Annotated in this window: 332 protein-coding genes, 7 tRNA genes, 3 pseudogenes and 1 riboswitch (1 of these 343 cut by a window edge); of the genes and pseudogenes, 183 read left to right on the top strand and 159 right to left on the bottom strand. The window is 42.4% G+C overall.

Annotated elements, in window-relative coordinates:
* Nucleotides 1-1088 precede the first annotated feature (1088 nt).
* The 4 genes from thrS (at nucleotide 1089) to rnr (ending at nucleotide 7521) form a co-directional block, all read left to right on the top strand.
* Nucleotides 1089-3023 (top strand): threonine--tRNA ligase, encoded by a 1935-nt coding sequence (gene thrS, locus Q0890_RS07180; protein WP_299218959.1) that lies wholly within the window; start codon nucleotides 1089-1091, stop codon nucleotides 3021-3023.
* Nucleotides 3023-3550: a translation initiation factor IF-3 gene (gene infC / locus Q0890_RS07175; protein WP_299219025.1), complete on the top strand. Its 528-nt coding sequence runs from the start codon at nucleotides 3023-3025 to the stop codon at nucleotides 3548-3550. Before thrS ends, infC begins: the two co-directional genes overlap by 1 nt.
* A gap of 335 nt (nucleotides 3551-3885) precedes the next feature.
* On the top strand, nucleotides 3886-5130 hold the full coding sequence (locus Q0890_RS07170; RefSeq protein WP_299218956.1) for a toxic anion resistance protein: 1245 nt from the start codon (nucleotides 3886-3888) through the stop codon (nucleotides 5128-5130).
* Between the two features lie 123 nt (nucleotides 5131-5253).
* A complete protein-coding gene (gene rnr, locus Q0890_RS07165) occupies nucleotides 5254-7521 on the top strand; it encodes a ribonuclease R (protein WP_299218954.1) in 2268 nt (755 codons plus the stop codon).
* A 73-nt stretch (nucleotides 7522-7594) separates the two neighbouring features.
* On the opposite strand, the gene Q0890_RS07160 is transcribed toward rnr, so the two are convergent.
* Together Q0890_RS07160 and hisA are read right to left on the bottom strand one after the other, a co-directional pair.
* Complete coding sequence (locus Q0890_RS07160; RefSeq protein ID WP_299218953.1) at nucleotides 7595-9196, bottom strand: mechanosensitive ion channel family protein; 1602 nt, start codon at nucleotides 9194-9196, stop codon at nucleotides 7595-7597.
* A gap of 72 nt (nucleotides 9197-9268) precedes the next feature.
* The gene (gene hisA, locus Q0890_RS07155) at nucleotides 9269-10006 is read right to left on the bottom strand and encodes a 1-(5-phosphoribosyl)-5-[(5-phosphoribosylamino)methylideneamino]imidazole-4-carboxamide isomerase (RefSeq protein ID WP_299218951.1); all 738 of its coding nucleotides are present in this window, start codon (nucleotides 10004-10006) and stop codon (nucleotides 9269-9271) included.
* 866 nt (nucleotides 10007-10872) lie between these two features.
* Here hisA and Q0890_RS07150 point away from each other — a divergent pair.
* The 16 genes from Q0890_RS07150 to Q0890_RS07075 all read left to right on the top strand — a co-directional run bounded on the left by Q0890_RS07150 (nucleotide 10873) and on the right by Q0890_RS07075 (nucleotide 27504).
* Nucleotides 10873-12225 (top strand): Na(+)-translocating NADH-quinone reductase subunit A, encoded by a 1353-nt coding sequence (locus Q0890_RS07150; RefSeq protein ID WP_299218949.1) that lies wholly within the window; start codon nucleotides 10873-10875, stop codon nucleotides 12223-12225.
* A gap of 5 nt (nucleotides 12226-12230) precedes the next feature.
* Complete coding sequence (locus tag Q0890_RS07145) at nucleotides 12231-13466, top strand: NADH:ubiquinone reductase (Na(+)-transporting) subunit B (RefSeq protein WP_299218947.1); 1236 nt, start codon at nucleotides 12231-12233, stop codon at nucleotides 13464-13466.
* Nucleotides 13447-14361, top strand: a complete 915-nt coding sequence (locus Q0890_RS07140; RefSeq protein WP_299218945.1) for a Na(+)-translocating NADH-quinone reductase subunit C — start codon at nucleotides 13447-13449, stop codon at nucleotides 14359-14361. The genes Q0890_RS07145 and Q0890_RS07140 overlap by 20 nt, the downstream gene beginning before the upstream one ends.
* Before the next feature lies 1 nt (nucleotide 14362).
* Complete coding sequence (locus Q0890_RS07135; RefSeq protein WP_299218943.1) at nucleotides 14363-15034, top strand: NADH:ubiquinone reductase (Na(+)-transporting) subunit D; 672 nt, start codon at nucleotides 14363-14365, stop codon at nucleotides 15032-15034.
* Complete coding sequence (gene nqrE, locus Q0890_RS07130) at nucleotides 15034-15642, top strand: NADH:ubiquinone reductase (Na(+)-transporting) subunit E (RefSeq protein WP_299218941.1); 609 nt, start codon at nucleotides 15034-15036, stop codon at nucleotides 15640-15642. The genes Q0890_RS07135 and nqrE overlap by 1 nt, the downstream gene beginning before the upstream one ends.
* A 124-nt stretch (nucleotides 15643-15766) precedes the next feature.
* Nucleotides 15767-17002, top strand: a complete 1236-nt coding sequence (gene nqrF / locus Q0890_RS07125) for an NADH:ubiquinone reductase (Na(+)-transporting) subunit F (protein WP_299218939.1) — start codon at nucleotides 15767-15769, stop codon at nucleotides 17000-17002.
* Nucleotides 17003-17148: 146 nt separating this feature from the next.
* On the top strand, nucleotides 17149-18306 hold the full coding sequence (locus tag Q0890_RS07120; protein ID WP_299218938.1) for an FAD:protein FMN transferase: 1158 nt from the start codon (nucleotides 17149-17151) through the stop codon (nucleotides 18304-18306).
* 119 nt (nucleotides 18307-18425) lie between these two features.
* A complete protein-coding gene (gene nqrM, locus Q0890_RS07115) occupies nucleotides 18426-18671 on the top strand; it encodes a (Na+)-NQR maturation NqrM (RefSeq protein ID WP_299218936.1) in 246 nt (81 codons plus the stop codon).
* 356 nt (nucleotides 18672-19027) lie between these two features.
* Nucleotides 19028-20284 (top strand): CynX/NimT family MFS transporter, encoded by a 1257-nt coding sequence (locus tag Q0890_RS07110; protein ID WP_299218934.1) that lies wholly within the window; start codon nucleotides 19028-19030, stop codon nucleotides 20282-20284.
* Between the two features lie 112 nt (nucleotides 20285-20396).
* A complete protein-coding gene (locus Q0890_RS07105) occupies nucleotides 20397-21461 on the top strand; it encodes an alpha/beta hydrolase (protein ID WP_299218932.1) in 1065 nt (354 codons plus the stop codon).
* Nucleotides 21462-21547: 86 nt separating this feature from the next.
* On the top strand, nucleotides 21548-22342 hold the full coding sequence (locus Q0890_RS07100; RefSeq protein ID WP_299218930.1) for an arylesterase: 795 nt from the start codon (nucleotides 21548-21550) through the stop codon (nucleotides 22340-22342).
* A gap of 67 nt (nucleotides 22343-22409) precedes the next feature.
* Entirely contained in the window at nucleotides 22410-23150 is a 741-nt protein-coding gene (locus Q0890_RS07095; protein ID WP_299218928.1) for an ABC transporter ATP-binding protein, read from the top strand.
* A complete protein-coding gene (locus Q0890_RS07090) occupies nucleotides 23128-25722 on the top strand; it encodes an FtsX-like permease family protein (RefSeq protein WP_299218926.1) in 2595 nt (864 codons plus the stop codon). The genes Q0890_RS07095 and Q0890_RS07090 overlap by 23 nt, the downstream gene beginning before the upstream one ends.
* Before the next feature lie 69 nt (nucleotides 25723-25791).
* Nucleotides 25792-26436, top strand: a complete 645-nt coding sequence (locus tag Q0890_RS07085; protein WP_299218924.1) for a hypothetical protein — start codon at nucleotides 25792-25794, stop codon at nucleotides 26434-26436.
* Nucleotides 26437-26440: 4 nt separating this feature from the next.
* Complete coding sequence (locus Q0890_RS07080; protein ID WP_299218922.1) at nucleotides 26441-26887, top strand: DUF488 family protein; 447 nt, start codon at nucleotides 26441-26443, stop codon at nucleotides 26885-26887.
* The gene (locus tag Q0890_RS07075) at nucleotides 26884-27504 is read left to right on the top strand and encodes a DUF4326 domain-containing protein (RefSeq protein WP_299218920.1); all 621 of its coding nucleotides are present in this window, start codon (nucleotides 26884-26886) and stop codon (nucleotides 27502-27504) included. The genes Q0890_RS07080 and Q0890_RS07075 overlap by 4 nt, the downstream gene beginning before the upstream one ends.
* Before the next feature lie 242 nt (nucleotides 27505-27746).
* Here the strand turns inward: Q0890_RS07075 and Q0890_RS07070 are convergent, their stop codons facing one another.
* The gene (locus tag Q0890_RS07070; protein WP_299218918.1) at nucleotides 27747-28694 is read right to left on the bottom strand and encodes an NAD(P)-dependent oxidoreductase; all 948 of its coding nucleotides are present in this window, start codon (nucleotides 28692-28694) and stop codon (nucleotides 27747-27749) included.
* A 225-nt stretch (nucleotides 28695-28919) separates the two neighbouring features.
* On the opposite strand from Q0890_RS07070, the gene Q0890_RS07065 reads away from it, so the two are divergent.
* A complete protein-coding gene (locus tag Q0890_RS07065; RefSeq protein WP_299218916.1) occupies nucleotides 28920-30257 on the top strand; it encodes a valine--pyruvate transaminase in 1338 nt (445 codons plus the stop codon).
* A 51-nt stretch (nucleotides 30258-30308) separates the two neighbouring features.
* Here the strand turns inward: Q0890_RS07065 and Q0890_RS07060 are convergent, their stop codons facing one another.
* The 3 genes from Q0890_RS07060 to hisB form a co-directional block, all read right to left on the bottom strand.
* Nucleotides 30309-30698 carry a hypothetical protein gene (locus Q0890_RS07060; RefSeq protein WP_299218914.1) on the bottom strand — a complete coding sequence of 130 codons (390 nt, stop codon included), beginning with the start codon at nucleotides 30696-30698 and terminating at the stop codon, nucleotides 30309-30311.
* 164 nt (nucleotides 30699-30862) lie between these two features.
* Nucleotides 30863-31507, bottom strand: coding sequence for an imidazole glycerol phosphate synthase subunit HisH (gene hisH / locus Q0890_RS07055; RefSeq protein WP_299218912.1), 645 nt, complete (start codon nucleotides 31505-31507; stop codon nucleotides 30863-30865).
* Nucleotides 31508-32134, bottom strand: coding sequence for an imidazoleglycerol-phosphate dehydratase HisB (gene hisB / locus Q0890_RS07050; RefSeq protein WP_299218910.1), 627 nt, complete (start codon nucleotides 32132-32134; stop codon nucleotides 31508-31510). It abuts the gene before it with no gap.
* A 294-nt stretch (nucleotides 32135-32428) separates the two neighbouring features.
* Here hisB and Q0890_RS07045 point away from each other — a divergent pair, with 294 nt between their 5' ends.
* A complete protein-coding gene (locus Q0890_RS07045; protein ID WP_299189281.1) occupies nucleotides 32429-32851 on the top strand; it encodes a hypothetical protein in 423 nt (140 codons plus the stop codon).
* A gap of 125 nt (nucleotides 32852-32976) precedes the next feature.
* Nucleotides 32977-33052 (top strand) — tRNA-Phe (locus Q0890_RS07040).
* A 74-nt stretch (nucleotides 33053-33126) separates the two neighbouring features.
* Here Q0890_RS07040 and Q0890_RS07035 read toward each other — a convergent pair.
* The gene (locus tag Q0890_RS07035) at nucleotides 33127-33501 is read right to left on the bottom strand and encodes a hypothetical protein (RefSeq protein ID WP_299218909.1); all 375 of its coding nucleotides are present in this window, start codon (nucleotides 33499-33501) and stop codon (nucleotides 33127-33129) included.
* Between the two features lie 194 nt (nucleotides 33502-33695).
* Here Q0890_RS07035 and Q0890_RS07030 point away from each other — a divergent pair, with 194 nt between their 5' ends.
* From Q0890_RS07030 to Q0890_RS07020, 3 genes are all read left to right on the top strand, one after another.
* The gene (locus Q0890_RS07030) at nucleotides 33696-34196 is read left to right on the top strand and encodes a DUF4385 domain-containing protein (protein WP_299218907.1); all 501 of its coding nucleotides are present in this window, start codon (nucleotides 33696-33698) and stop codon (nucleotides 34194-34196) included.
* A 143-nt stretch (nucleotides 34197-34339) separates the two neighbouring features.
* The gene (locus Q0890_RS07025; protein ID WP_299218905.1) at nucleotides 34340-35017 is read left to right on the top strand and encodes a phosphoglycolate phosphatase; all 678 of its coding nucleotides are present in this window, start codon (nucleotides 34340-34342) and stop codon (nucleotides 35015-35017) included.
* An 84-nt stretch (nucleotides 35018-35101) separates the two neighbouring features.
* Nucleotides 35102-36811 carry a formate--tetrahydrofolate ligase gene (locus Q0890_RS07020; protein ID WP_299218903.1) on the top strand — a complete coding sequence of 570 codons (1710 nt, stop codon included), beginning with the start codon at nucleotides 35102-35104 and terminating at the stop codon, nucleotides 36809-36811.
* A gap of 12 nt (nucleotides 36812-36823) precedes the next feature.
* Here the strand turns inward: Q0890_RS07020 and Q0890_RS07015 are convergent, their stop codons facing one another.
* The gene (locus Q0890_RS07015) at nucleotides 36824-38410 is read right to left on the bottom strand and encodes a YifB family Mg chelatase-like AAA ATPase (protein ID WP_299218901.1); all 1587 of its coding nucleotides are present in this window, start codon (nucleotides 38408-38410) and stop codon (nucleotides 36824-36826) included.
* Nucleotides 38411-38674: 264 nt separating this feature from the next.
* Between Q0890_RS07015 and Q0890_RS07010 the strand changes: the two genes are divergently transcribed.
* Both Q0890_RS07010 and hemN read left to right on the top strand, forming a co-directional pair.
* Complete coding sequence (locus Q0890_RS07010; protein WP_299218899.1) at nucleotides 38675-41119, top strand: penicillin acylase family protein; 2445 nt, start codon at nucleotides 38675-38677, stop codon at nucleotides 41117-41119.
* A gap of 309 nt (nucleotides 41120-41428) precedes the next feature.
* On the top strand, nucleotides 41429-42970 hold the full coding sequence (gene hemN / locus Q0890_RS07005; protein ID WP_299218897.1) for an oxygen-independent coproporphyrinogen III oxidase: 1542 nt from the start codon (nucleotides 41429-41431) through the stop codon (nucleotides 42968-42970).
* 87 nt (nucleotides 42971-43057) lie between these two features.
* Here hemN and Q0890_RS07000 read toward each other — a convergent pair whose 3' ends face one another.
* The 3 genes and pseudogenes from Q0890_RS07000 to Q0890_RS06990 all read right to left on the bottom strand — a co-directional run bounded on the left by Q0890_RS07000 (nucleotide 43058) and on the right by Q0890_RS06990 (nucleotide 45455).
* Entirely contained in the window at nucleotides 43058-43918 is an 861-nt protein-coding gene (locus Q0890_RS07000) for an SPFH domain-containing protein (protein WP_058369799.1), read from the bottom strand.
* A gap of 341 nt (nucleotides 43919-44259) precedes the next feature.
* Nucleotides 44260-44715: pseudogene (locus Q0890_RS06995) on the bottom strand (NfeD family protein); the annotation flags it as partial.
* 200 nt (nucleotides 44716-44915) lie between these two features.
* Complete coding sequence (locus Q0890_RS06990; protein WP_299218895.1) at nucleotides 44916-45455, bottom strand: porin family protein; 540 nt, start codon at nucleotides 45453-45455, stop codon at nucleotides 44916-44918.
* A 291-nt stretch (nucleotides 45456-45746) separates the two neighbouring features.
* Between Q0890_RS06990 and Q0890_RS06985 the strand changes: the two genes are divergently transcribed.
* Both Q0890_RS06985 and Q0890_RS06980 read left to right on the top strand, forming a co-directional pair.
* The gene (locus Q0890_RS06985; protein WP_299218894.1) at nucleotides 45747-46979 is read left to right on the top strand and encodes an 8-amino-7-oxononanoate synthase; all 1233 of its coding nucleotides are present in this window, start codon (nucleotides 45747-45749) and stop codon (nucleotides 46977-46979) included.
* A gap of 160 nt (nucleotides 46980-47139) precedes the next feature.
* Nucleotides 47140-47943, top strand: a complete 804-nt coding sequence (locus tag Q0890_RS06980; RefSeq protein WP_299218893.1) for a methyltransferase domain-containing protein — start codon at nucleotides 47140-47142, stop codon at nucleotides 47941-47943.
* Between the two features lie 233 nt (nucleotides 47944-48176).
* Here the strand turns inward: Q0890_RS06980 and dnaK are convergent, their stop codons facing one another.
* Nucleotides 48177-50117, bottom strand: a complete 1941-nt coding sequence (gene dnaK, locus Q0890_RS06975; RefSeq protein ID WP_299218891.1) for a molecular chaperone DnaK — start codon at nucleotides 50115-50117, stop codon at nucleotides 48177-48179.
* Nucleotides 50118-50400: 283 nt separating this feature from the next.
* Nucleotides 50401-51006: a nucleotide exchange factor GrpE gene (grpE, locus tag Q0890_RS06970; protein ID WP_299189304.1), complete on the bottom strand. Its 606-nt coding sequence runs from the start codon at nucleotides 51004-51006 to the stop codon at nucleotides 50401-50403.
* A 320-nt stretch (nucleotides 51007-51326) separates the two neighbouring features.
* Here grpE and Q0890_RS06965 point away from each other — a divergent pair, with 320 nt between their 5' ends.
* Nucleotides 51327-52733 (top strand): alpha/beta hydrolase, encoded by a 1407-nt coding sequence (locus Q0890_RS06965; protein WP_299218889.1) that lies wholly within the window; start codon nucleotides 51327-51329, stop codon nucleotides 52731-52733.
* Here Q0890_RS06965 and Q0890_RS06960 read toward each other — a convergent pair.
* From Q0890_RS06960 to fmt, 9 genes are all read right to left on the bottom strand, one after another.
* Nucleotides 52710-53837, bottom strand: a complete 1128-nt coding sequence (locus Q0890_RS06960) for a metallophosphoesterase (protein WP_299218887.1) — start codon at nucleotides 53835-53837, stop codon at nucleotides 52710-52712. The two genes, Q0890_RS06965 and Q0890_RS06960, sit on opposite strands and share 24 nt — an antisense overlap.
* A 149-nt stretch (nucleotides 53838-53986) precedes the next feature.
* Entirely contained in the window at nucleotides 53987-55063 is a 1077-nt protein-coding gene (locus Q0890_RS06955) for a metallophosphoesterase (RefSeq protein WP_299218885.1), read from the bottom strand.
* 221 nt (nucleotides 55064-55284) lie between these two features.
* Entirely contained in the window at nucleotides 55285-56247 is a 963-nt protein-coding gene (locus tag Q0890_RS06950) for a DUF1731 domain-containing protein (protein ID WP_299218883.1), read from the bottom strand.
* Between the two features lie 229 nt (nucleotides 56248-56476).
* Nucleotides 56477-57124, bottom strand: a complete 648-nt coding sequence (locus Q0890_RS06945; protein WP_299218881.1) for a Sua5/YciO/YrdC/YwlC family protein — start codon at nucleotides 57122-57124, stop codon at nucleotides 56477-56479.
* 158 nt (nucleotides 57125-57282) lie between these two features.
* On the bottom strand, nucleotides 57283-58515 hold the full coding sequence (gene dprA / locus Q0890_RS06940) for a DNA-processing protein DprA (protein WP_299219023.1): 1233 nt from the start codon (nucleotides 58513-58515) through the stop codon (nucleotides 57283-57285).
* Between the two features lie 35 nt (nucleotides 58516-58550).
* Entirely contained in the window at nucleotides 58551-59648 is a 1098-nt protein-coding gene (locus Q0890_RS06935; RefSeq protein WP_299218880.1) for a LysM peptidoglycan-binding domain-containing protein, read from the bottom strand.
* Nucleotides 59649-59994: 346 nt separating this feature from the next.
* Nucleotides 59995-61416: a threonine synthase gene (gene thrC / locus Q0890_RS06930; RefSeq protein WP_299218878.1), complete on the bottom strand. Its 1422-nt coding sequence runs from the start codon at nucleotides 61414-61416 to the stop codon at nucleotides 59995-59997.
* A 138-nt stretch (nucleotides 61417-61554) separates the two neighbouring features.
* Entirely contained in the window at nucleotides 61555-63153 is a 1599-nt protein-coding gene (locus tag Q0890_RS06925; protein WP_299218876.1) for a transcription antitermination factor NusB, read from the bottom strand.
* A 40-nt stretch (nucleotides 63154-63193) separates the two neighbouring features.
* Complete coding sequence (fmt, locus tag Q0890_RS06920; protein WP_299218874.1) at nucleotides 63194-64240, bottom strand: methionyl-tRNA formyltransferase; 1047 nt, start codon at nucleotides 64238-64240, stop codon at nucleotides 63194-63196.
* 490 nt (nucleotides 64241-64730) lie between these two features.
* Between fmt and Q0890_RS06915 the strand changes: the two genes are divergently transcribed.
* Nucleotides 64731-67589: a response regulator gene (locus Q0890_RS06915; RefSeq protein WP_299218872.1), complete on the top strand. Its 2859-nt coding sequence runs from the start codon at nucleotides 64731-64733 to the stop codon at nucleotides 67587-67589.
* A gap of 74 nt (nucleotides 67590-67663) precedes the next feature.
* On the opposite strand, the gene Q0890_RS06910 is transcribed toward Q0890_RS06915, so the two are convergent.
* The 8 genes from Q0890_RS06910 to rpmH all read right to left on the bottom strand — a co-directional run bounded on the left by Q0890_RS06910 (nucleotide 67664) and on the right by rpmH (nucleotide 75179).
* On the bottom strand, nucleotides 67664-68338 hold the full coding sequence (locus Q0890_RS06910) for a riboflavin synthase (protein WP_299218870.1): 675 nt from the start codon (nucleotides 68336-68338) through the stop codon (nucleotides 67664-67666).
* 421 nt (nucleotides 68339-68759) lie between these two features.
* Complete coding sequence (gene ribD, locus Q0890_RS06905; protein ID WP_299218868.1) at nucleotides 68760-69815, bottom strand: bifunctional diaminohydroxyphosphoribosylaminopyrimidine deaminase/5-amino-6-(5-phosphoribosylamino)uracil reductase RibD; 1056 nt, start codon at nucleotides 69813-69815, stop codon at nucleotides 68760-68762.
* 163 nt (nucleotides 69816-69978) lie between these two features.
* The gene (gene nrdR / locus Q0890_RS06900; protein WP_058369796.1) at nucleotides 69979-70437 is read right to left on the bottom strand and encodes a transcriptional regulator NrdR; all 459 of its coding nucleotides are present in this window, start codon (nucleotides 70435-70437) and stop codon (nucleotides 69979-69981) included.
* A 111-nt stretch (nucleotides 70438-70548) separates the two neighbouring features.
* A complete protein-coding gene (mnmE, locus tag Q0890_RS06895) occupies nucleotides 70549-71985 on the bottom strand; it encodes a tRNA uridine-5-carboxymethylaminomethyl(34) synthesis GTPase MnmE (protein ID WP_299219021.1) in 1437 nt (478 codons plus the stop codon).
* 229 nt (nucleotides 71986-72214) lie between these two features.
* The gene (yidC, locus tag Q0890_RS06890) at nucleotides 72215-73894 is read right to left on the bottom strand and encodes a membrane protein insertase YidC (protein WP_299218867.1); all 1680 of its coding nucleotides are present in this window, start codon (nucleotides 73892-73894) and stop codon (nucleotides 72215-72217) included.
* 216 nt (nucleotides 73895-74110) lie between these two features.
* Nucleotides 74111-74485, bottom strand: coding sequence for a membrane protein insertion efficiency factor YidD (gene yidD / locus Q0890_RS06885; protein ID WP_299218865.1), 375 nt, complete (start codon nucleotides 74483-74485; stop codon nucleotides 74111-74113).
* 1 nt (nucleotide 74486) lies between these two features.
* Entirely contained in the window at nucleotides 74487-74858 is a 372-nt protein-coding gene (gene rnpA, locus Q0890_RS06880) for a ribonuclease P protein component (RefSeq protein WP_299218863.1), read from the bottom strand.
* 186 nt (nucleotides 74859-75044) lie between these two features.
* Nucleotides 75045-75179 (bottom strand): 50S ribosomal protein L34, encoded by a 135-nt coding sequence (gene rpmH / locus Q0890_RS06875; RefSeq protein WP_007394757.1) that lies wholly within the window; start codon nucleotides 75177-75179, stop codon nucleotides 75045-75047.
* Between the two features lie 590 nt (nucleotides 75180-75769).
* Here rpmH and dnaA point away from each other — a divergent pair.
* The 5 genes from dnaA to Q0890_RS06850 all read left to right on the top strand — a co-directional run bounded on the left by dnaA (nucleotide 75770) and on the right by Q0890_RS06850 (nucleotide 83926).
* Nucleotides 75770-77215: a chromosomal replication initiator protein DnaA gene (dnaA, locus tag Q0890_RS06870; RefSeq protein ID WP_299218861.1), complete on the top strand. Its 1446-nt coding sequence runs from the start codon at nucleotides 75770-75772 to the stop codon at nucleotides 77213-77215.
* A 321-nt stretch (nucleotides 77216-77536) separates the two neighbouring features.
* Nucleotides 77537-78712: a DNA polymerase III subunit beta gene (dnaN, locus tag Q0890_RS06865; protein WP_299218859.1), complete on the top strand. Its 1176-nt coding sequence runs from the start codon at nucleotides 77537-77539 to the stop codon at nucleotides 78710-78712.
* Between the two features lie 140 nt (nucleotides 78713-78852).
* On the top strand, nucleotides 78853-80064 hold the full coding sequence (locus tag Q0890_RS06860) for a DNA replication/repair protein RecF (RefSeq protein ID WP_299218857.1): 1212 nt from the start codon (nucleotides 78853-78855) through the stop codon (nucleotides 80062-80064).
* Between the two features lie 550 nt (nucleotides 80065-80614).
* Entirely contained in the window at nucleotides 80615-83170 is a 2556-nt protein-coding gene (gene gyrB / locus Q0890_RS06855; protein ID WP_299219019.1) for a DNA topoisomerase (ATP-hydrolyzing) subunit B, read from the top strand.
* A 147-nt stretch (nucleotides 83171-83317) separates the two neighbouring features.
* Nucleotides 83318-83926, top strand: coding sequence for a manganese efflux pump MntP family protein (locus tag Q0890_RS06850; RefSeq protein ID WP_299218856.1), 609 nt, complete (start codon nucleotides 83318-83320; stop codon nucleotides 83924-83926).
* A 100-nt stretch (nucleotides 83927-84026) separates the two neighbouring features.
* Here the strand turns inward: Q0890_RS06850 and rlmF are convergent, their stop codons facing one another.
* Nucleotides 84027-85049 carry a 23S rRNA (adenine(1618)-N(6))-methyltransferase RlmF gene (rlmF, locus tag Q0890_RS06845; RefSeq protein WP_299218854.1) on the bottom strand — a complete coding sequence of 341 codons (1023 nt, stop codon included), beginning with the start codon at nucleotides 85047-85049 and terminating at the stop codon, nucleotides 84027-84029.
* A gap of 65 nt (nucleotides 85050-85114) precedes the next feature.
* On the bottom strand, nucleotides 85115-85780 hold the full coding sequence (locus tag Q0890_RS06840; protein ID WP_299218852.1) for a LysE family transporter: 666 nt from the start codon (nucleotides 85778-85780) through the stop codon (nucleotides 85115-85117).
* 185 nt (nucleotides 85781-85965) lie between these two features.
* Here Q0890_RS06840 and Q0890_RS06835 point away from each other — a divergent pair, with 185 nt between their 5' ends.
* Nucleotides 85966-86769 carry a crotonase/enoyl-CoA hydratase family protein gene (locus tag Q0890_RS06835; RefSeq protein WP_299218850.1) on the top strand — a complete coding sequence of 268 codons (804 nt, stop codon included), beginning with the start codon at nucleotides 85966-85968 and terminating at the stop codon, nucleotides 86767-86769.
* Nucleotides 86770-86863: 94 nt separating this feature from the next.
* Nucleotides 86864-87811 carry an AEC family transporter gene (locus Q0890_RS06830; RefSeq protein WP_299218849.1) on the top strand — a complete coding sequence of 316 codons (948 nt, stop codon included), beginning with the start codon at nucleotides 86864-86866 and terminating at the stop codon, nucleotides 87809-87811.
* A gap of 326 nt (nucleotides 87812-88137) precedes the next feature.
* Here Q0890_RS06830 and Q0890_RS06825 read toward each other — a convergent pair whose 3' ends face one another.
* Nucleotides 88138-88956 carry a hypothetical protein gene (locus tag Q0890_RS06825; RefSeq protein WP_299218847.1) on the bottom strand — a complete coding sequence of 273 codons (819 nt, stop codon included), beginning with the start codon at nucleotides 88954-88956 and terminating at the stop codon, nucleotides 88138-88140.
* A gap of 344 nt (nucleotides 88957-89300) precedes the next feature.
* Here Q0890_RS06825 and Q0890_RS06820 point away from each other — a divergent pair, with 344 nt between their 5' ends.
* Entirely contained in the window at nucleotides 89301-90473 is a 1173-nt protein-coding gene (locus Q0890_RS06820; RefSeq protein ID WP_299218846.1) for a MalY/PatB family protein, read from the top strand.
* Between the two features lie 71 nt (nucleotides 90474-90544).
* Here the strand turns inward: Q0890_RS06820 and Q0890_RS06815 are convergent, their stop codons facing one another.
* The gene (locus tag Q0890_RS06815) at nucleotides 90545-92431 is read right to left on the bottom strand and encodes a BCCT family transporter (protein ID WP_299218844.1); all 1887 of its coding nucleotides are present in this window, start codon (nucleotides 92429-92431) and stop codon (nucleotides 90545-90547) included.
* A gap of 31 nt (nucleotides 92432-92462) precedes the next feature.
* Nucleotides 92463-92981 carry a cupin domain-containing protein gene (locus Q0890_RS06810; RefSeq protein WP_299218843.1) on the bottom strand — a complete coding sequence of 173 codons (519 nt, stop codon included), beginning with the start codon at nucleotides 92979-92981 and terminating at the stop codon, nucleotides 92463-92465.
* 298 nt (nucleotides 92982-93279) lie between these two features.
* On the opposite strand from Q0890_RS06810, the gene guaA reads away from it, so the two are divergent.
* Nucleotides 93280-94884: a glutamine-hydrolyzing GMP synthase gene (guaA, locus tag Q0890_RS06805; protein WP_299219017.1), complete on the top strand. Its 1605-nt coding sequence runs from the start codon at nucleotides 93280-93282 to the stop codon at nucleotides 94882-94884.
* Nucleotides 94885-95236: 352 nt separating this feature from the next.
* On the top strand, nucleotides 95237-96676 hold the full coding sequence (locus tag Q0890_RS06800; protein ID WP_299218842.1) for an NAD(P)/FAD-dependent oxidoreductase: 1440 nt from the start codon (nucleotides 95237-95239) through the stop codon (nucleotides 96674-96676).
* A 292-nt stretch (nucleotides 96677-96968) separates the two neighbouring features.
* Here the strand turns inward: Q0890_RS06800 and Q0890_RS06795 are convergent, their stop codons facing one another.
* The 4 genes from Q0890_RS06795 to Q0890_RS06780 form a co-directional block, all read right to left on the bottom strand.
* Nucleotides 96969-98342, bottom strand: a complete 1374-nt coding sequence (locus tag Q0890_RS06795; protein WP_299218840.1) for a hypothetical protein — start codon at nucleotides 98340-98342, stop codon at nucleotides 96969-96971.
* Between the two features lie 198 nt (nucleotides 98343-98540).
* The gene (locus Q0890_RS06790; protein ID WP_299218839.1) at nucleotides 98541-99560 is read right to left on the bottom strand and encodes a YhdH/YhfP family quinone oxidoreductase; all 1020 of its coding nucleotides are present in this window, start codon (nucleotides 99558-99560) and stop codon (nucleotides 98541-98543) included.
* 53 nt (nucleotides 99561-99613) lie between these two features.
* Nucleotides 99614-100594, bottom strand: coding sequence for a zinc-binding dehydrogenase (locus Q0890_RS06785; RefSeq protein WP_299218837.1), 981 nt, complete (start codon nucleotides 100592-100594; stop codon nucleotides 99614-99616).
* 404 nt (nucleotides 100595-100998) lie between these two features.
* The gene (locus tag Q0890_RS06780; RefSeq protein ID WP_299218836.1) at nucleotides 100999-101976 is read right to left on the bottom strand and encodes a zinc-binding dehydrogenase; all 978 of its coding nucleotides are present in this window, start codon (nucleotides 101974-101976) and stop codon (nucleotides 100999-101001) included.
* A gap of 611 nt (nucleotides 101977-102587) precedes the next feature.
* Between Q0890_RS06780 and Q0890_RS06775 the strand changes: the two genes are divergently transcribed.
* The 5 genes from Q0890_RS06775 (at nucleotide 102588) to oppF (ending at nucleotide 108550) form a co-directional block, all read left to right on the top strand.
* Nucleotides 102588-104261, top strand: coding sequence for an ABC transporter substrate-binding protein (locus Q0890_RS06775; RefSeq protein ID WP_299218835.1), 1674 nt, complete (start codon nucleotides 102588-102590; stop codon nucleotides 104259-104261).
* Nucleotides 104262-104414: 153 nt separating this feature from the next.
* Nucleotides 104415-105335 (top strand): oligopeptide ABC transporter permease OppB, encoded by a 921-nt coding sequence (gene oppB, locus Q0890_RS06770; protein WP_299185808.1) that lies wholly within the window; start codon nucleotides 104415-104417, stop codon nucleotides 105333-105335.
* Between the two features lie 78 nt (nucleotides 105336-105413).
* Complete coding sequence (gene oppC / locus Q0890_RS06765; protein ID WP_299185809.1) at nucleotides 105414-106319, top strand: oligopeptide ABC transporter permease OppC; 906 nt, start codon at nucleotides 105414-105416, stop codon at nucleotides 106317-106319.
* A gap of 12 nt (nucleotides 106320-106331) precedes the next feature.
* A complete protein-coding gene (gene oppD / locus Q0890_RS06760; RefSeq protein WP_299218833.1) occupies nucleotides 106332-107492 on the top strand; it encodes an oligopeptide ABC transporter ATP-binding protein OppD in 1161 nt (386 codons plus the stop codon).
* A gap of 59 nt (nucleotides 107493-107551) precedes the next feature.
* On the top strand, nucleotides 107552-108550 hold the full coding sequence (gene oppF / locus Q0890_RS06755; RefSeq protein ID WP_345832358.1) for a murein tripeptide/oligopeptide ABC transporter ATP binding protein OppF: 999 nt from the start codon (nucleotides 107552-107554) through the stop codon (nucleotides 108548-108550).
* On the opposite strand, the gene Q0890_RS06750 is transcribed toward oppF, so the two are convergent.
* The 3 genes from Q0890_RS06750 to Q0890_RS06740 form a co-directional block, all read right to left on the bottom strand.
* Nucleotides 108544-108795: a DUF2798 domain-containing protein gene (locus Q0890_RS06750; protein WP_299218831.1), complete on the bottom strand. Its 252-nt coding sequence runs from the start codon at nucleotides 108793-108795 to the stop codon at nucleotides 108544-108546. The two genes, oppF and Q0890_RS06750, sit on opposite strands and share 7 nt — an antisense overlap.
* Nucleotides 108796-108914: 119 nt before the next feature.
* Nucleotides 108915-110429 (bottom strand): MATE family efflux transporter, encoded by a 1515-nt coding sequence (locus Q0890_RS06745; RefSeq protein ID WP_299218829.1) that lies wholly within the window; start codon nucleotides 110427-110429, stop codon nucleotides 108915-108917.
* A 324-nt stretch (nucleotides 110430-110753) separates the two neighbouring features.
* Nucleotides 110754-111797, bottom strand: a complete 1044-nt coding sequence (locus Q0890_RS06740) for a nitronate monooxygenase family protein (protein WP_299218828.1) — start codon at nucleotides 111795-111797, stop codon at nucleotides 110754-110756.
* Between the two features lie 263 nt (nucleotides 111798-112060).
* On the opposite strand from Q0890_RS06740, the gene Q0890_RS06735 reads away from it, so the two are divergent.
* On the top strand, nucleotides 112061-113050 hold the full coding sequence (locus Q0890_RS06735) for a (p)ppGpp synthetase (RefSeq protein WP_299218827.1): 990 nt from the start codon (nucleotides 112061-112063) through the stop codon (nucleotides 113048-113050).
* Between the two features lie 273 nt (nucleotides 113051-113323).
* Here the strand turns inward: Q0890_RS06735 and Q0890_RS06730 are convergent, their stop codons facing one another.
* The 7 genes and pseudogenes from Q0890_RS06730 to Q0890_RS06700 all read right to left on the bottom strand — a co-directional run bounded on the left by Q0890_RS06730 (nucleotide 113324) and on the right by Q0890_RS06700 (nucleotide 119506).
* Nucleotides 113324-113701: a DsrE family protein gene (locus tag Q0890_RS06730; protein ID WP_299218825.1), complete on the bottom strand. Its 378-nt coding sequence runs from the start codon at nucleotides 113699-113701 to the stop codon at nucleotides 113324-113326.
* A 189-nt stretch (nucleotides 113702-113890) separates the two neighbouring features.
* Nucleotides 113891-114082 (bottom strand): hypothetical protein, encoded by a 192-nt coding sequence (locus tag Q0890_RS06725; protein ID WP_299218824.1) that lies wholly within the window; start codon nucleotides 114080-114082, stop codon nucleotides 113891-113893.
* A gap of 172 nt (nucleotides 114083-114254) precedes the next feature.
* Nucleotides 114255-114341, bottom strand: a pseudogene (locus Q0890_RS06720) (IS1 family transposase); the annotation flags it as partial.
* Nucleotides 114342-114489: 148 nt separating this feature from the next.
* Nucleotides 114490-115746 carry an FAD-binding oxidoreductase gene (locus Q0890_RS06715; RefSeq protein ID WP_299218822.1) on the bottom strand — a complete coding sequence of 419 codons (1257 nt, stop codon included), beginning with the start codon at nucleotides 115744-115746 and terminating at the stop codon, nucleotides 114490-114492.
* Nucleotides 115747-116011: 265 nt separating this feature from the next.
* The gene (locus Q0890_RS06710) at nucleotides 116012-116350 is read right to left on the bottom strand and encodes a RidA family protein (RefSeq protein WP_299218821.1); all 339 of its coding nucleotides are present in this window, start codon (nucleotides 116348-116350) and stop codon (nucleotides 116012-116014) included.
* A gap of 132 nt (nucleotides 116351-116482) precedes the next feature.
* Nucleotides 116483-117934: a sodium:solute symporter gene (locus Q0890_RS06705; RefSeq protein WP_299218820.1), complete on the bottom strand. Its 1452-nt coding sequence runs from the start codon at nucleotides 117932-117934 to the stop codon at nucleotides 116483-116485.
* A gap of 291 nt (nucleotides 117935-118225) precedes the next feature.
* Complete coding sequence (locus tag Q0890_RS06700) at nucleotides 118226-119506, bottom strand: M24 family metallopeptidase (RefSeq protein WP_299218818.1); 1281 nt, start codon at nucleotides 119504-119506, stop codon at nucleotides 118226-118228.
* Between the two features lie 178 nt (nucleotides 119507-119684).
* Between Q0890_RS06700 and Q0890_RS06695 the strand changes: the two genes are divergently transcribed.
* On the top strand, nucleotides 119685-120665 hold the full coding sequence (locus tag Q0890_RS06695) for a GlxA family transcriptional regulator (RefSeq protein WP_299218817.1): 981 nt from the start codon (nucleotides 119685-119687) through the stop codon (nucleotides 120663-120665).
* A 78-nt stretch (nucleotides 120666-120743) separates the two neighbouring features.
* On the opposite strand, the gene Q0890_RS06690 is transcribed toward Q0890_RS06695, so the two are convergent.
* The 4 genes from Q0890_RS06690 to Q0890_RS06675 all read right to left on the bottom strand — a co-directional run bounded on the left by Q0890_RS06690 (nucleotide 120744) and on the right by Q0890_RS06675 (nucleotide 124398).
* Nucleotides 120744-121292, bottom strand: a complete 549-nt coding sequence (locus Q0890_RS06690) for an acyl-CoA thioesterase (protein ID WP_299218816.1) — start codon at nucleotides 121290-121292, stop codon at nucleotides 120744-120746.
* Nucleotides 121293-121340: 48 nt separating this feature from the next.
* The gene (locus tag Q0890_RS06685; RefSeq protein ID WP_299218814.1) at nucleotides 121341-122498 is read right to left on the bottom strand and encodes an alpha/beta fold hydrolase; all 1158 of its coding nucleotides are present in this window, start codon (nucleotides 122496-122498) and stop codon (nucleotides 121341-121343) included.
* A 211-nt stretch (nucleotides 122499-122709) separates the two neighbouring features.
* Complete coding sequence (locus Q0890_RS06680; RefSeq protein ID WP_299218813.1) at nucleotides 122710-123741, bottom strand: alpha/beta fold hydrolase; 1032 nt, start codon at nucleotides 123739-123741, stop codon at nucleotides 122710-122712.
* A 60-nt stretch (nucleotides 123742-123801) separates the two neighbouring features.
* Nucleotides 123802-124398, bottom strand: coding sequence for a YigZ family protein (locus Q0890_RS06675; protein WP_299218811.1), 597 nt, complete (start codon nucleotides 124396-124398; stop codon nucleotides 123802-123804).
* Nucleotides 124399-124621: 223 nt separating this feature from the next.
* On the opposite strand from Q0890_RS06675, the gene Q0890_RS06670 reads away from it, so the two are divergent.
* Together Q0890_RS06670 and Q0890_RS06665 are read left to right on the top strand one after the other, a co-directional pair.
* Complete coding sequence (locus Q0890_RS06670) at nucleotides 124622-125326, top strand: pseudouridine synthase (protein WP_299218810.1); 705 nt, start codon at nucleotides 124622-124624, stop codon at nucleotides 125324-125326.
* 394 nt (nucleotides 125327-125720) lie between these two features.
* Nucleotides 125721-126794: a thioredoxin fold domain-containing protein gene (locus Q0890_RS06665; RefSeq protein ID WP_299218809.1), complete on the top strand. Its 1074-nt coding sequence runs from the start codon at nucleotides 125721-125723 to the stop codon at nucleotides 126792-126794.
* 116 nt (nucleotides 126795-126910) lie between these two features.
* On the opposite strand, the gene Q0890_RS06660 is transcribed toward Q0890_RS06665, so the two are convergent.
* Nucleotides 126911-127570: a DUF2939 domain-containing protein gene (locus Q0890_RS06660; RefSeq protein WP_299218807.1), complete on the bottom strand. Its 660-nt coding sequence runs from the start codon at nucleotides 127568-127570 to the stop codon at nucleotides 126911-126913.
* Between the two features lie 387 nt (nucleotides 127571-127957).
* On the opposite strand from Q0890_RS06660, the gene dnaJ reads away from it, so the two are divergent.
* Both dnaJ and dapB read left to right on the top strand, forming a co-directional pair.
* Complete coding sequence (gene dnaJ / locus Q0890_RS06655; protein ID WP_299218805.1) at nucleotides 127958-129094, top strand: molecular chaperone DnaJ; 1137 nt, start codon at nucleotides 127958-127960, stop codon at nucleotides 129092-129094.
* Between the two features lie 323 nt (nucleotides 129095-129417).
* The gene (dapB, locus tag Q0890_RS06650; protein WP_299218803.1) at nucleotides 129418-130248 is read left to right on the top strand and encodes a 4-hydroxy-tetrahydrodipicolinate reductase; all 831 of its coding nucleotides are present in this window, start codon (nucleotides 129418-129420) and stop codon (nucleotides 130246-130248) included.
* A 191-nt stretch (nucleotides 130249-130439) separates the two neighbouring features.
* Here the strand turns inward: dapB and Q0890_RS06645 are convergent, their stop codons facing one another.
* The 8 genes from Q0890_RS06645 to erpA form a co-directional block, all read right to left on the bottom strand.
* Nucleotides 130440-131615 (bottom strand): type III PLP-dependent enzyme, encoded by a 1176-nt coding sequence (locus Q0890_RS06645; protein ID WP_299219015.1) that lies wholly within the window; start codon nucleotides 131613-131615, stop codon nucleotides 130440-130442.
* A gap of 140 nt (nucleotides 131616-131755) precedes the next feature.
* A complete protein-coding gene (gene def, locus Q0890_RS06640) occupies nucleotides 131756-132310 on the bottom strand; it encodes a peptide deformylase (protein WP_299218800.1) in 555 nt (184 codons plus the stop codon).
* A gap of 229 nt (nucleotides 132311-132539) precedes the next feature.
* Nucleotides 132540-132794 (bottom strand): GlsB/YeaQ/YmgE family stress response membrane protein, encoded by a 255-nt coding sequence (locus Q0890_RS06635; RefSeq protein WP_299218799.1) that lies wholly within the window; start codon nucleotides 132792-132794, stop codon nucleotides 132540-132542.
* Nucleotides 132795-133180: 386 nt separating this feature from the next.
* Nucleotides 133181-134713 carry a UDP-N-acetylmuramate:L-alanyl-gamma-D-glutamyl-meso-diaminopimelate ligase gene (gene mpl / locus Q0890_RS06630; protein WP_299218797.1) on the bottom strand — a complete coding sequence of 511 codons (1533 nt, stop codon included), beginning with the start codon at nucleotides 134711-134713 and terminating at the stop codon, nucleotides 133181-133183.
* A gap of 262 nt (nucleotides 134714-134975) precedes the next feature.
* Nucleotides 134976-135635: a copper resistance protein NlpE gene (locus Q0890_RS06625; RefSeq protein WP_299218795.1), complete on the bottom strand. Its 660-nt coding sequence runs from the start codon at nucleotides 135633-135635 to the stop codon at nucleotides 134976-134978.
* 450 nt (nucleotides 135636-136085) lie between these two features.
* The gene (locus tag Q0890_RS06620) at nucleotides 136086-136607 is read right to left on the bottom strand and encodes a disulfide bond formation protein B (RefSeq protein ID WP_299218793.1); all 522 of its coding nucleotides are present in this window, start codon (nucleotides 136605-136607) and stop codon (nucleotides 136086-136088) included.
* Between the two features lie 66 nt (nucleotides 136608-136673).
* Nucleotides 136674-138248: a glutamate--cysteine ligase gene (gene gshA, locus Q0890_RS06615; RefSeq protein ID WP_299218791.1), complete on the bottom strand. Its 1575-nt coding sequence runs from the start codon at nucleotides 138246-138248 to the stop codon at nucleotides 136674-136676.
* A gap of 403 nt (nucleotides 138249-138651) precedes the next feature.
* On the bottom strand, nucleotides 138652-139032 hold the full coding sequence (gene erpA / locus Q0890_RS06610; protein ID WP_299218789.1) for an iron-sulfur cluster insertion protein ErpA: 381 nt from the start codon (nucleotides 139030-139032) through the stop codon (nucleotides 138652-138654).
* 543 nt (nucleotides 139033-139575) lie between these two features.
* Here erpA and Q0890_RS06605 point away from each other — a divergent pair.
* Nucleotides 139576-141597 carry an ATP-binding cassette domain-containing protein gene (locus tag Q0890_RS06605; protein WP_299218787.1) on the top strand — a complete coding sequence of 674 codons (2022 nt, stop codon included), beginning with the start codon at nucleotides 139576-139578 and terminating at the stop codon, nucleotides 141595-141597.
* Nucleotides 141598-141709: 112 nt separating this feature from the next.
* Here Q0890_RS06605 and Q0890_RS06600 read toward each other — a convergent pair whose 3' ends face one another.
* A complete protein-coding gene (locus tag Q0890_RS06600; RefSeq protein WP_299218785.1) occupies nucleotides 141710-142072 on the bottom strand; it encodes a septal ring lytic transglycosylase RlpA family protein in 363 nt (120 codons plus the stop codon).
* A gap of 337 nt (nucleotides 142073-142409) precedes the next feature.
* Here Q0890_RS06600 and Q0890_RS06595 point away from each other — a divergent pair, with 337 nt between their 5' ends.
* Entirely contained in the window at nucleotides 142410-143441 is a 1032-nt protein-coding gene (locus Q0890_RS06595; RefSeq protein ID WP_299218783.1) for a DnaJ C-terminal domain-containing protein, read from the top strand.
* Between the two features lie 104 nt (nucleotides 143442-143545).
* Nucleotides 143546-143869, top strand: a complete 324-nt coding sequence (locus tag Q0890_RS06590; RefSeq protein WP_299218781.1) for a chaperone modulator CbpM — start codon at nucleotides 143546-143548, stop codon at nucleotides 143867-143869.
* A gap of 92 nt (nucleotides 143870-143961) precedes the next feature.
* Here Q0890_RS06590 and sstT read toward each other — a convergent pair whose 3' ends face one another.
* The 4 genes from sstT to Q0890_RS06570 all read right to left on the bottom strand — a co-directional run bounded on the left by sstT (nucleotide 143962) and on the right by Q0890_RS06570 (nucleotide 148540).
* Complete coding sequence (gene sstT / locus Q0890_RS06585) at nucleotides 143962-145164, bottom strand: serine/threonine transporter SstT (protein ID WP_299218779.1); 1203 nt, start codon at nucleotides 145162-145164, stop codon at nucleotides 143962-143964.
* A 282-nt stretch (nucleotides 145165-145446) separates the two neighbouring features.
* On the bottom strand, nucleotides 145447-145926 hold the full coding sequence (locus Q0890_RS06580) for a DNA polymerase III subunit chi (protein ID WP_299218777.1): 480 nt from the start codon (nucleotides 145924-145926) through the stop codon (nucleotides 145447-145449).
* Between the two features lie 21 nt (nucleotides 145927-145947).
* Entirely contained in the window at nucleotides 145948-147618 is a 1671-nt protein-coding gene (locus Q0890_RS06575; protein ID WP_299218775.1) for a leucyl aminopeptidase, read from the bottom strand.
* A gap of 316 nt (nucleotides 147619-147934) precedes the next feature.
* Nucleotides 147935-148540 (bottom strand): cysteine hydrolase family protein, encoded by a 606-nt coding sequence (locus tag Q0890_RS06570; protein WP_299218773.1) that lies wholly within the window; start codon nucleotides 148538-148540, stop codon nucleotides 147935-147937.
* Nucleotides 148541-149058: 518 nt separating this feature from the next.
* On the opposite strand from Q0890_RS06570, the gene lptF reads away from it, so the two are divergent.
* Complete coding sequence (lptF, locus tag Q0890_RS06565) at nucleotides 149059-150261, top strand: LPS export ABC transporter permease LptF (protein ID WP_299218771.1); 1203 nt, start codon at nucleotides 149059-149061, stop codon at nucleotides 150259-150261.
* The gene (lptG, locus tag Q0890_RS06560) at nucleotides 150261-151469 is read left to right on the top strand and encodes an LPS export ABC transporter permease LptG (RefSeq protein WP_299218770.1); all 1209 of its coding nucleotides are present in this window, start codon (nucleotides 150261-150263) and stop codon (nucleotides 151467-151469) included. The genes lptF and lptG overlap by 1 nt, the downstream gene beginning before the upstream one ends.
* A gap of 78 nt (nucleotides 151470-151547) precedes the next feature.
* Here lptG and Q0890_RS06555 read toward each other — a convergent pair whose 3' ends face one another.
* From Q0890_RS06555 to recN, 8 genes are all read right to left on the bottom strand, one after another.
* The gene (locus Q0890_RS06555) at nucleotides 151548-152156 is read right to left on the bottom strand and encodes a methyltransferase (RefSeq protein WP_299218768.1); all 609 of its coding nucleotides are present in this window, start codon (nucleotides 152154-152156) and stop codon (nucleotides 151548-151550) included.
* Between the two features lie 333 nt (nucleotides 152157-152489).
* Nucleotides 152490-152828, bottom strand: coding sequence for a DUF3817 domain-containing protein (locus tag Q0890_RS06550; RefSeq protein WP_299218766.1), 339 nt, complete (start codon nucleotides 152826-152828; stop codon nucleotides 152490-152492).
* Between the two features lie 43 nt (nucleotides 152829-152871).
* Entirely contained in the window at nucleotides 152872-153810 is a 939-nt protein-coding gene (gene xerD, locus Q0890_RS06545; RefSeq protein WP_299218764.1) for a site-specific tyrosine recombinase XerD, read from the bottom strand.
* A gap of 66 nt (nucleotides 153811-153876) precedes the next feature.
* Nucleotides 153877-154203, bottom strand: coding sequence for a sulfurtransferase TusA (gene tusA, locus Q0890_RS06540; RefSeq protein WP_299218762.1), 327 nt, complete (start codon nucleotides 154201-154203; stop codon nucleotides 153877-153879).
* 29 nt (nucleotides 154204-154232) lie between these two features.
* On the bottom strand, nucleotides 154233-154763 hold the full coding sequence (locus Q0890_RS06535) for a hypothetical protein (RefSeq protein WP_299218759.1): 531 nt from the start codon (nucleotides 154761-154763) through the stop codon (nucleotides 154233-154235).
* A gap of 129 nt (nucleotides 154764-154892) precedes the next feature.
* Nucleotides 154893-155414: a Holliday junction resolvase RuvX gene (gene ruvX / locus Q0890_RS06530; protein WP_299218757.1), complete on the bottom strand. Its 522-nt coding sequence runs from the start codon at nucleotides 155412-155414 to the stop codon at nucleotides 154893-154895.
* 68 nt (nucleotides 155415-155482) lie between these two features.
* Entirely contained in the window at nucleotides 155483-156046 is a 564-nt protein-coding gene (locus tag Q0890_RS06525; RefSeq protein ID WP_299218756.1) for a YqgE/AlgH family protein, read from the bottom strand.
* Between the two features lie 168 nt (nucleotides 156047-156214).
* Complete coding sequence (recN, locus tag Q0890_RS06520) at nucleotides 156215-157894, bottom strand: DNA repair protein RecN (protein WP_299218754.1); 1680 nt, start codon at nucleotides 157892-157894, stop codon at nucleotides 156215-156217.
* A 510-nt stretch (nucleotides 157895-158404) separates the two neighbouring features.
* Between recN and Q0890_RS06515 the strand changes: the two genes are divergently transcribed.
* Together Q0890_RS06515 and rlmB are read left to right on the top strand one after the other, a co-directional pair.
* The gene (locus tag Q0890_RS06515) at nucleotides 158405-158740 is read left to right on the top strand and encodes a pyrimidine/purine nucleoside phosphorylase (protein WP_299218752.1); all 336 of its coding nucleotides are present in this window, start codon (nucleotides 158405-158407) and stop codon (nucleotides 158738-158740) included.
* 124 nt (nucleotides 158741-158864) lie between these two features.
* The gene (gene rlmB / locus Q0890_RS06510) at nucleotides 158865-159635 is read left to right on the top strand and encodes a 23S rRNA (guanosine(2251)-2'-O)-methyltransferase RlmB (protein WP_299218750.1); all 771 of its coding nucleotides are present in this window, start codon (nucleotides 158865-158867) and stop codon (nucleotides 159633-159635) included.
* Here the strand turns inward: rlmB and coaE are convergent.
* The 4 genes from coaE to pilB form a co-directional block, all read right to left on the bottom strand.
* Nucleotides 159598-160281, bottom strand: a complete 684-nt coding sequence (gene coaE, locus Q0890_RS06505) for a dephospho-CoA kinase (RefSeq protein ID WP_299218748.1) — start codon at nucleotides 160279-160281, stop codon at nucleotides 159598-159600. The genes rlmB and coaE overlap by 38 nt on opposite strands.
* Before the next feature lie 160 nt (nucleotides 160282-160441).
* Nucleotides 160442-161341 (bottom strand): A24 family peptidase, encoded by a 900-nt coding sequence (locus Q0890_RS06500; protein ID WP_299218746.1) that lies wholly within the window; start codon nucleotides 161339-161341, stop codon nucleotides 160442-160444.
* A 7-nt stretch (nucleotides 161342-161348) separates the two neighbouring features.
* Nucleotides 161349-162572 (bottom strand): type II secretion system F family protein, encoded by a 1224-nt coding sequence (locus Q0890_RS06495; RefSeq protein ID WP_299218744.1) that lies wholly within the window; start codon nucleotides 162570-162572, stop codon nucleotides 161349-161351.
* A gap of 120 nt (nucleotides 162573-162692) precedes the next feature.
* On the bottom strand, nucleotides 162693-164396 hold the full coding sequence (pilB, locus tag Q0890_RS06490; RefSeq protein WP_299218742.1) for a type IV-A pilus assembly ATPase PilB: 1704 nt from the start codon (nucleotides 164394-164396) through the stop codon (nucleotides 162693-162695).
* 319 nt (nucleotides 164397-164715) lie between these two features.
* On the opposite strand from pilB, the gene tpiA reads away from it, so the two are divergent.
* The 15 genes from tpiA to Q0890_RS06415 all read left to right on the top strand — a co-directional run bounded on the left by tpiA (nucleotide 164716) and on the right by Q0890_RS06415 (nucleotide 180359).
* A complete protein-coding gene (gene tpiA / locus Q0890_RS06485) occupies nucleotides 164716-165531 on the top strand; it encodes a triose-phosphate isomerase (RefSeq protein WP_299218740.1) in 816 nt (271 codons plus the stop codon).
* A gap of 207 nt (nucleotides 165532-165738) precedes the next feature.
* Nucleotides 165739-166047: a preprotein translocase subunit SecG gene (secG, locus tag Q0890_RS06480; protein ID WP_299218738.1), complete on the top strand. Its 309-nt coding sequence runs from the start codon at nucleotides 165739-165741 to the stop codon at nucleotides 166045-166047.
* 212 nt (nucleotides 166048-166259) lie between these two features.
* Nucleotides 166260-166344: transfer RNA gene (locus Q0890_RS06475), tRNA-Leu, on the top strand.
* A gap of 122 nt (nucleotides 166345-166466) precedes the next feature.
* Nucleotides 166467-166543: transfer RNA gene (locus tag Q0890_RS06470), tRNA-Met, on the top strand.
* Nucleotides 166544-166986: 443 nt separating this feature from the next.
* A complete protein-coding gene (gene rimP, locus Q0890_RS06465; protein ID WP_299218737.1) occupies nucleotides 166987-167487 on the top strand; it encodes a ribosome maturation factor RimP in 501 nt (166 codons plus the stop codon).
* Nucleotides 167488-167582: 95 nt separating this feature from the next.
* Nucleotides 167583-169067: a transcription termination factor NusA gene (nusA, locus tag Q0890_RS06460; protein ID WP_299218735.1), complete on the top strand. Its 1485-nt coding sequence runs from the start codon at nucleotides 167583-167585 to the stop codon at nucleotides 169065-169067.
* Between the two features lie 191 nt (nucleotides 169068-169258).
* The gene (gene infB, locus Q0890_RS06455) at nucleotides 169259-171991 is read left to right on the top strand and encodes a translation initiation factor IF-2 (RefSeq protein ID WP_299218732.1); all 2733 of its coding nucleotides are present in this window, start codon (nucleotides 169259-169261) and stop codon (nucleotides 171989-171991) included.
* A gap of 149 nt (nucleotides 171992-172140) precedes the next feature.
* Entirely contained in the window at nucleotides 172141-172530 is a 390-nt protein-coding gene (locus tag Q0890_RS06450) for a ribosome-binding factor A (protein ID WP_058367855.1), read from the top strand.
* Nucleotides 172531-172539: 9 nt separating this feature from the next.
* The gene (gene truB, locus Q0890_RS06445; RefSeq protein WP_299218730.1) at nucleotides 172540-173610 is read left to right on the top strand and encodes a tRNA pseudouridine(55) synthase TruB; all 1071 of its coding nucleotides are present in this window, start codon (nucleotides 172540-172542) and stop codon (nucleotides 173608-173610) included.
* Nucleotides 173611-174021: 411 nt separating this feature from the next.
* Entirely contained in the window at nucleotides 174022-174546 is a 525-nt protein-coding gene (locus Q0890_RS06440; RefSeq protein WP_299218728.1) for a type 1 glutamine amidotransferase domain-containing protein, read from the top strand.
* 93 nt (nucleotides 174547-174639) lie between these two features.
* A complete protein-coding gene (locus Q0890_RS06435) occupies nucleotides 174640-174804 on the top strand; it encodes a hypothetical protein (protein ID WP_299218726.1) in 165 nt (54 codons plus the stop codon).
* Between the two features lie 116 nt (nucleotides 174805-174920).
* The gene (locus Q0890_RS06430; RefSeq protein WP_299218725.1) at nucleotides 174921-175097 is read left to right on the top strand and encodes a hypothetical protein; all 177 of its coding nucleotides are present in this window, start codon (nucleotides 174921-174923) and stop codon (nucleotides 175095-175097) included.
* A 369-nt stretch (nucleotides 175098-175466) separates the two neighbouring features.
* Nucleotides 175467-175733 (top strand): 30S ribosomal protein S15, encoded by a 267-nt coding sequence (rpsO, locus tag Q0890_RS06425; protein ID WP_299218723.1) that lies wholly within the window; start codon nucleotides 175467-175469, stop codon nucleotides 175731-175733.
* 641 nt (nucleotides 175734-176374) lie between these two features.
* On the top strand, nucleotides 176375-178489 hold the full coding sequence (pnp, locus tag Q0890_RS06420) for a polyribonucleotide nucleotidyltransferase (RefSeq protein ID WP_299219013.1): 2115 nt from the start codon (nucleotides 176375-176377) through the stop codon (nucleotides 178487-178489).
* Nucleotides 178490-179333: 844 nt separating this feature from the next.
* Nucleotides 179334-180359: a hypothetical protein gene (locus Q0890_RS06415; RefSeq protein ID WP_299218722.1), complete on the top strand. Its 1026-nt coding sequence runs from the start codon at nucleotides 179334-179336 to the stop codon at nucleotides 180357-180359.
* Between the two features lie 582 nt (nucleotides 180360-180941).
* Here Q0890_RS06415 and Q0890_RS06410 read toward each other — a convergent pair.
* Nucleotides 180942-181388, bottom strand: a complete 447-nt coding sequence (locus Q0890_RS06410) for a PACE efflux transporter (protein ID WP_299218720.1) — start codon at nucleotides 181386-181388, stop codon at nucleotides 180942-180944.
* Nucleotides 181389-181488: 100 nt separating this feature from the next.
* On the opposite strand from Q0890_RS06410, the gene Q0890_RS06405 reads away from it, so the two are divergent.
* Both Q0890_RS06405 and Q0890_RS06400 read left to right on the top strand, forming a co-directional pair.
* Nucleotides 181489-182373, top strand: a complete 885-nt coding sequence (locus Q0890_RS06405; RefSeq protein ID WP_299218718.1) for a LysR family transcriptional regulator — start codon at nucleotides 181489-181491, stop codon at nucleotides 182371-182373.
* Nucleotides 182374-182781: 408 nt separating this feature from the next.
* Complete coding sequence (locus Q0890_RS06400) at nucleotides 182782-183705, top strand: glutaminase (protein ID WP_299218716.1); 924 nt, start codon at nucleotides 182782-182784, stop codon at nucleotides 183703-183705.
* 149 nt (nucleotides 183706-183854) lie between these two features.
* On the opposite strand, the gene Q0890_RS06395 is transcribed toward Q0890_RS06400, so the two are convergent.
* The 5 genes from Q0890_RS06395 to Q0890_RS06375 all read right to left on the bottom strand — a co-directional run bounded on the left by Q0890_RS06395 (nucleotide 183855) and on the right by Q0890_RS06375 (nucleotide 188700).
* Entirely contained in the window at nucleotides 183855-184706 is an 852-nt protein-coding gene (locus tag Q0890_RS06395; RefSeq protein ID WP_299218714.1) for a hypothetical protein, read from the bottom strand.
* Between the two features lie 160 nt (nucleotides 184707-184866).
* Complete coding sequence (locus Q0890_RS06390) at nucleotides 184867-185430, bottom strand: hypothetical protein (protein WP_299218712.1); 564 nt, start codon at nucleotides 185428-185430, stop codon at nucleotides 184867-184869.
* 117 nt (nucleotides 185431-185547) lie between these two features.
* The gene (locus Q0890_RS06385; RefSeq protein ID WP_299218710.1) at nucleotides 185548-186069 is read right to left on the bottom strand and encodes a hypothetical protein; all 522 of its coding nucleotides are present in this window, start codon (nucleotides 186067-186069) and stop codon (nucleotides 185548-185550) included.
* A gap of 157 nt (nucleotides 186070-186226) precedes the next feature.
* Entirely contained in the window at nucleotides 186227-186484 is a 258-nt protein-coding gene (locus Q0890_RS06380) for a YheV family putative metal-binding protein (protein ID WP_299218709.1), read from the bottom strand.
* Nucleotides 186484-188700, bottom strand: a complete 2217-nt coding sequence (locus Q0890_RS06375) for a M3 family metallopeptidase (RefSeq protein ID WP_299218707.1) — start codon at nucleotides 188698-188700, stop codon at nucleotides 186484-186486. The genes Q0890_RS06380 and Q0890_RS06375 overlap by 1 nt, the downstream gene beginning before the upstream one ends.
* A gap of 554 nt (nucleotides 188701-189254) precedes the next feature.
* On the opposite strand from Q0890_RS06375, the gene Q0890_RS06370 reads away from it, so the two are divergent.
* The 3 genes from Q0890_RS06370 (at nucleotide 189255) to Q0890_RS06360 (ending at nucleotide 193374) form a co-directional block, all read left to right on the top strand.
* Complete coding sequence (locus Q0890_RS06370) at nucleotides 189255-190367, top strand: hypothetical protein (RefSeq protein WP_299218705.1); 1113 nt, start codon at nucleotides 189255-189257, stop codon at nucleotides 190365-190367.
* A 255-nt stretch (nucleotides 190368-190622) separates the two neighbouring features.
* A complete protein-coding gene (locus tag Q0890_RS06365) occupies nucleotides 190623-191378 on the top strand; it encodes an endonuclease/exonuclease/phosphatase family protein (protein WP_299219011.1) in 756 nt (251 codons plus the stop codon).
* A 70-nt stretch (nucleotides 191379-191448) separates the two neighbouring features.
* The gene (locus Q0890_RS06360; RefSeq protein ID WP_299218704.1) at nucleotides 191449-193374 is read left to right on the top strand and encodes an EcsC family protein; all 1926 of its coding nucleotides are present in this window, start codon (nucleotides 191449-191451) and stop codon (nucleotides 193372-193374) included.
* A 12-nt stretch (nucleotides 193375-193386) separates the two neighbouring features.
* On the opposite strand, the gene Q0890_RS06355 is transcribed toward Q0890_RS06360, so the two are convergent.
* Genes Q0890_RS06355 through Q0890_RS06345 form a run of 3 tightly spaced genes read right to left on the bottom strand, consistent with a single transcriptional unit; the run spans nucleotide 193387 to nucleotide 196847 of the window.
* Complete coding sequence (locus Q0890_RS06355) at nucleotides 193387-194004, bottom strand: alpha-ketoglutarate-dependent dioxygenase AlkB (protein ID WP_299218702.1); 618 nt, start codon at nucleotides 194002-194004, stop codon at nucleotides 193387-193389.
* An 8-nt stretch (nucleotides 194005-194012) separates the two neighbouring features.
* Nucleotides 194013-194903 carry an alpha/beta hydrolase gene (locus tag Q0890_RS06350; protein WP_299218700.1) on the bottom strand — a complete coding sequence of 297 codons (891 nt, stop codon included), beginning with the start codon at nucleotides 194901-194903 and terminating at the stop codon, nucleotides 194013-194015.
* Nucleotides 194904-194939: 36 nt separating this feature from the next.
* Entirely contained in the window at nucleotides 194940-196847 is a 1908-nt protein-coding gene (locus Q0890_RS06345) for an ABC transporter ATP-binding protein (protein ID WP_299219009.1), read from the bottom strand.
* A gap of 336 nt (nucleotides 196848-197183) precedes the next feature.
* Between Q0890_RS06345 and Q0890_RS06340 the strand changes: the two genes are divergently transcribed.
* Together Q0890_RS06340 and Q0890_RS06335 are read left to right on the top strand one after the other, a co-directional pair.
* Nucleotides 197184-198074: an EamA/RhaT family transporter gene (locus Q0890_RS06340; RefSeq protein WP_299218698.1), complete on the top strand. Its 891-nt coding sequence runs from the start codon at nucleotides 197184-197186 to the stop codon at nucleotides 198072-198074.
* Between the two features lie 322 nt (nucleotides 198075-198396).
* The gene (locus tag Q0890_RS06335; RefSeq protein WP_299218696.1) at nucleotides 198397-199287 is read left to right on the top strand and encodes a fructose bisphosphate aldolase; all 891 of its coding nucleotides are present in this window, start codon (nucleotides 198397-198399) and stop codon (nucleotides 199285-199287) included.
* 87 nt (nucleotides 199288-199374) lie between these two features.
* Here the strand turns inward: Q0890_RS06335 and thiC are convergent, their stop codons facing one another.
* The 3 genes from thiC to argH form a co-directional block, all read right to left on the bottom strand.
* Nucleotides 199375-201360: a phosphomethylpyrimidine synthase ThiC gene (gene thiC / locus Q0890_RS06330; RefSeq protein ID WP_299218694.1), complete on the bottom strand. Its 1986-nt coding sequence runs from the start codon at nucleotides 201358-201360 to the stop codon at nucleotides 199375-199377.
* A gap of 236 nt (nucleotides 201361-201596) precedes the next feature.
* Nucleotides 201597-201713, bottom strand: a riboswitch (TPP riboswitch).
* Nucleotides 201714-201803: 90 nt separating this feature from the next.
* A complete protein-coding gene (locus Q0890_RS06325) occupies nucleotides 201804-202094 on the bottom strand; it encodes an oxidative damage protection protein (RefSeq protein WP_299218693.1) in 291 nt (96 codons plus the stop codon).
* Between the two features lie 234 nt (nucleotides 202095-202328).
* Nucleotides 202329-203702 (bottom strand): argininosuccinate lyase, encoded by a 1374-nt coding sequence (gene argH / locus Q0890_RS06320; RefSeq protein WP_299219007.1) that lies wholly within the window; start codon nucleotides 203700-203702, stop codon nucleotides 202329-202331.
* A gap of 227 nt (nucleotides 203703-203929) precedes the next feature.
* Here argH and Q0890_RS06315 point away from each other — a divergent pair, with 227 nt between their 5' ends.
* The 6 genes from Q0890_RS06315 to Q0890_RS06290 all read left to right on the top strand — a co-directional run bounded on the left by Q0890_RS06315 (nucleotide 203930) and on the right by Q0890_RS06290 (nucleotide 210255).
* Nucleotides 203930-204976, top strand: a complete 1047-nt coding sequence (locus Q0890_RS06315; protein WP_299218691.1) for a sensor histidine kinase — start codon at nucleotides 203930-203932, stop codon at nucleotides 204974-204976.
* Nucleotides 204977-205434: 458 nt separating this feature from the next.
* Nucleotides 205435-206172 (top strand): LytTR family DNA-binding domain-containing protein, encoded by a 738-nt coding sequence (locus Q0890_RS06310; protein ID WP_299218690.1) that lies wholly within the window; start codon nucleotides 205435-205437, stop codon nucleotides 206170-206172.
* Between the two features lie 265 nt (nucleotides 206173-206437).
* Nucleotides 206438-207463, top strand: coding sequence for a hydroxymethylbilane synthase (gene hemC / locus Q0890_RS06305; protein ID WP_299218688.1), 1026 nt, complete (start codon nucleotides 206438-206440; stop codon nucleotides 207461-207463).
* A gap of 187 nt (nucleotides 207464-207650) precedes the next feature.
* Nucleotides 207651-208604 (top strand): uroporphyrinogen-III synthase, encoded by a 954-nt coding sequence (locus tag Q0890_RS06300; RefSeq protein ID WP_299218686.1) that lies wholly within the window; start codon nucleotides 207651-207653, stop codon nucleotides 208602-208604.
* 76 nt (nucleotides 208605-208680) lie between these two features.
* Nucleotides 208681-209625: a hypothetical protein gene (locus Q0890_RS06295; protein ID WP_299218684.1), complete on the top strand. Its 945-nt coding sequence runs from the start codon at nucleotides 208681-208683 to the stop codon at nucleotides 209623-209625.
* Between the two features lie 138 nt (nucleotides 209626-209763).
* Nucleotides 209764-210255: a thioesterase family protein gene (locus Q0890_RS06290; RefSeq protein ID WP_299218683.1), complete on the top strand. Its 492-nt coding sequence runs from the start codon at nucleotides 209764-209766 to the stop codon at nucleotides 210253-210255.
* A gap of 142 nt (nucleotides 210256-210397) precedes the next feature.
* Here the strand turns inward: Q0890_RS06290 and ribBA are convergent, their stop codons facing one another.
* Together ribBA and Q0890_RS06280 are read right to left on the bottom strand one after the other, a co-directional pair.
* Complete coding sequence (gene ribBA, locus Q0890_RS06285) at nucleotides 210398-211528, bottom strand: bifunctional 3,4-dihydroxy-2-butanone-4-phosphate synthase/GTP cyclohydrolase II (RefSeq protein ID WP_299218681.1); 1131 nt, start codon at nucleotides 211526-211528, stop codon at nucleotides 210398-210400.
* Between the two features lie 92 nt (nucleotides 211529-211620).
* A complete protein-coding gene (locus tag Q0890_RS06280) occupies nucleotides 211621-212910 on the bottom strand; it encodes a replication-associated recombination protein A (protein ID WP_299218679.1) in 1290 nt (429 codons plus the stop codon).
* 313 nt (nucleotides 212911-213223) lie between these two features.
* Between Q0890_RS06280 and Q0890_RS06275 the strand changes: the two genes are divergently transcribed.
* Together Q0890_RS06275 and Q0890_RS06270 are read left to right on the top strand one after the other, a co-directional pair.
* Entirely contained in the window at nucleotides 213224-213748 is a 525-nt protein-coding gene (locus tag Q0890_RS06275; RefSeq protein ID WP_299218677.1) for a type IV secretion protein Rhs, read from the top strand.
* A 124-nt stretch (nucleotides 213749-213872) separates the two neighbouring features.
* Nucleotides 213873-214823: a hypothetical protein gene (locus Q0890_RS06270; protein ID WP_299218676.1), complete on the top strand. Its 951-nt coding sequence runs from the start codon at nucleotides 213873-213875 to the stop codon at nucleotides 214821-214823.
* 94 nt (nucleotides 214824-214917) lie between these two features.
* On the opposite strand, the gene gltA is transcribed toward Q0890_RS06270, so the two are convergent.
* Together gltA and Q0890_RS06260 are read right to left on the bottom strand one after the other, a co-directional pair.
* On the bottom strand, nucleotides 214918-216213 hold the full coding sequence (gltA, locus tag Q0890_RS06265) for a citrate synthase (RefSeq protein WP_299218674.1): 1296 nt from the start codon (nucleotides 216211-216213) through the stop codon (nucleotides 214918-214920).
* A gap of 299 nt (nucleotides 216214-216512) precedes the next feature.
* Nucleotides 216513-216710: a hypothetical protein gene (locus Q0890_RS06260; RefSeq protein WP_299218672.1), complete on the bottom strand. Its 198-nt coding sequence runs from the start codon at nucleotides 216708-216710 to the stop codon at nucleotides 216513-216515.
* Between the two features lie 672 nt (nucleotides 216711-217382).
* Here Q0890_RS06260 and sdhC point away from each other — a divergent pair.
* The 25 genes from sdhC (at nucleotide 217383) to Q0890_RS06135 (ending at nucleotide 255221) form a co-directional block, all read left to right on the top strand.
* Complete coding sequence (sdhC, locus tag Q0890_RS06255; RefSeq protein WP_299218670.1) at nucleotides 217383-217769, top strand: succinate dehydrogenase, cytochrome b556 subunit; 387 nt, start codon at nucleotides 217383-217385, stop codon at nucleotides 217767-217769.
* 2 nt (nucleotides 217770-217771) lie between these two features.
* Complete coding sequence (gene sdhD, locus Q0890_RS06250; protein ID WP_299219005.1) at nucleotides 217772-218176, top strand: succinate dehydrogenase, hydrophobic membrane anchor protein; 405 nt, start codon at nucleotides 217772-217774, stop codon at nucleotides 218174-218176.
* 382 nt (nucleotides 218177-218558) lie between these two features.
* On the top strand, nucleotides 218559-220409 hold the full coding sequence (gene sdhA, locus Q0890_RS06245; protein WP_299218668.1) for a succinate dehydrogenase flavoprotein subunit: 1851 nt from the start codon (nucleotides 218559-218561) through the stop codon (nucleotides 220407-220409).
* Between the two features lie 190 nt (nucleotides 220410-220599).
* Nucleotides 220600-221310 (top strand): succinate dehydrogenase iron-sulfur subunit, encoded by a 711-nt coding sequence (locus tag Q0890_RS06240; RefSeq protein ID WP_299219003.1) that lies wholly within the window; start codon nucleotides 220600-220602, stop codon nucleotides 221308-221310.
* 936 nt (nucleotides 221311-222246) lie between these two features.
* The gene (locus Q0890_RS06235; RefSeq protein WP_299218666.1) at nucleotides 222247-225132 is read left to right on the top strand and encodes a 2-oxoglutarate dehydrogenase E1 component; all 2886 of its coding nucleotides are present in this window, start codon (nucleotides 222247-222249) and stop codon (nucleotides 225130-225132) included.
* A gap of 184 nt (nucleotides 225133-225316) precedes the next feature.
* Nucleotides 225317-226570 (top strand): 2-oxoglutarate dehydrogenase complex dihydrolipoyllysine-residue succinyltransferase, encoded by a 1254-nt coding sequence (odhB, locus tag Q0890_RS06230; protein ID WP_299218664.1) that lies wholly within the window; start codon nucleotides 225317-225319, stop codon nucleotides 226568-226570.
* 332 nt (nucleotides 226571-226902) lie between these two features.
* Nucleotides 226903-228354: a dihydrolipoyl dehydrogenase gene (gene lpdA, locus Q0890_RS06225; RefSeq protein WP_299218663.1), complete on the top strand. Its 1452-nt coding sequence runs from the start codon at nucleotides 226903-226905 to the stop codon at nucleotides 228352-228354.
* A 222-nt stretch (nucleotides 228355-228576) separates the two neighbouring features.
* The gene (gene sucC / locus Q0890_RS06220; protein ID WP_299218661.1) at nucleotides 228577-229743 is read left to right on the top strand and encodes an ADP-forming succinate--CoA ligase subunit beta; all 1167 of its coding nucleotides are present in this window, start codon (nucleotides 228577-228579) and stop codon (nucleotides 229741-229743) included.
* Between the two features lie 135 nt (nucleotides 229744-229878).
* The gene (sucD, locus tag Q0890_RS06215) at nucleotides 229879-230754 is read left to right on the top strand and encodes a succinate--CoA ligase subunit alpha (RefSeq protein WP_299218659.1); all 876 of its coding nucleotides are present in this window, start codon (nucleotides 229879-229881) and stop codon (nucleotides 230752-230754) included.
* A 421-nt stretch (nucleotides 230755-231175) separates the two neighbouring features.
* Entirely contained in the window at nucleotides 231176-232240 is a 1065-nt protein-coding gene (gene galE / locus Q0890_RS06210; RefSeq protein ID WP_299218657.1) for a UDP-glucose 4-epimerase GalE, read from the top strand.
* 39 nt (nucleotides 232241-232279) lie between these two features.
* Nucleotides 232280-233425 (top strand): non-hydrolyzing UDP-N-acetylglucosamine 2-epimerase, encoded by a 1146-nt coding sequence (gene wecB / locus Q0890_RS06205; protein ID WP_345832233.1) that lies wholly within the window; start codon nucleotides 232280-232282, stop codon nucleotides 233423-233425.
* 39 nt (nucleotides 233426-233464) lie between these two features.
* The gene (wecC, locus tag Q0890_RS06200; RefSeq protein WP_299218655.1) at nucleotides 233465-234709 is read left to right on the top strand and encodes a UDP-N-acetyl-D-mannosamine dehydrogenase; all 1245 of its coding nucleotides are present in this window, start codon (nucleotides 233465-233467) and stop codon (nucleotides 234707-234709) included.
* Nucleotides 234710-234805: 96 nt separating this feature from the next.
* On the top strand, nucleotides 234806-238054 hold the full coding sequence (locus Q0890_RS06195; protein WP_299218653.1) for a glycosyltransferase: 3249 nt from the start codon (nucleotides 234806-234808) through the stop codon (nucleotides 238052-238054).
* Entirely contained in the window at nucleotides 238054-240177 is a 2124-nt protein-coding gene (locus Q0890_RS06190) for a glycosyltransferase (protein WP_299218651.1), read from the top strand. Before Q0890_RS06195 ends, Q0890_RS06190 begins: the two co-directional genes overlap by 1 nt.
* A gap of 4 nt (nucleotides 240178-240181) precedes the next feature.
* Nucleotides 240182-241654 (top strand): heparinase II/III family protein, encoded by a 1473-nt coding sequence (locus Q0890_RS06185; protein WP_299218649.1) that lies wholly within the window; start codon nucleotides 240182-240184, stop codon nucleotides 241652-241654.
* A gap of 46 nt (nucleotides 241655-241700) precedes the next feature.
* On the top strand, nucleotides 241701-242810 hold the full coding sequence (locus Q0890_RS06180) for a hypothetical protein (RefSeq protein ID WP_299218647.1): 1110 nt from the start codon (nucleotides 241701-241703) through the stop codon (nucleotides 242808-242810).
* Nucleotides 242811-242848: 38 nt separating this feature from the next.
* The gene (locus Q0890_RS06175) at nucleotides 242849-244027 is read left to right on the top strand and encodes an SGNH/GDSL hydrolase family protein (protein ID WP_299218646.1); all 1179 of its coding nucleotides are present in this window, start codon (nucleotides 242849-242851) and stop codon (nucleotides 244025-244027) included.
* Nucleotides 244028-244400: 373 nt separating this feature from the next.
* Nucleotides 244401-245081, top strand: coding sequence for a hypothetical protein (locus Q0890_RS06170; RefSeq protein ID WP_299218644.1), 681 nt, complete (start codon nucleotides 244401-244403; stop codon nucleotides 245079-245081).
* A gap of 139 nt (nucleotides 245082-245220) precedes the next feature.
* Nucleotides 245221-247422 (top strand): hypothetical protein, encoded by a 2202-nt coding sequence (locus Q0890_RS06165; RefSeq protein WP_299218642.1) that lies wholly within the window; start codon nucleotides 245221-245223, stop codon nucleotides 247420-247422.
* 153 nt (nucleotides 247423-247575) lie between these two features.
* The gene (locus tag Q0890_RS06160) at nucleotides 247576-248676 is read left to right on the top strand and encodes a hypothetical protein (protein WP_299218640.1); all 1101 of its coding nucleotides are present in this window, start codon (nucleotides 247576-247578) and stop codon (nucleotides 248674-248676) included.
* Between the two features lie 97 nt (nucleotides 248677-248773).
* Nucleotides 248774-249952 carry an SGNH/GDSL hydrolase family protein gene (locus Q0890_RS06155; RefSeq protein ID WP_299218638.1) on the top strand — a complete coding sequence of 393 codons (1179 nt, stop codon included), beginning with the start codon at nucleotides 248774-248776 and terminating at the stop codon, nucleotides 249950-249952.
* Between the two features lie 133 nt (nucleotides 249953-250085).
* Nucleotides 250086-250976 carry a glycosyltransferase gene (locus Q0890_RS06150; protein ID WP_299218636.1) on the top strand — a complete coding sequence of 297 codons (891 nt, stop codon included), beginning with the start codon at nucleotides 250086-250088 and terminating at the stop codon, nucleotides 250974-250976.
* A 36-nt stretch (nucleotides 250977-251012) separates the two neighbouring features.
* The gene (locus Q0890_RS06145; protein ID WP_299218634.1) at nucleotides 251013-251903 is read left to right on the top strand and encodes a UTP--glucose-1-phosphate uridylyltransferase; all 891 of its coding nucleotides are present in this window, start codon (nucleotides 251013-251015) and stop codon (nucleotides 251901-251903) included.
* Nucleotides 251904-251922: 19 nt separating this feature from the next.
* Nucleotides 251923-253599 (top strand): glucose-6-phosphate isomerase, encoded by a 1677-nt coding sequence (pgi, locus tag Q0890_RS06140; protein ID WP_299218633.1) that lies wholly within the window; start codon nucleotides 251923-251925, stop codon nucleotides 253597-253599.
* Between the two features lie 266 nt (nucleotides 253600-253865).
* Nucleotides 253866-255221, top strand: a complete 1356-nt coding sequence (locus Q0890_RS06135) for a UDP-glucose/GDP-mannose dehydrogenase family protein (protein ID WP_299218631.1) — start codon at nucleotides 253866-253868, stop codon at nucleotides 255219-255221.
* Between the two features lie 110 nt (nucleotides 255222-255331).
* On the opposite strand, the gene Q0890_RS06130 is transcribed toward Q0890_RS06135, so the two are convergent.
* On the bottom strand, nucleotides 255332-256819 hold the full coding sequence (locus Q0890_RS06130; RefSeq protein ID WP_299218630.1) for a phosphomannomutase CpsG: 1488 nt from the start codon (nucleotides 256817-256819) through the stop codon (nucleotides 255332-255334).
* 291 nt (nucleotides 256820-257110) lie between these two features.
* On the opposite strand from Q0890_RS06130, the gene mazG reads away from it, so the two are divergent.
* From mazG to Q0890_RS06080, 10 genes are all read left to right on the top strand, one after another.
* Nucleotides 257111-258007 (top strand): nucleoside triphosphate pyrophosphohydrolase, encoded by an 897-nt coding sequence (gene mazG, locus Q0890_RS06125; RefSeq protein ID WP_299218628.1) that lies wholly within the window; start codon nucleotides 257111-257113, stop codon nucleotides 258005-258007.
* Nucleotides 258004-258378: a ComEA family DNA-binding protein gene (locus Q0890_RS06120; RefSeq protein ID WP_299218626.1), complete on the top strand. Its 375-nt coding sequence runs from the start codon at nucleotides 258004-258006 to the stop codon at nucleotides 258376-258378. The genes mazG and Q0890_RS06120 overlap by 4 nt, the downstream gene beginning before the upstream one ends.
* Before the next feature lie 166 nt (nucleotides 258379-258544).
* Complete coding sequence (gene pcnB, locus Q0890_RS06115; RefSeq protein ID WP_299218624.1) at nucleotides 258545-260773, top strand: polynucleotide adenylyltransferase PcnB; 2229 nt, start codon at nucleotides 258545-258547, stop codon at nucleotides 260771-260773.
* A 1-nt stretch (nucleotide 260774) separates the two neighbouring features.
* Nucleotides 260775-261287 carry a 2-amino-4-hydroxy-6-hydroxymethyldihydropteridine diphosphokinase gene (gene folK / locus Q0890_RS06110; RefSeq protein ID WP_299218622.1) on the top strand — a complete coding sequence of 171 codons (513 nt, stop codon included), beginning with the start codon at nucleotides 260775-260777 and terminating at the stop codon, nucleotides 261285-261287.
* 242 nt (nucleotides 261288-261529) lie between these two features.
* A complete protein-coding gene (gene panB / locus Q0890_RS06105) occupies nucleotides 261530-262330 on the top strand; it encodes a 3-methyl-2-oxobutanoate hydroxymethyltransferase (RefSeq protein WP_299218620.1) in 801 nt (266 codons plus the stop codon).
* Between the two features lie 58 nt (nucleotides 262331-262388).
* Complete coding sequence (panC, locus tag Q0890_RS06100) at nucleotides 262389-263270, top strand: pantoate--beta-alanine ligase (protein WP_299218618.1); 882 nt, start codon at nucleotides 262389-262391, stop codon at nucleotides 263268-263270.
* A 267-nt stretch (nucleotides 263271-263537) separates the two neighbouring features.
* A complete protein-coding gene (gene rapZ / locus Q0890_RS06095; protein WP_299218616.1) occupies nucleotides 263538-264506 on the top strand; it encodes an RNase adapter RapZ in 969 nt (322 codons plus the stop codon).
* Nucleotides 264507-264625: 119 nt separating this feature from the next.
* Entirely contained in the window at nucleotides 264626-265138 is a 513-nt protein-coding gene (gene yjgA / locus Q0890_RS06090) for a ribosome biogenesis factor YjgA (protein ID WP_299218614.1), read from the top strand.
* A gap of 320 nt (nucleotides 265139-265458) precedes the next feature.
* On the top strand, nucleotides 265459-265731 hold the full coding sequence (locus Q0890_RS06085) for a hypothetical protein (protein WP_299218612.1): 273 nt from the start codon (nucleotides 265459-265461) through the stop codon (nucleotides 265729-265731).
* 44 nt (nucleotides 265732-265775) lie between these two features.
* A complete protein-coding gene (locus Q0890_RS06080; protein WP_299218610.1) occupies nucleotides 265776-267425 on the top strand; it encodes a S8 family peptidase in 1650 nt (549 codons plus the stop codon).
* 188 nt (nucleotides 267426-267613) lie between these two features.
* Here the strand turns inward: Q0890_RS06080 and Q0890_RS06075 are convergent, their stop codons facing one another.
* A complete protein-coding gene (locus Q0890_RS06075; protein WP_299218608.1) occupies nucleotides 267614-268234 on the bottom strand; it encodes a thiol:disulfide interchange protein DsbA/DsbL in 621 nt (206 codons plus the stop codon).
* A gap of 455 nt (nucleotides 268235-268689) precedes the next feature.
* On the opposite strand from Q0890_RS06075, the gene ubiG reads away from it, so the two are divergent.
* From ubiG to Q0890_RS06055, 4 genes are all read left to right on the top strand, one after another.
* Nucleotides 268690-269517, top strand: coding sequence for a bifunctional 2-polyprenyl-6-hydroxyphenol methylase/3-demethylubiquinol 3-O-methyltransferase UbiG (ubiG, locus tag Q0890_RS06070; protein ID WP_299219001.1), 828 nt, complete (start codon nucleotides 268690-268692; stop codon nucleotides 269515-269517).
* Nucleotides 269518-269531: 14 nt separating this feature from the next.
* Nucleotides 269532-270242 (top strand): HAD family hydrolase, encoded by a 711-nt coding sequence (locus Q0890_RS06065; RefSeq protein WP_299218607.1) that lies wholly within the window; start codon nucleotides 269532-269534, stop codon nucleotides 270240-270242.
* Nucleotides 270243-270345: 103 nt separating this feature from the next.
* Nucleotides 270346-271134: a YciK family oxidoreductase gene (locus tag Q0890_RS06060; protein ID WP_299218606.1), complete on the top strand. Its 789-nt coding sequence runs from the start codon at nucleotides 270346-270348 to the stop codon at nucleotides 271132-271134.
* A gap of 121 nt (nucleotides 271135-271255) precedes the next feature.
* A complete protein-coding gene (locus Q0890_RS06055; protein WP_299218605.1) occupies nucleotides 271256-271522 on the top strand; it encodes a DksA/TraR family C4-type zinc finger protein in 267 nt (88 codons plus the stop codon).
* 52 nt (nucleotides 271523-271574) lie between these two features.
* Here the strand turns inward: Q0890_RS06055 and Q0890_RS06050 are convergent, their stop codons facing one another.
* Entirely contained in the window at nucleotides 271575-272273 is a 699-nt protein-coding gene (locus Q0890_RS06050) for an exopolysaccharide biosynthesis protein (protein ID WP_299218603.1), read from the bottom strand.
* A 23-nt stretch (nucleotides 272274-272296) separates the two neighbouring features.
* A complete protein-coding gene (gene ompR / locus Q0890_RS06045) occupies nucleotides 272297-273058 on the bottom strand; it encodes a two-component system response regulator OmpR (protein WP_299185991.1) in 762 nt (253 codons plus the stop codon).
* 591 nt (nucleotides 273059-273649) lie between these two features.
* Between ompR and Q0890_RS06040 the strand changes: the two genes are divergently transcribed.
* Nucleotides 273650-276166 carry a Tex family protein gene (locus Q0890_RS06040; protein WP_299218602.1) on the top strand — a complete coding sequence of 839 codons (2517 nt, stop codon included), beginning with the start codon at nucleotides 273650-273652 and terminating at the stop codon, nucleotides 276164-276166.
* Nucleotides 276167-276295: 129 nt separating this feature from the next.
* Here the strand turns inward: Q0890_RS06040 and Q0890_RS06035 are convergent, their stop codons facing one another.
* The 3 genes from Q0890_RS06035 to Q0890_RS06025 all read right to left on the bottom strand — a co-directional run bounded on the left by Q0890_RS06035 (nucleotide 276296) and on the right by Q0890_RS06025 (nucleotide 279954).
* Nucleotides 276296-276895: a hypothetical protein gene (locus tag Q0890_RS06035; protein WP_299218600.1), complete on the bottom strand. Its 600-nt coding sequence runs from the start codon at nucleotides 276893-276895 to the stop codon at nucleotides 276296-276298.
* A 431-nt stretch (nucleotides 276896-277326) separates the two neighbouring features.
* Nucleotides 277327-278142 carry a hypothetical protein gene (locus Q0890_RS06030; RefSeq protein ID WP_299218599.1) on the bottom strand — a complete coding sequence of 272 codons (816 nt, stop codon included), beginning with the start codon at nucleotides 278140-278142 and terminating at the stop codon, nucleotides 277327-277329.
* A 516-nt stretch (nucleotides 278143-278658) separates the two neighbouring features.
* Entirely contained in the window at nucleotides 278659-279954 is a 1296-nt protein-coding gene (locus Q0890_RS06025) for a trans-acting enoyl reductase family protein (protein ID WP_299218598.1), read from the bottom strand.
* Nucleotides 279955-280387: 433 nt separating this feature from the next.
* Here Q0890_RS06025 and Q0890_RS06020 point away from each other — a divergent pair, with 433 nt between their 5' ends.
* On the top strand, nucleotides 280388-280543 hold the full coding sequence (locus tag Q0890_RS06020) for a DUF1328 domain-containing protein (RefSeq protein ID WP_021814049.1): 156 nt from the start codon (nucleotides 280388-280390) through the stop codon (nucleotides 280541-280543).
* Nucleotides 280544-280670: 127 nt separating this feature from the next.
* Here Q0890_RS06020 and Q0890_RS06015 read toward each other — a convergent pair whose 3' ends face one another.
* The 4 genes from Q0890_RS06015 to Q0890_RS06000 form a co-directional block, all read right to left on the bottom strand.
* Entirely contained in the window at nucleotides 280671-280964 is a 294-nt protein-coding gene (locus Q0890_RS06015; RefSeq protein WP_299218597.1) for a 4a-hydroxytetrahydrobiopterin dehydratase, read from the bottom strand.
* 359 nt (nucleotides 280965-281323) lie between these two features.
* The gene (locus tag Q0890_RS06010; protein ID WP_299218596.1) at nucleotides 281324-281608 is read right to left on the bottom strand and encodes a GNAT family N-acetyltransferase; all 285 of its coding nucleotides are present in this window, start codon (nucleotides 281606-281608) and stop codon (nucleotides 281324-281326) included.
* A 56-nt stretch (nucleotides 281609-281664) separates the two neighbouring features.
* The gene (locus tag Q0890_RS06005; protein ID WP_299218595.1) at nucleotides 281665-283008 is read right to left on the bottom strand and encodes an acyl-CoA desaturase; all 1344 of its coding nucleotides are present in this window, start codon (nucleotides 283006-283008) and stop codon (nucleotides 281665-281667) included.
* Nucleotides 283009-283026: 18 nt separating this feature from the next.
* A complete protein-coding gene (locus Q0890_RS06000) occupies nucleotides 283027-284148 on the bottom strand; it encodes a 2Fe-2S iron-sulfur cluster-binding protein (RefSeq protein WP_299218594.1) in 1122 nt (373 codons plus the stop codon).
* Nucleotides 284149-284572: 424 nt separating this feature from the next.
* Between Q0890_RS06000 and ettA the strand changes: the two genes are divergently transcribed.
* Nucleotides 284573-286234 (top strand): energy-dependent translational throttle protein EttA, encoded by a 1662-nt coding sequence (ettA, locus tag Q0890_RS05995; RefSeq protein WP_299218593.1) that lies wholly within the window; start codon nucleotides 284573-284575, stop codon nucleotides 286232-286234.
* A 93-nt stretch (nucleotides 286235-286327) separates the two neighbouring features.
* On the opposite strand, the gene plsB is transcribed toward ettA, so the two are convergent.
* Nucleotides 286328-289033, bottom strand: a complete 2706-nt coding sequence (gene plsB, locus Q0890_RS05990) for a glycerol-3-phosphate 1-O-acyltransferase PlsB (protein ID WP_299218592.1) — start codon at nucleotides 289031-289033, stop codon at nucleotides 286328-286330.
* 266 nt (nucleotides 289034-289299) lie between these two features.
* On the opposite strand from plsB, the gene ybaK reads away from it, so the two are divergent.
* Together ybaK and Q0890_RS05980 are read left to right on the top strand one after the other, a co-directional pair.
* Entirely contained in the window at nucleotides 289300-289788 is a 489-nt protein-coding gene (ybaK, locus tag Q0890_RS05985) for a Cys-tRNA(Pro) deacylase (RefSeq protein WP_299218591.1), read from the top strand.
* An 88-nt stretch (nucleotides 289789-289876) separates the two neighbouring features.
* Nucleotides 289877-290251, top strand: coding sequence for a 5-carboxymethyl-2-hydroxymuconate Delta-isomerase (locus Q0890_RS05980; protein WP_299218590.1), 375 nt, complete (start codon nucleotides 289877-289879; stop codon nucleotides 290249-290251).
* A gap of 150 nt (nucleotides 290252-290401) precedes the next feature.
* Here Q0890_RS05980 and Q0890_RS05975 read toward each other — a convergent pair whose 3' ends face one another.
* Nucleotides 290402-292222, bottom strand: a complete 1821-nt coding sequence (locus Q0890_RS05975) for an acyl-CoA dehydrogenase C-terminal domain-containing protein (RefSeq protein ID WP_299218589.1) — start codon at nucleotides 292220-292222, stop codon at nucleotides 290402-290404.
* Nucleotides 292223-292641: 419 nt separating this feature from the next.
* Between Q0890_RS05975 and Q0890_RS05970 the strand changes: the two genes are divergently transcribed.
* The gene (locus Q0890_RS05970; protein WP_299218588.1) at nucleotides 292642-293730 is read left to right on the top strand and encodes an FUSC family protein; all 1089 of its coding nucleotides are present in this window, start codon (nucleotides 292642-292644) and stop codon (nucleotides 293728-293730) included.
* A 24-nt stretch (nucleotides 293731-293754) separates the two neighbouring features.
* Here the strand turns inward: Q0890_RS05970 and aroE are convergent, their stop codons facing one another.
* Nucleotides 293755-294612: a shikimate dehydrogenase gene (gene aroE, locus Q0890_RS05965; protein WP_299218587.1), complete on the bottom strand. Its 858-nt coding sequence runs from the start codon at nucleotides 294610-294612 to the stop codon at nucleotides 293755-293757.
* A 609-nt stretch (nucleotides 294613-295221) separates the two neighbouring features.
* On the opposite strand from aroE, the gene Q0890_RS05960 reads away from it, so the two are divergent.
* Both Q0890_RS05960 and Q0890_RS05955 read left to right on the top strand, forming a co-directional pair.
* The gene (locus Q0890_RS05960; RefSeq protein ID WP_299218586.1) at nucleotides 295222-295911 is read left to right on the top strand and encodes a hypothetical protein; all 690 of its coding nucleotides are present in this window, start codon (nucleotides 295222-295224) and stop codon (nucleotides 295909-295911) included.
* Nucleotides 295901-296941, top strand: coding sequence for an aminotransferase class IV (locus Q0890_RS05955; protein ID WP_299218585.1), 1041 nt, complete (start codon nucleotides 295901-295903; stop codon nucleotides 296939-296941). Before Q0890_RS05960 ends, Q0890_RS05955 begins: the two co-directional genes overlap by 11 nt.
* A 4-nt stretch (nucleotides 296942-296945) precedes the next feature.
* Here the strand turns inward: Q0890_RS05955 and Q0890_RS05950 are convergent, their stop codons facing one another.
* Complete coding sequence (locus Q0890_RS05950; RefSeq protein WP_299218584.1) at nucleotides 296946-297137, bottom strand: DpnD/PcfM family protein; 192 nt, start codon at nucleotides 297135-297137, stop codon at nucleotides 296946-296948.
* 162 nt (nucleotides 297138-297299) lie between these two features.
* Between Q0890_RS05950 and Q0890_RS05945 the strand changes: the two genes are divergently transcribed.
* Entirely contained in the window at nucleotides 297300-297776 is a 477-nt protein-coding gene (locus Q0890_RS05945; RefSeq protein ID WP_299218583.1) for a hypothetical protein, read from the top strand.
* Between the two features lie 182 nt (nucleotides 297777-297958).
* On the top strand, nucleotides 297959-298489 hold the full coding sequence (locus tag Q0890_RS05940) for a hypothetical protein (RefSeq protein WP_299218582.1): 531 nt from the start codon (nucleotides 297959-297961) through the stop codon (nucleotides 298487-298489).
* Here Q0890_RS05940 and Q0890_RS05935 read toward each other — a convergent pair.
* Entirely contained in the window at nucleotides 298446-299210 is a 765-nt protein-coding gene (locus Q0890_RS05935; protein ID WP_299218581.1) for a DpnI domain-containing protein, read from the bottom strand. The two genes, Q0890_RS05940 and Q0890_RS05935, sit on opposite strands and share 44 nt — an antisense overlap.
* 170 nt (nucleotides 299211-299380) lie before the next feature.
* On the opposite strand from Q0890_RS05935, the gene mltG reads away from it, so the two are divergent.
* Together mltG and tmk are read left to right on the top strand one after the other, a co-directional pair.
* Nucleotides 299381-300646 carry an endolytic transglycosylase MltG gene (gene mltG, locus Q0890_RS05930; RefSeq protein ID WP_299218580.1) on the top strand — a complete coding sequence of 422 codons (1266 nt, stop codon included), beginning with the start codon at nucleotides 299381-299383 and terminating at the stop codon, nucleotides 300644-300646.
* 101 nt (nucleotides 300647-300747) lie between these two features.
* Complete coding sequence (tmk, locus tag Q0890_RS05925) at nucleotides 300748-301455, top strand: dTMP kinase (protein ID WP_299218579.1); 708 nt, start codon at nucleotides 300748-300750, stop codon at nucleotides 301453-301455.
* A 287-nt stretch (nucleotides 301456-301742) separates the two neighbouring features.
* Here the strand turns inward: tmk and Q0890_RS05920 are convergent, their stop codons facing one another.
* A complete protein-coding gene (locus Q0890_RS05920) occupies nucleotides 301743-304055 on the bottom strand; it encodes a cation:proton antiporter (RefSeq protein ID WP_299218578.1) in 2313 nt (770 codons plus the stop codon).
* Nucleotides 304056-304759: 704 nt separating this feature from the next.
* On the opposite strand from Q0890_RS05920, the gene Q0890_RS05915 reads away from it, so the two are divergent.
* The 7 genes from Q0890_RS05915 to Q0890_RS05885 all read left to right on the top strand — a co-directional run bounded on the left by Q0890_RS05915 (nucleotide 304760) and on the right by Q0890_RS05885 (nucleotide 311903).
* Complete coding sequence (locus tag Q0890_RS05915) at nucleotides 304760-306217, top strand: Do family serine endopeptidase (protein WP_299218577.1); 1458 nt, start codon at nucleotides 304760-304762, stop codon at nucleotides 306215-306217.
* Nucleotides 306218-306361: 144 nt separating this feature from the next.
* Nucleotides 306362-307636, top strand: a complete 1275-nt coding sequence (locus tag Q0890_RS05910; protein WP_299218575.1) for a hypothetical protein — start codon at nucleotides 306362-306364, stop codon at nucleotides 307634-307636.
* Between the two features lie 324 nt (nucleotides 307637-307960).
* Complete coding sequence (gene dapA / locus Q0890_RS05905) at nucleotides 307961-308866, top strand: 4-hydroxy-tetrahydrodipicolinate synthase (RefSeq protein ID WP_299218574.1); 906 nt, start codon at nucleotides 307961-307963, stop codon at nucleotides 308864-308866.
* A 90-nt stretch (nucleotides 308867-308956) separates the two neighbouring features.
* Nucleotides 308957-309280, top strand: coding sequence for a hypothetical protein (locus Q0890_RS05900; RefSeq protein WP_299218572.1), 324 nt, complete (start codon nucleotides 308957-308959; stop codon nucleotides 309278-309280).
* 94 nt (nucleotides 309281-309374) lie between these two features.
* Nucleotides 309375-310088, top strand: a complete 714-nt coding sequence (purC, locus tag Q0890_RS05895; RefSeq protein ID WP_299218570.1) for a phosphoribosylaminoimidazolesuccinocarboxamide synthase — start codon at nucleotides 309375-309377, stop codon at nucleotides 310086-310088.
* Nucleotides 310089-310894: 806 nt separating this feature from the next.
* Nucleotides 310895-311542: a DNA-3-methyladenine glycosylase gene (locus Q0890_RS05890; RefSeq protein ID WP_299218568.1), complete on the top strand. Its 648-nt coding sequence runs from the start codon at nucleotides 310895-310897 to the stop codon at nucleotides 311540-311542.
* 49 nt (nucleotides 311543-311591) lie between these two features.
* Complete coding sequence (locus Q0890_RS05885; RefSeq protein ID WP_299218566.1) at nucleotides 311592-311903, top strand: YqfO family protein; 312 nt, start codon at nucleotides 311592-311594, stop codon at nucleotides 311901-311903.
* Nucleotides 311904-312216: 313 nt separating this feature from the next.
* On the opposite strand, the gene Q0890_RS05880 is transcribed toward Q0890_RS05885, so the two are convergent.
* Nucleotides 312217-312822: a PepSY domain-containing protein gene (locus tag Q0890_RS05880; RefSeq protein WP_299218564.1), complete on the bottom strand. Its 606-nt coding sequence runs from the start codon at nucleotides 312820-312822 to the stop codon at nucleotides 312217-312219.
* A 369-nt stretch (nucleotides 312823-313191) separates the two neighbouring features.
* Between Q0890_RS05880 and Q0890_RS05875 the strand changes: the two genes are divergently transcribed.
* Nucleotides 313192-313899 (top strand): divalent cation transporter, encoded by a 708-nt coding sequence (locus Q0890_RS05875; RefSeq protein ID WP_299218562.1) that lies wholly within the window; start codon nucleotides 313192-313194, stop codon nucleotides 313897-313899.
* A gap of 693 nt (nucleotides 313900-314592) precedes the next feature.
* Here the strand turns inward: Q0890_RS05875 and Q0890_RS05870 are convergent.
* On the bottom strand, nucleotides 314593-314796 hold the full coding sequence (locus tag Q0890_RS05870) for a CsbD family protein (RefSeq protein WP_299218560.1): 204 nt from the start codon (nucleotides 314794-314796) through the stop codon (nucleotides 314593-314595).
* 620 nt (nucleotides 314797-315416) lie between these two features.
* Between Q0890_RS05870 and Q0890_RS05865 the strand changes: the two genes are divergently transcribed.
* The gene (locus Q0890_RS05865) at nucleotides 315417-317645 is read left to right on the top strand and encodes a molybdopterin oxidoreductase family protein (RefSeq protein ID WP_299218559.1); all 2229 of its coding nucleotides are present in this window, start codon (nucleotides 315417-315419) and stop codon (nucleotides 317643-317645) included.
* A gap of 161 nt (nucleotides 317646-317806) precedes the next feature.
* Here Q0890_RS05865 and Q0890_RS05860 read toward each other — a convergent pair whose 3' ends face one another.
* Together Q0890_RS05860 and Q0890_RS05855 are read right to left on the bottom strand one after the other, a co-directional pair.
* Entirely contained in the window at nucleotides 317807-319135 is a 1329-nt protein-coding gene (locus Q0890_RS05860; protein ID WP_299218557.1) for a D-amino acid dehydrogenase, read from the bottom strand.
* A 79-nt stretch (nucleotides 319136-319214) separates the two neighbouring features.
* Nucleotides 319215-319967: a folate-binding Fe/S cluster repair protein gene (locus Q0890_RS05855; protein WP_299218556.1), complete on the bottom strand. Its 753-nt coding sequence runs from the start codon at nucleotides 319965-319967 to the stop codon at nucleotides 319215-319217.
* 310 nt (nucleotides 319968-320277) lie between these two features.
* On the opposite strand from Q0890_RS05855, the gene Q0890_RS05850 reads away from it, so the two are divergent.
* The 3 genes from Q0890_RS05850 to Q0890_RS05840 all read left to right on the top strand — a co-directional run bounded on the left by Q0890_RS05850 (nucleotide 320278) and on the right by Q0890_RS05840 (nucleotide 323975).
* Nucleotides 320278-320631 (top strand): zinc ribbon domain-containing protein YjdM, encoded by a 354-nt coding sequence (locus Q0890_RS05850; protein ID WP_299218554.1) that lies wholly within the window; start codon nucleotides 320278-320280, stop codon nucleotides 320629-320631.
* A 77-nt stretch (nucleotides 320632-320708) separates the two neighbouring features.
* Complete coding sequence (hemL, locus tag Q0890_RS05845) at nucleotides 320709-322010, top strand: glutamate-1-semialdehyde 2,1-aminomutase (protein WP_299218552.1); 1302 nt, start codon at nucleotides 320709-320711, stop codon at nucleotides 322008-322010.
* 228 nt (nucleotides 322011-322238) lie between these two features.
* The gene (locus tag Q0890_RS05840; protein ID WP_299218550.1) at nucleotides 322239-323975 is read left to right on the top strand and encodes an AMP-binding protein; all 1737 of its coding nucleotides are present in this window, start codon (nucleotides 322239-322241) and stop codon (nucleotides 323973-323975) included.
* Nucleotides 323976-323988: 13 nt separating this feature from the next.
* Here the strand turns inward: Q0890_RS05840 and Q0890_RS05835 are convergent, their stop codons facing one another.
* Complete coding sequence (locus Q0890_RS05835) at nucleotides 323989-324405, bottom strand: DUF962 domain-containing protein (RefSeq protein ID WP_299218548.1); 417 nt, start codon at nucleotides 324403-324405, stop codon at nucleotides 323989-323991.
* A 311-nt stretch (nucleotides 324406-324716) separates the two neighbouring features.
* On the opposite strand from Q0890_RS05835, the gene ppx reads away from it, so the two are divergent.
* From ppx to Q0890_RS05810, 5 genes are all read left to right on the top strand, one after another.
* Nucleotides 324717-326255 (top strand): exopolyphosphatase, encoded by a 1539-nt coding sequence (ppx, locus tag Q0890_RS05830; RefSeq protein WP_299218546.1) that lies wholly within the window; start codon nucleotides 324717-324719, stop codon nucleotides 326253-326255.
* A 186-nt stretch (nucleotides 326256-326441) separates the two neighbouring features.
* Nucleotides 326442-327245, top strand: coding sequence for an acetyl-CoA carboxylase carboxyltransferase subunit alpha (locus Q0890_RS05825; RefSeq protein ID WP_299218544.1), 804 nt, complete (start codon nucleotides 326442-326444; stop codon nucleotides 327243-327245).
* Between the two features lie 156 nt (nucleotides 327246-327401).
* A complete protein-coding gene (tilS, locus tag Q0890_RS05820) occupies nucleotides 327402-328955 on the top strand; it encodes a tRNA lysidine(34) synthetase TilS (RefSeq protein ID WP_299218542.1) in 1554 nt (517 codons plus the stop codon).
* A 172-nt stretch (nucleotides 328956-329127) separates the two neighbouring features.
* Nucleotides 329128-329958 carry a pyrroline-5-carboxylate reductase gene (proC, locus tag Q0890_RS05815; RefSeq protein WP_299218541.1) on the top strand — a complete coding sequence of 277 codons (831 nt, stop codon included), beginning with the start codon at nucleotides 329128-329130 and terminating at the stop codon, nucleotides 329956-329958.
* A gap of 85 nt (nucleotides 329959-330043) precedes the next feature.
* Nucleotides 330044-330613, top strand: a complete 570-nt coding sequence (locus tag Q0890_RS05810; protein WP_299218539.1) for a YggT family protein — start codon at nucleotides 330044-330046, stop codon at nucleotides 330611-330613.
* Nucleotides 330614-330772: 159 nt separating this feature from the next.
* Here the strand turns inward: Q0890_RS05810 and Q0890_RS05805 are convergent, their stop codons facing one another.
* Nucleotides 330773-331570 carry a hydroxymethylpyrimidine/phosphomethylpyrimidine kinase gene (locus Q0890_RS05805; RefSeq protein WP_299218537.1) on the bottom strand — a complete coding sequence of 266 codons (798 nt, stop codon included), beginning with the start codon at nucleotides 331568-331570 and terminating at the stop codon, nucleotides 330773-330775.
* A 358-nt stretch (nucleotides 331571-331928) separates the two neighbouring features.
* Here Q0890_RS05805 and Q0890_RS05800 point away from each other — a divergent pair.
* From Q0890_RS05800 to Q0890_RS05790, 3 genes are all read left to right on the top strand, one after another.
* Nucleotides 331929-332018 (top strand) — tRNA-Ser (locus Q0890_RS05800).
* A gap of 183 nt (nucleotides 332019-332201) precedes the next feature.
* A tRNA-Arg gene (locus Q0890_RS05795) sits at nucleotides 332202-332278 on the top strand.
* 275 nt (nucleotides 332279-332553) lie between these two features.
* Nucleotides 332554-333210, top strand: a complete 657-nt coding sequence (locus Q0890_RS05790) for an RDD family protein (RefSeq protein WP_299218535.1) — start codon at nucleotides 332554-332556, stop codon at nucleotides 333208-333210.
* Nucleotides 333211-333256: 46 nt separating this feature from the next.
* Here Q0890_RS05790 and Q0890_RS05785 read toward each other — a convergent pair whose 3' ends face one another.
* The 7 genes from Q0890_RS05785 to Q0890_RS05755 form a co-directional block, all read right to left on the bottom strand.
* A complete protein-coding gene (locus tag Q0890_RS05785; RefSeq protein ID WP_299218533.1) occupies nucleotides 333257-334297 on the bottom strand; it encodes a calcium/sodium antiporter in 1041 nt (346 codons plus the stop codon).
* 161 nt (nucleotides 334298-334458) lie between these two features.
* A complete protein-coding gene (gene panD / locus Q0890_RS05780) occupies nucleotides 334459-334839 on the bottom strand; it encodes an aspartate 1-decarboxylase (protein ID WP_010196068.1) in 381 nt (126 codons plus the stop codon).
* A gap of 184 nt (nucleotides 334840-335023) precedes the next feature.
* Nucleotides 335024-335605 carry an aminoacyl-tRNA hydrolase gene (gene pth, locus Q0890_RS05775; RefSeq protein ID WP_299218531.1) on the bottom strand — a complete coding sequence of 194 codons (582 nt, stop codon included), beginning with the start codon at nucleotides 335603-335605 and terminating at the stop codon, nucleotides 335024-335026.
* A 235-nt stretch (nucleotides 335606-335840) separates the two neighbouring features.
* Nucleotides 335841-336524 carry a 50S ribosomal protein L25/general stress protein Ctc gene (locus Q0890_RS05770; protein ID WP_299218529.1) on the bottom strand — a complete coding sequence of 228 codons (684 nt, stop codon included), beginning with the start codon at nucleotides 336522-336524 and terminating at the stop codon, nucleotides 335841-335843.
* A 342-nt stretch (nucleotides 336525-336866) separates the two neighbouring features.
* Nucleotides 336867-337814, bottom strand: coding sequence for a ribose-phosphate pyrophosphokinase (locus Q0890_RS05765; RefSeq protein ID WP_173239542.1), 948 nt, complete (start codon nucleotides 337812-337814; stop codon nucleotides 336867-336869).
* A 110-nt stretch (nucleotides 337815-337924) separates the two neighbouring features.
* Nucleotides 337925-338000 (bottom strand) — tRNA-Gln (locus Q0890_RS05760).
* 166 nt (nucleotides 338001-338166) lie between these two features.
* Nucleotides 338167-338242: transfer RNA gene (locus Q0890_RS05755), tRNA-Gln, on the bottom strand.
* A 236-nt stretch (nucleotides 338243-338478) separates the two neighbouring features.
* On the opposite strand from Q0890_RS05755, the gene Q0890_RS05750 reads away from it, so the two are divergent.
* On the top strand, nucleotides 338479-338880 hold the full coding sequence (locus tag Q0890_RS05750; protein ID WP_299218525.1) for an STAS/SEC14 domain-containing protein: 402 nt from the start codon (nucleotides 338479-338481) through the stop codon (nucleotides 338878-338880).
* A gap of 195 nt (nucleotides 338881-339075) precedes the next feature.
* On the opposite strand, the gene Q0890_RS05745 is transcribed toward Q0890_RS05750, so the two are convergent.
* The 4 genes from Q0890_RS05745 to Q0890_RS05730 all read right to left on the bottom strand — a co-directional run bounded on the left by Q0890_RS05745 (nucleotide 339076) and on the right by Q0890_RS05730 (nucleotide 343894).
* On the bottom strand, nucleotides 339076-340131 hold the full coding sequence (locus tag Q0890_RS05745) for a S66 peptidase family protein (RefSeq protein WP_299218523.1): 1056 nt from the start codon (nucleotides 340129-340131) through the stop codon (nucleotides 339076-339078).
* Between the two features lie 64 nt (nucleotides 340132-340195).
* Complete coding sequence (gene ispE / locus Q0890_RS05740) at nucleotides 340196-341149, bottom strand: 4-(cytidine 5'-diphospho)-2-C-methyl-D-erythritol kinase (RefSeq protein WP_299218520.1); 954 nt, start codon at nucleotides 341147-341149, stop codon at nucleotides 340196-340198.
* Nucleotides 341150-341161: 12 nt separating this feature from the next.
* On the bottom strand, nucleotides 341162-341797 hold the full coding sequence (gene lolB, locus Q0890_RS05735; protein WP_299218518.1) for a lipoprotein insertase outer membrane protein LolB: 636 nt from the start codon (nucleotides 341795-341797) through the stop codon (nucleotides 341162-341164).
* 156 nt (nucleotides 341798-341953) lie between these two features.
* Nucleotides 341954-343894 carry a hypothetical protein gene (locus tag Q0890_RS05730; RefSeq protein WP_299218516.1) on the bottom strand — a complete coding sequence of 647 codons (1941 nt, stop codon included), beginning with the start codon at nucleotides 343892-343894 and terminating at the stop codon, nucleotides 341954-341956.
* 640 nt (nucleotides 343895-344534) lie between these two features.
* Between Q0890_RS05730 and hemA the strand changes: the two genes are divergently transcribed.
* Nucleotides 344535-345893: a glutamyl-tRNA reductase gene (gene hemA / locus Q0890_RS05725; RefSeq protein ID WP_299218514.1), complete on the top strand. Its 1359-nt coding sequence runs from the start codon at nucleotides 344535-344537 to the stop codon at nucleotides 345891-345893.
* Between the two features lie 112 nt (nucleotides 345894-346005).
* On the opposite strand, the gene Q0890_RS05720 is transcribed toward hemA, so the two are convergent.
* Nucleotides 346006-346146 (bottom strand): hypothetical protein, encoded by a 141-nt coding sequence (locus Q0890_RS05720; RefSeq protein WP_299218512.1) that lies wholly within the window; start codon nucleotides 346144-346146, stop codon nucleotides 346006-346008.
* Between the two features lie 247 nt (nucleotides 346147-346393).
* Here Q0890_RS05720 and Q0890_RS05715 point away from each other — a divergent pair, with 247 nt between their 5' ends.
* From Q0890_RS05715 to Q0890_RS05705, 3 genes are all read left to right on the top strand, one after another.
* Nucleotides 346394-347530, top strand: coding sequence for an aminotransferase class V-fold PLP-dependent enzyme (locus tag Q0890_RS05715; protein WP_299218510.1), 1137 nt, complete (start codon nucleotides 346394-346396; stop codon nucleotides 347528-347530).
* 149 nt (nucleotides 347531-347679) lie between these two features.
* Nucleotides 347680-348117 carry a YeeE/YedE family protein gene (locus Q0890_RS05710; protein ID WP_299218508.1) on the top strand — a complete coding sequence of 146 codons (438 nt, stop codon included), beginning with the start codon at nucleotides 347680-347682 and terminating at the stop codon, nucleotides 348115-348117.
* A 77-nt stretch (nucleotides 348118-348194) separates the two neighbouring features.
* Nucleotides 348195-348614 carry a DUF6691 family protein gene (locus Q0890_RS05705; RefSeq protein ID WP_299218506.1) on the top strand — a complete coding sequence of 140 codons (420 nt, stop codon included), beginning with the start codon at nucleotides 348195-348197 and terminating at the stop codon, nucleotides 348612-348614.
* Between the two features lie 121 nt (nucleotides 348615-348735).
* On the opposite strand, the gene Q0890_RS05700 is transcribed toward Q0890_RS05705, so the two are convergent.
* The gene (locus Q0890_RS05700; RefSeq protein WP_299218504.1) at nucleotides 348736-350400 is read right to left on the bottom strand and encodes an AMP-binding protein; all 1665 of its coding nucleotides are present in this window, start codon (nucleotides 350398-350400) and stop codon (nucleotides 348736-348738) included.
* A gap of 538 nt (nucleotides 350401-350938) precedes the next feature.
* On the opposite strand from Q0890_RS05700, the gene Q0890_RS05695 reads away from it, so the two are divergent.
* Nucleotides 350939-353053 (top strand): NADPH-dependent 2,4-dienoyl-CoA reductase, encoded by a 2115-nt coding sequence (locus Q0890_RS05695; protein ID WP_299219000.1) that lies wholly within the window; start codon nucleotides 350939-350941, stop codon nucleotides 353051-353053.
* A gap of 94 nt (nucleotides 353054-353147) precedes the next feature.
* Here the strand turns inward: Q0890_RS05695 and Q0890_RS05690 are convergent, their stop codons facing one another.
* From Q0890_RS05690 to Q0890_RS05625, 15 genes and pseudogenes are all read right to left on the bottom strand, one after another.
* Nucleotides 353148-354047, bottom strand: a complete 900-nt coding sequence (locus tag Q0890_RS05690; RefSeq protein ID WP_299218502.1) for a tetratricopeptide repeat protein — start codon at nucleotides 354045-354047, stop codon at nucleotides 353148-353150.
* An 88-nt stretch (nucleotides 354048-354135) separates the two neighbouring features.
* Nucleotides 354136-354621 carry a hypothetical protein gene (locus Q0890_RS05685; RefSeq protein ID WP_299218500.1) on the bottom strand — a complete coding sequence of 162 codons (486 nt, stop codon included), beginning with the start codon at nucleotides 354619-354621 and terminating at the stop codon, nucleotides 354136-354138.
* 6 nt (nucleotides 354622-354627) lie between these two features.
* Nucleotides 354628-355092, bottom strand: coding sequence for a polymorphic toxin type 44 domain-containing protein (locus tag Q0890_RS05680; protein WP_299218498.1), 465 nt, complete (start codon nucleotides 355090-355092; stop codon nucleotides 354628-354630).
* An 8-nt stretch (nucleotides 355093-355100) separates the two neighbouring features.
* The gene (locus Q0890_RS05675; RefSeq protein ID WP_299218497.1) at nucleotides 355101-355736 is read right to left on the bottom strand and encodes a hypothetical protein; all 636 of its coding nucleotides are present in this window, start codon (nucleotides 355734-355736) and stop codon (nucleotides 355101-355103) included.
* A complete protein-coding gene (locus tag Q0890_RS05670) occupies nucleotides 355729-355992 on the bottom strand; it encodes a hypothetical protein (RefSeq protein WP_299218495.1) in 264 nt (87 codons plus the stop codon). Before Q0890_RS05670 ends, Q0890_RS05675 begins: the two co-directional genes overlap by 8 nt.
* Nucleotides 355993-356040: 48 nt before the next feature.
* Nucleotides 356041-356178 (bottom strand): annotated as a pseudogene (locus Q0890_RS13695) (PAAR domain-containing protein); the annotation flags it as partial.
* A gap of 171 nt (nucleotides 356179-356349) precedes the next feature.
* Nucleotides 356350-357144: a tetratricopeptide repeat protein gene (locus Q0890_RS05665; RefSeq protein WP_299218493.1), complete on the bottom strand. Its 795-nt coding sequence runs from the start codon at nucleotides 357142-357144 to the stop codon at nucleotides 356350-356352.
* A 50-nt stretch (nucleotides 357145-357194) separates the two neighbouring features.
* Entirely contained in the window at nucleotides 357195-357764 is a 570-nt protein-coding gene (locus tag Q0890_RS05660; protein WP_299218491.1) for a hypothetical protein, read from the bottom strand.
* Between the two features lie 15 nt (nucleotides 357765-357779).
* Nucleotides 357780-358739, bottom strand: a complete 960-nt coding sequence (locus tag Q0890_RS05655) for a hypothetical protein (protein ID WP_299218489.1) — start codon at nucleotides 358737-358739, stop codon at nucleotides 357780-357782.
* Complete coding sequence (locus tag Q0890_RS05650) at nucleotides 358714-358884, bottom strand: hypothetical protein (RefSeq protein WP_299218487.1); 171 nt, start codon at nucleotides 358882-358884, stop codon at nucleotides 358714-358716. The genes Q0890_RS05655 and Q0890_RS05650 overlap by 26 nt, the downstream gene beginning before the upstream one ends.
* Nucleotides 358856-359440, bottom strand: coding sequence for a PAAR domain-containing protein (locus Q0890_RS05645; protein ID WP_299218485.1), 585 nt, complete (start codon nucleotides 359438-359440; stop codon nucleotides 358856-358858). The genes Q0890_RS05650 and Q0890_RS05645 overlap by 29 nt, the downstream gene beginning before the upstream one ends.
* Before the next feature lie 220 nt (nucleotides 359441-359660).
* A complete protein-coding gene (locus Q0890_RS05640) occupies nucleotides 359661-360665 on the bottom strand; it encodes a lipoate--protein ligase (protein ID WP_299218483.1) in 1005 nt (334 codons plus the stop codon).
* A 203-nt stretch (nucleotides 360666-360868) separates the two neighbouring features.
* Complete coding sequence (locus Q0890_RS05635; RefSeq protein WP_299218481.1) at nucleotides 360869-362266, bottom strand: hypothetical protein; 1398 nt, start codon at nucleotides 362264-362266, stop codon at nucleotides 360869-360871.
* A 213-nt stretch (nucleotides 362267-362479) separates the two neighbouring features.
* Nucleotides 362480-363028 carry a GMC oxidoreductase gene (locus tag Q0890_RS05630; RefSeq protein ID WP_299218480.1) on the bottom strand — a complete coding sequence of 183 codons (549 nt, stop codon included), beginning with the start codon at nucleotides 363026-363028 and terminating at the stop codon, nucleotides 362480-362482.
* Nucleotides 363029-363257: 229 nt separating this feature from the next.
* On the bottom strand, nucleotides 363258-364361 hold the full coding sequence (locus Q0890_RS05625) for a M28 family peptidase (RefSeq protein ID WP_299218478.1): 1104 nt from the start codon (nucleotides 364359-364361) through the stop codon (nucleotides 363258-363260).
* A 474-nt stretch (nucleotides 364362-364835) separates the two neighbouring features.
* On the opposite strand from Q0890_RS05625, the gene trpB reads away from it, so the two are divergent.
* Both trpB and Q0890_RS05615 read left to right on the top strand, forming a co-directional pair.
* Nucleotides 364836-366062, top strand: a complete 1227-nt coding sequence (trpB, locus tag Q0890_RS05620; RefSeq protein ID WP_299218476.1) for a tryptophan synthase subunit beta — start codon at nucleotides 364836-364838, stop codon at nucleotides 366060-366062.
* Nucleotides 366063-366210: 148 nt separating this feature from the next.
* Nucleotides 366211-367113: a DMT family transporter gene (locus Q0890_RS05615; RefSeq protein ID WP_299218474.1), complete on the top strand. Its 903-nt coding sequence runs from the start codon at nucleotides 366211-366213 to the stop codon at nucleotides 367111-367113.
* A gap of 85 nt (nucleotides 367114-367198) precedes the next feature.
* Here the strand turns inward: Q0890_RS05615 and Q0890_RS05610 are convergent, their stop codons facing one another.
* Nucleotides 367199-368347, bottom strand: a complete 1149-nt coding sequence (locus Q0890_RS05610; protein ID WP_299218472.1) for a hypothetical protein — start codon at nucleotides 368345-368347, stop codon at nucleotides 367199-367201.
* 556 nt (nucleotides 368348-368903) lie between these two features.
* Between Q0890_RS05610 and Q0890_RS05605 the strand changes: the two genes are divergently transcribed.
* Nucleotides 368904-370016: an alkene reductase gene (locus Q0890_RS05605; RefSeq protein ID WP_299218470.1), complete on the top strand. Its 1113-nt coding sequence runs from the start codon at nucleotides 368904-368906 to the stop codon at nucleotides 370014-370016.
* A gap of 247 nt (nucleotides 370017-370263) precedes the next feature.
* Here Q0890_RS05605 and Q0890_RS05600 read toward each other — a convergent pair whose 3' ends face one another.
* Nucleotides 370264-371526 (bottom strand): NAD(P)/FAD-dependent oxidoreductase, encoded by a 1263-nt coding sequence (locus tag Q0890_RS05600; RefSeq protein ID WP_299218468.1) that lies wholly within the window; start codon nucleotides 371524-371526, stop codon nucleotides 370264-370266.
* A 477-nt stretch (nucleotides 371527-372003) separates the two neighbouring features.
* Here Q0890_RS05600 and acs point away from each other — a divergent pair, with 477 nt between their 5' ends.
* From acs to pgsA, 8 genes are all read left to right on the top strand, one after another.
* Entirely contained in the window at nucleotides 372004-373974 is a 1971-nt protein-coding gene (acs, locus tag Q0890_RS05595) for an acetate--CoA ligase (protein ID WP_299218465.1), read from the top strand.
* 221 nt (nucleotides 373975-374195) lie between these two features.
* Nucleotides 374196-375461: an NAD(P)-binding protein gene (locus Q0890_RS05590; protein ID WP_299218463.1), complete on the top strand. Its 1266-nt coding sequence runs from the start codon at nucleotides 374196-374198 to the stop codon at nucleotides 375459-375461.
* A 47-nt stretch (nucleotides 375462-375508) separates the two neighbouring features.
* The gene (locus Q0890_RS05585) at nucleotides 375509-375934 is read left to right on the top strand and encodes an MgtC/SapB family protein (protein ID WP_299218461.1); all 426 of its coding nucleotides are present in this window, start codon (nucleotides 375509-375511) and stop codon (nucleotides 375932-375934) included.
* Nucleotides 375935-376119: 185 nt separating this feature from the next.
* Nucleotides 376120-377514: an amidase family protein gene (locus Q0890_RS05580; protein WP_299218459.1), complete on the top strand. Its 1395-nt coding sequence runs from the start codon at nucleotides 376120-376122 to the stop codon at nucleotides 377512-377514.
* A gap of 81 nt (nucleotides 377515-377595) precedes the next feature.
* Nucleotides 377596-378501 carry a polysaccharide deacetylase gene (locus Q0890_RS05575; protein WP_299218457.1) on the top strand — a complete coding sequence of 302 codons (906 nt, stop codon included), beginning with the start codon at nucleotides 377596-377598 and terminating at the stop codon, nucleotides 378499-378501.
* 71 nt (nucleotides 378502-378572) lie between these two features.
* Nucleotides 378573-378860: a hypothetical protein gene (locus Q0890_RS05570; protein ID WP_299218455.1), complete on the top strand. Its 288-nt coding sequence runs from the start codon at nucleotides 378573-378575 to the stop codon at nucleotides 378858-378860.
* Between the two features lie 5 nt (nucleotides 378861-378865).
* Entirely contained in the window at nucleotides 378866-379843 is a 978-nt protein-coding gene (locus tag Q0890_RS05565) for a GTP-binding protein (protein ID WP_299218453.1), read from the top strand.
* A 527-nt stretch (nucleotides 379844-380370) separates the two neighbouring features.
* The gene (gene pgsA, locus Q0890_RS05560) at nucleotides 380371-381051 is read left to right on the top strand and encodes a CDP-diacylglycerol--glycerol-3-phosphate 3-phosphatidyltransferase (RefSeq protein WP_299218451.1); all 681 of its coding nucleotides are present in this window, start codon (nucleotides 380371-380373) and stop codon (nucleotides 381049-381051) included.
* A 120-nt stretch (nucleotides 381052-381171) separates the two neighbouring features.
* Here the strand turns inward: pgsA and Q0890_RS05555 are convergent, their stop codons facing one another.
* Nucleotides 381172-381666, bottom strand: coding sequence for a pyridoxamine 5'-phosphate oxidase family protein (locus Q0890_RS05555; RefSeq protein ID WP_299218449.1), 495 nt, complete (start codon nucleotides 381664-381666; stop codon nucleotides 381172-381174).
* Nucleotides 381667-381807: 141 nt separating this feature from the next.
* Nucleotides 381808-382302 carry a pyridoxamine 5'-phosphate oxidase family protein gene (locus Q0890_RS05550; RefSeq protein ID WP_299218447.1) on the bottom strand — a complete coding sequence of 165 codons (495 nt, stop codon included), beginning with the start codon at nucleotides 382300-382302 and terminating at the stop codon, nucleotides 381808-381810.
* Between the two features lie 354 nt (nucleotides 382303-382656).
* On the opposite strand from Q0890_RS05550, the gene purL reads away from it, so the two are divergent.
* Nucleotides 382657-386682, top strand: coding sequence for a phosphoribosylformylglycinamidine synthase (gene purL, locus Q0890_RS05545; protein WP_299218445.1), 4026 nt, complete (start codon nucleotides 382657-382659; stop codon nucleotides 386680-386682).
* A gap of 76 nt (nucleotides 386683-386758) precedes the next feature.
* Here the strand turns inward: purL and Q0890_RS05540 are convergent, their stop codons facing one another.
* The 3 genes from Q0890_RS05540 to kbl all read right to left on the bottom strand — a co-directional run bounded on the left by Q0890_RS05540 (nucleotide 386759) and on the right by kbl (nucleotide 392365).
* Nucleotides 386759-389839: a DEAD/DEAH box helicase family protein gene (locus Q0890_RS05540; protein ID WP_299218443.1), complete on the bottom strand. Its 3081-nt coding sequence runs from the start codon at nucleotides 389837-389839 to the stop codon at nucleotides 386759-386761.
* 222 nt (nucleotides 389840-390061) lie between these two features.
* Entirely contained in the window at nucleotides 390062-391087 is a 1026-nt protein-coding gene (gene tdh, locus Q0890_RS05535) for an L-threonine 3-dehydrogenase (protein WP_299218441.1), read from the bottom strand.
* A gap of 87 nt (nucleotides 391088-391174) precedes the next feature.
* Nucleotides 391175-392365, bottom strand: a complete 1191-nt coding sequence (gene kbl / locus Q0890_RS05530; protein WP_299218439.1) for a glycine C-acetyltransferase — start codon at nucleotides 392363-392365, stop codon at nucleotides 391175-391177.
* Nucleotides 392366-392412: 47 nt separating this feature from the next.
* On the opposite strand from kbl, the gene Q0890_RS05525 reads away from it, so the two are divergent.
* From Q0890_RS05525 to Q0890_RS05510, 4 genes are all read left to right on the top strand, one after another.
* Nucleotides 392413-392565 carry a hypothetical protein gene (locus Q0890_RS05525; protein WP_299218437.1) on the top strand — a complete coding sequence of 51 codons (153 nt, stop codon included), beginning with the start codon at nucleotides 392413-392415 and terminating at the stop codon, nucleotides 392563-392565.
* Nucleotides 392566-393229: 664 nt separating this feature from the next.
* Nucleotides 393230-393565: a type II toxin-antitoxin system RelE/ParE family toxin gene (locus tag Q0890_RS05520; RefSeq protein WP_299218436.1), complete on the top strand. Its 336-nt coding sequence runs from the start codon at nucleotides 393230-393232 to the stop codon at nucleotides 393563-393565.
* Nucleotides 393555-393836 carry a NadS family protein gene (nadS, locus tag Q0890_RS05515; RefSeq protein ID WP_299218434.1) on the top strand — a complete coding sequence of 94 codons (282 nt, stop codon included), beginning with the start codon at nucleotides 393555-393557 and terminating at the stop codon, nucleotides 393834-393836. Before Q0890_RS05520 ends, nadS begins: the two co-directional genes overlap by 11 nt.
* A gap of 99 nt (nucleotides 393837-393935) precedes the next feature.
* Nucleotides 393936-394583, top strand: a complete 648-nt coding sequence (locus Q0890_RS05510) for a hypothetical protein (RefSeq protein ID WP_299218432.1) — start codon at nucleotides 393936-393938, stop codon at nucleotides 394581-394583.
* A 214-nt stretch (nucleotides 394584-394797) separates the two neighbouring features.
* Here the strand turns inward: Q0890_RS05510 and Q0890_RS05505 are convergent, their stop codons facing one another.
* The 6 genes from Q0890_RS05505 to Q0890_RS05480 form a co-directional block, all read right to left on the bottom strand.
* A complete protein-coding gene (locus Q0890_RS05505) occupies nucleotides 394798-395352 on the bottom strand; it encodes a DinB family protein (protein WP_299218430.1) in 555 nt (184 codons plus the stop codon).
* A gap of 84 nt (nucleotides 395353-395436) precedes the next feature.
* A complete protein-coding gene (locus Q0890_RS05500) occupies nucleotides 395437-395625 on the bottom strand; it encodes a hypothetical protein (RefSeq protein ID WP_299218428.1) in 189 nt (62 codons plus the stop codon).
* Between the two features lie 19 nt (nucleotides 395626-395644).
* Nucleotides 395645-396388 (bottom strand): type 1 glutamine amidotransferase, encoded by a 744-nt coding sequence (locus Q0890_RS05495; RefSeq protein ID WP_299218427.1) that lies wholly within the window; start codon nucleotides 396386-396388, stop codon nucleotides 395645-395647.
* Nucleotides 396389-396484: 96 nt separating this feature from the next.
* A complete protein-coding gene (locus Q0890_RS05490) occupies nucleotides 396485-397366 on the bottom strand; it encodes an N-acetylmuramoyl-L-alanine amidase (protein ID WP_299218425.1) in 882 nt (293 codons plus the stop codon).
* Nucleotides 397367-397622: 256 nt separating this feature from the next.
* A complete protein-coding gene (locus Q0890_RS05485) occupies nucleotides 397623-398117 on the bottom strand; it encodes a hypothetical protein (RefSeq protein ID WP_299218423.1) in 495 nt (164 codons plus the stop codon).
* A gap of 359 nt (nucleotides 398118-398476) precedes the next feature.
* Nucleotides 398477-399418: the 3' portion of an APC family permease gene (locus Q0890_RS05480; RefSeq protein ID WP_299218422.1), read on the bottom strand. Its footprint extends 423 nt past the window's final position; the window shows 942 of its 1365 coding nt (coding positions 424-1365); its start codon lies off the right edge, out of view — the gene reads right to left on this strand; the stop codon is at nucleotides 398477-398479.

Genomic DNA, 399418 nt, shown 5'->3' with positions numbered 1-399418 from the left:
TCCCGAAAAGAAAAGATAAGCAACTTTATTTTTAGCATCCTAACTCAGCAAAAATCCACACAAGTTGTTCTTTAGTTTTGCTTTTAAATAATGTCCCTTCACTGTCGTCCAGTTGAAGCGTTTGTAAATTCTATAACCAATTATCACTAAAATAATACATTCGTTCTAACTGGTAAGCTATCTATTGTATCATTGATTGATACAGTGTCAAGCTTTTATTTACTAATAATTCAGTAAGTTAGCTGCCTCGTTAATAGTAAGTATGTCCACTATTTTCGCTGCGCCTCCTTTGCTGTGGGGCGTATTATAGATACTTTATATTCAGTGTCAACTGTTTTTATAGATGTTTTTTAATTAATTATAAAAGGTTTCAAATAATATATATTTTTCAACAAGTTAGAAAAGTAAGAGTCTTTTATTATTTTTATACAACATGAAAACTGTTGATAATTCTCCAAAGCTGGTTGAATCACTCTTGTTGAAACCTTACTTTTTGCTAATTTTAATGTCTCTAAGCATCTTTTTTGCTTATCCACGCTTAAGGTTGCGTTATTGATATAAGTGAAGGTAGTCCTTATATATAGATACTGCTTATAATATAGTAGATATTATTTACTAATTCTCTTAGATCGAAAAGCTGCTACTAAAAGGTAGAGATGACTTATATTCTTGGATGCAATCGAAAAGCTGCTACTAAAGGGTAGAGATGACTTATATTCTTGGATGCAGTTGGTCGGCTCTTTTAAAGTTATATCTATGCTAGATATGTTGTTATCCCTTGCTATCTAGTGTTTATAGATGGTTTTTGTTATAGTAGTCGGCTTTATGGCATTACTTATCCTGCATGATTAATCAATACTATATAAGAAGCATTTGGCTGTATTTAATGATGTATTATCATTCTGCTCTTGATATAGATAGCAGATTGAATGAATATTTAGACGATCGCCGATATGTTAAGTGTCTTGGGTAATGTCTGTCTCTTTTGATGTATCACATCTAACGTATATAATTTATTTGGTCTTACGGTCATATGATTGATAGTTGCAATCATCACTGCTAACGGACCTAAAACAGGTGAACAGATTATGGTAGCGATTACTTTGCCCGATGGAAGCGTAAAAGACTTCGAAGGCAATACTACAGTCATGGAAGTGGCAAAAAGCATTGGGGCAGGTCTTGCTAAGGCTACAGTCGCCGGACGTGTAGATGGACATTTAGTTGATGCTTCTGATCCTATCGCTCATGACGCAAAGGTTGAGATTGTTACCCCAAGAGATGCTGATGGTGTCGATATTATTCGTCATTCGTGCGCGCATCTACTCGGTCATGCGGTCAAACAACTTTATCCTGATGTAAAGATGGTTATCGGTCCTGTCATTGATGATGGGTTTTATTATGATATCTATAGTGAGACACCATTCACACCTGAGCATATGCAAGCGATAGAAAAGCGTATGATGCAGCTGATTAAGCAAGACTACGATGTCATAAAGAAGATAACGCCACGTGATGAAGTGATCAAGATATTTGAAGAGCGCGGCGAAGATTATAAGCTTAAATTAATCAATGATATGCCAGGCGAAGAAGCTTTCGGTCTCTATCATCATCAAGAATATGTCGATATGTGCCGTGGCCCGCACGTGCCAAATACCCGCTTCTTAAAGGTCTTTAAATTAACCAAGATGAGTGGCGCTTATTGGCGCGGTGATGCCAAGAACGAGCAACTACAACGTATTTATGGTACCGCATGGTCTGATAAAAAAGATCTAAAAGCTTACATTCAACGTATTGAGGAAGCTGAAAAGCGTGACCATCGTAAGATTGGTAAAGCACTCAATCTATTCCACATGCAAGAGCAAGCACCGGGTATGGTATTTTGGCATGCCAATGGTTGGACGATTTATCAAGTACTTGAACAATATATGCGTAAAGTACAATATGACAATGGTTATGAAGAAATCAAAACACCGCAAATCGTTGATCGCAGCTTGTGGGAGCGTTCTGGACATTGGGGTAACTATGCTACTAATATGTTTACTACCTCAAGCGAAAACCGTGATTATGCGGTAAAACCAATGAACTGCCCTTGTCATGTGCAAGTGTTTAATCAAGGTTTGAAATCTTACCGCGAGTTGCCACTGCGTATGGCAGAATTTGGTTCATGTCACCGTAATGAGCCATCAGGTTCGCTACATGGTTTGATGCGTGTGCGCGGTTTCACTCAAGATGATGCACACATCTTCTGCACACAAGCGCAAATTCAGCAGGAAGTGGCTGACTTTATTAAGCTTACTCTTGCTGTCTATGAAGACTTTGGTTTTGATAACATTATTATGAAACTCTCAACGCGTCCAGAGAAACGCGTCGGTAGTGATGAGTCTTGGGATTTTGCTGAAAAAGCTTTAGCCGACGCCTTGGATAGCTCAGGACTAGCTTGGGAATACCTGCCTGGTGAAGGTGCTTTCTACGGGCCTAAGATTGAGTTTAGTCTCAAAGACAGCTTGGGACGAGTATGGCAGTGCGGTACTATACAGGTAGATCCCAATATGCCTGAGCGCTTAGACGCTGAATTTGTCAATGAACAAAACGAGCGTGAAGTGCCTATTATGTTGCACCGTGCTATTCTTGGCTCGTTTGAGCGCTTTATCGGTATTTTGATCGAAAACTATGCTGGGTGGATGCCGGTTTGGCTAGCCTCGCAGCAAGTCGTGGTGATGAATATTACCGATAAACAGGCAGAAAGCTGTGAAAATGTCGTTAGCGAGCTAAAAAATGCAGGTTTACGTGCGGTTAGTGACTTGCGTAACGAAAAGATTGGATTTAAGATACGAGAGAAAACATTAGAACGTATTCCCTATATGCTAGTATTAGGGGATAAAGAAGTTGAAACAGGCAGCGTTAACGTCCGCACTCGCGAAGGTGAGAATTTAGGCGTGATGACTGTCTCTGAATTTATTACCTTAGTACAGACTGCCGTTGCCAAAAAAGGCCGTCAGAATCAAAAAACAGATCAGGAGTAATACCTATTAAACAGTCCAACCGTCTAAACACCAATGAAGATATCAGTGTTAAAGAAGTTCGTCTTGTCAGAGAGGACGGCGAACAAATGGGCGTGGTCGATATCGATACCGCGATGAAAGCGGCACGTGATGAAAACCTAGACTTAGTTGAATTAGTGCCCGATGCCAAGCCGCCAGTATGCAAAATCATGGATTATAAGCATTTCCTCTATGATCAAAAGCAAAAAGCGAAAGAGGCTAAAAAGAACCAAAAGCAAACTCAGCTTAAAGAGATGAAGCTGCGTCCGAGTACTGAAGAAGCTGATTATCAGGTAAAACTGAAAAAAATTGTCAGCTTTTTAGAAGATCAAGACAAGGTTAAAGTGAGCATTCGTTTCCGTGGACGTGAAATGGCGCATCAAGACATTGGTCGTAAACAACTTGAGCGCATTATCGAAGATACGGCTGAGATCTCTAACGTCGAGCAGTATCCAAAGATGGAAGGCCGACAAATGGGTATGTTGCTTGGCCCTACTAAGAAAAAATAACTGAACCGTAAACGCATAAGTTTGCCATATTTACTTATCTTTGTTTTTGACCATCAATATGCTGCGGGATATTGATGGTTTTTTACTATTACACATTGTAATTTTACTATACTAACCACCATATAGTTTTACAAAGTCTATCTTCATGGCTTCCTGATTATACGATAATCTTAAAATCTACTTTGTATTTCCTATTAATGATCATTTAATAACCATAAGTCAATTAATAGATCTTTAGCGATTATGCTACTTGCTTGAACTAGCAGACTAAACGTTACCTAACATCATTGAATAATTCAAACATTTTAATCTATCATTTATCGACAGGAACACTTATGCAAGAACTTACACCGCCAGAAAATACGAATACGCCAAGTATCTCTTTGACGCCACCTGACCCTGTAAAAGAGGTGGAAAAAAGCGAAGCGGATCAGATGGTTAAGCTGGATAAAAGTCAGATTCCAGAACTTGATGCTAAAGTCGATGCTTTTGTAGATCATGTCATTACCAATCCAGTAAATGGTCCTGACTTTCAAGAAAACTTACAATCCATTCATAACTTAGGTACTAAAGAGATTCGTGAGTCGGCTCAAGTGTCTAACCGCATGTTAGAACTTCCTGCTAAGAGTATCAATGATAGCCTATTTGATAATTCACCAATTGCCAAGTCATTGACAGAATTACGCGGTATCGTAGAAGACTTGGACCCAAGCAAAAAAGAGTTGACCAATTCGCGCAAGCTGTTCGGCATCATACCGTTTGGCAATAAAGTTCAAGATTATTTTCGTCAATATGAATCCGCACAGTCGCATATCAACGCAGTGGTGACCAGTCTTTATAATGGTAAGGATGAGTTGCTCAAAGACAATGCGATGATTGAGCAAGAAAAAGTCAATATGTGGGATTTGATGCAATCCATTCGCCAGTATATTTACGTCGGCAAAAAGATTGATGAGCAGCTTGAGCAAAAAGTCTATTCTTTAGAAGCGACTGACCCTGAAAAGGCCCGCATCATAAAAGAAGAGATGCTGTTTTACGTACGCCAAAAAAACACCGACTTTTTGACACAGCTGGCTGTTAACGTACAAGGCTATTTGGCATTAGATACCATTCGTAAAAATAATTTGGAACTTATTAAAGGTGTGGATCGCGCTACTACAACGACTATTTCTGCATTACGGACAGCCGTCGTGGTTGCACAAGCTATGACCAATCAAAAACTGGTCTTAGATCAGATCACGGCATTGAATAAAACGACCAGTAGTTTGATTGAGTCAACCTCAGCGATGCTCAAACGTCAATCTGGTGAAATTCATGAACAAGCAACCAGTAGTACTATTGAGCTTGATAAACTGCAAAACGCTTTCAATAATGTTTATGATACGATGGATATGATTAGTAATTACAAAGTTGAAGCGTTAGAGAGCATGAAGCAAACGGTCAATACTTTAACGAGCGAAGTGGATAAAGCACAGAAGTATTTAGATAAATCTAATCAAACGACTGTACTTGAAGTATCAAAAGAGTTAGACAGTAAAAAAATTGCAAACCAATCTGGTACTACTGACATCGATATTTGATCAAGCAGTCTACCCAAACAGTCAGCTATCGAATAGATATAACCTCATTGACGTCGGGTATTAAAGCGTCGTTCGTGTTAAGATAGCCATTATTAATAATTTTAAAAATAGATACGGTAATTTATGAGTTGGAATGATCCAAACGCCTCAAGTGAGGCACAGAAATATGACAATCCTATCCCTAGTCGTGAGCTGATACTACGTACGATCGCTGAAAACGATGAACCAACACATCAACAGCTGGCAAAAGCTTTTGACATCAATGATCCTGATCAGTTTGATGCATTAGGCAATCGTCTCAAAGCCATGGCTCGTGATGGTCAAGTGAATCGTGAAGGACGTCCTTATCGCTTTCGTGCAGTCACGCAACAAGATGTGGTTACTGGTACGGTATCTGCTCATCCAAAAGGCTTTGGTTTTGTGGTACTAGAAGATATGCCAGATTTGTTTTTACACGAAAAACAAATGCGCTGGGTATTTAACGGTGACATGGTCGATGCTGTCGGCACCACAACAGATAACCGTGGGCGTACCGAAGGTCGTATCGTTGATGTGACTGAACGTCATCAAAATCAGTTTATTGGTACGCTTACTCGTGATGAAGATGGCTATTGTGTCGAGCTTGGTAGCCCAAACAACCATCAACCAATCACCGTCACTGATGATAATATACATGCGGTAGGTGCCAAACAGGGCGATCCGGTGAAAGTTGATGTCATTGACTGGCCCAATCAGCACGAGTTTGCTACAGGTAAGATTACAGAGGTGCTGAGTGACGACAATGATCGTGAACTTATCATTGAAACTACTCTACTCAATTACGATATACCCTCTGAATTCAGTGCAGAAGCACTCAAACAAGCCAATGACTATAGAGAGCCTAGTAAGAAGGACTTTAAGGGTCGTACGGACTTACGTGACCTACCATTAATCACTATTGATGGTGAAGATGCGCGTGACTTCGATGATGCAGTGTTTGCTGAAAAACGCTCAGGCGGAAACTATCGAGTGTTGGTCGCTATTGCTGATGTCAGCCATTATGTGACACCAAACTCTCCACTAGATCAAGACGCTTATGAGCGTGGCACGTCGGTTTACTTTCCGCACCGTGTGATTCCTATGTTACCTGAAGTATTGTCGAATGGCTTATGTTCGCTAAACCCTTCAGTGGATCGTCTCTGTATGGTTGCTGATATTAAAATATCACGTGCAGGCAAGATTACAGGTTACGAGTTTTATCCTGGTGTTATGCATTCACAGGCACGTCTAACCTACAATCAGGTAAATGATTATTTTGCTAATCCCAAAGATAAAAGTGTCCCTGAATCTTTAACAGGTAATAAAGACGTCAAAAAGTCTGTCGATACGCTTCATCAATTGTATGGGCTGCTTATCAAAAAGCGTGAAGATCGTCATGCAATGGAGTTTGAAACCGTTGAGACTTATATAAAGTTCAACGAAGAAGGCGGTATCGCGGACATCTTGCCACGTACTCGCGGTGATGCTCATAAGCTCATTGAAGAGTGTATGTTGCTTGCCAATACTTGTGCAGCAAACTTTGCGCTAAAAAATGAGTTGCCTGTTTTATACCGTAACCATGACAATCCTGACAGCGAAAAATCAATGCGTATTCACGAATATGCAAAGAACTTTGGTTTAAGTTTCCCTGAAGAGAATCCAACGCAAGCCGACTATCAGCGTATTATTGAAGCGACAAAAGATCGTCCAGATGCAATCAGTATTCATAGTATGCTGCTGCGCTCAATGATGCAGGCTAACTATGCGCCCGATAACATTGGTCACTTTGGTCTGGCATATGATGAGTATAGCCACTTTACCTCACCGATTCGTCGTTATCCGGACCTAATGTTACACCGTGCGATTAAAGCCAAGGTAACCAACAGTAAACAGCCTGTTATGGACTTTTCTCTTGATGGCGCAGGCACACAAACCTCAGATACTGAGCGCCGTGCTGAAAAGGCATCACGTTTTGTAGAGTCTTGGCTAAAATGTCATTATATGAAAGATCATGTTGGTGAAGAGTTTGAAGGTGTCGTCACAACCGTCACAAGCTTTGGTTTATTTGTGACATTGACTGACCTATATATTGATGGTCTGGTTCATATCTCAAACGTCGGTGATGACTTCTTTGTCTATGATGAGCATCAACAACAGCTCATTGGTAAAGATAAAGGCACCTTGTTTGGACTTGGTGATTTGGTCAAAGTCCAAGTTGCTGGTGTCAATATGGATCTGCTGCAGATTGATTTTGACTTAAAAGCGAAGTTACAAGCTAGCGAGATGAATCAAACAAAAAAAGATCAGACGAAAAAAAGCGCCGCCAAGAAAAGTAATGGTCGAAGCAGCAAAGGTTCAAATAAAAAGAGCTAGGTTTAGACAAAATACTAGAATAACAAAAAAGGCTAAAGTCATCTTTAGCCTTTTTTACGTTTATCCATACAGCTTATTCTTGTGGGCTATTGTTATTTAATAGATCAGTCTCATCAGAATTCTCTGCAATTTCCTGCTCAACTTTTTGCATAAGTTTTTCATCAGGACGGGCATCAAATACATCTTTGCTGTCGCGTCCATCCAAAATTTGCTTTGCACGCGCCTTTGCTTGCTGTTTATCCTTGTCATCTTTGGTCTGCTGATTATCTGCGCCAGAAGTTAGCGGTGTGACAGTCATCTCAGAGTCTGTTTTACCTCTACTCTCTTGCATATGCTCAAAGGCTGTTTCTAACTTATCATTGAAACGTAGACGATAAATAGGTTCAGGCAAGCTAAAACCTTCGTTTTCTAAAGCGTGCTTGGTTTCACGAATAGCAATACTGCGGGCTTTTGCAAAATCAGTTTCTGATTGATCTACCCATACTTGAAATTCAAGAATAATATTAGAGTCACCAACGTTGGCTATGATAGCAATAGCTCTAGGCTCATCCAACACAAAGTCTAATTTGTATATCGCATCAAGTCCGACTTTAATCGCTGCCAGTGGATCGTCATTGGCATCTACACCCAGCTCGAAGGTAAAGCGGCGCTCAGGGTTTTTGGTGTAATTTAAAATCGTACCTTTGAAGACTTCAGCGTTAGGAATACGCAGCTGATTACCATCTAGCGTCATTAAAATCGTTGCTCTTGAGGTCAGACGCACCACGATACCTTCTTGACCATTAATTACGACTTGGTCGCGGGCACGAAATGGCTGGCGAATACTGAGCATTAAAGAGGCTATATAGTTTTCAATAGTATCTTTGACTGCAAAACCAACAGCGATACCGATGACCCCCGCCCCGCCAAGAAGCGTACCCAAGATGGTCTCAGCACCTATCAGGCTCAAAGCCAATATCAAACCAAAGATGATAAAGATTACTTTAATAGTTTGCGCCAGTAACTCAGCTACAAAAGGATTGGGAGTAAGACGCTGCCACATTTTTTGTCGTTTAGATAGCCAGCTACCAAACCATGTCACCAAGCCAAATAATACAATACCGACTAACAGCAATGGAGTGGCTTTGATTAGGTTTATACCTTGAGTCTTCAGTCCTTGATATACTGTTGACACATTGTCTTGCACATCGAGCGTTCGATTAATATTGTCTTCAACCGTTACTACATCTGTTAGACGATTGGTTAAATTGATCGCTTGTTGCGCCTTTTTTTCATTAGGGGTCTCTCCACCTAAGGTGACGACACCTTGAGTAACGCTCACATCAACAGCTTGCAAACCATCAATCTCAGAGAAAATACCGTTGATACGTTGACGGATCTCATTGTCTTTTTGAAAAGTGGGCGTGGTTTCAATTTGAGCATTATTGGTACTTTCCCCACTAATGACTGGCGGCGCATCTATGAGTGCTGATGTATCACGTTCCGCTTCTGTCTCGGACTCTGCCTCTAAATTTAGTAAAGTACTGTTATCTATGCCTGCTGCGGCTGCTACGCTTGTTAACTCTTCGCTAGCCGCGTGAACAGGTAAGCCGTAAAAGATACTTATTAATAATAACAGCTGACCTATGACTGGCAAGTATCTGCGTAAAGATAGATAGTCAAAAATAGCTATCATAAGTATCCTTGGTGAAGGTGATGAACAACCATTGTCTTTGTAGTCAATACAGACAACCCTATGTATAAACTATTAACTGTCTAGATAGCTTTGTGCCTCTCCAAGATCCAGTGTACCCTCGTAAATCGCCCGCCCTGTAATAATCCCTTCAATACAATTGCCATAAGGCTTTAATAGCTCGATATCTTGCATATCAGTGACACCGCCCGACGCTATAACGGGCAAACCCCCTTCACGTGCAAGGTTGACCGTTTGATCGACGTTGACCCCTTGCATCATACCATCACGAGCGATATCGGTATAAACGATGGATGATACACCGACGTCAGCAAAGCGGCGGGCAAGCTTGGTCGCTTTGGTGTCTGTGATATTCGCCCAGCCATGAGTGGCCACCATACCGTCTTTAGCATCAATACCAACGATAATATGCCCGGCAAACTCACGGCAAGCCTCCGTCACAAAATCAGGGTCTTCAACCGCTTTGGTTCCTATAATAATATAGGTGAGACCTGCTGTGATATATTGCTCAATAGTGTTCATATTACGTACACCGCCACCCAATTGAATAGGCAAGTTTGGGTAGGCTTTGGCAATATCGTTGACCACTTGCCTGTGAACTGGTACGCCATCAAATGCGCCATTGAGATCAACCAGATGCAAACGCCGTGCTCCCTCTTTTACCCAGCGACCCGCTACAGCCACAGGATTGTCAGAGAATACGGTGTCATCCTCCATACGACCTTGTTTTAAGCGTACACATTTGCCATCTTTTAGATCGATAGCAGGGATAATTACAGGCGCAGCACACATATAGTACTCCTTATAAAACGTTTTATGGATAGCGAAAGTACGACAGAAACAACAATAATTGATAATTAGGAAGAAAATACTATAAAGTATGCACTTAACTAAATATTTGTCTCCAAGAACAACTTTAGTTTATATCTTAAGTTAAAACCATTATAGTCGTCTGAGCATTTTTGATGATTGATAACTATAAGTTTCAACCGCTAAGTTAGGTACTACAATTAGATAAATTCAATTACTAACTGGCAATTTTAGGTTAATTTAGCGTATAATCCTAGGTAAATTTGTATTTGTTTCTATATCTTAGCAATGCCTATTGAGCTTTTACATAGATTGAGCGTGTTTGGCCATAATAGGACATAACTATAAAGATATGACAGCCTGATTTTCGATAGATGGGTATGATTTAAAATTGTATCCTACTTCGTTAATCGGTTTGTTTTTAATCAACTTATCATATATTGCGTCTGAGAGTTTTTTCTGTTTTAGACGCAATCACATGATACTAGTATGACAATGTTATAAATTTCAATAAAACGTATTGTAGGTTCATCTATAATTTGAAGTGTCCACTCTAAGCAGTTGGTTTTAGAGGTCTACTTTGATTTGATAGACTTATGATGCATCTTGGTAGCCGGTCGCCACTTTGGTAATTCGAATAAGACGTTAACGTGTTGTTAAGGAGTCTAAGGTCAGCGTTAATACTCTTACTTGCAGTAATACTTAAGCGTTATGTTTAAGGCACTCAATCACAGCTTTACTATAAGCTGCTGCTGATTGGTGGTTTTTCATAATGGTATTAAGAGTACTGCTGTCGTACCAAACAGGACGTCTGGTATCGTTTTAGACTATGGACTAAGTTTTCGCTTATGATTACCATCAAGAAAGGTTTGGATTTGCCCATCACAGGTGAGCCCTCCCGCGAGATATCAGAGCACAGACCAGCACATGTGGCACTCATTGGTTACGATTATGTAGGTATGAAACCTACGATGAACGTTACAGAAGGTGACGTTGTAGCTAAGGGTCAACCTGTTTTTGAAGACAAAAAACGAGTTGGTGTTATATACACAGCCCCTGCAGCTGGTAAAGTTATTGCCATTAAACGTGGTGAGCGTCGTGTCTTTGAAAGTCTTGTAATTGAGGTTGACCCAAACGGTGAAGAAGTAGAGTTTCAGCGCTATGACTCCCAGCAACTTGCTGACTTAGACTCGGAAGCCGTTGAAACCCAATTGCTTGCGTCTGGTGAATGGACTGCATTTCGCACACGTCCCTATAGCCGTGCTCCTGATATCGGTGCGCGTCCGCACGCTATCTTTGTCACCGCGATGGATACCAATCCATTAGCGTTTGATCCAATGTTATTGATCAATGAGCAACTGCAAGCATTTAACGACGGACTGGCTGTATTGTCTACACTCAGCCCAAAAACTTTTGTCTGTCATCATAGTGATGCTAAGCTCCCGTCAGTTGCAAAGACAGCAGATAACAACGTCACTGAGTATCATAGCTTTGCAGGCAAGCATCCTGCTGGTCTTGCTGGTACGCATATTCACTTTTTACATCCTATCAGCCGCGGCGTAACCGTCTGGACGATCGGTTATCAAGATGTGATTGCTATTGGTAAACTCTTTACGACGGGTCGCTTATATACACGTCGATTGTTGAGCCTTGCAGGTCCTGCAGTTAAAGAGCCACATTTGGTTGCGACTGAGCGCGGTGCTGATATGACTGCATTGACAAAAGGACAATTGGTGGCAGGCGAGAATCGTATCATCTCAGGGTCGGTACTTTCTGGACGTAAATTGTTCGATAATGTGGCTTATCTTGGTCGTTTCCACAATCAAGTTAGTGTATTACCTGAAGGCCGTGAACGACCAGCATTTCACTTCTTTAGTCCAGGTAAAAACCGCTTCTCTAAGCTTCCCATTTATATCTCGCAGTTTTTCGGTGGCAAAAAGTACAACTTTACTACCACAAGTAATGGTTCGCCGCGAGCGATGGTGCCTATCGGGATTTATGAAGAGGTTATGCCACAAGACTACTTACCCACACAGTTGTTACGCGCTTTGATCGTTGAAGACATCGTGTCTGCGGTTGATTTGGGCGTGCTTGAACTGGATGAAGAAGATGTTGGATTATGCACTTTCGTATCTCCTGGTAAATATGAATTTGGTGATATCTTGCGTGATAATTTAACGCGCATTGAGCTGGAGGGCTAACCACGATGAAATTTTTACACAATATGTTCGATCGTATGGAGCCGTCTTTTACCAAGGGTGGCAAACACGAAAAGTATTACGCTATTTTTGAGATGTTTGATACGTTTTTACGTCAGCCAGGTACGACGACTTACGCTTCTTCGCACGTACGTGACGGTATCGACCTCAAACGTATTATGATTACAGTATGGATGTGTACCTTCCCAGCGATGTTTTGGGGTATGTATAATGTCGGTCATCAAGCGCTGACTGCTATCTCACAACTAGGGTTACAGCCTGAAGGCTGGCGCACTATGATCACCAGTATGGTAGGCTACAACCCAGATAGTATTTGGGCCTGCTTTGTGTATGGGGCGATGCAGTTCTTACCAATCTATATTGTTACCTTTGCTGTCGGTATCTTATGCGAGATCATCTTTGCCGTGGTACGCGGACATGAAGTCAACGAAGGCTTCTTTGTCACTTCTGTGCTATATGCGCTAATCATGCCACCTGATATTCCATTATGGCAAGTGGCCTTAGGTATTATCTTTGGTGTGGTAGTGGCAAAAGAAGTGTTCGGCGGTACCGGTAAGAACTTCTTGAACCCTGCTTTATCTGGTCGTGCTTTTCTTTACTTTGCCTATCCTGCCTATATATCGGGTGACTCAGTATGGACGGCGGTTGATGGATTTTCAGGCGCAACGCCACTAGGTCTTGCTGCCCTTGGTGTGACGCCAGCTGATTTTACCAACGTATATGGTCAGGCGATCACGTGGAGTGATGCGTTTTTTGGTAATATCCAAGGTAGTGTCGGTGAAGTCTCTACACTAGCTATTTTGCTGGGTGCAGCGGTGCTTCTGTGGACGCGTATTGCCTCATGGCGCATTATGGCAGGTTGTGTGGTTGGTCTGATTGCAACGTCTCTTATCTTCAATATGATTGGCTCTGACGATAACTTGATGATGAACTTGCCATTTTATTGGCATTTAGTAATTGGTGGTTTTGCTTTCGGTGCTGTCTTTATGGCAACCGATCCAGTCTCAGCTGCACATACTAATAATGGCCGCTGGGCCTATGGTATTTTGATTGGCTTTATGACAGTGCTGATTCGAGTAGTTAACCCAGCTTTCCCAGAAGGCATCATGCTCGCCATTTTATTTGCCAACTTATTTGCTCCATTGTTTGATTATTTTGTGACTCAAGCAAATATCAAACGCCAAACAGCTCGGAGGGTTCGTTATGTCCAAGCCCAAAAGTAATAATGCAAAAACCATCAGTGTGGCATTAACGCTATGCTTGGTATGTTCTGTATTGGTTTCAGCAGTTGCGGTCGGCCTCAAACCATCACAAGTTGAAAATGCACGCTTAGATCGTAATAAAAACATTCTAGTAGCAGCCGGCATGTATGATGCTGAGTCTGATACTGCTAAAGATGTTGCCGAACGCTTTAAGGATTTTGAAGTAAAAATCGTTGATCTAAACGAAGGCAACTATCTTGACGACAACGCCTTAAGCGATGCGGGTATTCCAGATCGCAATGCTTACGATGCCAGTCAGGCAACTAAAAATCAGGCATTGAGTGAAGACTTAGGTGATAACGATCCTGCTGGTATTGGTCGTAAACCTAAGTATGCAAAAGTCTATGTTAAGAGTGATGATGCAGGACAGCCTGAGATGGTGGTCCTACCGATTCAAGGCTATGGCTTATGGGGTACTATCTACGGTTTCTTGACGCTTGAAAGCGATATGAATACTATTAAAGGTATCAGCTTTTATGAGCATAAAGAAACGCCAGGATTGGGCGCTCGTATTGAAGAGCCAGAATGGCGTGCCAAATGGCAGGGCATTCACTCGTATGACGATAGTGGCGAAGTAGCAACAGGTGTTACCAAAGCTGGTAATCCAAAAGAAAACTGGGTTGATGGTATTAGTGGTGCAACGCTAACTAGCCGCGGTGTCAGCAATATGATTCAGTTTTGGCTAGGTGAGCAAGGGTATAAACCTTACCTAGACACCTTACGTAAAGACAGTGGTCAAACGATTGATAACGCTGATACAAAAGCAAGTCAGTCAAAACAACCAGACAATCAGACAGCTCAACCTACAACCGAACTGGCAGCCGCGCTACCAGTAGCAAACGGCAAGGAGGCATAACATGGCTGACACAAAAAGTATTTTAACCTCGCCTATTTTTGATAATAACCCTATCGCCTTACAGATATTAGGTATCTGTTCGGCGTTAGCGGTAACGACGAGTATGTCAAATGCCTTGGTAATGTGTGTGGCATTGACATTGGTAACAGCTTTTTCCAGCTTCTTTATTTCAATTATTCGTAAGCAAATCCCATCAAGTATTCGTATCATTGTACAGATGACGATTATTGCTTCGTTGGTTATTTTGGTCGATCAGGTACTAAAAGCTGTCGCTTATGATGTGAGTAAAGGCTTATCGGTATTCGTTGGTTTGATTATTACCAACTGTATCGTCATGGGCCGTGCTGAGGCCTTCGCTATGAGCAACCCACCAGTACCTAGCTTTTTAGATGGTATCGGTAATGGTCTTGGTTACTCTGCCGTACTACTGTTCGTTGCGACTATTCGTGAGTTACTAGGTTCAGGTACATGGTTTGGTATCACTGTCTTACAACCAGTCACTGATGGCGGTTGGTATCTACCAAATGGTCTATTGTTGTTGCCACCATCAGCGTTCTTCATTATTGGTTTATTTATTGCCATCGTTCGTCTTTGGAAGCCAGAACAAATTGAAGAAGCCGAATTTGTAATGAAGCCACAGTCTAAAGGCATGGCACACGGAGGCGGTCACTAATGGGACATTATATTAGTTTATTTATAACCTCAGTCTTTATTGAGAATATGGCGCTTGCCTATTTCTTAGGTATGTGTACATTTTTGGCCGTGTCCAAAAAAGTCTCAACCGCTATAGGCCTCGGAGTCGCTGTTATTGTCGTAATGGCGATTACTGTGCCACTCAATAACCTTTTGTTCCAGTTCATTCTAAAAAATGGTGCGCTGGCATGGGCAGGCTTTCCCGATATCGACCTTAGTTTCTTAGGTCTACTAAGCTATATCGGTCTTATTGCTGCGACTGTACAGATTCTAGAGATGTTTTTGGATAAGTTTGTCCCAGCTCTATATAACGCACTTGGTGTCTTCTTACCGCTCATTACCGTGAACTGCGCGATCTTAGGTGGCGTCTTATTTATGGTTGAGCGTGACTATAACTTTAGTGAATCAGTGGTATATGGGGTCGGTGCAGGTTTTGGTTGGGCAGTTGCGATCACTGCGTTAGCAGGTATTCGTGAAAAGCTTAAGTATTCAGATATTCCGGGACCATTACGTGGTCTTGGCATTACCTTTATTACGGTTGGCCTTATGTCGCTCGGCTTTATGTCGTTCGGTGGCATGTCCATTTAAACCGCTAAGCTTAGACATCTATTTAGCGATTTGACATATTTAATTCATTTATTCGGTAGGCGTTCGGGTACAGTATCAAATTTATGTACCCGCACCCCTACCCCATAGATTAAGGATACATATCATGGATTATGCTACGGCGATTGGTGGCGTTGCTATGTTTACCTTGATCATCATGGGTCTTGTTGCCATTATTTTGGCAGCACGCTCAAGACTGGTCAGTTCAGGCGATGTTACTATTCATATCAATGATAATCCCGATAATGATGTGGTGACTCCAGCAGGCGGAAAACTACTGCAAACCCTTGCTAGTGAAGGTATATTTTTATCTTCTGCGTGTGGTGGTGGTGGTACGTGTGCTCAATGTCGCTGCCGTGTTATTGAAGGTGGCGGTTCTATTCTGCCCACCGAAGAAGGCTATTTTACTCAAGGCGAAATTCGTAATCACATGCGCTTGGCTTGTCAGGTATCTGTTAAGCAGGACATGCAAATAGAGATTGATCCTGAGTTTTTTGATGTACAAAAATGGGAATGTGAAGTTGTCTCTAATGAGAACGTCGCAACCTTTATTAAAGAGCTGGTACTTAAGATTCCAGAAGGTGAAGAAGTTAACTTCCGTGCCGGTGGTTATGTGCAGTTAGAAGCGCCACCGCATGAAGTACATTATAAAGACTTCGATGTTGCTGAAGAATATAGAGAAGACTGGGAAAAGTTTGGCATTTTCAAATATGTATCAAAGGTTGATGAGCCTGTCATCCGTGCTTATTCAATGGCCAACTACCCTGACGAAAAAGGTATCATCAAGTTCAACATTCGTATCGCAAGTCCACCACCACGTGGTCCAGATGGTATACCCCCAGGTAAAATGTCTTCTTGGACGTTTAGCTTAAAGCCTGGCGATAAAGTGACCGTATCAGGTCCTTATGGTGAATTCTTTGCCAAAGATACTGAAGCTGAAATGATTTTTGTTGGGGGCGGTGCTGGTATGGCACCAATGCGCTCGCATATCTTCGATCAGCTTAAACGTCTGAACTCTGATCGTAAGATTAGCTTTTGGTACGGTGCTCGCTCTATTCGTGAGATGTTCTACGTTGAAGACTATGATCAGTTAGAAGAAGAGTTCGATAACTTTGAATGGCATGTTGCCTTATCGGATCCTCTTCCTGAAGACAACTGGGACGGCTATACAGGCTTTATCCATAATGTCTTACTAGAAGAGTATCTAAAAGACCATCCAAACCCAGAAGACTGTGAGTATTATATGTGCGGGCCACCGATGATGAACGCGGCGGTTATCGACATGCTACACAGCTTAGGTGTGGAAGACGAAAACATCATGCTTGATGATTTCGGTGGTTAAATTGGTCCAAGACCATGATTAATTGAGCAAATAGTTTTTTATTTTGACTCATATTTATTTCGATGATCAATATGAAAGACACAAAAAAGAGCGTCAACAGTGGCGCTCTTTTTTTTCATCCATTTTTGCTGTTGGATAAATTTACAATGTTTAATAAAAACAAACCTCAAACATATCTTTTCGCTACCCGGTCTCAAAATGCTCAAAAGACGGTAAGTAACTCTATATTATTTGCATTATCAGCATTGAGTATAGTTGGCCTAACCGCCTGTCAACAGTCGCCTGATTATAACTATTTAATCGGTGAAACAATGGGTACCAGCTACCATATCAGCTATCAATTACCAGAAGAGGTAATCGAGGCAGATATTCAGGCTGCCATCGATCAGCGTCTACAGCAGATTAATGACAGTATGTCGACCTATCAAGTTGATTCTACTATATCCAAGTTTAATCAGTTAGGCAAAGACACACCTATTACAATTGATGCTGACTTTAGTCACGTACTCGATATCTCAAGACAAGTCTATGCACAGTCTGGCGGAGCATTTGATCCGACTGTTATACCGCTTATCAATACTTGGGGGTTTGGTAGTACCATGACTGTCGAACGCTTACAAAGTCCGCCAAGTGCAGCTGAAATTGCAACCGCCCAAGCATTGGTAGATTTTGATAGCGTTGTCAAGCAAAACCAAACGCTCTACAAGACCAAAGATGGCATTGGTCTGGATTTTTCGGCAGTAGCGAAAGGCTACGGTGTCGATGTCATTGCTGATGTTCTCAAAGATCGTTACAACATCCGTAACTATATGGTTGAGATTGGTGGAGAAATAGCGACTTCTGGCGTTAACAATAAGCAGCAGCCGTGGCAGATTGCCATTGATGCACCTATTGAGGGCAGTACTGTTAGCGAACGCCAAACAATTACGGCTATTCGTCAACCACTAAAAACCAATAATCAGATGCATATAGCAACTTCTGGTAACTATCGCAACTCCGTCATATTTGATGGTAAGCACTATAGTCATACCATCGATCCTACAACGGGTAAACCTATTGTTGGTGGTGCTCCTTCGGTGACAGTAGCAGCTGACTCAGTTGCACTTGCCGATGCTTGGGCAACTGCACTGACTGCCATGCCTTACGAAAAGGCGTTAAGTCTCGCTGAAAAGCAAAATATAGCAGCCTTATTTGTCGTATTGGCTGATGGGGTAGAGCATAATGATGCGCTAAACAGTATTGATGATTGGCAAGTAGTTCAGACTTCTACAATGCAAGCATTACGTGCTGATAAGCAGCCTTGAGTTTTGGTTGTAGTGTTTTGAGAATGTATTAACAACAAACGCAAAGCGTAAAAATTTGCTATACTATTAGATAGTTATCATTAAAGATAACTCTATTTTCTAAACTTGAGGTCTCCTCTATGCTTAGCCAACTGCTTCCTATGCTCGCTATTACCTTTACTGTATTTATACTGTTTTTTGTATTTATGGGTATTGGTTATATGGTTAAAAAAAAGCCGCTTAGAGGCTCTTGTGGCGGTGTTGCTAAATTAATGGGTGATGAAAACTGCTCATTTTGTGGCAACGATCCTAACAAATGCGATTCTATCGTTGCAGAACAACAAGAGAATGCACTAAAAGCGGCCCAACTGGGTAAATCGGTATAATGTAAAGCTGGTTACCATACGCTGGTAGTATTTACCCATCATTTGTTCCTATAATAGCGTTAGGTCATATAAATATGATTTAACGCTATTTTTAGTTATGCCACCAGACTTTGATGAGTCATTTTGTATAAAAATGGCTTATCAACTTTTTGAATTAACTACTCGCATATCGTATTTATCCTGATTGTCAGGGTAATAAGCTCACAGTCTTGCATTCTGCAAGTATTTTTACGCTCTGGTTCACGATTTTAGTCACCCTTTAGGTGCGTTTTCTTTGGTGTTATGTGCAAGCGACGACTCTTCGGCGCTGCTCAATGACGTGTCTTTTTTCTTATTCTAATAATAGTCGTGCTGCTATGTCTACCCCCTCTAATTTGCAACCAAAGTCTCATCTAGATACTGCATCGGCGTCTAAGCTGCCCTCCTCACGCTTTACTTTTTGGCTTGTATTATGTGCCATAATTTTGCTCGCCACCAATATGCGAGCACCGATCGTGGCACTTGGTTCTATTGCGCCAGTAGTACAAGATGCTTTAAATATTTCTGAGACTGAAATTGGTTGGTTGGGCGCCGTGCCTATGCTGACTTTTGCAGTGGGCGCACTCATTGCTCCAGCGATTGGTAAGCGGTTTGGGCTTGAGAATACGCTGATTGCAATGATTGCGTTATTAACGATGGGAATGATTATTCGTACTATTATTCCTACTTGGATTGGGTTCTTGAGTGGCACGTTATTATTGACGTTAGCCATCGGCTTTGCCAATACGTTGGCGGCACCCGTTATTAAACAGCGGACACCGAATCATATTCCGCTGATTACTGGTATCTTTAGTCTCACGATGACAGTGACGGCGGGTATTGTCGCGGGCGTCGTACTACCGTTATCTGAGCAGGTAGGCTGGCAGTGGGCGCTTGGTGGTTGGTCGCTTTTAGGTGTTTTTGCGATAGTTATTTGGATATTTTTACGCCTGCGTCTTGGCTCGTCCAGTCATCAAGTGGCAGTGCTACCTACATCAGGCTCTTCAGAAGTCTCTATGTGGCGGACACCTTTTGCGTGGCAAATCGCAGTCTTTATGGGTTTACAGTCGTTACTGTTTTATACCGCTGCCAGTTTTTTACCCTCTATTTGGGTCAGTCAAGGTTTATCGGCTGTTAAAGCAGGACAAATGGGGTCGGTATTTCAGTTTATGGCGCCGTTTTCTATTTTGATTATTACCTGGCTTATCAATCGTGGTCGCCCTATCCAAGCGCTGACTGTGGTTGCTGCCTCTTTGAACGTGATTGGTGTTTTAGGGGTCAGTTACTTTTCTACAGATCTTGCTTGGTTATGGTCAGGACTGATGGGTATTGGTTGCTCTGCTATTTTTACCTTGAGCATGATGTTATTTTCGCTACGAACTTATACAACCAATCAATCTAGCGAGCTGTCTGGTATGGCTCAATTTGTGGGTTATTTGATTGCGTTTTTTGGTCCGTTAGGGACTGGCTGGTTACATGAAGCTACTGGCGATTGGGATTTGCCGTTGCTTATTATGTTAATTTTGATGATTATCAACGTTGTAATTGCTTGGACAGTGAGTCGTCCGGTAATGGTCGATGGTCGCCCTGCTTAGAGTATGCTTGTGCTTGTTATATGAGTAGCTGTAGTCGTTAACAGTGCTAGCTTTCCGTCCGACTTGTGAATTATCGAGGCGCTACAACATTGACAGATACAGAGGACTAAGGATGAGCAACTCTATTCACCAATCTAAAGCTGACACTAAAGGTCAAAACCAAGTTGAGCTATTACCCGCTGTTGCCAACTATCTACAAGTATTAAATGAGCAAGTACTGCCTGCCTTTATTAACACAGGCAGTGTTCCTAATGCTATTAATGCCAGAGATGGTTTGGCACATTTAACGCATACCTTTGTTACTGAAACTGTGGATGTAGCGCTCATAGTCGATGACATCATTGAATGTGATGCATCAGCTGACGATGTTTATGATGTGCCAGCTTATAACGTTCCTGTGCGCCTTTTTTATCCCAGCGAACCTGACAATGTTAATCAGACTGAGCCAACCGTTTTGCCTGTGATGCTGTACTTTCATGGCGGCGGTGGCACGGCAGGTAGCGTCTCTGTTTATCATCAAATTTTATGTCGTTTGGCAAAACACACAGGACACATAGTCGTTGCGCCAGAATACCGCCTTGCACCAGAAAACCCTTACCCCTGCGGCCAAAATGATGCTTGCACAGCTTTGCTTGGATTACCTGCACTACTTGCCCGCCATCACATTAGCACAAATAAATTAGTAGTAGCTGGAGACAGTCATGGTGGAGCATTAGTCACCAATCTGCTACGTGACCCTAGAATAATAAAATCAGGCACAATAAATGATATCAGCGCCCAAGTGCTAATATATCCAAGTGTTGACTTTACCATGAGCTGTCCTTCTATTGAGACATACGCCAATGGTTATTTGCTCAGTCAAGCGCGCATTAGTTGGTATTTTGACCAGTACTTTCAACATGGTGAAGACAGGCAGGCCAAGTCCGCCCTATTTGCCAGTCAAAATGAATTGGCGCAGCAGCCGCCTGCCCTTATCATCAATGCAGCGGTCGATCCGTTGTACGATGAAGGTGCCGCTTATGCTACCAAACTTAGCGAAGCTGGTGTTGATACCCAGCACATGACTTATGATAAAGTCATTCATGCTTACCTTAATATGGAAAGCCTCAACCCTGATATCTGCCAGCAAACCTATCAAGCGATAAATGCGTTTTTGGCTAGCAAAAGTTCTGAATAACGCTAACCAATCTTAGACAGCCAACTGTTATTAGAATTGCTACTATAAACGCCATAATGCAAAAATAGACCTGCAATGGAATTACTATGCCGTTACCTTCAATGAAACCACACTTAATGATACGTTTGTCTAAAAACGTTGGTCTAACTCTACTGACCAGCTTAGCACTGGTAGCTTGCAGCTCAGCCACTGATAATAATGCCGATGCTAAAGATCAAGCAATAGATACATCGCAAGCACATGTTGCAAGCGAAGTTTCACGTGAAACAACCACTGAACAAGGTAGTATAGTAGCTATCGAACAACCTATTACTATCTTGGCCCTTGGCGATTCTTTGACTGAAGGTTTGGGAGTCGACCCCAATGATAATTATCCAGCACAATTGGAAACAACACTTAAAGAGATGGGTTACAAGAATGTCAAAGTCGTTAATTCAGGTCTGAGCGGTGAGACCAGTACAGGCCTTGTCAATCGTTTAGACTGGGTGGCACAAACAAACCCTGACATTACCATACTGACTATTGGCGCTAATGATGCTATCCGTGGTATTGACGTCGCAACCGTTGAGGATAACATCCGTACCGCGGTTAAACACTTGCAAGACAACGGCAGTGAAGTCATCTTGGGAGGCATGCAGATTTATGACAATCTTGGCTCTGACTATGTAGAGTCGTTTGCCGCAATTTATCCTCGCATCGCTAAAGATATGAACGTCACGCTGATTCCGTTCTTTTTAAATGGTGTGGGCGGAGACCCTGAGCTCAACCAAGCCGATGCCATTCATCCAACCAAAGATGGCTACACAATTATCGTTAATGATAATATTTTGCCCATCTTAGCGCCCAAGCTTGAAGCAATGGTAGAGACTGAAAATAACTGATTCGACTGATTAAAATACCTAACGAGCCAGCACAAGTAACAGACCCTACGTCAACTGAGACTATGTAATGACCTTATCAAATTCGACTGCAGCATCATTATCAACAGAATCTACATCCAATCCTGAACAGCAAGCCTTACTTACCGCCACGCATCTCAACAAAACCGTACAAGTCGGTGAGCAATCACTGTCTATTATCAAGGACGTGAGTATCCATGTTGATGCTGGCGAGTTCGTGGTCATTATGGGTAAATCAGGCTCAGGTAAATCCACTTTGCTGGGTTTACTTGCTGCATTAGACTATCCTGATAGCGGCTCGGTTGAGCTGGCTGGACAGACACTAAGCAGTCTCGATGAAGATGCGCTGGCAATCATTCGTCAGCGTGAGATGGGCTTTGTCTTTCAATCATTTCACCTACTACCGACTTTGACAGTGGCGGAAAATATTGCCTTTCCGCTTGATATCGCGCGGCGTCCGAATAAAGCACGGGTGAATGAGCTTATTGATGCGGTTGATCTGGGTCATAGGCGTCATAGTCTGCCCAATCAACTATCAGGCGGTGAGCAACAGCGTACCGCTGTGGCGCGGGCACTGGTATCGCAGCCAAAAATTGTGTTCGCTGATGAGCCAACGGGCAACCTTGATGAGCAAAATGCCGATCAAGTCATGAATTTATTATTAGACCTGCGCCAACAGACGGGGTCGGCACTGGTCATCGTGACTCACGATTCTGCGCTTGCTGACATGGCAGATCGCGTTATTACTATGCATGACGGTATGATAGATGGGTCGACAGTTAATGGATAATATGGATAAAGAGTCAAATTACTCAGGTGGCATGATAAGCCAACTTTTTAATCGCGATCTAGGCTCGCAAGCACTCAGTCGTAGCTGGTGGCAGCGCTGGGTGTACCCTGTGTTGTTCCTACTGACGTTGACCCTGTCGCTTGCTACCTACCTGACCCTCGACTCTGTGCAGCAGTCTGTCGATAGCTATATCAATGATAATCAGCGTGCGCTCGTTGGTGGGGATCTCATCCTAAACAGTAAGCAAGACTGGCCAAGCGAAGTACTAACGCAGGTAGAAACTATCCCTAATACACAAACGGTGTATGACTATCAGTTTAGCGCCATGCTGGTCAATGATGAGCAAACCTTGCTTGCCAGCGTCAAAGCCGTCTCGCCGTCGTATCCCTTATACGGTACGGCCGAGCTTGCCTCAGGGCAGCCGCTATGGGAGCAGCTAACATCTGACAGTGTGATCGTCGCGCCAGAAGTGCTCAGTAGCCTACAGGCCGAAGTCGGCGACCGTATCACCATTGGCGATGCGCAGTTCATGATCAATGATGTACTGACAAAAGAGCCTGATCGACCGTTAACTACCTTTGGTTTTGGTGGCCGTGTGTTGATGAAACAAGATGCACTCCCGTCAACCAATCTATTAGGACAACGCAGCCGCATAAACTATCGTATTGAGATAGCAGGCGATCCAGAGCTTATAACCACACAGCGTGATGCGCTCACAAATATCCTGACCAATTATCCTGATATTGAGCTGTCTGACGCTGTGTCAGCCGATACTTCGGTCTCGCGTATCTCGGACAATGTATTGATGTTTTTAAAATTACTGGTCATCGCGGTATTACTACTCTCTGCGGTCGCCATGTACGGTGTCATTAGCGCGTTTGTCACCAAGCAGCAGTCCAATAACGCCATTCGCTTGGCATTAGGCGAGCCGCTCGGCTCACTTAAGCGCAGTTACTATCAGCTGCTTATCGTCACGACTGCTGTCGCTTGTGTTGCCGCAGTGATATTAAGCCTAGGCTTACTTAAAGTTGGTCAGCCTTATCTAGTGGCTATCTTGCCTGCCGACGTGGGTCTTGCCATCAATCCAATCAGTGCCATCAAGACCGTGACAATTGCCTTAGTCCTAACATTACTGATTGCGCAGCGCGGCCTGAGTACACTAAACACCACTAAGCCTGCTACCCTCCTCAGCCAAGGTGCGAGCACGCAGACTAGAGACCTGCCTTGGTATCGACGCGTACCGTTACTATGGTATGGCTTGGTACTGGCAGGACTGTATGCCTTCTTTGCTTATGAAGTAGGCTCACTGTCATTAGGGGCGCAGCTATTAGGCGGCTTAATCGTACTGGTGGTAATATTTTGGCTACTGGCGCGTGGTTGGCTCTGGCTACTGGCGAAATTGGCAAGCAACACTAAGGTCAGCTGGATGCAGCGTATCGCCATCCATAACCTGGCGCGTAAAGGCAACCAATCCGCGTTGTTCTTTGTCACCTTATCACTGTCGGTCGCAGTGCTGACGCTCATCACCACACTTAATCACAGTATCAATGCGCAGTTTATTAATGCCTATCCTGAAGACGCGCCCAATTTGTTTTTGCTCGATGTGCAGAGCGATCAGCATGATAAGATTGATACCATCATTGAGGCACCCGTTACCTATTATCCGGTGATTCGTGCCCGTGTGGAGACGGCCAATGACGTGGTGGCAAAAGATATCGAGCCTGAGGATGGCTTCGATGATCCTACGCGTGTGTTTAACTTAAGCTACGCAGATACGGTGATGGATACCGAGTATATCGTTGACTCGCTCACAGATGGCGAGCTGTATACCTCTATCGATGATGCCGATCAGCAAGTCAAACCCTTGTCTATCTTGGACACTGCCGCCAGTATGCTCAATGTCGGCATGGGCGATGAAGTGGTCTTTAATATTCAAGGTATCGAAATCGTCGGGCAGATCACCAGTATCCGCACGCGCTATGAGCGTGGCCCAAGCCCGTATTTCTATTTCTTATTTGAGCCGTCCGTGCTGTCCGCTGCTCCGCAGATTCAATTTGCCACTGCCCACGTATCAGAAGATACGATTCCAGAGCTACAAGGTGAGCTGGTACGCCAGTTCCCAGCGGTCACCACCATTGATGGTACGGCTATCGCGAAACAAATCCAAGAGCTGGTGGTACAAATGAGCCGCTTGGTCTATGTGTTCACCTTGCTTGCCCTACTTACTGGGGTCATGGTGCTGATTAGCTCGCTACTGTCTACTTCGCAAGATCGCATGAAGGACAGCGCGTCGTTTAGACTGCTCGGTATGCAAAAGCGTGACCTGTATATGCTCAATATCTTAGAGCTGGGCGTGCTTGGTATTAGCGCGGCGACCTTTGCCGTGGTCATCGCCAGCGTTGGCGCATGGGCGGCGATTACTCAATGGTTTAATCTACAGTTTAGTGTGCCATGGACAAGCTTGGCTATTGGCGGTGCAGCGTTAATCGTCTTGCTGTTTGCCATTGCCGTTATTTATGTGAGATTGGTGATTGGACGTGGGATTATGGCGCGGGTGCGGGGGATGGTTTAGGTTGAAAGCTTGATAATTAGTATACTTTGATAAAAAATTTTATATTGATAACATAAGGGGACATGTTAAATGAATAACACGATTGTTATATTAGCCAATTCTGTTAAGAATAGAGCTCACTGTGTAGCAGGAAAGTGTATAAGAACAAAACAATGGATTAGACCTGTAGGAGATGTAAATGGATGCGCTCTTAACAATTCTCAAATTCAAGTTACCAACCCAAAATTTAGAGGCTCATATAATGTAAAGCCACTACAAAAAATTAATATGAGGTTTTTAGGTGAAACTCCTTTAATAAATCAACCTGAAAATCGTATGATAGATAACACATGGACATGGACTCAATCATACTATATTCATCCATTCCAACTTAACTCCTACTTAGATAGCCCAGAAGATCTTTGGGGTACAGGAGATAATCTACCTTACAGTCAGATACAAAACGGGCAGATAATAATTGCAAACTCTCTATACTTAGTTAAAGTTAGTAATTTGAAATTATACTACGATGAGTCTTATGGAAAAAGAAGAAGGAAAGCTACGTTTTTTTATAAAGGCATTGAATATACATTATCTGTTACTGATCCTAATTTTGATAAAATTATTAATAGTTCTGAGGACTACTCAGAATCTATTTTATGTATAAGCTTAGGAGAGCCTTGGGAGCAGAACAACTGCTGTTATAAATTAATTGCTACTATATTCGCGGAATAAAACTATGAAAGTACATACTATTGGATTTACCCAAAAGGGCGCTAAAGATTTTTTTGGTATGATCAAACAGCAGGGTATACATACATTAATTGATGTCAGGCTAAATAATACGTCCCAACTTTCAGCATTTGCTAAGAAAAATGATTTAAAGTACTTTTTAAAAGAGTTGTGCAACTGTGAGTATTTACACCTACCTGACTTAGCACCTACAAAAGAAATTCTAAAACCTTATCAGAAGAAAGAGATTAGTTGGGAAGCCTATGAAGATAAATTTATGAATCTTATGCAGAGAAGAAGAATTGAAAGGTATCTAAGATCAGAAGACTTCAATAATAGCTGTTTATTATGTAGTGAGCACCTTCCTCACTATTGTCATAGAAGATTAATCTTAGAATACTTAAAAAAATTCAATAACGATATTCAAAGTAATCATTTGGTTAATTTATTATGACAAATCTGTTTATATTCTATCCTGAAGCATTTAAGGTAAAAGCAAAGTTTGAAAGAAAAGTAAGTCGAATAGTACAAAACTTAAACAACTATAATGTCTATTACCTTTCTGATCCGAATAATTTTATTGAATCTTTCTTTCAAAATATTGTAAAAAAAACAGCACTTTATAAGATATCTGACCTTAATAGCAACAATATAACTCATGCTATCGTTTTTGATGATGGTGAAGAGTTTGTAGATAATTATCAGAGCTTTATTAACAATCCTAATATAAATACTAGGATAATCAATATTGATATTACTCGTGTTGTAAATATAGATAAAGACACACAGTATAAGTCTATCAAAAGTAGCGATACTTATCAGTACATAGGTCGTGGTTCCTATTGGGGAAACCCTTATTCTATGTATGATTTCTCAAACGATGAAGATAATTCAAGAGAAGACGTTATAAGAAAATTTAAGTATGACTTCGATCATAATAAATTTGTTAAAAAAGAAAAGAATGAGGTATATAAACTGGCTGGAAAGAGGCTTGGTTGCTTTTGTAAACCCGAAGCATGTCATGGAGATATTTTAGCTGATTTCCTAAATTCTTGGGACGATGGTAAATAAAGGGTTCATTAGTAACAAATTTAAAACTATCTCTGCGATAACAAGGCTTTTAGCCCTGATTGCAGCGGTAGCTTGGTAGATTGTGGCGCTTACAGCACCTCGCACAGGAGTGATCGCTCGAACGTTGGAACGCTACTGTGTTTAGGTGCTGTGCGCCGCAGACTGCCAACTACAAGCGCAAAGCAGGTTTCTGCTGCATCAGTTCCAAAACCCTCTCAATTCACATCTCAGTTATTTTAATCCTAACTATTTTCAATAAACTCATTTATTTGGCGAGTGATTATCTTCCATAGTTTGACTTGCGAGGCTCGGCTACCTGCACCCATATGCGGGGTCAGAATGATACGAGGATGACCTTCGTTGGCAAGCTGGACAATCGGATCATCTTCGCCAGCAGGTTCTTGTTCAAATACGTCGGTGGCATAGCCGAGTATCTGCTCTTGTCTGACTGCGTCAGCTAAGGCCTCGCTATCGACAATCTTGCCACGGGCGACGTTGACCACCAGCGGTTTTTTACTCATTTTGCTTAGGGTGTCTTGGTTAATAAGATGTTTGGTTTCCTTGGTGAGCGGGCAATGTATGGTGATAACATCGGAGTTGCTCAGGACGGTGTCAAAGTCGGTGTAGTCGTCATTACGAGGCTTGCGACCTTGGCGCTCTGCCCATAGGACGTTCATGTCATAGGCTTTGGCAAGCTTGGTGATCCGCTTGCCAATGTCGCCGATACCAATCATACCGATGGTTAAACCCTCAAGGTCAATGGCCTCAGCATCAATGATATCGGCTCGCCCCTTCTCCTTCCATTCGCCACTTTTCACTTTGTTGTGATAATGGATACTGGCACGCATAGCGCTGAGTAATAACATCATGGTGTGCTCGGCGACGGTGGCGCTGGCAAAATCCGGTGCATTAAGGAGCGTGACGTCATTGTCTTCGCAGGCTTGTTTGTCAATATGGTTGGAGCCGACAGAGAGGAGCTGGATGAGCTTGAGATTGGGTAGCGCCTCAATCACGTCACGCTCGATACGTAGCGAGCCATTAATCATGATGTCGGCATCTTGACAGCGCTCAATGATGGTTTTATTGTCTTGTGGGGTTTCTTCAAAGGTAACGTAGTCGGTTATTTTTTCGGGAGTAGGTCGCGCAAGGTCGGCAGCAAATCTTTTTTCATCGAGTAATACAGCTTTCATAAGGACTCCTTTTTTAATCGTAGTGGGTCTGTTATTTAGCACTTACTATATAAGGGTTGCGGTGGACGCTGTGTTAGCGTTTGTTGGACATCAGACAAGCTCCTATATATTAAGCGCGGCATCAAGCAAGGTTGTTTACTCCCTTCATAGCCCTCATTTGCTATACTAGCCCAACTTTATCAATGAATAACCTCTTACACCTCTCCAAAACAGCATGGTAGTCTTATGAAATTCTCAAAGTTCGGTCAAAAGTTCACCCAGCCTACGGGCATCTCACAATTGATGGACGATTTGGGTGATGCGCTAAAAAGCGATCAGCCAGTCAACATGCTGGGCGGTGGTAACCCTGCCAAAATTGACCCTGTTAATGAGTTGTTTCTAGAGACCTATAAGGCGCTGGGTACGGACAATGATACAGATGAAGCAAATAGCAGCGCGATTATTAGTATGGCGAACTACTCTAATCCGCAAGGGGACGCCGCCTTTATCGATGCCTTGGTTGGCTTTTTCAACCGTCATTATGATTGGAACCTCACCTCAGAAAACATCGCCCTGACCAACGGCTCACAGAATGCGTTTTTCTATCTGTTTAATCTGTTTGGCGGTGCTTTCGTTGATGAAAACAGTCAAAATAACGAAAACGAATCTATCGACAAATCCATTCTACTGCCATTGACTCCTGAGTATATCGGCTATAGTGATGTACATGTCGAAGGTCAGCATTTCACCGCCGTATTGCCACATATCGATGAGGTGACGCATGACGGCGAAGAAGGCTTCTTTAAATATCGTGTGGATTTTGACGCGTTAGAAAACTTGCCCGCGCTAAAAGAAGGTCGTATCGGGGCGATTTGCTGCTCACGCCCGACCAATCCGACGGGTAACGTACTGACCGATGACGAAATGGTACATTTATCCGAGATTGCGGCGCGCTATGACATACCGCTGATTATTGACAACGCCTATGGTATGCCCTTCCCCAATATTATCTACTCTGACGCGCAATTAAGCTGGGATAACAATACCATTCTGTGCTTTAGCCTGTCCAAAATCGGTCTGCCTGGTGTGCGTACCGGTATCATTGTCGCCGATACGAAAGTGATCGCAGCGGTCAGTGCCATGAATGCGGTGGTTAATCTAGCACCGACACGCTTTGGTGCAGCGATTGCCACACCATTGGTAGAAAACGATCGTATCAAGCAGTTATCTGATAATGAAGTTAAGCCGTTTTATCAGCAGCAAGCAAAACTCGCTGTAAAGCTATTAAAAGAAGCTTTGGGTGATTATCCGCTGGTGATTCATAAGCCTGAAGGCGCGATATTTTTCTGGTTATGGTTTAAAGGTTTGCCCATTACCACGGTTGAGCTGTACGAGCGTCTCAAAGAAAAAGGCACATTGATTGTGCCAAGCAAATACTTCTTCCCTGGTGTCGATGTTAGCGATTATCAGCACGCGCACGAGTGTATTCGCATGAGTATCGCCGCCGATGAGCAGACGCTGACGGATGGTATTAAGGTGATTGGCGACGTAGTACGCGAGCTGTATGATGAGGCCAAAAAATAAGATTAGTTGCTAAAATCATAAGCTCAAATAGCAAAATAAAAAACGGACTGTTTAATAGTCCGTTTTTTTATGGCGTTTGGTCAATGAGGCAGGTTTATTGGCTGGTCGAAAGATGACTGTCCACTTATTTAATGCATGTAGCACGTAAGGGACTAAGCAAGTATTCACCAAATCATGAAAACTTGCCTTGATATCTACCATTCCTAATGCAAAAAACCCTCTTGGTCTAATGATATGACGGTTGTCCAAATACTCACCCAATAGAGCGACACCCGTCACCACGATTAATGCGATGAATGATCGAATACCTTGCTTTTTGATAATAGGCAGCAGTATGAGTAGACAAAGCAGATAGACGCCGACGCCAACATAAATATGCAGCGCATCTTTGGCCAATCCTGTTATGTCGATGATATCAATTTTAAAGGCGGTAAAGTCCACTGAGATATTCCAAGTATAAGCGAGCAGAAAATAATTGAGCGTATCATTAAACAACGATAACTAAAAATGAATAATAAAAATAATGGATAACAAAAAGGGCAGATTATACAAACGATAATCTACCCTATTCTGAAGCAAGTATGCAATTTATGTTTACTACCTCTCTACACATCCCACTCGACGAAATTTTTTAACAACTGCAAGCCTGCGGTGTGGCTTTTTTCTGGATGGAACTGGGTGGCAAATAAGTTGTCTTGGATGATGCTGGCGCAAAATGGCTGCCCATAGTCACATACCGCCGCCACTTGTGCGCTATCGGCTGGGGCGCAGTAATAGCTATGTACAAAGTAAAAATGTGCGTTGTCCGCAATACCATTCCATAACGGGTGGCTAGTATCCATCTCCGTAATAGTATTCCAGCCCATGTGCGGCACTTTAATCGTCGCGCCTTGCTCATCCGTCCACGCCGGGTCAAAGGCTTCTACCGTGCCATTTAAGATGCCCAAACAGTCCGTGCCACCATTCTCCGCCGACTGCTCAAACAACGCCTGCATGCCCACACAGATGGCCATCACAGGCTTGTTAAATATCGCATCACGCACGACCTCATCGATGCCCGCTTCATGCATACCAATGATGCAATCGCGCATGGCACCGACGCCAGGGAAAACGATTTTGTCGGCAGCAGCGACGACTTTTGGATCGTTGGTGATAGAGACGTCTGCACCTACCGCTGATAGTGCTTTGCCAGCTGAGTGCAAATTACCCATGCCATAATCTAATAATACAATTTTAGTAGCTCTACTCATCTAGAACGCCTCTTTGGTCGACGGCAAGGTATTCAATGCCCGCTCATCATATTCACAGGCCATACGCAGCGCACGAGCAAAAGCTTTAAAAGTAGATTCAATTTGGTGATGGCTGTTTTTGCCTTTAAGATTATCCAAATGCACGGTCATCCACGAGTGGTTAACCAAGCCATAGAAAAACTCACTAAATAAATCGACATCGAAAGTACCCACGTGCGAGCGCGTAAACGGAATGTCCATGTGTAGCCCTGGGCGACCTGAAAGATCGACAACCGCACGGGTCAATGACTCGTCGAGTGGCGCGTAAAAATGCCCATAACGACGGATGCCTTTTTTATCGCCTAGGGCTTTATTGAATGCCTGCCCAAGGGTAATGCCCGTATCTTCGACGCTGTGATGATCATCGATGTAAGTATCGCCAGTACATTTAATATCTAAGTCAAACAAACCATGACGCTTAATCTGATCAATCATATGATCTAAGAATGGCACGCCAGTATCGACAATTCCTTGACCGGTTCCATCAAGATTAACTGTGCAAGTGATTTGCGTCTCAGCAGTATTGCGCTCAACGGTGGCCGTGCGTGCTGGGCGGCCGTGTAGATTTAAGTTTGAATCAGTTGTCATGGCTACTCTCTATCAATGAAAAGCAAACAATAAAAACAGGCCTAAAAAAGCCCGACGGGGTCCGAATGTGAGAACGATAAAACACAAATAGTCAAAAAAGCTAGTTATCATTAATAACGTTAAAAAATAATAACCTTATCATAGCAAACCCTACCATTTACCGCCATGACCACGCGTTAAACCACGTACAAAATCATCCTATTCTGCTAAAATACTGTATCAAGTTTTATCAATCATGATTACCCACGTCCCATCAAGCAATGCTATATCAAATAATAGCAATAGGAATTTGTCATGCCTTTAGAAGCCATCGCTATCAATAGTTTGGACGCGCCCCTTATCAAAAAACCTGCCCGCGACAATGAGCTGTCTGAGCGCTTGCACGCCTTGTACGATAGCGATGATACGCAGCCTAGTGGCGTAGAAGTATTAAATATCGTTGCGCAAGGTTTTAAACGTGGGCAATATTTATACGTCGGTATGTTTAATGATAAACCTATCGCCGCTGTTGCCTGCTTCGATGACGGGCAAACCAATGCCAAGCGCTTGCAGTATTTGACCGTACACCCGCAAAATAAAGGCCGCGCCATTGATGCCAAGTTTATTAAATTGGTCTATGATGCTGAGGTTAAAAAAGGTGTTCGTGAGTTTGTTCCTGTTGATACAGACATTCATCGTATTATGAGCGAGTATGAGCTACTGCGTGTTAAAGAGTGAGCAAAAGTAACATTGTCTTTATTTTGACTGCTTATACCCACCCATTTTTAAGCTTTTCTCATAATTATGCAAAAATAGCTTGACAGCAACGCGTATATTTAGTTTAATAGCGACCTCAACGAGACGGCTCGATAGCTCAGTAGGTAGAGCAACGGATTGAAAATCCGTGTGTCGGCAGTTCGATCCTGCCTCGAGCCACCATTCGTTTGACGAATTCTAAAAAGCCCCGAACAGCAATGTTTGGGGCTTTTTTTATGTTTAATTTTTGGTTCGATCTATTCTTGATACAACCGGCCGCGTAAGAGCAGCTGACAGCGCTCGCGTGAATCCAAATCATAAATCGTGGCACGGTAATCAATACCGTGACGCCCTTCAAAAAATATCACCCGATCGCCCACTGCTAAAAAACAAGACGTACGGGCATCATAGATAAAACCATCAATCACGAATGCCAAATCACGATCTATCTCGCTCACGGTATAACTCTCACCTTGCGGTATCAAACGCTCAAACCACGCGCTATGAGCACTATTAGTGCTTAGCACACTTCCAAGTAGCAGCGCTGATAGTATGAATGCGCGCTTTAATGACATCGTAAAAGTCGGGCTGGCTAAACTGCTTTTATTTACGATATTTTTACTAACTGTCATGACATCTACCTGCTGAGGACTGCTCAATGGTTGTTTCTACTAATGACGCTTCTCATGCTAAACACTTACTGTCACGGTTGCATAACATTTTTGTGCTGTTTTTTAGACCGCTGTGCTCAGTATACTCGATAGTATTGATAATGATAAATTTGACAGCTGAATACTAAAAAAACGACTATAAATAAGGAAAGACTATGAGAGAGTTTGATTATGATTTGGATTATAAAAACCTAGATCTGCGTGCACAGCCTGAGCTGTATCGCGTCGGTCGCGGTGAACAAGGCGTATTACTGGTAGAACCTTATAAGTCCGAAATCCTACCGCACTGGCGCTTTGCCACGCCTGATATTGCGACAGAAAGCAGCGAAACTATTTATCAGATGTTTTTAGATTATCTGGCGGATGATGACTTTGTCGGTGCAGATATGGCGCGCAAATTTATCCAAATGGGCTATACCCGCGCCCGTCGCTACGCCAATCATAAAGGCGGCAAAAAGTATAAGGGACCAGTACCTGATGATAAAAAAGGCCAAAGCGGGGCTCATGGGCGCGAAGAGCTACCACGGCAAGAGGAAGATCCAGTTAAAGCAGAATCTGCCCGTATTTTTAAACAAAAATGGGATGAATGCCGCGAAAACGAAACCTATCTAAAGATGAAAAAGGAACACCGCGCGCGCTATAAAGAGGCTGAATAGCATATGTTAAAAGTCAGCTATTAAAAACCCCAGTAACAGTTAGTTTTAATGGTTTGCTGTGCTATGGTAAGACAGAACGAAAACCTAAAATTTAAATCTAATAACTTAAAAAACGAATGCAATACTTCTAGTAGCGAGGAATAATGGATAAGCAACTGTTAATTTTTGATTTCGATGGCACCTTAATTGATAGTGTGCCAGATTTGGCTGATGCGACCAATGCGATGCTAACCACCCTCGGTAAAGAAACCTACTCTCTTGACACCATACGCAATTGGGTCGGCAATGGCTCAAGAATGCTGGTCGAGCGCGCGTTAGTAGGCAAAATAGAAGTCTTAGAAGGCGAGCTGACGATCGAGGAAGCCGATCACGCAGAGCAAGTATTTTTTGAGGCTTATAACAATATTAGCGGTAGCAAAACCGTCGCCTACCCAGATGTAGACAGCGGACTAAAAAAACTAAAAGCCGCAGGCTATACGTTGGCATTAGTGACCAATAAGCCCATTCGTTTCGTCCCCAAAATCCTGCAAACCTTTGGCTGGCAAGACTTATTTAGTGCCGTGCTCGGTGGTGATAGCTTATCTCTCAAAAAGCCTGATCCTGCGCCATTATTACACGTCTGTGAGGCACTAGATGCTACTCCAGATCAAGCAGTCATGATTGGTGATTCAAGAAACGATATATTAGCCGGACAAAATGCCAAGATGGACACCCTTGGGCTATCTTATGGTTATAACTACGGGCAAGACATTCGGGAGCTAAATCCTACTCGAGTATTTGATGACTTTGCTACCTTGGTTGAATACCTTTTGAAGAATTAAGCTTTAGTGTATTTACAACATTTAAAACACTAAGCAAATAACCCTTTACCCTACGCACTTGCATTCTGCAAAGAGACCTTCGATATGACCGTACCCAGCGATATTGCCATCGCCCAAAATGTTACCTTACAGCCCATCAATGACATTGCACACAAACTTGGTTTATCAGCCACTCATATCGAACCTTACGGACATTATAAGGCAAAAATAAATCCAGCCGATGTGTTTGCCATGCCAGCTAAGGCCAAGCAGAGCAAGTTGATACTGGTCACTGCGATTAATCCAACACCCGCCGGTGAAGGCAAAACCACGGTCACCATCGGCTTGGCAGATGCTTTAAACCGCATACATAAACAACAAAACAGCGCTGAGAGAACGGTGGTTGCCATACGTGAGCCATCCATCGGTCCAGTATTTGGGATTAAAGGCGGCGCAGCTGGTGGCGGTTACGCGCAAGTACTGCCCATGGAAGATATCAACCTGCATTTTACCGGTGACTTTCACGCGATTGGGGCGGCAAATAACCTACTGGCAGCGCTATTAGACAACCATATCTATCAAGGTAATGCGCTCAATATCGATCCAAAACAAGTATTCTGGCGTCGGGCAGTCGATATGAATGATCGTCAATTGCGCAATATTATCAGCGGCATTGGCAAAACTACTGATGGCGTGATGCGTGAGGATGGTTTTGATATTACCGTTGCTTCTGAAGTGATGGCTATCTTTTGCTTAGCGACAGACTTGAACGATTTAAAACAACGTTTAGGCAATATCTTAATAGCGTATAACAAAGACAAACAGCCAATCTACGCCAAAGACCTCAATGCTCATGGGGCGATGGCCGTACTCCTAAAAGAAGCTATCAAGCCAAACTTGGTACAGACGATTGAGGGCACGCCTGCCATCGTCCACGGTGGCCCCTTTGCCAATATCGCCCATGGTTGTAACTCGGTCATTGCGACTCGCGTTGCCATGCATTTGGCAGACTATACCCTTACTGAGGCGGGCTTTGGCGCTGACCTTGGTGCGCAGAAGTTTTGTGACATTAAGTGTCGCTTATCAGGATTGACGCCTGATGCAGCCGTTATCGTCGCCACCATTCGAGCGTTAAAATATAATGGTTGTGTCGCTAAAGACAAGCTAACTGATCAAAACTTAATCGCACTTGAGCAAGGCCTGCCAAATTTAATGAAGCATATCGAAAATATGCAAGAAGTCTACGGACTGCCCGTAGTCGTCGCCATTAACCAGTTTGTCAGTGATACGGACGCTGAGGTTGAGTTGGTACGGCAAGCTTGCCTAGCAAAAGGTGTGGAAGTTGCCTTAACGCAAGTATGGGAGAAAGGCGGCGCGGGCGGTGAAGAATTAGCACACTCTTTAATTAAGCTGCTTGATGATAACAGTCATAAACCCAGCCAATTTCGTTTGGCTTATGACAGTGACAACAGCATTGCAGATAAAATTCGCACGATTGCACAGCGCATCTATGGGGCAGACGATATTGATATTAGTAGTCTGGCCGAGGCCAAAATACGCCGCCTAGAAGCATTGAATCTTGATAAGATGCCAGTGTGTATCGCCAAAACCCAGTATTCGCTTAGTGATAATGCCAAACTACTTGGTCGACCTACAGGCTTTGATATTCATGTGCGCGATATCAGTATCTCTGCTGGCGCAGGGTTTATCGTGGTCATTTGCGGCCCTATCATGAAAATGCCCGGCCTGCCTAAAACCCCTTCTGCTGAGCATATTGATTTAGACGATGCGGGTAATATCACGGGGCTGTTTTAATTCAATAATAAACTACTTACTACGATAACTCAGCGCCTCAGACACGTGGGCGCTGGTAATATCGATACTATCGGCAAGATCAGCGATGGTACGCGCCACTCGCAACACTCTATGATAACCACGGGCAGATAAATTTAAGCGTTGCTGTGCCATCTGTAATAACTGCTGTTCGCCCTCGCCTAACTGAATATACTTGTCAATCTCGCTTGGGCTCAGCTCATTATTTACTTTTTGTTGCCGCTGTAATTGCTGCTTATGCGCAGCGGCTACTCGCGTGCGTACTTGTTCGGAGCCTTCGCCAGCTTGGGCATTTTGCAGGTCTGCTATCGGTAATGCTGGCACGGTAATATGTAGATCAATCCTATCTAGTAGCGGTCCTGATAACTTGTCTTGGTAACGCTTAATCTGTTCAGGTCGACAACGACAACGGCCTGTTCCGTCACCATCGTAGCCGCACGGGCAAGGATTCATCGCCGCCACCAATTGAAAGTTTGCCGGAAAGGTCATTTGCGAGTTAGCACGGCTAATCGTGATTTGCTTGGCTTCTAGCGGCTGACGCAATACTTCTAACACGGTACGATCAAATTCTGGTAATTCGTCGAGAAACAAAACGCCTTTATTGGCAAGTGTAATCTCACCAGGTTTGGGGCGTGAGCCACCACCGACCAACGCCACCGCTGATATGGTGTGATGCACTTGTCTAAATGGCCGTGTGCCATAATCGTAGTCGCTATCTGCAACGGAATAGGTGCTCGCCACTTCTAACGCATCCTCATCACTTAGATCCGGCATGATAGTCGGCAGCCGTGATGCCATCAATGTTTTGCCTGAGCCAGGCGGCCCTGTAAATAACAGCGAGTGACCACCAGCGGCGGCAATCTCTAGCGCGCGCCTAGCATGATGCTGACCTTTGACATCTGCCAAATCTACTTTATAACCTGTATGCTGCTGTGTTGGTTTAGACTGGACCACCTCTAAATGCGTATCTGTAGCACTAGGGTCTGTTAGCGATTGCAGATGATCACAGACAGCCTTTAAGTTTTGGGCGGCCAATATCGTAACGCCATCGACACGGCTAGCTTCAGCGCCATTATCAATCGGTACGATTAACGCTGCGGTTTGTGGTTTTTGGCGTTGCTCATTCAGTGGTGGCTCACTATTTTTTGACGACTTCGATACTTTTGACGATTTTAAAGCCAACGCTTCCGCTTTTATCGCGCGTGCGACTGCTAAGCTGCCTGTCACCTGCCGAAGCTCACCATTCAGTGCTAGCTCACCGATAAACTCAAACCCTGACAGTGACTCTGGATCAATCTGATCGCTGGCTGCCAAGATACCGATAGCAATCGGTAAATCTAGCCTAGCACCTTCTTTAGGCAGGTCTGCTGGGGCTAAGTTAATAGTCAAACGGCGATTGGGAAATTGAAATCCTGAATTAAGAATGGCTGAGCGCACTCTATCTTTACTCTCGCGTACAGCAGCTTCTGGCAAACCTACAATGGTCAATGCTGGCAGGCCTTGGGACAAATGTACTTCAATAATGACTTTGGGAGCATGTAGGCCCACGACCGAACGGGTATAAACTTGAGCAAACGACATCGGCGTTTCCTAATATAGAGAGCCATTAATCATAAAGTATTATTAACCAACGCGCAAATGTCGTGTTTTATCACTGGTGTAGATGACCGATGTTGTTATATGATGAGTAAATGCTCTTATATTTAGCGTTGGCTGATTGGTACAAGATGGCCATCAGTATTAAAGAGCATTGGCAATAAAAGGATTTTATTGATCATATAAAGCTCGATAATTATTGTTTTTAACGGCTTTATACACACCAACTAACCATGGATGGATAAGCTTATGAGCATTGATATGCTTAATCAGCGTGTGCCTAGGCTCGCGCTACTCACAGTCGCAGTTTCTTTTGGGCTGTCTGGGTGTTTTGGCGACGACGATGACGACTTTACGATTTCTCAACCAACTTACTCCGTAGACATTCAGCGTACCGAGTTCGGTATACCTCATATCACTGCCAATGATTATAAAAGTCTCGGCTACGGGGTAGGCTATGCTTTTGCCGAGGACAACCTCTGCTCACTAGCACGTGAACTGGTGGTCGCTAGTGGTGAGAGTATGCGGTATTTAGGTGATCAAGGTAACTTAGCTAACGATGTATTTTATACATGGTACAACTCTCCTGAGCGACGTGCTGAATTCCTAGCGGCTCAAGATCCTGAAACTATCGATGCGGTAACAGGTTATGCGGCAGGATATAGCAGGTACTTACGCGATACAGGAGCTGCCAATATCGACCCCGCTTGTGCCAATGCTGAATGGGTCCGAGAAATCACTACTGATGATTTATTGACAGTTTATGGCAAAGCCAACCTGCGCGGTGGACTCTCTAATTTTGTCGGCGCTATCGCAGCAGCTGCACCGCCAGCGCAAAATGTAGTGATGGGCAGCTCAAGAATGAGCAGTGCTGCGACAAACCCAGTAGCCGAATCCGCACCTGAATTCGATATGACAACGATCAACGTCTTAAATGGCGGTAGTAATGCTTATGCCTTTGGTAGCGATGTGACTGGTACCGACAAGGGTATTCTTTATGGTAACCCGCATGAACCATGGAGCGGTGTTCAGCGCTTCTATGAGTTTCATCTGACTATGCCAGGTAAACTGGATGTGATGGGGGCGGCCCAACAAGGTCAGCCCTTTATCAATATCGGTTTTAACAAAGATGTGGCATGGAGTCACACGGTTTCTACCGCCAAACGCTTTACCCTTTATCAGCTAAGCTTGGTAAACGGTGACCCGATGAAGTATAACTATCTAAATAGCGACGGTATGCTTGAGCAGCGTGATATCGAAGAAGTTGAGGTAACCGTTAAGTTGCCAGATGGCGGGGAACGCGTTGAATCGTTATATGTGTCTCACTATGGACCTATGTTGAATGCCAAAGCGCTAAACGGTCAACTGCCTGGTTGGGGGGACGCAAGCAATGTAGCCTATACTATTCGTGATGCAGCTTCTGAAAATCCCCGCGCGCTCAATCAGTGGCGTAGTATGAACATGGCAACTAGCGTTGAGGACTTAAAAGATAGAATGCAAAACATTCTAGGCCTAGGGTTTGTCAATACCATCGCAACCGACCGTTACGGTAAAGCACTGTATGCAGATATCTCAACCGTGCCTAATGTGACCGCAGAAAAACTAGCAACCTGTAGTGCTAATGCTGGTCCCGCTCTTGGCGCTTTAATAGCAACAAACTTACCTGCGCTCAATGGTAGTACTGCCGCTTGTGAATGGGGTAATGATGCAGATTCACCGCAAGCAGGTATCTTTGGCGGCTCAAATTTACCGTTCTTAATTCGTGATGACTATGTGCTTAACTCAAATGATTCTTATTGGCTGAGTAATGCAGATAAGCCCCTAACAGGATTTTCACCGTTATTGAGACGTGAGTTATTACCTCTCTCTGAAGATGCCTCGCCATTGTCTCCACGTACTCGTATGGCCTTTACTCAAATATTCGATCGATTGGATAATACGGATGGTCTAGGCGGCACTACTTTCAATCTTGATAATATGCAAGAAGTTGTCTACGGCAATCGCAGTTATGGTGCTGAATTGGTACTGGATGATGTTTTAGACGATTGTCAAGCTGCTCCGACCTTGCCTCTAACTGGTGGTGGTACCATCGACGCTACTCAAGCTTGTACTATCTTGAGTAACTGGGATCGTCGTAATAACCTTGATAGCCAAGGCGCTCATGTTTTCAGAAAATTCTGGACCAACTTTGAGTTTAGTAGTTATGCAGGATTTAAAACTCCATTTGATAAAAATGATCCTATCAATACCCCTCGTGACTTAATCATCAACGACAAAACGCATACTGCTCTAGGCGACGCTATCAACTATTACAATAGTAAAAATATTGCACTTGATGCCACGCTTGCCGATTTACAGTTCGTCATTGATGAAGGCACAAACGGTGAGAAAATCTCAATGCATGGTGGCTTCGGAGGCGAAGGCATCTTCAATGTCGCAAGCTCAAGTCAAAACGACGATGGCACTTATGGCCCAATCACCCACGGCCCCACTTATATGCAAGCGGTAACCTTTGATAGTAAAGGTCCCGTTGTAGAGGCGCTATTAGGTTATTCACAAGCTTCAGATACGACGCGACCTTATCATCGTGATCAAACGCGTCGTTACTCTGCTAAGGACTGGATACGCATGCCTTTTAGCAAAACTGAGATCAACAATCAGGCCGTAGGTAATGTGATTCAATTAAGAGAATAAATATCACCCAAATTTAACCGAATAAAAAAGACCTTAGATGAATTCTAGGGTTTTTTTATTGAAAAAAATAAGCAATATTTAAAATACTAAAAAATCCATTAAGCTCCCCACTGCGAGTAAGGATTTGTTATACTAGCGACTGTTCACTTATCTGTAAATAACGCAATAAACAATCCTCTTATCTATCGTCTTTTTAGATAAAATGAGTACAAAACGCGCTACTAAAATAAATTACTAATCGATGTTTGCGTCGTTAGCGGTTAACTCTACAACAGTTAACCATACTATAGTCAAAACGAGGAGTGTCGCATGACGGATCATTCAAAACAAAACATCCAGCAGCCTTATAATCATGCTAACGAGCAGCCGACTACAGTACGCCCTGTCATGCAGCCAGATAATCCGTACGCCAGTACGCGCGGCAGCATTACCAGCAAACAGCTACCCGCATTCGATGAAGCGATGATCAATAAATACAATCGCTCAGGGCCACGCTATACTTCTTACCCGACCGCGTTAGAGTTCTCACCGATGCCAGAGGATCTTGAAACAAAAATTTTGCAAAACCGTGAAGCTCGTGCTCCATTATCCCTATACTTTCATATTCCATTTTGTCGTCACCTTTGCTACTACTGCGCCTGTAATAAAATTATCACCAAAAAAAATAGCGACTCAGGTGATTATCTACAATATCTCATCAAAGAGATTAAACATAAACGTCGCTTATTGGCTGTGCCAGATGGTAGTGATAAACCACTGGTTAAGCAGCTACATTTAGGCGGTGGTACGCCAACCTTCCTAAGTGACAAAGAGATGGTACAATTGTGGGAGTTTTTGCAGACCCAGTTTGAGTTTTTACCTGAAGATGAAGGCGACTACTCTATCGAGATTGACCCACGTGAGTTGAGTGGCGAGACCTTAAAAGTATTGCGCAGCCTTGGTTTTAACCGAGTCAGCTTAGGCGTACAAGACTTAGACGAGACCGTACAAATCGCGGTCAATCGTGTGCATTCAGCAGAATTGATTGAAAACGTACTCACTGAAGCGCGTGAATTGGGTTTTCACTCTATTAATATTGATCTAATTTATGGTCTGCCGCATCAAACGCCTGAGACTTTCGAGAAAACTGTCCACCGTATCATCGAGATGTCACCAGATCGTCTGTCGGTATTTAACTATGCGCACCTGCCAGAGCGCTTTAAAGCTCAGCGTCAAATTAAAGATGAAGACCTGCCAGATCCAGCGGCTAAGCTCACTATGCTTGGCAATACCATTAATACACTGACTGAGGCGGGCTATCAATATATCGGTATCGATCACTTTGCCAAGCCTGATGACGAGTTGGCTGTCGCACAGCGTGAAGGCAAGCTGCATCGTAATTTTCAAGGGTATACCATCATGGGCGACTGTGACTTGCTAGGCTTTGGCGTTTCATCTATCAGTCAAATTGCCAATGCCAATACCCGCTACATCCTACAAAACGATACCGATCTACAAGCCTATCAAGCTAGTATCGAGGCTGCACAGAGCAACCCTGCTGTTATGCCAGCGGTAAAAGTTATCAAAACCTCTATTAAAGATCGCTTGCGTGAATATGTCATCATGAACCTACTCTGTCACGATTATATTGACTTTAAAGACGTCAATCAAAAATTTGGTATTGATGCTATTACTTATTTTATTGAGGAAATTCAACAATTGGGTGAGATGCAAAAAGATAGGCTTGTTGATATGGACGCCGCTGGCATTCGTGTATTACCAAAAGGTCGCCTGCTTGGTCGTAACGTGGCCATGGTATTCGATGAATATCTTGAGACAAAACATAAAGATCGCTTTTCAAAAGTCATCTAGGCTCATGAAACATAGAGCCAATTATCAGCTATAAAAAAAGACCTCACTCGAGGTCTTTTTTATGACATTGTAAAAGTCTTTGTGCAGTTACACTTTTAACTTATCACCAACCATACCTTTTACGGTACTTAAGATATCTGCTGGCAATACCACCATTTTTGAGTTGTCAGATTCAGCCAACTGACGAATCGACTTGATATATTGTTCACCAAGTAAGTAGACAATGGGCATCTCTTCATCACCCATAGCAGCGGTGATAAGACGGATGGACTCCTCTGAACCTTTAGCAAGCACGACTTGCGCTTCAGCATCACGGCGTGACGCTTCTAGGCGCCCATCGGCTTCTAGGATAGCTGCTTGCTTTTGACCATCAGCACGGGTCACTGTTGCACGGCGTAGACGCTCTGCCGCTGCTTGCTCTTCCATCGATGCTTGCATGGTCGAAGAAGGATTGATGTCTTGGATCTCAACTGTCTTTAGGGTAATACCCCAGTCGGCAATGTCTTCTGAGATCGCTTGCTTGAGTAGTGCTTTGATCTCATCGCGACTAGATAACGCATTGTCTAAATCCATCTCACCGATGATCGAACGTAAGGAAGTCTGTACCAAATTACGGATACCATGCTCATAATCTTCGATACCGTAGACCGCCTTGTCTGGGCGCATGATATTGATATAAGCCACCGCGTTTGCGATGATGACCACGTTATCGCGAGTAATGACTTCTTGTGAGGGAATATCGAGCACTATGTCTTTAGTCGTGACCTTATAAGCAATTCTATCCACAAAGGGGATAATGAGACTAAAGCCAGGCTCTAGCGTTTGCTGGTACTTACCCAAACGCTGCACCACCCACTTGTACCCCTGCGGTACGATACACACGCTTTTGAAAACGGTAAAAATGACTAGGGCAATTAATACAACCATCACAATACTAAGACCATTCATACTGTTTATGATACTGTTCATAACACTCTCCTTGAACCATTGCTATAAATGGAGCAGCAACGTCCTATTTATTTAATATTTACAACGCTAGTGTATCGTATGGTATGACAAATAATGACTATGATAAAAAGGAGATAATATTCTATGCTACTAATTAAATGTGAATAATCAAACCGTCCGATAAATTATTTATCCATAAACTTTTTTTTCAAGCGATCTCTATCAAGACCGGGTTTATTGAGGTTTAGCCTACCAACCTTTGCTTTGGCTGCAACAGAAGGACTCTCAACAGTAGGAGCGATGTTGGGGCGATTGACCGCTTGAGCTTCTATGCGCCTAGTTGGTGCAACAATCAGCTCATTACCGCTTATATCTGTCACCACAACCCGATCACCCACTTCAACAGACTCATCACTGACTCGGCACGCCCATTCATCTGCCCCCACAATTGGTACATTAAATCGTACCACACCTAACTTTCCTGCTTGCGGTTTGACTATAATCATACCAGTTTCACCAATGATAACCCCGCCGCCCAATCCAGCTTTGGTACGGTCTACTGACAATGGCTTGATATACTTAACCCATGCAAACATGAACAATACTGATAACCCCAACCAGATGATAACTTGTAATATCAATGGGACAGGTAGCAGCCATGATAAGGCAGCAACGATAACGGCAGCAGCTCCAAACCAAAGGCTTGCAAAGGTGGGAATAAATATCTCGGCAATCATCAATAAAAAGCCCAATACCAGCCAGTGCCAAGGTTCAATCATCCAAATAGTCTCAATCATCAGCGTATCCTCCTTTGCAGTTCTGACTTTTAATGTAGCACACTTTGATGATAAATAATCTCTTAAAAATCAATATGATACCATTAGTTATGATTATTGATAATATACCAAACAAAATTTTATAATAAAAGTTATAGCCAAAAAAAACGACCACATAAAGTGATCGTTTTTTATTTTTATAGTAGTAACTTAAGCATGCATTAGAACTTTAAATGTGCGCCTACTGTCATAAGGTCAGCATCACTACCAGTGACGGCATATTCAGCTTCAACGTTGAAATCTTGGTTGATTGCATAGCCTAGACCTACGCCACCTGCAAGACTGGTGTCATCATCTGAGAAAGAACGACGTACTCCTGCAGTTGTATAATCGCCTTCTACTTCTGTTTTAGCAATACCTACTTTACCTTTGGCATATAAGGCAGTATTTGGGAAAGCATAACGGTAAGTACCATAGGCGCCATAGGTTTTGGCATCAATGTCACCATTTCTATAATCTGCATCGTCTGAACCTACATACTCAGCTTCAATACCAAAGTTAGGATCAAAGTTGTAACCACCGTAGACACCATATGCAGTAGGATCATCAGCACCATTGACGTCTAGATCAAATTGACCAACTTTTACACCGACATACGGTTGACCAGTATAGCCATTGCCATACGACACGGCAGCTTGTGCACTTACGCTTAATAAAGAACCAGCTGCTAGTGCAAGTAATGTTTTTTGTAAGGCTTTCATTATTATCTCCTTCGAACAAAATTGACAAACAAGTTAGTTATTAGTGTTGGCTGTTATAGCCATATCGCCTTGTTTGCTAACGATGAAGATATAGTAACAAACTATTTCTTACACTCTGTCAGTGTTTAACGGTACGAGAGTTAAGATTTGAAAGTGTTTGTCATCATCTGGGTTACAAACCCCATTATATGAAATTTTTTGTTACAACTAGCGTTTTTGTGCAATAATTCTTACTCATTACTTGAATAAAGAAGCCAGAAAATCAGAGGCAGAGCAAAGGAATAACCGTATATGACAAGTTCTATCATAGAGCAATTGCGTGACACACTAACGCATCTGAAGTCTCAACAGCAATATCGACATCTGCCAAACCTAGAGCATCGGGGACGCTACGTTATACACAATGGTCATACGCTGCTTAATATTGCCAGTAATGACTATCTTGGGTTGGGCAGTGATGGTGAGTTGCAAGCTGAATTTTTCAGTCAATTAGAAGCGTTGTCAGCAGTACAACTGCCTAAGATGAGTGCAACTTCGTCACGGTTACTCACGGGAAACGACACCCAGTTGCAAGCGTTAGAGTCTGAAATGCAAGCGTGGTATCACACTGCCGTGTGTCGCCAAGATATGCCCACTCCAAAGTCTGTATTGGTATTGAACAGTGGTTATCATGCCAATATTGGGATCTTGCCAGCGTTGACCACTCTACCCGTCAACACGCTTGTGTTGGCAGACAAACTGGTACACGCGAGCATCATTGACGGTCTACGTCTGAGCCAAAGCAAACTTGTCAGCTATCGCCGCTACCGTCATAACGATTATGAACATTTGGCCAAATTCATTGAACAAGCAGGGTCTGATGTTGAGCGCATCATTATCGTTACTGAAAGCGTTTTTAGTATGGATGGTGACCGTGCGGACTTGCCTCAATTGGTACGATTAAAGGCTAAAGATGCACGCATTGAGCTATATGTCGATGAGGCGCACGCTATCGGTGTGTTAGGTGAAACGGGCTTAGGACTGGCAGAAGAAACAAAAACATTAGCAGACATTGACTACTTGGTTGGTACCTTTGGCAAAGCCTTTGCCTCAGTCGGGGCTTATATGATGTGTGATGATGTCGTCAAACAATGGCTGATCAACCATATGCGTCCTTTAATATTTAGCACCGCCCTACCCCCAATCAACCATGCATGGACACGCTTTATTTTAGCAAAAATGCCAACACTTAATGACCAACGCAACCACTTAGCCAAGTTATCTACAAAAATTAGCCAAGCCATCAATCAGTCACAGCAAACAACGCCTATCCGTCAAAATGTAACCTATGAGTCACCTATTGTGCCTTACATATTAGGGGACAATGCGCGCACGATTGCCAAAGCACAGCAGTTACAAGCAGCAGGATTTTATGCGCTGCCTATTAGACCGCCTACGGTTCCTGCCAACACTGCTCGTATTCGTCTGGTTATGAATGCCAAGCTGACAAGCGAGGATTGTGAGCAGTTAATACAACAATTATGATTTAGAAGATACTGAGGTTTGGCAGATATTTTACTCTAGTTGGTTCAAGATAACTTAGTAAGAAGAAAATTGAGTAAAAGTATGCTCAAACCATCTCTGTCTTTTATGATATTGACGATATATAAAATAATAATCGACTTAATTGGATGTACTAAGCCATATGGAAATACTTGCCACACCTGCTCGTTTTAGCAGCAGAAAACAAACCATCGCTCGCCATTTTGCTAGTGCGTGTGACTATGACCAGCATGCTCATATTCAGCAGCAAGCATGTCAATCTTTACTGGCTAATATTGCTTATGATAAACAAGATAGTGTATTAGAAATTGGCGCAGGTACTGGCCAAATGACACGCCTACTAGCTGCATACATTCAAAGCAAGTATTGGCTGATCAACGAGTTATGTACTGAGCAGACAGCGACCTTGCAATCCATCCTTCCTGATGCTCAGATAGTCATTGGTGATGCCGAAACCTTAGACTTTAAAGGCAAGCATAGCTTGATAGTGAGTGCCAATGCGGTGCAATGGTTTAATAATCCGCTGAGCCTTGTCATGCAGTCGGCACCTCGATTAAAGGCTGGTGGCCAGCTACTGTTTAGCACTTTTACCGCCAATAACTTTTTGCAAATTAAGACGCTCACCAACCAAGGGCTTTACTATCCAGAAACGAGCGAGTGGCAGCTAGCATTAACTCATGCTGGCTTTGAGAGAATCGTACTATCAACTCAGCGTTTTGATCTACTGTTTACAACCCCTTATGCAGTATTAAAACATATGAAACTGACAGGAGTGTCGACCAACCAAACGCAATCAGTCAACGCTCAACCTTTTAAGTGGACAAAAGCGCGTTTACAACAATTTGAGCGAGACTATTGGCAGCATTTTTCGGCAACAGATGAAGAGGGTCAGCCTTGTGTCAGCTTGACTTATGAAGTACTGATCGTGAGTGCTTTTAGAAATTAATCTTATAATCTATAGCAGCAATGTTAAATACAGTAGCAATGCTAAAATCATAGTCAAAAAAAAACGCACCCCGAAGGATGCGTTTTTTCATTTAACTTTTTTTATTTAACTACTTATCAATTTGTATTGACTCTACCATTTTCAAAAACATGAGTAGCAAGGGAAACGCGCGTAAGTACTACATTGAGTAGACTAAGCGAGTTTGACGGCTAATCGCGTTTTTAGGTTTGGTATTATTTTTTGTCTTCGTCTACTTCAGTAAACTCAGCATCGACTACATCATCATTGGCTTGGCTTGCATCCGCTGATTCAGTTTCTTGCTGGAACTGACCTGGGTCCATACCTTCTGCACCTGCGCCAGCCTCACCGTAGATCTTTTGGCTGATTGGCAAGAAAGCATTGTCTAACGCTTCAAGCTTGGCTTTGATGTCATCATGATCATCTTCTTTGGTCGCCGTTTCAAGCTCAGAGATAGCCGCTTCTACTGATGATTTTTCTTCGTCAGTGACTTTATCTTCTGCTTCTTTCAATGCTTTTTGAACCGCATGGATACGACCATCAGCTTCGTTACGCACTTGTGCTAAGTTGGCAAACTTCTCGTCTTCAGCAGCATTTGCTTCTGCGTCTTGTACCATTTGTTCGACTTCTTCATCAGACAAACCAGAATCCGCTTTGATCTGAATACTTTGTGCTTTACCAGTCCCTTTATCAGTCGCTGAGATATTCATGATACCGTCGGCGTTGATGTCAAAGGTAACTTCGATTTGCGGCAAGCCACGTGGTGCTGGTGGAATGTCTGTCAAATCAAAACGGCCAAGCTGTTTGTTTTGATTAGCGATTTTACGCTCACCTTGATAGACCTGAATCGTTACTGCTGGCTGATTGTCTTCAGCTGTTGAGAATACTTGTGATTTCTTAGTCGGAATCATCGTGTTCTTCTCAATGATTGGCGTCATCACACCGCCCATCGTTTCGATACCAAGTGTCAATGGTGTCACATCAAGCAATAGGACGTCAGTTTTGTCGCCAGACAATACGGCACCTTGAATAGCAGCACCTGCAGCTACCGCTTCGTCAGGGTTCACATCTTTACGTGGCTCTTGACCAAAGAACTCTTGTACTTTTTTCTGTACTAGTGGCATACGTGTCTGACCACCGACTAAGATTACATCGTCGATATCGCCAACTTTGATACCAGCGTCTTCAAGAGAAATCTTACAAGGACCCATGGTACGCTGAACCAGCTCTTCAGTTAGGCTCTCAAGTTTCGAGCGACTGATGGTCACTACCAAATGCTTAGGACCACTGCTATCAGCAGTAATGTAAGGCAAGTTCACTTCAGTGCTTTGCGCACTTGATAGCTCAATTTTTGCTTTCTCTGCTGCTTCTTTTAGACGCTGCATCGCAAGAGAGTCACCTTTTAGGTTCACGTCTTGCTCTTTTTTGAATTCAGCGACTAGGTATTCGATCAAGGCTGAGTCAAAGTCTTCACCACCAAGGAATGTATCACCATTGGTCGCTAGTACTTCAAACTGCTGCTCGCCATCAACATCAGCGATTTCGATGATTGATACATCAAAGGTACCACCGCCCAAGTCATATACGGCAACGGTGCTGTCGCCTTGTTTTTTATCCATACCATAAGCAAGTGCAGCGGCGGTTGGCTCGTTGATAATACGCTTGACGTCAAGACCAGCGATTTTACCCGCATCTTTGGTTGCTTGGCGCTGTGAGTCATTAAAGTAAGCTGGAACAGTAATAACTGCTTCACTCACGCTCTCACCAAGATAGTCTTCGGCTGTTTTTTTCATTTTTTTCAAGATTTCAGCAGAAACCTGTGGCGGCGCTAATTTTTTACCATTCACTTCAACCCACGCATCGCCATTATCTGCTTTAGCGATTTTGTATGGCACCATGCCGATGTCTTTTTGTACCACTTTGTCATCGAAACGACGACCAATCAAACGCTTGATTGCAAACAAAGTATTACTTGGATTGGTCACTGCCTGACGCTTTGCTGATTGACCAACAAGCGTTTCGTCGTCTTTATAAGCGACGATAGATGGTGTTGTACGTGTACCTTCAGCGTTTTCAATAATCTTAACGCTATCGCCTTCCATTACAGCGACACATGAGTTAGTGGTTCCTAAATCAATACCAATTACTTTACCCATAATTAATTACTCCAAATTTATTCTAAATTACTGTTTATAAAATTGTTGCTTACCCATACTAGGCGTCTAAATAACTGCACTATATTACCGGTTTGAGTACTGGTTCAAGTTGCTGATATAAGCCACTAGTTTTAAGGTATCAGACCTTAAGTGGTCACTTGTTGCTTTATATCGGTTTGTGTTTGTAGTTTTTCAAGTCAATGACAGTACAATAACTTGGTTTTGTGTGAAGTTTTGTGAAAATCCTTACTTTTAATAAGGCTTATCCCTATTTCGACTCTACTTACTGACCAACACGTACCATAGCTGGACGCAATAGACGACCGTTTAAACTATAGCCTTTTTGCAATACTGTACCAACGGTGTCCGCTTCAGCGTCAGCATCTATACCGACTGCTTCATGAAAGTCTGCATTGAATTTTTCGCCTTGTGGATCGACCACTTCTACGCCATGTCTATTAAGGACCGCAAGTAGCGCTTTATGAGTCAACTGCACGCCTTCAGTCACTGGGTCATTATCAGTAGCGCTCTCAATAGCGCGCTCTAAATTATCGACGATCTCTAGTAAATCTTTGGCAAATTTTTGTAGGGCGAATTTTTTACTTTTATCGGTTTCTTGTTCCATACGCTTTTGCGCATTATAAGCTTCAGCATTGGCACGAGCCGTCCCTTCTTTGGCTTGTTTTACTTCACCTTCAAGCTCAGCAATACGTGCATGAAAAGCATCGATATCAATATCGTTTTTAACTGTATTGTCTGCGCCTGAGTTGTTTTCTGGATCAAATTCGTTCATGGTTTCCTCTAAAAGGCTTTCTTCACGCTCAATATTACTCTGAGCCGCCTTTGGATCATTGGTATCAAACTCATGATTGGGTGCTTGTTCAGTCATAATAGCTCCTTATGATTTTAGTAATGGTGCTTAAACTTAATATAAAATAAAACCGTAAAATCTAGATTTCTTATAAATAAACGTTCAATACAATTGTATTCTGATAGCTGCTTGATAAAGACCCTAAGCATAAATTTCAAGCCTAAATGAGATGAATTTTTGGCTTTTGATGAAATAATGAGTTTTCACAGATAAAGACTCGCATAAAGGACGTTAAAAACCAGCAGCAAACAGGTGCGTGACATCATAGGTTTGATAACTACAACCAAGCTACCTGCTATAAGTTGTTTTTCTTTTTACTAAATTCGCTAAGGAATACTATGCCTGTTTTACCAACGCCATCTGTCAATGTACTGGTGAATAATATTGCTACTATCATAAAAGCGCTGCGCAACCGAGCAAACAGTGAGGCGCCAAAAGACGGCTCACTAAACGTCAGTAATCTGTCAATTAGTCATCTAAACCGTCGCCACTCTAAAGATACTCTCCACTTGACAGCACGCTATCAAAAGCATGCCTTACACCACATGCTAAAAAGTCTTGGCTATCTACCAACGCCCTTACTTGAAAAGTTAAATGCACTTGTTAATGGTGCAGATATTCAGAAATATCCCCATGCTGATGCTCACATGCGCTTGATTATAGCGCTAAACAATAAGCTTAAACGTCCGTTAAGTATGGATAGTTTGCCGACACTGCGTCACAAATTTGCAGCCGATGCAGTCGCTATGCAAGCGCCAGACGTCTGGCAACAGATAGACAATCAGTCAAGGCTGCCGATTGCGCTCAACACAAAAACTCGTACACAAGGCAAGGCAGAAACTGGCGCAGTGGTGCGCTGGCAAGATGACATAATAGCGAACGCTGACGGCGATGATATGACGGTACGCTGCTACCAACAGCATAAACAAGGTGATGCCAAAACAAACATCGACAAAACAGTTATGTTGTTCTTTCATGGTGGCGGGTTTTGTATTGGCGATATTGATACTCATCATGAGTTTTGTCATACAGTCTGCAGACAAACAGGCTGGTCTGTGGTCAGTGTCGACTATCGATTGGCGCCAGAGCACGCTGCTCCGATCGCTCTTAGAGACTGTCTGGCTGCTTATGAATGGCTAGCTGAGCACTGCCCTACTTTGGGTGCATTGCCATCGCGTATTGTATTGTCAGGTGATAGTGCTGGCGGTTGCTTGGCCATCTTGGTCGCCCAGCAGATCACTGCGCCAGACGCTACGCAATGGCTCAATCTAGAATTAGATGCAGAAGATATCATTAGTAAGTTGCAAGACTTGCCTAGTCCACTTGCCCAGCTGCCTCTTTATCCTGTCACCGATATTGAGGCAACTTACCCTAGCTGGGCATTATACGGTAAAGGGTTATTGCTCGATTACAATGATGTGGAAGTGTTTGACACCGCCTACATGCAACATAGTACTTTGACAGGCTCACATCCGCTTACTTCACCCATGCACGGTAATAACACGCATATGTGTCCTAGCTACATTGTGGCGGCTGAATTAGATATCTTACGTGATGAGGCTCTCGTTTACGCTGACCAATTACAAGATAGTCGTATCGCGACTAAGACCTACACTATGCTAGGCGCGCCGCATGGCTTCATTCATTTAATGAGTATTCATAAAGGTGTTGGTCGTGAAACGACTGATATTATTAATGAGTTTGCCAGCTTTGTCCGCCAACTACTTACCGCTAAGAGTGATTAACCAAATCTCTGAGCGTGAGCCCAAGCGAAAAGGGATACCCCAAAAACCATAGCCGGATGACACCACAAAGTGTCCTTTGCCAATGGCTTCATAACCGTAACCTAGACGGTTAATCGAATTGACGATAAAATTAGCGGGAAATACTTGTCCATTATGAGTATGTCCTGACACTTGTAAATCAACGGGCAGCTGGCTATGTTCAACGATATCGCTAGGGCGATGGTCTAGTAATATGATGGGCTCATCTATATTTACTTGCGCCAGTAGCTTTGTCGTCGCTACGCGCGCACGTTTATGATTATCAAAACGGCCAACCAACCAAATCGGTTGCCCTTGATGCGTCAAGCAGACTACATCATCGTTTAATAAATGCACGCCAGCGTGACGCAGAGACTGACTAATGGGCTGCTCATGCCCGTATAAATCATGGTTGCCCAACGTTGCATAAACCCCATAAGGAAGACTGGCACATAGTTCAGTTAAGTTTGCCTGCATATCGTAGGCAATAAATGCGTCGGTATTGTCATCCATAATATCGCCTGGCATCAGCAATATATCTGCCTCAGACTGGATGACGAGGCGATGTAGCCTATCTATTGCACCGCTACCAAACAGTCGACCAATATGTAGATCACTGGCGACCGCGATACGTAATTGCCCTACCATCGGTTTGTTGATATGAATCGTTTTTTTGCGCACAACAGGTATATAGGCGCTATATAAAGCATAAATAAACAAACCGATAAAGATAAGCAGAGCAAGTACTCGCAGCCCCATTGTTATTACCAAAGCATTAAGAACACGGTAGTCAGTAAAGGTTACTATTAACCAATAACCTCCGTATAACAGGCTGGTCAGCAGCGCGGTTAATACCATAAAGTGCATGAATAACATCCAACCACTGACCCAGCGATAGCTATTGGCAAACACCCTTTTTACACTCAGTAGCAGCAAGCCATTGGTAATAGCAAATATAGCAATCCATATGGAAATTTGTAGCGCAGGATTTATCAAAGGCTGTAACCACCACTGTAAGCTTAGCGCCGCTCCCAAACTAAAAAGCTGCAACAGTACAAAAATAGTGATAAAAAACGCGTTGCGCATGAGTAATTCCAGAATGATTTTGGTATTTAAAGAAATTGAGACCAGACAAAGAAAGTTTAAAGGGACGTTTGGTAACGTATAAAAAACCCCTACTATGCTTGTATAGTAGAGGCTTTTAGTATGTACGTTAGGTCATTTATTGGAGCAGTTTATAGCGACGATTGTAACCTAATCATCCATATCTCAGAGCGCGTACCCAGTCTAAACGGTACAGGACCAAACCCATAACCTGAAGAGACTAAAAACTGCGTATCCTTTATATTTTTGGTGCCGTGTACCAGTGGTTGAAACCACTGCTTCAACAGCGTTAATGGGAATATCTGCCCGCCATGCGTATGCCCCGATAAATGCAAATCTACAGGCAAATCACTAATCTCTTTTAGCGCTGTAGGACGATGCTCCAAAAACACCGTTGGCTTATCAGTATCGACCTTCGACAGTAATTCAGAGGCTGATAAGCGCGTCGAATCCACATCGTCCGAGCGTCCGACTAACCATACCGAGTCATTAAGCAGCACACTCTCATTATCAAGTACAGTGATACCTGCCTTGGTTACCGCCTCAGCGATTGCTTCTTCGTACCCTAAATAATCATGGTTGCCTAAAACCGCGTATACGCCAAGCGGTGCGCGTAGTTTTGATAAATGCTCGTGCATGTTGGTTTTGTCATAATAGACGGTAGTATCATTCATCACGTCACCTGCCAGCACCACCATGTCGGCATCTTGAGCATCGATGAGATTGACCAACCTATCTATCTGTCGACTGCCAAACCATCTGCCTAAGTGCGTATCGGATACTAAGGCAATATCTACTGGCTCATCTAATGGTTTGGTTGTCGTAACCGTTAATTGATGTACCACTGGCGAGTAAGCATTAAACACCGCTAAACTTACGATACCAATATATGTCACGATGCCGAAGCTACGTATGAGCTTAGGTCGGCGCTGACCTCTTAATAACTTGTAATATATCAGAGCAATAGCTGAGGTAATTATCGCCGCATAGATCATAAAGCCTTGCAAAATACCAACGACTAAATAGACATGAAAACGCTCACGCCAAAACTCACTAAGCCCATAAATGAGCGCCACATTATTAATAATAAAAACGGATGATATAATTGCTTTTTTTGTAATCGAACGTCTTGGCTTGATAAGCCACCATAGAATGATACTAGTCATTAACGCCAATATTTGGGTAACGACAATAAAGAAAAACCACATAATAATATCTGATCAAATAAAGATGCGGCTATCTTACGCCAAGTTTCTTACGCGCTGAATACAGATATTTTATTTCATTGAGGTTTCATGATTTTTATATCTCTATAGTGTTTAAACACCCAATTTAGTCAGTCATTTTTGACAGATACAATTTAACAGCCTTTTGAATTAACCACGTTTCACATGAAACCATACTATCTTCTATACCTTTCAAATTTTTATTAATTCTGCTCTTCTAACGCCTGCTTGAGTGTCGGTTGCTTAAAATTGTATCCTGCGTCCTGCAAGGCTTGTGGCAATACCTTTTGCCCATCAACGAGTAGTGTCGACATCTCACCGAACATCAACTTTAGTAAAAATTCTGGTAACGTAAAAAACGTTGGACGATTTAACCATGATCCAAGCGCCTTGGTAAAAGTATGATTGGTTACAGGGTTAGGCGCAGTAAGGTTATACACCAGCGCTAGCGTATCATTTGTGGTTTTTAGCGAGTTATTATCTGTCATTTGAGTGTTCGCAGGATCAGCAAGAGACTTTTCAATAATAAATATCGCAGCCCCTACCCAGTCTTCGCGACTAACCCAGCTCATTATTTGCTTGCCATCACCTAATTGGCCACCAACGCCCATTTTAAACGGTGTTAAAAGCTTACCTAGCATACCGCCGTCAGGATGAATCACCACACCAGTGCGCACAATAACTACCGGTACGCCATGTTTAGTCGCTTTGAGTGCTAGTTGCTCCCAATCGTCACACAATTTATGAGCAAAATCTGTCTCAAAACCACTGCTTTCAGTCAATGGTTTATCGCCTTGCGTGCCATACCAGCCAATGGCTGAGCCGCTAACTAGCAGTTTAGGCTTGGCGCTACTGCGTGCAATAAATGCTAATATTGACTCGGTAGGCTTCACACGGCTCGCAAGCAGTGTTTCTTTGCGCCCATCACTCCAGCGCGAGTCTGCTATTCCAGCACCTGCTAAATTGAGAATCACATCAAAGCTTTTATCAGTCCCTGCAAGCTCATCATAAGTCATCATAGCAATATCGTCAGGGTGTGCTTGGCTGCTATCGCGAGTAAGCCAAGTAATCTGCAGCTCTTTATTTTGTGCGCGGTAACGTGTCATAAGCTCACGACTAAACGCACTACCTAAGAATCCTGAGCCACCACTGATCAAAATATTCATGTCCTACTCCCTAATTATTTTTAGCACTATGATTAGTGTGACAAAAAATAAGCTACAAAAACAATAGGATAATTGTAGAAGTAACTACTTAAGTACAGATTTAGAATATGCAACTTGGCAGCCGCATAGAAAAAAGCATAGGATAAGACAGACTTAATTTAGGTAATTAAGTCATAGGTAGTTGGCTGGTAGAAAAGCGCCGATAAAACATCAGTATTTTATTCATATACTATCTGATTATTTTCCCTGTTAAGGCATCTCCGATCTGGCTTGGCAACTTATAACCTAGTGTATCTCCTGTTAGATAATGCACTTGTTGGTCCAGATTACTGTGTTCATTGTCGTTAAGAAAATAGGCCTGTGCTTGATTTAACGTTAGCGCTGGGGGTTTTCCTGAAGGGTTACAGCTTGTCGACACAATAAAGCCGTAAGGATTGTCTGGTGAAACCATCTGCGTACATAGCTGTTGGACTAGAGGGTGCGCGATAATACGTACGGCCACACTATCGTGTTCTCCAGTAATCCATGACGGAATAGGCACAGTAATCTGTTTTGATAAGGGTAATAACCAAGTATGAGCCTGCTTTAAGATAGCTTCTGGGTGCATACGCCAACTCTCAAGGACCGTCTGACGTTGACTGTCGTTTAGGTCATCTAACAATGGCGCTATACGGTGAACATCGTCAGTGACGACAATCATCCCTTTGTGTATTGGCCGCTGTTTCATAGCTAATAATTGCTGCACTGCCATTTGGTTAAATGGATCACAGCCGATACCCCAAACGCTTTCTGTTGGATAAGCAAGTAGCTTCCCTTCTTTAAGCCAGTCAGCAGCTTGAATGACAGAATTAGTAGTAAAGGGCGCGGATTGTTTCATGACTTGAGTGCTTCAAAGAGATAGGAGTTTAAGCACTCATAATAACATATGACAAAGAAAGACTAGGATAGCAGAGTTTGAAATTACCAAAATTGTTCTTGGTGTAAATACTCAATAATTGGAATAAAGAAGAACTTTAAGGTAACTAAAACATAGTTTTAGACGCGTAAGTAGCGCCCGCCTTGCACACTGATAACTCCTAATAATTCAAGCTCCATCAATTGGCCTATTAGCTGCGGTGGGGCCATTTTGGTGGTCACTAACAATGCATCTAAATCCTGTCCATGCCAGTCAAGTTGCTCATAAACCGTTAGTAAATGTTCAGCGACGTTTATAGCGCTACCAGAAGACTTAAGAGTAGATGATGACAAGTGATGAGTAGCGGTAGCGGGACGGCTGTTTAGATCTGACGAATGAGAAATGGGGCTGATATTTGATGTGGTTCTCGCGGCTCTTTTGTACGAGCGACTACCATAATCTAGCTGACTATTAACATCCTCTATGACTTGTTTGGGATGATAAATCAACGTCGCACCTTCACGTATCAGATGATGACAGCCTTCTGCATTACTATTATCAATATGACTTGGAATCGCAAAGACTTGCTTGCCTTGCTCAGAGGTTAGGCGCGCGGTAATCAAGGAGCCACTTTGGATGGTGGCTTCGGTCACAATCGTCGCCAAGCTCAGTCCAGCGACTAGTCGATTGCGACGTGGAAAAGTATGTTTGTGCGGCTGCGTATGCGGCAGTAACTCACTGACAATACAACCACCTTGCTCGATAATTTGTGCGAACAATTTGTCATGATGATTGGGATAATGCACATCAATCCCTGTACCCATGACCCCTATCGTACGGCCTTGAAGTTCAACGTCTGTTTGGGACAGTGCGCCTAGATGTGCCCGCTTATCTACACCCATTGCAAGCCCGCTTGTCACGACGTAACCTGTTTGCGCTAAGTACTGTGCAATGTCAAAAGTAATCTTTTGCGCATGTGCTGTTGGCTTTCGACTACCGACGATAGCGATTTGAGCTTGATGCAAACGTGCGCTATTACCTCGATAAAACAGCAACGGCGGTGGATCATATATCTGTAAAAGCTGGGAGGGATAAGCGGGCTGATCGGCGAATAGTAGACTATAGCGTTTTTCTAGCAACGCCTGCTGAATTTTATCAATATTGGCGAGCGTTTGATCTGGCTGCTCATGACGTTTGAGATGAGTATGATGAATACCCAACTGACGCCATGCTTCTACCGTCGCTTGCCAAGCAAGCTGCGCATCGCCAAAAAACGTCATAAGTTTATGATAAGCAGATAATGACGCATTCACCTCATACCACAGTGCTAAGGTTGTACGCTGTTCAATTGATAAAGAAGGCGAATGTTCCATCATGACTGCTTACTCTTAGATAATGATATAAATGCCTATAGATAAGGCGGTGGCAACAGTTGATCGCCCACATTCAGGGGTAGCTCTGAGCTTAAAATATAAGCATAGCTAATATCATCAAAAGTATTAAATACCATCGCCATACCAGCAGGCTCGCTTGGCAAGCGTACGGGTGTGTCATTGTCCATGGTATCGCGTACTAAAGGGCCTTTTCGATAGACTGTCAATACATCACCAGGTTTAGCCCCTTGGTTACTACCCAAGTTGATTGCCACCACACTACCCTTCGCCGCAGAGCTGATTGAATCCATCACTCGAACGATCAATCCGCCGCGGTTTACCGTGGCAGGCGCAGGATAGAATACTGGCGGAATAGAGTCGTCTAATTCGACAAACACGCGATCGCCTTCCCGTACTTCTTTGCCATAAGAGTCCGTCAATTGCAGGCTGCTCACACCGTTCTCTTCAACACTCGTTACCAAGCCAGTGGCTACTTGCGTCACTTCAAGGCCAATAACCTCTTGGGTTCTAGGTTCGACATACATCTCACCTTCACGATACACCCCGTAGCGTTGGCCAACGATAAGTGGTATTCCTTTGGTATAAATCTTATCGCCACTAGCGGTGATCAAGTTACGATTTTTGGACGCTAATACATAAGGGGTAGTATTAAAGTCTTTTGGATTAACGATAATTGTTTTGTCCAACCAGTGCTGGATCGCCGCACGTGGAATCGCCGGAATACTATTGGCAACCGAAGTGACTGCAACGGTACTAGCTACTACATTGCCTGTTACTTGTCTTTCAATACCTGCGCAGCCCTCACCTGTATCTACACCGATTAGCGTCTTACCTTGAATCACACATAAGATAAGCACATCGTTGGGATAGATTAGGTTGGGATTTTTAATGTGTTTATTGGTGGCCCAAATCTCTTTCCAACGCCACGGGCTATCTAGATAACGACCTGATATGTCCCACAATGTATCGCCTTTTTTGACGATATAGCGGTTGGGTGCATCGGCTTTGATAGTTGGCGGCGGGTTATTAGCGTGAGCAGTATTTATCAGCATCGCACCACTAAAAGCAGTAGCAATCAGCGCTTTTGCTATAGAGTTTAGACTCATTTTCATGATTGTATCCACAAATTTTAAAATACAGCGTAAATAGAATTTTGTTTTATTACTTATCCTTGCAAGATTGAATCCAACAAGTTATTAGAATTGCTTATTAAGTAACGAGACAGTTAAAATTACAATTATATACACAATAGCATATAACCAGACATCTATTTACAAAAATTTAAGTCATACGATAGTTTGCGCAGTCCTAAACTATTTCAATGATCAGGATTAACTATATCGGTAAGCTAAGTACAAAAAAGCCTTACTATCCGATATATGGAGAGTAAGGCTTATATTAATATGTATAAAGTTTCACGTGAAACAAAATATTTGAGCTTATGTTTACAAGGTAAAATTATGGCAAGTTAGCCGTTACATGTTGACGAATCTGCTTAGCAACCAACTCTGCTTTATTGTCCAAAACGATAACATGTTGCGGCAATTCTTCTAATCCTTCGGTGTGAGCAGGACGCTCAATGTCTATTTGACCAACAGCTTCAATGATCGTATCTGCAAATTTGACTGGCAACGCCGTTTCTGCACAGATGATAACTTCACCATTTTGCTGCAATTCTTTAGCGACTTTAATACCATCAGCAGTATGTGGGTCAACCAATTCGCTGTATGTTTCGTATAAAGATTTGATCGTTTGTAGGCGGTCAGCGTGTGTAGATTTGCCTGCAGCGAAGCCATAACGAGTATTAACAGCCTCTAACACATCCGATAAATCAAAACCTTGGCCAGACTTTACGCCCTCAAACAATTCATGGACGCGCGCGCTGTCTTTTTCTAGTAATAGATAAACAAAACGCTCAAAGTTTGACGCTTTAGAGATATCCATTGATGGGCTTGAAGTCACATAGGTTTTATCAGTCGTTCGTGGCTGGTAAGCCCCTTGATTAAAGAAGTCATTTAACACATCATTTTCATTAGTCGCGACGATTAAACGTCCTATTGGTAGTCCCATCTCACGCGCAATATGTCCTGCGCAAATATTACCAAAGTTGCCAGACGGTACACTAAAGCTGACTCGTTCATCGTTGCTATTCGTTACCGCAAAGTAGGCTTTGAAGTAATACACAATCTGCGCTAAGATTCGCCCCCAGTTGATGGAGTTGACCGTGCCTAGATTGTAAGCGGCTTTAAACTCTGCATCTTGCTGTAAGGCTTTGACGATATCTTGACAATCATCAAACATCCCATCGATAGCGATATTATGGATATTATCATCGGTTAAGCTATACATTTGTGCGCGCTGGAAGTCGCTCATCTTGCCATGTGGTGACAGCATAAAGACTTCGATATTTTCTTTACCGCGCAGCGCATACTCTGCTGCACTACCCGTGTCGCCACTAGTCGCGCCTATGATCGTAATACGTGCGCCTTGACGCTTGAGCACATACTCAAAAGCGTTACCCAAAAACTGCATCGCCACATCTTTAAATGCAAGCGTCGGCCCATTGGATAAGCCTAAAATATAAAGGTCATCTTCAAGCTTACGCACCGGTACAATATCATCACTACCAAATACATCGGCGGTATAAGTACGATCAATAATGTCTTTAAGATCAGCATGCGGAATATCAGTAGCAAAACGCTGCATGATGGCCAATGCCAGCTCAGGGTAGCTAAGATGACGCCACTCTTTTAACACTTCATTATCAACCGTTGGATAATGCTCCGGTAGCATCAGGCCGCCATCCGGAGCAAGCCCCATCAATAGCACATCACTAAAATCCATCGGCGCTGTCTGACCACGGGTACTGATATATTTCATAGTGCATCCCTACTTAAAACGTCTAAAGTTAGTTTTTAGTACCTGAATCTCAACCTCGTATAAACTATGATGAGCTGGTATTTTAGCCTACCGTAATACATTTAAAAGACTGAAAATAAGGTTCTGGAATATTGTATTTTATTGAGCAGACTTTTGCAGCAGCGCATAATAAAAACCATCACCGCCATCGCTATCCATTGGTAGACACTGACGACCAATGTCTTGCGCCATACCCCAGTTACAAGCTTCCGTCAATTCGATGGCAGATGCATCACTATGGCGAGCGGTAAAGTCTTGCATTTGCTCAACGTTTTCTTGCTTTAAAATTGAGCAAGTCACATACAGCAAATAGCCGCCTACTTTTACTTGTGGCCACAAGTTATCTAAAATTTGCGCTTGTAACTGTACTGTTTGAGCAATATCTTCTTCGTGACGTAATAAGCTAATATCTGGATGACGACGAATCACCCCAGTCGCGGTACAAGGTGAATCTAACAAGATAGCATCAAATACTGCTCGGTCTTGGTTTGATTTTTGCTTTTTAGATTCAGAACCACCTTGCCATGTCGTCGCATCAGCGCAGACGATATCAAGCTTGATGTCAGTCTTGGCTGAGCTTTCTAAATCGTCCTTTTGCAAATTTAAACGCGCTAAATTTTCATGAATACGTTTAATGCGTGAAGCTTCGTTATCGATCGCTGTAAGCTTGATAGTATTGGTTTTATTTGTACCATCACTAGGTTTCACATGAAACAATGATGACTCATCGTCTACGGTTAACAGCTCTAACCAATGTGCAAGTTTGCCACCTGGGGCGGCACAAGCATCTAATAATTGGATTGTCGACGCTTTACTCTCTCCTTTTTGATTATTCTTATCAGTTAGCTGATTATCATTGGTCAGCTTGTTAGCTAGCGCAAGCTCTATCAGTGGCGCAGCAAGTTGGGCATGCATATCTTGTACACTCGCCACACCTTCTGCAAATTGAGGTAAAAAACTGACCGCCGTGCTTTGTTCTAAACGTAATGCTTGAGTCACTGACGTAGTAGTTTTAACGGTATCAGTGAATTGTAAACCGCTTGATAATTCGATCAGCTCGTTGCTAATATCGGCATCGGTAAGTATTTGTTGATATTCACTGGTTGATTTAATGGCAGTGTTCACACGCAAAAACATCGGCGCAGGCTGGCGTAAACCTTGCGTCAACGCTGCATACTCATCACTCCAATCTTGTTTAAGCTGATAAGCGAGCCAGTTGGGCAAACTGTGGTTCTTGTCGCATTTTTTACGGAATTTATTGGTGTTTCTGGCGACTTTACGCAGGATCGCATTGACAAGACCAGAAGCCCGCGCAAATTCAATTTCTTTGGTTGCCTCTACCGTTTCATGAATAGCGGCATGGTCAGCTACCTCTAAGTAAAGTAGCTGTACAAGACCCACTTGAATAGCAGTGCGCACCTCAATCTCATCAATAGGGTTGTCAGCTAAGCTATCAAGTAGCCTTGCAAGTGCGTGCCATTGACGCAGCGTGGTTAATAATAATGCATGTGCAAAGCCTTTATCACCGTCGTGTAAGCTATTTAGTAGGGGATCAAGCACACTTGAGAGTGACTGACCCTGTTGAATGGCAAGTAAGCTGCGAATGACGCGTACGCGCACGCTACCCGTCATCTTAAGGTTACTGGACGGTTTATTGTGGTTGTTAGTGCTTTTAGACGCAGTTGCGTTATGTCTCATTAGTATTCATATCCTATACGCATTGGAGCGTCTGCAGTGATTAATTGAATTCGGGACCAAACTGGTCACCATCATCGAGCTGGTTGCCATGACAGATTTGCTCAGCGCTAACGGGCTTACCACCTGCAAACTGCAAATGAGTAACGGCTAAAGTAGTGGCTGATGATTCAGTTTTACTCGCTTTACCACAAGCGACTAAAATCGCTTTACGTCCCACGCTGATAACAGTGCCAGAAGGTTCTGTGGTTTGCTGTGATGGGTTTGCAGGCAAGCTGTTTAATACTTTTACGCGCGCACCGTTTAAAAACGTATAAGCGCCTGGCCAAGGCGTTAAACCGCGGATTTGACGCTCAATAATGTTAGCTGACTGCGTCCAATCAATCTCGCCCTCAGTTTTTACCAGTTTTTCAGCGTAATTGGCTTGCTTGTCATCTTGTACAGTCGCCTCTGCTTGGTAATTCGACAAATCTTGTAGGACAGTGCTGATAGCCGCTGCTCCTAAATCAGCCAATTTGTCGTGCAAGCTTGCAGCTGTATCATCATCAGCGATAGTACAGCTGACTTTGTAGAGCATATCGCCAGTATCCAAACCTTTATCCATTTGCATAATGGTAATGCCAGTCTTGGTATCCCCTGCCAATAACGCGCGATGAATAGGCGCCGCGCCGCGCCAGCGCGGTAGAAGTGAAGCATGGATATTTAAACAACCATAAGTTGGGATATCTAATACACCGATAGGCAAAATCAAACCATAGGCTGCGACAATCATAATATCAGGCTGATAGCTTGCCAATGTCTGTCTAGCAGCCAAGCCTTCAGTATTGGATTTTTTGAAGGTAGCAGGCTGCTCGATGGCAATATTATGAGTGAGCGCTACTTGTTTAACAGCAGAGGCAGATAGTTTTTGACCGCGGCCTGCTTTGCGATCGGGCTGCGTATATACCGCAACGATGTCTATATTAAGTTGCTCTTGCTGAGCGATGAGTGATTCAAGGCTAGCAGCAGCAAACTCAGGTGTACCTGCAAACACCACGCGCAATCGATTGGTTTGTATCCTATCATTAGAAACAGCATTAGTTGTGGTCATAGCACCATATTATATATTGTGTGATTGGTCGTCACATTATAGGTGAGTTTACAGCGTTGTGCCATAATTGTGAGCTGAGTTATCCATTTGCAGATAGCTATCGTTGTCTTTAATTTATAATGACTCTCTTGACTTAGTCTGTGTTGACATTATGCTAGTGACTTTTGCTGTTTATAGGTACTTATCTAGTTGATATTCGCTAGTCGATAGTTAGTTTAGTATGTTTAAATGATAAACCAAACGGCCACGCTATGTTCAATTTAAAGCTCAAGTAAACATCTAAATTCGTATAATTGTCATAACCGTAAGAGGAACAAATTTGTTACTATAAAGTTTTACCTAACTTTTTTTACTAATACCTCAACCTTTACCTTACGCCTAAAGGTTTGTAGATAATAGCGCGGCCAAAGCGCCCTATCCAATAAATAGATTATATTATTTTAGCTTACCATCGCACTGTATTGTCGCGCAGGTATAGGAACATACCCACATGCAACAGTTTCAGTCATTAAAACGTCTGCTTTTCTTTTATATTTTGACGCTGCTAATAATGCTGGCTTTATACTATGCCATGATGCTTTCGACGCTCAAAACTCAGAGCCAAACGCATAGCCAAGTTGTGTTTGCAGCGTTGCAGCATGAGATTATTGATCACGCCGTACCGACAGAAACTGAAATCGAAAACATCGTTACCAAACCTTTTTTTCAAGACATAAGCTACCAGCTGACTTTTATGCTGCCGTCTGGACAAACGTATGTTTATCATCACATACAACCTCAAGAAGCCGAGTTTACTAGCGTGACTTTTCCTACGCTTACCTCAACATCTACTACAAATAACAGCTCGTATCAGATAGATAATGAGACATTAACTGGTAGAATCAAGCTTGAAAACAGTCATCAGATATATGTCGTACTGCGTCACCAACCTCTCAATATAAGCTGGATATCCTATCGATTTTGGTTGCCACTAATGACAGCGATTATGTTATTTAGTTTGGCATTGCTTTATGCGCTTAAACGCCGTACTAATTGGGAGCAATTGATACAATATACGGACAGTTTAGCGATAAGCTCTAAAGAGGCCTATATACCGCCTCCATTCGTCACAGAAAAAGCCACTCCTGAGTTTTTACGTCTCGGCCATACCCTAAGCCGCATCAGTTATCAGCTTCATGACCATCATCGCCGTATTAAAACACTCAATCAGCGTCTAGAGCACCTAGTCGATCAAGCCCCTTTACCAATGTTAATGGTCATGCGCCAAGGTCACATCAGTTTTTTTAACCAGCGTTTTGAGCAAGTTTTTACCACAGCCTTTCAACGTCATAACCATTATAGCTTGACGGATTTTTTGACCGGCAGTGACAAAGCGACTCAGCAACTGCTACAAAAGCTCTCTACGCTACGCGTTACTCGTAATCTATTGGTTTATGGACTAGAGGACAGACAAGCCTATCAGCTACACATTACTCCATGGTTTGGCGCTCATGGACAAGTTCATGGGTTTACAGTGATACTTAATAATATCGATAATCTCATTACGCAAGCTGATGACCTGCACCTGCAAAACCAACAATTACAGCTGCAGATAAAAGAGTTTACCAAGCTTAGGTCTATTATTGGTCATGAGCTACGCACACCATTGAACGCTATTATCGGCACTTTAGGGTTGATAGAGGCGCATCGATTAACGCCAAGGCAGCAAGAGGTGCTGTCGATGTTAACCCAGTCTAGCCAGTCAATGCTGGCGATGCTAAACGATATGCTCGATATGGCAAAGATAAAAGCAGGAAAAGCAGATATCGTGAATGAGCCTACTGATATCTTTAAGCTTGGACAACATGTTAGCGATTTAATGATTGGTAGCGCACGTCGGCAAGGTATCAATCTGTTGTATTTTTTTATGCCCGATAGCCCGCGTTATATCAGCACAGATGGCAACCGTTTACGTCAAATTCTTCTCAATTTACTAGATAATGCCACCAAATTCACCTCATCAGGTTATGTAGCACTGGTTATAGAGCCTATTACTTATGAACAGATGCGTTCTATCACAAGCCCTGATAATAAGCGCACCTTAACCACTATTGCACGCAATCAAAATTTAGCCCCCGACAATCGCTTACCCAATACCGTTACCAATACTGGCGCTGAGCATCAGTGGATGCGTTTTAGTGTCAAGGATACTGGCATTGGTATCGCAGAGTCTGAACAAGATAAGCTGTTTTCTTATTTTAACCAAGCAAATCGGCAAATCAGCCAAAATTTTGGCGGTACAGGCTTGGGACTGGCCATTTCTAATAGCTTTGCTCAGTTGTTGGGCGGGTTTATCCAATTAGATAGCGAACTTGACGTAGGTAGCAATTTTGCTCTTTACCTGCCTTGTCACCAACCGACTTATCAGCCTATTTATCACTTTCATAGTAGTCTCATGCATATTCGTTTTATCGTTATTGTAGAGCAAGACATCTGCGTAAGCTTTTTCCAGCATTTGTGCTCACACTTATCATTGCCTGTGAGTATCTATACGGACTTAGACAACAAAGCCGCTCAAAAACTGTATGAGCAGCTAGAGCTTGAAGCAAAAACCTTACAACCCATACTGTTGTTGGATTATGAGTATTATGAAACCTACACTCACTTAGCGCCCGTGACTGGCGCTACTGACGACCCAAGCATAGGTAATCAACAAAGACTTGTTAACAGTGAACAAAGTCAGGTTATTCATAAATTATTGAACGATACCTCTTTGCCAAAATTGTTATTGAGCATGAAACCTGAGCGCAGTATTCCATCCTCCTTTTTAGATCAGTTTGATGGGTTTTTGAATAAACCTTTAGACGTGGCTTTGTTGTTATCTGAGCTCATCCGTTTATCACAGTCTACAACCGTCTCGCATAAACACAAAGATACTGGTAAAACCTCTGAGAGTACAAAAAAACCAACGATGGATAATAGCACTGTAGAGGTGGCCAGCGCTCCTACCATATTAGTCGTCGATGACAATCTAACCAACCAAAAAATTACTTGTAAGATGTTGGATAAGTTGGGCTATCCTAGCTTGGTGGCAGATAATGGTCGACAAGCCTTAGAACGACTTGATGCGCAGCGACAACAAATCTCTTTGATTCTTATGGATTGCCGAATGCCAGTCATGGATGGTTTGCAAGCCACTCAAGTCATACGCTCGCAAGGGAGTAGTATTCCCATTGTCGCATTAACTGCAAATAATACAGAGGAAGATCGCGAAGCTTGTCGCCTAGCGGGAATGGATGATTTTTTAGCAAAACCTATTAATAAAGATAAGTTAAAAACAGTCTTGCAAAGCCTAATGACAGCCGAATAAGTTATTTAACACCGTCAAAAGCTGTCAGTAGGCTTTATTGTTTTCTACTGTGTTACCTGATGCTACGATACGGATTATTTCATAAAACCATTGTCAGCCAAAAAATCTTCAGTAATTTGACTTTGCGGGCTTGGTGCGCTCATGCTTCCTGTTTGCGACTTGCCTAACAGACGCTCCAAATAGCGAGCAACGATATCTACCTCAATATTGACCTTGCTACCTACCAGCCAGTGTTTGGCGATATTGGTTACTTGCGCGGTATGCGGAATGATATTGAGGCAAACGATATTGTCACGTACTAAGTTGGTCGTCAGACTGATACCATCAACGGTGATAGAGCCTTTGGTCGCAGTATAATGCGCCAGCTCTTTAGGTATCTCAATTTCAATATAGATAGAGCGCGCGTCTTGTTGCAGCTTACTGACGCGTCCTACCCCATCGACATGACCGGCAACGATATGACCACCAAAACGTGTGGTCGGTAACATGGCTTTCTCCAAATTAACGATATGACCTGCTTTTAACTCTTCTAAAGCTGTTCGGGCAATAGTTTCACGTGAAACATCAACAGAATAAGAATTACTACCCACTTCTACTACAGTTAAACAAATCCCATTTGACGCAATAGAGTCGCCCAATTTGACATCACTAAAGTCCATGTCGTTCGACTCTATAGTTAGACGGATATCACCGCCTGTAGGCTGCATAGACTTTACTTTTCCGATATTTTCTATAATTCCGGTAAACATATAGACCTCGTGTTTTATCGTGTTGCTGTCGTTGACAACGTGTTTTGCTTAATTAGTGTACGTTTATATAAGATAAGCTTTAAGAAAATTTGATTATTTTTAATCCTATGATGGGATAAGTTGTGGATAAGTAAGAATAAATAAAGTTATACCTCAATAAAAACCCTTTTTTATACTAAGTTATCCACAAAGTAGTATTTTAGCTTTACTATATCGATTTTCTTGCAAAATAACTGTAAGTGTATGATTTATATATATTATTTTCAATATAATTTTAAAATATTCAATTTATAGTTTCATGTGAAACAAAGTTATACACAGTTTCATGTGAAACAATAAACTCCTCTATAGGGTTATTATAAATACCGTGCTTCGATCATAACTGTCTACAGCTGTGGATAAATTGTTTATAACTTATGACTCATAAAGGATATAAGGTCAATTTAAGATCAGGGCCAAGCTGCTCATGACAGCTTATTTTAAAACGCAGCTGCTCGGATAAAGATAATGGATTAAAAGCAACCATCGGCCGTGCCTTTTCACCTAATAAACAAGGCGCTTGATAAACAATAAGCTCATCTACCAGTTGTTGACTTAAAAAACTGCTAGCGACGCTTGCACCCGCCTCTACTAGTATGTCATAGCATTTATATTCGCTGACCAAATCTTTTAATAATGCAGTCAAATCATCATTGCGCCAATAAAGCGTATCCAAACGGCGGCATAGCTGATAATCGGACTGCAGACTATGGTCTAAACGTTGACGCCTATCCAACACTACAACCATAGGAGCTGGTACTTGCCCAGCTGACACACCCAATTGACTAGAGCGCACGTTAAGTTGTGGATCATCAGTAATGACGGTCTCACTACCAGTGACAATCGCACCACTTAGGGCGCGAAGTTTTTGTACATCCTCGCGAGCTGCTGTCGAGGTAATCCATTTTGACTCTCCTGTCGCCATCGCGGTGCGACCATCAAGACTGGTGGCAATCTTAAGCCGAACGTAGGGCATTTGAGTACGCATCGCCTTTAAAAACCCGCGGTTTAATCCTTCTGCTTGTTCTGTCAGTACGCCCACTGTCACATCGATACCAGCCTGCTCTAACAGCTTTACACCGCGTCCCGCTACTTGCGGGTTCGGGTCTAGACCTGCAATTACTACGCGCTGTACGCCTGCCTTTATCAGACCTAAAGCACAAGGCGGCGTACGCCCTGTATGACTACAAGGCTCTAAAGTGACATAGGCGGTGGCACCGACCGCGTGCGCACTTGCATCTTTAAGCGCAAATACTTCTGCATGTGGCTGGCCTGCCTTGGGATGAAACCCTTGACCAACCACTACCCCTGCTTGGACAATGACGCAGCCCACAGCAGGATTGGGTCTTGTGGTGTATAAACCTTGCTTGGCTTGCTCAATCGCCAGCATCATAAAGTAGCGGTCTTGTGCATCTTGCGCGTGGTTGGAGGTAGACATAAGAATCGGCTTAATTTATAAAGAATGTGTGACTATAAAAACGGTACAACGAGACTGGTATAAGTTTTTTACAGCCTCTGTCAGCGTAGACGCAGCAAGCAAAACTTATACCAGTTGCACCTCACATTACAAGGTATTGATTTTATTTGGTATCAACTATAGCTTATTTTTCATTAGGACGGATATTGGCAATCTCTTGATGAAACGCATCAATATCTTGAAAGTCACGATAGACACTGGCAAAGCGTACATAAGCGACATCGTCTAAGGTTTTCAGCTCACTCATGATAATCTCGCCCAAGACCTTACTACTAATCTCCCGCTCTCCCATCTGTCTAACACGTTTCTCAATACGGCTAATCATCGCCTCTTGCTCGTCAATGGTGATAGGGCGCTTTTGTAGCGGCAATAAGATAGAGCGGCGCAGCTTTTCATTATCATAAGGCTCAATTTTGCCACTCGATTTGATGATACGTGGCATTACCACTTCGACCATCTCAAAGGTGGTAAAGCGCTCTTGGCAACTATTGCACGAGCGGCGGCGACGCACTTGCGCACCCTCTGCTGCCAGACGTGAGTCAATCACTTTGGTATCCGACGCATTACAGTACGGGCAGTGCATAGCGTTTCCTTATTTACTATTCAAAGTAGATGGCGTTATCGACAAAGTTATTTTTGCTGATTAATGATTTTAAAAAGTGAGGGCTCTACTTCAATTAGCCCATAAAAGGCTTTATTTACCAATACAGAAGCTACCAAATATCTTACCTAACAAGTCATCAGCACTAAACTCACCAGTGATCTCGCCCAAGCTTAATTGCGCTTGGCGTAAACTCTCAGCGACCAGCTCCCCTGCTTGAAAGACCATTAGCTGCTCATGCGCTTCTGTCAAATACTCAGCTGTCCGTCTAAGCGCATCTATATGACGGGTACGGGCAATGAGGCTATTCTCTGGTGGATGGAAGCCGACTTTAGCACATAATTCTTCGATTAATGTATCAATGCCAGCACCTGTTTCACATGAAACATTTACTTGCTCATAACCGCGATTAGTGATTTCATTTTGCGAGATCGTCATCGCTATCTTATCTTTGCTATGAGTCAACAAATCACTTTTATTGGCAATGATTAATAGTTTCTTGGTAGCTGGTAATTCGCCGAATAACTGCTCAGCAAGCTGCAACGGTGTGGTATCTTCTTCAAGATCTCGAGTAACATCATAGACCATCAGTAGCATATCAGCTTGCTTAATAGCGGTACGCGCCCGTTCGATACCAATACGCTCCACGGTGTCTTCGGTATCGCGCAGTCCTGCGGTATCAGTGAGATGCAGGGTCAGGCCATTTAGCACGACGGTTTCTTGTAGCGTATCACGCGTGGTGCCTGCCACATTGGTAACGATGGCGCGCTCCTGCCCTGCCAGACGATTGAGTAAGCTTGATTTGCCAGCATTAGGACGCCCTGCCAACACCACGTGAATCCCATCACGTAACAGCTGACCTTGTTTTGCCGTTGCCAACACTTGCTGTATTTTATCTTGGGTTTGTTCAAGCTTGTTTTGAATGACGCCATCAGATAAAAAGTCAACGTCCTCTTCATCAGGGAAGTCGATGGCGGCTTCAACGTGCAGACGCAGATGAATAAGCTGCTCTAATAGCTGATTGATCTTTTGCGAAAACTCCCCGCTTAGCGAACGAATGGCACTACTCGCCGCCGCCGCGCTCGTGGCATCAATAGCATCAGCAATCGCTTCTGCTTGCACCAGATCTAATTTATCATTGTCAAAAGCGCGATAAGAAAACTCTCCTGCACTGGCCTGTTTGGCACCCAGTTCAAACACGCGAGCAAGCAGCTGGTTTTGCAAAATCATGCCACCATGCCCTTGCAACTCAATCACATCTTCACCAGTGAACGAATGCGGGCCTTTAAAGTACAGTACCAACCCTTCATCGATGATAGTGTCATCTGCCTGATAAAACCGACAAAAACTGGCCATGCGCGGAGTAAACGCTGTCTTGCCTGTGAGCTGACAAGCAATGTCATAAGCACGCGCACCTGATAGCCGTATCACACCGACGCCGCCACGCCCAAGTGGTGTGGCAATCGCGGCAATCGTGGCCAATCCAGATGAGTTAGGCTTTTCAGATGAATCAGGTACGGCTAACGCCATCTCTAAGGAATCCACAGTTACTCTCAATAGCTAAAAGCTCCATTATAGACGGCTGAAGGCAGACTGACAAAACAAACTTTATATCCTAATGCAGGGTATATGTTTGAGCTTTTATGACGCTGTATCAGCGTTCTGCTTACCTACCAGCAAAAAATATTATAAATAAATTACCTATAAAAAAAACCACCGTTTGCACGATGGTTTTTTTATTCAAAGACTGTTATTCAAACTAATCAAGTACTTTAACAGTACGCTGTTTCTGTTCTTCTTCTACCTTTTTATTCACAATGTACTGATGCGTCATACTAAACAAGTTGTTCACCGTCCAATACAATACTAGACCTGCTGGGAAGAATAGCATGAAAGCGGTAAAGATAATCGGCAAAAATTTCATTACTTTTGCTTGCATAGGATCCGCTGGCTGTGGGTTTAGCTGCTGCTGTATAAACATAGAAGCACCCATCAGCAGTGGTAAGATAAACCAAGGATCCATCGCTGAGAGATCTTGAATCCACAGTATCCATGGCGCATGACGTAGCTCAACACTTTCGACCAATACCCAATATAAAGCTAAGAAGATTGGCATTTGCATCAATATTGGTAAACAACCTGCCATTGGATTGACTTTTTCTTCTTTATAAATGCCCATCATTTCTTGCGACATTTTCATTCGATCGTCGCCATGCTCTTCTTTCAGCGCCGCTAATCTTGGAGCAATGGCACGCATCTTCGCCATTGAATAGTAGCTCTTATTTGAGAACCACATTAAGGCAAACTTAACCAAGATAGTCAGTACAATAATTGACCAACCCCAGTTGCCAATAATTTTGTGGATACCATCCAAAATAGCAAAAAGTATCTTTGATATTGGCCATAACAAACCATAATCAACCGTCTGATTTAGACCTATTGCTACGTCCTTAAGCTCAGATTGTACTTTTGGTCCTGAATATAACGTCGCATTCAAGGTCGCTTGCTTGTTCGGTCCAACATTGACAGGTTGACTGTTAAATCCGATAAAGTAATCGTTACCAGTTTCACGACTAAAGAACTTGCCGGTAAAATTCTCAGGTGTCCATGCAGAGACAAAATAATGCTGCACGATACCGACCCAGCCATCATCACTAGTCACTGACAGCTCGTCACTAAAGTTCTTGAATTTTAGCTTATTGTAAGGATCATCAGGTGTACCCCAAGCACCGCCTAGATAAGTTGCCATGCTAAGCGCACCCTTATCAGACATACCAGGATCTTTACTGTCATCACGCTTCAACTGCGCGAACATCTGTCCTTGCCAGGCATTCGCAGAAGCGTTTTGAATCTGATAGCTAACATCAATCGGATATTTATCTTGCGTAAAAGTAAAGGTTTTGGTGATTGTCACGCCATCTTTTTTATAAGTAAGCGGTACCGACAAGGTTTGTTGGCCCGCTTCCATCACATAATTATTTGCAGTATGGCTATAAGTTGCACGTCCTTCAGCGGTATCAATACCATCTTGACCAATCAGACCAGACTGAGCCACATATACACGATTGCCGTTATTTTCTAATAGTACGAAAGGCTCATCACTATCAAGCGTGGCATCATACTGCTTTAAAGCAGCATAGACGATATCACCACCTTCTGGATTGATTTTGATGTCATAGCGGTCAGTTGTAACTGTGATTAATCCTGCATTTTTGGCAGGTGTCGTAGTCACAGCACCAGAGTCAACAGGTAGTGTCTGTACTGGTATGTCACCTGCTGCACCACTTGTAGAGGGAATGTCAGCACCGACCGACGTTGCTGTTTCTGATACCGTGTCTACAGCTGGCTCATTAGCATAATCATCTCGCCATGCCAGAATCAGCAGATAAGCGGTGATTAACATCGCAATGATGATCATCACCCGAAATATCTTTTGCATAAACCTTTCCTAGATTAAAAAATTAGGGAATAAAAAATCAGGCATGTGTTATGACCGCCGCATAGTATTAACTCATACCTTGAGCAGCAGTATCAGCAGTCAATCACATAAAATGTTCATCATTTTACTAAAAAACCACTCTAAATGATACCAAGAGTGTGGATAACTTGTGGGTAACTAAATAGATATCCACAGATGGTTTATCAATGACAAAAACTACATTAGCTTCATCATATGGTTTAAACGAGAAACATAACTTTTACGATCTTTATAGACATAAATACCCTGAAAACTAACGGTAGCTAGGGTAGTAGCGGGCACATATTGATAGTAGTAAGAAGACAAAGGTAGCGGTACAAAATCGACACCATGTCCACCCAAAGGATGACAACTTCCAATACGTTTTAACAGTAGCCAACTACCAGATCGAACCCCATGCCATTCTAGAGCTTGCTTGCCATAGTTAGAACATGTTGGGTAATACCGGCAACGGGCAGGCAGTATTGGACTTATTACTTTTTGATAGAAAACAATTAAAGTAAATAAAAGTTTATAAATAAAGTTATTTTTATTTTTTAATATAAAACTCATTTTATTTTTTTTCTATTTTTTTAAAAATATTATTTATCTCATTCTTTAATTCTTTATTACTTAAATCTTTAACAGATTTTTTAACAATAAAAACAATATCTTTATTTTCCAACTTTGAATATTTTAATCGAAACTGTTCGCGAATTTGGCGTTTAATTAAATTTCGTGTGACTGCTGTAGGTACTTTACGCTTAGTAATGGCCATCCCTATGCGTGGTTGCTCGTTCGTATTAGGACGTATAAAGGCCATTAAGTGGGCTTGATGGAGCTTACGTTCAGGCGCATCAAAAACCTCGCGGAAGGCTATAGGCGTTAGTAGACGCTGCTCTTTAGTGAAGCAGGCATTAGGCGTCGTTGAGACAGTATTGGACATAGTACAACCCTGTATGAGAACTAATAATGTTAGTAGAGAGAATAACAAAGTATAGAAATAAAAAAAGCGCCGATATGGGCGCTTTTAATATATGGCTAAGTGTCAGTTGTGATGATTGACTATCGCAATCTATAAATAATAGAAACACAACAAGCACTATAAACCATGCTCATCGCAGTATTCTGATTATACAGTAAGGCGATGACGTCCTTTAGCGCGGCGACGAGCTAAAACTTGACGACCTTTTTTAGTTGCCATACGGGCACGGAAACCGTGAGTACGTTTACGCTTGATCACGCTTGGTTGGAATGTACGTTTCATAACTCACCTATCAAAATAATGGACTAAATTCGTAATAACGCAGGATTATACCACTGCATTATACCTTGGTCAATAAACTAATTTATTCAGTCTTGTTTATTGAACTAATAACTGATTATTTAGAAAAATTCTTTGTCAGAAGAATACAAAATTCTTTGTCAGAAGAATACCTAGAAAAGAGTTGTCTTATGTACTAGATGAAAAGTTATCCACAGAATTCCTTCGGTTCTATAATAATTATTAATTAATATATATAAGTATTGTTGTTATTGGGAGGCGTATTTTCTGTGGTTAACTAAGATTTATTGATTTTTATCAATGAACTAGCTTATGGGTAACCCTGTGGATAACCTGTGGGTGAAATAGGGATAACTTGAGATATAAACTTATCCACAATACTGTCCACAATCTTATCCACAAAAAACATGATGTTATCCACAGGCTATTTATGTTAGATTGTGTCCTAGTTTGATGAGTGATTATTCGGTTGTTTCATGTCATCATTTTTTAAGCAGTAACTACAGGCTGTTTTTATTATCAACGAGTCAAATGATACTTGTTAAATTTAGAATATGGGGCGTTTACTTTTCATGATGGATACAGCAGCTATTTGGGATAAGTGTTTGAACGACTTACGTTATCATGTCAAAGATAACGTTTTTACTATGTGGTTAAGACCGCTATCGGCACAGCAAGAAGCACAAACGCTAATAATTCTTGCACCTAACGACTATTTCGTCACATACATCAAAAAAAACCATCTGCATGACATTCAACAGTTAGTTGCTAAACATAGCCAAGGCAGTATCGAAGAAGTTGTTGTACGTGTTGATAATGCTGGTCGCGAGCCAGCTGATAGTAATCAGGCACAGCCAGACTCCTTGTTGGTAGCAGAAGGTCCCTCCCCTACCCTGCCAAGTTATGATTCTGAAAACACACATCATCGTATCGCTAAAGCAGATATTGACGCTAATATGCGCCATACCGAATTGGTTCATTCTACTGACGCCAAGTCGTTGAGTTACCTTAATCCAGATTTTACCTTCGAGACCTTTGTGACTGGTAAATCTAATAATTTAGCTTATAAAGCATGTTATGAGCTCAGCAAGCGCCAATCAAAGAATCGTCATAATCCTTTATTTATTTACGGTCCTTCAGGATTGGGAAAAACTCATTTAATGCATTCTGTTGCTCATCGCTATTTAAAAAATAATAGAAGTTTTTATTATTTTACTTCTGAAAAATTTATTAACCAATTAGTTTATTCATTAAGAAATAATAAAATAGAAGATTTTAAAAAGAAAATAAAAAAAGTTGATTTATTAATTGTAGATGATATTCATGTATTGGCTGGAAAAACGAAAAGTAGTAACGAGTTTTTAACGTTATTTGCTGACTTTACTAGTGGTGATAAGCAGCTGATTTTGGCTTCTGATCGTCATCCATCACAAATGACGGAGTTTGATGAACGCTTTAGATCACGCTTTTCTTGGGGGCTGACCGTAGCTGTTGATCCCCCCGAAATCGATACTCGTATGCAAATCTTGCAGAAGAAGGCAGCATCTTATGGCATGACACTTCCTAAAGAGTGCGCACTGTTTATCGCTCAAAATGTGGTTTCTAATGTGAGGCGTTTAGAAGGTGCTTTAAATCAGGTATTTGCTAATGCCAATTTAACTGGTGCACCGATTACTCTTGAGATGGTGCAATATGCACTAAAAGATATCGTGGCAATGCGAGTACAATCCGTCAATATGGACAACATCCGTAAAGTGGTTGCAGAATATTATGACGTTACAGTGAAAGATATCATGGGACGTAAACGTACGCGTAGTATTGCAAGACCGCGTCAAATCGCCATGGCGCTAGCACGTGAGCTCACGGGCGATAGCTTTCCTGAGATTGGGCAGTCATTTGGTGGACGCGACCATACAACGGTCATGCATGCTTGTGATAAGGTCAACCAACTGCGCGCAGCTGACCCTGCTTTTGATAAGGACTATAAAACACTTGCATTAATGTTACAGGCGGCATAGATCGTTTAGTATCACTATGTTTTAGTCGGGGGATATGGTTTATAATATTGAGCGGATAAGCGCACAGATAGTTGATGGATTATAGCCAGTAGACAAGGTATTATTAAACCATCGTTTGAATTTTATAAAAATAGAGTCATTTAAATATAGTGAGTTCAGTATAAAACCGATACAGTGAGACTGGGATAAATTTTACTTTACGCAGCCTTTGTCTGCGCAGGCACAGCACGCCAGAAAAATTTATACCAGTTCCACGTTGGCATATAACGTGTCTGTTTTATGTAGAATCGACTATAGTAACTTAAATAAGAGTAACTAAGCATGCAATTATCGATTAATCGAGAGTCGTTACTAAAAGCTATTAATTTAATCGCTAAGGCCGCTGACAAGCGTCATAACATGGTGATTTTAGGTAATATAAAGCTGCAGTTGTCTGAGTCTGAGCTTGTTTTGACCGCATCTGATCTGGAAGTAGAGCTGACATCGACATTGAGATTGCCTACAGGTGCCTGTATTGAAGCAGGGACAACGACATTACCGGCAACCAAATTAAAAGAGATTTGTAAGTCTTTGCCCACTCAAGCACAGGTAAACCTTACTACTCAAGAAAACGAGCGCTGCTTATTAACTAGTGGCAAGAGCCGTTTTACTTTGGGTACTTTGCCTAGTGAAGATTACCCAAGCTTAGGCAACCCAGAGAACATCACGCCATTGACGATCAGTCGCAGCCGTCTGACTGATTTGATCCATAAGACTCAGTTTGCAATGGCAATCCAAGACGTACGCTATTATCTGACTGGCATGCTATTTGATGTCTCACAGCAGCAGCTGACGACGGTTGCGACCGATGGGCATAGACTGGCTTTAGCACGTAGTGTGATTGATGTTAGTAGTGATCTGAATATGCAAGCTATATTGCCACGTAAAGCTGTCATTGAGCTTGAACGTTTGGCTTCTGAGCTTGGTAAAATGTTGGGCGATAAAGACAATCCAGTAACTTTGAGTTTTGGTCGTGAGTTTTTGCAAGTCAGTTTGCCTTTTGGTGAGGTAGATAGTGCAGGGCAGGTCAGTCAAGATCTAATGGTGACTTTTACCGCGCGTTTGATCGATGGTAAGTTTCCTGACTATCGCCGCGTTATGCCAAGTAACACTGACAAGCTGGCTTTGTTTAACCAAGAAAAGATGACTGAAGTGCTGCGCCGTGTTGCAATTTTGAGTAATGAAAAATCTCGCGGTGTGGTGTTTAATTTTGCCAGTGACGGTATGGTAGAAGTCCGTGCCAACAATGCTGAGCAAGATGAGGCGGTTGAGATGATACAAGCTAAGTACCAGGGCGAGCCGATGGAGTTGTCATTTAACGCCGCTTATCTACAAGATGTGCTAGGCGTTATCCAAGGTGATTTACAAATGCACATGAGTCAATCAAACGCTTCTGTACTGGTCAATCAGTTAAATGATGATTTTCATCAGTATGTCATTATGCCAATGCGTATATAGTGTTTTTCTCCACTATAATTAGTACAGCTGTTTTAGTTTGAGATAGGTTACAAGGTGAGGCAATAATTTTTAAATCATTATTTTTTAATCAAACTTTTGCCCATTTTTTTTGGGTTTTTTTATAGGCAGCCGCCGCTGTTATGATTGAACGTCTACAAGTCTCATATTTGCGTAACTTGTCTCAAGTTGATCTGTCTTCTGCCGCTTGTAATGTCATCATCGGTGTCAATGGTAGCGGCAAAACTTCACTACTTGAAGCAATATTTTTGTTATCAAGAGGTAAAAGCTTTCGTCATTATCAGCCCAAACGTTATATTCAGCATCATAAAGACAGTACTACTGTACATGCTAGGTTGACTGATAACAGTACATTAGCTATTCAAAAGCAAGCCGATGCGACAACGTTATTACGCCTTAATCAAACCACTGTCTACAACCAAAGCATCCTCACCGAACAGTTGCCCACGCTGTTGATAGACCCTTCCACAATGGATATGTTAGAGCAGGGTAGTGCCAGTCGTCGACAGTTATTAGATTGGTTGGTGTTTCACATGAAACAAGGCTTTCACTCCCAGTGGGTAGCGTATCAGCGTCTATTAAAACAGCGCAATAGTTTGTTAAAAAAGACGAATCATTTATCACATGTTCAGCTTGCAGAGCTAAAATCTTGGGACAAAGGGCTTAGTAACCACGCTGCGCTTATTCACCATTATCGTGAGCAAGTATTTACCGAATGGCAGCCTTATTTTGCAAAAAGCATTACACAATTACTGCCTGCCTATGCAGATCAACTAAGCCTAAGCTACAATGCAGGCTATGATACAAGTGTGGGACTTGACGTGCAGCTTAATGAGCGCCTAGAACAGGATTTGCAATTAGGGTACACTCGTATCGGCAATCATCGTGCTGATATTCATGTACATTGGCGCTCTAGTGACTCTACAAGAGCCAAAAGTTCTAATAAAGAAGTAGATGTCATCTTAAGAGATGAGTTAAACCACAAATTGCCGATTTTAAAAGAACAGGCAGCCAATGTCTTATCTCGCGGTGAAAAAAAGCTTTTGATTACTGCATTGCGTTTGTCTCAATTGCCTTTGCTACTTAATAATGAGATGGTCACAAAATTAGCCAATAGTGATATCCAAACAAGAATGACTCCTGTCGTACTTTTAGATGATATTACGGCAGAATTGGACAGTAGGGCGATAAAGATATTACTAACAACTTTAGCGCGCCTACCTTGTCAAGTATTTATGACCAGTCTGACTGATGATGTTGTACCCCTAGTTAAAGAATTATGGTCAAATCCTAAAACGTTTCATGTGAAACATGGTCAGATTTATTTGACTTAGCAAATTCTATTATTAGATCACTACTTTTTACTTCTTTGTTATCTCTTTATTGTTTTGTATCCTCTCATATTCGCAGCTAACTGCTGTCTGGTCTTTATACAATATTTACTACTCTAAAACGACTGTTTCCAAGGCATAAAACAGCCAGTAAACAGTGACTTACAGCTAAAAAAATGTTAAAATAAGGCTTTATTTTTGCCCTATTCTCAGCAAGTTATCTTGTGATTTTATATCACGGTTGGTTATTACCTGTGAGTCTTTAAGTAATTGATAAATTTACTGTTTTATTAATTGTCGATCGTCTTGATGCAAAGTAGAAATTATAGGCAGACATACTGTATTGGCTCGAAATCAATATTATGTTTTATGTAGCTTTGGTTAATGAGACAAGCTCAAGGTTTTAACGGTAAAACGTTCATTTTAAGATAATACTGTAAAGTCTCACCAAAGTGGTGAGTTGATGATATATGGCTGATTGTGGCTAGATTAAGGAATGCACATGAGTGATTCATTACCTACCGATTACGAGCAACTGACGTCAGACAATATGATGTCAGATACTATCGTTGAGACTATTGCGCCAGCGACTATTTCTGAAGGACTTCCATCTGAATACAGCTCCAAGGACATTCGTGTATTGCGCGGTTTAGAAGCGGTGCGTGTACGTCCCGGTATGTATATCGGTGATACAGATGATGGCACAGGTTTGCATCATATGGTCTTTGAGGTAGTGGACAACTCTATCGATGAGGCATTAGCTGGTCACTGTGATCAGATTGATATTATCATCCATGAAGATGAGTCAGTCAGTGTCATGGACAATGGTCGCGGTGTCCCTGTTGATATTCATCCAGAAGAAGGGGTGTCTGCCGCGCAGGTTATCATGACCGTACTACACGCAGGCGGTAAGTTTGATGACAACAGCTATAAAGTCTCAGGCGGCTTACATGGCGTTGGCGTTTCAGTCGTCAACGCATTATCGAAAAAGCTTGAGATGAATATCTGGCGTGAAGGTTATCATTACCATCAAACTTATACCGACGGTGTGCCAGATGCTGATATTCAGCAAATGGAAGCGACCGATAAAACCGGTACACAAATCCGTTTTTATCCAAGTAGCGACGTATTTACTGGTACTATCTTCGAGTATGATATCTTGGCCAAACGCTTACGTGAGCTGTCCTTCTTAAACTCAGGTGTACGCATTGTCTTAACTGACGAGCGTATCGATAAGCGCCATGAGTTTGAGCATAAAGGCGGGTTATCTGAGTTTGTCAGCTATATCAATGCAGGCAAGGATGGCATCAATGAAGTGTTCCATTTTACTAGCGAACAAGACGATGGTATCGCAGTCGAAGTCGCGTTACAGTGGACGGACACTTATAATGAAAAAGTACTTTGTTTCACCAATAACATCCCGCAGCGCGACGGTGGCACGCACTTATCAGGGTTTCGCTCAGCGCTTACCCGTGGTCTAAACAGCTATATGGATCGTGAAAACCTGTTTAAAAAAGAAAAAGTCGCGGTCAGTGGCGATGATGCTCGAGAAGGTTTAAGTGCTATTGTCTCAGTAAAGGTGCCTGATCCAAAGTTCTCTAGCCAGACCAAAGACAAGCTGGTATCAAGCGAAGTCAAATCTGCTGTTGAGTCAGCGATGCATGATAAGTTTAATGATTATCTGCTTGAAAACCCAAGCGCTGCCAAAGGTATTGCCAATAAGATTATCGATGCGGCAAGGGCTCGTGATGCGGCGCGTAAAGCGCGTGAGATGACGCGTCGTAAGACTACTCTAGATATCGCAGGTTTGCCGGGTAAGTTGGCTGATTGCCAAGAAAAAGACCCCTCGTTATCAGAGCTATACATTGTGGAGGGTGACTCTGCTGGTGGCTCAGCGAAGCAGGGACGTAGCCGTAAGACGCAAGCAATTTTGCCACTAAAAGGTAAAATTCTAAACGTCGAGCGTGCGCGTTTTGACAAGATGCTATCGTCTGCAGAAGTAGGTAACTTGATTACCGCGCTTGGCTGCGGTATTGGCCCTGACGAGTACAATCCTGACAAAGTACGCTATCATAAAATTATCATTATGACCGATGCCGACGTCGACGGCTCGCACATTCGTACCTTGCTACTAACGTTCTTTTTCCGTCAAACGCCAGAGCTGATTGAACGTGGTTATATTTATATTGCGCAGCCACCATTGTATAAAGTCAAAAAAGGTCGCCAAGAGTTGTATCTAAAAGATGATGAGGCGCTCAAGGCTTATCTGTTGTCATCGACGATTGATAATACCAAGTTGCATATCAGTGCCGATGCGCCTGCTATTACTGGTCAAGCGCTTGAAACACTACTAAATGATTATAACCAGACACAGCTGATTAAAGCCCGTTTGCAGATTCGTTTTCCAGCAGTAATTTTGGATGCGTTGACGCATACACCAAAGCTTAGCACTGACATGACTTATGATAAGTCTGCTATGCAAGAATGGCAAGAGACGATGCAAGCTCAGCTTAATCACTTCGGTAGTGATTTAAGCCCTGAGATTGAGCTGGTCAATATTCACGAACAGCAGTCTGAGAGTATGGATGCAGCAGAAAACGTACTCAATATAGAGCCAGCAGTAGAAAACGTAGAGGCCATATCTAATAAAGCGCAGTGGTTACCACGTATTACCGTTTATGTGCATCAATTGGCACATCATTACTTGCTTGATGCAAGTTTCATCAATTCAGGTGAGTATAGCAAGCTGCTTCGCTTATCAAGCGAATGGAACACGTTACTTGAAGATGATGCCTTTATTCGCCGCGAAGCAAATTCAGGTACAGCCAAAGATATCCCTGTGCGCAACTTTGACTATCTCTGGCAGCAAATGATGCTAGATGCCCGTCGTGGTTTGGCAGTTCAGCGCTATAAAGGGCTAGGGGAGATGAATGCTGATCAGCTTTGGGACACGACGATGGATCCTGAAAACCGTCGCATGCTACGTGTTACCATCGAAGACGCTATTGCAGCGGATCATATGTTTACCTGCTTGATGGGCGATCACGTCGAGCCGCGTCGTATCTTTATCGAAGAAAATGCATTAACGGTTTCTAACCTCGATATCTAAAGTTTAGCTTTTACGTTAAGTATAAAATACCGCCTTGTCTTCCAAGGCGGTATTTTTTTAATAATAGATTTGTTTCACGTGAAACTTTGTTTAACATCTTTTAATACCTCTGCTATATTTTGAACTAATGAATATCTGGATAATAAAATGATTGAAGTGGTACTACTGGCTATCGCTTTGGCGATGGATGCGTTCGCGGTCTCTATAGGACTGGGCGCTAAATCGCAAAAACAAAGCCAGCGATATATAGTGCGACTGGCTGTCTACGTTGCCTTATATTTTGGTATTGCACAAGGGGTAATGCCGCTTATTGGTTATTTGCTGGGTGCAGCTTTGTTAGGCTGGCTTGCCACTGCTGCTCCTTGGATCGGTGGTTTTATTCTTATTGGGCTGGGCGGCAAGATGCTCTATGAGGTGTTTTTGGGAAATAAGGAGGCTATCGAAGATCAACAGCTTGATGTAAGTAACAATGCCACTTTAGGAAGAAACCACGCAGAAAAATATATCAATCATCGCACCATGTTTACCCTCGCGATTGCCACCAGTATCGATGCCATGGCGGCTGGTTTTACTTTAAACCTACTCGATCTTGATGCGTGGATTGCTTGTGTGATCATTGCGATTGTCACGGCTGTCTTTAGCGCAGTGGGCATCTATTTGGGCAAAAAATCAGGTACGTATCTTGAAGATAAAGCAGAAGCGCTCGGTGGCATCGTATTGGTTTTAATTGGGCTCAAAATTATGTTTTTTAGCTAAATAGATACGTTGTTTTATACTCAAATAAAATGCCGCTATAAATCTTTATAGCGGCGTTTTTTGTTTCACGTGAAACTCTGACAATACGCTTTAGCAATGATTATGCCTCGTCAATATTAAATCGCCATGCTAAGACACGGGTGTTTTTTTGTCCTTGGCTCATCTCAACAATACGCATCTGCGCGACATTTAATTGTTTTAACAGCAGCTGTAGTGGTTTTACGTTTTCGGACTTTGAGACTAAACTGGTAAACCAACCCACATGTTCAGCATAGTTTTGGCTCTCTTTTATCATATTACTCAAAAAAGCAATCTCACCACCTTCAGACCACAATTCTTTATGTTGACCGCCAAAGTTGAGGTTTTGCGCGGCATTACCTGACTTTGTAGAATGGCGACTGATTTGCGCGCTTTCGTTTTTGCCGCGGTGTCTTTGCAGATTGTGTTGTTTACGGCTATTTGCTTGCATGGCTTCATCTAAGGAAGCATGAAAGGGCGGATTACAAACCACCACATCAAAGTAATCTTGACGTCCAATGATATTTTTAAAAATATCTTTTGGCTCGGGTTGCAGTTTGACCTTAATCGCGCTTTTTAGCTTTGGGTTCGCCTGACAAATGACGCTTGCGGTATTGACAGAAACGGGGTCAATATCGCTTGCAGTAAAGCGCCAGCCATAGCTTTGACTGCCAATGATAGGGTAGATGGCGCTGGCACCTGTCCCAATATCGAGGGCATGAATTTCTTTGCCCATCGGTGGTGTGTTGTCTTCGTTCACGTGCGTGGTTTGAGCCAATAAGTCGGCAATATAATGAATATAATCGGCGCGTCCAGGGATGGGCGGGCACAAATAACCTTCTGGAATGTCCCAAAACTTGACACCATAATAATGGGCCAATAGCGCTTGATTGAGCACCCGTACCGCCTGATGATCCGAAAAATTAATCGTCGGCTCACCCTTAGGATTGGTGATCGTATGCTTGGTAAGCTCAGGTAAGGCGCGGGTCAATAGCGTAAAGTCGTAGCGACCTTGGTGCGGATTACGCGGGTGCAACTTGCCAAGTTTTTTGGCAGTCGCAGGGGCGCGGTTTCGGTGTTTATTAGTGTTTGGTCTACTGGTCATAGTATGGGGCTTTGAGGTTTGAATATAACTGTTCAGTTTAGCAGATTTTGCGAGTAGCGAATGTCTTATCGGCTACGTAAAATGAGGTTTAACCCTAATATTATCATCGCGCTACCTAAGATACGGTTTATCCAGTGCTCAATACGTCCAAAACGACGTAGAATAGCAGGAATAGAGAGCAGCATCACCACAGCGCTAAACCATGCCATCTGTAGCACCATCATCCATACGCCATAGATAGAGAGCTGCCACAGCGGGATATCAGGGGACAATACGAGGGTAAATATTGCGACAAAATATACAGGCGCTTTAGGGTTAAAGACATTGCAGAAGAAACCGCGTCGCAGGGTAGCGAGGGTTGAATCGGCTTTTAAAACGTCTTGCTTTGCTTGTTTGATTGCTTCTTGCTGTGGATTATCTAGTGCTAAGTCAGATGTAGGCTTTGGTTTGGCTTGAATACCTTGCCATCCCAAATAAATCAGATAGCTACCGCCCAACCATTTAATAGCGGTCAATAACGGCTGCGAATGAGCTATTACCGCCGCTAACCCTAGCACAGAATAAATAATATGCACCGCAAGACCAAGCGTAATTCCTAAACTACAAATCAAGCCAGTACGACGTCCTTTGGTTAAAGTTTCACGTGAAACTAATACAAAATCAGGACCAGGGGAGGCGGCTGCGAGCAAGTGCACACTAGTGATAAGTAAAAATCCATGCCAAAATTCCATAATAGGCTCTGAGTAATGTTTTAGTTTGAATAATAGTTGCACCAATCGTAAATCAGGTCAACTATTATTGTCAGGTCAGCGAGTATGGATAATGGCTTTGCTGCTTGTGTAATAGTGTAGAGATGGCTATATTAAAAGCGACTTCTTATGATTTTCAATAAAGACAAGTATAAAAGGACGCAACCATGACGACGGAACATAATCATCACACAGACACTCGCATTGCTTATGAAGTCCAAGGCTATATTTGTCTTATTGGACTAAATCGCGTGGATAAGCGCAATGCCTTTGACAGTCATATGATCAATCAATTGTCTGATGCGCTGACGCATTATGACAATGACGATAATTTACGTTGTGCGCTGATATTTGCGCATGGTGAGCACTTTACTGCTGGTCTTGACCTTATGGAGTTACAAGATAAATGGGACAAAGGTGCGTTTGAATTTAACGATGACGAGATTGATCCGTGGGGCATCAGTGGCAAATTACGCACCAAGCCCATTGTCGTTGCGGTACAAGGCACCTGTTTTACTGCTGGGATTGAGCTCATGCTCAACAGTGACGTGGTCATCGCGAGCGAAAATTGTAACTTTGCGCAGATGGAGGTGCAGCGGGGTATTATGCCGTTTGGCGGGGCGACGGTCAGATTTGTCGCAGCGGCTGGCTGGCAAAAAGCCATGCCGTATTTATTAACTGGCAAGCCCTTTGACGCACAAACCGCTGATAATCTCAATCTGGTCAGTGAAGTCGTGCCGAATGGCGAAGAATACGAGCGCGCATTGACCATTGCTAAAGAGATTTGCAAAGCTGCACCGCTTGGCGTACAAGGGCTACTGTCCTCAGCACAAGATGTGAGTCGTAGTGGCACCGCCGCGGCACTGGCTAATATTCATAGTTATTTGCCACATTTATTTCATTCAGAAGACGCTCGCGAGGGTGCGATGGCGATGGTTGAAAGGCGTGAGGCGAATTTTGAAGGTCGTTAAAAAAGGGCGTTAAAGTTTGATTTTATATTCATCTGAGGATTGATTGATTATAATCGCTTGATTATATCTATGCCTACAAGGGGCAATCACACCTATGTTAGACATTATTAACATCACCGCCCCTATCTTTATCATCATTGCGCTTGGCTATTTGTGCGTGCGTATTAAAGCCATCGCTCCTAAGCACGCCAAAGGCATGGGTAGTTTGGTGCTAAATATTGCACTGCCTGCACTCATGTTTAACGCTATTGCAGACATGCCTTTTCAACAAGTCATAATGCCGCACTATCTGTTTGCCTATGCTCTAGGCTCGGTCATGGCCTTTATAGTCGGTGTCGTGCTGACCAAAGTGATTTGGCGACAAGATAATGTCTCCGCCGCGCTCAACTCTACGGCGCTTTCGTTCTCTAACAGCGCCTTTATTGGCTATGCGGTGGCCTCTATGGTCATTGGCACTGATAAGGCTGCCGCCTATTTATCCATGGGTGTCATCATCGAAAATCTTATCATCCTGCCGATGCTGTTTATCATGGCTGATATCAATCCCACTTCTAATAAGTCTTTAGTCAGTGTGCTGCTCGGTATTGGCAAAAACTTTACCCGTAATCCGCTGATCATTGCTTTGGTGGTCAGCGTGATCTTTTCTATCTTTAGTCTGCCTATACCGCAAGTGGTTGCTCAAACTGCGCAAATACTTACTGGCGCGGCGGCTCCTGTTGCGCTGTTTGTGATCGGTATGAGTCTGTATGGACTGGAGCTTAAAGGTGATTTACCAAAAATCACTACGGTCGGCTTGGGTAAGCTGATACTACACCCGCTGATGATTCTGCTGGCTATTACCTTAATTCCGGGCGGTACGCTAGAAGGTAAGTATGTGGCGATGCTGTTTGCTGCCGCGCCGACATTTTCGACCATCGCTATCATTGGTCAGTATTATGGCTTAGTCAATCGTATGTCGGCTATCGTCATCGTCTCTACCATCGGCTCGTTCTTTAGTATGAGTGCGGTGCTGATTTATTGGCAGATGACGGTGGGGTTTTAGGGGGTAGTTGGTCATGAAGTGAAAGGAAAGGTTTTGGAGGAAGGTAGAATATAAAGTTTTCATTAACAAGAGTGACTTAATGTAATTCAAATATTTTGTACTGGTGTCAAATGCACATTTACAACCATAAAAGTAACAAGCTCCCTTTATAGCTAAAACTGTATTATTTGGCAATCCGCGAATTTCGCACTGTCCAAACCAACCCTCTAAACAACTATCACTAATATGCTCAATTTAAATAGCAAAAACCCCGCAATTGCGAGGTTTAATTGTCTTATCGAGTATGATTGGTTGTATCTGTACCAGCATTTTTAACTTTACTATAGTTATTTAGCTGACTTGTAGTAGTCAACGAGCATCGTACCTAACGTACCATTGTCATCAATAGTGACTATTCTGACCGTACCTGACTGAGACTCGGTACTAGACTGCACTTGTCCGGCAGTACCTAAGACGACTTGGTTGTTGCCTGCCGCCATTGCTCCATTGCCGATAGCGATACTGTTCATGCCGCCTGCCATAGACTTATTCCCTACGGCGACCGAGTTTTCCCCTTGTGCTGCTGCTGCCTCACCCACTGCGGTCGCGCGTACACCGCTTGCATTGGCGATATGACCAAAGGCTTGAGCGCGTTCGGCCGTGGCTTTAGATTGCCAACCGATAGACGTTGAGCCGAGACCTGCCGCGTTGGCTTCACCGCCGACAGCGGTGGCTGAGTTCATACCTGCATTGGCTTTATTACCGATGGCAACGGTATCATTAGTGCCGCCAGCGGTTGCCGCTTCACCCACTGCGGTAGAACGTACTCCGCTTGCATTGGCGATATGACCAAAGGCTTGAGCGCGTTCGGCGGTGGCTTTAGATTGCCAACCAATCGACGTTGAGCCGAGACCTGCGGCATTGGCTTGACCGCCAACAGCGGTGGCTGAGTTGAGTCCTGCATTGGCTTGGCTACCGATAGCGACAGTATCGTTAGTGCCGCCAGCCATCGCGCTATTACCGAGAGCAAGGGCAGTACTGCTGCTTGCATTCATTGGTTGAGACTCAGCGCCTGTTGCCATAGACGTACATGAAGCGACGCCTACAATTGCTAAAGTAAGTGCGCTTATTTTGAGTGCTAAGTTTGGTGAAAAATCCATTTTCATTATAAGTTATCCTATGTTAAAAAAGCCAACTTGGCTCAGTAGTGGTTTGGGTAAGTAGTAACAGGATTTATACTGCTCACAGTGTTGCATTCCTCCAATAATATAAATCCAAATGTACATTTATATTTATAAATACAAACGTACTATTAACTTATATTAATAACCCAAATAATACTAGTATTTTATTTTAAATATCAACTAGGTCGATAAACAGATAGCCCGCGCTAAATAGTTTTGGTCTGTGTATTATCATCTCACTATATATCTATGTGATTTTTATAAAGCGATTGGCGACGCTGCCATTCTTGTTGTACTCTAAACGCTTACTTTACTAATGAAGGAGAATGCCTGTGCTACATAACTTTGACGAGATAATCGACAGACGCGGTACAGGGTCCCTTAAATGGCATTATAGTGACGATACCATTCCACTCTGGGTAGCAGATATGGACTTTAAAGCTGCCAAGCCTATCTTAAACACCATTGAGCGCGTGGTTCAGCACGGCGTATTGGGCTATACCAAACCCACTGAGGCGCTATATCAGGCGATTGTTGACTGGCATAGTAGTCGTTATGGATTACTGTTAACCAAAAGCGATATCTTATTCTCCCCAGGCGTGGTGCCAAGTTTAGCGTTAATGATGAATATCTTTACCGAGGTAGGGGAAGCCGTACTGGTTAACGATCCTATTTATACCCCTTTTATGGCTAAGGTTGAGCAAAACGATCGCACGCTGGTCACATCGGCGCTAAAAGAGAGTGACGGTAAATACCAGTTAGATTTAGTAGATATCGAAGCCAAGATAGTCGAGCATAACGTAAAGCTGTATTTATTATGCAATCCGCATAATCCAGGTGGACGCGTATGGACGGCGGATGAGCTGAAAGCGCTGCTATCGATTTGCAAAAAGCATGAGGTAGCGATTGTCAGTGACGAGATCCATCAAGATTTAACCTTGAACGGTCACACGTTTATCCCTTTTTTAACCCTAGCAACAGGCTATGAGCACAACGTCGTCAGTCTGACCTCGATGACCAAAACCTTCAATATCGCTGGTATAAAAGGCTCAATGATCTTTGCTAAAGATGAAGCATTACTCAAAAAAATCAGCCAGCAGCAGCAGTTAAATGATGAGTATGAGCTAAATTTATTTGCTTATGAAGTGATGCGTAGTGCTTATGAGCAGGGCGGGGAATGGCTTGAACAGGCACTCGATTATATCGAAACCAATATTGACTTAACGGTAGATTTTTTAGCCAAGCATTTACCTGATATCAAGGTCATGCGCCCAGAGGCATCGTATTTAATCTGGCTTGATTGCTCAGCGTATTTTGAGGATGATCAAGTACTGTATGATACGCTGCGAGCTGCTAAAGTTGAGCTGAGTGCGGGTATCAAATATGGCGCAGGGGGGCATCTTAAAATGCGCTTAAACGTAGCATGCCCTAAAGCGTTATTGATTGCAGGACTAGATCGTATACATACAGCTTTTAATAGTATGAATGGTCATAAATAAAAAACAAAAAGGCTGGGAGATCTATATCGCCCAGCCTGTTGACTTGTTAATTGAATCGAAGCGTAAGTATATTACTTTTTGTTCGTGTCATTATCAGGATTTTTAGGATCGATACGCATTTGCTTCCATTCACCCTGCTGAGCCAATATCGAGCCTTCGAGCGCCTCTGATGTTAGCCCCTCTTCCCATGGTGCATTGTCAGGCAACTCTTCGATATGAATGGTTTTTACCCCGTAATCAGGCTGATAAGCCAGATCATAGCGCGCCGCTTTAATCACTGAGATAATCATCATTGATAGGATAATAATGAGCGGCGCACCCGCGATGATAGATGCGGTCTGTAAGGTTTGCAGGTCTCCTAAAAACATCAGAATAGCGGGTAATAAGCATAGCGTGAATGCCCAAAATAAGCGATTCCAGCGATGCGGCTCGTCATCGACTTCTTTTTGTACCACGGATGCCAAGATATAAGAGATAGAGTCAAAAGTCGTGGCAGTAAAGATAGTGGCTAAAAAGGTAAAGATTGCGATGATGACATAAGACATCGGTAAGCTATTTAAGATGGCAAAGATAGCTGCCGTTGGCGACTCATTATTTAGAACAGCAACCACATCGACCGCGCCCGTCAATTGTAGATAGAGACCATAGTTGCCCAAGATAATCATAAACATCGCACAGCCCATTGAGCCATAGAACATCGAGCCCAAGACCATATTACGTATCGTACGCCCTCTCGAGATTTTGGCGATAAATAAGCCAATAGTCGGTGCAAAGACCAACCACCACGCCCAATAAAACACCGTCCAATCTTGCGGGAAGGTTGTGTGCTCAAAACCAAACGCTTGAAAGTCTTTAAAGGGTTCGATGTAAGTCATCATACGCGGCATTTCGGTGATAGAGCGCCCGATGGCCTCTAAGCCCGTATTTAGGATAAAGACGGTTGGCCCAACTATTAAGATGAACAGCAAAAATATCACGGCCAAATAAAAATTGATGTTGGAGAGTTTTTGAATGCCGCCTTTTAACCCCTGATACGCACTATAAGCAAAAATCATGGTGGTCACCAATAACACCACAATCTGCATGGTGATGTTACGCGGTAAACCAAATAAATTGTATAAACCCTCGTTGATAAGCGGAGAGGCAAGACCTAGCGTCGTCGCACCGCCGCCGACCATACCAAAGACAAACAGTACATCGAGCATCTTGGCCCAGTTGCTACTAGCCAGCTTTTCACCCAATAACGGCATAAGCGTCTGGCTGACTTTGAGTACTGGGGTCTGACGCACATAGTAAAAATAAGCAATCGGAACCGCTGGTACTAAATAAATGGCCCAGGCGACAGGCCCCCAATGAAAAATACCGTAGGTGGTGGCCCAGCGAATGGCGTCAGGTGAGCCGCTCGCTAAATTAAAGGGTGGGCCTTGATAATAATACGCCCATTCAATCAAACCCCAATACAGAATACTGGCACCAATTCCCCCGCAAAACAGCATTGATGCCCACGAAGCATCGGAGAATTCGGCGGTTTCTTCTGGTCGGCCCAGTTTAATCTTGCCGATATCTGAAATCACAATGTAAATGACGAACAATAAAGCAATGACGCCAAAGGCTAAATAAGCAAAACCAAAGTTGGCACTGACAAAGCTGCGAGCGATCCCAACCCATTCTTTGCCTTGCTCAGGAAACAGTATCAAAGGCACGGCGATACTAAAAAGTATGACAAGCACCATAAAAAAAGTAAATTTGTCAATACGGGTATCGGGCACGTGGTCAGGTCGCCACTGCGGAATAGACATACCCACATCAAAAGTACCTAGATGCGGCGGCTTATGATGTTTGGATCGTGCTTTTACATAGTCTGGAAGGTATTCTTTTGATAGTCCGAGTCCTGACGTAGATTTGTCAGGTTTTTTGATGCCTTTACTGTTATCTTTACTATTATCAGAGTTGCCCATGTTGTTTTCTCTTTATATTGGATGTTAAATTTTATACCTTGCCTAGATTTTTTAAGTCTACAAATTCCTTTTTACCGTGAATAGTATACATTTTGCGATTGATCTCTGGGTAATGGCAAATATCAATCGGCGGTCTGCTGCCGCCCATTAGATAAACCGCGTCCGTATCGCTGTCATTGACCATAGAATGCGCTTCGCCATGTGCTGGGAAACCCACAAAATCACCAGCAGTTAACGGATAGCTGTCATTCCCATAACGTAGCAAAAGCTGTCCAGATAGCACATAAATGAACTCGTCTGACTCTTCATGATAGTGATGCTGCGTGGTCTCATCGCCCGGCTCAACGCGCACAAGATGTAAGCCAAATTTGGTCAGACCAGTTATGTCACTCAATGAAACCGTATGCCGAATAGCGCGCTCATTAAACTGATGAACCTGTTTACTCTCAGGCATATCTTCGATATCAGACTTGGTTAAGACATAGTTTTGCGTGTCTTTGGACGGCTCTTGAAGTGGGTTTTGCACTGGTTTTTGAGAGGGCTTAGTCATGGTCTGTCTCCATTGTTTTACTTTTTACTAAGTCTATATTAGCTATAAATGCATGGTTTTATTTACTTAATTGCGTATAAAATGCGATTGGCTTCTTTATTATCAGTATTACTGCCTTTTGTTCTCTCACATTTAGTACTGTCAAATACAAATAACGGCATATAACTGACAAAACGACTGATAATCGTCAATAACTACGAATAATTAAACATCTAATAGCCATTAATGGGCGCAAACTTGTTAAAATACCCCACTATTTTATTTTGATGGACTGCCACCTATGACCACTGATGCAACCATGAACACCAGCACGCCTACGATTAAAGAAGACCGCATTCTTATCCTCGATTTTGGCTCGCAGTACAGCCAGCTTATCGCTCGCCGTGTGCGCGACTCTGGCGTATTTTGTGAGATGTTCCCTTACGATATTGATGCTAAGCGTATCCATGACTTCGGTGCCAAAGGCGTGATTCTTTCGGGCGGTCCTGAAAGCGTCCACGCAGAAAATAGCCCACGTATTAATGATGCGGTTTTTGACTTGGGCGTGCCAGTCCTTGGTATTTGCTACGGTATGCAAGCGATGGCGGATCGTTTTGGCGGGCAGGTTCATGCCAGCGATATTCATGAGTTTGGTGCGGCGACGATTGATGTTAACGGACATTCGCAGTTGACTGAAGGCATCGAGGACAGCAGCACAGAAGGCAAGTCAGCCAAGCTGAATGTATGGATGAGTCATGGCGATAAAGTGATCGAAGCGCCGCAAGGCTTTGATATCATTGCCAGCACGCCAAGCTGTCCGATTGCGATTATGGCGGATGATGATAAGCAATATTACGGTTTGCAGTTTCACCCTGAGGTGACTCATACCTTACAAGGACAAGCGCTACTCGGTCGCTTTGTGCATCAAATCTGTGACTGTGCAGGGGAATGGACGCCAGACAATATCGTCGATATGCGGGTGGCGCAGCTCAAAGAGCAAATCGGTGATAAGCAAGTGCTGCTCGGTCTATCCGGCGGGGTCGACAGCTCAGTGGTCGCTGCGCTATTGCACAAGGCAATCGGTGATCAGCTCACCTGTGTGTTTGTCGATAATGGCCTCTTGCGTTTGCACGAAGGCGATCAAGTCATGCAAGTGTTCGCCGAAAACATGGGCGTCAAAGTCATCCGCGTCGATGCCGAAGACTTGTTCTTAAATGCACTAGCAGGTGAGTCAGATCCTGAAGCCAAACGCAAAATCATCGGTAAAACCTTTATCGATGTGTTTGCCAATAGCGCGCGTGAAGTGAGCGAGCAAAGCGATGGCAAAACCATTGAATTCTTAGCGCAGGGTACGATTTATCCTGACGTGATTGAATCCGCCAAATCGCACCAAGGCAAAGCACACGTTATCAAAAGCCATCATAACGTCGGCGGTCTACCAGATGACTTGGCGTTTGAATTGGTTGAGCCGTTACGTGATCTGTTTAAAGATGAAGTGCGTAAGCTTGGCATCACGCTAGGACTGCCAGAGAAGATGATCTATCGTCATCCGTTCCCAGGGCCAGGTTTGGGCGTGCGCATCTTGGGCGAGGTGAAAAAAGAATACGCCGATATCCTGCGTCTTGCCGATGCCATCTTTATGCAAGAGCTGGAGCGCTCAGGCTGGTATGACAAGACCGCGCAAGCGTTTGCGGTATTTCAGCCGATTAAGTCTGTTGGCGTGGTCGGTGATGGTCGCCGTTATGCGTGGGTCATTGCCCTGCGCGCCGTTGAAACTGTAGACTTTATGACGGCGCGATTTGCTCATTTGCCGTATGATCTGATTGAGACGGTCAGTAATCGCATTATGAATGAAATCAAAGATGTCTCACGGGTGACCTATGATGTATCGAGCAAGCCGCCGGCTACTATTGAGTGGGAGTAGCCCTTAATACAAGCCATCAAACTAAAAATCTGATTAGCGTTGTCAAACTCGCTTAGCCTACAAGACGTAGTGCTTACACTCGTTTTCCTCGCTACTCAAATTTTTTGAATTGATATACAACTTATCAATAATCAAATACTCTCGCTATAGGTAAAAAAAACACTCAACTCAGTTGGGTGTTTTTTTTGTCTAAATTTAACCGTTAATCTTGTGACAGACTGAGTTACTTTCGTTATATCACATCGAACACACGCTAACAAAAACGATTATAAATCTCGCAGTAATCCGCAGTAGGGTGTGTTTTACTAAGACTAGAATTTAACTTATAAATAATTATCAAACTGGAAAAATCATGAATAACAATAATCAATTAGATAATAATTCAAAAGATAAACAAACCGTCCTCGTCATCGGCGGCGGCCCAGCTGGGGTACAAGCGGCCCTGCGCGCGCATGAACTCGGCGCAGCTGTCACATTATTAGAGGCCAATAAGCTTGGCGGTACCGCATTTAATGAAGGCCCTGCACCCGTCAGAACGCTGGCACGAGCAGCGCGCCTGCGCACCGATACCGAACTCTATCCGCAGTTTGGGCTAAAAGGCGAGACGCCAGCAGTCGATTTTGCTGCCGCTATCGACAATGCCAATCGCGTCGCCGCCCATGCCAATGAAGTATGGCATCTAACCAAAGTGGTTGAGCAGCAAGGTATCGAGGTCATAGATGAGGTCGGACCCACGCATTTTATCGACAATAAAACCGTGACGATTGGTGATGGCCGTGAGTTTAGCGCTGATCAAATCATCTTAACCGTTGGCGGCAAACCCAGAAAACTAGATATTCCGGGCAATGAGCTTGCGCTCTCATTTCATGATTTGTGGTCGATGACCGAATTGCCAAAACGGGTCACAGTGGTCGGCGGCTCAGCGACCGGTTGTCAGCTGGCCTCCATCCTTATCGATTTTGGCGCACAAGTCGATATCATCGAATTTGCCGATCGCTTGACCCCGCCAAGCGATATCGATATCTCGCGTAAGCTAGAAGAAGCCTTTGAGGCGCGCGGCATGAATATTCTGACCAGTACCGGATGTCAGTCTATCGAAAAAGAAAACGGTCGATTAAAAGTCAACTATAAGCACAATGACGATGATAAAGAAGACTCGCTCATGACCGACGCAGTGTTCTTAATGGTAGGCTGGCCTGCGGACTTAGACGGGCTCAACCTTGATGCCACCGATATTAAATTAAACGGCCCTTATATCGACGTCGATGACTACTTACAAACCAACGTAGACGGCGTGTATGTGGCAGGCGATGCCAATGGCATCAGTATGTTTGTGCAAAGCGCCGCCCATCAAGCGCGCGTCGCCGCGCAAAACGCGGTCTCTGATACTGCCGAGAGATACGACCCAAAAGCGATCGCCACGGGTAGCTTTACTGAGCCTGAATATGGTTCTGTCGGCATGACGCAGGCGCAAGCGGAAAAAGAGCACGACTGCATGGTACAAATCATCGATTACGAAGGGCTACCGCGCGCTATTATGGATGCGCGAACGGACGGCTTTTGTAAGATTATCATCGGCAAACAGAGCCAAAAACTACTGGGCGCGCATGTCCTTGGTTCATACTCGGCTGAGGTGATTCAGGTGGCCGCCACTTGTATGGCGACTGGCATGACCGTGCATGAGATTGCCAATTTAGAGTTGGCATTCCCAACGTTTACCGAAGCTTTGGGCATGGCCGCCCAGCGTATTTGTAGAGATTTGCGGGTAGAGGATAAAAATATAAAAGAGTAGGCGTTTGCTTATTTAGCTGCTTACTATTTTTTGAAAACACTCAACTTATTGGGTGTTTTTTTTGGTTTAAAGGTTTTGGAGCTATTCTCGCTTTTCGCTATTATCTTGTCTGCCCCTTAGAGCTGCGACTAAAGCCCGATGTGTTCCTGCTACCGCGATACCCCAGCGGACTAAGTCGTCGCAATCTAGGGGTCAAACAAGGATAACCGCTGCAATCGAGGCTAAAAAGCTCCATAAGTCGTAGATTAAATATTTATCAAAATTTATTAACAATTTTATATTTTTAATGCTGTTAGCTTAGAACATCAATATGATTTAACTCTACATAACCATAGTGTTCTTTAAGTTGTAAAACCCTAATCGGGCCAGAGAACTTTAAGGTGTTTAAGATAAGTTTGTGGAATAAATCTAAACAGGATAAAACCTGTTCAATTTCTAGTCTCTCTCTAGCCAAATTTTCTTCTCGTACTTTAGGATGCGCACTTTCATTACGAAGATTTTGCCATAGCTTTTTGTCATCAGATGTTATGATTTTATGTTCAACTAAATAATTAAGAGCTTTAGCTGCTGTGACATTTTTCCAATAGCTTACACTGCCAAGTAGGCGACTACATTGTTCAGCTGTTAGTTTAAGATTCTTTATCTGTGCTTTTATCTCATCTATCTCAGTATTCAACTCTATATTCTCATCTTTAGACTTAATAGCAGGAATATAGATATCATTCAATAGACCTTCAATGGCAACTGATAGAGTAAGGATCATAATGCTATTTTTCGATTGAAACGAGTACCAAACTCTTTCCCATTGTGAGTAGACACTGTCAAAATGTTTTGAGTTGTCCTTATATAAGCTTTGTATGTTTTCTAAAAGCGCATAATGGTAGGTAGAGTCTCTGTACTTTTCATCGGCAGCGCTATCGACCATTGGGCTAGATGAAGTCTGACGCTTTTGCTTATCAGATATGCTGTAAACAGTTCGTTTTTCTTCTCCGTTTGTTATGCTTATCATATAATAAGGTTGAGGCATAGATGCGCTAGAAAATCCAATATAAAACTTAAGACATTTAAATAACTTATCAGGCTCAAAAACCCCAGTGGCTTTAACTTCTGTATAGTCCTTATATTTCACCATAGATACAGAGTAACCATCCATTTGTATCACTGTCTGATTCCAGCTGTGAGATTCAGAGCCAAGACTAGACACTACTGAGTTTTTTTTGTTTGATGGTATATTGAAATAATCTGCAAACTCGAAATATATATAACTATCTTCTTTTGGCTTTGGTAGTTCAGTTTCACTTAGCGAATAAATGGACGATAATATTACGTAGTAATGAGCTGGTAAGGATGATGAATTAAGATTAATTTTAATAGAAAAACCATCAGACTTATATTCATTACCATTTAAATTTTTAACACGAAGGTATAACTTTTCTTCAGGGTTTAAGGGATCTTTAGGTAGTTTTTTATTAAAAAACGCATGTGGCACATTTTCACTATGAGTACAAATGAATTCTAAATAAATAGTGCCGACACTGTTTATTTTGATAGTGCCGTGTCCTAGCATCTTGCATCCATTGTCTGCTGTTTGAAAAATTTCTACTTCGACACAGTGTAAAACCAGTTCGCCAGTACGAATCTGTTTAATTATTTCATTTGGTATCATGAAAGTATTTACCCTCAATCATAAATTTACTAAATAGTGAAATATTCTTTATGTTTTGACAACATTATTTTAGATATAGCTTAGCATGCCTTTAGCAATATACTTCAATTTTAAAATATATTGCTATGCTCTCAATAAAAAAGCAGCACCCTAAAAGAGCACTACCATCATCTAAAAACCTATACTCTAAACCAAACCCTAACCCCGCACATTCACCACATAACGCCCAACCGTCTGACTCGCCATAAAGCGATCTAAATACTCAGGCGTCTGCTCTAACGTAATTTCCTCCGCATAACTCTCAAGATCAGGCAGCTTCATATCGGTTGAGACACGCTCCCAAATGGCCTTTTTATCGTCCAGTGGAATATAGACCGAATCGATACCAAGTAAGGATACTGCGCGGGTGATAAACGGCAATACTGTCATCGAAAATTCAGCACCGCCCGCTAAGCCACAACTAGTAACTGCGCCGCCCGCTTTGGTTTGCTTGAGCAAGTTTGCCAAATAGTCGCCGCCGATGGTATCAATGGCGTTGGCCCACAGCTCACGACCGACAGGTTTATCGCCAATCTCATTGATGGTGTCGCGATGACGGACTTCGCTTGCGCCAAGCGCTTTTAGATAGTCGCTTTGCTCAGACTTACCTGAGAAGGCGATGACGTCATAGCCAAGCTGCTTTAGGATGGCGATACTGATACTGCCCACACCACCCGTTGCACCCGTGACCGCGACGGGACCGTCTGCAGGTTTTGCACCCATTTTTTCAAGCTTTTGCACACTTAAGGCTGCGGTTAGACCGCCCGTACCATAAATCATGGCTTCTTTTAGCGATAAAGAGTCTGGACAGGCGACCGCCCAATCGGCAGGGATAGAGATCATTTGGCTTAAGCCGCCATCGGTATCCATACCCAAATCATAACCGAATACGACGACTTCTTGACCTTCTGAAAAGGTGCCAGACTTGTCACTCATCACCACACCTGCCGCATCAATACCAGGGGTATGCGGGTAGTTTCTAGTGATTCTTTTATTGCCCGATGCCGACATCGCATCTTTGAAATTCAATGATGAATAATGCACTTCGATCAATAAATCGTTCTCAGGCAAATCACTGACGTTGCGCTGTTGAATACTTTTTTTAAATTCACCGTCGTTCGTTTCTTCGACAACTAAGGCTTTAAAGGTTTTATTATCAGCGTTCGTTTGATTGGACATAATATTATTCCTTTTTTATTACTTTTGGATTAAATAGGTTTTAAACACATATATTAAGGCTTAATCAATATCTTACCTTTTTTGTCTGACTGTACTTTTTCAGAGACCGCTGTTTGAATATCATCTAAAGGATAAATGCCGCCTGTAGGGAGTTTTAATTGACCGCTTGCCGCGCGCTCAATCAGCTCACGGGTCAGGCGCTGCATATCATCGCTACTGATTTCTTGCATCATATCGCTTGCCCAAAAGCCTTTTACCTGCGCCAAATTAAAAATCAGATTGCTAGGGTTGAGTGTGAGCGGTTTGCCAGACATGGCACCTAAAGATGCTAGCACACCGTGTTTACCCAGTAGAGATACCAGCTCGCCACCAGACTTGCCGCCGACCGCATCGACTGCGCCGCTGATTTTATCGTCACCAACGATATTTTTGACTTGCTCTTTCCAGTCATCGTTATCGGTCACGACATTGTTATCAACGATACCTAAATCAATGAGTTCTTGTTCCGATTCTGTACTACGCACCAGATTAATCGTATTGATATTACGCTCGGGAGCGAGCATTGCCATGGATTCACCAACCGCGCCATTGGCAGCATTTTGAATGATCCATTGACCCGGCTTGATGTTTAAAAACTCAATGAGCAGCAGCGCACTCATTGGCATGGCGATAAGCTGAGCGGCCATTTCATCATCGATAGCGTCTGGTATAGGAATGATGCTTTGAGCTGGCGCGATAAAATACTCCGCCCACGTGCCTTGTACGCCTGATACGACGACGCGCTGACCTTTTTCAAAGCCTGTGACCGCGCTACCTAAAGCATCGATTTCCCCTACTGCTTCACTACCGCCCGTGGCAGGCAATTCAGGTTTATTACCGTACTCGCCTTTGATGGTAACCAAATCATGGTTATGGATAGAAGATAAGATGGTTTTGATACGGACTTGGTTATTATTAGGTTCTGGAGTAGGGCTTTCGGTTACACTAAGCACTTCTGAGGGTTTGCCAAATTCGTTGTAAGTTGCAGTGCGCATAGAAATATCCTTTTTATTATTTATAAGTTTGAGTACTTAAAGAGATATAAGCTTGATAACATAGTCAAATCACTTTAAAACCGATACAGTGCTGCTGGAATGGATTTTGCGAAGCCTCTGGAGTGCGAAGCACACAGCAAGCGAGGAAAATTTATACCAGTAGCACGTAGCTAATAATGTATTGATTTTATTTAGTACTGACTATAATTTGCTACTTATAGACGATAACAACTCAGACTAAGCGTTCTCAACTTGATTTTGGTTACCTAACGTTGTTACTTGCTTATCATTGTAAATTCGATGAATGGGTTACTATTGTTAAATAAAAATACAAAAGCATAAAAAAATGGCAGCATTCTAAGAAGAACACTGCCATCACTGATAGTTTTAGTAGTGACTAAAAACTAAGGCTTCAAAAGCACTTTACCTGTTTTTTCAGACTGCAATTTACCATCGACTGCTTTGATGATATCCGCCAGATCAAAAGTTGCTTCAACGGGCAGTTTTAACTTGCCATCAACGGCGCGCTCGATCAGCTCATCAACCAAACGCTGCTTATTTTCGACACTCATTTCTTGACTGATCTTACTGCCCCAAAAGCCTTTTAACGTTGCTTGCTTAAATATCATATCAGTAGGATTGAGCGCCATTGGCTTGCCTGACATTGCGCCAAAGACAGCAAACGTACCATAATGACCTAGCAATGACAGTAAATCACCACTGGCCTCACCGCCGACCGAGTCCACTGCGGCGCTGATGCTGTCATCGCCTATAATGTGACGGACTTGATCTTTCCAGTCGTCATCTGAGTTATTGATATTGTTTTTGATACCGAGGGCTTCTAACTCTTCTAACGCATCGCTACTACGTACGACGTTGATTGTATTCACCCCGCGCGCCGCAGCCAACATCGCAAGCGACTTACCAACCGCACCATTGGCAGCATTATGGATAACCCATTGCCCACTCTCTACTTCTAAGAACTCAAGCAACATCAAGGCACTGAGCGGCATAGCGATTAATTGTGCCGCCAACTCATCTTCTAAGCTGTCCGGTATAGGGAATATCATGCTGGCAGGCGCGGTAAAGTATTCAGCCCACGTCGCTTGGACGCTTGCTGCCGCAATACGCTGACCGACTTTTAGGTCTTTGACGTCACTACCGACAGCATCGATGATCCCTAAGGCTTCAGAACCACCGATCGCTGGCAGTTCAGGTTTAAAGCCGTATTTACCGCGAATGGTCAATAGGTCATGGTTATGAATAGAGGCGAGTATGGTTTTTACTCGCACCTCGGTAGCCTTTGGCTCTGGAATAGGGCTGTCGCCAAGGCTTAATACCTCAGTCGGTTTGCCAAAAGTCTCATAAGTTGCGCTACGCATAATAAATCCTTTATTTTTTTTGATTGGTGAAAAACTACCAGCCACAGTAGCAAGTCGCGCGTGTCTATCGCAACATCAGTTTGGTTAATGAACGTTGTCATCGACTTACAATCACAAGATAACGTCACTTCTATTAAGATTCAGACCAAACAGTCAAATAATCCCCTACTGAGCATTGTAGACTATTGAAAAATTTTGACTACAATTCATAACAGAAGAGCAGTCTTTTGATGAAAGGTCGGTTTTAAACGATAAAAGCGGTAAATTTTGTGCAAAAAGTCATAAATTGACAGGATTTTTCATCATTTTGATCTAATAGCATCATCGTCTTAAGAGACTTTTTCTACCTTATATCCTCTCCAAAGTCTTAAAAGCTGTTGACATTCATAACTTTTTTTATTATTAATGTTACCAATAGTTTTCTAATTTGTGTTATCAATAGGTAATAGTAACTGCTCATTTAGACCTAAAAGGGTTTGGTTGAAGCGTTGTAATTACAAGGTGAAAGGTCGGAATATGACCTTTAATGACATAAGTAAGAGATACTAAACTTAAATGGATTTACTAAAAGATTGGGCAAGCTGCTTGCCATCTGCCCGATAGGATATCATATGACTTTCAACCCTACCTCCCTGCGTACTACCGTCTTTTTACCCACTTCTCTTGTACTTGCTATGTTTATGACGGGCTGTAGCGACAATACTGCCAACACCAGCAATGCCGATGCTGCAGCTGACATCGACCCTAATGTCTTGGCTGAAACGCAAGAGCTGACCATCAATAACGGCACCGAGCCTGAGTCGCTAGATCCACATAAAGTATCGGGCGTACCCGAATCTAATATTGGTCGTCAAATATTTGAGGGCCTGACCAATACCGATGCTGATGGCAAAACTATCCCAGCAATGGCAACCAGTTGGGAGAGCGACGATAACAAGGTATGGACGTTTAAACTGCGTGATGCCAACTGGTCAAATGGTGATCCGGTTACCGCAGAGGATTTCGCTTATAGTATGCGTCGTTTGGTCGATCCAAATACAGCGTCCCCTTATTCAAGCTATTTGGTCGATGCCAAAGTAAAAGGCGCCGATCAAATCGTCGCGGGCGCTGCTGGTATTGAAACGCTAGGCGTAGAAGCCATCGACGATAAGACGCTACAAGTGACACTAACAGAACCAGTACCGTACTTCCCCGATATGCTGATTCATAACTCAGTCAAACCAGTACATCAAAAGACCATCGAAGAATTTGGCGATAAGTGGACAGACCCTACGAATATCGTAGTCAATGGTCCCTATACAGTCAGTAAATGGCAGATCAATGATGAGCTGGTGCTGTCGCGTAATTCTAAGTATTACGATGACGCCAATACTACGCTTGATACGATCACCATGTTACCGATTCCCTCTAGCGTGACTGATGTATCGCGCTATCAGGCAGGTGAGGTTGATGTAACCTATAACGAAATTCCAACCGAACAGTTTAACTCTTTGCAGGCAGATTATGGAAAAGAGCTGAGAGTATCGCCTTACCTTTGTACTTACTATTATGAATTTAATACCGTAAAACCGCCTTTTGATGATCCTAAAGTACGCCGCGCTTTGGCGCTAGCCTTAGATCGCGATACTATTGTTGATAAGGTAATCGGTCAAGGCCAAACGGCCGCTTATCAGCTGACGCCTACTGTGACCAATGGTGATGTGGCAAACACGCCAGAGTGGTCCAGTTGGGATCAAGATAAGCGTATCGCTGAGGCCAAAAAACTACTCAACGAAGCAGGGTATGATGAGAATAACCCGCTTAGCTTTGAGCTACTCTACAATACCAATGACAATCATAAAAAGGTCGCGGTTGCTGCCACGTCATTGTGGAAGCAAGCACTTGGGTTTGTCGATGTCAATTTAGTCAATAAAGAATGGAAAACCTACCTTGATACGCGCCGTAACGGTAATTATGAAATTGCGCGTGCTGGCTGGTGTGCGGATTACAATGAGCCTTCAGCCTTTTTAAATATCACAAAATCCGACAATAGCGGCAACTACGGTAAATACAATAGCCCCAAATTTGACAGTCTGATGGCGCAAACCCTAAAACCTGGGGTCACCGATGCGCAACGTGCAGATTTGTATCAGCAAGCAGAGGCTCAGTTGGATGACGATATGGGGCTGTTAAACATCTATCACTACGTTAGTCCGCGAATGGTTAAGCCTTATGTTATCGGATTTTCGGAGAATGATCCTTTGGGCAATTGGCAGGGCAAAAATATCTCTATTGCCAAACACTAGTCATTAAATCACCTTTATGAGTGAGCGCTATAAAAAAGATTTGTTCTGATTTATAGCGCTTGTCTGTTTGGACTTATAAATCTTGAAGGTCATTGTTTCAAGAAAAATTTTAGAGATAGGAACCTTTATACAAAGGTTCTATAAAGAGGTTCTATGCTAAAGCTCATCTTTCGGCGTATCTTAGAAGCCATTCCGACCATGTTCGTTTTGATTACCGTGTCCTTTTTTATGATGCGCCTAGCGCCTGGTAGTCCTTTTACAACAGAGCGCAACTTATCACCTGCGGTATTGGCAAATATTGAAGCCAAATATAATCTTAACGACCCAATGTGGCTACAATATGTCAACTACTTAAAGCAGTTGGCAGTAGGCGACTTTGGGCCGTCTTTTAAGTACAAAGACTATACGGTCAATGAGCTGTTATCCCAGTCTCTACCCGTCTCGTTAGAGCTTGGGTTTTATGCCTTTGTAGTAGCGGTGGTACTGGGTTTGGCACTTGGTATTATCGCTGCACTCAAACAAAACTCATGGCTTGATTACGTGCTCATGGCTTTTGCGATGACCGGCGTTGTGATTCCAAGCTTTGTCAAAGCGCCGCTACTCGTGCTTATCTTTGCCATCATTTTGCAGTGGTTACCGGCAGGCGGCTGGAACGATGGCGCAGTGCAAAACCTTATCCTGCCCGTGACTGCGTTAGCGCTGGCTTATGTGGCAAGTATCGCGCGGATCATGCGTGGCTCGATGATCGAGGTGATGAACAGCCAATATATACGCACCGCCAAATCTAAAGGGTTACCGATGCGTCAGATTGTGTTAAAGCATGCTTTGCGTCCAGCGTCGCTACCTGTTATTTCTTATCTAGGCCCTGCTTTTGTGGGTATTATCACAGGCTCTATTGTTATCGAAACCATCTTTGGTCTACCGGGTATCGGTCAGTTATTTGTCAATGGAGCGCTTAATCGCGATTATGGTGTGGTGCTGAGTCTGACCATTTTGGTTGGCGTATTGACCATTGCTTTTAACGCTATTGTCGATATTTTATACGCCGTTATTGATCCCAAAGTTCAGTATTGATTGTGATCAAAAACGAGCCGTTATCTAGAGCGCACTGCCGCTTAACACTTTAAATGACAGATTATTAAAAGGACGACTATGAGCCTTATCGCAGACCAACCTACTGGCATGGCTGATTTGCCTACCAAAGAGATTAAAGGCCGTAGCCTTTGGCAAGATGCGTGGCGACGCTTTTATCAAAACAAAGCCGCAGTGGCCAGCTTTTTTATTTTATTGCTGGTCGGTGCTTTTGTGATATTTGTACCGATGCTAGCGCCTTATGGATATGCTGAGACCGATTGGAGCTTTATGCAAGCAGCGCCATCGATTGAAAACCAGCATTATTTTGGTACCGACTCGCTCGGTCGCGACTTGCTCGTACGTACCGCAATGGGCGGACGAATATCTTTACTAGTCGGTATCGCAGGCGCAACGGTGGCGGTATTGGTTGGTACCGTGTATGGCGCAACATCGGGCTATCTTGGTGGTAAAGTCGATATGATCATGATGCGCTTTTTGGAGATTTTGAGCGCCTTTCCATTTATGTTCTTTGTGATTTTGCTAGTGACTATATTCGGTCGTAATCTTATTTTAATTTTCGTCGCTATAGGCTTGGTTTCTTGGCTTGATGTGGCGCGTATTGTGCGTGGTCAGACGCTGAGCCTTAAAAGTAAAGAGTTTATCGAAGCGGCGCACGTCGGCGGGGTGTCAGGGTTTAATATTATCCTGCGTCATATCGTGCCAAATGTGCTCGGCGTGGTGGTGGTTTATGCCTCATTGTTAGTACCAACGATGATTTTATTTGAGTCGTTCTTAAGTTTCTTAGGACTGGGTGTACAAGAGCCGATGACCAGTTGGGGCGCGCTGCTACAAGAAGGCTCGCAGACCATGCAGGTAGCACCATGGCAGATTTTGATTCCGTCTGCATTTTTGGTCATTACTCTATTTTGCTTTAACTTTATCGGCGATGGTCTGCGTGATGCGTTTGATCCCAAAGATCGCTAGGAGGTCGACACTATGACAACTCAAGATATCAATACCGCCGCTCAAAACCATGCGAAAAGTGTTACTAAAAACGGTGCTAAAAACAGTCCCCCTCAAAAAATAGATTCAACTATGCTTGATGACAGTAGGGACGTGCCTGTAGATAGCCGCTCTGAGAAAAACAGCTTACTGACCGTCAAAGATTTGTCCGTACAGTTTACGACAGAAGATGGTCTGGTGACTGCGGTAAATGGTCTAAATTTTAACCTGAATGAAGGCGAGACTTTAGGCATCGTTGGTGAATCCGGCTCTGGTAAATCGCAAACCGCCTTTGCTATTATGGGGCTGTTGGCCAAAAATGGCCGCACTCAGGGTTCGGTACGATTTGAAGGTCAGGAGCTGCTAGGACTACCGCAAAAGGCATTGAATAAAATCCGCGCTGAGCAAGTTGCGATGATCTTTCAAGATCCAATGACCTCCCTAAATCCTTATATGAAAATAGGCGATCAGCTCGCTGAGGTTTTAATTTTACATAAAGGTATGAGTAAAAAGGCCGCTTGGGCAGAATCGATAAAAATGCTCGACGCGGTCAAAATACCCGAGGCCAAAAAACGTATCGGTATGTATCCACATGAGTTCTCAGGTGGCATGCGTCAGCGTGTGATGATCGCTATGGCGCTCCTATGTCGCCCTAAACTCTTGATTGCTGATGAGCCAACGACAGCGCTTGATGTCACTGTACAAGCGCAGATTATGGTGCTACTCAACGAGCTTAAGCGCGACTTTGGTACGACCATTGTGATGATTACTCATGATTTGGGCGTGGTCGCCGGCATCTGCGATCGGGTATTGGTCATGTATGCAGGGCGCACCATGGCGTATGGCGAGACCGAAGAGATATTCTATACGCCGACGCATCCGTATACGATTGGGCTGCTCAAAGCCATTCCGCGTCTTAACGACAAAGGTGGTAAGCTTGCGACCATTCCAGGCAGTCCGCCAAACTTGCTAAACTTGCCGACTGGCTGTCCGTTTCATGAGCGTTGTCCGCACGCGATGGATATCTGTCGCGATGTGCCGCCGCCGCTTGAGTTCTTACCGCATGAGCGCCAGCGCGCCTGTTATTGGCAGCCTGAGATGCAGGTGGATACGTCAGCGAAGAGCAATAACAATCTATTGAATTTGGAGGGTTAGGCATGACCACAGCGAATGTAGAGACCATTAACACGACCAGTCAAGCGCCTGATCCAACGCTGAACCAAACCCCGCTATTACAAGTGCAAGATGTGCGCACAAGCTTTGCTATCAAGCGCAAAGGCTCGTACTTTTGGCAAAAGCCCGATACCTTAAAAGCAGTGGATGGCGTATCGTTTGAGCTGTTTGCTGGCGAGACCTTAGGCGTGGTTGGGGAGTCAGGCTGCGGTAAATCCACACTTGCTCGAACGATCATCGGACTGGTACGTGCCAATTCGGGTAGCATTAAATTTAATGATGCTGAGATCGTGGGCGCCTCCAAAAAGACCATGAGAATAAAGCGTAAAGACATTCAGATGATCTTCCAAGACCCGCTGGCTTCTTTAAATCCGCGTATGACCGTTGGCGATATCATCGCTGAGCCATTACGTACTTATTATCCAAAGATGAAAAAGGCGGAAGTGCAGGACGAAGTACGCGCCATTATGAAAAAGGTGGGCCTACTCTCCAATCAAATCAACCGCTATCCGCACGAGTTCTCAGGTGGTCAGTGTCAGCGTATTGGTATCGCGCGTGCATTGATATTAAAGCCCAAAATCATCATCTGCGATGAACCTGTCTCCGCCCTTGATGTCTCTATTCAAGCGCAGGTGATTAACTTATTGCAAGATATTCAAGAAGAGATGGGGCTGGCGCTGATTTTTATTGCTCATGATCTGTCGGTGGTCAAACACATTGCCGATCGGGTACTGGTGATGTATTTGGGTCATGCGGTTGAGCTTGGGGTGGACAAAGCAGTCTACGGCAATCCAACCCATCCTTATACTCAAGCGCTGATGTCAGCGGTGCCATTACCTGACCCTATCGCTGAGCGTAACAAAACCATTCAGTTGTTAGAAGGTGACTTGCCCAGTCCTATTCATCCGCCATCTGGCTGTGTATTTCGCACCCGTTGTCCGCTCGCTGACGCAGAATGTGCGCAGATCGAGCCAGTATTGGAAGGAACGATCAATCATAGGGTAGCTTGTTTAAAAAATAAGGTTGAGACTACTCAATAAAATTCAATCCGGCTAAGTATATGTTCCTGTACCAGATACGCGCAAACATAAGCACTTGGCCAAGCGAATATAAACGCCAGCCCCCACGACCCCAGTAGATCAGCGAAGAAGTGATCACTATAGCCTGTTTTGACCAGTATCAACGCAGTCGAGATAATGAGCGACATCATCAGTGCCATAAGACCTGTAAAGATAAGCCGATAGTATTTGCGGCGAGTACGTATTCTAAGGGTGGGAAGAGCCATGATAATTTTAGTCCTTAATTTTTCATCATTTAATGAAAACTTTTGATGATACACCAGCGCAATTTTGGCTTAATAAATACGTTACATCGGTAATCACAATTACCTGATTAACCTTACAATCATGAACGCTGAGCAACCGCTCTTTTATCCTCAGCTTGCTCCCATGATGTCGTCGGTGTCACATCACGGCACGCCGAACAAGTGCCCGCATGGGCGCGATAACCCTCGGTTGTTTGTGCCGCCTCTTCTTCAGGTAACAGCTTACCTTTACGCCAGCCGCCATACAGATACAATCCTGCTCCCATAAGCGCGGTCGCTACCATTCCCGCTGGAAACGACAGCCAAAGCGCGTCACTACCAAGGGTTGAATAAAATCCAAACGCGAAACCAAGCCGCACAGGATACATTGAAATCACCATCACAATCAGTGGCCAGATTACATAGCCATTGGCACGCATGGTACCAAAAAATACCTGCGCTATGCCAAAAAACACAAAGCCCCATGTCGCCATCAGCTGAATATGACGCCCAATCGGTACCGCTGGACTATCACTACCGAGGAAAAGGCTTAAGACAGCTTCATCAAATATCGTCAGCGCTACGATAACAGCGCCTGTCAACACCACATTAAAGACAAGCCCCCAGTGAGTGATTTTTGCCACTCTATTCCATTGTCCTGCCCCGATGTTTTGTGCCACCATGGCACTTGCCGCTGCACTGAGCGCCATTGCAGGCATCTGTACATAGGTCCAAAGCTGCTGCGTGGCACTATAAGCGGCTGTCGTCTGCACTCCCTCGCGGTTGATCAAAGAGAGCATCGTCAGTGCCGCTGACGAGATGACGATCATCTGAAGACCCATCGGCAGCCCTTTTGAAAACATTGATTTTAGAATTTCTCTATCTGCACGCAAAAACCGCAGCTCAGGCTTGCTAAGCGCCAGCACAGAACCACGAAAATACATAGTGGTAAGAATGCCAATCAGTGCCAATGTATTGGCAACAGCGGTAGCAAATGCTGAACCAAAGATACCCCATTCAGGGAAGGGTCCAAGGCCCAAAATAAGCGTAGGGGTCAACACCAAATCAATAGCGACCGACATCGATATGAACCAAAGCGGCGTCGTAGAATCACCCGTACCACGTAACGCCATCATGATCAGCGTAAAGGTTAGGGTAACCGGCATAGCAATGAATATCATGCGCAGATAACTCAGAGCCAGATCCACAGCACTCGGCGGCGTCCCTAATAAATCGAGCAGCAGTGGCGCAAATATCCATCCTACAGCCGCGACCAACACACTTATTGGAATAATACTACCAAGCGCTGTACCCATGGTGCGTTTGACCACATCCTCATTGCGCTGCCCCATGGCTTGACCGATTAAGATCGTCGACGCCATACCAAAGCCAAACACAAAGGATATCAGGATAAACATCAAGATATTGCCGTTTGCCGTCGCCGCCAGCGCTTCTTCACCTAAAAACCGTCCTACCCAAATAGCATTGATTGAGCCATTTAAGGATTGTAACGCCGATGAGCCAAGGGTAGGCAAGGCAAACAGGAGCATTGTTTTGGCAATCGACCCTTGGGTAAGGTCACGTTGTTTACTGGAAGATATGTCTGTATTACTCAATGTTTATCCTTTGGCGCTATCTGGGGCTGACTAAACGAAACGCTTATCATAGATGAGAAAGCTTATGCCGTCTTTATTAGAGCTGTAAACCCTCGGCATGCTTTATGGTCATTTGGCTGTCATTTTTTATGAGATGGTCATACAGTTTACAGAGGAAGGTAAAAGTCAGTTATATGCCGATGAGCGAAGCGGTAAAAGAAACAGCAGACGATTATAAGGCGTTTAGGAAAAGGTTGAAGAAATAATTATTTGAGTTAAAAGGTTTGTTTAAAACTAAAAAAGAAACATCAGCTGGTCTGGTGTTTCTTTTTTTGGCTATAGCAATCACATCTCTTTTACCAGTCGCTCAAGCAGCTCAAGCGTGCGCTCTTGTCTGACCAAAGCGACTCCTTGTCCTGCCCATAAAGACTGATATTCTGCATCAAGGTTCTTTTTCGCATGCGCACGCAAGTCTTTGGTCATGGCATTTAATTGCGGGTAAGGCGGTAGCTCACGCGCGTTTTCAAAGTGCGCAAAATCACGTAAATAATCATTTAACAAACCGCGTGCCTGCTTACCTGAAAACAGTCTTGTTAAGCGTGTCTCGCTACTGCGCTTATCTTGACTGGCATCGAGTAGCGCCTGTTTATAAATATCATTAATACCGCACTTATCTGTGGTCAAAAATGCCGTGCCGATTTGCGCCAGCTCAGCCCCTGCTGTTTGCACCGCCTTAATAGCTTGCCCAGTCATAATACCGCCAGCCGCGATTAACGGAATATCGGTACAAGCCCGCGTTTGACTAATTAGCGTCAATAATCCCATTGGATCGCTTGCGCTTTGTGGCAACCAACCTCCGCGATGTCCACCAGCTTCTACCCCTTGCACGCATACTGCGTCGGCACCAATCTCTGCCCATGCTTTGGCCTCGTTAGGATGATTGGCAGTACCGATGACGCGTGTGCCTAGACTTTGCAAGCGCTGCACTTGCTCAGCGCTGATAATACCAAAGGTAAAGCTCGCGACAGGGACGGGATTGTCATAGAGCACTTGTAGCTGATCTACAAAGTTTAACGCTGGGCGTGTAGGTAACGCTACTTCTATGTTTTGCTGTTGATAGTATTGATTCAGCCAAGCAGGGATTTCGCTATCTAACGTACTAGAGTCATGTTCCGATAACACCATCAGATTAATCATAAAAGGGCGATCGGTGAGCGATTTAATAGTGTTAATTTGCTTATTTAAAACATCTGGCGCCGTCGTGCCAGACCCCAATGATCCCAATCCACCAAAGTTACTAACCGTCGCTGCCAGCTCAGGTGTCGTTGCACCTGCCATCGGCGCTTGCACGATAGGGTAGGTTAAATTAAGGGTATTCATTAAGGTCATGATGGGCTTCCTTTTTATTTATTAGGTGTTTTACATGACTTACTTTAACAAAGCTGGACGGCTTGCATGTTAGATAATGTGTATTTAGTTGTTCAATAAAAGAAGTATGTTTTGACTACAATATTGTAGTTAAGATATTTGACTATGGATTTGTAGTTAAGTGATACGTAAAAACCTGTGATTATAAATTGGTTTGTTCAAGCGTTTATAATGTAATATACGACTAACGACTTCTAGTAACAACCTATCCGATGAGCTATCAAATGAATTCAATATTGAAAGAATATGACAAAAAGAGAGAGATACTAGAGGATCTGGATAAATCTCTCAAGACGCTTATAAATTCTTTGCTTAAACAAAAAGGTATTAAAGCTCATCAAATACAAACCAGAGTTAAGGATAGGGATAGTTTAGAAAAGAAAATTTTAGCAAAACAGAAATATAAGTCTTTAGACGATATTACAGATGTAGTCGGCGTCCGTATAATCACATACTTTGAAGATGAGGTAAATAAAGTAGCTAAAGTAGTGGAAGAAGAGTTTGATATAGATCAGGAGAACTCAGTCGATAAGCGTGAGATAGATACTGATAGATTTGGATATAGAAGTTTACATTATGTAGCTAGTTTGAAAAAAAATAGAACTATCCTTTCAGAGTACTCAGATTTTGAAACTTTCAAATTTGAGTTTCAAATCAGAAGTATTTTACAACACTCATGGGCAGAGATTGAACATGACTTAGGTTATAAAGGTGCTTCTGAAATTCCATCTTCAGCGAAGAGGACTTTTTATAGAGTTGCCGCACTTCTAGAACAAGCCGATATTGAGTTCGTAAAGTTAAATTCTACTATAATGGAGTTTGAATATAGTATGCGTGAAAAAATTAAAACTAAACCGGATAAAGTTAAAATCGATAAAGCTTCGCTCTTATCTTTTATGACTACAAACGAAAGCTTAACTAGAATTGAAGATGAAATAGGTAGTAGTAACTGCAGTGTATCAATAGTGGAAAATAATACTCAAAGCCTCATTAGTGATTCATTGATCGATAGGATAAAAGCTTTAGGCATAGAAAACATAAAAGATCTTGAAGACACGTATCTACGTTATGAAAAAAGATTTGTACCAGATACACAAATAGATTTTGAAAGCACTATTAGTACTACTTTTGAAAAAGGTACTTCAGTTCTTTGGCTGTTAATTTTTTTAGAGAACATGTACAACAATAATCAGCCTTGGTCATTTAATGAATAGCTGTAGGGTGTACTAAAAGCTTAGCTAACTTTGTGATTATTATTCCAGTCATAGTATTTATTATCTACTTCTTTGGATTAAAAAAGATAATAGTAAGATAAACAAAGGGTGCGCTAGGCGCACCCTACTTAAAATTTTAAACTATTCAAAAAAATGAAACTATTAAATAGTTTAAAAAACCTCAAGATAAAAATAGGCTAGTCCACAAAACCATCAAAAAGATGACTAAGAAAACTGACCCATTTTTATAAACTAATTACTTAGCTTAAACGCTTAATTCAACTGCAAAGATCCCTTCGCATTCATTAGCAGCTCAACCACATCATCACCACTAATTTTCGTAAAGCGTTTATCAATGGCAGATTCTTCTACACCATTATGTTCCATGCATGCACCGCAGACCAATACGTTACCACCTTTTTCTATAAAGTTTTCTAGCAAATCCTTAGCAGGGTCAAACGGTGCGCCGATATCGACGTTATCCAAAGCATTAGGCAATGCTAGGTGTACCGCGTCTACCATCAATATAACTGATGCAGAGTGACCTTTTTTAAGCGCAACACCTGCCATCGTAAAAGCTAAAGTAATTTTGCCTGGATTTGATTCACTATTATCAAATAGCGTGCCAACGTAATCCGTATTATTAACCATTTTATTTTCCTTATGAGACTGTATTTACTTAGATACTATTTAATTAGATGACATTTAATTAAATAGTATTCAACTGAATATACTACTCACTAATATCCTAACATTTATTATATTTATTTATATAATGTAATGTTATGGAATGGTAGTCTTAAGGTTAATTAGTGGTAAAAAATGATTAAAAGTACGTTTTCAGTTAGCCCAACCTAAAGGTGGCCACGGACGGTCATCATCACTCTCAATCCATTCGGCTACGTAGCCTGTCGGCGGCATATCCCAATCAGATTTGCCCATCGCATCCAGCACTTTTTGAGTCTCAATCACGCGCCCTTTGCTAGTGACGCCTGTCCGTAGTAGGGCAGATGAGCAAGGCTTGCCTTTCATCCACATTGATTATTCTACGTATATCCAGCGCTCATCAATAGCAGCGACGTGCGTCTTAATTGTAACTTTATTAAAGGCGCGAATACGTTTGCGATATTGTACGGTACTGCATGCCACAACTCCTAACCGTCATCAGACGTATGAGGTCTTCTATTTTAAAGTGACCGTTATTATAAGTTAAGGCATGGTCGCCAATAAATTGCCGTTTGCAATCGTTATATTTGTAGTTTTGCTTACCATAACTTTTTACGCCGTACATCGAAAAATTGAACTGTGACAGTCGGGGCAGTTGATTTCTATTTGTGTATTCATAACCTCAAATATATCATCTTGCTTTGGCTGTCACTCTCTTTTATTTCCTCAGAATACTTTCTGACACACTACCAAAAAACCCAGTCACTTGTCTTTTAACTAGCCTTTTTAAAGCGGCTCACCTTATAGGCGGTTGGGTCGATAGTATGCGGCTCGTCAAAATAGTACTCCGCTATCATGCGCGCACTCACCACCGATTGTGTGAGCCCCAAATGATGATGACCAAAGTTCAAAAACACGCGCCCGATTCTATCAATGACGGGCAATGAGTCTACCGTCGTTGGTCGAAAGCCCATCCACGGCACACTACCCTCAGTATCTAAAGGCTCTTTTAGCATCGGCTGTGCATGCTGTAGCAGCTTGTGCGCGCGCTGCATATTGGGCGGCGCGTCAAGTCCTGCATACTCTACCGTACCTGCAAGGCGCAGACCTTTTTCCATGGGCGTCATGATAAAGTGCCGATCAAGGCTTGATACCGACATGTTTAAGCGTTTGCCCTCCTTTGGAATCATTAAATGATAACCGCGTTCAGTATCTAGCGGCACTTTTATGCCCGTCAGCTGACGGGCCAGCGCTTTTGAGTAGGCGCCTGCTGAGAGCACTATGTTTTTGGCCACCATATCGCCTTGCTCGGTTTTGAGGTGAATACCCTCTTCGCCTGGCACGGCTTCAAACACACGGCAGTGCTCAATGATATGACCGCCAAGCTCCCTAAAGCTGTCAACCAGACTAGAGTAGATACCTTGCAAGTTGGTAAAGTGCCCCGTTTTAGAAAAATATAGCGCATCAAGGTTATCGTTTTTTAAAGCAGGTTCGTATTCGCTGATCTCATCTTTGGTTAGGGGGTGATTGGGCACACCAACCTCATTCAAGCGCTTGCCATAATCCGTCAAGATACTCAGTTTGGTCGGCTGCTCAATCGTCAATAGTGAGCCGCTGGTATGCACCCACTGCTTGAGATGAAATTGCGTGGCAAAGTCTTGCCATGCCGCAAGGCTGCTGCTGTTTAAGTTCAATATGGACTTATGAATTCGGTCAAACGGTTCAGCACGCATATTGAGTAATAGCTGAAATGCCCACGGCATCAGGCGCGGCAGATAGCGCCAATCTAGTCGCAGCGGGCCTGTGGGATCAAGCAGCATCGCTGGTATATGGCGCAGCATGCTGGCATCCGCCACAGGAAAGACCTGTTCAGTCGCTAAGTGCCCCGCGTTTCCTATTGATGTGCCCTTGCATATCTCATCGGCCTCCAGCAAGACTACTTTTACCCCGCGCGCCTGTAAGGTCACCGCTGTCGTCAAACCGATGACGCCACCACCAATAATATGTATGTCAAAATTTTGATTATTCATAATTACTCTCATCTGGCTGGTATCAATAGCAGCAATACCTCTTAGTACTTATTAAACAGTACTTATTAAAAAAACGTATCCGCTATTAGTATTTATAAAAAGTAGCTTGACCCATAAAAACGCAGTACCGAGCTACGCCGCAATAAGATTTTTAAAATGTACGCGGTTACGCCCATCAGCCCGCCTACTCTCAATTTTGATAATGACTAAAAAAGGACATCAAACATCATATCCTTCTTATTTTTGGATTGACGCTGCCGCCAGCTTATTCAGCGGCAATAACAGTGACTTCTACTAATAAATCAGGGCTTGATAAAGCCGACTCACCGCAAGCCCGAATGGGCGGCACTGTGCCCTCAAACCACTTATCCCAAACCTCATTCATGGCGGCAAAATCCGACATGCTTTTCACCCAGACCGTGGCCGATAGCATTTTTGATTTATCGCTACCAACCTCGTTTAGCAAGGCTTCAACTCTCTGCAGGCAAGTCAAGGTTTGCGCTGCGATATCATCCTCAGGGTTGCCCACTTGGCCACATAAATAAATGGTCTTATTATGAATGGCGATTTTGCTCATGCGCTGATTACTGTGTAGTTTTTGCATAACATTTATCCTTATGTTATTAGTGATTATGTTAACGATTTACTTTTATCAACAGGTTATGGTGTAAAAAAACGCTGCGCTATATGCTGCTAAAACAAATTATCTTGAGTAACGATGCTTGGGTAACGATGCTTAGGTAACGACGGCATTGCTTTTACTATTAGGTACCAACACGCTAACGACCACGTAAGTGATGGCTGATGCAGCTGACCCTATCAGCGGCCCCTCTACCCAGCCAACAATCCCTGACGTCAACAGATAACTACTACAAACAGCACCGACGATAATAGAGGCAATAGCAGCCATCGCTGAGCCTTTATAAAAAATAGTCACCAACAGTACGCCAGATAAGGCCGCCATTAAAGTACCACTAGAGAATATACCTAAAAAACTCAGCATGGCTTCAGGTAAGAAGAAGGTAGAAATAAAAGCGATAGCCGCCATGATAGCGACCCACAATCTATTTAGCCTTAATAGCTCAGCGTCAGTGCGAGGTTTATTATCAAATATGGCCAAACGCAAATCATGTGAGGCCGCCGTTGATAAGGTGTGCATAATGGAGTTTGCTGTAGACTTCATGGCAAATAGAATAAACAAAGTGATGACACTACCCACCACACTTGGAATAGCATTGGCCAAATACCAAGGCATTGCGTTATCAGGATTGGCAAGACCTGGGTTTTTGATACGCACATATAAGCCAACGATAGGCACCAAACTCAAAATACACCCTAGAATGGCCGTATAAAATCCTGTTTTGGCAATGCTAATATTAGATTTCATCGCCAAAAAACGCACTGACATATAAGGTAATGCGGTACTAAAGATAAGCGCATAGACGAATACTAGAAAGACAGAGGCTTTGGCATCCCCATAAGGGTTAGAGGTTTTTGGATTAATGAGATTTGGATCTATCGCATTTAGCTGAGTGATCATATCTGCTAATGGAATGTCGGTGAATACCTGAAACACAATGTAAATAGCAGCGGTTGTCATCCCAATCACCATAAAAGTGTCGGTCCAAGCAACAGCCAGCAGACCGCCTGCCATGGTATAAATAGTAATGATTACCAATAAAAGCGCAGAAGCAAACAGCGGTGAAATACCAAGCCAGCTACTACCCAACATGCCAAGTGCTCTTACCTGTGCCGTTAAAAATACGGTCAAAAATATAATCATGCCCACAGACGTGATAATACGTAAAGTGCGAGCAGATACTGAATCCCGATCATCACAGTGCAAATTAACGATAAATTCAGGAATGGTACTACTACCCATCTTCACAGCTCTATTGCGCAGATAGACTGCAAAGAATAGTACGGCGACTACCATGGCGGGGGCAAAAAAGAAATTTCCCAAAAGCTCAATCGTTCCGTATTGGTAGGCGGCACCAGGTGAGCCCATAAAGCCCCAACCACTAAATCCAGTCGCCACGACAGTACCCGCCATGACAAAAGGCCCTAATGAGCGACCAGCGACTAAAAAGCCACTTTCGTCATCCGCTGACATGACTTTTGCCGCTTTACTAGCCAATAAAATGAGAAGCGCAATTGCTGCTAACAATATCATCCAATTGATAAACATGTCGATCCCTCGTAATGTTTACTGCATTATTTGTTATGACGCTCTACGAAGAAATAACTTGCTGCCAGTAATAGCGTCAGTACATTGATGGTTAAAAACCAAAACAACGTCCAGCTGTTAAGAAACAGGTCCATAATGTTATTTCCTTAATAAGTAAAAAGTGAAAATAATGGTATCGTATGAGGCGAATAATCTATATTGGCGGGCTTGGAATAAAGAGCTTATACTAAAGCCATTCAATATTAGTAAGTCCACTCAATATAGACAGTATTTGTTAAAAGCGCCTATACATTAACGACCGATAATATTGTGCTCAGGTCCGTACTTAAAGCCTGTGATATTCTCAGCACCCGTCTCATTGATGACTAAAATATCATGCTCTCGATAACCGCCAGCACCCGGCATACCCTCCGGAATCATAATCATCGGTTCCATCGAGACGACCATACCCGGCTCAAGCACGGTTTCGATGTCTTCACGTAGCTCAAGTCCCGCCTCGCGGCCATAGTAGTGGCTCAGGACACCAAAAGAGTGACCATAACCAAAGCTGCGTTTTTCTAATAAGTCATATTTTGCATAAATTTTATTGAGTTCATGGGCGATATCACAGCAGCGTGCGCCTGGTTTGATAAGCTCAAGCCCTGCCTCATGTACTTCACAATTTATCTGCCAGTAGCGTAGGGAGTCGGCATCACATGTCTCCAAGAACAAAGTACGCTCAAGCGCAGTATAGTAGCCTGCTATCATCGAAAAACAGTTCAGGCTCAATATATCGCCCGATTGGACCCGGCGATTGGTCACAGGATTATGCGCGCCATCCGTATTAATACCTGACTGGAACCATGTCCAGGTGTCCATCAGCTCAACGTGACCAAACTGCTCACCAATAGCGCGAACCATCGCTTGGGTAGACGCCAATGCAACCTCGTATTCAGGCACGCCATCATAAACCGCTTGCACCAAGGCTGCGCCGCCAATATCACACACCTGCGCGCCTTTTTTGATGAGCGCGATCTCCTCAGCGGACTTGATCATTCTCATGGTCATGCATGCGGCGCTGATATCGACAAACTCTACATTGGGTAAGCTTGCTTTAAGCTTGGCAAAGCTATCTAATGGCAGATGATCAAACTCAAGACCGACACGGCCGTTATTGGGGATTTGCTTGGCAATGGCTTTAAAATAGTTATCACGCTGCCAGTCTGTATAAACAATATTGTTGTCACCGACAGTACGACGCCAAGGCTGTCCACCATCGATATTGGCTGAGATGGATACGACTTCTTGTGCAGAAATGACCAGTCCATAAGGTCGCCCAAACGAGCAATATATAAAGTCAGAGTAGTAATTGATGTTATGCATCGAAGTAAAGAGTACCGCTGCAATATTTTGGCTATCTAAATATTCACGCAGTTTCTCATGACGATTGGCGTATTCTTGATGGCTAAAAGTTGGCGTCACTTTTTGACCATTTTTAATTTCGATTAGACTTGGAAGATGCAAATTATTCAATGAGTTATCTGATGCGCCATCGAAAGATAATGTACTAGTAAGATCTTTGAGTGTTGACATGGGACGTCTCCAGAGTAGGTAGTCATTAATTAAGAATTAACTAAGAACACCTTCGATACTAGAGGTAAAAATAATAAGATAGTTTTTCATAAGCGACATTTTATGTTTATAATCGGACATATGGATAAATAACTCAACATTAGCCAGAAGTTGAAGTGCGCTCTGAAGGCGATAAAAAATGACTCAGATCACAAAAAAGATGACAGACAAGCCTCGGCGTATTGGGTTTTTACTGATCAATGGCTTTTCTATGTTAGCGTTCAGCAATATCATTGAGCCACTTCGAATGGCAAATTATGTGAGCGAGCAACTTTTATACTCGTGGGTGGTCGCAGGGCTTGATGACGATAAAACCAGTAGCAGTAACGATATTAAGATAAGTCATACTGCAGGGCTTGACTACTTATTAACCTGCGACTTGGTATTTGTATGCGGAGGACATCAAACAGACTATTTAAAATCTAGAAAACTTATTACCTTAATTCGACGATTGGCAGTACGCAATATTGCCCTTGGCGGCTTGTGTACAGGGGCGCTAGCATTGGCTGCTGCAGGCTTACTGGAACAACAAACAGCCTCCCTGCATTGGGAGAACATAAGCGTGGCCCAAGAAAGCTATCCGGGCGTTATTTTTAATGACCAGATATTTACGATAGCACCGCAGCTATACTCTTGTTCGGGCGGGGTTTGCGCATTGGATATGACCTTACATATCATCAACACGCATCATGGTCATCACATCGTCTCCAAGATACAAGATATGTTTATTATCACCTCTATACGTGAGCCGACTTACGTACAGCATATGCCCAAGCCAAAAATACTGAGTAGTAGCTATACCAATGTGACAAATGCTATTGCCTTGATGAAAACCAATCTTGAAGAGCCTTTGAGCGTTAAGGATATTGCCCATCATCTGGGATTATCAAGTAGACAATTACAGCGCATATTTAATAAAAGTTTTAGTTGTTCACCGCAGCAGTATTACGTGCAATTGCGGCTTGAACACGCCAAATATATTCTTAAACATACTTCTTTGCCTATTAGCCAAATCGTACTAGCAAGCGGCTTTATCGATAACAGTGCATTCTCTAGCACCTTCAAAAAATACTATGGCATGACACCAAACCATTACCGGCAAGAGAATCAGCTGATATAGCCCATTTTGTCTTACTAATGTTAAGCTTCCAACAGGAAAACATATAGGTTTTAATGTTTGATAAGCTTAGAGTTTAGGTTAACTCTCAACCCTTGGCGGCCACGGACGGTCATCATCACTCTCAATCCATTCGGCTACGTATCCAGTTGGTGGCATATCCCAATCAGATTTACTCATCGCATCCAGCACTTCTTGAGTCTCAATCACGCGCCCTTTGCTAGTGACGCCTGTTCGTAGTAGGGCAGACGAGCAGGGCTTGCCTTTCACCCACATTGATTGTTCCACGTAGATCCAGCGCTCATCAATAGCAGCGACGTGCGTCTTAATCGTGACTTTATCAAAAGCGCGAATGCGTTTGCGATATTGTACGGTGCTACCAGCTACAACTAGCCCCCAACGTTTATGTAGTAATTGTTTACCAAGGCCAGTACGAATGGCAAAGTCAGTACGTCCCAAATCGAACAACGTCAGCACGCGACCATTATTCATCTCTAAAAAATTATCAATGTCTGTCAAACTACAACGAATCTCAATCTCGCTGGTATCTGCTAAGTCTAATTGATCGCCTTTTTTGTTAGCGATGACAGCCTTAGTGATAGATTTAGCATAACGAAAAAATGGATACATGACAGACTCTCAATAATTTAAGGCTTAGGGTTATGGTTTATTAGATGGTCATTCATTGGATGAAGCGTTTTCAGATGAAACATTATTAAGTGAAATATCATTAGACGGAATGCCAATCGAGTGAAAAAAGGCACTAACGGTTTCAGGTATCCAATTGATATCGAATTTTGAGGTTTTGGTTTTTTTACCATTGTTTTTCGATTGCTTAGAGCTGGATTTCACCTTGTCGGCCTGTTTGCTAGCTGAGCGATAACGCAGGTAACCAATATGGCCACCATGGTCGGTATCAAGGATAGTGACGCTATCAGAGACATCACCCTGAGTGGCGGTAAAGCCAATAAAGGGGTCATCTTTGGCACTAATCAGCAGTAGCGGATGGGTGACATTTATTAAGTAGGGTAGCGCCGATGAGGAGTGGTAATAGTCGTTTTTGGAGCGATAGCCATGACGCGGCGCGGTAAAGATATTATCAAAATCACTGATACGATTGACCGACTTGATAGAGGCAATTTCCTCTTCACTTATGTCATTTGATAAGGCTTTTTTGATAATTGGATTGAGCAAATACGGCGTATAGATACGGTGACTCAAGAAGCTATGCATGCTTAGCGCAGCTGATGACATATCGACAGGCGCGGAGATGACCACGGCACCCTCGCATAGCGCTTCATCACCATATTCACCCATGTATTTTGCCAGCGCATTACCACCTAGCGAGACGCCTACCGCATAGATATGGGCATACTGCTCACGTAAATTTTGCAGCATGTGATGCACCTCTTCAGTGTCACCGGCATTATAAAATACGCGCCCGTTAGCCGGAATACCGCCGCAGCTGCGAAAGTGTGCCACTACAAAGTGCCAGCCATCGCGATGCATTTGATACGCCAATGCCCGCGCATAATGGCTATCGCTACTGCCTTCCATGCCGTGAAATAGCACGACTAAAGGTGTTTGCTCAAGCGTACCGTCGTTCGCTGCCTCTATTGAATGTGCATCGTAAAAGTCGTAAGCAATGTCTGTCTCACATAATGAGTCTTGCTTGACTGCCCGCCGATACTTTGGTACCTCTGGCGCAAAAAACTTGGGCAAGATACTTTGCAGATGTGGATTGGTCAGCCAAAACGGTGGCTTAAAGGGAGCAGGAGCAAATGGCTTTGCGGTGTTTGAAGGCTTTGCGGTCTTTGAAGGTTTTGAAGTTTGCATAGGACAGTCTTATATAAGTTGTTATCAAAAACAGTGACTTATCATACCGACTGACAGGGTTAAAACCAATGACTTTCAGTGAACGGATGGTTACTTGAAGATGACTATTAAAATGGTATCAACTGGCCTAATATTTATGACATGGTCAAAGTCTGAATAAGATTATCTGAGTAAGATTAACAGGAAGAGGATTGCTGCAAAGAGAAGTTCTTCATGCAGACGCAGCGGTGTTAAAAAACTGTAGCGCTGTTTCTGGCACCCAATTGGTATCTAATCCTTTGTCTTTCCAACGTACAAAGCCAATGTGGCCACCATGCACCGGCTCGTACAATATCACGCTGTTTGAGACATCACCTGCTGTAGCGTTAATACCTAAAAAAGGGTCGTCTTTAGCCGTGATAATCAAGGTCGGTTTGCTAATTTTATGCAGGTGCGGCATCGCTGAAGCTTGACGATAGTAATCATAAGGCGATCGGTAACCCAAGCGCGGCGCAGTAAAGGCCTCATCAAACTCCTGAATGCGCTCACTGGCAGTAATTTTATTGAGCTCTGTAACATCTAACCGCTGACTCAAAACCTTGGTCAGCATGGGGTTTAGTAAATAGGGGGTATAGAGCCTGCGACCTATCAGATTTTCCATTGCCGTGGTTGCTGATGCCAAATCAAGGGGCGCCGATACCACTGCTGCGGCTGCACAAATGGCATCATCAGCATAATCTGCCATATAACGTGCCAATAAGTTGCCCCCTAGCGAGACGCCCAAAGCATAAATAGTTTCGTAGCGCTCGGCCAGTACTCCCAGCGTATGATGGGTCTCTTCGCTATCACCAGCATGATAGACCACCTCATTAGACATTGGCACGCCGCCGCAGCCACGAAAATGTCCTACCACAAAGTGCCAGCCTTGCTGCTCGACATAAGTGGCTAACGTTCGAGCATAATGGCTGGCACTACTGCCCTCCATCCCATGAAATAAGACTACTAATGGCGTTTTATAGCGTTGATTGTGCTGCGGTTGTGGCTCACTGTTATCGATGAAATCATAAGCTACCTCGCTGATTTGATGAGAGTCTAGTATTAGCTCGCGACGATAGGCAGGATTATGTTTGACAAGGACAGTAGGCAGGATGGTTTGTAAGTGGGCATTGCTGAGCCAAAAAGGCGGCTCAAAGGGCTCAAAGTTAAAAGTATTACCATTGATAATAGGCGGGGTTTTCAATTCTGCTAGGTTAAGTACTGACATGGCAACTCTCTTGGTTTGACTGATTATTTTGTTGCTGTTTATTCTTAAAAGTAGCGGTAATTACTCATTCTCTAGCACCCGCCCATCTATTGCCAGACGCTCTTTTAGACGCTCAATATCTTGTTCAGCAATAGTCACGGTTAATGTAACCTGCTTGCTATAATTTACGTCATCAATACTACCGTTTAGGCTTTCTACTATATAACGACATTGCGCTTCAGTCGCGAACTCCGCTAGTATCTGTACTTGCGCCATTGGTACGTAAGGGCGCAGTATCATCTCATCCACTGCCGCTTGCGCAGAGCCTGCATAAGCACGAGTCAGGCCGCCAGCACCCAGTTTAATACCACCAAAATAACGCACCACAATAATAATGACGTTACCAATAGACTTGTGTTGTAGGACGTTTAGAATTGGCCGACCTGCTGTACCATTGGGCTCGCCATCGTCATCAAAGCCTGCGCTCGTTGTATTATCAGGGTCACCGATGATATAAGCCCAGCACCAATGCCGCGCATCAGGATATTGTTCGCGCAGCTGTTCCACGTGAAACATGGCTTGTTCACGCGTGGTGACCGGATAGGCATAAGTAATGAATTCAGATTTCTTGATTTCAAGACGAGCAGTGACGACTTTTTGCAGGGTGTGATAACTCATATAATTAATCCAATCTGAAATTAGACATAGTGCCACTAAAAACAAATTTTGCGTAGCCTCTGTCTGCGTAGGCACAGCACACAAGGAAAAATTATTTTTAGTAGCACGTTACCTATATCGCAGTTTTATTTTTAGCGGCTATATTGTTTTGATGATGCACCTAGGTTTAGATGGGATATGTTAAACTTGCCTCACTATAACAAAACTAATGGTAGCAAATAGCATGCGTTTAGATAAATTTATTAGTAAAGCCACGGAACTGTCGCGCAAAGAATCCAAAAAAATTCTGCACGCAGGCGAGGTCACCGTCAACGACGAAGTTATCAAAGATCCTGGTGTACATGTCGATATCATTAACGATGATGTCATGTGGGTAGGCGAACCACTGTCAGTGGCGACAGGCAATCGTTATATTCTATTGCATAAGCCAGAAGGCTTTGAATGTACGTTAAAGGCTAAAGAATACCCTATCGTCACCGAGCTGATCGCAGTACCAGAATTGGGCAGTTTGCGTATCGCTGGACGCCTCGATGTGGATACCACTGGCGCGTTACTGATGAGTGATGATGGTGGTTGGCTACACCGTGTCACCAGCCCTAAACATGAGCACGCAAAAGTCTACGAGCTGACCTTAGCGGATCCGATGGACAGCGATGCACAAGAAAAAGCCATCAAAAAAGTCGCTGAAGGTATTTTACTAGAAGGAGATTACGAGCCGACCAAACCTGCGACGCTTGAATTCATCGACGAAACCCATGCGCGCCTGACACTAGAGCAGGGTAAGTATCATCAAGTTAAACGCATGATGGGTTATTTTGGTAATAAGGTTGTTGAGCTACACCGCGCCAGTATCGGACATATCACGCTAGAAGGGTTAGAAAAAGGTGATAGTCGCTTTTTAACCCCTGATGAAGTTGAGAAGTTTTAAAAGCTAGTAAGCTAATATTTTGTAGGCTGGGTTTTTAACCCAGCTTTTTCTATTATGTCATTTTATCTGACTTAAAATACTATTCGTTCTTAAGCCAGATTTTATTATCTAATATTACAATTCTTCATGACAATTGGCTGGGTTAAAAACCCAGCCTACTCATAGATAGCCTAATCTACCATATATCGATTTCTATTATACGTTTAAGCCTCTATTACGCCTCCCTTAAGCTCAAGTAGCTCTTTTGCAACCTTAACTAGCAACTCCTTTCTAAATTTCTCCGGTGTGCTAAAGTCATCCTAATTATTTAATCTATGTTTTTAGATAGTGTTTTGACGCACTGTTTTTGCACTCGTTATTTATGACTTTATGCTTATTCGATAGGATTTCTGTTGTGAAACTAACCTTATTAAAATCTGCTAGTATTATTAGCGCTTTATTATTGGCCACTAGCGCTTGTGCTCAGCCAACCTCATCTACTACCAGTGCTGACCAATCAAAAAATGCTCCGATAACTGCGCAAAATAGCTCAGCAAGCAAGTCCGTCAGCGCTGATATCGACAGCCGTTTACGTCAAGTACTAGCCCAAGCCGGTATCAAAACTCAAATACTAGCGATTAACCCTTCTAACTTGCCTAATATGTATCAAGTCGATTTGGCAGGGCAGCCGCCGCTACATATCACTGCCGATGGCAAATATGTCATCCAAGGCGAGCTACAAAAGAACCCAAGCAAGCGTGTTGTGACCAACACCCCAGCGCGTAGCAATAGTGCGCAAGTAGGTATGCCGGTGAGCGCTGCGGTCAAATCTGCGGTACTTGCTAATATGAACGAGCTTAAAAACATGAGTGCCAAAACACCGTTCTTTTATACCGCGGTACCGGGCGTGCTTTGGGGCGCGACGTTAGAGGGCGTGCCGTTTTTATTATCCGATGACGCGCAATATATTACCGATGGTGAGATATCCGTCATTGAGAATGGTCAGTTTACCGGACTGGATGAAGAGTTTGAAAAGCGTAAAAACCAGTCAGTGTTTAAAACCTTAGATGACAAACAATTAATAACCTATCCGGCGACTAGCGCTGAGAGAGCCGTTATCTATGTAGCCGACGATGTGAATTGTCCTTATTGCCGCAGACTGCATCAACAATTACCGATGCTCAATGCAAAAGGCGTGACTGTAAAAGTTATCGGCTATCCAATATATGAGCAGTCACCAGAGCAAATGCGTGGTATTTGGTGTCAGGCAGATGATGACAGTCGTCGTAAAGCTTTTGATAAAGCCATGCTAACGGGTGCGATGACACCGGCACCAGCCAGCTGTAGCGCAGATTATGTAACACCAAACCGTGAAAAGGCAGCTGGATTGGCTGTTATAGCCACGCCTGCAATCTACCGTGAAGATGGGGTGCTCTATCAAGCCAGTTTTGAGAGTCCTGAGTTTTTAGAGTTCTTGGGAGTCAAGTAGATACCCTTGTCATTCTTCTTACGAAAGATCGTCAATAAAAAACCGCCCCATAAACTATGCTTATAGGGCGGTTTTTCATTGTATTTTATTCAAGATTTAGGGTAGGACTATATCGTTTATGGCAACACGACATCTACAATTTTCCAGTCGATAAAGCCTTCACGCTGCATCTTTATAGTAATCGGGTAGCCTTTGACTTGACCACTAATGGTAAAACAATTAAGACCACAAAAGTTTAAGGTCGGCTTATCGCTGTCTGTCCCTTGAGCTGCCTGCTGCTCTAACTGGGCGGCTTGCTGATTCATCATCTGCTGCACTTGTTGTTTGACTACGATATCGACATCACCGCGATGAATAATCAAGTCCTGAATAAGGTTTTTAAGATCAATTTGATTGCTAGAGATTGCCCAAGCGGCGGCAAGCTCTTTGGTCGCAGTATTGGCTTGTCCTTGAGTATTGATCAGCCTCTCGATATTTTGCGGAGTAACTGAGCTATCTACTGCCTGCACAATAAAGCTATTGGCCGCTTTTGCCAAAGGCTCACCGCCAAGCTCTGCAACCAATGGGTACTGATTCATTGTATTGGCGAATCTACTGGTCAGTTGGGTCTTTATATTGGGCCGTACTCGGTCGTAATTGATGGCAGCCGCAATAGTCGCACCATCTTTATCATCATAAGCATTTTTGAGCTGGTAGGCGCTGTAATAAGGCGAACCTACATAAATGGCGACTATAATGACGACCAATAATGTAAACAGTGTTATAAGCTTTTTCATTGATTGGGCTACCTTTTAGCGGACTTGATGTTATCAATATGGCGATAAATACTAGCATGACTTTGGTCAATATAAGTGTGAAAATGTTACGTAGGTTTGCTGCCTGAGTAATGACTATATGAGCGTTGATACCGCAATCGATAATTTAATAATTTGGTAACTTGATAAATCAACTTAGGGTCTCCATTAATAGCGCAAACATATATTAATTGATTTGGTTAAAGCAGCACACTGCCATTTTAACTCGCAATTTTCATATACTTCCTACATTTTTATCATATAGCTAATGTTTCACATGAAACATCTGCAGATACCTAATTGTAAGAATTAATATGTTGGTTGATGAATTTGCCCGTTGGCGTGACTGTAATGACGAGAGGAGAGCCCATGAGTAAGCGTGATTTTTATGAAGTATTAGGCGTCAGTAAGACTGCAGATAACAAAGAGATCAAACGTTCATACCGCAAGCTGGCAATGAAGTATCATCCCGATCGTAATTCTGACGACCCTGAAGCGGAAGAAAAATTCAAAGAAGCGTCCATGGCATATGAAGTCTTGAGCGATGCAGACAAACGCTCAGCCTATGATCGTATGGGTCATGCCGCTTTTGAAAATGGCATGGGCGGCGGCGGCTTTGGCGGGGCAGGCGCAGGTAACTTCCAAGATATCTTTGGCGATATCTTTGGAAACTTCGGTGATATCTTTGGTCAGTCACGCGGTGGCGGCGGCGGGCGTTCACGCCGTGGTTCTGATCTGCGTTATGTAATCGAGCTGACATTAGAAGAAGCAGTACGTGGCTGCAAAAAAGAGATCAGCTTTACTGCACCAGCCCCTTGTGATACTTGTGATGGTAAAGGCGCAAAAGACGCCTCTGATGTGGTTACGTGTCAGACCTGTCATGGTCAAGGTCAGATTCGTATGCAGCAAGGTTTCTTTGCGGTACAGCAAGCTTGTCCGCATTGTGGTGGCACGGGTAAACAGATTAAAAACCCATGTCCTGACTGTCATGGTGATGGCGTCAAAGAAAAGTCACGTACGCTAGAAGTTTCTATTCCAGCAGGGGTCGATGATGGTGATCGCGTACGTCTGGCTGGTGAAGGCGAAGCGGGCGGGGCAGGCGTGCAGAACGGCGACTTGTATGTTGAAGTACGCGTCAAACCGCATAATGTCTTTACTCGTCAAGGTGCGGATCTGTATATGGATGTGCCTGTTAGCATTACTGATGCAGCACTTGGTAAAGAAGTCGAAATCCCAACTTTAGATGGTAAGGTAAAAATCAAAGTTGCTGAAGGGACACAAAGCGGTAAGTTATTACGCGTGCGCGGTAAAGGTGTCACACCTGTACGTACAACGATGCAGGGTGATTTGATTTGCCGAGTGGTCATCGAGACGCCGGTGAACCTAAATCGTGAGCAAAAGGACTTGCTACGCCAATTCCAAGATACGCTCGATGATGATAGCAAACATCAACAGTCGCCACATAAGAAATCATTCTTTAAGAAGATTGGCGAATTGTTCGACTAATAGATTGTGCAACTAATCGTTTGACTTAATCAATCTAAATATTTTAGCCCAATAGTTTCACGTGAAACTATTGGGCTTTTTAATGGCTATATAAAAAATAATTCATGCTATGATATTTAGTATAGGTTATCTATAGTCAGGTCAATATAAAAGAGAGTCAGTGAGACTGGGACAAATTTTGCGCAGCTTCTGTCAGCGTAGACACAGCATGCAAGAAAATTTTTCCCAGTCTCGCGTCATGATCTGGTGTATCCATTTAATTTAGTATCAACTATCTAACCTCAAAAATAACCATATAAAATACTAAGGCTTTAGGAAAGAATATGACTCAACAAGCGAAAGGACAATTTATCAATGTCGGCGTTATCGGTGCTGGCGGTCGTATGGGGCGTATGCTAATCGAAGCAGTGCAAGACAATCCGCAAACGTCACTAAGCGCAGCTATTGAGCGTCAAGGTTCCAGCTTAGTCGGCGCTGATGCAGGAGAGGTAGCCGCTATAGGACGTTTAGGTATACAAGTCGTCGATGACTTGAGTGCGGTAATTGATGACATAGATGTCTTAATCGACTTTAGCTTACCCGATGCCACCGAACAAAACATGCAAATTTGTGCTGAGCATCAGGTAGCGATGGTTATTGGTACGACGGGGTTTAGTACACAGCAAGAGCAAGTGTTGTTTGAGGCCAGCAAGCATACGGCCATTGTCTACGCTGGCAACTACTCTACTGGTGTTAATTTGTCATTGAAGCTATTGAACATGGCAGCAAAAGCATTTGGTACAGATGCTGATGTTGAGGTCATCGAAGCACATCATAAGCATAAAATTGACGCTCCATCAGGCACCGCTTATATGATGGCAGAGGCTGTTGCAGAAGCACGTGGACAGCATCTAAAAGACGTCGCCAACTATGGCCGTGAAGGCCAAACAGGGGCACGTGAAACAGGTACGATCGGTATTCATGCTATTCGCGGCGGCGAGATAATTGGTGATCATACGGTCATGTTTATCGCGGATGGCGAAGTAGTGGAGATTACCCACCGAGCCCGCGCGCGCATGACTTTTGCTGCAGGTGCCGTACGCGCGGCGACTTGGATTATTCAGCAGCAAGCTGGACAATACAATATGCAAGATGTGTTGGGTTTAAATGAGTAGTTATCATCTATAACTTAAAAATAACTTAAAGCATTAACCAGTCCTAAGACCTATTAACAACCACTGCACATTAATAATCACTGCGTAGATCATGGTGTTAGAATTTTTAACGTTAACAGACAAACACACGAAAAAGGGCGGTACTGCTCATCACAGTACCGCCCTTTTTTATCGATAATATCGGCAAAATCTTAATCAATATAAACCACTTCTAACGGCGGAAAGCCATTAAACTCAACAGACGAGTATGAGTTGGTATAAGCACCAGTCGTTAGCCAATAGATTTTATCACCAACTTCTAGCTCTTCTGGCAACTGATAACCCGCTTCTTCATACATGATATCGGTTGAATCACATGTTGGGCCTGCCAGTACGACTGTGCCTTCACTGGTCGATGTTTCCATTTTTGGCGTATAGACCGGATATTTTATCGCTTCACCCAAGGTTTCGATCAAACCTTGAAACAAGCCGACATCCGTGTATACCCAGCGGGCTAAATCAGTATGCGACTTACGCGAAATGAGTACCACGTCACTGACTAAGACACCTGAACCTCCAACCAATGAGCGTCCAGGCTCAAGGATAATTTCAGGCATGTCCTCAGCACTATAATCATCGCTTAAATAGCGTGCAATCTCTTCCGCATAGACCTTTACAGGATTGACTTCACTGATATAGTTGGCTGGAAAACCACCACCCAAATTGATCATTTGTAGCTTAATATCTTCTTCATTTTTCATCCAGTCAAACATATATTTGACCTTGGCAAGTGCATCATCCCACGCTGCTACGTCTTTTTGCTGACTACCTACATGGAATGAGATGCCATAAGGCACTAAGCCCAAATCACGTGCTTGTACCAGTAGTTCAAGCGCCATATTAGGATGACAACCGAACTTGCGCGATAACGGCCATTCAGCGGTATCTGAACCTTGTACCAAAATACGTACAAACACTCTTGATCCTGGGGCATGCTTGGCAATGTTTTTTAAGTCAGCTTCTGAGTCGGTTGCATACAAATCAATACCTTTTTCAAAAGCATATTTGACATGTGCCGCTTTTTTAATCGTATTGCCATAAGAGATACGGGACGCATCGACACCGCAGTCAAGGACACGATCAAGCTCATAAATAGAAGCACAGTCAAAGTTTGAGCCAAGCTCAGACAATAAATTGATAACTTCTACAGCCGGACTGGCCTTCATTGCATAGTGAATCTTAGCAGTTGGGAACAAATCTGCCATTTCAGCATATTTAGTTTTAATCCGACTCAAATCAACCACCAGCAAAGGCGTCTCACGACCTTCAGCAGCTTTAGTAAATTTTTTCCAGCCAGTAGGGTCAAAATATTGGTCAATTTTGATCATGGTCATGAGAAGAAGCCTTTAAGGTAAATAGAATAACGAGACAATAAATAGAGCCAATCTCTAGGAACAAAGATAGCTTTTGAAAACAGCTTTTAGAAAGAATCAAATAACAAAGAAAACAATAAACTAAGCGTCATAAGTTAAGCATTGGTTGGTTGTGCCACTTTATCTGCTTGTCTCTCGCCCTGTTTCTCACGTACTTTAAGTACTTTACGGACTTTGTCACGTGCGCGAGTCTGCTTTAATCTTGATAAATAATCAACAAAAATGACACCATTTAAATGATCCATCTCGTGCTGAATACAAACAGCCAATAATCCTTCTACTTCTTTATCAATGACTTGACCATTTTCATCTATTGCTTCAATACGTACTTTATTGGGACGTTCAACCTTATCATAGACATCAGGCACAGAAAGACACCCTTCTTCATATGGCTGTTTTTCTTCTACTAGCGGCGTTACTTTTGGATTGATAAACACCATAGGTGAGTCTTTGTTTTCAGACAAGTCCATAACGATCAGTTGAACATGCTGATCAACTTGTGACGCGGCCAGACCGATTCCTTCTGCGTCATACATAGTCTCGATCATATCAGTGATTAAAGTTTTGATCTCATCGTCGACTTCTTTAACTGGCTTGGCGATAGTACGCAAACGTGGATCAGGATAACTTAAGATAGGGAGTAATGCCATGACGGAGCACCTCGATAATAGCGAATTGAATAGGCAATGTATTATAAGTTAAATAAGGGCAAAAGTGATAATAATCAACGGGTGAGCATATAAAAGGATGTACTACGGTGTCACATAAGATACCTAATAGCATCTAAAAAATAGCAATAGTATTTTGCATAAAAAAAGACCTTACATAAGTAAAGTCTTTTATGGTGTCTGATAGATTATGCTAGTTTATCTAAACCTGTTATACACGGCGCTTGTTCACGATCATCTCGTACAAGAATAACAATATGATAGCACCGATGACTGAGAACAATAGACCAGTAAAGCCGCCATCAGCATTAATACCGATAAGGCTGGCGATAAAACCACCTAGCATCGCACCAACGATACCTAATACGATAGTCATAATCCAACCCATAGGGTCACTGCCAGGTTTGATAGCGCGTGCTAATAGTCCTGCAACAAGACCTACGATGATCATCCAAATAAAGCTCATTATTGTTCTCCTAACGTATTACGAATAGTAAAATTTTATATGAATTTTTCTTAAGACTTTTCTAATGTTGATAGCAGCATTGTAAACACTTAACGTCAGTATAAATAAGCACAAAGTGTTACCAGTGTAGGCACTATGTGAGAAAAGATAGCCATTTGCTATCTTGCAGATGAAATTGGTAAATGGAAGGTTACAAAAGTAATCTCAGTGATATGGATGTTACTAAGTAGAATCATACTTTTGTTCAAAAAATAAACAGAGAAAATGGAGATTATAGTAAGGTATAAAAAAGCGCTATCTTTAATCATAAAAATAGCGCATTTAAATGCAAATCAATTCTATATGCTGTTAATTAGTTGCAATGAGTCACAACTCAACAAGAAGGGCTAAGTTTGAGCATTTAATTCATACAACGAAGCTAATAAACGCTGATGGATACCTTCAAAGCCTCCATTCGACATAATAACAATCGCATCACCTGCTCGGGCGTGCGTCGTAATATGCTCGATAATATCTTCTATACTGTTTACAACTTGCTGATTGCTGTTGTGCTTTGCCCGATCAATGACTTCTTGTAATCCCCATTCAAGACCAGCAGGCTCATACCAAAGTGTATGATCTGCTAGCGCTGCTGATTGGGCCAGACTGTCCTGATGAATACCCATTTTCATGGTATTACTACGTGGTTCAATAATCGCCCATAGCCGTCTGTCGGTGAGTTTCTTTTTAGCACCATCTAAGGTGGTTGTAATCGCGGTAGGGTGATGCGCAAAGTCATCAAATACTAAAATGTCGTTAACATCTCCGATTAATTCCATCCGACGCTTAATACCCGCAAAAGCTGAAAGCGCTGCACATGCGGTTGAGATATCTACTCCGACATCATAAGCGGCGGCTACTGCAACTAGTGCATTATTGACATTATGCATACCGCTCATCGACCAATCAACGATAGCACTCACTGATGGGTCAGCGTTAAAGCTAACTTTGAACTGACTGCCATCTTCTGTTAATAGTGCCGCTTGCCAGTCGCTTGCAATAGTCTCATTGGTAGCGCTTTTTTTATCTACCGCTTGTACGTTAGTAAGCTTCTCATCCGTCACAGCAGTGCGCCAAACTGGTGTCCATACACCTTTAGCCAAGGTATCTTCTAAACTGCTGGTCGTAGCTGGCATGATAATCTTGCCAGAACTTGGGATCATACGTACCATATGATGGAATTGGGTCTGGATAGCATTCAAATCAGCAAAAATATCGGCATGGTCGAATTCTAGGTTATTTAAGACAGCAGTCCGAGGTCGATAATGGACGAATTTTGAGCGTTTATCAAAAAACGCAGAGTCATATTCATCCGCTTCTATGACAAAATAACCTGATACGGCGGATGTTGTAAGGTCTTTTTTAGTAGGGCTTGCTGCTTCATTGGAATCAATGTCTGCCCCCAAATAGCTGCTATGTGCAAACACGTTTTGCAGGCGCGTATCGTTCGTATCCACTAATGGCACACCGCCAATCAAAAACCCAGTATCGATACCTGCATAATGTAATATCCATGCCAGCATAGTCGTCGTGGTTGTCTTACCATGCGTACCTGCTACTGCTAAGACATGCCGTGATTGCAATACTTGTTCAGAGAGGAACTGCGGTCCTGAAGTATATTTCATGCCTTGATCCAGCACATATTCGACGACATCCATACCACGCTTCATCGCATTACCAACTACCACCAAATCAGGCGTTGGCTGCAGATGCTCTATAAGGTAGCCTTCTTGGATAGTCACCCCAGCGTTTTGAAGCTGAGTCGACATAGGAGGGTAGACACTAGCATCTGAGCCTGTCACCTTATGTCCAAGCTCTCGCGCCAATAAAGCCAATGAGCCCATAAAAGTGCCACAAATACCAAGAATATGAATGTGCATAGAGGCTCCACGCTATGATGATAAGAATTAAATGAAGTTGTACTGGCAAAAACGAACCTTTAATACACTAAAAAAGGTTCAGTATCTAACGGCTACTAACCTGTTCATTAGTGCTAGCAGCGCTTATTGTAAAGTAAACACCAATAGATAACCAATAAAAAACGCCCAACTAGTAGGCGTAGATAGTATATTTAAAAGGCGCTAATAAAGTTGTAATTATATTGATATACACATGATGGTAGCTGACTTTATAAACAATTACTTATTTGAGTGATAAAGTATAATCTGTATTCAAGATATCGTCATCATTCAGCATAACGAGATGGTTGTTGTCAATACGATAGCTTTCAATTTGATCGTTTTCATAAACGATAGTAATAGTGTCATTATCTTGACGATAAATACCATATTCAGTCAGAGGTACTTTAGGAGTCGTTGGATTTTCGTAGATGCTCGTCTTGGTGATTGAACCATCAGCGAACAAATTTAGGGTCGCTGTAATACCAGAACAAAATGAGCATGGCAATATACCTACATAATCGCCAATCAAAGTCGCCTGCAGCTCGCTATCCGTATTGGCATCTGAAATCATCGGAGTACGTCGACGCTGTATGTTGTCAGGGCTATCAGGTTTAGCCGCCATCATTAAAGAGTTACCGTCATCGGTACTCGTTATATTGTCTGCTACAGCAACACTTTCACTATCGTCGTCTACCTGTATAGAGTCATGCTTGTTGTCATGGCGAGCTTTGCTATCAGTCAAAGACTGTTTCATAGAAGCATTATGAGCAGCAGCGGTAGTAGATGATTGACTGTCACAGCCAGCCAAAACCATACAAAGTGACAGAGGTAACAAAAAACTACCAAAGCGTTTGATAGAAAAGGTCGTAACAAGCGGAGTAGGAATAGAGTTTTTCATCATATAAAAATAAATGCTTCTTTAATAGCAAAAAATGTATTAGACATACACTGATAGACTTCTCAATAGTAACGTCAATAAGTTACAGGAGCGTTGTAAAAACGTCACCGACTCCAATGAAGCGTTTTTATCTCTTTTTGTGTTTAATTCTTATTAAGCGACCACTCATCTGTAACAAATCCTACTTTTGGGATAAGCGAGATTAGAAATAGTCAAAGTTGAAGAATGAACGGTTATATAAAAGGAATAAACGCTGGCTACTCTAACAAACGAATATTACTCTTATGTAGGTGTTCTGTTAGAGGAAGTAACCATAAATGAGTTATATTGCTAATAACCAGTCGTTTAGGAGACTTTATCGTAGACACGATATGAGGTGGTATAAAAGGTAGGATATAATAAAAGCGTGATAATAGTTAAATGACTATAATCAAGCTAGTGTCTCCACTGGAATCAGGCTAGTGTCTCTACTGGACGAAAGATACGCCATAATATCAATATATGTACTAGTAACAGTAGGCTGAAAAATATCAAGGATTGCTCAGGAATACTAAGTCCCATAAAGGTCCAATCGATAGTTGCGCATTCGCCTGAGCCTGAAAACACCTCTTTAAAAACCTGTAAAATAGGTAAGGTATCGAGCCAATAATCTAAACCTGGCCCACATGAAGGCACTTGGTCAGCAGGTAAATGCTGTAACCAAACATGACGTGCTGCTACGGTTGTAGCCCAGCCAATCCCCACCAAGCTACCAAACCATAACAGCAAGCGTACCGCAATTGACTTTGGGTGAAACAAAGCGGCTACTAATGCAAAAGCGCCCATGACCATTATGCCAATACGTTGAAAGATACAAAGTGGACAAGGAGATAACCCCATATAACGCTGTAAAAAAAACAACGCGTAACTCATACCAATCACAGTCATAAAGACCAAAAATACTTGTAAACTGCGATAATTGGTCAGTTTTTGCATGAGCGACATACTCTTATAAAATGGTTTGTTTATCAGTAGGATGTATTAATAGTGGTCAATCATTTACTAACGATACTGCTGTAAAAAGTCTATAAAACTTTCAGTCTCAGCTGTTTCAACTTCTGCTTGTTGCAAAATAGATTTTTCTGCCAGCACCTCATATTTGGCTTGAGTGTTTGGACTAAGTGTCTGCTGTAACAATGAATCACGATGCTGCTGTGCCAAGGTAAAACCAAGCTGCCATAGACTGCCCAGTCTTTTGCTATCGGAGTTTACTTGTGCAGAGATGGTCGACTCAGGATGCCCTGCTTTTCCTTGCATCAACGCCACAGCTGCACGGTAATCATTACCGCCATAATGTGCATCGAGCAATGCTGCCAGTGGCTGCATACGTTCTAAATGTACCAGCATCCAGCTCTCAAGCAATTGCTCTTCACCATCACTGATAATGTGCAAACCTTCACGACGGCCTTCATTTACCACGCGCTCAAGATTAATGGCCAGTGCTTCTTCTTCGTCAGGGAGCAGATCAGGAGAGTCGCTTAACAGACAGTACAGCGCCATCACTTCTAAGAAACAGGCGCTAGAAAGACGAATACCAATATCACTATAGGGGTCGAGATCGATGGCGCGGAACTCAACGTAGGCAATGCCGCGACGCTCAAGCGCTTCGGTTGGTGTCTCGCCACTCATGGCAATTTGTTTTGGGCGAATGGGGCTATAATACTCGTTTTCTATTTGCAAAATATGATCATTAATCTGAATAGGATTGCCATTAGTATCATTTAAACCCAACGCCTTGAAGCTCTCATGCGGCGTCTGAATAGCACGGCGTAATCCTTTGATATACTCAGGCAAGTTGTTATAGCGGATGTCTAGCTGCTCTTGCACACTATTGGTATAGCCAAGCTTGCCCATACGTAGACTGGTGGCAGCAGGTCTATAATAAGTTGACTCATTTAGCAGCTCTAAGTCATGTTCACGTCCGGCCACAAAACAAGGACAAACGCTTGGGCTGGCGCCCAGTAGATATAGCACCAAACTGGTCAAGCGCTTAAAATTACGGATAAGGCCCAGATATTTTTCATTCTTAAACTCTGTCAGCGTTTGACTTTGTGCGGTTGGTATTTTAGCTTGCCAAGCTTCAAATAAATTATCACCGAAAGATAAGTTATAATGTAAGCCTGCAATAGCCTGCATACGGCGACCATAACGAATACCAAGGCCACTGCGGTATAAAGTTTTAAGCTTACCGGTATTAGAGCTACCATAATCAGCCAGCGGAATATCTTCATCTTTAGACGACAGCATGCATGGCATGGATAGCGGCCACATCAGCTCGCCTTCAGGGATACCCTGATAGACCAGCACATGCAGCTGACGCAGCATATTTAACGTCTCTTTAGGAGAGGTCTTGGGATCAGTGATGAGCTCAAGCAGACTTTCTGAGTAATCCGTCGTAATAAACGGATGGGTGAGTTTTGAGCCAAGTTTGGTTGGGTGCGGTGTTTGCGCCAAAAAACCATCTGGCTTTACGCGCAAACCTTCTTTTTCGATACCGCGGAGCATACCCGCTAAATGCTGAGTGTCAAACCAATTTGGGATGTCAAAATTAACAAAGCTGCTTGCAAAATTACTCATAATAGTCATCTATTGTTATTTATTATGGCAGATCAAAACGCAACTGACGTTTGACCATAAAAGAGGTAAATATTAGGATGAAGAATTCCGTCAGTTTAGCTCAAAGCCGTTATGAAAACCACGGACAATTACAAATACAATAAGCTTTACCCAAGGCCAACTGACTGGATACCGACGGAAAAATTGGTTAAAAAATAATAGCAAAAACCCAAACTCAATAGTTGTTTTTTAGCTGTATTTTCTCATTAAATGTGCATTACTTTCTCAGAGGCTTTATCCGATTCCAGCGTACTTATATGCTTAGGATAAAGTCTGAGACTAAAAAGCACCCAACAATAAGATAGGTGCTTGGAAAAATAACTTAAACAATAGCTAAATTGGCTGTCGATATAGAAGAAGCCATTTAGATAGAGAATGATGAACCGCAGCCACAAGTTGTGGTCGCGTTCGGATTTGTCACGATAAAGCGTGCGCCTTCTAGGCCTTCAGTATAGTCCACAGTAGAGCCTTGTAGGTACTGATAGCTCATCGAATCGACAACCAAAGTTACATCGCCATTATCAAAGTTGGCATCGTCTTCGTTTAGATCATTGGCAAAGTTAAAACCATAAGAAAACCCAGAACAGCCGCCACCAGTCACATAGACACGCAACATCAAGTTGCTGTCACCTTCCTCTTCACGTAGGCGACGTACTTTTTGAGCGGCACTATCCGTTAGACTTAAGATAGTGGGATCTACAGGCTGGCTTGAGCTTGGACTAAATTGGTTGGCTGATTCGTTCATATCTACCTCAGTTGCTAGGATCAAATGCTGTCGTCGTCCTGTTTGGGTTTGCCATTAAAAGCTTGCAAAAAAAGATACACACGGCGTTTGATTTGATTGAGTGCTGTCATTATGGCAAAACTATTGGCGTATTATAAATATTATATTTGTATAATCACAGCACTTTGATGGTTGCTGGCATCTGTCTTATTGCAGTATATCATACTGGGGGTAGCGTTGGATTTGTCAAGAGCCATGCTGGATATCTTGGCGTAATGACCCAAAGATAAGTAGTCATTATTGAAACTACTCCCGATACTATACTGAGGTCTTAATCATTATGAGATTGATACGACACTAAAAATATTAAAACCTGTGTATGCGATAAAAAGTGTTATGTCATTTCATAAGCTTTTTAGCATAAATTTGTTTGAATTTGAAATAGTTATTTAATCGTTTGCCTATCGGCTAGGCGTTTGAAATAATAGCCGCCAATTGGCACGCCCTAAGTGTGTTTTTATTGCTGCTTTATATTTTATATTACTGTTGAGATGAAGAAGTCCTATGATCGAATTTAAAGACGTTGGTGTTCGCCGTGATGGTCGTGAGTTGTTTGCAGGCGCAAACTTCCAGCTCCATCCAGGCCACAAAGTAGGCCTGACGGGCAACAACGGCACTGGCAAATCTACCTTGTTTGCCTTGTTACTCACGCAAATGGGCGCAGGCGATACCGAGGTTACCCTTGATAGGGGTGAGGTGAGTATCCCTGATAGCTGGCAGGTCGCCCACATGGCGCAAGAAGTCGGTGCCAGTAGCCAGACAGCGATTGATTATGTCTTGAGCGGTGACGAGCAGTGGTATGAGATTAATGCTGCTTTGAATGATTTGAGCGCCGTCAGTGATGAGCAGATTGGCGTGTTGCATCAGCAGTTCGATGAAATCGATGGCTATCGTACGCCGACCAAAGCGGCGCAAATCATGGCAGGACTAGGCTTTAAGACAAGCCAGCATGAGCTGCCAGTAGAAGGGTTCTCGGGTGGGTGGCGTATGCGCTTAAATCTTGCCAAAACTTTGATGAGCCGTGCTGATTTGATGCTACTCGATGAGCCGACCAACCATTTGGACTTGGATGCTATTTTATGGCTCGAAACTTGGATCAATGCCTTTACTGGCCTAGTCATTGTCATCTCACATGATCAAGCATTTTTAGATGCGACCGTCGGTCATATTTTGCATGTTGAACAACAAAAAATCACCCTTTATACAGGGAACTATCAGCAGTTTATTCGTACCCGTCATGAGCGCATGGCGCAGCAGCAGCAAGCGTTTGAAAAACAGCAAGCAACCAAAGCCCATTTAGATGACTTTATTCGCCGCTTTCGTGCCAAAGCCAGTAAGGCCAAGCAGGCACAGAGCCGTATCAAGCAGCTTGAGCGTATGGCAGAGCTATCACCGATGATGGCGGACAACCCATTCTCGTTCCGTTTTTATGAGCCTGCTAATATGAGCTCACCGCTGATTGAGATGACGCAGGCTGATATTGGCTATAGCGATACGCCGCTTTTGTATAACGCAAGCGTACAAGTAACACCTGATACCCGTCTTGGTTTACTTGGTATGAATGGTGCGGGTAAATCAACGCTAATTAAAGCCTTGGTCGGTGAGCTAAAGATTTTGTCAGGTACGTACCGTGTGTCTGATACCCTAAAACTTGGCTATTTTAACCAGCATCAGATGGATGCATTGGATGCAGCGGCCACCCCTCTACAAATGCTGCGTCGCCTAGCAGGCAAGACCTCTGACGCTGAGCTGCGCTCGTTCCTTGGCAGTTTTGATTTTCGCGGGGATCGTATTGACACCCCAAGTAAGCTTTTCTCTGGCGGGGAGCGTGCGCGCTTGACACTGGCTTTGATTGTCTGGCAGCGCCCAAACGTGCTGGTCCTCGATGAGCCGACCAACCATTTAGACTTACAAATGCGTCAAGCGTTGACCATCGCGTTGCAAGGGTTTCAAGGGGCAGTGGTGTTGGTCTCGCATGATCGTGAGCTCATTGCAAACGTCTGTGATGAGTTATATTTGGTACACGATGGTCAAATTGATGAGTTCAATGGCGATATCAGCGATTATGGTAAGTGGCTAGCGGAAAAACGTAAACAAGAGAATGCGCCAGATAAGAATACTGGCAAAAAGAAAAGCAAAAAAGAGAGTAAGAAGTTTGTTTCACGTGAAACAGATACTGGCTTAGTAAATAATGAAACATCTACTGCAACAATAAAAGATAAAACTGCTCAGCCTGCACTGAGTAAAGATGAGCAGCGCAAGCTGGCGGCTGAACAACGTAAGCTAACAGCGCCTATTCGCCGTGACATCGAAGACACAGAAAAGGCTTTAGCCAAGATGGATAAGCAACTAATAACGTTGGAAGAAAAGCTGGCTGATACTGATCTTTATGAAGAGAGCCGAAAGTCAGACTTGTTAAGACTATTAGACGAGCAAAGTGCGCTACAGCAGCAGCATAGCGATAATGAAGAGAAGTTGCTGCTTTCAATGACGACATTAGAGGAAATGGAAGCAAAATTTGACTAGGTGGCTTTAACGATTTAGTAAATGGTTGTTCGCTTATAATAATCATTATGGTAGCTATAAAGTAGTAGTTGCCATAAAAAAGGGAGAGCGCCGGCTCTCCCTTTTTACTACATCATTGTCTACGGTATTTACCATCACCATAAGATAAAATCTTCATAGTGGTGGTACAAAGTTGACAGTTTATTTTACCAGCAGCGCCTTTAGATAAATCAAGGATTCGTCCCGGAGTAAAAGGTCCTCTGTCCGTAATTTTTACTATGACGCTTTGCTTCGTCTTTTTATTGGTCACTTCTACTTCTGTACCAAATGGTAACGTTTTATGAGCGGCAGTCATCGCATTCATATTAAAAATACTACCACTAGCGGTACGTTTGCCATGGAACTTACTACCATAATAACTGGTATTACCAGCAAATGCGGTGGTAGTCAGTAGTAGTGATAACGTGACTATCAAAGACTTGATCAAATAAGACATTTAATACCTATATGTAGTTTATAAAATAGACAGATACTTTTGCCTATGTTATTCATAGTCCCTATGAGTATGAATAATATGAGTATTTTACAATAAAAAGCTTTCTTAGTCCTTACTGTACTGTAAAAAACGCTCGAGTTCACAGTTTGTCCAGTTCATATGTGTTTATTTTTATAGTGAAACTATTAATAGCAATATTACTCTTAATATTTATATAACGGTCTTTGCTTCTTTTATTGTTATCATCATCGTTAAGTGACATCAAAATTTCATACCATATTATTTAAAATTGGCATACCAATATTATCAACATGCTTTTGTTTTAAGGAACTACCACATGGCAGAAAAAAACTACTATGACATTTTAGGGGTCAAAAAAGACGCCTCAGACGCTGATATCAAAAAAAAATACCGTAAGCTTGTGCGTCAATTTCATCCTGATGTGAGTGATGATCCAGATGCTGATAATAAAATTGCTGAAATCAATAACGCCTATGAGACGCTTAGAGATAAAGACAAACGTAGCGAATATGATGCTATGTTAGACAATCCATTCGCTGGTCAAAGCGGTGCTGGAGGCTTTGGCGGTTTTGGTGGTCAATCGGCTAGCGGCGGGCAAGGCGGCTTTCGCTGGGAAGATATCAAAGATCAGTTTGGCGATGGTGAAGCTTTTGGTGGTGGCGGCTTTCGCTTCGACGATATATTTTCAGCATTTGGTCGCGGGGCACGTGGCTCTGCTGGTGGACAGGCAGGCAGTCGCACGCAAAGTAGTGGCTTTGATCAATTTGGCGGCGGTTTTGGCGCACAAGATAGCAAGGGTCAAGACCAACATGCAGAGATTACGGTGGATTTAGCCTCGGTATATAGCGGTGATGACTACAGTATTAAGTTAAATGTGCCGGTTCGTCAGCCTAATGGTAGCGTAGAGTATGAGAATAAAACGCTCAAAATTAAGATTCCTAAAGGCATCACGGATGGCAAGCAAATCCGCCTAGCGGGACAAGGCGCGGCTGGCATGAGCGGCGGCAAAAACGGCGATTTATTTTTAAAGGTTAAAATCAGCCACACATCTAATATACGTATCGAAGGCGCAGATGTCTATCAGACGGTCAATATTGCGCCTTGGGAAGCAGCATTAGGAGATAAAATCAACATCAGTACGCCAGCAGGTACGCTTGGTGTCACGATTCCTAAAAACAGCAAATCAGGTAGTAACTTGCGTCTAAAAGGTAAAGGTATCCCTGCTAAACAAGCGGGCGACTTATATTTAACCTTAAACATCGTTAATCCTGATATCAGTAGCGAGGCTGCCACTAAGGCTTATGAGCACCTAAAACACGCTTTTGCCGATACCGCTATTAATCGTTAAAAGTCGTTATTTATAGCTGCCAATCAATGTGACAAGCTATAGGTCATAAAGTGCAAAGATGAATACGATAACGACGACATAAAGAGCAAACGAGGATAATAATTATGAAACACTCGCCTGAATTTACCGATATTATTATGAGTTTAGATGAGCTAGTGACTGCCTGTGGTCAAGACCATCAATGGGTACTAGCATTAATTGAAGAAAACATCATTGAATATGATGTACCAGAGCACCAGCAATTTACCGGCTATCAGCTGACAACGGTACGCCGTGCCTCACGTCTCAGTCGCGACTTTGACGCCAGTGTACCAGCGATTGGTTTAATACTTGAGCTATTAGATGAGGTCGAGCAATTACGCCAGCTTAAGCGCCAGATAGATAGGCAGGCGCCGATCATTGAAGTAGATATTGAGCAGCTAAAATAGCCACGTCAATCGTAAGTAATAGACCAAAAAAAAGGGCTTTTAGAAGCCCTTTTGTCATATTAGTGTTAGCGCTAATAATAAACGTGCATAAATTAACGTGAATACCTAGGATCAGCAGCAGCGGTAAATAAAACATCCGTTGAAGAGTTTAGTGCCGTTTCTGCTGAGTCTTGAATGACACCAATGATAAAGCCGATTGCAACCACTTGCATGGCTATGTCATTTGGAATGCTAAATAAACTGGCTGCCAATGGAATTAGCAGTAGCGAACCACCAGCGACCCCAGAGGCACCGCAAGCACTGACTGTGGCAACCAAACTCAATAAAAGGGCTGAAGCAAAGCTTACTTCGATACCTAAAGTATGCGCTGCTGCAAGTGTTAAGACGTTGATCGTAATCGCCGCGCCTGCCATATTAATGGTCGCACCTAGTGGAATGGTGACTGAATATGTATCTTCGTGCAGACCCAGTTTGCCTGCAAGGTTCATGTTGACAGGAATATTGGCCGCCGAACTACGGGTAAAAAATGCCGTGATTCCTGATTCGCGTAGACAAGTGAATACGAGCGGATAAGGGTTTTTGCCAGTCTTGATAAGCACAATAAGAGGATTGGCAATCAACGCAATAAATAGCATACAACCGACTAGTACCATTAGGATACGAGCATAACCTACTAAAGAGGCAAAGCCGGTCTCAGCGACCGTATTGGCAACCAAACCTAAGATACCAAAAGGCGCTAGGGCGATGACCCACTTTACGACCTGCGAGATGGCATCAGCAAAATCGCCAACGATGGTACGAGCAGTGTCGCTGGCTTGACGCAGCGCAAAGCCAATAATAATTGCCCATGCCAAAATACCGATATAGTTGGCTTCAGCAATCGCACTGATAGGGTTTGCGACTAGATTCATGAGTAGGTTCGTCAATACCTCTTTGAGGTTAGCTGGCGGTACCTGCTCAATATCTGCATTTACGAGAACCAATTCGGTCGGAAATAAGAAGCTCGCTCCTACGGCAGTTAGTGCTGCCAGAAAAGTGCCGAAAATATACATGATAAGCACAGGTTTGACATAGACTTCGTTACCGCTACGATGTTGGCTAATTGCTGCCATGACCAAGACGAATACCAAAATCGGTGCCACAGCTTTTAGCGCACCGACAAATAGCGTTCCCAGTAATCCCAAAGCAATACCGACACTTGGTGCCAGCCAACCAATTAATACCCCTAATATCAAACCAATAATAATGAGCGGTACCAGCCCTATACGCTTGTACATCGCAGTCAATGAACGCATCTATCTATCCTCAAATTCGTCAGTAAAAAATAAATTGTAGTAACAATAAAAAACGAGACGACAGATAGTAGCATTTTTTAACTTATTCACCTAATAGTGATTATTAGTTGACTATAAAAGCAACAATAACAATGATACAAAGTTAAAAATATAATGAATAAGAGAAAATCAGCAGGTAAGTATGGGCAAGCCAGTTTTTTCTCAATCAGCTTATTTAGAAAGTTTATTATACAAGAGTGAAGACGATAAGAGAGGATATTCTATGGTTTTAAGATTGGTCAATTATACTTTGAAGTGTGTCAATTCATAGCCTAACTGTTTATAGTGCTTATATTTATGACGCCCTTCTTGCACACTGGTTGCATCAGGCTTGATCAACTCAAGGACCCGAGTGGGCTTAGCGTTGTTAGTCACTGCCGTAAAGTCGTTGACTGGATGTAGCGTGGTATTAAGTACGATACCGTTAAAATCAGCAGGCATATAGCTACCTAATAAAACCGGTGCTGACATTTTATTATTTGCTTTAGTAGCATTATCGTCAGAGGTAGCGTTAGTTAAAGTTGCAAGGCATTGATGCGGGATAAAGCTTGTCTCATCTTGAGTCCATAGCGCCTCATCAAGCGTCGACAACAAGGTCTTATCTTGAGTAAGAATTAATAGTGATTGATTACTTTTGTTGAGTGCTGTTTGAGTCAACTGACAAATAAAGCCCAAGAAATCTTGGGCTTTACTCTCACTTAATACATAAAAGCTAATTTTCATAAATGGGTTTTCGTCAATGAATTAGGCCATATTTGCGCTATTTTTCAAGTATTGCATAAATAATGGCACAGGGCGACCTGTTGCCGCTTTATCTTTACCTGAGCTCCACGCGGTGCCAGCAATATCTAAATGCGCCCATGCTTGACCTTCTTTCACAAAGCGTGACAAAAAACAAGCAGCGGTCACAGCGCCTGCACCTTTGCCACCGATATTTTGCATATCAGCGATAGGCGAGTCAAGCTGTGCTTGATAAGCATCATCCATTGGCATATGCCAGATAAGATCACCTGTCTGATTACTGGCGTTCTCTAATTCAAATAATACATCTTCATCATTACTAAAGACCGCTGAACGTACATGACCTAATGCGACCACACAGGCACCAGTCAATGTCGCGACATCAATGATGGCTTTTGGCTGATAACGTTGTACGTAGCACAAGGTATCTGCCAGTACTAAACGGCCTTCAGCATCGGTATTTAAGACTTCAACTGATTTACCGTTCATGGCTTTGACGATATCCCCTGGGCGAGTAGCATCGCCTGATGGCATATTTTCAGCGCAGGCGAGGGCGCCCACAACATTGATCGGTAGACGCGCTTCACATAAGGCTTTGAGCGTACCAAGCACAGACGCTGAACCGCCCATATCAAATTTCATCTCATCCATGGCCGCACCAGGCTTGATTGAGATACCACCTGAGTCAAATGTTATGCCTTTACCGACCAACACGATAGGAGCATCATCGTTTACAGCTTGTGCATTATCATCGCTACTGGTAACTGCATTTTTAGCCGTTTTCTTATTAGAGGTTTTGGTTGGTAATTTATCAGCCAATGCTTTTAAACTGCCAGAAACTTTCGCACTACTAGTGGCCTCTTTGCTAGCGTCAGCATTGGCACTAAAGTTAGATTTGCCTCGATACTCCATAAGTACCAGCTTACCTTCTTTGGTAGAGCCCTTAGCCACTGCTAAAAAGCACTCCATACCTAGCGCTGACATCTCATCTTCACCAAGTACGCTCACTTTTAATAGGTCAGGATAAGTCTTGGCAAGCGCTTCGGCTTGTTCTGCCATATACGCCGGGAAGCAAATATTGCCTGGCTCATTGGCGACATCACGGGTCAGACTTTGACCTGCAAAGACTGATTGGGCAAAATCTAGCGCAGGCTGTAGTGACTCATCAGCCACCAAATAGATATCGGTCAATATGGGCGTAGTTTGCTCTGACTTGTATTTGTCAAAACGATAGCTTGCTGCCAATAGATTGAGGGCAAATTGACCAAAATGGTTTTCTTCTAGAGTATCACCCAATGCGACAGTAATCGATGCCACACGTTTTTGGGTGCTGCTATAGATGGTTTTAGCAATCTTCTGTAAAACAGTTTCGTTCAGTTTATCAACATTACCAGCGCCAACTAATAAGAGTTGTACAGGGTTTTGCTTGGTGGTTTTTTTGTCCCCTGCCAACGCATAATCTGCCACTGTCTCGCAAGCTTTACCGTTAAAGTGTGAGACCTCAATCAACTGCTCGATACGCGCGGTATAGTCAGTTAAAGCCGATTTGGCAAGGATGTTCTTTTTATCGTCCACCAAAACCACAAGGCAAGCTTCATCTTTACTCTTTGCTTCTTTTTTGAGCATTTTTTGCGTATGAGTCTTTGGCAAATGCTGAGATAGTTTGATATTCATATAGTTATCCTTATTAGAGTAGTAATATAAAAAGTGTTGATAAATGATGCAGATACTCACATCAAAATTGTAAAATAAAAAGTTAAATAAGACAGATTATTGATCATTCATTTATTGATAAACTCTGAACCTAAAATGAGTAAATCATGACTTCTACACTTTGACAGCGACTGCATTAACAGCGATACATTTTTAGTATATTTGATTATGGGTGTAGTGTAGCATATTGAATAATTCGTGCGCAGAGGGCAAGGGTTAGTGAATGTTTCCATATGTTTTTCTACCCTATTCGCCCGCACTCACCATCTGCAACTGATTAGTCATTGACCAGCTCGTCAGTCGATACTAGCGCAGCAAACCTATCTTGCAACGCTGCCATAGCCGTGTCATGCATAGTGTTAGCACTTATCGTCTCTCTTTTAGCGTTGGGAAGGTCGCGAGTGGCACAAGCATCATGACAGACAAAATTAGTAAAGCCTAAGTCAAAGGCAGCTCTGACACTTGAGCTGACACACATATGACTCATAAAACCTGCAAAGATAATTTGCTGCTTTTGCGCAGTAGAGATAAGTGTACTAAGCTCAGTATTATAAAACGCATTAGGATGCTTTTTGGTAATGGTTTTTTCGCCATTCATCGGTTTTAAATCGTCAACAATAGCAACATTAGAAGATAATGGATCAAAAACGTTGCCATTGTCTTCACCATGATGGGCGATATGAAAGATAGGAAGGTCTTTTTTGCGAGCCTTATCAAGCAGTAGGCGTGCATTGTCAATCGCCTTACTACCCGATTGACCTAGTGGCATAGCACCGTCCACATATTCGTTTTGATAATCGATAAAGACGATAGCGCAATTTGACCAATCAAGCGTATCAAATTCGCCACCAGCTAATTCAAGCAAGGTAGAGGGGTTAGACATATTGTTCTCCATTAGGCTGCATAAGTAAGGAATAGACTATTGGTATAGTAAATGTTGATCGTGATTTTTGACAATACATGAGTTTAGCAATGAATAGCGCCGATATTCGATCAGTGATACGAATGACAAACAAACCTTTTTATGTTTTCAAACCAAATCATTCAAAGCCTTTATATGACTAAACCAGTCTACCTATCGTTTTTATTAAGCTATATGACTTTATCGTATCGGACTACTTTATGTTATGAAAAATAAGCCGTTGGCAAGGGTTAGGTAATGTTTCCAAACACATTTCACCGCTATTTTTTACCAAAACGTGCTAGCATTAGCGGTTGTCTTGCTCGCTAGTCGTCACTAATTTTTATACGATGTCGCTAACCAGTGGTTCAATGATGTTTATATTTATTTAAGTATTTACCTGAGCAATGCTATCTCTATAATACCCAATCGACACCTTAAAAACCGTCATTAAGTTTGCGAAGAAACGCACCAATACCAACTGTTTAAGAGTACCTATTGTGATATTACGCCGTTACATGACCCGTCAGGTTGCCTCAACCACTGCTTTGGTATTGGGCTTTTTGGTAGTGATGATGCTTGGTGGTCGCCTAATACGTTACTTTGGAATTGCTGCTGAAGGGAATCTCGATATTGGCTTATTGTTTGTCATTATTGGTTATAACTTGCCGTATTTTTTAGAGCTTATTTTACCGTTAGCGTTTTTTATTGCGTTGATGCTGGTGTTTGGACGTCTGTATGTCGATCAAGAAATGGCGGTTATCAATGCCAGCGGTGTCTCTCGCGGTAAGCTTGCGCGATTGATGACCCCATTAATTCTGGCATTGTTTGTAGGGGAGGCGGCATTATCGATTGTCGGTAAGCCGTGGGGGGTGCGCTCATCTGAGGCGGTTTGGCAGCAACAAGCATTGACAAGTGCTTTTGACTTAATTCGTCCCAATGAGTTTATTAGTAGCGGTAATTATCATTTGTATGTAGGCAGTCTTAGCGATGACAAAACGCAGCTACAAGATGTGGTACTTATCCAATCTGAGCCGTCCAAAAAGTCAGCTGACAATACGGATCATTCTATTAATAAAGACACCATTACCTTGGCTAAGCGCGCTGAGCAAGTAGAGAATGCTGGTAGCGGTGTGACGCAGTTAGATCTATTCCAAGGTCGACGTTATGAAGTGGGCGCAGGTAGCCTGAAGTACAATCAAGTAGGCTTTGATCGTTATCGTATTACGTTAACTGAATCCTCAAAAGAGGTGGTGACTGAAAACAATATTGAAACCCAAGAAATCGGACCTTTATGGCAGGCCGCTACAGGCAGTGTGCAAGTTGGTAGTGCTGATGCGCTACGAGCAGCACAAGGTGAGCTTGGCTACCGCTTTACGCTACCTTGGCTGATGATTATCGCTCCTATGCTTGCTGTACCGCTTGCACAAGTACGTCCGCGTCAAGGTCGCTGGTTGCGACTGTTTCCCTCCATTTTATTGTTTGTCAGTTGTGCGCTTGGCATCATATCTTTGAAGAATGCTGTGGGTAAGGGTAGCGTGAGCGTTTGGGCGTACGCATGGCTGGTACTAGGATTTATGGCATTGGCGCTTTATATGAATTGGGGCAGCCGCTTTCAGCACCGATTGCGTGTGCGTTTTGAAGATAAGTCATTGGGGTCTGTCGATAATTCAATAAAAGACTCTAATGGAGGTCAGCTCTAATGCGCGCCTTGTTATCTAAAGCTCAGATCTTTCAAAGCCGTTCCTCCAATTTAAAGGTGCTTGGACGTTATGTCAAAACCAATGCGCTTTTAGCGATTATCGCGGCGGTAGTTGGGCTATGGGCATTACAAGTCTTGTTTACCTACTTGTCTGAGCTTGAGGATTTGTCTGATAGTTATACTATGTCTGATGCGCTCAGATATATTTTTTACCGCTCGCCTTACTTTTTAGAGCAGTTTATGCCAACAGGCGCACTACTTGGTGCAGTAGTGGGCTTGGGGTTGCTGGCTAGTAAAAGTGAGCTTGTCGTCATGCGTGCCGCTGGCGTCAGTATATATCGCATCGTCGGCTGGGTATTGCAACCAGCGTTATTGTTTGTACTATTGGCACTAATGCTAAATCAGTTTGTACTGCCCAACTCTAACCAACTGGCTCGTGAAATAAACAACGAAGACAGCAGCTCACTAGTCACTTCAGTACGTGGCTACTGGACGATGCAGCCGCGCTTTCAAACTACAACTGAAAGCAATACGGACGGTAATGTACAGCCTGATGGCAGTGATATTTTATATATCGATTATGCGGATGTACAAGGTAACATTGGTGAAGTCAAACGTTGGCATCTGGACAATAATGGTGATTTACAAACAGCCACTCATGCGATGGGTGGGCAGTACATTGGTCGGGAATCTTTGGGCACTACTGGCAAGCTAAGCGAGCAATATCGGTACGAGTGGCAGCTAAATAACATGACTAAGCTGACCATTAATCAAGGTTTTGAGAGTAGCCAATCTAAGACCTCATTAGATACTCTAAGTCTGCCCTTTGCACCTGAGTCCGTCTATTTACTGACTCGCAAAGCAGAGGATTTGTCTCTGACACAGCTTTATGAACATCGTCAATTTATGCAACGACAAGGCAAGCGCTCGTTGCCACATGAGCTTGCATTTTGGCAAAAGCTGTTATCACCGCTGTCCATCTTATCGCTGGTGATTGTCGCTTGTTCATTCGTTTTTGGCTCATTGCGCACGCATAGCCTAGGCTTGCGTATCGTCGTCGCGTTACTTTTTGGTTTGCTATTTAGCTATGTGCAAGATTTGGTCGGCTTCGTCTCATTGGCGACGGGCTTCTCGCCCATGCTCATGGTACTGTTACCAATTATCGGTAGTGCAGCCTTAGGTTTTTATCTGATAAAACGGCAGATGTAGCTTAGGGTGCGTCCTAAAGTATGCATAAAAAAACACGCTAACGTTAGCGTGTTTTTTTTATGGCAGATATAAATCGTTTTAGTCTTTGGTTGCCATCGTAATAGTATAGGTCTTGCCTTGCTTGACCTTTTCACTATTACCAAATACTTCGGTAAACGAGCGCTTCATAAACTGGCGTAGGCCGTTGATCGTGACCACATAAAAACGTCCACCTTGGCGCATACGAGCATAGGCATCGAGGAAGTATAGATAATGCTGCTCCTTACCGACCTTGGCTGGCAAGTTTGACATCACAAGGCTAAAGTCTTTGTTTTTTGCCACATGATTAAAGCCATTTGATAAATGCACATCGACATTGTTTAGACCATTTTGCACGCAATTACGGCGTGCATATTCTACCGCCATAAAGTCTTTATCAATCAAAGTATGCTGACCATTTGGACATTCGCGCGCTGCTGTCATACCGAGCACACCATAACCGCAGCCCAGATCGATCGAATCATCATCCGCTTGAAAGTCCACATAATCAAGCAGCATGAGGCTACCGTCATCAAGCTTTTGCGGTGAAAAAATGCCCCAAGTGGTGGTAAATTCAAACGGCTTACCCAGCACATCCTCTTTAAAATGAATGTCTTCGCGCCAGTGTTCAGCGTTTTTTAATAGGTCAGCAGGAGGTCTATGGCTCATAGGGTTCTCGGATAATAGATAGGAAAAAGTTAATAAGCTATGACAGGTATTGTAACGAGAAAAGGATAGGTTTGCAGCTAGGGATTGATAGAATTGTATTTCACATAGTGGTCGGTAATTCAGAAGAATAAAATTGTGTTTTAGTTCTGAGTTAAAAGCATATTTAATAAAGATCAAGGTTTAAAGTTGATAAATGGAAAAACCACATAATTTTTAATCGAAGTTCATTTTGAAACCTTCATAATTAGCGATTTTTTATCTCAATATTATAAGTTGTATTCATCTGTAACATCGTTACTGATACTCAATTTTTTTCCAAACTACTTTTCCAAACTACTTTTCCAAACGCTTCTTCAAAAAATGATCAAATATAAACGGACCAAAGGGCAAAAACGAGCCAAGCACACCAGCAGGCAGTGCCCATAGTGGCATTTTTATTTTACTCGCAGTGAATACAAGTACCAGAATATAACCGATAAATAGTACCCCGTGTGCCATACCGATATATCTTACCGCTTCAGGAATACCCAACATATATTTGAGTGGCATTGCGACACCAAGTAATAATAAAAAGGACGTACCTTCTAAGTAACCCATAATGGTAAGGTTTTTGAGTGCAGAGTTTTGCCCTTTTGTCAGGGTAGGCTGAAGAGACGACTGAGCTTGCGACACGATATATTCCTTTTACAATCATCGATAATGTTAGATTTTAATTTTAGCCACGCGGATGGTGCTCTGCATGCAATTTTTGCAATCTTGCCGTCGCCACATGGGTATAAATCTGCGTAGTCGATAAGTCACTATGGCCCAATAACAACTGCACGCTACGAAGGTCCGCGCCATGATTGAGCAAGTGAGTCGCAAAGGCGTGACGTAGCGTATGCGGCGATAGCTCTTTATCAATACTGGCAACTTTGGCGTATTTCTTTAATAAGTACCAAAAGTTCTGCCGCGTCATATAACCGCCTTGCGCGGTCAAAAACACCGCTTGGCAATTGCCAGACTTTAAATGCGCAATCAAATCGCCACGCCCATGAGACAGATAATCGTCCAGCGCGTCCGCTGCATATTCGCCTAGCGGTACCAGCCGCGTTTTATTGCCTTTCCCCGTAATCTGTAACCAGCCAGCATTAAGATTGACTTGTTCAAGCGCAAGATTAATCAGCTCACTAACCCGTAAGCCGCAAGCATATAACACTTCTAACATAGCTTTATCACGTAGACCCAGCGCGGTGCTAGTATCAGGTGCAGCAAGTAGGTTATCGACATCTGCTTCGGCTAAATCTTTTGGTAAAGGACGTCCAAGTTTAGGACTTTTAATACGCTCGCACGGGTTATCTTCGCGCAGGTTGCTGGCGATCATCCATAAGTAGAATTGACGTAGGCTTGAGAGCATACGTGCTTGAGTGCGCGGGGTTTTATCATCTTGAGCAAGAAGTGACAGACAATGCAATACATCTTCAGCTTGCCATTTCGTTAAGGCAAGGGGATTGGTCAGCTCGCAAGTACGCAAATCGCGGACATAAGCGTTACGCGTACGTGTCGCCAGACCACGGGCCAGCATCGCTTGACGAAACTCAGTCATATAACTGGGCTCGTCGTCTACTGCCAGTGCTTTAGGTTGGCGTTGTTGCACGGCGCGATCACGACTCATAAAATAGTGCTCAAGTAAGAATAAAGACAGCGATGAAAGATATTCACAAAGACACGCTTAGAAATTCTATGCCGTTTTTTTCTTAACCAAATATCGATAAAGTGTCATATTTGTAGGCGTAGCATCATCGCTATCAATGGTGATTTCATCAGGATCAGCATTTAAGTGTACGTTTTCAGCCAGTGTTTCTTGATGTACAAGCTCGTGACCGAGATGACGACAAAAATTAGGAATATCACGCGTCGTCGCAGGATCGGTTGCAAGAATTTCAATGATATCGCCGCCATCGGCTTTACGAATGGTTCGATGCAGCATCATAACTGGCTCCGGACATATAAGTCCTTGGGTATCCAAATGATGATTGATAGCGGTATTGGGTGTCGAGGTAGTCATAGTCGTCATATTAAAAATAAGTAGTAAATTTAGAAATTGCTGTCGATTGAAGACTCTTTAGGAGCTTGGGGCAACTTTTCATCAGTTACATGTTCGTTTCCAAGCTCTTCTTCAGTTTCTGCTTCGGCTTCCAAAAAGTTAAAAAAGCGCTTAAAGTTTGCTTTAAATAAAAACGCCACTCCAAGCCACGATGCCAGTCCCAACCAGGCAGTATCAGCGAATAACAGCCCGCCGACCAGTACGACTGTAGATACACCAATGCTTAAAGCAATCATCGAAGGTTGGTTTAAGCGATAACGGTAAATGACAAAACCGTCATAAATAGTGATAGGTATGGTCAATGCTATCAGCGCATAAGGCAGATTAAAAAACAGTCGATATAGTAGCTGATTGTCATGGAATGCTTTAATACTAGCAATGGTGCCAAAGACCATAAAAGCGATAATAGCAGCGTAAATAAGATAAATCGCTATTTGATTGGCACGCTGTGCACCTTTAATACGTGCGATAGCAAGCGGGGCAAAACCGTATTGCGTTGGTTGGTCTGAAACATTGGTCATAACGATCAGTCATTTGTTCGTAAAGGTTTATAAGACTTTATTTAACAGCGGTATGCTTAGACAGAGCATAGAATTGAGTCAGAACATCGTCTTTGAATGAGTGCAACATTCGACTGTCTAATGATTCAACTAATCAGGTTTTATTGCACTGATGGCCATGCTGCTATTTGGGTCGGTAAAGTACGTTGATAATAAAATACAGGCAGAGATGTCGTCGATTGGGTCACGCTCATTTCGAATCCAACCGTTTTCCCAAGCGATCTCTCTTGCAGCCATAGAAGTTAGACGCTCATCACATAGTGTCACTTTTGCAGGCAGGCGCTGCTCCATTAATCTATGAGCCAAGCGACGCGCAAATTTGTGCGCCCGTTTTGAGAGCATAGAGCTACTACCGTCCATATTTAAAGGGAGTCCGACGAGCACTTGGGTAACTCCCCAAACCTTAATAATGCCCAATAGATTGTCCCAGTCTGGCTGTCCATTGTTCATGGCCAAGATATCAAATGCGCGGGCAGTCTCGGTCACAGTATTACCAAGTGCCATTCCCATTTTTTTGACACCATAATCTAGGGCCAAGATAAGATGCGGCTTAATCTCAGGTTCCGATATAGCCGTGCCAACAGCTTCAAGAGAAGGATCAGACTCTACCATCACTCTATGTATCTCCTATTTCCATGAGGTCCAATCTAATAGGATGAGACTCTGCCATGACAAATACCTTATGCATGACCAATATCACTACTGAGATAATCAAAATTAACCCCGATTTTCTCAGCGGCGAGCTGCCAGCGCTCTTCAAACGGCGTATCAAATAACAATGTTAAGTCGGCGGGGCATACCAACCAGTCGCCGTCTTTAAGCTCACGCTCGAGCTGTTTTTTGTTCCAGCTGGCATGTCCTAAGCATAAGTGGTAGTGCCCAATACCTTGCCCTGCCGCGATACGCTGTAAGATATCTTGACTGGTAGTGATACAGACGTTCTCTGAGATGGCAAACGACGATGCCCACTCCGGTTGACCCGTATGTAATACAAATCCTACCTCAGGATACATCGGGCCGCCTTCTAGTGCTAAGTCTTCCATAATTTGAGGGTTGGTCACATCGATGTTCAAATCTTCTAGCAGTTTACCCACACGTGCCTGCTCAAGGGGACGGTTCACCATCAACCCTAAAGCGCCTTGTTTATCATGACGACAAATATAAATAAGCGCCCGCTCAAACCTTGGGTCTGACAAGTCAGGAGCGGCAATTAAGAAGTGATGGGTCAAATTAGCTTTGGACATAAAGACAAATATAATATAAGTAATATAAAAGGTGAGACACTACTATATGGTGATACTAAACAAAAAAGCAATATAGGAATGGCATCGTTATCATAAGCAATAGACGTAAAGTATGAACTATTTTACCATCCCACTTTTAAAATAAGGATGCATACTAGCAATAGGTCTTTACTTGATACCAGTTAGCAAACTACGGGCATGGTCACGAGTGACATCAGTAATAGTAACCCCGCCTGACATACGTGCCAGCTCATTTACCTGCGCATCTTTGGTCAAAATAATAAGCTCACTTTGCGTCTGCTCATTGTGATGCTTTTGCACTAAAATATGCTGATGTGCTTGGGCGGCGACTTGAGCCTGATGGGTAATTGCTAGCAGCTGTTGTGTCTGTCCAAGGCTACGCAATAATTCGCCTACTACCTGGGCAGTACCGCCACTGATACCGACATCCACCTCGTCAAAGACTAGCATCGGTTTGGCAGCATTGTTATCCGCACTCGTCGCTTGCAATACTTGCATGACCAGCGCCATGCGCGACAGCTCACCACCTGAGGCAATTTTGTGTAGCGGCTGCATCGGCATACCAACGTTGGCGCTAAACAATAGGTCAATATCATAACAGCCTTGCGCATTATAAAGACTGGGATTCGCCTTTTTAGTAAAGACAAACTCACAGCGAGCGTTAGGCAAAGCAAGGGGCTGTAGTTGCTGAATAAGCTGCTCACTGACCACGGGTGCCGCTTTTGAACGCTGCTCATTTAACTTGGTCGCAAGCTGCAGGTACGCTTGCCAAGCATCTTCGATTTGTGCAGCCAACACATCACTACTAGGCTCGTTTTCTAACTGTTCTAACTGTTGCTGCCACAAATGGGCTTCAGAAATTAAGTCGTTTGCCGGTAAATTGTGTTTGCGCGATAGACGATGGCCAAGACTTATCAGGCTGTCTAAGGTTTGCAAGCGCTCAGGATCAGGAAGTTGTTGTTCGGCATAATCTGAAAGTAGAGCAGTCACTTCAGTGATCTGCTGCTGCGCAAGATGTAGTTGCTCTGAGGCTTGCCCAAAGGTTTGGCTGACCCCTATTTGATGGTCACACAGTTTAATCGCTTGACCAAGTAAGGTCATGACATCAGGCTCATCACTATCGTTATCGAGTAAGTGCAAACCATGACTGGCCTCTGTCATTAAGGCCTCTATGTTAGACAGCTCTTCATGCTCAGCTTCGACATCATGATAGTCGACAGCCAATAACGGTGCAATATCTGCCAATTGGTTTTGTAGCAGTTGAATACGGTCTTGACGCTGGGCTTCGCGGCTAGCGATTTCATCCGCTTGACGTTTTAGCTGTTGATAGTGCTGGTAACTGCTCGCTGTTTGCGCTGCTAGAGGAGTTAATTTTGCCATCTCATCAAGCCATTGCACCACAAATTGCGGCTTTAGTAGCGCTTGCTGTGCATGCTGACTATGAATGTTGACGAGTAGTGCACCCAAACTTTTCAATTCGGCTAGGCTCACAGGCGTCCCATTCAACCAAGCTTTTGAGCGCCCGCTGTTACTTAGCTGACGACGAATCAATATCTCAGGCTCATCTAAAGAGCGCTCATGCTCAGTAAACCAGTCGGACACAACAGCATTATTTGTCACATCAAACTGCGCGTAGATATCGGCGTGAGCCGCACCATGTCTGACCATGGCACTGTCTGCTCGTTCACCGATGCAAAGCGATAATGCATCTAGTAGCAACGATTTTCCTGCGCCTGTTTCACCAGTAATGACATTAAAGCCTTCAGCCATGCTCAGCTCATGTTCAGCAATCAGCGCAAACTGATATAAGGTTAACGATAAAAGCATTAAAGTCTCTCATGGTAGGCAATTGGCATTGGTAATCTTAGTTAGACTAACGATAAGGTCTGTGAAAAGCAACTGTGTTTGGTGTCTTATTCTAAACTAAATGAGGAATTAATTAATGGTCATAACCCTAGCAAATTATATCAATATTGGTATACATAGCAATTATTTAAGGGTACTAGAAGATGGTCAGTTTGGTGAATAGATAATATTTTCAGCAGCGCTGTAACAAACTTTTTAGAGATAATGTGGTAGCATAAACTCACTCAATCATAAACTTATGCCACAGTATGTACACATAATAGTCTGTCGAAGATAAGATGTGCCTAGGTAAAACTTGAGTCTATAAGCGGTTAGGTTATCAAACCAGTAATATAATCTGCTTATTTAATAATAACTATATTAAAAGCAGTTGTTTTAAAATAAGCTATGTTCAGTATGAAGATGTAAACTGTAATGTCATAAGACACTTATTTTTTAGTTTAGCTATAATTATTTGATAAGGAAGCCACTATGTCAGCGGCACAATATACTAACGTAACGGTCAATGCTCAGGCTACAGTAACGTATGACGGGCGCTGCTCAAGTCATACTATTATGTTCGAAGATGGCCGGCATAAAACATTGGGTGTCATTTTACCTTGTGACAATACCGTTGAACGATACCACTTTAGTACCAATACCTCAGAGCGTATCGAGATCATTAGCGGTGAATGTGAAGTCAAAATAGAGGGCGATGAGGAGTTTAGCTACTACCGCGCTGGTCAATCGTTCGTGGTTGAAGGCAATAGCAGCTTCAATCTGCGTACTGAAGAGATTGTACAATATGTCTGCCATTTAGAAGGGTAGTATTCACAAGGTAGGTACCGCTTTACTGTAATCATATTCGATAAATTTCTGTAGAGACAGATAGACATCGTGTTATCCCAACTTATATCATATTAGCGATATTCAATTTCTTAGTAGGCCTATTATGGCAAAACCCAGTTATTTCTATGGTATTCACGCCATCGAAGCTTTGCTTGAGCATCGTTCACTTGATGCATTGAGCTTATTTGTACAACAAGGGCGCGAAAACGACAGTCATGTAAAAGACATTATCGCGCAAGCACAGGCAAATGGCATTAGCATGCAGCCAACGCAAAAAGATAAGCTGACGCAACTATGCGGTAGTCCTCAGCATCAAGGGGTTGTATTACATGCTCGTCCATTAGGATTTGCAGATGAAGGATTATTAGATAACGTTATTGGGCGCAATCAATGCTTATTATTGGTACTTGATCAGATTACGGATGCGCACAACTTTGGTGCCTGCTTACGTACAGCTGTCGCTATGGGTGTGGATGCAGTGATATGTCCAAAGCATCATGCAGCAAGTTTGACTCCGACAGTCGCTAAAGTATCGGTAGGTGCAGCTGAGATGATGCCTATTGTTAGTGTAACCAATCTAGCGCGTACGCTGACGCGTATTAAGGATGCAGGCGTTTTTGTATTCGGTACGGCATTAAATGAGACAGCTAAGCCTATATATGCTGCTGATTTGACAGGAAAAACAGCTTTAATTATGGGGTCAGAAGGTGAGGGCATGCGTCGATTGACCACAGAAAGCTGTGATGAGCTGGTATACATACCTATGTCAGGCAATGAGCACGGTAATTTACAAAGCCTTAATGTGAGTGTGGCTACTGGTATGGCGCTTTACGAAATCAATCGCCAGCGTACTTTAGCTGCTGGGCAAGCTTGAGGTACGTTTGGTGCAGTGGCTCTAGCTGTTGATGTAAGCTTGCTAAGTCTTCTTCGTTTACCACCAAATCATCAGCATGGTGATTACGTTCAGTACGGTGAAGTTGGTTTGCCATGATGGCTTTTATTTTCACTATACTTTGTTCATCACGCAGACTGGCACGCGCAAGTTGCGTCTCTTCATCTACATCAATGACTAAAATACGTTGGCATAAGTTAGCAAGACCTGCTTCTGCGGCCTCAATGAGTAGTGGGGCTGACAATATAACATAGGGTGAAGTGCTTGCTGCCAGTTGTTGTTTTGCAGCCTCGCGAATAGCAGGGTGGGTAATGGCTTCAAGATCAATAAGCGCGGCAGGATTGGCAAACACGTGTGTGCGTACTGCTGCACGGTCCATGTGACCCTCTGCATCAATTACCCATTCTCCAAGCTTTTTTTGAATCTTACGCAAAGTAGGGCTGCCTTTCTTTACTACTTCATGAGCAATCACATCGGCATCAATAATGTCAATTCCCTGTGCTGCAAACCAATCGCTGGCGGCAGACTTACCACTACCGATACCGCCTGTTAACCCAACCACTAAGGTCTTGTTCTGTATTTTAGCTTGTTGGCGTTTATGTACAGGCGTTTCAGAATATATTGACATAGCAGTGACTTATTGGCTCGTAAGTTGGTAGAAAAGACAATTATGAACATTAGTACTAATGAATTGGTTGTTCTTATCAAACAATCGTCATTAATCAACTAGCTTAACGCGTACCACCGATAAAGATATAAGCATTCGTTTGTTATATTGTAATTCTATATTAAACATACATATTTAAATACCAATTAACAATATCAGAGCCATAGAGAAGAGCAATTATTCCAGCGATTGCGATGTAAGGTCCAAAAGCAAAAGGCTGGCTCTCTCCGTGCTTTTTCATCAAGGTAATACCGACAATTGAGCCAAGTAAAGACGACAATAGAATAATTAACGGTAGCATCGTAGGTCCAAGCCAAGCCCCTAATACCGCTAATAATTTAAAATCACCTTGTCCCATACCATGCTTTTTGGTAATAAGATAAAACACCTTGACCACTATCCATAACGATAAAAATCCTAGCAATAGTCCCCAAATCGATTGGGTGGGGGAGACAAACCAGCTTTGAGAATTGACTGCTAATCCCAATCCTGCTAATGGAAAAGTCAGTCGATCAGGTAGTAGCTGCGTATCAAAATCGATACCGGTTAAGGCAATTAATGTCCATACCAAAATGAGAGCAGACAAGCCAGCAGCTGTGACGCCAAATTGATAGATAACCAATGCTGATAGTAACGCAGTGACTAGCTCTACGATAGGATAGCGTATACCAATCGCTGCGCTACAATCAGAGCAACGACCACGTAGTACAAGCCAACTTACTAAAGGTATATTCTCATACCATTTTATTTGATGCGCACAGTGAGGACAGCGTGATGCTGGTCTACTCAAAGTAATGGGCGTATCTCTCGTCGTAACATCCGTTATCGCTTTAGTGTGCTCATGTGGCATATCTACTTGCTGAGACATAAACTGACTGCATTCTTGTCGCCAGCTATGAATCATCATCAGCGGTATGCGATGTATCACGACATTTAAAAAACTGCCTATACACAGACCTAATATTGCAAATACAACGAGTGCCAAGGTCATATTACTTTGTAATAATTCTAACAATTGCATCAATTTGCTACCCTACTACTGAACCCATCTGGAAAATTGGTAAGTACATGGCAATGACCAAACCACCTACTAAAACCCCTAGCACCGCCATAATTAATGGCTCCATCAAGCTGGTCAAACCATCAACGGCATTATCAACTTCGTTTTCATAATATACGGCTACCTTATCAAGCATCTCTTCTAAGCTACCTGATTCTTCACCAATACCGACCATTTGGATCGCTAAGCTTGGGAACAGGTTAGTCGTACGTATCGAAAACTGCAACTGTTGACCGGTTGATACATCGTTTTTGATCTGTTGAATGGCATCATAAAACACCACATTATTGGCAGCGCCTGCAGTGGAGTCTAAAGCATCAATCAAGGGTACACCAGCAGCGAAGGTAGTAGACAGCGTGCGCGCGAAACGAGCGATAACAGCTTGGTAAGCAATATTGCCGAATATGGGCGCCTTTAAAGTAGCACGATCAAGAAAATCACGAAACTTTTTAGAGCGTTTTTTGGCTTCTGTAAAGCTAACAATACTACCACCAATGGCAATGATAAGAATAAACCACCAGGCCTGCATCCAGTCTGACATACCGACAACCATCTGCGTAAAAGCGGGTAGTTCTGCACCAAAAGATTCAAATAGACCCGAGAAAACAGGAACTACCTTAATCAGTAGGATGATGGTGACGATTATAGCTACTACGATTACAGCGATAGGGTATTTCATGGCCTTCTTGATTTTAGCTTTAAGAAGCTCGCTTTTTTCTTTGTAGGTAGCGACACGCTCAAGCATAGTCTCAAGCGCACCTGACTGCTCACCAGAGTCTACAAGAGAGCAAAACAGATCGTCAAAATAGCGCGGATGCTTGCGTAGTGCTGAGGCAAAGGTGCCGCCAGCTTCAATATCGGTTTTGATTTGCAGGACCAAGTCTTTCATGCTTGGATTATCCAGCGAATCAGCGACAATCTCAAACGACTGAGTCAAGGGAACACCAGCCTTCATCATAGTAGCTAATTGACGCGCAAAGATGGCAATATCGATAGGTTTGATGGCTTTTTTTACGGTAAATAAGGGCTTAGGTTTTTTCTTAATCGTTTTGACTGTGATACCTTGTTTACGCAGCGTCGCTTTTGCAATCTCTAAACTGCGACCTGTGGTTTCACCTTTAATCTTTTGTCCACGCCGATTGACTCCATCATAGACAAAGTCTAATAGCATATCAGTCTTAGCTTGTGCCATGTCTTTACCCTCAAGTTTTTCGTAATCTATATGTTTTAATCAGCGTTGTGTGATAAATGTTGTTTAAATAGTGGTTTGAGTGCTCTTATGTGTTACATAATGATCAGCGTTGGGCAGCTATTATTCAGAAGTGACTCGCATCATCTCTTGTATGCTAGTGACACCTTGAAGTACTTTTAAAATGCCCGAACGTCGCAAATCACGAAAACCGTTTTTGAGTGCGGCATCTTTAATATCGATGGCATTACCGTCCTCCATGATGATACGTGAGATATTTGGGTCGACTTTCATGACTTCATAAATACCAACACGGCCTTTATAGCCTTCGCGGCACTCGTTACAACCAACAGGCTCATAAATGTTGTGATTTGGATCATCTAAGTCAGCATCAGTAAAGCCAAGCTCAAGTAAGCTTTGTCTTGGTACGTTAAGAGCGGTCTTACAGTTTTTGCATAAGCGTCGCGCCAGTCGCTGAGCAATAACTAAGTTGACAGAGGTGGCAATATTAAAGGAGGCAACGCCCATATTGCGTAAACGCGTTAAGGTTTCAGGCGCTGAATTGGTATGTAGTGTTGAGAGAACCATATGCCCTGTCTGAGCTGCCTTAATAGCAATCTCAGCCGTTTCGAGATCACGAATCTCACCAACCATGACAATATCTGGATCTTGACGCAAAAATGATTTTAGAGCATTAGAGAATGTTAGGCCTACTTTCGAATTCACATTGACCTGATTGATACCCTCAAGGTTAATCTCAACAGGATCTTCAGCGGTGGAGATGTTGGTCGCTCCAGTATTCAAAATATTGATACCGGTGTATAACGATACCGTTTTACCAGAGCCTGTCGGTCCAGTAATCAATAGCATACCTTGCGGCTTATGAAGCGCTTCTAAAAACATCTCTTTTTGATCAGGCTCATAACCCAAAGCATCAATGCCAAGCTTTGCAGCAGAAGGATCTAAAATACGGAGTACCACCTTTTCACCAAATAAGGTTGGCAACGAGTTCACACGAAAATCAATCGCTTTATTTTTGGACAGTTTAAGCTTAATACGGCCGTCTTGTGGTATGCGCCGCTCTGAGATATCCATTTGTGACATCACTTTGAGACGAGCTGCAATTTTACCCGCCAGCTGTACGGGCGGATTTGCTATTTTTTCCATCACACCATCGACTCGAAAGCGCACGCGATAAGATTTTTCATAGGGCTCGAAATGCAAATCGGACGCTCCCATACGAATCGCATCTACCAGCATTTTATTTACAAATTTCACAACAGGGGCTTCATCGACACCGTCAGCAAGTGTGGTTTCACCGCTGTCACCTTCTTCTGTATCTTCAAAGTCGACACTCAAGTCGCCATCAGCGAAACTGTCAAAACTTTGCATGGTGTCTGCATAAATGCTATCAATACGTTTTTTAAGCTTGTCTTCTTCGACTACTACTGTCTCAACTGACAGCCGAGAATTAAAGGCAATGGCATCAATAGCATCAATACGAGTAGGATCACTTAAGGCCACAAATAATCGCTGTCCGCGATTAAAGATAGGCAGCGCATTAAACTTACGTACAATCTTCTCGTCTACCAGATCTTTTGGAATAACATCATTACTAAGGACATTAAGATCAAACAGCGGATCGCCAAAAGACTGCGCCATCAACTGAGCAAGCTGATAGGCATTGGCCATATTGTGCTCTACTAAATATGATACGAGACTGAGTTGCTGCTGCTTTGATTCAGTCTGAGCAGTCTGCATGTTTGCTTCACTCACAATCCCTGCATGAGTTAGCTGCTGTGCTAATCCACCAAATGTAGTAGACATGACGCTTTCTCCTTAATACTGCATATATGGCAAATCTATGAGTGCTAGTCTTAGAATTATTTTTTATTTCGATATCGATAAGCAAAGCAAGCTTATGAATCGTGACTTATACTCTGGTTTAATAGAACGATAGTGAATATATGCAAGAAACATGACAGTTTACATGTCAGCTTTAAAAGCATATAAAGTTTTATGACTGTAAAAAGTCAGAGCTTATAGAACAATAACGACACTTATAACAGTAGCAGATGAATTTTTGCTATACTTACGCGCGTATCAGCCACATCGACAACGACGAATGATAGAAGGTAGATAAACCATGCAAGCTTGGGTAATTGGCAATTGGAAACAAAATCCAGCAACGACTAAAGACGTTAATACACTGTTAGACACGTTATTAACGACTGCTGATGATACTGTCAGTAATGGTTGTCAGTTAATGGTAGCACCTAGCTGTATCCACTTAGCAAATGTGAGCGCACGCTTGCAAAACACCGCTATACTCACTGCTGCTCAAGATATCAGTGCGCTTAGTGATAGTAGCGGGGCTTATACTGGTGATTGTTCAGCACAGCAAATCGCTGATGCAGGCGCGACATGGACGATACTCGGGCACTCTGAGCGTCGCCAATATTACCAAGAGTCTCATGAGAGTCTGTTAGAAAAACTGAGCCATGCTTTTACGCAAGGCTTAGGCGTGGTGTACTGTATCGGTGAAACGCAAACTCAATACGATAATCAGCAAACCTTTAGTGCATTAGATGATCAACTAGCTGTAATAAAGGACTTACTTATTAAAAGTAAAGAGCAAGCGCCTGAACTTGTTCAAAGACTAGCGGAGCGTTTGATTATCGCTTATGAACCTGTTTGGGCGATTGGTACAGGCAAGGTCCCAACAGTGATGGAAGTAGAGGCGACTCATCAGCATATTAAAGAAACAGTCGCAAGCTTTGATACAACGCTACCTGCAACGACGGTTTTATACGGCGGCAGCGTCAACAAAGATAATGCTGATAGCTTTGCGGCCAGCCCTATGATAGATGGAGCACTGGTTGGCGGTGCATCCCTAAAAGCAGAGAGTTTTTTGGCGATTGCTCACGCTTTTAGCCAAGCTAAAAACAAACAGACTTTATAACAATTAACCACTAAGTTTGCTTATTAAAAATAAGTATTGAGCAAAAAGCGTTTATGAGTCATAAAAAGTGGGTTTAACAGTGCCCTTGCAATCGTGTACAATGCGCCTTATTTATTCTTATTATAGTTAAATCTTCCTATAGTCCTATGATCATAGTGCTAAATGTTAAGAGTTAACTTTCGTTATTTGTCGGCAAAAGAGGCCACCATGTTTACGTTTATATTAGCCCTGCATATCATCGTGGCGATTGCCATGATTGGCTTGATTTTGATACAGCATGGCAAAGGAGCAGATGCTGGAGCCTCTTTTGGTGCTGGCTCTTCTGGGACCGTGTTTGGTGCAGCAGGCACGGCAAACTTTTTGACACGTGCCACTGCAGTATTGACTGTTATTTTCTTTATAACCAGTATGGTTCTTGCGGTAAACGCGCGTGAGCAGGCTGAAGACCAGTTTCGTTTAGATGCTCCAGTTTCAGCGCCGCAAACGCCGCGTCCTTTGACGCAAAATCCTGAGTAATGAATGAGCTAACTCATAACAACCTAACCTGCAAAGAGCAATAGTAGGCAAGTTTTTTATAGTCATCCTTGCTATTTCTTTGGGTTAGTTTTACAATGCTCGTCTGTTTTTATACGGCTACATGTATTACTCCTCATTGTTATCCTCATGACTTTGAAAAAAGCTGCTTAAAAACAGAGAAGTAAAAAAGTTATAGTTATAAACGACTATAAGCGATTGTGGTGGAATTGGTAGACACGCCATCTTGAGGGGGTGGTAGCGCAAGCTGTGGGGGTTCAAGTCCCCCCAATCGCACCAACTTTTTTGCAGCACGTGGTGCTGAGTGGATTGTTATAGAGTTAAAATTTTTAGTTTAAATTTATTTTAAATAAAGATTGACAAGTCTATAAAACTCGCCTACAATGTGCATTCTAAATTGATGCGGGGTGGAGCAGTCTGGTAGCTCGTCGGGCTCATAACCCGAAGGTCGTTGGTTCAAATCCAGCCCCCGCTACCACTTTCAATACTGATTTTTGTACACTAAATTGTCAGTTGCAATAAGCCCACCATTATGTTTGTGGGTTTTTTTGTATCTGAGAGTCTGTGTTATCACGGTATTTATCCTACTTATGCTAAGCTCTATTTTTATAGAGTAAAGTAATATCGGTTAATTGTGCAGGGCTTTATAAGCGGCAATACCTTTTATTTCATACTCTCTCAGTGATGTTTTGGGTTTGTGTATTCTATTAGAATGTACAGCCTTAATCCAACGTCTATAATCTGTGTTATTTTATAAGTACAAGACGATACGAGGCTTGGACTCAATATTCAAAGTCATACACTTTAGTTTAGCTGCAAAAAGATATAACGATTACAGTGTTATTCTTAAACGTTGCTCATAAAATATAAAAAGACGCTTTAAGTTTTGTACACCAGTAAATAGGAAACTATAAACAAATTATGAAACTTTCTACCAAAGTTGAAGAATTGACCAATATTATTGCTCCTGCAGTAGCGGCATGTGATGTAGCTTTGTGGGGCGTAGAGTTCGTACCACAGGGACGTCGTTCTTTATTGCGTATTTATATCGAGTCGCTACCAGAAGAGCAAGCGCAAGACAAACAGGTAACTATTGAGGACTGTGCCGCAGTCAACCATCAAGTGAGTGGTATTCTTGAAGTACATGATCCTATTGCGGGTGAGTATATTTTAGAAGTATCATCGCCAGGGTTTGATCGTGCGTTCTTCTCAGAAGAGCAAATGCGAGACTATATCGGTCAAACGGTTAGTTTGCGTCTGATCCAAGCAATAGGGCAAGGGGACAAAAAACGACGAAAAGTAACGGGTAACCTAGATAGTATGGGTGCTACCTCGTTGATTCTTACTGCTACTGATAATGAGCAGTTCGAGATTACTTTTAGTAATATCGACAAGGCCAATCTCGTTTTTGAAGACGCTTAATGTTGTAAAAAACTTAGATAACGTATGGTTTACTTTAGCAACATAACGTCAATACACAAATTATGAAATTTAAGTAAGTATAGGACTGGTATAGCATGAGTCGTGAAATCTTAACGGTAGTTGAAACCGTCAGTAATGAAAAAGGCCTAAACCCTGAAGATATATTTGAAGCCATAGAAGACGCTTTAGTAGTATCGACTAAGAAAAAAGTATATACCGAACAACCGGAAGTAGCAGTACGAGTGGCTATCGATCGTACTACTGGCGATTATGATACTTATCGTTATTGGACAGTGGTTGCTGATGAAGACCATGAAATGCCAGCTTGTCAGCTTGCTATTACTGACCTTGATCAAGAAGAATGGTCGATCGGGGATGTAAAGGAAGAGCAGATTGAGTCGATTGAATTTGGGCGTATCGCAGCGACTCAAGCAAAGCAGGTAATCATCCAAAAAATCCGTGAAGCTGAGCGTGCCTTAGTGGCAGATGCTTTTGAGCCACGTATTGGTGAGATGATGTATGGCGAAGTTAAAAAGCAGACGCGCGACGGTTATATTATTGATTTAGGCGACAATGCAGAAGGCTATTTAGCACGAGATCATATGCTACCGCGTGAGCAGCTACGCGTTAAATCACGTATTAATGCTATCTTGTATCATGTGAATCGTGAAAATCGCGGTGCACAGCTACTATTATCGCGTACGCATCCTGAAATGCTTTCAGCGTTAATGCAAAAGGAAGTACCCGAAATCGCAGAGCAAATTATTGAGATTCGTAATGTCGCTCGCCTACCAGGTACTCGTGCTAAAATATCCGTTAAGACTAATGATCATCGTATTGATCCAGTGGGTGCATGTATTGGTATGCGTGGTACACGTATTCAAGCAGTACAGCAGGAGCTTGATGGAGAACGTATCGATGTCGTAGTATGGTCAGACGATCCTGCACAATATATTATCAGTGCACTTGAACCTGCAGACGTCAGCAGTATCATTTTAGATGAAGACACCCAGACAGCAGATATTATCTTTAGTACCAATGATCAGCTTGCGCGTGCCATTGGTTCGCAAGGACAAAACGTACGTTTGGCTTCAGAGTTGACTGGTTATAAGTTGAACATGATGCTAGAAGAAGAGTATCAACAGCGTCAAGAAAACGAAAGCAAGGCATTTATTGAATTGTTCTATGAGCGTTTAGAAGTAGATCAGGACCTTGCCCAAGCTTTGGTTGACATAGGCTTTACGAGTATTGAAGAAGTAGCATATGTACCTGTCGAGACCTTCTACGATATTGAAGGGTTAGACGATGAAGCAATTGATATGATTCAAGAACGTGCTAAAGAAGTAGTCATTGCAGATGAATTATTTAAACAGCAAAACATGAAAGAGCCGAGTCAAGAATTGCAGGATCTTGAGGGTATGACAGTCAGTTGGGCTTATAAAATGGCTCAAAAAGACATTATTACCGTTGACGATCTGGCTGAACAAGCAGTTTTTGATTTAGAAGATATTGAAGGTTTAGATGCTGAAACAGCAGGCAAGCTTATCATGAAGGCTCGGGAATCTTGGTTCGATGAATAGGTGTTAACTGCATATCGCTGTCTTTTGGTGGTATGCTATTAATAATGAAAGGCCAATAAAAGATTGATATTTAACATACTTATACAACATCCAATTATATTAAATAATATCTGTTTTGGTCAAAACGCAATCATTTGTAGCCAACAACTGAATTGAACAAATAGCAAATAATAGACAGTAGGTGATAATAAATGGCAGATAAGACCGTCAAAGAACTGGCAGAAATGGTAGGCAAAACCGTCGGTGCTGTACAGCAGCAACTCCAGGATGCTGGGCTACCTGCTCGCGGGGAGGATGACTCAGTCACCGAACTTGAGCAAGAAAAATTGGTAACGTATTTAAAACAAAGTCACGGACAGCAAGAAAAACGTCGTATTAGTCTTAAATCTAAAACGACCAGTACTGCGCGCGTGACGGGCTCTTCAGGTAAATCTAAGAGCGTCAATGTTGAAGTACGTAAAAAGAAAGTGTTTGATAAGCCGAATCCAGAAAAAATGGCAGAAGAATTGGCTGCCCGTGAACAGGCGATGATTGAGGCACAAGCACGTGCGGCTAAAGAAGCTGAAGAGCGTGATGCCACTAAGAAAAAATCAGAAGAGCGTCAAGCGGCTACCCTAGCTGCTATGCGGGCAAGTCTTGGTTCAAGTAAAAGCTCAGAAGGCAAAGGTGAGGAAGTATCTACCTCAGTCGTAGTCAAAAAAGGCGGCAAAGCTACCGTTGAAGTTAAACCTAAAGAAAAAGAGAAAGAAAAGAAAAAAGTTGCTGCTACTAAGCCAAAGACTGAAACAGCTGCTGAACGTAAAGTTCGTGAAGCACGTGAGAAAGAAGAAGAGCGTTTACGTCAAATTGAGAGCGAAACACGTCGCGTACAAGCTGAAGAAGCGCAAAAGCGTACCCTTGAGCAGATGCGTAAGATGGCTGGTAAATATACTGACCGTGAACCTGCGACTGAAGTCCGCAAGGACGAGCCGTTGGCCGAAGGGTTGGTTGGGGACGCATTAGAAGAATCGTTTGAAAAAGAGCGCCGTGAGATCAAACGAGGAGCGAATAGTACAGGTACTCGTGGACGTCGCCGTAAAAATCAAAGCGAACGTGAAATCAAAAATACCAAAAATGGTTTACGCTCCTCTCAAGCGTCGCAGCATAAGTTTGAAAAGCCGCTCGAAAAGATTGTCTATGATGTAGAGATTAGTGAACATATTACTGTCGCAGACTTGGCTCAGCGTATGGCGGTCAAAGCACGCGAAGTTACTAAACTGCTGATGAAAATGGGTGAAATGGCTCGAGAATCAGATACGATTGACCAAGCAACAGCCAGCTTAATCGTTGAAGAAATGGGACATAATCCAGTGCCTGTTAGTGATACTAAAGTTGAAGATGATCTTCACGATGCCGTTGATGAGCGCAGCAGTAATGTACAAACGCGGCCACCAGTGGTTACTATTATGGGTCATGTTGACCATGGTAAAACCTCGTTACTTGATAAGATTCGTGAAACGAAGGTCGCCACAGGTGAAGCAGGTGGTATTACCCAACATATTGGTGCTTATCATGTAGAGACGGAACGTGGCGTTATTACTTTCCTTGATACTCCAGGTCACGCAGCCTTTAGCGCTATGCGATCACGTGGTGCGCAAGCTACTGATATTGTAGTATTGGTTGTGGCAGCGGATGATGGCATGATGCCGCAGACAGAAGAAGCAATTGATCATGCGCGCGCTGCTGGTACACCTTTAATCGTAGCTATCAATAAAATGGATAAGCCAGGTGCTGATCCTGATCGCGTCCTTAATGAGTTAACTACAAAAGAAGTGGTCTCAGAAGATTGGGGCGGTGATACACCAATGGCTCGTATTTCAGCCAAGACCGGTGAAGGCATTGATGATCTTTTAGAATATATTAGCTTACAGGCTGAACTAATGGAGCTAGAAGCGCCATTAGATGGTGCTGCACAAGGTGTGGTCATTGAGTCAAAACTTGAAAAAGGTCGTGGTCCTGTTGTTAGTGTATTGGTCAAGAAAGGCACACTTAAACAGGGTGATCTAGTGCTAGCTGGTGAGCATTACGGTAAAGTGCGTGCGATAACGGATGAACATGGTAAACGTGTACAGTCAGCAGGTCCTTCTATACCGGTCGAAATCCTAGGCTTACCTGAAACGCCAGCAGCTGGTAGCGAATTCTTAGTCGTAACAGACGAGAAAAAAGCACGTGAAGTTGCAGATTTTAGAACCAACCGTGAGCGTGAGCGTCAACTTGAACGTCAAAATGCCATGCGTTTAGAAAGCATGTTTGATCAGATGGAACAAGGCGATGTGTCATTCTTAAATATCGTACTAAAAACTGACGTACGTGGTTCACTCGAAGCCTTACTAGCTGCACTAAATGAGCTGTCCACCGATGAAGTTAAAGTACGAGTGATTAGCTCAGGTGTTGGTCCAATTTCTGAGTCTGATGTCACGCTTGCAGAATCAAGTGAAGCTGTATTATTGGGCTTCAATGTTCGCGCAGATGCAACTGCACGCCGTAAAGCAGATACTGCCAACATGGATATACGTTATTACAGCGTAATCTATGGCTTGATTGACGATGTAAAAGCTGCGATGAGTGGCTTGCTTGCTCCTGAACATCGTGAGAAGATTCTTGGTATTGCAGAAGTTCGTGAAGTATTCCGTTCTAGCAAATTTGGTGCTGCTGCTGGTTGTATGGTGGTTGAAGGGACTGTTTATCGTAATAAGCCAATTCGCGTATTACGTGATGACAAAGTTATCTTCACTGGACAGTTACAGTCGCTACGCCGTTACAAAGAAGACGTTAATGAAGTGCGTACTGGCATGGAATGTGGTCTTGCCGTTCGTGGTTATGATGTCGAAGCTGGTGATAAGATTGAAGTCTTTGAAATTCAACAGTTTGAACGTACAATTTAATCATATTGTATTTTTATTCGTTAGAACTTAGAGTATTGATATAACGATGTATTAAGGTCTAACAGGATCATCCTGGTAGGCCTTTTTTATCGTATATTTCTGCTATTAAAAGCTATTTTTAAAATATTATTGAAAAGTAGGATAATAAAATGAATCAACGTTTACAACGCTTATCAGATCAGATACAGCGTGAGCTTGCAGTGCTAATTCGTGACGAGGTCAATGATCCGCGTTTGACGGGCTTTGTAACCATCTCTAGTGTGAAGGTCAGTCCAGATTTGGGTTATGCTGATGTGTACGTCACTATTATGGAGCCTGAGCTCAATGATGCCATGACTAAAACCAATCATGAGCAAAGCATAGAAGTTCTTAATAAGGCGGCAGGGTTTTTGCGTACTGAGCTTAGCCATAGTTTAAAAACGCGTACTACGCCACGTTTGCGTTTTCATTATGATGAAGTGACTGCGCGCGGAAATTATATGATGGATTTAATCAATCAGGCCGTCAGTAAAACTGAACAAAACGAGAATGACGAGTAAATTATTATTATGTCTATAGCGCCTGAGCAAATTGATAAGAAAGCTAAAATAGTACCTGATAAAATAAAAGTCTCAGGGGTTATTTTAATAGATAAGCCTTATGGTATGACATCACAGCAAGTGGTATCGAAAGTAAAATATCTTTTTAAATCGCCAAACCATAATAGTAAAAAAGCGGGTCATACTGGTACGCTTGATCCCATGGCCACTGGCTTGTTACCTGTCTGTCTGGGTGAGGCTACCAAATTTAGCCACTATCAATTGGATGCCGATAAAACTTATCAAGCGACTATCTTGCTTGGTAGTCAGACTGATACTGGTGATGCGGAGGGTCAGATTGTTAAAACAGTGTCTGTACCGAAGTTTGATGAGGTAGCGTTAGAAAAAATCGCCCAGCAGTTTTTGGGCGCTCAGCAGCAAATACCACCCATGTATTCGGCGCTAAAAAAAGACGGCAAAAAACTTTATGAGTATGCACGGGCTGGTATCGAAGTAGAGCGTTTACCAAGAGATATCGTCACCAAGTCAATTGATTTAAAAGCACTTGATAATGAACAAATACAGTTAACGGTTACTTGCACCAAAGGCACCTATGTACGGGTGCTTGGTGAAGACATCGCTAAAGCACTGGGTACATTAGGGCATCTGATAGCACTGCGGCGCTTGCAAGTCGGTAAATTCAATATCGATAATGCACTTAGCTTGGCTGCATTAGAAGAACAAGCATTGGATAATCGCCAAGCACAGTTGATGCCAGTGGATGCTTGTATTGATATCGATATGAAGCTGACATTGACGACTGAGCAGTGTAAGCGTATCCATATGGGTCAACGCTTAAACGTATCTGAACAATTGACAGACCAGATTAAGAATTATATTTTAGATAGGATAGATAACCAGTCGTCTAGCCATATCGACAAAGGTAACTCTGCTACCGCTAAAGACACTACTAGCGCACAACTGTTAACGTATGAGACCCCCATAGATATTCGTTTAATAAATGAGCAAGGTCAGTTTTTGGGCTTAGGTGCCATTAGTCTCAATGGACGGTTGCAACCAAAGAAGTTGATTCAACGCTAAGTTTATTTTTCTAAACTGTTATATAGGCAATTTCTGATCAGCTTACTAACAGTTTACATTAATCACATATCGTCACATTTTATTGCAGGTTTCGCCTATGGTGAAACCTGTTTTTTTTGTACATTAGTTAAGTCAGCTAAGGAAAGTGACAGGGAAGGACAAATAAAATAATAAAGCTCAATGGTAAAATTAATCTATAAAAACAAAAATTTAATCTGATAATAAAGACATCTTATGGGAAGTGCCTCATATAAAAAATATAACAGGTAATAGCTTTAACAGTGCATGGACGATTAACAGATCATTGATGATGAACAATAAAAAATATTTAATAACAATAAAAACTTATGATGAATAGAGATATTAATTAATTTACTCACATAAATTCCCAATCGTTAAATAAGGAATAATATGAAAACTGTCGCTTTTTTATTGCACAATAATTTTGAGCAAGCAGAATATGAAGACGTGAATAACCAGTTAAAAGATAAAGGTTATAAAACGATATTGATTACGACTAATAAAGATAAAGACGTTCAAGCAATGAAACAGGACGTCAATAAAGGTGATACTTTTACCGCTGATATCTTTGCAAGTGATGCAAACGCAGCTAACTACGATGCATTGGTACTACCAGGCGGAACTGTCAATGCTGACACTATCCGTGGCAATGCAGAGGCGCACAGTATCATCAATACTGTTTATAAAGCAGATAAACCACTGGCAGTTATTTGTCATGCGCCTTGGGTGCTTATCAATACAGGTATCGCAAAGGGTAAAAAGTTGACCGCTTATCACTCATTGCAAACAGATTTAGAAAATGCTGGGGCAAATTTTATCGATACAACAGTACAGATTGATGGTAATTTAATTACCTCTCGCAACCCAGATGATATTGATAATTTTGTTGAAGCTATTGATAAAGCATTGTCTTAACCAGTTTAAATACTCTACAAAACATAAAACAACTCATTATATTTTTATTTTAAACTGGAACAATATTAACTGATATTAACTAAGGAAATTATTATGGCTAACCCTAATCCAAACGATACTAAAGTGGAGCAACAACGTTCTGAGTCAGCAACTGCAGCGCTCAAGAGCCAAACTGAAGACAACCATACTGAAGATACTGAAGCTGCAGCCGAGCGTATCGCTAATAATTTAGAAAATGCTAAAGACGACGATAAGTAGTGCTTTAAGTCCAAGAAGCTTTTGTTAAACGAATTTCTACTATGAGTTTTCTACTATGAGTACTAATCAAGTGATGGTTAGTACTCACAGTTATTAAATGGTTTTAAGGAAATATTATGGATAAATCAAAACAAAATATGGATAAACAAGAACAAGAAATTGAAAAGCTTGCAGAAGACATCAATCCTAGCAAAGACGTTATTCCAGATAGCATAGCAGAAGCGACGACAGTGCCTTTAGATGATGATGAGCTTGGTGGCAATGCTACTGAAGCTGATATAAAAAACAAATAGTCTAAGACGATCCGTTACTTTATTGCTTCTAAAAAATCTTGATTAAACAAGAAAACTAATATGAAAAACTGCTGCGAGTTCAGCAGTTTTTTGTTATAATGCCACCACATTTGAATATGATTTTAGATAAGTTAAAATACTTTGTTTACTATTTCGATTATAAGGTCGATTTATGCAGTATTTCGTCATTATCCAATCTATTTTTAAATAATTGTTATTACTCATTGAGCTTGTCGTACACTAGGTCAACTCTAGTAATGCAGGGTTGTCCTGAATGACGATAAAGTTACTTTAATTACTATTCTAATGCTTAAAAGATGGCTTAAGTTTGAGTACATCTTTGAGCTTTTAGCATTGCCGGAGATATTTATGCTAACTAATACCGATCGCGAACAAATCATCGCTCAATACCAGCGCGGCGAAAATGACACAGGCTCACCAGAAGTTCAAATCGCTTTATTAAGTGCTCGTATCAATGATCTACAGAATCATTTTAAAGAGCATAAAGCCGATCACCATAGCCGTCGTGGCCTTATCCGTATGGTTAACACGCGCCGTAAATTGCTTGATTACCTAAAAGGTAAAGATCTTGGTCGCTATACAACTGTTATCAAACAGTTGGGTCTACGTCGTTAATTTGACGTTTGCAATATTAATAATAGTTAAGTAAAAAGGTAGTGCTTATTTGTCATATGACTCTGAAGACTCTCTTTTAAGTGTTGAAAAAACAATTGACTGTTATCAATATAATATGTAAGTAATGAAAGAGCGGTGTGGAATAGTTTCACGCCGCTTTTTTATGGATATTTGGTAAGTATTAGGTAGTATGGTTGCCATTTAGCCCAACTTTTAACCATAAAAACACTCAGTTTTGTATTTAATTGGTCAACACCTATAAATCACTGTAAAATGGTGCATTGTGTAATTTTATAGCGCGTTAAAATACGGTATCTATCTCGTAGTTTGTCTCTATATATTGTTATGTTATATAAATAATTTACATAACAAAAAGAGTGTGAAAACGGTGTAGAACACTATTAAAATCCATGATGATAAAAAGTTTATGATGGTAGATGGCTATAAAAACTGAATCTGAATAATAAAGAAAATACAGTAGTACAATTGGTAAATATATGACCTGGCAATAAGGCCACCAAATACGATTTATCAGTACATCAAAGTACGATAGAACATTTAATGACCGATATTAGATTGCGCAAGCAATTGAAATTGTTTTCGTCATTCAACATTAGGAAAAATATATGACAAATCCGACAATGTTTAATACTATTAAACGTGAATTCCAATATGGCGACCAAAAAGTCGTCCTTGAAACTGGCCGTGTTGCCCGCCAAGCCAACTCTATTATGGTTCATATGGGCGGTGTATCAGTACTGGTTGCAGCAGTAGTAAAGTCTGAAGCTAAAGAAGGTCAAAACTTCTTTCCATTAACGGTAAACTATCAAGAAAAAATGTATGCAGCGGGCAAAATTCCAGGTGCATACGGCAAACGTGAAGGCCGCGCGAGCGAGTTTGAGACTCTAACCTCGCGTCTCATTGATCGTCCGATTCGTCCACTGTTCCCTGAAGGCTATGTCAACGAGATTCAGATTACCGCAACAGTTGTATCCTCAGATAAAACTCAGTCTGCAGACATTGCAGCATTAATCGGTGCTTCAGCAGCATTGGCGATCTCTGATGCGCCATTTAATGGTCCTGTCGCTGCGGCACGTGTTGGCTTTATCGGTGGTGAGTACGTACTAAACCCAACGACTGAGCAGCTTAAAGAGAGTGATCTTGACCTAGTCGTAGCTGGTACCAAGTCTGCAGTATTAATGGTTGAATCTGAAGCAGCAGAGCTTTCAGAAGATCAGATGTTAGGCGCGGTATTATACGGTCATCAGCAACAGCAAATCGTGATTGATAACATTGCTTCAATGGCAGAAGAGATCGGTACCGCTAAGCAGCAGTATGTTGCCCCTGAGCGTGATCAAGCGCTTACCAGCAGCATCAAAGAGCAGTTCGGCGAGCAAGTTGCAGATGCTTATACCATTACTGATAAGCAAGCGCGCTACACTAAGCTCGATGAAATTAAGCAATCAATCATTGATGCGCTTGCTGGTGATGCTGAGTCAGAAACTTATGCTGATACGGTATCTGAGCTAAAAGAAATCTATAACGACCTTAAATATCGTACGGTTCGTGACAATATCTTGTCAGGTAAGCCGCGTATCGATGGCCGTGATCCTGAAACAGTCCGCGCGCTTGACGTGCAGGTTGGTGTATTGCCATATACGCATGGTTCAGCATTATTTACTCGCGGTGAGACGCAAGCATTAGTCACCACTACGCTAGGTAATAGCCGTGACGTCAATATGATTGATTCATTAGGTGGCACTATCCGTGACCATTTCATGCTGCACTATAACTTCCCGCATTTCTCAGTGGGTGAGACTGGCCGTGAAGGTATCCCTAAACGTCGCGAAATCGGTCATGGTCGTCTAGCGCGCCGCGGTGTACAAGCGATGTTACCGGACAGCGAACGCTTCCCGTATGTCATCCGTGTGGTATCAGAAATCACTGAATCAAATGGTTCTTCTTCTATGGCGTCTGTTTGCGGTGCAAGCTTGGCATTGATGGATGCTGGTGTACCATTAAAAGCGCCAGTCGCTGGTATTGCAATGGGTCTGGTTAAAGAAGGCGAGCGCTTTGCTGTATTGTCAGACATCTTAGGTGATGAAGATCATTTAGGCGATATGGACTTTAAGGTCGCTGGTTCTAAAGACGGTATCACTGCGCTACAGATGGACATCAAAATCGAGGGCATCACGCCTGACATCATGGAGCAAGCGCTAAAGCAAGCTCATGCTGGTCGTATCCATATCTTGGATGCCATGAACCAAGTATTGCCAGAGAGCCGTACTGAAATCAACGCTCATGCACCGAACTACGCGGTTATCGAAATCAATCCTGATAAAATCCGTGATGTCATCGGTAAAGGCGGCGCGATGATTCGTCAGCTCACAGAAGAAACTGGCGCGGTTATCGATATTGATGATGCTGGTACGATTCGTATCTTTGGTGAAAACAAAGCGGCAACTAAAGCCGCTATCGGTAAAATCGAAGCGTTAACGGCTGAAGTTGAAGTTGGTAAAACTTACGAAGGTACGGTCGCTCGTATCGTTGACTTCGGCGCGTTCGTTAACGTCTTGCCAAACACAGATGGCCTCGTTCATATCTCACAAATCGCAGAAGAGCGTGTAGAGAATGTATCAGATTATCTAAAAGAAGGTCAGACGGTTAGTGTCTTGGTTCAAGACGTTGATAACCGTGGTCGCATTAAGTTGACTATGAAAGGTATTGAGCAGGGTACAACGACAACTGCTGAATAAGTAGCTTAGTTTGATACAAAAAACCGCCTTGGGTTGATGCTCAGGGCGGTTTTTTTGTCTATCTCTTTAATGTTACTAAATAGTTAAATATTGCTTTTATCAAATGCATTTAGTTTCCTAGTAAGGATATTAATCTCTGGCTGTGCGCTATACGTAACAATAGATCTAGCTATTGACATAATTACAATATACCTTGTCGTCCACATGTAGTAATATTTTCCAAAGTAAATTGAGTCTTCTTTAATTTGCCATCAGCATTGTTATAATAGTGATTATGGACTTTTTGGTTGAATCATAAGTTTTGATTTCGATATTTTATTGGTTTTATCCAAGTAATAAATAAGTGTTTTTCTAAATTTCCGTCTTATATTCGGATTGAAACATATTGTTTGATTCTATCTATATAGTGTTTTATAGTTAGATAGATTAGTCGTAATATTAGAATGTGTGTTAATTATCAATTTTTTTGTAGTAGTTTTCGCTATCCTTTTAAAATATTTTTAATAAAATCAAGATGTTGCTGTCTTTATTTTTGAGTACGGGCTTCATAATAGCCGTTAAACCGCTACCCAAAGCTATTAAAATTTAGTGCTCAAAATGTACCGCATTATGTTAAAGCAACTTACATTTTAGTATCTATTTAATATGTATTTAATTTTACGATATACAATTAATTCGGTCATCACATTAATCATGTCATATCAACAATTTTGCTCTATTAATGTAGTATCAATTGTGCTATTAAATTAATTTTGTGTTTTAATGATCTCTCTTTTAAGAAAAACAGAATCTATTGACTCCGTTTTTTTAAAATATTCAATGATTTTTTTTGAGGAAAATATAAATGAAAGTAGCTATTCATCATAGACCAGGAAGTTTTTCCGATCGTTGGATTGAATATTGCAAAAATAAAAATATTGATTATAAGTTAGTTAATGCTTTTGATACTGATATTATAGAACAACTAAAGGGTTATGATGTTTTTATGTGGCATCATCATCATTCACAAATCAAGGATGTTCTCGCTGCCAAAAATATCCTTTTCGCTATAGAACATTCAGGATTAAAGGTTTTTCCTGATTTTAAAACAAACTGGCATTTTGATAACAAGGTCGCTCAAAAGTATCTTCTTGAAGCTGCTGGTATACCAATAGTTCCTAGCTATATTTTTTATGATAAGAAACAAGCGAAGAAATGGGCAAAGAATACTAGCTATCCCAAAGTTTTCAAACTAACTCGAGGTGCAGGGTCTAGTAATGTTAAGTTGGCTAGATCAAAGTCGGACGCAATTAAGTTTATAGATAAGTCTTTTGGAAAGGGATTCCCTCAGCTAGATAGGGTTGGGTATTTAAAAGAAGCGCTTAGAAAGAGTGGAAAAGATACAGTAAGTATAGATTCATTAACAAATGTTTTAAAAGGTGTTACAAGACTTTTTTTTAATAGCGAGTTTGCTAAAAAACAAAGTCCTGAACGTGATTATGCTTATTTTCAAGACTTTATAGAAAATAAAGGTTTTGACGTTAGAGTTGTCGTGATTGACAATAAAGCAGTAGCTTTAAAGAGAATGGTTAGAGAGAATGATTTTAGAGCATCAGGAAGCGGAAATTTGGTTTTTGATAATGACAAAATTGATAAAAGGTACATAGAGTTAGCTTTTAATGTTTCTGATAAACTTGAAACTCAGTCATTAGCCATTGACCTGATTCACGGTATAGACGATGAAATTAAAGTTGTAGAAATAAGTTATGGTTTTCCTATGTTGAATTTTCTTGAACGCTCTGAAGGGTATTGGGATAAAGATATAAATTGGCATGAGAGCGATTTAAACCTCCAAAATTGGATAATTGAAGGGCTTTTAAGAGATAAATAAACGTATTTTTTACTCAGATATCAATTTAGATGAGTCCTTTATATTGGAGTCATTATAGAATAATTTGTAGTTGGCTTCTGTGTTAAGCATTGATTACTAAGTTATAGCCCAAGTATCTTATAGGTTCACTTGTCTAAACGTATATCAGCGTGATTAGGATGTACATAAATGAAACCAGTAATACGTAACGCTTAATACTATTTATAGACCATTAATGAAAAGATAGGAAGGAGGGAGTTGGTTGAGCCTAACTTATCAGTTGATGATCTACGAGTAGTATTTATTAGATTCAAAAATTTATCCGTTGAAGTGATGAAATATCTACAATTCAACTTCGTCGAGCACAATAAGCTATACTTAAATTTGATTTGAGTTTAATGGAACTGGTTAAAGAAGATGAGCACTGGAGTAATCTCATGTTGGTCGCATTAAGTTGACTATGAAAGGTATCGAGCAGGGTACAACGGCAACTGCTGAATAAGTAGCTTAGTTTGATACAAAAAACCGTCTTGGGTTGATGCTCAGGGCGGTTTTTTTGTTTTTGAATAATTGGAAAATTGTTTTGTAGATAGCTAAAGCAGTCTATATAGAAACCGCTTCATTTCTTTCATAATTAAAATACGGTATTGGGAAAATCTTGTCATAAGCCCAGTTATAAGAGAAGGTATAAACCAGATAAAAACCAACCAATGACGCATCCATAATAAAGGCTTGCCATAAAGTAATGCCAAGATACCAAGAGACCATCGGCAGATAGAGCATCAGCAGGCCACTCTCAAACAGTAATACATGAAGCATCCTTAACGCTGGCGTCTTAAATGTACTACGTTTAAATCTCACCATTCCCTTATCAAAGGCAATATTGAATCCGTAGTTCCATAGGGTTGCTATGATAGAGCCTGTGATGGCAATAACGCTGATATCCTTAATATTAAAATCAAAGAAGAAGCTCATAATTGGGATGGATAGTATTAATGCAATTATTTCAAATCCAACAGCGTGACGAATACGATCTCTATGAGTTCGCATGTTTAATCCTTATAGAATATCAGTTCATATTGTTAATTTAAATCTATTGTATCTGCTAAAATAATACTTCAAAGTTACTATCCATAGGAAAAACCGATACATGAACTTCTCTTTAGAGCAGTTGCAAGCATTTGTAGCGACTGTGGAAACAGGGTCGTTTTCGGCAGCAGGACGTCGGTTAGGTAAAGCTCAATCATCGGTTAGTGCGGCGGTCGCTAATTTAGAAGTCGACCTAGACAACGTTTTATTTGGCCGAGATAGTCGTTATCCTAAGCTAACTGAAGAAGGTGAGCGTCTCTTAGCTGAAGCTTATCTAATCTTAGAGCGCTGTGAGCATTTCTTTGGGGTGGCTAAAAGCTTAAGTGAAGGGGTCGAAAGCCGTTTAGTGCTTGCAGTTGACGATCTTTATCCATCAGAGTGGCTGGCTAGATTGCTGGATGAATTTGATAACTTATTTCCAAGTGTGGAGTTAGAATTGCTTCTTCCCATTATGGAAGATGTCAGTCGTTTGATTTTAGAAAAGCGGGCGGATTTGGGTATTATGTGGAGCCAAGAGGATTTACCTTCAGCTATTAACTTTCATACCTTAGGCTGGATTCCCCTTAAAATGGTTTGCTCACCTGAGCATGAAATAGCAAACAAATTGGTAAGCTGGGAGGATTTAAAAAGGTATCGTCAGTTGATTGTAGCAACACGAAATGAGAGTAAAGAAAAATCACGTTTGAGGGTTGCTGCTGATGTATGGTGGGTGGAAAGTCAGTGGGTAATTATTGAGCTTGTCCAGCGTAATCTTGGTTGGGCGTTGGTGCCTGAGCATATTATTCTTAATGCATTAAAAGATGGCTCTTTGGTATCACCAAAGCTGGACTTTGATAAGCACAGTTGGCCAGTTGCGGTCGAGTTGGTTTGGCATAAAGAAAAACCTTTAGGTACGGCAGGTACTTGGTTGAAGCAGGCAGTCATTGCCTTAGATCAGCAATTATAATGGCTTTATTCAATAAACTAATGGAAGATTGGCTCGAAGACTTTTAGCTTTGGTGTCAGGGGGTATTTTGAGAGTGTGCGGCACAGTACCAAGTAAACTATCGGTTAGAGGCTCAGTATTTTCTGTATAGTTTGATATTTCCTTAACAACTTATGGTTATTATGTTTGGTCAAAAAAAGGGCTTAATTGTTCAGTATGTTATCAGCATACCCCAATGGAAACATTTATTTTGCTTATTAAATCTATCAATAGATCACCCAAAACAGAATACTAGAATGGAGTTACTTATATCAGACTTTATATGTCGTGATAAATAATAGCAAAATATAATTTCCCCGCCTTATCGTGCCAAATTCAGTTAAAATCATGCCTATTCAAAAAGCTCAATAAAAACACGGTTATCCCTTTATGATGCAACAAATTCTAGACGACATCACCGCCCAAATGGCACTTGAGACCGACCGCGGAAAGGTAGCAGATTATATTCCGCAGCTTGCACATGTCAATCCCAACCAGTTTGGCATCAGTGTTGCCACCCCTGATGGGCAAGTATACTCAGCAGGAGATGCCAATACCCTATTCTCCATACAAAGTATCTCCAAAGTATTTACGCTAACTATTGGGCTTAGTAAGCTTGGCAGTACGCTCTGGAATCATGTGGGCCGTGAGCCCTCGGGTGACCCTTTTAACTCCATTACCATATTGGAATACGAATCGGGCCGACCGCGTAATCCTTTTATCAATGCAGGCGCGATTGCGGTAGTGGATGCTATCACGATGGGACGCGAGCCAGAAGAGATATTGGATGAGATTATACAGTTTGTGCATTTTATAGCAGATGATGCGTCAATCTGCTTTGATTATAAGGTGGCAAGGTCTGAGATTGACCACGAAGATAGAAACGCTGCACTCGCTCACTTTATGAAGTCTTTTGGACATCTACAATATGATGTCGATAAGATATTGAATACTTACTTTCATCAATGCTCGATTGCGATGAGTTGTGAGCAGTTAGCCCGTGCAGGTCTGTTTTTGGTCTCCAACGGTATCAATCAACCCACAGGGGCAAAGGTGATCAGCCCGCAGCAATCCAAGCGGATCAATTCGTTAATGATGATGTGTGGTCACTACGATGGCTCTGGGGAGTTTGCCTATCAGGTAGGTCTACCAGGCAAAAGCGGTGTCGGTGGCGGTATTCTAGCGATAGCGCCAGGCAAGGGTGCCATCGCAGTATGGTCACCTGGCCTAAATTCGGTCGGTAACTCAAAACTTGGGACGAAAGCATTAGAGCTACTGGGAGAGAGGACAGGCTGGTCAGTGTTTTCAAAGTAAAAAAGCTTATAGCAAGATTAGAAGGACCAATATGTCTGTATAAGCATTTGCTAAGACAGTTTATTTAGCCAAAAAAATCCAATGTTAAACGCTTAAATTAAACATTTAACATTGGATTAATCAAACGCTAAATTAACGATTTAAAATGCCTATTCTTGATTTAGGTCATCAATCATACTTTGATATTTCTCTTTTCTGCTTGCGATTTTGCCACGCTCTTCTTCTACATTTGCGATGAGCTTTTTGGCAACGTCAACGCTTTTATCAAAAGCGGCAAGCTCCATATCTACCATAGCGATTAATCGCTCTAGCGTCATAGCAGTGGCTTTTCCAGTAACACCATTAGTCATGCCCATCGCTTCAGACATAAAGTCTTCTCTGAGCTTGTTTGCCCATTGGAATAAACCTGCCATCGACATGCTAGAGTCGCTGTTCTCATCGGACTGCTCCGTTGCATCAGCGTCATTTTGTTCAGTGTCGTCTTGCTGCTTGTCATTATTTTCTTTAGCATCTTCGGACTTGTCACTTTTACGAGTCTTGTCTTCTTTGCTAGTTTTACTTTCTTTACTAGTTTTACTTTCTTTACTAGTATCGCCAGCTTTGTCAGACTGATCATCTTTTTTAGCTTTAGAGTCTGTCTTAGACGCTTCTTTTTTATCAGACTTCTGATTTTTTTCAACATTTTCATCTTTGCTAGCGCTTTCAGCTTTGCCTTTGTTGTCTGACTTAGCATTAGCGTCTTTGGCTTTACTAGAGCTTTCAGACTTGTTATCCGCTGATTTATCATTTTTAGCAGCACTATCAGTTTTCTTGTTTTGAGCCTTATCGTCTTGAGCCTTATTGTCTTGATCTTTATCTTCTTGATAGTCGTGCTCAGCGTTATATTCTTCAAAATTGCCATTTTCAAATACTACGGTATCGTCTTTTACAACCTCTACAGCCGTTACCGCGTTATTGTTCTCGTCTTTAGTATTGTTTTTACTAGAATTATTATTTGACATAATTAATTCTCCTATTTAGGTATATTAAACAAAAAATATTTATGCTCAAAGGCATGCACAGTAGATATTATGCTGGAGTGATCTTTTAATCAATATCACGACATAAATATACTTATTAAGACCTACAGGAAAAAACATTTCACTAGAGAATTTAACATGTTTAGATAGTTATACTTTTAGGCAGATGAATATCTACACGAGCTTTTGGTATATCTTGTAAATGTTGAGTGAGTAAGGGTAAAGTTACCGTATCCCAATCTAAAGAGGTCACATTTGAGGTATGAGACTTTTCGGTTATATTATTTTTTGGAGAATTAGAAAGGAGTGGCCGTGTCAATAAGGCCGTTGTGCGCAAGCCTTTATAACGTATTAACGGCATGAGTTGCTGTCGCAGATCGAACAATGCAGCAGTGAGCCATTGTAACTGTACTGGGTGGTGAGGATGATTTGATACGACTAAGTGAGCAATATAACTTGGCTGATTATTATTGCTACTGATACCAAGACCTGCTGTTTCGCGCAACCTTTTATGTAGTAAACAGCTGCCTACTTTTAAGCTGCCATCACGACAAGCACGATAATAGCGTTGGTAGCTATCAGGATACAAGCTTTTAGTTCGCATGAGTGTAGGATCTAAGAATATCCCCATACTATTAACTGGTAAAATAAGTACCTGCGCGCTGCTATTTAAAATTGGGTCATGGGTCAAACGCAAAGTGGTCATAACGAATACCCCATAATCAAATGATTTGATAAGTAGTATGTACTCAAGCTATTGCCTAATGATAAGCAATATATACTGACGTACGGTTAGCCACTTATAATTTTGATAGTTTTTTTATTATTCTACCGTTTGTGCAGCTTCTAGCTGCGCGATTTGCTGTTCAAGCAATTTAATTTGCTCAGCTTTCATGTCGGTTAATTTTTTATTCATTTGTACTTGTTCAGCCGCCAGTTTTTCTTGTTCTATTAAGCGTTGATGCTCATCTTCTAAACGATCAACCTCTTCTTTGGCTAAACTATCGGTCTCTGGCAACGAGGCATTTAAAATAGTTTCAGAATCAGATACTTGCGTCTCAATTGGCTCAGCTTTTTCACTAGATAAAGGCACGTTATTATTCATCGTATCTACTGGGTCTGCTAGATCACTGTCTGCATTGTCTGACAATGTCTCAGCTTGAGAAGATACAGTTTTTGTTGCTGTCTCTTTTACGGGGGTCGATGTATTCGATAGTGGACGTGACCATACAAAATAGGCAATAACAACAGCGAGTAATAATAAGACGATTATTAAGAGTTTGTTTGAACGAACGCCAGTAGTAGATATTTTAGAGAGAGTAGGTGACGATTTTTTAGAAGTCATACTAGGGCCAGTGCATATCGATAACAGTGTTTTCATACTATAGCAAACTAAAAAACAAAAGCCTATCAATAGATAGGCTAATGGTAAGTACAATTGTCAGGTATGAGCCCAAATCTTTAAAAATTTGCAATAACCATTAAGTCTTAAGACGCTAAGCTTAGTTTTTAAACTTGACTGTGCCACTGGTCCCTGTGATGGTTGCATCACGGATCAGCTGATCCTCAAGATGATTTTTGGCGCTAATCTCATCAGAGTCGGGGCGGTGCTCACTATGCCCACATTGAGTACATTCAATATATTCGTCAGGTATTGGCGTTACGACGTTTATCTGCACTACTGCATCCAACGCCTGACACTTGGGGCAACGCACCCCTGCTAAAAATTGTCTTTTTGGACGGCTTGATTGATAGCGCATTAGCCTACCTCGCGTGTAGTTTGAGCGTTTGCCGCAGTATTAATACCTCTATCGTCAAAGCCATTGTGGCGCAATAACGCATCGATACTGGCACTACGACCACGGAAATTCTCAAAGTTGGTTTTTGCCGGCAAGCTGCCGCCCACAGATAAGATGGTCTCACGGAAGGCTTTACCAGTGATTGGGTTAAAGATACCGTCTTCTTCAAACTTACTAAAGGCATCGGCAGATAATAGCTCAGCCCATTTATAAGAGTAATAACCTGCTGCATAACCACCAGCAAAGATATGACTAAAGCCGTTGGCAAAGCGGTTGTAGTCGGGCGTTTCCATAATAGCAATGTCATTGCGAACGTCATTAAGGGTTGCAAGTATACCTGCATAATCAAGCGCTGGGGTATGCGCATGTATCAGTAAATCAAACAATGCAAACTCAATCTGGCGCAAGGTCTGCATACCACTTTGAAAGTTCTTAGCAGCTAACAAGGCATTCAGCTTGTCTTTTGGTAGCGGCTCACCAGTCTCGACATGACTGCTAATAAGCGCAATGCCATCGCTCTCCCATGCCCAATTCTCCATAAACTGGCTGGGCAGCTCGACTGCATCCCACTCAACTCCATTTACGCCCGCGACATCACCAACCGTTACTTGGGTCAACAAATGATGTAGACCATGACCAAACTCATGGAACAAGGTCAATACTTCATCATGAGTGAGCAGACTTGGTTTACCATCTAGCGCTGGGGTAAAGTTGCCGACCATAAAGCAAACTGGTAGCTGCTGATATGCTTGCTCATCATTACTGTAGCGTGATTGAAAACCACTCATCCAAGCTCCACCGCGCTTACCATTACGAGCAAATAAATCAAAGTAAAAACCGCCAAGTAAGTTATTATCGGCATCAAATAATTGATAAAAACGTACGTCATCATGCCAGCGTGAAACTGCTTTGCTGTCAGCTTTAGTAGACTCATTCGCACTATTTTGTTCTTGTACTTTAATGCCGTATAAGCGCTCAACGATAGCAAAGAGGCCGTCAATAACTTTCGGTAAGGGGAAGTACGGACGAATCTCTTCTTGCGATAAACTAAATTTGTTTTGTTTTACCTTTTCAGCAATATAGGCACTATCCCATGGTTGTAGCTCAGCGATGTCATAGTCACGGGCACATTCTTGCAACTGGGCCAAGTCTTGCTCAGCGGTAGGCTTAGCCTTGGTAGCCAAATTCCGTAAAAAATTTTCAACTTCTGCAACGCTTTCCGCCATCTTAGTCGATAGAGAAACTTCAGCATAGTTATCAAAGCCTAGTAGCTGAGCTTTTTGTTCACGCAGTTGTAGGATTTGGCCCATGATATCCGCGTTATTTAGTGACTCGCCTTTAGCGTTGGTATGAGTGTCATATTCAGAGGCACGTGTCACATAAGCGCGATACAAAGTCTCACGCAGTTCGCGATTGTCTGCATGGGTCATGACCGCAAGATATACAGGAATATTCAAAGTCGCCACATAGTAGGGTGTTGGTAACGCATCAATATCAGCTTGCGTGAGCGTACCGCTGGCAAGTTCACGGGCTTTATGCTGCTCACCGGCATCTGCAAGTAAAGCCAAGCCACTTTCCGTTAAGCCTGCTAATTGCTCTTGTTGTAAAGGCAATGCAAAGGCTTGGGTGGCATCCAAAATATGGTCAGAAAAAGTTGCCGATAAGGTAGATAATTTACTTTGAATGTCAGCAAATTCATCCTGCTTGTCTTTAGGTAGCGCCACACCCGATAGCTCAAAGCTTTGCAGGGCGAGCTCAATAGCGCGTGCACGAGCAGGCTCAAGCGTTGCAAAAAACTCTTTGTCGTTAGCGATGGCCTGATAACGGCCAAATAATGGTTGATGTTGACCAACGCGAGTACCGTAGGCGGAAAGTTTAGGTAATAGCTCATGATGAATATGACGAATCTTGTCGTTACTCATCACACTATTAAGGTGCGACAAAACGCCCCAGCTGCGATCCAACGCTAAATTGATATGGTCAAACATCATGACATCAGTCAATGCTTGTTTGGCACTTATACCGTTAGAGTCTTTATCTGTAGATGCTGCAATGTTATCTAAAAAGTCATTACCTTGTTGAATCGCATCCGTGACTTTTACCTGTAAGTCGACAGGGTCGGTTGCATCAAAGTCAATAAGGTGTAGATTTGGGTCGATCGTAGTTGTAGTAGTCATAGAGGTATCCAAGAGCAATAAGGGTCAAGTCAGTAAAGAAAACGTGCGTTAATATTTAATGATTTGGGTTTTCATGCGCATATTTAGTAGAGCAACTTACCAGCTACTTAAATGATGGGTCTATTTTGCTTAGAATACAAGTTCACCGTGAAAGGTAATAAGTAAATACTCTGTATTAGCGATTCTATTATGTGCTGATAAAGAATATTAGGAGTTGTAATATTAAATTTTTCTTACTTATGCTTACAAAGCGCTATCATTTGCTTGCAAACTAACCCTATAGCTCATCATATTAACTTGATAGCATCATAGTAGTTCCAACATAAAAATTATGGTCTTATGTACTGGTTATCATTTATGCCGCACATAAGAAGACGTATTAAACAAGGTTTTACCGATTAAAAACTATAAAACGATTATGAATATTAGGTAACTGTAATACGCTAATGAGACTGAGCTAAATCAGACAGCTATATAAACTAAGCAAAGTAAGTTGACCTATATAAACAGTTTATTGGTTGGAATTTATAACAACAACATAAGGAAAAGTATTTATGAAAGCGACCCTTAAGAGTTTACGTGAAACAAAAGCTGATCCTGCAGTAAGTATATTTGTAAAGACCCATCGTGAGCATCCAGGAAATGAACAAGATCCTATTGCGTTAAAGAATCAACTAAAAGTAGTCGAGGAACGCTTGACCAATGAGTACGACAAGCAAACAGCGACCACTATTTTAGAAAACATTCATGCCAAAACGGATGAGCTCAATCATAACTATAACCTTGATACGTTAGCGATTTTTGCCAGTACTGACGATGTGCAAATTATCCGTATGCCACTTGATACCAAAGAGCGCGTCGTAATATCAGATCGTTTTGCAACTCGTGACCTTGTCCGCGATATGGCAAGCGCTGTACATTACTATACGGTGGTCCTCACACGTGATGTGGCTCGTTTAATTGAAGCTTCCAATGATCGCGTTATTAAAGAACTTGATAATGATTCTGATCGCCAAAACAATATGGAAAACATCCCGTTTCCTATAGAAAATAATGGTTTGTATACTACTGGTGATGCAGGCTCTGATCGCTCAGCCAACAAAGAAGATAACTATTTAAAAGAGTTCTTTAATCAAGTTGATAAAAGTGTACAAGAGCTATGGGGCGAACACAAAATGCCACTGGTTGTGGTCGGTGATGCACGTAATATCAGCTACTATAATGATGTCTGTGATCGTCCAGATAATATTATTGCCAAAGTCTCGAACGTCACCAATTTAGAAGATGGCAGTGCTCAGCATATTATCGATGGTGTCCAAGAAGCAGTAGAGGGCTATCGTACGTCGTTGCATGAAGCCGCGCTTGGTGAGATTGACAAAGCACGCGGTGCGGAGATGTTGCGTACCGATTTACAAGAGGTCTATCGCGGCGCCTTCCAAGGGGCAGGCGAGACACTTTATGTACGTCGCGGCTATATGCAGTCAGCCAAGATCGATGAAAAGGCTCAGACCCTTATGTTAGCAGATGATGCTGCTGCAAATGACGTAACAGATGACGCGGTTGGTGAGATTATAGAACATGTCATGCATAATGGTGGAGAAGTGGTATTTATGCCGCAAGATATCATGAGTGAAGATCAGCCAATTGCTTTGGTTACGCGCTACTGATTTTATATGGCCAATTGACTGAATAATGATAATTTATTATCAGTAAACAAGAGCATTGGTTCGATCAGAGCCAATGCTCTTTTATGTTTGCAACCATTAAAACGTGTTGTGCATTTACAAATAACCTTTATACGTTAAGTACTTAATACGCTTTAATGCCATAACGATAAAGCTAAAACTATCATCAATATTGTTATAGTATAGATAACGCCTATAATTACGTATAACAATTATGCTATGAATACTGAATTTATGATGAATAAAAACTCTTTTGTTGTGACCAGCTATAATATCCATAAAGGTATGTCGCCACTTAATCGCCGAGTCAAAATGCAAGGAATTGCTCAAGCGCTTGAAGAGGTAGGGTCTGATGTCCTATGTTTACAAGAGGTGCAAGGTCAACACTTGAGGCGCAACATGCACTATAACGAATACCCTGATCAATCTCAGCATGAATGGTTTGGTGAGTATTTGCAGCTGCAAAATAGCTATGGCAAAAACTCAGAATACGAGGACGGCCATCATGGAAACGCAGTACTGAGTCGATTCCCCTTAGATCCTAAGCATAACGTCAATATCACTGTAAATAAGCTAGAGCAACGCGGGGTGTTGCACTGTGAAGTACAGCCAGCTGGTTGGAAAAAACCTGTAGTGGTGTTATGTGCTCATCTCAATTTATTCGAGCGCGACCGTATCAAACAATATCAGGCAATTAGCGATTATGTACGTAATGAGATTGCCTCAGATCAACCGCTGATTTTGGCAGGTGACTTTAACGACTGGAAAAAACTCTCTTGTGACACACTCGCCAGTGACCTTGGGATGACTGAGGCCTTTAAACACTGTCATGGCAAGCTGTTACCGACCTTCCCAGCGAAGCTACCGGTGCTCAGTTTAGATCGTATTTATGTTCGCAATCTTTCTATAAAAAGTGCTTGGGTACATAATGGCAAACCATGGTCTAAGCTTTCAGATCATCTACCTATCAGTGCTGAACTGGCTCTGCTATAGTGTGGGTTTTCAATCTATATACTAATAAGACAAACAACCATAACTACATAAAATATAAGGATATATAATTATGTCTACCGTTTCTAATAATTCGTTACCAACCACTCAACATGCCGCCCTTATTCGTGAGTTTGGTGAGCCTGAGGTCATGCACTACCAAGATGGTGTCGCTATCCCTGATTTGAACGATGACCAAGTGTTGGTCAAAGTAGCGTATGCAGGTATTAATCCTGTCGACTATAAAACTCGCCAAGGCAAAGGTTGGGGTGCAGAAAATATTCGTAACGACAAATTTAATCACAACAAACCTGCTATTTTAGGTTTTGATGTGGCTGGCGTTGTGGCCAAAAGCAACAACGATCAATTCACAGTCGGCGAACAAGTGGCGGCATTGACCTTTGATGGTGGCTGTTATGCTGAGTACGTTGCAGTCGATGCCAATCTACTTGCCAAAGTCCCAGAATCGGTAACGCTAGAGCAGGCGGGGGCACTGCCTTGTATCGGACAAACAGCGCTACAATTTGTCGAGTTTGCCAATATTAAGAAAGGCGAGCATGTCGTTATGAATGCCCCAGCAGGCGGTGTTGGTCATCTACTTATTCAGTTATTGATGGAAAAGGTCAGTCAAGATGACATCAAAGTCACTGTTATCTGCTCACCAGAAAAATATAGCAAGCTTGATATTCTCGTAGATAAGAGCAAGCTTGCAGGCTGGATTGACTATACTAAAAAAGATGCATTCCCTCATTTGCAAGCCGATGTGCTACTGGACTTAGTCGGTGATGATGCTGGCGTACGCGCGCTTGATGTGCTCAAATCTGGCGGACGCGTCAATGTATTACCTACTATTTGGGTCGATAAACTTAAAGAGGCGGGTAGCCAGGACAACCTAAATGTGGCAGGTTTTAAGGCTCAGCGTAGTGGAGAGGTTATGGGTCAGGTCTTACAGAAAATAGGGGATGGAAAGTTGAAGTTACAAATTCAGCAGACTTATCCGCTATCTGAAGTCGTTGCCGCGCACAGTGAACTACAAAAAGGTGATACCTTTGGTAAAATTGTCTTAAAAGTTTCTGATGACGAAGAGACAAGTATTCACGAAACAGCTACTACTGATAATAAAACAATTGTTGATGAAAAAGTGAATAAAGGTAATGCTACTAATACCAGTACTACCGATAATGGAGCCTACGAAGATCAAGTTCGTCAGGAAATAGAAGCTTGGAAGAATCCTGATAAAAGCTTACTAGATAAAGCCTTTGCTACCTTAAGTATGCCTATCGATAAAGCAGGGGAGACGCTTATGGCGGCACCGCAATTCGGTGAAACCCTAAAAAAAGCTACTGAAAAGATGATAACCACCTTAAGTGATACTGCAAATTGGACATTAGATGTGCAAGATACTATTGAAGCTTATCAGAATGAAGCAGATATCGATGTCTCAGCGGTCAAAAAACTCAATGACATTGAAAACCTACCTATCGCCATCGTTGATAAGCGGGTTAAACTTTTTAAAAGTAAATATGTGGCGCTAACTAGTGCTCAGGGAGTGGCAACAGGCATGACAGGTTGGGCAGGTATTCCTGCAGATATAATGGGTCTTATCACTGTTAATCTACGTGCTATTGCTGAATATGCGACTTACTACGGTTTTGACATGAGTGACAAAAATGAGCAGTTATTTGCTATGTCATTATTGGCGGTAGCCACCTCTGCTTCTGCTGAGGAGCGCAAAGCGGCGCTTGATGATACTTTTAGCACGGTAAAAGACCCAGAAGTTCTGGCCTTTAATAAAGTTAACGAAAAAGTAGCTTCAAGAGTCTTGCGGCAAACGGCAACTAAGGTGGCGACTAATATGGTCAGGACCAAGGCTGCGCAAGTCATTCCAGCAGTAGGGGCTATGGTAGCAGGTGGGGTTAACGCCAGCTACACATCAAACGTATGTGAAGCTGCTTATCAGTGCTATCGCGAACGTTTTTTAAACCGTAAAGGGATATAGAGTTTAGAACCATCAAACGGTCAGCATACGTCGAAAGGTCAAACTAATACGACCTTCATTTGTCTTAGTTGTTTTGGTGATACTATGCTTCCAAAACGTTTGGGTATCACCATGCATGACGATAAGCTTGCCTGACTCAAGATAAAGCTCGACTTTATCTTGAGTTTTTTTATGCTTTAAGACAAATTTTCGCGTGGCACCCAGTGATAAAGACGCGATAACTGGCTGCACGCCTAGCTCCTTTTCATCATCTGCATGATAGCCCATACCCTCAGCGCCCGAAGGGTAATAGTTTAACAAACAGCTGTTAAAGTCAGTGACAATACCAATGTCTGCCAGCTGTTTTTCGATACAGTGTTTCACATGAAACACGAACTTTGACCATGGTACACTTTGGCGCATATGTCCTGAATAGTGATAGCTGGTATTGTCATTACCCATCCAAACAATTTGACGCGCAGTGACATGAGTTTTACCAAATAAAGTCACGACGTCCGAATGCCAAGGAAGTTCAGCTAAGAGAATGTCGTAGAGGGCATTAGGATTATCGATAATAACCCCTAAATCGTTTACTTTGCCATCATAAGGCAACAGGTTATCAGTAGGCATGGGCGCAAAAAGATCAGTCATCGTTTGGTTTATCTTTCGCCTTTATAATGCTCATTTATGATTTGCGCACATAGTTCAGGCGCTTCCATCGGTAATAAATGCCCGTAATCAGACAGGGATATCAAGCTGTTATCAGGTACAAATTTCTGCCATTGCTTACGGACTTTATGATTGATAAATAGAGTCGGCTTGCCTGTGACCAGTGTATAAGGACAACGCAGTTTTTTAAGGGCACTATCAATATGCGGCGTACCAAAATAGTTGGCAAGCTCTTGTTCTGGATCGAAGATTAAAGAGTAGCTGCCGTCAGTATGGGCAGCGAGGCTTTGCTCAGCGAACACTAGTAAATGCTCATCACTGATACGTCTGTAGGCACGTTGTTTGCGCAGATGCTCGTAGTAGTCATTGATACTTGACCATTGGGTTTGCTTGGTCAAGGTGCTTTTAAACGGTTCACGGCTGAGCATAAAAGCCCGTGGCAATAGGTTATATAACGCTGTTTGTTTTTTGGTAAAGGTGACCGGCTCAATAAGATACAACTGCGAGAATAGATCAGGACGCTTAGCGGCTGCCATCGCCGTTGCAGTCGCTCCTTGTGAGTGTCCAATACCAATAATGGGCTTGTCTTGAGTTTTATCTAAAAACTCGATAAGCATATCGGCATCTTGCTCACGAGTTAGGCGTTGAGCTTTGGGCTTATCATACCAATAGCCACGCAGCGCCAGAGAGGTGAGATCAAAGTTATCTGCAAGACCGTTTAGTAGCGGAGAGTAGGTACCAACCGTAAAGCTGTTGCCACCATAAAAATGGGCAGGTGGACGTTTTTGCGTCATAGTATTTACCGACCTATTAAGTTGATGCAGGTCATAATAACGTGCTTGTTTGCCGTTGATGTCGATACTATTTGTAAATGCTTCCATGTTAAGGCTTCCTCCTTTATTGTTTTCGAATGAAGATCAATTGTCTTCACCCAAAAAACCACCGCTTTGACGCTGCCACAGACCAGCATAAACACCTTTTAGTGCTAATAATTCATCATGGCTACCTTGTTCGATAATTTGCCCCTTATCCATAACGACCAATCTATCTAGGGCGGCAATCGTTGATAAACGATGCGCGATCGCAATAACGGTTTTACCAGTCATAATGTCATTTAAGCTTTCGGTAATGGCGAATTCAATCTCAGAATCAAGCGCACTGGTTGCCTCATCTAAAAGCAGAATAGGAGCGTTTTTTAGCATGACACGTGATATGGCAATACGCTGACGCTGACCACCAGAGAGTTTGACACCGCGCTCACCGACCTGGGTATCAAGACCGGTGTTGCCTTTGTCATCATATAAGTCTTTGATAAAGTCCCAAGCTTGGGCCTGCTTGGTCGCAAAAATAATCTCTTCATCAGTGGCATCAGGGCGACCGTAAGCGATGTTTTCACGAACAGTACGATGCAGAAGTGAGGTATCCTGAGTGACCATCCCAATCTGCTGACGCAATGACTCTTGCGTGACCTCGTCAATCGCTTGATCATCGATGTAGATTTTGCCGCTATCGACATCAAAAAAGCGTAAGAGTAAATTAACCAAGGTTGACTTACCAGCACCTGAGCGTCCCACCAAACCAATCTTCTCACCGGGTTTGATATCTAAATAAAAGCTATCAAGTAGCTTTATTGGTGCAGATGTCAGAGTAGGGCTGGTAGCATCAGACTCACTAGCCGCTGCATTTACAGTATTCTCATCTTCATAACTAAAGTCAACGTTGTCGAATACGATATGTCCATCAGTAACTTTTAACGCAGAAGCATTGGGCACATCAATGATGGTTTGAGGCGCAGATAAAGTTCGCATACCATCTTGCACAGTACCGATACTCTCAAACAAGCTGGCTGTCTGCCACATAATCCAGCGAGTGAGACCATTAAGGCGTAGCGCCATGGCAGTTGCTGCCGCAATAGCGCCCACACCTACAGCACCTTGTTGCCATAAATATAATCCAATTCCAGCAGTACTGCTCACTAAGATCACGCTAATTAAATGCGTTGATACCTCAAGATAGCTGACCCAGCGCATTTGAGCATGCACCGTTCCCAAAAACTGCCCCATCGCATTTTTGGCATAACCCAGCTCACGGCGTGAGTGACTAAACAGCTTGACCGTCATAATATTGGCATAAGCATCAGTAATACGCCCAACCATCAAAGCGCGAGCATCCGCTTGCACAATAGCAGTGCGTTTTAACCGTGGAATAAAAAACCAAATAGTAAAGCCGACTAAGACAAACCAGATGATAAAAGGGGTTAGTAATAAGCTGTCAAGATTGAATAAGATAATACCAGAAGTAATAAAGTATACTGTCACGTAGGTAAACATGTCAGTGACAGTCATAACGGTATCACGTACTGCTAGAGCCGTTTGCATCACTTTTGCTGAGACGCGACCGGAGAATTCATCTTGATAAAACTGCATGGATTGGCCTAGCATGCGCTGATGAAAACGCCAGCGCATTTGCATGGGAAACACACCTTGCAGAGTCTGAAAATGTATAAAAGATGACAAAGCTATCCATAACGGACTTAATATCATCACTGCAAGCATAAGGAGTAATAGATCGCCTTTTTCTGCCCATAGGTTTTGCGGGGTATAAACACCAAGCCAATCGACTATATTACCAATCCATGCAAACAGCATAGCCTCATAAACACCGATGCCAGCAGACAAAATCATAAAGAGCAGCAGCCACCCACGCAGACCTTTAGTGCATGCCCACAAAAACTTTAACAGCCCATCAGTCGGTGATGGCAGCGGCATAGGCGTATCAGGAAAGGCAGAAAGACGATTTTCAAAAAAACGGAATAGAGCATTCATAGGCAATGACGATACGCCAAGATAAGTGGTATTAGACACTATCTTGGACAATTACTTGTGTTGTTAGGATTGTGCGCTATTTTAGCAAAACTTCGCAATCACCCCTGCATGCTAATTGTAATTTGAACGCGGCAGGTCGTATTTAATATCAGGTGTTAAAAACTACTATAAATAAATTGCTGTACAAAAAGTATTTTGTTACCTTTCACTGCTTTGTAGTATTCGACAACCTAACTTAGGCAAGTGTGAAGCACTTAAAACAGCTGTACCAAGATTTATCACACTGGTCAAAAAATGAAAAATACGCAAAATTGCGACTCAATAAGGTAGAAGTTAATGATGTATTTAACGATTGCAGTGCTTTGTAGTGTCGCTGTTTCGGTGCTACTCAAAGTATTACGACAAAAAAGTATAGATATACGTCAGACGATCGTCGCCGGTTATCCAGTTGCTTTTTTGCTTACTTGGCTATTATTGAAGCCAGAAGTGAGTGGTATTAGTAAACTTGACAATGCATGGAGCATCATTGTTGCGCTTGGCGTACTGTTACCTGCAGTATTCGTGATTCTGGGGCGCGCTATTGAAGCTGTCGGGATGGTGGCAACCGATGCCGCTCAGCGCTTATCATTGATTATTCCTATCGTCGCCGCGTTTCTATTATTTGGCGAAGTGTTGACGGGCACTCGTATATTCGGGCTGGCTTTAGGGTTTTTAGCACTTGGCGCACTGATTTATCGCCCAAAACAAACGGTTAACTCTAGTGTTAATAGCCGTATCAAAACAAGTCAGATAACTCATAATCCTTCTACACTACGAACACCGCTATGGCTATTTGGCGTGTGGGCAGGCTATGGCGTTATTGATATTTTATTCAAGCAAGTTGCTAAACAAGGAGCCGCATTCCCGCTGACTTTATTTGTCAGTTTTGGCCTTGCAGGATTATTGTTATTTATATATTTACTTATCACTCGCGTACGCTGGCAAGGGAACGCGCTTAGCGCAGGACTTTTACTGGGCGCGCTTAATATGGGTAATATCTATGCTTATGTACGTGCGCATCAAATGTTGTCTGAATCACCAAGCATCGTATTTACTGGTATGAATGTTGGAGTCATTGCAGTCGCGACTATCATTGGGGTGGGCGTGTTCAAAGAGTCACTCAATCGTATCAATATGCTAGGGTTGTTGTTAGCAGTAAGCTGTGTCGCCGTCCTATTCTTAGCTTAAAGACATTACATTTGTAAATTAAATGATACAACCAAAAATAAAAAACCAGCTAATAATTTTTACGATGGCAAAATTTTGTAGGTAAACAGTAGGTTAAGTTTGTATATTCTTATTTCAATATATATAATAAAAAATAATGTCGTCATGTCCAAGTCCAACAACTGTTCTTAAAATACGTTGATTCTTAACGTATTGAATATAGGCACATCTTATGTCCTATGCTAAGGTAGACTATAGTTAAATCATACTCAACTTATCGTATAACGCATCATTTACTACAGTAAAGTTTGACCCTTATCAACGTTTAGAGGATATATAATTAATGGAATATCAAAAACAACTTCAACGAATAAAAGACGGTGCAGGATTTATTGCAGCGCTTGATCAAAGCGGTGGCAGTACTCCTAAGGCTCTTGAAAACTATGGCGTCACTGGTGATGCGTATGACAATGACGAGGCTATGTTTGACCTTGTGCATGAAATGCGTGCTCGGATCATGACCTGTGACTGCTTTGATAATGAGCGGGTACTTGGAGCAATTTTGTTCGAAGATACAATGGATCGTGAAGTTAACGGTAAGCCAACAGCTAACTATCTATGGGAAGACAAAAACATTGTACCGTTTTTAAAGATCGATAAAGGCTTGGCAGAACAAATGAGCGGTGTACAAGTGATGCGTCCGATTCCTAATTTAGAGGCATTGTTAGATAAAGCCCAAAACTATCCAGTCTTTGGTACCAAAATGCGTTCAGTGATCTATGAGCCAAGTGCTGATGGTATTGAACTGGTTGTCCAGCAGCAGTTTGATGTTGCAAAGCAAATTATTTCTAAAGGCTTTATGCCAATTGTTGAGCCAGAAGTAAATATCGATAGTGCTAATAAGCATGATTGCGAGTTACTATTGAAAGCTGATATCTTGCGTAATCTTGAGCGTTTAAACGATGATCACCAAGTGATGCTCAAACTGACATTGCCAGAGGAAGAAGGTTTTTATCAAGAGCTAATCGATCATCCAAAAGTCTTAAGAGTCGTTGCCTTGTCTGGTGGCTATAGCCGTAGCGATGCTTGTGAAAAGCTTAAGCAAAATCCAGGTATGATTGCCAGTTTTTCACGTGCCTTTACTGAAGGACTGAGTAAGCAACAAAGCGATAAAGAGTTTGCTGATACCATTAATGCCTCTATTGACGAGATCTATAAAGCGTCAAAGGTGTAAGCGGGTCTTTTACTAAGAAATTAGCTATTAAAAAAAGCGCTACTGATTAGTAGCGCTTTTTTGTAGGACAAAAGTTAATTCTAACTATCACACCTCTTTATACAGCTGACGTCCTTCGCTATGATATTTTTCAGTCATATCCGCCATGCCTTGCTCAATCTTAGCCGCGCTCATAGCGTCCGCGCCTAGATTTTCTTTAGCATCCAAACCCTTAGCATACTCGCGCACGTTTTGAGTGATTTTCATTGAGCAAAACTTCGGGCCACACATCGAGCAAAAGTGCGCCGATTTATGCGCATCTTTGGGCAGCGTTTCATCATGATATTCACGGGCGGTATCCGGATCGAGCGCTAGATTAAATTGATCATCCCAGCGGAACTCAAAACGCGCTTTGGACAAGGCATTATCACGTGCTTGTGCACCTGGATGCCCTTTGGCCAGATCAGCAGCGTGAGCAGCAATTTTATAAGTGATGATACCGTCTTTAACGTCTTTTTTATTGGGCAGACCGAGATGTTCTTTGGGCGTGACATAACAAAGCATCGCCGTGCCAAACCAGCCAATCATCGCCGCCCCTATGGCACTAGTGATATGGTCATAACCGGGAGCAATATCAGTCGTTAATGGTCCTAAGGTATAAAAAGGCGCATCCGCACACAGTTCAAGCTGCAAGTCCATATTTTCTTTAATACGGTTCATCGCTACATGTCCAGGACCTTCAATCATTACTTGTACATCGTGCTGCCATGCCACTTGCGTTAGCTCACCCAGAGTCCGCAATTCACCGAACTGCGCCGCATCATTAGCATCTTGTAGACAGCCGGGACGCAGACCATCGCCTAAGCTAAAGGCAACATCATACTGCTTCATAATCTCGCAAATATCTTCAAAATGGGTGTATAAAAAGCTCTCCTTATGATAGGCAAGACACCACTGCGCCATGATAGAGCCCCCGCGTGAGACGATACCTGTCAATCGATTGGCAGTCAGTGGCACATAACGCAGCAGTACACCTGCGTGGATGGTAAAGTAATCAACACCTTGTTCGGCTTGTTCAATGAGCGTATCGCGGAATATCTCCCATGTTAGGTCTTCTGCCACACCGTCAACTTTTTCTAGTGCTTGATAAATCGGCACCGTACCGATGGGTACAGGCGAGTTACGAATCAGCCACTCACGGGTCTCATGAATATGGTTACCAGTCGACAAATCCATGATGGTGTCTGCGCCCCAGCGCGTTGCCCATGTCATTTTTGAGACTTCTTCATCAATAGAGGATCCAAGCGCTGAATTACCGATATTGGCGTTAATCTTGACCAAAAAGTTGCGTCCGATAATCATCGGCTCAGATTCAGGGTGATTGATGTTGTTAGGAATAATCGCACGACCTGACGCGACCTCGCTACACACAAATTCAGGCGTAATAATTTTTGGCGTATTGGCACCGAAGCTCTCGCCGTCATGTTGGCGCATATCGGTCAGTTCATGCTGCTTTTGCGTCTCGCGAATGGCGATATATTCCATCTCAGGGGTGATGATGCCGCGACGCGCGTAATGCATCTGAGTGACATTACCTGCTTTGCCATCAATATTTTTAGCACGGCGTGGCTTATCGATATGGGCGAAACGCAAACTTGCCGTAGTGATATCGCGTGCGCGCGCTTGGCCGTATGAGCTAGATAGACTGCTTAATTGTTCGGTATCACCTCGTTCGTCTATCCAGCCCTCGCGTAGTTTTGGCAAGCCACGGGTTAGGTCAATTTGGGCATCGGGGTCGGTATAGACGCCTGAGGTATCATAAACATAAAAGGGCGGGTTTTGCTCCCAGTCAGACTCATCAACACCCTGGATAGGGGTGGGGTCAAGCGTAATTTCGCGCATGGGTACTTGGATATCGGGTCTTGAGCCTTCGATGTAGACTTTCTTGGAGGCAGGGAGGATACGGTGTAGATCGCGCGCGTCTTCTTCAAAACGAACATCTTTTTGGTTGCGATGCGCAGGCGTTTTTAACGCGTCTGCTTTTTTATTAGAGGTGTTTTGCTGGGTTTTTGGGGGTAAGGTTGAGGTTGTCATATGCTGTCCTAGCGTGTTGGTTTTTGAACAAAAGCAACACCGCCAGTAGCTGCGGGGATAGCATTACTTATTCCTATAAGGTTGATCTTATAAAAACTATCTACTACTAAACCTAGATAAAGACAGTTTTAAAAATCAGTGAACGCCACTTAATATTGACCGTCATACTAAAATTTAACGAGTAAAAATAATGACAGTAATAAAAAGGCATTTCTGCGCGCCCTTTAGATAAGTATAACTAAAGCTTAAGACTTCCCTGCGTCGGTACTAACCGCATCAGGTTCGGCGGGTGATATCTCAGCGAATGCACAAAGGCAGTTAGCCTTTCATACACCGCACCCCGAGTCTGTCAGTGTTGTAAATCAACTGTATATTAGCAAAGTTTTATAGCAAATTATAGCTATTTACCAAGCTTGCCAATATTAGTTTTATTGGTTTGAGTTTTAAGTCTCTGGTGTCCAGCCTTGTGCACGCTCATAATCTTCATTGTCTAAAAACTTCTCACGTTGCTCAGTTAAAAACTTCTTAGCTTGTGGGTCTATCATACTTAGGTGGTTCTCATTAATCAGCATCGTCTGCTGCTCAAGCCACTCTTGCCATGCTTTGTTAGAGACCGTTTCTTGTAGCTCTTGACCTTTTTTATTAGGAAAAGGCGGATGCGGCATTTTTGGCAGTTCTTGCTGATATTTACGGCAAAAAACGGTATTGGCTTGCGGATTAAAACTTTCAGTCACAGGGCGCTCCTTATTCAGTAAGTTATTGATTTATTAAGTCGAATATTGATATCTATCTATGATAGCGGTCTTAGACCGTTTAGCCAAGGGTATCGAGTGTATAGAAGGTAACAGTCAACCCGCTTAATATAAATGTTGGCAATGGTATGACAATTAAAAACACCCGCCCTAACTTATGCGTATTAGAAGCGAGTGTTAAATATACAAAGTTAAAGCGGTTTTTAAATTAGGCGTTTAAGCAAACGCTTTTAAGCGCGCACGACCATTAATGACCGCTTGCTTAACTTGATTGGGTGCAGTGCCGCCTAAATGGTCACGAGCTGCCAATGAACCTTCTAAGGTTAAGAAATCAAAGACGTCATCACCGATTGCATCACTAAACTGCTGTAACTGCGTCAGCGACAAATCACTCAAATCAACGCCTTCTTTAATACCTAGCGCAACGGCATTGCCAACGACTTCGTGCGCATCACGGAAGGCGACGCCGCGGCGCACCAGATAGTCTGCTAGGTCAGTTGCAGTAGCATAACCCTTCATGGTGGCAGCGCGCATATTTTCTTTATTCGGAGTAATGTTCGGTAGCATATCGGCAAAGGCAAGGAGCGAGCCGGTCAAGGTATCGACACAGTCAAATAGTGGCTCTTTGTCTTCTTGATTGTCTTTATTGTAGGCGAGTGGCTGGTTCTTCATCAGACTAAGTAGCGTCATCAATTGTCCATAAACACGTGCTGTTTTACCGCGTACCAATTCTGGTACATCAGGATTTTTCTTTTGCGGCATAATAGAGGAGCCAGTACAGAAACGATCCGGTATCTGCACAAAATTAAACTGCGCTGACATCCATAAGATAATCTCTTCGCTCATACGTGACAGATGCATCATTAAAATAGAAGCGTTTGCAGTAAACTCAATCGCAAAATCACGGTCTGACACTGCATCTAATGAGTTTTGACAAATACCTTCAAAACCTAGTAACTCAGCGGTGATAGTACGATCAATTGGGAAGGTGGTACCAGCGAGCGCAGCACTACCAAGTGGCATCTGGTTGATACGGCGGCGCGTATCGACAAGACGCTCGGTATCGCGATAGAGCATCTCAAACCATGCCAGCACATGATGACCGAAGCTTACTGGCTGTGCCGTTTGCAAATGAGTAAAGCCTGGCATGATCGTATCAGTATGTTGTTCAGCTAGGCTAAGTAGGCCACTTTGCAGACGTACTAACAGGGCGATAATATTGTCAGTCTCTTCGCGTAGCCACAAGCGTATATCGGTTGCAACCTGGTCATTACGGCTACGTCCTGTATGTAGTTTTTTGCCGACCGCTCCAACGATATTCGTCAAGCGTGATTCGACATTCATGTGCACGTCTTCGAGCGTGATTGACCAGTTAAACGTTCCTGCTTCAATTTCGCGTAAGACCTGCTGTAGACCTTCAATGATGGTTGCAACTTCATCAGCTGTCAAAATGTCACATTCTTTGAGCATGGTTGCATGAGCAATCGAGCCTTCGATATCATGACGTGCAAAACGCTGATCAAAACCGACCGACGCTGTGAATGCTGCAACGAAGCTATCAGTCGCTTCACTAAAGCGCCCACCCCACATTTGTTGTCCTGGTGCGCTGTTTTCAGGTTGGCTACTTGGCATATGGTTGTCCTGATAAGAGGCATCTGTGTTAGAATCAGCAGAGGCACGTGAATTATTATCTTGCTTGGGATTACTAAAATTTGAAGAATTGGCGTTCATATTGGTCTAAGACAAGTCAGGAAAATAAGAGCTCAAGTATAGCAAAGGATGAGGTTGCCTTACTAGCTGAGCGCTTAGAGTTTTTTATGCCCAAGCTCATAGAGATGATGAAGCCTTGGCAATGGATGCTCTACATCTTTTTTTGGGCGTTATTTGTGACGTCGATTGACCGTCATGACCTAGCCACTTGGCCTCAATTTTTCGTTAAATTTTTGAGCAGAATTGTTCAATATACTTTGAGCATTATTCCGTCTTTATATCTTATAGATTACTTACGACCCATCTTTAAACGTGACAATCCTATCAATGTCAGTATGAAAATACTGCTCTTGTTTGCGATTACATCTGCTGTGTCTGCAACGCTAGTGATGCTGGTCATGATTAATACAGGCTGGTTAGTTTATGAGCGCAAAGCGTTTGTTTTAAATGTATTATTCAATATCGTAATCACGGTTGGCTTTACTTTGGTGTTTATGTTGTACTTTATTAGACGTTATCGTGAGCTGATAGCCCTAAAACAGTCATTTGAGCATAAACTGACTGCTCAAAACGATTTAATAAAAGCCCGTATTGCCCCGCACTTTTTTTTCAATACCGTCAACAGTCTGGTATCTCTTATTGAATCCAACCCTCCAAAGGCCGCTGATCTTCTGCAACATGTATCGGCTCTATTTCGTGCCACTTTTGACGGTGCGCGTGAGATTAGCTTTGAAGAAGAAGTGGCACTTTGCGAGCACTATTTAGCCATCGAATCGAGTCGTTTGGGCGATAAGCTGGTCGTCAATTGGAACCTGCCTGACGACGACGTCATGTATGATATGGTAATTACGGCGTTGACTTTGCAAAGTGTGCTTGAAAAAATGCTGCTCAATGTCGTTGAAATGACGACTGAAACGATCTTTATTGATATTACAATAGAGTGGCACCAGCACCGAGTTACTATTACCGTTACTGTCCAATTGCCCAGTAAAACCTTGATGATTGTCCACGACCTACGTCGACATGTAAATTTTTATATTCAAGCTGAGCGTCTTCGCGCTTATTTTGATCAAAGTGCTGACATACAAAGTGATGTCACCAACGAGCAAATAGTGACTGTTATTAACTACCCCTTATATGATGTGAGTATTTAGTGGGCGCCTGACCAAGCAAAGAGATACCTGAACCAGTCTCTATTACATGATATAAATCGACCACCTTTCTACCTTTTATTTAAATACTACTACCGTTAGTATAAACATGGCATATTTATTGCTCTCTATCTTATACGATCTGACTTTGAAAACTAAATCAGTAAAAGATATTTTGACTCGTCAATTATCTGATAACGAAGAATTTTAGGTTCAAGGCTGCGTAAGCACTATGTTACCTTGCCTGTGCGAATAACATATAAATGACAAACGCTCTTTAAAAATCATGCAAATTTTATCGCCTGAGTAGAGTATTATAAAGATCAGTTCTCAGTCTCTAACTAATTAATTGTAGAGTCATTAAATAATCGTTTTATATGCTGAGCTACTACGAGTTTGTATAAATATAATCTTAAAAGTAGTTAATAGTATAATTATTATGCTGTAAGAGAGGAGTCTACATGCGGATTGTAGTTTGTGATGACGAACCACTTGCTCGTGAGCGCTTGGTTAGGATTGTGCAAGAAACAGGATACGAAGTTGTTGCCCAAGCAACTACAGGCGCTGAGGCTATAACGGCAGTGAAAGTACAGCAACCTGATATAATATTGCTCGATATACGTATGCCAGAAATGGATGGAGTACGCTGTGCACAAGCGTTAAATGAGCTTGAGCATCCGCCAGCCATCATTTTCGTTACTGCCTATGATCATTATGCCATCGCCGCATTTAAAGCAAATGCTATTGGCTATTTATTAAAGCCGGCCAATAAAGACGAATTGATAGAAGCCTTGAGTCAAGCAAAAAACTTAAATGCCGCCCAGCTAAATGAGATTCGTAAGCTTGAAGATCCCACTGCTCGTCCTGTACGCGAGCATATCGCAGCGCGTACGCATCGCGGCGTTGAGCTGATTAAGCTTAAAGATATCTATTATTTTACGGCAGATCAAAAATATGTCAAAGTCCGTCATAAAGAGGGAACTGTACTCATCGATGAGACGCTAAAAGAGCTTGAGCAAGAGTTTGAAAGCCGACTTTTTCGAGTCCATCGTAATGCGATCATTAATCTAGGATTTTTGGATTATTTAGAAACAATAGATTCGGGTCAATATCAAGTACGCTTCAAAGGACTGGATGAAACACTCTCAGTTAGCCGCCGACATCTGCCAGCGCTACGAGAAAAAATCCAAAGTATGTGATCGCTGGCGCTAATCACAAAAATGATTAGGATGTATGCATTATCAATTGCTAAAGGCCCATTACGTTATAATGAGCACGTCCTAAATAGTTAGTAACAACCAAAATGTCTCAGTCGTATCTTCATGCCCTTATTTATGCTTAAATAGGGGTATTTTTTTTGCGTCAGATAAAAATACTTACCTATTAAAGGCTTGCAAGCATCAGACCTACTGACGCATCAGACCTAGTATCAACAATCTAGTACTAACAATTTTGAGGCTTATCATGAGTACCACACCGCTATCTGATTTACTTACCTTGAATATTGCTACTCGCCAAAGCCCTCTTGCCCTCTGGCAAGCAGAGCATATACGCGATCGATTGCTGAAGCTGTATCCAGAGTTGACTATCAATTTACTAAAAATCGTCACTAAAGGTGACAAGATTTTAGACACACCATTGGCAAAAATAGGCGGTAAAGGCTTATTTGTCAAAGAGTTAGAACAAGCCCTATACGATGGGCAGGCAGATATTGCGGTACATTCATTGAAAGACGTTCCTATGCAGTTACCTGAAGGGCTTACCTTGGGCGTTTATTGCAAACGTGAAGCCCCAACCGATGCCTTTGTTTCCAATACTTATGATAGTATTGACGAGCTACCAGAAGGCGCGATTGTCGGTACTGCAAGTTTGCGTCGTCAATGTCAGATCAAAGCCTATCGTCCAGATCTACAAATCAAAACATTGCGCGGTAACGTTGGCACGCGTTTAGGTAAGCTTGATGCAGGCGATTATGATGCCATTATCTTGGCTACCAGTGGCCTACAACGCATCGAGCTTGATGAGCGCATTCGCGGTGAATTGGCTATTGATACTTGTCTACCAGCTGTCGGTCAAGGGGCATTAGCGATTGAATGTCGTCAAGATGATACAAACGTATTAGAGCTACTTGCTCCCCTAAACGATGACAAGGCGCGTATTCGTCTCATCGCTGAGCGTGCTCTAAATCGTCATTTGGAAGGGGGTTGCCAAGTTCCAATTGCCGCTTATGCTGTATTGCAAACGGATGAGGCTACAGAAGCTACTACGGTTTATGACAACAATGATAACGGTAGCCATTTGTGGTTGCGCGGCCGTGTTGGTCAAGCAGATGGTAGTAAATTACTGAAAGCTGAAAAATGCATCGTATTGACGGGCTCACAAGCGGAAAAAGAAGCACAGGCCAATCAGTTAGGTATCGATGTCGCCAAAAAATTACTCGCTGATGGTGCAGGCGCTATCTTGTCAGCGATTTATCATCCTGAATCATAAATACATACTGGTAAAGACTGTTATTGCTATAAATAACAGTAAGCTGTGCTATATACCGTTGATGTATGTAGCGCACAGCTGTAAAAATCTTAACAGTCATTTTTTAATATCTACTTTTTAATATCTACTTTTTAATATCTATGTTGGCTGTAGCTAACTACATGATACTTTAAGCAGTGGTAGGCCTATGTCACACGCATTTTTGTCCGAATCAACTCACGACTCATCACCAACAGTCATCATTAATACCCGCCCGCTAGAACGTGCAGCACCATTGTCAACGCATTTAAAAGAAGCAGGTTTTAGGGTTGTCGATATGCCAATGCTCACACTAAAGCCGCGAGTAGTAAGCGAGGCAGATATTGGATTGATGCAAGACTGGCTATCAGGTAGTTATGACGCACTCGTTATAGTCAGTCCTACTGCAGCAGCGTCAGGACTAGCAGTCTGGCAAGCCCTTAAAAAGACCACAGAAAGGTCTACTGATGATCTATTGTCAGAATCAAAGACACTTTACCCTAGTCAGCCACCAAGTCATCTGATTGCAGTAGGAGAGGCGACAGCGTCTGTTTTACAAGACACCAAATTGCCATTTAGTTATCAAGTTTTACAACCGATGGTCGCCAATAATGAAGGTATGTTGGCCATGCCTGAGATTAAGCGTTTGCAAGCTGGCAATAAACTACTGATCTGGCGCGGTTTGGGAGGGCGACGGTTACTGGTCGATACATTAAAGGCGCGCGGTGTACATATTGACAGTATTGCATGGTACGAGCGTATTCAGCCTATTGATGCACAGGCAAATTATCAACAATGGGCTGAGCAGTTCATCAAGCAAAATACCAGTCGATCACCGCGATTTGTACAGTCACAAGCACCCAAGCCTATTGTCGTCATTAGTAGTGGCACAGCGTTTGAGCATTGGACAGACATTGTTGAGCAAGCGCAGACGAATTCAGCTATGGCCTCAAAAAGTATCATATTACCGACCCTGACAGATTTTAACTATGTGGTTTTGGGCACGCGCCTAGCCAATATAGTGGCAGAAAAACAATTGCACTACTGGCAAGTAGAAGATTTATCTCCTACGACTATTTCGGCTGCTATTAAGCAGGACCGATTGATAGAAATAAAACCGTAAACTTGTCTTGTGCCTTTATTTTGAAGTGTTCTTAAAACTATAAATGTCATAAAAACTATTGATAACGGTACCGCTTATGTCAACCAAGTTTAAAAAGTCTACAGCAAATGACTTGTCGGTAAATAAACAGCGACGGCAGGCAAGTATGCTGCTATTACAGTTGCAATGGTTGTTTATTCTATTATTGGTTATCGCTTTGGTTTGGCTATATATTGCTCAGCAGCGTTTTCAAAATCAAATCAATGAACGTCTACAAAGTAATGAGCATATGGTCAGTCGTCTAAATGAGATAGATGACCGTCTGTTTGCCATCAGTCAGCAAACTCTACCAGAGCCGAGTACAACGACAAACAGCCAAGCACAAAATCAACTTGATCTATTACGTATTCAAATCAAGGCGGTCGATAAACTAATAGCAGATAACAATTATAAAGGCTCAATTGATTTGTTACAGGGTCTACTGTGGCAGTTATCGCAAGATAATAATGAGATATCACCAGCACTAACTATGGTTATCACACAAAGCTTGTCCAAAGATATCGAGCGTCTACAAGCACAAAGCTCGCAGCCTAATCCTTGGCAGCTACAGAATCTTGCCATTCAAAATATTCAGGAATTTTTGCGCAGTTATGTGCGTAACAGTAATCAGAACAACAGCGCAGCACTTACTGGTCAGCAGTTAACTGGTTATGAAGTCATTATGACTTTAAATTTGGCCATTCAAGCCGGTAATATGCGTGAGCAAGACCAGCTGACTGGTTATTTAAACCAAGCACGGGCACAGTTACAGACTTTGGTTAAAGATACGTCTCGTAGACAAAAAGCTGCTCTTAGTAAGTCACCACCATCTTCATCGATAGATGACAAGTCAACGATTGAACATCAACAGACCCCAACGACGAAGCAGTCGCCAGATGACATTACAGAAGCCATTATATGGCTTGATAGGCTCATCGCTGACGCGCCAAAGCCACAGACATTATTAACTAGTCAAATGTTGGATAAGTCTGAGCGTAAGTAAGCTTTGAGTAGTAGCCTGTCAGAGTATTCAAGCTTGTTAAGCGTTATTACTTTTAGACACTAATGCTCTTAAAAACTGATACTTTAATGCACTTCTATCCCGTAAACGGAAAGTAGTAAACGAAAATTAAGGCAAATTATGGATCTCGTTAATCACTCTACACGCCTAACAGCAGATATACCAAACGATAGCTATCCTGTCGATCTGGCCCATTATCCAGTCATACATACTCAGCCAATTCATTGGGGGGAGATGGATGCTTTTAATCATTTAAATAACGTGGTGTTTTATCGTTATGCTGAGTCAGCGCGTATTGCTTATTTGCAGACTTTAGGGATGTTTGATGGCAATATGGTCACTGTACTCGCTCAGTCAAGCTGTCAATATTTACGTCCAGTTTTTTATCCAGACACTTTGTTGTTAGGGGTACGTTGTCAACGTTTGGGCACAACCAGTATCGTAATAGAATATAGTTATTATAGCGGGGCGCAACAAACCATAGTCGCGACTGCTGAAGCAGTGATAGTCCGATTGGACAGTGATGGCAAGACCAAACTGCCATGGACAGAAGAGGAGCGCACGCATTTATTAGCGCTCGAAAAAAAGGTTGGTCACACCCCTCAATTGTAATCTTTGCTTTTTTTAACTTATAAGTTGATAAGACAACCAGAAAAAAAGCACCCCAATAAACTTTATTAGGGTGCCTGTTTAGGATGGTGTTTATAAAAGCTTATCCTAGTCTCAGTGAAAGGCTATTACAAAAGTAGCTCTATTACTGACCATCTTTATTTAGATATTGCGTGGGAGCTTGAATAAAGTCGATAACATTCAATTCAAACCCTGATAACGCATAAAATTTCATCGGCGATGATAAGAGGTGCATATCGCGTACACCTAAATGGCGCAAAATCTGTGCACCAACACCGATACTGCGATAAGGCTGCTGAGCGATGGTTGAGAGCGATTGATTTTCAGATGCTTTGTCTAGTGCATCTCCTAAGTCGACGGGTTGATGACTGCCAATCCAAACCAACACCCCACGCTCTGAAGCACTGATTTCTTCTAAAGCGGATTGGACACTCCAGCCGCCGCGTCCTGTAGTGTCATTTTTGGCGGCAAATAAATCACGTAGCGGGTGAAAGCCATGTACACGTACCGTACTGACGCCTTTGCTAACATCGCCTTTTACTAAGGCCAGATGGGTCTCATCAGCACCAAATTCACGAAAACGATGTAGAGTGAACGTACCGTATTCAGTCTCAAATGGATGCGATTCAATCTCTTCTACCGTCTGCTCATTAGCGATGCGATAGTTGATAAGATCAGCGATGGTACCGATTTTTATATCATGTTCTTGGGCAAATATCTCAAGATCATCACGGCGTGCCATCGTACCATCAGCATTGATAATCTCTACAATAACGGCGGCAGGTTCAAGTCCTGCGAGGCGGGCCAAATCACAGCCAGCTTCGGTGTGGCCAGCGCGGTGTAATACGCCGCCATTTTGTGCCATGATTGGGAAAATATGTCCAGGCTGGACGATGTCTTCTGGCTTTGCCGCTGATGACACTGCTGCTTGAATAGTACGCGCACGATCTGCTGCAGAAATACCAGTAGTCACGCCTTCCGCCGCTTCGATAGAAACGGTAAAGTTGGTACTAAATTTTGCTTCGTTACGATCTGACATAAGCGGTAATGCAAGCTGTTGACAACGCGCTTGTGATAGAGTCAGGCATACCAAGCCGCGGGCATGAGTAATCATAAAGTTAACATCTTCAGGACGGACATGCGTGGCCGCCATGATAATATCACCTTCGTTTTCGCGGTCTTCATCATCCATCAAGATGACCATTTTTCCAGCACGGATGTCTTCAATAATTTCAGGAATCGTATTTAAACTCATAAGATGTCTCAATGCTTCAATATTTATAGATATGTGGAGGGATAAGATTTATCTGCCTATTGTAGCAGATAGGCCAAAAACTGTGACTATCGTTACTTACTCGTTGGTGCTTGGCTTTTAAGCCAATCCATAAACTGCTTGCTATGTTGTTCGCGCTGATTGTCTGCATACTCATAAAAACGTGTGCCCACCAAATTATCAGGCAAGTAAGTCTGCGGATAGTAATGATTGGAGTAGTTGTGTGGATAAGTATAACCTTTACCATAACCTTGTTCGCGCATAAGTTTGCTCACCCCATTACGTAAATGGAGCGGTACAGGAGAGGCGTCTTTTTCTGCCAGCGACATTGCCGCATTGATCGCATTGTAGGTACTATTGCTTTTGGCACTGGTCGCAAGATAGACCACGACTTGTCCTAAAATAATGCGCGCCTCAGGCATGCCGATAGATTGCACACTACGCAGCGCAGCATCAGCAAGTAATAACGCATTAGGATTGGCATTGCCAATATCTTCACTGGCCAAAATGACCAAACGCCGGGCAATAAAGTCAGCAGGCTCACCGCCGACTAACATTCTAGCCATCCAATACAGCGCCGCATCAGGGTCCGAGCCGCGTACGGATTTTATCATCGCTGAGACAATATCATAATGCTGCTCACCATCTTTGTCGTAGCGCACTAACGCCGTTTGCGCCACACGGCCGACCAGCTGATCATTAACAATAATAGGCGACTGCTGTGGGTCAGCAGTTTGTACCGCAAGCTCTAATAAGTTCAATGCTTTACGTGCATCTCCATGCGCTAATTGGCTAATAAAATCCTGGGCTTGCAAATAAATAGCTAGCGTTTTTAATACCGTATCTTCTTTGATAGCACGCGTTAGTACGGTCGCGATTTGCTCTGTATCAAGTGGTTCTAAGCGATATACTTGGCAGCGTGAGAGTAGGGCATTATTGACGCTAAATGATGGATTCTCTGTCGTTGCGCCGATTAAAGTGATATCACCAGACTCGACAGCGCCTAACAACGCATCTTGCTGAGCTTTATTAAAACGATGAATCTCATCAATAAACACCACTGGCGATTCAAAACTTAAAGAGTCCTTGCTGTCTAATACTTCACGTAATTGCTTGACGCCAGTATTAAGCGCTGAGAGAGCGTGAAAAGGACGCCCAACCGCATCCGCTAGTAGCATGGCAATCGTCGTCTTACCTATACCTGCCTCTCCATGCAATATAATCGAAGGCAGATGATTTTGCTCGACCAAGCGCCGTAGCGGTGCGCCTTTTGCCAACAAGTGCGCTTGACCAATGATTGCATCAAGGGAAGCGGGACGCATACGCTGGGCAAGTGGCGTATCAGCATGAAAATTAAGGGCCATAAGACTCTCTATATTTTTATAAGTAACTGCCTGTAAATTCGCTACAGTGACAAGCATTTGCTATCTCATATTTACTGTTTGTGTAATACTCGTTTTACATCATATAAGTAGCAGTCAAGTTATAATACTGTCGTTATTTAAAGTCAGTTAAATAACAGTTTGTGATAGGTTTTTAATGGTTTTTGTGTCATAAAAGCGTATAGATTATATTTTGTATGCTTTTATTTTATAGTCATAGACTCTATGTATGGCTTATACATGCATCTTTTGGTTAATTGGCCAAAGATGTTAGATTTTAATCATGGAGATAATCATGACCTACTCCATAAAGCAGTTATTGAGCCACAGGCGACGTTTATCAAGTCGGTTTGCCAAGCGATCCCGTAAACTTAGCAGCGGAGAGGTCAAGCTTGCGCGTTCAGTCTTTGGTGACAGTATCAACCTTGATGCAGTCCAATTAAAGACGGCATGGTGGGTACTCAAAAATTATGCAGTCAGTCCCAACGGAAATATATACTTTCATCCTGAGGACTGGGTAGTAGATTTTGGTCATACAAGCATCAGTAAACAAAGCTGGCTTATTCATGAGCTGACTCACGTCTGGCAGCTACAACAAGGTTTAAAAGTAGTACGCGGCGCTCTTATAAACCGTCGTTATGAGTACGACTTAAAACTTGGTAAACCCTTCTTCAAATATGGTATCGAACAACAAGCACGTATGGTACAGGACTATTTTGTCCGTCGTCAGCTGGGCAAAAACTGTCAAGATTTACAAGCTTGTATTCCTTTTTTGACAATAGATCCAGTTATTAAAGACGATAAATCGTTCACAGTTTAATCTACCACTCAGATCTCATAATGGTTATTATAAAATACGATGGTCTTGGCAATGAGTATTAGCAACATAGAAATAAACAATAAGTTGTATCTGCTATATTTGTTTTTAACAAAGGAGCTGTACCTTGATATTTAAGTCTTGGAATTCAAAGCCTAAAGCGGTTGATAAAGTTGGTCAAAAAACTACCAAATATAAGAGTGCTAGGGTAGATTCATTGCAACCAACCAGTATAGCAGCAGCAATGCTGGCAGGCGCGATATTACTGACTGGTTGTCAGCAGCAGTCAGAACCCACCATAACGGATGACGACAGTCAAACAAGCGCTCAAACCGATACTGAAAATACCAAGCCTGCGCCATTAAGCGATTCTGCTAAAGCACGTATAGAGCAGTTTCAGCCATTGTATGTTACCCAAATGCAAGGGTTGCAGCGACGCTTGCAAGCAGAGTATGAAGCGCTACAAGCCGCTGATGCATCCGACAGTATCAGCCCATCATTACTCGATAGTGCGTCTGAACCAGTCAAAAATACAACAGATCAAAACGACATTACTGCTAGTGCCAACACTACTGCTAGTACTGCCTCTGACACGGCAATTGATGAAGCTAATAACAATGTTGAAAATGAAATAAACGTTAGTACGGAAGTAGGAGAGCGTGACTTAGAAGTACTAAAGCGTATCAGTCTTGAGCCGCGTAAGCCTGAAGTGCTGACAGAAGAACAAATCATCGAACGTTATCAACAAGCCATGCAAGCATTGTATCAGCCGGCAGCTACTGCACTTAGTGCGCAAAACTCGGATACCTTACTTAATATCGTCACTTTAGTGCCGCAGTTGTTTGAGCACGCAGAAATCGCTGAACGCGTCAATGTAAAGAGCCCCGCCCTCGCGCGCTTGATTATCCAGCATCAAGTATGGCAGCAAATAGAAGCTCAGCAAGCTCAGGACATGCAACAAATGAAACTAACGCAGCAGCAAGAGTTTGAAAGTTTGATGACAAAGTTTAATGAGACCATTGAAGACTACGATAAGCAAATCGCCAAATACGAACAGACTTTGCAAGAATTTCAGTAATTATCTTTATCATTTGTACAGCCATAAAAAATCCCGCACGATGGCGGGATTTTTTATGGCTGTAATCGCTACTATTTATAGCAGCGCTTAGAGATTACTTACGATCTTCAACTTTGACAAAATCGCGCTTAGTCTCGCCAGTATACAACTGACGTGGGCGACCGATTTTGAACGGTGCGCTATGCATCTCTAACCAATGGCTGATCCAACCAGAAGTACGAGCCAATGAGAAAATCACGGTAAACATTGACGTTGGAATACCAATGGCTTTTAAAATAATGCCAGAGTAGAAGTCAACGTTTGGATACAAGTTACGCTCGATGAAGAACGGATCTTCTAGAGCAATTCTTTCAAGTTCCATCGCCAATTCAAGCTTAGGATCATTGATACCTAGCGCTTCTAATACTTCGTCAGAGGCTTTTTTAAGTACTTGAGCGCGTGGGTCGAAGTTTTTATAGACACGGTGACCAAAGCCCATGAGCTTCACTTCACGGCTTTTTACTTTTTCCATAAATGCAGGTACGTTTTCAACAGTACCGATCTCATCTAGCATCTCAAGAACAGCTTCGTTGGCGCCGCCATGTGATGGGCCCCATAACGCTGCGATACCAGCAGCGATACAAGCGTAGGGGTTAGCACCAGTAGAACCTGCTAAGCGTACTGTAGACGTTGAAGCGTTTTGCTCGTGATCAGCATGTAAGGTAAAGATCTTGTCCATTGCTTCGGCAATAACAGGGTTTACTTTATAGTCAACGTCACCAGGGGTAGCAAACATCATGTATAAAAAGTTTTCAGCATAGCTAAAGTCATTGCGTGGATACATGAATGGTTCGCCCTGCGAGTATTTATAACTCATCGCAGCAAGCGCTGGCATTTTGGCAATCAGACGAATAGCGGTGATTTCACGATGTTCTTCGTTACTGACATCCAAGCTTTCATGATAAAACGCTGATAGCGCACCCACGACCCCAACCATGATTGCCATTGGGTGAGCATCACGGCGAAAGCCTTCAAAGAATTTACGCAACTGGTCATGAATACCTGAATGCTTGCGAATTTTCTCAAAAAAGTCTGCTTTTTGTTCTTTATTAGGTAGGTCGCCATGAATAAGAGCATAAGCAACTTCTAGATACTCAGCGTTGTTCGCCAATTCATCAATAGGGTAGCCACGATGTAGTAACTCACCTTTGCCGCCGTCAATAAAAGTGATTTTTGATTCAACAGGAGCTGTGACTTTAAACCCTGGATCATAAGACCAGTAACCGGCTTCTTGTAAAGCAGCAACATCGACAACTGGACGACCTAAAGTACCGTGAATAACAGGAAGTTGGTATTCCTTACCATCTACTACTAGTGTGGCTTCATTATTTGACTTAATGTTATCAGCCATAATTTCCTCTCCATTGGTTTTAGCTTGTTAGAGTAAAAATACAAACGACACATACTTTTGTGACGTTACATGAACAAATATGAATTTAACTGACTTAAGATTGAGGCTATGTTACCAGTAATTTGACATAATTAGAAAAAAGTTTTAGCAGCTATACCCCTAATTCACGTGGTTTCAGGGTAGTTATAGACGGTAATTTTTGTATCAAAATATGTCTGTTAGTGTATTTAGCACATATTTAAGGTTTTTATAAAAGCATGGAGGGGTCTGTTAATTTGATAAAAATTGACTCTTTTTATTTATTTTACCGTTTTGGGTTTTTTATTAATACGATGAAGAACATCTAGTGCATGACCAGTAGACAAATCTGAGCTTGCTTGTTGTAGATTGTGAAATAATAAAGTTGCGACAATTTTATTACCATTGATAGGTGTTATGTCAACATAACCACTATATTCACTATTTAAGGGATAAATTTGTAATTGTTGGCTAGCCATTTTATAATGGCGTGATTTGACTGATGCTGATTATATTTAATGAATGTTAAGTAAGATACATGCGTTTGTTAAATCGTGAATCGAAAGGTGCTTTTTTTGATTGAGTACGTAAATTTATAGTCATAACAATAGTTTATAGTGTCAATGTTGGCGTTGTTTGTTCTATTTTTATATTGATTCTAAGACCGTTTGTGTCTTAACAGGCAGTCAAATGACAATGTCTGTTTGTATTAAGAAATCAATTAAAAATAGACCAGTTAACTGAACCTCTTAAAAGACAGTCAACTATAAAATATGAATAAAAATACGTAGGGTTAAAAAACTAGTACCTTAACTTTAGTATCTTAAATTTAGACAGACAGAATAGTTGATTCAAGCAAAACAATCGACTTAATTAAAACATAGCCATGTGTTCAACTTGCAAATTGTGATCGTCATATAAGTATCGTGTATGAGTGCTATGACTACTGACGATGAGCAAGCGCTGTATTAATAATATAGACAGTTAATCGTGAATGTTTTATCTGTTGAATGCATATGAATGCCTAGCGTAAACTAGCACAGTCAGCTAGCTCTTCCTTACTTTATTCGTCTCATGTGTTGCTAAATGTTTGGTAGGATAGATTCCTGCTTAGCGTTGATAGTAGATACAGGAGTATAACCGCAAAAAGGATGCCCGCTGTGAAAAGCAACCGACCTATTGATCTGCCTTTGAGCCAAGTGATTAGCGTTAATCGCTCACCGATTGCGATTGCCTCAATTCTGCATCGTATATCTGGCATTATTTTATTTCTATTAATTCCTGTCATGCTCTGGTTATTACAGACCTCTTTGGCCTCGCCTGAGAGCTTTGAAACCGTGTTTGACAACGTTCTTCTTCGCTTTTTGGCGTGGATATTTGTTGCAGCAATTGCTTACCATTTTGTGATGGGCATTAAGCATTTATTTGCTGATATGGGCATGAACGAGGAGCTAAAATCTGGCCGCACTGCCTCTATGGTCAGCTTTGTGATTGCAGCGATTCTAATTGTCGCGTCATTTGTATGGGTGATGTTCTAATGATAAAAAATGATTCAGGAATCAAAAGCGCCACTGGTCTGACAGGCTCAGGCTCACGTGACTGGATTGTCCAGCGTATTAGTGCGGTTGTATTGGCTATTTATAGTGTTGTATTAATGGGCTTCTTTTTGACCCACAGTAATGTGACCTTTATTGAGTGGTCGAACTTCATGACAAGCTTGCCGATGCGCCTATTTAGCTTGGTGGCTGTACTTGCACTTGCTGGCCATGCTTGGGTCGGTATGTGGACAGTATTTACCGATTACATCACGTCTGGCAAGATGGGCGAAAGTGCTCCAAAGCTACGTATGGTGTTGCAAGCCTTGATGATCGTTGCCATTTTAGTGTTCTTATTTTGGGGCATCATGATTTTTTGGGGCAGTGGCTTCGGTGTCGTTGCTGTTTAACTATTGAAAGCGTTTCGTTTTCACATACTACGATGATGGACTGTTCAGTCAGTTTTATACGCTGATAGAGTCTTTAAGAGCAGTCGGTCAGTAGCCATATTAGATTCATCATGATTGTATCGTATACTTTTATATTGCCAGCTTAATGCATCAATGATTATAGGATGCATTATAATGTACCAAGCGCCGATACAAAGCTTATCAAGTTATTAATATTATTAAGCTAAATATAATGATGAATATGCAAATTTTAGTAAGTGGTTGAAGGTGCTCCTAGTAAAGACATTAGCGTACTTTTAAGTGTACAAAGATACTTAGCTGCGCGGACATAATGTCTAGTAGGACTCCTTGTATTTACTTCACAAGCATTAGGAAAACTGTAATGGCAACAAGACAAGATAATACCATTAGCAACATTAAAACCCTCAACTATGACGCAGTCATCGTTGGCGGTGGCGGCTCAGGTATGCGTTCTTCACTACATTTAGCTGAAGCAGGCATGAATGTGGCGGTAATTACCAAAGTATTTCCAACACGTTCGCACACTGTTGCTGCTCAAGGTGGCATCGGTGCAAGCTTAGGTAATATGAGCAATGACAATTGGCACTTTCACTTTTATGATACCGTAAAAGGGTCAGATTGGTTGGGCGATCAAGACGCTATCGAATATATGTGCCGCGAAGCACCAAAAGTCGTCTATGAGCTTGAGCACATGGGCATGCCTTTTGACCGTAACGAAGATGGTACGATCTACCAGCGTCCATTCGGTGGTCATACGTCGAACTATGGCGAAAAAGCGGTTCAACGTGCATGTGCTGCTGCTGACCGTACTGGTCACGCACTATTACACACTTTGTATCAGAAAAACTTACAGCAAGGTACGCAGTTCTTTATCGAGTGGATTGCGCTTGATTTGATCAAAGACGAGGCCGGTAATATCAATGGCGTTGTTGCTATTGAGCAAGAGACTGGTACGGTTGCTGTCTTCCAATCCCCAATTACAGTATTAGCGACAGGCGGTGCTGGTCGTATTTTTGCCGCCTCTACTAACGCTTATATTAACACTGGTGACGGTATTGGTATGGCGGTTCGTGCAGGTATTCCATTACAAGATATGGAATTTTGGCAGTTTCACCCAACGGGCGTTCATGGAGCAGGGGTGCTACTGACCGAAGGTTGCCGCGGTGAAGGGGCAATCTTACGTAACAAAGATGGCGAAGCCTTTATGGAGCGTTATGCGCCAACCGTTAAAGACTTAGCCCCACGTGATCTAGTGTCGCGCTCTATGGACCAAGAGATCAAAGAAGGTCGTGGTTGTGGCCCCAATGCCGACCATATCGTCATGGATATGACGCATTTAGGCGTGGAAACCATCATGAAGCGTTTACCATCAGTATTTGAGATTGGTAAAAACTTTGCGAACGTTGATATCACCAAAGAGCCTATTCCAGTTATCCCTACTATTCACTATATGATGGGCGGTATTCCGACTACCATTCATGGTCAGGTGGTTGTGCCAGATTTAGAAGCGGGTACGGATGAAGACGGTCTTTATGAAAAAGGTGAGGTCGTCAAAGGTCTGTATGCGATCGGCGAATGTGCTTGCGTTAGTGTCCATGGTGCCAACCGTTTGGGTACCAACTCCTTACTTGACTTGGTAGTGTTTGGCCGCGCCGCTGGTAAGCATATTGTTGATGAGTATCATCATGCCGATCATAACTACAAGCCGCTTGACCCGCATGTACTAGATTTTACGGTACGTCGTTTGGACAAGTTACAGCAGTCAACTGATGGCTACAATGCGCAAGACGTGGCAGACGAGATTCGAGCGACCATGCAAAAGCATGCAAGCGTATTCCGTACCCAAGCATTGATGGATGAAGGTGTTGAAAAAATCTTAGCGCTTGGCGAAAAAGTGGATAACATTCACTTAGGCGACAAGTCACAAGTCTTTAACACCGCTCGTATTGAGGCGTTTGAAGTTGCTAACTTATATGAAGTAGCAAAAGCCACGATGATATCAGCTGCAAATCGTCACGAAAGCCGCGGTGCACATAGTGTCTCTGACTACGATCGTCCAGAAGATGATGACTATGCACCAAACGGTCGTAATGATCATGATTGGATGAAGCATACCTTGTGGTATTCTGAAGGCAACCGTATTCTTTATAAGCCTGTGCGCAAGGTACCATTGACGGTCGACTATATCGAGCCAAAAGTTCGCGTTTATTAATTTTAGACGCTGCGCCTACTATATAGGTAATAAATAGCAGGCGCGCAAACGTTTTATCCTTTATTCATTTATTAAAAAGGTGACCGCCAGCTACAAGCTTATACCAGTGCTATAATGTATGTTGAATCATGGCCCTGATATGATGCACATTTTGTATGCCCGCCATCACCTACGTGTGGAGTTTAGCATTATGAGCCGAGGTACTCGCACCATCGAAATCTATCGCTACGATCCTGATGTGGACGCAGCGCCGCGCATGCAGACTTATACGATTGAGCTACAAGACTCAGATCGTATGTTGCTTGATGTGTTATTGCGTCTCAAAAAGGAAGATGAAACCATCACTTTCCGCCGCTCATGTCGCGAAGGCATTTGCGGTTCTGATGGCGTAAACATTAACGGTAAAAATGGTTTGGCCTGTTTGATTAACATGAACACATTGCCTGAAAAAGTCACTGTTCGTCCATTGCCGGGCTTACCTGTTGTCCGTGACTTAGTCGTTGACATGAACCAGTTCTATGAGCAATACGAAAAAGTACATCCTTACTTAATTAATGAGCAGCCAGCGCCGCCAACCGAGCGTTTGCAGTCACCTGAGCAGCGTGAAAAGATGAACGGTCTGTACGAATGCATCTTATGCGCTTGTTGTTCTACCAGCTGTCCATCATTTTGGTGGAACCCTGACAAGTTCTTAGGTCCAGCAGCACTACTTAACGCCAACCGTTTTGTCGTTGATAGTCGTGATACTGATACGCAAGCACGTCTAGCACGTCTGGACGATCCGTTTAGCTTATTCCGTTGTCGCGGTATTATGAACTGTGTGTCAGTCTGTCCAAAAGGTTTGAACCCTACTAAAGCAATCGGTAATCTACGCAGTTTGCTGCTTGATCAAGCAGGTTAACTGGATATGCATACGCTTTAATTTACAAAGACACCGTCTGTTGATCAGGCGGTTTTTTTATTGTACAAAGTGCTCTATTGCTAGATTAGCAAGACGAGAGTCATTTATCTTAACTAATGTAAGTCTATGCGTACAGTACGTTGGTAGCATGTAAGAGATTATAGATTGACTATTATTTACCTGTACAATTTATACATGATAAAAAGCTTGTTGATTTGATAGGTCATCATATAATTTCGTCGATTGTAAAAGTTAAAGATTCGTTTAGTGCGAAGAAATCGTTTCTTTATGAGTTCTTTATGAGAGTGATGTCTGTCATAACTAAGACTGTTTTATAAATAAAGTTGGTGTTTCGCAACTTATGATAAATATTGCTTCATAAAAATGTTATCATAGCGCCACTAAACAACGTTAAAAAAATAGACTCTTTATACTAACTCTCTACGAAATTTTAACCATAGCATCGTTAATAATATGCGCCTGATGTCCGTAAAGTAATGACTACTATTCGAAAAGTAATAGTTAATATTTAATATGTAAATACTTAGTATTGAACAAACAAACTATGTCAAGTAATTTATACATGTTACCTTATATAGCAGTGTATGCTCGTTATAGATAACACTTTAAATGGTTTTTAAACATTTCTTGCAAAGCGATCGTTTATCTAAGTAAATAACGTTAGTGAAGCTTGGACTTGATATTATCGTGGCTCATACTCATTTATAATATCAAGCAATCATAAGTAGCGCTTAACATAATCAGTCAATGACCATTATCCACAAACTATTACTCAAAAACAGTAACTATCGATAAGTAATAACTAGTAAATAGTATTTCATGATGTATACCAACTTTTTTTAAAGCTTAGCGTATAATAGAACACACAATAATAAGCACGATTCCATTCATTTATCTATCAAATAGACGATTATTATGAATAGTATAACGAAAGAAGCAGCCGGCGTAGAACATACTGAACTTGCCGCTGACAATGCCCTTTATATCGAATCCCTTTATGAGCAGTTTTTAAGCGACCCAGACAGTGTCGATACGGATTGGCAAGATTATTTTAAGCAGTACCAATCTCCTAACGATGCTAAGCATAATGCCATTAAAGATCAATTCTTATTGCTTGCTCGTAATCAGACAGCCAACAAAGTTGGCCCCGCCTCTGACAATGCAGCTATAAGCACCCCAGAAGACTGTGCAGACCCTAAACAGATGGCTGTTCAGCAATTGATTTCGGCGTATCGTCGTCGTGGTCATCGCCGTGCACAGCTTGACCCTTTAGAGCTGCATCCGCGCGCTGAAGTCGAAGATTTGACCCTCGCTTATCATGGCTTATCAGAAGCCGATCTCGATACTGTATATCCTACTAGCGATCTTAATATCGGTAAAAAAGAAGCGCCATTGCGTGAAATTATCGAAATTATGGAGCGCGTCTATTGCCGTCATATCGGTGTAGAGTACATGCACGTGACCACCAGTACCGAAAAACGCTGGATGGAAAAGTATCTTGAGACCAATCTAGGTTACATCAAGTTTGACGAGGAAAAACGCTTATCTATTTTGGAGCGTTTGACGGCTGCTGAAGGATTAGAGAAGTACTTAGCGCGTAAATATACGGGCGTAAAACGTTTTGGTCTAGAAGGCGGCGAAAGCTTTATTCCTGCGGTTAACGAAATCATTCAACGTGCTGGTAGTTACGGTACCAAAGAGATGGTTATCGGTATGGCTCACCGTGGACGTCTTAACTTATTGGTTAACGTCTTAGGTAAAAATCCTGCTGATTTATTTGACGAGTTTGATGGAAAAGTACAGCCAGAAAAAGGCTCAGGCGATGTCAAATACCACAATGGTTATTCATCTAATGTGATGACGCCAGGCGGTGAAGCTCATCTAGCATTGGCTTTTAACCCATCTCATCTTGAAATCGTTGCCCCCGTGTTACAAGGCTCTGTTCGCGCTCGTCAAGTGCGTCGTAATGATCAAGCTCGTCATAATGACAAAGATGGCAACTCAGTACTACCGATTGTTGTGCATGGTGATGCAGCGTTTGCTGGTCAAGGCGTAGTACAAGAAACTTTTCAGATGTCACAGACACGTGCCTATACCACGGGTGGTACGGTACACATTGTTATAAACAACCAAGTTGGCTTTACGACCAGTCGTCAAGAAGATTTGCGTTCGACAGAATACTGTACCGATGTCGCCAAAATGGTTCATGCTCCTATTTTACATGTAAACGGTGATGATCCTGAATCGGTTGTTTTTGCCGCGCAGCTTGCACTTGATTACCGTCATGAGTTTGATAAAGACATTATTATCGATCTGTTTTGTTATCGCCGTAACGGTCACAACGAAGCAGATGAGCCTTCTGCAACCCAGCCCTTGATGTATTCCGTTATCAAAAAGTTACCAACGACTCGTGCACTCTATGCACAGCAATTGGTTGAAGCTGGCGTAATCGATGAAGAAAAAGCCAAAAACTACGAGGACTTATACCGTGAGTCGCTAGATCGTGGTGATTATGTGGTGAATTCTTTGGTCAATGATCCTGATGAAGCGCTCTTTGTTAACTGGAAGCCGTATTTAGGTCATGACTTGGTCGATGATTGGGATACCAGTGTCGATATCGAAAAGTTAAAAGAGTATGGCCATCGCATGGCGAAAATGCCAGAAGGTTATAAGCTACAGCGTCAAGTGCAAAAGCTTGTTGATCAGCGTTTAGCGATGCAAACTGGTGAAGAGCCTCTTAACTGGGGCGCAGCAGAAACGCTTGCTTATGCTTCTCTTGTCGACAATGATGATGTATTAGTACGTATCACTGGTGAAGATGTTGGCCGCGGTACTTTCTCGCATCGCCATAGCGAAATTTATAACGTCAACGATGGCAGTATGTATGTGCCACTTGCGCATATAAGCGAGACCCAAGCGCGTTTTGCCACCTACAACTCATTGCTATCAGAAGAAGCGGTACTAGCCTTTGAGTATGGCTATGCAACGACAGTACCCAATGCGTTGATCGTATGGGAAGCGCAGTTTGGCGACTTCGTTAACGGTGCACAGGTGGTTATCGACCAGTTTATCTCTAGTGGTGAGACCAAGTGGCAACGTGTTTGCGGTCTAACGATGCTGTTACCACATGGTTATGAAGGTCAAGGCCCTGAACATTCTTCAGCACGTCTTGAGCGCTTTTTACAGCTATGTGCTGAAGACAATATGCAGGTCATTACTCCGACTACGCCAGCGCAAATCTATCATGCACTACGTCGTCAAGCAGTACGTCCAATTCGTAAACCCCTGATCGTGATGTCACCCAAAAGCTTATTACGTCACAAGCTTGCAACTTCACAATTGGAAGAGCTTGCTAACGGCAAATTTGAGACAGTACTACCAGAGATTGATCAGCAAAATACCGATCAGATCACACGTTTGGTACTGTGCGGCGGTAAGGTCTATTACGACCTACTTGAGCAGCGCCGCGCATTGGGTCTAGAGCATGTGGCCATCGTTCGTATTGAGCAGTTATATCCACTTCCAGAAGAACGCTTGATTGCTGAGATAGAAAAATACAGCAATCTAGAAGAGATCGTTTGGTCACAAGAAGAACCCTTGAACCAAGGTGCTTGGTACTATTTAGCGCCGCATATGTTCCGTATTGTGGTACCGCATCCGACTAAAGCGAAAGTGATGGAGCCAGTAGCACGTCCTCCTAGTGCAGCGCCAGCGACTGGTTCACCGAAGTTGCATGCTCAGCAGCAGCAAACACTGGTTGCCGAGAGTCTAGGTGTTAGTGTGGATAAATTGGCTGAATAAGTCTTACCAACATAAGATTAATCAATGAGACGATAGCAGTTAGATCCTATTACATGGTTATATGCTCAAGAAGTAAATGAGGTATGAGGGTATGTTTTTATTAATGACCTATCCTTAAATAGGAAATAGCTGTCTATCACGACGTAATAATAAATAGTAATATCTAAATCTAAGGAGTATATCGATGGCTGAAATCAATGCCCCCGTTTTTCCAGAATCGATTGCCGATGGCACGATTGTTGAATGGCATGTCACTGAAGGTCAACAGGTTAATCGTGATGACCTATTAGCAGAAATTGAAACTGATAAAGTAGTATTAGAAGTCGTTGCACCTGATGACGGTGTAGTGACCAAAATCGTCAAGCAAGTCGATGATACTGTTGAATCAGCTGACTTAATCGCAGAGTTTGAAGCTGGCGCAAGTGGCAGTTCTGATGCTGGCTCTAATGAAGCGCCAGCCGTAGATCCAGATCAACCTGCTGCACCAGTACAACAAAAAGAAACTGGCTATGGCGATACCCCAAGTCGTCCAGATGCGCCGCATGATGAAGCCGATCATAAAGATCAAAGTCCAGCGGTACGTAAAGCTGCCAAAGAAAGTGGCGTAGATCCTAAAGAAGTCGAAGGCAGTGGTCGCGGCGGCCGAGTAACCAAGACTGATATGGCAAGTCCAACGCTAAAAGCTGATAGCTCTATCAAGTCTGACAGTGGTCGTCCTGTCGCTGAGTCAACGGGCGAGCGTACTGAAAAACGCGTACCAATGACCCGTTTACGTAAGCGTGTTGCTGAGCGTCTATTGTCAGCATCACAAGATACAGCGATGCTAACGACGTTTAACGAAGTCAACATGAAGCCGTTGATGGACTTACGTACGAAGTATAAAGATAAGTTTGAAAAACGTCATGGTGTACGTCTAGGCTTTATGTCATTGTTCGTACGCGCCGCTACCGAAGCGCTAAAACGTTTCCCAGCAGTAAACGCCTCATTAGATGGCGATGATATCGTTTATCATGGTTTTTATGATATCGGTGTTGCCGTTTCATCAGATCGTGGCTTAGTTGTGCCAGTATTGCGTGATACCGATCGCATGAGCATGGCGGATGTTGAAAGCAAAATCCGTGAGCTTGGCGGTAAAGCACAAGAAGGCAAATTAGGTCTAGATGAGATGACTGGTGGTACGTTCACTATCTCAAACGGCGGTGTCTTTGGCTCGCTTATGTCAACGCCTATCTTAAATCCGCCGCAAACGGCTATTTTAGGTATGCATGCTATCAATGATCGCCCAATGGCTGTTGATGGTAAAGTTGAAATCTTACCGATGATGTATCTGGCGCTGTCTTACGACCACCGTATGATCGATGGTAAAGAAGCGGTACAGTTCTTAGTGACTATCAAAGAGCTCGTTGAAGATCCATCATTATTACTACTAGATCTATAAGTGTTTGAGCTTGTATTGGTAATCGCCGATACAAGCTTTTTTAGCTTTGTGACAAAAGCTCTCCCAGTTATTCTGCAATTCTCACGGTTACACATCAGCGTTACATAGCATCAGATACTGAAGTAGTGTATTGACTATACGGTTATCTGCTGGCTGATTACGTTTGTTATTAATAAATTGCTTAATAGCTTAAACGATAACGAATACCAAACCTGAAAAATATGATTGGCCAGGTCAAACTTGCTTAGTCTACTAATAGGTAGCGTTTGCACTGGTTTTTCTGGTTAATTAAACTTTTAGGCATAGTATAAAATTTGAAATAGGAACGGACTATGAAAGACAATTATGATTTGGTCGTCATTGGCGGCGGTCCCGGTGGTTATGAAGCAGCTATCCGTGCAGGACAGCTGGGTATGAGTGTGGCTTGTATCGAAAAACGTGTCTATAAAGGTGAGCCGGCGCTTGGCGGTACATGCTTAAACGTCGGTTGTATCCCATCAAAAGCACTCCTTGATAGCTCACATCGTTACGAAGCGACTAAGCATGATCTTGATGAGCATGGCATTAGCACAGGCGACGTCTCTATCAATATCGAACAGATGATAGAGCGTAAAGAAGGTATTGTTAAGCAATTGACTGGCGGTGTAGCAGCATTATTAAAAGGTAATGGTGTTGACTGGCTACAAGGTTGGGGCACGTTAGAAGACGGCAAAGGCGCTGACAAAAAAGTTAAGTTTACGGCTTTAGAAGACGAATCTGAGACCACCATCACTGCAAAAAACGTTATTTTGGCAGCAGGCTCTGTGCCTATCGAGATTCCTGTCGCTAAAACTGACGGCGATCGTATCGTTGACTCAACAGGTGCACTCGATTTTACCGAAGTACCTAAGCGTTTAGGCGTTATCGGTGCGGGCGTTATTGGTCTTGAGCTTGGCTCTGTATGGCGTCGCTTAGGTAGTGAAGTGGTTGTATACGAAGCACTACCTGAATTTTTAGCCGCAGCTGATAAAGACATCGCTAAAGAATCACGTAAGATGTTTAAAAAGCAAGGCCTTGATATCCGCGTCGATACCAAAGTCACTAATGCCGAAGTACAAGGCGATGAAGTCGTCGTTACAAGCGAAAACAAAGGCGAATCGAGCGAGGAGCGTTTTGATAAGCTCATCGTTTGTGTCGGTCGCCGTGCTTACTCTGAAAAGCTACTGGGTGATGACAGCGGTATTACCTTGACCGAACGTGGTTTGATTGACGTAAATGAACAATGTAAAACCAATCTTGATGGCGTATATGCCATTGGTGACTTAGTTCGTGGTCCAATGCTTGCGCATAAAGCCATGGAAGAGGGCATGATGGCGGTTGAGCGTATTCATGGTGAAAAAGCACAAGTCAACTATGATACTATTATCAACGTTATTTATACGCATCCAGAAATCGCATGGGTTGGTCTCACTGAGCAAGAAGCGACTGAAGCCGGTTATGAAGTCAAAACAGGTTCATTCAATCTAGCGGCTAACGGCCGTGCTTTGGCGCAAAGTGAAGCGCAAGGTTCTGTTAAAGTCGTCGCTGATGCAAAAACAGATCGTCTATTAGGTATGCACGCTATCTCTGCTGGTGCAGGCGACATCGTCCATCAAGGTATGATTGCGATGGAATTTGTTTCTAGTGTTGAAGACTTGCAGCTAATGACGTTTGCACATCCAACGATATCAGAAGCCGTACACGAAGCGGCACTATCGGCCGATGGCCGTGCTATTCACGCCATTCAGCGTAAAAAACGTAAGTAATCGCTAACGTTTACCGAGTAGGTATTAAGGTATAAATTGACCGTAGCACAGTAGACGTCATGACTATGATAACTATGATGATCATGATGACTATGCTTATGATAAGGGTTATAACGATAAGCGTTATAACCGCTGGAGCTACGGTTATAAGTGCACTATATACATATTATCGTGCACTTATTTTCACTTTTTATTAATTGTAAAAAACAAAGGATACAATCAATGAATTTACATGAGTATCAAGCAAAAGAGCTATTAAAAAGCTACGGTTTGCCAATTCAAGAAGGCATCATTGCCAACAGTGGCGACGAAGCAGCAGCTGCCTTTGATAAAACCCCAACGGATATCGCTGTTATTAAAGCGCAAGTACACGCTGGTGGTCGCGGTAAAGCGGGCGGCGTAAAGCTGGTTAAAACTCGTGAAGAAGCCAAGCAAGTCGCCGATGAGCTTATCGGTACCAATCTAGTCACGTTCCAAACCGATGCTGATGGTCAACCAGTCAACTTTGTCTTGGTTGCAGAAGATATGTATCCCGTACAAACTGAGCTATATCTTGGTGCAGTTGTCGATCGTTCAACGCGCCGTGTCACCTTTATGGCATCGACTGAAGGCGGTGTTGATATCGAAGAAGTGGCTAACGAGACGCCAGAAAAAATCTTTAAAGTAAGTGTAGATCCATTGGTAGGTCTAATGCCTTACCAAGCGCGTGATGTCGCGTTTCAGTTGGGTTTAGAAGGCAAACAAATCAACCAGTTTGTAAAAATCATGACGGGTGCTTATCAAGCATTTGTTGAAAATGACTTTGCACTGCTTGAAGTGAACCCACTAGCGGTACGTGAAAATGGCGAGATCGTCTGTGTCGATGGCAAAATTGGTATCGACTCAAACGCCCTATATCGTTTGCCAAAAATCGCTGCGCTACAAGACAAAACGCAAGAAAACGAGCGTGAGCTAAAAGCCGCTGAATTTGACCTAAACTACGTAGCCCTAGAAGGTAACATCGGTTGTATGGTCAACGGTGCTGGTTTGGCTATGGCGACTATGGACATCATCAAATTGTATGGCGGTAAGCCTGCTAACTTCCTAGACGTTGGCGGCGGCGCAACTAAAGATCGCGTGGTTGAAGCGTTCAAAATCATCCTAGAAGACAGCAGTGTTGAAGGCGTTCTTATCAACATCTTTGGCGGTATCGTACGCTGTGACATGATTGCAGAAGCGATCATCGCGGCAGTCAAAGAAGTCGATGTAAAAGTACCAGTCGTGGTACGTCTAGAAGGTAACAATGCTGAGAAAGGCTCACAGATTCTAGAAGAGTCTGGTCTAAAGCTAACGTCAGCTCAGGGCCTAGCAGATGCAGCACAAAAAATTGTCGACGCAGTTCAAGCATAATTCTCTATATATAGAGTCTTGAACATAGTAGTCAAAGCGTAATAGCAGTTTTGGTGATGATGAATCGTTAATATATCGACGATATATTAGCCTACAAGCTGCTATTACAAGACAACCGAATACAAGGAAAAAACAATGAGTGTATTAATTGATAAAGATACCAAAGTATTGGTACAAGGTTTCACTGGTAAAAACGGTACGTTCCACTCTGAGCAAGCGATTGAATACGGTACTAAAGTCGTTGGCGGTGTCACGCCAGGTAAAGGCGGTCAGACGCACCTAGGTCTACCAGTATTTAATACCATGAGCGAGGCGATGGAAGCGACTCAAGCTGGTGCTTCAGTTATCTATGTACCAGCGCCATTTGTACTAGATTCTATCGTTGAAGCTGTCGATGCAGGCGTAAAGCTTATCGTCGTGATCACTGAAGGCGTACCGACGATCGATATGCTAAAAGCGAAGCGCTATATCGAAGAAGCTGGCGATGTACGCATGGTTGGTCCTAACTGCCCAGGCGTCATCACGCCAGGTCAATGCAAAATCGGTATCATGCCAGGCCATATCCATCAGCCAGGTAAAGTCGGTATCATCTCACGCTCTGGTACGCTAACGTATGAAGCCGTCGCCCAAACGACAAAGCTTGGCTTTGGTCAGTCAACCTGTATCGGTATCGGCGGTGATCCTATCCCTGGTATGAACCAGATCGACGCGCTAAAACTGTTCCAAGACGATCCACAAACCGAAGCCATCGTATTAATCGGTGAGATCGGTGGTACAGCTGAAGAAGAAGCAGCTGCTTATATTAAAGAAAACGTGACTAAGCCAGTCGTCGGCTACATCGCTGGTGTAACGGCTCCAGAAGGCAAGCGTATGGGTCATGCGGGCGCTATCATCTCTGGTGGTCAAGGTACGGCTGAAGAGAAGTTCAAAGCCTTTGAAGATGCCGGTATCGCGTATACGCGTGACCCAGCCAAAATCGGTGATAAGCTTAAAGAAGTGACTGGTTGGTAGTATAGACCTAGTTCATATAGAGCCTTAAAGTATTAATAGAAGAAACACTCCTATATTGGGGTGTTTTTTTTAGTCGATGAAAAAGAATATGTTTAATAGATCTTAATATCGCTACGAGTAGAGCTTACCAAGCTATCATACTAAGATATTGTTATGATAGCTTGAATAAAGTAAGCAATTATGGCGATAATCGGTTTTTTATTCTAAAAATCAAATATTTTTGGTCAAGCTTTAGTGTTAATCATAACTATATTTACTATTATGAATATTTTGTAAGGCTTACCAGTTAAAGCTTACATAGATAGAAGTAGACAAATGGGTAAAAAATGTAGATTTTATCCCTTCTACCTCCTTAAATTAACACCTTGAAAAAACCTTACTACAACCCTACAATGAGGTGTTTTTATTGTAGCGAATTATCATGAATAACAAGATCTTAGTAACGGGTGGCGCTGGGTATATCGGCTCACATACTTGTATAGAGCTACATCAGGCAGGCTATGATATTGTAGTTTATGATAACTTATCTAACAGCAGCTATGAAGCTATTAATCGTGTCTCTAAGCTTATTGGACGACCAATCGAATTTATTAAAGGCGACGTTCGAAACAGTGAGTTGCTCAAACAAGTCTTTGCTACGCATCAGTTCTTTGGTGTCATTCACTTTGCAGGATTAAAAGCCGTTGGTGAATCCGTTGCTAAGCCTTTGAAGTATTATAATAATAATGTTAGTGGTACGATTACTTTACTTAATGTAATGAAAGAATATAACGTTAATAATTTCATTTTCTCTTCATCTGCTACCGTGTACGGTGATCCTGATATTTTACCTATTGATGAGACTTCTGCGCGCTCCTGCACTAATCCATATGGGCAAAGTAAACTGACCGTTGAGCATATCCTAGAAGACCTAGCTGTATCGGACAATAACTGGAATCTGATAGTTCTTAGATATTTTAATCCAGTAGGTGCGCATCTATCAGGACAGATTGGCGAAGACCCGAATGATATTCCGAACAATCTCATGCCTTATATTTCTCAAGTAGCCGTGGGTAAGCTCAAGCAACTCAGTATTTTTGGTAATGACTATCTTACCGTAGATGGTACAGGCGTACGTGACTTTATCCATGTCACTGACCTTGCGCAGGGGCATGTTGCTGCATTGAATTACTTACAGCAGCAAGCTGTTGTAAAAGAAAACGGTTCAGACCAAAAAAGCTCAGTAGGGTTTTTGCCGATTAACTTAGGTACTGGTAAAGGCACTTCTGTATTAGAGCTAGTAACTGCTTTTATTGAAGTCACTAAACAGCCTGTTGCTTATCAGTTCGCTGAACGCCGCGCAGGTGATGTTGCTAGTTGCTATGCCAGTGCTGATAAAGCGAAAGATATACTAAACTGGGAAGCAAAGCTCTCTATCACTGATATGTGTGAAGATACATGGCGTTGGCAAAGTCGTAATCCAAATGGTTATAGTATAAATATATAAACCATAGCAATATTAAACTTACCTTAAAAAGAACCTACTATGATAAAAGTATTAAGTATATTTGGTACCCGTCCTGAAGCGATCAAAATGGCTCCTGTCGTTAAAGCATTAGAAACTGACTCAAATATCCAATCCTTAGTCTGTGTGACTGCTCAGCACCGAGAAATGCTTGATCAAGTATTGTCTCTATTCGAAATTACTCCAGATTATGATTTAGATATTATGAAATCTGGACAGAGCTTAACAGAAGCCAGCTCAAGAATGCTGCTCGCGCTTGAACCTATCCTAAAAGAATGTAAACCAGACTTAGTACTTGTGCACGGAGATACCTCAACGACATTGTGCGGGGCCATGGCTGCTTTTTATCAGCAGATACCTATCGGTCATGTTGAGTCTGGTTTGCGTACTTATGATATTTACTCTCCTTGGCCAGAAGAAGCTAATAGACAACTCACCAGTATCATTACTAAGCTGCACTTTGCACCGACTAAGACAGCGGCGCAGCATCTCTATGATGAGCATAACAATCCTGATTATATTTATGTGACTGGCAATACGGTCGTTGATGCGCTATTAGATGTTAAAGATAAGCTTGAAACTGATGAGATTCTAAAAAATAAACTACAGCAGAAGTTTTCTGAGCTGGACTTTACAAAGCGACGTGTGCTCATTACGGGTCATCGCCGTGAAAACTTTGGTAATGGATTTGAGTCCATTTGCCAAGCGATTCGAGAGCTTGCCAAAAAATACCCCGACTATGAGTTCGTTTATCCTGTTCATCTAAATCCTAATGTTAAAGAGCCTGTCAATAGACTGTTAAAAGACCTTGATAACGTCAAATTGATTGAGCCACAAGATTATCTGCCTTTTGTGTACTTGATGAGCACCAGTCATATTATTCTCACTGACTCAGGTGGAATTCAAGAAGAAGCCCCATCACTGGGTATTCCAGTACTAGTTATGCGCAGCACGACCGAACGTCAAGAAGCAGTCGAAGCAGGTACGGTCAAACTAGTAGGTACCCATTGTCCTACTATCGTCGCTGAAGTCAGTAATCTCATTGAAAACGAAGCCATCTATCTAAAAATGAGCCAAGCACATAATCCATATGGCGATGGGCAGGCTTCAGACCGTATCGCAGCGACTATCGTTGAATACTTTGATCAGTCAGTAACTAATAAATAACGACGTAAATTAACTCTATATAAAGTAAGTGAGATTAGAATGAAAAATATTTGTGTGTTTGGTCTGGGTTATATTGGTCTGCCAACAGCTGCAATGTTTGCACACCATGGGGCAAACGTCGTCGGTGTCGATGTCAATCAGCATGCCGTTGATACGATCAATCAAGGCAAAATCCACATTGTAGAGCCAGGGCTTGAAACGATAGTTAAAAAAGCAGTAGACAATGGTAATCTAAAAGCTAATTTAACGCCTGTCCATTCAGATGCTTATCTGATCGCAGTGCCAACACCGTTTAAGGGTGAAGACCACACACCTGATCTATCTTATATTCAAGCAGTTAGCAAAGCGCTAGCCCCTTTGTTAGAAAAAGGGAATATAGTGATTTTAGAATCAACCTCACCAGTAGGCGCTACAGAGCAGATGGTTGCATGGCTCGCTGAAGCCCGTCCTGATTTAACCTTTCCTAAATATCATGAGCCTGATGTTGAGGCCGATATCTATGTTGCTTATTGCCCTGAGCGCGTACTCCCGGGTAAGGTTGTAGAAGAGCTGATCTCAAACGATCGTATCATCGGTGGTATGACCAAAGAGTCGACCAAAAAAGCGCAAGAAGTTTATCGTATCTTCGTCGAAGGGGAGCTGCTCGCAACCAACTCTCGTACGGCTGAAATGGTAAAGCTTACCGAAAATGCCTCTCGCGATGTCAGTATTGCTTTCGCTAATGAGCTGTCTATCATCTCAGATAAGCTCGATATCAACGTCTGGGAGCTGATTGAGCTTGCCAATCATCATCCACGTGTCAATATTCTCCAGCCTGGTGCTGGCGTTGGTGGACACTGCATCGCTGTCGATCCATGGTTTATCGTCAATCAAAACCCAGATGAAGCAAAAATCATCCGTACTGCCCGAGAGATTAATGATTATAAGCCTGAATGGGTAATAGAAAAAATTAATACTGAAGTTAGTGAGGTACAAGCTCAGGGTATTAGCAGACCAACAGTCGCTCTACTAGGATTGGCATTCAAGCCTAACATTGATGACTTAAGAGAAAGTCCAGCAGTCAATATTGCACAAAAAATGCTTGAGATGAATCAGGCTGAAATTCTATTGGTCGAGCCTAACATTAAGCAGTTACCTAAAAAGCTAGCTACCGGTAATTTAGTTTCTTTAGATGTTGCCATAGAGCAAGCTGATGTATTGGTAGTGCTAGTTGCCCATGATGAGTTTAAAAAAGAGCAGTTATCTAGCAATGCTCGAGTAGTCGATGTTGTTAGCGGTCTCTAGTCTTATTACTTTTTAAAATCGACATTATTTAAATATGATGTGAATATTTAAATAATGTCATGTTTGAATGGTTAGCTATATTTAGGCAAGTATATTATGAGAAAGTTGAAAAAGCTGAAAAGATTGTTTGATAGTAATAAAACCAAATGGACTACTGTAGTTCTCAACAAATATAATTATAATATCAATGCCGATGAATCAGTAGCTGCCACTCGTAGTATTGAAGTAGAAAACAGCTCTCTAGAAAAAAATAAAATTGTGAAAACGATTGATAAAAGAACAGAGCTTGGTCTGCTTATATATAAAGACGCAATTGAGCTATCCTTAACACATCCTGTTTGGTATGAATTGCCAGTGCAAGCTGGACAAACATTAGTCATAAAAGCTGCTTCTCAATATCTAAATCTAGAGAACATTACTGATCGTAAAGCGGTTTTAATGATCAACAGTTATGATGAGAATGGTAAAGAAGTTGATATTCCATGTGGTCAAATGGCTAAATCTGAGAACTTACATGCTTATTTCAAATATTTACCTTCAACTAATAACAGTATTAAAGAGCTACATAGTTTTGTCGTACCTGATGGTGTTAGTCAAATTCATCTTGGCCTCTCTGCTTTTAACACTTTTGAAATGCAAAAAATATTTGTAAAAAGTTTAAGTATTAAGCAGGATTTTAAGGATTATCACACTGATAAGCCTAATGGCTTAGATGTTACAAATGAAGTTTTAGAACCATCTATATTCCCTACTAGTGGGACAGTGAATGACGAGCAACTCTCTCAAAAAACTAGTGCTACTGGAAAGGTAGAGTTTGGATTACCTATACATAATGATTCAATTGAACTATCCGAAAAAACTCCGTTTTGGTATCAAGTTTCAGTCCAAGCTGGTCAAAGACTAGCTGTTAGCGCAGCTTCCCAATATCAAAATATAGAGGAAACTGCTAATCGTAAAGCTGTTTTAATGATTAATAGCTATGGTGATGATGGGGAGTATATTGATTCATCTTGTGGGCAAATGGGTAAATCTGAAATTCTAGGAGCCTATTTTAAATATCTACCTTTTACTAATAATATTATTAGAGAAGTGCATAGTTTTGTGGTACCTGATGGTGTTAGTCAAATACATCTTGGCTTCTGTGCCTTTAACACCGTTAAAGAGCAAAAAGTCTTTGTTAAGAACCTTAGTATTGAGCCAAAACTGAAAACGCTTCAAGATACTAATATTATTAATTTAACTACTGCTAAGAAAAAATTAGAATCGACCACTGAGCAAGCTAATGATCAAAAGTATTCCGCTCTAAATGACAGAAAACTAGAAAATGGGATATCTTCTAAAAGAACTGATATTAAAAAATCACAGTTTGGATTACTTATATATAAGGATGCTATTGAGCTACCTAAAGAAAGTTCTATCTGGTATGAATTGCCAGTAAAAGCTGGACAGGTACTAATAATAAGCGCCGCTTCTCAGTATCTAAATATGAAAAATATTGTTGATCGTAAAGCAGTTTTGATGATCAACAGTTATGATGAAGATGGTGAGGAAGTTGATATACCATGTGGACGCATGGCTAAATCTAGCGTTCTAAATGCTTATTTTAAATACCTTCCCTTTACTAATAATGATATTAAAGAGTTACATAGTTTTGTCGTACCTGATGGTGTTAGTCAAATACATCTTGGACTATGTGCTTTTAATACTAGTAAAGAACAAAAGGTCTTTGTCAAGAATTTGAGCATTGAGCCAAAGTTAGCAAAGTCTCAGGCTACTAAATTTATAGCGCCAAGTGTGCAAGCCGCAGAAGTTAGTATCATCGGTTGGCCTGAGATTCCAGTAAATAATAAACCTTGTATTATTGGTGTTATGGATGAATTTACTACAGGCTGCTTTGAACAAGATGTAAATTTGATTCAACCACGACCAGATAACTGGCTTGCTTTAGCAGAGAAATATAAGCCAGTATTATTTTTTATCGAAAGTGCATGGCAAGGCAACTATGGTAGCTGGCAGTATCGGGTTGGGCAATATGCTAATAAACCAGGTCATGAGATTGATCATATTTGCCAGTACGCTCGCAATAAAGGTATACCTACACTATTTTGGAATAAAGAAGATCCTGTTCACCATGATAAATTCATGTGTAGTGCGAAGTTAGTAGATTATATTTATACAACTGACGCTAATATGAAGTCTTCTTACATTAAGAAAACTGGTAACACCAATATACACTCTTTACCTTTTGCAGCGCAGCCAGCGCTGCATAAACCAGCATCATTACAAGGTCGCAAACCACGTTCATGCTTTGCTGGTAGCTGGTATGGCAATCGTCATGCTGAAAGAGGTGAGGCCATGAGCTGGCTACTAAAAGCAGCTAATAATTATGGATTAGATATATACGACCGTAATTATGATAATGGCACTTTTCCTTTCCCAGAAGAGTATCAAGCAGGTATCAAAGGTAGCTTGCCTTATAAAGAGCTTTGTGAAGAGTACAACCGTTATCGAATATTTTTAAATGTTAACTCGGTTACTGAATCACCAACTATGTTTTCACGTCGTGTATTTGAGCTCATGGCGAGTGGCACGCCAGTTGTAAGTACCTATGCTAAAGGTATTGAAACTTTATTCGACTCAGATGCAGTGTGGCTAGTAAATAACCAAGAAGAAGCAGATATAGCGATTCGAACTTTAATGACTGATGATGCAGAATGGCGTAGACGAAGTTTGGCAGGTATTCGTGAGATATTCTCAAAACATACCTATGCTCATCGTCTTAATGGTATTTTTGCGGATATGAATATAGGGTGTCATATAACAATAGATTCTAATATTGCACTTTTCGCAAAAGCAAATAGTCTAGTAGAAATTAACTTGCTCGAACAATTTGCTAAAAACCAAAGCTATCGAAATTTCTGTTTGGTTATCGAATATGCACAAAATAAAATTTCAATAGAAAACAAAGTAGCCGAAAATATTATCATTATAGAGTCGAACGAAAGTAAAGCATGGGCTATCGAGAACCAAGATAGTTATCCTATCGCAGGTTGGGTGACGCCTAATAACTACTATGGCAAGTATTATCTTCGTGATCTTATCAATGCTAGCATTTACGAGCCAAAAGCTGAAGGTTGGGCTAAAGCACTTGAGAATGATGTATTTGGTTATGGAGCACCAACGCTGTTAAGTGGTGCACTTTGGAAAATGAAAGAATTTCTCAACTATTATATTGATGCGAAAGCTGATGATAGCATCACATACTCAAAGTTATATTTAGCGGATAGCGAACAGTTTGAAGGAAATATAGATTCAGAGTATAAGCAGTTGAGAGGAGCTAAGTAATGTTAAAAAGAGTATTAATATGTGCCAATCCTGATCTCAACTATATTGATGGCTCTTCTATTTGGGCACAGACCATCGCTTTAGCAACAGCGGCAACCGCTACGGCGCAAGTTGACTTCATAGCTAAAAGTACACCAGAGCGCGATGAGTTGTTTGGGCCACTCAAAACTGCACAGCATATTAATATTATTGATGGTATAAAACATCAGTACTGGCAAGGTAAGAGTTACAAACGTTTGTCTCTATCTATGATGGCTGAGCTTGCAGTTGCTCTGAATGATATTCATGCTTACGATGTCATTATCGTCCGTGGTTTAGAAATTGCTACTCAGTTGCTAAAGTTTCCTGAGATACTGTCTAAGTGCTGGATGTATTTGACGGATATACCGCAAAGTCTAGCAGATTACGATGATGAACTGCGCCATACCATGCAAAATATTGGTCAGGGATGCCAAAAGCTCCTGTGTCAAACAGAAGGTTTTAAAGTTCTATGGCAAGAATTAATACCAAGTCTCAAAGAAAATAAGTTCAATCTATATACTCCAGTCATACCAGATATTCCTAAGGATTTATCATCGATAACTGAACGTCCTATACATGCTATATATGCTGGTAAGTTTAAGGCTGACTGGATGACTATGGAGATGGTGGACGCTTGGCCTATCGTTCATAATCAGATTGCTTCTAGTGAACTTATAATGATCGGTGACAAAATACATAATGAACCGAATCAACCTAATTATCAGCAGCATATGCGCCATGCCTTAGAAAAGACAGAAGGATTGATTTGGTTAGGTGCTCAATCTAGAGAAGCTGTACAACAGGAACTCCAAAAAGCAAGAGTTGGGCTATCTTGGCGCTCAGAGAGTATGAATGATACTGTGGAGTACTCTACTAAGATACTAGAGTATGGCGGTGCAGGCTGTGCAGCTATCCTCAACCGTAATGCATTACATGAGCAGCTGCTAGGCGCAGACTATCCTCTATTCGCTAATAGCACTGAGGAATTTTCTCATCAGCTCATTCGCGCATTGAAAGAGCCTGATGTCACTCAGCAAGCCGCAAATACTTTACAGCAATTAGCTGAGCGTCATACCTTCTCCACACGTGTGAATGAGATAAAAAGTTGGTTAGCACAAGTGCCTGACATACCAAAGCCTGCAAAAAAGACACGCGTACTAGTAGCAGGGCATGATCTTAAGTTTTTTACTTTATTACAAAGTAAGCTAGAAGCTAGTGGACAGTTTGAGTTTTTAATCGATCAGTGGCAAGGGCATAATAAACATGATGAAGTACAAAGTCGCAAATTATTAGAGCAGGCGGATGTTATATTTTGCGAGTGGTGCTTGGGCAATCTCAAATGGTACTCTCATCATAAAATGCCACATCAGCGACTCATAGGGCGTTTTCATGCACAAGAAGTGCGCGTACCTTATATGGGAGAAGCGAACTGGAATGCTATTGATCATATTGGATTTGTCAGCGAACACATTCGTAAGCAAGCATTAGATACATTTGAGGGTTTTCCTATAGAGAAGACTTCCGTAATACCAAATTATTTAGATATTAATAAGTTCACTCCTAAGCAAAAGACTGGGGAAGCGCGTTATACGTTAGGAATGATAGGGGTAGCTCCTCAAAGTAAGCGCTTAGATCGTGCGCTTGATCTGTTAGAGTCGTTACTCGAAAAGGATAATAGATACCGCTTACGAGTGAAAGGGAAAAATCCACTCGACTACAACTGGTTGCTCCAGCGTGAAGACGAATTGGCCTATTATCAGCAAGTGTTTAAACGCATTAATAGTAATCCTAAGCTGAGATATAAAGTAATATTCGATCCACCAGGTGATGACGTTAATGAGTGGTTTACTATGGTGGGCTTTATTCTATCTCCGTCTGATTTTGAGTCCTTCCATATGGCGATAGGTGAAGGTATCCTAACAGGAGCTGTACCTATCATTTGGGATTGGGAAGGTGCGGCTGAAATATGGGGTAAAGACTTTGTATATAATAATAAAGAAGATATGATGGAAGGCATCAGCAATAGTACTCAAAAAGCTAAGCTGAATGCATCTTTTTGGAGTATCGATGTTACTTCTAAATGGAACAAACTATTGAGATAATTTTATGAGTGCTGAGTTAAATAAAGTTAAAGACTTTGAAGAAAAAGGTTTTGTACCTGTTAATAGACCTGATTTGAAACCTTATAAAATGACTATTCCTTTTAACTGGGATATGAATCCATATGAAGATTCAAACTGGCGTTTTCAGTTACATACCTTAAGGTATCTTACAATATATATGGGAGCTTTCAAGCAATCTAAAGAGGAAAAGTATATTTATAAAATGCTTGAATGGATAGAGGACTGGTATAATTTTTGTCAAAATAACGAAGTCGAATATGCTTGGCATGATATGGCTACAGGGATTAGAGCAGAAAAAATATATCTTTTAGTTAAAATGTGTGATGATTACTCAATACCTAAGCCTAAGTTTATTTATAATCTTATCAACACCCATCTTTCTGTAATGATGGAAGGTGAATTTTTTAGAAGCAATCATAACCATGGATTGTATGTAATTCATGGAATAAGGTGCCTTGCTGAATTAATTGATGATAACGATTATATACTAAAATATTGTGAATTAGGATGGAACGAGATACTCGACAATCAATTAGATGAAAACTATATACATAAGGAACATTCTCCTCATTATCATTTTCTATTTGTTGAAACTTTAGAAAGGTATATAAAGACAGGTTTTTATAAAGATTTCTCTAAGATGCATACATATCTTAAAGAAGCTGAGAAAAATTGTAGTTTTCTAAGACTTCCTGATGGTAGAGAGTTACCTTTCGGTGATACCGACAATGCATTACCTAGCGAAGATGCTAGTAGATATGAATTAAACAATAATGATAAGCTATCTTTATCTGGATATTTTGTATTTAAAAATATTCAGGATTTGACTTACTTAGCTCTAACCAATAATTATCATAGTACTATTCACAAGCATTGGGATAACTTATCTTTTATCTTTGGTTACAAAGGTCAAGATATACTCATGGATCCTGGGAAGTATAAGTATGAAAGAAGTAAATTAAGAAGCTTAGTCATGTCTTCTGAATGTCATAATACTATTAATATAGATGGTCTTGATTGGGGTCGGAGTAACTTAGTAAAAGATTCTTTGAAACTAGATAGTTATATCAAAGATAATGGAGATGTTCTTTGCCTTTCTAAAATGTCCTTGAAAACACGTAATAATACGTTATTGATTGAAAGAAAGTTGAGTTTTGATGGTAGTAAGTTAATAGTCAACGATCATGTAGATAAAGAAGGTTTGTATCGCTCAAATTTTATATTAAACCGTGATGCTAAGCTAGTAAGTATCGATAAGGAAGGAGTTTTTGTATTTAGTTTCAAAGGTGTTAAAGTAAGCTTTAGGTTTTTTAATAACTTTGGAGAAGTATTAATTCCAATAGTTGATAATACACCAGTCTCTTATGAGTATGGGTCTTACCATGAAAGTCTTACTCTATTTGTTACCTTTAAAAGTACTTTAAAAACTGAAATATCTATAATTAATGAAAATTAATAAATTTTTAAAAAGTGTCATCTGAAGTATTCAAGGTAAAAACATCATGGATGTAAATGTTATAGCAAGTTTAAAAAGAAGTATTATTAATAGAAATGGTCTTATAAAACTGGAGACTGAAGAATTAGAAGATTTACAGTATGCTTTTTATCTAAGGCATAGTAAGGGGCTAGAAAAGCAGTTCTATACTAGTAGCCCTAGTAAGTGTTTCGACGTGAGTTTTGATAAAGGTGATTACTTAGGTACTTTTTATTACATGTATAATAAAAAGAGAGTGAGTTTTAAGGTCAACTTTTACATAGATGATCAAAAAAATTTAGTTGAGTTAAACCTAAAGAATATCGTTGAAGAAGTTGGGTACAAGATAGATTACTATAGTGTAGGTTCAAAAAAAACTTTTATTGTTTTTAATGGAGCTGGTTCTACCAAAACAGCAAATCCATTTGGGTTAAACTATCTAGTTAAAAATGGCTTTAATGTTGTCTCATGTCTTCAGAATGATAATCAATACCAAGAGTTATCTTTTAAAGACTTCGAAAAATATATTTATCCTCTTGTCCATAATCATGATGTATATTTATATGGGAGTTCATTGGGTGGTTATTGTGCTTTATATTACGCTGGGGCAGTAAATGGAACGGTAATTTCTGCTGCTCCTAGAAACTCATCTCATCCTCTTTTAGTGGATCAATTAAAAGACAAGTCTTACTTTGGTAATCAAGAGTTTAAACATTTAAGTTTTAATGAAAATAAAATATCTAGTAAGGATATATATATTTTTTTCGATCCGCATGTTAAGGAAGATGTTTATTTCATAGATAATGTTGTCAAAAGTAATTTTGAAAATATAAAGCTTTTTGAATGTAATCACTCAGGCCATCAAGTTTTGTATCATTTGAATAAAACAAAACAATTAGGTAATGTCCTTAAATCAATCACTAATGGATTAGACCCTGTTATAGATGAAATAGAAAGTTGCTATACCTATATTGGGAAAGCAAAATATTATTTCTCTAGAAAAGATTACGAGAAAGCTGTGTTTTTTTCAGAAAAATCTTTGGAAGATAAGTTTATAGATGAAAAGTTCAGATTAAGGTTTGAAAAACTTCATGAAGCTGCAGTTAGAAATTATGAACTTAGTAAAAATACGCTATAATCTAAAATCATCTTAAACACATATTTAGGAAGCTGGTAGTGACTAAAAGATTTATACGTTTGAAGGAGCTAAAAGCTGACTTAAATAAGGTTTATACACCAAGTGAAGAGTATTTGGAAATAAATACGAAATTGCAAAGTAATGAAGTTTATAATGTTATTACTAATTCTGAATGTAATCAAATTAGTACATGGGAACATGAGTCAAAAGATAAGATATACCTTTTAGGTGATTCCTCGATTGAGTCTATCTATACTAGAGCTACTATGAGACCTCATAGTATATTGGAAAAATTAATTCTTGAAAGCGGGTATAATCATTCTGTTATTAATCAAGGTGTATCTGGAGCACAGTCTTTAAATATACTCAACTTAATTATTAATAAACTAGGGAATAAACAAGGTTCTACTGTAATAGTTTCCCTTCCAAGTAACGACTCTAGTGTTTTGAGTTTAGAGGGTGGCTACTACAATAATCATTGGAGGTACTCTTCTATTGTTCCAGCGCTTAATAAAAATGTCCCGCGTACTGTTATTAAAGACTACGATGCTTACATCAGAAATATAGAAATGATTATTAGTGTATGTAGGATATTAGGACTGAATTTGTTTTTAACTAGTATAATATATACAGGTGAAAATAAGAAGTATGAAAAACTTAATAAACTAATAAAATCTATTTGTAAGTCAAGAGATACAAGCTTTATTAATCTTGAGTGTTTCTTTAAAAGTCGTGCTCACTTGTTCTATGATGAAGTACATCTTCTTCCGCAGGGATCGAAAGAATACGCTGAAATAGTTTTTAGTAACATTAAGAATGTTTTGAAAACTGATAGTGATATACAGATGTCTATTCACAATATATGTGATCATAAAGATCTTTATGAAAAGATTTTTTGGTCCGAATACTTCGACAGTTCTAACCTTGATAATGTCAAAGTCATAATTGATGCAGATTTTTGTTCAGATTGTGAGCGTAAGCAAATTCTTATGTCCGTTGACTATGGAAGAGAAGATGTTAGTACCAGCCTGTTGAAGTCTAGTAATGATAAGATAGGTTATTTTAAGTATATAACAGCTCCAGTTGGTAAGAGAGTAGAGTTAGTAATTGATTTAGAAATACCGTTTAACTGTCTGGAAGTGCGTGTAGGATTAAGAGCTTGGGACAGTAAGAATGTAAGAGTACATAATGCTTTTGTATCATCAATAAGAAAATAATACTGGCTTCATCGGTCTTTATTGAAATTATTGTTTAACGAGTTTATGTTATACAAACTAAGATGTCATTTACTACTATCTAATGTGTCTATTTAATGAGATTTAATTATTTAAAACTAACCCTTATGAATATTGTAATTTCCATATAAGTTTTTATCTTAGAACGAAGCTATTCGCTAGTGTTTTTAATTGTAAGATAGCCTTTAATTTTTGCAAGAATTCTACTCTAGAAAAAGGATTAGGGGTTCTCACAAAGTCGATTAAATAGCATTGTAAACTCTAAGTATTTATATTCTAGATTCATTAAATATCAATTATCTGTTACTTTATAATATCCAATCAACATACAGATCTAACTTTGGAAGAAATATTTATGAGGACAATCAAAGATGAACAAGATTTAAAGAAGTATATCTATAACTTAGAAAGAGAAAATGAATCTCTTAAGAAGTCTCATAGCTACAGAGTAGGTAAGTCGTTAATAAGTATAAAGGATAATTTGTTAGAAAAGAAATTTAAAAATCTAGTTCCTGCTTCTAAGAGACTATTAGAAGCTACAAAAAAAGCTGAAAAGAAACCCAGCCATGTCGCTATCGATATTAAGAAGATAAATAGCTCGGTCGCGAAAAGTAAAGCTAACCCAGCAGCCTATATAAATTCCATAGATATTCAAGATAGTATCCAGCATTACTTTATCCCTAAAACTAAGTATAAAAAAGTAGTAGGTGTATTCTTCCTAGATAGCAGTAGCATAAGTAATGAATATACAAGCATATTACTGACCCCTGATAATTATAGAGAAACTATTGCTAAGTCTAATATAGACTTTCTAATATTTGACTTGCAGAAATTGAAAGATAACCCTCTATGGTTCGCTTTTGGTACTCACGACTCGATATTTCTACTTAGAAGCTTTGTGCTTAGTGTTAAAAGCCAGCCTTCTATTGTCAAAGTATTGATAGCAAATGAAGATATCACACTATTTCCTTTACTAATGAAACTAAAAGATCTTGGATTTTTTGATGTGACTCAAAGTACCAGCTTTGTAGCTTAATAATTATGTTTACACTAGGTATCTGTTACTGAATTAAATTTCATTGAAAAACATATAGAAGTATAAAATTACTGTCTAAAAAGATTAGTAGTAATTAATTAAGCCATAACATCAGACTATCAGTTCTAGGTACACTTATATGAGTAACATTGCAGTTTTTGGAGATATATCGACTAACGGAATTGACGGATCGTCTATTTGGTTACAATCTATTTGTAATGTATTTGCTTCAGAGGGTCATAACGTCTCTTTAATATTGAGAGATAAACCAATATTGTCGAGCATAACGGATGGTCTTGATAGTAAAGTGATGATTATAAATCCCTGGCAACAAAGCTACAGTGAAATCAGTAGTGAAAATACAATATCTCCTGAAGAGCTAATCAACCTATTAACAGTAATTAACGAAGTAGAAGTACTTGATCATATCATCATGCGCGCTCCTAGGTTTTTGGAAGAACTTTATAGATATACTATGAAAGCGAGAAGTTATGATTTGATCAATAAAGTTGACGCCTATTTTGCAAGATTAAACATATTTAGCGAAGATTATGACTTATCTATTTTATCAACTGTCCATTTTGCCATTAATAGACTGATTGTTCAGACTGAGCAAATGCGCGATTATGCAGAGCAGTTATATCCTAATCTGGTTGGCAAAGTAATTGTCCTAAACCCTATGATTCCAAAAACATACGATATCGAAAATAGTAAAATTGCGAACAAAATAGGACACAAGTCTGTTATCTATGCAGGTAAATTGGATACTAACTATTTAATAGAGGACTATGTAGACAACGCGCCATTAATAAATATATTAGGATTTGATGTTTCTCTAGTAGGCTCTAAATTTAATACAGTTAAGTCGGATAAAACATTTAAGAGCCGTGTTGAAAATAAGATTGAGAGTAGTGATATAGAATGGATTAAAATATTAAGTAGAGAACAAACGATAGAAAAGGTATCAGAAGCAACCTTCTTAGTCTCTATCAGAGCTAAACATTTTGACTCTGATAATGAGATATCAACTAAACTACTGGAAAGTATAGCCTCAGGCACTCTGCCTATTATTAATAAGAATAAGGTTAATATAAGTATAGTAGGAGAAGATTATCCTTTATTTGCTAACTCCTTCGCCGAACTTGAGTTTGTAGTAAGTCAATTTTCTTTAACTATAGAGAACTATAAAAAGGTACTTCGTGACGTTCAAAAAAGAGTCAATAAATACACTTTTAAAAACATATATAATCGACAACTAAAAAATTTCTATGAAAAGAATACTGTTACGATAGATCCATCTTTTATTGTAGAAAAAAAGAAGGTATTAGTAGCTTCTCACGATAATAAGTTTTTGAACCAAGTCTTATTAGGTTTAAAAGACAACGAAGAGATTGAGATTAGATTCGATAATTGGAAAACCACTTCACAGCACGATCAAAAATTATCTGAGCAATTGTTGGATTGGGCAGACATCATCTTGTGTGAGTGGGCAGTTGGCCCAGCAGTATTCTATAGTCAAAATAAACAAGAGCACCAAAAGCTACTGATTAGATTACATCGCTTTGAGATTACTACTGAACAACCCTACAAGATTAATGCAGAAAATGTTGATAGCTTTATAGTAGTCAGCGACTATATTAAAGACTTTTGTATAAAAAACTACCATTGGCCTGAAGATAAGATAACAGTCATGCCTCAATTCGCTGATACTCATCACTTTGAAAGAAGCAAAATTTCTGGTTATAAATATAACCTAGGATTGCTAGGTTGTATTCCAAGTCTAAAGAGATTGGATAGAAGTCTCGATATCTTAGAAGAATTGAGAAAGATAGATAAAAGGTATACTCTGTATATTAAATCAAAAATGCCATGGGATGTGCCTTTTATATGGAATAAAGAAGAAGAGCGAGCTTACTATGCTGACCAAATGAAAAGAATCGAAAGTTCTAAGTGGCTAAAAGATGCAGTAGTGTTCGACAATTATGGCAATAACGTTGCTGTATGGTTCAGAAAGATTGGATGGATATTATCGACTAGTGACATCGAGGGCTGTCATACCGCAGTTGCAGAAGCGATGAGCTCTGGAAGCAAGGCTGTGATTTTTGACTGGCCAGGAGCACAAGATGTTTATTCATTAAATGAAATATTTGTCTCTCCTATAGCTGCAGCTCAGCATATCAATGATAATAGTGAGTTTGTTGAGTATCAATTACAGCAACAAAAAAAATATTGCTTCAGTAAGTTTGATATCAGTAAGACTTTAGAGTTTTATAATAATTTTATTGTTAATAATCAACTAATAAAAACCGATAAAAAGGTGGATATAGTAAAGAGTATTTGAATATAGTAAACAAACTGTCTATCTCAATTTTTATATTTATTGTAATTTATAGATATTATTTTTATAAGTAAAAGATACTAATAGGTAGAAATATTTTTATCCAAAGTATTTTAACGAAAGTTTTATTAATTCTAGTGGACAAAAGGATTAGTGATGTTAGAACGATTAGAAAGAAAAATAAACAATAAGGATGGATTTATAGAGCTAGAAACAGCAGAAATAGGTGGTTTAGAGTATGCTTTTTATTTAAACCATAGCAAAGGTACTGAGAAGTTTTTATATACTACTAAAGCGAGTAATTGTTTCAATATAAAGTTTATTCAGGGTAATTATAGAGCTGTATTTTTCTATAAAGATGGTAATAATATAAGTATTTTTAAGATAGACTTTTATATAGATAGTAACCAAAAACTAGTTGAAGCGGTTTATAGAAAGATTGTTGAAAAAGATGGATATAAAATAGACTTTTATAATATAGGCGCGACTAAAACTTTTGTTGTTTTTAATGGAGCAGGATCAACGAAGAAAACACATCCATTTGGATTGTACTACCTAGTTAAGAATGGTTTTAATGTTGTCGCTTGTTTACAAGAAAACAATCAGTATCAAGACTTATCATTTGAGGATGTAGAAAAATATGTTGGGCCTATTGTCAACGAGCATGATGTATATCTCTATGGTAGCTCTTTAGGTGGTTATTGTGCAGTATACTATGCAGGAGCTCTCAATGGAACAGTAATCGCCTCTGCTCCTAGAAATTCCTCCCATCCTTCTCTAAGAGATAAAGTAAAAGACACCTCTTATTTTATTACACAGCAATTTAAACATGTAAGGTTCAACCAAAATAAAAATTCAGATAAAAAAATCTTCATATTTATTGATCCGTATGTAGATAACGATATTTACTTCCTAAATGAAGTAATTAAGAAAGAATTGAAAAATATAAAGCAGTTTAATTGTAACTATGCAGGACATGAAGTTTTCTTTCATTTGAAAAGCACTAGTCAACTAAAAGAAATTATTAAATCAATAACCAGTGGAAAAGATCCTATAGTTTATGATATTGATAGCTGCTATTCTTATATAGGAATAGCAAAAGACTATCTCAAGAAGAAAGATTATCAAGGTGCTTTATTTTTCTCAGAAAGAGCTCTTGTGGATAAGAGTATAAACAAAGAGTTTAGGAAAAGGTTTGAAAAAGTTAATAGTATTGCTTTTAAAGCCTATCAAAAAAATAAAGAAGCTGTTACTTAGACTTAGAAAATTCTTAATATTAATGGTTTATATTAGAAGATTTAAGTAGTATTTTAACATGCAAATATTCCTAATAGAGTTTCAAGGAAAATAAACTATGGAAAAAAGATATATTCGATTGAAGGAGTTGAAGCCTAATCTATTAAGGAATTATATTCCTAATGAAAAATACCTGAGTTCTACAAATGGTTTACAAGATAATGAAGTATATCCACTTAAAACGGACTCATTTGGTAACCAAGTTAGCAATTTGGAAAGAGAGTCATTAAACGACATATACCTTTTAGGTGCATCTACTATTGAGTCAATATATATTAGACCTAGTGCCAGACCACATAACTATTTAGAGTATCTACTACTAAAAAGCGGTTATGACTATTCTGTTTTTAATTTAGGAGTATCTGGAGCTCATACTCTTAGTATCATTAATGTTATTATCAATAAATTAGGTGATAAGAAAGGCTCTACATTAATTATAACTTTACCTAGTAATGATCTGAGTATTTTAAGTTTCGAAAAAAACTATTTTAACAGTCATCAAAGATTTGCTTCTATTGTTCCAGCTTCAGATAAACGTTTAACCTATAGACCGGTTTTAGATTACAAGCCATATATTAAAAACTTAGAAATCATTGCTAGTATATGTAGAATATTGGAACTGAATTTAATTTTTACTACTGTAGTCTATACTGGTGTTGATGAAAATCTGAGTAAATTGAATTCTTTAGCGATAGAGTTTTGCAAGTCGAATAATATAAAAATTATAGATTTCAAAAATAAGTTCATTGATTCTTCAAATTTATTTTATGATAAATTACATTTCCTTCCTAAAGGTTCTGAGGTTTATGCTAAAACTATTTTCGAAAGTGTAAAAAACAACTTAATAAGTAGAGGTATAGATATTATTGAGACTCATGAGCTAACCTCTAAAACTACTCTAAACAAAAAGATGATTTGGTCTGATTTTTTTAAAGTTGAAGGCTACCATTTTATAAGAGTTATAGTCGATGCTGAGTTTGCTTCTGACTCTGACGTCAAGCAAGCACTTATGTCTGTTGATTATGATGTTAGTCCTATTACTACTAATTTGATAAAATCTCCAAATAATGAAATAGGTTTTTTTTCATATATTACAGGTCAAAAGAATAAAAGAATGGAAGTATTGTTACACATAGATATTCCATCTAACTGTTCAAGAGTTCGTATTGGTTTAAGAGAGTGGTCTAGCCAAAAAGTAAAAATACATAAATCTTTTATAACAATAGTTAAGGTCTAATATGTTAAAGGGTATGACTCTTTCCATAAGCAATAATAGAAATATTAAAATAGCTATTATTAATGATAGTTTAACATCTTTAGCACTAGATAAAACAACAGTAAGTATTTTTCAAATTAGAAATAAAAATTGGGTGCAATTGTTTAAAATATTTAAACCTAGTTTCATATTGGTCGAATCAGCATGGCGCGGTCACAAAGACAAATGGCGCTACAAGATAGCCAATTATCCTGATTACCCTGAGCGAACTAATGTCGAGCTGCGTAAGCTGTTAGAGTTGGCGGATAAATACAATATTCCAGCGGTGTTTTGGAATAAAGAAGACGGCGCGCATTTTAATCGCTTTATCGACTCCGCCAGTTTATTTAAATATGTACTGACCGTTGATTCAAACTGTGTCGAACGCTACCAATCTATATTAGGTAAGAGCGTAAAAGTAGGGGTGCTACCCTTTGCCGTGCAGCCTAAGTTTCATCACCCCAGCGATTTACCACCACGTTATAACGAAAGCTTATTTGTCGGTAGCTACAGTCATCATATTCATAGTGTACGCAAGCAATGGCAGGATATGGCATTTACCGCCGCTTCACCTTATGGCCTGACCATCGTCGACCGTAACTCTGACCGTAAGTCTGACGTCTATCGTTATCCTGATTTGCCAAATATGACCATCAAACCTGCTGTGCCTTATGACCAGACAGGTGAGCTATTTAGGCAGTATTCGCACTGCTTAAATGTCAATACCGTCACCGACTCTCCGAGTATGTTTTCCCGCCGTCTGATCGAGATTATGGCTTGCGGGCGTTTGGCGGTGACCAACCCCAGTTTGGCCGTTAGTACCCGCTTTGAAGGGATGTGCGAAGTCATTGATAATAAAGAACAAGCGGATGAATTGTTCGCGCAATTATCTAAAGGCTATACCAAACAACAAAAAGAGATGATGCGTTACGCAAGTGATCATGTATTGCAAAATTACAATTATGATAAATGGTTACAACGCATTATTGAGTTTATTGATTTATAGTAGACGATTAACTTTCTATTAGACTTCTTTATTACTATGCCTACATCTACTATCACCCACGCCGTTATCCCCGTCGCAGGCTTTGGCACCCGTATGTTGCCGCTGTCTAAATCAGTGCCAAAAGAGCTGCTGCCACTTGGTAATCGCCCTGCCATTCATTATGTCGTTGAGGAGGCTATCGCTGCGGGTGTCAAGCATATTGTATTGGTCGGCCACGCACAAAAAGGCGCAATTGAAAACTACTTCGATATCAATGCTGAGCTCGATAACCAATTACGTCACAAAGGTAAAGACGAGCTAGCAGACAGCTTGAATTGGTTACCAGACGATGTGACGGTGTCGATGATCCGTCAAGGTAAGCCGTTAGGGTTGGGTCATGCGGTGTTGGCCGCGCGTCCTATTATCGGCGCACATGACTTTGCTGTCCTATTACCGGATGTCGTCCTCGACCCCTTTACCACTGATATGTCCACTGACAATTTGGCCTTTATGCTGGAAGCCTTTGCTAAAGACAGCCATTCTCAAATCTTGGTAGATAAAGTCGCCGATGAAGACGTGCATAAGTACGGTATCGCTCAATTAGATGAAGCCTCTAGCGATGCTAACAAGGTAGATGATCAAAAGTCGGTAAATGCCAGCTTTAAAGTCGCAGGCTTTGTAGAAAAGCCGAGTTTAGACGATGCGCCATCCAACTTAGCGGTGGTCGGCCGTTATGTATTTAGCAATCAAATCTTTGATTATCTAGCCAATACCACAGCCTCGGTCGGCGGTGAGATTCAGCTGACTGATGCGATTGATGCCCTTATTAACGAATACGGCGTCAATGTCACGACCATGCGCGGCGATAGCTATGATGCAGGCGATATGCGCTCATATATGCAGGCATTTATCTATTTTGCTGAGCAGCAACTAGCAGATGCTAAATAATTGACAGGTAATATCACTAATGAATAGTATCAAGGATGATAGCGCCTATAACAGCGCGCGCCGCTCTAAGTACTGGCAGCAGTTGCAAAGCCTAGCGGCTCAGCCTTGGTCGCTTACCACCTTGTTTGCGCAAGATGATGAGCGTGCCACGCGCTTTAGCACGCAAGCGGGTGCGCTCTATATGGACTATAGCAAACAGCGTATCGATGATACGGTGTTATCCAATCTGCTACATTTGGCAGAAAGCTGCGATTTATCGGCTCGTATTACAGCACTATTACAAGGGGCGATGGTCAATACCAGTGAGCAGCGTGCCGCCCTGCATACCGCGTTACGCTTACCTGAAAGTGCGAAGCTACAAGTCGATGAGCAAAATGTAGTGGCAGATGTACATCATAGTCTGGCGCAGGTAGCTAGGCTATCTGAGCGTGTCCGTAGTGGTACATGGCGCGGTTTTTCGGGTAAGGCGATTACCGATGTCGTCAATATCGGCGTTGGTGGTTCTGATCTTGGGCCACTAATGGCGACGACCGCACTTGATGAATGGGCAGATACGGATATTGAAGTGCACTTTGTCTCCAATATGGACGGCACTCATCTTGATCATCTGCTTAAGCACCTAAATCCTGAAACCACTTTATTTATCATCTCTTCTAAATCCTTTGGCACCGTTGATACCTTATCTAATGCGAAGACGGCATTGTCATGGCTACTTGCCACTGCCAAGCGCCGTGATGGGACAGAGGGTAGCGTGTTACGTCGCCACTTTATCGGTATATCGGCCAACTGTGACAAGATGAGCGCATGGGGTATCCATCCTGAGCACCAGTTGCAGCTCTGGGAGTGGGTCGGTGGTCGATTTTCGTTGTGGTCGGCGATTGGACTGGCGATTGCGATTCGTATTGGCATGGCAGGGTTTAAAGCGCTATTGGCTGGCGCGCATAGTATGGATGAGCACTTTGCGCAGGCGGAATTTGCTCAAAACTTACCAGTATTGTTAGGTTTACTTGCCGTTTGGAACAGTACCTTTTTGCGAGTAAATGCACATACGGTACTGCCTTATGATGGGCGTCTAAGCTATTTGCCAAGCTACTTAACCCAGCTTGAGATGGAGAGTAATGGCAAGTCGGTTACCCAGCATGGCGATCGTATTGATTATGATACCTGTCCGATACTATGGGGCGAGATTGGCTCCAATGCGCAGCATGCGTTTTATCAGCTGCTACACCAAGGGACGCAGCAGGTCTCTTGTGATTTTATCGCATGCGTGCGTCGTTATAGTGGTAAGGTCCACAATGCCTCATTGCAACAGCAACATGAATTATCGTTAGCGAACTGCCTGGCGCAAAGCCGTGTATTGGCCTTTGGTAATGCTGCGATTGCAGAGACTGTTACTGACTCAGCAACAACGGTCTCTGAGGCCGATAAGTACAAGTACTATCATGGCAACCAGCCATCAACGACACTCCTTATCGATGAGCTGACGCCGCATAGCTTGGGGGCACTGATTGCCCTGTATGAGCATAAAGTCTATGTGATGGCCAGTATTTGGGACATCAATCCGTTTGATCAATGGGGCGTTGAGATGGGTAAGCTGATGGCGGAGTCGGTACATCATGCGATGCAGCAAGAGGATAGTGCTCTATTTGATACCTCTACGGATCAGCTCTTACAGCACATTAGACAGCTATCTTAGCGGTTGTCATTCTAGGGTTGTCATCTTAAAGTTTATAACTTTGGCTCATTCTCAACTTAATACGAAACCATCGTAGGCTGGGTTTTTAATCCTGAGAAACGTTAAAAAACTGCACTGCAATTTTAGTTTCGCAAGAGAAATTCTTTAAATAGAATTTCTGTAAGATAATTCGGAAAATATAGCGCATTGCTTCACCGTAGCCTACGCCAACTTAGTTTTTCTGTATCGCTTGTAAAGCAAGCCAATCGTATTAGAAAGGATATCAGATGTCTGTCAATCTAAGCCATGCCGATAATATTAATAATAAAGCAGAAGTCTGCGTCATTGTAGGTCACGGTATCGAGGCCATTACCAGTGCTGTAGTGCTGGCAAGCTTAGGTCAGACTGTCCATTTATATGCAGACTTAGGGATGCTAGAGCAGCAGTTGCAGCAATATGGCTTTGAGCGGCATTTACAGGGATTATGGCAGATGTATGATCAGCACGAGCAGATTATCAGTCAAGCGTTACCAAGCAGTGCCAACAAGCTGTTGCAAATCTATGAAACCGCCAACAATGACAGTGGACCACGCTCAGAAGTGGCGCTTTATTGGCTGTTTTTGGACAGTATAAAATCGGTATGGATGGATGAGAACTGGATTACCGCCTTCAATCATAGTCATCAGCAGACGTTGCCTGTGATTATAAGTGGCATTGAGCAATTAGGGCATATCTCAGCGCTTGCCCAGCGCTTGCAACGTGCGTGGGTATATTATATACCTTTTGTATTTTTACAAGATGGTGCTGCCTATAGCTCGATGTTGAATCCTTCCTTATGGCTACTTGGTGAAAAGACAGCGGACAGTAGCCGCCAGCATCTAAGTGCGCTACAGCCTTTGATGCAACAAGCTCGTGTCAATCATAATGCCGATATCGCAACGATAGAGTTTGCCCGCAGTAGCATCATGAGTATGCTCGCGACGCGAGTAAGCTTTATGAATGAGATGTCGCGCCTTGCTGATAGTCACGACGTCGATATCCAGCAAGTCAGTCACATCATGGGATTAGATGAGCGCGTTGGGAGTAGCTATTTGCAAGCGGGCTGGGGCTTTGGTGGTAATACGCTACCGACGGAGCTGCTACAGCTACAGCAATCGGGGCAAGCGAGCCGCGTAGACATGCCGATGCTACAGTCAGTGCTCGATATCAATGAAGACCAAAAAGAGCTGATATTTCGTAAGTTCTGGCAATATTTCGATGGTTTTATCGATAATAAGACGGTGATGATTTGGGGCGGCAGCTATAAGTCAGGGTCCGGTCGCACCGTAGGATCAGCGATTCATCCACTGTTAGCATTGCTATGGTCGTATAATATTCAGACGATTGTCTATAGCGAAAAGGCGCAGACTGAATTAGAGACACTATACGGCAAGCAGCCTTTATTAACGTTAGTTGAAGATCCTTATGCAAGGCTTGATGATACTCAAGCCTTGTTTATCATGAGCTGGCCATTGGACAAGGATTTGGATATCAGTCAAATCAACAAAACCGCGCAACCTATATTTGATACGCAAAACGCTTTAACCTTTACCCAGATGGATAATCTGATCGGTGATTATGTAGGCATTGGCCGCGCTAAATAATCAGCGTTTATTCATACATAGTAGATCGACTATAAGATAAATACAGCGCTACTGGGTTAAATAATGCCTTTTCTATAATCTTATACCTAAGATTTTGTTTGGACAAAGTTTTAAGCCAACACCGCGCCTTGCTCGCTCAACCATACTTTTATTTCTCGTACCTTATCAGCTAACAACGATTTATCACCACGGGTTTCGATATTAAGCCTAACGAGCGGTTCGGTGTTGGAGGCGCGTAGATTCAGTCGCCAATCACCAAAGTCGAGACTTAAGCCATCAAGCATCGATTTGCTTGGGTTCTCAGCGCTAAACTTATCTTCGATAGCACGAATGATGGTCGGCGCATCACTTGTGGTGAGACGAAAATTAAGCTCTCCTGAGCTAGGATACGCGTGAATATAGCCTGTGACCAACACAGACAGCGTCTTACCCGTAATGGATAACAGCTCAATGGTCAAAAGCCACGGAATCATACCGCTGTCACAATAGAAAAAGTCGCGAAAATAGTGATGGGCGGACATCTCACCACCATAGACGGCGCCTGACTCGCGCATGACTTGCTTGATAAATGAATGCCCAGACTTACTGATGACCGCCTTGCCGTTGTGTGCTTCGATGACTGCTTCAGTGTTATATATTACCCGGGGATCATAGACGATGGATTCATTTGGATATTTATTTAAAAAGGCCTGCGCGAGCATGCCAACGACGTAGCTACCATCAATAAACTCGCCATTCTCATCGAATAAAAAACAGCGATCAAAATCGCCATCAAAAGCAACGCCAAGGTCAGCGTTGTTTTCTAATACGGCCTGTTTGGTTGCCACTCTATTGGCTTCAATCATAGGATTGGGAATGCCGTTAGGGAAGCTGCCGTCTGGCGTATGATGCAGTTTAATTACTTCAATGGGTGCGCCCGCTTGTGCAAGCTTCTCAATCAATAAATCAACGACAGGGCCTGCACTGCCATTACCAGAGTTGATAACCAGTTTGAGCGGTTTGAGCTTGTCGATATCGATAAAGCTGATAACATGATCAATATAGGCGCTTTTATCAGCTAATAATTGCAGTTTTCCTAATTGGTTACTATTGTTAAACTGCCCTGATTCTGCCAATGCTTGAATCTCTGCCAGACCCTCATCTGCACTGATGGGTTTTGAATGCTCTTTTACCAGTTTTAGACCATTATAATTAATAGGGTTGTGGCTGGCTGTGACTTCGATACCGCCTAATGCCTGATAGTAACTGGTGGCAAAATATACCTCTTCTGTCCCCGTCATACCCAAGTCAATGACATCGACACCTGCGTCAATGATGCCCTTGAGGGTCGCCTGTTTTAACTGCTCGCTTGAGTGGCGAATATCACTACCAATAACGATAGCAGGTTGTAAGTCCGTCAAATCGCTATCTTGCTGATCGGTTGCTGCGTTATAACGCTGATATAAAATCTGTGCAAAGGCGCGCCCAATACGATAAGCGATAGCTTCATCTAGGTTGACCCCAAGCTCACCACGAATATCATAAGCTTTAAATGAGCTGATGGTAATAGGGTTAAATTCGGTCGCTGGCTGGTAGCTCGGGGTCGCAGAAGTAGACATAATGACAAGATTCCTTATGCTAAAGCAGTAATAAGATGATAAACGAGATGGCACAATTATAAGCGAATCTGCATTCAATGCTACACTAATGACAAAATCGTTATAAAATTAACGTCATTCTATTCAACAATAAATAAAAGTTGTAGGCTGGGGTTTTAACCCAGCATTGTAATGTTGCAAAATCTCAAATCTGGGTTAAAAACCCAGCCTACGCTAACAAATTTAATGGGTTAAGCCATTAGATAATGAGTAGTAAATATAAGCAATAATAAAAAGATAAGAGTATCTGTTATGAGCCATCAAGACATAAAACCCCAAGACAGTTTAGATAAGAATCTTCAAGTTCTGCCTCCCAAACCTGTGCAAGGCACTCCAGAAGCGAGTGGGCAACTTGATGACTTGTTAGCACTGATGGCGCGGCTACGCGCTGACTGTCCGTGGGATAAAAAACAAAGCAATCATAGCCTCATTCCCTATGCCATTGAAGAAGCCTATGAGCTAGGCGAGGCGGTACAAAGCGATGATGATGAAGATATCAAAGGTGAGCTTGGCGATGTGCTGCTACAAGTTGTCTTTCATTGTCAGATGTACGCAGAGCAAGGTCGTTTTGAGATGGGCGATGTCATTACCACTCTCCAAGAAAAGCTAATTCGCCGTCATCCGCACGTATTTGAAGCCGAAACCCTAACAGACGAGGCAGCGGTTAAGGAACGCTGGGATGAGATTAAATTGGAGGAGCAGCAAGCACGCGAGGCACGTGGCAAACTAAAACGTCGTTTGGATAATGTTAAAGCGGGTAGTGCTTTGATGCAAGCGCAAGAGGTACAAAAGCAGGCGTCAAAGTTAGGCTTTGATTGGGAAGGCGTAGCAGGCGCTTTTGAAAAACTTGAAGAAGAGATTAGTGAATTGAAGGCTGAGCTAACAGAGAAGTCTAAATTTGAAATTGAAGCCAATATTAGTGATATTGAAAAAGAGCTGGGCGATTGCATGTTTGCCCTAGTCAACGTCGCGCGCAAACTTAACCTTGACGCTGAGACCGCAACGTTGACTTGTGTACACAAATTTAAGTCGCGTTTTGGTTATATTGAAGAACAACTGGCTGCTGCTGGCAAGCTTGTCGAGGACAGCGATATTACAGAGATGGACGCTCTATGGGACGCGGCGAAACGACATGAAAGATCGTTATGAGTACTTATCATAAAGCCCCGTTCGTTCGTTTATTAATGATCGCTACTTTGGGCTTTACTTTGGTTATTATAATAGCCAGTAGTGCAAATGCAGCGCCCTGTTTTGACAATCCACAAAGCGCTTATAAGTACCTGTTGGCGCAGGAAAATGCTAAAACCCAAGCGCGTGAGCAAGCGACAGTGAATATCAATCTTGCCTCCGAGGGAGAGCTGGTTTCACTAAACGGTATCGGTAGCAGTAAAGCCCAGGCGATTATTTTATATCGTGACATGTTTGGCGATTTTAAAAGCGTTGATGAGCTAGCAAAGGTCAAAGGTATCGGCGCAAAAACGGTTGAGAAAAATAGAGGACGGCTAAGCGTACAAGATTAATAGGGTTATTTGGCATTAATTAACCCCAGTATTGACAAAATTGCACGTAACTAAATGTCATAACGCACCCAGCACGTGCAAAATTTGTTAAACTAGTGAATACATCCGCCTGATAAACACTGTGTTGGTCAGGGGTGGTTAAAGAATACCGGCGAGGAGTAGATGCATGGCCGAGCGTGCCGCCAAGCAATTAGAGCTAAACAAATCTGAATTACCCAATTCCATTACTGAAGTGATCGCGACATTGACCCGAGCTGGGTTCGATGCTTATATCGTCGGTGGCGGCGTGCGCGATACCTTGCTAGGCCTGCGCCCAAAAGACTTTGATGCGGTCACCGATGCCAAACCGCATGAGATCAAAGACGTCTTTGGTAAGCGTTGTCGCATTATCGGTCGCCGCTTTCAGTTGGCGCATGTGTACTCCGGGCGCGAGTTGATTGAAGTGGCTACTTTTCGCGGGCCGCCAACAAGTGACGCCAATACCAATCAAGATGGTATGATCTTGCGTGACAATGTCTGGGGCGATATCAAAAAAGACTTCTCTCGTCGTGATTTTTCTATTAATGCACTTTATTATCAGCCGCTCAAAGGTGTGGTTCATGATTTTTGCGGGGCGCTGGAAGACATTGATAATAAAATCATTCGCCTATTAGGTCATGCACCCGTTCGTATTGAAGAAGATCCGGTAAGATTGTTACGGGCGCTGCGTTTTAAAGCCAAATTGGGTTTTGAATTTGACAAAGAGCTGTCCGAGCAGTTTCATGACGATAATTGGGCGCTGCTCGATCAAATATCTCCGCATCGCCTTTATGATGAAACCCAGAAGATGTTTACTGGCGGCTACTTAGTACCATTGTTGCCGCTATTGTTTGAGTCGGGTGCGATTGACAGCTTGGTTATCTATCCGCCATCTGAGCCAAGCGCTTTAGTCAAACAAGTCGCCATCAATACGGATAAACGCATTGCAGCGGGCAAAAGCATCAATCCCGCATTCTTCTATGCAGCTCTATTGTGGGAAAACTACTTACATCAGCTAGAAAAAGCCAAAAAGCGTAACATGCCTTTTGCAGAAGCACAGATGTATGCGGCTGGTAAGGTTATTGATCGCCAACGTATCAAGACTGCGATTCCAAAGTTTGCTGAGCAATTTATCCGTGATATTTGGATATTGCAGCCAAAGCTTGCTGCTCCGCGTAACAAGCAAATCGTTCAGCTTTCTGAACATCCACGCTTTCGTGCTGGTTTTGACTTTTTGTTATTGCGTGAGCAGTGCGGGGATGCTGAACATCCATTATCAGAGTCGACCAATGGTATGGGCGACTGGTGGCAGACTTATCAGACTCTATCTGAGCGTCAGCAGCAGCAAGCGATCGATGACTTTGATGAAAGTATTCGCCGCGGTGCTTACAAAAAATCTCACCGTGGTCGCGGGCGCAATCGTCAAAAGTCAGCAGCAGATACCGCTGACAAATGGACGTCTAATCAAAAAAGCGTGTCGGATAGCAAGACTAATGGTAAAGCCAGTAGCAGTGCCGAAGACCGTAATAGTGACCAGACAATGATAAATGTTTCATCAACTATTCCAGCACGTCGCCGCCGCGCTGCCAGTCAGACCACGGCTAAGCAGTCTGATAGCCATAAAGGTAAGACTGATGTTATGCAGCCAGTAAAACAAGCGACTGATGAGCTTGCTCAGTTACAAAAACTGTCTTTGGCTAATAGTAATAAGCAAACCTCGGATAAGCAGCAAAACGCCCAACCTGCGCCGTTGTTCGTCATTGAACACCAAAGCGTCGTGCCGCCATTACAAAAACAGCTATTAGATAGTGATAAGCCTAAGTCAAATGGCGATAAGGCTAAGCATCATCAACAGCCTGAGCAAAAAAAGACCGTCACCAAGAATGTATTGGTCAATAAAGAAGCGCATCAGTCAGAGCACTTAGAAGACAAACCATCACCTTCTACCTCTAAAGAAAAGGCCACTCAAACGATAGCAAGATCGCCTGCGCTCGTCAGTATGAATAACGAGCCGATACCGCATAAGCGTCGCCGCCGTGCGCCTAGCGTTGCTAACAGCGCTAATAATGAGCCTGTATCAAAACCTGCCCCTAAGTACGCAAAAAAAGTACCGAAACCAGCAGAGCAGTCTAACAGTAAGGTTACTACTAAAGCTGAGAAAACGGTAGAGCATAACGAAGCGACGCCAAAGAGCAAGGCCAGTACTAATAAAGCGACTATGCCTGCGAAAGCGAGAAAACCAGCTAAAACCACAGAAACAAATTCTGCTAAAAACAGTCAAACTGCTAACAGCAAGGTTGATTCTGGTAAAGTAATTGATAATAAAGGTCCTGTACCATCAAAGCGTCGTCGTCGGCCTAGTGTTGATAATGTCTAATATGAATAACGATGGGGACAGTGACAAATGGGTGGCGGCCTATGTAGGCTTAGGTAGCAATCTGGCTAATGAGCTAGGTTCGCCTATAGAGCATTTACAGCATGCGCTTGCACTTATGCGCGCGCATCAACAAATACACGACGTTCGGGTTTCTTCGTTTTATGTCTCAGCGCCGATGGGACCGCAAGATCAGCCAGACTTTGTTAATGCGGTGGCGGGTTTTGAGACGATGTTGACCCCTTTTGAGTTGCTTGCATTTTGCCAGCAGTTAGAAGAGCAAGCTAAGCGTGCACGCATACGACGTTGGGGTGAGCGTAGCCTTGATGTCGATATTTTGTTATATGGTGAAGCGCAAATTGCAGAGCCGCAATTAACCATACCGCATGCTGGACTGCTTGAACGTAATTTTGTCTTAATACCGCTACGAGAGCTAGCTCCAGAGCTAGTAGTTGCCAGCAAGTCGATAGATGCTTATCCACAAAGTAAAGATTGGACAGATTTAAAGCTACTATAGTTAATTTATTATTGAATTGAATCAACCATAAAGTAAACATAGCGCTATTGGGATAATTTTTCCTTGCTTGCTGTGCCTACGCAGACAGAGGCTGCGCAAAATTTATCCCAATAGCGCATCACAATTTTTGTGCTTTTTTTGTTTAGGATGACTATATATCAAGCAATTGCTAAGTTTTTTGATCACAAGCAGAATAACAATTACTAATAAGTTAAAAGCATTGCAGATTAATCGAGGGTCATATGACGACGTTATCTACGTTAAATAAGTTTAAAAAAGACGGTACCAAGTTCACGTGTCTGACGTGTTATGACTCAATGTTTGCACGCATGATGGACAAGGCGCAGATTGATACTATCTTGATAGGGGACAGTTTGGGCATGGTCGTCCAAGGTCGCGACTCAACACTGCCAGTTACCGTTGACGATATGGTATATCATACGGCTAATGTCGCGCGGAGTAACGACAGCGCCCTAATATTGGCTGACTTGCCGTTTATGAGCTATGTGACGCTGCCAGACGCAGTAGCCAATAGTCGCAGACTTATGCAAGCAGGGGCACATGTGATTAAGATTGAAGGTGGCGATGAGCTTTGTGAGTTGGTCACCACATTAGCGCAAGCAGGTACGCCCACTTGTGTCCATCTTGGTTTGACCCCGCAATCAGTCAATGTTTTTGGTGGCTACAAAATCCAAGGTCGCGGTGATGCAGCAGCCGATAAACTGTTGTCTGATGCCAAAGCGGTCGTCGCTGCAGGTGCAGCACTGCTAGTATTAGAATGTGTGCCCGCTGAGCTTGCAAAAGCAGTCACCCACGCGGTTGCAGTGCCGGTGATCGGAATCGGTGCAGGTGCAGATACAGACGGTCAAGTATTGGTCATGCATGACATGCTAGGTATGGCACATGGCCGCGTGCCGCGTTTTGTGCATGACTTTTTGACTGATGAGCGCAATACGGCGCATAGTATTGAAGGCGCTTTTGCGCTTTATCAGCAGTCAGTACGCGAAAGCAGTTTTCCAGCAGAGCAGCACCAGTTTAGTTAAGGTGTGCTCCAGCTTTTTACGCTCATCTTTTTATGTTTATAAAGAAGAATATTTAATAATGCCAATCATTTACCATCATATCTCAGCGATGCGTACTGCTTTACAGACTCATCGCGGGCAGCAGCGCATTGCTTTAGTGCCAACGATGGGCAATTTGCATAAAGGACATCTTGAGCTAGTAACGCTTGCTAAACAGCACGCTGATATTGTAATCGTGAGTATCTTTGTCAATCCTACTCAGTTTGGGGAAGGAGAGGATTTTGACAGTTATCCACGCACACTTGATAGTGACGTTGCCAAGCTGACATCAGTCGATGCTGATTATATCTTTGCGCCGAGTATTGATGAGATGTATCCCGTATTGCCGCCTCCGACCTGTGTGCTTGCGGGTGCTATTGCCAATCAACTGTGTGGTCAGTCGCGTCCTGGTCACTTCGATGGTGTTGGGATTGTGGTATCTAAACTGTTTAATATTATCCAACCCGATTTGGCAGTATTTGGACAAAAAGACTATCAACAGTTGGCAATTATTAAGCAATTGGTACGTGACTTAAGTTATCCGATCGAAATCATAGGCGCGCCCATTGTCCGTGCTGATGATGGTTTGGCGTTGTCCTCGCGTAACCAGTATTTAACTAACGCTGAGCGTCAAATCGCACCGGTACTACATCAAGCGCTCCAACGTTTGGCTCAGCAGCTAGCAACTGGCAAGCTAAGTCAACAAAGGATGCAAGCATCATTGGCAGAGACGCGCAGGTACCTTACTGATGCTGGATTTACGATTGATTATCTAGAGATAAAAACGGATCAGCTAGGCTCAATAACTACTGCTGAAGGCTCCAATATAGTTGAAAAACGGTTTATTATTTTAGTTGCTGCTTGGTTGGGAAGAGCCCGTCTATTAGATAACGAGTTTGTCACTATTAACAAGCAGTTTTAATGATGGGTTCACAACGTGTGGTAATACCAAAAAGGCAGAAAGCGCTTAACATGCTCGTAGACAAAGTAGACGATAAAATATGGTCAATTCGCTATAAAAATGACACAGCGAGACTGGTATAAATTTTTTGCAGCCTCTGTCAGCGTAGACACAGCAAGCAAGAAGAATTTATACCAGCTGCGCATCATGTTACAACGTATCGATTTTATCTGGTATCGACTATACAACGTATGCATCAGTGATTGAACAAACTAGGATGGTGGGATCATGGAAGCAATAGGGACAAATCAAGACAACAAAGTAACGTCAGGACCAGTACTAACAGACAAGTCGCAAGATGACAGCGTCAGTATACTGGTGGTGTCAGGTCGTTCAGGGTCGGGTAAGACCTCGGTATTGAATATTTTAGAAGATTTGGGCTATTATTCTATCGACAATTTACCCCTGTCTTTGGTACCAAGTGCCGTCGATAAATTAGTTGGTGAAAGCAGTATTCGCCGTATTGCCCTTGGTGTCGATATCCGCACTCCACGCGCAGATTTAAGCAATTTTGCCTCTATTCATAAGATGCTTAAGCAAACCTATGGCGAACAGACGGTCAAAGTAATCTATGTGACCGCGCAGGACACTATTTTGGTGGCACGCTTTAACGCCACTCGCCGCGTACATCCTCTAATGGCACAAGAGTATGAAAGCTCTACTTATCCGACATACAATCTGCCCGCTGCTATCAAAAAAGAAGAAGAGTTACTAGAGCCTATTGCCAGCTATGCTGATATAAAGATTGATACGAGTAAATTAAACATTCATCAGTTAAAAGAGCGTCTGCGAGATCATATTGGGGCAGACAATAAGATTGTGATCAATCTGCTGTCTTTTGGCTTTAAATATGGCAGTCCTATCGATGCCGATTTTATATTTGATGTGAGAATTTTACCAAACCCGCATTGGAACCCTGAGCTGCGTACCGCAACTGGTCTTGATCCAGAGGTTGATAAGTTCTTCGCTGATTATCCAGAAGTCGCCGAGATGACTGACGATATTGCAAAATTTTTAGATCGTTGGTTGCCAGATTTCCTACATAATAATCGTCATACGGTGACAGTTGCTATTGGCTGTACGGGCGGCAAGCATCGTTCTGTTTTTATCACCGATAAGCTGCAACGTTATCTTGCAAAGAGTCTACCTCAAGGTTTGGTAGTGGCAGCCAAGCATCGTGAAAAGCGCCGTTGGTAGCTTTATCGCCGCTGTTTTATTAGTAGATAGACAATATATATGATGTAGTATAAAAATTTCGCTGGTGCAAATGGTTGCCAGCCATCTCTCATTTTTATTTATTATTTTGGAAAGCTTGTATGATTGACTGGTCAGAACAGGACATGCGCGTCTCGCGTACTGAACTTAAAAAAGCTCATGAACGCTTGCAAGAATTATCAATACCGCTTGCTAGCTTATCGAAAAAGCAACTCAAAAACCTACCAGCCAGTGACTATTTTATGGCTGAATTGATGGCATTGGCAGATATTACCAGTGCAAATGCCCGCAATCGCCAGACCAAACGTGTTGGTAAACTCATTAGCGAAGAAAATCGCCATGAACTGGTAAAAGCATTGTTTGATGCTTTTTTTCCTAATGAGCAGATTGCTAAAATTGAAAGCTGGCGGGGTAGGCTTAATATTAACGACGAAGGTACGCTCAAGCAGTTTGTAAAACAGTACAAAGCCTCAGAGCGCAACAGCTTATATCAACTACTGCTTTGGATTGAATACGCCAAACATATGCAAGATGATGAGCTACTAGTAGAATCAGAGCAAGATCTGGCCAGTTATATCCGAGAAGTTGCGATTTTAACGCAGCTAAAATATTAAATATCTAATCATAGAATATAAAAGCCGACTAAGTTTAGTCGGCTTTTTGCTATGTATCGTTTATATAAAATGACTTTTACGAAGGAAAAATATTAAACCGTACGTTTTATGTCGGGCAATTTTGAAGAACTATTATCGGCGTTGCTCAAAACATATTTATTGTAGGTTAATGAGTTGTTTACAAGTCATATCTCGCCTTCTGGTGTTTTCTATGCTATCTATATGATATTAAGGTGTATTTATTTTTTGGATAAGTACAGTTACGTTAATATCGATTCTTTTACTAATCGTTACTTATACATCAGGTAGGAGTATTATCATTGGCTGAACCTATAATAGTAACTGTGATTTTGAATCCAGTACCGGATCCATCTTTTGATGAGCCAATGTATCATGCCTTTGTGATGCTAAAAGAATGGGCCGCTGATCACAACGTAACCGTACAGCCTCCTATAGACACTGATGCAGAAGCGTTACGGTATGCAGCTTTGCTGGTTCCTGATAAGGAGCAGGTAAATACATTGATTGTCGAGCTTTTAGAGCTAACGTTCGTTGATACCTGCTATAAAAAGCCAACTGACGTTCCTCCTTAAGTAGTTCTTGCTAAGCAATTTTTGTCTTAATAGGAGTGATAATTATGACAAATAGTTCAGGAAAAAAAGCGCTTGCATCCCCACGTGAGACGATTGTTATTATGCAGCCTGATGTGGGACTGCGTGCCTCCGATGGGCGTCTTGAGACCACCACAGCAGAACCAGTATCTGATATAAAAAAAGTATTAGATACATATCAAGCTAATATGGTTCCTATGTTTGGCAGTACAGAGGAGAGAGTTGAGCAACAGATGATGGCCGAGTCTGCTGAAGGCGTGGCAGATATACCGATGCCGAATCTGTGTCGATTTTATAAGCTGGAAGTGGATCAAGAAAGGGCGCAAGAAGCTGCTGAGGCAATGGCCAGTTTGAGCCGAGTTGAAGCCTCTTATGTAAAACCTGGTGCTGAACCTCCTGTGATGCTAGATGATCAAGATGCCGCCATACAGGATGAAGTGCCTGCTCTTGTGACCCCAGACTTTGTGTCGCACCAACTTTATTTAGATCCTAGCCCTGTAGGGGTGAATGCCCAATGGGCGCACGCACGTGAAGGTGGCCGAGGACAGAATGTTCGCATCATTGATATTGAAGGAGCATGGCGCTTCACTCACGAAGACTTACGCCAACTCCAAGGCGGCGTAGTTGGTGGCACTCAATCACCAGATCTTGGCTGGCGCAATCACGGTACGGCGGTGTTAGGCATATATTCTGGTGATCACAATCGATTTGGGGTATCTGGCATCAGTGATCAGGCCATGGCATCAGCAGTGTCAATCTTTGGTAGTATGGGATCGGCAGCTGCAATCCGCAGTGCAACAGCGCGCTTACGAAGCGGTGACGTGTTGTTGCTAGAGCTTCATCGTCCAGGGCCACGCTATGACTTTCAAGCTCGAGAAGATCAAAAAGGATATATTGCCATTGAGTGGTGGGAGGATGACTACGCTGCTATTTTAGCGGCAACTCGTCGTGGCATCATCGTGGTCGAAGCGGCTGGCAATGGTGCTGAAAATCTGGATGATGATATTTATGAGGTGCGACCAAACAATTTTCCAAGTAGTTGGCGTAATTCTTTTCGCCGATCGAATCGAGATTCTGGCGCTATTTTTGTTGGCGCAGGAGCACCGCCGCCTGGTACTCATGGACGCGATCATGGACCAGATAGATCAAGATTGGGTTTTTCAAACTACGGTGCATTGATCGATGCACAAGGCTGGGGTCGTGAAGTGACGACGTGTGGCTATGGTGATCTACAAAGCGGTTTAGACGAGGACGTTTGGTACACAGATACTTTTTCAGGCACATCGTCTGCATCACCTATTGTGGTTGGAGCCGTGGCCTCATTGCAAGGTATGGCACGTGCTCGCGGTAGTGCAATCCTAACGCCTACCCAAATACGCCAGTGCTTACGTGCGACAGGCGCTGAACAAACTGATGCACCTGAACGTCCACGTACACAGCGTATCGGCAATAGACCCGATATAAAAGCATTATACCAATATGCCTTTGAGAGCACTCAAACGATGATAGAAATTGGAAAAAGCAAAGAAGAAGAGTCTATTAAAGCGTTCCAAGAGTTTGAAGCATTCAAAGCGTTTGAAAGGTTTGAAGCATTCAAACAATTCAGAGCATTTGAGGAATTCAAAGCATTCAAAGAAAAAGATCGTAAAGCGTTCGATACAAACGTGGAAAAATAGACTGACACCTGATAAGAGCTTGCTCGACACGCAGTCTAATTTTCTAGAGCTTGTAACGTTACAAGCTTATCCATCAATAAGCTCTTTTTTCGTAAACTGACTTCTTTAAAACAAAACAACTAAACATAAAAAAGCCAATCGTTAAGGATTGGCTTTTTTATTGTCAATAGTAATTGGTGCTCACTAAACTATTTTTTTTCAGCGCGAACTTTATCTACCAAATAATCGACTACTTTAGGAACGGTCGCACCTTCACCCGTTACCACATATTTGCCTTGTACAACTACTGCTGGTACACCAGAGAGTTGATAGCGCTTAGCACCCGCTTGTGAGCGGCCGATTTTGGTACCTACTGCAAATGAGTTATATAAGCTATTAAACTTCTTTTGATCAACGCCTTTTGTAGCGTACCATTTGCTTAGTGAAGCTTGATCAAACAGCTGCTTGCCGTCTTTGTGGACAGCGTCAAACAAAGCGTCGTGGGTTTTGTCTTCATAACCCAATAGCTGAGCGGCATAAAAACCGCGCGCACTGGCTTCCCAAACTGGGTTTAGCGCAGCTGGCGTCTTAAAGAAAGCCACGTCCTTGTCTTTGGTCTTAGCCCATTTTTCCATATGCGGATTAAGGACGTTACAATGAGGGCAACCATACCAAAAAAATTCGCGTACGATAATAGCATCACCGCTGATTTTCTCTGGGTTATCTAGGACACGGTAGTCCTTTCCTGCGACATAATCGGCTGCTTGTGCGCCCATATTGGCGATTCCAATGGCAATAGCCAGACCAGTCAATGTGATGACACGTTTCATACGTCTTCCTTTGGGAATAAATGTTTGAATTTTTAATGACGATGTTTGCTGAGAAAGCGCGAGGCGCAAGCTGCTTATCATAACGTAAAATAGGGCTGTTTGTGAACCGGATTCTTAATCTACCGTTGTAAAGCTGTTAGACATTATTTATACAACCTTACCTATAAACAAATCAAACAGTTGTTTTTGACCTGTCAATTCATGATTGAGAGACATATTTCACTTGGCATAAGTTAACAATACCCCTCATAATCGGTCACGATGTCCTTACGCAAAATGCGCGCGCTCATGCTACCATAAAGCCCATGACAGCGCGTAACAACGCACAACCGATAAGTAATGCATAATAGATAAGTAATGACACTAAAGGAAACCTCATGAGCTCAGCCATTCCCCCTTCATCTAACGATCTTCAGTCAGATACGATGACAAACGACATCCCAGACGATACGGATATGACCGAAGTAGAAGCCACGCATACACAGAGGAACGCGTCTACCAATGTCGATCCAAGCGAAGTCGATAAGTTTAATAAACTTGCTAATGAATGGTGGGATAGTACGGGTGCATTTGCAACGTTGCACCATATCAATCCGCTACGTCTTAATTGGATAGAAGAAAACGTCAAACGTGGCTATCAAAATAGCAATCAAGACGGTCATCAAAGTCATGACGCAAAGAAAACAGCTGAGATGGGTCTGAGTGGTAAAAAAGTATTGGATGTTGGCTGCGGCGGCGGCATATTAGCCGAATCGATGGCACGTCGCGGCGCTGATGTCACTGGTATCGATTTGGGTACTGAAAACTTAAAAGCCGCCAGCTTACATGCAGAGCAAAGCCATTTAGAAGACTGTTTACGTTATCAGCATGTACCCGTTGAGAGTTTAGCAGCCACTCATGCAGGTCAGTTCGATGTCGTGACCTGCATGGAGATGCTCGAGCATGTACCAGATCCTAGTGCAATTGTACAAGCATGTTATGATCTGCTGGCCCCAGGCGGTGTCTGTGTGCTCTCTACCCTCAATCGCAATCCAAAATCTTACTTGTTTGCGATCATTGGAGCAGAGTATGTATTGCGCCTGCTAGATCGCGGCACCCATAACTATGCAAAATTTATCACTCCAGCTGAGCTTGATAAAATGGCATTAAACTCAGGCTTTCGTCGTCAAGATATCATCGGGTTACATTACAATCCACTAACCAAACGCTATTGGTTGGCACAAAATGTCGATGTTAATTATATGTTGGCCGTTCAAAAGCCACTGATTGAAGATAAATTTTAATAAGAGCAGACGATATGACTCAATTTGTAAAAGCTGTTTTATTTGATTTAGACGGTACGCTCATTGATACTGCAGCAGATTTTGTACGTATTATTGGTAAGATGAGTGCCCAAAATAATTGGCAAGCCCCGCCTGAGGCCCAGATTCGTGAGCAAGTTTCTGCTGGTGCATCAGCCATGGTGCAGCTGATGCTACGTCATAATGATCAAATCGAGATGAGCGAAGACGCCTTACTGGCTTTTCGTCAGCAGTTTTTGGATGATTATGAGACAGATATTTGTGTCGATAGCTGCGTGTTCGATGAGCTTGAAGCGGTATTGGAGACACTTGAGGAAAAAGGCGTGCCTTGGGGAATTGTAACCAATAAACCGCGTTACTTATCAGAGCAACTGCTCAAAGTAATGCAATTGGATGAGCGCTGTGCTGTTTTGGTATGTCCCGATGATGTCTCACGCACCAAGCCGGATCCAGAGCCCATGTATATGGCCCTAGAAAAGCTTGGAATACCTCGTGGCGCTGCTGGTTGCGTGGTTTATGTAGGCGATCATATACGTGACATAGACGCTGGTAGGGCTGCTGGTATGTCGACGATTTTGGCCGCTTATGGGTATATCCCTCCTGAAGATCAAAACAACTTAAAAAGCTGGGGCGCAGACCATATTATCGATACGCCCAAGCAATTGAGCAAATTGTTATTATCCCCCAGCAAGTTTGAATATATATAATTTAAGCATATTGGCTTGAATATTTCTGGTCAGTGATATCCAACCAGCCTGAGATATTCCAAACATAAACTTTATTATAAACAGATAAGTAGTGGACGAACCTATGAGCGACAATGTGAATCAACCTCTAAGCCATGATGATATTCGTACTTTTGCGCCGCAGGATAATTGTCTAAATGGTAAAACCATCTTAGTGACAGGGGCAGGGGATGGTATTGGACGTATCGCTGCATTGACCTATGCGCGCTATGGCGCAACGGTACTATTACTTGGTCGTACTACCAGTAAGCTTGAAGCCGTCTATGATGAGATCGAGAGCTTGGGCGGTAAACAACCTGCGATGCTACCGATGGATTTAGAGAAAGCCACTTACTCTGAAATGCAGCAATTAGAAGGCTTGATCGTCAAAGAAATCGGTCAACTTGATGGCATACTACATAATGCAGGGATATTAGGCGAGCTGACACCGCTTGAGATGTACGATGTCGATACCTTTGCCAAGGTGATGCAGGTCAACTTTACCGCCACCTTTATGCTCACTCAAGCACTATTACCGTTACTTAAAGACGCTGACAATGGCTCTATTGTTTTTACCTCCAGTACTGTCGGTACATATCCACGTGCGTTTTGGGGTGCATACGCGCTCTCAAAACAAGCCGTAGAAGGCATGAGTGATATCTTCACTCAAGAAACGCAAAACACGACTCGTTTACGCTTTAATTGTATCAATCCAGGCGGTACGCGTACTAACATGCGCGCTCATGCTTTTCCGGGTGAAAACCCGATGAGTCTCAAAACACCTGAGGATATCATGGCAGGCTATGTCTGTCTGATGAGCGATGACAGTATTGGTGTACGCGGTCAAGTTGTGGCATTACAACCAAAAGATTGAAACGCATAATAACTGGCTTTATTTTCTTCGGTATTGGAAATGATAACAGTATTGAAAACAAGATTATTTAGCCCCATCTATTTGTTCTTAAAGACTTTTATTAAATAAGAAAGGATAAGTTATGGCAGGTGGCTGGTCAAGAGATGGTGCTGAGCACGAACAGATGGATGCAACCGTGAATGATGCATTGGATCGTGTCAGAAGTGCTATACCTACAGGTGATAGCGCTGAGTTTTGTGATGAATGTGGTAACCCAATTCCACAAGCGCGGCGTATAGCTGTACCTGGTGTTCAGCATTGTGTCGGCTGTCAGACGGAGCTTGAACAAGACGCTAAAGCGGCGGAGCTATTTAATCGCCGCGGCAGTAAAGACAGTCAATTGCGCTAATAATGTTGTATTATGTTTATCATAAAAAACCAACCCGATGCGGTTGGTTTCTTTATAAAAGTACTTGAGTAATTAAAAAATAAATAGTGACCAGATTCAACAGTAAGCCAGCTAAAAACACATATCCATCTTCTGTAATCAAAGCGATGGCAAATAAAATGACAGAGGCCGCAGGTATCATAACCGCGAAAGGTATGAGCTCAAGAGGAATCATAGCAAGGGCAGCAAAAATACAAAGGGCTGCCGCTACCTTTTTTGCCTTATTAGAGGTTAGCGACTTAAGTCTGGGTTTAACGACTTTATCGATCCACCTTGTGGCTTTTGATGCAATGTTCACACCTTTGTGCAGTTTGTCCTCATCAAAAGAGATATTATCAACAAATTGTGGTAACCAAGGTCGCTCTTTACCAAAGAGCATCTGAATGCTAATCAAAATAATTATAATACCGCAAACTGTTGGCACCCCAGGGATGCCGCCTGTTGGCATGATAGCAATGAGAGCAGGGGCAAATATTAAAGGTCCAAAGCCTTTAGAGTTAAGCGTATCCATGATATCGCCGATATCTACCTTGCCCGCATCTTTATCAGGGTCTAATTGCTTAAGTACAGCAGTCAGACTGTGTTCTGATGAAGAATGACTCGACTCTGAATTTTCTTTATCACGATAAGCACTTTTATGCTTATCTAGAGTAACTAAGTGATGGTCTGTACGAACGCCAGATTTATGAGGAGAAGAGTTATCGTCTGTCATCATAGTTCCTAAGCGCTTAGCTTTTATCCGTTTTCAGCTTCAGCATCCGATTCTGACTCATCAGGAACAAAGACATAGCCCACACCCCAGACCGTTTGAATATAACGGGCCTGTGATGGGTTGTCTTCTATTAGACGGCGCAAGCGTGATACTTGAACATCGATTGAGCGCTCCATCGCGCCCCATTCACGGCCACGTGCAAGATTCATAAGCTTATCACGCGTCAATGGTTCGCGCGGATGCTGTACTAGGGCCTTTAAGACAGAAAACTCTCCTGTCGTCAATGTCACGACGTTGCCGTCACGTTTAAGTGTACGCGTCGATAAATCAAGCGTCCATGGTCCAAATTCAACCACTTCTAGCTGATAGCTTGGCGCGCCTGGCAGCTCGCGGTTTTGACGGCGTAATACCGCTTTGATACGTGCTAATAGCTCTTTTGGGTTAAAGGGCTTTGGCAAGTAATCATCAGCGCCCGCCTCCAGACCGGCGATACGATCTGCATCGCCACCTTTGGCGGTTAACATGATGATTGGAATATCACCGTTGTCTTCACGTAGACGTCTACAAATACTGATACCGTCCTCTCCTGGTAGCATCAAATCCAATACTACTAAAGAAAACAATTCACGCTGCATTAGTTTGTCCATTTGACTGGCATCGTGAGCCGTCCGCACTACAAAGCCATCATCTTCTAGAAAGCGCTGTAATAAAGAACGTAGGCGTGCATCATCATCGACGACTAAAATACGTTGGGTCATGCTATCGGTGCTTTTATTATCAGTCATGCAGATATCCTTTAATGAATAGTGTCGTTACCAAAAACTGTTGTTACCAAAGATTGTCATTGCCAAGAGCTACTATTGTCAAAAATTATGATTGTTGTTGATAATCGACACATTAGATACTAGTACCATCTTGAGGGTAGAGGTTGTTATGAGTTCATATCAATCTATTTAACAGTCAATCTATGTGGTATCCATCCCACTAAATACTTATAACACAAAACCAAAAATCCTACGGTCAAAAATTCTAAAAAAGTAATAGTAACAAAAACTGTTTTTAGAGCAAATCTGACCATTCATACCTTTATTGAAGGGTTTGAGGAAGATTGATATTTTTAATCTTATAGCTTTAGTGTATAAGATTGGACAGGCAATTGCATCATCCATAGACATAAATGCTGTATGCGTTTGTTTAACGTAGCGATTAGCGCTAGTTTATATGAAAACTTAAACCATAAAGACTATTATTTGAGCGATAAAGACTATTATTTGAGTGATAAAGACTATGATAAGTAATGAAGATATAAAAAGGATTTTTATTCATGCAGCTTTTGCTATAATGCCAAACTACATTTCTCAACGATTGATACGGATATGAGTAGCACTGATACCTTAACGGCGTCTCAACCCTCGACGAATTTACAGGGTCTGGATGCAACCACACACGCGAATATTCACGACAAACTTGCTCGCGCGCTTGGCATTAAGACTGCTCAAGTCAATGCGTTTGTCAAACTCTACGATGAAGGGGCAACGGTTCCATTTATTGCCCGTTATCGCAAAGAAAAGACGCAAAATTTAGACGATGCACAGCTGCGTGCTCTAGAAAAATCGCTCAATTATGAGCGCGATATGGCAACACGTCGCCTCAAAATTACTGAGCTACTGAGCACACAAGGCAATTTGACAGACGAGTTACAGACCCGTATTGATAATGCGACGTCTAAGCTTGAGCTTGAAGACATCTACTTGCCATACCGTCCGCGTCGCCGTTCACCGGCAGCCAAGGCGCGCGCTGCTGGTCTCGATGTGGTAGCACAAGCGGTCTTGACGCAAGAGATTACCCCGATAGAGGCTTTAGCTGACTATCAAGCACCAAGCAGTCTGTCTGATGATAGCGGTAATGAGATCGAAGTTGATTTTAGCGATATCGACAAACAACTGGCTGGTGTACAAGCCATCATCGTCGATGAATGGACACAAGCACTGAATCTACTCGATGATTTGCGTAATGGTTTTGCAAAAACGGCCAGTATCGTCTCCACTGTTGCAAGTGATGAAAAACGCGAAGTCGGTGAAAAATTCAAAGACTATTTTGAGCATAGCGAAAGCCTTGCCCGTCTGCCTAATCATCGCCTGCTTGCGATGTTGCGCGGTCGTCAAGAAAACGTTTTGGGACTCAAAATCGAAGGTGAAGACGCGCCGTTCATCGAAAAAATCATTAGTCATTTCGATGTCGATGCTAAAGCGCCTGCTGAGCGCCGTGAATTTTTAGCACAAGCAGCGACTAGTCTGTGGAAAGATAAATGGCGTCCGCATATTGAGCATCGGTTGTTGACTGAAAAGCGTCTGACTGCTGAGGCCGATGCAATCGATGTATTTGCGAACAATTTGCAGCACTTACTAATGTCAGCACCTGCCGGTCGCAAAGTCATTTTGGGTGTGGATCCTGGTATCCGTCATGGCGTCAAAATGGCGATTGTCGATGCCCAAGGTCATGTCATGTTAGACGGCGAAGACAAGCCTGTCGTGGCGACAGTTTATCCATTTGCGCCTGACAACAAGATGGCCGAGGCCAAAAAAGTCATCGATGAGCTACTAAGCACTTATGATGTTGATCTAGTCGCTATCGGTAACGGGACTGCTAGCCGCGAAACAGATGCGATGGTAAAAGAGATTTTGGCTGCGAATGCTGCTTTGAAAGCCAAAGCCGTCATCGTCAACGAGTCTGGCGCATCAGTCTATTCTGCAAGCGAGCTTGCCAGCGATGAGCTTGCTAACCTAGATGTATCTGTACGCGGCGCGGTATCTATCGCTCGCCGCTTACAAGATCCGCTCTCAGAGCTGGTAAAGGTTGATCCAAAAGCGATTGGTGTTGGTCAATATCAGCATGATGTGAACCAAAGTCAGTTGGCTGATAGTCTTGATAAAGTGACTCAAGATAGCGTGAATGCGGTTGGTGTTGATGTCAATACAGCAAGTCCTGCTATCTTAGCGCACATCGCAGGTTTGAATAAAAATGTCGCTCAGCAAATCGTCACTTATCGCAAAGAACATGGCGCATTTGATAGTCGTGAAGCGCTCAAAAACGTTCCGCGTTTAGGCGCTAAGACCTTTGAGCAAGCGGCAGGCTTCCTACGTATTCATGACGGTAGCAACCCGCTGGATGCCACAGGCGTGCATCCAGAAAGCTATGAGCTGGTCGACAGCTTATTGGCGCAAACAGACAAGGTATTGTCAGAGGTGCTCGGTAATGATGGTGTGCTAAATACTATCGATACCAATGCACTCGCGGCAAATGATGACAATATCAGTGTAAAAGCCATCATTGAAGAGCTGGCAAAACCAGCACGCGATCCACGTCCTGAGTTCAAAACGGCTAGTTTCCGTGAAGATGTCAATAGCATTAAGGACTTAGAAGAAGGCATGCAGCTTGAAGGCGTTGTGACCAACGTGACCGCTTTTGGTTGTTTCGTTGATGTTGGCGTACACCAAGACGGCTTGGTACATATCTCACAGATGGCCAATGACTTCGTTGCAGATCCGATGAACCGCGTTAAACCAGGTGACATCGTTTCGGTGCGCGTCATTTCTATTGATGAAAAACGTGGCCGCATTGGTTTTAGTATGAAGCCTGAATCTGAAAAGCCAGCGCATTCAGTAGCAAAGCCTACTGCAAACACTGGTAATGATGACAAAGCCAGCCGCCCACGTAGCAATCGTCCAGCCACCGATAAGCGCCCATCAAAACCACGTGGCAACCGTCAAGAAAAAGACAGTGCTAACAACCGCAGCAAAGCGCCTAGAGCTGATAAAGCTGAAGCGCCTGGCAAAATGGGTACACTTGGTGCACTGCTACAAGAAGCGGGTGTAACAAAAAATAAGAAATAATAGCAAGTAATTGATAAAGAGACATAAAAAGGCAGCCGTTAGGCTGCCTTTTTTATGCACACAACATATGTTTTCATTAGTGATATGTCTTTAACCAACCATCGCTGAATCATCGTTAGTTAAACGACATTAACGTGGCATAACACGGCGATTTTCGCTAAATTCAACTTCAGCAGGCTGAGTGGCTAGTAATTCACCACGGTTATCTTTAGTTTTCTCTTGCAGCGTAACTGCTGCGTTTGCGCTGTTAGGATCATCGTTAAGCACTTCACCTGCAATCAATGGCTGATACTCAGTATTGCTATGTTGTTGGTTTAGGGCTTGCGGGGCAGCTTGCTCAGAGTCGAGATTGGTCATCTCATCAGGGTTACCCATCATGTTTGGTTCGTTCATCTCATCAGGGTTACTCATCATGTCTGGATCGTTCATCTCGTCAGGGTTACTCATCATGTTTGGGTCGTTCATCTCATCAAGGTTACCCATCATGTTTGGATCGTTCATCTCGTTAGGGTTCGTTTCAGTAATATTTACATCACTTTCTACTTCACCCGGTTGAGTAGCCAATAACTCACCATCTGGGCCTTCAATCTCAGCTTGTAAAGTATTAGGTGCAGGAGTATCGCGCATATCTGCTGGTGTAATATTGCCCTGATCCATAGGAGCAGCCATGGCGATACTTGGCATTACTAAAGCTGCGCCGATGATTAATGATAAAGTACGTTTTTGCATCAGTTAATTCCTTGAGTCACAAGTTTTATTAATCAGCTTAAAATATGCTTAAGCTTGATCGCTACTTAGCGTTATTCCTTTAGTTATCCATCTACTTAACGTTTTAAATATAACTGTTTAATATATTTAAAACGTCAACTGTAGATAGAACAAAATCATGACAACTGAGTTGGTTGTAGGTTGTCATGATACTTATAAGTAAAAGATTTATAAAATAGCTATAATCTCAACACGCAAAGTACCAGCTCTCAGGTTGGTACTTCAGTAGTAAACTCATTAAAGGTCTAACAGATTGATGTATTCGTGTGACGATATGCAAGTGCTGTGTCTGTAGATATGTATAAATTTTGACCGATAATTTAGGAGTTAAAATCAATAAAATATGACACGTTATCCTTTGATGATAAGCCAACTATACATTCTACAATGAGCTATTCGCCAGTAACTGGGTCCACAACACGTGATGATGTATCATTGTTAGGTACACGAGTAACTGGGAACGTTTGATTGATTTCGATTTCATCAACGATTTGCTCGTCAGCTTCCTGACCAACAATCGTAGCACGCTCAGTACCATCTTCGATGGCTATTGCTGTACCTTCCGCCGTTTTGATACGTTTAATCTGGTCTTCTGGAGCATAGATGACCTCTTTCACACTATATTTAGTAGGACGAATAACGCGCTTAGTTGCAACGACGACTGGCTCTACAATACGCGCTTCTGCCACAGCCACTTGCGCTTCAAGAGATGTCACTTCGCTTACTACAGGAGTTGGAAACTTATCACTAAAATGATTGTCGCACTGTTGCATGCTCAAACGTATAGGGTCACCACTTTTATTCATGTAGACATTAACGGGCATATCAGGGGCAATAGGCACATATTTACCGACCAATGCACCCGAAACACCATAACGACCATCCGATTGACCGACACCCAAATCACAAGCACCGGCTGCATAATCTGACGTTTGTAAGTCATTGCTGCTAACCACATCTTGAGGAATCATAACTTCGGACAAACGCATTGTTTTGACAGAAGCCTCACCAGCGCGGCGTTTTGGCTTTTGATAGGTGTAAGGGGTGTAGAATGTAGCAGAGCCGTCTTTTACCGCGGTGACACATTCTTCATAGCTGTCGTAGCCTACGTTACCATGTTCATCAGTAACCATAGCTGCATTGGCAGAATGCGCAAACATAGCTAGGCCTGACGCTAACATGGCTGTCGTTAATATATTCAATTTCATAATAGATTCCTCTCAATGACTGTTGGTTGTCGTTGTTACTCAACCGTTATTTTAAGATTTTAGTTTAAAGAACAGTTATTTGAGCGTTATTTTCTTGCTCTTAACTTATCATTTTTTAGCTATTTGAACTGGTTGTTGATGTCTTATTTAATCAGTTTTATAGACACAATCTTCACAGGTTGATAACTTTATTAAGGGTACGTGATATAAATGAATGCCACTGTTTCATTGCATTAACGAAGTGTGTCGTTATGTGGCACATAACCATAAATTGGTAATAATGCTTACGTACGAAATACACAATTATCGTTTGTTAACATTGCTGACCTTATGCTTATTTAGCGCATTTACTAAATATTGGTTTAGTCGTGTGCTACTTCTTTCATTTTGACCCGACTGTCACTCTGTTAATTTATCCAGTCGTTTGAAAGTCTAAGACAGTAAAGCCCAAAGCAATAAAAAAGCCGCACTCTACAATTAAAGTGCGGCTATTATTAACAATATATTTTACGGTTATTATTGGTCAACGACTTCAAAGCTAAGACCAGCGTGAGTCTCTAAGCGCGTTAATAGCTTATCACCCATCGCAGAAGCGGGTGTCCAAAAACCACCTGACACATCCTCTTTAGCGATATCTCGAGCAAGACATAAGGCTGAATGAGCAAGCATACGTGATGTGCTGCCATAGCCTGGGTCTTTATCGCCTGTGACCTTAGTATTGATATTGTCGTTATTGGCAGTCTCACCAAAAAAACGAATGTCAAAGTAGCCGTTTTCTTGTTCAGACTTAGAAGGTCCAGAGCCTGATTTTGGTAAGATATGTTTTGAGAGCAGCTCACGACTTGGCTTAAATACCATTGCCGTAGCAAAGCTCAATAATCCTGCACTCATACCATAGCTCATCAGCTTGCCTTTCACCCCATCCTTCATCCACATCGCTTCATCATATTTAAACTCACGACCATATTCGTAGCCCAAAAGCTGATTACTGCGGTGAACGATGCGCGTATTAATACTTGCCATTACAAACGGCGCCAACCAGCGCTTGTGTTCTTCATCATACTCAGGTCGGCTGACATTCTCTTGACGCACACTAGGCGCGTCTTTATCGTCATTGAGTAAGTAGGGGTTAGCAACTTGCTTACGGCGCTCTTTATCTTGACCGACTTCTTCAAATATAGTGGCCATAGAAGCAACTGTACCGCCCGACAAACCACCTTTTGCCGCTTTTACTCTCATATTGATGACCGTACAGGCTTCATCAAACTGCTTCTCAGCTTGTTGCTGGGTGTAGTAGACACCTAGGTCTGAGGGGATAGAGTCAAATCCGCACGAATTAACAATACGTGCGCCGCTTTGCTTGGCAGCGTCTTGGTACTTGTCCATCATGTCTTTAATAAAAATGGCTTCGCCTGTAAGGTCGACATAGTCGGTACCGTTTTTGGTACACGATTTAATCAAAGGTTCGCCATATTTGAGGTAGGGACCAACCGTTGAGATAATAACTTGTGTTTGCTCGGTCATCTTATCAAGGCTGGCATCATCGTTACTGTTAGCGACGATGATATCGATCTTCGCTTTAGTATCTCCATTCTGCTGCGCTGGGCTGAGCTCAGATTGCAGTTTTTCTAATTTTTCTTGGTCACGACCAGCAATTGCCCAAGTGACGGACTGCGTATCTCCATCACTTTTCTTACTAGTATCTGCCAAAAATTGCGCTAAATAGTGCGCAGTAATTTGACCGACAAAACTCGTTGCACCGTATAAAACGACAGCATATGTACGTTGTTGAGTATCCATATCATTATTCATATTTTTTCCTTACTATTTTTTAGATAAATGAGAGCAGAGTAATGCTTAGATTTTTACGTCATATAAACGTTTGATAGCGTTATGAGTTCAAAGTCAACTTAGAACCATACCAGTTATATATCGGTTTGATAAACGACCAATAACCCAACTTTGTCCAAAACAGGGCAATGAGCATACATAAGTTACATAACATATCGTGATCATTACCAAACTGAACGTTTATCTGCTCTAAAAGGTTGTTAATCTACTACTACAACTTATAAGAAATAATATTAACAACAATAAGCATTAAGAGTAATCGAATTTAGCGAACCTGGCAGTACTGATTGTTTATAGTACTGATTGTTTGTAGGTTGATAACTGATCATATTGCTAATATGCGTTAGTTTGCTTTATTCGTATTCTGGATGTTTTTTATTTAAGGAGAAGGATTATGTTTCGTTGGGCGATTATATTTGCTGTTATTGCGCTATTAGCAAGTTTGTTAGGGTTTGGCGGCGTTGCTGGACTATCTGCTAATTTGGCTTATATTTTCTTGGCAGTAGCAGTTATCTTGTTTATCGTGGCTTTTGTTAGTCGCAAAATGTAAACAGCACAACATATTCATAATTGATAAATGCTGCTTATTTAAAATTAAAAAACGTCCTCAAGTGAGGACGTTTTTATTTGTGTTTTCACTAAGTCGGTATTAATTAAAAATATCGAGCACTACAATCTTATAGACGTTTAGGTTGAATAATATGTTCCATGCGTTTTGCTAAGCGAATATCATGGCTGGTAATACCGCCCGTATCATTAGTCGTCAAACGTACCTCAACGATGTTATAAATATTTTTCCATTCAGGATGATGCTCAAGGGCTTCAGCATAAAATGCGGCTTGATTCATAAAACTCATGGCTTCGACGAAGTTACTAAAATGGTAAGTTTTTACTATACTGTTCCCATCACGCTGCCAACCAGTAAGGTCTTCTAGCTGCATATCAACTTGTTTGTCGGATAAACTACTCATACCGATATCCTTTATTATTATGTCGTGGTTAATAAGAGTGTTGTCGTCATTGATTAAAATGCTATCAATAATCGCACCTTTTTTATTGGTAAAACTGGTATTTTGTTTTAACTATTACTATTTGTTACTTATATTCAAACGTATTACGTGTCGCTACTTAATAGAGAACGAAAAACCCACCTATCCTTTATATCCTGCCATATATCCATGGATAAATATATAGTGAGATAGCTTAAATAGATAGGTAGGCAATAGGTTAGTCGGTTCTGTTAGGTAAGATTAAGGCAGCCCATTTAAATGCTTAGACATACTATGACAGATATTTTAGGCTGTCATATTGATACTGTCTCATACAGCTACTACACCAAGTCTTTGTATTCTGGATGCTTGCTAATATAAGAGGATACAAACGAGCATTGTGGCACGACTTTTTTATCATGATCGCGGGCATAGTCTAGAGCATGTTTGACTAATTTTGAACCCACTCCGCGCCCGCCAAGCGCTGGCGGTACAATCGTATGGTCATAAATTAAAGCATCACCACGTTCTTGATAACTAATATAGCCAGTTTGACCTTCTATCGTAGTCTCAAAACGATTGCGATCTTCATTATGCGTGATATCTAACGGTTGTTGATTACTCATATAAATCTCCAGTTATTAGGTATGTTTTATTGATGTGATTCAACATAGAATAAAGATTATCTATAATAAAATAAAGCATGACGCACGACGGGTGGCAAGTATCTACTCAGACCTCGCGTAACAGTTAAGGACGTCTTTGCTTGGTTTGTCTCATTATTTTTATCCATAACCATTTGCGTTTGCAAGTATGAATCTCGCTCGTCATTACTTGGTTTACTAAAGTGATAAATACGTTTAATGACTTGGGTAAGCTGCTCACCAAAGCTGCCTGTATTGTAAGGTAGGCCATACTTTTTGCATATCTCTTGTACTTGCGGGGCCACGCGTGTGTAATGGTTGGCTGGCATATCAGGATAAATATGATGTTCAATTTGATGCGATAAATGACCGGTCAGAATATGGAACCACTTGCGACCTGTGATGTTGCTTGATCCTAATATCTGTCTGGTATACCAGTCGCCGCGACTCTCATCGTCATCTAAATGCGTATAGATATGTGCCTGCTCGGTAAAATGACCACAAAATATCACCGCCCAAGTCCAAACATTACGTACGATATTGGCAGTCACGTTGCCACTGACTGACGTCATAGCACTACGCGCGCCAAATATCAGCCCACTAAGCGCAGGCAGAACCAGATAATCTTTGCCTATTTGTCGCTTTATTTTGTCAAATAACGCTTGTGACTTGGGTGTCATGATATCTACCAAGTGCGCGTCATGGGCATATTCATCAACACTGATCTGAATATCGTGAAAGGCCACTGCCCATTCAAACCCTAATGCCAGTATCATAGTGCTCAATAAATTATTACGATCGCTTGGCGTCCAAGGCTGCTCATCGGTCACTCGAATCAGATGATACCCCACATCGTGGTCACGACCAACGATATTGGTAAAGGTATGGTGTAAGTAATTGTGCGAGTGCTGCCAAAGCGGCGCAGGACAGACAATGTCCCAATCGAACTTTTGACTGTTCAGATGCGGATGCTGTATCCAATCATACTGACCGTGCATGACATTGTGCCCAAGCTCCATGTTGTTTAATATTTTGCTAAAACTTAGTAAAGAAGTGCCTAACAGCCAAATGCTCAATTGCTTACGGCGTGAAGAGGGACATGCGGCAACAGCAAGCAGGCCACGCGCCAAAATTTCACTATAAACGACAGCAGCGTAAATGCGCTGAATATAGCGCGCATCCTCTGCACCAAGCGATGCCATGACACTCTGATATAATACATCTAACTCAGCGGCCATCAACTCGGTTTGTGCCTTTGATAAGGGCGCGCGGCTTAATGTCGGGTAACGAGTCTGCGCTACCCATCGCTTATCTACTACAGGCTGAATAGGGGTAGTAGGGAGCGCGGATCGAGCACTAAACATAGGCGGTAATAAACGCATAAAAAGTCCTTTGTTATATTAAATATCGAGCACAACATCGGTTACAGGTACACTAATACAAGTCTGAATGGACTCAAAACCTTCACCGCTGACAACCCCTGTCTGGATGTTTTTGACCTGACCGCTGATTTTTTGACAGCGGCACAGGTGGCAAATGCCTTGGCGACAACCATGGGGCAAACGTATACCTGCCGCTTCAGCGCTTTTAAGCAAAGTAGTACGGCTAGTAAACTGCCGCTGTCGTCCGCGTAAATGTACGGTTTGCGCTATGCTATCAGTCTCGCTTCCTTCCTGATCGTGATGATTAACACTCGTCCCAAAGCGTTCTATTGTGATGTTATCGAGTAGCGATGCTGTATCGTCAACAGTTAGCTCACGTGCCGCTTGGTACAGGCTTAATAGCAAAGACTGCGCTCCGCAAGCGTATATTTGCGTTTGAGCGAGCGGTAATCCGAGCGCAAGCAGGCTTGCCGTGGTCAGATATCTGTTGCCTGCAAAATAAGTGCTGACATCTTGCGTCGCAATCAGATGATAACGAAACGTAGGATAAGTCGCAGCTAGTGAAGCCCAAAATGATGTCAATATAGGCGTGCGATTGTAGTGAAGCAGAGTGACTGATTGTCTATTCATGAGCGCCTGCGTGACTAAGCCTAACATCGGCGTAATACCGCTACCACTAGCAATACACAATATCGGTGTCGGTTCATCTTGCATGTGTGGCAGGACAAAATTGCCGCTTGGCACATTGCACGCAAAAACATCCCCAAGTAATGTTTTCTGAGTCAAGTATTTTGATACCAAACCTTGAGATTTAATAGCGATAGTAAGCGTGTGCGGTTTTTTACTTTGCCACCATAGTGCCTGCTGAGGTAAACCAAGCAGTGAATACTGACGCTGATGATGAATGCCGTCTATTGGTACGATTAAGCTTAAGTGCTGTCCGCCATGCCAGTGATTGTTCGATTGTTGTCGAAAAGCATGGTTGGTTTCAAACTGTAGAGCTATCAGATCATCGCTCAATGTATGCTTGGCTAATAATCGTAGCTTAGGTGCAATCAATGACCCAAAAGAATGTATATGCGTACTGACAAAATCCACAAAAACGCGCTGAATAAGCTCAGGGTGGTAGCCAGTCGTCATAAGTAAAGCACCTGTTTGCTAAGAATTGCTACGCAAATTGTAAATATTAAGCTTAAAATCACTTTCACCAAATTATTGTTTTATTAAGTTATATTAATATAATAACCCCTGTTAATTAAGTTTATAGTTTGATTGATGCAAAATTTTGTAGGTTTTATAAAACAAAAATCTATCAGTAGTTAATTTTATCTATTATTATTTTTTATAGCGTCTACAAGTTTATTCTTAGCTTTTATCAGAAATGAGTAGCAGAAGTATTAAAAACGACTAAACATACCAGAAAACAAGCTGTTAGCTTGCAGGGCATGCGCCACAATGCGATAATGGCAGACAATTTATAACCCTGATTTTTGAGGCGCAGTTCACTTAGCATCATTGCTAACTGTGATGACAGTCCTCGTCTATGTAGTCTATCGGAGTGTTAATGGCTCAATATATTTACACGATGAACAACGTGTCAAAACTTGTTCCGCCTAAGCGCGAAATCCTAAAGAATATCAATTTATCGTTTTTCCCAGGTGCCAAAATCGGTGTACTAGGTATTAACGGTTCTGGCAAATCGACGTTGCTACGTATCATGGCAGGCGTCGATACTGAATTTAGCGGTGAAGCACGCGCACAAACGGGTACTAAAGTTGGCTACTTGCCGCAGGAGCCACAGCTTGATGATAGCAAAGATGTTCGTGGTAATGTCGAAGATGGCATGCGTGAAGCATTAGATGCGCTTGCCCGTCTCGATGCAATTTATGCTGAATACGCAGAGCCTGATGCCGACTTTGATAAGCTTGCTGAAGAACAAGGCAAGATGGAAGACATCATTCAAGCTTGGGATGCGCATAACTTGAATACTCAGCTAGAAAAAGCGGCTGATGCACTACGTTTGCCGCCATGGGATGCTGATGTTAGCAAACTGTCAGGTGGTGAAAAACGCCGTGTGGCCTTATGTCGTTTGTTATTGTCGCGCCCTGATATGCTATTGCTTGATGAGCCAACCAACCATTTGGATGCCGAATCTGTCGCTTGGCTTGAGCTGTTCTTACAGAACTATAGCGGTACGATCGTGGCCATTACCCATGATCGTTATTTCTTGGACAACGTTGCTCAGTGGATCTTAGAGCTGGACCGTGGTCATGGCTATCCGTATGAGGGCAACTACACTGAGTGGCTCGAGCAAAAGAATAACCGCCTTGAGCAGCAAAATAAACAAGAAGAATCATTTGCTAAAGCACTCAAAAAAGAGCTTGAGTGGATTCGTAAAAACCAAAAAGGTCAGCAGGCCAAGTCCAAATCTCGTGTACAGCGTTTTGAAGAGTTAAACTCACAAGAGTTCCAAAAACGTAACGAGACCTCTGAGATTTATATTCCACCTGGTCCACGTTTGGGTAACAAAGTCATCGAAGTCAATGATATCTCTAAGTCATTCGGTGATCGTTTGCTTTATGAAAACCTAAGCTTTAACGTCCCAGCGGGTGCTATCGTCGGTATCATCGGTCCAAATGGTGCAGGTAAAACTACATTATTTAACATGATTACCGAACGTGATACGCCAGATACAGGCTCGGTTGACTTGGGTGAAAGCGTTAAAGTCGCTTATGTCGGTCAGGTACGTGATAATTTAGATGATAATAAAACCGTCTGGGAAGAAGTGTCTGACGGCTTAGATATTATCACCGTTGGTGACTATACGACGCCAAGCCGTGCTTATATTGGCCGCTTTAACTTTAAAGGCTCAGATCAGCAAAAGCATGTCGGGCAGCTATCAGGTGGTGAGCGTAACCGTCTACAATTGGCTAAAACTTTGAAGCAGGGCGCTAACGTATTATTACTGGATGAGCCCTCAAACGATTTGGACATCGAGACCCTACGTGCGCTAGAGGATGCGATTCAAGTATTCCCAGGTACGGTCATGGTAGTGTCGCATGATCGCTGGTTCCTTGACCGTATCGCCACACATATCTTGGCCTTTGAAGAAGAAGGCCCGATTTGGTATGACGGTAATTACACAGAATTTGAAGCGTATCGCAAAAAAACGATGGGTGACGATGCCGGTCCTAAGCGTATGAAGTATAAAAAGATTTCTACCTAGATTGTCGGCTTAAAAATCTTAAGTTATATATAATAAAAAAGACCTCTAATTATTAGAGGTCTTTTTTATTGTATATGAAGAAGCGAGTACGCACTAACGCTTAAGACCAAATTTGCGCTGCTTTTTATTACTAATCTCAGTAATCGCATGGGCGATCTCTTCATCATCAAGACTGGCGATTTGCTGCAAAATTTGCATCATGTCAGGGCTTAGTACATATTTAGCATGATGAGCGATATCGTCAATACGCTGATCGAAGTTTAGCACGCCTGTATCTTTATCTACTTGTAAGTAGTTCAGACGAGTCAGTGCTGTGACAAAACTTAAGAATAAGGAGCGATCAAAGAAGTCAGGAATATCGTCAGCATATAATACTGATAAACGTTGACCAAGCAGATGACACAGATCAACTACCTCTTCTGTGGTCAAGTTTCCTGAGCCTTGTTGTGACAATAGCGCCAAGGTCATAAAGTAACGCTCAAGACTCTGTGCAACGGGAGCGGCAAGGACTTCTAGCTGCTGATAACAGCTGCTGTTGGCATCTGGTACACCGAGCATGCCATCACCTAAGTCGATAATTAGGCCGTGAGCGATCAGGTTGTCGATTTTTTGATTAAGCGTATCCATCAGACCATGCGCCGGATAGTATAAAAACAGCTCGCTTTGCAAAAAAGGATACATCTGAGTAACGATATCATCAAGACGGCTGCGACTCACGCGACCATTGCGTGCAACCAGTGCAGCTAAGAAAGACAATAGGATAAATACATGCAAAATGTTATTACGGAAATAGCTCAATAGCGCGGCTTGCTTGCCAGCGACTTGAATGATATCACCCAAAATATGCGGTATACGCTCAATAAGTTTGAGCTTGATACCATAGTCGATGATTTTTTGCGGGCTCATATCGGTAACGATAGTGTCGTCAGAGTAGGGTATTTGACGCGCAATACCTTGATATAGGGCGATTTGTTCGCGGCAGATGTCTTCATCAAGAGCCGCTTTTGGCGCTGAGAGTAAGACTAAGGACAGTAATGATACGGGATTGACGACCGCCGCTTTATTGATATGCTGCATGATCTTTACACCAATATTATCAACCATGGCACTGGCTTTTTCATCAAGTGGCGTATCGGTACGATCAGCGGGTAGGCTATCAGCAGGCACGTCGAACTTTTGCATAAAGTCGCTTAGGTGTAGCGGTGTGCCAAAGCTTAAATGCACATTACCAAAAATACGCTCAATCTTGCGTCCAACTTTTAGTAACCCAATTAAGGATTCGGACTCTTTTGGCTTGCCTTTTAGCTCACCGATATAAGTGCCACCTTCCATAATGCGCTCATAACCAATGTAAGTCGGAATAAACACCACAGGTTTATTGGTTTGACGTAGCTGGCTATGTACCGTCATTGCTAGCATACCCATCTTCGGTGGTAGCAGGCGTCCTGAGCGTGAGCGTCCGCCTTCTATAAAGTATTCAATCGGCGTATTACGGGTGATAAGGGTATGCATATACTCACGCAATACTGCGGTATAAAGCGCGTTACCCCGAAAGCTACGACGAATATAAAAAGCCACAGCGCCGCGTAACAAAGGGCCTAATACAGGAACATCTAAGTTATCACCCGCTGCCACATAAGGAATGCTCAGACCGCGCTTATAGATAACGTAAGATAAGAGCAAGTAATCAACATGACTACGATGACAGGGCACATAGATGATTTCGTGATCGGTTGCAAGCTTGCGTACGCGCTCAAAGTGATGGACATCGACACCGTCATACAGCTGTGTCCAGAGCCAAGTCAAAAATTTATCAAAGACTCGAATGATCGGGTGAGAGTAATCATTAACCATCTCATTTGCATAGTTTCTAGCAAGCCCGCGTGCTTCACGGACACTAATATCTTTTTCATCCGCTTCGATCTGCGTGGCGTGTTGAATGGCAGGGGAGTAGATCAGCTTATCTACCAAATTGCGCCGATCTGATAAGTCAGGACCAAGCATCGTTGTACGCTGATTATCGAGATAGGCATGAAGCTGCTGCTGTAAGTCGCGTACCAGCTCACGGTTAGCGTCTGCTGCTGGCACCAATGCATGTTTTGCGTCGCGGCTATCTGCACTATCAGCTACTCCGAGCTCATCTGCTTGTCCATCATGCAAGCTATTATAAATAATGGTGCGTAAGTCTTTTGGCGCATGGAACTGGACAAAGGTATCGCGACCCATCACACCGATATTAAATAATTGCTTGGTAATACTGGGATCTTGCCAGTTATCTGCCATCAATAGCTTGAACAAGGAGTCCTCTTTTTCAGGCGCGCGGCCCCAAAGAATCGATACTGGTACCAGTCGTATTTGTAAGTCTGGATGTTGTAGACTGGCCGCAACCAAACGTGACAAGCGCGGCGATAGTTGACTGTCCTTGGCTTTGGGATGATGCAAAAATATGATAGCAGCATTTTCATTCACATCATGTATGCTGTCTTTGACACTCATCAGTGCAGGCGGCAGCTTATGCTCCCCAGTTTGCAGATCGATCAAAATACTATTGGAGCGCGAATAATCCTGTAGTACATAAAAGGTCAGCGTTTGATCATCGGTATCGAATACTGGCAGCTCGCCCAAAAGCTTTGCTTTGACTGCGACATCAAGCGCCTGTCCCGATATCTTTCGGTACAGCTGATTGATAGGTGCCTTGGTATAAGTCGTCGCAGTTGACGACTTGCTAGCCTCAGAGGTGGCTTGCGCTTTGGGCGTTCGGTTTTTTAGGAGCTTGTTTTTTAGGAAACTGGGTATCATAATCAAAAGTCAGACTTTGCAAAATGTAATGCGCTTATGATGCCATAAAAGCGCTCAAAGCGATATATGGTGTCGGTATCTGTGCTGAATATATTATAAATGCCAATTTGTCTAAGGTAACACAACCTTGATATATCGTGATTGTATTAAGCGCTAGAATATAAGTATAGTGTGGGTACAAGGTATAACCGTCTGGTGTATGGTATTTATGATTATCGCTTTAATCCTATTATCTGTGTTTATTTTAAGTTTGATAAGAGTGCCTTATGACCCCTGCTATTAAGACTGCTAAGCAGTATCACCTTGATTACCAGCTACATGAATATGTCCATGATAGCGGTGCGGCATCTTTTGGTTTAGAGGCGGCTGACAAGCTCGGTATACAAGCTGCGCAAGTTTTCAAAACATTGGTGGTAGAGACAGATGCTGGCATGTTAGCTGTTGCTCTTGTGCCAGTCGATACCACCTTGAATGTCAAAAAGATGGCCAAAGCTCTGTCTTCTAATAAAGTGCTCGCCTGCAAAAAAGTACAAATGGCCGATCCGAAACACGTTGCACGTAGTACAGGTTATGTGCTTGGCGGTGTCAGTCCGCTTGGGCAAAAAAAGCGTTTAATCACTATCATCGATATAACAGCTAACGATCACTCTACCATCTATGTCAGTGCTGGACGCCGCGGGCTTGAGATTGAGCTACCGCCATTACAACTGGCCAAAACGCTTGGCGCTCTTTTTGAAGATATTGCTGATACATGATGGCTGTTTTTGGCATCCTATCAAATAATCAGCCATGCTAAGCTTGTTTGCCTACATAAAGTTTTTAACTCACTATAAGGGTCTACCTATGCCGCATTTAACGATTCAAGCATCTCCTAATGTCAGTATCTCTCACGAAGAGTCACTGCTCAAATCTTTAAATAAAGCATTATGGGATAGTGGTCATTTTGGTAAACCAACTGATATCAAGGCGCGAATAATCCCTATTGATACGTTTTTGGTTGGGGTCGAGGATGACGAGCAAGCCCATGGTTTTATTTATGCACATCTAAAATTGATGCCAGGGCGTGACAATGACGTCCGTGAGCAATTGGCACAACTATTGGTGACGACGATAGAGGATTCGCTAAGTGAAGAGCAGTCGGGGCGAGCGGCGCTAAAAATATGCGTAGAAGTTGAGGAGATCAGTCCTGTTTATCAAAAAAAGCTACTCGGTAGCTAGCATTGATTTTTAACTAGAAGTTTTTTAACTTTTATGTCATTTGGAATCATAATTACTACATTACTCAAGCATAAAAAAGCGCCCAACTCTTAATAAGTTAGGCGCTTTTTGTTTTTCTTAGCTTTAGTCAAGCTTAGATGCTACTTAAACTTAGTCTAAAAAGGCAAAGTTCTCGATATCCATCGCCGTCATACTTTCACTTGGTGCAACCATACTCTCAGCATGGCCTGATGTACGTGGCAAGATTTTGTCAAAATAAAACTCTGCCGTTTGGACTTTGGCTTTATAGAATTCTGGTGACTCAGCACCCCCATTTTCAAGCTTGTCATAAGCGACTGCTGCCATACGCGCCCAGTGATAGCCCATCATTATGTAGCCTGAATACATCAAAAAGTCTTCTGAAGCCGCTGAGATAACTTCACGGTCTTTACGTGCCATCAGCATCAAGCGTACTGTCAGCGTGTTCCACTCAGCACATAGTTTAGTCAATGCCCAAACAAACTTACGCATGTCTTTATCAAGCGCATACTCGCCGCACCATTTCATAATACTTGACGTATAGTCACGGATGATTTTACCTTTTGACTGCAAGATAACCTTACGGCCTAACAAATCAAGTGCCTGTACGCCAGTGGTGCCTTCGTACATGGTAGCGATACGGGCATCACGAGCGATAAGCTCCATACCCCATTCTTTGATGTAACCGTGACCGCCATAAACCTGTTGACCATGTTTGGCCGCCTCGATACCAAGCTCAGTTAAGAAGCCTTTTAGGATGGGCGTATAAAAGCCCAGCTTATCGTCCCATTTTTCAAACTCTGCATCATCACCATTAGCCACGCCTTGCGCCATTTTATCTGCATAACGTGCTGAGTGATAAATCATCGAACGTCCACCTTCAGCAAAGGCTTTTTGCGTCAACAGCATCCGGCGTACATCCGCATGGTGAATGATGGCATCCGCTACTTTTTCAGGGTCTTTGGTCCCTGATAGGGCACGCATAGAGCGACGCTCCTTGGCATAGGGTAGGGCATTTTGAAATGACAGCTCGGTATGTGCCAGACCTTGAATACCCGTACCAATACGAGCAGTGTTCATAAAGGTAAACATCGCTTTGAGGCCTTTATTTGGCTCACCAATCAAATAGCCAACAGCATCATCAAAGTTCAATACACAAGTTGATGAAGAGCTGATGCCCATTTTGTGTTCGATAGAACCACAAGTGACGCCATTGCGCTCGCCCACTTCACCATCATCATTAGGAAGGAATTTTGGTACGATGAATAATGAGATACCGCGGGTGCCTTCAGGTGCGCCAGGTAAGCGTGCTAGTACGATATGAATGATGTTTTCAGTCAAGTCGTGCTCACCGCTTGAGATGAAAATTTTAGTACCGCTAATCTTATAACTGTCGTCCTCTTGCGGGATTGCTTTTGATTTGACTTGTCCCAAATCTGTACCGCATTGTGGCTCAGTTAGGCACATCGTACCTGCCCATGAGCCGTCAACCAATTTATGTAAATAAGTCTCTTTTTGCTCGTCAGTACCATATTGCATTAGCGTATTGATGCAACCTGTTGAGAGGCCAGGATACATTGCCCAAGGCCAGTTGGCTGTACCAATCATCTCAGCTTTAATCAGGTTAATAGACATGGGCAGGTTCATACCGCCGTATTCTTCAGGGTATGAAATGCCTTGCCAGCCGCCCTCAACAAACTGATTATAAGCTTCTTTAAAGCCTTTAGGAGTTGTCACGACGCCGTTTTCAAAATGACAACCTTCTGCATCAGCAGGCTGATAAAGAGGGGCTAAGACGTTTTCTGAAAAATCAGCCATGCCCTGTAAAATCATATCGATAGTCTCAGGGTCAGCATTTGCGCCATTGTCTAAGTCTTTATAATGCGTTTGAAAGTCAAATACATCGTTAATCAAAAACTTAATATCACGTAAAGGAGCTTTGTAAGTTAACATAGTTGATCTCTTTATTTGGTTTGCTCTAGTACGACCGATGGCTGGTTTTTATAAGCTTGTATTCGTATTAGAGATAAGAATGGATAAATACGGTTGGTTATCGCTGTTAGATTATTATCGTTATAATCACAATGTACTGAGTAAAATGGCAAGCTATGTGAATACTGGCCATATGTATATGATTAGTATAAATGTTCTTTTGAGACAAATATACAATGCATAATTAATTTTCATGACTTGATGGTTTAGATATTAATTTAATTTATCAAATAGCAATAGGTTTCTTAATATAGAAGAGGATTGCGATGGTTAGGGCTGTCTAACTTAAGCTATGAACAGTAAGCACAAACAACGTATGAGGGTAATAATTTATGAACGTGTATGGGTTCTTCACATCGCTAAAACAGAAGGGACAATAAATGCTCGCTTATATTAAGCATTTAATTCGTGGAGAGCTTAATCATTTGCTCACGGTCAATCGAAGCCGCCGACCATGGCATATGCCGATCATCGCTGCTATAGCCATCAGTTTTCCAGTCTTTGTTGGCGCATATTTTGGGGTACTACATGCAGGAATTAAGGCGTCTTTAGGAGCCATGGTTATATTAAACTTACCATTTGCAGGCTCATTACCTTATCGCTTAGTGACGGTGATGGCGTGGAGCTTTGCGATGACGCTTTGCTTTGCGCTCGGACTGATTGCGCAGCAAGTGCCCTTACTAAAACTACCAGTATTTGCGCTGATTGCCTTTAGCGTCGTTGTTTTTGGTCGCTATTATCGTCAGCCGCCGCCTGCCGGACTGTTTGTCATGATGGCGGGTGCAATTGCTCTATTCATTCCTGTTTCAGCTGAACAGATATTATCAGCCACTGGGCTTGTGATGTTGGGCAGTGGTTTTTCAATGTTTATGGCACTTTTATATACGCTGTTTTTATTGGTGACGCGCCCCTCTACTGCTGTGCCAGAGTATCGTTATGAGCCAGATATAATCAGTGACAGTATCATCGTTGCAAGTTTTGTTAGCTTGGCATTATCGATAGCCGTGCTGCTAGACATGCCTTATCCATATTGGGCTGCGGTCAGTTGTTTTATTATCATTCAAGGCATACAAATGCGCACGATATGGATTAAACAGCTGCATCGTCTGCTGGGTACCTTAGCAGGCATGGTGGTTGCCGGCTGGATGTTGTCTTGGAATTTATCGATGTGGGAGGTGGCGCTCGCAATACTGCTTATGATGCTGTGTATTGAATCGCTGGTTGATCGTCATTACGGACTGGCCGTGATACTGATCACTCCGTTAACGATATTTATCGCCGAGTATGGCAGTGTTACCTCGCTTGCGCAGGCGAGTATCCAAGAGATTATTCGGGCACGAATGCTCGATACTGCGCTAGGCTGCGCGGTAGGTCTGAGTGGAGGGCTGGCGATACATTCAGTCAAGCTACGCGTACCGCTACGGCGCATAGAAAAATGGTTATTAATACGTTTTTCATCTTCGCCCTAATAGCACTTTATTAATACAAACCCTTTATCGCTTCTTACTCGCTTGAATCGCAGTGGTTACTTGAGTCACATCGATACTATGAGTGGTCCAACGCTCAAAGCTTAATGCAGCTTGACCGATGAGCATCCCATAACCGTCTGAGGTTTGCGCACCGCGCGCGGCAAAATGCTGTAAAAAGGGCAGCGCGCGTCCATACATCATGTCATAGGCATAGTGGCAATCTAAATCATCAGCGATAGGCAAGGTGTCACCTGATAACCCGATAGAAGTCGCATTAATAATCAGGTCGAATTGTCCAGTCAGCGCAGATGTCGCGCAAGTTTTAACCGCATGCTCGTTAATCGCATTACTGGCTGCGCTAAGCTCATCGACCAACACTTCAGCTTTACTCAACGTTCGATTCGCAAGGGTCAGTTGTCCAATACCTGCTTGAATCAGTGGCAGTATCACCCCACGTGCTGCGCCGCCTGCGCCAATGATAGCGACACGAGCGTTGGTAAGCGGCCAATCTAAGCTCATCATATGATTGACCAAACCTTGACCGTCGGTATTATCACCATATAGCGTCTTATCTTTTGACGAATCATCACTGACTAACAGTAACGTATTGACCGCGCCTGCGACACGCGCATGTTCAGACAGACCGCCTTGAGATTGACAAGATGCGTAAGCGAGCTGTTTAAAAGGTACTGTCACATTGGCACCCACACCGCCACCATTAAAAAACGCCTCAACAACTGCATTGAAGCTTGCGGTATCATCAGGACAGTATTGACGCCGATAGCTAATATCAATACCCACTTGCGCGGCAAATGTCTGATGAATCTCGGGAGATTTACTATGAGCAATAGGATTGCCAATAACGATAAAATGCTGGGTCATAAACGGTCCACTAGCGCTGTAGTCAATATGAATAATAAAAGTCGGTGCACTGTAGCTATAAAATGTCTTGCTTATTGTACGCTTTGCCAGACAGAGGATTCATAAAATTTATCTGAGTAACTCTGCAAGCCTTTTAGATTGTATTCATGATAACAAAGAAATAATAAGCAGCAAGAGAGAGAAAATCAAACAGTGCTTACTCATCATAGGGGATAACAATGTTTTTAACAAATTTGCACCTTCTACGATTGTTATCCGTAACGTAAAGGCTAGTCAAGCGCTAGGCAGTTGGGTACACTGTTGACATAATGGCATTATAATTATGACAGTAAAGAGCGGCACAATGAGCCAAGCTTAAGCTAATAAATGGCGCATTTATTGCAAGCGCATTTGTTATAGAAGTTGTCGTATAAGTATAACTGAAGCATAGAATATTTATCATATTGGTCGTTGCTTGACCGCATTTATGATATCGATAGACTATGACAGTAATAACAATATGTATTGATAATGCACCGTGTAGATAACTATTCTTTTCTTTATTGGCAAGCCGCACCATTAACGGCTGGTTAATATAATTTATACCCAAAAAGTGTGAGTAAATTGCCCATGTGGAATAACAGCCTACAGACCTTTGCGGTCAGTATAGTGATAGCAGCTGGTGTCTCATTGAGCGCGTGTAATGCCCCAACGCAAGAAACCCCCTCTGAGGCAGTGTCTGATAGTACAGCTGAGCAAGCCAAACCTGAACAAGCAAATCCTACGCCAGAGACAGATTTGGATGGTGCGACCGTTGAGCAAGGCACGCCAGTCAAATATGATGTTTCTTCATGGGGTGACAAACAAGTCCAGCCTGTAAGCGTACAAGAGGTCGATCAAATAAAATCAACGTTTGGCAAGGTCGTCACCACTGATGAGAATAGCTTGGACTACGCCAGTAACCCAGCAGTTAAATACCGCTTTATGGATACAGATGCGCCTTATCTGGACTTGATTGACTCTGAAAAGTATCTTGAGCTTGGTTGGTATTTCGCCAATCCTACTGACTCAGATAAAGAAAAAGAGCTGAGTAAAGCCCATGCGAAAAAATCCTATCAGCTTGCCCGTCAGCTTATGAATGATGATGGCGGAAAAGTCATCTCAGATATGCTTAGAGGACAAATCATAAAAAATAAAACCATTGGTGGACAAAAGATAGAGCTGGGTAAATGCGAGTTTTATAGTTGCATGCTGGTGCTAAATAAGTCAGGTGAACAGCAAGCGGAAGACAGCGAAAGAAAGCTCGATAATGATGGCTAAGCTTGATAACAGCGAGTCCAATAGTAGTCAGTTTATTAACCATGCTTCTATCACTAACTACGCCTCTACATGGCAGCGACTATATCCGCAGTCTGATAATATGGTCGCGAATACAAACAATAGCGCCATCACCCCAGACAATCGCGGGCTGGCTTATGGAGATGGGTTTTTTACTACTATTGGCGTCATCGATGGTTCGATATTATGGCCAGAGTATCATTATCAAAGACTGCTCTCTCATGCCCATGCATTACAATTAGCTGTCGATAGCGACTCGCTACTCGCCACTTTGCAAGCCCACGCTCAGCAGCTACAGCAAGGTGTTATAAAGGTCATTGTCACGCGTGCTGTACAAGCTGTGCGCGGTTATGGTTTTGCAGCAGATATGGATGCTAGCCCTTGTGAGGTTTGGTCAAAAGCAACCGCTATGACTATCGATACTGCGCAGCATGCTCAGCTGCCAGATGGTCACAGTGTTTTGATACAACCCATGACATCAGCCGTATGTCTAACCGCACAACTTGCTTGCTTGCCGCCATCGTTAGCGGGACTCAAAAGCCTTAATCGACTGGATAATGTGCTGGCGAGCGGTGAGCTCCAACGTCTTAAAGCCAAATCGTTAAAATCTAATGCAGAATTGGGCGTTGGTGAAGGAATAGGCATTGGCGAAGGATTAGTACGCGATATAAGCGGCAGTTGGGTGGAGGGCACGATGAGCAATGTCTTTTATCAGTTGTCTAGCGCCCAATCGACTGACTCTAGCGATAAAGCTAAAGCCAATTATCCTGATGATTCTCTATTATCAGGTCAGTGGTTTACACCGCCGTTGATGCAATCCGGTGTCGCTGGAGTGATGCGCCAAGTCATTATTGATGCTTTCGCTAAGACCAAGACGCCAGTGATTGTGCGCGCGTTAAATGATGATGATTTGCCAAATTTAACCCAGATGTTTTTTTGTAATGCTTTGCGCGGGGTGATGCCAGTGAAAAGTTTGGCTTTGTTGTCGGGAGAAGTAGTAGAGTTTGGTTAGTCGATTACTCTTCTGCAAATATAATAAATTTGGTATCGAGCATATCATCAGGATATAACACAATGTCTTCATTTCTATATTTTTCGCTCGCTTTTAGTATAGCAGTTTCTCCATTCTCAGCAGTCACTTCTATTAGAGCGCTCATCGTTTCTATGACTTCTATTTGATAAGTTCTCAAACCTTTTTTATCTGTCATTACTTTCCTCTCTTATTTTAAGTCAATACATTTAACATTATGCTTTTTAACATCGCAAAAAGTCTCAAAAGAAGTGATCGTCTTTTGTTACTGGCACTTGTGTCATGCGATAAATTGATCAATGATCACTTTTTTAGTCGTTCAATAAAAAGGTGAAAGTAGATGAGCTCAGTATATGAAGATGAAAGAATTCCCTTGCAGATTCGACGGTTGATGATTTTTGATGAAATCTGCCATAAAGCAAAAAAATCTCCTGACGAAATAATCCATTTATCAAAATTTACTCAATTATCATTAGGTGTCATGTATTTACAAGATTTCAAAATGTTTATCGCTTTTGGAGGTGTATTTGAATATGCAGAAACACGTGAAGAGGTTATTGAACAACGCATTAGAGTCTTTCCAAACGATGAACCAGTAACACGCGCGCTAACAGTCAATTTAAAGCAATTCACTCGACCTGCACGTAAACCTTTACAGTTACTGTGGTACTGGAACGCCTATGTTAAGAATAGAATGCATGCTTACATCGACTATCGGGAAGAAGTTTTTTTCCGAATCAATGATGAAATTGATTCAGAGTTTCCTCCCCATAAGTTTCATGATCGTTTAGTTGCAACAGCGCGTATGCCATTGTAGGATGATAGAGAAGAGTTGATTGCAGATGTGTATCGCGATAATAGAGGGCAACCGAAGCCTGAAAAATACAATGAAAAACGTTTAATATGATTTAGACGGTGACGACCTCTTCAGTATTATTCACTTATTTGAATCAATAAATGTCTAAATTCTATTATGTTTTATACAACAAGAGATAAAATATGCAACCAACCTACAATGAAAAACGTATTCCTGTACAACTTCGTCGGTTAATGATTTTTGATGAAATCTGCTGTAAAGCTAAAATGTTTCCTGACGAGATGGTTCACTTAAATTATTATTCAAATATCGCATTTGGTGTTATTTATTCTACGTTAAGCGATAAATATACAGCGTTTGGTAGCGTATTTGAATACGCACATACTCGTGCCGAAGTTGTTCAGCAAGGGTTAGATAAATTAGCTCACGATGAGTATATATCTAGTGCAATGACGGTTAAACGGCAGCCTTTCACTAAGGCTTGTCGTACACCTCTACGTCTATTATTGAGCTGGAGTAAATATGTTAGTAATAAACCTAGTTATTCATTGAGCAACGATATTAAGTATTTTTTTCCAGTAAATGATAAGTTAAAGCTAGACTATCCGCCTCATAAGCTTTATGGACGTTTAGTGGCAAACGCCGATTTACCTCTTTGGAATAATGAAGTTAGTTTATTTTCCGATAGTGTCCACGACCTAAAAACTCAATAATGCCTTTATCCCGTAGCACTTGTAATTGCTGGCGGATTTTATCGTGAACGTGGTTATTATCAGGATGTTTGAGTTGTAATGCATCTGCAAAAGCATAGACCTGTTTTAGAGAAAAATTATTATTAAGTCTGTCAATACATTGCCAAATATCTAATGTCCAGCCGCGTGAGTCTAGCGATTGCTTACGTAAGAATAGCGTTTTTTGAAATTGTTGAGTAACGTTATCGCGCGCAATGACTTTTTGATTCTTTACTAAAAACACTTTTCCTGATTCTGGCACTTTACGCAAATCGATATTGCAGCCAACCCAACCTGCACGTTTGGCAGTTATTGGTAAAGGTTTACGTTTTACAATCATATCTGGCTTAAAAAAATGCTTAGGAATGATCAAAAAATTATTAACGGTGCATTCTTTGGAGTAAGTCAAAAAGAAAAAGCTTGGGTTATCGTCACTATTGACACGCTCAATCATAGTTTTATAAGCACCATCATTGATGATATTGCTTAATTTTGCCTTTTTACTTTTTAGTTCATATTGCTCGTCACAGTTTGAACAATAAAAATCAGCGACTGGCTTATTATTGGCAAATTCAGCTAACGGCTGGGTGCTACAGTTGGGGCAGTAACCATTGTCTTTCACCCATGCCTCACTAAGTACCCGAATTTTTTGAGATTGAGAGCTATAGTTTTTAGCAAGAATTTGATTAAAATGTAGATTCATAATAAGTTTTCATTATTAATAGGTGAGCGTAGAAATATCAACAAAAGGTTTTAGTATTAAGCCATATAACTTAGCCTAAATGCCAAGTTAATCGATAAGCTATGCAAATAACATTGAAAAGCACACGGTTCAATGCTAAATTCTAGCAAACATCTGCCTCGCGAGTTGCCATGAGCAAGCCTACACCTGAAATACCTCCTGAACGTCCAAATGATCCTGCATCAGACAAGCGAGACGGCACTATTAACGATCCTGCTAAGACATCTACAGACTCTGATAATGATGACAAAGCACCAGCGACGGATATTTCGCTTATTAATGGACGAAACACCCCGCGTGAGTATAAAAAAGACAACCAGTCGTTTTTTATGCAGCGTGGTTATCAGATTTTATTGGTATTGGGACTGATTGCCGCCTTTTTATTGGTGATGGTTTATCAAACGTTGTTTGGTCGTATCGAGCAGCCCAAGCAAAAGGTGACGATTGAGCAGGGTGACACTTATTATGGCTTGCTTCCGCAGTGGCAACAGCAAATCCCGCTGTTTTCTGCTAGTATTGCCAAGTTTTATATCAAGTCGCAAGTAGATGCACCGCTGCATGCAGGTATCTATCAGTTGCCAGAGAACCCGACGATAGCAGAAGCCTTGCACGTCTTACAACAAGGTGCAAAGGTGGCGATGGTAAAAGTACAAGTCATCGAAGGCAAAACCGCTAAAGACTTGTATCAAAATCTACGCGATAACCCAGGCATCAAAAAAGAAGTACTGACCGCTGATAGTGACAATGCTAGTATCGCAGAAGCGCTGGATCTGGTGGGTATACTGCCTGATTCGGTGATCAATAGCGACGACCCTATTGTGAGATATAATCTTGAAGGCTGGTTCACTCCTGATACCTATTATTATGGCGAAGATGCCAGTGACAAGCAGGTGTTGACAGATCTCTATAAGCGCCAGCAACAAGCACTGACCCTAGCTTGGGAGAACCGTGCAGCCGATTTGCCGTATAAGACGCCTTATGAAGCATTGATTATGGCGTCAATTATCGAAAAAGAAACCAGTGTGCCTGAAGAGCGTGAGCTGGTAGCCGCTGTGTTTACCAATCGATTGAATAAAGGGATGCGCATGCAGACGGACCCGACCATTATTTACGGTATGGGCAGTCGCTACGATGGCAATATCCGCCGTCAAGATATCGATGAAAAAACATCATATAATACTTATCAAATCGATGGTTTGCCGCCCACGCCTATCGCCCTGCCATCTGCTGCCTCTATCGAAGCCACATTGCACCCAGCTGATAGCGAAGCCTTATATTTTGTGGCGACAGGCAATGGAGGCCATAAGTTTACCAATAGCTTGGACGAGCATAACCAAGCGGTAAGAGACTACTTAAAAGTCATGCGTGAAAGAAAGTCCCAAACACCGCCAGAGTAAGAGAGTAGCAACGAGACTTGGTCACAAGCGTTAAACGCTCGATAACCATTTTTATTTTGCACAAAAATAAGTAACACAATTTTGAAATACAAGGCAATACCATGTCAGTACCTATAAATATGCAAGCGACTCAACTGGCTACTGATAAAGAAGCATCCGATATAGACACAGTGAGCGAAAGTGGGCGCTTTATTAGCTTTGAGGGTACCGAAGGGGTGGGCAAAACAACCGCTATTGAGCAGCTTTGCTCGCGTTTAGAAGCAGCGGGTATTGACTATCTGCGGACACGTGAGCCTGGCGGTAGTCCATTCGCTGAGCGTCTGCGTGCTATTTTATTGGACCCCACGACCGACATCAACGATGACACGGAGCTACTGCTATTGTTTGCCGCCCGCTGTGATCATATTCAGCAAGTGATTGCCCCAGCATTACAACGCGGTACTTGGGTCATCTGTGATCGCTTTACGGACTCTACTATCGCCTACCAAGGCTTTGGTCGTGCGCAGGGCAATAGTGAAGTATTGACAAAAATAGAGACGCTTATCGCCCAGTTTGTCCCAAGGTTGCCTGAGCTGACACTTTGGCTGGATTTACCTGTGCTTGAGGGTATGAGCCGTGCAGGTAAGCGTAGCGTAGCCGATCGCTTTGAGCAGCAGGCGCTGGCGTTTTTTACGCAAGTATATAGAGGGTTTGATACGCTTGCTACTGCACATCCTGAGCGTATTCGTCGCATTGATGCATCAGGTACTGCCAAGGAGGTCAGCGCGCGTATCTGGCAAGCGGTTGAGTCGCAGTTTGGGCTGGTTTAGGATGTTTGTAAGCGTATAGCGTTTATAGCTACTCTTATATAGTCGATACTAAATAAAAGAGATACACTGCATAGATTCGCTAGACTGGTACAAATTTTTCTTGCGTGCTGTGCTTGCGCAAACAGAGGCGGCAAAAAATTTATCCCAGTCTCGCTGTATCCTTTGTATATTGACCTGACCGTAGTCTATAACCTACTAAACAAAAACCCCAGCTTTAATAGCTGGGGTTTTTTATGGCATTAAGATAAAGTGCTGCTATGACAAACTGACATTACTGTTTATCTGGACTATTTATCCGTACGCTTGTTTGACTCTGCGTCAATGGAGCCAGCACTATCGTCACTGTCAGAAGCTTTAGTGGAGTCTGTATTTTTATCCGTATCAGGCAGACGATTCGGATCAAGCGAGCCCTTTTTATTTTTGGGTGCGCTGCCACTACCGTTGGCATTGGCTTTTAACGCGGCGACTGAGCTTGAAACTTTTTGCGCGGGCTTTGTCGTCTCAGTAGCTTTAGCAGCTGAGTTGACAGTTTCTTGGCTATTAGCTACAGGGCTGATCGATTTTTCTTTGGCAGTCACGTTATCTGACCCTGCCAGCGAATCTGCTGCTGATGTAGCGTTTGACTGTGCCGGTGGACTTTGACTCTGGTCATCTACATCAGCTTTCGTTGCTGTTGCGTTATCTTGTTCAGATTCATCGGCCAGCTCTTCAGTCATCTCTTTTTCTTTGCGTTTTTCAGGCGCTTTAGAGTTGGCTTCAAAATGTGCATCAGCGATGGCACGTGCTTGTACTTGTTTGTCAGTCACGTCTACAGGCTTTGGTTGTATATCGTCATCGACGACCAAAGCGACCAGCTTACGATCACGGGGCACAACACCATCGAATTTGTCCGTAATCACACTCAGCTTGCCTTCTTTATCGAGCGTATATAAAGGGACAAATTGTTTGTTATCCGCTTTGTATTGCTCAAAGCTATAGCTGTCAGTGATATTGGTAATCTTGATACGCGCTTTTTTAGATAGCATGCTGGCAAGCTTGGTGTAAGTAACGTCTTTGCCAAACAGCCACTGAGAATGGAAGTTTGATTGTTTGGTATCGCGCTCATTTTTGACTTTTTCGTCGCTGAACTTTAGACGAAATATCTTTTGTTCACCAAATTCATGACGATAATGTATTTCAGATAAGGTGTTTAATTCTTTATCTGTACTCATAGCAAACAGATGGCCAATACCGATCAAGTCAAGATGATGATCGGCGTGATCTGAGACTGGGTTACCAAAGTAAGTGCGTAGGCCACTCATACGAGCACCGGCAATATTGGTATAGTTGTTATGCGCCACGATCACATCAAAGCCCTGATCTCGTAAAGATGTCGCTACTAATAACGCGATGGGGTTTGAGCCGACGACCAAAATACCGTTGGTGGCAGGCTCACGTACACCCAGCAAATTACCGACCATTTTAGCGCCTAAGCCTTGAATCATGACCGTACCGATGATGACCATAAAGACTAGCGGTACTAATAGCTCAACACCTTGAATATCGTACTCTTGCAGACGAATGGCAAACAGCGATGAGATGGCGGCGGCGACAATACCACGCGGACCAATCCAGCTAATCATGAGCTTTTCATTGGTCTTTAGATTGGAGCCAATAGAAGATGCCCAAACAGATAGCGGACGCGCGACGAACATCACGATGGCCAACAATATAATCCCTGCAAAACCTACGCTCATCAGGCTTGCCAGCTCTACACGAGCCGCAAGAATAATGAATAATACGGAGATTAATAAAACAGTCAACGACTCGTTAAATTCCAAAATCGTATCGCGCGGGAAGTTTGGCCAGTTTGCCAGTGCCACGCCAAGTACGGTCACGGTTAAAAGACCAGACTCATGCTCTAAATGGTTCGATATTGAAAATAGTACTAAGACAAAGGCGAGGGTAAAGACATTGCGTAAAAACTCAGGCACCATATGACGACGCATTAAAAACGCCAATACCCACGCGCCTGCCATACCAAGTGCTGTCGCTAAAACCACAATCTTGGCAAATAGCAAAAGACTGCTGGCCTCACCGCCTGAGATGATGTACTCATACACCAATACCACAGCAATCGCACCGATAGGATCGATGATGATACCTTCCCACTTGAGGATATTAGAGATGGTTTTATTTGGACGTACACTACGTAGTAACGGCATAATCACCGTCGGCCCAGTCACACAAACCAGCGCACCAAATAATAACGCAATCAAAGGGTCGACATCGAACAACAGATAGGTCGATAGCGCCACTACCGCGATGGTAATGACCACCCCGATTGACACCAGCATCTGCACCACGGTTCCATGCTGCTTGATTTCATCAAACTCAAGTGTCAACGAGCCTTCAAACAAAATAATGGCCACACCTAAAGAGATAATAGGGAACATAAGCTCGCCTAAAACCAAATCAGGGTCAAAGTAACCCAATACTGGACCGACAATAATGCCGATCAGCAACAAAAACAAAATGGACGGTTGCTTTAAGTACCAAGCCAACCATTGGGCCGCGATGCCGATCCCAACCACGCCGGATAACAATAGGGCGGTATCCATAAATTAATCCTTTTATAAGCTTGTCATACTGCACATACGTTAGGGGGACGCTTACAATCTAATAGCGGCTCTTGATAAGCGTAAAATAGACCCTAACTTTTATGATAGTAAATAGTTATTGCAAACGGTAACAACGGTTTTTTTATGACGATTGGTTATCATACAGGGGTAGTTATGCCATATAACGTAATCGGCAAAAATAGTAGTAGAAATCTATATAATAGGAAAAAGCGTTCAAAAGCAGTTACAAGTCATCTTATAATGCACAAACAGACAGGGCAAACCAATAGAAACAAAGACTAGCACATAATAATTTCATAGAAAATGACTGCGTATTATTTATAAACTTTTGTTTATTATTGAATTTATTTGGTTTGTTATCATACCATGATTTTATTTTGCTTGTACGAAACGTGTTATAGGTACAAACATAACAAGCAATCAGTGGTAGTAGAGAGTGACGATACGAGTTAACACTTTACAAACGAATTTTTCTATATACTCGTTTAGGCATCTTGTTTATGTATAAAGCAGTAGGCACATAGCCATGACAACTGTTCTCCTGCATAATACAAACGGCGTTTATCCAATCATAGTGCGTATTGGTTTGGGTAGTCTAGAGAAAACGAGTCAATCAGGCTATATAAGTAAATCAAAAAAACAGAAGACAAAATGTTTAAACGTCTAAAAGGGAGAGTAATGAGATGAATGGCCAATCACAATGTCATCAGCTACAGGGCAAACTACAACGCAGTATACTGACAGCGATCTTAAGCACAGCGATGACCACAGGTATCAGCGCATTAGCTATCGGTTCCATGACTGTCTCTAGTGCGCAAGCTGCCGTCATTACTACTGATTTCTCTGATCTTGTACAGCAAGTAACACCAGGCGTGGCACGGGTCAATGTAACCAAGACCGTCAGTGAGGCTGAGCTGGCAAAAGCCCAGACTGCTGACTTATTACGCAAGTTCTTTGGTGACCGCGTACGTATCCCTGAACAGGCGGTGATACCAGCGATTGAACATGCTTATGGCACTGCGTTTTTTGTGACCTCTAACGGTTATATGCTTACCAATCATCATGTAGTAGAAGGCGCAGATAACATTACTGTCACTTTAAACGACCGTACAGAGCTTGATGCGACGCTGATTGGGAGTGATGAGCGCTCAGATGTAGCCGTATTAAAAGTATCAGGTAGGCAGTTTCCAGCGCTACCTATTGGCGACTCTAATCTTATAAAAGTCGGTGAGCCTGTATTGGCGATTGGCTCACCATTCGGCTTTGATTACTCAGCTTCCGCTGGTATTGTGAGTGCTAAGTCACGCAGCTTCTCACGCGAGACCAGTGTCCCTTTTATCCAGACAGATGTGGCGCTCAATCCTGGCAACTCAGGTGGGCCACTATTTAACCAGCGCGGTGAAGTCATCGGTATCAACTCACGGATTTTTAGTGGTACAGGGGGCTATATGGGTTTGTCGTTTTCAATCCCGATAGATGCGGCGATGGATATTTATGAGCAGCTCAAATCTAACGGTGAAGTGGCGCGTGCTTATCTGGGCATCTATCCGCAGGATATCGACCGTAACTTGGCCGAAGTCTATCAGTTAGCACGGCCACAAGGTGCGCTTTTGACCCGCGTATCGCCAGATTCACCTGCGCAAAAGGCGGGACTTAAAACAGGTGATATTATTTTGCAGTATAACGATAGCAAAATCATGCGAGCATCAGACCTATTAAACCTCATCAATCGCGCGCGTCCCAATGATGCTTTTCGCGCACAAGTACAACGTAACGGTAAGCAGTTGACGCTATCCGGTAAGCTTAGTCAGGCTCCAAGTGATGTCCAAGCTCAGGGTCGTGATCAGCAAAATAACGAAGTGCGCGTAGGCCTGCGTCTGCGTAACCTCACGCCAGATGAGCAAGCGGAGCTTGCAACCGATGACAAGACTGGCGTACTCGTTACCGCTGTTGACCCGACAGGACTGGCTGCGCGTTCAGGTATCATGGCAGGGGATATCATCACCAATTTGAATCAAAAGCCTATAGCCACTGCAAGCGATTTCTCTGATGCCATCTCGTCGCTACCGACTAAAGGGGTGGTGACCATTGAAGTGATGCGTCAAGGGATACCAGCGATTATCGGACTGCGTATCGAGTAGGGCCAATTATAACAACTGGTCATAAAGGGTCGTCAAAGAGACTTGTTTATCATCGATGTCGCCCTTTATAATGGCTGGTTTTTTGATTTTAATCAGAATCAGTATTTCTTTATTTTTGTACGTCTATATTATAGCTAGGTATTCATGATTGACCACACCCTCTATACGCTAAGTATGCTTACCGCAATAGCACTGTTAGCGTACGTGGTATTGTGGTCAGGATTACAAACCTTTAATGCCAACCCCAGTAAGCGCTTTATGCGTATTTGGCCAAAATTGGCATTATATTATGCCGCCTACACCATGCCGATTTGGGCACTACTGTTAATCATCGATCGAGCACAAAACGTGACTTCGGTAGTGGCGCAGCTACCATTATCGCTAGTATTGATCGCATTAGTAGCTATGGGGTTGTATTTTTATACGGTTATCGTGCAGCCCAATCGCTTGCGTATACATCGACAGACGGTGGATATTGACTTAAAAACATCGCTGAACGTAGCCGTATTAGCAGATTTACGTATTGGATTGTATAGTGGCAAACCGCGACATATACGCAAGCTTGTGGCGACAATTAACGAGCTATCGGTAGATGCGGTATTGATTACTGGCGATTGGCTTTATTATCCAGGAGCGGATTTGGTTGGGCAACTGATGCTTTTTAAAGGCATCAATAAGCCTGTTTATACCGTCATGAGCATCTCAGATTTACGTTATCAATCGATGAATACGACCAAGCAGGGTCAACCCTTATTAGAAGATACTTTGGCGTGTGCTTTTGATGTACTCGACATTACTTATATCGGTCAGCAATGCCGGTTGCTACCGCCAATTGCTACTTCCCTTACTAAAAACATCACACCAAGTGCGCAACCAAAAAGCTCAAATCTGACACCGCAGGTTGCGATGCTGTGCGGCTGGCAGGATATGCCGTCATCTTATAAAGGCAACAGTCAACAAGTTGATGGCAAGCAATCTGGTAAGAATCCCGTCGCAAAAACATCTCAGTTACCCAAACCGACTCAGAATGATGCTATTGATAGCGACATTACCATGGTAGCTAATAAAGCGGAGCTGTGTACTGAAATTGAAGAATCGGTACTGCCAGTTGTTATTCTGGCGTCACGCTTTGATAGTATTACGGATTTACCAAAAGCATTAAAGCCAAGGCCGTTATTGATTGCTGCAGCGGCAAAATCAGCAAAATCTAGCGAAAAACTAAGCAACCTACCCAAGCCGCAACGCGCTAATAATGGTGCTAGTATCAAATCTACTATTTTTTCTTATGCAGGCTTCAATAATACGCGCGGATTGTATCAACATGCAAGCGCCCAAGTATTCGTCAGTAGTGGCATCGGTACGCGCGGGTTGCCATTTCGTCTCCGTCGTCCTACCATTGATGTATTGACGATTCGTTAAAAGTAAGTAAAAATTTATCAAGGTTGATACTGGTTGTTAAACATACTTCTATACTAAAAGATTTAAGTGTTTATTCTCTACAAATAATAGCCAATTGACGCTCAATTGTTAGTGAGTGACTAAATCAAAATATGCTACACTATCGAGCATTTATAACAATAGTTAATAAAATTTATATAGTTAATAATATTTATTTAGCCAAACATTCATCACAATTGAGTGTTGAGCGAACCGCATTAATATGAAGCAGGACAGTAGTCCTTGCATACGACCTATCATGTGATAGCTTTAATCAAAGCTAAGACAATACAGTAAGGCACAGTTATGAGTACAGCATACGACGATATCAAAACCCGACTACAAGGCTCAATGGTAGCCCTAGTGACGCCCATGCATCCTGACGGTACGGTCGATTATAAACGTCTTGCCAAGCTTATAGACTGGCAGATTGAGCAGGGCACCCATTGTCTCGTTGCAGTTGGAACTACAGGTGAGTCTGCGACTTTATCCATGCAAGAGCATAGTGATGTTATTTGCTACTTCGTCAAGCATGTCAATGGCCGCGTACCAGTCATTGCTGGGACAGGCGCTAATAATACCATGGAGGCGATTAAGCTTACTCAAGATGCTAAAGAAGCTGGTGCAGACTGTGCGTTATTGGTCGCACCTTATTACAATAAGCCGCCTCAAGAAGGCCTGTATCAGCATTACAAGGCTATTGCCGAAGCCGTAGATATGCCGCAAATGCTTTACAATGTACCAGGTCGTACAGTCGTAGATATCGCCCAAAAAACTGTAGAGCGTCTAGCGGATATCGACAATATCGTGGCGATTAAAGATGCGACTGGCTCTGTGGAACGCGGAGAGCAATTGATCAAAGCGGTCGGTGACAGAATGGTCGTCCTATCCGGCGATGATGGCACAGCGCTTGACTTGATGAAGGTGGGCGGTAAAGGTAATATTTCAGTGACTGCCAATGTCGCACCTAAAGCAATGAGTGAAACCTTCTCAGCCGCTCTACGTGGGGATTTCGATACAGCGTATGCGCTACATGATGTCGTTAAGCACTTACATCGTGATTTATTTATTGAGTCGAGCCCTATTCCAGCAAAATATGCGTTACATAAGATGGGTATGATAGATACGGGTATTCGTCTACCGCTAGTATGGTTGGCCAAAGAGCACCATGCCACGATTGATACTGCCTTAGCACAGGCAAACTTATTATAAAAATCGACTAAAAACCAGTTATTGGGTGCGGTGAATACAGCATTAACACCGTGTCTATAGAAGTGTCGATTGCTAACTCTGAGAGATGATATGATGAAAGCATCATTAACGACCCCAAAACGTCTGACCGCACTAGTGACTGTGGTGTTGAGCAGTACTTTAGTGTTAAGTGGCTGTCAGGCTACCAAAGAGCTACTCGGTAAGCGTGACAATGGCAGTTTAGAATATCAAGACAGCAAAAAGCTTGCGCCATTAGAGATGCCTGTCGCCCAAGAATCAGCACCATTTGTACCTTTGTATCCAACACCGAATCTTGGCGCAAATACGCTCAAGCTACAGAATGAATCAGGCAAACAGTATCAACTACCAAAACCTGAACGCGCGGTTCCAGTAACTGCTCTCCCTGCTAATTAGTAATTTAGTCTCTTACGTATTATATTGCAGCCAATATTTTGGCCGTGGTTGCACGTTTTTATTACATAAGTTTGAATGAACAGGATCCTCTACCATGCAAAAGCAACAATTGCTCTATAAAGGCAAAGCCAAATCTGTCTATGAAACCGAGGACAATGATTTTTTAATCTTGCACTTTCGTGATGACACCTCAGCGCTTGATGGCAAACGTATTGAGCAATTGGCACGTAAGGGCGAAGTCAATAACCGCTTTAATACCTTTATTATGCAAAAGCTAAGCGATGCTGGCATCGAGACGCATTTTGAACAGCAGCTCTCTGGCGATGAAGTGCTGGTTAAGCGCATGGATATGCTGCCCGTTGAGTGCGTGGTGCGCAACTATGCTGCTGGTAGTCTGGTGCGCCGCTTAGGGTTAGAAGAGGGGCAGGTATTGACGCCGCCAACTTTCGAGCTGTTTTATAAGGATGATGCGCTAGGCGACCCGATGGTCAACGAATCACTGGCCGTAACTTTAGGCTGGGCGAACGATGATCAGCTGGCGAAAATGAAAAAAATCAGCTATCAGGTCAATGAGGTCTTAAAAGACTTGTTTGACAAGGGCGATTTGATTTTGGTTGACTTTAAACTTGAGTTTGGCGTCTTTCATGACCGCATCGTTTTAGGTGATGAGTTCTCACCAGATGGTTGCCGTATTTGGGACAAAGCAACCAAGAAAAAACTCGATAAAGACCGCTTCCGTCAGTCTTTAGGCGATGTGATCGAAGGCTATGAAGAGGTCGCCCGCCGTATTGGGGTACCGATGGATTAAAGATATTTATATGTTCAATAAAAACTGGGTCCTGTGCTCAGTTTTTTTATGCTTACTGTTTATGCTTACTGATTGGTACTGTTGATAATCTACAACATAGTTGACAACAATTAATAGTCGTTATTAGATCAAATATTATAACGGCGTTTAAAATAAATACTCTAACAGAAAGGAGTTACGAAAATCGCTGTTAAATATTCCGAATAAAAATATAAAGGTTGAGAACAACCACATAATTGAAAAATAAAGTTTGTTTTGGTCTGGAGTCCAACCCCAAGAGCCAAGTCTCTCTGCCATACTAGCATTAGAAAATATGAGCCATCTGAACAATAAACAAATAAGAATATAAAGAATAATCCATATAAGCATTCTATTACCTCACTTTTTGTATATATATTATATGTATAGGCTGTATAGGGAGCAGAACGGACAGACGTCTATTAGTCCTTACAACCATGAGATGTCATTGTCTTTACTAGGGTTTGAAAATATAATCTTATTATTTTTTCAAATGATAAAAGAACAGGGTAGATAATCTTTTTCATGTTAGCCCAAAAAGCTTATTTATCGATAATAGTTCATACAATACAGCTGAAACAGTTAGTTTTCAATGTATACCCTATAGGAGTCACATAAATAGACCACTTAAAACCAATTGCTAAAGGCAAACAGTCAGTACCAACCATCAAACTTCGCTAACGCACAGCTTTTATTCACATCAATGCAAACATAGCACAAACATTCCCAGCACAACGATCTTTTAATTTTTATGCTAAGTTATTCATAAAAATAAAAAGGTCACCTCCATGCCCACGACACAAGAACAAATGACTAAAGCTACCATATTAATGCCTGATTGGTTCACCCGCCCAACCTGCGTGGTGGCAGCAGATTTGATTGGCAAAATTTTATGTCGACAGATGACAGACACTGATGGCAACGTTAAAACGCTGCGTATGCGTGTTTCAGAAACTGAAGCTTATATCGGTGAAGACGATCCTGCTTGTCATTCGCATGCAGGTACTCGTACCTCACGTACTAAGATTATGTATGAGCAAGGGGGCGTATTTTACGTTTACCTGACTTATGGTGTGCATCATATGCTCAATCTCATCAGTGGATCTGCTGAGTCACCTGAATCAGTATTGATTCGCGCTGGATTTTTATGTGAAAACAGTGATCGCTTAATTGAGGAGCAAGCGCTCGGCAAAGACAAACAGCTGAATCATATCAAACAGTTAGCAGGGCCAGGTAAGCTGACTAAGCGCTTACAAATTGATCGCGATTTGTACGGCGCGCCTATTGCTTTTGAGTCTGGCGTTTGGATTGAGGATGATGGTTGTCAGCCGCCATTATCATTACGTCCTCGTATCGGTATTGATTATGCTGGTGAGGCCAAAGACTGGCTACTGCGCTACGTATGGACAGATCATCCGTCATTATCAAAAAAGTAAGGCGTGCTAGCGCTTTGTATTATCTACATCAACACTTGGAGGTTAACAGATGTATAAACTAACGGTTTTTATTCCAGATAGTGCTTTGGAATCAGTTAAAGCGGCGCTATTTGCCGCCGGTGCTGGTAGTATTGGTAATTATGAACAGTGCTGCTGGCAGGTACAAGGGATGGGGCAGTTTATGCCGACTGCTGGCAGCAATCCGCACATTGGCGCACAGGATACGTTAGAGCAGGTGAATGAGTGGCGCATTGAGATGGTGGTTAAAAAATCAATCATCCAAGAGGTGATCGATGCATTGAAGCAGGCACACCCATATGAGACGCCTGCCTATGATGTGATAGAGGTGCTAGACTTTTAGTACGCGCAAGATTTGTACTTCTTGACGTTAGTTCCTTTTAAAGCTAACTGTCTTTGGTTTTGATAGTCTTTTTATGTTTTTTATAGATGTTGATGAGGTAAATTGTCATCAATAATATCGCCGTAAGCAATGTAACTAGCTAGGGACGGCGCAACCGATAATGATAGCGTCTTATGATGATGGTCATAAAAAACGGCCAGATAAGACCAAAGTGGCTTATCTGACCGGCGGTACCAAAGGGTGGGTACCTAAATCGAAAGGATGCTACAAGCTTATGAAAATCATCGCAAGCTTTAGTCATACAAGGCGTCTGTTAGTCACGCTCAAGTTTAATGACGTTTAAGTTAGGATAGCCTAAGATTACTTCATAGTCTTGACCACTATTGGTAGCTTCAATCTCAAAGACACCTTGGCCATTTTTTTCATCAATCTCGATATCTTCGACTTGATAGCCCATGTTGTTTAGCTTTTTTATAGCGCGCTGTTTAATCTTAGGGTAGCGTGACTCGTTTTTAATAGTTTCTTCGATGTCATTTTTATCATGGTGATCGCCGTGATGTTTTCTATCATCCCAGATAGTGGACCACTCTTTTTTGTCAGAGCTGATAAGCTTTAAGCCTGGATAAGTATATTTAAGCTTATAAGGTTGATTGTTCTTTTTAGCATAGACGTTGATACGCGAGTCTGATACTGGTTCGACGTCCATCACATAGTAGCCACTTCGACGTAAATCAGCGCGCAGTTTACCAATATTTTTGCCAAAATTCTTATCTTTATAGATATGGTTGTATCCGCCTTCATAGCTGTTGCCGCCATGGTCATACGCCATCGCTGTACCGCCAATAGCGGTACTAAGTAGCGCGGCACCTAGGAGTGATGCAGTCATCGTTTTTAAGGTAGTGCGGTTTTTTGTACTCATTATAGGTATCCTCTTCTTTATTACTATTTTTCAGTTAGTCAGTTGCATGGCACTTTGATTTTATTTACCAAACAATTTTAGTTGTTAGCGTTCTTAGTTATTAGCATTCACCGATTTAGGCGTATCTATAACATTGTTATTGAACTCATTTGTTAAGCTATTGCTAATCAACAAAAATATTCTGACATATTTTTTTACATTCACTATGGTAGGCGTCAAAACTTGATAGCAGATGTCGTTTTCGTTAATAAGTTGTAAGTAATTCTGATGCTTTCGTAAGAATACTACGCGTTTAGTGAACACGATCTTGTAAATACTGTGATATCACGCTAACACTAAGACTGTTTAAAATAATAAAAAGGACAAGCTATGCTGCTAAAACTTATTCTGTTTTCAGGGTTTGCTGGTATCACCGTATTTGTTGGTGGTCTTTTGGCCAATATGTTTGATCATCATGTTAAAGACAGTCCAGTTAAATACGAAATCACTCATACGCTTATGTCGTTTGGTGCTGGCATTATTTTATCGGCACTAGCATTGGTACTAGTACCAAAAGGAATGGAGACGCTTAACGTCTGGGGTGTAATGGGATCATTTTTAGTAGGAGCCATACTGTTTATGCTCATTGATCGGCGTCTGGCCAAGTCGGGTGGTCAGCAGGCGACCTTACTTGCGATGATGATGGATTTTGTACCTGAGTCGATTGCGCTTGGAGCGGTATTTGCTATCGAGCCACAGATGGCGGCATTACTGGCAGTCTTTATTGGCCTACAAAACTTACCAGAATCGTTCAACTCTTTTCGTGATTTGGTTCAAAGTGGCTTTAGTGTCAAAAAAACCTTATCGATATTTTTTGGTTTAAGCTTTTTTGGCATTATCTCAGCGCTCATCGGGCATTATTTACTCAGCTCATATCCAGATTTGACCGCCCATCTGATGATATTTGCTAGTGGCGGTATTTTATATCTGCTCATTCAAGATCTTATTCCTGAGAGTAAACTTGATAATCATTATTTGACATCATTGGGTGCTTGTCTCGGGTTTTTGGTAGGCATCATCGGTGAGATGCTGATCTAATCTTGGTTATACTGCAGGTTATAGCGAGCTATTATAAGGAATATGTAAAATCATTGTGTAAGCATATGCTTACAAGCAATGACGCTTACGCGACTTAACATGAAAGCAATAATTTGACACTATAGTCACACGGCATTAGGGAGTATGACTCAAGGATTGGGTTGACCGCATTAAGGATAATGATTCACTTGTTAGCATCAGGAAGATAATAATAAGTGGAGTAAGGATACATAACCTTTGCTGAGAGCAGCAGTACATGCTGTGATAGTCGTAGTAAAAAGGGCAGGATGCCTAGTATCACAACATACTGAATATTATGCAAGGATGTATAGCAGTCAGTCGTGATAGGTAACATGGATAGTTAACAATAAAACCGCATAACAATAGATTGCTATGCGGTTTTATCGTGTCTAACGGTTAAGAAAATGCTATTTTACCAAAGTATAGCTATAGTAAGGATTTTTTTAACTTACTGAGCAGTGAGATAAATGAGTCAAAAGCAAAACAGAACTACAATCAGAAATTATTTTTTTGGTTTATTGAGTACGTCTCTCAACGAGTTTATTAAGCAGATTGGTTGGACAGTATATAAGCTATTGACCATTAAAAAACCGCATAACGTTGATGCGGTTTTTTATTTTCTGATTGAGATACGTTAAATATTATTCATTTACTTTTTTAGCGAAAAATATCTTAGTATTTGTGTTCGCGGCGCCAATCGTCTACTTCGCGTTCAGCGTCATCTTTACTATGGCCATAGCGTTCTTGTACACGGCCGACCAATTTATCACGGCTACCTTCAATATGGGTCAAATCGTCATCAGTCAGATCGCCCCATTTTTGCTTAACAGCGCCTTTCATTTGGTTCCATTCGCCTTTTAGAGTATGTTCGTTCATTATTATATTCCTTCTGTTGTTATTGAATTAAGTTTTAAGACAATCATTCCATCTGTCTTTATTGAATATTTTATTTATCATACAGTTGTCATTGGTAGACACCAACAAGCCAACTGGTGATATCTAATATAAGTGCTAACAATTGCATTGTCTGTATATGCAATGTTTAGAGTGTTACTTCATTATGGTTGTCTGCATACCTTTGTTAGAAGCTCCTTATCTATGTAAAGAATTCATGATTTTTCTTTAGATTGCGTAAGGAGTATAAATAGTTTTTAGATAAATGAGCTGAGATATGCGAGTCGATTAAAGACATATTAGTCAAATAAATACGCTCCGTTAAACATTCATTTATAGAACTACCGCTTAAATAGATATAATCTTATTGTTATAACAATAGCTATAACAACTGCTAGAGTGTGCTCTTGCGTTAAAAATAATTGAAGCTATAAATATGATAGAACGAAATTTATACGGTCAGTTTAAGAGAGCGTCAACACAAAAAAGGCGTATAAAAGTGCGATAAATCGCACGTTGAATGAATCTGACATCGTATTTGACTTCTATAGAGTGGATTGTAGGTATAGAGTTGAGGGTAGAAAGATCACAAGGAGCGTGTCATGAGTAACGAGCAAACCAAGACGAATGAGCAAACCCACTTTAGAACGTGCAATTTATGCGAAGCGATGTGCGGTATCGTCATCAAGCACGATGGTGACAAGGTATTGTCGATTAAAGGCGATAAAGACGATCCATTCTCTAAAGGTTATATTTGCCCAAAAGCGACCGCCTTGCAAGACTTGCATGAAGACAGTGATCGTCTGCGTCAGCCCGTTGAAAGAACCGCTCACGGTTGGAAAGAGATTGGCTGGTCTGAGGCGCTAGATAAGGTTGCTGCTGGCATTCAGTCGGTACAGAAAAAACATGGCAAAAACGCCCTTGGTGTTTATCTAGGCAATCCTAATGTCCATAATCTGGGCGGCATGCTGACCATTAAGCATTTACTTAGTAGTATAAAGACGCGCAGTCGCTTTTCTGCGACTTCTATCGACCAGTTGCCGCACCATATCGTCAGTATGCATCTGTTTGGGCATATGCTGCGTATTCCTGTGCCCGACGTCAATCGTACCCAATATATGCTCATTATCGGCGGCAATCCGCTGGCGTCGAACGGCAGTATTATGACCGCACCGAACATGCGTCAAAAGCTCAAAGACATTAAAGCCCGTGATGGCAAAGTAGTGGTCATTGATCCAAGACGCACCGAAACAGCAGATATTGCGAGCGAGCATCATTTTATTCGTCCAGCGACCGATGTCTTACTCTTGCTCGCCATGCTCAATGAAATTTATCTGCAAGGTTATGCGGACAAAGCACGCGCGAAAAATAATAGAGCGATAGCCTTAGCGACAGAGATTGAGCGGCTTGCAGACTTTGCCAAAGACTATAGCGCAGAGTCCGTAGCTGCTATAACTGGTATTGCTGCAAATGAGATTAAGCGACTGGTTAAAGAGTTTTGTGAAGCTGAAAGTTCGATCTGCTATGGGCGTATGGGCGTATCGGTACAAGCGTTTGGCTTATTAAGCCAATATCTCATTATGATCATTAATATTGTCACTGGCCGTTTAGATGAAGTGGGTGGCCTGATGTTCCCCAATCCTGCAGTCGATGTGGTCAATAACTCAGGCCCAGGCTATCTTGGTAAACGTCATAGCCGCGTGAGTCATTTGCCTGATTTTAATGGTGATTATCCAGTGGTTACGATGGCGGATGAGATGCTGGTAGAGGGCGCGGGACAGTTAAAAGGATTTATGACTGTCGCTGGCAACCCTGTACTCAGCACGCCCAATGGTGAAAAGCTAGATGAAGCTTTTGCCAACTTAGACTTTATGGTCGCTATTGATTACTTCGTTACTGAAACCAGTCGTCATGCCGATATTATTTTGCCACCCGTATCGCCACTAGAGCGTGACCATTATGATGTCACTTTTAACAACTTTGCCGTGCATAACGTAGCTAAATACTCAAAAGCTTTATTTCGTAAGAAAAAAAGCGCCAAACATGACTGGCAAATCTATCTAGAGCTGGCAAAACGCTTGGATAAGAAAGCACCGCTTGCAACCAAAGTCGAACGTCTGTTAGTAAAGGTTTTGGGTCCGAAGTTTGTGCTCAATCAGGGTTTAAAGCGTGGACCTTATAAAGGTCTCAATCTAAACAAGTTAAAGAAAAATCCGCACGGGGTTGATTTAGGGCCGCTTAAAAGAATGTTGCCAGAAGCATTAAAACATCGAGATAAGCAGATTCATCTCAATGTGGACTTTTATCAAGCAGATTTAGCGCGTGTACAAGAGATGATGCAGAACTATGATGACAAGCAGATCCTATTGATCGGTCGTCGCCATGTACGTAGTAACAATTCGTGGCTGCATAATAGCTATCGCTTGGTAAAAGGTAAGCCGCGCTGTACGCTTATGTTGCATCCAGAAACGGCCAAAGAATACGGTATCGAGGACGGTCAAAACGTCAAAGTTACCTCGCGCGTTGGCAGTGTGACTATCATCGCAGAAGTCACCGATGAGCTGATGCCAAGCGTGGTGAGCATCCCGCATGGTTGGGGTCACGGCCGTAAAGGCGTCAAACAAAAGATTGCACAGGCGCATGCTGGTGTCAGTGTCAATGACTTGACGGACGATACGTTAATTGATCAGTTAAGTGGGAACGCAGCGGTCAATGGCGTCCCTGTGCAGTTAGAAGCCATCGAGCCTGAAATGGTTGATTTGGATACTACCGATTTAAGCGTTGATGCTGACAGCGAGTCTTCCGAAATCAAATCAGGAAGTGCTGCATAAAATAAGTACAAAAACTATAACGTGCTACTGGTACAAATTTTCTTCGCTTATGTGCCTACGCAGACAGAGGCTACGCAAAATTTTTACCAGTAGTACTATGCTTATTTTATGACAGATTAACTATACGAAAAGTCAATATGTATGGCTGGTGTAAGTGTTCTCTATTGAGCGTTTACACCTACAAAGTCAAAATCGACTGGCGGTGTCTCGCCTTGTATTAACAGACTAATCGCTTTGGCAGAACCACAAGCATGCGTCCAGCCAAGTGTACCATGACCCGTATTAAGCCATAAATTATCAAAACTAGCGCTTGTATTGTGACTACCATGACGGATGTGACCCTTATGCGCGCGTCCTATTAAAGGTACGTTTGATGGGGTCATCGGTCGCAGCCCTGCCCAATATTGTACAGAATTGACAATGATACCTTTTGGAAATAACTGCTGTACACGGCGCGTAATGGCTTGGCAGCGTACAGTGTTTAAGTCCAAATTATAGCCGTTAAATTCTGCCGTGCCTGCGACGCGCAATTTATCGCCAAGGCGTGAGGTAACCAGCTTAAACTCATCATCGATGAGACTGATAAAGGGCGCTAGGTGCGGGGCGCGGGGATTGACTTGATAAGTGGCCGAGTAGCCTTTAGCAGGGAAGATCGGTAGATGAATACTAAGCGGTTTTAGCAAGGTGACACTATAGCTACCAAGTGCCAATACATGGCTGTCTGCACTAAAAGTTTGCACATTTTCGCCTTTGGGACGGATATTGATGCTATGGATATGCGGGCGACTAGAGTGGGCGTCAGCGTTTAATGCCAATACCTCGGTGTCATATAAGAACTGTACACCAGCATCAGCGCAGCGCTCAGCTAAGCGCTGGGTAAATAGATGGGCGTTACCTGATTCGTCGCGGCTGGTATAAGTCGCGCCTTTAAGTTTATGGGCAATAGGATAGAGCGCGGGCTCCAGACTGGCCGCATTATTAATATCAATGATATGACGCTCACAGCCTAGCGCTTGCATACGCTCTGTTGGCGCCATAGCAGCGTCAAACTCAGCTTGGTCAGTATAAAAATGCATGATACCGCGCTTTTGCTGCTCGTAATCGATACCAATATCAGCACGTAGCTGCTGCAAAGTATTTCTAGAATACAATCCCAAACGCACCATCTGTACCAGATTGGCATCGGCTCTATCTGCGCGGCACTCCTGCAAAAACTCCATTGCCCACCTGAGCTGCGCCTTGTCAGCTCGCAGACGATACAGTAGTGGTGCGTCTTCTTTAAATAGCCACTTAAGCGCTTTCATTGGAGCAGCAGGATTGGCCCAAGGGGTCGCATGCGAGACCGATATCTGCCCGCCATTGGCAAACGACGTCTGCATTCCCGCTGCGGATTCACGCTCAATGACAGTCACATCATAGCCAGCTTGGCGAAGATACCATGCAGTGGTTACACCCACCACGCCTGCTCCAAGTACCGCAATATGGGTCATGAGTAAAATCTCTTAGTGACTGTTTTAGCTGCTTGTTGGGCAGTTTGCTGCGGTTTGGACCATGTTATTTTGGACCATGTTACTTTGGACGTGCGACATCAGCTTGAAGTGCTGTTGGCAACGCTAATAGGGTGAGGTCGCTATCATCAAGATGGGCTGGACGTGCAACGACTAGCGCTTCAAAGCCATCATTGGTAGCAATGGCGTTGACCACTTGGATTTTATCAAGCTTATCTCCTGCTGCTGGCGTATCACCTGTCCCGCTAACATAGTGCAAAAATGCTTTGGGCGCCGCTTTAAAGTAAATGCGAGCGATGACCTCTTGACCCAGATAGCAGCCTTTGTCGTAGTCCATACCGCCGCGCTGATGCAAACGCAGCTCTTGCGGCTGAAACTCACCCTGCGTTGCCGCTACGATCCAATAGTTGCCAGTAGCAATACTGCGCTGCATCCAAGCTTGAGTATCTTCCGCGGTATTATGCTCATCCTTATGACTAAAAGTTGGCTCATCAGCGAGCACACAAGGATAAATAGCCGTTGGCACGCTGGTCTCAAACTTCGAAAACGCCCCAAATTTCTTTAAATGTGCCTGTAAAGCGTCTACACAATCAGCGCTAACCACCACATCATAATGTTTTTCGTCTTGTTTTTTAATCCAAAGTCCAAATTCAATCCGCCCTTTTAAGTTGCTAAGGGCAGTTGGCTGATAGCTAAGACCAAGCTTAGTCACATCACAAGTTAATTGTCCTTGCAAAAATTTTTCGGCATCTTCGCCTTGGATAGTTAATTGAGAAAACTGCGGCAAAGTCGAGACGTCGGTAGATTGAGTCATTGTTATTATCCTTCTAATAAAAGCTTACCTATGAATAGCCGGGTCTTAGATATAAGGAACAAAAAAAGCAGATTGATGCTTTTATCCTTTATCAGACAAACGAATATAAAATTAAATGAGGTTAAGAAGAGTACCATAAAAAGCACTGTCATAAGAAACGCTATGGTTAAGGTTTAGATTGGGCGCAGTACCCAATTTTCAACCGTACAAATTGGTGAAAGCAGGCGAGTTACGGTACAATGCTATCTCTAGTTTAGGGTCTAGGCTAAGCCTAGAATAAACCTACATGATGATGGCTGCCGAGGAAATAATGAGCTTACCAAATTGTCCAAAGTGTGATGCTGAATATACGTACGAAGATGGTGCGTTACTGGTATGTCCGATGTGTGCCCATGAATGGACCGCAGCTGAAACTGATGCCGCTGAAGTAGAAGGGCAAGACGCAGTCATCCGTGATGCTGTCGGCAACGAGCTACAAGATGGCGATGCCGTGACCGTCATTAAAGACTTAAAAGTCAAAGGCTCATCCATCGTTATCAAAGTAGGCACCAAGGCAAAAAGCATTCGCTTGTTGCCAGATGCGAGCGATGGCCACGATATCGACTGTAAACTTGATGGCTATGGCCCCATGAAGCTTAAATCCTCAGTCGTCAAAAAAGCCTAAGATGATAAGTTTAACGAACAGATTCAACGATGTTTAAGTGAAAAAATTTACTTTTGATAAAACAACAGAGAATAACTATGAGTACTAAAAACGAACAACTATTTGCGCAAGCTCGCAAACATATCCCAGGCGGTGTCAACTCTCCTGTCCGTGCCTTTGCAGGGGTAGGTGGTACGCCCATCTTTATGCACCGTGCTAATGGCAGCAAAATCTACGACACTGAAGACAATGCCTATATTGATTATGTTGGCTCATGGGGGCCGATGATCTTGGGTCATGCGCACCCAAAAGTGATCGATGCGGTCAAAAAAGCCGCTGATGATGGGTTAAGCTTCGGGACACCAACACCGTTTGAAACCACGGTTGCCGATAAGATTTGTGACATCGTACCCAGCGTTGAGATGATTCGTATGACCAGCTCAGGTACTGAGGCGACCATGAGTGCCATTCGCTTGGCGCGTGGCTATACGCAGCGTGACAAAATTGTCAAGTTTGAAGGCTGCTACCATGGCCATTCAGACAGTCTGTTAGTGAAGGCAGGTTCAGGCATGCTGGATATTGGTGAGCCAACCTCAAAAGGTGTACCAGCAGATTTTGCTAAACATACCATCACCATTCCTTACAATGATCCACAAGCGATTAAAGACTGCTTTGAGAAATGGGGCAAAGAGATTGCTTGCGTCATCCTAGAACCAATCGCTGGCAACATGAACATGGTCATTCCAGCCCAAGAATTCCATGATACCTTGCGTGCAGAGTGTACCGCTAATGGCGCGGTACTTATCTTTGATGAAGTGATGACAGGCTTTCGCGTGGGTCTTGGCGGTGCACAGGCGCACTTCAATATCGATCCTGACTTGACCTGCTTTGGTAAAATCATTGGTGCAGGTTTGCCAGTAGGTGCTTTTGGTGGCAAAAAAGATATTATGTCTTGCATCGCGCCACTTGGCGGTGTCTATCAAGCGGGCACGTTGTCAGGTAATCCGCTAGCGATGCGTGCTGGTATCGCGATGTTTGAAGACTTAACGGCAGAGGGCTTTTATGATGAATTATCAGCGAAAGTAGACAAGCTCGTTGATGGCTTTCAAGCGGCAGCTGACAAGCATGGTATCAATCTGCGTACCAACAAATTGGGCGGTATGTTTGGTATGTTCTTTGTTCGAGACAATGAAACATCCGTACCGCAGAACTTTGATGACGTGACAGAATGCGATATGGACGTATTTAATACCTTCTTCCATGGTATGTTAGATCGCGGTATTTATCTGGCGCCCTCTGCTTATGAAGCCGGCTTTATGTCTATTAAGCACAGCGATACAGATATCGAAGACTCGATCAAAGCGGCTGATGAGATATTTGCCCAAATGGCTAAAGTGTAATTAGATAGTTTTAGCTTTGAGCACTTAAAATTAAAACCAGCCTTTGCGCTGGTTTTTTTGTGGCTAATTTTTATTATACTCTATGATTGATTTGCTTATATTTTAAGTTGCGTTCACCATAAAAAGTGAGTAGAAGCCAAAAGAGACCATGCTCTACTCGTTTGCAAAACAGAGAATAAATTGTGCTATTCTGAAGCTAACAATGATCACGAGCAAGGATGCCAACTGATGAATACCAGTGCTGAAAATAATGCCCCCAGTCATACTGTCCCTCCATTATGGCAAGTCGCGTATGAAAGATATGGACTAAGAAACAATCTAAATGTATTGGAAGATAAGCACAACCTGCTAGATTTATTACAACCAAAGATTGATCAGCACAGCGACTCTGTGGCCTTTAGTATGGGGCCTGCCACGCTGAGTTTTGCGCAATTAGATATCGCCAGTCGCCGCTTTGCCGCCTTTTTACAAGCAAAAGGCATCCATAAAGGCGATCGCATCGCTGTCCAACTGCCCAATATATTGCAGTATGCCGTGGTATTGCTCGGTTGTTTGCGGGCAGGAGCGGTACTGGTCAACGTCAATCCTATGTATACCCACTATGAGTTGGCCCATCAGCTGACAGATGCTCAAGCTTGTGGTCTTATCATCCTAGATGGTATGGACTCAGCTTATGAGCAGCTAGATGATGACATCAAAGCGCAGCTGCAATGGGTTGTGAGATGCTCTATCGATGCCAATGCTACATCTACGGACAATGATGTCGCGTTATTAAGTCAGCTTAGCGCTAAGCCAGTTGATAACTCATCCATAATAGAATCAGCGGCGGCTAATACGTTAGACTCAAAGGACTATATAAAATTTGCGCACATCTTACAATCGCAGCGCGAGCAAGATTTTAAAGATGTGACCATTGAGCGTGAAGATTTGGCCCTATTACAATATACCGGTGGTACGACTGGTAAGCCAAAAGGCGCTATGCTGACCCACTATAATGTCATGGCCAATGTCTGCCAGTGCTATGCGATGTTTGGCAGTGCGATTGAAGCGGGTCGTCGCGAGCAGATTAAGATACTCAATCCGTTGCCGCTCTATCACATCTTCTCATTTACCGTTTGCGGCTTGCTGGGTATTTATGGCGGCTGGGAGGATATATTGGTCACCAACCCGCGCGATATCGATGGCCTAGTCAAGACCATTGAGCAGCATCGTCCACATGTCATTCCATCGGTCAATACCTTGTTTATCGGTATGCTGCATCATCCAAAGTTTGCCAGCCTAGATTTTAGTCGCTTAGCGCTATCTATCGGTGGCGGTACAGCGATTATTAAAGCGGTCTCTGATCAATGGCAACAAGTCACTGGCATGATTATCAATGAAGGGTACGGCATGTCTGAGACTTCTCCTGTTATCTCTTTTAACCCACCTGGTATTAGCCGTTTTAATGGTAGCGTTGGTCTGCCGTTGGCCATGATGGATATAAAAATTATTGATGAAAATGACTCAGCATGTGCGATTGGCGAGCCTGGAGAGGTGGGCATAAAAGGTCCACAAGTGATGCGCGGCTATTGGCAACAAGATAATACCAACACCTTTACCGAAGATGGTTATTTTAAATCAGGTGATATCGGAGTAATGAATGAAGAAGGGTTTTTGACGCTCGTCGATCGTAAAAAAGACATGATATTAGTCTCAGGGTTTAACGTTTATCCAAACGAAGTAGAAGCGGCATTGACCGCGCATCCAAAAGTGCTTGAAGTAGCGGTGATTGGTATTGCAGATGAGCATAGCGGTGAAGTGCCAAAAGCCTTTGTGGTCAAAAAAGAGGCAAGCTTGACTACAGAGGAGTTACAAGCTTTTGCAAGCGAGCGTCTAACAGGTTATAAACGCCCGCAATCATACGAATTTATTGATGAGTTGCCTAAGACGGCGGTAGGTAAGATACTGCGTAAGTCTTTGCGTTAGTAGTGTGAATAAACTACTTTCGTCCGATTTTATCAAATTTGCGGTCACTTAAACTTAAGTTGCCGCGCAAGACGTCACCATACATACGAAAGTCGCTGACGAAGCTTTGTAGTGGATATTTAAACGTGGCTGGTTTGTTTTTTTCAAAAAAGAAATGACCAACCCAAGCACAAGCATACCCTGCGGCAATACCTTTGAGTAAAGGTTTTGGTGAGCGCGTCTTGACCGACTTTGCCAGTCCTAATAAACCAAAACTGCTACCAGCAAAATGTAGACGGCGACAAATAATGTTTTGATGCTCGTTTAAATAAAAATCGTAAAATCCTTGCTCAGAGGCAGGGTCTACTTTAGTGATATCTGTACCAATAATTGCATCTTTTGTTGGTGTGTTGGCAGTAGCCCGAGATTGAGTACGCGTAGATTGATTCATGATGGCAGCTTCCTTTGCTTATTGTTTGGACTAACAGAGAACTATCAATACTTGGTGACTACCTCAATAGAGGAAGGTCAACAGCGCAATTTAACAATGAACTGGACACCAAGATAAAAGTTACAGTCATCAATAATTATCCTAAATTATCAATGTTACTGGTTAATAATATGACTTATTTAGAATGTAGCAAAGGGTTATAATGAACACAAGTTATTGAATGTACCTTAATAGAAATGCTTTAATAGCAAAACTTGACTGCGGCTCTACTATATTTTTATACACCATCCTACAGGATAACGATTTTTCCTATGCTCAATAACGACATTATAGATTCGCCACTCGCCGATGATGAACTGATGGCTGCCATCGATATCGGTTCAAACAGCTTTCATTTAGCTATTGCTCGTCTTGATCATGGTGAGGTGCGAAAAGTCGTCTCCATGTCTGAGAAAGTACAGCTGGCAGCAGGATTAGATGAACATAACATCTTAAGCGCTGCTGCTGAAAAGCGAGGTCTAGAATGTCTTAGTCGCTTCGTTGCACGCCTTGACTCAGTCTCTGCTTCGCGCATACGTGTCGTTGCGACAAATGCGCTGCGCCAAGCAAAAAATGCCAATGATTTCATAAAACGCGCTAATGAGATACTACCCAATCCGATTGAAATCATCTCGGGACGTGAAGAGGCGCGCCTTATATATCTTGGTGTCTCCCATACCAATGCCAGTAGTGATAAGCGTCTGGTTATTGATATCGGTGGCGGCTCTACCGAGTTTATTATTGGACAAGGATTTGATCCTATATTGACTGAAAGTTTACAGATGGGCTGTGTGGCTTTTACAAAGAAATTTTTTGCAGATGGACAAATTAATAAAGAGAATTTTAATCGTGCTATCGTCGCTGCTCGCAAAGAAGTACTCGCTATTAATGGTCAATATCAAAAGACAGGCTGGAGTAGTGTGGTTGGCTCTAGTGGTACGATTAAAGCGGTGCGTAATGTGCTGGTATCTAAAGGCTGGTCAGATGAGCAAGAGCGCGTCACTTATCAAGGGGTCAAAAAACTAGAAAAACTGCTCATCAAGATTGGAGATGTAAACGATATCGAGTTAGAAGGTGTAAAAGAGCATCGTAAGGCAGTGTTTCCCGCAGGCGTAGCGGTACTACGCGCGACGATGAAGGTGCTTGGCATTGAGACTATCGTTTATTCTGATGGCGCACTACGAGAAGGGGTGATGTATGACATGCTTGGACGTTTGGCTAGTGAGGATGTCCGTGACCGTAGTGTACTTGCATTAATCAAACGCTATTCAGTGGACAAAAAACAAGCCAGACAAGTGGTCAGAACCAGTCGCCATTTGTTCAAACAAGTTAAAGATGATTTGCAATTGACCAATGATGATGCTGACGTATTGAGACGAGCAGCATACCTGCACGAGATTGGTCTTGCGATTAGTCATAGCAGCTACCATAAGCACAGCGCTTACTTGCTTGAATACTCGGACATTCCGGGGTTTTCGCAAGTTGACCAAAAACGCATGGCACAGCTGATGCTCAATCATAGACGCAAGCTCAAAAGCGATATGCTTGAGCAGACGTGTAGCATCGGCGGTGATGACTTGGTCTATCTATGCTTACTATTAAGACTTGCAGTATTGGCGCATCATAGCCGTAGTGAGTATGATCTGCCTGATATGCGCCTTGTCATCACGGATACCAACCGCTGGCAAATTACTGTCAGCACCGACAAAAAACATTATGCATTTTTATTTTCAGACCTTTATGTAGAGATTGAGCAGTTTGCAAAATGGGGTGTTCAGCTTAGTGTTGTGGAAGCCACAGTATCCGCCTAGCCGCTGGGCTTTGGTTAGCTGGGCCAGCCAAATAGTTACATTACAAAAGCATTGTTAAATGCTACGGTATATAAATTGTGCTACTATAAGTTTTTTTGAGTTTACAACTGTACTTTATTTATTCTCAACTAAATCATGACACGTAGTATCATATAAATTATATAAAACGACAGAAAGGAAACGTCTATGAGTACTGTATGGGATAGCGTTCAGCTTGCAAGGCATGCAAAACGTCCATTGTTTATGGACTATATTAATCAGCTGTTCACAGAGTTTGATGTATTGCATGGTGATCGTGCCTATGCTGATGACAAAGCAATTGTAGGTGGATTGGCCCGTTTGGATGGTATGCCCGTCATGGTCATAGGGCAACATCGTGGTCGTAGTACGCGTGAGCGCATTGCTCATAACTTTGGTATGGCAAACCCTGAGGGTTATCGTAAAGTCATACGTCTGGTAAAGATGGCAGAACGTTTTAATATTCCCGTGATGACCTTTGTCGACACTCAAGGTGCCTACCCTGGTATTGGTGCCGAAGAGCGTGGACAAGCGCAAGCGATTGCAGAGAGCATTGCTGTATTCTCAAGTTTAAAAGCCCCTATAATTGTCACCATCATCGGTGAAGGCGGCTCAGGCGGTGCATTGGCCATTGGGGTCGGTGACAAAGTAAATATGCTACAAAACAGTATCTATTCCGTTATTTCTCCTGAAGGCTGTGCCTCAATCTTATGGAAAACGGCAGAAAAAGCGAAAGACGCCAGTGAAGCTTTGAAGTTGAATGCAGATAACTTGTATCAACTGGGACTCATTGATGCAGTCATCGAAGAAGGGGAAGGCGCACATATTCATCCTCAGCCAGTGATGAACTCTCTTAAAGCGCTACTGCTTGAACAGCTTAATGAGATCAAAGACATGGATGCAGACGCTCGTTGTGAGCAGCGCTATGAAAAGCTCAAGACCTTTAATTCAGAAGTCATGTTGCCTTGTTAGGTATATAAAAGGCTGATCTGATATTACTCTTGTTCGATGACATGCTTTTGGTTCTAGACGGTTACTCTTAGCGATAGACTAAAAAGTGATAGAATAAAAACGCGCTACTTGATAGCGCGTTTTTTCGTTTTTAACTTTACTCATATAAGATTGATTATGACTAGTAGCGCCATTTTACAGTATCCTATTAAGCCAGTAGACCAATTACCGATCGATGTTAATCTGGCAGAGGCGTTATTGGTTAGCGTGGCTGAATATGGTGGTCAATTACATGGCCGACGTATTTGGCTGGCTTGTAGTGGTGGGCGAGACTCGTTGGCATTGGCCGCGCTGTGTGTACAGTTATATCGACAGGGTAAATTGCCGTTTTTGCCGCAATTGTTGCACGTCAATCACGGACTGCAAGCAGACAGCCATTATTGGGCAGCGCATGTCGCTAGCTGGGCACACATTCAGCAGCTACCGTGTCAGGTATTAATGGCAAAAGTAGACGGTCATGATGAGCAAGCAGCGCGGCTGGCACGTTATCATGTGATGCGCGCCCATATTAATCAAGATGATGTGCTACTCTTGGGCCATCATGCTGATGATCAAGCTGAGACGGTGCTCATGCGCTTGATTCAAGGGGCGGGGGTGAATGGCTTGTCAGGTATGCAGGCGTGGCGAGAGCAGTCACAAAGCGCACAACGCAACATACTGTGGCGGCCTTGGTTATCGGTACGCCGCTCTACCATCAGTCACTATGCTCAGCAGTTAGAGCTGCCGTATATCGATGACCCTACCAACGACAGCGGCGATAATGTGCGGAGTGGTCTACGTCTTGAAGTGCTTCCAGCGCTGACAGCTTATAACTCCAGTGCAATCACTAATATTGCTCGCAGTGCGCAGCTACTCGCAGATGCTCAGGCTATCGTGAGCGATCAAGCCGTACAAGACTTGCAGCAGACCGCTATTGTGCCGTTGAATTACCCGCCAGCGCAACATGTGCTAAATATCGACAAACTGCACTCATTGCCTATCTATCGTCAACGCCAACTCATACATACTTGGCTCACACAAGATGAGCCACTGCCACCCTCTAAGCAGCTTGTCGATGATGTCTTAAGCTTAACTGAGCGCAATGATCACAACCATCAAACCCAATTAGACTGGCACGGACGCACCCAAAAATACAGCATCCGCCGTTATCGTCAACAGTTATATCGTCTTAGCAGTACTTGGCTTGCCTGGCTAGCGCTACCATGTATTACACACACCCAAATGTTACCTTGTTCAAATTTGGCTCAACAGCCTACAATGATGCTGACATTACGCACAGGCAAAGGTATTGATTGGCAGTTAGAAATTACGCTCAACACCTTGATACAATTTATAAATGATACATTCAGTGGCAGTGATAAGCTTAATCACGATAAAGAGGGTATGGTGCTGAAGTGTACACCATTAGGACGGCAGCAGCGCGTCCAAACCACTCTCGCCACTCGACCGCAAGCGAGCAAAAAACTCTATCAAACACTGGGCGTGCCTGTCTGGCTGCGGGATAGCTTAGTGGTCATTAGTATTGCGTCCGCTCAAAAAGAGGAAGCGTTACCATTACTGCTAGTATCGCCATTTGAAAGTTGGGTACTAGGGACTGATAAATCGTTAGCAAACGCTATAAATGACAGTGGTTTCTTAGCTAGTGCTATCAAAAATATCTTAAGCATATAGCCAGTATGCAATAAAATCGTTACGTTAATCGGTTTTTGAGGTGATTGGACTATAGATAAATTTCTTTAATGCTCGTAGCAGTATGGTAGACTAAGTGTCATTTTAGATGTCATGATATACGTTTGAAAACTATACCTTTGAATACTTTGCGTTTTGTTAGTGAGGAATAATAATGTCAGTACTCGACAATAAAAAAATCAGCTTTATCGGTGGCGGAAACATGGCGCAAGCTTTGATAAGTGGGCTTATGGCCCGCGGTGTCAAACCTGAGCTAATCACCGTATCAGCACCTAGCGCTGAGACACGTCAGCAGTTTGAAGATCAAAAGATGAATACGGTTGATGCAAGTGTAGACCCAAAGGCTGCGATCATTGATGCTGACGTCATCGTCTTAGCGGTAAAACCTCAAGTCATGAATAAAGTTGTCAGCGCTTTTGCTGATGCTTTAGACAACCAGTTAGTGATATCAGTGGCAGCTGGGTTATCGACTGATGACCTCTCTAGTATGCTTGGTGGCTACCCTAATGTCGTACGTGCCATGCCCAATACGCCCTCTAAAATACAGATGGGGGCAACTGGGCTGTATGCTTCCGCTGACCTTGATGAGGCGCAAAAGCAGTTGGCAACGGCGGTGATGGAAGCGTCAGGTCTGGCTATGTGGGTAGATGATGAGACACATATGCATGCTGTAACGGCCGTTTCTGGTTCTGCACCAGCCTATGTGTTTTATTTTATTGAATCAATGATTGATGGCGCCGTGGCGCTCGGTCTGGACAAAGAGCAAGCCTCAGCTCTGGCTATGCAGACGGTACTAGGTGCAGCTAAAATGACTATTGAGAGTGATGATAGTCCAAGTGAGCTACGCCGTAAAGTCATGTCACCGAATGGCACCACACAAGCCGCTATCGAATCTATGCAAAGTAATGAGATTGGTCGTCAAATCGGCGAGGCCATGCAAGCTTGTTACGACCGTAGTCAAGCGCTTAGTACAGAAAATAAATAAGAATTTAGCCCAGTAAAATTCTCCTTTAATACAAATAAGCCACCATCTTAAAAATATTTATTCGTGGCACATTGAGTAGCGTTTTATGAACAACACGTTGTTGCAAATTTTTGACTTAGTGACTACCTTCGCTATGATGCTAGTATTTATCCGTTTTATGCTGCAGTTTGCTGGAATGGATGAGAGAAACCCTATGATTGCGCCTGCTTATAAGGCCACACGCATTGTAGATACGTTTGGGCGTATTTTTCCGACAGTTGCGCAAGGGCGTATCAGTATTGCGGCCATTGTATTGATGTTTTTAATCCGTCTCGTTGATATCTCTGGCAAAGCGGCGCTGATGCATAAAGGTATTGCACCTGCGCCGCTGTTTTTTGCTGGTACCACTAGTTTGATTTTAGACTTTTTGCGTATGTGTCGCTATTTGGTCATTGGTTCTATTATCGTAAGCTGGATTGTGGTATTTACCCGATCTGAGCACCCGATCATTGGTATCATTATCAATTTAGCTGAGCCTATCTTAGCGCCGTTTCGCCGCATTACACCAAATCTAGGCATGCTTGATTTATCACCGATGGTTGCCTTTATTGCCTTTCTTCTACTTGAGATGTTTATCGGCGGTTTGGCCTCAAGCTTTATGCCGATGTTGGGCTAAACTCTATTACGTATTGATTATTACGTATTAATCATCAAGTACACTTATCGACATATTCTAAAAACTGCCTAACACAAAAAAGACGCTCTTATTATAGGGCGTCTTTTTTATTTATATCTTTATCTAAAGCTGTTTTATAAACTTGGTTCTACCGCAGCCTTATTTAAAAGCGATAAAGCGATTCGGTATCAGTTGGGCACTGCTGTCTTTAGGATGTGGACGATCTGCTGCTACCAATGTCTGTGCAATCCATCGATCAGCAGCTTTGATAGCTGTAATCAGCTCATTACCTAGAGCTAAGCGTCCTGCGATAAAGCTGGCCAGTGAGCAGCCAGAGCCATGAAATTCACCGTTTAGGCGCGGCAACGTACTTTGGTGTACCATGTCACCTTTAACGTATAAGTATTGCTCGATATCGCCGCTGTCAAAGTCATGTGAGGTTTTGACCAGTACGGCATGTGTACCTTGTGCACATAGTTTTTGTGCACCACTATGTAAGTCTTGCTCGCCGCTTAACGCCCTTAGCTCATGTGTGTTTGGCGTAATAAGCGTGGCGTAGGGAAGCAGCTCTCTAAAAGCAGCCACTAAGGTTTGCTCATCGCCTAAGCTGCCTCCGCTATTGGCAACGAGTACAGGGTCAAGGACAAAAGGCGTCTTACTGCTAATTGTCTGCTCTGCAAATAGGCGCGTCAGCATGGCGATATTATCTGTGGTGCCAAGCATACCTGATTTGATCGCGCGAACCGGTAAATCTTCAAGTACCGCCATGGCCTGATCTTTTACTAAGGTTGCCGCGCAAGCCTCAAAACCGAATACTTGCTGTGAGCTTTGAACAGTGATGGCAGTACATGCGACAGCTGCATGTCCACCTGCTGCTCCTATCGCTTCAATATCGGCTTGTAACCCTGCACCCCCTGAGGGATCTAAGCCAGAAAAACATAACACTACTGGTCGCATAACCTTCCTTTATTTGTTTTTATGATGGTTGAAAACGGCTTTTTGATTACTATAGCCATCTCAAGCCAAAAAAGCCACAGCAGTAAGCTTATCGTTGGCGCTCACTGAACCTGAATAACTATACAATAAAGCCAAGCCCCTGAAAATCACCCCTTATTCTATCGTCAAAAAAAGTATTATTTAAAATATATGAGAAAGTGTCATAAAAACGGCGGGTAATGCTTGCAATTCGTTTTGGCTTTGTTATAATACTCGCCCACGACATAAGACGTATCAACAAGCATTGATACTATAGTTTAAAGACATATTTCTTAAAATTATTTTTAACAAATATATCGATAAGTGTCTTAGATCGTTCGGTGAAGTGGGTGAGTGGCTGAAACCAGTTCCCTGCTAAGGAACCATACGTGTAAGCGTATCGAGGGTTCGAATCCCTCCTTCACCGCCATTTATTCGGTTTATTGTTAGATTGTAATGCAGTAAGTCGATGTCAGATATATTTGTAATTAGAATAGAAAAAACTTTATTTTAATGAATAAAAAATATTGACATCAGCTGGATTATCTATATAATAGCCAACCTAATTTACTGTAAATGTTCGTTAAGATACAGTGAATGATGTGCAAAATACGCGCCTGTAGCTCAGTTGGATAGAGCACTTGGCTACGAACTAAGGGGTCGGGAGTTCGAATCTCTCCAGGCGCACCATTTGCATAATAGCTTGTCTTATTAAACTTCGAGCTAAAAACTAAATCAATCGCCTGTCTTATGACAATTTGGCGATTTTTTTATGTCTGCTGTTTTTGTAATAAAGGTCGTTGGTCTTATCTTTATAAACTTCAAGTTTTAAATATTACAACACGTTTTCGACGCATCATCGTTTTTATAATATGTATACTTCTAGGGCTTGGTATAAGTGTACGATAAGCACCCAAATTACGGTACAATAGTGTCATTATTTTCGCTTGCTATGAGCTTGTATCATGTCAAAAAGTACACCGAAGACTATCCTTAAGTCAAAGTCTCCAAAAAAGAACACCTCTCAACAGCCCGTCCCTCATATTGAAGAGCCTACTATCGCCAAACCGACGACCCGTGTCGTTGCTATCTTATATGATGGGATGTTGATTTTGGCATTATTGTTTTTGGTGGGGACGATGCTGACGGTGATTGGTACGCTATTGACCATGGAGACAGGGACGCAGTCTGAAGAGGCGCAGTCGCTACCCAGATGGTATCAGAACGTCGTTATGACACCTTCTTTTATACTGACGCTAGTAGCCTTCTATGGCGTGTTTTGGCGACGTGGTGGTCAAACACTGGGCATGCAAACATGGCGATTAAAAACGGTCAATAATGCTGGGCATTTGCTAACATGGGGGCAGTCATTCAAGCGAATTCTAGCAGCGGCATTAATGCCGTTAATTTTCGGTATCATTGGCAGTCTGATAGGAGGCTCGCGTGCCGTCCTGCTGACCAGTGCCTTTTTGGGTTTGGTCTTTAACTACGTATTTTGCTTGTTTAATCGTCGGGGCCTAGCAGTGCAAGACATGCTATCAAACACCATTACCCTAAAGATGCCAAAAGTAGCGCATGAAGGTCTATGGCGCGGCTTTAAAAACCGCAAACATAACAAATAATCAAAAGACATCAGCATCATTAGCCCATCGATGATGCTGATGCCTTTTATACAATGGCCGTTTGAACCAGCCATACCGTATAGCCAATAAACAGTAGTATCATTGTAAGGCCAGAGGTACGACCAAATTTTCGATTAGATATAAAAGCAAATGCACACATTATAAAGAGTAGAGAGGTAATCAGTGCCATTACCAATACATCATGAGATAAAATTATTGGGTTGGTTGTAATTGGTGCGATAACAGCCGCTAGCCCGACTACTCCTAACGTATTAAAGATATTGGAGCCAATGATATTACCAAGTGCCATATCATGCTCACCATGACGCGCTGCAGCGAGGCTTGCCACCAACTCTGGTAGAGACGTGCCAACAGCGACGATGGTCAGACCAATAATCAACTCGCTTAATCCCCAAAATGCCGCCATCTCAACTGCACCCCAAACAATCGCTCGTGAGCTTAAGACCAGCATCAGCATACCCACAAACAAGCTGCCCAAACCCCGTGCCAAACTTGGTTCTATATAACCTGAATCAGTACTTTTTACCCCTAAGCTTTCTATCGTATTGTTTGTTACCGGAACAATTTTTACTGTATCGCTGTCTTCGATGACATCGTTTTTCGGCTTTGATCTGCCCTCACGTAGGCTCAGTACGATTTGGATGCTTAAGACGATAACTAACAAAACTAATAACGAGATACCATCGTTCAAGCTTAGTACGCCATCACGCAATTGCCATGCTGACAGAGCAGTAATGAGTAATAGCATAGGTAAGTCACGTGCTACGATACCTTTATGAATCACAATGGGGCTGATGAGAACGGTCGCCCCTAAAACTAACGCAATGTTGATGATATTTGAGCCGTAAGCATTGCCTAAGGCAAGCTCAGGACTACCATCTAGCGCTGCTAATATCGATACCACCATCTCAGGTGCGGAGGTACCCAATCCTAAGATCAACACCCCAATCAGAAAACTAGGTACACCTAACGTCTTTGCTAATGCGGTTGCGCCATCAATGAATACATCAGCACTCCAAACCAGAATGGCCAAACCAATCAGTATTGCAACACCTGCCAACCACATGGGTACTTTCCTTCAAAAATGATGAATTATTAAATCTGGATTGATATAAAAAAAGCCGAACCACAATGTGGATTCAGCTTTTGTATCGGAATAAATAGTTTTGCAAAGTTTAATGCAGGCTAACTATAAATATGGGCGCTTTTGACTTTTTATCGGAACTATTAAGCCACTTGCACAGGGATAATATTTGCAGTGTCTTTAACGGTGTTATCTTCATTACAATAAACCAGTTTTGGCTGGTAGGTCGAGGCTTCAACTTCATCAAAATGAGCATAAGCGCAAATAATGACGATATCACCTAAGTCTGCCATATGAGCGGCGGCACCATTTAATGAGATAATACCAGAGCCAGCTTCAGCGCGAATAGCGTAGGTGCGAAAGCGCTTACCATTGGTGACATTATAGATGTCGATAGATTCGTTCTCGCGTAATCCAGCAAGATCTAATAAGTCGCCATCGATACCGCATGAGCCTTCATAATGGAGCTCAGCATGCGTGACGCGGGCACGGTGCAATTTGCATTTAAGCATATTAAGTAGCATGAATTGCTTCCTTAGCGTAACAAAAGTAATCAGTTAATGGGGACGGATACATAAAAATTAAAGGTTAAATCAAGACCTTACAAAGCTTGTGCTGGCTAATTACTGATAAACACAAAATAGCGTTAGCAGTTTTAGACAAACTTAAGCAAAAGTCATAAGGTCTGAACCAAAAGTATCATACCGTTTAGGCAGGTAGTTTAAAACTATTAATTTGCGAACGCGCGCGTTCAATATCGCCCTCTAATAATAAAGGTAGCGCTTCAAAAGCTGTCGTGAGTGCACTATCGATCGCAATTTGTTCATCAGGCGATGCTTTAGAGAGGACATGTCCGCTCACTTTAGACTTATGTCCTGGATGCCCAATACCGACGCGCAAGCGATGAAAGTCGTTTCCAATATGCGGGGTAATATCACGCAGGCCATTATGACCGCCATGACCGCCCGCCGTTTTTAGCTTGATGCTACCGGCATCAATGTCGAGCTCATCATGAGCGATCAGTAGCTCATCATTGGCGATATTGTAATAATTGACCATCGGCACGACTGACTGCCCTGATTTATTCATAAAAGTTAGGGGTAGTAGCAAGCGCACATCATGACCATATACTTGTCCGCGTCCGGTCACGCCATGGAACTTCTTATCAGGGCTTAAGGCAATATTAAAATGATGAGCGATATGCTGCACAAACCAAAAACCTGCATTATGGCGAGTAAACATATATTGCTCACCAGGATTACCAAGACCAACAATGAGTTTTATCGCCATAACATACCTTGCTTAAAATGAGGGTTAAGCTAACTACAAAGTAAAATAATACAAAGAGTAAATAGCCTAAAATGAATATTATTTAAATAAATAACGCTGTCAGTTATTTTTGTAAATGCCTTTTCAAATAGTACTGACAAAAACAGCAGGAGACAATGATCACCTGCTGTTTCTATATCAACAAACTCGCTACTATTATAGGTCAGTAGAGCGGTGTCTACTGACCTATAATCAATTATTCAGCGTCTTTGTCGTCAGCTTTGTCAGCTTGCTCGGTAGCTGGTACTTCGTCAGCATCAACTTCCTCAGCATCTTCGTCAACTTCTTCAACCGTTGGTGGCTGCATGTTAACGATAGTGCGGTCGTGCGCATCTTCCATATCAAGATCAAAGATAATCACGCCTTCAGGTAAGTCGATGTCTGATAAACGGAATAGATCGCCGATTTCCATACCTGATACATCTACTTCTAGGTACTCAGGTAGCTGTGATGGTAGGCAAACGATTTCAACTTCAGTAACCAACGTAGATAGGATACCGCCTGCTTTTGTACCAGGAGCTTCTTCACGACCAGCGAAATGCACAGGAACGTTCATGTTGATCTTCTGGCCTTTGATAATGCGCTGAAAGTCAGCATGCATTGGAAAGCCTTTAGCAGGATGACGCTGTAAGTCTTTAATAACGACTTGATGCTCTTCACCTTTATCAGTTGTGATCGTCAAGATTTGTGAAAAGAAGGCTTCGTATTCAAGCGACTTTACCATCTCATTCAATTTAATTGAGATAGCTGTTGGTTCTTCACCGCCACCATAAATGATAGCAGGTACTAAGTTCTGCTTACGTAGGCGGCGGCTCGCACCTTTACCTTGTTGTTCAGCAGAGCGGTCAACCGCATTAATTGCAAAATGATCGATAGTCATGGATATAATCCTATAGAGTGTATGTGAAGTATCTACCAGTAACCTAAGACTTGCGACCAGTCTTCTACCGGATAATCGATACCTTAAATAGTATGAGTCATACCGCTAAGCCTCAAATGCTTAAAGCTTACGAATAATGCATACAGGCGCGCATTATACGTGTTTTTGCAGCAATAATAAAGGCTTAGATAATTTGATGAAGATTAAGAAGCTCTTACGTGACAAATGATAGACGGTTGGCCATGAGCAAAAACATTAAAGCGAAAAAAAGCGCTAAAGTTAATCTTTAGCGCCAATCATTAAGTAATCAGAATCACAAAGCTCAAAGAAAAACTACAGCCTCTAAGCGTCAAACATAGCGCTGATAGACTCTTCATTATTGATACGGCGTAAGCTTTCAGCCAGCATCGGAGCTATAGAGACTTGACGGATTTTGCTACATGCTTGCGCAGCAGGAGACAATGGAATGGTGTCAGTCACGACCACTTCGTCCAATGCCGATTCGCTGATATTTTTTAGGGCATTACCTGATAGGACAGGGTGAGTGATATAAGCCAATACACGACGGGCGCCGTTTTCTTTTAGGGCTTCAGCCGCTTTACATAGCGTACCTGCCGTATCGACCATATCGTCAACGATAACGCAGTCACGATCACGAACATCACCGATGATATGCATGACTTGTGACTCGTTGGCACGGGCACGGCGTTTATCGATGATCGCCATATCAGTATCACCTAATTGCTTGGCCATTGCGCGCGCACGAACCACACCGCCAACGTCAGGTGAAACCACCATGATGTTGTCGTAGTCTTGCTTTTGCAAATCGTTCAAAAGGACGGGTGTGCCGTAGATGTTATCTACAGGAATGTCGAAGAAACCTTGAATCTGATCTGAGTGTAGGTCCACCGTCATGACGCGATCAATGCTAACGATATTTAGCATGTCAGCGACGACTTTGGCCGAGATAGGTACGCGAGCAGAACGAGGACGACGGTCTTGACGCGCATAACCAAAATACGGCATAACTGCTGTAATACGGCCAGCACTAGAACGACGAAGCGCATCCGCCATCATCATGATTTCCATCAAATTATCGTTGGTCGGTGCACAAGTCGGCTGCATAATAAACACGTCTTTACCGCGTACGTGTTCTTTGATTTCCACAGCAATTTCGCCATCAGAAAAACGGGTGATGTCAGCTTTACCAAGAGGGATGTGTAGGTGGTCGGCGACGGTTTTCGCAAGTTCTGGATGGGCATTGCCCGTAAAAATTGCCAAATAAGGCATGACTGAAGTCCTATTTATTGACTCAAGCAGCGACCACTAAGCAGTGTCTAACTGCCCAAATAAAGAAAAGAGTGGTGAAAATAATTGAAGACTACTTTTACAGTAAAAAATGGCAGGGGTAGCTGGACTCGAACCAACGGATGTCAGGATCAAAACCTGATGCCTTACCAACTTGGCTATACCCCTGTAATGTCTAGGTAGTACGAAAGCTAAATATTGATAAAATACTAGACTGACGTCGTTACCTATTCAACCGTCTAAGACAGTGTTCCCGAGCGGTGTTCATTGCGAACTATACCGAAACTGGGAAGGTGTTGTCAATTGCTATAAATCAGCAATCCAAACTAAAAAATGGCAGGGGTAGCTGGACTCGAACCAACGGATGTCAGGATCAAAACCTGATGCCTTACCAACTTGGCTATACCCCTATTGTGGCGACCTATTATAAGTAAATTTTGAGATTTTGCAAGTCATTTATGTTCTTTTATTCGTAAAAAGTAAACTCTAAGGTAGTTTTGGCAGTTCAGTAATGAAAAGCAATCATAGTCGTCGTCCATAGTTGTTTTAACAAAGCCACATTCATACACATGTCTTACTCAATACCACAGAGAAAATAAGGTAATATAGATAGCACTATCAGCACGTACGGAATAAGGAAAGCGATATGACCTATCTTCTAACCAAGCACAGTAACAATCACATTGAGTTAGCCATTAATGGCAAAATACATAGTGATGATATGAATCGTCTACTTGATGAATGGGTGCAGGCAACGGCGTCTATGGTTCAGGCTGACCCAAATACTGAACTACAAAATGCCACTTTACTCTATCGCATTGATAGCTTTGCCATGCCATCTTTTTCGGCAGTAATGGATGAGATGAGACGTATGCCTGAGTTATGGGCAACCATGAAGTATTTTGGCAAGATGGCAGTTATCAGTGAGCAGCAATGGCTACAAAAGGTTGCTGAAATTGAAGGTTGGATGATACCAAATTTGGATATCAAAGGCTTTAACCCTGACGAAGAGTCAGCTGCTAAGGTTTGGCTAGGACTGCAAGGTTAGCGTGTAGGTCGAGCTTGAATAAGTATGTCTTGCACACACCATCTTTAATGATCCGTATCTTTTCGGTGCGTAAAGTGCATTCTATACAAGTTTGCGTAGGGTGCGCCCAGCGCACCGATATTGAGTTAAGACAACTATAAATGGTACGCTAGGCCACACCCTACAAGTCTTTGCTACTGCGCTTGATGACTCAATCTATTCACTAACGCCACTTTCTATGATAGAGAAAGTTTGATTGTCACAATCAATTTGCGCTTTTACACCTAGGGGTAGGGTAAAAGTCGGGCTACTGTGTCCAAAATCCATCCCTGTTATGATTGGCAAATGACTCAGTCCAGCTTCATTATAGATCACATCGAGTAACACTTCATCATACTCTCGCCAGAATTTGTTATCTTCAGGACGCCCAAGAATAATTCCTCTAATGCGTTCCATAATGCCGGATGCTACATAATTGCGTAACCAATATCTAAAAAAGGTAGGCGAAGGTTGATCTTCGGAGGTTTCAATAAATAAGATTTTGCCCTGCCAATCTGCAGGACTCACCCATAAAGCCGTATCTTTCATAAACTCTAGTACTTCTATACAACCACCAAGCAGCTCACCTGTTACTTTACCTACAGCTTTTCCTTGTTGTTTACTCTGACCATTTAACCAACGCCATCCTAGGCTTTGGGTCATCATGCGTTTTTTAGTCGCAAGTTCAGGGTTTTCCCATTCGAGCCACTCACTTGTCCAAACGGTACTTGGCTGAATCTGCCCAACAGGTCTACTAGAAAATAGAGTGCGTTTAATATCTTCAATGACATAGTCATGCATACCGCCGTTTTCAGCAAAACCAACCAATAGACTGGTGCCATAAAACGAGGTAACACCTGCTTTGTAAAACATAAAATGGGTTATGGTAGAGTCTGAGAAACCTAAAAATATTTTTGGGTTTTTCTGAATTAAGTCGAAGTCAATATAAGGTAATAGGCGAATACTATCTGATCCGCCAATATTAGAAATGATGGCTTTTACATTGGGATTAGTCAGCGCTTCATGTAGGTCATCTGCTCTCGCCTGTGGATTTTCTTGTAACCATTTAGCAGGCTTTAGAGTGTTGTGCATTTCAATGACATTCACGCCAAAGGTATCTTGAAATTGCTGTTTGCCAGCTTGATAACGATGCGGAAGCTCACTTGCTCCGCCCCAAGAGAGGGATACGGTGGCGACAGTATCTCCTTTATTTAATTTGGCTGGTTTTATCATCTAGAACTCTTATTTGATTAAGTATTTCAGGTAGGCTGTTCGCACCCTATCTTTTAAGTAATAGCTATAAGCTTCTCACCACATACCCAGCACAAGGCGCCGCTGAAATCCATTTTGCCAACCGTACCTTATCCCTAGCAATACTCGCCTCCAATGGCAAAAATACCGCGCTACCAGAGCCAGTCATTCGTGCTGTGCCTAACGCCACTTTTTCTAAACTTTTCAAATAATCTAATGCTTCATCAACGGCGGGGGCGAGGCTGGTGACGACTGGAGTAAAAACATTGTGATAGGGTGCAGTTAAGTGTTGCAGATAATTGTCAAACTGATTTTCAATTGTTTGTATTGAGAGTGGTGTGATATCACGCTGTAATTTAGGATGTGCAAAGAGTGTTGCCGTATTGATGTGAGCATTTGGTGTTAGGATTAGATAGTGCTGATTCGGCAAATTAATGGCGGTCAATTCTTCGCCAATACCCATAGCGATAGCGTCTTGCCCAAAAATAAATATTGGCACATCTGCACCAATCGTCGCACCGATTTTTATCAGCTCATCTTGAGTGAAGTTAAATCGCCAAATCTCATTTAATGTTAATAAGGTAGTTGCGGCATTAGAAGAGCCGCCGCCCAAGCCTGCACCCATTGGCAAACGCTTGTCTAAACCAATACATACTTGCGGTAGCTGCTTGGGTAGTTTTTTTGACTGCAAAGCCGCAGCCAATAAAGCATGAGCGGCTTTAACAATTAAATTATCTTCTATAACACTAGTAATAGTATCTGCACCAGACAAGGTCAACAGTTGACGACAGATATTACTTACATCTTGACCCTTAATCGCAACTACCGTGTCTGCAACTAAGAAATGCAAATAGTCGCCCCAATCAAGTAGGCGAAAAACCGTTTGCAAATTATGATAGTTATCTGCACGCTTACCTACGATATGCAAAAATAAATTTATCTTGGCAGGAGATAAGCGTGTTATAGACGCTTTTGAAGTCAAGGAATTATCGGTCGTCATTGGTTATATTTATCAGCTGCTTTGGTGATTAATAGTCATGATGACTTTGTGGCCTTTTGGCTGCACAGCGCTAATCTTAACAGGCAATTTATCTGTACCTTTGTAAGTAAAGCTTGCCGTCCATTGCCCATTAACTGAGCTTATGAGACGACCTTGCGCATCAAGCTGCGGGGCGCTGTCTGAAGGTGCTGAGCGCCCTGATATCCAATACGGCATTTGTGAGATAGGCGCTTGCCAGCCAGTGGCTTTTTGTAGCAAAGTTTCAGGGTTGTCAGCGGTTAAGGTGCCTGTTTTTTCACTGACTAAAGTTGCCGTTTGACCATCATATTCGATATTAGTTTTGCCAATGCCTAACGCACCGATCAATTCAATGGCAAAGCGCTCGTTTTGCTGTCCCCAAGCGTAAAAAGCACTACCACCTTGCGCGCCTGTATTAGTCGCACTATTGGCAGGCGTGGTCACACCAATCTTGCCTGTGATATTGAAGTTATCGAGTTTTTGAGCTTGCACCATAGTTGAGGGGCCAGCATTAGTACTTGTACCTTGTAAAGACTGACAACCAGACATTATTAATAAGGCAGCGGTCATCGCGCTGAATGCGGCTAATTTATTGGGTTTATGGCGTAGTGTTGTTGAGCGTGCAGACATGATTGTTCCTCAAAATTTACAAACTTAATGTAGTTAATGCTAAAAAATATTACGCTCAGTTTGTTACTCAGTTATGCCCTGTTGTTAGAGACTTATTGGTTACATGAGTAGTGATTGTATATGATAAAAAATGACAATTATTCATTCAATTACTTTTTAATAAAGCTGTACGCGGTCATTGACGTTGTGTTGTCCAAACGAAAAACGCTGTTGCAAGTCCGTCAGTAGCGCGTTGACCTTTGCGCTTTCGCCCAGTCCTTGATAGGCGCGTAGCAACAGCACACCTGAGCGTAGCGTTGGCAATACATCATAAGGGGTTTTTAGGTACTCGATGACTTGTGCGTAGTTTTCATTGGCCAAAGCGCTGCTAGCCAGTACGTTTAGTGCTTGCAAATGCAGCTCGTTATCGTAGCGAGGATCATCGAAACGAACCTGACGTATGCTTTGGGCAAGCTCTAACCCTTGTGCAGAGTTTTGATCATTAGCCAAAAGTAATTGAGCATAACTTAGCTGGTAAGACAGATTGTTAGGATCTAGCGCTTGCAAGTGATTGAGTACAGTACGTTTGATGATATAGTCACTGCGATCATCAAGCAGTTGTACACGGGCGAACAGTATGGACTGATCATTAGGGTACTTGCGGCTGACGCGAGTCAATAACTGTAGAGCTTCCTCAGCTTGGTCGTGCTGCCATAAGATATTGGCTTGTAAGACGTAAGTTTCGGGAGCAAAGACGGTAAACTGTTTACGCAGATTAACCAATGTGTCGATCGCAGCATCAATATTGTCATCTAGCAGTTCAAGATCGACCACTTTTTTGCGTGCTGCCAGTACCAAATCTTCTTGCATGACGCTCTTTAGATAAGATTTGGCTTGCTCAAAGCGCTGTTGTCGCTCTGCGCTAATACCCAAATAATAATATGCTTGATCTAGATAAGTAGGGGTCTTTGCCAGTACGTTTAAGAGGCGGTCAGCGCTACGGTATTCTTCATTATCCAAGCTGACCAAAGCGGCCAATAGAGTAATCTCTGCATCATTAAAGCGCTGATGCGCTTCAAGGAGTAACTCTAGGGCTTCTTGGCTCTGCTGTAGATCAAGCAAATAGCGGATTTCATATAAGTACAAGCTTTTGCTATCAGGATTACGCAGGCGTGATTGATTGACATAATTAAGCACCGTCTCTGCTGGTTCGGTTTTGCGTAAAATATCGGCTTTTAGGGTAATAAAAGGCACATAATCAGGCTGATGTAACAAAGCTCTATTGATATGAATAATGGCAATCTCAGGCTCATTAAATTGATACAGCAAGCCTGCTTTTAACACTGATAAAGAGGCGTTTTGCTCGCTATTAATAGGCTGTAAGGCTTCTAAGAGCTCACGCTGATCGCTGTCTGTCGTTGGGTAAATACCAATCAATATGTCGCTCAAATCAGTACGTGGATCATAGCGCAAAATACGGTCTAAGGACTGACCCGCTAGAGTATAGTCGTGAGCTTTAAGCGCTAAATGCGCCACATAAAACCAAGCGGGTACGTGATCAGGGTTTTGATCTTGCCACATTTTGGCAAACTGTAACGAGTCCCCGACATTGTCATGACGCAGCGACAAGCTCAGCGCGCGCTCAAATACTGCCGTGGCATCTTCTTTAAAAGACTGCTGCTTATAAAGGGTTAGTGCCCGTTCAATATCACCGCGATCTGCCGCGAATTCTGCATTTAGTAAAGCATACAAACTGGGTTCTCTAAGCTCTGGCTGTAAGACAGTCGCTGAGGGCAGCTTGGCAGTATTGATTGTACTATCTATTGATTGATTTCTGGATTGATCCTTTAGTTGGTTATGGTCATCAGTATCGACTGAGTGAGAGGTTAGTGGAAACACCATCAAATCAGTATCGTCTTTATGAAACGTCATATGTTGAGTACTATTTTTACTAATGACATGACGGGTCGAGTCACGATCTATATCGACAACGACTGTCTTAGGTGGACATATCAGTGTAGGGGTATCTACGAAATTTGCATGAGCAGAAGTGTCAATACACAGTAAAGTGGCCAATAACAAAATTAGCTTACGACGCTTACGCAAACGATTCAGCATGTCATTTAATAAATATTGAAAATTAAATTGACAATCGTACACAGACGATAGCGCAAACTTTGACTGAAACAACCACCCAAAAAAGATCATAGAATAAGGGTATTCACTAATAAAAAAGACATTTCATTATAAAGGCCTATCTAGAGACTAAACAATAGTACTCGTGTTACCTAATAGACAAGGCAGAGATTAACAGAATACGATGAGAAATAACCACTACTATCGATGTATTAAAGTGAGCAATATGCGCAAAAAATAAAAAACCAGATAAACGATTTTAATAATAACTGGGTCAATCATAGCATACTTGTTTTTAATTATAGTTTGACGATAGTGAAAGGTCATACTCTTCATATCTAGCAATAATATTTAGTAAAAGCATCTATAGCGGTTGATTTGTTGGTCAGGCGCCCAGATACAAGCGAATAGCTAGCGCAAATGAGCAGGTGTTAAATAAAATCGGTAACAATGATATAATAAGCGGTTTTATATTTATAGTATCTGCTATATAACCTATTCAAATCAATAACGTCACGTCTATGCACCAGCTAATCATTGACTGTAATATGCTGCAATATACCTTGGGCACACTATAGTGATAGATTAGGTCGGTGAGCGTTATGTCTATGGTCTATCGATAATGAGATTAGTGGTCATTGGGGTCAATCATAAAACCGCACCAGTCGCTCTACGTGAGCGCTTGGCGTTCGTGGGTGATGATGTGACCATCGCCCTTGAGCAGTTAGAGGTCTTTACTGATGGAAGTGTGATTGTCTCAACTTGTAACCGTACTGAAATCTATGCGCTAGTTCCTCAATTATCAGCCTCCCAAACTCCTAATAACGGCGCGCTTGGTAATGATTCTATTGCCAGCACCAACGTTTCTTCGTCATCTATTAACGCTCATATCCTGCAAATCAAAACATGGCTTGCTAACTTTAAGCAGGTGCCATTGAATGACATTGATGCTTATCTTTACGTACATCGCGATACGCATGCGCTTACTCATTGGCTGCGAGTGGCAGCGGGTCTTGACTCTATGATACTCGGTGAGCCGCAAATCTTAGGTCAAATCAAACGAGCCGTGCATCTTGCGCAGGATGAAAAAGCACTCAGTAACCAGTTAGGCTGGATTGTCGATCAAGTTTTTGCAGCCGCCAAACGTGTGCGTAATGAAACCCAAGTTGGCGCTCAGGCTGTCTCGCTCGGCTTTGCAGCAGCCAAATTGGTCACCCAAATATTTGACGATTTACCTAGCCGTACTTTATTAGTGGTTGCAGCCGGTGAGATGAACCGCTTGGTCGCAACCCATATTGCAGGGCTTGGAGTAGGGCGAATTATCATCTGCAATCGCAACCCTGAGCGTGCCGAAGCGCTAGCGGCAGAGCTGCGTCATTCTAACCGCAGCGTGGAGGTTAGATCCTTACAAGATTTGCCACAAGTGCTGGCAGAGGCCGATGTTGTAAGTAGCTGCAGCGGTAGCATGGATTTATTGATTGATAAAACGATGACCATGCAAGCACTAAAACGTCGCCGCTATCGGCCCATACTAATGATTGATTTGGCCGTACCGCGTGATATCGACTCAACGATTAGTCGTATTGACGATGTTTATCTGTATTCTGTCGACGACTTGCAGCATGTAATCGCAGGCAATATTGAGCAGCGCAGGCAAGCCGCCGTGGATGCTGAGCTGCTAGTGAGTCAATTGGTCGTAGAGATGGAGCGCAGCTTTCAAGTCAAGCAAGTAGGAAAAGATATTCAGCGCTATCGTATGTCGACGCATACCCAAGTCGACAAACTTCTGCATGAGTCTATTGCAAAACTTGAGCAAGGAGAAGCGAGCGCTGAAGATGTCATCACTGAGCTATCACGGCGTCTTACCCAAACGCTCACGCATGCACCATCAAAGCTTATGCGTAAAGCCGCCCGTGAAGGCGATAGTGAGTTGCTTGAGTTTGTCGTATCGGGCCTGCACGACGCTTACCGTAAGCGTTAATAATTGTCTTTTGGTTATTAATAAGTTATCGATTGTATAGGCACTATTATGACGTCAACAAACCGTTGTCAACCGTCATTATCAGTGCTACTATCAAGCTGTCATATATGCACTAGGTGATAACAATGTAGCGAACATCGACAGTAGTATTACTGCGCTTCTTACAGTTTACTGCATGTTGCCATGCTAAATTGTCAGCGACCATTTTGACCCGCCTACCGCCGCGTAGCATCAACAATGGTGCAGATATCACTTAAGGGTTACAAAACCTAAGTTATAAAAAGTACAGTCAACAACGGCAATAGCGCTAGGATAAAGCGCTATATCGTCAATCCTATGTCATACCCTCTATTATTACTCGGTGTTCATTGTTTGGTACTGTTGCCTAGATAATCGTATCAGTACCCAAGTTTAGTAGCAAAAATTTGCTATAACCAAGTTTTTTTATAATCAAAAATTAATAACACCTACATAGTCTAACAACAAACAAGGAGTGTCCCATGACCGCATTACGTCAAGATATCGACCCAGAAGGTTTATTAGAATATTCAGTGGTTTATACTGATCGCGCCCTTAATCATATGTCAAAAGTCTTTCAGCAAGTAATGAATGACCTATCTAGCGAGCTCAAATCAGTCTATAACGCTGATGCCGTCGCCATTGTTCCAGGATCTGGTACTTATGGTATGGAAGCGGTCGCGGCACAGTTAGCAAAAGATCAAGACTGTCTAATCATCCGTAACGGTTGGTTTAGCTATCGCTGGACGCAAATTTTAGAAAAAGGCAATATTGCCAAGTCGTCTACGGTCTTAACCGCTGATCGCACCGAAGATACTGATGCCCCAAAACCGTTTGCACCCGTCGATATCGAAACCGCTGTGGCTAAAATTAAAGAACAAAAACCTGCGGTTGTCTTTGCTCCGCATGTTGAGACTTCAGCCGGTATCATTTTGCCAGAGGACTACATTAAAGCACTAGCAGAGGCGACTCATAGCGTTGGTGGCTTATTAGTGATTGACTGTATTGCCTCAGGTTGTGTCTGGCTCGATATGAAAGCATTGGGTATTGATGTGCTTATTAGCGCACCCCAAAAAGGCTGGAGTAGTACCCCTTGTGCCGGACTGGTTATGCTTAGCGACGCTGCTGTCAAAAAAGTAGACAGTACTGAATCGAATAATTTTAGCCTTGATTTAAAGCAGTGGTTAAACATCATGCGTGCCTATGAGAATGGCGGTCATGCGTATCATGCCACCATGCCAACAGATAGCTTGCGTCAGTTCCGCGATACGATCAATGAAGTCAAAGAGATTGGTTTTGATAAACTGTGCGATGCGCAGTGGGAGCTTGGCGAGCGTGTCCGTAAAGTATTAGAAAATAAAGGTATTGAGAGCGTCGCAGCCGATGGCTTTAAAGCGCCAGGTGTCGTCGTTTCTTATACTGAACGTGATGATATGCACAAAGGTAGCGCTTTTGCAGAAGCTGGTATGCAGATTGCGTCTGGTGTACCATTGAAAGTAGGTGAGCCTGATAGCTTTAAAACCTTCCGCTTAGGTTTATTCGGCTTAGATAAGCTAACGGATATTGACGGTGCGGTACAACGGTTTGAGTCGGTACTTGAAGAGGTATTGGCGAAATAATACCTGTACCTACTAAATTGCTATTAGCAAAAATACTGAGACTTTGCGCTCAGTATTTTTTTGGCTTTTTATTATTCTTTATAATATAATGTATTTTAATAAATAAAAAGTTTGTTAGACAATCGCTAAAAACTAGTAGGTAAATCATTATGAGTATACAAGTAGACTGGCAGGCATTTACGCCAATATCCTTAGCAGGAGGATTGATATTAGGGATAGCGACTGTCGTCCTGCTACTGGGTATTGGACGTATTGCAGGTATTAGTGGCATTTTTTCAAGTTTGCTCAAACCCAAGCGCGTGGAAATGTGGCAGGTGCTATTCATACTGGGTCTTATCGTCTCACCAGTGCTATATAAATCGACAAGTCCGCTGGCTGATGTGGAAATTAGTACCTCTCTACCCTTATTAATTGGTGCAGGTTTGCTGGTCGGCTTTGGAACGCGCTTAGGTTCAGGTTGCACAAGTGGTCATGGCATCTGTGGTAATGCACGCCTGTCACCACGTTCGATGGTGGCGACGGTAACGTTTATGTTCTTTGGTATCGTGACCGTCTATATCGGTCGTCATGTACTGGGGCTACTGTAAATGCAAAGCGGCATAAGTAGCGTATTGTACAGATGGCGTTTGATAGTATTTATAAAAGATAATAGCGGGATATAACAATGCTAAAAAATATAATTGGATTACTGGCTGGTTTATTATTCGGGTTTGGGCTGCTGATATCAGGTATGACCGATCCTGTCAAAGTACAAGGCTTTTTGGACGTTTTTGGCGCTTGGGATATTTCTCTAGCGCTAGTGATGGGCGGCGGCCTAGCAGTTGCCATCGTTGGCGTGCAATTAGCCAGACGGCAACAGACCAGCTGGATTGGCAGCGCAATTGATATGCCTAGTAAGACAATCATCACAAAAAAATTGTTAATCGGGGCGATGTTATTTGGTATCGGCTGGGGGCTAGTTGGTATTTGTCCAGGGCCTGGTATTGTACTGCTTGGTACCGGACAGTGGCAGGCTTATGTCTTTATCCCAGCGATGATAATTGGTATGCTAATTAATCAATGGCTTGAGCCTAGGCTTAATTAGCACAGGTTTCGTTGATGCAAACCAACATCAAAATAAAGAAGGCTTAGTCTAAGAGAATAGACTAAGCCTTTTTTGTGTCTTAAGCTTCAGTATACAAGCGCTCGTCACTCAGATTTAAACGCTACTGTGCGCTAGGCGTTACTTTAGGGGTTTCATGTGCAAGTGAGACGGCCGCTTGGCGCAGCTCAAATTTTTGTACTTTGCCGGTGCTGGTTTTTGGGATTTCAGCAAAGATAATATATTTAGGGACTTTAAAACCGGCTAAATGCTGCTTACAGTGCTCCATCACCGTATCGCGCTGCAAGGTGCTGTCTTCATGAATCTCGATAAAGGCCACTGGTACTTCGCCCCATTTTTCATGTGGGGCTGCCACTACTGCACAGCTTTGAACGGCAGGTAATTTATATAAGACGTTTTCGACCTCTATGCTTGAGATATTCTCACCGCCTGAGATGATGATGTCTTTGAGTCTGTCCATAATTTTAATATAACCGTCAGGGTATTTGACGCCCAAATCACCAGTACGGAACCAACCATCAGCGAAGGCTTCTTCGGTCGCTTTGCGGCTTTTGAGGTAGCCTTTCATCACCATATTACCGCGCAGTGCCAGCTCGCCCATCTCTTTGCCATCAGCGGCAACCGTTTCGGTGGTGCCTTGTTTAAACAGCTCAAACCCAGTCATCAAATGTGAGGTCACGCCTTGGCGCGACTTCTTTTGTGCGCGTGCTGCGACATCAAGATCATTCCATTCTGCTTGCTCGGCACAGACCGTTACTGGTCCATACACTTCAGTTAGACCGTACACATGCGAGATATGAAAGCCCATCGCCTCCATAGCCGCTAGCATAGTTTCAGACGGCGGCGCACCAGCGACCCAGCCCTTGACTTCATGATTAATCGCTTCTTTGTATACAGGCTTACCGCCTGCAATCATGTTGTGTACGATAGGTGCTGAACAATAATGCGTCACTTTATGCTTAGCAATAAGCTGTAAGATTAAGTCGGCATCAATCTTACGTAAGCAGACGTTGACACCAGCACGCTCAGCGATGGTCCACGGAAAACACCAGCCGTTACAGTGAAACAGAGGCAACGTCCATAAGTACATGGGGTGTTTAGGCATATCCCAATCTAGAATATTAGAGACGGCATTAAGCGTGGCACCGCGATGATGATAGACCACGCCTTTAGGTTTGCCTGTGGTGCCAGACGTATAATTGAGCGCAATTGCTTCCCATTCATCAGCAGGCTTTTCCCAATTATCTAGACTGTCTGAGCTGGCAACCAATTCTTCATAGCTCATCTGTCCAAAACGCTCTACATCGACTGCAGCGTCTGTTGCATGAATGACAATCAAGTTTGGAAAAGTTTCATCGATAATCTCAGCATGTTCAGCAAACTCACTATCTAAAATTAACACTTTGGCTTCTGAATGCTGTAGACAAAAGGTCAAGGCATTGATATCGAGTCGCGTATTTAGTGTACAGAGTACGCCGCCTGACATCGGTACACCAAACGCGCATTCGACCATCGCTGGGGTGTTTGGCATCATGACCGCAACCGTATCATTTTTATCAACGCCTAATTTGCGTAGGCCATCTGCTAGCTGACGGCAACGAGTGTAAGTTTGCTGCCACGTCTGGATGAGGTCATTGTGCTCTAGATCGTCATAAATAATGGCGGTCTTGTCAGGATAGACCTGCGCACTACGGATGATAAAGTCAATTGGAGTGAGCGGTTGATAGTTGGCTGCATTTTTGCTAAGACCCGTATGAAAGTCGGTCATGGAAATAGTCCTTTATCTTTATCGTATTATGAATTTGACGGTTTTTTATATTGGTTTTTACAGATTAAATTTTGCAGGTTAATAGCCATCTTGATTAACACGTATTCTTTTTATTATAGACAACTGTACCTAGAAAGCGAGTTTGTTTTGTGGCCTTTACCTAACTACTTAATTAAAAAGACAGAGTAAATAATGTTATGAACACAGTGATGTAAACATATTGTTCACTCGTCAGTCGCTTGTCTGCGTAGCTGTGAATAATAGCGGTGTGTTACGATAGAATGAACACTGAATCATTAAATATGATCATTTTTAAACCCAATATACCCCATACTCAATGATATGAATATGAGCAAGTTAAAAGTAGGCTGAATCATCGTATGAAGAACTAGACTACCGATGACATCAGATTATTGTGAGCAAGTGATAAAAATATAACCCATTAATTCATAAGGACGATGATATGAGCGCCAGCCCTAGTAGCGTACGCCCAGCAGACTCAAATACTAAGACCTCTGATCGTATTGCGAGCACTGACATGGCGACGGATACCGCCAATGCATCTGAGCATTATCCGCACTTGTTTGAGCCGTTAGATTTGGGCTTTACCACCCTTAAAAACCGTGTGGTTATGGGCTCAATGCACACAGGACTTGAAGATCGCTTTTATAATTACGGTAAACTGGCGGCGTATTTTGCGGAGCGTGCAAAGGGCGGCGTGGCGATGATGATTACAGGCGGTATCTCGCCCAATCGTGAAGGGTGGTTGTTGCCTGCTGGCGGCACCATGAATACGAGAGCTGACGTTATTAACCATCAGCGGGTCACTCGCGCGGCGCATAAATATGACAGCAAAATCATCATGCAAATCCTGCACAGTGGTCGCTACGGTTATCATCCATTTATCGTGTCATCAAGTCCTATTAAGTCGCCAATCACTCCGTTTAAACCGCGTAAAATGAGCATTAAAAATATCGAGCAGACGGTGAAGGACTATGCACGCTGTGCAAAACTTGCCAAGCAAGCAGGCTATGATGGTGTCGAAATTATGGGCTCTGAAGGTTATTTGCTTAATCAGTTCTTATCGCGTCATGTGAATAAGCGTAAGGACGAATACGGCGGTGATATTCAAAATCGTATGAAGTTTGCAGTTGATGTGGTTAAGGCTGTCCGCGCGGCGGCTGGTGAAGATTTTATTATTCTATTTCGTTTGTCAGTGATTGACTTAGTCAAAGATGGCAACGTCATGGATGAGGTCATCACTGTGGCTAAAGCGCTAGAAGAAGCAGGCGTGACTATCATGAATACCGGTATCGGCTGGCATGAAGCGCGTGTCCCAACCATCGTGACTAGCGTCCCACGTGCTGCCTTTGTTGACTTTACCGCTGAGATTAAAAAGCACATCAGTATCCCGATGATGGCGGCCAACCGGATCAATATGCCAGACACCGCTGAAGAAATCATCGCTAGCGGTCAGGCCGACTTGATTCAAATGGCACGTCCATTCCTCGCCGATGCCAACTGGGTCAATAAAGCCAAAAATGGCGAAGCTGACCGTATCAACACTTGTATCGCCTGTAACCAAGCTTGTCTCGATCATACGTTTGAAAACAAACGCTCGACTTGTTTGGTCAATCCGCAAGCTTGTCATGAGACCGAGCTGGTCTATAAAAAAACCAAAAAACCGCAAAAAGTCGCGGTCATTGGCGGCGGTGTCGCTGGCATGTCAGCGGCTCATGTTGCCGCCCTTCGTGGTCATGATGTCACTTTATTTGAAGCCAAAGATATCTTGGGCGGGCAGTTTAACTACGCCAAAGTCATCCCAGGCAAAGAAGAATTCTTTGAGACCATCCGCTACTATATCAATGAGCTTGAGCATTTAGGCGTTGAGATTCAGCTTAATACCAAAGTCGATAAGGCAATGCTTGAAAAAGCCAAATTCCATCATATCATCGTTGCCACTGGCGTGGTGCCAAGAAGCTTAGCAGGTAAGCTCGAAGGCGCTGATTTGCCACAAGTGATGAGCTATGCAGAATTGTTATCGGGTGAAAAATCAGTCGGTGATACGGTCGCTGTCATTGGCGCTGGCGGTATTGGCTTTGATGTCAGCGAATACCTAACAGCCAATCATGGTCAGCCACTCGATGAGTTGGGGCCTGAAACGCTCAAGGATCCAAGCTATCGTCCAAAGGCGCAGTCGGTTGAAGAGTGGCGTGAAGAGTGGGGCGTTACGAATAGCCCTGATTATCAAACTGAAGGTGGCTTGCTCAAACCTGAAGGCATCACGCCTATTCGCCAAGTGTACCTTATGCAGCGCACTAAAGGACGCTTGGGTCGCAGCCTTAACAAAACCACTGGCTGGGTACACCGCGCTCATGTCAAGTCGCATGGCGTCATCCAAGTATCGGGCGCACAGTACGAAAAAATCACCAATGAAGGTATTTGGATTACCAATAACCAAGGCCAAAGCCAACTGCTACGTGTCGATAGCGTGGTGGTGTGTGCCGGTCAAGAGTCCGTGGTAGAGCTAATGCCGAATGTCGGTGATGCGCCAGATGCACAGTATCACCTCATCGGCGGCGCAAAGCTAGCAGCTGAACTAGATGCCAAACGTGCGATTCGTGATGGGGCTGAGGTTGCGGCGGCGATTTAGGGTTTTAGGTTTTAAAACATAGTAGTAATAATGAAACGGTAGGGGAGAGATTTCCTACCGTTTTTTGCTTCGTAAACTGTGACTCTTTTTAATTCTACAAAGGTGCTTCAATATCACCCAATGTGAGTCCCGTTTCTTGAGTACTATAAATGACGATGTCTTTACCGTCGATCTTACCATTCATGACCAATCTACCAATGCGTTTACTGGCTTGTTGATTGCCTTGATCGGCGGCCTTTTGATACCACTCAAAAGCTTTATCATAATCTTGCGGTACGCTGTAGCCGTTCTCGTATAGGCCACCAATATTAAGTTGTGCTAAATCCAGATCTTGAGCCGCAGCTTTGGTATACCACTCAAAAGCTTTGCCATAGTCTTGCGGCACGCCGTAGCCGTTTTCATAAAAAGTGCCAAGATTATTTTGGGCATCAAAGTCTCCATTGTCAGCTGCCAATGCATACCATTCAAAAGCTGTGTCATAGTCTTGCGGCACACCATAACCGTTCTCATAGAGACCACCCATATTAAGTTGTGCTACACCTATCCCTTGATCAGCAGCTTTTTTGTACCATTCAAGAGCTTTATCATACTTTTGATCTACGCCCTTGCCAAAATAGTATAGTGAGCCTATATTCTTTTGAGCCTCAAAGTCTCCATTATCAGCTGCTAACAAATACCATTGCATTGCTTTTTCATAGTTTTGAGTAATGCCTACTCCATTTTCGTACATAACACCAAGATTAAATTGAGCATCAGAGTACTTCTGGTTAGCAGCTTCTTGAAACAGTTCAAAAGCTTTTTCATAGTTCTGAGGAGCTGAGTTGCCCTCATAGTAGGCTACTCCAAGTTCATATATTTCAGCAGCAGTGTTTTGATTGGAAAGTATCTCTGTATTTGATGACTCTGCTGAGCAAGCAGCAGTGATTAAGCTACTGGATAGCACTGTCGCTAGCAATATAGATTGAGTTAAGGTATAGAATTTTCTTTGATACATCGAAATCTCTCAGATAAACATTTATTTGCTAGGCTGGTTTGGACTATATCTTGCTCGTAAGTCGTGGTATTTGAGAAAGAAATATAATCTACTCTTCATCTGCTAGTGAGGACTTATGATAATACATAGGGTTGATGCATCCCCATTTACGAGTTGGTGTCACAGTAGTCTTACTATTAGGGTATACCTCTATTTGAAAGCTGCAGTAAGCTGATTGTCTTGAATATTGCGGTTCACTAGAAAAAGTCGTACCTTTTAGACTGTAATACTTATCTTCTTCAGGACCTGCAAGTTTATAAAAAAAATCAATACTTATATATAAGCTTTTATTTAGTAGGTTGTTCCTGTGAACTTTAAGAACTCTAGATTGGTTGTTTTCCACAGTATATCTATACGTATAACTTTTCATTTCCGAGATAGTAGGCTCAGTATTTAACCTAGCATACTGAAAGTTTGTAGCTCTTATCGGTTCGCTTGTCTTATTAATAACGATAAATTTTTTATTGGAAATTAAATAGAAAAATGAGAAAGTGAATAAAACAATAATAATGATATATTTTTTTATAATTTTCATAATAAACTACCTAACTCGATTTTTATTTTTGGAGTTGTAGCACCAGTGAGTTTGCTTAGAGTATTCAAAATTATTTCTAATAGGTGTATCATTAAGATTATCTAAAATGTGTTGGAAGTTTAAATTTTCAGCATTTTTTCCAAACTTTTTATACAAATTTATTCCTATTAACATTGTAGTTCGATCATCAGACGTGTCAGCACCTTCAGTATTAATGTTTAATGCTTGCTGAATGTCTGAGCCATCTAACAGTGTATCTTCATCAAACCCTGCAGCCATACCAACATATCCGTAATGAATATTTGACCATACATCATAAAAATAATCATAGTCTTTATATTTGTGAAAATGACTTTTAGATATTGCTGATGAAAGATTGTCTGTATCAGTAGGACGTGTTACGGTTAAATTTTTATTTTTAACTATTATTGGCTTATGATCCCAAGGCATGTCAGGAGCAACTTTTAACACCCATAAACCTAATGCAGAGGTGTATAGCTTAGTTGGGTTACTTCCTCCAATAGAATCAAACCATTGGGGGTTTTCCATCGCTCTAATAAATGATAAATAGATTTAGTAGTATCACTTTTTACATTCTTCTTAATTTCATCAACGATATATTTTGCAACCTCAATTGCTCCGTCTACCGTATGTGGGCATTTTTGTTTAATCTGCTGTTCTTTTTTAGTATTAGGAGTGGTACTATTTTTTGAGCTTGTAGTGTTCCATTTATATTCAGATATTTCTCGTTTGTGCCTATATGACCATTGTGGATACTTGTTTTTTCTAACAACTTTGCCATTAGATCGGTTTTCAATTTGAAACCAAGCGCTGCCATTTTTTGTATCAGGAAAAAAGATTTTTTTGATATTATTGTTATGTTGAAGCAGCACAATTGCTTCAGAGTCGATAGCGACTAACCCATTTTTATTAGCACTTGGATTTGCTGTAAATTTTGTCAATGCATGGTTTATAGTTTTTGGTGAAATATGAGAACCATCTTCGTTTTGATAACCGAACTTTGTATACGTCACCTTATAAAAGAAGTTTTCTATATTGATCGGCGGCTTCACTAACAAGCGCAATTTAACGATAATATCTTTAGAGTTACTCATTAATTACTTCTTCATCTAACACATGGATGAAATACTCTTTCTCTTGTCCATCTTTTAGCACAGGAGTTTGACCCTCATCATCTAACTTACCTATTTGAAATATCTCACCGTTTCCATCGTAAATAACATAAGGTTTATTGGCTAGAGGGTTTTGATTATGACTTTGCATGACAAACTGTAAATTATAATCACCCATTGATTCATTAAAGCATTCTTTAGCTTCACTTCTTATTTCCTCTGCCTGCTCAACTCCCATTACCTCAAAATCCGACTCCGCAAATGACTGCTGAATCGCAATCAGCTTCGCACCGCAGCTGGTGACATCACCGCCGCGAGCAATAGGTGCACCATCGACAATAAAAGATGGATCACCACTAACAATAGTAGTGACTTTTTTGCATTTTTTACAAACGACTTTATCGCCTTTACGCGCGACAGGAATGCCGTTGTGAGTGGTGACTATAAAGCATTATATTGATAGCCTGATTTGGGTCAATACGGGACTGAAGTGAAGACGATGTTGGATGGTTTGGTGGAGTGATGGAGCTGTTAGACATTTCATAAACTAGTGACTGTATGAGCTAAAAGCTACTGGCTCATACAGCCATCATTACTATTGGCTCATATCCTCAATATCACCTAATGTGAGTCCAGTTTCTTGTGTGCTATAAATAACGATACCTTCATCGTCGATTTTACCATTCATGACCAATCTACCAATGCGATTACTGGCTTGTTGATTGCCTTGATCAGCGGCCTTTTGATACCACTCAAAAGCTTTATCATAATCTTGCGGCACACCATAACCGTTCTCATAAAGACCACCGATGTTAAGTTGTGCTAAATCTAATCCTTGATCAGCGGCTTTGGTATACCACTCAAAAGCTTTGTCATAGTCTTGCGGTACGCCATAACCGTATTCGTAAAAATTACCAATATTATTTTGAGCGTCAAAAGATCCATTGTTAGCTGCTAATAGATACCACTGCATTGCTTTTTGATAATCTTGCTCAATACCAATACTCTCATGATACATAACGCCAAGATCGAATTGAGCATTGGCATATCCTTGATTGGCGGCTTGTTCAATCAATTCAAATGCTTTTTGATAATTTTGATCTACGCCTAGCCCTTCATAATACATAATACCTAGATAATGTTTAGCAGGAGCATAGCCCTTATCGGCAGCTTTTTGAAATAATTCAAAAGCTTTGTCATCATCTTCAGGGACTGAGTCACCCTCAAAATAGGCTAGCCCGAGTTTGTATATTTCAGTAGAAGTGCTTTGATTAGATAGTATAGGTGTGTTTGAAGACTCCGCTGAACAAGCAGAAGTTATTAAGCTACTGGAAAGCACTGTCGCTAGTAGTAAAGACTGAATTAAAGGTGTGGTTCTTCTTTGATACATCAAAAATCCTTTTGTTAATTGTTATGGCTATTAATTTTTAGCGAATAATATTAATTATCCAATTCTATAGTGCTAGGATTATTATATTGTTTTTCATCCAAGTCATAACAAGGCAAACTATAGTCATACAATAAGTCTACTAAAGTACGTGCTTTAAAAGAATCATATTCATAATCATTTTGCATGTCGGTCATATACATAAAAATGGTAGCTTTATTTTTGCATAGGATTCGAACACGTTTAGCTGCTTTATCAGATCTACTTGAAGTCTTAGCTATATAGTCGTTTTTATCAATTTTATCAGTCATATCTACCCAGCCGTCTTTGAGAAGGTGACTATGTAACTGTAACAGTTTTTCATTGTTAAACTCGGGACTGACATACCAAGCAGTGAACCAAACTTCTCGATTAATATAGTCATATTCACTTTTGTTGAAGTTAATGAAGCTTGCGATATCATTTAACTGAGATATCAACCAACTTTCCTTTGAAACTAATTCTTGCTGATATATCTCAAGCTCTTTATCTGGCTCTAATTTAATAAACGATATGAAAAAAATAGAAAATAAAACAATAAATAAAAGATCGGATAATTTGTAATTTTTACCTCTTATTTTCACTGATTATTTTCCTACCTACTTGATCGTATGTTCTTCATTCATCTTTGACATCAGATCTAAATACATTGCTTTTGCTTGCTTTAAAGTTTCAGGTGAAAGTTCTGTTTGCATAGCTTCGGCAAATCTAGTGTCTACACCGTTGAACTCATCTTCATAGCGTCCATCACGTAAGTCACTACTGACATAAGCATAGGCTAAGGTCTTAACAAGATCAGGCTCTAACTTAGCGCCATATTCTTCTGGATACAAATGAATGGTCATAAGCGCTAATGCTGACTCCCAGTTTTTCTCCATCATCAGGTCATCCTTATATAGCTTAATGCTTTCATCTCCTTTAGACTTATCTTTCATATTTTGAGTATATAAAGATGCTAACAATGCTCTGGATGTCCTCACATTTTGCTTGATAGCGACTTCGTTGTAGTACTCTGCTTTGTCATAGTCGATACGATCAAGTTTTGGATCTCGATAAGTCATCATTAGTATTCTGGTTGCATCGGGAGAACCAGCTTCAAACGCTTGCTCTAGATAATCAATACTCTCGTCTATAGTTAGCTTATTATCAACATTAAATATTTCTGGATAATTGATCTGAAAAACGCCTACAAAATAACCAGCTTGTTTGATTCCTAAGTCGTAAGCTTTTTTATAATACTCGTAAGACTTTTTACGATCTTTTATCATCAAATCGTAATATGACGCATAGTAGTAACAGGACTTAGCAATGTTTTGCTTATCGCATTCGAGTTGAAAGCGCTTAGGGTTGTCGCTTTCATTTAAGAGCTTTATTAGATTAGCAATCTCCTTATCCGCATTTACCGTACCAAAAGAGACTAAAGATATTAACTCTGGTTCTTTTATAGAGTCTTTAGCAACTGAATTTGGCGCTGCACAACCTATGCTTATGCTCGATAGTGAAAGTACAATAACTGCACGCTTTATCGTACTTCTAATTATCTTTTGGTATTGCATCATGAGCATCTTTTGCTGCACCATATAGTGCAGTTCCAGTCTTTTTACCACCATCAGCTAACTCACCTTTCCATTCATCTCGAACCTTTGCCATTGGGTTTTCATAACCTTCAGTCAGTTCAGTTAATGGTGTTGTCTGCTTGAGCATCGTCACCAAACCCAAAGAAATCTAATGTTTTATCAACGATACTTCTATCTTCTTTTTTCTGTTTGGTCAAAGTCTCAGCTTTAGCTTTGTTCTTATGATCATAGTATGCAATCCAAGCATCATTAATCTGTTTTTGAGTTTGCTTCGTTCCATCTGCATTATATCCTGTAGGCTTTTTAGGTTCGTTGCTATTTTTTAAACCTTTAGTGCTCGCAAAGCTATTCTCAAACAAAGCCTCAGGCTCCGACTTCGCAAACTGTAAAGGCGCTGCCTGCGCAATACTGCCAACATCAAAATCTGACTCTGCAAATGACTGCTGAATCGCAATCAGCTTCGCACCGCAGCTGGTGACATCACCGCCGCGAGCAATAGGTGCACCATCGACAATAAACGACGGGTCACCACTAACAATAGTAGTGACCTTTTTGCATTTTTTACAGATGACTTTATCGCCTTTACGCGCGACAGGAATGCCGTTGTGAGTGGTGTGCGGTGAGCCGGAGATGACCGTCCCACCGTGAGAGGTCTTTGCGCCGACGGTGATATAGGCTGCCATAGTGCTACCTTGCTTAAACGCTTAAAGTTTGGACCCTTAACTTGAGTCTATTATTTGTCTGACATTATAGATGGCTATGACGCTAAATATCAAACTTAAGTTTGTTTAAAGGTATAAATTATATGGTAAGCTCAATCGGCGTGAATTATGAAGGCTTTTGAGTAATTGACTGCAAGAGGAACTTGACTCTCTTTATTCATTATTAATAACAAGCAAAAATCTAACCTTCCATCTCACCAAGTAACCACGCAGACACATCATTAATCTGCGCTGCCACATCAAGATGTGCTTGCCCCAGCTTAGCCAGCTTGGCTTTAATATCATGTCTATCGTATTTGATATCAGTTAGTGTCTCTTTTAACAAGTCAATCAATTCCACGTTTAGTGCATCAGAAAAGATGACCACTTCGCGTATCACTGCTTGCTTCACATCAAGGTGCAAATCAATAATGCCCCAATCAAATCGCGTCTCAACATGATGGGTAAATTCAGGCGTCTTGCCAAAGCGCCAATTCCAATCGGCCATTTGCTCGTAGTATTTGTTCAGGTTAGGCTGCTTGGCGAGACTGGCTTCATCCAATTCTTCTACTGGCGCGGTATCATTATAATATTCGTAAAACGCCTCGATAATCGCATCAGATAAGGTCTCATGATTGATGTCTGCATTAAACTCTTTCAGGTTAGCGACGCGCGCACGAACTGATTTAATGCCTTTGGCTTTGAGCTTGAGCGGATGCGGATTGAGATAATCGCCGAGCTTTTGCATGTTGGCATTGACCAGTAATGTGCCATGATGAAAGCTACGATCGGCCGCATGTTTAAAGGCGCTGCCTGATATCTTTTTATCACCGACTTGCATGTCGTTACGACCAGACAATTCAGCGTCTATGCCCAGTTTTTTTAGCGCGTTAATAATAATGGTAAAGTTCGCTTCTTGATCGTAGTCGTCTTTGGGCGATAAAAAGGTAAAGTTGGTATTACCCAAGTCATGAAACACCGCGCCGCCGCCACTTTGACGCCGTGCTAGAAACACCTCGTCGGCTTCCATCTTATCGATTTTGCATTCTACCCATGGGTTTTGCGAGCGCCCAATGACCACGGTTTCGCTATTGCGCCATAAAAATAGCGTGTGCGAGTCGGGGTTCAGCGTGTTAAAGATCCAATCTTCGGTCGCAAGGTTAAACCACGGGTTGGTCACGGCAGATTTTAGAATGCGCAGTTTCATTGAGTGTCCTTTTTATTATGGAGATTGTTAGTAGCAGTTATTGTTGCCGATGCGGGACTTTAATTCAATGGGGGTGCGGGAGAAGGGAATGGTTTTGAAGGGTTAATAGGGTTAGATATGTTGCTTTCGATTAATTTTTAAGTGTGGCGTAGGGTGGGTTAGCGAACGCGTAACCCACCGAATGATTCATACTATTTACACATCTACATTTTTTCATTATCCGCGGCAAGATGGCCTTTTAAAGCTAGATTACAATCTTCTGAATTTACATAAGCGCTTTTGAACCAACCGCTTTGGTTATAAAAGCTAATAATTAAATTATCATTCCAATCCATATTGAGTGCGCATTCAAAATCTGAGTAATCTTTTAAATTTAAAGGTTCGCACTCTAACGTTTTATCATTAAACTCAGTATCAAACCCCCAAACTTTTAAATCATCTTCGAGTTGCATTGAACCAAATCCTGTAGAAGGGCAGGCAGCAGCAAAAGCTGTAGATACTTTTAGATTTTCAAAATCAATATCGTTTTCGCAAAAGATGCCGTTTAAACAGTCTCTATAATGGCGCACGTCCCACGGTGGATAGACCTGTAATATTTCTTCTAGCGAATTATATGAGTTAGATGTACCAGTTTCGTCCACTGTTATCTGCTGTCGTTCGCTATCAGATAGCGTCATAAACTTTAGAAAAGTGCGCGCATTGTGGGTCAAAGTGCTTTCAGGTCGCTTAGCTAACCCGATCATCAGCTGCTCATACTCAGGTGATGTAAATTCATGAAAGTCATAGTCAGTCCAGTCAGTGTTATCAGAACCAAAAAATAGTGCGTATTGATATAAGTTTAATAAAATTTTGGCATCCTTAACCGCATAGCCATTCGGATAATTCTGAATATAATTATCCCAAAAAATAGCGCGTTCAATCAATTCTTCAAACGAAGTAGTAATTGCCGCATCGCTCCAAAATATTTCTTGATTATCTTGTGCCATACGTCCAATAAAAGCGGCTTGATCTTTTCGCAAATAAGGTATGAACAACTCTGCCATTGCTTTTAGATTATGATCAAAAGAGAAATAGCCTTCACCTAGATCACGTATTCTTACATCCGCATCACTATCAACCAGTCCAATTAAATACTGCGCGCGTGGACTTAATGTTTTCAATTGATCCGATGATAGACCTTCGCCGTAGTGCAGCTCATAAATAGCATTGTTTAAACTTTCATCATTTACCTCAACCTTATCCGTTAAAAACTGTCGATACATGGCCTGATAGTTCTTTAACAGTTCTAAAACCTCAGTATTACTAGCTGTTGGTAAGCATGTTCTTAATAAATGTTGAACGCTCTCAATGGCTTCAATCTCACTATTACCATCTATTTTTTGCATAGTTTGATTAAGTGCTATGCAATCCTTTGCCATAATGGCTTTGCCAGCAACCATTTTTGGTTCTGACGTTTCTATCAAGCTTTGCGTATCAGTGTTCTTGACGACCTTTAGAGAAACTGACTCTGATGGTTCTGAAGTATCAGCTTTGGGCTGGCAGGCACTAATAGTGCAAATCAGACTTACTCCGATCATTAGCGCTAAGGCTGTCTTTTGCATGCTTTATACTCTTTTAGTTTATGGTCATTGCATAAAGTGAGTTCGCTCAAGCGTAATCCGTCAAATCTATGACTACTTTAAATCGATAGGTTACAATTTATTATTCTCTATAAGAATTCAATAAGTCTAACACCACTTTAAAGCAAAATTTATACTTTCAAACCTAAAAAAATGTCCATAAAGAGCGTTTTAGTCCTACTAACCCTAAACAGCCTACCCAAAATCTTCCTTCAATATAGCCGCCATATTACGCTCGGCAAGTCCGGTGATAAACACATACGGATTGACGCCAGCACTGCCAGGGATTAACGCGCCATCTTGCACATAGATATTTTTGTGCCCTTTGACGCGCCCAACTTCGTCGGTCGCCAAGCCCAACACGCAGCCACCAAGCGGATGATAGCAAAAGTCATCACCGAAGCCTTTAGTGAACAGCAAGCTTGAGGTCGAGCCACCATTTACTTTGGCGAGTTTTTCAATCAGCTCTTTAGCAGCATTTACCGAGTACTCGTTTTGCTCGCGTTTCCAGTTGAGTTTGACGGTTTGTGAGGCTTTATCATAGTAATAGTTGCCGCGTTCAGGATTATCAGTGATGGCAAGATATAGCGTTGTCCACGTCTCGAGACCTAGTGGTAATGGCGCGAGTTCGGCAAAGATTTTGTACTTGGAGCCGCCTCTATCACCATCCCACATATTGATGCCTTTAACAGGAATGGTGGATTGAGTAGTACCCGCCGCGTGGACGAAATTGCGGCCCGTCATGATGTTGCCGATGCGAGGTTGGAATTCAATGGGGGTGTGGTGGAGGGGATAGTTTTGAAGGGTTAATAGGATTAGATATGTTGCTTTCGATTAATTTTTAAGTGTGGCGTAGGGTGGGTTAGCGAACGCGTAACCCACCGAATGATCTTCTGCTTTCAATGATGGATTACGCCTTGTTTTTATTCTCTACGAGAATTTAACAAGTCTAACGCCACCCTACGGCTCTAATCTATCTAATAGACTCAGCTTGTACCTGCTCTGCGATAAGCTCAGTGACAATCCGAGCAAAGGAACTCATGCGCTGTTTGATCCGCTCTTCGCCAAGCGCTTGAGTCAATACCGCTTCGTTATCCACGTCTGGATTGTGCCATGAGTAGCCGCCTGGTATGTCGGGATTATCCGTTTGCGTATAGCCGTCAAAATCTGGCCCCAGGCTCCAGTTGGTTGCCTCAAAAGCAACGACAGGCATAATACTGTCGAACGATTCTTGATCGCTACAACAGCCGACACCAAGAGGCTTATAAGGCTCATCTGCACCCGGAGGGATGATAGCGGGGTTTACTTGCAAGCCAAGATTAAGCTCGTTTGCAATACGCAGCGCCGCTTCACGTAATTTGACATTGGCTGCAATCTCATTGCCATCATCGTCATAACTATTGTCCCCAGCGTTAGCATACATATTATCGCCGGTGAGCAAGCTGTCTAAATTAATCATACCGATAGCATTATCAATCTCATCTTGGCTTAAGCTTTCGACAAACGCCTTAGAACCTTGCAGTCCGCCTTCTTCAGAGCCAAATGCCACGAATTTAATCGTATCTGCGGTATTGACTCCGTTAAAATGATAGACCAGTTCACTTAGTACGCCAGAGCCTGAGGCATTGTCGTCTAATCCTTCAAGATCGATATAGTTGGGATACTGCGTTGCTGAATCATAGTGAGCGCCTACGTATAAGATTCGTCCGGTATTTTCTGTGCCTTTGTGAGTAACAACCACATTTTGACTATTAATGGTTTGATCAGCGAACGGCCCACGAGACGCGACAAAAGTAAAAGGCTCTAGTATCACCTCATTGCCATTATCGCCAAAGGTCATGCGCTGTTTCATATATTGGGCAGCGGCAAGCTCGGTACTCGATCCCATATAACGCCCCGAGTAATCACGCGCCAAGGTCAGTGCCGTATCAGTACCATACTCACCGTATGTGATTACAGGGGTAATGATCGTTTCGCTATCGTCATCATTACACGCGGTTACACCTGCAACCATCATAGCTATAGCTAACACTTTTATTGTCTGTTTTGGTGCTTGTTTCACTATTGTCTGTAACATCGTCAGCATCCCTGTTTCAGTTATCGTAAAAGACCTAATCAGTAATATAAAACGTTTCTAGTCCAAAGTGTGAATAGTTTTATAGAGACATTGTTGTAAGTTACGTTCTATTAAGATGGGCAGGTGGATGATGACTGTAGAAAATTAAGTAATGAAGTTTTCATAACACGTCTTGATATAAATCGCCCTTACTGTGCGTCTTTGTCACTATTCGATTGTTCAATGCTGCAAAACATTCATCTCAGTAACACAGTACTTATTTTTAGTGGATTGACTATATAAATACGTGCAAATCAACGCTAGTTATTGACCTTAAACAAGACTTACCTTAAAATACGTTTCAGTGTACTAGAACGTTAATACAAAAGTTTTATTATAACGCTATAAAATAACGTGCTCGGACAATTTTTCAGACTATAAGTCGTCAAATATCACAACTTTCAACATTATAATTTCAGATACTAGGGTTTAACGATGACAACAGACAAGATGACCGACAGCTATGGCTTACATCACTCTATCTTGCCAAGTAACGATGGTCTATACGGTGAGTTCGGCGGTAAGATTGAACATCCAGAACTTGCCAAAGCCATGGATGACATTGAGCAAGGCTTTCGCGAGATTATTAAAGACGAAGATTTTATCGAAGAGATGAGCCGCTTGCGTCAGACTTATGTTGGTCGCCCAAGCCCGATATTTCATGCCAGACGCTTAAGCGCACATTGCGGCGGGGCGCAGATTTATTTTAAGCGTGAAGATCTCAATCATACGGGCGCGCACAAGATTAATCACTGCTTGGGTGAGGTATTACTTGCCAAAAAACTCGGTAAAACCAAGGTTATCGCGGAGACGGGCGCAGGGCAACATGGCGTGGCGTTGGCAACCGCAGCGGCATTGATGGGCCTTGAGTGTGAGATCCATATGGGTGTCGTCGATATCGAAAAAGAGCATCCCAATGTTAGCCGGATGAAGATACTAGGCGCGAAGATCGTCCCTGTATCGCGCGGGGCAGGGACACTAAAAGAGGCGGTCGATAGCGCTTTTGAGACTTATCTTGATGAGCTGGATAGCAGTCTATTTGCTATTGGCTCAGCTTTGGGCCCAGCGCCATATCCTGAAATCGTCAGTTATTTTCAATCGGTCGTTGGCCGCGAAGCGCGTACGCAGTTCTTAGAGACAACTGGTAATCTTCCTAATAAAGTGGTCGCCTGTGTCGGCGGTGGCTCCAATGCTATCGGCATTTTTAGTGGTTTTTTGGGCGACAAAGAGGTCGAGAAAGTTGGGGTGGAACCTGCAGGTGAAGGCTTAGAGACATCCAATCACGCCGCTACCATGACGTTAGGAGTAAAAGGCGCGCTGCATGGCTTTAAGTGTTATGTCTTGCTAGATGAAGATGGCGAGCCTGCCCCCGTACATTCGATTGCCTCAGGGCTTGATTACCCAGGCGTTGGGCCACAGCATTCGCTTTTGCGCGATATGGGTTTAGCGACTTATGAGTCGGCAACCGACGCAGAGTGCTTGGATGCCTTTATGGCGTTATCAAGATTAGAAGGTATTATTCCCGCTTTAGAAACTGCCCATGCCATTGCCTATGCGATGAGAGTTGCCAAAGACATGTCACCTGATGAGACTATTTTGGTCAATTTATCCGGGCGCGGTGATAAGGATATTGATTTTATTTTGGATAAAGTCAAGTTATAACGAATTAATTACTGACGAATACATAAAACCGCACCTAAAGAGCGATTAACAAGTTATCATCATGGCGTTTTTAACGACATAATACGTCTCATGACATAACTTTTTACGACTTAGCAAAAGCAGTCTAAACGCTTAATAGGATTAACCAGTGACTAAACGCGACCTCATTATCTTTTTTACCCTCTCTTTTATGTGGTCGCTGTCTTTTATATTCTATCGTGTTGGGGTTCCTGAGTTTGGTTCGATAGCATTTGCAAGCCTACGAGTGCTGTTCGCAGGTTTCACTATGCTGGTCTTTGTATTGATCAGCTTGGAGAATCGGCGCGGTATTCGTGAAAACTGGAAGCTATTGACCGTCGTCGGCTTGGTTTCTACGGCCATTCCATTTGTGCTATTTTCATTCTCAGCCCAGTCAGTGAACGCTGGTGTATTGGCAGTGCTAAATGCCTCTGTGCCGATGATGAGTGGCTTTATCGCCAGTACGTTTTTTAATGATAAGCTCTCAAAAAAGCAAATTCTTGGTTTATTTATCGGTCTGGTCGGTGTCGTGATTTTGATGAGTGAGAGTCTATTTGCTGGTAGTGAGTCAGACACAAGTTTGCTTGAAGGGTTATTGCCAATGGGCTACGCGTTACTAGGCTGTGTCGGTTATGCCACAGGGGCCAATATCACCAAAAACTATTTGCAAGGCTTGTCGCCGATTGCTATCACTGCTGGCTCGACCATTATTGCCAGCATGGTCATGCTACCTATTGGCTTATATGAGTTTCCATATGGCAAAAGTATTAGTCTACAAGCATGGGTATCTGTCATCTGCATCGGAGTGTTTTCGACAGCAATCGCGCTGATTTTTATGAATCAGCTGATTAAGAATATCGGTCCAATGCGCGCGACGAGTATCACTTTAGTCATTCCAATTTTTGCGATATTCTTTGGTTATGTATTGCTGGGCGAAGCGTTAGATTTGGGTGCAATTATTGGCTCAGCAGTCATTTTATTTGGTACATACCTGTCTTTAAATATCTCTTTTAAAAAGATGCTAAGGTCGTAAAACACGAGTACTCATAAAACAGTAACAAATAGTGTGGGCGTGCCTATCTAAATATTTTTGGAATCGGTATGTATGAAATAGGGTTTTATTGCTTGTCCTTGTCTACACAAATGACACCATGCAAACAGTTTCTATCTCTAACTGTATCACGTAGCGAAGATATGTCTAACGCTTGACTCAATTGATAATGAGTTACTTCCCATTCGTTTATTTTATGGCCGTTTTCATCTTTATCAGGAACAGGGTATAACTGTTGACGTTCGCTATCCGACTGCGCCATAAATACCAAAAGCTTTTGTACGTCTTCAGCCAGTTGACTGTCAGTACGCTCAGTCAATTGCGTCATCAAGCGCTCGTCTTTTAACAGATAAAATTTGCAGGCCTCATCATCGATCCATTGAGTGTTTTCTGAGCCAAAAAAGAGTAGATAGCGATAGGTATCTAGCAAAGCTTTGGCATCATCATAGAATCTACTATCTGGGTAACGGCCTATAAAATCTTCCCAAAATACAGCGCGTTCAACCAACTCTTCAAGAGATATACCAATTGCAGCATCGAACCAAAATATCTCTTGATTGTCTTGCGCCATTCGCTGGATAAACTCACTTTGGTCATCTGGTAGATAAGGGGTGAACATATCAGCCATGGCCGAAAGATCGTGATGAAAGGCAAAGTGACCTTCGCCTATATATCGGACACTGACGTCAGCTTTGCTCCTTACCAAACTAATAAGATAGCGGACACGAGGATTTACGAGCTTTAATTGCGCTACCGTTAATTTTCCATCTTGGTCAATATTATCCATGACGCTGTAAAACGCTTCATCATCCATAGAGCTATCAGTATTCAAAAAACGTCCATACATCGCTTGGTAGGCTTCTAGCCATTGAAGTATCTCGGCATTGTCTGCCACTGGCAAGCAAGCCTCTATTTGACGCTGAACTGCATGAATATCTTCGATCTTACTTTTATTATCGATGGTATTTATCGTGTCATCAAGCTTGGAACAAATGAGCTGCTCTTTTAATGTTTTTTCAGATAGCGTGACCAATGCTTTAGTAAGAGCTTTTGGCGTTTTCGCTTCTGCAAGAGGCTGTGTACTTGGCGCTGTTTCGGTTTGTGCCGACGTTGAGGGCGCATCTGATGAATCAGTTTTATCCGAAGGCGGCTGACAAGCAGTTAGGCCAAGCAGTAAGCTTGCACCTATGATGAGTGTTCTTCTGTTCATTTGCACAGACTGCATCCTTTTAATACTCAATAGAGTATTAATCTTAGTTTTTTAAAAATTATTTTGACTATTCAATATGCAATAAATTGGCTTAATTGTAAAAAATTAGGACAATCTTATCGAGTCATTAGAAAACTATTGTTTGCTTGTATACATTCTACTCTTTTATATTCTTTAGAGATAGTCAATGTAATCTTTTTTCAATTATCAAATAGAGCTGAAAAGGTGTTTCGGTTTGTAAAGCTTACTTGAATAATCATAGTCATCCCTTATAAAGAGAACGGTCGTTCAATATAGGTGCTTAAGTATTGGTACGTATTGGTACTTAAGTATAAGTATTCAGACGTATGTTCTTGAATACAGATTCTTATTTGATAGATATCTATTTAACAGGTAATCATCTAATAGGTATTGATTCAAAAAGTACCTACTGATCTATCGAACAAACATACATTTTGTTGACCTAATGACTCATAAAGTTTTCATAATTATAAATAGATTGCTTTATAGTTGTGAATATCATTTTTACCCATATTTTTTATAACCACAAACAAGGCATACTATGGCTTACGATAATTTATTTGAAACAGTAAAAATGGGCACTCAAACCCTAAAAAACCGCATCATTATGGCACCACTAACTCGTCTACGCGCTGTTGAGCCAGGCGATGTACCAACGGCATTAGCAGGTGAATACTATTCACAGCGTGCAGCGGGAGCGGGCCTTGTGATCGCTGAGGCGACGCAAGTATCATTTCAAGCAAAAGGTTATGCAGGTGCGCCTGGCATCCATACTAAAGATCAGATGACCGCGTGGAAAGCCATCGTCGATAATGTCCATGCTAAAGGCGGCAAAATCGTCGTACAGCTATGGCATACGGGTCTAGTGGCGCATGAAAGTGTACAGCCTGATGGTAAAGCGCCTATTTCAGCGTCGGACGTCGAAGTCGGTGCTCGCACCTCTTTACGTGATAGCGATAATCAAGCAATTCGCGTTGAAACGACGCCACCACGTCCAGCCACTGCTGATGAAATCAAGCAAGTGATTAAGGACTTTGCTTATGCAACCAAGACGGCACGAGAAGCAGGATTTGATGGCGTAGAGGTTCATGGTGCCCATGGTTATCTGTTGCATCAATTTTGGGTTGAGCAAACCAACAAGCGTGATGACGAATACGGCGGCAGTCGTGAAAACCGCGCGCGCTTAACCCTTGATGTCATCGATGCTTGTGTTGATGAGTGGGATAACGATCACGTCGGTATTCGACTCTCGCCACAAGGCACGTTTAACGCCGTAGAAGCCGGCTATGATGAAGGTGATAACATCTGGCTCATTGAGCAAATCAACAAACGCGGTTTGATGTATCTTCATCTCTCTGAGCCTGATTGGGCAGGAGGCACGCCATATAATGACGGTTTCCGCCAGCGTATTCGTGATGCCTTTGACAATACGATCATTGCAGCGGGTGGTTATACGGCCGAAAAAGCAGAAAGAAATGTCCGTGAAGGTTATATTGACGCGGTTGCGTTTGGTCGTGATTTCATTGCAAACCCTGATTTGCCTGAGCGTATTCGTCAAGATGCACCGCTCAATGAACAGCATCCACAAACCTTCTATGGTGGCGGTGCTGAGGGTTATACCGATTATCCGTATTTGGACAAAAAACAGGCTTAATCTGTAACCTTCAACTTAGCATAAACTATTGTAGGCTGGGTTTTTAACCCAGCTTTGAAACTTTGCAAAAGCTAAATGCTGGGTTAAAAACCCAGCCTACGCAAAAACTCTAAAGAGTATCGTTCTCAAGATCCAAAGTCCCAGCTAGCATCACGCTATCGGGGCTTTTTTATTTTTCTTTATTTATCAAACACTCCATCCTATGAGAGTTCATACGAAGCCGAATGTCTGTTTTATCACAAAACCTCTACGCCACTTCGCCGCAGACAAAACCACTTGCCCAAGCCCATTGAAAGTTATAACCGCCAAGCCAGCCCGTGACATCAAGTACCTCACCGATAAAGTACAGCCCGTCCTGAAAATTGCTCTGCATTGTTTTTGACGACACCTCATCGGTTTTTACGCCGCCACGCGTCACCTCAGCGGTACGGTAGCCTTCCGTACCAGAAGGTTTGAGTTGCCAACCATTAATAGTATTCCCAAGCTCGCTTAGACGCTCATCTTTAATATTGGCAAGCTCTTTGTCTTTAATATCATCCCACAGCGTTGTCTGTAGGGCTGTCAGTAGTTTTTTAGGCAATGCATTGTCTGTATAGTCTGCCAGTACAGTACGAATAAGCTGCTTAGGGTGCGATTTTTTATGAGCAAGTAGTAGGGTGGTGACATCGATATCAGGCAGTAAGTTGATATTGATGTGCTCGCCCGTCTGCCAATAATTGGACAGCTGGAGCATGGCAGGACCAGATAGACCGCGATGGGTAAAGAGTAACGGCAGCTTAAACGAGATGCGCTCATTACTGGCAATCACTGGCAAACTAATACCAGCCAAGGCGCGGATAAGCTCGCCCGTCTTATCGGTAAAGGTAAAGGGCACGAGGCTGGCATCGGTTGGTATAAGCTGATGCCCAAACTGTTGCGCCAGCTCATAACCAAGACCGCTTGCGCCCATCGTTGGTATAGATAGGCCACCAGTCGCCACGACTAACGAGTCACAGCTGTATTTGTGTTGCGAAGGTTTAACGCCATTGGCAATATCTTTTTTACTCAGTTTTTTAGAGGTCGATAGATTGAATCTTTTATATTCAGTCTCATTGACATCGACCTTATCAATCTGGGTATTAATGCGTATTTGCACACCTACCGCCGCGCATTCATCAAGTAGCATAGTGACGATATCTTGCGCAGAATCATCACAAAACAGCTGACCGTGCTCACGCTCATGGTATGGGATTTTATGCTGTTCAACCATGCCGATAAACTCCCAACTGGGGTAACGGCTCAGTGCTGACTTACAAAAATGTGGGTTGGCACTGATAAAATGCTCAGGCTCGACGAAGTAATTGGTAAAGTTACAGCGTCCACCGCCCGACATCAGGATCTTTTTGCCAACTTTATTGGCATGATCGAGCACCAATACGCGGCGGCCTCGACGCCCAGCGGTGAGTGCGCAGTATAGCCCTGAGGCTCCTGCGCCAACAATGATGACATCATAATGGGTATTATTGTCCATGACGGTTTTGGTCCATAAAGCGCTGCTTTTAAACAAACGTAAAAATAAGGTAGAAGCAATGATACAAATACGATGATATAAGTATCATTCAAATAGTGTATCTAGAGTGGCTATTGTCCATATTTAACTTAGGGTTACAAGGATTAAATACTTATCAGGTTTTTACCATGCCCTAATAGAAAGTATAAATACATAAGTAAACAGCTGTACATTGGAATTGTTGTAATTAGTCGTTAGTGTCTTGCATCACTTCTTCTTATTTGTCAAACTAGAATCAAGGCGTCACTCATTATGGAAGACGATCGCCTGTTGTCTGCACCCACCATTGTTACTGATGAGCTGCCGATTAGCATTGTCTGATAGTCGTATTATCGCTTCAGTTTCAGTCAGTCTATTAGATAGTTTTTTCTTTTATTTTCAATATCTCTTATTTTCGATATTTTATGCAGACAATGATAATTAAAAAAGGAATGTCTCATGACTCAAAAATCTTTTCCTATTACGGCTGAGTTTATCGCCGCTGCCAATACCACTGCTGAGCAGTATGCCCAAGACTATGAGCGGTCAGTTGAATCACCCGAGGCCACTAATGCTTTTTGGGCTGAGCGTGCTGAGCTGATTGATTGGATGAAAAAGCCAACTATTATTAGCAACGTCAATTATGACTTGGACGACTTTCGTATTAAATGGTACGAGGATGGCGAGCTAAATATTTCGGTAAATTGTCTTGATCGACATCTTAAAACCAACCCCTACAAGCCTGCCATTATTTGGGAAGGGGATCATCCTTCTTTGCATAAGATTATCTCCTTTAAAGAGCTTCATGCTGAAGTTTGTCGTTTAGGTAATGCGATGCGTAAGCTTGGGGTCAAAAAAGGCGATCGTGTGACCCTATATATGCCGATGATACCTGAAGCGATGGTAGGGATGCTAGCATGTACGCGTATCGGTGCGGTGCATTCGGTGGTGTTTGGTGGATTCTCTGCTGAGAGCTTAGGTAACCGTATCATAGATAGTCAATCCAAAATCGTGATTACGGCTGATGAAGGTCTACGCGGTAATAAGCACAATCCGCTTAAGGTCAATGTGGATCGTGCGCTAGATATGGAGGGTACTGATAGCGTCGAAAAGGTCATTGTCGTGCATCGTACAGGTAATTCAATTCCGATGAGTGGTCGCCGTGATGTTTGGTATCATTCTTTAATCGCTGGTGAGCAAGAGCAGTGCGAGCCTGAAGTCATGAATAGCGAGGACCCGTTATTTTTGTTATATACCTCTGGTTCAACTGGCAAACCGAAAGGTGTGCTGCATACGACTGGTGGTTATATCACCTACGCGCTATCAACCTTCCGCGATGTCTTCGATATCAAAGACGATGATGTGTATTGGTGTACGGCAGATGTCGGCTGGGTGACCGGTCATACGTATTCTACCTATGGGCCGCTTGCCAATGGTACGACGACAGTGGTGTTTGAGGGCGTGCCTGAATATCCAACATGGGCGCGGATTGGTCATATTATTGATAAGCATAAAATTACGGTTTTATATACGGCGCCGACGGCGATTCGCTCGATGATGAAAGAGGGTGATACCTTTGTCCGTGAGTCTGATCGCTCAAGTTTACGTCTGCTTGGTACCGTTGGTGAACCTATCAACCCTGAAGCGTGGGATTGGTATTATGATGTCGTTGGTGGTGGTCGTTGCCCAATCGTAGATACATGGTGGCAGACCGAAACAGGTGGTATTTTGCTGGCTCCGATACCAGGTACGGTAGCGCTCAAACCGGGTGCTGCGATGAATCCTTTATATGGCATCATACCGCAAGTGATCGATACCGATGATACGGCTCTTGAAGGTCCCGCTGAGGGCAATCTTGTCATTAGTAATAGCTGGCCGGGACAAATGCGTACTATTTATCATGACCATGAACGCTTTTTGGAGACCTACTTTACTGAGTATCCAGGCTACTACTTTACTGGTGATGGGGTACAACGCGATGAAGACGGGCATTATTGGATTACTGGCCGCGTCGATGATGTACTTAATGTCTCAGGTCACCGCTTGGGCACTGCAGAAGTCGAAAGTGCAGTAGACGCTCACCCTTCTACGGTTGAAGCCGCTGTCGTCGGTATGCCGCATGACATTCGCGGCGTAGGTATTGCTGCCTTTATTATTCTCAGTATAGGAGAGGTTGCAAGCGATCAGCTAAAAGCTGAGTTAAATCGCCATGTGCGTACCGAGATTGGGCCAATTGCCAATTTAGATGCTATCTATGTCGTTGAGGCTCTACCCAAAACCCGATCTGGTAAGATTATGCGTCGCATCTTACGTAATATCGCTGCAGGGCAGTATGTTGGGCTTGGTGATTTATCTACCCTTGCTGATAGCTCGGTCATCAACAAGATAATTGATGTGGTCAAAGCAGAACGCGAGGCAAAACACTGTTAGTAAGCAACTGTTAGTAAGCAATAAAATAGCGAACCATAATTATAAACAGGATTCATAAGTATGGTTCGCACGCAACTTTACTAGACAAACATCAAATATCACAAAAGTCATGCTGTTTTTAATAGCATGACTTTTTAATATAGACAGCATCACAAAAACACAAAGACTCGTTTTTAATGAGGTTTTAATCGTTGCCAAATCTTACAAGGCCTACTGCACTCATGACTGACCATTCTTCGCCATCCATTAGCAACCATGCAAAACAGACTAACCATGACAATCAAGCTACCTTTAATACTGGCCTAAACACTGATATAAGCACTGCGCCGAAAATAGCCATTATCGGAGCTGGATTGACGGGTTTATTGACAGCGACTTTGTTGGAACGCGCTTTTATTAATAAACAAAATAAACCATCAAATAATACCTCAATGCTGCACGTGACTATTTTTGAAAAATCACGTAGCGTTGGTCGCCTAGCCACGCGCTATCGTACCGATAGTAGGACCAATCAAAACTGGCAATGGGCATTTGGCGCGCAGTTCTTTACGGCTAAGTCAGATAGCTTTTCGCAGTTTATTCAGCCGTGGTTAAATACTGGATTATTGCAGCCTTGGTGCGCTCAAGTGGTAAATTTGACGCCAGCCAATGACACCGATCAGTCTCCTAATATTCAAAAAAAAGAGCAATGGGACACCACACATGCGCGTTATATTAGCACCCCTAAAATGACCAGTTGGGGGCGCGCGTTGGCTGATGAGTTACAGCATACGACTATCAACTTCAAAACCCGCGTTGCACCGCTTAGCCAGACACAAACTGAAAGCCGACAAGATAATACTAGCAAAACTGAGTTATTCGATGAGGTAGGCAGCAGTCTAGGCTGGTTTGATTGGGTCATTTGTACTGCACCAAATGGTCAAGCAGTAGAGCTGATGGCAGACAGCGGCTTTACAGAGCATGCCAAAATTACCGAACCAAAAATGCAAGCATGCTATACGCTTATGCTGGGCTGGGATAATGTTGAGAGGCTCCCTAAAACTCTGATCAATCAGACAGCACCAGTATGGGATGTGGCTTATGTGAGTCATTCAATACTCGATAGAATATTTGTTGAACATCAAAAACCTGCTCGTGATGAGCTACTTCCAAGTATCACCATTCATGCGCGCAACGACTGGTCAGAAGAGCATGTCGATGATGATATCGAAATCATTAAAGCGCAATTGCTAGCAGCTGCACAGAAAGCATTGCATTGGAGCGTGGCTACAGCACCCAGCCAAATAGACTGCCATCGTTGGCGCTATGCTGCGACAGTTATGGATACCAAAAATAAGCAAGCTTGTGATCCGTTAGGAGTATTACTCGATCAAACCCATCAGTGGATTGTTAGTGGCGACTGGTGCGGACAAGGTAATATTGAAAGCTGCTATCAAATGGCAAAAGACACAGTACAAGCGATCAGTAAAGTAGAGTGGATAAAATAAGCCAAATTTATTTAGTTGTAACTTAAAGATAGAGAGCGTCGTAAATTATGTTTGGATTCGATCTAGATATAGACTTAATGCAGTACCATTTTTTTCAATTAAGCATTGCTTTTATATTGTCATTACCGATTGCACTCAATCGTGAAATGAAGGACAACGGTGCAGGACTTAGAACGTTTCCACTGGTGACCATTGCCTCGTGTGCCTTTATGCTAGTCGGTATGGATATCTACGAGTCTGAAGGCGAAGCGAGGATTATGTACGCCATTATCACTGGTATGGGCTTTATCGGTGGTGGCGCTATTTTTAAGAATGAGGAAGGCTCAAAGGGTACCGCGACGGCAGCCAGCTTATGGAACACAGGTGCTATCGGTATTTCAGTGGCTTATGGTCGTTATGAGATAGCGATTATTTTATCTGTGGTGGGTTTTTTAATACTACAATTTTCGGAGCCATTTAAAGTTGAAAAATAGGTGATGGTAGTCAAGCAATCATATATTTCATTGTGAATAATTTATATAACCATTATAAACTCAGAGGATTGTTTCTTATTGGTAAATACAAAGATTTTACTTATGGATGCCAATTGACTCCTCTGTTTTTTTAGCCTATGGTTGATAATACAATCTCTAAGAAAATCAATAATATGGAGTACGTTGTGAGCGAACGGATTGTGAGCAAAATTACCAAAGAGTCTGTGTCAGCGCTAGATATGGCAGCTCGCCTCGATGAAGGTAGTCTTTGTCCGGTTGCACTGGTAGAAGAGACGTTTGCAAACATCCGCTCTTCCGATCCCGCTATTTTTACAGAGTTGTTTGAGGCGCGCGCATTAAAAGAAGCGCATGCTTCTAGGCAACGTCGCCGTGACGGTAAGCCACTAAGCCCGTGGGATGGTATCCCTATCGCATGGAAAGACCTTTTTGATATAAAAGGTCGGGTAACCACCGCAGGCTCTGTGATTCTTAAATCTAACGTGCCTGCCCTTTGTGATGCCAATATGGTGGCCAATGCCTCTCAAGCAGGCCTTGTGTCAATTGGCTGTCTTAATATGACCGAGTTTGCTTATTCTGGCCTTGGTCTCAATCCACATTTTGGTACACCCAAGAACCCTCATGGCTCAGGCCCTGCTCGCATTCCTGGCGGCTCGTCTTCAGGGTGCGGGGTAGCTGTCGCCCGCGGACTGGTGCCATTGGCTATCGGCAGTGATACTGGTGGCTCGATACGCATTCCTGCTGGACTAAATGGCATAGTCGGCTATAAAGGCTCTAGCGTTGCGTTTCCAACTGGTGGCACGTTGCCGCTCTCACCGACGCTAGACACCTTTGGTCCGCTTGCAGCTGATCTAAAAAGCTGTATTGGCGCGGCGCAAATTCTCAACGGACGTGCAATCGCCATACCCAAACCTTCACCTATTGACCAACTCAAATTTTTTATTCCCAGTAATGTCGTCTTTGAAAACGCGCAAGATGCGGTAATCCAAAATTTTGAAGCTTCTGTCCGTGCACTTGAGCAGGCAGGGGCGACAATCACTCGCGGAGTATGTGATGAGTTTGACGATATAGGGGCGCTTGCCCGTAAGCATGGCTACTTAGTTGGGCCAGAGGCGCTAGATGTGCATTGGGATCTGGTACATTCGGCACAGGCAAAGCAGATAGATCCAAGAATCCTTGACCGTATTCTTGATGCAGGAGAGATGAGTGCGCGAGATTTGCTTGTCATTCAACGGAAGCGCGCAAGATTGATTGAAAAAAACCGTCAAGTTTTAGATAAGCAAATTGTGCTGTTTCCAACCACGCCTATTACGGCGCCTAAGCTTAAACCGCTTGAAGAAGACGATGACTTGTACTTGCAAACCAACAAACTGATGCTGCGCAATACGGCTCTAGGTAATTTTTTGGACTGGTGCGGCGTCGCTTTACCAAATGGGCTAGATGAAAATCAGATGCCTACTAGTATTTTGCTATCGATGACCAGCGGCCGAGACAGTGATTTGTTAGCGGCAGCGCTGAGTGTCGAAAGTATATTACTCAAAGCCGATGACAGATCTACATAGAAGCGGTTCAATAACTATCAAGTAAGTAAAGACAAGACCCCAAACAAAGGCTATTAACCTATACCATCAAAGGAGTGAGACATGAGTAAAAAAACCATTATATGTGGCTTTGGTACAGATGTGGATTCAGTAGCAGGATGGATTGGATCGTACGGTGGCGGCGATAGCCCCTCAGACATTCAGCGCGGCGTCTGGGCATCTGAAGTTGGTGTACCACGGTTATTAAGGTTATTTAAAAAATACGATCTACGCACCTCGTTTTTTATTCCTGGTCATAGCATCGAAACTTTTCCAGACATCGCCAAAATGATCGTCGATCATGGTCACGAAGTAGGCGCGCATGGATATTTGCACGAGAACCCCATTGCCATGACCCGCGCTCAAGAAGAGGCAGTCATGGAAAAGTCGGTTGAGCTGATTACCAAGCTGACGGGTCAAAGCCCGCGTGGCTATGTGGCACCGTGGTGGGAGATGTCAGCTGCGACCCCTGAAATCTTAGCCAAATATAATTTTAAATATGACCATAGCCAAGGTTACCGTGATTTTCAGCCTTTTTATGCTCGAGTTGGCGATGATTGGAACGTTATTGACTACTCAAAAACGGCAGAAGAATGGATGCATCCTATGACCCATGGCGACGAGATCGATTTGGTCGAGATTGCTGCCAACTGGTGTGTGGATGATTTACCCCCAATGCTGTTTATGAAAAATGTCCCTAACAGCCATGGATTTGTCAACCCACGCGATATCGAGCAAATGTGGCGTGATCAGTTTGACTGGGTCTACCGTAATATGGACTATGCCGTGTTTCCCTTCACGATTCATCCGGATGTCTCTGGACGTCCACATGTACTCATGATGCTTGAGCGTCTAATTGACTATATCAACGGTCATGAAGGGGTTGTTTGGATGCCATTCGAAGATATCGCTGCTGATTTTCGCACACGTTTCCCATTTGAAGGTGGTAAGCGTCCGGAAGTTATTTGAACGCTGCATTGATAAATTTATGGATCTTAGTGGCATGGTTAAAGTACTGGTCACTTATAGGGAGAAGAGTCATGTGTAATGGATGTGGAAACCCAGCTGCCCCAGGGCATTGGACAGAAGCAGGCGCTCAAAAAGGCAGCATTCGCATGAGAGCAATGTTTCAAAGAATATCTGTCTTAAAGCGGGTGCTAAAACCTTATGGGTTCTCAGTTTATGCTGATGGGGTAATTCCGCAGCTTCAGCTGATATGTCCAGGCGGGGCCCGCGTCATGGTTGATAATCTAACTGAGCTGTGGGCTGAAGTAGAACGTCGTCAAGGTTTTGTAATCGATCCGTTGGCACCCCACTCTATGGCTTGACTTCAATGCAAACCTCACAAGACAATCGTCTCAATATCGTTCTACTAAGCGGCTATCTGGGGTCAGGTAAGACCACGTGGCTGCGACATGCGCTTTTTACTAAGAGGTTTGGCCGTGCTCAAGTATTCACCCAAGAAGCGGCCGAGCAGCCTGTTGATGATTTGCTGTTGGGCGAAGCAATGAGTGTCAATGTTCTGACTGGAACCGCAGGTACTCCAAAAGGTAAAGAGGAGCTCATATCAGCACTGCTTACGGTTGCCGAATCCAGAACGAACGGACAAACGAGCGATTTGGCCACTGCTCAGCCTGATGCTCTTATTCCTGATACCTTGGTTATAGAAACCAGTGGCTTGGCTGATCCCAAAGAAATCATAGTCGCCATCAAAGAGCATCCGATTCTCATTTACCATTTTGCGCTCAAAGAAACCATTATTATGGTTGATGCGCTACATTTTCATGTGGCGCTAAAAACGGATGTATTGTGTCGTCAGCAGATACTGTCGGCTGATCGCATTGTCATTGCAAAATCAAAAGAAGTAGCTGAGCAGTCCCTATCAAACCTTGTCTCGACTATTAGTAACATCAATCCAGCTGTCCCAATCTCCTTATCCACATTCGGCGTCGAAAGCCCTGTACCTAAACTACCAGCGCCGACCGAAATCTATGAGACGACTCTTGTCAATGGGGTTGTTCCAACGACTGTGGTTTCGCTGCCGATTCCTAAAGAAGTCGGTTGGGTTGAGTTTACCGTTTGGCTATCGGCGTTGCTGCATGCGCGGGGAGATACGATTCTGCGAGTCAAGGGCGTTTTACATACAGATGAAGGTCCGCTATTGCTACAATCTGTACGCAAAGTCATGCAGCAACCTGAGATTCTCCCTGCTGTCAAAAGTAGTTTTACATCCAAAGATATTGTATTTATAGGGGAAGGTATGAATCAAGAAGCATTGCTCGCTTCTTTGTCCTCTTTTTTTGGAGAATAGCCCTAAAAGCGAAGTATATACTTATATAAGTTTTTAATAGGTAGTGGCAAAATCATTAAGTTACTATAATTTTAATAAATAGAGTTTAGAGATTTTGATAAATAGGGTTCAGAAATTTAAGACAAAAAAAGACCCACAGAGGAGGAAACTGTGGGCTGAGGAAAACTGAGTATGTAGTGTGTCTACAATTACAGTAAGAACTTATTATTTTTATAGAGATTCTAGCGTTATCAGAAACATAAACAGTTATAATTTGAAGTGAAAACTCAGTGTACAACTGTTTCTTCTAATATATTTATATTACCTGATGTTCTCCTCAATTGGCTACTTAAATTACATGAAGTTACTCTTAAGAGAGTTTTAATACAATGTCACATTTTGAAATATTTTATTTGTTAGAACTTTTCGTTCAATAAGCGTTTTTTCTCAAAATAGTATCGATAAACTCGCAGAAGATGGCATGACGCAATACAAGAAAAATGCTAAGCTAGCAGGCATTCTTATGTCTATATAACACTAGGCTTACCATGACCGAAAGCACACAACTGCATACAAAAGAGCCGCTACAACCGCAAAACGACAAAAGCATTTTTAATCTACCCAATAATCTTACTATTGCGCGTATTTTGATGATTCCATTGTTTGTAGCGATAGCTTACTGGCCGCCAGCCATGGGTATTGGCATGCCTGCTATCTCAGACAATGTCATCGCGCGGGTAGGGATGAGTGAGTTTAGTGACAGTTTACTACGGCATTTATTGTTAACTGGGGTGTTTGTTGTCGCTGCCATTACAGATTGGCTCGATGGCTACTTTGCTCGTAAGCTTAATGTGATGTCGGCTTTTGGACGGTTTTTAGATCCAGTCGCTGATAAACTGATGGTCGCAGCAGCGCTGATTATTTTGGTACAGTGGCATCCTAATATCATTATGGCGATAGCAGCGATTGTGATTATCTCTCGTGAGATTGCAGTATCGGCATTAAGGGAGTGGATGGCAGAGCTTGGCAATCGTACTAGTGTGGCAGTCTCGTATGTAGGCAAGCTTAAGACGACGTTTCAGATGATAGCCATCACGGTGCTCCTATTAAACTGGGAGTCGCTTGAGATGATAGGGTATGTATTGATGGTCGCTGCAGTGATTTTGACTTTATGGTCGATGTTTATTTATTTAAAAGCAGCATGGCCATATTTAAAACAAAGTGGATAGATAGAGCGTGTTAATACTGATTTAATCTCATTTACGTGCACAATGTTACATAAAAAAAGCCAGTGCGATAAGCGACTGGCTTTTTTTATGCATAACATCTATTGACGTCTAAATAAACTATCAGAGTTCTACTGAAAAATTCTCACCCAAGCTCTTTTCAATGGCAGTATCTGTGACTGCCGCTGCCGTCATTTTGACAGCGCTAGTAATGGCGTTACCATTTTCCCAATATTCTGCACCATGAGGGACGACTTTAATTAACTGTACCCCTGGGTCTTCTTTACCTTGTTCAAAATAAGCGTTGTACATTACTGACCACAGCTCATCAAGCTTTTCTCGATCTTCGATCAATTCAGCCTTACCAGTGATAGACAAATAGCTTTTGTCATCTTGGCTGACGTAAGCCAGATTTACTTCTGGATTTTTATTAATATTATCAACAGTGTCAGAAGGTGTGTGACCGATAAACCAAATCTCTTTAGCACCGATGCTGGTTTCCGTGGTATTCATTGGGCACGAATGGAGATGGTTTTCATGATTGCGAGTGGTCATCATCGTATACTTGATATTGTTTACCATCGCTTGGATTTTGTCCATCTTTTCTTGTTTACTCATAATAGTTGTCCTTTACTATTTAAAATATTGAGGTTTACATGCTATAAAACTTACATACTATAAAAAACGCCAATAAACAATGGCTTACTGGCGTCTCAAATTATCAAACTGCTCATTTTTACAATATAAAAGACGCTTATATTATAAAGATACAGAGAACTGCTCGCCAATATCTTCTGCAGTCTTACCATCTTGTACCGCGGCTGTGGCCATCTTAAACATGTTTACAGTAGAGCTACCACTCAACCAGCATTCTACGCCATGTGGTACCACTTTAATAAGTTGTACATTTGGGTCTTCTTTGCCATGCTCAAAAAACGCATTGTAGACAGGTGACCATAGCTCATCTAGCTTATCTTTGTCTGTTGGCAGCTCTGCATTGGCACTGACAGAGACGTAGTCTTTTTCGTCTTGAGTGGCATAAGACAAGCCTATTTTTTGATTGTCTTGAATATCTTTTACGACATCTGAGGTTTTGTCACCGATAAACCAAATCTCTTTATCAGCGATACTGGCTTCACTCGTCGTCATCGGCCACGCGTGCACATCACCTTTACTATTAATAGTGCTCATCATGGCAAACTTTACGTCTTTAATTACGTCTTGGATTTTATCGATTTGTTCTTGTTTATTCATAATAGATATCCTTATTACATTAAAATTGAAATTATTGTGAAAACTGTGTTAATGGTTTTAATTATTAGCTGGTTGTAGAATAACGATAGTTGCCTGCCTGATTATATAGGTTGCCCGTAAGACGATGTGAGCGTTTGTAAAACGTATAAGAGTTAAGTAAAAAATATATCAGATTGGGCAAAAGTTTGCTGATAAAAAGAAATAGATATCGTAACAACAGCTCATAAATTATTTATAAGTAGGGTAGGCAATTTATCAAGGTTTACCACTGCTTATTATGAGCCTTCTTGTTATAATACACGGACCATTTACTTTGCATGGCAGAGATGCCTTGATCTTACGGATTATGCCTTTATGATGACCATCGCCGGACAACCGTTTCTTACCGATTTTCAGACGCAGCAACTCATCAGTCAGTTTCAGCAAAAAACCGAGCTAAATGTCAGCCAAATCAATACCCAGCAGGTGTATGTATTATCACGCAAACTTGAAGGTGATGAGCAGAAAAAAGCGCTGGACCTATTTGGTATTAAAGAGGATGCCCAACTTACCACCTCGCAAGACAACCAATTACAAGTGATTGTTAGTCCACGTTTTGGTACGATCTCCCCTTGGGCCAGTAAAGCGACCGATATCTTTAATAATTGTGACATTAAGATCAATCGTGTCGAGCGGGTGATTGTTTATACGCTAACCCTTGATGGAACAACAGACGGTGAGATAAGTACAACATTGCCTGCTGCCGCTGAGCAATTGTTGTTTGACCGCATGACCCAGAGCTTGGTTTATGACTTAGATGATGTAAATAAACTGTTTGACGATGAAGCGCCAGCCTCGCTTAATCATATCGATGTGATTGGGCAAGGTCAGTCAGCACTAGAGTCAGCCAACACAGAGTTCGGCTTTGCGTTATCGAGTGAAGATATTGATTATCTGATGAATGCTTACGTCAATGAACTTAAGCGTAACCCAACGGACGTTGAGCTGATGATGTTTGCACAGGCCAACTCAGAGCATTGCCGTCATAAGATATTTAATGCCCAGTGGACGGTCGATGGCGAGGTACAGCCAAAATCCTTGTTCCAAATGATTAAAAACACGTATCAGTCGAATCCACAAGGTATCTTATCTGCTTATAAAGACAACGCTGCAGTGATGGCAGGGGCAGAAGGAATGCGCTTTTACTCTATTCCTACTGACGCTCAAGATCCTAATGCTGCCCATCCTTACAATTTTCATCAAGAAGAAATCGATATCTTAATGAAAGTCGAAACCCATAACCATCCAACCGCGATCGCCCCTTATGCAGGTGCAGCGACGGGTGCAGGCGGTGAAATTCGTGATGAAGGGGCAACGGGCCGCGGCGGTAAGCCAAAAGCTGGTCTGACGGGCTTTCATGTGTCACATCTGCATATCCCAGAGCTTGCGGAAAAGTGGGAGACATCAGGTCAGTTAAGCACGCAGGACTATGGTACGCCCGATCGTATGGCCACCAGTCTTGAGATTATGACGGAGGCACCACTCGGCTCCGCCAACTTCTCAAACGAATTTGGTCGTCCAAACTTATGCGGTTATTTCCGTAGTTTTCAATTAGATACGTCAGCGGCAAAAGACGGTAGCGAGATGCGCGGCTATCACAAGCCGATCATGCTGGCAGGTGGTTACGGCAATATCAAACGCAACCTCATTGAAAAAAATGCCATTCAACAAGGTGATTTATTAATCGTCCTTGGTGGCCCTGCGATGCAAATCGGTCTAGGCGGCGGTGCGGCGTCTTCAGTCGATAGCGGTGAGCTGGACGAAGGCTTAGACTTTGCCTCAGTACAGCGTGATAACGCTGAGATGGAGCGTCGCTGTCAAGAAGTCCTCGATCGCTGCTGGGCCCTCGCTGGTAATGAGAAGCCTGGTAACGATATCGATGCAAGTAACAACAGTCAAGACGGCAACCCAATTGTTTCTCTCCACGACGTCGGAGCCGGTGGTCTGTCTAATGCGATGCCAGAGCTGGTCAACGATCATGAAATGGGCGCGGTGCTCAATCTACGTAAAATCCCGTCGTTAGAAGCTGGCATGTCGCCGATGGCCATTTGGTCAAACGAAGCACAAGAGCGCTATGTACTAGCGATTCGCCCAGAGAGTAAAGATCAGTTTGATGCGATCTGTGCGCGTGAGCGCTGCCCGTATGCCATCTTAGGGGAAGCGACGGAAGTACGTCAGCTGGTCGTTAATGATGAGTTGCTCTCTGAGCAGCCAGTTGATATGCCGATGCAAGTATTGCTCGGTGGTACACCAAAAATGCAGCGCAGCTTTGAGCGTCAAGAGAGTACATTGCCAGCGTTAGAGCTTAATAACTTTAATTTGTCCGAATCCATTAAAGACGTACTACGTCATCCAACCGTTGCGAGCAAATCATTCCTAATCAGCATCGGTGACCGTTCTATCACGGGTATGGTGGTGCGTGATCAGTATGTGGGTCGCTATCAGGTGCCAGTCGCTGACTGTGCGGTGACTGCATCAGGATTGGTTGCGTTAGATGGTCAACCTATGAGCGGTGAAGCAATGAGCGTTGGCGAGCGTACGCCAGTCGCCTTGATTAGCCCTAAAGCCTCTGCACGCTTAGCGGTCGGTGAGGCGATTACCAATATCGCCGGTGCGCGTATTGCGCAGCTGTCTGATATCACCATGTCAGCGAACTGGATGGCCGCTTGCGGTGATGACGCGGAAGACGCGGCATTATTCGACGCGGTACATACTGTCGGTGAAGAGCTATGCCCAGCACTTGGTATTGCTATCCCAGTTGGTAAAGATTCGCTATCGATGCGTGCCAACTGGACGGATAACGATAAAGACGGCAGCAAAGATAAGTCAGTCGTCTCGCCAATGAGCTTGGTCATTACGGCTTTTGCACCAGTGACAGACGTGGCAAAAACCCTCACCCCTGAGCTCATCAATGGCGATAGCGCGTTTTACCGTATTGATTTATCCAAAGGCAAACTGCGCCTTGGTGGCTCAATCCTTGCACAAACAGCAAGTCAATTGGGTAATGAGTGTCCTGACCTTGATAAGCCTAGCGATTTAATCGACTTCTTTAACTTTATCCAAGCGGGTAACGCGCAAGGCGTCATTAGCGCCTATCACGATATCGGTGATGGTGGTTTGCTGGCAACGATTGCAGAGATGCAATTTACCAGCCGTCAAGGTATCAAGCTGTCGTTGGCTGATGAAAATCTGCTCGGTCAATTATTCAGTGAAGAGCTGGGCGCAGTGATTCAAGTATTACCCGAAAACGTCGCGGCCTTGATGCAACTGGCAGAAGAGTTTAACGTCAGCGATATGCTAAGCCTCGTCGGTCAAAGCACTGAGGAAGACAGCCTGATTATCCAGACGCCACTGCATATGGGTGATGATACCTTGCGCTTTAGCCGAAGCGAGCTGCAACAAGAGTGGAGTCAGGTCAGCTATCAAATCGCCCGTCGCCGTGATAATCCAGAATGCGTGCAGCAAGAGTATGACTTGATTAGCGATGCCAGTTATCAAGGTCTCATCGCTGCGCCAAACTTCGATCTCAATCAAAAGGTCGAAGAACCGTACTTGGGCAGCCGCGACAATAAACCAAGAGTCGCCATCTTGCGTGAGCAAGGCGTTAACGGTCAGTCAGAGATGGCAGCAGGCTTTACCCAAGCTGGCTTTGAAGCGGTCGATGTGCACATGAGTGACTTGCTAGAAGGTCGCATTAATCTACGTGACTTCGACGGTCTGGTCGCTTGTGGTGGCTTTAGTTATGGTGATGTACTCGGTGCAGGCTCTGGCTGGGCGAACTCTATCTTGTTCCATGACGAGCTACGCATGCAGTTTGTGCGCTTCTTTGCCCGCCCTGACACCTTTAGCCTCGGCGTCTGTAACGGCTGTCAGATGATGGCGCAGTTAAAAGACCTTATCCCAGGCGCGGAAAACTTCCCACGCTTCATCGCTAATAAATCCGCACGTTTTGAAGCGCGTACGGTCAACGTAAAAGTCGAGCGCACCAAGTCGATCCTGTTCAAAGGCATGCAAGACAGCATCTTGCCTATCGCTGTGGCGCACGGTGAAGGCTATGCCACATTAGACAACACCGAAATCGACGGTATGGCAAAACACGGTCAGCTCGCCATGCGTTATGTCGATAGCCAAGGTCATCCAACCGAGACCTATCCGCTCAATCCAAACGGTTCGCTCGGCGGTGTCACGGGTCTATGTAGCACCGATGGTCGCGTCACCCTCATGATGCCGCATCCTGAGCGCACGCTAAAAGCTTATAATCACAGCTGGAAGCCAGAAGAGTGGGATGAGGACGGCGCGTGGATGCGGATGTTCCGTAATGCTCGTGCTTGGTTTAGATAGGATAAGTTGGTTTAGAGTATTGTTGTAAGCATAAAAAAAGGTGGGCGTAATGCTCACCTTTTTTATGATCTTAAAACTAAGGAGATACAAAGAGCTTTAATTCTACTTCATAATTTGAGAACTGGGTTAACCAAGTATCAATTAGTTGATAGGCTTGTTTACTCGTACCTTCAGCAGTAGATATATTTTCCATTTGTTTTTTAAAATGACTTGCTGAAAAACCATTGCCAACAACAATCCACATTTCTTTTTTAACTAATACATCTTTACGTCGTTTATCAATTTCCCCAAGAACGTCATCTAGTGTCTCAGGTTTTTGAAATAAATTTAAATCATAGAACCCATTGAATAGTCTAATTCGGCTATCTAGCTCAACTTTATTAGAGTTTTCATTACCTACTGACCATTTTTTTCTCAACCATGTATCGTTAGAATAGCGCTCAAACTTTTGGCCTACTAAAGCATGAAGGTTTTTAACAGCTTGACTTCCTACCTCGGCTATAGCATTGACGCCTGACTTAGGGCTGCTTCTAGCATCTCCACATTTTACATGAACCATGACTAACTTATCTGGTGATGATAAGATAAAATCTGCAGGCTCTGTACCCATATCTGTACACAAGACAAGGTCTACATTTGCTAAATAATTATAAAAATATCCTAAAGTTGATAGATTAGGGTCACTGTTTCTTATATTTGATAGCTTATCAATTTCATGAAAGATTGAGTTATATCCAAAACTATTTATAGTCGTATTTGCTTCATCCTTTTCTGACAAAGCCTTTTCTAAAAGACAGTCCAAGGGGATTATTTTTGACATCAAGTTCTTGTTTAGCTCTCCACTTTCAGTAGGCATTCGTGATTCAAAAAAATTTCCTTTTAAAAACACAACACCGCTATTATATAATAGCTTCACATTCTCATTATTCAGAATATCTTCATGTTTCAATAAAGTGCTTTCTTTATAAAAACTTAACTCATCACTAGTAATTATACAAAGGTTATTCTCATTATCAAAATAAAGTTGGACTTTAATATGTTCAGAATTGAATTTATCTATACAAAGAGTAAACTTAGCCGAAGGAAGAATATTAGTAGAGTAACTAAGTACAGGACTCAAGTCGCAAATATCTAAAAGAGAAAATCCTTGATCATATACTCTATAAATATAATCACTATCAAGGTGATAAGTGATATTTCCGTAATTAAACGATAAATTTTCAATATCTGTGAAGTCTAATATACACGCAGAAGGCTCTTCCTTTGGGACAGAGTCGGTGTGTTTGGCAAATGAGCCGACGAAATTACTTTGTAATGTATAACTACTTTGAAACCTATCATAAATATTAGCTAGCCATTCAGTAAATTCTTGATAACTAAATCTACGCTTCTTTTGATCAGAAACTCTGCCAGACTCTACCCCTAAATAATATGAATCGTCAATTTTCTTACTTAAATTATTGATACTATTAAACTTACCTGTCGTAATAGCATAGACGGAATTAGTTGCAGGATGGTTTATAGCTTCTAAGTCACCTATATAAGAAATACCTTCAGGCCTATGGTTGCTTGTTAGTAAAGCTCGAGTATTAGCTTGCTTAGTTAGAGTTGTTTTATCAGGATGTGAAATCACTTTAAACAGCGTATCCATATTTACTGCTTTCCCGATTCCTAAATCATTATCATAACTAAATGTTCGACCTTGACTGTCGAAAATCGCTATATAATCATTGCCAAGTTCCTTCACTATCATAATCTCTAATGATGGTTCAAAAAATAAACTATCTTTTAGAAAGCGTGAGTTATTAAATACTATTGAAGTTACTATGCCAAGCTCAGAATAATATTTTGATAGAGCGCCTTGACGGTTAAACTCCCAATATAATTTATCCAAACAATCGGTTAAATCAAAATCTGAGTTTTTCTCGTAAAAACAAACTGATGCCAATGGGATTTCAAGAGACTCAATAGGATCAAACCCTTCAAAATCAAATTTTTTCTTAAAGCCGGAGTTGTAATAACTATATTCAGGGAACTCATCGATATAGCTTTCAATTAAAACAGCCGTATCTAGTGTTTTGATAAATTTCTCAGCAGTTTTATTGTTAGATAGGTATTCGTCAAACTCTCTAAAATTGCTCCATAAGTCCAAATTTTTATTATTACTCAGTCCTATGACATAAGGTTGATAATCTCCGTATATCCTTACAACTCTACCTACTGTTTGAACTAATTCTCTGCCGCTACTGATAGGGTAAGTTAAAATGAGTATTTTAGCTTGAGGTATATCAACTCCTTCATCTAATTTTTTTTGATGGATAATCACCTCATAATCTTTATCACTAATGTTCGCTGGTACATTTTGCAATGTATTTTCATTACTTGATTTTGCATACTGTTCATGAATAGCAGCAGTGTTAAACTCTGTTTTCATCAAGTCAAAATATTCTTGAACATCTGAAAATTCTTTACATTTTATTATGCAAACCGAGTCAGGTTGTGAGGCTTTTATCTCTCTAATCCTCTCAAACAATCTGTCTTTAGCAACCACTTCAAAAATTGGTTCTAAAATATCCTGATTCTCAACTGCTGTTTTAAATGTATATATGTGATGATGTTTTACATCAATATCAAAGCTAAATAAGTCGTTTCTATAGGGTGTAGCTGTAATAATTATCTTTTTGCACTCGAATTTTTTGACAGCTTTACTCCATTTTGAGGCTGGCTCAGCATGACCTTCATCAAATATTACTAAATCAATCTTATCTTTTATCGATTCTAATTCAGATTCAGAAAGCATTGTAATTGTTTGGATTGTAGTACAATAAACACCTTTTTTTTCGAAGTTGTTAATACCTTTGAATACCGTTTTAAGGTTTGATATATCAGCTGCGTTACCTAGGATTTTTTTATGAAAGTCACCTTTCAGTTGTTTTGCCAGTTGGTCACAGACAGCCCTTCTATGGGTAAGGATTAACACTCGTTTAGATTTAGAGTTATGACTAGCTATACAGATAACGCCACTTTTACCAGCGCCAGTTGGCAAGCTTATTAGACATGATCTTTCACTCTTTGATCGAAGATATTTAGATATTGTGTCTAAACTTGTCTTCTGACAATCTCTTAATCTTTCAATAACTTCTTCACTTATTTTCATAGTGGCTCTTCTAGATTCATGAAATAGCTTACATTATTTGATAATTTAATTGACATTAAGTTTACTACAAAAAAAGAGTGACTCTATAAAAAGAGTGCCTCTTTTTTTTTGAACTTAAGACTTCTTAATATCCAAAAAAAACGGCACTTAAATCAGTGCCGTTTTACGAATCATAATAATTTGAAAGCTAACCACGATTCTTCAAATACTGAATCATCAAAATCAATCCCAGCTTAAAATCACCTTACCGCATTGCCCACTTTCCATAATATCAAAGCCTTCTTGAAAGTCATCGATGTGCATGCGATGGGTAATGATGGGCGACAAATCAATACCGCTAATCAGCATTTGCTCCATCTGATACCACGTCTCCCACATCTCACGGCCATAAATACCTTTTAGAGTTAATGCCTTAAAAATAATCTTGCTCCAATCCACCGTAGTGGTATTAGGTAAAATGCCTAAAAGAGAGATTTTAGAGCCGTTATACATGTTATTAATCATCGAATTAAAAGCCTGAGGCGAGCCTGACATCTCAAGCCCAACATCAAAGCCGTGCATGTTTAACTCATCGATGGCGCCTTCGATGGTCTCACCTTTGGCTGGGTTTACGGTCATCGTAGCGCCCATTTTTTTGGCAAGCTCCAAGCGATAATCACTGATATCACTCGCCACGATATTGCGCGCTCCTGCAAAGCGGCAAATTGCCGCTGCCATTGAACCAATCAGCCCTGCACCCGTAATCAGCACATCCTCCCCAAGTACAGGAAATGATAAAGCGGTATGCGTGGCGTTGCCAAAGGGGTCCATAATGGCTGCCATATCGTCGCTGATACGCTCATCAAGTTTGATGGCGTTATCGGCAGGTATTACCAAATATTCGGCAAATGCGCCATCGCGGTCAACGCCCACGCCGATAGTGTTTTCGCACACGTGTAGTTTACCACGGCGACAGTTACGGCAATGCCCGCAAGCGATATGCCCCTCTCCAGTGACTCGGTCACCCACTTCAAAATGCTTCACACCATCACCCACTTCACTAATGATACCGACATATTCATGTCCGATAATCATTGGCGTCTTGATGGTTTTTTGTGACCACTCATCCCATTTATAAATGTGCAAATCTGTACCACAAATGGCGGTTTTTTTAACTTTTATTTTAACGTCATTGATGCCAACCTTTGGTTCTGGCACATCTTGCATCCAGATGCCTTTTTTATCATGGGCTTTAACCAGTGCTTTCATACTTCTCTCTTATTTAATTGCATTACATTTCATTGTTGAATTCAGTAGGCAAATACCGAACTACTTGTAGGGCGTGTTGAATACGCTCTAATCAATCACTTTCATTTGCTTAGCGACTTTGATAAAGGCGGCGATACACTGGTCGAGCTGTTCCTTAGTATGGGCAGCAGAGAGCTGGACACGAATGCGCGCCTCGTCTTTGGGGACGACAGGGTAGAAGAAGCCAATCACATAAATACCTTCTTCAAGTAGCGCATTTGCCATTTGTTGCGAGACATTGGCGTCATAAAGCATCACTGCACAAATGGCTGATTCGGTAGGTTTGATATCGAATCCTGCATCTTGCATTTGCTTCACAAAATAGGCGGTATTTTCATGCAATTTATCTTGTAGGGTATTGTCTTGAGACAGCATATCAAATGCTTTTACCCCAGCGGCAGCCACCATAGGAGGAATAGAGTTTGAAAACAGATACGGGCGTGAGCGTTGACGTAACATCTCAATCATTTCTTTTTTACCAGTCGTAAAGCCGCCGATAGCACCGCCAAACGCCTTACCTAAAGTACCGGTGATAAGCTCAATATCGCCGCGTAGATCAAACAATTCAGTCACGCCGCCGCCAGTGCGACCGACCACGCCTGCTGAATGCGACTCGTCAATCATTACCATGGCATCATATTTTTGTGCCAACGTATAAATCTCATCCATCGGCGCCACGTTACCATCCATCGAAAACACACCGTCGGTGACAATCAAACGAAAACGCTGTGCTTGCGCGGCTTGTAATTGCGTTTCCAAGTCTTGCATATCGGCATTGGCATAGCGATAGCGCGCCGCTTTACATAGGCGCACCCCATCAATGATGGAGGCATGATTTAACGAATCAGAAATAATGGCATCTTCGCTGGTCAATAGTGGTTCAAATGCACCACCATTGGCATCAAAACAGGCTGCATAAAGAATCGTATCTTCGGTATTAAAAAACTTAGAAATCGACGCCTCTAACTGCTTATGTAAATCTTGTGTACCACAAATAAAACGCACCGATGACATACCGTAGCCTGAATCTTCGATGGCTTTGATCGCCGCCTTTTTAATCTCAGGGTGGTCGGACAATCCAAGGTAGTTATTGGCACAGAAGTTGAGCACCTCACGACCATCGGCGATCTTGATTAGCGCATCTTGTGGGGAGGTGATGACGCGCTCAGTTTTATATAGTCCTGCTGTACGTATATCGCTGATTTCTTGCTGTAGATGCTTTTGAAAGGCCTGATACATAAAGATTCCTTTTTTGATATTATGGGAGCCTGCTTGATAATGTAGATATGAAAACTGCTAATAAAACCAAATTATTAAAGTCGCACATCATCCTAAGCTTCAATCAAACCAACGATGTGGGAAGCCAACAATATGGTACGAGCAGCGATACTATCTATAACTCCGTAAGCGGTGATTTTATCATTAGCCCATGGCAATAACTAGCTCAAATAGCTGGTGGATAGGGCTATTTCTTCAAAACTATGCAGCGCGTGCCGAATCACGCCTATACAAACGGTTCGCTCAGCGGCTTATGTAGCACCGACGGTCGCGTCACCATCGTAATGCTGTACTCTAAGCGCAACCTACGCGCGTACAACCACAGCTGGAAACCAGAAGCGTAGATTGATAACGGCGCATAGATGCGGATGTTCCGTAATGCATGGGATTGGTTGTGATAAGCTTAGATTTAAATTATTTTAGACATAAAAAGGTGGGCTTTGGCTCACTTTTTTTGTGTTTGAGACTTGAGGTTTATAAAAATTGGGGAGCATTTCCTGAGAAGCGTTAAAAAATTGCACTGCAATTTTAGCTTCGCAAGTGAAAATTTCTTAAAGGGAATTTTCTATTCCGCTCGTATCCGCTACGAAATTTGCGAAAATGCAAATTCCCTTGCGCTCGGACGAAGCAGTGCTTCGTTATTTCTTCGCTCAGGGCTAGCGGTGACATTGTGTTCTTATAAGTATTCGTCGTGATTTGAGTTTACAAATTAAAAGATCGGTGAGGTGGGGTAGGGCTTTCAACATGAAACGACTCTTCTAGAAATATTGATAGCACTATACGTCAATGACGTATATAATAAGGAATACATAAAAAGGATTTTGGATGCTACATTTTATAGAAACTCCATTGTTTACCAAGCAAGTGTTTAAATTATTAGATGACGATAGCTATAAAGAGCTACAAGCAGATTTAATCAACAATCCAGACCAAGGGGATCTGATCCAAGGGACGGGTGGCGTTAGAAAAACCAGATGGGCACTGAATCAAGGTAAAAGTGGTGGCGTGCGTATCATCTACTATTTTGTTGATAGCCATGGCGTATTCTTTATGTTGCTTGTCTATCCAAAAAATAAAAAGGTTAGCTTATCCAGCCAAGAGAAATCTAGTTTGTATAAGCTAACTCAACAAATCAAAGAGGTATATAACCATGAGCAATGAATTTTACGACGATTTATCTACATCATTGAATCAAGCACTAGCGATTGCCAAAGGTGAAGCTGAGCCTAGCCGAAAGTTCAGCCATGAGATGCCTGATATTAAATTGATCCGTAATAAGACAGGACTATCGCAGCAGCAATTCGCCGATAAACTAAATATTAGCCCGCGTACCTTACAAAACTGGGAACAAGGTACTAGAAACCCAACAGGGGCAGCGGTTACCTTGATGCGATTATTAGATAAGCAACCTGATTTGATTGCTGAGGCTTGATGAGTAATTTTAAGAAACAAAATTATCACTATTATTTGAAGTTTTTACAGGATAATTAATGGAAAGAAAAGTAACTTTAAAACCTTATTTTTGGCAGTAATGGTTGTATCGATAACAGCTTGTAATGATAGTGATATAGAGCAAGGAAGCATTCCTGTAAAAGGAAACGTTACGCAAGTTAAAGCTCGTGAATACAATATCTTAGAAGATACTGTTAAAAGTAATATTAAGCGTACCGTAGAAGTTGAATTACCTGAACGTTTAGACGAAGTAGAGCTAAAAAGACTAGCAGAACATATTAAAGGTCTTTCAAATAAAGACTTAGAACGAACCTTTATAGGTTATAGAATTGCTGGCAATGATCCAAAACAAGCTTATTGGGCAACAACGCACTATAACCCAAATCTTGAAGTTAATATCATGGGTGAGAGCGCCACTAGTTATGAGAGTATGAAAGGGAAAGACTTACCAGAAGGTGATGTTATAGGTAGTTGGATGGTCGAACATGATCTTGAATACAGAGTGACAGCATATAACAAAGATGAACAAACCTATCTACAGAACGCATATGGTGACGGCACTTCATCAGATGATTTGTATGTCCTTTCGGAGACAGATAGAGGTACTAAACTTGAAGAAGAGGATAGTGGGTTTGGAGAATATTTTATTATTAATTCAGAAGGAGAATTAGAGTTTTGGAGTGATAATGGTAATTACTATACAGCCAAAAAATCTAATTTAAGGTGATGTTTCTAAACTATTTAAAAATATCCTCTCTTACTACTTAACACAGTAGGAAAAGGGTATTGTTTAATGTCAGTCTGTAGTTGCAGACGTTTGGGAACGACTGTAATAATCAAATATCTTTAGAACGTAGATTGGGTGGAGCTGGCGACACCCAACGATTTTGGGCTAACAATTTGAACGAATAATGTATTGAGTCTAGTCCCTCGACACCGACCTAAAATTTATTATCATCGATATTTGGAATCAGCATCAGTAGGTCTGTCTCCCCTATATCAATATTCATCTGAGAGAGTAACGTAGTTACTTGCCCGCGATGATGAGTTTGGTGATTAAAAAGATGTTGTAGCAACATAGAAAAAGATTTATGGAGATTGTCGTTATTAGTGTTTCGATAACTCAAATTCTTTGAATAATCGCTTTCATCTGACTCCTCAATGAATCGAATGATTATTTGATCTAGGGCATACCTATTTCTACTAAAGCCCTGTTTATCATCATACAAAATCTGAGTAAGTTTGGTAGGCAAGGGAAAGTGTTTTAAAGGTTTTAACGAGTTAAAGCCGCTAGGATAGCTAGGATGTTGATCAAAGCGATTGAGCCAAATTAAATCGCCTACCATCAGATGATTTAGCGTGCCTAATATAGAACCAAAAAATGCCTTTTTGTTTTCCCATAAAATATTGTCAGAAGTGATTGAAATACTGTCACATATTTTCTTATTCATTAGCGCGTTGTATGATGCCATGATTTCAAAGTTAGGTTTTATCATAGTATTTGCACCATAGATTGCTTTCAGGTTTGAGGTTTTTCTTATTGTAATAGTATTCCGAACTCTATGTAGCTAAGGTTCAAATCATTTTTTAACTTCTTTCTTCGCCTCAGCAATCAACTCATGAATCTTTGCACTCTCTTTTAGCACACAAGCCTCATAAGCAGAAAGCTGCTCAGCTTCTTGTTCTTTCTGCTTTTCCTGCTCTTGTTTGGCTTTTTCTTCTAAATATTTTTGAAGCTCGTCTTGTTCGTCATGTTGTGAGTGACTCATGGTTTATTCTCCTTATTATTCAGTTTGTAGCTATCCGATTTAGCATCGCAGATAGCATTGCGTTATTCGCTTCGATATATTTATCACCCAGCGCGATTATCTCAGCAGGTGATTGCACGGTTTTCGGATATTCTGTCAGCCCACTTTGAACGGCGTTATTGCCATTAACTATCATTTTAGCAAGGCTCTTTTTGGTCACTTCAAAATGACATTGCCACGCGAGTATCCAAGTGTCTGATTCTACGTGCAATGGTGTTTGATAAACAAAACCTTGATTCGCCCAAGCGTCCGTTTCCGCAATGATGCTCGCGCCTTTTGGACAGTCAAAGCCCTCACCGTGCCAGTGAAACACGGTAAAATCCTGTTTGGGTAAATCTTGTAATAGAAGATGCGCCTGACCTGCGGGCGTCAATCGCATCGGTAACCAACCGATCTCTTTTACCCCAGATGACTGGACGTTAGCGCCCAAACAATGGGCGATCAGCTGCGCCCCTAAGCAAATACCGATGACCGTTTTGCCTGCCTCAATCGTTTGTTTTATCAGGCGTTTCTCTTTGATGAGCCAAGGGTGTTTTTCCTCATCATGGACGCTCATCGGCCCACCCATGACAATCAGCCAATCAAAGCTATCGGGCGTGGGCAGAGCGTCATCATCGTAAGAACGATTGACATTGATAATATGACCGTGATTGTTTGCCCACTTCTTGATGAAGCTTAAGTCTTCATAATCAGTATGAAATAGCGCGTGAATACGTAGCGTCATAAGATACCTCATTAGCAAGCATAGATTAGTAAATATCAATTAAAGCATATCGTTTTAGCAAGGTTTAAAAATCAGGGTTTGTTCTATAACTCAATCTTAATAAAAGTCATCACGACCAGCATATTTCTTATTGAGTGCGCGTAGTATCGCATAAGTCTCCAAATCCATCTCACCCGTAGGCTGCTGCGGTCTGAAATGCAATTGAAACGCATAAACGACATCGCGGCTGGCTTTATCCCATTCATCGCTATCGTTGATTTGATAGCCGTAATCGCGAAAGGCTTGCTTAATCTCAGGTATCGTCGCTGCTGCAAACGCGTCTGGATGCATAAAAAACTGCTTATCAAATTCATCATACCAAGCGCCAATGCTGTACTCTTTATACAGTCGCTCCCAAGGGAACTTGGCACCGGGGTCGATTTTGCGTGACGGCGCTATATCAGAGTGACCAACGATGTTTTTTGGTGAGATGTCATAGCGCATGGCAATGTTTTGCACCAGCGTAGCGACCTTTTTAATCTGTAATTCATCAAATGCGACGTAATGCTCGTAAGGTCGATATTCTAGCTCGCTATTTCTAAGCGCGTCTCGATATTCGGGCTTGATGCCGCTATTGACGATTTCGATACCGATAGAAGTGTCATTCAGGATGGTGCGTCCAGCGAAGCCACTATCACCGGCATGCCATGCGCGCTCAGACTCTGGCACTAAGTTATAAATCTTATCATCGCCCTGATTTAAAATCAGATAGTGCGCGCTCACATTTCCAGTGGTTAAGGTTTTTATTGAGCGCTCATTATTTGAGACCGTATAGTGCAGAACGATGGTTTTGATACGCTCGCTCTTGCCAGTAGCTTGATAGGTTTCGCTATCGATAATATAGCGTGGTTCTGAGGTGGCGACGCAGCCAATGAGTGGCAATGTCATGAACAATGTTAATACTGATGCGAGTGTTAAAGAGGTGATGTTTTTTGCCATGAAATGCTCTGTATAAAAGGAGAGTCATAAGAGGGGTGGTACTAAGCCTACTATTGTTTCTGATTTTAGATAGGATATCAATGATATCAACGAGTCGTTACCGCAAATTCGAGACAACGAGTCAATATTAGCGCATCACAAGTATTATCGTAATGCACAGGTTGAATTGATTAGCCTACTTTGTTAGTGGAAAAATTGAGACAATTAAGACTTTTTGAATACAAAACAGCAGAGATGAGCGCTGGCAGCGGCATGTTTAACTAAATCGACGTGTTTCTGCACCCCACGCAAATACCAAAGCGTAAAGAACGTGACCGACGAGCGCGATCCAAGTCACTTCTGTAAAACCAAGGAACGGTGGCAACCCAGTAATGAGGTATGCGACGACATAGAGTGCAAATATCCAGAGCACGAAGCCATAAGCCACAGCTGTGAGCGTCCAATGAAGCGATGGCATGATAGCCTTCCACAGAGGACGTACGACGATAAACCAGCCTAACGGATAAATGATTAAGCCTGTGATGTAATGAATCAGCTCAGGCGTGCCCGTTGGCGCTGAGCCGAACAAAACCTCGATCATCGTGGTAGGTAGCTTAATGGTCGAAAGCTCAGCAAAACCGAGAATGGGGGACAGCGATGGACCCCAGAAATCAAAGATAACAGTGGCGAGTGCGCCCGCAAATAGTGCCGTTAAAATAAGAGAAGACTTGTTTGCTGATGAGTGTCTGGTTGAAGCGTTGTGATTGGTCATAGTATTTCATTCTTAAAGGCAAACCGATAATAGGTATAAAGGGATAAATGGTTTGCCGCCCTCAGCCTTTAATAAAGCAGCTGAGGGCAAGTAGAGGCGTAATTTTTCGCACTCAAATGGACGACAACACGAATACAACCTTTATTCCTAATGGAGTGCGGATGCGGTGGACAAACATCTATATATGCAAAATCTGCATAGACAGTGCTGAGGCAGGTTATAAGCCTGTTTGAGATAGGCATATAGTATTGAATTATACCTAGTGCTTACCGTTACTTTTTGGTTACGTTTTATACAGATTGATGCTGCAAACTTCTCTCTGATATATGGTTTCTAAAGTAAATCAATTACAACGGCTACTATTTATAACTCACACTAGCACTGGACATTGGAATGATCCTTTTATAGCCAATCGCACCTAAAATGATAAACACTGCCAATAATATATAAGCGTTCAATGATAATGCAGCAGGCGAGAAGGGCAGTAGCAGCAGCGATATAAAGATGAGGCTGACCAAGACTGCAAGATAATTTAATAAGCCTGCCTGATTTTTTCTGCGCTCGTTGATGAGATCTGCGGACGTCACATAAGCGAAGCCGACGGTAATCCCTAGAGACGCCATACTGACGATATCAAGTAGATAGTTTCTGCCAAGCCAAGGAGAGAACAGGCAAACCAAACATATTAATATGACGGTTTTTTTCTTACTAAAGTGATGGTTTTTATCGGTAAATATACTAGGCAGTAAAGACGAGTCGCCCATAGACTCTAACAGTTTGACTGACGATAATATAAAGCCATTGATGCCGCTCAATATCGAGCCAATCATGGCGATGGACAATAGCCAAATTCCTATACTGCCAATACGGTTGTCTATTCCCTCACCAGTCGCCCAATTGCTATCTTTAATCGCTTGGTAATCAAAGTTCATATTTAAAGCGGTAAAATAGTTGATCAAAGAATAAAATAAAATACCGGCGATAAGCGAGATTAAGATAATACTTCTGGTCTTGTTTTTCGAATCACTAATGGATTTGGAGATTTGCGGTGTGGTCTCAAAACCAACATACGCCCAAGGCATGACGGCAAGGATAGGTAACCACGCTAAGCTTGTAATGGAGCTGCTTTGCATATCTGTGGGCAAAAAAGGTTGCGCGGTGGGCGTCGTCCATAGTGAACCAAAAAATAGGGCAGTGACTGATACAATCATAAACAGCGCGATATATAGTTGAATCTTGGCGCCGACTTGTACGCCGCGCAAATTGATATAGCTAAATAAAATGATGGCAGCACTACATAA

This window comes from uncultured Psychrobacter sp., assembly GCF_947488565.1.
Taxonomy (GTDB): domain Bacteria; phylum Pseudomonadota; class Gammaproteobacteria; order Pseudomonadales; family Moraxellaceae; genus Psychrobacter; species Psychrobacter saeujeotis.
The sequence above is the reverse complement of the archived record's forward strand: the minus strand, read 5'-3'. Positions and strand labels throughout refer to the sequence as shown.

What these genes read in the sequence shown, in the direction of transcription:
- Q0890_RS06605 (WP_299218787.1), top strand. Translation starts at nt 139,576, where the DNA reads ATGATCGAATTTAAAGACGTTGGTGTTCGCCGTGATGGTCGTGAGTTG.
- Q0890_RS07100 (WP_299218930.1), top strand. Translation starts at nt 21,548, where the DNA reads ATGCCGTTACCTTCAATGAAACCACACTTAATGATACGTTTGTCTAAA.
- xerD (WP_299218764.1), bottom strand. Translation starts at nt 153,810, where the DNA reads ATGAGTCGTGATCGCGCCGTGCAACAACGCCAACCTAAAGCACTGGCA.
- Q0890_RS05625 (WP_299218478.1), bottom strand. Translation starts at nt 364,361, where the DNA reads ATGTTACAGACAATAGTGAAACAAGCACCAAAACAGACAATAAAAGTG.
- Q0890_RS05570 (WP_299218455.1), top strand. Translation starts at nt 378,573, where the DNA reads ATGTGTAATGGATGTGGAAACCCAGCTGCCCCAGGGCATTGGACAGAA.
- Q0890_RS06405 (WP_299218718.1), top strand. Translation starts at nt 181,489, where the DNA reads ATGAACTTCTCTTTAGAGCAGTTGCAAGCATTTGTAGCGACTGTGGAA.
- Q0890_RS06390 (WP_299218712.1), bottom strand. Translation starts at nt 185,430, where the DNA reads ATGACCACTTTGCGTTTGACCCATGACCCAATTTTAAATAGCAGCGCG.
- Q0890_RS05945 (WP_299218583.1), top strand. Translation starts at nt 297,300, where the DNA reads ATGAGCTCAGTATATGAAGATGAAAGAATTCCCTTGCAGATTCGACGG.
- Q0890_RS05785 (WP_299218533.1), bottom strand. Translation starts at nt 334,297, where the DNA reads ATGTGGTTGGCAGGTGTTGCAATACTGATTGGTTTGGCCATTCTGGTT.
- Q0890_RS06815 (WP_299218844.1), bottom strand. Translation starts at nt 92,431, where the DNA reads ATGGGCAACTCTGATAATAGTAAAGATAACAGTAAAGGCATCAAAAAA.
- Q0890_RS06080 (WP_299218610.1), top strand. Translation starts at nt 265,776, where the DNA reads ATGACAAATAGTTCAGGAAAAAAAGCGCTTGCATCCCCACGTGAGACG.
- Q0890_RS05865 (WP_299218559.1), top strand. Translation starts at nt 315,417, where the DNA reads ATGAGTAACGAGCAAACCAAGACGAATGAGCAAACCCACTTTAGAACG.
- hemC (WP_299218688.1), top strand. Translation starts at nt 206,438, where the DNA reads ATGAGTACCACACCGCTATCTGATTTACTTACCTTGAATATTGCTACT.
- pgsA (WP_299218451.1), top strand. Translation starts at nt 380,371, where the DNA reads ATGACCGAAAGCACACAACTGCATACAAAAGAGCCGCTACAACCGCAA.
- Q0890_RS06185 (WP_299218649.1), top strand. Translation starts at nt 240,182, where the DNA reads ATGAGTGCTGAGTTAAATAAAGTTAAAGACTTTGAAGAAAAAGGTTTT.
- Q0890_RS05870 (WP_299218560.1), bottom strand. Translation starts at nt 314,796, where the DNA reads ATGAACGAACATACTCTAAAAGGCGAATGGAACCAAATGAAAGGCGCT.
- Q0890_RS05970 (WP_299218588.1), top strand. Translation starts at nt 292,642, where the DNA reads ATGCTCGCTTATATTAAGCATTTAATTCGTGGAGAGCTTAATCATTTG.
- yjgA (WP_299218614.1), top strand. Translation starts at nt 264,626, where the DNA reads ATGATTGACTGGTCAGAACAGGACATGCGCGTCTCGCGTACTGAACTT.
- Q0890_RS05900 (WP_299218572.1), top strand. Translation starts at nt 308,957, where the DNA reads ATGATGAAAGCATCATTAACGACCCCAAAACGTCTGACCGCACTAGTG.
- plsB (WP_299218592.1), bottom strand. Translation starts at nt 289,033, where the DNA reads ATGATACCCAGTTTCCTAAAAAACAAGCTCCTAAAAAACCGAACGCCC.
- Q0890_RS06015 (WP_299218597.1), bottom strand. Translation starts at nt 280,964, where the DNA reads ATGAGTAGTTTATCCGACAAACAAGTTGATATGCAGCTAGAAGACCTT.
- Q0890_RS06515 (WP_299218752.1), top strand. Translation starts at nt 158,405, where the DNA reads ATGTCAGCGGCACAATATACTAACGTAACGGTCAATGCTCAGGCTACA.
- Q0890_RS06160 (WP_299218640.1), top strand. Translation starts at nt 247,576, where the DNA reads ATGTTAGAACGATTAGAAAGAAAAATAAACAATAAGGATGGATTTATA.
- Q0890_RS06355 (WP_299218702.1), bottom strand. Translation starts at nt 194,004, where the DNA reads ATGACTGATCTTTTTGCGCCCATGCCTACTGATAACCTGTTGCCTTAT.
- Q0890_RS06035 (WP_299218600.1), bottom strand. Translation starts at nt 276,895, where the DNA reads ATGCAAAAACGTACTTTATCATTAATCATCGGCGCAGCTTTAGTAATG.
- Q0890_RS05840 (WP_299218550.1), top strand. Translation starts at nt 322,239, where the DNA reads ATGAATACCAGTGCTGAAAATAATGCCCCCAGTCATACTGTCCCTCCA.
- argH (WP_299219007.1), bottom strand. Translation starts at nt 203,702, where the DNA reads ATGTGGGGTGGGCGCTTTAGTGAAGCGACTGATAGCTTCGTTGCAGCA.
- Q0890_RS06340 (WP_299218698.1), top strand. Translation starts at nt 197,184, where the DNA reads ATGATGTATTTAACGATTGCAGTGCTTTGTAGTGTCGCTGTTTCGGTG.
- tilS (WP_299218542.1), top strand. Translation starts at nt 327,402, where the DNA reads ATGACTAGTAGCGCCATTTTACAGTATCCTATTAAGCCAGTAGACCAA.
- Q0890_RS05835 (WP_299218548.1), bottom strand. Translation starts at nt 324,405, where the DNA reads ATGAATCAATCTACGCGTACTCAATCTCGGGCTACTGCCAACACACCA.
- Q0890_RS05505 (WP_299218430.1), bottom strand. Translation starts at nt 395,352, where the DNA reads ATGATAAAACCTAACTTTGAAATCATGGCATCATACAACGCGCTAATG.
- mpl (WP_299218797.1), bottom strand. Translation starts at nt 134,713, where the DNA reads ATGCACATTCATATTCTTGGTATTTGTGGCACTTTTATGGGCTCATTG.
- fmt (WP_299218874.1), bottom strand. Translation starts at nt 64,240, where the DNA reads ATGACCACAACTAATGCTGTTTCTAATGATAGGATACAAACCAATCGA.
- Q0890_RS05690 (WP_299218502.1), bottom strand. Translation starts at nt 354,047, where the DNA reads ATGTATCAAAGAAAATTCTATACCTTAACTCAATCTATATTGCTAGCG.
- Q0890_RS05630 (WP_299218480.1), bottom strand. Translation starts at nt 363,028, where the DNA reads ATGACGGGCCGCAATTTCGTCCACGCGGCGGGTACTACTCAATCCACC.
- sdhA (WP_299218668.1), top strand. Translation starts at nt 218,559, where the DNA reads ATGGCAACAAGACAAGATAATACCATTAGCAACATTAAAACCCTCAAC.
- Q0890_RS05950 (WP_299218584.1), bottom strand. Translation starts at nt 297,137, where the DNA reads ATGACAGATAAAAAAGGTTTGAGAACTTATCAAATAGAAGTCATAGAA.
- rimP (WP_299218737.1), top strand. Translation starts at nt 166,987, where the DNA reads ATGAAACTTTCTACCAAAGTTGAAGAATTGACCAATATTATTGCTCCT.
- Q0890_RS05700 (WP_299218504.1), bottom strand. Translation starts at nt 350,400, where the DNA reads ATGACCGACTTTCATACGGGTCTTAGCAAAAATGCAGCCAACTATCAA.
- Q0890_RS05695 (WP_299219000.1), top strand. Translation starts at nt 350,939, where the DNA reads ATGGCGACGGATACCGCCAATGCATCTGAGCATTATCCGCACTTGTTT.
- purL (WP_299218445.1), top strand. Translation starts at nt 382,657, where the DNA reads ATGATGACCATCGCCGGACAACCGTTTCTTACCGATTTTCAGACGCAG.
- Q0890_RS05745 (WP_299218523.1), bottom strand. Translation starts at nt 340,131, where the DNA reads ATGATAAAACCAGCCAAATTAAATAAAGGAGATACTGTCGCCACCGTA.
- hisB (WP_299218910.1), bottom strand. Translation starts at nt 32,134, where the DNA reads ATGACAACTGATTCAAACTTAAATCTACACGGCCGCCCAGCACGCACG.
- Q0890_RS06700 (WP_299218818.1), bottom strand. Translation starts at nt 119,506, where the DNA reads ATGTCAACACTCAAAGATCTTACTAGTACATTATCTTTCGATGGCGCA.
- sstT (WP_299218779.1), bottom strand. Translation starts at nt 145,164, where the DNA reads ATGCGTTCATTGACTGCGATGTACAAGCGTATAGGGCTGGTACCGCTC.
- Q0890_RS06195 (WP_299218653.1), top strand. Translation starts at nt 234,806, where the DNA reads ATGAGAAAGTTGAAAAAGCTGAAAAGATTGTTTGATAGTAATAAAACC.
- panB (WP_299218620.1), top strand. Translation starts at nt 261,530, where the DNA reads ATGACGACGTTATCTACGTTAAATAAGTTTAAAAAAGACGGTACCAAG.
- Q0890_RS05975 (WP_299218589.1), bottom strand. Translation starts at nt 292,222, where the DNA reads ATGTTAACTTACAAAGCTCCTTTACGTGATATTAAGTTTTTGATTAAC.
- Q0890_RS06535 (WP_299218759.1), bottom strand. Translation starts at nt 154,763, where the DNA reads ATGACCAATGTTTCAGACCAACCAACGCAATACGGTTTTGCCCCGCTT.
- tpiA (WP_299218740.1), top strand. Translation starts at nt 164,716, where the DNA reads ATGCAAGCTTGGGTAATTGGCAATTGGAAACAAAATCCAGCAACGACT.
- rapZ (WP_299218616.1), top strand. Translation starts at nt 263,538, where the DNA reads ATGGAAGCAATAGGGACAAATCAAGACAACAAAGTAACGTCAGGACCA.
- rlmB (WP_299218750.1), top strand. Translation starts at nt 158,865, where the DNA reads ATGGCAAAACCCAGTTATTTCTATGGTATTCACGCCATCGAAGCTTTG.
- Q0890_RS06710 (WP_299218821.1), bottom strand. Translation starts at nt 116,350, where the DNA reads ATGCAAAAACTACACAGTAATCAGCGCATGAGCAAAATCGCCATTCAT.
- lptG (WP_299218770.1), top strand. Translation starts at nt 150,261, where the DNA reads ATGCGCGCCTTGTTATCTAAAGCTCAGATCTTTCAAAGCCGTTCCTCC.
- Q0890_RS07110 (WP_299218934.1), top strand. Translation starts at nt 19,028, where the DNA reads ATGTCTACCCCCTCTAATTTGCAACCAAAGTCTCATCTAGATACTGCA.
- Q0890_RS06820 (WP_299218846.1), top strand. Translation starts at nt 89,301, where the DNA reads ATGCCTGTGCTACATAACTTTGACGAGATAATCGACAGACGCGGTACA.
- gshA (WP_299218791.1), bottom strand. Translation starts at nt 138,248, where the DNA reads ATGAGTAATTTTGCAAGCAGCTTTGTTAATTTTGACATCCCAAATTGG.
- ompR (WP_299185991.1), bottom strand. Translation starts at nt 273,058, where the DNA reads ATGACTGATAATAAAAGCACCGATAGCATGACCCAACGTATTTTAGTC.
- Q0890_RS07015 (WP_299218901.1), bottom strand. Translation starts at nt 38,410, where the DNA reads ATGTCGTTTGCTCAAGTTTATACCCGTTCGGTCGTGGGCCTACATGCT.
- Q0890_RS06575 (WP_299218775.1), bottom strand. Translation starts at nt 147,618, where the DNA reads ATGAATATCAAACTATCTCAGCATTTGCCAAAGACTCATACGCAAAAA.
- Q0890_RS05575 (WP_299218457.1), top strand. Translation starts at nt 377,596, where the DNA reads ATGAGTAAAAAAACCATTATATGTGGCTTTGGTACAGATGTGGATTCA.
- Q0890_RS06595 (WP_299218783.1), top strand. Translation starts at nt 142,410, where the DNA reads ATGGCAGAAAAAAACTACTATGACATTTTAGGGGTCAAAAAAGACGCC.
- thrC (WP_299218878.1), bottom strand. Translation starts at nt 61,416, where the DNA reads ATGAAATATATCAGTACCCGTGGTCAGACAGCGCCGATGGATTTTAGT.
- galE (WP_299218657.1), top strand. Translation starts at nt 231,176, where the DNA reads ATGAATAACAAGATCTTAGTAACGGGTGGCGCTGGGTATATCGGCTCA.
- Q0890_RS06145 (WP_299218634.1), top strand. Translation starts at nt 251,013, where the DNA reads ATGCCTACATCTACTATCACCCACGCCGTTATCCCCGTCGCAGGCTTT.
- aroE (WP_299218587.1), bottom strand. Translation starts at nt 294,612, where the DNA reads ATGACCCAGCATTTTATCGTTATTGGCAATCCTATTGCTCATAGTAAA.
- Q0890_RS06190 (WP_299218651.1), top strand. Translation starts at nt 238,054, where the DNA reads ATGTTAAAAAGAGTATTAATATGTGCCAATCCTGATCTCAACTATATT.
- Q0890_RS06705 (WP_299218820.1), bottom strand. Translation starts at nt 117,934, where the DNA reads ATGTTTATCAATTGGATGATATTGTTAGCAGCAATTGCGCTTCTCATT.
- Q0890_RS05715 (WP_299218510.1), top strand. Translation starts at nt 346,394, where the DNA reads ATGACCGCATTACGTCAAGATATCGACCCAGAAGGTTTATTAGAATAT.
- Q0890_RS05600 (WP_299218468.1), bottom strand. Translation starts at nt 371,526, where the DNA reads ATGGACAATAATACCCATTATGATGTCATCATTGTTGGCGCAGGAGCC.
- Q0890_RS06440 (WP_299218728.1), top strand. Translation starts at nt 174,022, where the DNA reads ATGAAAACTGTCGCTTTTTTATTGCACAATAATTTTGAGCAAGCAGAA.
- folK (WP_299218622.1), top strand. Translation starts at nt 260,775, where the DNA reads ATGAATAACGATGGGGACAGTGACAAATGGGTGGCGGCCTATGTAGGC.
- dnaK (WP_299218891.1), bottom strand. Translation starts at nt 50,117, where the DNA reads ATGGGTAAAGTAATTGGTATTGATTTAGGAACCACTAACTCATGTGTC.
- Q0890_RS06075 (WP_299218608.1), bottom strand. Translation starts at nt 268,234, where the DNA reads ATGAAACGTGTCATCACATTGACTGGTCTGGCTATTGCCATTGGAATC.
- rpmH (WP_007394757.1), bottom strand. Translation starts at nt 75,179, where the DNA reads ATGAAACGTACATTCCAACCAAGCGTGATCAAGCGTAAACGTACTCAC.
- Q0890_RS05850 (WP_299218554.1), top strand. Translation starts at nt 320,278, where the DNA reads ATGAGCTTACCAAATTGTCCAAAGTGTGATGCTGAATATACGTACGAA.
- pnp (WP_299219013.1), top strand. Translation starts at nt 176,375, where the DNA reads ATGTTTAATACTATTAAACGTGAATTCCAATATGGCGACCAAAAAGTC.
- odhB (WP_299218664.1), top strand. Translation starts at nt 225,317, where the DNA reads ATGGCTGAAATCAATGCCCCCGTTTTTCCAGAATCGATTGCCGATGGC.
- Q0890_RS06935 (WP_299218880.1), bottom strand. Translation starts at nt 59,648, where the DNA reads ATGAAAATGAGTCTAAACTCTATAGCAAAAGCGCTGATTGCTACTGCT.
- Q0890_RS06380 (WP_299218709.1), bottom strand. Translation starts at nt 186,484, where the DNA reads ATGCGCTATCAATCAAGCCGTCCAAAAAGACAATTTTTAGCAGGGGTG.
- Q0890_RS05935 (WP_299218581.1), bottom strand. Translation starts at nt 299,210, where the DNA reads ATGAATCTACATTTTAATCAAATTCTTGCTAAAAACTATAGCTCTCAA.
- Q0890_RS06235 (WP_299218666.1), top strand. Translation starts at nt 222,247, where the DNA reads ATGAATAGTATAACGAAAGAAGCAGCCGGCGTAGAACATACTGAACTT.
- Q0890_RS05885 (WP_299218566.1), top strand. Translation starts at nt 311,592, where the DNA reads ATGTATAAACTAACGGTTTTTATTCCAGATAGTGCTTTGGAATCAGTT.
- Q0890_RS06375 (WP_299218707.1), bottom strand. Translation starts at nt 188,700, where the DNA reads ATGACTACTACAACTACGATCGACCCAAATCTACACCTTATTGACTTT.
- secG (WP_299218738.1), top strand. Translation starts at nt 165,739, where the DNA reads ATGTTTACGTTTATATTAGCCCTGCATATCATCGTGGCGATTGCCATG.
- tusA (WP_299218762.1), bottom strand. Translation starts at nt 154,203, where the DNA reads ATGACTACCTCGACACCCAATACCGCTATCAATCATCATTTGGATACC.
- Q0890_RS06645 (WP_299219015.1), bottom strand. Translation starts at nt 131,615, where the DNA reads ATGATCAAAATTGACCAATATTTTGACCCTACTGGCTGGAAAAAATTT.
- Q0890_RS06275 (WP_299218677.1), top strand. Translation starts at nt 213,224, where the DNA reads ATGACCTACTCCATAAAGCAGTTATTGAGCCACAGGCGACGTTTATCA.
- dnaA (WP_299218861.1), top strand. Translation starts at nt 75,770, where the DNA reads ATGATGGATACAGCAGCTATTTGGGATAAGTGTTTGAACGACTTACGT.
- Q0890_RS06910 (WP_299218870.1), bottom strand. Translation starts at nt 68,338, where the DNA reads ATGTTTACCGGAATTATAGAAAATATCGGAAAAGTAAAGTCTATGCAG.
- Q0890_RS06050 (WP_299218603.1), bottom strand. Translation starts at nt 272,273, where the DNA reads ATGACAGACGATAACTCTTCTCCTCATAAATCTGGCGTTCGTACAGAC.
- Q0890_RS05485 (WP_299218423.1), bottom strand. Translation starts at nt 398,117, where the DNA reads ATGACCAATCACAACGCTTCAACCAGACACTCATCAGCAAACAAGTCT.
- oppD (WP_299218833.1), top strand. Translation starts at nt 106,332, where the DNA reads ATGACAACTCAAGATATCAATACCGCCGCTCAAAACCATGCGAAAAGT.
- recN (WP_299218754.1), bottom strand. Translation starts at nt 157,894, where the DNA reads ATGCTTTTATCGTTAACCTTATATCAGTTTGCGCTGATTGCTGAACAT.
- mnmE (WP_299219021.1), bottom strand. Translation starts at nt 71,985, where the DNA reads ATGGCGTTAGCCGTACCTGATTCATCTGAAAAGCCTAACTCATCTGGA.
- nqrF (WP_299218939.1), top strand. Translation starts at nt 15,767, where the DNA reads ATGGATTATGCTACGGCGATTGGTGGCGTTGCTATGTTTACCTTGATC.
- Q0890_RS06525 (WP_299218756.1), bottom strand. Translation starts at nt 156,046, where the DNA reads ATGTCCAAAGCTAATTTGACCCATCACTTCTTAATTGCCGCTCCTGAC.
- Q0890_RS06810 (WP_299218843.1), bottom strand. Translation starts at nt 92,981, where the DNA reads ATGACTAAGCCCTCTCAAAAACCAGTGCAAAACCCACTTCAAGAGCCG.
- Q0890_RS06060 (WP_299218606.1), top strand. Translation starts at nt 270,346, where the DNA reads ATGAGCGACAATGTGAATCAACCTCTAAGCCATGATGATATTCGTACT.
- Q0890_RS06830 (WP_299218849.1), top strand. Translation starts at nt 86,864, where the DNA reads ATGTTAGACATTATTAACATCACCGCCCCTATCTTTATCATCATTGCG.
- panC (WP_299218618.1), top strand. Translation starts at nt 262,389, where the DNA reads ATGCCAATCATTTACCATCATATCTCAGCGATGCGTACTGCTTTACAG.
- pilB (WP_299218742.1), bottom strand. Translation starts at nt 164,396, where the DNA reads ATGTCTACTACATTTGGTGGATTAGCACAGCAGCTAACTCATGCAGGG.
- Q0890_RS06860 (WP_299218857.1), top strand. Translation starts at nt 78,853, where the DNA reads ATGATTGAACGTCTACAAGTCTCATATTTGCGTAACTTGTCTCAAGTT.
- Q0890_RS07075 (WP_299218920.1), top strand. Translation starts at nt 26,884, where the DNA reads ATGACAAATCTGTTTATATTCTATCCTGAAGCATTTAAGGTAAAAGCA.
- Q0890_RS06120 (WP_299218626.1), top strand. Translation starts at nt 258,004, where the DNA reads ATGAGTACTTATCATAAAGCCCCGTTCGTTCGTTTATTAATGATCGCT.
- Q0890_RS06165 (WP_299218642.1), top strand. Translation starts at nt 245,221, where the DNA reads ATGAGTAACATTGCAGTTTTTGGAGATATATCGACTAACGGAATTGAC.
- erpA (WP_299218789.1), bottom strand. Translation starts at nt 139,032, where the DNA reads ATGAACGAATCAGCCAACCAATTTAGTCCAAGCTCAAGCCAGCCTGTA.
- Q0890_RS06965 (WP_299218889.1), top strand. Translation starts at nt 51,327, where the DNA reads ATGCCTGTTTTACCAACGCCATCTGTCAATGTACTGGTGAATAATATT.
- Q0890_RS05555 (WP_299218449.1), bottom strand. Translation starts at nt 381,666, where the DNA reads ATGAGTAAACAAGAAAAGATGGACAAAATCCAAGCGATGGTAAACAAT.
- Q0890_RS07135 (WP_299218943.1), top strand. Translation starts at nt 14,363, where the DNA reads ATGGCTGACACAAAAAGTATTTTAACCTCGCCTATTTTTGATAATAAC.
- Q0890_RS07160 (WP_299218953.1), bottom strand. Translation starts at nt 9,196, where the DNA reads ATGATAGCTATTTTTGACTATCTATCTTTACGCAGATACTTGCCAGTC.
- Q0890_RS06430 (WP_299218725.1), top strand. Translation starts at nt 174,921, where the DNA reads ATGGATAAATCAAAACAAAATATGGATAAACAAGAACAAGAAATTGAA.
- mazG (WP_299218628.1), top strand. Translation starts at nt 257,111, where the DNA reads ATGAGCCATCAAGACATAAAACCCCAAGACAGTTTAGATAAGAATCTT.
- tdh (WP_299218441.1), bottom strand. Translation starts at nt 391,087, where the DNA reads ATGAAAGCACTGGTTAAAGCCCATGATAAAAAAGGCATCTGGATGCAA.
- Q0890_RS06635 (WP_299218799.1), bottom strand. Translation starts at nt 132,794, where the DNA reads ATGAGCTTTATTTGGATGATCATCGTAGGTCTTGTTGCAGGACTATTA.
- Q0890_RS06435 (WP_299218726.1), top strand. Translation starts at nt 174,640, where the DNA reads ATGGCTAACCCTAATCCAAACGATACTAAAGTGGAGCAACAACGTTCT.
- tmk (WP_299218579.1), top strand. Translation starts at nt 300,748, where the DNA reads ATGTCAGTACCTATAAATATGCAAGCGACTCAACTGGCTACTGATAAA.
- Q0890_RS06370 (WP_299218705.1), top strand. Translation starts at nt 189,255, where the DNA reads ATGAAAGCGACCCTTAAGAGTTTACGTGAAACAAAAGCTGATCCTGCA.
- mltG (WP_299218580.1), top strand. Translation starts at nt 299,381, where the DNA reads ATGAGCAAGCCTACACCTGAAATACCTCCTGAACGTCCAAATGATCCT.
- Q0890_RS06555 (WP_299218768.1), bottom strand. Translation starts at nt 152,156, where the DNA reads ATGAGCCATAGACCTCCTGCTGACCTATTAAAAAACGCTGAACACTGG.
- Q0890_RS06680 (WP_299218813.1), bottom strand. Translation starts at nt 123,741, where the DNA reads ATGTCAGTACTTAACCTAGCAGAATTGAAAACCCCGCCTATTATCAAT.
- gyrB (WP_299219019.1), top strand. Translation starts at nt 80,615, where the DNA reads ATGTCAGATACTATCGTTGAGACTATTGCGCCAGCGACTATTTCTGAA.
- dapB (WP_299218803.1), top strand. Translation starts at nt 129,418, where the DNA reads ATGACTCAACAAGCGAAAGGACAATTTATCAATGTCGGCGTTATCGGT.
- trpB (WP_299218476.1), top strand. Translation starts at nt 364,836, where the DNA reads ATGACAACAGACAAGATGACCGACAGCTATGGCTTACATCACTCTATC.
- ppx (WP_299218546.1), top strand. Translation starts at nt 324,717, where the DNA reads ATGCTCAATAACGACATTATAGATTCGCCACTCGCCGATGATGAACTG.
- Q0890_RS05875 (WP_299218562.1), top strand. Translation starts at nt 313,192, where the DNA reads ATGCTGCTAAAACTTATTCTGTTTTCAGGGTTTGCTGGTATCACCGTA.
- Q0890_RS06065 (WP_299218607.1), top strand. Translation starts at nt 269,532, where the DNA reads ATGACTCAATTTGTAAAAGCTGTTTTATTTGATTTAGACGGTACGCTC.
- Q0890_RS05730 (WP_299218516.1), bottom strand. Translation starts at nt 343,894, where the DNA reads ATGCTGAATCGTTTGCGTAAGCGTCGTAAGCTAATTTTGTTATTGGCC.
- Q0890_RS06005 (WP_299218595.1), bottom strand. Translation starts at nt 283,008, where the DNA reads ATGCGTTTATTACCGCCTATGTTTAGTGCTCGATCCGCGCTCCCTACT.
- Q0890_RS06980 (WP_299218893.1), top strand. Translation starts at nt 47,140, where the DNA reads ATGGAAATACTTGCCACACCTGCTCGTTTTAGCAGCAGAAAACAAACC.
- Q0890_RS06410 (WP_299218720.1), bottom strand. Translation starts at nt 181,388, where the DNA reads ATGCGAACTCATAGAGATCGTATTCGTCACGCTGTTGGATTTGAAATA.
- Q0890_RS06135 (WP_299218631.1), top strand. Translation starts at nt 253,866, where the DNA reads ATGTCTGTCAATCTAAGCCATGCCGATAATATTAATAATAAAGCAGAA.
- Q0890_RS06240 (WP_299219003.1), top strand. Translation starts at nt 220,600, where the DNA reads ATGAGCCGAGGTACTCGCACCATCGAAATCTATCGCTACGATCCTGAT.
- hemA (WP_299218514.1), top strand. Translation starts at nt 344,535, where the DNA reads ATGAGATTAGTGGTCATTGGGGTCAATCATAAAACCGCACCAGTCGCT.
- Q0890_RS06695 (WP_299218817.1), top strand. Translation starts at nt 119,685, where the DNA reads ATGACTCAGATCACAAAAAAGATGACAGACAAGCCTCGGCGTATTGGG.
- Q0890_RS07010 (WP_299218899.1), top strand. Translation starts at nt 38,675, where the DNA reads ATGAGCATTGATATGCTTAATCAGCGTGTGCCTAGGCTCGCGCTACTC.
- Q0890_RS06130 (WP_299218630.1), bottom strand. Translation starts at nt 256,819, where the DNA reads ATGTCTACTTCTGCGACCCCGAGCTACCAGCCAGCGACCGAATTTAAC.
- Q0890_RS06415 (WP_299218722.1), top strand. Translation starts at nt 179,334, where the DNA reads ATGAAAGTAGCTATTCATCATAGACCAGGAAGTTTTTCCGATCGTTGG.
- Q0890_RS07140 (WP_299218945.1), top strand. Translation starts at nt 13,447, where the DNA reads ATGTCCAAGCCCAAAAGTAATAATGCAAAAACCATCAGTGTGGCATTA.
- Q0890_RS05805 (WP_299218537.1), bottom strand. Translation starts at nt 331,570, where the DNA reads ATGCGACCAGTAGTGTTATGTTTTTCTGGCTTAGATCCCTCAGGGGGT.
- Q0890_RS05640 (WP_299218483.1), bottom strand. Translation starts at nt 360,665, where the DNA reads ATGAAACTGCGCATTCTAAAATCTGCCGTGACCAACCCGTGGTTTAAC.
- Q0890_RS06790 (WP_299218839.1), bottom strand. Translation starts at nt 99,560, where the DNA reads ATGTCCAATCAAACGAACGCTGATAATAAAACCTTTAAAGCCTTAGTT.
- Q0890_RS05675 (WP_299218497.1), bottom strand. Translation starts at nt 355,736, where the DNA reads ATGAGTAACTCTAAAGATATTATCGTTAAATTGCGCTTGTTAGTGAAG.
- Q0890_RS07080 (WP_299218922.1), top strand. Translation starts at nt 26,441, where the DNA reads ATGAAAGTACATACTATTGGATTTACCCAAAAGGGCGCTAAAGATTTT.
- Q0890_RS06945 (WP_299218881.1), bottom strand. Translation starts at nt 57,124, where the DNA reads ATGAAACAATCCGCGCCCTTTACTACTAATTCTGTCATTCAAGCTGCT.
- dnaJ (WP_299218805.1), top strand. Translation starts at nt 127,958, where the DNA reads ATGAGTAAGCGTGATTTTTATGAAGTATTAGGCGTCAGTAAGACTGCA.
- pgi (WP_299218633.1), top strand. Translation starts at nt 251,923, where the DNA reads ATGAATAGTATCAAGGATGATAGCGCCTATAACAGCGCGCGCCGCTCT.
- Q0890_RS06620 (WP_299218793.1), bottom strand. Translation starts at nt 136,607, where the DNA reads ATGCAAAAACTGACCAATTATCGCAGTTTACAAGTATTTTTGGTCTTT.
- Q0890_RS06360 (WP_299218704.1), top strand. Translation starts at nt 191,449, where the DNA reads ATGTCTACCGTTTCTAATAATTCGTTACCAACCACTCAACATGCCGCC.
- Q0890_RS06785 (WP_299218837.1), bottom strand. Translation starts at nt 100,594, where the DNA reads ATGCGCACTGCAACTTACAACGAATTTGGCAAACCCTCAGAAGTGCTT.
- Q0890_RS05765 (WP_173239542.1), bottom strand. Translation starts at nt 337,814, where the DNA reads ATGCCTTATTTGGCAATTTTTACGGGCAATGCCCATCCAGAACTTGCG.
- Q0890_RS07070 (WP_299218918.1), bottom strand. Translation starts at nt 28,694, where the DNA reads ATGAAAGCTGTATTACTCGATGAAAAAAGATTTGCTGCCGACCTTGCG.
- hisH (WP_299218912.1), bottom strand. Translation starts at nt 31,507, where the DNA reads ATGAGTAGAGCTACTAAAATTGTATTATTAGATTATGGCATGGGTAAT.
- lolB (WP_299218518.1), bottom strand. Translation starts at nt 341,797, where the DNA reads ATGTCTGCACGCTCAACAACACTACGCCATAAACCCAATAAATTAGCC.
- nadS (WP_299218434.1), top strand. Translation starts at nt 393,555, where the DNA reads ATGAGCAATGAATTTTACGACGATTTATCTACATCATTGAATCAAGCA.
- Q0890_RS06590 (WP_299218781.1), top strand. Translation starts at nt 143,546, where the DNA reads ATGAAACACTCGCCTGAATTTACCGATATTATTATGAGTTTAGATGAG.
- Q0890_RS05810 (WP_299218539.1), top strand. Translation starts at nt 330,044, where the DNA reads ATGAACAACACGTTGTTGCAAATTTTTGACTTAGTGACTACCTTCGCT.
- Q0890_RS06450 (WP_058367855.1), top strand. Translation starts at nt 172,141, where the DNA reads ATGAATCAACGTTTACAACGCTTATCAGATCAGATACAGCGTGAGCTT.
- Q0890_RS06795 (WP_299218840.1), bottom strand. Translation starts at nt 98,342, where the DNA reads ATGATACCAAATGAAATAATTAAACAGATTCGTACTGGCGAACTGGTT.
- Q0890_RS05980 (WP_299218590.1), top strand. Translation starts at nt 289,877, where the DNA reads ATGCCGCATTTAACGATTCAAGCATCTCCTAATGTCAGTATCTCTCAC.
- Q0890_RS05655 (WP_299218489.1), bottom strand. Translation starts at nt 358,739, where the DNA reads ATGATGCAATACCAAAAGATAATTAGAAGTACGATAAAGCGTGCAGTT.
- Q0890_RS05590 (WP_299218463.1), top strand. Translation starts at nt 374,196, where the DNA reads ATGACTGACCATTCTTCGCCATCCATTAGCAACCATGCAAAACAGACT.
- Q0890_RS06600 (WP_299218785.1), bottom strand. Translation starts at nt 142,072, where the DNA reads ATGTCTTATTTGATCAAGTCTTTGATAGTCACGTTATCACTACTACTG.
- Q0890_RS05705 (WP_299218506.1), top strand. Translation starts at nt 348,195, where the DNA reads ATGCTAAAAAATATAATTGGATTACTGGCTGGTTTATTATTCGGGTTT.
- acs (WP_299218465.1), top strand. Translation starts at nt 372,004, where the DNA reads ATGACTCAAAAATCTTTTCCTATTACGGCTGAGTTTATCGCCGCTGCC.
- yidD (WP_299218865.1), bottom strand. Translation starts at nt 74,485, where the DNA reads ATGAGTTTTATATTAAAAAATAAAAATAACTTTATTTATAAACTTTTA.
- Q0890_RS06315 (WP_299218691.1), top strand. Translation starts at nt 203,930, where the DNA reads ATGCCCAAGCTCATAGAGATGATGAAGCCTTGGCAATGGATGCTCTAC.
- Q0890_RS05510 (WP_299218432.1), top strand. Translation starts at nt 393,936, where the DNA reads ATGGTTGTATCGATAACAGCTTGTAATGATAGTGATATAGAGCAAGGA.
- dapA (WP_299218574.1), top strand. Translation starts at nt 307,961, where the DNA reads ATGAGTACAGCATACGACGATATCAAAACCCGACTACAAGGCTCAATG.
- nqrM (WP_299218936.1), top strand. Translation starts at nt 18,426, where the DNA reads ATGCTTAGCCAACTGCTTCCTATGCTCGCTATTACCTTTACTGTATTT.
- Q0890_RS05495 (WP_299218427.1), bottom strand. Translation starts at nt 396,388, where the DNA reads ATGACGCTACGTATTCACGCGCTATTTCATACTGATTATGAAGACTTA.
- ispE (WP_299218520.1), bottom strand. Translation starts at nt 341,149, where the DNA reads ATGACGACCGATAATTCCTTGACTTCAAAAGCGTCTATAACACGCTTA.
- ubiG (WP_299219001.1), top strand. Translation starts at nt 268,690, where the DNA reads ATGACCGAAGTAGAAGCCACGCATACACAGAGGAACGCGTCTACCAAT.
- Q0890_RS05645 (WP_299218485.1), bottom strand. Translation starts at nt 359,440, where the DNA reads ATGGCAGCCTATATCACCGTCGGCGCAAAGACCTCTCACGGTGGGACG.
- Q0890_RS06155 (WP_299218638.1), top strand. Translation starts at nt 248,774, where the DNA reads ATGGAAAAAAGATATATTCGATTGAAGGAGTTGAAGCCTAATCTATTA.
- Q0890_RS05960 (WP_299218586.1), top strand. Translation starts at nt 295,222, where the DNA reads ATGTGGAATAACAGCCTACAGACCTTTGCGGTCAGTATAGTGATAGCA.
- Q0890_RS07045 (WP_299189281.1), top strand. Translation starts at nt 32,429, where the DNA reads ATGCCTTTAGAAGCCATCGCTATCAATAGTTTGGACGCGCCCCTTATC.
- Q0890_RS06715 (WP_299218822.1), bottom strand. Translation starts at nt 115,746, where the DNA reads ATGAATAATCAAAATTTTGACATACATATTATTGGTGGTGGCGTCATC.
- Q0890_RS05955 (WP_299218585.1), top strand. Translation starts at nt 295,901, where the DNA reads ATGATGGCTAAGCTTGATAACAGCGAGTCCAATAGTAGTCAGTTTATT.
- nusA (WP_299218735.1), top strand. Translation starts at nt 167,583, where the DNA reads ATGAGTCGTGAAATCTTAACGGTAGTTGAAACCGTCAGTAATGAAAAA.
- lpdA (WP_299218663.1), top strand. Translation starts at nt 226,903, where the DNA reads ATGAAAGACAATTATGATTTGGTCGTCATTGGCGGCGGTCCCGGTGGT.
- Q0890_RS06675 (WP_299218811.1), bottom strand. Translation starts at nt 124,398, where the DNA reads ATGAGTTATCACACCCTGCAAAAAGTCGTCACTGCTCGTCTTGAAATC.
- Q0890_RS06780 (WP_299218836.1), bottom strand. Translation starts at nt 101,976, where the DNA reads ATGCGTAGCGCAACTTATGAGACTTTTGGCAAACCGACTGAGGTATTA.
- Q0890_RS05790 (WP_299218535.1), top strand. Translation starts at nt 332,554, where the DNA reads ATGTCAAAAAGTACACCGAAGACTATCCTTAAGTCAAAGTCTCCAAAA.
- Q0890_RS06955 (WP_299218885.1), bottom strand. Translation starts at nt 55,063, where the DNA reads ATGTGGTTTTTCTTTATTGTCGTTACCCAAATATTGGCGTTAATGACT.
- Q0890_RS06020 (WP_021814049.1), top strand. Translation starts at nt 280,388, where the DNA reads ATGTTTCGTTGGGCGATTATATTTGCTGTTATTGCGCTATTAGCAAGT.
- nqrE (WP_299218941.1), top strand. Translation starts at nt 15,034, where the DNA reads ATGGGACATTATATTAGTTTATTTATAACCTCAGTCTTTATTGAGAAT.
- Q0890_RS06775 (WP_299218835.1), top strand. Translation starts at nt 102,588, where the DNA reads ATGACTTTCAACCCTACCTCCCTGCGTACTACCGTCTTTTTACCCACT.
- dprA (WP_299219023.1), bottom strand. Translation starts at nt 58,515, where the DNA reads ATGGAACATTCGCCTTCTTTATCAATTGAACAGCGTACAACCTTAGCA.
- Q0890_RS06030 (WP_299218599.1), bottom strand. Translation starts at nt 278,142, where the DNA reads ATGAAATTGAATATATTAACGACAGCCATGTTAGCGTCAGGCCTAGCT.
- Q0890_RS07000 (WP_058369799.1), bottom strand. Translation starts at nt 43,918, where the DNA reads ATGAATGGTCTTAGTATTGTGATGGTTGTATTAATTGCCCTAGTCATT.
- Q0890_RS06660 (WP_299218807.1), bottom strand. Translation starts at nt 127,570, where the DNA reads ATGAAAAAGCTTATAACACTGTTTACATTATTGGTCGTCATTATAGTC.
- Q0890_RS07020 (WP_299218903.1), top strand. Translation starts at nt 35,102, where the DNA reads ATGACCGTACCCAGCGATATTGCCATCGCCCAAAATGTTACCTTACAG.
- Q0890_RS06990 (WP_299218895.1), bottom strand. Translation starts at nt 45,455, where the DNA reads ATGAAAGCCTTACAAAAAACATTACTTGCACTAGCAGCTGGTTCTTTA.
- Q0890_RS05940 (WP_299218582.1), top strand. Translation starts at nt 297,959, where the DNA reads ATGCAACCAACCTACAATGAAAAACGTATTCCTGTACAACTTCGTCGG.
- Q0890_RS06740 (WP_299218828.1), bottom strand. Translation starts at nt 111,797, where the DNA reads ATGACCTTAATGAATACCCTTAATTTAACCTACCCTATCGTGCAAGCG.
- Q0890_RS06365 (WP_299219011.1), top strand. Translation starts at nt 190,623, where the DNA reads ATGAATAAAAACTCTTTTGTTGTGACCAGCTATAATATCCATAAAGGT.
- hisA (WP_299218951.1), bottom strand. Translation starts at nt 10,006, where the DNA reads ATGTGTGCTGCGCCTGTAATTATCCCTGCTATCGATCTAAAAGATGGC.
- Q0890_RS07170 (WP_299218956.1), top strand. Translation starts at nt 3,886, where the DNA reads ATGCAAGAACTTACACCGCCAGAAAATACGAATACGCCAAGTATCTCT.
- panD (WP_010196068.1), bottom strand. Translation starts at nt 334,839, where the DNA reads ATGCTACTTAATATGCTTAAATGCAAATTGCACCGTGCCCGCGTCACG.
- Q0890_RS05500 (WP_299218428.1), bottom strand. Translation starts at nt 395,625, where the DNA reads ATGAGTCACTCACAACATGACGAACAAGACGAGCTTCAAAAATATTTA.
- Q0890_RS06180 (WP_299218647.1), top strand. Translation starts at nt 241,701, where the DNA reads ATGGATGTAAATGTTATAGCAAGTTTAAAAAGAAGTATTATTAATAGA.
- Q0890_RS06950 (WP_299218883.1), bottom strand. Translation starts at nt 56,247, where the DNA reads ATGAATATTTTGATCAGTGGTGGCTCAGGATTCTTAGGTAGTGCGTTT.
- truB (WP_299218730.1), top strand. Translation starts at nt 172,540, where the DNA reads ATGTCTATAGCGCCTGAGCAAATTGATAAGAAAGCTAAAATAGTACCT.
- guaA (WP_299219017.1), top strand. Translation starts at nt 93,280, where the DNA reads ATGAACACCAGCACGCCTACGATTAAAGAAGACCGCATTCTTATCCTC.
- pth (WP_299218531.1), bottom strand. Translation starts at nt 335,605, where the DNA reads ATGGCGATAAAACTCATTGTTGGTCTTGGTAATCCTGGTGAGCAATAT.
- Q0890_RS05855 (WP_299218556.1), bottom strand. Translation starts at nt 319,967, where the DNA reads ATGACTCAATCTACCGACGTCTCGACTTTGCCGCAGTTTTCTCAATTA.
- Q0890_RS05770 (WP_299218529.1), bottom strand. Translation starts at nt 336,524, where the DNA reads ATGACTATCGATCATTTTGCAATTAATGCGGTTGACCGCTCTGCTGAA.
- Q0890_RS05540 (WP_299218443.1), bottom strand. Translation starts at nt 389,839, where the DNA reads ATGAAAATAAGTGAAGAAGTTATTGAAAGATTAAGAGATTGTCAGAAG.
- Q0890_RS07065 (WP_299218916.1), top strand. Translation starts at nt 28,920, where the DNA reads ATGAAATTCTCAAAGTTCGGTCAAAAGTTCACCCAGCCTACGGGCATC.
- Q0890_RS06000 (WP_299218594.1), bottom strand. Translation starts at nt 284,148, where the DNA reads ATGACGACTGGCTACCACCCTGAGCTTATTCAGCGCGTTTTTGTGGAT.
- rnr (WP_299218954.1), top strand. Translation starts at nt 5,254, where the DNA reads ATGAGTTGGAATGATCCAAACGCCTCAAGTGAGGCACAGAAATATGAC.
- Q0890_RS06280 (WP_299218679.1), bottom strand. Translation starts at nt 212,910, where the DNA reads ATGGCCCTTAATTTTCATGCTGATACGCCACTTGCCCAGCGTATGCGT.
- hemL (WP_299218552.1), top strand. Translation starts at nt 320,709, where the DNA reads ATGAGTACTAAAAACGAACAACTATTTGCGCAAGCTCGCAAACATATC.
- Q0890_RS05635 (WP_299218481.1), bottom strand. Translation starts at nt 362,266, where the DNA reads ATGCAAAAGACAGCCTTAGCGCTAATGATCGGAGTAAGTCTGATTTGC.
- Q0890_RS05490 (WP_299218425.1), bottom strand. Translation starts at nt 397,366, where the DNA reads ATGGCAAAAAACATCACCTCTTTAACACTCGCATCAGTATTAACATTG.
- Q0890_RS06690 (WP_299218816.1), bottom strand. Translation starts at nt 121,292, where the DNA reads ATGTATCCATTTTTTCGTTATGCTAAATCTATCACTAAGGCTGTCATC.
- Q0890_RS07145 (WP_299218947.1), top strand. Translation starts at nt 12,231, where the DNA reads ATGAAATTTTTACACAATATGTTCGATCGTATGGAGCCGTCTTTTACC.
- Q0890_RS05670 (WP_299218495.1), bottom strand. Translation starts at nt 355,992, where the DNA reads ATGGGAGTTGAGCAGGCAGAGGAAATAAGAAGTGAAGCTAAAGAATGC.
- Q0890_RS06300 (WP_299218686.1), top strand. Translation starts at nt 207,651, where the DNA reads ATGTCACACGCATTTTTGTCCGAATCAACTCACGACTCATCACCAACA.
- Q0890_RS06040 (WP_299218602.1), top strand. Translation starts at nt 273,650, where the DNA reads ATGAGTAGCACTGATACCTTAACGGCGTCTCAACCCTCGACGAATTTA.
- proC (WP_299218541.1), top strand. Translation starts at nt 329,128, where the DNA reads ATGTCAGTACTCGACAATAAAAAAATCAGCTTTATCGGTGGCGGAAAC.
- Q0890_RS06500 (WP_299218746.1), bottom strand. Translation starts at nt 161,341, where the DNA reads ATGCAATTGTTAGAATTATTACAAAGTAATATGACCTTGGCACTCGTT.
- wecC (WP_299218655.1), top strand. Translation starts at nt 233,465, where the DNA reads ATGAAAAATATTTGTGTGTTTGGTCTGGGTTATATTGGTCTGCCAACA.
- Q0890_RS05585 (WP_299218461.1), top strand. Translation starts at nt 375,509, where the DNA reads ATGTTTGGATTCGATCTAGATATAGACTTAATGCAGTACCATTTTTTT.
- def (WP_299218800.1), bottom strand. Translation starts at nt 132,310, where the DNA reads ATGGCATTACTCCCTATCTTAAGTTATCCTGATCCACGTTTGCGTACT.
- Q0890_RS07120 (WP_299218938.1), top strand. Translation starts at nt 17,149, where the DNA reads ATGTTTAATAAAAACAAACCTCAAACATATCTTTTCGCTACCCGGTCT.
- yidC (WP_299218867.1), bottom strand. Translation starts at nt 73,894, where the DNA reads ATGCAAAAGATATTTCGGGTGATGATCATCATTGCGATGTTAATCACC.
- Q0890_RS06960 (WP_299218887.1), bottom strand. Translation starts at nt 53,837, where the DNA reads ATGCGCAACGCGTTTTTTATCACTATTTTTGTACTGTTGCAGCTTTTT.
- Q0890_RS05825 (WP_299218544.1), top strand. Translation starts at nt 326,442, where the DNA reads ATGAGTACTGTATGGGATAGCGTTCAGCTTGCAAGGCATGCAAAACGT.
- ribD (WP_299218868.1), bottom strand. Translation starts at nt 69,815, where the DNA reads ATGTCTACCTCCAACCACGCGCAAGATGCACAAGACCGCTACTTTATG.
- coaE (WP_299218748.1), bottom strand. Translation starts at nt 160,281, where the DNA reads ATGTCAATATATTCTGAAACGCCTGTACATAAACGCCAACAAGCTAAA.
- infB (WP_299218732.1), top strand. Translation starts at nt 169,259, where the DNA reads ATGGCAGATAAGACCGTCAAAGAACTGGCAGAAATGGTAGGCAAAACC.
- ettA (WP_299218593.1), top strand. Translation starts at nt 284,573, where the DNA reads ATGGCTCAATATATTTACACGATGAACAACGTGTCAAAACTTGTTCCG.
- Q0890_RS05605 (WP_299218470.1), top strand. Translation starts at nt 368,904, where the DNA reads ATGGCTTACGATAATTTATTTGAAACAGTAAAAATGGGCACTCAAACC.
- Q0890_RS06735 (WP_299218827.1), top strand. Translation starts at nt 112,061, where the DNA reads ATGAATTCAATATTGAAAGAATATGACAAAAAGAGAGAGATACTAGAG.
- Q0890_RS05750 (WP_299218525.1), top strand. Translation starts at nt 338,479, where the DNA reads ATGACCTATCTTCTAACCAAGCACAGTAACAATCACATTGAGTTAGCC.
- ribBA (WP_299218681.1), bottom strand. Translation starts at nt 211,528, where the DNA reads ATGAGTTTAAATACGATTCCTGAAATTATTGAAGACATCCGTGCTGGA.
- Q0890_RS05880 (WP_299218564.1), bottom strand. Translation starts at nt 312,822, where the DNA reads ATGAGTACAAAAAACCGCACTACCTTAAAAACGATGACTGCATCACTC.
- Q0890_RS06840 (WP_299218852.1), bottom strand. Translation starts at nt 85,780, where the DNA reads ATGGAATTTTGGCATGGATTTTTACTTATCACTAGTGTGCACTTGCTC.
- Q0890_RS05920 (WP_299218578.1), bottom strand. Translation starts at nt 304,055, where the DNA reads ATGGATACCGCCCTATTGTTATCCGGCGTGGTTGGGATCGGCATCGCG.
- Q0890_RS06925 (WP_299218876.1), bottom strand. Translation starts at nt 63,153, where the DNA reads ATGAGACATAACGCAACTGCGTCTAAAAGCACTAACAACCACAATAAA.
- wecB (WP_345832233.1), top strand. Translation starts at nt 232,280, where the DNA reads ATGATAAAAGTATTAAGTATATTTGGTACCCGTCCTGAAGCGATCAAA.
- dnaN (WP_299218859.1), top strand. Translation starts at nt 77,537, where the DNA reads ATGCAATTATCGATTAATCGAGAGTCGTTACTAAAAGCTATTAATTTA.
- Q0890_RS06670 (WP_299218810.1), top strand. Translation starts at nt 124,622, where the DNA reads ATGCGTTTAGATAAATTTATTAGTAAAGCCACGGAACTGTCGCGCAAA.
- Q0890_RS06580 (WP_299218777.1), bottom strand. Translation starts at nt 145,926, where the DNA reads ATGAAAATTAGCTTTTATGTATTAAGTGAGAGTAAAGCCCAAGATTTC.
- Q0890_RS05685 (WP_299218500.1), bottom strand. Translation starts at nt 354,621, where the DNA reads ATGAAAATTATAAAAAAATATATCATTATTATTGTTTTATTCACTTTC.
- Q0890_RS07150 (WP_299218949.1), top strand. Translation starts at nt 10,873, where the DNA reads ATGATTACCATCAAGAAAGGTTTGGATTTGCCCATCACAGGTGAGCCC.
- Q0890_RS07030 (WP_299218907.1), top strand. Translation starts at nt 33,696, where the DNA reads ATGAGAGAGTTTGATTATGATTTGGATTATAAAAACCTAGATCTGCGT.
- sdhC (WP_299218670.1), top strand. Translation starts at nt 217,383, where the DNA reads ATGCCCGCTGTGAAAAGCAACCGACCTATTGATCTGCCTTTGAGCCAA.
- Q0890_RS05860 (WP_299218557.1), bottom strand. Translation starts at nt 319,135, where the DNA reads ATGACCCATATTGCGGTACTTGGAGCAGGCGTGGTGGGTGTAACCACT.
- Q0890_RS05565 (WP_299218453.1), top strand. Translation starts at nt 378,866, where the DNA reads ATGCAAACCTCACAAGACAATCGTCTCAATATCGTTCTACTAAGCGGC.
- ruvX (WP_299218757.1), bottom strand. Translation starts at nt 155,414, where the DNA reads ATGGTAGAGTCTGATCCTTCTCTTGAAGCTGTTGGCACGGCTATATCG.
- Q0890_RS07095 (WP_299218928.1), top strand. Translation starts at nt 22,410, where the DNA reads ATGACCTTATCAAATTCGACTGCAGCATCATTATCAACAGAATCTACA.
- Q0890_RS06310 (WP_299218690.1), top strand. Translation starts at nt 205,435, where the DNA reads ATGCGGATTGTAGTTTGTGATGACGAACCACTTGCTCGTGAGCGCTTG.
- Q0890_RS06025 (WP_299218598.1), bottom strand. Translation starts at nt 279,954, where the DNA reads ATGAATAATGATATGGATACTCAACAACGTACATATGCTGTCGTTTTA.
- pcnB (WP_299218624.1), top strand. Translation starts at nt 258,545, where the DNA reads ATGGCCGAGCGTGCCGCCAAGCAATTAGAGCTAAACAAATCTGAATTA.
- Q0890_RS07085 (WP_299218924.1), top strand. Translation starts at nt 25,792, where the DNA reads ATGAATAACACGATTGTTATATTAGCCAATTCTGTTAAGAATAGAGCT.
- Q0890_RS06495 (WP_299218744.1), bottom strand. Translation starts at nt 162,572, where the DNA reads ATGGCACAAGCTAAGACTGATATGCTATTAGACTTTGTCTATGATGGA.
- Q0890_RS06260 (WP_299218672.1), bottom strand. Translation starts at nt 216,710, where the DNA reads ATGGCTAGCCAACAATTACAAATTTATCCCTTAAATAGTGAATATAGT.
- Q0890_RS06400 (WP_299218716.1), top strand. Translation starts at nt 182,782, where the DNA reads ATGATGCAACAAATTCTAGACGACATCACCGCCCAAATGGCACTTGAG.
- Q0890_RS06825 (WP_299218847.1), bottom strand. Translation starts at nt 88,956, where the DNA reads ATGAAAATGGATTTTTCACCAAACTTAGCACTCAAAATAAGCGCACTT.
- Q0890_RS06570 (WP_299218773.1), bottom strand. Translation starts at nt 148,540, where the DNA reads ATGTCTAACCCCTCTACCTTGCTTGAATTAGCTGGTGGCGAATTTGAT.
- Q0890_RS06850 (WP_299218856.1), top strand. Translation starts at nt 83,318, where the DNA reads ATGATTGAAGTGGTACTACTGGCTATCGCTTTGGCGATGGATGCGTTC.
- Q0890_RS06800 (WP_299218842.1), top strand. Translation starts at nt 95,237, where the DNA reads ATGAATAACAATAATCAATTAGATAATAATTCAAAAGATAAACAAACC.
- Q0890_RS05525 (WP_299218437.1), top strand. Translation starts at nt 392,413, where the DNA reads ATGAAAACTGCTAATAAAACCAAATTATTAAAGTCGCACATCATCCTA.
- Q0890_RS06350 (WP_299218700.1), bottom strand. Translation starts at nt 194,903, where the DNA reads ATGGAAGCATTTACAAATAGTATCGACATCAACGGCAAACAAGCACGT.
- oppC (WP_299185809.1), top strand. Translation starts at nt 105,414, where the DNA reads ATGAGCCTTATCGCAGACCAACCTACTGGCATGGCTGATTTGCCTACC.
- Q0890_RS06395 (WP_299218714.1), bottom strand. Translation starts at nt 184,706, where the DNA reads ATGTCAAATAATAATTCTAGTAAAAACAATACTAAAGACGAGAACAAT.
- gltA (WP_299218674.1), bottom strand. Translation starts at nt 216,213, where the DNA reads ATGGCTGATAACATTAAGTCAAATAATGAAGCCACACTAGTAGTAGAT.
- Q0890_RS06985 (WP_299218894.1), top strand. Translation starts at nt 45,747, where the DNA reads ATGACAAGTTCTATCATAGAGCAATTGCGTGACACACTAACGCATCTG.
- Q0890_RS05915 (WP_299218577.1), top strand. Translation starts at nt 304,760, where the DNA reads ATGAATGGCCAATCACAATGTCATCAGCTACAGGGCAAACTACAACGC.
- Q0890_RS06915 (WP_299218872.1), top strand. Translation starts at nt 64,731, where the DNA reads ATGCAACAGTTTCAGTCATTAAAACGTCTGCTTTTCTTTTATATTTTG.
- Q0890_RS05665 (WP_299218493.1), bottom strand. Translation starts at nt 357,144, where the DNA reads ATGTATCAAAGAAGAACCACACCTTTAATTCAGTCTTTACTACTAGCG.
- Q0890_RS05910 (WP_299218575.1), top strand. Translation starts at nt 306,362, where the DNA reads ATGATTGACCACACCCTCTATACGCTAAGTATGCTTACCGCAATAGCA.
- thiC (WP_299218694.1), bottom strand. Translation starts at nt 201,360, where the DNA reads ATGACAACCTCAACCTTACCCCCAAAAACCCAGCAAAACACCTCTAAT.
- nrdR (WP_058369796.1), bottom strand. Translation starts at nt 70,437, where the DNA reads ATGCACTGCCCGTACTGTAATGCGTCGGATACCAAAGTGATTGACTCA.
- Q0890_RS06725 (WP_299218824.1), bottom strand. Translation starts at nt 114,082, where the DNA reads ATGAAAGGCAAGCCTTGCTCATCTGCCCTACTACGGACAGGCGTCACT.
- Q0890_RS06290 (WP_299218683.1), top strand. Translation starts at nt 209,764, where the DNA reads ATGGATCTCGTTAATCACTCTACACGCCTAACAGCAGATATACCAAAC.
- hemN (WP_299218897.1), top strand. Translation starts at nt 41,429, where the DNA reads ATGACGGATCATTCAAAACAAAACATCCAGCAGCCTTATAATCATGCT.
- rlmF (WP_299218854.1), bottom strand. Translation starts at nt 85,049, where the DNA reads ATGACCAGTAGACCAAACACTAATAAACACCGAAACCGCGCCCCTGCG.
- kbl (WP_299218439.1), bottom strand. Translation starts at nt 392,365, where the DNA reads ATGTATCAGGCCTTTCAAAAGCATCTACAGCAAGAAATCAGCGATATA.
- Q0890_RS06010 (WP_299218596.1), bottom strand. Translation starts at nt 281,608, where the DNA reads ATGAGTAATCAACAACCGTTAGATATCACGCATAATGAAGATCGCAAT.
- sucC (WP_299218661.1), top strand. Translation starts at nt 228,577, where the DNA reads ATGAATTTACATGAGTATCAAGCAAAAGAGCTATTAAAAAGCTACGGT.
- Q0890_RS05890 (WP_299218568.1), top strand. Translation starts at nt 310,895, where the DNA reads ATGCCCACGACACAAGAACAAATGACTAAAGCTACCATATTAATGCCT.
- Q0890_RS07090 (WP_299218926.1), top strand. Translation starts at nt 23,128, where the DNA reads ATGGGTCGACAGTTAATGGATAATATGGATAAAGAGTCAAATTACTCA.
- oppB (WP_299185808.1), top strand. Translation starts at nt 104,415, where the DNA reads ATGCTAAAGCTCATCTTTCGGCGTATCTTAGAAGCCATTCCGACCATG.
- Q0890_RS06625 (WP_299218795.1), bottom strand. Translation starts at nt 135,635, where the DNA reads ATGATGAAAAACTCTATTCCTACTCCGCTTGTTACGACCTTTTCTATC.
- Q0890_RS05650 (WP_299218487.1), bottom strand. Translation starts at nt 358,884, where the DNA reads ATGCTCAAGCAGACAACACCATTAACTGAACTGACTGAAGGTTATGAA.
- Q0890_RS07105 (WP_299218932.1), top strand. Translation starts at nt 20,397, where the DNA reads ATGAGCAACTCTATTCACCAATCTAAAGCTGACACTAAAGGTCAAAAC.
- Q0890_RS06335 (WP_299218696.1), top strand. Translation starts at nt 198,397, where the DNA reads ATGGAATATCAAAAACAACTTCAACGAATAAAAGACGGTGCAGGATTT.
- Q0890_RS06345 (WP_299219009.1), bottom strand. Translation starts at nt 196,847, where the DNA reads ATGAATGCTCTATTCCGTTTTTTTGAAAATCGTCTTTCTGCCTTTCCT.
- Q0890_RS06385 (WP_299218710.1), bottom strand. Translation starts at nt 186,069, where the DNA reads ATGACTTCTAAAAAATCGTCACCTACTCTCTCTAAAATATCTACTACT.
- Q0890_RS07025 (WP_299218905.1), top strand. Translation starts at nt 34,340, where the DNA reads ATGGATAAGCAACTGTTAATTTTTGATTTCGATGGCACCTTAATTGAT.
- Q0890_RS06835 (WP_299218850.1), top strand. Translation starts at nt 85,966, where the DNA reads ATGACGACGGAACATAATCATCACACAGACACTCGCATTGCTTATGAA.
- Q0890_RS06295 (WP_299218684.1), top strand. Translation starts at nt 208,681, where the DNA reads ATGTCAACCAAGTTTAAAAAGTCTACAGCAAATGACTTGTCGGTAAAT.
- rnpA (WP_299218863.1), bottom strand. Translation starts at nt 74,858, where the DNA reads ATGTCCAATACTGTCTCAACGACGCCTAATGCCTGCTTCACTAAAGAG.
- Q0890_RS06730 (WP_299218825.1), bottom strand. Translation starts at nt 113,701, where the DNA reads ATGGTTAATAATACGGATTACGTTGGCACGCTATTTGATAATAGTGAA.
- Q0890_RS06055 (WP_299218605.1), top strand. Translation starts at nt 271,256, where the DNA reads ATGGCAGGTGGCTGGTCAAGAGATGGTGCTGAGCACGAACAGATGGAT.
- Q0890_RS05710 (WP_299218508.1), top strand. Translation starts at nt 347,680, where the DNA reads ATGAGTATACAAGTAGACTGGCAGGCATTTACGCCAATATCCTTAGCA.
- Q0890_RS05550 (WP_299218447.1), bottom strand. Translation starts at nt 382,302, where the DNA reads ATGAATAAACAAGAACAAATCGATAAAATCCAAGACGTAATTAAAGAC.
- Q0890_RS05520 (WP_299218436.1), top strand. Translation starts at nt 393,230, where the DNA reads ATGCTACATTTTATAGAAACTCCATTGTTTACCAAGCAAGTGTTTAAA.
- Q0890_RS06170 (WP_299218644.1), top strand. Translation starts at nt 244,401, where the DNA reads ATGAGGACAATCAAAGATGAACAAGATTTAAAGAAGTATATCTATAAC.
- ybaK (WP_299218591.1), top strand. Translation starts at nt 289,300, where the DNA reads ATGACCCCTGCTATTAAGACTGCTAAGCAGTATCACCTTGATTACCAG.
- rpsO (WP_299218723.1), top strand. Translation starts at nt 175,467, where the DNA reads ATGCTAACTAATACCGATCGCGAACAAATCATCGCTCAATACCAGCGC.
- Q0890_RS06750 (WP_299218831.1), bottom strand. Translation starts at nt 108,795, where the DNA reads ATGGCTCTTCCCACCCTTAGAATACGTACTCGCCGCAAATACTATCGG.
- sucD (WP_299218659.1), top strand. Translation starts at nt 229,879, where the DNA reads ATGAGTGTATTAATTGATAAAGATACCAAAGTATTGGTACAAGGTTTC.
- thrS (WP_299218959.1), top strand. Translation starts at nt 1,089, where the DNA reads ATGGTAGCGATTACTTTGCCCGATGGAAGCGTAAAAGACTTCGAAGGC.
- purC (WP_299218570.1), top strand. Translation starts at nt 309,375, where the DNA reads ATGCAAAAGCAACAATTGCTCTATAAAGGCAAAGCCAAATCTGTCTAT.
- Q0890_RS06685 (WP_299218814.1), bottom strand. Translation starts at nt 122,498, where the DNA reads ATGCAAACTTCAAAACCTTCAAAGACCGCAAAGCCTTCAAACACCGCA.
- Q0890_RS07035 (WP_299218909.1), bottom strand. Translation starts at nt 33,501, where the DNA reads ATGACAGTTAGTAAAAATATCGTAAATAAAAGCAGTTTAGCCAGCCCG.
- grpE (WP_299189304.1), bottom strand. Translation starts at nt 51,006, where the DNA reads ATGACTGAACAAGCACCCAATCATGAGTTTGATACCAATGATCCAAAG.